At 58.9% G+C, this 459321-nt stretch carries 394 protein-coding genes, 2 tRNA genes, 3 rRNA genes and 7 pseudogenes (2 of these 406 cut by a window edge); 213 read left to right on the top strand and 193 right to left on the bottom strand.

Translation table 11 applies throughout. From position 1 onward, the window contains the following. Both pnp and ACSQ87_RS27715 read left to right on the top strand, forming a co-directional pair. Positions 1–520 carry the end of a polyribonucleotide nucleotidyltransferase gene (gene pnp, locus ACSQ87_RS27720; protein WP_150658742.1) on the top strand. 1586 nt of this gene lie to the left of the window's left edge, so the window shows 520 of its 2106 coding nt (coding positions 1587–2106); the start codon falls outside the window, past its left edge; the stop codon is at positions 518–520. 137 nt (positions 521–657) lie between these two features. Further along, positions 658–730 (top strand) — tRNA-Thr (locus ACSQ87_RS27715). 8 nt (positions 731–738) lie between these two features. On the opposite strand, the gene ACSQ87_RS27710 is transcribed toward ACSQ87_RS27715, so the two are convergent. After that, a complete protein-coding gene (locus tag ACSQ87_RS27710; protein WP_436275122.1) occupies positions 739–1290 on the bottom strand; it encodes a hypothetical protein in 552 nt (183 codons plus the stop codon). Between the two features lie 318 nt (positions 1291–1608). Here ACSQ87_RS27710 and ACSQ87_RS27705 point away from each other — a divergent pair, with 318 nt between their 5' ends. Next, positions 1609–1914, top strand: a complete 306-nt coding sequence (locus tag ACSQ87_RS27705) for a DUF6388 family protein (protein ID WP_046046051.1) — start codon at positions 1609–1611, stop codon at positions 1912–1914. Between the two features lie 49 nt (positions 1915–1963). Here ACSQ87_RS27705 and nadC read toward each other — a convergent pair whose 3' ends face one another. After that, positions 1964–2812: a carboxylating nicotinate-nucleotide diphosphorylase gene (gene nadC / locus ACSQ87_RS27700; protein WP_150658743.1), complete on the bottom strand. Its 849-nt coding sequence runs from the start codon at positions 2810–2812 to the stop codon at positions 1964–1966. Between the two features lie 283 nt (positions 2813–3095). Here nadC and ACSQ87_RS27695 point away from each other — a divergent pair, with 283 nt between their 5' ends. The 5 genes from ACSQ87_RS27695 (at position 3096) to ACSQ87_RS27675 (ending at position 9599) form a co-directional block, all read left to right on the top strand. Next, the gene (locus tag ACSQ87_RS27695; protein ID WP_223432300.1) at positions 3096–5306 is read left to right on the top strand and encodes a DUF1631 domain-containing protein; all 2211 of its coding nucleotides are present in this window, start codon (positions 3096–3098) and stop codon (positions 5304–5306) included. Positions 5307–5370: 64 nt separating this feature from the next. Next, the gene (ampD, locus tag ACSQ87_RS27690; protein WP_436274809.1) at positions 5371–5940 is read left to right on the top strand and encodes a 1,6-anhydro-N-acetylmuramyl-L-alanine amidase AmpD; all 570 of its coding nucleotides are present in this window, start codon (positions 5371–5373) and stop codon (positions 5938–5940) included. A gap of 2 nt (positions 5941–5942) precedes the next feature. Beyond that, on the top strand, positions 5943–6779 hold the full coding sequence (ampE, locus tag ACSQ87_RS27685; RefSeq protein ID WP_223432298.1) for a regulatory signaling modulator protein AmpE: 837 nt from the start codon (positions 5943–5945) through the stop codon (positions 6777–6779). A 289-nt stretch (positions 6780–7068) separates the two neighbouring features. Further along, positions 7069–9099: a methyl-accepting chemotaxis protein gene (locus ACSQ87_RS27680; RefSeq protein WP_436274808.1), complete on the top strand. Its 2031-nt coding sequence runs from the start codon at positions 7069–7071 to the stop codon at positions 9097–9099. 110 nt (positions 9100–9209) lie between these two features. After that, a complete protein-coding gene (locus ACSQ87_RS27675) occupies positions 9210–9599 on the top strand; it encodes a hypothetical protein (RefSeq protein WP_436274807.1) in 390 nt (129 codons plus the stop codon). Here ACSQ87_RS27675 and ACSQ87_RS27670 read toward each other — a convergent pair whose 3' ends face one another. Together ACSQ87_RS27670 and cra are read right to left on the bottom strand one after the other, a co-directional pair. Continuing rightward, positions 9600–10376 carry a TatD family hydrolase gene (locus tag ACSQ87_RS27670; RefSeq protein WP_436274806.1) on the bottom strand — a complete coding sequence of 259 codons (777 nt, stop codon included), beginning with the start codon at positions 10374–10376 and terminating at the stop codon, positions 9600–9602. It abuts the gene before it with no gap. A gap of 3 nt (positions 10377–10379) precedes the next feature. Then, a complete protein-coding gene (gene cra, locus ACSQ87_RS27665) occupies positions 10380–11375 on the bottom strand; it encodes a catabolite repressor/activator (protein ID WP_223432294.1) in 996 nt (331 codons plus the stop codon). A 301-nt stretch (positions 11376–11676) separates the two neighbouring features. Between cra and ptsP (ACSQ87_RS27660) the strand changes: the two genes are divergently transcribed. The 4 genes from ptsP (ACSQ87_RS27660) (at position 11677) to ACSQ87_RS27645 (ending at position 18856) form a co-directional block, all read left to right on the top strand. Further along, the gene (gene ptsP / locus ACSQ87_RS27660) at positions 11677–14538 is read left to right on the top strand and encodes a phosphoenolpyruvate--protein phosphotransferase (protein WP_436274805.1); all 2862 of its coding nucleotides are present in this window, start codon (positions 11677–11679) and stop codon (positions 14536–14538) included. Next, positions 14538–15479 carry a 1-phosphofructokinase gene (gene pfkB / locus ACSQ87_RS27655; RefSeq protein ID WP_436274804.1) on the top strand — a complete coding sequence of 314 codons (942 nt, stop codon included), beginning with the start codon at positions 14538–14540 and terminating at the stop codon, positions 15477–15479. Before ptsP (ACSQ87_RS27660) ends, pfkB begins: the two co-directional genes overlap by 1 nt. Positions 15480–15490: 11 nt before the next feature. Continuing rightward, the gene (locus tag ACSQ87_RS27650; RefSeq protein ID WP_436274803.1) at positions 15491–17230 is read left to right on the top strand and encodes a PTS fructose-like transporter subunit IIB; all 1740 of its coding nucleotides are present in this window, start codon (positions 15491–15493) and stop codon (positions 17228–17230) included. Between the two features lie 84 nt (positions 17231–17314). Then, the gene (locus tag ACSQ87_RS27645; RefSeq protein WP_436274802.1) at positions 17315–18856 is read left to right on the top strand and encodes an alkaline phosphatase D family protein; all 1542 of its coding nucleotides are present in this window, start codon (positions 17315–17317) and stop codon (positions 18854–18856) included. A gap of 96 nt (positions 18857–18952) precedes the next feature. Here the strand turns inward: ACSQ87_RS27645 and ACSQ87_RS27640 are convergent, their stop codons facing one another. The 3 genes from ACSQ87_RS27640 to ACSQ87_RS27630 all read right to left on the bottom strand — a co-directional run bounded on the left by ACSQ87_RS27640 (position 18953) and on the right by ACSQ87_RS27630 (position 24609). Further along, positions 18953–19387: an endonuclease domain-containing protein gene (locus tag ACSQ87_RS27640; protein ID WP_223432289.1), complete on the bottom strand. Its 435-nt coding sequence runs from the start codon at positions 19385–19387 to the stop codon at positions 18953–18955. Between the two features lie 236 nt (positions 19388–19623). Further along, positions 19624–22152, bottom strand: a complete 2529-nt coding sequence (locus tag ACSQ87_RS27635) for a PepSY domain-containing protein (RefSeq protein WP_436274801.1) — start codon at positions 22150–22152, stop codon at positions 19624–19626. A 132-nt stretch (positions 22153–22284) separates the two neighbouring features. Beyond that, positions 22285–24609 carry a TonB-dependent receptor gene (locus ACSQ87_RS27630; protein ID WP_436274800.1) on the bottom strand — a complete coding sequence of 775 codons (2325 nt, stop codon included), beginning with the start codon at positions 24607–24609 and terminating at the stop codon, positions 22285–22287. Between the two features lie 206 nt (positions 24610–24815). Between ACSQ87_RS27630 and ACSQ87_RS27625 the strand changes: the two genes are divergently transcribed. The 4 genes from ACSQ87_RS27625 to ACSQ87_RS27610 all read left to right on the top strand — a co-directional run bounded on the left by ACSQ87_RS27625 (position 24816) and on the right by ACSQ87_RS27610 (position 29695). Next, the gene (locus ACSQ87_RS27625; RefSeq protein ID WP_223432286.1) at positions 24816–25496 is read left to right on the top strand and encodes a Fe2+-dependent dioxygenase; all 681 of its coding nucleotides are present in this window, start codon (positions 24816–24818) and stop codon (positions 25494–25496) included. Beyond that, positions 25493–26248 carry a tetratricopeptide repeat protein gene (locus ACSQ87_RS27620; protein ID WP_436274799.1) on the top strand — a complete coding sequence of 252 codons (756 nt, stop codon included), beginning with the start codon at positions 25493–25495 and terminating at the stop codon, positions 26246–26248. Before ACSQ87_RS27625 ends, ACSQ87_RS27620 begins: the two co-directional genes overlap by 4 nt. Positions 26249–26460: 212 nt before the next feature. Beyond that, positions 26461–28725, top strand: a complete 2265-nt coding sequence (locus tag ACSQ87_RS27615; RefSeq protein WP_436274798.1) for an alpha-xenorhabdolysin family binary toxin subunit A — start codon at positions 26461–26463, stop codon at positions 28723–28725. Positions 28726–28801: 76 nt separating this feature from the next. Beyond that, positions 28802–29695 carry a hypothetical protein gene (locus ACSQ87_RS27610; protein WP_436274797.1) on the top strand — a complete coding sequence of 298 codons (894 nt, stop codon included), beginning with the start codon at positions 28802–28804 and terminating at the stop codon, positions 29693–29695. A gap of 61 nt (positions 29696–29756) precedes the next feature. Here ACSQ87_RS27610 and ACSQ87_RS27605 read toward each other — a convergent pair whose 3' ends face one another. The 5 genes from ACSQ87_RS27605 to ACSQ87_RS27585 all read right to left on the bottom strand — a co-directional run bounded on the left by ACSQ87_RS27605 (position 29757) and on the right by ACSQ87_RS27585 (position 34827). After that, complete coding sequence (locus ACSQ87_RS27605; protein WP_033058084.1) at positions 29757–30920, bottom strand: type III PLP-dependent enzyme; 1164 nt, start codon at positions 30918–30920, stop codon at positions 29757–29759. Positions 30921–31376: 456 nt separating this feature from the next. Further along, positions 31377–32534 (bottom strand): osmoprotectant ABC transporter ATP-binding protein OsmV, encoded by a 1158-nt coding sequence (locus tag ACSQ87_RS27600; RefSeq protein ID WP_436274796.1) that lies wholly within the window; start codon positions 32532–32534, stop codon positions 31377–31379. After that, on the bottom strand, positions 32531–33184 hold the full coding sequence (locus ACSQ87_RS27595; RefSeq protein ID WP_008148960.1) for an ABC transporter permease: 654 nt from the start codon (positions 33182–33184) through the stop codon (positions 32531–32533). The genes ACSQ87_RS27600 and ACSQ87_RS27595 overlap by 4 nt, the downstream gene beginning before the upstream one ends. A gap of 12 nt (positions 33185–33196) precedes the next feature. Next, a complete protein-coding gene (locus tag ACSQ87_RS27590; protein WP_436274795.1) occupies positions 33197–34090 on the bottom strand; it encodes a glycine betaine ABC transporter substrate-binding protein in 894 nt (297 codons plus the stop codon). 20 nt (positions 34091–34110) lie between these two features. Further along, positions 34111–34827, bottom strand: coding sequence for an ABC transporter permease (locus ACSQ87_RS27585; RefSeq protein WP_008148956.1), 717 nt, complete (start codon positions 34825–34827; stop codon positions 34111–34113). A gap of 363 nt (positions 34828–35190) precedes the next feature. Here ACSQ87_RS27585 and ACSQ87_RS27580 point away from each other — a divergent pair, with 363 nt between their 5' ends. Both ACSQ87_RS27580 and ACSQ87_RS27575 read left to right on the top strand, forming a co-directional pair. Further along, entirely contained in the window at positions 35191–36774 is a 1584-nt protein-coding gene (locus ACSQ87_RS27580; protein WP_056742891.1) for a peptide chain release factor 3, read from the top strand. A gap of 308 nt (positions 36775–37082) precedes the next feature. After that, positions 37083–37328: a hypothetical protein gene (locus ACSQ87_RS27575; RefSeq protein ID WP_436274794.1), complete on the top strand. Its 246-nt coding sequence runs from the start codon at positions 37083–37085 to the stop codon at positions 37326–37328. 182 nt (positions 37329–37510) lie between these two features. Here the strand turns inward: ACSQ87_RS27575 and ACSQ87_RS27570 are convergent, their stop codons facing one another. From ACSQ87_RS27570 to ACSQ87_RS27525, 10 genes are all read right to left on the bottom strand, one after another. Then, positions 37511–38491, bottom strand: a complete 981-nt coding sequence (locus tag ACSQ87_RS27570; RefSeq protein ID WP_095129475.1) for a peptide ABC transporter ATP-binding protein — start codon at positions 38489–38491, stop codon at positions 37511–37513. Next, on the bottom strand, positions 38491–39459 hold the full coding sequence (locus ACSQ87_RS27565) for an ABC transporter ATP-binding protein (protein ID WP_223429887.1): 969 nt from the start codon (positions 39457–39459) through the stop codon (positions 38491–38493). Before ACSQ87_RS27565 ends, ACSQ87_RS27570 begins: the two co-directional genes overlap by 1 nt. 10 nt (positions 39460–39469) lie before the next feature. Further along, the gene (locus ACSQ87_RS27560) at positions 39470–40381 is read right to left on the bottom strand and encodes an ABC transporter permease subunit (protein ID WP_150658847.1); all 912 of its coding nucleotides are present in this window, start codon (positions 40379–40381) and stop codon (positions 39470–39472) included. 13 nt (positions 40382–40394) lie between these two features. Beyond that, the gene (locus tag ACSQ87_RS27555) at positions 40395–41405 is read right to left on the bottom strand and encodes an ABC transporter permease subunit (RefSeq protein WP_008148942.1); all 1011 of its coding nucleotides are present in this window, start codon (positions 41403–41405) and stop codon (positions 40395–40397) included. 74 nt (positions 41406–41479) lie between these two features. After that, positions 41480–43075: an ABC transporter substrate-binding protein gene (locus tag ACSQ87_RS27550; protein WP_223429886.1), complete on the bottom strand. Its 1596-nt coding sequence runs from the start codon at positions 43073–43075 to the stop codon at positions 41480–41482. Between the two features lie 79 nt (positions 43076–43154). Beyond that, complete coding sequence (locus ACSQ87_RS27545; protein WP_150658776.1) at positions 43155–44567, bottom strand: OprD family porin; 1413 nt, start codon at positions 44565–44567, stop codon at positions 43155–43157. A gap of 173 nt (positions 44568–44740) precedes the next feature. Next, positions 44741–46342 carry an ABC transporter substrate-binding protein gene (locus ACSQ87_RS27540; protein WP_436274793.1) on the bottom strand — a complete coding sequence of 534 codons (1602 nt, stop codon included), beginning with the start codon at positions 46340–46342 and terminating at the stop codon, positions 44741–44743. 309 nt (positions 46343–46651) lie between these two features. Then, positions 46652–48277: an ABC transporter substrate-binding protein gene (locus ACSQ87_RS27535; protein ID WP_150658778.1), complete on the bottom strand. Its 1626-nt coding sequence runs from the start codon at positions 48275–48277 to the stop codon at positions 46652–46654. A gap of 259 nt (positions 48278–48536) precedes the next feature. After that, entirely contained in the window at positions 48537–50138 is a 1602-nt protein-coding gene (locus tag ACSQ87_RS27530) for an ABC transporter substrate-binding protein (RefSeq protein ID WP_436274792.1), read from the bottom strand. A gap of 285 nt (positions 50139–50423) precedes the next feature. Further along, positions 50424–51140, bottom strand: coding sequence for an SIMPL domain-containing protein (locus ACSQ87_RS27525; RefSeq protein WP_436274791.1), 717 nt, complete (start codon positions 51138–51140; stop codon positions 50424–50426). A 377-nt stretch (positions 51141–51517) separates the two neighbouring features. On the opposite strand from ACSQ87_RS27525, the gene ACSQ87_RS27520 reads away from it, so the two are divergent. The 4 genes from ACSQ87_RS27520 to ACSQ87_RS27505 all read left to right on the top strand — a co-directional run bounded on the left by ACSQ87_RS27520 (position 51518) and on the right by ACSQ87_RS27505 (position 56012). Beyond that, entirely contained in the window at positions 51518–52780 is a 1263-nt protein-coding gene (locus ACSQ87_RS27520; RefSeq protein WP_095129467.1) for an ATP-binding protein, read from the top strand. Continuing rightward, positions 52773–53345, top strand: a complete 573-nt coding sequence (locus ACSQ87_RS27515) for a response regulator transcription factor (protein ID WP_436274790.1) — start codon at positions 52773–52775, stop codon at positions 53343–53345. The genes ACSQ87_RS27520 and ACSQ87_RS27515 overlap by 8 nt, the downstream gene beginning before the upstream one ends. Positions 53346–53442: 97 nt before the next feature. Beyond that, positions 53443–55170 (top strand): ABC transporter ATP-binding protein/permease, encoded by a 1728-nt coding sequence (locus ACSQ87_RS27510; protein ID WP_436274789.1) that lies wholly within the window; start codon positions 53443–53445, stop codon positions 55168–55170. A 92-nt stretch (positions 55171–55262) separates the two neighbouring features. After that, complete coding sequence (locus ACSQ87_RS27505) at positions 55263–56012, top strand: FadR/GntR family transcriptional regulator (protein ID WP_046045828.1); 750 nt, start codon at positions 55263–55265, stop codon at positions 56010–56012. A 160-nt stretch (positions 56013–56172) separates the two neighbouring features. On the opposite strand, the gene ACSQ87_RS27500 is transcribed toward ACSQ87_RS27505, so the two are convergent. Continuing rightward, on the bottom strand, positions 56173–56364 hold the full coding sequence (locus ACSQ87_RS27500) for a hypothetical protein (protein WP_223429881.1): 192 nt from the start codon (positions 56362–56364) through the stop codon (positions 56173–56175). A 14-nt stretch (positions 56365–56378) separates the two neighbouring features. Then, positions 56379–57695 (bottom strand): phospholipase, encoded by a 1317-nt coding sequence (locus tag ACSQ87_RS27495; protein WP_436274788.1) that lies wholly within the window; start codon positions 57693–57695, stop codon positions 56379–56381. A gap of 238 nt (positions 57696–57933) precedes the next feature. Here ACSQ87_RS27495 and kdgD point away from each other — a divergent pair, with 238 nt between their 5' ends. The 5 genes from kdgD to ACSQ87_RS27470 all read left to right on the top strand — a co-directional run bounded on the left by kdgD (position 57934) and on the right by ACSQ87_RS27470 (position 64505). Beyond that, on the top strand, positions 57934–58845 hold the full coding sequence (gene kdgD, locus ACSQ87_RS27490; RefSeq protein ID WP_046045831.1) for a 5-dehydro-4-deoxyglucarate dehydratase: 912 nt from the start codon (positions 57934–57936) through the stop codon (positions 58843–58845). Positions 58846–58920: 75 nt separating this feature from the next. Next, a complete protein-coding gene (locus ACSQ87_RS27485; RefSeq protein WP_436274787.1) occupies positions 58921–60366 on the top strand; it encodes an aldehyde dehydrogenase family protein in 1446 nt (481 codons plus the stop codon). A gap of 79 nt (positions 60367–60445) precedes the next feature. Further along, positions 60446–61813, top strand: coding sequence for an MFS transporter (locus ACSQ87_RS27480; RefSeq protein WP_436274786.1), 1368 nt, complete (start codon positions 60446–60448; stop codon positions 61811–61813). An 11-nt stretch (positions 61814–61824) separates the two neighbouring features. After that, positions 61825–63378, top strand: a complete 1554-nt coding sequence (garD, locus tag ACSQ87_RS27475; protein ID WP_046045834.1) for a galactarate dehydratase — start codon at positions 61825–61827, stop codon at positions 63376–63378. Between the two features lie 185 nt (positions 63379–63563). Next, positions 63564–64505: an AEC family transporter gene (locus ACSQ87_RS27470; RefSeq protein WP_223429877.1), complete on the top strand. Its 942-nt coding sequence runs from the start codon at positions 63564–63566 to the stop codon at positions 64503–64505. Here the strand turns inward: ACSQ87_RS27470 and ACSQ87_RS27465 are convergent. The 6 genes from ACSQ87_RS27465 to gatC form a co-directional block, all read right to left on the bottom strand. Next, entirely contained in the window at positions 64502–64882 is a 381-nt protein-coding gene (locus ACSQ87_RS27465; protein ID WP_223429876.1) for a carboxymuconolactone decarboxylase family protein, read from the bottom strand. The two genes, ACSQ87_RS27470 and ACSQ87_RS27465, sit on opposite strands and share 4 nt — an antisense overlap. Further along, a complete protein-coding gene (locus tag ACSQ87_RS27460; protein ID WP_223429875.1) occupies positions 64879–65940 on the bottom strand; it encodes a calcium/sodium antiporter in 1062 nt (353 codons plus the stop codon). The genes ACSQ87_RS27465 and ACSQ87_RS27460 overlap by 4 nt, the downstream gene beginning before the upstream one ends. A gap of 50 nt (positions 65941–65990) precedes the next feature. Next, complete coding sequence (locus tag ACSQ87_RS27455; protein ID WP_223429874.1) at positions 65991–66365, bottom strand: septal ring lytic transglycosylase RlpA family protein; 375 nt, start codon at positions 66363–66365, stop codon at positions 65991–65993. A gap of 149 nt (positions 66366–66514) precedes the next feature. Continuing rightward, a complete protein-coding gene (gatB, locus tag ACSQ87_RS27450) occupies positions 66515–67960 on the bottom strand; it encodes an Asp-tRNA(Asn)/Glu-tRNA(Gln) amidotransferase subunit GatB (protein ID WP_095129458.1) in 1446 nt (481 codons plus the stop codon). 10 nt (positions 67961–67970) lie between these two features. After that, on the bottom strand, positions 67971–69422 hold the full coding sequence (gene gatA, locus ACSQ87_RS27445) for an Asp-tRNA(Asn)/Glu-tRNA(Gln) amidotransferase subunit GatA (RefSeq protein WP_223429873.1): 1452 nt from the start codon (positions 69420–69422) through the stop codon (positions 67971–67973). 16 nt (positions 69423–69438) lie between these two features. Further along, on the bottom strand, positions 69439–69726 hold the full coding sequence (gene gatC, locus ACSQ87_RS27440; RefSeq protein ID WP_008026876.1) for an Asp-tRNA(Asn)/Glu-tRNA(Gln) amidotransferase subunit GatC: 288 nt from the start codon (positions 69724–69726) through the stop codon (positions 69439–69441). 214 nt (positions 69727–69940) lie between these two features. Between gatC and mreB the strand changes: the two genes are divergently transcribed. The 8 genes from mreB to tldD all read left to right on the top strand — a co-directional run bounded on the left by mreB (position 69941) and on the right by tldD (position 81359). Then, entirely contained in the window at positions 69941–70978 is a 1038-nt protein-coding gene (mreB, locus tag ACSQ87_RS27435) for a rod shape-determining protein MreB (protein ID WP_002555108.1), read from the top strand. Between the two features lie 142 nt (positions 70979–71120). Beyond that, complete coding sequence (mreC, locus tag ACSQ87_RS27430; protein ID WP_223429893.1) at positions 71121–72275, top strand: rod shape-determining protein MreC; 1155 nt, start codon at positions 71121–71123, stop codon at positions 72273–72275. After that, a complete protein-coding gene (gene mreD, locus ACSQ87_RS27425; RefSeq protein WP_008148886.1) occupies positions 72275–72766 on the top strand; it encodes a rod shape-determining protein MreD in 492 nt (163 codons plus the stop codon). Before mreC ends, mreD begins: the two co-directional genes overlap by 1 nt. Positions 72767–72969: 203 nt before the next feature. Continuing rightward, positions 72970–73566 carry a Maf family protein gene (locus ACSQ87_RS27420; protein WP_223429872.1) on the top strand — a complete coding sequence of 199 codons (597 nt, stop codon included), beginning with the start codon at positions 72970–72972 and terminating at the stop codon, positions 73564–73566. Positions 73567–73623: 57 nt separating this feature from the next. Then, positions 73624–75081: a ribonuclease G gene (rng, locus tag ACSQ87_RS27415; RefSeq protein ID WP_033058026.1), complete on the top strand. Its 1458-nt coding sequence runs from the start codon at positions 73624–73626 to the stop codon at positions 75079–75081. Positions 75082–75156: 75 nt separating this feature from the next. Then, positions 75157–78960: a YhdP family protein gene (locus tag ACSQ87_RS27410; protein WP_223429871.1), complete on the top strand. Its 3804-nt coding sequence runs from the start codon at positions 75157–75159 to the stop codon at positions 78958–78960. An 89-nt stretch (positions 78961–79049) separates the two neighbouring features. Beyond that, a complete protein-coding gene (locus ACSQ87_RS27405; protein ID WP_223429870.1) occupies positions 79050–79898 on the top strand; it encodes a carbon-nitrogen hydrolase family protein in 849 nt (282 codons plus the stop codon). An 18-nt stretch (positions 79899–79916) separates the two neighbouring features. Continuing rightward, positions 79917–81359 carry a metalloprotease TldD gene (gene tldD, locus ACSQ87_RS27400; RefSeq protein WP_095129451.1) on the top strand — a complete coding sequence of 481 codons (1443 nt, stop codon included), beginning with the start codon at positions 79917–79919 and terminating at the stop codon, positions 81357–81359. A gap of 100 nt (positions 81360–81459) precedes the next feature. On the opposite strand, the gene yjgA is transcribed toward tldD, so the two are convergent. Further along, positions 81460–81984, bottom strand: a complete 525-nt coding sequence (yjgA, locus tag ACSQ87_RS27395; protein ID WP_007901505.1) for a ribosome biogenesis factor YjgA — start codon at positions 81982–81984, stop codon at positions 81460–81462. A gap of 108 nt (positions 81985–82092) precedes the next feature. Here yjgA and pmbA point away from each other — a divergent pair, with 108 nt between their 5' ends. The 6 genes from pmbA to ACSQ87_RS27365 all read left to right on the top strand — a co-directional run bounded on the left by pmbA (position 82093) and on the right by ACSQ87_RS27365 (position 87331). Next, positions 82093–83439, top strand: a complete 1347-nt coding sequence (gene pmbA, locus ACSQ87_RS27390; protein ID WP_046045848.1) for a metalloprotease PmbA — start codon at positions 82093–82095, stop codon at positions 83437–83439. A gap of 134 nt (positions 83440–83573) precedes the next feature. Then, entirely contained in the window at positions 83574–83981 is a 408-nt protein-coding gene (locus ACSQ87_RS27385) for a FagA protein (protein WP_150658797.1), read from the top strand. Continuing rightward, positions 83962–85338: a class II fumarate hydratase gene (locus ACSQ87_RS27380; RefSeq protein WP_223429869.1), complete on the top strand. Its 1377-nt coding sequence runs from the start codon at positions 83962–83964 to the stop codon at positions 85336–85338. The genes ACSQ87_RS27385 and ACSQ87_RS27380 overlap by 20 nt, the downstream gene beginning before the upstream one ends. Before the next feature lie 27 nt (positions 85339–85365). Beyond that, positions 85366–85794 carry a hypothetical protein gene (locus tag ACSQ87_RS27375; protein ID WP_056742946.1) on the top strand — a complete coding sequence of 143 codons (429 nt, stop codon included), beginning with the start codon at positions 85366–85368 and terminating at the stop codon, positions 85792–85794. A gap of 1 nt (position 85795) precedes the next feature. Beyond that, positions 85796–86407 carry a superoxide dismutase gene (locus ACSQ87_RS27370; protein ID WP_223429867.1) on the top strand — a complete coding sequence of 204 codons (612 nt, stop codon included), beginning with the start codon at positions 85796–85798 and terminating at the stop codon, positions 86405–86407. Positions 86408–86437: 30 nt separating this feature from the next. Next, entirely contained in the window at positions 86438–87331 is an 894-nt protein-coding gene (locus ACSQ87_RS27365) for a ZIP family metal transporter (protein ID WP_436274785.1), read from the top strand. A gap of 157 nt (positions 87332–87488) precedes the next feature. Here ACSQ87_RS27365 and ACSQ87_RS27360 read toward each other — a convergent pair whose 3' ends face one another. The 10 genes from ACSQ87_RS27360 to ACSQ87_RS27315 all read right to left on the bottom strand — a co-directional run bounded on the left by ACSQ87_RS27360 (position 87489) and on the right by ACSQ87_RS27315 (position 94516). Further along, the gene (locus tag ACSQ87_RS27360) at positions 87489–87764 is read right to left on the bottom strand and encodes an HPr family phosphocarrier protein (RefSeq protein WP_033058002.1); all 276 of its coding nucleotides are present in this window, start codon (positions 87762–87764) and stop codon (positions 87489–87491) included. A 15-nt stretch (positions 87765–87779) separates the two neighbouring features. Beyond that, positions 87780–88637, bottom strand: coding sequence for an RNase adapter RapZ (gene rapZ, locus ACSQ87_RS27355; RefSeq protein ID WP_033058000.1), 858 nt, complete (start codon positions 88635–88637; stop codon positions 87780–87782). A 2-nt stretch (positions 88638–88639) separates the two neighbouring features. Beyond that, on the bottom strand, positions 88640–89104 hold the full coding sequence (gene ptsN, locus ACSQ87_RS27350) for a PTS IIA-like nitrogen regulatory protein PtsN (RefSeq protein WP_056742951.1): 465 nt from the start codon (positions 89102–89104) through the stop codon (positions 88640–88642). 12 nt (positions 89105–89116) lie between these two features. After that, positions 89117–89425 (bottom strand): ribosome hibernation-promoting factor, HPF/YfiA family, encoded by a 309-nt coding sequence (hpf, locus tag ACSQ87_RS27345; protein ID WP_007941242.1) that lies wholly within the window; start codon positions 89423–89425, stop codon positions 89117–89119. A 74-nt stretch (positions 89426–89499) separates the two neighbouring features. Next, on the bottom strand, positions 89500–90993 hold the full coding sequence (locus ACSQ87_RS27340) for an RNA polymerase factor sigma-54 (RefSeq protein ID WP_046045855.1): 1494 nt from the start codon (positions 90991–90993) through the stop codon (positions 89500–89502). A gap of 184 nt (positions 90994–91177) precedes the next feature. Further along, the gene (lptB, locus tag ACSQ87_RS27335; RefSeq protein WP_223429865.1) at positions 91178–91903 is read right to left on the bottom strand and encodes an LPS export ABC transporter ATP-binding protein; all 726 of its coding nucleotides are present in this window, start codon (positions 91901–91903) and stop codon (positions 91178–91180) included. Beyond that, the gene (gene lptA, locus ACSQ87_RS27330) at positions 91903–92451 is read right to left on the bottom strand and encodes a lipopolysaccharide transport periplasmic protein LptA (RefSeq protein ID WP_056742953.1); all 549 of its coding nucleotides are present in this window, start codon (positions 92449–92451) and stop codon (positions 91903–91905) included. Before lptA ends, lptB begins: the two co-directional genes overlap by 1 nt. After that, positions 92438–93010, bottom strand: coding sequence for an LPS export ABC transporter periplasmic protein LptC (gene lptC / locus ACSQ87_RS27325; protein ID WP_223429864.1), 573 nt, complete (start codon positions 93008–93010; stop codon positions 92438–92440). Before lptC ends, lptA begins: the two co-directional genes overlap by 14 nt. Positions 93011–93017: 7 nt before the next feature. After that, the gene (locus tag ACSQ87_RS27320) at positions 93018–93542 is read right to left on the bottom strand and encodes a KdsC family phosphatase (protein WP_033057989.1); all 525 of its coding nucleotides are present in this window, start codon (positions 93540–93542) and stop codon (positions 93018–93020) included. After that, a complete protein-coding gene (locus ACSQ87_RS27315; protein ID WP_046045859.1) occupies positions 93542–94516 on the bottom strand; it encodes a KpsF/GutQ family sugar-phosphate isomerase in 975 nt (324 codons plus the stop codon). The genes ACSQ87_RS27320 and ACSQ87_RS27315 overlap by 1 nt, the downstream gene beginning before the upstream one ends. A 276-nt stretch (positions 94517–94792) precedes the next feature. Between ACSQ87_RS27315 and ACSQ87_RS27310 the strand changes: the two genes are divergently transcribed. The 10 genes from ACSQ87_RS27310 (at position 94793) to hisC (ending at position 102745) form a co-directional block, all read left to right on the top strand. Continuing rightward, entirely contained in the window at positions 94793–95602 is an 810-nt protein-coding gene (locus ACSQ87_RS27310) for an ATP-binding cassette domain-containing protein (protein ID WP_008150748.1), read from the top strand. Further along, on the top strand, positions 95602–96399 hold the full coding sequence (gene mlaE, locus ACSQ87_RS27305; protein WP_008150745.1) for a lipid asymmetry maintenance ABC transporter permease subunit MlaE: 798 nt from the start codon (positions 95602–95604) through the stop codon (positions 96397–96399). The genes ACSQ87_RS27310 and mlaE overlap by 1 nt, the downstream gene beginning before the upstream one ends. After that, positions 96399–96866 carry an outer membrane lipid asymmetry maintenance protein MlaD gene (gene mlaD, locus ACSQ87_RS27300; protein ID WP_046045861.1) on the top strand — a complete coding sequence of 156 codons (468 nt, stop codon included), beginning with the start codon at positions 96399–96401 and terminating at the stop codon, positions 96864–96866. The genes mlaE and mlaD overlap by 1 nt, the downstream gene beginning before the upstream one ends. An 11-nt stretch (positions 96867–96877) precedes the next feature. After that, complete coding sequence (locus ACSQ87_RS27295; protein WP_436274784.1) at positions 96878–97534, top strand: MlaC/ttg2D family ABC transporter substrate-binding protein; 657 nt, start codon at positions 96878–96880, stop codon at positions 97532–97534. Further along, a complete protein-coding gene (locus tag ACSQ87_RS27290; protein WP_150658805.1) occupies positions 97531–97836 on the top strand; it encodes an STAS domain-containing protein in 306 nt (101 codons plus the stop codon). The genes ACSQ87_RS27295 and ACSQ87_RS27290 overlap by 4 nt, the downstream gene beginning before the upstream one ends. 113 nt (positions 97837–97949) lie before the next feature. After that, a complete protein-coding gene (locus tag ACSQ87_RS27285; RefSeq protein ID WP_007912386.1) occupies positions 97950–98189 on the top strand; it encodes a BolA family protein in 240 nt (79 codons plus the stop codon). 22 nt (positions 98190–98211) lie between these two features. Further along, positions 98212–99477, top strand: coding sequence for a UDP-N-acetylglucosamine 1-carboxyvinyltransferase (murA, locus tag ACSQ87_RS27280; protein ID WP_150658806.1), 1266 nt, complete (start codon positions 98212–98214; stop codon positions 99475–99477). 126 nt (positions 99478–99603) lie between these two features. Beyond that, positions 99604–100239, top strand: a complete 636-nt coding sequence (gene hisG, locus ACSQ87_RS27275) for an ATP phosphoribosyltransferase (protein WP_007901570.1) — start codon at positions 99604–99606, stop codon at positions 100237–100239. 125 nt (positions 100240–100364) lie between these two features. Next, positions 100365–101690, top strand: coding sequence for a histidinol dehydrogenase (hisD, locus tag ACSQ87_RS27270; protein WP_436274783.1), 1326 nt, complete (start codon positions 100365–100367; stop codon positions 101688–101690). A gap of 2 nt (positions 101691–101692) precedes the next feature. Then, positions 101693–102745, top strand: coding sequence for a histidinol-phosphate transaminase (gene hisC, locus ACSQ87_RS27265; protein ID WP_223429861.1), 1053 nt, complete (start codon positions 101693–101695; stop codon positions 102743–102745). A 176-nt stretch (positions 102746–102921) separates the two neighbouring features. Here the strand turns inward: hisC and ACSQ87_RS27260 are convergent, their stop codons facing one another. The 3 genes from ACSQ87_RS27260 to algW all read right to left on the bottom strand — a co-directional run bounded on the left by ACSQ87_RS27260 (position 102922) and on the right by algW (position 107030). After that, on the bottom strand, positions 102922–103641 hold the full coding sequence (locus tag ACSQ87_RS27260; protein WP_436274782.1) for a DUF4198 domain-containing protein: 720 nt from the start codon (positions 103639–103641) through the stop codon (positions 102922–102924). A gap of 13 nt (positions 103642–103654) precedes the next feature. Further along, complete coding sequence (locus ACSQ87_RS27255; protein ID WP_436274781.1) at positions 103655–105760, bottom strand: TonB-dependent siderophore receptor; 2106 nt, start codon at positions 105758–105760, stop codon at positions 103655–103657. 109 nt (positions 105761–105869) lie between these two features. After that, positions 105870–107030 (bottom strand): Do family serine endopeptidase AlgW, encoded by a 1161-nt coding sequence (algW, locus tag ACSQ87_RS27250; protein ID WP_150658809.1) that lies wholly within the window; start codon positions 107028–107030, stop codon positions 105870–105872. A 102-nt stretch (positions 107031–107132) separates the two neighbouring features. On the opposite strand from algW, the gene ACSQ87_RS27245 reads away from it, so the two are divergent. From ACSQ87_RS27245 to cysN, 3 genes are all read left to right on the top strand, one after another. Then, entirely contained in the window at positions 107133–107891 is a 759-nt protein-coding gene (locus ACSQ87_RS27245; RefSeq protein ID WP_046045869.1) for a Nif3-like dinuclear metal center hexameric protein, read from the top strand. A gap of 146 nt (positions 107892–108037) precedes the next feature. Beyond that, entirely contained in the window at positions 108038–108955 is a 918-nt protein-coding gene (gene cysD, locus ACSQ87_RS27240; protein ID WP_008008639.1) for a sulfate adenylyltransferase subunit CysD, read from the top strand. A gap of 9 nt (positions 108956–108964) precedes the next feature. Then, positions 108965–110863, top strand: a complete 1899-nt coding sequence (cysN, locus tag ACSQ87_RS27235) for a sulfate adenylyltransferase subunit CysN (RefSeq protein WP_223429857.1) — start codon at positions 108965–108967, stop codon at positions 110861–110863. A 64-nt stretch (positions 110864–110927) separates the two neighbouring features. On the opposite strand, the gene ACSQ87_RS27230 is transcribed toward cysN, so the two are convergent. From ACSQ87_RS27230 to ACSQ87_RS27220, 3 genes are read right to left on the bottom strand one after another with little or no spacing between them, the layout of a single operon-like run. Next, a complete protein-coding gene (locus ACSQ87_RS27230; protein ID WP_223429856.1) occupies positions 110928–111833 on the bottom strand; it encodes an acyltransferase in 906 nt (301 codons plus the stop codon). Beyond that, positions 111834–113933 carry a phosphate acetyltransferase gene (pta, locus tag ACSQ87_RS27225; RefSeq protein WP_095129433.1) on the bottom strand — a complete coding sequence of 700 codons (2100 nt, stop codon included), beginning with the start codon at positions 113931–113933 and terminating at the stop codon, positions 111834–111836. Between the two features lie 60 nt (positions 113934–113993). Next, on the bottom strand, positions 113994–114332 hold the full coding sequence (locus tag ACSQ87_RS27220; protein WP_223429855.1) for a DUF3565 domain-containing protein: 339 nt from the start codon (positions 114330–114332) through the stop codon (positions 113994–113996). On the opposite strand from ACSQ87_RS27220, the gene ACSQ87_RS27215 reads away from it, so the two are divergent. From ACSQ87_RS27215 to ACSQ87_RS27205, 3 genes are all read left to right on the top strand, one after another. Further along, positions 114301–114786, top strand: coding sequence for an FKBP-type peptidyl-prolyl cis-trans isomerase (locus ACSQ87_RS27215; protein ID WP_007901600.1), 486 nt, complete (start codon positions 114301–114303; stop codon positions 114784–114786). The genes ACSQ87_RS27220 and ACSQ87_RS27215 overlap by 32 nt on opposite strands. A gap of 124 nt (positions 114787–114910) precedes the next feature. Beyond that, entirely contained in the window at positions 114911–115393 is a 483-nt protein-coding gene (locus tag ACSQ87_RS27210; protein ID WP_223429854.1) for a glutathione peroxidase, read from the top strand. 208 nt (positions 115394–115601) lie between these two features. Beyond that, positions 115602–116705 carry an NADH:flavin oxidoreductase gene (locus tag ACSQ87_RS27205; RefSeq protein WP_223429853.1) on the top strand — a complete coding sequence of 368 codons (1104 nt, stop codon included), beginning with the start codon at positions 115602–115604 and terminating at the stop codon, positions 116703–116705. Here the strand turns inward: ACSQ87_RS27205 and ACSQ87_RS27200 are convergent. Both ACSQ87_RS27200 and cysZ read right to left on the bottom strand, forming a co-directional pair. Further along, a complete protein-coding gene (locus tag ACSQ87_RS27200) occupies positions 116674–117897 on the bottom strand; it encodes a glycosyltransferase family 4 protein (protein WP_436274780.1) in 1224 nt (407 codons plus the stop codon). The two genes, ACSQ87_RS27205 and ACSQ87_RS27200, sit on opposite strands and share 32 nt — an antisense overlap. 40 nt (positions 117898–117937) lie before the next feature. Beyond that, positions 117938–118690 carry a sulfate transporter CysZ gene (gene cysZ, locus ACSQ87_RS27195; protein ID WP_150658817.1) on the bottom strand — a complete coding sequence of 251 codons (753 nt, stop codon included), beginning with the start codon at positions 118688–118690 and terminating at the stop codon, positions 117938–117940. A gap of 316 nt (positions 118691–119006) precedes the next feature. Here cysZ and trxB point away from each other — a divergent pair, with 316 nt between their 5' ends. Next, positions 119007–119963: a thioredoxin-disulfide reductase gene (trxB, locus tag ACSQ87_RS27190; RefSeq protein ID WP_033057935.1), complete on the top strand. Its 957-nt coding sequence runs from the start codon at positions 119007–119009 to the stop codon at positions 119961–119963. Positions 119964–120029: 66 nt separating this feature from the next. On the opposite strand, the gene ACSQ87_RS27185 is transcribed toward trxB, so the two are convergent. The 7 genes from ACSQ87_RS27185 to ACSQ87_RS27155 all read right to left on the bottom strand — a co-directional run bounded on the left by ACSQ87_RS27185 (position 120030) and on the right by ACSQ87_RS27155 (position 124422). Beyond that, the gene (locus ACSQ87_RS27185) at positions 120030–121280 is read right to left on the bottom strand and encodes a 2-aminoadipate transaminase (RefSeq protein ID WP_436274779.1); all 1251 of its coding nucleotides are present in this window, start codon (positions 121278–121280) and stop codon (positions 120030–120032) included. 122 nt (positions 121281–121402) lie between these two features. Continuing rightward, positions 121403–121741, bottom strand: coding sequence for a HopJ type III effector protein (locus ACSQ87_RS27180; protein WP_008037347.1), 339 nt, complete (start codon positions 121739–121741; stop codon positions 121403–121405). Continuing rightward, positions 121734–122030, bottom strand: coding sequence for a DUF1244 domain-containing protein (locus ACSQ87_RS27175; RefSeq protein ID WP_008150700.1), 297 nt, complete (start codon positions 122028–122030; stop codon positions 121734–121736). The genes ACSQ87_RS27180 and ACSQ87_RS27175 overlap by 8 nt, the downstream gene beginning before the upstream one ends. Positions 122031–122097: 67 nt before the next feature. Continuing rightward, positions 122098–122469 (bottom strand): dihydroneopterin triphosphate 2'-epimerase, encoded by a 372-nt coding sequence (gene folX / locus ACSQ87_RS27170; RefSeq protein ID WP_150658820.1) that lies wholly within the window; start codon positions 122467–122469, stop codon positions 122098–122100. A gap of 2 nt (positions 122470–122471) precedes the next feature. Then, on the bottom strand, positions 122472–123047 hold the full coding sequence (folE, locus tag ACSQ87_RS27165; protein WP_223429849.1) for a GTP cyclohydrolase I FolE: 576 nt from the start codon (positions 123045–123047) through the stop codon (positions 122472–122474). Between the two features lie 22 nt (positions 123048–123069). Further along, on the bottom strand, positions 123070–123780 hold the full coding sequence (folM, locus tag ACSQ87_RS27160) for a dihydromonapterin reductase (RefSeq protein ID WP_436274778.1): 711 nt from the start codon (positions 123778–123780) through the stop codon (positions 123070–123072). A 72-nt stretch (positions 123781–123852) separates the two neighbouring features. After that, complete coding sequence (locus tag ACSQ87_RS27155; protein ID WP_223429847.1) at positions 123853–124422, bottom strand: antibiotic biosynthesis monooxygenase; 570 nt, start codon at positions 124420–124422, stop codon at positions 123853–123855. Positions 124423–124633: 211 nt separating this feature from the next. Here ACSQ87_RS27155 and ACSQ87_RS27150 point away from each other — a divergent pair, with 211 nt between their 5' ends. Next, a complete protein-coding gene (locus ACSQ87_RS27150; protein ID WP_436274777.1) occupies positions 124634–125593 on the top strand; it encodes a MerR family transcriptional regulator in 960 nt (319 codons plus the stop codon). Between the two features lies 1 nt (position 125594). On the opposite strand, the gene ACSQ87_RS27145 is transcribed toward ACSQ87_RS27150, so the two are convergent. Then, positions 125595–126200 (bottom strand): hypothetical protein, encoded by a 606-nt coding sequence (locus ACSQ87_RS27145; RefSeq protein WP_223429845.1) that lies wholly within the window; start codon positions 126198–126200, stop codon positions 125595–125597. Positions 126201–126254: 54 nt separating this feature from the next. Further along, positions 126255–126731, bottom strand: coding sequence for a PAS domain-containing protein (locus ACSQ87_RS27140; RefSeq protein ID WP_436274776.1), 477 nt, complete (start codon positions 126729–126731; stop codon positions 126255–126257). A gap of 154 nt (positions 126732–126885) precedes the next feature. On the opposite strand from ACSQ87_RS27140, the gene ACSQ87_RS27135 reads away from it, so the two are divergent. The 5 genes and pseudogenes from ACSQ87_RS27135 to ACSQ87_RS27115 all read left to right on the top strand — a co-directional run bounded on the left by ACSQ87_RS27135 (position 126886) and on the right by ACSQ87_RS27115 (position 130496). Beyond that, positions 126886–127341 (top strand): flavodoxin, encoded by a 456-nt coding sequence (locus ACSQ87_RS27135; RefSeq protein WP_223429843.1) that lies wholly within the window; start codon positions 126886–126888, stop codon positions 127339–127341. Between the two features lie 57 nt (positions 127342–127398). Next, positions 127399–127656, top strand: a pseudogene (locus ACSQ87_RS27130) (LrgB family protein); the annotation flags it as partial. Positions 127657–127787: 131 nt separating this feature from the next. Continuing rightward, complete coding sequence (locus ACSQ87_RS27125) at positions 127788–128570, top strand: class II aldolase/adducin family protein (protein WP_223429842.1); 783 nt, start codon at positions 127788–127790, stop codon at positions 128568–128570. Further along, positions 128570–129472 carry an alpha/beta fold hydrolase gene (locus tag ACSQ87_RS27120; protein ID WP_436274775.1) on the top strand — a complete coding sequence of 301 codons (903 nt, stop codon included), beginning with the start codon at positions 128570–128572 and terminating at the stop codon, positions 129470–129472. Before ACSQ87_RS27125 ends, ACSQ87_RS27120 begins: the two co-directional genes overlap by 1 nt. Positions 129473–129584: 112 nt before the next feature. After that, a complete protein-coding gene (locus tag ACSQ87_RS27115; protein ID WP_436274774.1) occupies positions 129585–130496 on the top strand; it encodes an SDR family oxidoreductase in 912 nt (303 codons plus the stop codon). 77 nt (positions 130497–130573) lie between these two features. On the opposite strand, the gene ACSQ87_RS27110 is transcribed toward ACSQ87_RS27115, so the two are convergent. Continuing rightward, positions 130574–131341: an N-acetylmuramoyl-L-alanine amidase gene (locus ACSQ87_RS27110; RefSeq protein ID WP_223429839.1), complete on the bottom strand. Its 768-nt coding sequence runs from the start codon at positions 131339–131341 to the stop codon at positions 130574–130576. A gap of 670 nt (positions 131342–132011) precedes the next feature. Here ACSQ87_RS27110 and ACSQ87_RS27105 point away from each other — a divergent pair. The 4 genes from ACSQ87_RS27105 to ACSQ87_RS27090 all read left to right on the top strand — a co-directional run bounded on the left by ACSQ87_RS27105 (position 132012) and on the right by ACSQ87_RS27090 (position 141492). After that, a complete protein-coding gene (locus ACSQ87_RS27105) occupies positions 132012–133805 on the top strand; it encodes a DUF1302 domain-containing protein (RefSeq protein WP_436274773.1) in 1794 nt (597 codons plus the stop codon). Between the two features lie 23 nt (positions 133806–133828). Next, a complete protein-coding gene (locus ACSQ87_RS27100; RefSeq protein WP_223429837.1) occupies positions 133829–135196 on the top strand; it encodes a DUF1329 domain-containing protein in 1368 nt (455 codons plus the stop codon). A gap of 140 nt (positions 135197–135336) precedes the next feature. After that, complete coding sequence (locus ACSQ87_RS27095) at positions 135337–137889, top strand: LuxR C-terminal-related transcriptional regulator (RefSeq protein ID WP_223429836.1); 2553 nt, start codon at positions 135337–135339, stop codon at positions 137887–137889. A 165-nt stretch (positions 137890–138054) separates the two neighbouring features. Next, positions 138055–141492 (top strand): dermonecrotic toxin domain-containing protein, encoded by a 3438-nt coding sequence (locus ACSQ87_RS27090; protein ID WP_436274772.1) that lies wholly within the window; start codon positions 138055–138057, stop codon positions 141490–141492. A gap of 17 nt (positions 141493–141509) precedes the next feature. Here the strand turns inward: ACSQ87_RS27090 and ACSQ87_RS27085 are convergent, their stop codons facing one another. Then, on the bottom strand, positions 141510–142292 hold the full coding sequence (locus ACSQ87_RS27085) for an IclR family transcriptional regulator (RefSeq protein ID WP_223429834.1): 783 nt from the start codon (positions 142290–142292) through the stop codon (positions 141510–141512). A gap of 165 nt (positions 142293–142457) precedes the next feature. Between ACSQ87_RS27085 and hmgA the strand changes: the two genes are divergently transcribed. From hmgA to maiA, 3 genes are read left to right on the top strand one after another with little or no spacing between them, the layout of a single operon-like run. Next, positions 142458–143762: a homogentisate 1,2-dioxygenase gene (hmgA, locus tag ACSQ87_RS27080; RefSeq protein WP_436274771.1), complete on the top strand. Its 1305-nt coding sequence runs from the start codon at positions 142458–142460 to the stop codon at positions 143760–143762. 3 nt (positions 143763–143765) lie between these two features. Then, positions 143766–145070 (top strand): fumarylacetoacetase, encoded by a 1305-nt coding sequence (gene fahA / locus ACSQ87_RS27075; RefSeq protein ID WP_223429832.1) that lies wholly within the window; start codon positions 143766–143768, stop codon positions 145068–145070. A 12-nt stretch (positions 145071–145082) separates the two neighbouring features. After that, entirely contained in the window at positions 145083–145718 is a 636-nt protein-coding gene (gene maiA, locus ACSQ87_RS27070) for a maleylacetoacetate isomerase (RefSeq protein WP_223429831.1), read from the top strand. 112 nt (positions 145719–145830) lie between these two features. Here maiA and ACSQ87_RS27065 read toward each other — a convergent pair whose 3' ends face one another. After that, positions 145831–146634, bottom strand: a complete 804-nt coding sequence (locus tag ACSQ87_RS27065; protein ID WP_436274770.1) for a SirB1 family protein — start codon at positions 146632–146634, stop codon at positions 145831–145833. 183 nt (positions 146635–146817) lie between these two features. On the opposite strand from ACSQ87_RS27065, the gene ACSQ87_RS27060 reads away from it, so the two are divergent. The 4 genes from ACSQ87_RS27060 to ACSQ87_RS27045 all read left to right on the top strand — a co-directional run bounded on the left by ACSQ87_RS27060 (position 146818) and on the right by ACSQ87_RS27045 (position 151152). Then, a complete protein-coding gene (locus ACSQ87_RS27060) occupies positions 146818–147837 on the top strand; it encodes a Glu/Leu/Phe/Val dehydrogenase family protein (RefSeq protein ID WP_150658842.1) in 1020 nt (339 codons plus the stop codon). A gap of 115 nt (positions 147838–147952) precedes the next feature. Continuing rightward, positions 147953–149047: a pyruvate dehydrogenase (acetyl-transferring) E1 component subunit alpha gene (pdhA, locus tag ACSQ87_RS27055; protein ID WP_436274769.1), complete on the top strand. Its 1095-nt coding sequence runs from the start codon at positions 147953–147955 to the stop codon at positions 149045–149047. Further along, positions 149040–150026 carry an alpha-ketoacid dehydrogenase subunit beta gene (locus tag ACSQ87_RS27050; protein ID WP_436274768.1) on the top strand — a complete coding sequence of 329 codons (987 nt, stop codon included), beginning with the start codon at positions 149040–149042 and terminating at the stop codon, positions 150024–150026. Before pdhA ends, ACSQ87_RS27050 begins: the two co-directional genes overlap by 8 nt. A gap of 16 nt (positions 150027–150042) precedes the next feature. Next, positions 150043–151152, top strand: coding sequence for a dihydrolipoamide acetyltransferase family protein (locus ACSQ87_RS27045; RefSeq protein ID WP_436274767.1), 1110 nt, complete (start codon positions 150043–150045; stop codon positions 151150–151152). 162 nt (positions 151153–151314) lie between these two features. Here the strand turns inward: ACSQ87_RS27045 and ACSQ87_RS27040 are convergent. Further along, positions 151315–151569: pseudogene (locus ACSQ87_RS27040) on the bottom strand (YebG family protein); the annotation flags it as partial. A 308-nt stretch (positions 151570–151877) separates the two neighbouring features. On the opposite strand from ACSQ87_RS27040, the gene ACSQ87_RS27035 reads away from it, so the two are divergent. Next, on the top strand, positions 151878–152378 hold the full coding sequence (locus ACSQ87_RS27035) for a phosphate-starvation-inducible protein PsiE (protein ID WP_223429825.1): 501 nt from the start codon (positions 151878–151880) through the stop codon (positions 152376–152378). On the opposite strand, the gene ACSQ87_RS27030 is transcribed toward ACSQ87_RS27035, so the two are convergent. The 3 genes from ACSQ87_RS27030 to ACSQ87_RS27020 all read right to left on the bottom strand — a co-directional run bounded on the left by ACSQ87_RS27030 (position 152375) and on the right by ACSQ87_RS27020 (position 155650). Further along, the gene (locus ACSQ87_RS27030; RefSeq protein ID WP_008150633.1) at positions 152375–152692 is read right to left on the bottom strand and encodes a DUF3509 domain-containing protein; all 318 of its coding nucleotides are present in this window, start codon (positions 152690–152692) and stop codon (positions 152375–152377) included. The genes ACSQ87_RS27035 and ACSQ87_RS27030 overlap by 4 nt on opposite strands. A 217-nt stretch (positions 152693–152909) precedes the next feature. Beyond that, on the bottom strand, positions 152910–154211 hold the full coding sequence (locus ACSQ87_RS27025) for a serine/threonine transporter (protein WP_436274766.1): 1302 nt from the start codon (positions 154209–154211) through the stop codon (positions 152910–152912). 62 nt (positions 154212–154273) lie between these two features. Beyond that, positions 154274–155650 carry an L-serine ammonia-lyase gene (locus ACSQ87_RS27020; protein ID WP_436274765.1) on the bottom strand — a complete coding sequence of 459 codons (1377 nt, stop codon included), beginning with the start codon at positions 155648–155650 and terminating at the stop codon, positions 154274–154276. 135 nt (positions 155651–155785) lie between these two features. On the opposite strand from ACSQ87_RS27020, the gene ACSQ87_RS27015 reads away from it, so the two are divergent. After that, positions 155786–156733, top strand: coding sequence for a LysR substrate-binding domain-containing protein (locus tag ACSQ87_RS27015; protein WP_223429822.1), 948 nt, complete (start codon positions 155786–155788; stop codon positions 156731–156733). A gap of 213 nt (positions 156734–156946) precedes the next feature. Further along, on the top strand, positions 156947–157354 hold the full coding sequence (locus ACSQ87_RS27010; protein ID WP_008150614.1) for an HPF/RaiA family ribosome-associated protein: 408 nt from the start codon (positions 156947–156949) through the stop codon (positions 157352–157354). Positions 157355–157430: 76 nt separating this feature from the next. Here ACSQ87_RS27010 and fecA read toward each other — a convergent pair whose 3' ends face one another. The 3 genes from fecA to ACSQ87_RS26995 form a co-directional block, all read right to left on the bottom strand. Then, positions 157431–159764, bottom strand: coding sequence for a TonB-dependent Fe(3+) dicitrate receptor FecA (gene fecA, locus ACSQ87_RS27005; RefSeq protein ID WP_436274764.1), 2334 nt, complete (start codon positions 159762–159764; stop codon positions 157431–157433). A 94-nt stretch (positions 159765–159858) separates the two neighbouring features. After that, the gene (locus ACSQ87_RS27000; protein ID WP_436275121.1) at positions 159859–160797 is read right to left on the bottom strand and encodes a FecR domain-containing protein; all 939 of its coding nucleotides are present in this window, start codon (positions 160795–160797) and stop codon (positions 159859–159861) included. A gap of 8 nt (positions 160798–160805) precedes the next feature. Continuing rightward, the gene (locus tag ACSQ87_RS26995; protein WP_436274763.1) at positions 160806–161294 is read right to left on the bottom strand and encodes a sigma-70 family RNA polymerase sigma factor; all 489 of its coding nucleotides are present in this window, start codon (positions 161292–161294) and stop codon (positions 160806–160808) included. 198 nt (positions 161295–161492) lie between these two features. Here ACSQ87_RS26995 and ACSQ87_RS26990 point away from each other — a divergent pair, with 198 nt between their 5' ends. From ACSQ87_RS26990 to ACSQ87_RS26965, 6 genes are all read left to right on the top strand, one after another. Next, on the top strand, positions 161493–161798 hold the full coding sequence (locus ACSQ87_RS26990; RefSeq protein ID WP_223429819.1) for a DUF3649 domain-containing protein: 306 nt from the start codon (positions 161493–161495) through the stop codon (positions 161796–161798). Then, the gene (locus ACSQ87_RS26985) at positions 161795–163375 is read left to right on the top strand and encodes a PepSY-associated TM helix domain-containing protein (RefSeq protein WP_436274762.1); all 1581 of its coding nucleotides are present in this window, start codon (positions 161795–161797) and stop codon (positions 163373–163375) included. The genes ACSQ87_RS26990 and ACSQ87_RS26985 overlap by 4 nt, the downstream gene beginning before the upstream one ends. Further along, complete coding sequence (locus tag ACSQ87_RS26980) at positions 163376–163702, top strand: DUF3325 domain-containing protein (protein WP_436274761.1); 327 nt, start codon at positions 163376–163378, stop codon at positions 163700–163702. 4 nt (positions 163703–163706) lie between these two features. After that, positions 163707–164270: an RNA polymerase sigma factor gene (locus ACSQ87_RS26975; RefSeq protein WP_223429816.1), complete on the top strand. Its 564-nt coding sequence runs from the start codon at positions 163707–163709 to the stop codon at positions 164268–164270. Next, complete coding sequence (locus tag ACSQ87_RS26970) at positions 164267–165256, top strand: FecR family protein (RefSeq protein WP_436274760.1); 990 nt, start codon at positions 164267–164269, stop codon at positions 165254–165256. The genes ACSQ87_RS26975 and ACSQ87_RS26970 overlap by 4 nt, the downstream gene beginning before the upstream one ends. A 217-nt stretch (positions 165257–165473) precedes the next feature. After that, a complete protein-coding gene (locus tag ACSQ87_RS26965; RefSeq protein ID WP_436274759.1) occupies positions 165474–167903 on the top strand; it encodes a TonB-dependent siderophore receptor in 2430 nt (809 codons plus the stop codon). Positions 167904–168114: 211 nt separating this feature from the next. On the opposite strand, the gene ACSQ87_RS26960 is transcribed toward ACSQ87_RS26965, so the two are convergent. Next, on the bottom strand, positions 168115–168990 hold the full coding sequence (locus tag ACSQ87_RS26960) for an AraC family transcriptional regulator (RefSeq protein WP_223429813.1): 876 nt from the start codon (positions 168988–168990) through the stop codon (positions 168115–168117). A 138-nt stretch (positions 168991–169128) separates the two neighbouring features. Between ACSQ87_RS26960 and ACSQ87_RS26955 the strand changes: the two genes are divergently transcribed. Next, complete coding sequence (locus tag ACSQ87_RS26955) at positions 169129–170031, top strand: DMT family transporter (protein WP_223429812.1); 903 nt, start codon at positions 169129–169131, stop codon at positions 170029–170031. Between the two features lie 27 nt (positions 170032–170058). Here the strand turns inward: ACSQ87_RS26955 and ACSQ87_RS26950 are convergent, their stop codons facing one another. The 3 genes from ACSQ87_RS26950 to ACSQ87_RS26940 all read right to left on the bottom strand — a co-directional run bounded on the left by ACSQ87_RS26950 (position 170059) and on the right by ACSQ87_RS26940 (position 173200). Further along, a complete protein-coding gene (locus tag ACSQ87_RS26950; RefSeq protein WP_436274758.1) occupies positions 170059–170568 on the bottom strand; it encodes a DUF2165 family protein in 510 nt (169 codons plus the stop codon). Positions 170569–170708: 140 nt separating this feature from the next. Next, a complete protein-coding gene (locus ACSQ87_RS26945) occupies positions 170709–171683 on the bottom strand; it encodes a 2-hydroxyacid dehydrogenase (RefSeq protein WP_223429811.1) in 975 nt (324 codons plus the stop codon). Positions 171684–172231: 548 nt separating this feature from the next. Then, a complete protein-coding gene (locus tag ACSQ87_RS26940; RefSeq protein WP_223429810.1) occupies positions 172232–173200 on the bottom strand; it encodes a LysR family transcriptional regulator in 969 nt (322 codons plus the stop codon). Positions 173201–173381: 181 nt separating this feature from the next. On the opposite strand from ACSQ87_RS26940, the gene ACSQ87_RS26935 reads away from it, so the two are divergent. From ACSQ87_RS26935 to ACSQ87_RS26920, 4 genes are all read left to right on the top strand, one after another. Then, positions 173382–174893: an efflux transporter outer membrane subunit gene (locus ACSQ87_RS26935; protein ID WP_436274757.1), complete on the top strand. Its 1512-nt coding sequence runs from the start codon at positions 173382–173384 to the stop codon at positions 174891–174893. A gap of 184 nt (positions 174894–175077) precedes the next feature. Continuing rightward, positions 175078–177258, top strand: a complete 2181-nt coding sequence (locus ACSQ87_RS26930; protein ID WP_223429808.1) for an FUSC family protein — start codon at positions 175078–175080, stop codon at positions 177256–177258. After that, positions 177248–177448 (top strand): DUF1656 domain-containing protein, encoded by a 201-nt coding sequence (locus tag ACSQ87_RS26925; protein ID WP_007896379.1) that lies wholly within the window; start codon positions 177248–177250, stop codon positions 177446–177448. Before ACSQ87_RS26930 ends, ACSQ87_RS26925 begins: the two co-directional genes overlap by 11 nt. Positions 177449–177458: 10 nt before the next feature. Then, positions 177459–178307: an efflux RND transporter periplasmic adaptor subunit gene (locus tag ACSQ87_RS26920; RefSeq protein ID WP_436274756.1), complete on the top strand. Its 849-nt coding sequence runs from the start codon at positions 177459–177461 to the stop codon at positions 178305–178307. 151 nt (positions 178308–178458) lie between these two features. Here ACSQ87_RS26920 and ACSQ87_RS26915 read toward each other — a convergent pair whose 3' ends face one another. From ACSQ87_RS26915 to ACSQ87_RS26905, 3 genes are read right to left on the bottom strand one after another with little or no spacing between them, the layout of a single operon-like run. Next, the gene (locus ACSQ87_RS26915) at positions 178459–178857 is read right to left on the bottom strand and encodes a DUF4440 domain-containing protein (protein ID WP_223429806.1); all 399 of its coding nucleotides are present in this window, start codon (positions 178855–178857) and stop codon (positions 178459–178461) included. Further along, on the bottom strand, positions 178854–179681 hold the full coding sequence (locus ACSQ87_RS26910) for an SDR family oxidoreductase (protein ID WP_436274755.1): 828 nt from the start codon (positions 179679–179681) through the stop codon (positions 178854–178856). The genes ACSQ87_RS26915 and ACSQ87_RS26910 overlap by 4 nt, the downstream gene beginning before the upstream one ends. A 32-nt stretch (positions 179682–179713) precedes the next feature. Further along, entirely contained in the window at positions 179714–180178 is a 465-nt protein-coding gene (locus ACSQ87_RS26905) for a multidrug transporter (RefSeq protein WP_223429804.1), read from the bottom strand. Positions 180179–180345: 167 nt separating this feature from the next. Here ACSQ87_RS26905 and ACSQ87_RS26900 point away from each other — a divergent pair, with 167 nt between their 5' ends. Then, the gene (locus tag ACSQ87_RS26900; RefSeq protein ID WP_436274754.1) at positions 180346–183093 is read left to right on the top strand and encodes an RHS repeat-associated core domain-containing protein; all 2748 of its coding nucleotides are present in this window, start codon (positions 180346–180348) and stop codon (positions 183091–183093) included. Positions 183094–183176: 83 nt separating this feature from the next. Here ACSQ87_RS26900 and ACSQ87_RS26895 read toward each other — a convergent pair whose 3' ends face one another. The 13 genes from ACSQ87_RS26895 to yaaA all read right to left on the bottom strand — a co-directional run bounded on the left by ACSQ87_RS26895 (position 183177) and on the right by yaaA (position 201298). Beyond that, entirely contained in the window at positions 183177–184628 is a 1452-nt protein-coding gene (locus ACSQ87_RS26895; RefSeq protein ID WP_223429803.1) for a mannose-1-phosphate guanylyltransferase/mannose-6-phosphate isomerase, read from the bottom strand. A 106-nt stretch (positions 184629–184734) separates the two neighbouring features. Next, positions 184735–185391, bottom strand: coding sequence for an alginate O-acetyltransferase AlgF (locus ACSQ87_RS26890; protein WP_223429802.1), 657 nt, complete (start codon positions 185389–185391; stop codon positions 184735–184737). A 14-nt stretch (positions 185392–185405) separates the two neighbouring features. Further along, on the bottom strand, positions 185406–186581 hold the full coding sequence (locus ACSQ87_RS26885; RefSeq protein ID WP_436274753.1) for an alginate O-acetyltransferase: 1176 nt from the start codon (positions 186579–186581) through the stop codon (positions 185406–185408). An 11-nt stretch (positions 186582–186592) separates the two neighbouring features. Continuing rightward, positions 186593–188158: an MBOAT family O-acyltransferase gene (locus ACSQ87_RS26880; protein ID WP_436274752.1), complete on the bottom strand. Its 1566-nt coding sequence runs from the start codon at positions 188156–188158 to the stop codon at positions 186593–186595. Between the two features lie 214 nt (positions 188159–188372). Further along, complete coding sequence (locus ACSQ87_RS26875) at positions 188373–189497, bottom strand: mannuronate-specific alginate lyase (protein ID WP_223429800.1); 1125 nt, start codon at positions 189495–189497, stop codon at positions 188373–188375. 7 nt (positions 189498–189504) lie between these two features. After that, the gene (locus ACSQ87_RS26870) at positions 189505–190956 is read right to left on the bottom strand and encodes an alginate O-acetyltransferase (protein WP_223429799.1); all 1452 of its coding nucleotides are present in this window, start codon (positions 190954–190956) and stop codon (positions 189505–189507) included. Between the two features lie 10 nt (positions 190957–190966). Next, the gene (gene algG / locus ACSQ87_RS26865; RefSeq protein ID WP_223429798.1) at positions 190967–192556 is read right to left on the bottom strand and encodes a mannuronan 5-epimerase AlgG; all 1590 of its coding nucleotides are present in this window, start codon (positions 192554–192556) and stop codon (positions 190967–190969) included. Positions 192557–192582: 26 nt separating this feature from the next. Beyond that, a complete protein-coding gene (locus ACSQ87_RS26860) occupies positions 192583–194070 on the bottom strand; it encodes an alginate export family protein (protein ID WP_223429797.1) in 1488 nt (495 codons plus the stop codon). Continuing rightward, positions 194067–195473, bottom strand: a complete 1407-nt coding sequence (algK, locus tag ACSQ87_RS26855) for an alginate biosynthesis TPR repeat lipoprotein AlgK (protein WP_095132971.1) — start codon at positions 195471–195473, stop codon at positions 194067–194069. Before algK ends, ACSQ87_RS26860 begins: the two co-directional genes overlap by 4 nt. Positions 195474–195485: 12 nt before the next feature. Continuing rightward, positions 195486–196655, bottom strand: coding sequence for an alginate biosynthesis protein Alg44 (locus tag ACSQ87_RS26850; protein ID WP_223429796.1), 1170 nt, complete (start codon positions 196653–196655; stop codon positions 195486–195488). A gap of 35 nt (positions 196656–196690) precedes the next feature. Then, complete coding sequence (gene alg8, locus ACSQ87_RS26845) at positions 196691–198172, bottom strand: mannuronan synthase (RefSeq protein ID WP_411741481.1); 1482 nt, start codon at positions 198170–198172, stop codon at positions 196691–196693. 221 nt (positions 198173–198393) lie between these two features. Continuing rightward, entirely contained in the window at positions 198394–199710 is a 1317-nt protein-coding gene (locus tag ACSQ87_RS26840) for a nucleotide sugar dehydrogenase (RefSeq protein ID WP_223429795.1), read from the bottom strand. Between the two features lie 808 nt (positions 199711–200518). Beyond that, positions 200519–201298, bottom strand: coding sequence for a peroxide stress protein YaaA (yaaA, locus tag ACSQ87_RS26835; protein WP_223429794.1), 780 nt, complete (start codon positions 201296–201298; stop codon positions 200519–200521). Between the two features lie 203 nt (positions 201299–201501). On the opposite strand from yaaA, the gene ACSQ87_RS26830 reads away from it, so the two are divergent. From ACSQ87_RS26830 to moaE, 5 genes are all read left to right on the top strand, one after another. Beyond that, a complete protein-coding gene (locus ACSQ87_RS26830) occupies positions 201502–202626 on the top strand; it encodes a polysaccharide deacetylase family protein (protein ID WP_436274751.1) in 1125 nt (374 codons plus the stop codon). Between the two features lie 336 nt (positions 202627–202962). Beyond that, positions 202963–204357: a PhoH family protein gene (locus ACSQ87_RS26825; protein ID WP_046045946.1), complete on the top strand. Its 1395-nt coding sequence runs from the start codon at positions 202963–202965 to the stop codon at positions 204355–204357. Between the two features lie 232 nt (positions 204358–204589). Continuing rightward, entirely contained in the window at positions 204590–205063 is a 474-nt protein-coding gene (moaC, locus tag ACSQ87_RS26820; protein WP_033061025.1) for a cyclic pyranopterin monophosphate synthase MoaC, read from the top strand. Continuing rightward, the gene (gene moaD / locus ACSQ87_RS26815; RefSeq protein WP_033061027.1) at positions 205060–205302 is read left to right on the top strand and encodes a molybdopterin converting factor subunit 1; all 243 of its coding nucleotides are present in this window, start codon (positions 205060–205062) and stop codon (positions 205300–205302) included. The genes moaC and moaD overlap by 4 nt, the downstream gene beginning before the upstream one ends. 3 nt (positions 205303–205305) lie before the next feature. After that, entirely contained in the window at positions 205306–205758 is a 453-nt protein-coding gene (gene moaE, locus ACSQ87_RS26810; RefSeq protein WP_095132957.1) for a molybdopterin synthase catalytic subunit MoaE, read from the top strand. Between the two features lie 142 nt (positions 205759–205900). On the opposite strand, the gene ACSQ87_RS26805 is transcribed toward moaE, so the two are convergent. Next, complete coding sequence (locus tag ACSQ87_RS26805) at positions 205901–206080, bottom strand: hypothetical protein (RefSeq protein WP_223429791.1); 180 nt, start codon at positions 206078–206080, stop codon at positions 205901–205903. Here ACSQ87_RS26805 and ACSQ87_RS26800 point away from each other — a divergent pair. The 8 genes from ACSQ87_RS26800 to ACSQ87_RS26765 all read left to right on the top strand — a co-directional run bounded on the left by ACSQ87_RS26800 (position 206079) and on the right by ACSQ87_RS26765 (position 214764). Continuing rightward, complete coding sequence (locus ACSQ87_RS26800) at positions 206079–206855, top strand: ABC transporter substrate-binding protein (protein WP_436274750.1); 777 nt, start codon at positions 206079–206081, stop codon at positions 206853–206855. The two genes, ACSQ87_RS26805 and ACSQ87_RS26800, sit on opposite strands and share 2 nt — an antisense overlap. Before the next feature lie 234 nt (positions 206856–207089). Continuing rightward, positions 207090–207599 (top strand): disulfide bond formation protein B, encoded by a 510-nt coding sequence (locus ACSQ87_RS26795; protein ID WP_033061033.1) that lies wholly within the window; start codon positions 207090–207092, stop codon positions 207597–207599. An 816-nt stretch (positions 207600–208415) separates the two neighbouring features. After that, the gene (cyoA, locus tag ACSQ87_RS26790) at positions 208416–209360 is read left to right on the top strand and encodes a ubiquinol oxidase subunit II (RefSeq protein WP_150658921.1); all 945 of its coding nucleotides are present in this window, start codon (positions 208416–208418) and stop codon (positions 209358–209360) included. 3 nt (positions 209361–209363) lie between these two features. Further along, positions 209364–211394, top strand: coding sequence for a cytochrome o ubiquinol oxidase subunit I (cyoB, locus tag ACSQ87_RS26785; protein WP_223429788.1), 2031 nt, complete (start codon positions 209364–209366; stop codon positions 211392–211394). A gap of 3 nt (positions 211395–211397) precedes the next feature. Then, positions 211398–212024: a cytochrome o ubiquinol oxidase subunit III gene (locus tag ACSQ87_RS26780; protein ID WP_008147627.1), complete on the top strand. Its 627-nt coding sequence runs from the start codon at positions 211398–211400 to the stop codon at positions 212022–212024. Continuing rightward, positions 212025–212360, top strand: coding sequence for a cytochrome o ubiquinol oxidase subunit IV (gene cyoD, locus ACSQ87_RS26775; RefSeq protein ID WP_223429787.1), 336 nt, complete (start codon positions 212025–212027; stop codon positions 212358–212360). It begins immediately after the preceding gene. 11 nt (positions 212361–212371) lie between these two features. Beyond that, positions 212372–213259, top strand: coding sequence for a heme o synthase (gene cyoE, locus ACSQ87_RS26770; RefSeq protein ID WP_008147631.1), 888 nt, complete (start codon positions 212372–212374; stop codon positions 213257–213259). A 317-nt stretch (positions 213260–213576) separates the two neighbouring features. Then, positions 213577–214764, top strand: a complete 1188-nt coding sequence (locus ACSQ87_RS26765; protein WP_436274749.1) for an SIR2 family protein — start codon at positions 213577–213579, stop codon at positions 214762–214764. A 108-nt stretch (positions 214765–214872) separates the two neighbouring features. Here ACSQ87_RS26765 and ACSQ87_RS26760 read toward each other — a convergent pair whose 3' ends face one another. Next, on the bottom strand, positions 214873–215151 hold the full coding sequence (locus ACSQ87_RS26760; protein ID WP_436274748.1) for a DUF3077 domain-containing protein: 279 nt from the start codon (positions 215149–215151) through the stop codon (positions 214873–214875). A 417-nt stretch (positions 215152–215568) separates the two neighbouring features. Then, positions 215569–216978, bottom strand: coding sequence for a PLP-dependent aminotransferase family protein (locus ACSQ87_RS26755; protein ID WP_436274747.1), 1410 nt, complete (start codon positions 216976–216978; stop codon positions 215569–215571). A 148-nt stretch (positions 216979–217126) separates the two neighbouring features. On the opposite strand from ACSQ87_RS26755, the gene ACSQ87_RS26750 reads away from it, so the two are divergent. The 10 genes from ACSQ87_RS26750 to ACSQ87_RS26705 all read left to right on the top strand — a co-directional run bounded on the left by ACSQ87_RS26750 (position 217127) and on the right by ACSQ87_RS26705 (position 226421). Then, on the top strand, positions 217127–218227 hold the full coding sequence (locus tag ACSQ87_RS26750) for a hypothetical protein (protein ID WP_436274746.1): 1101 nt from the start codon (positions 217127–217129) through the stop codon (positions 218225–218227). Positions 218228–218270: 43 nt separating this feature from the next. After that, positions 218271–219551 carry a biotin carboxylase gene (locus ACSQ87_RS26745; protein WP_436274745.1) on the top strand — a complete coding sequence of 427 codons (1281 nt, stop codon included), beginning with the start codon at positions 218271–218273 and terminating at the stop codon, positions 219549–219551. Positions 219552–219600: 49 nt separating this feature from the next. Next, positions 219601–220095, top strand: coding sequence for a RidA family protein (locus ACSQ87_RS26740; protein ID WP_046045959.1), 495 nt, complete (start codon positions 219601–219603; stop codon positions 220093–220095). Positions 220096–220178: 83 nt separating this feature from the next. After that, complete coding sequence (locus ACSQ87_RS26735; RefSeq protein WP_436274744.1) at positions 220179–220646, top strand: cupin domain-containing protein; 468 nt, start codon at positions 220179–220181, stop codon at positions 220644–220646. 227 nt (positions 220647–220873) lie between these two features. After that, positions 220874–221518, top strand: a complete 645-nt coding sequence (gene yfcF / locus ACSQ87_RS26730; protein WP_436275120.1) for a glutathione transferase — start codon at positions 220874–220876, stop codon at positions 221516–221518. 31 nt (positions 221519–221549) lie between these two features. Beyond that, complete coding sequence (locus ACSQ87_RS26725; protein ID WP_436274743.1) at positions 221550–222902, top strand: KamA family radical SAM protein; 1353 nt, start codon at positions 221550–221552, stop codon at positions 222900–222902. 24 nt (positions 222903–222926) lie between these two features. Further along, positions 222927–223799 (top strand): branched-chain amino acid aminotransferase, encoded by an 873-nt coding sequence (locus ACSQ87_RS26720; protein WP_436274742.1) that lies wholly within the window; start codon positions 222927–222929, stop codon positions 223797–223799. 21 nt (positions 223800–223820) lie between these two features. Beyond that, positions 223821–224579 (top strand): TauD/TfdA family dioxygenase, encoded by a 759-nt coding sequence (locus tag ACSQ87_RS26715; protein ID WP_046045964.1) that lies wholly within the window; start codon positions 223821–223823, stop codon positions 224577–224579. 67 nt (positions 224580–224646) lie between these two features. Next, a complete protein-coding gene (locus ACSQ87_RS26710; RefSeq protein ID WP_436274741.1) occupies positions 224647–225606 on the top strand; it encodes a diiron oxygenase in 960 nt (319 codons plus the stop codon). A 14-nt stretch (positions 225607–225620) separates the two neighbouring features. Further along, a complete protein-coding gene (locus ACSQ87_RS26705) occupies positions 225621–226421 on the top strand; it encodes an N-acyl homoserine lactonase family protein (RefSeq protein WP_436274740.1) in 801 nt (266 codons plus the stop codon). 69 nt (positions 226422–226490) lie between these two features. Here the strand turns inward: ACSQ87_RS26705 and ACSQ87_RS26700 are convergent, their stop codons facing one another. From ACSQ87_RS26700 to ACSQ87_RS26680, 5 genes are all read right to left on the bottom strand, one after another. Beyond that, a complete protein-coding gene (locus ACSQ87_RS26700) occupies positions 226491–227921 on the bottom strand; it encodes a PLP-dependent aminotransferase family protein (RefSeq protein ID WP_436274739.1) in 1431 nt (476 codons plus the stop codon). A gap of 301 nt (positions 227922–228222) precedes the next feature. Beyond that, positions 228223–228927 (bottom strand): hypothetical protein, encoded by a 705-nt coding sequence (locus ACSQ87_RS26695; RefSeq protein WP_223429774.1) that lies wholly within the window; start codon positions 228925–228927, stop codon positions 228223–228225. A gap of 137 nt (positions 228928–229064) precedes the next feature. Then, the gene (locus ACSQ87_RS26690; RefSeq protein ID WP_223429773.1) at positions 229065–229580 is read right to left on the bottom strand and encodes a hypothetical protein; all 516 of its coding nucleotides are present in this window, start codon (positions 229578–229580) and stop codon (positions 229065–229067) included. A gap of 63 nt (positions 229581–229643) precedes the next feature. After that, positions 229644–231161 carry a sensor histidine kinase gene (locus tag ACSQ87_RS26685; RefSeq protein ID WP_223429772.1) on the bottom strand — a complete coding sequence of 506 codons (1518 nt, stop codon included), beginning with the start codon at positions 231159–231161 and terminating at the stop codon, positions 229644–229646. Beyond that, positions 231158–231874 (bottom strand): response regulator transcription factor, encoded by a 717-nt coding sequence (locus ACSQ87_RS26680; RefSeq protein ID WP_008147661.1) that lies wholly within the window; start codon positions 231872–231874, stop codon positions 231158–231160. Before ACSQ87_RS26680 ends, ACSQ87_RS26685 begins: the two co-directional genes overlap by 4 nt. A 151-nt stretch (positions 231875–232025) precedes the next feature. Between ACSQ87_RS26680 and msrB the strand changes: the two genes are divergently transcribed. Genes msrB through msrA form a run of 3 tightly spaced genes read left to right on the top strand, consistent with a single transcriptional unit; the run spans position 232026 to position 235092 of the window. Continuing rightward, the gene (msrB, locus tag ACSQ87_RS26675; RefSeq protein WP_436274738.1) at positions 232026–232544 is read left to right on the top strand and encodes a peptide-methionine (R)-S-oxide reductase MsrB; all 519 of its coding nucleotides are present in this window, start codon (positions 232026–232028) and stop codon (positions 232542–232544) included. Between the two features lie 42 nt (positions 232545–232586). Next, positions 232587–234353 carry a cytochrome c biogenesis protein DipZ gene (locus tag ACSQ87_RS26670; protein ID WP_436274737.1) on the top strand — a complete coding sequence of 589 codons (1767 nt, stop codon included), beginning with the start codon at positions 232587–232589 and terminating at the stop codon, positions 234351–234353. 31 nt (positions 234354–234384) lie between these two features. Beyond that, positions 234385–235092, top strand: coding sequence for a peptide-methionine (S)-S-oxide reductase MsrA (gene msrA, locus ACSQ87_RS26665; protein WP_223429769.1), 708 nt, complete (start codon positions 234385–234387; stop codon positions 235090–235092). 19 nt (positions 235093–235111) lie between these two features. Here msrA and ACSQ87_RS26660 read toward each other — a convergent pair whose 3' ends face one another. Both ACSQ87_RS26660 and ACSQ87_RS26655 read right to left on the bottom strand, forming a co-directional pair. Next, on the bottom strand, positions 235112–236125 hold the full coding sequence (locus ACSQ87_RS26660; protein WP_436274736.1) for a sensor domain-containing diguanylate cyclase: 1014 nt from the start codon (positions 236123–236125) through the stop codon (positions 235112–235114). Positions 236126–236200: 75 nt separating this feature from the next. Next, complete coding sequence (locus ACSQ87_RS26655; protein WP_436274735.1) at positions 236201–237106, bottom strand: LysR family transcriptional regulator; 906 nt, start codon at positions 237104–237106, stop codon at positions 236201–236203. A gap of 101 nt (positions 237107–237207) precedes the next feature. Between ACSQ87_RS26655 and ACSQ87_RS26650 the strand changes: the two genes are divergently transcribed. Further along, positions 237208–238383 carry an aspartate aminotransferase family protein gene (locus tag ACSQ87_RS26650; RefSeq protein WP_223429766.1) on the top strand — a complete coding sequence of 392 codons (1176 nt, stop codon included), beginning with the start codon at positions 237208–237210 and terminating at the stop codon, positions 238381–238383. A gap of 119 nt (positions 238384–238502) precedes the next feature. On the opposite strand, the gene ACSQ87_RS26645 is transcribed toward ACSQ87_RS26650, so the two are convergent. The 6 genes from ACSQ87_RS26645 to ACSQ87_RS26620 form a co-directional block, all read right to left on the bottom strand. Further along, positions 238503–238700: a hypothetical protein gene (locus tag ACSQ87_RS26645; RefSeq protein ID WP_436274734.1), complete on the bottom strand. Its 198-nt coding sequence runs from the start codon at positions 238698–238700 to the stop codon at positions 238503–238505. A 102-nt stretch (positions 238701–238802) separates the two neighbouring features. Further along, positions 238803–239240 (bottom strand): bleomycin resistance protein, encoded by a 438-nt coding sequence (locus ACSQ87_RS26640; RefSeq protein WP_223429764.1) that lies wholly within the window; start codon positions 239238–239240, stop codon positions 238803–238805. 25 nt (positions 239241–239265) lie between these two features. Then, a complete protein-coding gene (locus tag ACSQ87_RS26635; protein ID WP_436274733.1) occupies positions 239266–239769 on the bottom strand; it encodes an adenylate kinase in 504 nt (167 codons plus the stop codon). A gap of 32 nt (positions 239770–239801) precedes the next feature. Further along, positions 239802–241724 (bottom strand): alkaline phosphatase D family protein, encoded by a 1923-nt coding sequence (locus ACSQ87_RS26630; RefSeq protein WP_436274732.1) that lies wholly within the window; start codon positions 241722–241724, stop codon positions 239802–239804. Positions 241725–241802: 78 nt separating this feature from the next. Beyond that, a complete protein-coding gene (locus ACSQ87_RS26625) occupies positions 241803–242066 on the bottom strand; it encodes a hypothetical protein (RefSeq protein WP_223429761.1) in 264 nt (87 codons plus the stop codon). After that, complete coding sequence (locus tag ACSQ87_RS26620; protein WP_436274731.1) at positions 242056–242847, bottom strand: MlaA family lipoprotein; 792 nt, start codon at positions 242845–242847, stop codon at positions 242056–242058. Before ACSQ87_RS26620 ends, ACSQ87_RS26625 begins: the two co-directional genes overlap by 11 nt. Positions 242848–243013: 166 nt before the next feature. Between ACSQ87_RS26620 and ACSQ87_RS26615 the strand changes: the two genes are divergently transcribed. Both ACSQ87_RS26615 and ACSQ87_RS26610 read left to right on the top strand, forming a co-directional pair. Continuing rightward, positions 243014–243724: a response regulator gene (locus tag ACSQ87_RS26615; protein ID WP_223429759.1), complete on the top strand. Its 711-nt coding sequence runs from the start codon at positions 243014–243016 to the stop codon at positions 243722–243724. Further along, positions 243721–245103, top strand: a complete 1383-nt coding sequence (locus tag ACSQ87_RS26610) for a HAMP domain-containing sensor histidine kinase (protein ID WP_436274730.1) — start codon at positions 243721–243723, stop codon at positions 245101–245103. Before ACSQ87_RS26615 ends, ACSQ87_RS26610 begins: the two co-directional genes overlap by 4 nt. A gap of 160 nt (positions 245104–245263) precedes the next feature. Here the strand turns inward: ACSQ87_RS26610 and ACSQ87_RS26605 are convergent, their stop codons facing one another. The 4 genes from ACSQ87_RS26605 to ACSQ87_RS26590 are packed head-to-tail and all read right to left on the bottom strand — an operon-like array spanning position 245264 to position 250390. Then, positions 245264–245485 carry a formate dehydrogenase subunit delta gene (locus tag ACSQ87_RS26605; protein ID WP_046045986.1) on the bottom strand — a complete coding sequence of 74 codons (222 nt, stop codon included), beginning with the start codon at positions 245483–245485 and terminating at the stop codon, positions 245264–245266. After that, positions 245482–248364, bottom strand: coding sequence for a formate dehydrogenase subunit alpha (gene fdhF, locus ACSQ87_RS26600; protein WP_436274729.1), 2883 nt, complete (start codon positions 248362–248364; stop codon positions 245482–245484). Before fdhF ends, ACSQ87_RS26605 begins: the two co-directional genes overlap by 4 nt. Further along, complete coding sequence (locus ACSQ87_RS26595) at positions 248361–249917, bottom strand: formate dehydrogenase beta subunit (RefSeq protein WP_436274728.1); 1557 nt, start codon at positions 249915–249917, stop codon at positions 248361–248363. The genes fdhF and ACSQ87_RS26595 overlap by 4 nt, the downstream gene beginning before the upstream one ends. Further along, a complete protein-coding gene (locus ACSQ87_RS26590) occupies positions 249914–250390 on the bottom strand; it encodes a formate dehydrogenase subunit gamma (RefSeq protein WP_095131525.1) in 477 nt (158 codons plus the stop codon). The genes ACSQ87_RS26595 and ACSQ87_RS26590 overlap by 4 nt, the downstream gene beginning before the upstream one ends. 434 nt (positions 250391–250824) lie before the next feature. Between ACSQ87_RS26590 and ACSQ87_RS26585 the strand changes: the two genes are divergently transcribed. Next, positions 250825–251184 carry a potassium channel family protein gene (locus ACSQ87_RS26585; RefSeq protein ID WP_223429754.1) on the top strand — a complete coding sequence of 120 codons (360 nt, stop codon included), beginning with the start codon at positions 250825–250827 and terminating at the stop codon, positions 251182–251184. A 31-nt stretch (positions 251185–251215) separates the two neighbouring features. Further along, positions 251216–251308: pseudogene (locus ACSQ87_RS26580) on the top strand (PH domain-containing protein); the annotation flags it as partial. Positions 251309–251357: 49 nt separating this feature from the next. On the opposite strand, the gene ACSQ87_RS26575 reads toward ACSQ87_RS26580, so the two are convergent. Continuing rightward, the gene (locus ACSQ87_RS26575; protein ID WP_436274727.1) at positions 251358–251687 is read right to left on the bottom strand and encodes a hypothetical protein; all 330 of its coding nucleotides are present in this window, start codon (positions 251685–251687) and stop codon (positions 251358–251360) included. 343 nt (positions 251688–252030) lie between these two features. Continuing rightward, complete coding sequence (locus ACSQ87_RS26570) at positions 252031–252900, bottom strand: AraC family transcriptional regulator (protein ID WP_223433698.1); 870 nt, start codon at positions 252898–252900, stop codon at positions 252031–252033. Positions 252901–253381: 481 nt separating this feature from the next. Between ACSQ87_RS26570 and ACSQ87_RS26565 the strand changes: the two genes are divergently transcribed. The 3 genes from ACSQ87_RS26565 (at position 253382) to rrf (ending at position 258377) form a co-directional block, all read left to right on the top strand. Continuing rightward, a 16S ribosomal RNA gene (locus ACSQ87_RS26565) occupies positions 253382–254920 on the top strand. A gap of 302 nt (positions 254921–255222) precedes the next feature. Next, positions 255223–258114, top strand: a 23S ribosomal RNA gene (locus tag ACSQ87_RS26560). 147 nt (positions 258115–258261) lie between these two features. Further along, a 5S ribosomal RNA gene (gene rrf / locus ACSQ87_RS26555) occupies positions 258262–258377 on the top strand. Together the 16S, 23S and 5S rRNA genes form the textbook arrangement of a ribosomal RNA operon. Before the next feature lie 175 nt (positions 258378–258552). On the opposite strand, the gene ACSQ87_RS26550 is transcribed toward rrf, so the two are convergent. The 5 genes and pseudogenes from ACSQ87_RS26550 to ACSQ87_RS26530 all read right to left on the bottom strand — a co-directional run bounded on the left by ACSQ87_RS26550 (position 258553) and on the right by ACSQ87_RS26530 (position 260658). Then, a complete protein-coding gene (locus ACSQ87_RS26550; protein ID WP_436274726.1) occupies positions 258553–258918 on the bottom strand; it encodes an NIPSNAP family protein in 366 nt (121 codons plus the stop codon). Positions 258919–258975: 57 nt separating this feature from the next. Next, positions 258976–259458: pseudogene (locus ACSQ87_RS26545) on the bottom strand (IS66 family transposase); the annotation flags it as partial. After that, positions 259458–259670, bottom strand: a pseudogene (locus ACSQ87_RS26540) (hypothetical protein); the annotation flags it as partial. The pseudogenes ACSQ87_RS26540 and ACSQ87_RS26545, both read right to left, overlap by 1 nt. A 276-nt stretch (positions 259671–259946) precedes the next feature. Further along, the gene (locus ACSQ87_RS26535) at positions 259947–260327 is read right to left on the bottom strand and encodes a phage integrase central domain-containing protein (RefSeq protein WP_436275119.1); all 381 of its coding nucleotides are present in this window, start codon (positions 260325–260327) and stop codon (positions 259947–259949) included. Positions 260328–260573: 246 nt separating this feature from the next. Continuing rightward, positions 260574–260658, bottom strand: a tRNA-Leu gene (locus tag ACSQ87_RS26530). Between the two features lie 107 nt (positions 260659–260765). Here ACSQ87_RS26530 and queA point away from each other — a divergent pair. The 6 genes from queA (at position 260766) to ACSQ87_RS26500 (ending at position 266852) form a co-directional block, all read left to right on the top strand. Beyond that, positions 260766–261815, top strand: coding sequence for a tRNA preQ1(34) S-adenosylmethionine ribosyltransferase-isomerase QueA (queA, locus tag ACSQ87_RS26525; protein ID WP_046046021.1), 1050 nt, complete (start codon positions 260766–260768; stop codon positions 261813–261815). Between the two features lie 14 nt (positions 261816–261829). Continuing rightward, positions 261830–262945 carry a tRNA guanosine(34) transglycosylase Tgt gene (gene tgt / locus ACSQ87_RS26520; RefSeq protein WP_161990833.1) on the top strand — a complete coding sequence of 372 codons (1116 nt, stop codon included), beginning with the start codon at positions 261830–261832 and terminating at the stop codon, positions 262943–262945. Positions 262946–262988: 43 nt separating this feature from the next. After that, positions 262989–263324: a preprotein translocase subunit YajC gene (yajC, locus tag ACSQ87_RS26515; protein WP_008147715.1), complete on the top strand. Its 336-nt coding sequence runs from the start codon at positions 262989–262991 to the stop codon at positions 263322–263324. Positions 263325–263387: 63 nt separating this feature from the next. Then, the gene (secD, locus tag ACSQ87_RS26510) at positions 263388–265256 is read left to right on the top strand and encodes a protein translocase subunit SecD (RefSeq protein ID WP_223432725.1); all 1869 of its coding nucleotides are present in this window, start codon (positions 263388–263390) and stop codon (positions 265254–265256) included. Positions 265257–265265: 9 nt separating this feature from the next. Then, positions 265266–266180 (top strand): protein translocase subunit SecF, encoded by a 915-nt coding sequence (secF, locus tag ACSQ87_RS26505; RefSeq protein WP_223432726.1) that lies wholly within the window; start codon positions 265266–265268, stop codon positions 266178–266180. 120 nt (positions 266181–266300) lie between these two features. Further along, positions 266301–266852: a glycine zipper 2TM domain-containing protein gene (locus tag ACSQ87_RS26500; protein ID WP_111450285.1), complete on the top strand. Its 552-nt coding sequence runs from the start codon at positions 266301–266303 to the stop codon at positions 266850–266852. Positions 266853–267104: 252 nt separating this feature from the next. Here the strand turns inward: ACSQ87_RS26500 and suhB are convergent, their stop codons facing one another. Further along, complete coding sequence (gene suhB, locus ACSQ87_RS26495) at positions 267105–267920, bottom strand: type III secretion system regulator SuhB (protein ID WP_033061458.1); 816 nt, start codon at positions 267918–267920, stop codon at positions 267105–267107. Between the two features lie 145 nt (positions 267921–268065). On the opposite strand from suhB, the gene trmJ reads away from it, so the two are divergent. The 21 genes from trmJ to ACSQ87_RS26390 all read left to right on the top strand — a co-directional run bounded on the left by trmJ (position 268066) and on the right by ACSQ87_RS26390 (position 286773). Further along, a complete protein-coding gene (gene trmJ / locus ACSQ87_RS26490) occupies positions 268066–268836 on the top strand; it encodes a tRNA (cytosine(32)/uridine(32)-2'-O)-methyltransferase TrmJ (protein ID WP_046046028.1) in 771 nt (256 codons plus the stop codon). Between the two features lie 2 nt (positions 268837–268838). Next, complete coding sequence (cysE, locus tag ACSQ87_RS26485) at positions 268839–269615, top strand: serine O-acetyltransferase (protein ID WP_150659136.1); 777 nt, start codon at positions 268839–268841, stop codon at positions 269613–269615. A gap of 169 nt (positions 269616–269784) precedes the next feature. Next, positions 269785–270276 (top strand): Fe-S cluster assembly transcriptional regulator IscR, encoded by a 492-nt coding sequence (gene iscR / locus ACSQ87_RS26480; protein WP_007903581.1) that lies wholly within the window; start codon positions 269785–269787, stop codon positions 270274–270276. Between the two features lie 50 nt (positions 270277–270326). After that, positions 270327–271541 carry an IscS subfamily cysteine desulfurase gene (locus tag ACSQ87_RS26475; RefSeq protein WP_074873944.1) on the top strand — a complete coding sequence of 405 codons (1215 nt, stop codon included), beginning with the start codon at positions 270327–270329 and terminating at the stop codon, positions 271539–271541. 84 nt (positions 271542–271625) lie between these two features. Next, on the top strand, positions 271626–272012 hold the full coding sequence (gene iscU, locus ACSQ87_RS26470) for a Fe-S cluster assembly scaffold IscU (RefSeq protein ID WP_003443374.1): 387 nt from the start codon (positions 271626–271628) through the stop codon (positions 272010–272012). A 34-nt stretch (positions 272013–272046) separates the two neighbouring features. After that, positions 272047–272370 carry an iron-sulfur cluster assembly protein IscA gene (iscA, locus tag ACSQ87_RS26465; RefSeq protein ID WP_436274725.1) on the top strand — a complete coding sequence of 108 codons (324 nt, stop codon included), beginning with the start codon at positions 272047–272049 and terminating at the stop codon, positions 272368–272370. An 8-nt stretch (positions 272371–272378) separates the two neighbouring features. Beyond that, a complete protein-coding gene (gene hscB / locus ACSQ87_RS26460; protein WP_436274724.1) occupies positions 272379–272900 on the top strand; it encodes a co-chaperone HscB in 522 nt (173 codons plus the stop codon). A gap of 51 nt (positions 272901–272951) precedes the next feature. Next, positions 272952–274814 (top strand): Fe-S protein assembly chaperone HscA, encoded by a 1863-nt coding sequence (hscA, locus tag ACSQ87_RS26455; protein WP_223432729.1) that lies wholly within the window; start codon positions 272952–272954, stop codon positions 274812–274814. A 2-nt stretch (positions 274815–274816) separates the two neighbouring features. Then, the gene (gene fdx / locus ACSQ87_RS26450; protein WP_046046032.1) at positions 274817–275158 is read left to right on the top strand and encodes an ISC system 2Fe-2S type ferredoxin; all 342 of its coding nucleotides are present in this window, start codon (positions 274817–274819) and stop codon (positions 275156–275158) included. Positions 275159–275172: 14 nt separating this feature from the next. Beyond that, positions 275173–275373, top strand: coding sequence for a Fe-S cluster assembly protein IscX (iscX, locus tag ACSQ87_RS26445; protein WP_007941386.1), 201 nt, complete (start codon positions 275173–275175; stop codon positions 275371–275373). Positions 275374–275465: 92 nt separating this feature from the next. Continuing rightward, complete coding sequence (gene ndk / locus ACSQ87_RS26440; protein ID WP_007916882.1) at positions 275466–275891, top strand: nucleoside-diphosphate kinase; 426 nt, start codon at positions 275466–275468, stop codon at positions 275889–275891. A gap of 28 nt (positions 275892–275919) precedes the next feature. Beyond that, on the top strand, positions 275920–277068 hold the full coding sequence (rlmN, locus tag ACSQ87_RS26435) for a 23S rRNA (adenine(2503)-C(2))-methyltransferase RlmN (protein WP_059403385.1): 1149 nt from the start codon (positions 275920–275922) through the stop codon (positions 277066–277068). Positions 277069–277080: 12 nt separating this feature from the next. Then, on the top strand, positions 277081–277839 hold the full coding sequence (gene pilW, locus ACSQ87_RS26430) for a type IV pilus biogenesis/stability protein PilW (RefSeq protein WP_223432730.1): 759 nt from the start codon (positions 277081–277083) through the stop codon (positions 277837–277839). After that, on the top strand, positions 277839–278861 hold the full coding sequence (locus ACSQ87_RS26425) for a RodZ domain-containing protein (protein ID WP_436274723.1): 1023 nt from the start codon (positions 277839–277841) through the stop codon (positions 278859–278861). The genes pilW and ACSQ87_RS26425 overlap by 1 nt, the downstream gene beginning before the upstream one ends. A gap of 3 nt (positions 278862–278864) precedes the next feature. Continuing rightward, positions 278865–279974: a flavodoxin-dependent (E)-4-hydroxy-3-methylbut-2-enyl-diphosphate synthase gene (gene ispG / locus ACSQ87_RS26420; RefSeq protein ID WP_008147751.1), complete on the top strand. Its 1110-nt coding sequence runs from the start codon at positions 278865–278867 to the stop codon at positions 279972–279974. Between the two features lie 24 nt (positions 279975–279998). Next, the gene (gene hisS, locus ACSQ87_RS26415) at positions 279999–281288 is read left to right on the top strand and encodes a histidine--tRNA ligase (RefSeq protein WP_436274722.1); all 1290 of its coding nucleotides are present in this window, start codon (positions 279999–280001) and stop codon (positions 281286–281288) included. A gap of 40 nt (positions 281289–281328) precedes the next feature. Next, positions 281329–281970, top strand: a complete 642-nt coding sequence (locus ACSQ87_RS26410) for a tetratricopeptide repeat protein (protein ID WP_129438184.1) — start codon at positions 281329–281331, stop codon at positions 281968–281970. Continuing rightward, a complete protein-coding gene (gene bamB, locus ACSQ87_RS26405) occupies positions 281963–283114 on the top strand; it encodes an outer membrane protein assembly factor BamB (RefSeq protein WP_436274721.1) in 1152 nt (383 codons plus the stop codon). The genes ACSQ87_RS26410 and bamB overlap by 8 nt, the downstream gene beginning before the upstream one ends. Before the next feature lie 139 nt (positions 283115–283253). After that, on the top strand, positions 283254–284723 hold the full coding sequence (gene der / locus ACSQ87_RS26400; RefSeq protein ID WP_046046039.1) for a ribosome biogenesis GTPase Der: 1470 nt from the start codon (positions 283254–283256) through the stop codon (positions 284721–284723). Between the two features lie 122 nt (positions 284724–284845). Continuing rightward, positions 284846–285994, top strand: a complete 1149-nt coding sequence (locus tag ACSQ87_RS26395) for a pyridoxal phosphate-dependent aminotransferase (RefSeq protein WP_436274720.1) — start codon at positions 284846–284848, stop codon at positions 285992–285994. Continuing rightward, positions 285982–286773: an amidohydrolase gene (locus ACSQ87_RS26390; RefSeq protein WP_436274719.1), complete on the top strand. Its 792-nt coding sequence runs from the start codon at positions 285982–285984 to the stop codon at positions 286771–286773. The genes ACSQ87_RS26395 and ACSQ87_RS26390 overlap by 13 nt, the downstream gene beginning before the upstream one ends. Positions 286774–286978: 205 nt before the next feature. On the opposite strand, the gene leuA is transcribed toward ACSQ87_RS26390, so the two are convergent. Next, complete coding sequence (gene leuA / locus ACSQ87_RS26385) at positions 286979–288658, bottom strand: 2-isopropylmalate synthase (RefSeq protein ID WP_008147766.1); 1680 nt, start codon at positions 288656–288658, stop codon at positions 286979–286981. 398 nt (positions 288659–289056) lie between these two features. On the opposite strand from leuA, the gene ACSQ87_RS26380 reads away from it, so the two are divergent. Continuing rightward, positions 289057–289413, top strand: coding sequence for a hypothetical protein (locus tag ACSQ87_RS26380; RefSeq protein WP_223432736.1), 357 nt, complete (start codon positions 289057–289059; stop codon positions 289411–289413). Positions 289414–289549: 136 nt separating this feature from the next. Here ACSQ87_RS26380 and ACSQ87_RS26375 read toward each other — a convergent pair whose 3' ends face one another. Beyond that, positions 289550–290371: a peptidoglycan DD-metalloendopeptidase family protein gene (locus tag ACSQ87_RS26375; protein WP_436274718.1), complete on the bottom strand. Its 822-nt coding sequence runs from the start codon at positions 290369–290371 to the stop codon at positions 289550–289552. Between the two features lie 3 nt (positions 290372–290374). Then, positions 290375–291754 (bottom strand): exodeoxyribonuclease VII large subunit, encoded by a 1380-nt coding sequence (xseA, locus tag ACSQ87_RS26370; protein WP_033061484.1) that lies wholly within the window; start codon positions 291752–291754, stop codon positions 290375–290377. Between the two features lie 185 nt (positions 291755–291939). On the opposite strand from xseA, the gene ACSQ87_RS26365 reads away from it, so the two are divergent. The 4 genes from ACSQ87_RS26365 to guaA all read left to right on the top strand — a co-directional run bounded on the left by ACSQ87_RS26365 (position 291940) and on the right by guaA (position 296574). After that, positions 291940–292707: a sulfite exporter TauE/SafE family protein gene (locus ACSQ87_RS26365; RefSeq protein ID WP_436274717.1), complete on the top strand. Its 768-nt coding sequence runs from the start codon at positions 291940–291942 to the stop codon at positions 292705–292707. A gap of 60 nt (positions 292708–292767) precedes the next feature. Next, the gene (locus ACSQ87_RS26360; RefSeq protein WP_046046046.1) at positions 292768–293316 is read left to right on the top strand and encodes a hypothetical protein; all 549 of its coding nucleotides are present in this window, start codon (positions 292768–292770) and stop codon (positions 293314–293316) included. Between the two features lie 117 nt (positions 293317–293433). After that, on the top strand, positions 293434–294903 hold the full coding sequence (gene guaB, locus ACSQ87_RS26355; RefSeq protein WP_436274716.1) for an IMP dehydrogenase: 1470 nt from the start codon (positions 293434–293436) through the stop codon (positions 294901–294903). 93 nt (positions 294904–294996) lie between these two features. Next, on the top strand, positions 294997–296574 hold the full coding sequence (gene guaA, locus ACSQ87_RS26350; RefSeq protein ID WP_059406339.1) for a glutamine-hydrolyzing GMP synthase: 1578 nt from the start codon (positions 294997–294999) through the stop codon (positions 296572–296574). 173 nt (positions 296575–296747) lie between these two features. Here the strand turns inward: guaA and ACSQ87_RS26345 are convergent, their stop codons facing one another. After that, a complete protein-coding gene (locus ACSQ87_RS26345) occupies positions 296748–298820 on the bottom strand; it encodes a TerD family protein (protein WP_436274715.1) in 2073 nt (690 codons plus the stop codon). A gap of 324 nt (positions 298821–299144) precedes the next feature. Here ACSQ87_RS26345 and ACSQ87_RS26340 point away from each other — a divergent pair. Then, a pseudogene (locus ACSQ87_RS26340) lies at positions 299145–299234 on the top strand (hypothetical protein); the annotation flags it as partial. A 1784-nt stretch (positions 299235–301018) separates the two neighbouring features. Here ACSQ87_RS26340 and ACSQ87_RS26335 read toward each other — a convergent pair. Then, complete coding sequence (locus ACSQ87_RS26335) at positions 301019–302344, bottom strand: dermonecrotic toxin domain-containing protein (protein WP_436274714.1); 1326 nt, start codon at positions 302342–302344, stop codon at positions 301019–301021. Positions 302345–302478: 134 nt separating this feature from the next. Then, positions 302479–303183 (bottom strand): trehalose operon repressor, encoded by a 705-nt coding sequence (gene treR / locus ACSQ87_RS26330; protein WP_436274713.1) that lies wholly within the window; start codon positions 303181–303183, stop codon positions 302479–302481. A 237-nt stretch (positions 303184–303420) separates the two neighbouring features. On the opposite strand from treR, the gene treP reads away from it, so the two are divergent. The 5 genes from treP to ACSQ87_RS26305 all read left to right on the top strand — a co-directional run bounded on the left by treP (position 303421) and on the right by ACSQ87_RS26305 (position 310842). Next, positions 303421–304863 (top strand): PTS system trehalose-specific EIIBC component, encoded by a 1443-nt coding sequence (gene treP / locus ACSQ87_RS26325; RefSeq protein ID WP_436274712.1) that lies wholly within the window; start codon positions 303421–303423, stop codon positions 304861–304863. Between the two features lie 120 nt (positions 304864–304983). Continuing rightward, positions 304984–306633 carry an alpha,alpha-phosphotrehalase gene (treC, locus tag ACSQ87_RS26320; protein WP_223432744.1) on the top strand — a complete coding sequence of 550 codons (1650 nt, stop codon included), beginning with the start codon at positions 304984–304986 and terminating at the stop codon, positions 306631–306633. A 95-nt stretch (positions 306634–306728) separates the two neighbouring features. Further along, positions 306729–307952, top strand: a complete 1224-nt coding sequence (locus ACSQ87_RS26315) for a maltoporin (protein WP_223432745.1) — start codon at positions 306729–306731, stop codon at positions 307950–307952. Between the two features lie 62 nt (positions 307953–308014). After that, entirely contained in the window at positions 308015–310543 is a 2529-nt protein-coding gene (gene ptsP / locus ACSQ87_RS26310; RefSeq protein ID WP_436274711.1) for a phosphoenolpyruvate--protein phosphotransferase, read from the top strand. Between the two features lie 2 nt (positions 310544–310545). Beyond that, a complete protein-coding gene (locus ACSQ87_RS26305; protein ID WP_436274710.1) occupies positions 310546–310842 on the top strand; it encodes a PTS transporter subunit EIIB in 297 nt (98 codons plus the stop codon). Between the two features lie 150 nt (positions 310843–310992). Here ACSQ87_RS26305 and ACSQ87_RS26300 read toward each other — a convergent pair whose 3' ends face one another. The 4 genes from ACSQ87_RS26300 to ACSQ87_RS26285 form a co-directional block, all read right to left on the bottom strand. Continuing rightward, the gene (locus ACSQ87_RS26300) at positions 310993–311316 is read right to left on the bottom strand and encodes a hypothetical protein (protein ID WP_415773393.1); all 324 of its coding nucleotides are present in this window, start codon (positions 311314–311316) and stop codon (positions 310993–310995) included. A 280-nt stretch (positions 311317–311596) separates the two neighbouring features. After that, positions 311597–312025 carry a hypothetical protein gene (locus tag ACSQ87_RS26295; protein ID WP_436274709.1) on the bottom strand — a complete coding sequence of 143 codons (429 nt, stop codon included), beginning with the start codon at positions 312023–312025 and terminating at the stop codon, positions 311597–311599. An 87-nt stretch (positions 312026–312112) separates the two neighbouring features. Then, positions 312113–312532: a DUF6896 domain-containing protein gene (locus ACSQ87_RS26290; RefSeq protein WP_436274708.1), complete on the bottom strand. Its 420-nt coding sequence runs from the start codon at positions 312530–312532 to the stop codon at positions 312113–312115. Further along, positions 312529–317178 carry an RHS repeat-associated core domain-containing protein gene (locus tag ACSQ87_RS26285; RefSeq protein ID WP_436274707.1) on the bottom strand — a complete coding sequence of 1550 codons (4650 nt, stop codon included), beginning with the start codon at positions 317176–317178 and terminating at the stop codon, positions 312529–312531. The genes ACSQ87_RS26290 and ACSQ87_RS26285 overlap by 4 nt, the downstream gene beginning before the upstream one ends. Before the next feature lie 422 nt (positions 317179–317600). On the opposite strand from ACSQ87_RS26285, the gene ACSQ87_RS26280 reads away from it, so the two are divergent. Together ACSQ87_RS26280 and tadA are read left to right on the top strand one after the other, a co-directional pair. Continuing rightward, entirely contained in the window at positions 317601–318977 is a 1377-nt protein-coding gene (locus ACSQ87_RS26280) for a multicopper oxidase family protein (protein WP_436274706.1), read from the top strand. After that, entirely contained in the window at positions 318977–319474 is a 498-nt protein-coding gene (gene tadA, locus ACSQ87_RS26275) for a tRNA adenosine(34) deaminase TadA (RefSeq protein ID WP_218538327.1), read from the top strand. The genes ACSQ87_RS26280 and tadA overlap by 1 nt, the downstream gene beginning before the upstream one ends. Positions 319475–319607: 133 nt before the next feature. Here tadA and cmoB read toward each other — a convergent pair whose 3' ends face one another. From cmoB to ACSQ87_RS26240, 7 genes are all read right to left on the bottom strand, one after another. Next, positions 319608–320564, bottom strand: coding sequence for a tRNA 5-methoxyuridine(34)/uridine 5-oxyacetic acid(34) synthase CmoB (cmoB, locus tag ACSQ87_RS26270; protein ID WP_436274705.1), 957 nt, complete (start codon positions 320562–320564; stop codon positions 319608–319610). After that, entirely contained in the window at positions 320561–321340 is a 780-nt protein-coding gene (cmoA, locus tag ACSQ87_RS26265) for a carboxy-S-adenosyl-L-methionine synthase CmoA (protein ID WP_177338866.1), read from the bottom strand. The genes cmoB and cmoA overlap by 4 nt, the downstream gene beginning before the upstream one ends. Positions 321341–321504: 164 nt before the next feature. Beyond that, complete coding sequence (locus ACSQ87_RS26260; protein WP_436274704.1) at positions 321505–322140, bottom strand: lysoplasmalogenase; 636 nt, start codon at positions 322138–322140, stop codon at positions 321505–321507. Positions 322141–322142: 2 nt separating this feature from the next. Further along, the gene (locus ACSQ87_RS26255; RefSeq protein ID WP_046049264.1) at positions 322143–322535 is read right to left on the bottom strand and encodes a protease inhibitor I42 family protein; all 393 of its coding nucleotides are present in this window, start codon (positions 322533–322535) and stop codon (positions 322143–322145) included. 117 nt (positions 322536–322652) lie between these two features. Then, on the bottom strand, positions 322653–325070 hold the full coding sequence (lon, locus tag ACSQ87_RS26250; RefSeq protein ID WP_436274703.1) for an endopeptidase La: 2418 nt from the start codon (positions 325068–325070) through the stop codon (positions 322653–322655). A gap of 581 nt (positions 325071–325651) precedes the next feature. After that, positions 325652–328060, bottom strand: a complete 2409-nt coding sequence (locus ACSQ87_RS26245; RefSeq protein WP_436274702.1) for a glucose/quinate/shikimate family membrane-bound PQQ-dependent dehydrogenase — start codon at positions 328058–328060, stop codon at positions 325652–325654. Positions 328061–328274: 214 nt separating this feature from the next. Then, entirely contained in the window at positions 328275–329657 is a 1383-nt protein-coding gene (locus ACSQ87_RS26240; protein ID WP_436274701.1) for a carbohydrate porin, read from the bottom strand. A 329-nt stretch (positions 329658–329986) separates the two neighbouring features. On the opposite strand from ACSQ87_RS26240, the gene ACSQ87_RS26235 reads away from it, so the two are divergent. Together ACSQ87_RS26235 and ACSQ87_RS26230 are read left to right on the top strand one after the other, a co-directional pair. After that, on the top strand, positions 329987–330217 hold the full coding sequence (locus ACSQ87_RS26235; protein ID WP_007944895.1) for a VF530 family DNA-binding protein: 231 nt from the start codon (positions 329987–329989) through the stop codon (positions 330215–330217). Between the two features lie 2 nt (positions 330218–330219). Next, complete coding sequence (locus ACSQ87_RS26230; protein WP_436274700.1) at positions 330220–330876, top strand: Pr6Pr family membrane protein; 657 nt, start codon at positions 330220–330222, stop codon at positions 330874–330876. Positions 330877–330891: 15 nt separating this feature from the next. Here the strand turns inward: ACSQ87_RS26230 and ACSQ87_RS26225 are convergent, their stop codons facing one another. After that, positions 330892–331677, bottom strand: coding sequence for a siderophore-interacting protein (locus tag ACSQ87_RS26225; RefSeq protein ID WP_436274699.1), 786 nt, complete (start codon positions 331675–331677; stop codon positions 330892–330894). Further along, positions 331674–332255: a PadR family transcriptional regulator gene (locus ACSQ87_RS26220; protein WP_223433428.1), complete on the bottom strand. Its 582-nt coding sequence runs from the start codon at positions 332253–332255 to the stop codon at positions 331674–331676. The genes ACSQ87_RS26225 and ACSQ87_RS26220 overlap by 4 nt, the downstream gene beginning before the upstream one ends. 516 nt (positions 332256–332771) lie before the next feature. On the opposite strand from ACSQ87_RS26220, the gene ACSQ87_RS26215 reads away from it, so the two are divergent. From ACSQ87_RS26215 to ACSQ87_RS26195, 5 genes and pseudogenes are all read left to right on the top strand, one after another. Next, entirely contained in the window at positions 332772–333266 is a 495-nt protein-coding gene (locus ACSQ87_RS26215; RefSeq protein ID WP_223433427.1) for a CS1 type fimbrial major subunit, read from the top strand. Between the two features lie 85 nt (positions 333267–333351). Next, positions 333352–335877 (top strand): annotated as a pseudogene (locus ACSQ87_RS26210) (CS1-pili formation C-terminal domain-containing protein). Then, positions 335846–337132, top strand: coding sequence for a hypothetical protein (locus tag ACSQ87_RS26205; RefSeq protein WP_436274698.1), 1287 nt, complete (start codon positions 335846–335848; stop codon positions 337130–337132). Before ACSQ87_RS26210 ends, ACSQ87_RS26205 begins: the two are co-directional and overlap by 32 nt. 42 nt (positions 337133–337174) lie before the next feature. Then, a complete protein-coding gene (locus ACSQ87_RS26200; RefSeq protein WP_223433424.1) occupies positions 337175–337918 on the top strand; it encodes a molecular chaperone in 744 nt (247 codons plus the stop codon). 33 nt (positions 337919–337951) lie between these two features. After that, positions 337952–338452, top strand: coding sequence for a CS1 type fimbrial major subunit (locus tag ACSQ87_RS26195; RefSeq protein ID WP_436274697.1), 501 nt, complete (start codon positions 337952–337954; stop codon positions 338450–338452). Positions 338453–338573: 121 nt separating this feature from the next. Here ACSQ87_RS26195 and ACSQ87_RS26190 read toward each other — a convergent pair whose 3' ends face one another. The 3 genes from ACSQ87_RS26190 to ACSQ87_RS26180 form a co-directional block, all read right to left on the bottom strand. After that, positions 338574–343697, bottom strand: coding sequence for an NEL-type E3 ubiquitin ligase domain-containing protein (locus tag ACSQ87_RS26190; protein ID WP_436274696.1), 5124 nt, complete (start codon positions 343695–343697; stop codon positions 338574–338576). A 155-nt stretch (positions 343698–343852) separates the two neighbouring features. After that, positions 343853–346969 (bottom strand): transglycosylase domain-containing protein, encoded by a 3117-nt coding sequence (locus tag ACSQ87_RS26185; RefSeq protein WP_436274695.1) that lies wholly within the window; start codon positions 346967–346969, stop codon positions 343853–343855. A gap of 281 nt (positions 346970–347250) precedes the next feature. Beyond that, positions 347251–347709, bottom strand: coding sequence for an REP-associated tyrosine transposase (locus tag ACSQ87_RS26180; RefSeq protein WP_436274694.1), 459 nt, complete (start codon positions 347707–347709; stop codon positions 347251–347253). A 497-nt stretch (positions 347710–348206) separates the two neighbouring features. On the opposite strand from ACSQ87_RS26180, the gene ACSQ87_RS26175 reads away from it, so the two are divergent. Continuing rightward, positions 348207–349628 carry an amino acid permease gene (locus ACSQ87_RS26175; RefSeq protein ID WP_436274693.1) on the top strand — a complete coding sequence of 474 codons (1422 nt, stop codon included), beginning with the start codon at positions 348207–348209 and terminating at the stop codon, positions 349626–349628. A 61-nt stretch (positions 349629–349689) separates the two neighbouring features. Here the strand turns inward: ACSQ87_RS26175 and ACSQ87_RS26170 are convergent, their stop codons facing one another. Continuing rightward, positions 349690–350814: an OpgC family protein gene (locus ACSQ87_RS26170; protein ID WP_436274692.1), complete on the bottom strand. Its 1125-nt coding sequence runs from the start codon at positions 350812–350814 to the stop codon at positions 349690–349692. A 241-nt stretch (positions 350815–351055) separates the two neighbouring features. Between ACSQ87_RS26170 and ACSQ87_RS26165 the strand changes: the two genes are divergently transcribed. From ACSQ87_RS26165 to ACSQ87_RS26155, 3 genes are read left to right on the top strand one after another with little or no spacing between them, the layout of a single operon-like run. Beyond that, positions 351056–351430: a GtrA family protein gene (locus ACSQ87_RS26165; RefSeq protein ID WP_056742044.1), complete on the top strand. Its 375-nt coding sequence runs from the start codon at positions 351056–351058 to the stop codon at positions 351428–351430. Beyond that, complete coding sequence (locus tag ACSQ87_RS26160; RefSeq protein ID WP_223433418.1) at positions 351427–352368, top strand: glycosyltransferase family 2 protein; 942 nt, start codon at positions 351427–351429, stop codon at positions 352366–352368. Before ACSQ87_RS26165 ends, ACSQ87_RS26160 begins: the two co-directional genes overlap by 4 nt. A 1-nt stretch (position 352369) precedes the next feature. Beyond that, positions 352370–353884 (top strand): glucosyltransferase domain-containing protein, encoded by a 1515-nt coding sequence (locus tag ACSQ87_RS26155; RefSeq protein WP_436274691.1) that lies wholly within the window; start codon positions 352370–352372, stop codon positions 353882–353884. Positions 353885–353907: 23 nt separating this feature from the next. On the opposite strand, the gene ACSQ87_RS26150 is transcribed toward ACSQ87_RS26155, so the two are convergent. Continuing rightward, entirely contained in the window at positions 353908–355527 is a 1620-nt protein-coding gene (locus tag ACSQ87_RS26150; RefSeq protein WP_223433416.1) for an FMN-binding glutamate synthase family protein, read from the bottom strand. A gap of 33 nt (positions 355528–355560) precedes the next feature. Continuing rightward, positions 355561–356361, bottom strand: coding sequence for a response regulator transcription factor (locus ACSQ87_RS26145; RefSeq protein WP_436274690.1), 801 nt, complete (start codon positions 356359–356361; stop codon positions 355561–355563). 124 nt (positions 356362–356485) lie between these two features. Here ACSQ87_RS26145 and ACSQ87_RS26140 point away from each other — a divergent pair, with 124 nt between their 5' ends. After that, positions 356486–357307, top strand: a complete 822-nt coding sequence (locus ACSQ87_RS26140) for a carbon-nitrogen hydrolase family protein (protein WP_223433414.1) — start codon at positions 356486–356488, stop codon at positions 357305–357307. Between the two features lie 240 nt (positions 357308–357547). After that, positions 357548–358873: an APC family permease gene (locus ACSQ87_RS26135; protein WP_436274689.1), complete on the top strand. Its 1326-nt coding sequence runs from the start codon at positions 357548–357550 to the stop codon at positions 358871–358873. A gap of 124 nt (positions 358874–358997) precedes the next feature. On the opposite strand, the gene ACSQ87_RS26130 is transcribed toward ACSQ87_RS26135, so the two are convergent. Genes ACSQ87_RS26130 through ACSQ87_RS26110 form a run of 5 tightly spaced genes read right to left on the bottom strand, consistent with a single transcriptional unit; the run spans position 358998 to position 367397 of the window. After that, on the bottom strand, positions 358998–360410 hold the full coding sequence (locus tag ACSQ87_RS26130) for an ATP-binding protein (RefSeq protein WP_223433502.1): 1413 nt from the start codon (positions 360408–360410) through the stop codon (positions 358998–359000). Continuing rightward, the gene (locus tag ACSQ87_RS26125) at positions 360407–362218 is read right to left on the bottom strand and encodes a DAHL domain-containing protein (protein WP_223433503.1); all 1812 of its coding nucleotides are present in this window, start codon (positions 362216–362218) and stop codon (positions 360407–360409) included. Before ACSQ87_RS26125 ends, ACSQ87_RS26130 begins: the two co-directional genes overlap by 4 nt. After that, positions 362215–363174 carry a cytochrome-c peroxidase gene (locus ACSQ87_RS26120; protein ID WP_436274688.1) on the bottom strand — a complete coding sequence of 320 codons (960 nt, stop codon included), beginning with the start codon at positions 363172–363174 and terminating at the stop codon, positions 362215–362217. The genes ACSQ87_RS26125 and ACSQ87_RS26120 overlap by 4 nt, the downstream gene beginning before the upstream one ends. A gap of 45 nt (positions 363175–363219) precedes the next feature. Beyond that, positions 363220–365094: a putative bifunctional diguanylate cyclase/phosphodiesterase gene (locus tag ACSQ87_RS26115; RefSeq protein WP_436274687.1), complete on the bottom strand. Its 1875-nt coding sequence runs from the start codon at positions 365092–365094 to the stop codon at positions 363220–363222. Then, positions 365091–367397, bottom strand: coding sequence for a putative bifunctional diguanylate cyclase/phosphodiesterase (locus ACSQ87_RS26110; protein ID WP_223433506.1), 2307 nt, complete (start codon positions 367395–367397; stop codon positions 365091–365093). Before ACSQ87_RS26110 ends, ACSQ87_RS26115 begins: the two co-directional genes overlap by 4 nt. Positions 367398–367657: 260 nt before the next feature. On the opposite strand from ACSQ87_RS26110, the gene ACSQ87_RS26105 reads away from it, so the two are divergent. The 4 genes from ACSQ87_RS26105 to ACSQ87_RS26090 all read left to right on the top strand — a co-directional run bounded on the left by ACSQ87_RS26105 (position 367658) and on the right by ACSQ87_RS26090 (position 370831). Next, positions 367658–369010, top strand: coding sequence for an HD domain-containing phosphohydrolase (locus ACSQ87_RS26105; protein ID WP_436274686.1), 1353 nt, complete (start codon positions 367658–367660; stop codon positions 369008–369010). A 209-nt stretch (positions 369011–369219) separates the two neighbouring features. After that, entirely contained in the window at positions 369220–369651 is a 432-nt protein-coding gene (locus ACSQ87_RS26100; RefSeq protein WP_223433508.1) for an NUDIX hydrolase, read from the top strand. A 41-nt stretch (positions 369652–369692) separates the two neighbouring features. Beyond that, positions 369693–370331: a LysE family translocator gene (locus ACSQ87_RS26095; protein WP_436274685.1), complete on the top strand. Its 639-nt coding sequence runs from the start codon at positions 369693–369695 to the stop codon at positions 370329–370331. Between the two features lie 2 nt (positions 370332–370333). Continuing rightward, the gene (locus tag ACSQ87_RS26090) at positions 370334–370831 is read left to right on the top strand and encodes a GNAT family N-acetyltransferase (RefSeq protein ID WP_223433509.1); all 498 of its coding nucleotides are present in this window, start codon (positions 370334–370336) and stop codon (positions 370829–370831) included. Between the two features lie 24 nt (positions 370832–370855). Here the strand turns inward: ACSQ87_RS26090 and metR are convergent, their stop codons facing one another. After that, positions 370856–371773, bottom strand: coding sequence for a transcriptional regulator MetR (gene metR, locus ACSQ87_RS26085; protein WP_131060908.1), 918 nt, complete (start codon positions 371771–371773; stop codon positions 370856–370858). A 120-nt stretch (positions 371774–371893) separates the two neighbouring features. Between metR and metE the strand changes: the two genes are divergently transcribed. Continuing rightward, a complete protein-coding gene (metE, locus tag ACSQ87_RS26080) occupies positions 371894–374206 on the top strand; it encodes a 5-methyltetrahydropteroyltriglutamate--homocysteine S-methyltransferase (protein ID WP_436274684.1) in 2313 nt (770 codons plus the stop codon). A gap of 43 nt (positions 374207–374249) precedes the next feature. On the opposite strand, the gene ACSQ87_RS26075 is transcribed toward metE, so the two are convergent. Further along, a complete protein-coding gene (locus ACSQ87_RS26075; RefSeq protein WP_436274683.1) occupies positions 374250–379478 on the bottom strand; it encodes a hypothetical protein in 5229 nt (1742 codons plus the stop codon). Positions 379479–379684: 206 nt separating this feature from the next. Between ACSQ87_RS26075 and ACSQ87_RS26070 the strand changes: the two genes are divergently transcribed. Both ACSQ87_RS26070 and ACSQ87_RS26065 read left to right on the top strand, forming a co-directional pair. Then, complete coding sequence (locus ACSQ87_RS26070; protein WP_436274682.1) at positions 379685–380719, top strand: alpha/beta fold hydrolase; 1035 nt, start codon at positions 379685–379687, stop codon at positions 380717–380719. Positions 380720–380829: 110 nt separating this feature from the next. Next, positions 380830–381498: a DsbA family oxidoreductase gene (locus ACSQ87_RS26065; RefSeq protein ID WP_436274681.1), complete on the top strand. Its 669-nt coding sequence runs from the start codon at positions 380830–380832 to the stop codon at positions 381496–381498. 211 nt (positions 381499–381709) lie between these two features. On the opposite strand, the gene ACSQ87_RS26060 is transcribed toward ACSQ87_RS26065, so the two are convergent. From ACSQ87_RS26060 to ACSQ87_RS26020, 9 genes are all read right to left on the bottom strand, one after another. Then, a complete protein-coding gene (locus ACSQ87_RS26060; protein WP_436275118.1) occupies positions 381710–382039 on the bottom strand; it encodes a GlpM family protein in 330 nt (109 codons plus the stop codon). Positions 382040–382047: 8 nt separating this feature from the next. Then, positions 382048–383376: a sigma-54-dependent transcriptional regulator gene (locus tag ACSQ87_RS26055; protein ID WP_436274680.1), complete on the bottom strand. Its 1329-nt coding sequence runs from the start codon at positions 383374–383376 to the stop codon at positions 382048–382050. After that, positions 383373–385274 carry a sensor histidine kinase gene (locus ACSQ87_RS26050; RefSeq protein ID WP_223430233.1) on the bottom strand — a complete coding sequence of 634 codons (1902 nt, stop codon included), beginning with the start codon at positions 385272–385274 and terminating at the stop codon, positions 383373–383375. The genes ACSQ87_RS26055 and ACSQ87_RS26050 overlap by 4 nt, the downstream gene beginning before the upstream one ends. A gap of 162 nt (positions 385275–385436) precedes the next feature. Next, the gene (locus tag ACSQ87_RS26045) at positions 385437–386171 is read right to left on the bottom strand and encodes an amino acid ABC transporter ATP-binding protein (RefSeq protein WP_150658619.1); all 735 of its coding nucleotides are present in this window, start codon (positions 386169–386171) and stop codon (positions 385437–385439) included. Next, positions 386168–386839, bottom strand: a complete 672-nt coding sequence (locus ACSQ87_RS26040) for an amino acid ABC transporter permease (protein WP_129445065.1) — start codon at positions 386837–386839, stop codon at positions 386168–386170. Before ACSQ87_RS26040 ends, ACSQ87_RS26045 begins: the two co-directional genes overlap by 4 nt. Then, complete coding sequence (locus ACSQ87_RS26035; RefSeq protein ID WP_008156468.1) at positions 386839–387585, bottom strand: amino acid ABC transporter permease; 747 nt, start codon at positions 387583–387585, stop codon at positions 386839–386841. Before ACSQ87_RS26035 ends, ACSQ87_RS26040 begins: the two co-directional genes overlap by 1 nt. A gap of 192 nt (positions 387586–387777) precedes the next feature. Continuing rightward, positions 387778–388692, bottom strand: a complete 915-nt coding sequence (locus ACSQ87_RS26030) for a glutamate/aspartate ABC transporter substrate-binding protein (protein ID WP_436274679.1) — start codon at positions 388690–388692, stop codon at positions 387778–387780. 261 nt (positions 388693–388953) lie between these two features. Further along, entirely contained in the window at positions 388954–389784 is an 831-nt protein-coding gene (locus tag ACSQ87_RS26025; protein WP_436274678.1) for an SDR family NAD(P)-dependent oxidoreductase, read from the bottom strand. 32 nt (positions 389785–389816) lie between these two features. Continuing rightward, positions 389817–390821, bottom strand: coding sequence for a zinc-dependent alcohol dehydrogenase family protein (locus ACSQ87_RS26020; RefSeq protein WP_436274677.1), 1005 nt, complete (start codon positions 390819–390821; stop codon positions 389817–389819). A 94-nt stretch (positions 390822–390915) separates the two neighbouring features. Between ACSQ87_RS26020 and ACSQ87_RS26015 the strand changes: the two genes are divergently transcribed. Further along, complete coding sequence (locus tag ACSQ87_RS26015; RefSeq protein WP_436274676.1) at positions 390916–391794, top strand: LysR family transcriptional regulator; 879 nt, start codon at positions 390916–390918, stop codon at positions 391792–391794. A gap of 91 nt (positions 391795–391885) precedes the next feature. Here ACSQ87_RS26015 and glpD read toward each other — a convergent pair whose 3' ends face one another. The 4 genes from glpD to ACSQ87_RS25995 form a co-directional block, all read right to left on the bottom strand. Beyond that, the gene (gene glpD, locus ACSQ87_RS26010) at positions 391886–393424 is read right to left on the bottom strand and encodes a glycerol-3-phosphate dehydrogenase (protein WP_436274675.1); all 1539 of its coding nucleotides are present in this window, start codon (positions 393422–393424) and stop codon (positions 391886–391888) included. A 245-nt stretch (positions 393425–393669) separates the two neighbouring features. Beyond that, entirely contained in the window at positions 393670–394425 is a 756-nt protein-coding gene (locus ACSQ87_RS26005) for a DeoR/GlpR family transcriptional regulator (RefSeq protein WP_007916700.1), read from the bottom strand. 95 nt (positions 394426–394520) lie between these two features. Then, positions 394521–396026 (bottom strand): glycerol kinase GlpK, encoded by a 1506-nt coding sequence (glpK, locus tag ACSQ87_RS26000; RefSeq protein WP_033057460.1) that lies wholly within the window; start codon positions 396024–396026, stop codon positions 394521–394523. A 75-nt stretch (positions 396027–396101) separates the two neighbouring features. After that, the gene (locus tag ACSQ87_RS25995) at positions 396102–396953 is read right to left on the bottom strand and encodes an MIP/aquaporin family protein (protein ID WP_436275117.1); all 852 of its coding nucleotides are present in this window, start codon (positions 396951–396953) and stop codon (positions 396102–396104) included. Positions 396954–397324: 371 nt separating this feature from the next. Here ACSQ87_RS25995 and ybaK point away from each other — a divergent pair, with 371 nt between their 5' ends. Further along, positions 397325–397795 carry a Cys-tRNA(Pro) deacylase gene (gene ybaK, locus ACSQ87_RS25990; RefSeq protein WP_436274674.1) on the top strand — a complete coding sequence of 157 codons (471 nt, stop codon included), beginning with the start codon at positions 397325–397327 and terminating at the stop codon, positions 397793–397795. 108 nt (positions 397796–397903) lie between these two features. Continuing rightward, the gene (locus ACSQ87_RS25985) at positions 397904–398686 is read left to right on the top strand and encodes a PhzF family phenazine biosynthesis protein (protein ID WP_223430236.1); all 783 of its coding nucleotides are present in this window, start codon (positions 397904–397906) and stop codon (positions 398684–398686) included. A gap of 132 nt (positions 398687–398818) precedes the next feature. Here the strand turns inward: ACSQ87_RS25985 and ACSQ87_RS25980 are convergent, their stop codons facing one another. Both ACSQ87_RS25980 and argF read right to left on the bottom strand, forming a co-directional pair. After that, positions 398819–399928: an ABC transporter ATP-binding protein gene (locus ACSQ87_RS25980; RefSeq protein WP_223430237.1), complete on the bottom strand. Its 1110-nt coding sequence runs from the start codon at positions 399926–399928 to the stop codon at positions 398819–398821. Next, complete coding sequence (gene argF, locus ACSQ87_RS25975; protein ID WP_033053690.1) at positions 399925–400845, bottom strand: ornithine carbamoyltransferase; 921 nt, start codon at positions 400843–400845, stop codon at positions 399925–399927. The genes ACSQ87_RS25980 and argF overlap by 4 nt, the downstream gene beginning before the upstream one ends. A gap of 417 nt (positions 400846–401262) precedes the next feature. Between argF and ACSQ87_RS25970 the strand changes: the two genes are divergently transcribed. From ACSQ87_RS25970 to grxD, 3 genes are all read left to right on the top strand, one after another. Next, positions 401263–401553: a hypothetical protein gene (locus tag ACSQ87_RS25970; RefSeq protein WP_008155590.1), complete on the top strand. Its 291-nt coding sequence runs from the start codon at positions 401263–401265 to the stop codon at positions 401551–401553. Between the two features lie 134 nt (positions 401554–401687). Further along, on the top strand, positions 401688–403793 hold the full coding sequence (locus tag ACSQ87_RS25965) for a molybdopterin oxidoreductase family protein (protein ID WP_436274673.1): 2106 nt from the start codon (positions 401688–401690) through the stop codon (positions 403791–403793). A 97-nt stretch (positions 403794–403890) separates the two neighbouring features. Then, a complete protein-coding gene (grxD, locus tag ACSQ87_RS25960; protein WP_223430239.1) occupies positions 403891–404229 on the top strand; it encodes a Grx4 family monothiol glutaredoxin in 339 nt (112 codons plus the stop codon). Positions 404230–404307: 78 nt separating this feature from the next. Here grxD and bfr read toward each other — a convergent pair whose 3' ends face one another. Beyond that, entirely contained in the window at positions 404308–404781 is a 474-nt protein-coding gene (gene bfr / locus ACSQ87_RS25955; protein ID WP_008155586.1) for a bacterioferritin, read from the bottom strand. Positions 404782–404980: 199 nt separating this feature from the next. Beyond that, positions 404981–405199, bottom strand: coding sequence for a bacterioferritin-associated ferredoxin (locus tag ACSQ87_RS25950; RefSeq protein WP_008155585.1), 219 nt, complete (start codon positions 405197–405199; stop codon positions 404981–404983). 302 nt (positions 405200–405501) lie between these two features. On the opposite strand from ACSQ87_RS25950, the gene ACSQ87_RS25945 reads away from it, so the two are divergent. After that, complete coding sequence (locus ACSQ87_RS25945) at positions 405502–406104, top strand: peroxiredoxin (RefSeq protein WP_008155583.1); 603 nt, start codon at positions 405502–405504, stop codon at positions 406102–406104. A 68-nt stretch (positions 406105–406172) separates the two neighbouring features. On the opposite strand, the gene rnt is transcribed toward ACSQ87_RS25945, so the two are convergent. Together rnt and pyrC are read right to left on the bottom strand one after the other, a co-directional pair. Next, positions 406173–406850: a ribonuclease T gene (rnt, locus tag ACSQ87_RS25940; RefSeq protein WP_046047091.1), complete on the bottom strand. Its 678-nt coding sequence runs from the start codon at positions 406848–406850 to the stop codon at positions 406173–406175. Then, positions 406847–407893: a dihydroorotase gene (gene pyrC / locus ACSQ87_RS25935; RefSeq protein WP_223430240.1), complete on the bottom strand. Its 1047-nt coding sequence runs from the start codon at positions 407891–407893 to the stop codon at positions 406847–406849. Before pyrC ends, rnt begins: the two co-directional genes overlap by 4 nt. 159 nt (positions 407894–408052) lie before the next feature. On the opposite strand from pyrC, the gene ACSQ87_RS25930 reads away from it, so the two are divergent. Both ACSQ87_RS25930 and ACSQ87_RS25925 read left to right on the top strand, forming a co-directional pair. After that, positions 408053–408961, top strand: coding sequence for a flagellar protein MotY (locus ACSQ87_RS25930; RefSeq protein WP_436274672.1), 909 nt, complete (start codon positions 408053–408055; stop codon positions 408959–408961). A gap of 129 nt (positions 408962–409090) precedes the next feature. Beyond that, positions 409091–410308: an argininosuccinate synthase gene (locus tag ACSQ87_RS25925; RefSeq protein WP_150658606.1), complete on the top strand. Its 1218-nt coding sequence runs from the start codon at positions 409091–409093 to the stop codon at positions 410306–410308. A gap of 170 nt (positions 410309–410478) precedes the next feature. Here the strand turns inward: ACSQ87_RS25925 and ACSQ87_RS25920 are convergent, their stop codons facing one another. Next, positions 410479–411111: a hypothetical protein gene (locus ACSQ87_RS25920; RefSeq protein WP_223430242.1), complete on the bottom strand. Its 633-nt coding sequence runs from the start codon at positions 411109–411111 to the stop codon at positions 410479–410481. Between the two features lie 580 nt (positions 411112–411691). Here ACSQ87_RS25920 and ACSQ87_RS25915 point away from each other — a divergent pair. Further along, on the top strand, positions 411692–412318 hold the full coding sequence (locus ACSQ87_RS25915) for a response regulator transcription factor (protein ID WP_008155570.1): 627 nt from the start codon (positions 411692–411694) through the stop codon (positions 412316–412318). Between the two features lie 89 nt (positions 412319–412407). Here the strand turns inward: ACSQ87_RS25915 and ACSQ87_RS25910 are convergent, their stop codons facing one another. From ACSQ87_RS25910 to metG, 8 genes are all read right to left on the bottom strand, one after another. Next, positions 412408–412587 carry a PA3496 family putative envelope integrity protein gene (locus tag ACSQ87_RS25910; protein ID WP_007898493.1) on the bottom strand — a complete coding sequence of 60 codons (180 nt, stop codon included), beginning with the start codon at positions 412585–412587 and terminating at the stop codon, positions 412408–412410. Between the two features lie 106 nt (positions 412588–412693). Next, entirely contained in the window at positions 412694–413332 is a 639-nt protein-coding gene (gene nth, locus ACSQ87_RS25905) for an endonuclease III (RefSeq protein ID WP_436274671.1), read from the bottom strand. 25 nt (positions 413333–413357) lie between these two features. After that, positions 413358–413945, bottom strand: a complete 588-nt coding sequence (locus tag ACSQ87_RS25900; protein WP_436274670.1) for an Rnf-Nqr domain containing protein — start codon at positions 413943–413945, stop codon at positions 413358–413360. Further along, complete coding sequence (locus ACSQ87_RS25895) at positions 413938–414549, bottom strand: RnfABCDGE type electron transport complex subunit G (RefSeq protein ID WP_436274669.1); 612 nt, start codon at positions 414547–414549, stop codon at positions 413938–413940. The genes ACSQ87_RS25900 and ACSQ87_RS25895 overlap by 8 nt, the downstream gene beginning before the upstream one ends. After that, a complete protein-coding gene (locus tag ACSQ87_RS25890; RefSeq protein WP_223430245.1) occupies positions 414546–415538 on the bottom strand; it encodes an RnfABCDGE type electron transport complex subunit D in 993 nt (330 codons plus the stop codon). Before ACSQ87_RS25890 ends, ACSQ87_RS25895 begins: the two co-directional genes overlap by 4 nt. Next, positions 415525–416535, bottom strand: coding sequence for an electron transport complex subunit RsxB (gene rsxB / locus ACSQ87_RS25885; protein WP_436274668.1), 1011 nt, complete (start codon positions 416533–416535; stop codon positions 415525–415527). Before rsxB ends, ACSQ87_RS25890 begins: the two co-directional genes overlap by 14 nt. Further along, positions 416532–417101, bottom strand: coding sequence for an electron transport complex protein RnfA (locus ACSQ87_RS25880; protein ID WP_223430247.1), 570 nt, complete (start codon positions 417099–417101; stop codon positions 416532–416534). Before ACSQ87_RS25880 ends, rsxB begins: the two co-directional genes overlap by 4 nt. Before the next feature lie 142 nt (positions 417102–417243). After that, positions 417244–419295 (bottom strand): methionine--tRNA ligase, encoded by a 2052-nt coding sequence (metG, locus tag ACSQ87_RS25875; protein WP_436274667.1) that lies wholly within the window; start codon positions 419293–419295, stop codon positions 417244–417246. 195 nt (positions 419296–419490) lie between these two features. Here metG and apbC point away from each other — a divergent pair, with 195 nt between their 5' ends. Further along, on the top strand, positions 419491–420585 hold the full coding sequence (apbC, locus tag ACSQ87_RS25870) for an iron-sulfur cluster carrier protein ApbC (protein WP_223430248.1): 1095 nt from the start codon (positions 419491–419493) through the stop codon (positions 420583–420585). 111 nt (positions 420586–420696) lie between these two features. Here the strand turns inward: apbC and ACSQ87_RS25865 are convergent, their stop codons facing one another. Beyond that, on the bottom strand, positions 420697–421455 hold the full coding sequence (locus ACSQ87_RS25865; protein ID WP_223430249.1) for an SDR family oxidoreductase: 759 nt from the start codon (positions 421453–421455) through the stop codon (positions 420697–420699). Positions 421456–421625: 170 nt separating this feature from the next. Here ACSQ87_RS25865 and ACSQ87_RS25860 point away from each other — a divergent pair, with 170 nt between their 5' ends. From ACSQ87_RS25860 to groL, 4 genes are all read left to right on the top strand, one after another. Further along, positions 421626–422357 carry a HugZ family protein gene (locus ACSQ87_RS25860; RefSeq protein WP_223430250.1) on the top strand — a complete coding sequence of 244 codons (732 nt, stop codon included), beginning with the start codon at positions 421626–421628 and terminating at the stop codon, positions 422355–422357. 66 nt (positions 422358–422423) lie between these two features. Continuing rightward, positions 422424–422900: an FxsA family protein gene (locus ACSQ87_RS25855; RefSeq protein ID WP_017340554.1), complete on the top strand. Its 477-nt coding sequence runs from the start codon at positions 422424–422426 to the stop codon at positions 422898–422900. Positions 422901–423147: 247 nt separating this feature from the next. Further along, entirely contained in the window at positions 423148–423441 is a 294-nt protein-coding gene (locus ACSQ87_RS25850) for a co-chaperone GroES (RefSeq protein WP_047532658.1), read from the top strand. 49 nt (positions 423442–423490) lie between these two features. Beyond that, positions 423491–425134 (top strand): chaperonin GroEL, encoded by a 1644-nt coding sequence (gene groL / locus ACSQ87_RS25845; protein ID WP_008155543.1) that lies wholly within the window; start codon positions 423491–423493, stop codon positions 425132–425134. A 193-nt stretch (positions 425135–425327) separates the two neighbouring features. Here the strand turns inward: groL and ACSQ87_RS25840 are convergent, their stop codons facing one another. Next, positions 425328–426071, bottom strand: a complete 744-nt coding sequence (locus ACSQ87_RS25840; protein WP_436274666.1) for a phosphatase PAP2 family protein — start codon at positions 426069–426071, stop codon at positions 425328–425330. Positions 426072–426125: 54 nt separating this feature from the next. Beyond that, entirely contained in the window at positions 426126–428075 is a 1950-nt protein-coding gene (locus ACSQ87_RS25835) for an LTA synthase family protein (RefSeq protein WP_436274665.1), read from the bottom strand. Positions 428076–428279: 204 nt separating this feature from the next. Here ACSQ87_RS25835 and colR point away from each other — a divergent pair, with 204 nt between their 5' ends. From colR to ACSQ87_RS25810, 5 genes are all read left to right on the top strand, one after another. Next, the gene (gene colR / locus ACSQ87_RS25830) at positions 428280–428963 is read left to right on the top strand and encodes a two-component system response regulator ColR (RefSeq protein WP_008155536.1); all 684 of its coding nucleotides are present in this window, start codon (positions 428280–428282) and stop codon (positions 428961–428963) included. Beyond that, the gene (locus ACSQ87_RS25825; protein ID WP_436274664.1) at positions 428953–430230 is read left to right on the top strand and encodes a sensor histidine kinase; all 1278 of its coding nucleotides are present in this window, start codon (positions 428953–428955) and stop codon (positions 430228–430230) included. The genes colR and ACSQ87_RS25825 overlap by 11 nt, the downstream gene beginning before the upstream one ends. A 162-nt stretch (positions 430231–430392) precedes the next feature. Further along, positions 430393–431061, top strand: coding sequence for a class I SAM-dependent methyltransferase (locus ACSQ87_RS25820; RefSeq protein WP_223430254.1), 669 nt, complete (start codon positions 430393–430395; stop codon positions 431059–431061). Between the two features lie 4 nt (positions 431062–431065). After that, complete coding sequence (locus ACSQ87_RS25815; RefSeq protein WP_436274663.1) at positions 431066–431779, top strand: lipopolysaccharide kinase InaA family protein; 714 nt, start codon at positions 431066–431068, stop codon at positions 431777–431779. A 2-nt stretch (positions 431780–431781) separates the two neighbouring features. After that, positions 431782–432009 carry a hypothetical protein gene (locus tag ACSQ87_RS25810; protein ID WP_223430256.1) on the top strand — a complete coding sequence of 76 codons (228 nt, stop codon included), beginning with the start codon at positions 431782–431784 and terminating at the stop codon, positions 432007–432009. A 54-nt stretch (positions 432010–432063) separates the two neighbouring features. Here ACSQ87_RS25810 and ACSQ87_RS25805 read toward each other — a convergent pair whose 3' ends face one another. The 7 genes from ACSQ87_RS25805 to ACSQ87_RS25775 form a co-directional block, all read right to left on the bottom strand. Beyond that, positions 432064–435090: a multidrug efflux RND transporter permease subunit gene (locus ACSQ87_RS25805; protein ID WP_223430257.1), complete on the bottom strand. Its 3027-nt coding sequence runs from the start codon at positions 435088–435090 to the stop codon at positions 432064–432066. Between the two features lie 13 nt (positions 435091–435103). Further along, positions 435104–436252 carry an efflux RND transporter periplasmic adaptor subunit gene (locus tag ACSQ87_RS25800; protein ID WP_436274662.1) on the bottom strand — a complete coding sequence of 383 codons (1149 nt, stop codon included), beginning with the start codon at positions 436250–436252 and terminating at the stop codon, positions 435104–435106. Positions 436253–436514: 262 nt separating this feature from the next. Next, complete coding sequence (locus ACSQ87_RS25795) at positions 436515–437612, bottom strand: DUF1513 domain-containing protein (RefSeq protein WP_436274661.1); 1098 nt, start codon at positions 437610–437612, stop codon at positions 436515–436517. A gap of 14 nt (positions 437613–437626) precedes the next feature. Then, positions 437627–438691 carry an imelysin family protein gene (locus ACSQ87_RS25790; protein ID WP_436274660.1) on the bottom strand — a complete coding sequence of 355 codons (1065 nt, stop codon included), beginning with the start codon at positions 438689–438691 and terminating at the stop codon, positions 437627–437629. 26 nt (positions 438692–438717) lie between these two features. Continuing rightward, complete coding sequence (locus ACSQ87_RS25785) at positions 438718–440145, bottom strand: di-heme oxidoredictase family protein (RefSeq protein WP_436274659.1); 1428 nt, start codon at positions 440143–440145, stop codon at positions 438718–438720. 290 nt (positions 440146–440435) lie between these two features. Next, a complete protein-coding gene (locus ACSQ87_RS25780; RefSeq protein WP_436274658.1) occupies positions 440436–441782 on the bottom strand; it encodes an imelysin family protein in 1347 nt (448 codons plus the stop codon). Positions 441783–441988: 206 nt separating this feature from the next. Beyond that, positions 441989–444040: a putative bifunctional diguanylate cyclase/phosphodiesterase gene (locus ACSQ87_RS25775; RefSeq protein WP_283189013.1), complete on the bottom strand. Its 2052-nt coding sequence runs from the start codon at positions 444038–444040 to the stop codon at positions 441989–441991. A gap of 426 nt (positions 444041–444466) precedes the next feature. On the opposite strand from ACSQ87_RS25775, the gene ACSQ87_RS25770 reads away from it, so the two are divergent. After that, the gene (locus ACSQ87_RS25770) at positions 444467–445771 is read left to right on the top strand and encodes an IS4 family transposase (RefSeq protein ID WP_436273568.1); all 1305 of its coding nucleotides are present in this window, start codon (positions 444467–444469) and stop codon (positions 445769–445771) included. A 762-nt stretch (positions 445772–446533) separates the two neighbouring features. Next, entirely contained in the window at positions 446534–446800 is a 267-nt protein-coding gene (locus tag ACSQ87_RS25765; protein ID WP_436274657.1) for a DUF6124 family protein, read from the top strand. Between the two features lie 219 nt (positions 446801–447019). Here the strand turns inward: ACSQ87_RS25765 and ACSQ87_RS25760 are convergent, their stop codons facing one another. From ACSQ87_RS25760 to ACSQ87_RS25750, 3 genes are all read right to left on the bottom strand, one after another. Beyond that, positions 447020–447616, bottom strand: coding sequence for a superoxide dismutase (locus ACSQ87_RS25760; protein WP_095133215.1), 597 nt, complete (start codon positions 447614–447616; stop codon positions 447020–447022). A gap of 176 nt (positions 447617–447792) precedes the next feature. Beyond that, positions 447793–448395, bottom strand: coding sequence for a LysE/ArgO family amino acid transporter (locus ACSQ87_RS25755; RefSeq protein WP_223430266.1), 603 nt, complete (start codon positions 448393–448395; stop codon positions 447793–447795). A 7-nt stretch (positions 448396–448402) separates the two neighbouring features. After that, complete coding sequence (locus ACSQ87_RS25750) at positions 448403–448804, bottom strand: ACT domain-containing protein (protein WP_436274656.1); 402 nt, start codon at positions 448802–448804, stop codon at positions 448403–448405. A 96-nt stretch (positions 448805–448900) separates the two neighbouring features. Here ACSQ87_RS25750 and ACSQ87_RS25745 point away from each other — a divergent pair, with 96 nt between their 5' ends. The 4 genes from ACSQ87_RS25745 to ACSQ87_RS25730 all read left to right on the top strand — a co-directional run bounded on the left by ACSQ87_RS25745 (position 448901) and on the right by ACSQ87_RS25730 (position 452804). Beyond that, positions 448901–449794 (top strand): LysR family transcriptional regulator ArgP, encoded by an 894-nt coding sequence (locus tag ACSQ87_RS25745; RefSeq protein WP_008156078.1) that lies wholly within the window; start codon positions 448901–448903, stop codon positions 449792–449794. A gap of 54 nt (positions 449795–449848) precedes the next feature. Then, the gene (locus tag ACSQ87_RS25740; RefSeq protein ID WP_436274655.1) at positions 449849–450841 is read left to right on the top strand and encodes an NAD-dependent epimerase/dehydratase family protein; all 993 of its coding nucleotides are present in this window, start codon (positions 449849–449851) and stop codon (positions 450839–450841) included. Between the two features lie 118 nt (positions 450842–450959). After that, a complete protein-coding gene (locus ACSQ87_RS25735; RefSeq protein ID WP_150658579.1) occupies positions 450960–451832 on the top strand; it encodes an ATPase in 873 nt (290 codons plus the stop codon). 123 nt (positions 451833–451955) lie between these two features. Then, a complete protein-coding gene (locus ACSQ87_RS25730; RefSeq protein ID WP_436274654.1) occupies positions 451956–452804 on the top strand; it encodes a cache domain-containing protein in 849 nt (282 codons plus the stop codon). 124 nt (positions 452805–452928) lie between these two features. Here the strand turns inward: ACSQ87_RS25730 and ACSQ87_RS25725 are convergent, their stop codons facing one another. Together ACSQ87_RS25725 and pobA are read right to left on the bottom strand one after the other, a co-directional pair. After that, positions 452929–454446 (bottom strand): MDR family MFS transporter, encoded by a 1518-nt coding sequence (locus ACSQ87_RS25725; RefSeq protein WP_436274653.1) that lies wholly within the window; start codon positions 454444–454446, stop codon positions 452929–452931. Between the two features lie 80 nt (positions 454447–454526). Beyond that, complete coding sequence (gene pobA, locus ACSQ87_RS25720; protein WP_436275116.1) at positions 454527–455711, bottom strand: 4-hydroxybenzoate 3-monooxygenase; 1185 nt, start codon at positions 455709–455711, stop codon at positions 454527–454529. 188 nt (positions 455712–455899) lie between these two features. Between pobA and ACSQ87_RS25715 the strand changes: the two genes are divergently transcribed. Beyond that, entirely contained in the window at positions 455900–456796 is an 897-nt protein-coding gene (locus ACSQ87_RS25715; RefSeq protein ID WP_008156068.1) for a helix-turn-helix domain-containing protein, read from the top strand. Positions 456797–456805: 9 nt separating this feature from the next. Here the strand turns inward: ACSQ87_RS25715 and ACSQ87_RS25710 are convergent, their stop codons facing one another. Together ACSQ87_RS25710 and ACSQ87_RS25705 are read right to left on the bottom strand one after the other, a co-directional pair. Further along, positions 456806–457027 carry a hypothetical protein gene (locus ACSQ87_RS25710; RefSeq protein ID WP_046049710.1) on the bottom strand — a complete coding sequence of 74 codons (222 nt, stop codon included), beginning with the start codon at positions 457025–457027 and terminating at the stop codon, positions 456806–456808. 32 nt (positions 457028–457059) lie between these two features. After that, on the bottom strand, positions 457060–457965 hold the full coding sequence (locus tag ACSQ87_RS25705; RefSeq protein ID WP_436274652.1) for a LysR family transcriptional regulator: 906 nt from the start codon (positions 457963–457965) through the stop codon (positions 457060–457062). A gap of 114 nt (positions 457966–458079) precedes the next feature. On the opposite strand from ACSQ87_RS25705, the gene ACSQ87_RS25700 reads away from it, so the two are divergent. Continuing rightward, positions 458080–458961, top strand: coding sequence for an MBL fold metallo-hydrolase (locus ACSQ87_RS25700; RefSeq protein WP_223430272.1), 882 nt, complete (start codon positions 458080–458082; stop codon positions 458959–458961). 173 nt (positions 458962–459134) lie between these two features. Next, positions 459135–459321, top strand: the beginning of a protein-coding gene (locus tag ACSQ87_RS25695) for an NAD(P)-dependent oxidoreductase (protein WP_436274651.1). Its footprint extends 428 nt past the window's final position; the window shows 187 of its 615 coding nt (coding positions 1–187); the start codon lies at positions 459135–459137; its stop codon lies beyond the right edge, outside the window.

The following is a 459321-nucleotide window of genomic DNA, read 5'->3' as shown; positions in this document are numbered from 1 at the left end:
AGCGCGCCAGAACATCCTCGGTCAGATGAACCAGATCATTGGCCAGTCGCGTACCGAACTGTCGGAAAACGCTCCGACCATGATCGCGATGAAAATCGACACCGACAAAATCCGTGATGTCATCGGTAAAGGCGGCGCGACCATTCGTGCGATCTGTGAAGAGACCAAGGCTTCGATCGACATCGAAGACGACGGCTCGATCAAGATCTTCGGCGAAACCAAGGAAGCGGCTGAAGCTGCCCGTCAGCGCGTTCTGGGCATCACCGCAGAAGCTGAAATCGGCAAGATCTACGTCGGTAAGGTTGAGCGCATCGTCGACTTCGGCGCATTCGTCAACATCCTGCCTGGCAAGGACGGTCTGGTTCACATCTCGATGCTGAGCGATGCTCGCGTTGAAAAAGTGACCGATATCCTGAAAGAAGGCCAGGAAGTGGAAGTACTGGTATTGGACGTGGACAACCGCGGCCGTATCAAGCTGTCCATCAAAGACGTAGCAGCAGCCAAGGCTTCGGGCGTTTAATCACTCCCCACGCCTGACCGCTTCAACGTTATAAAAAAGGCCCCGCAGTGAAAACTGCGGGGCCTTTTTTTGTCTGCCATAAACCGAGACGGGCTTGCGGTTGCGACTCGCCAAAGCTGTGCTAGGTTTAGCTCACCGCCCGTGTAGCTCAGTTGGTAGAGCAGCGCACTCGTAACGCGAAGGTCGCAGGTTCGACTCCTGTCTCGGGCAAAGACTTGTTATTTCACCTTCCGGCTCAGGTCTTCGACCGCGCGTTTGAGCTGATCCAGTTGATTGTCCTGATCGCTGACTTCTCGTTTCAGGTTGGACAGGTCGCTGGAGCTTGGGCTGGAACTCGATCCAGCGCTGCGCTTGAGGTCTTCTACCTGACTGGCGAGCTTTTTCAGATCTTTATCCTGATCGCTGACGGTGCGCTTGAGGTTGGACATTTCACTGGAGCTCGAGCTGGAGCTTGTACCGTTGTTGCGTTTGAGTTCTTCGATGAGGCGCGCTTGTTCGCTGATGGTTTTCTTCAGGGTGTCGATTTCAGTCGTGTTGGTTTTAACAGTGTTCGTTAATTTCACTACGTCTTCGACACTGATGCTGCTCCTGGCCATCACCTCTTTACCGTACGAGTTGTGGAGGGTGAGGAATTTATCGCCGGAATTGGAGCTGTCGGAGCTGTATTCCAAACTGGCTTGAGCGGTATTTGGCAGTACCAGGTTGCCGAGCAGCAGGGCGGCCATGCCGGTTGCAAGCAGGGTAGACGAAAGCTTTGGGAAATTGCGCATCACCTGAGTTCCTTGTGAAGTGCCTATATGGCACATCGCTATGACTCCGGTTTTCGAAACATGTTCCTGAGGGGCCGCAAAAAATGGCATGGCCGGTGATGGCATCCGGTTTTTTGTAGATTTGATGTAAAGATCCGTATAAATCGTCAGCCAAAGGTCCTATATTCGGACCTTGCATGAGCTCCACATTGCAGTTTTCAAATGATCCCCGAATGGTTCTGAAGGCCAGACAAACCGGGCTTCAAACGGTTTTTTTGCGTCAGAGAGATCCTTGATGATCCAGATCCATCTTCCATTCCCCAGATCAAAGAGAACGCCATGACCGTTAAAGAGTTGACCCAAGAAGCCAGACACGCAGAAGCGCTGAAGAAGTACTTGCTGGAATCGCCTCAGCTAGCCGAAGAGATCAAGGACTTGCCCGCCGACGATCAGAAAGACCAGATCCAGTGGGCATTCGAGGATGAGGCGGAATCCCAGGGCTTGCAGCCGTGGGAACTGACGCTCAAGTACACCTCAACCCCTGAAGAGTTCGAGGCTGCGCGCCTTGTTCTGCACAAGGAGGCTGCCGAGGTGTTGGGCGTCGAGTGGGAAGAGTACTGCGAGATGAACAATCTGGTGGTCTGATAAAAACGCCAGCCTCACGAGGCTGGCGTTTTTCATTCACCAGGCGTTATCAAAGGCTCAAGCGCATCGACAGATCGACAGCCTTCACATCCTTGGTCATAGCACCAATCGAGATGTAATCCACCCCGGTTTCGGCGATCGGCAGCAGCGTGCTTTCGTTGATACCGCCGCTGGCCTCCAGTTTCGCCTTGCCGCCGTTCAGGCGCACGGCTTCGCGCATGTCATCCAGACTCAACTCATCGAGCATGATGATGTCAGCACCAGCCGCCAGGGCTTCTTTCAGCTCCTCCAGGCTTTCCACTTCGATCTCCACCGGTTTGCCCGGCGCAATCTTGTGCGCGGCTTTGATGGCCTCCGGGATGCCACCGCAGGCGGCAATATGGTTTTCCTTGATCAGGAAGGCGTCGTACAGGCCGATGCGATGGTTGTGGCAACCGCCGCAGGTGACGGCGTACTTCTGCGCCAGACGCAGCCCCGGCAAGGTTTTACGGGTGTCGAGCAGCTTCACCTGAGTCTCGGCAACGTAATCCGCCAGGTACTGGGCGCGCGTGGCCACGCCAGACAGCAACTGCAGGAAGTTCAGTGCACTGCGTTCGCCCGTCAGTAGCGAGCGCGCCGGGCCTTCGAGGTGGAATAGCACCTGATTGGGTTTCACCCGCTCGCCATCGCGCACCTCCCAGTGCACCGCAACACGTGGATCCAGCTGCCGAAACACTGCATCAACCCAGGCTGTGCCGCAGATGACGGCAGCGTCGCGGGTGATGATCGTGGCTTTGGCCAGGCGTTCGGCCGGGATCAGCTGTGCGGTGATGTCGCCGCTGCCGATGTCTTCGAGCAACGCACGGCGCACGTTGGCTTCGATTTCGGCGGTCAAATCGGCGAGACGTAGATTCGGCATAACGGACTCCACAAACAAAGTGGCCCGATTATAGGGCCATGGCGCTGGGCAACCCAAGGCATCAGAGGCGTTCCCATCGCTCTGAAACCTGCATTTGGTCGATTCGCCTGAGCAATCGGCTCTAAGTTGGCGTCTGCCATAAGCGTCTATTTCAATGGGAAACGCAGAGTCTGCTGGTACAGGGGACATCTTTTGCAAGATAATCCGCCTTGCTTTTGACGTCATGGCTTTGACGTGGATTTGGATTGACGACTTCGAAGACTCACCTTTTCAGGAGGCCTGAATGCACAACGACGGGAATGTAGTGCCTTTGCACAAGGTTGCTACCGACCAGGCGACTCACTCGCCGCTCGCCCGCCTGCCTGTGATTCTGCTTCAGGTTCGCGACAAGGCCGCTCAACAGCTCAGGCATGGGTTGCAGGAACTGTTCGATAACGCCGACGACACACTGTTCGAAATGGCCGACCGGGCCCGCAATGACGTCGAACAGAACCTCTTCTTCGAAGCCATGCGCGACTTGCGCCTCAAGCGTAAAAACATCGAACGCGGTTTTCTCGAACAATTCTTCGAGGCCTTCGTCAGCCTTGCGCAGTACGACATTTCCCAAGCTGCCTTGCCCCGGGCATTGGCTTTCGATGCCTCGGCGTCGATGCCCGATGACGACATGGAGCGCAGCGTGGCAGTGGAGGCGATGGTCGGCAAAGTGCTGAACCGCGACGGTTTCGCCCTGGACCAGCTCACCGCTCGGCTCAGCACACTGCAGGGCAAGACGCTGGTCGAACAGCACAACCCCCTGGGGCCAACGCTGCTCTGCGAGTATTTCTTGCAGGCCGGGCGCAACCTGGGCATGGAAATCAAGGTCAAGCTGATCATCCTCAAGTTGTTCGAACGCTATGTGCTCAGCAATGCTGATCAGCTTTACGCCGAAGCCAATCAACTGCTGATCGCCACCGGCGTGCTACCAGACCTCAAGCCCGCCCCGGCGCGGCGTGCCACCGATCGGGCGGCTGCGAGTGTTCGTGCTGACCCCGCCGAGACAGGCGTGCGGACTGGCAATTCTCAGATTGACGACGGCGTGCAGGAAGTTTTCGCGGCGTTGCAGGAGTTGCTGTTTCACGTGCGTGGCAGTGTCGCGCCAACCCTTGAAGCCAGTGCCCGGACACAGCCGATTTCCACCCGTGATCTATTGCGGCTGCTCTCGCACTTGCAGCAATACGTGCCGGCACCGGCAGCCCAGGACGACTTCGATCTGCGAAACCAGCTCGAACAGCTGCTGACCCGGGTCAGCGTCAAAAGTGGCAAGTCTCGCGTGGTCGGGGTGGCTGACGAAGACGTGATCAACCTGATCGCCATGCTCTTCGAATGCATCCTCGATGACCGCAATCTGCCGGATTCGCTCAAGGCGTTGATCGGCCGTTTGCAGATCCCGATGCTGAAAGTGGCGGTGCTCGACAAGAGCTTCTTCAGCCGCAGCAGTCACCCGGCCCGGCGCCTGCTCAATGAAATCGCCACCGCAGCCATGGGCTGGGGCGAGTGCGATGACCATGAGCGCGACAGCCTGTATCTGCGCATCGAGCAAGTGGTGCAACGGTTGCTGAACGATTTTGTCGATGATCCGGCGGTTTTTTCCGAATTGCTGGCGGATTTTCTCGCCTTCACCAGCGACGAGCGCCGTCGCAGTGAGCTGCTGGAGCAACGTACCCGTGACGCCGAAGAAGGCCGCGCCAGGACGGAACTGGCCCGCCAGCGCGTCGAACAGGTGCTGAATCAGGCCTTGTTGGGCAAAGTATTGCCGCAGCGGGTGGTGGTGTTTGTCCAGGAAGCGTGGAGCCAGGTGCTGCTGCTGACCTGTCTCAAGCACGGCGATCAGTCGGCCGAGTGGCACGCCGATGTGCAGTCCATGGAGCAATTGATCTGGAGCGTACAGCGTCATGACGAGCCCGATGCGAGTCTGCGCTTGTTGGTGTTGGTGCCTGGGTTGCTCAAGTCGTTGCGCGACGGTCTGAGCAGTTCGGCCTTCGATCCGTTCGCCACCAGCGAATTTTTCAGTGAGCTGGAAGCCTTGCACGTTCAACTGTTCGAACGTCCAGGGCAAAAGCTTGAGCCGTCTGTCGATACACCGGTTATGGTCGAAGTGCTGCAGGGAATCGTCCTGCGAACCGCTGACGAAGGGCCGGTCGATACGGCGTCAGTGCGCTTGCCGGAGGACGATGCCGGTCTGCTTCAGGTCGATCAACTGCGGTTGGGGTGCTGGGTCGAGTTTCAGGAAGACGAGGAAAACACCCTGCGCTGCAAGCTGGCGGCGATCATTGAAGCCACCGGCAAGTACATTTTCGTCAATCGCACCGGGATGAAAGTGCTGGAGCGCAGCCGCACCGGTCTGGCGCTGGAGTTCCGGCGTGGCGCGGTGCGCGCGCTGGACGACACCTTGCTGTTCGACCGGGCGCTGGAGTCGGTGATCGGCAATCTGCGTCGCCTCAATCGCGGCAAGTGATCGCGCCCCGAGGGTCTATCGCGGCATACTGGGCGCCAACACAGTCGTCGTTGAAGGAACCTGTATGCAGTTGGACCTCGCGAGCGGTTGGTGTCAGGGCGTAGATATATGCCCCTCGCCCAACTTCAATGCGCGCCCCTCGGGCGAAATTTCCCTGCTGGTGATCCACAACATCAGCCTGCCGCCAGCGCAGTTCGCTACCGGCAAGGTGCAGGAATTTTTCCAGAATCGTCTGGATGTCACGGAGCATCCCTACTTTGAAGGGATCGCCGACCTGCGTGTGTCTGCGCACTTTCTGATCGAACGTGACGGCACCGTCACTCAGTTTGTCTCTTGTCTTGAGCGTGCCTGGCATGCCGGCGTCTCGAGTTTTGAAGGCCGGGAAACCTGTAACGATTTTTCCGTGGGCATCGAACTTGAAGGCACGGATGATCTGCCGTACACCGACGCTCAGTATCAAGCGTTGACGGCCCTGACCCGGCAGCTGCAAAGCGCCTTCACAGCCATTACCGCACAGCGCATTTGCGGGCATAGCGACATCGCACCCGGGCGTAAAACCGATCCGGGGCCAGCGTTCGACTGGGCACGCTATCGCGCCGCTCTGGCAAAAGCTGCTCTGGAAAATAAGGAGTAACAATGAGTTTTCTGGTGTTGCTGTTGGCGGTCTGGATCGAGAAGTTCTCGGCCTTGCGTCATCGGGTTCAGCGCGATGGTGGATGGGTTCACGAGCTGAACAAGCTTGAGGTCAGTCCGCGTCTGGCGAAAAATCCGTGGCTGATTTTGCTGATCCTGGTGTTGTTGCCAGTGGCACTACTGGGTTTGCTGCTGGTGGTATTGAGCCCGGTGGCTTACGGTCTACTGGCATTGCCGGTGCACCTGCTGGTGGTGATTTACAGTCTGGGCCGCGGTGATCTGCTGGCCGGTCTCGGGCCGTTTCGCGATGCCTGGCGCCGGGAAGACCTGCAAGCGGCCGCTCATGTGGCGAACCGCGACCTGGGTATCTGCGCCGATAGCGGCGAACAACTGCTGGAGCGGGTCGAAGGGCATCTGCTGTGGGAAGCTTATCAGAGCTTTTTCGCGGTGATTTTCTGGTATTTCCTGTTGGGTCCGGTCGCGGCCCTGAGCTATCGACTGCTCGCCCTGGCCGAAGAACACGGGCAGAACCCGGCCGTAGTCGAGCGCGCGGCCAAACTGCGTCACGCGTTCGACTGGGTGCCGGTGCGTCTGCTGGCGGCGAGTTTTGCGTTGGTCGGCAACTTTGTCGCGGTCAGCCGGGTGATGCTGCACGAGCTGCTGAACTGGAACATCAGCGCCGCCCAATTGATCGAGAAGGTCGGGCTGGTGGCCGGTGAAATCCCGGCACCGGTAGTCGGTCCTGACGGAATCAACAGCCTCGACCGGATCTGGGAACTGCTGCTGCGCGCGGCGGTGCTCTGGTACGCCGGTTTCGCGTTGTGGACCGTCCTTCCGTAAGCACACTGAAATCCTGTAGCAGCTGGCGCAGCCTGCGTTCGGCTGCGCAGCAGTCGCCAACTCAGACACCGCGGTTTGGCTGACTCACCGCGTGATCAGGATTTACGACTGCTGCGCAGCCGGACGCAGGCTGCGCCAGCTGCTACAGAGACCGCGTCAATCCAGCCGTTAACCTTAAGTTACAAAACCTCCCGCCGATTTGAGCTATACAGAGACAGCGCTGAATAGTGGCTATCTGCTGTCGACCCGCGCCTGCCAATAAAAATAAGAAATCAAAGGGAGACTTCCAGTGAAGAGCTTGCTCTATCCCGCCGTCGCGCTAATGAACCGCCTGAGCTTTGGCATGAAGTTCAGCCTGATCAGCGTGCTGTTCCTTGTGCCGATGCTGGTGACCAACTTTTATCTGGTGCGCGATTCCTATCGAGAATTCCAGGGCACCCGGGTCGAACTGCAAAGCCTCGACCTGCTGGGCAGCAGCCTGACGTTAAGGCGCGATCTGGAAACCCTGAACAACCTGGTGCAGATCAACGTCACCCTCGGTCAGTCCGGCAAGGCCGGCAATGTCGAGTCGCAGATCAGTACCCTGGGGCAAAATGTGCTGACCCGTTTGCAAGGGCTGACGGCGATGACCGCGGACCCCGAGCAAATCCTGGTTTTCGATGGCAAGCGCGATGAAATGATCGCCGCGTTCAAGGCCCAGCAAGCGGAAAACTCCCTGCAAAGCAAAAGCGCGATGATCGGCAAGTTGCTCGGCAATGCGCAAATTTTCAGCCAGATCATCGCCAGTCAGGCCGGCCTGAGCCGCGACACCCAGAGCGACATGCGCCAGCTGAGCGAACTCATCACCAATGTCACCCCGCCCGTTACCCAGCTTCTGGGCGAAGGCCGGGCGATGGGCTCTTTTTCGCTGGGGCAGGGCTTTCTCAACTCGGCATCGAGTACCCGTTTTGATGAGTTGCTGGCGCAGATCGAAAAACTGCAGGCCGAATATGCCCTGAAGTTGCAGGACGCGCTGGGTTCCAGCAAAGCGGCACGGGAAACCCTGGCGGCTCAGGCCGATAGCAGCAAGGCGTCGTTGAAAAAGGCCAGTGAACTGTTCGAGGAGCAGGTGGTGATGGCCGACACGCTCGATGCGCCGTGGCAGGGCTTTTACGATCAGGTCACGGGCCTGATGGATCAGACGTACCAACTCAATGAAGCCACCCTGAAGTTTCTTGGCACCCAACTGCAACAGCGACTGGAGCAGAACCGCACCCATATGGTCTTGCAGGCCGTGGCGCTGTCGGTGGTGTTTGTGTTGATTTTTTACCTCTATGGCGGCTTCTACGCTTCGACCCGCACCACCCTCAAGCGTCTTGGCGCGGTGATGGACAAGGTCGCGGCCGGCGACATGACGGTGACCTTCAGCGCCAACAGCCGCGATGAATTGGGCGAGTTGGGTGAGGTGTTCAACGGCACCGTGAAGAAAATCCATGACTTGATCGAGCGGGTCGGCCAGACCGTCACTGAAGTTGAGCGCCAGGCCGGGCAGGTGGAGAACGTTTCCGCCCAGAGCAACCAGGCGGTGGCGGGGCAGCGCACGCAGATCGAGCAGGTCGCTACGGCCATGAACCAGATGTCGGCCACCTCACTTGAGGTTGCACGCAGTGCCGCGGCAGCGGTCAGCAGCGCCCATAGCGTCAACGATGAGACCATCAGCGGTCGCGGGCTGGTGGAGTCCCAGCAGGGCAGCATCGCTGCACTGGCCAGTGAGATCGATCAGTCGGTGCTGGTAATCAATCAACTGGCCAGCGACAGCCAGTCCATCAGCCGCGTGCTGGAGGTGATCAAGAGCATCGCCGAACAGACCAACCTCCTGGCCCTCAACGCGGCCATCGAAGCAGCTCGGGCCGGTGAGCAGGGCCGTGGTTTTGCGGTGGTGGCGGATGAGGTTCGGACCCTGGCCAAGCGCACCCAGCAATCGACCGAGGAAATCGAGCAGATGATCGCCAAACTGCACAGCGGTGTCGGCGCTGCGGTGAAGGCGATGGGGACCAGTCATCAGATGGCCAACGGCACGGTGGGGCAGTCGGAAAAGGTTCAGCAAGCGCTGGAAAACATCCTCGGCGCCGTCGGCATGATCGTCGATCAGAACCAGCAAATCGCCGCCGCGGTAGAGCAGCAGACCGCCGTGGCCCATGACATCGACCAGAATATTGTCGAAATCAACCGCGCCGGTGAGCGTACTGCCGAAGGTGCACACCAGACCGAGGACGCCAGTCGCGCGTTGTCGGCTCAGGTGGTGGAACTCAAACAACTGATCAGCGCGTTCCGGGTCTGAAAAAAAACGAATCAACTGGCGGGCAATGTCCGGTTTTCCTCCGTCGTCTGGTTTTTGGTCTTTAATGAAGGAAGATCAATCACTTGGACCCGCCCTGAGGAGGCTCGGTTATGTCTGCGGTAACGATTGGAATCCAGGGTCATTGCGCTCATTGCGGGAGCACGCTCTTGCTCAAACCCTGGCAACTCAATGCCATTGCCATCAATGAAGCGTTCACGTGTTCCCACTGCCAGAAAGCTTTACAACTGAACGATCCGAAACAGATCAAGCGCTTCAAGTCGCTCGACTCCCTGGCATTGCTGCGGGCGAGCACGTTGGTCATGGTTTGCACCGCGTTGCTGGTGGCGTTGGTGTTGGAGTGGATCGGGATGTTCAGCGTCGTGGAGCAGCTGAATTTTTCGCTGTTGGCGATTTTCGTCTATTTCGCCGTCATGCGTTTTGCCCGGCACCGGCAACACATGACGCTGACGCTGGAAGCCGCGAAGGCCTACGCCGACTGATTACCAGTTGAACAGCTCACAAGCGTTGGCAGTGCTGGCGGCGGCCAATTGCTCAGGGCTGATCGCCATGATCCCGGCCAGTGCCGAGCAGATCGCCGGCAGATGCGCCGGGCTGTTGCGTTGGCCGGGGAACATGGCGGGTGCCATGTCCGGAGAATCGGTTTCCAGTACCACCGATTCAAGCGGCAATTCGGCCAGCACACGGTGCATGCGCAGGGCCTGAGGCCAGGTCGCGGCACCGCCCAGGCCCAGTTTGAAACCGAGCTTGATGTATTCGCGGGCTTCTTCTTTGCTGCCGGCGAAGGCATGAATGATTCCCGCACGTTTCAAGCGAAACCGTTTAAGCGTGGCAATCACCGCCGCGTGGCTGCGTCGCACATGAATCAGCGCCGGAAGATTGAAGTCCGCCGCCAGTTGCAGTTGCGCATCGAACAGTGCCTGTTGACGTTCGCGGTCCAGGATCTCGATAAAGTAATCCAGACCGATCTCGCCCACGGCGCAGAGCTGTCGATGGCCGGTTAACCGAGTCAGCCAGTCACCGAGTTCCGTCAGGTCTTCGGGACGATGATCATCGAGATACACCGGGTGCAGACCAAACGCCGCATACAGATCGGGATCGCTTTGCACCAGATCCCAGACGCGCTGCCAATTGCCCTGATAAACCCCCAGCACCACCATCCGCCGTACCCCGAGGGCGCGGCTCTCGGCCAACAACGCCGTGCGATCCTCGTCGAAGTCCGGAAAATCCAGATGAGTGTGGCTGTCGATCAGCTCCACGGTTCAGTCCTGGCGAATACGCTGCTTGAAGGTCCGAGCGATGGCCTGCACGCCGGGTCGGTAATCCGATTGCTCGATGGCGGCCAGGGCCAGTTCCAGCGCTTTGTCGGCGATAAGCTGATGCTGCTGGGCCATGGCGTTGACCGGCAGCGGCAGGAAATCCAGCAGCTGCGTGTCGCCGAATGTGCCGAGGCGCAGCGGGCGGGTTTTGAGCGGGAAGTCGTGCAAGGCATCGAATACGCCCTGAAGCAGCACGTAGGACGTGGTCACCAGCGCATCCGGCAAATGGCCCAGACGCTGCAGCAGTTCTTCCATCAACTGTTTGCCGCACTCACGGCTGAACGACTCGCCGTGTTCGATCAGTACCTCGCCTTTGAACCCGTCCAACGCTTCTTTGAAACCGCCCGCCCGCTCCTGGCTGATGCTCAGTTCGGGGCGTGCGCCGATCAGTGCGATCTGCTTGGGCAGCGGTTCCAGTAGACTGCGGGTCAGTTGCAGGCTGGCCTCGCGGTCATCACTGATCACCGAACAGAAATGCTCAGGCTCCATGACCCGGTCGATTGCGATGATCGGAATGCCCTTGGCCTGCAATTGGTGATAGCTGTCATCGCCGGTCGGCAGGCAACTGGCAACGATCAATGCATCGCAGCGCCGGGCCCGGAACAGTTTCAGCAATTGCCGTTCGCTGTCCGGTGCATCGTCGGAACTGGCGATCAGCAGCTGATAGCCGCGAGCGCGGGCGCCTTGTTCCAGCAGTTTGGCGATTCGCGCGTAACTGGGGTTTTCCAGGTCCGGCAGAATGAAACCCAGGGTGCGGGTATGCCGACTGCGCAGCCCGGCAGCCTGGGGATTGGGCGTAAAGCCATGTTGTTCGACGACCGCGCGCACGCGCTCGACGGTGGCACTGCTGATACGTTGTTGTTCTGCCTTGCCATTGATGACGTAGCTGGCGGTGGTAACGGACACACCGGCCAACTGGGCGATATCACTGAGTTTCAACCCGGGTTTTCCTTGTTTTTTCGAGCTTGCCTCGACATTTTCGCCAATCCTACCCGATTAAGGCAGACGACCATCGTCGCGACGCATCCGACAATTGGACTTCAAGGATGAGACATTATCGAGTAACGTGCCAATCATTCTAGATTAAACGTTTCAGCAAGCGTATTTTCTACGTTACAGGCTCCTTTGTCGGTTCTGCCGCGAAACCGCCAAAACTGCCCCTGAAAAGGTGTGTCTAAGAGCCTAAGCTGAATCATTCAAAACAATACCTGGCGTCACAAGACGCCAAAAAGGAGAAAGCATGCTCGAGCTCACCATAGAGCAGATATCCATGGGCCAGTCGGCTGTGGATAAGTCCGCAGCGTTGCACCTGTTGGCCCAGCATCTGGTCACCGATGGCTTGGTCGCCGAGGGTTATCTCGCCGGGTTGCAGGCGCGCGAAGCCCAGGGCTCGACCTTTCTCGGTCAAGGTATTGCCATCCCCCACGGTACGCCGGAAACCCGCGATCTGGTGTTTTCCACCGGCGTGCGGCTGATGCAGTTCCCTGAAGGCGTGGACTGGGGCGACGGTCAGATTGTCTACCTGGCGATTGGTATTGCGGCCAAATCCGACGAACACCTGCGCCTGTTGCAACTGCTGACCCGCGCCCTCGGCGAAACCGACCTGGGCCAGGCGCTGCGCCGCGCCAGTTCCGCCGAAGCCTTGTTGAAGCTGTTGCAAGGCGCGCCGCAAGAACTGGCGCTGGATGCACAGATGATCGGCCTCGGTGTGTCCGCCGATGACTTCGAAGAGCTGGTCTGGCGCGGTGCGCGTTTGCTGCGTCAGGCCGACTGCGTGAGCAACGGTTTCTCGGCTGTGTTGCAACAAGTTGATGCGCTGCCCCTGGGCGATGGTCTGTGGTGGTTGCACAGCGAGCAAACGGTCAAGCGTCCGGGCCTGGCCTTCGTCACGCCGGACAAACCCATGCGTTACCTCGGCCAGCCGCTCAGCGGTCTGTTCTGCCTGGCCAGCCTTGGTGAAGCCCATCAAGCCTTGCTCGAACGCCTTTGTGCGTTGTTGATCGAAGGTCGCGGCCACGAATTGGGCCGCGCCACCAGCAGCCGTAAAGTCCTCGAAGTCCTGGGCGGTGAGCTGCCGGCCGATTGGCCCAGTGCTCGCATCGCCCTGGCTAACGCCCACGGCTTGCACGCGCGTCCGGCGAAGATCCTCGCGCAACTGGCGAAAAGTTTTGAAGGTGAAATCCGCGTACGCATCGTCGATGGCCAGGACAGCGCCGTGTCTGTGAAGAGCTTGAGCAAACTGCTCAGCCTCGGTGCCCGTCGCGGTCAGGTGCTGGAATTTGTCGCCGAACCGAGCATCGCCGCCGATGCCTTGCCAGCCTTGCTGGCCGCCATCGAAGAAGGCCTCGGTGAAGAAGTCGAACCGCTGCCAGCCGTGAGCCAACAGCGCGAAGTGATCGCCGATGTGGCCGAGGTAATCCTCGCGCCAGCGTCCGGCAGTCTGGTTCAGGCCATCGCCGCCGCACCGGGCATCGCCATCGGCCCGGCGCACATTCAAGTGCTGCAAACCATTGAATACCCGCTGCGCGGTGAGTCTGCTGCGATCGAGCGCGAGCGTCTCCAGCAGGCGTTGGCGGACGTGCGTCGCGACATCGAAGGCCTGATTGAACGCAGCAAGTCCAAGGCCATTCGCGAGATTTTCATCACCCACCAGGAAATGCTCGACGACCCGGAATTGACCGATGAAGTCGACACCCGTCTCAAGCAGGGCGAAAGCGCCGAAGCGGCGTGGATGGCGGTGATTGAGACTGCGGCTAAGCAGCAGGAATCGCTGCAGGACGCCTTGCTCGCCGAGCGCGCTGCCGACTTGCGTGATATCGGCCGTCGAGTGCTGGCGCAATTGAGTGGCGTCGAAACCCCGAGCGAGCCTGAGCAACCGTACATTCTGGTGATGGATGAAGTCGGTCCGTCCGATGTCGCCCGTCTTGATCCGGCCCGTGTCGCCGGCATTCTCACCGCCCGTGGCGGCGCCACCGCTCACAGTGCGATTGTCGCCCGAGCCCTCGGTATTCCGGCGCTGGTCGGCGCCGGCCCGGCGGTGTTGCTGCTGGCGCCGGGCACGCCGTTGCTGATTGATGGTCAGCGCGGCCGCCTGCACGTGGACGCCGACGCGGCGACCTTGCAGCGCGCCACCGAAGAACGCGACACCCGCGAGCAACGCCTGAAAGCGGCCGCCGAACAACGCCATCAACCGGCGCTGACCACCGACGGCCATGCGGTCGAAGTGTTCGCCAATATTGGTGAAAGTGCAGGCGTGACCAGCGCGGTGGAGCAGGGCGCCGAAGGCATTGGCCTGCTGCGCACCGAACTGATTTTCATGGCCCACTCGCAAGCGCCCGACGAGGCGACTCAGGAAGTCGAATACCGTCGCGTCCTCGATGGTCTGGCCGGTCGGCCGCTGGTGGTGCGCACCCTCGATGTCGGTGGTGACAAACCGCTGCCGTATTGGCCGATCGCCAAAGAAGAAAACCCGTTCCTCGGCGTGCGTGGTATTCGCCTGACCCTGCAACGTCCGCACATCATGGAAGCGCAGTTGCGCGCGTTGCTGCGTGCGGCGGACAACCGTCCGCTGCGGATCATGTTTCCCATGGTCGGCAGCGTCGATGAATGGCGCCAGGCGCGGGACATGACCGAACGTCTGCGTCTGGAAATTCCGGTTGCCGATCTGCAACTGGGGATCATGATTGAAGTGCCGTCGGCTGCATTGCTGGCGCCGGTGCTGGCCAAAGAGGTCGACTTTTTCAGCGTCGGCACCAATGACCTGACCCAATACACCCTGGCCATCGACCGTGGTCATCCGACCTTGTCGGCCCAGGCTGACGGCTTGCACCCGGCGGTGCTGCAACTGATCGACATTACCGTGCGTGCGGCGCATGCCCACGGCAAGTGGGTCGGCGTGTGCGGCGAGTTGGCGGCCGATCCGCTGGCGGTGCCGGTGCTGGTCGGTCTGGGTGTGGATGAGCTCAGTGTTTCAGGTCGCAGCATTGCCGAGGTCAAGGCGCGGGTTCGCGAACTCAGCCTGGCCCAGACCAAAATCCTTGCCCAACAGGCCCTGGCCGTGGGCAGCGCAAATGAAGTGCGCGCATTAGTGGAGGCCCTGTAATGGCCAAGATCCTGACACTGACTCTCAACCCTGCACTGGACCTCACTGTCCAGCTGCCGGTACTTGCACCCGGCCAGGTCAATCGTAGCGACGAGATGCACGCGCATGCCGCCGGTAAAGGCGTGAACGTGGCACAAGTGCTGGCGGACCTCGGGCATCAGCTCACGGTCAGCGGTTTCCTCGGGGAGGACAACCTTCAAGCGTTCGAAACCCTGTTCGCCAAACGCGGTTTTGTCGACGCATTCATCCGTGTTCCGGGTGAGACGCGCAGCAACATCAAACTGGCGGAAAGCGATGGGCGCATCACCGACATCAACGGGCCCGGCCCCTTGGTGAGTGAAGCCGCGCAGCAGGCGTTGCTTGATCGACTTGATCAGATTGCACCCGGTCATGACGCGGTCGTCGTCGCCGGCAGCCTGCCCCAAGGCATCAGTCCTCAATGGTTGCAGGCGTTGATTGTGCGTTTGAAAAATCTCGGTTTGAACGTGGCGCTGGACACCAGTGGTGAAGCCTTGCGGGCGGCGCTCAAGGCTGGCCCGTGGCTGATCAAACCCAATACCGAAGAGCTGGCCGACGCGCTGGGTTGTGAGGTGGTTTCGGTGGCTGCGCAAGCGCAAGCCGCGAGCCGCTTGCACGCTCAAGGCATCGAGCACGTGGTGATCTCCGACGGTGCCGACGGTGTGAACTGGTTCAGTGTCGGCGCGGCGATGCATGCCACGCCACCCAAGGTCAGTGTCGTCAGCACCGTAGGCGCAGGCGATTCGTTATTGGCCGGCATGCTCCACGGTCTGCTCAGCGCCGACACGCCTGAACAGACCTTGCGCACCGCCACGGCGATTGCCGCGATGGCGGTCACCCAGATCGGTTTCGGTATTGGTGATGCCACGCAGTTGGCGCGGCTCGAACAGGGTGTGCGCGTGCGCCCCCTGACAGAACAATAAGAGGGTTTGTCATGAAGTTAGCCATTGTTACGGCCTGCCCGAACGGCATGGTCACCAGTGTGCTGTGCGCCCGTTTGCTTGATGCGGCGGCCCAGCGTCAGGGCTGGAGCACCAGTGTTGAAGTCAACGATGCCGCGCACCCGGAACGTCAACTATCGGCGGCCACGATCGAGGCGGCCGAATGGGTATTGCTGGTGACCAGCGCGCCAGTGGATATGTCGAGATTCGTCGGCAAGCGGGTGTTCCAGAGTACCCCGGCGCAAGCCCTGCAAGATGTTGAAGCGGTGCTGCGTCGCGGTGCTGAAGAGGCTCAGGTTTACGTCGCCCCCGAAGCCGTGGCCGAGCCTGCCGCCGTCGTGAAACATGCCCCGCGCCTGGTCGCGATTACCGCGTGCCCGACCGGCGTCGCTCACACCTTCATGGCCGCTGAAGCCTTGCAGCAAGCGGCCAAGCGTCTGGGTTACGACCTGCAAATCGAAACCCAGGGCTCGGTTGGTGCGCGCAATCCGCTGAGTGCAGCAGCCATTGCCGATGCGGACGTCGTGCTGCTGGCCTGCGATATCGAAGTCGCCACCGAGCGTTTTGCCGGCAAGAAGATTTACCGTTGCGGCACCGGCATCGCCCTCAAACAAGCCGAAGCGACACTGAATAAAGCGTTGGCCGAAGGCACGCAGGAAACCGCATCGACCGGTGCCAAAGGCCCGGCCAAGCAAGAGAAAAGTGGCGTCTACAAACACCTGCTGACCGGCGTGTCGTTCATGTTGCCGATGGTGGTGGCGGGTGGTCTGATGATCGCCTTGTCGTTCGTGTTCGGCATCACTGCGTTCAAGGAGCCGGGCACATTGGCGGCGGCGCTGATGCAGATCGGCGGCGAGACCGCGTTCAAGCTGATGGTGCCGCTGCTGGCGGGTTACATCGCCTACTCGATCGCCGACCGTCCGGGCCTGGCGCCGGGGATGATTGGTGGTCTGCTGGCAAGCACCTTGGGCGCCGGTTTTATCGGCGGGATCATTGCCGGTTTCATCGCCGGTTACGCGGCGCAGGCGATCAACCGTTATGCGCGCTTGCCGCAAAGTCTTGAGGCGCTGAAACCGATCCTGATCATCCCGTTGCTGGCGAGTCTGTTCACCGGTCTGGTGATGATCTATGTGGTCGGCAAACCGGTGGCCGGGATGCTCGCAGGGCTCACGCATTTCCTCGACAGCATGGGCACCACCAACGCGATTCTGCTCGGTGTGTTGCTGGGCGGGATGATGTGCGTTGACCTTGGCGGGCCGATCAATAAAGCCGCCTATGCGTTCTCGGTAGGGCTGCTGGCGTCGCAAAGTTATGCACCGATGGCTGCGACCATGGCGGCCGGCATGGTGCCGCCGATTGGCTTGGGCATCGCTACGTTTATCGCGCGGCGCAAGTTTGCCCAGACCGAACGCGAGGCCGGTAAAGCGGCGTTGGTATTGGGGCTGTGCTTTATCTCCGAAGGCGCGATTCCGTTTGCCGCGAAAGACCCGCTGCGGGTAATCCCGGCGAGCATTGCCGGTGGTGCGCTGACCGGTGCGTTGTCGATGTATTTCGGCTGCAAACTGATGGCGCCGCACGGCGGATTGTTCGTGCTGGCGATCCCGAATGCGATCAACCATGCACTGCTTTATTTGCTGGCGATTGTGGCTGGGAGTTTGTTGACGGCGGTGGCGTATGCGGTGCTCAAGCGGCCGGAAGCGGTCGAACTGGCACTGGAACCCGCCAACGCCTGACACCCCACCGCACTCCTACAGTAGTGCGGTGTCACACCGGTTTCATGGGCATGTGCTTAAGTTTTCCTTTTCAGGGAGAACACCATGAGCGAATTCGACATCGGCCGTCGTCGTGTCATACAAGCCGTCGGCGCCGGGCTGTTGTTGCCAGGCTTGGCGCCGGCGGTGATTGCCTCGGTCAAGGATCGTCCGCAGCTCACCGATGGCGTGCAGTCCGGCGACGTGCTGGGCGACCGGGCGATGATCTGGAGTCGATGTGATCGTCCGGCGCGAATGGTGGTGGAGTGGGACACTCGCAGCCTGTTCAGCAACCCTCGTCGTTTTGTCTCGCCATTGGCCGTCTCCGGTACCGATTTCACTGCCCGCGTCGAACTCACTGGCCTGCCCGCCGATCAGGCAATTTTCTACCGCGTGCACTTCGAAGACGCCCAGAGCGGCGTCGCCAGCGAACCGTGGTTTGGCCATCTGCGCAGCGTGCCGCAAACCCGTCGCGACATCCGTTTCGTCTGGAGCGGCGACACCGCCGGCCAGGGCTTCGGCATCAACCCGGACATCGGCGGCATGCGCATCTACGAAGCCATGCGATTGCGCCTGCCAGACTTCTTTATCCACAGCGGCGACTCCATCTACGCCGACGGTCCCGTACCTGCGCAGCTCACCACAGAGGGCGGCCGCGTGTGGCGCAACATCACCACTGAAGCCAAGAGCAAAGTCGCCGAAACCCTCGACGACTATCGCGGCAATTACCGCTACAACCTGATGGACGAAAACATCCGCCGCTTCAACGCCGAGGTCCCGCAGATCTGGCAGTGGGACGATCATGAAGTGGTAAACAACTGGTCGCCGGGCAAGCAGTTGGATGATCGCTACAAGAGCAAAGATATCCACAGCCTGGTCGGTCGCGCGCGTCAGGCCTGGCTCGAATACGCACCGATGCGGTTGCAGAGCGCCGATGGCGGCGGGCGGATTTATCGCAAGCTCGGTTACGGTCCGTTGCTCGATGTGTTCGTGCTCGACATGCGCAGCTATCGCGGGGCCAATGACGACAACCTGGGTGCCGCTAAACCGTTCCTTGGCCGAGAGCAGCTGGACTGGCTCAAGCGTGAATTGAAGGCCTCCAAGGCCCAGTGGAAAGTCATCGCCGCTGATATGCCGATTGGCCTCGGCGTATCGGACGGTGAAGTCAGCCCCGGTGTGATGCGTTGGGAAGCCGTGGCCAATGGCGATCCGGGACCGGCCCAGGGACGTGAACTGGAAATCGCCGAATTGTTGGGTTTTCTGCGGACGCAGCAGGTGCGCAATTTTGTCTGGCTGACGGCGGATGTGCATTACTGCGCCGCGCACCATTACCACCCGGACCGTGCGGCGTTTCAGGATTTCGAGCCGTTCTGGGAATTTGTCGCCGGGCCTTTGAATGCGGGGAGCTTCGGGCCTGATTCGCTGGATAAGACCTTTGGGCCGGAGGTGGTGTTTGAGAAAGCACCACCGGCACAGAACACCTCACCGTTTGCCGGGTTTCAGTTTTTTGGTGAGGTGAATATTGATGGGCAGACGGGGGAGATGAGTGTGGTGTTGCGGGATCTGGATGGGGTTGGGGTGTTTGAGCAGAAGCTGCAGCCAGTCTGATGGATCCACCCCTCACCCCAGCCCTCTCCCCACGGGGGAGAGGGGGAAAGGGGGCCCATCTCCATTGGATTCGAAACCTGAGTTCGACTCGATTTTTCAGGTCGATGTATAACGTGAGACACCTCGGTCAGTCCCCTCTCCCTCTGGGAGAGGGCTAGGGTGAGGGGGCGATGTTCGATTCGCCGCAAGTCTCAGGATCTGCTCAAGTACATCACTCATCCGCTCAATAACCTCTAGATTGCTAAACCGCACAACCTCAATACCTTGCAGCTGAAGGTAAAGCGTTCGACGCCGGTCATGTATTTTTGCCGCTGTCTCGTAATGCTGACCACCATCCAGTTCGATGGCCAACTTCAGTTCCACGCAATAAAAGTCCAGGATGTACGGCGGGCATGGAAACTGCCGACGGAATTTCAGATTGGCGATTTGCCGAGAACGAAGTTTTTGCCAGAGCAGGAGTTCGCAGTCAGTTTGATTGGTGCGCAGATAGCGGGCGAATTGGCGTTGGTTGGAGGTGGGGCGGGTGGGCATGCTTCACGTCCGTGTGAAGGGGGATAGAGGTTTTACTGTAGCCGAGGTTTTGTCATTTGCCTGTAGAGCCACCCCTCACCCCAGCCCTCTCCCCATGGGGGAGAGGGCGAAAGGGAGCCGATCTTCATCGTATCCAAACCTGAGTTCGACTCGGTATTTCAGGTCGCAAAATTTCTAAAGAAATCCACGGTCAGTCCCCTCGCCCCTTGGGGAGAGGGCTAGGGTGAGGGGCTCTTTCAGTAGACGTCACGCCGATACCGACCTTGCTCGATCAACCGGTCAACCTCTGCAATCCCGAGTACTTCGTTCAGTACGTGATCCACGCCTGAAGCCATCCCTTGCAAACTGCCGCAGATGTAAATGACCGCACCCTCGGCCAGCCATTTTTTCAGCTCGTCCGCCGACTCACGCAGTAGATCCTGTACATAAATCTTCTCGGCCTGGTCTCGGGAAAACGCCAGGTCCAGCCGCTCCAGATCCCCCGAAATCAACCATTCTTCCAGCTCATCGCGACACAGATAGTCATGCTCGCGATTGCGTTCGCCGAACAACAACCAATGACGTTGCTGCCCATCGGCGATCCGCGCCTTGAGCAAGCTGCGCAGCCCGGCCAGGCCGGTGCCGTTGCCCAGCAAGATCATCGGCACCGGCTCGGTCGGCAGGTGGAAACCGCTGTTGCGTCGTACGCGCAAGCTGATGGTGCCGCCCACCGGGGCGTGTTCGGTCAGCCAGCCGGAGCCGACGCCCAGGCTGCCGTCGGGATGCAGTTCCTGGCGCACGATCAGTTCGAGGATGCCATCGGAGGCGATCGAGGCGATGGAGTATTCGCGCATGGCCAAGGGCACCAGCGCATTCACCAGCGCCTGGGCATGCAGGCCGACCAGGTGAGTTCTGTTTTCTGGCAGTTGTCGACTGGCGAGGGCTTGTTCCAGCGGTTGTGACAGGCCACCGAGCGCAACCGTGGCCCGACCGTCAATGCCCAGTCCATCGAGGAAATGTTCGATCGCCCACGGACAATTGCGCGGCAACACTTCCACTAGGTCACCGGCCAGCCAACTGCTAGTGGTGGGGGCGGTGAGGCCCAGCAAGTACACACCAGAACCCGTGCTGTCAGGGTTGAGCAACTCCCGGCGGGTCAGGTTCCAGTTGTCGTAGCTTGGCGCTTGCCAGGTGTCCACGGGCGCCTGTCCGGTCAGCAGACCCAGTTGCTGCTGCCAGTGACGCAAGGCGTAAGGATCGCCGCTGTCGACCTCCACCGGGGCGAACAGGGTCTTGCCGCCGTGCTCGCCCAGCCACGTGTGCAAGCGTCGAGCGAAACCGCAGAAATGTTGATACTGCCGATCGCCAAGGCCGAGCACGGCGTAGTTCAGGCGTTCCAGGCTCAACGTCCGGCCCAGCACTTTGCGCTCAAACCCCCGGGCGCTGTCCGGCGCTTCACCGTCGCCGAAGGTGCTGACCACGAACAACGCATTGCTGGAATCACGCAAGTCTTGCTCGCTGACGTCTGCCAGCGGCTGAACCTTCACCGGCAGGCCCGCAGCCTGCAATTGCCCGGCGGTCTGCCACGCCAGTTGCTCGGCAAAGCCGCTCTGGCTGGCGAAGCCGATCAACCACGCAGGCGCGTCGCTACCCGGTTGTGCGAGGCCTTTGCGGGCATCCTTGATCTGCTTTTTCTTGCGTCGACGATCGAGGTACAACAACCAACCGGTGACGAAAAACAGCGGCATCGTCAGCGCACTGATCGTCAGGATGATCCGCCCGACAATGCCGAAATAGCTGCCGACATGCAGCGCATAGATACTGGTCAGCAACTGCGCCTTGAGGCTCTTGTCGCTGTAGCGATCATGGCGCTTGACGATGCCGGTGGCCGGATCCAGCGAGATCTGGTTCAGCGCGCGGTCGTGGGGTGAGGTGTTCAAGAGGTAGAACACGGTGGCCGGTTGTCCGGCCACGGGCGGCATGCGGATGTTGTAGGCACTCAGTGCCGGGCCGGCAGCGCTGTAGATGCTGCTCCACATCGCTGCATAGTCGGCGGTGGGTGCCGGGCCGCTTGGCGCAGGTCCGCGACCGCTGCGGACGCGCTCGTTCTGTGGTGAGTCGGAAAGCAATCGGGTCAGGCCCTTGTTGTACCACTCATAGGACCAGGACAACCCGGTGAGCGCTGCCAGGAGGTAAAACACCAGGCACCAGGTACCGGCGACGGAGTGCAAATCCCAGTTGAAGCTGCGGCCTTTTTTCTTCCAGTCGAGGGTCAGCCAGGCGCGCCAGCTTTTCCACTGGCGCGGCCAGCGCAGGTAAAGACCGGACAGGCAGAAGAACACCAGAATCAGCGTACAGGCACCGGTGATCTGCCGACCGCTATCGCCCATGGCGAGGAAGCGGTGCAGTTGCAGCATCAGGCCGAAGAAATCCTGGCCGGTGGCGTCGCCCATGAACTCGGCGGTGTACGGGTCGAAGTAGCGCATCTGCCCACGGCGCTCGCCCGGTGGCGGAGTAAAGATCACGCGCGCGGCGTTACCGCTGTCGGTCTCGACCCAGAGCATCGCGACTTTCTTGCCCGAGGCGCCCTCGATTTTCTCAACCAGTTCGGCGGGCGGCAGGACGCCGGCGACCTGCTTCTCGACCTGCAGTACAGAAGGGTTCAGCGCGCGCAGGATTTCATCCTGAAACGATACCGTCGCCCCGGTGATGCCCATCAGGGCCAGGACCAGTCCGGCGCTGATGCCGAAAAACCAGTGCAACTGGAACAGGGTTTTCTTCAACACGTCGCTCGCCTTGTTCGTTCGAAAATAGTTATCACGGCGCGCATTATGCCGTGGGTTGTCGAGAAACATTCTTTCTTACGCACAAAAGCCCCGTTCACCTGGATGAACGGGGCCTTGGTCTTCACGCTTCTATCAGAAGTGGAAGTTGGTGCTCAGCAATGCTGTACGCCCCGCCGCCTGGTTGGCGAAGTGGGTCGAGAAAGCTTTGTCGTAGTAGGTTTCATCCGTCAGGTTCTGCACGTTCAGTTGCAGGTCGACGTTTTTGCTCAGCTTGTACGCGGCCATGGCGTCGTAACGAACGTAGGAATCAACCATGGTGGTGTTGGCCACGCTGCCGAACACATCATCGACATAAAACGCACCGCCACCGATGGTCAGCTTCGGCGTGACCTGATAAGTCGTCCACAAGCTGGCACTGTTTTTCGGTGTGTTAGGCAGCTCGTTGCCTTCGGTGGCGCGGTTCAGCGGGCCGCCATCGATCTGCTCGCTGTCCATGTATGCGTAACCGGCGAACACTTGCCATTTGTCGGTGATCTTGCCACTGGCCGACAGTTCGATACCTTGAACGCGGGTTTTGCCGGCGTTTTCATAGGCGGTTGTGTCGACTTGAACGCGAGCGTTTTCTTTCTCGGTGCGGAAGATGTCGGCGGTCAACGACAGGCGATCGTTCAGCAGGTCCCACTTGGTACCGATTTCGTAGTTCTTGGTGGTTTCCGGCTCCATGTCGCTTTTGAGCAGGTTGCCGTTTCGATCCGGCGTACCTCCCAGCGGGTTGCCTTCCTGACCTTCGCCCAAGGTGTTGCCCGGTGGCGTGGCGGACGTCGCGTAGGACGCATAGATGCTGCCATTTTCTGCGGGCTTGTAGACCACGCCGAACTGCCCGGTAACGAACTCGCTCGTGTCGTCGCCTTTGGAGGTCGTCGTGCCGGCAGCGTTGAAGGTTTTGTATTCGGTGTCGAAATGGTCATAACGCAGGCCCATGTTCACCAGCCATTGCTCGGACAACTCCAGCGTGTCGAACACATACAGCGAATAGGTGTTGGCTTTGGTGTCGGTGCCAGCGTAGTTACGTGAGATTGCACCGTTCCATGGGTCGTTCGGGTTCGGGTTGGACAGCGAGGTACAGTTGTAACCGCTCGGTGCGCCAATCATCGCCGGTGTGCAGTTGGTGCTCGCAGGAGGAGCGGTCGTTCTCGGGGTGGTGTCGGTGTTGACGTTATACGAGGACTTTTCGCTTTCCTCGCGGCTCAACTCGATACCGGTAGAGAAGCTGTTTTTGAATCCGGCGATGTAGACGTCGCCAAACAGATCAGTCTGGTTAGTGGTGGTTTCGGTGTTGCTGACCCGAGTATTGGCCCGACGCCAGACGCTGCCGTTGTTGACGTTGCCCTTGCTGTCGTCCGGCTGGGTCAGGATGTAGTCCTGCATGCTGGTGCCGTGGCGCAGGGTGTTCTTGACGGTCAGCGCGTCGCTCAGATCGTGCTCGATGGCGATGGTTGCGGTGTCGGTGCGGCCCTTGCGGAAGTCGCGGCCGTCGAGACCGTAGAAGTTGTTGCTGTCGCCGCCATCGTCAGGCTTGTCCGGGTTGGACTTGGTGCGAGCCGTCGAACCCGCGACCGGAATGCTGTATGGAATGCCGGAATCTGGCGTGTCGTTGCTTTCCAGGTGGTAGTAGTCAAAGTTGACGCGAGTGTCGGTGCCCAGGCCGAAGGCCAGCGACGGTGCGATGCCCCAGCGATCGTAATCGACAGTGTCACGGCCAGCGACGTTGCTTTCGTGGCTCATCAGGTTCAGACGGCCAGCGGCGGTGTCGGTGAACTGATAGTTGCCATCCATGGTGTAACGCTGGGTCTGGTCGGAACCCCAGGTGAAACCGCCATCGAGCGAATTGCCAAGGTGCGCCTTTTTGCTCACCAGGTTGATGCTGCCACCGGCAGCGCCACGGCCGCCCATGGCCGAATTCGGGCCTTTGCTGACTTCGATCGACTCAACGGCGAAGATCTCGCGGCTCTGCGAACCGGTATCGCGCACGCCGTCCAGATACGTATCGCCCTGGGCATCGAAGCCGCGAATGAATGGCCGGTCACCTTGCGGGTTGCCGCCTTCACCGGCACCGAAGGTGATGCCTGGAACAGTGCGCAGCGCGTCCTGCATGTTGAGGGCGCCAGTGTCCTTGAGCACTTGTTGCGGGATGACGGTGATCGAACGCGGCGTGTCCACAAGCGGCGCGGTGTACTTGGGCGAGGAGGCTTTTTCGACGTGGTAGGAAGTCTCGTCCTGAGCCTCGCCAGTGATGGCGGTAGCGCCCAGAGAAATCACATTACTCGGTGCTTTTTCGTCAGCTTTTTCCGCCGCGAAAACCATGTGGCCCGCAGAACCGGCAGTAATCGCCATGCCGATGGCCGATGCGAGCAAACGTGGTGAACTGACCGGTACTTGTGGTTGTTGACGTGACATTTGAATTCCCCTCCCCAAGGATTTGAGGCCGCGGAATATAGGGTAAACAGGTATTTGTATCAATTGCGAAACGTTACTATTCGCGACAAATTTACATTCTTTACAATTTACCCTTACGGTTTTTGGCGTCTCGTTCGTCCCGGGGGTTTTACACGGGCAATAAGAATCAATACCATTGACGTCTCTTTGTCTTCAGGTGTCATCCCATGCTGCTGCACATTCCCGGCGTGTTCGCGAAAGAAGAAGTGCAGCGCATCCGCGAGGCTCTGCAGCAGGCAGATTGGGCGGACGGCAAAATCACCGCCGGCTACCAGTCGGCCAAAGCCAAGCACAATCTGCAGCTGCCGGAAGGTCATCCGCTGGCCAAGGAAGTCGGTGCGGCGATGCTGGAACGGCTGTGGAAAAATCCGCAGTTCATGTCAGCCGCGTTGCCGCACAAGGTCTTTCCTCCGTTACTGAACTGTTACACGGCCGGCGGCAGTTTCGACTTTCACATCGACAACGCCGTGCGCCAGCCCAAGGGCAGCATTGAGCGGGTGCGCACCGATTTGTCGGCCACTCTGTTCTTCAGCGAACCGGATGACTACGACGGCGGCGAACTGGAAATCCAGGACACCTTCGGCACCCAACGGGTGAAGTTGCCGGCCGGTGACATGGTTCTATACCCCGGCACCAGCCTGCACAAGGTCAACGCCGTGACGCGCGGCACTCGCTACGCCTCGTTCTTCTGGACTCAAAGCCTGGTCCGCGAAGACAGTCAGCGCGCCTTGCTGTTCGAGATGGACGGGGCGATCCAGCAGTTGACCCAGGACATGCCCGACCACCCTTCGCTGATTCGCCTCACCGGCACTTATCACAACCTGTTGCGTCGCTGGGTCGAGGTATGAGTTATCAACTGCGCCGTGAGGAAGTGCTCGACGGTGATCGTCTCAAAGCCATGCTCGACGAAAGCCCGGCGCGCGCGGCACAGGCGATTCTGATCGCCGCCCGCGAAGGTGTACTCGATGCTCAGGCCTTGCTCGGGCAGATTCTGCTGGATGGGCAGGGCATCCAGCAGGACCAGCGGCTGGCCGTGCGCTGGTTCGAGATCGCCGCCCAGGGCGGGCACTCGATGGCGCGCAACATGCTCGGTCGTTGCCATGAGCATGGTTGGGGTTGCGTTGCCGATGCTTCAGTTGCTGCGGGGCATTATCGCTTGGCCGCCGACGCCGGCCTGGATTGGGCGATGTACAACTACGCCAACCTGTTGGCCACCGGGCGCGGCGTTATTGAAGATCAGGCGCACGCGTTGATTCTTTATCGCCGGGCAGCGGAACTGGGCCATGCGAAATCGATGAACTTGCTGGGACGATATCTGGAGCAAGGCCATTTTTGTCCTGCTGATCCTGTGACGGCGTTTGATTGGTATCGACGTTCGGCGCTGGGCGGTGATTTTCGTGGGCAGTTCAGTTATGCCAGTGTTCTGGTGGAACTCTCGCACATCGAAGAAGCGCTGGTCTGGTATCGCCGGGCAATGCACGCGGGGCATTCGGCTTTTTTAAGTATCGCGGCGCAGACACTGTCGAACGTGCCCCACGCGCAAGTGCAAGCAATGGCCGTGGAATATCGCGCACGGGCAGCCAACCAAGTAAACATTTGAAGTTCGCCGTCGGCTTGTCACGCGAGTGGATTAGTTGCTTGCTCGCCAGGCGTTGGTATTTTTTATAAACATATCCTCGTAAGTTTGCACTTTGCAGCGGCGCTGCATTGTGTTTTATTTCCAGTGCGCAGTTTGAATGGTTGTAATGTTCCGGCTCTGCAAATCACGTTATTAAATATCTAGTTGTGTGTTGACTAATTAAAGGAATAATTATGTCTGGTAATAAGTTGTGGGATGACGCTCTGAAAAACGCTTCTCCCGAGCAAATATTGCAGTACGCCGCTGAAGCTCCGGCGCGGTTAATCAGTGCATCCGCTTCGGACTTCAATAGCGATGTACGTGCCACGGGATTGTTGCTGACTAAAAAACAAATCATCGATCTGCACAAGTATCAGGCTGCCGCTTTCAGGCTTCCTCGCACTTTGAAAGACGTTACTGACTATCTGCGTTTCGGTGTCGGTCAGAATGGTGGCCCGGGCCTTTACCCCGAAGACTTCCTGACCACTTTTCTCAATACTCACAACCATGCCTCGCGTTGGACGGACTTGCGCGAACGCATCATGATGACGGGCCGCGGCCTCAGTAACTTCGCAACGAGCATGCTGACGTATGGTGCATCGATGGAAGAAGTCTACTCCGACGTAAGGGCTGGCAATCTGCTGGACCTGCACGACATTAAAACGGTTGAACAACTAAGAGCGCTGGAGGCCGCGTTGGGTGACAAGTTTCCAGGTCTGCAACTGGAAAGCGATACGCTGAGTGATTTGGGTTATTTTCTCGACAGGATATTTGAAGAAGTTGATAAGAACTTAAATATTACTCGCGGCATCAAGAAAGACCTCGATGCGTTTGGTGTGGATCTTCAGGAATACATTCTGCCTGGCATCCAATACAAGGTTGATTTGATAAAAAATAATACCTTGTCGGCAGAAATAAAAAATCTCCAAGTGAAAATTGATGATCGTTCCGCCGAGATTGAACTAAAGAATACTGAGTACAAAGCGGCCGTTCAGGAGGCATTGAAAGCCGCGGCTGGTATGAACATTGTCGGGTTGGCGATGGCTATCTATATGGGCGTCGAAGCTGAAAACATTCGTGCAGCGCGTAACGAACTGTATGCCCAACAGGATCGCGACATTCTGAAGCTGGACAGCATGAATCAGACCTTGGGTTCTCTGGCGCGTGTAAAGCACGACTTGCAGAGTCTTGAAATCGTGGCAATCGATGCCGAAATCGCGACAAAAAACCTTATCTATACCTGGAACGTCTTGCACGATGCTGTCGCAAACTCTTCCAAAGCTATCGCTACCATCAACGATGCGTTGTCGCTGCGACAGTTCATCGCGCAATTCAGGCTGGTCGTTAATCCATGGAGAAAAATCGAGACCGATGCCGACGCTCTTATTCTGGTGTTCAAGGAGGCTCAGGAAGAGTTTTCGCGCAATAACTTGTTGGGAGTACGTTCGATGAATATTGTAAGCCTATTTAATTCGGCCTATCCGCCGCTGGATTTGGCGGCATTAAGTACCCATCACGAACACATGCGTAATGCGCGCATTCAGGCCAATACCTGGCAGGTCAAGCTTGGTTATTTGCCGGACTTGTTCAGCCGCTTCGACAGCGTTGTCAGAGAGGTCGGTCGGGGAAGCAACGAGTTACAAGGCGCCGCTCAGACCAGCAAGTACGAACTCGAAATCATTCAGCGCGGTCTTGAAGACCTCGAAAAAGAACGACTGAGCGAGGCTGACCCGCTAGTTATCGAAGAAATCGATGGCGATCGTAAGCGACTCTTGAAGCAGGCAGCCGATGTAATCAAGGAGAAGTCGTCCAAAATTGACCAATGCCTGGCGAATATCAGCGATTCGTTCGATCGACGCCTGGTCCAGACTTACCTGGTTGATTTTGCGCACGAAGAGCAAATGGCCAAAGATGAAATCAGTGATCTGCAATTGAAGTTGCAGGCGTTCAGGGATGAGCGCAAAACGATCTCTGAAGCCGTCGCTACCCTGGAAAAGGCAGGCATTGAAGCACTTGGCAAAGACATTGAACTGACCCTTGCCAAGGTCACTCAGTTGGGCCTGGCTCCTACAGAAATTCAACTGGTGATGATGGCGATCGACCAACTTAAAAAAACATTAATCGACGCCGGCAAGACAATTGCTTTTATCGACATGCTTCGCGAGAGTGACAAGCTGAAGCTGAAGATTGATGCCCTGATCGAGAAGATCGATGTCGAGAATTCAATTATTCAGGCATCACTCGGCAGGACTAAATACTTGCAGGCGATTCTTTCGATAGAGGACTCGCGACATGAATACGCCACTGTCTATAGCGGTGCTGCGGCAGCTTATCGGCATTTTCTGACGGCCACCGCCGCAGCGCAATTTGCCGATGTCGAAGCGCTGGACAATGCATTCAAGGTGCAGGCACCGCTGTTTATCAAGTTCCTCGCGCCCGTGTCGGTGCCAAGGCGCTGACAAACGGATGACCACGGACTGCCAGCGGCAATTTTGACGCTGGCAGTCGAGGTTTTGTCAGGCCAAGGAGAGACTGATGCTGGATTATTTATTGGCAGAAAAGAATTTTGCCTCGTTGAAGCAATACATTGTTTTTTTGAACGACTTGCCTGGCGCACTTGGGGAAATCAACCGGTTCTCAGATTCTATCGCCCGATCCGGATATACCTTATTGCCTCGGCCCGATTCTCAGGCATTGATTCAAGTTGCGCGTGGCAACGCGGTCTGCTGGCAAGCGATCGGTATTACCGTACCTTGTCTTGGTAAAGTGTCGACTCGGGTACTGCAGGATGTGAGCGGTTTTATCCGCGAGTTTCAGGCGATTGTCAGCGTTACCGAGAATCGGCGTTTGGCGATTTCGGTGATTGATCCGCAACAGTTCACCGTTGTCAGATCTGCCGGTTGGGGCAATGCACCCTGTGCCAATGTGATTGATGTGATGCGCGAACTCTATGCGCGGCTCGAACGTTGCCAATATGCAGTGACGGACTTCAAGTTGCAGGTAACTAAACTTGCGGTGTCGATCCACAGCATTTTTATTCGCTTCATCGAATCGCTGACATTGCCGTTAAGTACCGAAGGTCCGATGTCCAAGATTGAAGCCTATTACACCTTGGGTCGAATTGGGTTGCCGGGCATGGATTACGATCCTGGCCAGCCGTACTCGCAAACGCAACGGCAAGAGATGTCCCGAGCGCATATGGGACGTCTTGGCGATCTTTACCGGCAAGCCAGTGTCGCCGCCTGTAACCTCGGTGATTTCTGTTACCGCTGGACCTACATGCTCGATGAAACCAAACGGTCGCTGGCAACTCATTATCCTCAACAAACGATGATGCGTGCCAAGGCCTCTTTGCCGATGATTACCGGCTCACTGGGGGATGTTAAATCCATGTCTGACCAACTGTTGAAAATGGCCAGTGTCTTCTAATAAAAAAACCCATGACACTGTCATGGGTTTTTCATTGGGCGCTTGAAACTCGAAGTGTCAGTTACACGTAAAACGACTTCAACGGTGGAAAGCCATTGAACTCTACCGCGCTGTAACTGGTGGTGTACGCACCGGTCGACAACCAGTACAAACGATCACCAATCGCCAGGTTCAGCGGCAAACCGTACTTGTAGTTCTCGTACATGATGTCGGCGCTGTCGCAGGTCGGGCCGGCGATGACCACTTCTTCCATCTCGCCTTTCTTCTCGGTCCAGATCGGGAACTTGATGGCTTCGTCCATGGTTTCGATCAGGCCGGAGAACTTGCCCACATCCGTGTACACCCATCGCTCTACCGCGGTACGGGATTTACGCGCTACCAGCACCACTTCGCTGACCAGGATGCCGGCGTTGGCGATCAACGAACGGCCTGGTTCCAGGATGATTTCCGGCAGTTCGTCACCGAAGTCTTCCTTGAGGAAACGGATGATTTCTTCAGCGTAGGTTTCCAGGCTGTTGGTGCGGGTGATGTAGTTGGCCGGGAAGCCGCCGCCCATGTTGATCAGCTTCAGGTGAATGCCGTCTTCTTCTTTCAGGCGTTCGAAGATCACTTTGACCTTGGCGATCGCCGCGTCCCAGACGCTGATGTCGCGCTGTTGCGAGCCGACGTGGAACGAGATGCCGTATGGCACCAGGCCCAGGTCGCGAGCGAGGATCAGCAGGTCCATGGCCATGTCGGTCTGGCAGCCGAATTTGCGCGACAAAGGCCAGTCGGCAGTGGTCGAGCCTTCGGTGAGGATGCGCACGTAGACTTTCGAACCCGGTGCAGCCTTGGCGATGTTGCGCAGGTCGGCTTCGGAGTCGGTGGCATACAGGCGCACGCCCTTCTCGTAGAAGTAGCGAATGTCTTTGGATTTCTTGATGGTGTTGCCGTAGCTGATGCGATCGGGGCCGACGCCCTGGTTCATCACTTTGTCGAGCTCGTAGATCGAAGCGATGTCGAAGTTCGAACCTTTCTCTTTGAGCAGGTCGATGATTTCGACGGCCGGGTTGGCCTTGACCGCGTAGTAGACCTTGGCGAATTCGAAACCGGCGCGCAGGTCGTCATAGGCCTGGCTGATCATCGCGGTGTCGATCACCACGAACGGGGTTTCTTGTTTGTCGGCGAAGGCCTTCATTTTGTTGAAGGTATCGCGCGCGAAATAGTCTTCGACGTTGATCGACATGCTGGGAACTCCTACTGGCAAACTGAAATTAACAATGGGTGCAAATGAACGTCCTCCGTATCCCCACTTTGGTTCGCCTACTTCCCAAGGCATGTCGCCGAAAGCAAAAAGGCCATGGGAAGCGGTGCTTTCCCTTGGCCTTGCTGTCTCGTCGTCAGTACTTGAGCCGGATGGATCGTTTCCAGCATGGACGTTCGGCGCGAACTTTAGGGCGTGAGGAGCTTGAGATCAACAAAAAATGTCGCGTTTTTACACGCATCCGTCGTGCGGTCCTGGACAGCTACTGATGTAACCGACCTGCATGACAGTGTGATGTTCCCCGAATGAGGATTTATGGAGGGATTTGTATTGCCTTTGTGGCGAGGGAGCTTGCTCCCGCTGGGCTGCGTAGCGGCCCCAGATTTTGCGGCTGCTTCGCAACCGAGCGGGAGCAAGCTCCCTCGCCACAGGGGCAGGTCAGGCCAACGCAGTTTCGGCTGGAGAAACAATGCTGGTCTTGCCGCCGCGGGACTTGCCGGAACTCAAATACTCGGCAATCGATTCCTGCGTCACTTCCCCAAGGAACACCCGCTCCGCATCCATCACCGGCAGCCACGAACGGTTGAATTCGTACATGCGCGACAGCAGGATGCGCAAATGTTCGTCGTACGCCGCGGTGGCGTTGAACTCGCGCAGGTATTGCGCACAGGTGCCGGTCTGACGGTGCAGGTCGCGACGGCGCACGTAGCCCAAGGCCTTGTTCTCGGCGCAGGTAACCACCACGTAGCGACGGTCGTGTTCGTCCATCAATTCCAGCGCATCGGCCACTGGCGTTTCCGGGCTCACCGACGGCGCGTTGTCCGCCGCGTCCTCGGCTTTCACCAGCAACAGACGCTTGAGGGTGCTGTCCTGGCCAACGAAGTTGCTGACAAAGTCATCCGCCGGGTGCGCCAGCAGTGTGTCCGGGTGATCAATCTGCAGCAGTTTGCCGGCGCGGAAGATTGCGATCTTGTCGCCCAGCTTGATCGCTTCGTCGATGTCGTGGCTGACCATGATCACGGTCTTGTTCAGCGCGCGTTGCATCTCGAAGAACTCGTTCTGGATCATCTCGCGGTTGATCGGGTCGACCGCGCCAAACGGTTCGTCCATCAGCAACAGCGGGGCATCCGCCGCCAGCGCACGAATCACGCCGATCCGTTGCTGTTGTCCACCGGACAATTCACGCGGGTAGCGAGTCAGATACTGCTTGGGTTCGAGCTTGATCATGCTCATCAACTCGCGGGCGCGGTCGTGGCATTTCTGTTTGTCCCAACCCAGCAGGCGCGGAACGATGGTGATGTTTTCCTCGATGGTCATGTTCGGGAACAGACCAATCTGCTGGATCACATAACCGATGTTGCGGCGCAGGGTCACGGCGTCGAGGTCGGTGGTGTCTTCGCCGTTGATCAGGATCTTGCCGGAGGTCGGCTTGATCAGGCGATTGATCATTTTCAGCGTGGTGCTTTTGCCGCAGCCCGATGGCCCGAGGAACACACAGATCTCGCCTTCATTGACGGTCAGGCTTACCGAGTCCACGGCTTTCACATCTTTGCCGTTGCTTTGGAAGGTCTTGCTGAGGTTTTGAAGTTCGATCATTTCAGGAGTCCTTTTGGAGTCAGCGTGCGTTGCAGCCATTGCAGAAGCAGGTCGGCGAAGATGGCCAGGAGACTGACCAGCACGGCGCCGACGATCAGCATCGACATGTCGCTGCGGCTGATGGAAGCGAGAATGAGTACACCGAGGCCACCGGCGCCGATGGTCGCGGCGATGGTCATGACACCAATGTTCATCACCACGGCGGTGCGCACACCGGCGAGGATCACCGGCACCGCGATCGGCAGTTCGACCATGCGCAGGCGCTGGCCGAAGGTCATGCCGATGCCGCGGGCGGCTTCGCGAATGCCGGGGTCGACGCCAGTCAGGGCGAGGTAGGTGTTACGCATGATCGGCAGCAGCGAGTACAAAAACACCGCAGTGATCGCCGGCATCGGGCCCAGGCCCTGGCCGAATTTGGAGTAGAACGGCAGCAGCAGGCCGAACAGGGCAATCGACGGAACCGTCAGCAGCACCGTGGCGCTGGCTTGCAACGGGCCGGCGAGGGTCGGGAAGCGCGTCATCAGGATGCCCAGCGGCACGCCGACGAGGATTGCCAGGGTCACGGCAATACCGACGAGGGTGATGTGCTGCCCGGTCAGTTGCAGGACCAGCGGCCAGTCGAGATGGGAAAAGGCGTTCAGAAATTCCATGTCTTTTCCTCCTTATTTGATGGGGTGTTGGCGCAGGAAATCGGCGGCAACGGATGAAGGGCTTTCGTGATCGACATCGACCCGCGCGTTGAGCTGGCGCATGGTCGCGTCGTCGAACAGTTCAGCCAGCGGCTTGAGTTCTTCGGCGAGTTTCGGATGGGCGTCGAGGTACACCTGACGCACCACCGGCGCAGCGGTGTAGTCCGGGAAGTAATGCTTGTCGTCTTCCAGCAGTTTCAGCTTGAAGGCGTTCAATCGGCCGTCAGTGGTGTAGACCAGACCGGTAAACACCTGACCATTACGCAGGGCGGTGTAGACCAAACCAGCATCCATCTGCCGGATGTTTTTGCGGGTCAGGTTCATGCCGTAGAGGTCGACCATGCCGTCCAGCCCGTCGGAACGGTTGGCGAACTCAGTGTCCAGGGCGACGAGGTGATTGGTCTTCGCCTCAGCCTGCATCACCGTGTTCAGCTCGCTGATGGTGTTGATCTGCGGATACGCCTTCGCGGTGTTTTCTGGCAGGGCCAGCGCGTAGGTGTTGCTGAATTTCGACGGGGTGAGCCAGATCAGGCCTTTTTTCGCGTCGAGTTCTTTCACTCGGGCGTAGGACTGAGCGCTGTCGAGCTTGTCGGTGACATGGTTGTAAGCCACCAGCGACACGCCGGTATATTCCCACATCAGGTCGAGCTGACCACTTTCGTGGGCGCTGCGGGCCAGGTTGCTGCCCAGACCACCGGTCACCTGAGTGTCGTAACCCTTGGTGCGCAGGTATTGGGAGGTGATTTCCGCCAGCAGGGTTTGTTCGGTGAACACCCGGGCGCCAATGCGGATCAGCGGTTTTTCGGCGGCTTGGGCAAATCCTGCGAACAGCAGAACGCAGCCCAGTAATAGGCTTGGCTTTTTCATAAATATTCCTTTGCCGAGGCTTAAGACGGGCGGAGGCCGCGTTCGAGCCAGAGGCGGCTGGCGAGTGTCACCAGACCGTCGAGCAGCAAGGCCAGCAGGGCGGTGCAGGCCGCGCCGAGCAGCAGTTGCGGCTGATTGTTCAGGGCGATGCCAGGGAAAATCAGGCTACCCAGACTGTTGGCGCCGATCAGGAACGCCAGCGGTGCGGTGCCGACGTTGATTGCCAGCGCCACGCGCACGCCGCCGATGATGATCGGCACGGCATTTGGCAGTTCGACCCGCCACAGCACCTGAGTCGGTGTCATGCCGATGCCGACGGCCGCTTCCTTGAGCGAACCCTGAACGTTTTTCAGGCCTTCATAGGTGTTGCGCACGATCGGCAACAGCGAGGCGAGGAACAGGGCGAAAATCGCGGGGCCGCTGCCGATGCCGAGGATACCCAGGGCGATGGCCAGTACGGCAAGAGGCGGCACGGTGTTGCCGATGTTGAAGATCTGCATGAAGCGTTCAGCGCGGCCCACCATGGTCGGGCGGCTGAGAAAGATACCGGCGGGTATGCCCACAACGAGGGCGGCCAGCATGGAAGCGAGGACGAGAATCAAATGGGCTTGCAGGTAAAACAACAAATCGTCGCGGTAATGTTCGATCGTGTTGATGCCAATCCAGTGGACCAGCAGGGCCAGGAGAGCGACGACAACCGCACCTCCTATCAGCCCCTTGCCATAGCGAATAGCCACAGGCGGACTCCTTTTCTTTGTCGGCGAACGCAGTCCCGAGTGGCAATGCCATTCCTGGCTGCCGGGATTATCAACGTTCGCGAGAAGCAGCTCTTCATGCTGATAAAACCGCATGAGATCGAGCCATAAGCGCAACCTCGTCAGGCCAACTTGCTGATTTTTCAGCCCCTGGTACGAGTGCCGTAACAGGGGAGTGGACGTCTGCACCTTTTAAAAGGTTCCATAATTAACAGCATTTAGCCACCCTTGATGTCCCTTCCGGCCCGTCGATCGCCGTTGGCGACAGGGCGAACGGTGGTCCGTAGATGTCGGTTTGCGCTATACTCGCCGCCCTTTTTTGAATCACCTGCCAGGCGATTTCCCATGACCAAACAGGCCGCCGAAGTCGCGAAACGCCGCACTTTCGCCATTATTTCCCACCCCGATGCCGGTAAAACCACCATCACCGAGAAGCTCTTGCTGATGGGCAAGGCGATTGCGATTGCTGGCACGGTGAAATCTCGCAAGTCCGACCGCCATGCCACCTCCGACTGGATGGAAATGGAAAAACAACGGGGTATTTCCATTACCACGTCGGTCATGCAGTTCCCGTATCGCGACCACATGATCAACCTGCTCGACACCCCGGGCCACGAAGACTTCTCCGAAGATACCTATCGCACCCTGACGGCGGTTGACTCGGCATTGATGGTCCTCGATGGCGGTAAGGGTGTAGAACCACGCACCATCGCGCTGATGGACGTCTGCCGTCTGCGTGACACGCCGATCGTCAGCTTCATCAACAAACTCGACCGTGACATCCGCGACCCGATCGAACTGCTCGACGAAATCGAAGCAGTCCTGAAGATCAAGGCAGCGCCGATCACCTGGCCGATCGGTTGCTACCGCGATTTCAAGGGCGTTTATCACCTCGCCGACGACTACATCATCGTGTACACCGCTGGCCACGGCCACGAACGCACCGATGTGAAAATCATCGAGAAACTCGACTCTGATGAAGCCCGCGCGCACTTGGGCGACGAGTACGATCGCTTCGTCGATCAGCTGGAACTGGTGCAGGGCGCCTGTCACGAATTCAATCAACAGGAATTCCTCGACGGCCAACTGACCCCGGTGTTCTTCGGTACTGCATTGGGCAACTTCGGTGTCGATCACGTGCTCGACGCCGTGGTCAACTGGGCGCCGAAACCGTTGGCCCGTGTCGCCAACGAGCGAACCGTGGAACCGGTTGAAGAGAAATTCGCCGGCTTCGTGTTCAAGATCCAGGCGAACATGGACCCGAAACACCGCGACCGTATCGCCTTCATGCGTATCTGCTCCGGCAAGTACGAAAAAGGCATGAAAATGCGCCACGTGCGCACCGGCAAAGACGTGCGGATCGGCGACGCGCTGACCTTCTTCTCCTCCGAGCGTGAGCAACTGGAAGAAGCGTTTGCCGGCGACATCATCGGCCTGCACAACCACGGCACCATCCAGATCGGCGACACCTTCACCGAAGGCGAAGTCCTGGGCTTCACCGGCATCCCGCACTTCGCCCCGGAACTGTTCCGTCGCGTGCGTCTGCGTGATCCGCTGAAATCCAAGCAACTGCGTCAGGGTCTGCAGCAACTGGCGGAAGAGGGCGCGACCCAAGTGTTCTTCCCGACGCGCAGCAACGACATCATTCTCGGCGCCGTCGGTGTGCTGCAGTTCGATGTGGTCGCCAGCCGTTTGAAAGAGGAATACAAGGTCGAGTGCTCCTATGAGCCGATTACCGTTTATTCCGCGCGCTGGATCGATTGCAGCGATAAGAAGAAGCTCGAAGAGTTCAGCGTCAAGGCTGTGGAAAACCTCGCCATCGACGGCGGTGGTCACCTGACCTACCTGGCCCCGACGCGGGTCAACCTGGCACTGATGGAAGAGCGCTGGCCGGATGTCAAATTCCGTGCGACGCGTGAGCATCACTAAACGTTAGCTGTTCGGTCACAGCAAAGGCGAAGCTTTCGGGCTTCGCCTTTTTTATGGAAGATCAAAAGATCGCAGCCTCGTTTCACTCGACAGCTCCTACAGGGGGATCGCATTTCAATGTAGGAGCTGCCGTAGGCTGCGATCTTTTGATCTTTTCGGCATAACCCCTATTCAAAACCAATCTCCCCACAAACGGCATTCCGTCTATTCGTTAGCGTCCTATCTGGAGAATCTGGCTGATCGGAACTAAATTTCACTTGGCGCCAGTCAGGCACTGAAGCTTCACCTGCGAAAGGATGGAATCGGCTATGAACAGGTTGCTACGCGTTGTATTGCTATTGAAGGTGTTGGTGATGCTGTCTCTCGGCAGTGCGGCGGCGTTGGCCGAGTGTGAGGATCACGAGACGCAGGCGTCGAGCGGGCAGGGTGGGCATGGCGAACTGATGATCGCCAAATCCGAATCGGAGCCCGGTGATCAGGGGCAGGGCGGCAGCGCGGACGATGACGACTCGACCACCGAGGAACCGGACAGCGACGACGAAGCCGGGGCTTAAATGACAGGCAAAAGAAAACCCCTCCTGCCGGACTGATGCGCAGCCCAGGTAGAAGGGGTGTGGTCAACTAGTACGAACGCCGCAAACCCTGTGGGAGCGGGCTTGCTCGCGAAGAGGCCGTGTCAGGCGACATCACTGTTGAATGACACACCGCTTTCGCGAGCAAGCCCGCTCCCACATTTTTATGCCGCGCCGTCGAGGAACTGCTCGGCATAGTGGCAAGCCACCTGGCGGGTGTCGACCAGGCGCAGGAGCGGTTCTTCCGTGCTGCAGCGCTCGGTCGCGTACGGGCAGCGCTTGTGGAAAGCGCAGCCGGACGGCGGGTTCAGCGGGTTGGGCAATTCGCCGACGATCTTGATTTTCGGCTTGTTCGGGTCCGGGTGAATGGTCGGGGTGGCCGACAGCAGCGCCTGGGTGTACGGGTGCAGAGGACGCTCATAGATGTCGTTTTTCGGACCCATTTCCACCGGGCGACCGAGGTACATCACCATCACGTCATCGGCGACGTGTTGCACTACCGCCAGGTTGTGGGAGATGAACACGTAAGCGGTGTTGAACTCTTGCTGCAAGTCCATGAACAGGTTCAGCACCTGCGCTTGAATCGACACGTCCAGCGCCGAGGTCGGCTCATCCGCGACCAGCACTTTTGGTTGCAGCATCATTGCGCGGGCCAAAGCGATCCGCTGACGCTGACCACCAGAGAACATGTGCGGATAACGCTGGTAGTGCTCAGGACGCAAGCCCACCTGCTTCATCATCGCCTGGACTTTCTCGCGACGTTCGGCGGCGGAAAGGTTGGTGTTGATCAGCAGCGGCTCGCCAAGCTGGTCACCGACTTTCTGCCGTGGGTTCAACGACGCGTAAGGGCTCTGGAACACCATCTGCACGTCTTTACGCAGTTGCTTGCGCTGAGCCTTGTCGGCACCGGTGACTTCCTGCCCGGCGATTTTCAAGGAGCCGGAGGATGGCTCTTCGATCAGCGTCAGGGCACGGGCCAGGGTGGATTTGCCGCAGCCCGATTCGCCGACGACAGCGAGGGTCTTGCCGGCTTCCAGTTCGAACGACACACCGTTCAGGGCGCGAACGGTCGCATGGCCCTTGAACAGGCCACGGGACACTTCGTAGTGACGGGTCAGGTCGCGGGCAGTAAGTACGACGGCCATTACGCCACCTCCTGATTCAGCGGGTAGAAGCAGCGGGCGAGGCTGTTGCTTTTCGGGTCAAGGGTTGGACGTTGCTGACGGCAGGTATCCTGCACATACGGGCAACGCGGCGACAGCAGGCAACCCTGCGGACGGTCATAACGACCGGGAACGATGCCCGGCAGCGTCGCCAGGCGGGTGGCGCCCAGGCTGTGTTCCGGAATCGCCTTGAGCAGCGCTTCGCTGTACGGGTGCGCCGGAATGTCGAACAGCTGAGGCACCTGACCCACTTCGACCGCTTGGCCGGCGTACATCACGCACACGCGCTGAGCGGTTTCGGCCACGACCGCGAGGTCGTGAGTGATCAGCACCAGGCCCATGTTCTGCTCTTTCTGCAGGGCCAACAGCAGGTCCATGATCTGCGCCTGAATCGTTACGTCCAGTGCCGTGGTCGGTTCGTCGGCGATCAGCAGTTTCGGTTCGCCGGCAATCGCCATGGCGATCGCAACACGTTGGCTCATGCCGCCGGACAGTTGATGCGGGTAAGCATTCATACGGCTGGCGGCGCCCGGGATTTCAACTTTTTCCAGCAGTTCGATGGCGCGTGCGCGCGCTTGCTTGCCGGACATTTTCAGGTGCAGGCGCAACACTTCTTCGATCTGGAAACCGACGGTGTAGCTCGGGTTCAGCGCGGTCATCGGGTCCTGGAAGACCATGGCCAGGTCTTTGCCGACAATCTGCCGACGCTGACGGTTGCTCAACTTGAGCATGTTCTTGCCGTCGAAATTCAGGGCGTCGGCGGTGACGATCCCCGGATGTTCGATCAGGCCCATCAGCGCCATCATGGTCACGGACTTGCCGGAACCCGATTCGCCAACGATGGCCAGCACTTCGCCCTTGTCCACGGTAATGTCGAGACCGTCGACCACCGGAACGGCGTTCTTGTCGCCGAAGCGAACGTTGAGATTCTTGATTTCTAACAGTGACATTTGAATCTCCTCAGGCGGCGTTCTTGAGTTTCGGGTCCAGCGCATCGCGCAGGCCGTCGCCCATCAAGTTGATTGCCAGCACGCTGAGCAAAATGGTCAAACCAGGCAGACTTACCACCCACCAGGCGCGTTCGATGTAGTCGCGAGCCGAAGCCAGCATGGTGCCCCACTCAGGGGTTGGCGGTTGTACGCCAAGGCCGAGGAAGCCCAGTGCGGCGGCATCGAGGATCGCCGAGGAGAAACTCAAGGTGGCCTGAACGATCAGCGGCGCCATGCAGTTAGGCAGCACGGTGACGAACATCAGGCGTGGCAGACCGGCACCGGCCAGGCGCGCGGCAGTCACGTAGTCGCGGTTCAGTTCGCCCATCACCGCGGCGCGGGTCAGACGAACATAGGACGGCAACGAAACCACAGCGATGGCAATAATGGTGTTGATCAGGCCAGGGCCGAGGATGGCGACAATCGCCACTGCCAGCAGCAGAGACGGCAGGGCCAACATGATGTCCATCAGACGCATGATGGTCGGGCCGAGCAAGCGCGGGAAGAACCCGGCGAACAGACCCAAAAGGATGCCCGGAATCAGCGACATCACCACCGACGACAAGCCGATCAGCAGGGACAGGCGCGAACCGTGGATCAGCCGCGACAGCAGGTCGCGACCCAGTTCATCGGTGCCGAGCAGGAACTGGATTTGCCCACCTTCCAGCCAGGACGGCGGGGTCAGCAGGAAGTCGCGGTACTGCTCGCTCGGGTTATGCGGCGCAACCCAAGGGGCGAACAGGGCGCAGAAAATTACCAGCAGCATGAACATCAGGCCGGCGACGGCGCCTTTGTTCTTGGAGAACGCTTGCCAGAATTCTTTGTATGGAGACGGATACAGCAGGCTTTGATCGACTGCTACCGCTGGAATTGAAGTGGTCATGGTCATAATAATCTCAGCGCTGGTGACGAATGCGTGGGTTGGCAAAGCCGTAGAGGATGTCCACCACGAAGTTGACCAGAATCACCAGGCAGGCGATTAACAGGATGCCGTTTTGCACCACGGGATAGTCCCGTGCGCCAATGGCTTCGATCAGCCATTTGCCGATGCCGGGCCAGGAGAAGATGGTTTCGGTCAGGACCGCACCGGCCAGCAATGTGCCGACTTGCAGGCCGACCACGGTCAGTACCGGAATCAGCGCGTTACGCAGGCCGTGAACGAACACCACGCGCGACGGCGACAGGCCTTTGGCGCGGGCGGTACGGATGTAGTCTTCACGCAGCACTTCGAGCATCGAAGAACGGGTCATCCGCGCGATCACTGCCAGCGGAATGGTACCGAGCACAATGGCCGGCAGGATCAGGTGATGCAGGGCATCGAAGAACGCACCGACGTCATCGGCCAGCAGCGTGTCGATGAGCATGAAACCGGTCCGCGGCTCGATGTCATAGAGCAGGTCGATCCGCCCGGACACCGGGGTCCAGCCCAGTGACACCGAGAAGAACATGATCAGGATCAGGCCCCACCAGAAGATCGGCATCGAGTATCCCGCCAGGGAGACGCCCATCACCCCGTGGTCGAACAGGGATCCTCGCTTGAGTGCCGCGATCACCCCGGCCAGAAGGCCCAGGATGCCGGCGAACAACAGGGCGGCCATGGACAGTTCCAGGGTCGCGGGGAATAGAGAAGTGAATTCGCTCCAGACACTTTCACGGGTACGCAGGGATTCGCCAAGGTCGCCATGGGCCAGTTTGCCAACGTAATCCAGGTATTGGGCATACAGGGGTTTGTTCAGCCCCAGGCGTTCCATTGCCTGAGCATGCATTTCGGGGTCGACTCGACGTTCGCCCATCATTACTTCCACGGGGTCGCCTGGAATCATGCGAATCAACGCGAAAGTCAGCAAGGTGATGCCGAAGAACGTGGGGATCAATAACCCCAATCGGCGGGCAATAAAACTAAACATCTTGTGGTGTACCTCATCAGCCGGTTAGGCGTGCCTGGCGTCCCTGGGGTCAGGGACGCCGGGAGTTTTCTTATCTACTTCACCTGGGTGGTGGCGAAGTTATTAGTGGTGAGCGGGCTAATGTGATAGCCCTCTACGTTGTTGCGCATTGCGGTGAACATACGGGTGTGCGCCATGCTGATCCAAGGCTGGTCCTGGTTAAAGACTTCTTGGGCTTGCTCATAGAGCGCTGCGCGTTCCGCCGGGTTTACTTTGGCCCGGGCTTCATCGATCAGCGCCTGGAACTTTTCATTGCACCAACGTGCGTAGTTTTCGCCGTTTTTGGCGGCCTCGCAACTGAGCATAGGCGTCAGGAAGTTATCCGGGTCGCCGTTATCGCCCGCCCATCCGGCAGAAACCATGTCGTGCTCGCCGTTTTTCGCGCGCTTGAGCATTTCGCCCCACTCCATGACGCGAATATCGACCTTGATCCCGACCTGGGCCAGGTCAGCCTGCATCATCTGTGCGCCGAGCATCGGGTTCGGGTTGGTTGGACCGCCTCCGTTACGGGTGAACAGGGTGAATGTGGTGCCTTCCGGTACACCGGCTTCCTTGAGCAGGGCGCGAGCCTTGTCCAGATCACGCGGCGGATTCTTCAGGTCGTGGTTGTAGCCCAGCAGGGTGTCCGGGTACGGATTGACCGCCACGGTCGCATTGCCTTTGCCAAACAGCGCGTTGACGTATGCGGCCTTGTCGAAGGCGATGTCGATGGCTTTACGTACGCGCACATCGCTCATGTACTTGTGCGAGGTGTTCATGGCGATGTACGAGACGGTCATCGCATTCAGTTCATCGACACTCAGTTTGGCGTCTTTCTTGATGCTCGGGATGTCATCTGGCTTGGGATACAGCGCAATCTGGCACTCGTTGGCTTTCAGTTTTTGCAGGCGCACGTTGTTGTCGGTGGCGATGGCCAGGATCAGCGAATCAGCCGGTGGCTTGCCACGGAAGTAATCCGGGTTGGCCTTGAAGCGGACTTGAGCGTCCTTGTTGTAACGCTGGAAAACGAACGGGCCGGTGCCGACAGGCTTGTTGTTCAGGTCGCCGGTCTTGTTGGCCTTGAGCAGCTGGTCAGCATATTCGGCGGAGTAGATCGAGGAGAAGGCCATGGCGATGTCGGCCAGGAACGGCGCTTCGCGGCGGGTCAGGGTGAAGGTGACCGTGTTGTCGTCGATCTTCTCGACACTTTTGAGCAGTTCCTTGAAGCCCATGCTTTCAAAGTACGGGAAGCCCACGCTCGACAGTTTGTGCCACGGGTGATTCGGGTCCAGCTGACGCTGGAAGCTCCAGACCACGTCGTCGGCGTTCATGTCGCGGGTCGGCTTGAAGTATTCGGTGGTGTGGAACTTGACGCCTTTGCGCAGGTGGAACGTGTAGGTCAGACCGTCTTCGCTGATGTCCCAGGAGTCGGCCAGTGCCGGAATCACTTCAGTGGTGCCAGGCTTGAAGTCCGCCAGACGATTGAAGATGGTTTCGGCCACCGCATCGGCTGTGACTGCAGTCGTGTACTGGACCATATCGAAGCCTTCCGGACTGGCTTCGGTGCAGACCACCAGGGGTTTGGCCGAGACGCCAACAGCGACACTCAGCAACGCGGCCGCGATGGCCGCACGTAGGGGAAGCATTTTCATCAAAGAACCCTCTGCAATCGGTTAAAGGACAAAAGCCGAACGGCCGATTCGTCACTGAATCAGCCGTTCGGCAGGTGCATTACAGGATGTTGAACGGGATGGTGGTCACGAGACGGAACTCGTTGATGCTGCCGTCACCCTGGTTTTCACTGGCGCGGTGAGCGGTGTAGGTCGCGCGAACAGTGGTGGCCTTGAGTGGGCCGCTCTGAATGGCGTACGTAGAACCGATGCCGTATTCGTAGTGGGTCTCGCCGTCCATGTTTTTCACGTCATAGGCGGTACCGGTGTAGTGAGTACCGTCGATGCCCCAGCCACGCGCCTGGTAGATGTTGAACTTCAGGCCTGGCACGCCGTATTCAGCCATGTTCAGGCCGTAGGCGATCTGGAAGGATTTCTCGTTCGGGCCGTTGAAGTCCGACAGCAGGGAGTTGGCCAGGTAGATGCCGTTGGTTTCGTGCAGGTAGTCGAAGTACTCGTTACCGTTAATTTCCTGGTACGAGAAGCTCAGGGTGTGAGCCTGGTGAGTCAGGCCGAACGACAGGGAGCCAGCTTGGTTGTCGATTTCGCCCAGCAGTTTTTTGCCTTCGTCGACGGTTTTGTAGTAGTTCAGGCCGGTGGTCAGGCTCAAAACCGAACTGTCACCCAACACGTGGCTGGCGCCGAAGTAGTACTGGTTCCACAGGTCTTCAGCCTGGGTGCCCCAGAGGCTGGTGGTCAGGCTGGCGAACGGCTGGTAGGTGATACCGCCGGTGTTGACGTGATCGGTTTCAGCGTTGGAGTCGCCGTATTCGGAGCGGAATTTGCTCAGGCTTTCTTCGGTACGCGGCGAAACGCGGTCAAAGGTCCCCAGGTCGAAAGCCAGGTTATTCAGCTCTTCGCTGTGGATCGCCACACCTTCGAAGCTCGAAGGCAATGGACGGTTGCCGATCACATCGACTTGCGGGCTGCTGAAGTTCATGCGGCCGGCGGTCAGGGTGGTGTTGGAGACACGGGCCTTGACGTTGGCCAGGCCGATTTTGCTCCACTGACCTTGAGCGTCGCCGCCTTCTTTGGTCAGGGTACGGTTGTTGCCCGCGCCTGGACGCGTGCCCGGTGCGCCGCCGTTGTTGGACGCCAGGTTCTCGCGGTCACGTTCCAGAGCAATGGCGTTGTAGGCCGCTACTTCTGTGCTGAAACCCACGGTGCCTTCGGTGAAGCCCGAGTTGTACTTGACGATGGTGCCCTGGAGCCAGTTGATACGACGATCAGTCGGGGTCGCTACACCGTCTTTACGGTAAGTGAACTTGCCACCACGTTTCAGTTGTTCGTTGGCGTACCAGTTACGCGTGGTGCCGGTGACCGTACTGCCTTCGATAAAGCCTGTTGCATCGGCTTGAGCGCTTTTGGTGTTGACCGTAACCGGGGTGAATTCCTGGCTTTGGGTTTCTGCGTACGCCGAGGCGGTTACGCTGCTGATGGCCAGGGCCAATAACGCGGTGCTACTCAGTTTCATGGGGTGAAGCTCCTTTCTTTCTTTTATTAATGCCGGTCTTTTTTGGTGATCCGGCTATTTGGTTTGGAACTCATACAAGGCATCGCAAACGTTTGCTGTAGGCCGAATTGACGAATTACGGCAATACGCTTGCGTGAGGGCGAAATGCGCCCCCAGCGTTTCTGGCTAATCGGTTATTTTTCTATGCTGACGCCCGAGAACACGTTACGACCGAAAGGACTCACCTTGAATCCTTCGATTTTGGCGCTCAACGGCTGGTTGACCGTCGAGTGGGCGACCGGCGTAATCGGCACCTGCTGCTTGAGGTACTGTTGCGCCTGTTTGTAAAGCACGGTGCGCTGGTCGCGGTCAGTGACGACCTTGGCCTGCTTGATCAGCTTGTCGTAAGCCGGATCACACCACATGGAGTAGTTGTTGCCGCCAATGGCGTCGCAGCTGTAAAGCGTGCCGAGCCAGTTGTCCGGGTCCCCGTTGTCACCGGTCCAGCCAATCAGGCTGACGTCGTGCTCGCCATTCTTGGTGCGCTTGATGTACTCGCCCCATTCGTAGCTGACGATCTTCACTTTGAGGCCGATTTTTGCCCAGTCAGCCTGGAGCATTTCGGCCATCAACTTGGCGTTGGGGTTATACGGGCGCTGGACCGGCATGGCCCAGAGGGTAATTTCAGTGCCTTCCTTCACACCGGCAGCCTTGAGCAATTCCTTGGCTTTTTCCGGGTTGTAGGCGGCGTCTTTAATGGTCTCATCGTAGGACCATTGGGTCGGTGGCATGGCGTTGACCGCCAGTTGACCGGCACCTTGATAGACGGCGTTGAGAATCCCTTGCTTGTTCACCGCCATGTCCAGCGCCTGGCGCACTTCGAGCTGGTCGAAAGGCTTGTGACGCACGTTGTAGGCGATGTAGCCGAGGTTGAAACCGGGCTTCTCGATGAGCTTGAGTGTCGGGTCGTTCTTCAGCGCGGTCACGTCGGCAGGGCGCGGGTGCAGGGTGATCTGGCACTCGTTGGCCTTGAGCTTCTGCACCCGCACCGAAGCATCGGTGTTGATGGCGAAAATCAGGTTTTCAAGCTTGACCCGGTTCGGGTCCCAGTACTGCTTGTTGCCGGTGTAACGGATGTTGGAATCTTTCTGGTAGCTCTTGAACACGAACGGCCCGGTGCCGATCGGCTTCTGGTTGATGTCGCTCGGCTTGCCTTCGGCCAGCAGTTTGTCGGCGTATTCGGCGGACAGGATGGCGGCGAAGCTCATGGCGATGTTCTGGATGAACGCGGCGTCCACGCTGTTGAGCGTCATGACCACGGTCAGCGGCCCGGTCTTCTCGACCTTGGCGATGTTCTTGTTCAGGCTCATCCCGTTGAAATACGGGAACTCGGTCGGATAAGCCTTTCGGAAAGGTTGCTGCGGATCGAGCATGCGATTGAACGTGAACAGCACGTCATCGGCATTGAAATCACGGGTCGGCGTGAAGTATTTGGTTGTGTGAAATTTCACCCCTTCGCGCAGGTGAAAAGTGTATTTGAGGCCGTCCTCGGAAATATCCCAGCGAGTGGCCAGGCCTGGTACGACGTTGGTGGCGCCTTTTTCGAACTCTGCCAGTCGGTTGTACAACGGCTCGGCGGCGTCATTGTCGGTCGCGGTCGTGTACTGCGCGGTGTCGAAGCCAGCGGGGCTGCCTTCGGAGCAGAACACCAGGCTGTTATTGGCGGCCTGGCTGATGGAAGTGGCGGCCAGCAGACCGGTGCCCAGCAATGCGGATAAAACCAAGGTATGGCGCATGACGCTCCCTTTTCTCTTTCTCTAAGTGTTTTTCAATGACCCGCCACCTCGTCCGGGGACGTGGAGGCATCACTGATCTCAAGCCATGACAGGCAGCAAAAACCGAGAGCCCACGCACGAACTGGTCAGATCCCGACGGTAGGAGCCGTGGGTCTGGCAGTAAATGCGTAGAGTCCTAAAGACTCGTAGGAAAAGGCAACGCGTCCGACGCCGCTGCTGTAATACTCAGCGGAATTGGATGTAAGTGGTTTCCTACTTTCTCGGCAGATAAAACAACGGCGACGTCAAAAACGTCGCCGCTGCAAAACCTTATTTGCTGACGCTGACGCCGTAGAAGGAGTTCAAGCCAAACGGGCTGATCTTGAAGTCCTGCACGTTGTCGCGCATGGGTTGGAACACCGTCGAGTGAGCGATAGGTGTCATTGGAACGGCATCTTTGAGGACGTGTTGCGCCTGCTTGTACAGTTCGGTGCGCTTGGACTGATCGGTCGTGCGCTTGGCTTCTTTCACGATGCCGTCAAACTTCTTGTCGCACCACTTGGAGAAGTTGTTGCCTTGCAGGGAGTCGCAGCCGAACAGCACGTTCAGCCAGTTGTCCGGGTCACCGTTGTCGCCGCTCCAGCCAATCAGCATCGCGCCGTTTTCGCCGCCTTTGGAGCGCTTGATGTACTCGCCCCACTCGTAGGTCACGATCTTGGCCTTGATACCGACCTTGGCCCAGTCGGACTGCAGCATTTCAGCCATCAGCTTGGCGTTCGGGTTGTACGGACGCTGCACCGGCATCGCCCACAGGTTGATCTCGGTGCCTTCCTTGATGCCAGCTTCCTTGAGCAGCTCTTTGGCTTTCTCAGGGTTGTACGGCGCATCCTTGATGGTGGTGTCGTAAGACCACTGGGTTGGCGGCATGGCGTTGACGGCCAGTTGACCAGCACCCTGGTAAACGGAATCGATGATCTGCTGTTTGTTGACGGCCATGTCCAGTGCCTGACGCACTTTCAGTTGGGCCATCGGGTTCGGCTGATCGCTGCCCTTGATCTTGTCCATCACGTTGTAGGCGATGTAACCCAGGTTGAAACCAGCCTGGTTAGGCACTTTCAGAGTCTTGTCTTCCTGAAGAGCCTTCAGGTCGGCCGGACGTGGGAACAGAGTGATCTGGCACTCGTTCTTCTTCAGCTTCTGGATACGCACCGACGGGTCGGTGGTGATGGCGAAGATCAGGTTGTCGATCTTGACGTCGTCAGGCTTCCAGTAGTCCTTGTTCCCGGTGTAGCGGATGTTGGAGTCTTTCTGGTAGCTCTTGAACACGAACGGGCCAGTGCCGACCGGCTTCTGGTTGATGTCGGCGGCTTTGCCTTCTTTCAGCAGCTGGGCGGCGTACTCGGCGGACTGGACGGAAGCGAAACTCATGGCCATGTTCTGGATGAACGCGGCATCAACTTCTTTCAGGGTGAACTTGACAGTTTTGTCGTCGACTTTATCGATCTTGGTGATGTTGGTGTCCATCCCCATGTCGGTGAAGTACGGAAATTCGGTTGGGTACGCCTTACGGAACGGATCATCCTTGTTAATCATGCGATTAAAGGTGAACAGCACGTCGTCGGCGTTGAACTCACGAGTCGGCTTGAAGTACGGGGTGGTATGGAACTTGACGCCTTCACGCAGGTGGAAGGTGTAAGTCAGGCCGTCATCGGAGATGTCCCACTTGGTCGCCAGACCAGGAATGACAGCAGTGCCGCCACGTTCGAACTGAGTCAAACGGTTGAACATGGTTTCTGCAGAGGCGTCGAAGTCGGTTCCGGTGGTGTACTGACCAGGATCAAAACCGGCCGGGCTCCCTTCGGAGCAAAACACCAGGTTAGTCGCCGCTTGGGCGAAAGGTGCGCTAGCTAACAAGCCTGCGCCGACTAAAAACGGAATGACCGCGTGTTTAAGCATGGTGGCCTCATGATTTGTTGTCATTTTTGGAATTAGAGGACGACCTCGTGAGTCGTGCCTGCGGATACTTATGCAGGGGCCATACCCAATGCAAGATCCAGAGCGACCACAGGTGTTAAACAGTGGCACGAACGTACCTTAATGTCGCATTTGTATAAAATCAGGCGCATTTGACCGTTTGCGCAGGTTTTTTTCAGTGCAAATCGCGCACCGACAGAGGGCAGCCGGGGCGCCTGGCGCACCCGGTTGGAGCGTGGTGTTACTTATTTATACCCACACCATAGAAGGGTGTGAGGCCGAACGGGCTGATTTTGAAGTCGGTGACTTCCTTGCGCAGCGGCTGGAACACCGTCGAGTTGGCAATCGGTGTGATAGGTACTTGTTGCTTGAGGATTTGTTGTGCCTGTTGGTACAAATTGATCCGTTGCTGTTTGTCCGTGGACACTTTGGCCTGCTGAATCAATTTGTCGTACGCCGGGTCGCACCACTTGGCGTAGTTGCTACCTTTCACCGCGGCGCAGCTGTAGAGCACGCCGAGCCAGTTATCCGGATCGCCGTTGTCGCCGGTCCAGCCGTAAATCATCGCGTCATGTTCGCCGCTCTTGGCGCGCTTGATGTACTCGCCCCATTCATAGCTGACGATGTTGGCCTTGATCCCGACTTTCTCCCAGTCCTGCTGGATCATCTGCGCCGACATCCGGGCGTTGGGGTTAGATGCGCGTTGCACGGTCATGGCCCACAAATTAATAGTGGTACCGGGTGCAACCCCTGCTTCTTTCAGTAGCGCCTTCGCTTTCGTCGGGTCGTGAGGCGCGTCCTTGATGCTCGGGTCATACGACCATTGGGCAGGAGGCAGGGCGTTCTGCGCCAGTTGGCCGGCACTTTGGTAGACGGCTTTGATGATCGCGGGTTTGTCGATGGCCATGTCCAGCGCCTGGCGGACCTTGAGCTGGTCCAGCGGTGGATGAGTCACGTTGTAAGCCAGGAAACCGAGGTTGAAGCCGGCTTGCTTGAGTACGGTGAGATTCGGGTCATTCTCCATGACTTCGATGTCTGCCGGACGTGGGTAACCGCTGACCTGGCATTCGCCGGCCTTGAGTTTTTGCAAGCGTACGGCGGCGTCGGGGGTGATCGAGAACACCAGGTTGTCGAGTTTCACGTCCTCGGGTTTCCAGTAGGCCTTGTTGGCGGCGTAGCGGATCTGCGAATCCTTTTGATAACGCTTGAACACGAACGGGCCGGTGCCGATCGGCTTTTGGTTAATGTCCGCCGCTTTGCCTTCTTTTAACAACTGCGCGCCGTACTCGGCGGATTGCACCGAAGCGAAGCTCATGGCCAGGTTTTGGATGAAGGCGGCGTCGATGTTGTTCAGGCTGAAACGCACGGTGTGGTCGTCGATTTTGTCGACGCTCTTGATCGTTTTGTTCAGGTCCATGTCGGTGAAGTACGGCGACTCGGCGGGGTAGGCCTTGCGGAAAGCGTTTTCCGGATCGAGCAGGCGCTGGAAGGTGAACAGCACGTCATCGGCGTTGAAGTCCCGGGTCGGGGTGAAGTAGTCGGTGGTGTGGAATTTCACGCCGTCGCGAAGGTGGAAGGTGTAGGTGAGGCCGTCCGTGGACACCTCCCATTTTGTTGCCAGACCGGGTTCGACTTCGGTGCCGCCGCGTTTGAATTGGGTGAGACGATTGAAGATGGTTTCGGCCGAGGCATCGAAGTCGGTGCCGCTGGTGTATTGGCTGGGGTCGAAGCCGGCGGGGCTGGCTTCGGAGCAGTAGACCAGGGTGGTGGCGGCTTGGGCCAATGGGGCGGTTGTTGCGAGGGCAAGAGCGAGCAGGAGTGGTTTGACGGTGGTTCTTTCCATGGAGTCCCCGAGGGTTTGTGCGGTGGTGTTTTCCTGAGAGTAGCGGTGTTGGCGGGAGTCGCGGAAATACCCGTTTGTGAGGGGGACCCCTCTATCTCGGCATATTCAAGCGGGTTGTTGGCTTGGCGGCCTTATTGCCGAGTAATATTTTTCTGCTGTGTTCGATTGATCGTTCCCACGTTCTGGTCTGCACCCCAAAAGTTGGACACAACTGATGGGGTTTGGTCTGGCATAAAAAACGGCGATCACTTCGGTGATCGCCGTTTTTGTGTTCGGGTTATCGAATCAAGGCATCAACACTTCAATCGAACCATCCGCCGTCATGCTGACCTGACTCGTACCAGCTTCAACTTCCGGCGTCACCGGCGCTCCATCCATGCTCGCCGCTTTCATCATCATCGGCGCGCGCATGTACGGTTGTGGATAACCGTTGCTGTTCAAGTTCAGGTTAACGATTTTGTAACCCTTGCCACCCAATGCATCGGTCGCCAATTGCGCACGGGCCTTGAAAGCCGTCACGGCTTCTTTAAGCAGCGCATCTTCGCTAGCCTTGCGGGTTGGTGTGGCGATGGCGAAGTCCATGCCACCCATTTTCAGGTCGGTGAGCAGTTCGCCGGTCAGTTTCGACAGCGCGGCGAAGTCGGAGCTTTCCAGGCGCAGTTCGGCGCGTTCGCGCCAGCCGGTGATTTTCTGGCCCTTGGTGTCGTAGATCGGGTAGCTGTTGCGGCTGCCCTGGCGCAGGGTGACTTCCTTGACCTGTTTGGCCTGGGCCAGCGCTTTGTTCATGGTAGTGGTGACGTCGGCGGCGAGTTTGGCCGGGTCGGTGTTTTGTTCTTCGGTGTAGAGGGTCACGATCATCAGGTCGCGGGCCACTTCCTGACTGACTTCGGCACGCAGGGCGATCTGGTTGTAATGAAGTTCGTCGGCGGCCAGGGCCGGGAGGCTGGCGACGGCGCCAACGCTGAGGGCAAGAAGGGCGGCGCTGCGGCGGAAACTGTGCATGAAAACTCCTTGGACGATGCGCAGGGGTTAAGGTCCGAGCCTGCGTGAAACCATCAGACTCTAGCTTTTATGATCCGGTTCGCACAGTTACAACTTCTATACAGATCGACGCGATCTCTTGTAGCAGCTGCCGAAGGTTCGGGCCGCGTTCGGACGTTCGAGCGCGAAGCGGTCGCCATTGGGCTGACGCGTTTTGCATGAAGGAATGAGGTCTCAGGTTTTATGACCGCTTCGCAGCCGAACGCGGGCTTCGCCAGCTGCTACAAGGGCTTTGTGTTGCCTGAAGGCCTGTGGCCGTTTGCCGCACTTTTGCCTGCCAGCCCCCGTGCTTGGTTATACTCCGTGCGATCCGCCTGGAGCGCTCATCAGGAGAGCTCATGCTCGCCCCCGTTCAAATCACTTCCGCAACTCGCCAGAATCTCTGGCGGCTGACGTTCATCCGCACATTGGTGTTGGCCGCTCAGGCCGGTTCCGTGGGCCTGGCCTACTGGCTCGACTTGCTGCCGCTGCCTTGGTTCCAACTGGCCGCGACCCTCGGTTGCTCGATGCTGCTGTGTGCGTTCACGGCGATTCGCCTGCGCACCTCATGGCCGGTTACCGAACTCGAATACGCTGTGCAACTGGCTTGCGACCTGTTTATCCACAGTGCCTTGCTGTATTTCTCCGGCGGCTCGACCAACCCTTTCGTCTCTTATTACCTGGTGCCGCTGACCATCGCCGCCGTGACCTTGCCGTGGCGTTATTCGGTGATTCTGTCCGGTATCGCGTTGACGATGTACACCCTCCTGCTGGCGCGCTTCTATCCGCTGCAAACCTTCCCGATCGCTCGGGAAAACCTGCAGGTTTACGGGATGTGGCTGAGTTTTGCCCTGGCCGCGGCGGTCATCACCTTCTTCGCGGCACGCATGGCCGAAGAGCTGCGCCGTCAGGAAGAACTGCGTGCCATTCGTCGCGAAGAGGGCCTGCGCGATCAGCAACTGCTGGCCGTCGCCACCCAGGCCGCCGGTGCTGCCCATGAACTGGGCACACCGCTGGCGACCATGAGCGTGTTGCTCAAGGAAATGCGTCAGGACCATCACGACCCGATGTTGCAGGACGACCTGAGCGTGCTGCAGGATCAGGTCAAACTCTGCAAAGAAACCTTGCAGCAACTGGTGCGCGCCGCCGAGGCCAATCGTCGATTGGCGGTGGAAATGCAGGACGTCACCGATTGGCTCGACGAAGCCCTGAACCGCTGGCACCTGATGCGCCCGGAAGCCAGTTATCGCTTCCAGCGCTTGGGCCAAGGGACCGTGCCGCGCATGGCGCCGCCGCCAGACCTGACCCAGGCGCTGCTGAATTTGCTCAACAACGCCGCCGACGCTTGCCCCGAAGGGCTGCAAGTGACGCTGGACTGGAATGCCGAGGACCTGACCATCAGCATTCGCGACCACGGCGCCGGTGTGCCGCTGGCCATCGCCGAGCAGATCGGCAAACCATTTTTTACCACCAAGGGCAAAGGTTTCGGCCTGGGCCTGTTTTTGAGCAAGGCCAGCGTGACACGCGCCGGCGGCTCAGTGAAACTCTACAGTCATGAGGAAGGCGGCACGCTCACCGAGCTGCGCCTGCCCCGTGTCGCCCGAGGAGACGAACATGAGTGACGAGATCCAAGTCGAAGGCGAAGGCGAAGGCGAAGAACTGCCGCATTTGCTGCTGGTAGACGACGACGCAACGTTTACCCGGGTGATGGCCCGTGCCATGGCCCGCCGTGGCTTTCGCGTCAGCACCGCCGGTTCCGCCGAAGAAGGCCTGACCATTGCTCAGGCCGACCTGCCGGACTACGCCGCGCTGGACCTGAAAATGGACGGCGATTCCGGTCTGGTGCTGTTGCCCAAGCTGCTTGAGCTGGACCCGGAAATGCGCGTAGTGATCCTCACCGGTTACTCGAGCATTGCCACCGCCGTCGAGGCGATCAAGCGCGGCGCCTGCAATTACCTGTGCAAACCGGCGGACGCCGATGACGTGCTGGCCGCGCTGCTCTCCGAGCACGCCGACCTCGACACCCTGGTGCCGGAAAACCCGATGTCGGTGGATCGCCTGCAGTGGGAACACATCCAGCGCGTGCTGACCGAGCACGAAGGCAACATCTCCGCCACTGCCCGCGCCTTGGGCATGCACCGCCGCACGCTGCAGCGCAAACTGCAGAAGCGTCCCGTTCGTCGCTGAACCTGCGCTGAACGAATGCGGGCCGCTCCTCGCGACAAACCGAACCGATCATCTATGATCGGTTCGTGTGTGTTGTTTTCTTTATCGAGCCTTATCCATGAATCAGAACGCTGAATATTCCGCGGTCAACGATGCTGTGCGCGGGCAGTTTTTTCGCAAAGTCTGGGCGATGACCACGCCTTACTGGCGCAGCGAAGAGAAGGGCAAGGCCTGGACGTTGCTGATCGCCGTGATCGCGCTGTCGTTGTTCAGCGTGGCGATTTCGGTGTGGGTCAACAGTTGGTACAAGGACTTCTACAACGCCTTGCAAAAAAAGGACGAAGCGGCCTTCTGGCAGTTGATCCTGTATTTCTGCGGCATTGCGGCGGTGGCCATTCTTGGCGCGGTGTATCGGCTCTACCTGACCCAGATGCTGACCATCCGCTGGCGGGCCTGGCTCACCGAGAAGCATTTTGCCCGTTGGCTCGACAACAAAAATTACTACCAGCTGGAGCAGGGCGGTTACACCGATAACCCGGACCAGCGGATTTCCGAAGACCTCAATAAATTCACCACCAACACCTTGGGCCTGGGGCTCGGGTTGATTCGCAACATTGTCAGCCTCGTATCGTTCTCGATCATTCTGTGGGGCGTGTCCGGCAGTATCGAAGTATTTGGTTTCACGATTCCCGGTTACATGTTCTGGTGCGCGCTGGTTTACGCCGCCGTGGCCAGTTGGCTGACGCATTTGATCGGCCGTCGCTTGATCGGTCTCAACAACAACCAGCAACGCTTCGAAGCCGACCTGCGTTTCTCCATGGTGCGGGTTCGCGAGAATGCCGAAAGCATTGCGCTGTACAACGGCGAGCCTAATGAGAACCGCCGCTTGAGCAGCCGTTTCGGGATGGTCTGGCACAACTTCTGGGACATCATGAAAGTGTCCAAGCGCCTGACCTTCTTTACGTCCGGTTATGAGCAGATCGCCGTTATCTTCCCGTTCATGGTCGCCGCACCGCGTTACTTCACTGGCAAGATCGAGCTGGGTGAGCTGATGCAAATCAACTCGGCGTTCGCTAACGTCCAGGACAACTTCAGTTGGTTCATCACGGCGTACCAGGACCTTGCCGAATGGCGCGCCACCTGTGATCGTTTGCTGAGTTTCCGCCAGGCCATGACCGACAACGAAGAGCGTGCGCCGGCGATTGATGTGCAAAACCATGGCTCGGCGTTGAAGGTGCATAACCTTGGCCTCGATCTGGCCGACGGTCGTCACCTGCTGAGCAACGCCGACATGACCGTGGAGGAGGGTGAGCGCGTCATGCTCAGCGGTCGCTCCGGCAGCGGTAAATCCACGTTGTTTCGAGCGATGGGACATCTCTGGCCCGCTGGCCATGGCAGCATTCGTCTGCCAGCGGCGCGTTATTTGTTCCTGCCGCAAAAACCTTATCTGCCGATTGGCACGTTGTGTGAGGCGCTGAGTTATCCACAGTCTGGCGATACGTATCCGCACGAACGCTACGTTCATGTGCTGGAAGCCTGCCGTTTACCGCACCTCGTTGCCCGTCTGGACGAAGCCAATCACTGGCAGCGCATGTTGTCGCCGGGTGAGCAGCAACGTCTGGCCTTCGCTCGTGCGCTGCTGTACGCACCGCAGTGGCTGTACATGGACGAAGCGACCTCGGCGATGGACGAGGAGGACGAAGCGTCGCTGTATCAGACCTTGATCGATGAGATTCCGGGATTGAGCATTGTCAGCGTCGGGCATCGCAGCAGCCTGAAGCGCTTCCATCCACGGCATGTGCGTATCGAGAATGGGCACCTTGTGGATCAAACCGTGACCGCATAACACCACAGGGATAGTATTTACCGACGGTGATCGTACAACCGCGTTGAGCTATGATGCGGTTTCAGCCGCAACTTTCGAGAAAGACGTTCACCATGGAAAACCCGATCGACGCACCACGCCTCCCTCGCAAGCGCCGCAGCCTCGCTCAGGAACTGGTGACGGTGCTGTCCGAGCAGATCCGCGACGGTCACCTCAAACGTGGCGACAAGTTGCCCACCGAGTCGGCGATCATGGATGCCCATGGCGTCAGCCGCACCGTGGTGCGCGAAGCGATTTCCCGTTTGCAGGCGGCGGGGCAGGTTGAAACCCGCCACGGCATCGGCACCTTCGTGCTCGACACCCCGAGCCCGAGCGGTTTCCGAATCGACCCGGCGACCGTGGTCACGCTGCGTGACGTGCTGGCGATTCTGGAATTGCGCATCAGCCTCGAAGTGGAATCCGCCGGCCTCGCCGCGCAACGCCGCAGCCCAGAGCAGCTGGCATTGATGCGAGCTGCGCTGGATGCATTGAATGAAAGTGTTTCCCATGCCAGCGATGCCGTGGCGTCCGACTTCCAGTTCCACCTGCAAATCGCCCTGGCGACGGGCAACCGCTATTTCACCGACATCATGACCCACCTGGGCACCAGCATCATTCCGCGTACGCGCCTCAACTCCGCGCGCCTGGCCCATGACGATCAGCAGCACTACATGAATCGTCTGAGCCGAGAGCACGAAGAGATTTACGATGCGATTGCTCGCCAGGATTCGGATGCGGCCAGGGCCGCGATGCGGTTGCATTTGACGAATAGCCGCGAGCGGTTGCGCCATGCGCATGAAGAGGCAGAAGCTCAGCGGGGGTAAGTTTTCTGTCTGTGGATGATTTATTGCCTGGCAGACCGCTTTCGCGAGCAAGCCCGCTCCCACACTAAATCGTCTGTGAACACAAAATGAGTGAACACCAGACATCAAATGTGGGAGCGGGCTTGCTCGCGAAGGGGCCAGCAGCCATTACGCTATGGCTTCAGTCGGTCCTGAGAATCGAACGATCCACCCTCACGGCGCACTCCGAAGCCCCAGCCTTGGCATCGAACGCCACATGCCCATGCTCATCCACCACCGCCCGAGCAATCGGCACTCCCTTGGCCAACAACTCCAACGGCGCACCCTTCAGCGATTGCCCCGACGCCAGTTCCAGTTTCAATTTGATAGTCATCATCGATCTCCTTATCAGGCAACGTTGCCAGTGGGTTTGTAATCCTTGAGCAGCAAATAAGTGCTCCAGCCCCACCAGTCATCGACGGTGGCGGTATCGTTCAGGTTGTTGACGTCCTTGCGCCGCAGCACCTTGTTGCCCTCGACCTTGAACAGCGGCGAGAAATTACCCGTCGGGTTCAGCACTGCTTGAAGATCAGGCAGTTTTTTCAATGCAGCAAAGCTGCCGGCCGACGGGGCGATTCCACTGAGATAAGCCGCGAACACCTCATCCGCAGACACCTGAACCGCCTGATTCACCTGGGCGCGATTGGCGCTGGAGAGTGTGTCGAAGTAGCGTTTGTCCCCATACGCGCGCCATTGATCGCCATTGCCATTGCGCACGTTGAGGCCGAACTTGCTGTCTTCGTCGTGCATGAATCGCGTGATCAACGAACCCAGATCGCTTGGCGTGACCACCGCTGCCAATTGTTTGCGCGGCACTCGCAGGTGGCCGGCGGAAAACAGGTCGGTCAGGTAGTGATCGGCAAAAGCGTTCATCGCATAGGCCAGCTCCAGCTGCTTTTCATCGCCGCTGGCGTGGGCCAGCACCGCGTGTTGCACCGCCGCGGTGTGCCCGGCGATGTAGGCCAGCAGCGCCCATTCGGCGAAGTGATCGGCATTGTTGGCGGCCAGTTTCAGGTAGCGGCCAAAGGGAAACAGCGCCGAGACGACACTGCCGCCGCCGGTAATCTTATTCCACTCTTCCGACAACGTATCACCGAGGGCGTCGTAAGCCTCGTGAGGTTGTTTACCGTCCTTGATCGCCTGCTTGATCGCGGCGATTTCCTTTTGCATCACGCCGAGGATCAGCTTGGCCTCGGCGTTAGAAGCAGGCAGCACGGCCAGCGAGTTGAAGGCATTGGTAAACCGCTGGATTCGGTCGGCGCCTGTCGCGCCTTCGCTGATCGGTTGATCGGGAATTCCATAGAAATCACCTCCCAGCGCAATGACCTGGCCATAGGTCAGCGCCAGCCCATTGGGCAAATGCAGCTCCACCTGTGAAGCGGGGATAGCCGGTGCGTCCTTGACGAAACGCAGCAGGGTGCTGTCGCCGATGGTGGTGTGTTCGCCACCCTCGAACCTCAGCTGTGGCTTGCCTTTCAGGGCTTTACCGGAGGCGGTGGGTAGCGACGCGGGAAGGGCAGACGCAGAGTTGTGATGATCAGCAATCTGCAAGACCACGTGTTGGTTTTTCCCGATGAGAGGGATGCCATGCTCGGTAAAAAGATCATCCAGTTCGGCGATGACCTGGTTCGGTTTTTCCTTCGGTTGTGTGTGTAGACCTGACATTTCTATCTCCTTGATATGTCGTCGGTACGATCAAAAAATAACTGTATGTATATACAGTTATCTGGATCATAGATGAGAAATTTCCTACGTCAAGAAAATACCTTTCCGACTCAAATTCTGCGGTTGGCGATGAAATGCAGTTGACGGTTATTATTTAAGTTGTACGATGACCTACAACTTCGGCGAAGGCTGAACGGTTTCCTCACACACATACGTCGCTATCCAGGGTGTTCGAATAATGAATCCACAAGAACTGAAGTCCATCCTCTCTTCCGGTCTGCTGTCTTTCCCGGTTACCGATTTCAATGCTCAGGGCGACTTCCATCGTGCGGGCTACATCAAACGTCTCGAATGGCTGGCCCCATACGGCGCCTCGGCATTGTTCGCCGCGGGCGGCACCGGTGAGTTCTTCTCTCTGGCGGCCAGCGAATATTCGGAAATCATCAAGACTGCCGTCGACACCTGCGAAACCAGCGTGCCGATTCTGGCCGGCGTTGGCGGTTCGACTCGTCAAGCCATCGAATACGCACAGGAAGCCGAGCGTCTGGGCGCCAAAGGCCTGTTGCTGCTGCCGCACTACTTGACCGAAGCCAGCCAGGACGGCGTTGCCGCCCACGTTGAAGCCGTGTGCAAATCGGTGAAAATCGGCGTGGTGGTTTACAACCGCAACGTCTGCCGCCTGACCGCGCCGCTGCTGGAACGTCTGGCCGAGCGCTGCCCGAACCTGATCGGCTACAAGGATGGCCTGGGCGATATCGAGTTGATGGTGTCGATCCGTCGCCGCCTCGGTGATCGCTTCAGCTACCTGGGCGGTTTGCCGACCGCCGAAGTCTACGCCGCAGCCTACAAGGCCCTGGGCGTACCGGTTTACTCCTCGGCGGTGTTCAACTTCATCCCGAAAACCGCGATGGATTTCTACCACGCCATTGCCCGCGAAGATCACGCCACCGTCGGCAAGATCATCGACGACTTCTTCCTGCCGTACCTGGATATCCGTAACCGCAAAGCGGGCTACGCGGTGAGCATCGTCAAGGCCGGGGCAAAAATTGTCGGCTATGACGCAGGTCCTGTGCGTGCGCCGCTGACCGATCTGACGGGCGAAGAGTACGAAATGCTCGCCGCGCTGATCGACAAGCAAGGTGCGCAGTAACACTTTCGATTAAGCAAGGCCGCTGAGTATTCAGCGGCTTTTTGCGTAAGGTCTATTTGTTTTGAGGGACTGCCCGTGACAAATGCAAAGCGTTTTGATAACTACATCAACGGTGAATGGGTTGCGGGTAGCGATTACTCCAACAACATCAACCCGTCCGAATTGACCGACACCATTGGCGAGTACGCCAAAGCTGATCTCGCTCAGGTTCACGCCGCCATCGACGCCGCTCGCGCCGCGTTCCCGACCTGGTCCACGTCGGGCATTCAGGCACGTCACGATTCGCTGGATAAAGTCGGCACTGAAATCCTCGCTCGCCGCGAAGAGCTCGGCACCTTGCTGGCTCGGGAAGAGGGCAAGACCCTGCCCGAAGCCATCGGTGAAGTGACCCGCGCCGGCAACATTTTCAAGTTCTTCGCCGGTGAATGCCTGCGTCTGTCCGGCGACTACTTGCCGTCGGTGCGTCCGGGTGTGAACGTTGAAGTGACTCGCGAAGCGCTGGGCGTGGTCGGTCTGATCACACCATGGAACTTCCCGATCGCGATCCCTGCGTGGAAAATCGCCCCGGCCCTGGCCTACGGCAACTGCGTCGTCCTGAAACCGGCCGATCTGGTGCCGGGTTGCGCCTGGGCGCTGGCCGAAATCATCTCCCGCGCAGGCTTCCCCGCCGGCGTGTTCAACCTGGTGATGGGCAGCGGTCGTGTGGTGGGCGATGCGCTGGTGCAGAGCCCGAAAGTCGACGGCATCAGTTTCACCGGTTCCGTGGGTGTCGGTCGTCAGATCGCAGTCAACTGCGTGTCGCGCCAGGCCAAGGTTCAGTTGGAAATGGGTGGCAAGAACCCGCAGATCATTCTCGACGATGCCGACCTCAAGCAAGCGGTCGAGCTGTCGGTACAGAGCGCGTTCTACTCCACTGGCCAGCGGTGCACCGCCTCGAGCCGCTTCATCGTCACCGCCGGGATTCACGACAAGTTCGTTGAAGCCGTGGCTGAGCGCATGAAGTCGATCAAGGTCGGTCACGCGTTGAAAACCGGCACCGACATTGGTCCGGTCGTCTCGCAAGCGCAACTTGAACAGGACATGAAGTACATCGACATCGGCCAGTCCGAAGGTGCGCGTCTGGTCAGCGGCGGCGGTCTGGTGACCTGCGATACCGAAGGCTATTACCTCGCGCCAACCCTGTTTGCCGACAGCGAAGCATCGATGCGCATCAGCCGCGAAGAGATCTTCGGCCCGGTGGCCAACGTGGTTCGCGTCGCGGATTACGAGGCTGCGCTGGCCATGGCCAACGACACCGAATTCGGTCTGTCGGCGGGCATCGCCACCACGTCGTTGAAGTACGCCAACCACTTCAAACGCCACTCCCAGGCCGGGATGGTGATGGTCAACCTGCCGACGGCGGGCGTGGATTACCACGTTCCATTCGGTGGGCGTAAAGGTTCATCCTATGGGTCCCGCGAGCAAGGTCGCTACGCGCAAGAGTTCTACACCGTGGTGAAGACCAGCTACATCGGCTCCTGACAGAAAAAACCGCGGTATCGGCATCGATACCGCAACAGTTTCACCCGCGCATAAAAATAATCAGTGGGAGTACATCTACATGCAAGCGACCAAGCCGACCCACGTCCGCTATTTGATTTTGCTCATGCTTTTTCTGGTGACCACGATCAACTATGCCGACCGGGCTACCATCGCCATCGCAGGCTCCAGCCTGCAAAAAGACCTCGGCATCGACGCGATCACCCTCGGTTATATCTTCTCTGCATTCGGTTGGGCCTACGTGGCCGGGCAAATTCCCGGTGGCTGGTTGCTGGACCGTTTCGGCTCGAAAAAAATCTACGCGCTCAGCATCTTCACCTGGTCGCTGTTCACCGTGTTGCAGGGCTATGTCGGTGAGTTCGGCATGTCCACGGCGGTGGTTGCGTTGTTCATGCTGCGCTTCCTGGTGGGCCTGGCCGAAGCGCCATCCTTCCCCGGCAACGCACGCATTGTGGCGGCCTGGTTCCCGACCGCTGAGCGCGGTACGGCGTCGGCGATTTTCAACTCGGCGCAATATTTCGCCACGGTGCTGTTTGCGCCGCTGATGGGCTGGATCGTTTACAGCTTCGGCTGGCAGCACGTGTTTATCGTCATGGGCGTGATCGGCATCATCTTCTCGGGGATCTGGCTGAAGGTTATCCACAGCCCGCGTCAGCACCCGATGATCAATGACGCCGAGTTCAAACACATCGCCGATAACGGCGGCATGGTCGACATGGACCAGGACAAAGGCAAAGGTAAAAAGGGCGACGGTCCGAAGTGGGACTACATCCGCCAGTTGCTGACCAACCGCATGATGCTCGGCGTGTATCTGGGCCAGTACTGCATCAACGGCATCACGTACTTCTTCCTGACCTGGTTCCCGGTGTACCTGGTGCAAGAACGCGGCATGACCATCCTCAAGGCCGGTTTCATCGCCTCATTGCCGGCGATCTGCGGCTTCATTGGTGGCGTGCTCGGCGGCGTGATTTCCGACTACCTGCTGCGCAAAGGCCATTCCCTGACCTTCGCCCGCAAGGCGCCGATCATTGCTGGCCTGCTGGTCTCCAGCAGCATCGTGGCCTGTAACTACGTGGACGTTGAATGGATGGTCGTCGGCTTCATGGCCCTGGCATTCTTCGGTAAAGGCGTGGGTGCGCTGGGTTGGGCCGTGGTGTCTGACACCTCGCCAAAACAGATCGCCGGTCTCAGCGGTGGCTTGTTCAACACCTTCGGCAACATCGCTTCGATCACCACCCCGATTGTCATCGGCTACATCATCAGCTCCACTGGTTCGTTCAAATGGGCGCTGGTGTTTGTCGGTTGCAACGCACTGGTCGCAGTGTTCAGTTACCTGGTGATCGTCGGTCCGATCAAACGTGTGGTACTCAAGGAGCCGCCCGTCAGCGGTCCTGAAACCAATAACAAATTGTCTCAAGCGCATTCCTGAGGAGCGGCGTCATGCAGTTGATTGAACATTCCGACTCGCCGCGCTACATCCGCCTGCACGAGCGGGACAACGTAGTGATCGTGGTCAATGACCAAGGCGTGCCGGCCGGCACTGAGTTTCCGGACGGCCTGGTCACCGTGGACTTCGTGCCACAGAGCCACAAGGTCACCCTGGAAGACATTCCCGTGGGTGGCCAGGTGATTCGTTACGGGCAGACCATTGGCTACGCGTTGCAGCCGATTCCGCGTGGCAGCTGGGTCAAGGAAGATCAACTGCGCATGCCCACCGCACCACCGCTGGACAGCTTGCCGCTGTCCACCGAAGTGCCGGCGGCGCAGGCACCGCTGGAAGGCTTCACGTTCGAGGGTTATCGCAACGCCGACGGCACCGTCGGCACGCGTAACATTCTCGGGATTACCACGACAGTTCAGTGCGTCACCGGCGTGCTGGACCATGCGGTCAAGCGCATCAAGGACGAGTTGCTGCCCAAGTATCCGCACGTCGATGACGTGGTCGCGCTGACTCACAGCTACGGCTGTGGCGTGGCGATTACGGCGACTGACGCGTACATCCCGATCCGTACCGTGCGCAACCTGGCGCGTAACCCGAACCTGGGTGGCGAAGCGTTGGTGATCAGCCTGGGCTGCGAGAAATTGCAGGCCGGGCAGGTGATGCACGAGAACGACAGCTCGGTGGATTTGAGCGATCCGTGGTTGTACCGCTTGCAGGATTCGAGTCACGGTTTCACCGAGATGATCGAGCAGATCATGGCGCTGGCCGAGACCCGTTTGAAGAAGCTCGATCAGCGTCGCCGGGAAACCGTGCCGGCGTCCGAGCTGATTCTGGGCATGCAGTGCGGCGGCAGCGATGCGTTTTCCGGCATCACCGCCAACCCGGCGCTGGGTTATGCCTCGGACCTGTTATTACGCGCGGGTGCGACGGTGATGTTTTCCGAAGTCACCGAGGTGCGCGATGCGATTTACCTGCTGACTTCCCGCGCAGAAACTGAGGAAGTCGCTCAGGAACTGGTGCGCGAGATGGACTGGTACGACCGTTACCTGGCCAAGGGCGAAGCGGATCGCAGCGCCAACACCACGCCGGGCAACAAGAAGGGCGGGTTGTCGAACATTGTCGAGAAGTCGCTGGGCTCGATCGTCAAATCCGGCAGCAGCGCTATCAACGGGGTGCTTGGCCCGGGTGAGCGCTTCAAGCGCAAAGGGCTGATCTTCTGTGCGACCCCGGCCAGTGATTTTGTCTGCGGGACGTTGCAATTGGCGGCGGGGATGAACCTGCATGTGTTCACTACCGGGCGTGGTACGCCGTATGGTTTGGCGATGGCTCCGGTGGTGAAGGTGTCGACCCGGACCGAGCTGGCGCAGCGCTGGCCGGATTTGATCGACATCGATGCCGGACGGATTGCGACCGGGCGGGCCTCGATTGAAGACCTCGGCTGGGAGTTGTTTCACTATTACCTGGATGTGGCTAGCGGCAAGAAGCAAACCTGGGCGGAGAAGCACAAGCTGCATAACGACATCACCTTGTTCAACCCAGCGCCGATCACGTAAGACTGTGGCGAGGGAGCTTGCTCCCGCTGGACTGCGTAGCAGTCCCAACTTTGGGGCCGCTTCGCGGCCCAGCGGGAGCAAGCTCCCTCGCCACAGGTTCCCCATCACTTGCTCGACCAGACGCCGATGTCCTCCGTGGCTTATCATTAGCCCCCTAACGACGCCCACCCAAGGTTACCCCCGGCATGCTGGCTATCTTCCTCGAAACCCTGAACATCACCGCGCCGGTGTTTGCCATGCTGTTTCTGGGGGCGCTGCTCAAGCGCATCGACTGGATTAACGACAACTTCATCCACACAGCGTCGGCCCTGGTGTTCAACGTCACCATGCCGGCGTTGCTGTTTCTGGGCATCCTGCATGCCGACCTGCACGCCGCGTTGCAACCGGCGCTGCTGATCTATTTCTCGCTGGCGACGCTGGTGTGTTTTGCCATCGCCTGGGGCTGGGCGATCTGGAAGTGTCCGCGGGAAGACCGGGGGATCTACACCCAGGGCGCCTTTCGCGGCAATAACGGGGTGATCGGCCTCGCACTGGCGGCAAGCATGTACGGCGACTACGGGATATCCCTCGGGGCGATTCTCGCGGCGTTGGTCATCCTGTTTTACAACACGCTCTCGACCATCGTGCTGGCGGTGTATAGCCCGGTGATCAAGTCTGACCCCTGGAGTATCTGCAAAAGCGTGATGGTCAATCCGCTGATCATCAGCGTGTTTGCGGCGGCGCCGTTTGCCTACTTCCAGATCAGCTTGCCGGGATGGCTTGAGAAGTCCGGTCAATACCTGGCGCAAACCACCTTGCCGCTGGCGCTGATCTGCATTGGCGGCACGCTGTCGCTGGCGGCCCTGCGCAAAAGCGGCAACATGGCGCTGAGCTCAAGTCTGGTGAAGATGATCGGCCTGCCGATTCTGGCGACGCTGGGGGCGTGGCTCTGGGGCTTTCGTGGTGCGGAGTTGGGAATTCTGTTCCTGTACTTCGGCAGCCCGACCGCCGCGGCCAGTTTTGTCATGGCTCGTCAGGCCAATGGCAATCATGAACTGGCGGCAGCGATCATCGTGATCACCACGTTGATGGCGGCGATCACCACCAACATCGGGATCTTCCTGTTGCAGTGGGGCGGGTGGATCTAGTCGGCCTTCTGGTAACTGTCGATCACTTCCTGCGCCGCCCGAAACGCATCGATGGCCGCCGGTACACCGGCATACACCGCGCAATGCAGCAGCGCTTCACGAATCTCTTCCACGGTGCAGCCATTGTTCAGCGCACCGCGCACGTGACCTTTCAATTCCTGCGGGCACTTCAACGCGGTCAGCGCGGCGAGGGTGATCAGGCTGCGGGTTTTCAATGGCAGGCCTTCGCGGTTCCAGACGCCGCCCCAGGCGTGCTCGTTGACGAAATCCTGCAGCGGTTGAGTGAACTCGGTGGCATTGCCCAGCGCGCGGTCGACGAAGGCGTCACCCATCACTTGGCGGCGGACTTCAACCCCAGGCTTTTTATCATCGGTCATGGCAATTCCTTATTGTGGTGTTGGCGACGCCAGGCGCGCAGCGACGTGAACAGCAAAAACGCCATCAGCGCCGGCAGGACAAAAAACAGCATCAGGTGTTCAAGCTTGCCGGCCAGCGGCATGCCGGTGGTGAACGACACCACGTGCAGACCGTAAGCCAGATACAAACCCAAAAACAGCAGACCTTCGGCACGGGTCACCCGGTAACCGGAATAAAACACCGGCAGGCACAACACCGCGACGCCGAGCATCACCGGCAAGTCGAAATCCAGGGCGTTTGGCGATACCGACAGCGGCGTCGGAGCGATCAGTGCGGTGAAACCCAGCACGCCCAAGAGGTTGAACAGGTTGCTGCCGATCACGTTGCCCACGGCGATGTCGCGTTGACCGCGTAACGCGGCGATCAACGAGGTCGCCAGTTCCGGCAGGGAGGTGCTGACAGCAACAATGGTCAGGCCGATGATCCGCTCCGACAACCCCAGATCGGTCGCGACCGAAACCGCCGCGCCCAACAGCAAGTGCCCGGCGTAGACCAGCATCGCCAAACCCACGGCGATCATCAGCAGACTGCTGAGCCATGGCGCTTGCGGGACTTCGTGGGTCGTCGATTGCGGGCGGGTCGAGTGCCGCGACTGGCGCAGCAGCAGGCCCAGATATAGCACCAGTGCCGCGAGCAGCAGCACGCCATCGGCGCGGGTCAGTTCTTCGTTCCACGCCAATACGAACACCAGCAGGCTGGCGCTGATCATCAGCGGAATATCCAGGCGCACCAGTTGCCGTGAAACCCGCAGCGGGATGATCAGCGCCGAGAGCCCGAGGGTGACGAGGATGTTGAAGATGCTACTGCCGATCACGCTGCCGACGGCGATGTCGGCGTTCTGTGCCAGGGTCGCTTGCAGGCTGACCGCCATCTGCGGTGCGCTGCTGCCGAGGGCGACGATGGTCAGGCCGATAATCAGCGGTCGTACATGCAGGCGCGCGGCGAGGCGAACGGCGGCGCGCACCATCAGCTCAGCGCCGGCGATCAGCAACAGCAAACCGCTGAGCAATTCAATCACGCTGATCAGGGGTATATCGGCAAGTCCGAAAATGGTTGGCGCTCCGTCTATCAGTCGTCGAGGGCTTGCACGCGAACCTTCGCGGTGCCGCTTCTGAGCATACCCAGTTGTTCGGCCGCTTCATGTGAAACATCGATCAGACGCCCACGAGAGTACGGCCCGCGGTCGTTGATGCGCACCACGCAGGATCTGTCGTTATTCAGGTTGGTAATCTTCACCCGGGTGCCGAACGGCAACTGGCGATGGGCGGCGGTCAGGGAATTCTTGTTGAAACGCTCGCCACTGGCGGTGCGTTTGCCATGGTGTTTGGCGCCGTAATAGGACGCCGTGCCGGTCTTGTCGTAGCCGTGTGGATCGATGACATCGGTGCTGGCGCAACCGGCCAGCAAAGAGAGCAGGGCGCAGGCACTGAGCAGACGCTTCATAGGCGGTGTTCCCAAAACAAATGTGGGAGCGGGCTTGCTCGCGAAGGGGGTATCACATCCAACATCAATGTTGACTGATACACCGCTTTCGCGAGCAAGCCCGCTCCCACAAGGATCAGAGCCAGTTTTGAGTGCTGGCTCCATTCTCATCAGCCTTCGAGCTTGCTTTTCAGCAGTTCGTTGACCTGTTGCGGGTTGGCCTTGCCTTTGGAGGCTTTCATGGCCTGGCCGACGAAGAAGCCGAACATCTTGCCGCGTTTGGCTTCGTCTGCCGCGCGGTACTGTTCAACCTGTTCGGCGTTGGCTGCGAGCATTTCGTCCAACACTGCCGAAATCGCGCCCGTGTCGGTCACTTGCTTCAGGCCGCGCTTGTCGATGATCTCGTCCGCGCTGCCTTCGCCGTTGGCCATGGCTTCAAATACCACCTTGGCGATTTTGCCGGAGATGGTGTTGTCGGTGATGCGCAGCAGCATGCCGCCCAGTTGCTCGGCCGAGACCGGCGACTGGTCGATGTCCAGGCCCTGTTTGTTCAACAGGCTGCCCAATTCAACCATCACCCAGTTGGCCGCCAGCTTGGCGTCGCCGCCGATGCTCACGACTTTCTCGAAGTAATCGGCTTGCTCGCGGCTGGTGGCCAGGACGCTGGCGTCGTAGACCGACAGACCGAACTGCGCCTGGAAGCGCTCGCGTTTCTGTGGTGGCAGTTCCGGCAGGGTGGCGCGCACGTCGTCGAGGAACGAGTCTTCGATGACCACCGGCAGCAGGTCCGGATCGGGGAAGTAACGATAGTCGTTGGCTTCCTCTTTGCTGCGCATCGGACGGGTTTCGTCCTTGTTCGGATCGTACAGTCGGGTCTGCTGGATCACCCTGCCGCCGTCTTCGATCAGTTCGATCTGACGCTGCACTTCGGTGTTGATCGCCTTCTCGATGAAACGGAACGAGTTCACGTTCTTGATCTCGCAGCGCGTGCCGAATTCAACCTGGCCTTTCGGGCGGATCGACACGTTGCAGTCACAACGCAGCGAACCTTCGGCCATGTTGCCGTCGCAGATGCCGAGGTAACGCACCATCGCGTGGACAGCCTTGACGTAAGCCACGGCTTCCTTGGCGCTGCGCATGTCCGGCTCGGAAACGATTTCCAGCAGCGGCGTGCCGGCACGGTTCAGGTCGATGCCGGTGGCGCCGCTGAATTCTTCGTGCAGGCTTTTACCGGCGTCTTCTTCCAGGTGCGCGCGGGTGATGCCGACGCGTTTGACCGTGCCGTCTTCCAGCGCGATGTCCAGGTGGCCCTTGCCAACGATCGGCAATTCCATCTGGCTGATCTGGTAGCCCTTGGGCAGGTCCGGGTAGAAATAGTTTTTACGCGCGAACACGTTGTGCTGGCCGATCTCGGCATCAATCGCCAGACCGAACATCACCGCCATGCGCACTGCTTCCTGGTTCAGCACCGGCAATACGCCAGGCATACCGAGGTCAACCAGGCTGGCCTGGGTGTTCGGCTCGGAACCGAAAGTGGTGGAGCTACCGGAAAAGATTTTCGACCGGGTGGTGAGCTGGGTATGAATCTCCAGCCCGATCACGACTTCCCATTGCATGTGTTTCTCCTCAGAAGCCGGTTGGGGTGCGGGTGTGCCAGTCAGTGTTCAACTGATACTGGTGCGCAACGTTGAGCAAGCGGCCTTCCTGGAAATACGGGGCGAGCAACTGCACGCCGACCGGCAGGCCATCGACAAAACCTGCTGGCATGGACAAGCCCGGCAGACCGGCGAGGTTGGCGGTGATGGTGTAGACGTCTTCCAGGTACGCAGCGACCGGGTCGCTGTTCTTGGCGCCGAGCTTCCAGGCCGGGTTCGGCGTGGTTGGGCCGAGGATGATGTCGACCTCATTGAAGGCAGCCATGAAGTCGTTCTTGATCAGACGACGGATCTTCTGCGCCTTCAGGTAGTAGGCATCGTAGTAACCGGCCGACAGCGCGTAGGCGCCGACCATGATCCGGCGCTGTACTTCCGGGCCGAAGCCTTCGCCACGGGAACGCTTGTACAGGTCTTCCAGGTTTTTCGGGTCTTCGCAGCGATAGCCGAAACGCACGCCGTCGAAACGCGACAGGTTGGAAGACGCTTCCGCCGGGGCGATCACGTAGTACGCAGGGATCGCGTGCTGCATGTTCGGCAGGCTGATTTCCTTGACCACGGCACCGAGCTTTTTCAGCTCTTCAACGCTGGCCATGACCAGGTCGGCGATGCGCGGGTCGAGACCGGCGCTGAAGTATTCCTTCGGCACGCCGATGCGCAGGCCTTGCAGCGAACCGTTGAGGCTGGCGCTGTAATCAGGCACAGGTTCGTCGATGCTGGTGGAGTCCTGCGGGTCGAAACCGGCCATGCCTTGCAGCAGGATCGCGCAGTCTTCGGCAGTGCGCGCCAATGGACCGCCCTGATCGAGACTGGAAGCGTAGGCGATCATGCCCCAGCGCGAAACGCGACCGTACGTCGGTTTCAGACCAGTGAGGTTGGTCAGGGCGGCGGGCTGACGGATCGAACCGCCCGTGTCGGTGCCCGTGGCCGCAGGCAGCAGGCGTGCGGCAACCGCGGCCGCCGAACCGCCGGACGAACCGCCGGGCACGTGTTCCAGGTTCCACGGGTTTTTCACTGCGCCGTAGTAGCTCGACTCGTTGGCCGAACCCATGGCGAATTCGTCCATGTTGGTCTTGCCCAGCGTCACGGCGCCGGCAGCGGCCAGTTTGGCGACCACGGTGGCGTCGTACGGTGCTTTAAAGTTGTCGAGCATCTTCGAGCCGCAACTGGTGCGAATGCCCTGGGTGCAGAACAGGTCTTTGTGGGCGATCGGCGCACCGAGCAGGGCGCCGCTCTCACCATTGGCCCGGCGTGCGTCAGCGGCTTTCGCCTGCGCAAGCGCCAGGTCTTCGGTGAGGCTAATGAAACTGTTGAGCTGAGGGTCGAGCTGGGCGATACGCGCCAGCAGGGTTTTGGTCAGCTCTTCGGAAGAAAACTTTTTATCGGCGAGACCGCGGGCGATCTCGGCCAGAGTCAATTGATGCATTGCAGGCTCTTTCCCTTTAGTCGATGACTTTCGGAACCAGGTACAGGCCGTTTTCGACCGCTGGTGCGATGGACTGATAGGCCTCGCGATGATTGGTCTCGGTCACGACGTCTGCACGCAGGCGCTGGCTGGCTTCCAGTGGGTGGGCGAGCGGCTCGATACCGTCGGTATTGACCGCCTGCATTTCGTCGACCAGCCCCAGAATGCTGTTCAGGGCCGAAGTGATGTGTGGAAGATCGGCATCATTAAGGCCCAGACAGGCCAGATGAGCGATTTTTTCCACGTCGGAGCGTTCAAGCGTCATGGGATTCTCCAGTGGAAGGAAAACAGAACGGATGCTATCCGTGTGTTAGATTGTCGGAACACTACCGCATTTCTACGGTCATAAGGCCGCGATTGTGGGGGTTGGTGCACAGAAAAGCGGCCAATTTAACATATTGGCGCCTTGCCCAAAATCCCTGTCGTTGTTAGAGTTTGCCGCACTTTTTTACCCACGCGTTGCCTAGGGTCCCTTTCCCATGTTCAAGAAACTGCGTGGCATGTTTTCCAGCGATCTTTCCATTGACCTGGGCACTGCCAACACCCTTATTTACGTGCGCGAGCGCGGTATCGTCCTGAATGAGCCATCGGTTGTGGCTATTCGGACACACGGTAACCAGAAAAGTGTCGTTGCTGTCGGCACCGAGGCCAAGCGCATGCTCGGCCGTACGCCGGGCAACATTGCTGCCATTCGTCCGATGAAAGATGGCGTGATCGCCGACTTCAGCGTTTGCGAAAAGATGCTGCAGTACTTTATCAACAAGGTTCACGAAAACAGCTTCCTGCAGCCTAGCCCTCGCGTGCTGATCTGCGTTCCGTGCAAATCCACCCAGGTTGAGCGTCGTGCCATCCGTGAGTCGGCCCTCGGTGCCGGTGCCCGTGAAGTGTTCCTGATCGAAGAGCCAATGGCTGCTGCGATCGGTGCCGGCCTGCCGGTTGAAGAAGCTCGCGGCTCGATGGTTGTCGATATCGGTGGCGGTACCACTGAAATCGCGCTGATCTCCCTGAACGGTGTGGTTTACGCCGAGTCCGTACGGGTTGGCGGCGACCGCTTCGACGAAGCGATCATCACTTACGTGCGTCGCAACTACGGCAGCCTGATCGGTGAATCCACTGCCGAGCGCATCAAGCAGGAAATCGGTACTGCCTACCCGGGCGGCGAAGTTCGCGAAGTCGACGTTCGTGGCCGTAACCTGGCCGAAGGCGTTCCACGCGCATTCACCCTGAACTCCAATGAAGTGCTGGAAGCTCTGCAAGAGTCCCTGGCCACCATCGTTCAGGCTGTGAAAAGTGCGCTGGAGCAATCGCCTCCGGAACTGGCTTCCGATATCGCCGAGCGTGGTCTGGTACTGACCGGTGGTGGCGCCTTGCTGCGTGACCTCGACAAGTTGCTGGCCCAGGAAACCGGTCTGCCGGTAATCGTTGCCGAAGACCCGCTGACCTGCGTTGCTCGCGGCGGTGGCCGTGCGTTGGAAATGATGGATAAACACACCATGGACCTGCTGTCGAGCGAGTGATCTCGCCCGACGCATCTATGCTGTTGGCGCGCAGGCAGCACTTTGCAGTGCTGCCTGTTGGCGTTTATCTTCTGTCAGTCTGCATCCAGGCCGGTTTGATGCCGTATGAATAAAGAGAACATTTGCCTGGGAGGAGCGGCTTATTAAACCGCTTTTCACCAAAGGGCCTTCACTGGGCGTGCGCTTGTTGGTGCTGGTCGTGCTATCGGTCGCGCTGATGGTGGTCGATGCCCGCTTCACACTGCTCAAGCCAGTGCGTAGCCAAATGTCGCTGGTACTGATGCAGTCTTACTGGATCACCGACCTGCCACAGCGGCTATGGCAGGGTGTGGCCAGCCAATTTGGCAGCCGTACCGAGCTCGTCGCCGAAAACGAAAAACTCAAAACCGAAAACCTGCTGTTGCAGGGCCGCATGCAAAAGCTTGCCGCCCTCACCGAGCAGAACGTTCGGCTGCGCGAGTTGCTCAACTCCTCCGCGCTGGTCAACGAGAAGGTCGAAGTGGCCGAGCTGATCGGCATGGACCCCAATCCCTTCACCCACCGCATCATCATCAATAAAGGTGAGCGCGACGGTGTGGTCCTCGGTCAGCCGGTGCTCGATGCCCGCGGCCTGATGGGACAGGTGGTCGAGTTGATGCCGTACACCTCTCGTGTGCTGCTGCTGACCGACACCACTCACAGCATTCCGGTACAGGTGAACCGTAACGGTCTGCGGGCGATTGCCAGCGGCACCGGTAACCCGGAACGCCTGGAGCTGCGTCACGTGGCCGATACCGCCGACATTAAAGAAGGCGATCTGCTGGTCAGCTCCGGTCTGGGGCAGCGGTTCCCGGCGGGTTACCCGGTGGCGACGGTCAAGGAAGTGATTCACGATTCCGGTCAACCGTTCGCTATTGTGCGTGCCGTGCCGACCGCCGCCTTGAACCGTAGCCGTTACCTGTTGCTGGTGTTCACCGACGGCCGCACAGCCGAAGAGCGCGCCAACGAAGCTGCCCAGGCTCAAGAGGCTTTGGACCAGCATGGTGGTGGACCGATCATTCCAGCGACCGTGCCGAAACCTGCCATCGTCCCGGCTGCTGTTGCTGCGCCCGTGACGCCGGTTGCACCGACGGCTGTCCCTGCTGCCCCTGCTGCCACAACCCCGCCCAAACCTGCGGCGACTCATCCTGCTCCTGCGAAACCTGCCGCCAGCAAGCCGCCCGCGACGCAACCTGCGGCCGCTAAACCGCCCGCTGCCGTGAAGCCTGCTGCCAAACCGCCTGTCTCTGCGCCGGCTACCACTGGGGGACGAGAATAATGGTTGGTGCTACTGCATCCCGAAACGGCTGGATGGTCTGGCTGACATTCGCCATAGGCATGCTGCTCAGCGTTTCGCCGCTGCCGCAATTCATGGAAATCCTCCGTCCACTGTGGCTGGCCTTGCTGTTGGCATTCTGGGCGTTAGCCATGCCGCAGAAAGTCGGGATGGTCACCGCGTGGTGCCTGGGCCTGGCCGAAGACGTGCTTTATGGCACGCTGCTGGGCCAGAACGCGTTGATCCTGACATTGATCACGTACCTGGTGCTGGCGCTGCAACAACGCCTGCGCATGTTCCCTATGTGGCAACAGAGCCTGGTGATCCTGGTGATCTTCGGCCTCGCGCAGCTTGTTCAACTATGGCTCAGCGCCCTGACCGGCAATCGTCAGCCGACGCTGGCGCTGGTCTTGCCGGCATTGGTCAGTGCATTGCTCTGGCCATGGATCAGCTACGGTTTGCGCGGTTTGCGTCGACGTTACAAAATCAATTAATTCGGTCAGGCATTTGCCCGCACCGGTGCCCTGTCTCGCAAATATGTTTCTTTTTTGGCGAGTGGCTGTTGTTGCCAGGCAAGGCGCCGCGACAAGTCATAGCTGGCTATGGCGAGGAGCGGCAACGCAGTATGGCAACAACAGACGCCGCCAAAAAGGAACAGTATTTGTGAGGCGGGGCACTAAACAAGGGAGATGTCTTGATGAAACAGCTGTACCTCGCCTCAGGCTCGCCGCGTCGGCGTGAACTGCTCACGCAGATCGGCGTGCCGTTCTCCGCCATCAGTGCGGAGATCGATGAAACCCCTTTAGAAGATGAATCCCCGTCGGCCTATGTCGAGCGCCTGGCGCGCGGCAAAGCCGAGGCCGGGCGCGGGACTGTCGTGTCCGACGCAGATTTTTGCGTGCTGGGCGCCGACACCGCCGTGGTGCTGGATGGAAAAATTCTCGGCAAGCCGGTTGATGAAGCCGAGGCGTGCGCCATGCTTATGATGTTGTCCGGGTGTGAACATGAAGTCCTGACGGCGATTGCGGTGCGAGAAGGTGAGCGTTGCGAGTCTCGGGTGGTGCGCAGTCTGGTGCGTTTTCGCAACATCAATCGCGATGAAGCGGTGGCCTACTGGGCCAGCGGCGAGCCGCAGGACAAGGCCGGCGGCTACGGCATTCAAGGACTCGGCGCGGTGTTTGTAGCCGGGCTCAATGGCAGTTACTCGGCGGTAGTCGGGTTACCGCTGTGCGAAACCGCTGAGCTGCTCGGCCATTTCGGCATACCCTGTTGGCAAACCCTTAACGCGCGTTGAGCGTCGTACTGACAAGATGCGGCCATTATCGTGAACATGCCTGAACGAGACCCTGCCATGAGTGAAGAGATCCTGATCAACATCACGCCGATGGAATCGCGCGTGGCGGTGGTTGAAAACGGTGTTCTGCAAGAGGTCCACGTCGAGCGCACGCAAAAGCGCGGGATCGTCGGCAACATCTATAAAGGCAAGGTCGTGCGGGTATTGCCCGGCATGCAAGCGGCATTCGTCGACATCGGACTGGACCGCGCCGCGTTCATTCACGCCTCGGAAATCTCTCTGCGCGAAGGCCCTGCGGTCGAGAGCATCAGCGCTCTGGTTCACGAGGGTCAGAGCCTGGTGGTGCAAGTCACCAAGGACCCGATCGGCTCCAAAGGCGCACGCCTGACGACTCAGTTGTCGATCCCGTCGCGTTATCTGGTGTACATGCCGCGCACTGCACACGTTGGCATTTCGTTGAAGATCGAAGACGAAGCCGAGCGCGAACGACTCAAGCAAGTGGTCACCGATTGCGTGGCCAAAGAAGGCATCCAAGAGGCCGGTGGCTTCATCCTGCGTACCGCTGCCGAAGGTGCCGGTGCCGATGAAATCCTGATGGACATTCGCTACCTGCGTCGTCTCTGGGATCAGATCAACGAGCAAATCAAAACCATCAGCGCGCCGAGTGTGATCTACGAAGACCTCGGCCTGGCGCTGCGCACCTTGCGTGACCTGGTGAGCCCGAAGATCGAGAAGATCCGGATCGACTCCCGGGAAACCTTCCAGAAAACCACGCAGTTCGTCGCCGAGCTGATGCCGGAAATCGCCGATCGTCTTGAGCATTACCCTGGCGAACGGCCGATCTTCGACCTGTACGGCGTCGAAGACGAAATCCAGAAAGCCCTGGAGCGTAAAGTCCCGCTGAAATCCGGCGGTTATCTGGTGGTCGATCCGGCGGAAGCCATGAGCACCATCGATGTCAACACCGGGGCGTTCGTCGGTCATCGCAACCTCGAAGAAACCATCTTCAAGACCAACCTCGAAGCCGCGACCGCCATCGCTCGTCAGCTGCGCCTGCGCAACCTGGGCGGGATCATCATCATCGACTTCATCGACATGGAAGATGAAGAGCACCAACGTCAGGTGCTGCGCACGCTCGAGAAGCAACTGGAGCGCGATCACGCCAAGACCAACATCATCGGTATCACCGAATTGGGCCTGGTGCAGATGACTCGCAAGCGCACCCGCGAAAGTCTTGAGCAAGTGCTGTGCGAACCGTGCAGCAGCTGTCAGGGACGCGGCAAGCTCAAGACGCCGGAAACCGTTTGCTACGAGATTTTCCGCGAAATCCTCCGAGAAGCTCGCGCCTATCAGGCGGAAGGCTATCGTGTATTGGCAAACCAGAAAGTGGTCGACCGTTTGCTCGATGAAGAGTCGGGCAATGTCGCCGAGCTCGAAGGTTTTATCGGACGCACCATCCGGTTCCAGGTGGAAACCATGTATTCCCAGGAACAATACGACGTGGTGCTGCTCTGAATCGCTGTATTTCAACCCTGCTAGAACGGCTGGCCTCAGCTTTTTGCAGCATTTTTGCCATGGGAGCCAACTGACATGGAACGTCTGACACGCATTTTGGCCGCACTGACCCGCTGGGGTCTGGGGCTGTGTGCGTTGGTATTGGTGTTGATGGCGTTGTACGTCAGCCTCGGCCGAGAGCTGACCCCGCTGGTGGCCGAGTACCGTGCCGAAGTCGAAGCCAAAGCCAGCGCTGCCTTGGGCATGCCGCTGAATATCGGCGAACTGGAAGGCAACTGGAGCGGCTTTGCTCCGATCATGCTGGCTCACGACGTGATGGTCGGCGAGGGCGCCAATGCCCTGCGTCTGGATCAGGTGCGCGCGGTGCCGGATCTTTGGGCCAGTCTGATGGCTCGCGAAGTGCGCATCGCTCACCTGGAACTCAGGGGCCTGAAGATCAGCCTCAAAGAAGGCGAGGACGGCCATTGGGCGCTGGAAGGTTTGCCGGTGCAGCAGGATCAGCCGCTGGATCCTGAGCAATTGCTCAATCGCATGCAGATGGTTCAGCAACTGTCGGTACTCGATAGCCAGGTCACTTTGCAGCCACTGCAAGAGCAACCGCTGACCCTGACTTACGTCGGCTTGAATCTGAAAACCGGCGTCTCCCGCCAGCGCCTCGACGCCCGTTTGACTCTGCCCGACGGACAACCGGTGGCCATCAGTCTGCGTACTCGTCTGCGCGCCAGCGAATGGAAAGACGGCGAGGCCGAAGCGTATTTGAGCCTGCCGCAAAGCGACTGGTCGAAATGGTTGCCTGAGCGCGTGACCCAACAATGGAATTTTTCCGAGTTCAAGGCCGGCGGCGAGCTTTGGGTGAACTGGAGCAAGGGTGCCCTGCAAAGTGCTGCGATTCGCTTGAACGCGCCGCAACTCAAGGGCGCGTACGCCGAGCGCAAGCCGATCCAGATCAACAATCTGGCGCTCAATGGCTATTTCCAGCGCAGCTCTGAAGGCGTGCTGGTAACCCTGGATTCGCTGGCCATGAGCCTTGGCGAGACTCGTTGGGAATCGCATCTGCAATTCAAACAAAACGCGGCGACCGACAAGACTGAAGAGCTTTGGCATCTGCAAGCCGACCGCCTCGATCTCACCCCGATCACCCCGATACTGAATGCATTGGGGCCGCTGCCCGAGGGCGTCGCCACCGCCGTCGAGCGACTCAAAGTGACGGGTGGCCTGCGCAACGTACTGATCGACTTCCGACCCACTGCCACCGACGACAGCAAGTTCAGCTTTGCCGCCAACCTGGATCGGGTCGGCTTCGATGCCTATCACGGTGCTCCGGCGGCGCGAAATGTCAGTGGCAGCATCAGCGGTGATCTGGGCGGTGGTGAGCTGCGCATGGACAGCAAGGATTTTTCCCTGCACCTGGACCCGATTTTCGCCAAGCCATGGCAGTACATTCAGGCCAATGCCCGACTGACCTGGAAACTCGATAAAGACGCCTTCACTTTGATCGCGCCGTACCTGAAGGTGCTGGGCGAGGAGGGCAAGATTGCCGGCGACTTCCTGATCCGTCTGCATTTCGACCACACCCAGGAAGACTACATGGACCTGCGGGTCGGTCTGGTGGACGGCGACGGGCGCTACACCGCCAAGTACTTGCCTACACTGCTCAGCCCGGGGCTGGACGAATGGCTGCGTACGGCGATTCTCAAAGGTGCGGTGGACGAAGGCTTCTTCCAGTACCAGGGTTCGCTGAACCACGGGGCCGCCGAGACGGCCCGCAGCATCAGCCTGTTCTTCAAGGTTCACGACGCCGAACTGGCCTTCCAGCCAGGCTGGCCACATGTCAGCAAAGTCACGGGGGACGTGTTTGTTGAAGACAGCGGTGTGCGGATCCTGGCCAGCAAGGGGCAGTTGCTCAATACCCAGGTCAGCGACATTTACGTCAATATTCCCCGTGCGCCAGCGGGGCAAAACGTCCATCTGTTCCTCGACGGCGGATTCGCCGGCGGGTTGGGCGATGGCCTGAAGATTCTCCAGGAAGCACCGATCGGCACCGCCGCCACCTTTGCCGGTTGGGAAGGCGAGGGCGATCTGCGGGGCAAACTGAAACTGGACATTCCATTGGTCAAAGGCGAGCAGCCGAAGATCCTCGTCGACTTCAAGACCGCCAACGCCCGTCTGAAACTGGCCGAGCCAACTCTGGAGCTGACTCAGCTCAAGGGCGATTTCCGTTTCGACAGCACCAAGGGTTTGAGCGGGCAAAACATCACCGCGCGCGCCTTTGATAAACCGGTTACTGCACAGATTTTCGCCGATGGCGGTCCCGGCACCCTCAAGACTCGCGTCGCCGCCTCGGGCCAGGTCGAGGTCAAGAAACTGACTGATTGGCTGAGTGTGACTCAGCCGTTGCCAGTGTCCGGTGTGATCCCTTATCAGCTGCAATTGAACCTTGATGGGGCCGACAGTCAATTGATGGTCAGCTCCAACCTCAAGGGTGTAGCAATCGATTTGCCGGCACCGTTCGGCATGGCGGCCGACGTCGGCCGCGACACCACGTTCCGCATGACCCTGCAGGGGCCCGAGCGGCGCTACTGGGTCAACTACGGTGAGCTGGCGAACTTCACGTTTGCGGCGCCGCCCGGCAATTTTGCCGACGGTCGTGGCGAGTTGTTCCTGGGTGGCGGTAATGCCGTGCTACCCGGCGCCAAAGGCCTGCGGGTGCGCGGCGTGCTGTCGGAACTGGACGTCGGCCCCTGGAAGGACCTGGTAGACAAGTACGCCGGCCAGGATGCGGGCGGCAACGCCAAACAGTTGCTCAGCGGTGCGGATTTCAAGATTGGCAAGCTCAGCGGTGTCGGCACTACGCTCGATCAGGCTTCCGTACAGTTGAACCGCAAACCCGCCGCGTGGGCCTTGCAACTCGACAGTCAGCAGGTCAAGGGCAGCGCCAGCATCCCCGATGCGAAAGCCGCGCCGATTGCGATCAATCTGCAATACGTGCGTTTGCCGGCGCCTGACCCGACGGTCCTGGCCGACGAAAATTCGCCGGATCCGCTGGCCTCGGTGGATCCGACGAAGATCCCGGCAATGGATATCACCATCAATCAGCTGTTCCAGGGCAAAGACCTCGTCGGGGCCTGGTATCTGAAAGTCCGTCCGACCGCCAAGGGCATTGCGCTTAATACGCTGGATCTGGGCCTCAAGGGCATTCTCCTGCAGGGCAGCGGCGGTTGGGAAGGCACGCCCGGATCCAGCAGCAGTTGGTACAAGGGCCGGATCAGCGGCAAGAACCTCGCCGATGTACTGAAGGGCTGGGGCTTTGCGCCGAGTGTCACCAGCGAAGATTTTCATATGGATGTCGATGGTCGCTGGCCCGGTTCGCCGGCCTGGCTGGCCAGCAAGCGCTTCTCTGGAACCCTCGATGCTTCGCTGAAAAAAGGCCAGTTTGTTGAAGTTGAGGGCAGCGCCCAGGCGTTGCGAGTGTTTGGCTTGCTGAACTTCAACTCCATCGGCCGCCGGCTGCGTCTGGACTTTTCTGACTTGTTTGGCAAAGGCCTGAGTTATGACCGGGTCAAGGGTTTGTTGGTCGCGACCAACGGCGTTTACGTGACCAAGGAGCCGATCCAGATGACCGGCCCGTCGAGCAATGTTGAGCTCAACGGCACTCTGAACCTGGTGGGTGACCAGATCGACGCCAAGTTGCTGGTGACTTTGCCAGTAACCAACAACCTGCCGATTGCCGCGCTGATCGTCGGTGCACCGGCTATCGGCGGCGCGCTGTTCCTGATCGACAAGCTGATCGGTGACCGTGTGGCGCGTTTCGCCAGCGTCCAATACACCGTCAAGGGCCCGTGGAAAGAGCCGAAAATCACCTACGACAAGCCTTTTTGACTCGCGTTTTGAAAACACACTCCCCAAGCGTATGGAGTAGCATGGCCGTAAGTCCCCTGTATGTGTTGATTCCAGATTAGGGTAAGGCCATGTCTGTAGCGGTGATTCAAATGGTCAGCCAGAGCGATGTGCTGGCCAATCTGGCCCAGGCCCGTCGGCTGCTTGAGCAAGCGGCAGCCGGTGGTGCGCAGCTTGCCGTACTGCCGGAAAACTTCGCCGCCATGGGCCGTCGCGACATTGCCGACATCGGCCGCGCCGAGGCATTGGGTGAAGGCCCGATCCTGCCATGGTTGAAACAGACCGCCCGCGACCTCAAGTTATGGATAGTGGCCGGCACCTTGCCGTTGCCGCCGGTGGATCAACCGACGGCCAAAGTGCATGCCTGCTCGCTGCTGGTGGATGACCGCGGCGAAACCGTTGCACGGTATGACAAGTTGCACCTTTTCGACGTCGATGTGGCGGACAATCGCGGGCGTTATCGCGAATCCGATGACTATGCTTATGGCAGTGGGGTAGTCGTGGCGGACACGCCCGTCGGTCGAGTCGGGCTGACGGTGTGTTACGACCTGCGCTTCCCGGAGCTGTACAGCGAATTACGCGCTGCCGGTGCAGAGTTGATTACCGCGCCGTCGGCCTTTACCGCGGTGACCGGCGCGGCGCATTGGGATGTATTGATTCGCGCGCGAGCCATCGAAACTCAATGTTATATGCTCGCGGCTGCCCAGGGTGGGACGCATCCGGGGCCACGAGAAACCTTTGGCCATGCCGCGATTATCGACCCGTGGGGACGTGTGCTGGCGCAACAGGATCAAGGCGAGGCCGTGCTGCTGGCCGAACGCGATAGCAGCGAACAGGCGTCCATCAGGGCGCGGATGCCGGTGTCCAGTCACCGGCGCTTTTTCTCGCAGGGCGCCCGGCGACCTGCCTCAGAACGATGAATTTAAGGCGTAAAGCATATGAGCGAGTTGTTGTCCTCAGTCAGTGAACACCTCCTGGCGCCCGGCGGCGTAACGATCGAGAGCCTGCAAGGTGTACTCGGCGATCTGGCCGGCCCAGGCATCGATGCTGCCGACCTGTATTTCCAGGGGCAGATTTCCGAGTCTTGGGCGCTGGAAGACGGGATCGTCAAGGAAGGCAGCTTCAATCTTGACCAAGGTGTCGGTGTGCGAGCGCAATCGGGTGAGAAAACCGGTTTTGCCTACAGCAATGCCATTACCCTGGAAGCCCTCGGCGCCGCGGCCCGTGCCGCACGTTCGATCTCCCGCGCCGGTCAGAACGGCACGGTGCAAGCCTTCACGACTCAGGATGTCGCCCAGTTGTACGGGCCGGACAATCCGTTGGAAGTGATGACCCGTGCCGAGAAGGTCGAACTGCTCAAACGCATCGACGTCGCGACTCGCGCCCTCGACACGCGTATCCAGCAAGTCACCGTGAGCATGGCTGGCGTCTGGGAGCGAATCCTCGTGGCTTCTACCGACGGTGGCCTGGCCGCCGATGTTCGGCCGTTGGTGCGCTTTAACGTCAGCGTGATCGTCGAGCAGAACGGTCGCCGTGAGCGCGGCGGTCATGGCGGTGGCGGTCGTACCGATTACCGTTATTTCCTCAGCGACGACCGCGCCATGAGCTATGCCCGTGAAGCGTTGCGTCAGGCGTTGGTGAATCTGGAAGCCATCCCTGCGCCGGCCGGTACGTTGCCGGTGGTACTGGGTTCGGGCTGGTCCGGTGTGTTGCTGCACGAAGCGGTCGGCCACGGTCTGGAAGGTGACTTCAACCGCAAGGGCAGTTCGGCGTACAGCGGTCGTATGGGCGAGATGGTTGCGTCCAAGCTTTGCACCATCGTCGATGACGGCACGCTGGCCGGTCGTCGCGGTTCCCTGAGCGTCGATGATGAAGGCACCCCGACCGAGTGCACGACACTGATCGAAAACGGCGTACTCAAGGGCTACATGCAGGACAAGCTCAATGCCCGTCTGATGGGCGTGGCCCGAACCGGTAACGGTCGTCGCGAGTCCTATGCGCACCTGCCGATGCCGCGCATGACCAACACCTACATGCTGGCGGGCGAAAGCGACCCGGCAGAAATCATCGCTTCGGTGAAGCGGGGCATCTACTGCGCCAACCTCGGCGGCGGTCAGGTGGATATCACCAGCGGCAAATTCGTGTTTTCCACCAGCGAGGCGTACCTGATCGAAGACGGCAAAATCACTGCCCCGGTCAAAGGCGCGACGTTGATCGGCAACGGGCCGGAAGCCATGAGCAAAGTGTCGATGGTCGGTAACGATCTGGCGCTGGACAGCGGCGTGGGGACGTGTGGCAAGGATGGGCAGTCGGTGCCGGTGGGTGTCGGCCAGCCAACGCTGAAAATCGATGCGATCACTGTGGGTGGCACGGGGTCGTAAGGAAATACAACTCCTGTAGGAGCTGCCGCAAGCTGCGATCTTTGCTTTTTAAGATCAAAAGATCGCAGCCTGTGGCAGCTCCTACAAGGGCTGCGGTGACTTAACGCAGACCGCGTTGAGTCTCGTCCAGCTCACGGATGTACTTGAAGATTTTACGGCTCGATGCCGGTGGCTTGTTGGTCGCCAGTTCGTGCTGGGCCTGACGGATCAGGGAGCGCAATTGCTGACGATCAGCCTCCGGGTAGTCGAGCACGAACTTCTCCAGGACTGCATCGTCGCCCGCGATCAAGCGATCGCGCCAGCGTTCCAGACCATGGAAACGTTCGTTGTACTGCCGAGTGGAGGCATCCAGTTGATCGAGCAGAGTCAGAATGGCGTCAGTGTCCTGATCGCGCATCAGTTTGCCGATGAACATAAGGTGCCGTTTACGCGCGATATTCGCGGTGTGCTTTGGCGCATCGGCCAGGGCCCGGCGCATAGCGTCGGTCAACGGCAGTTTTGCCAGCAAGTCAGGCTTGAGTGTTGTAAGGCGCTCGCCAAGGTCAACCAGAGCATGAAGCTCGCGTTTAACCTGGGATTTGCTTTTTTCTCCCGTATCGAGGGAGTCGTCGTAAGAATCAACCATGGTGGCCGTCCGCAAAGAAACGCCGCCATGATAACCAGTCGGGGGCCGCTTGTCCGGCCCGGTCGCTCGAAGGCCCTAGCCGAAAGCAGAATTTGAGTGGAGAACAGCATGAGTGCAGTTGAAAGCGTCGGCCCACAAGCGTTGCCGGCACTGCAAGAACAAGTCGAGCAGATCATCGCTGAAGCCAAGCGCCAGGGTGCCAGTGCCTGTGAAGTGGCGGTGTCCCTGGAGCAGGGCCTGTCGACCTCGGTGCGTCAGCGTGAAGTCGAAACCGTCGAATTCAACCGCGATCAGGGCTTCGGCATCACCTTGTACGTTGGCCAGCGCAAGGGCTCGGCCAGCACGTCCGCCAGTGGTCCGGAGGCGATTCGCGAAACCGTCGCCGCCGCACTGGCCATCGCCAAGCACACGTCTGAAGACGAAGCTTCGGGCCTGGCGGATGCTGCGCTGATGGCCAAGGATCTGCAGGATTTCGACCTGTTCCACCAATGGGACATCACCCCGGAGCAAGCCATCGAGCAGGCCCTGGCCTGTGAAGCGGCGGCGTTTGCCACCGACAGCCGGATCAAGAACGCCGATGGCACCACCCTCAGCACCCATCAGGGCTGCCGCGTTTACGGCAACAGCCACGGTTTTATCGGCGGATACGCGTCGACCCGGCACAGCCTGAGTTGCGTGATGATCGCCGAGGCCGACGGCCAGATGCAGCGCGATTACTGGTACGACGTGAACCGTCAGGGCAATTTGCTGGCCTCTCCGGAGAGCATCGGCCAACGTGCTGCGCAACGGGCGGCGAGCCGTCTGGGCGCGCGTCCAGTGCCGACCTGCGAAGTGCCGGTGTTGTTTTCCGCAGAGCTGGCCGGTGGTTTGTTCGGGAGTTTTCTGTCGGCGATTTCCGGCGGCAGTCTGTATCGCAAATCCTCGTTCCTTGAAGGCACGCTGGGGCAGAAACTGTTCCCGGAATGGCTGACCATCGATGAGCGTCCGCACTTGATGCGCGCCATGGGCAGTTCGGCGTTCGATGGCGATGGTCTGGCCACTTACGCCAAACCATTCGTCGAAAAAGGCGAGTTGGTCTCGTACATTCTCGGCACGTACTCGGGCCGTAAGCTCGGGATGCCGAGCACTGCCAACGCTGGTGGCGTGCACAACCTGTTCGTCACCCATGGCGACGAAGATCAGGCAGCCTTGCTGCGCCGCATGGGCCGCGGCCTGCTGGTGACTGAATTGATGGGCCAGGGCCTGAACATGGTCACGGGCGATTACTCCCGTGGCGCGGCGGGTTACTGGGTCGAGAATGGCGAAATCCAGTTTGCGGTTCAGGAGGTGACCATCGCCGGCAACATGCGTGACATGTTCAAACAGATCGTTGCCGTCGGTAATGACCTGGAACTGCGCAGCAACATTCGTACAGGTTCGGTGCTGATCGAGCGGATGACGGTAGCCGGCAGCTAACGCTTAACCGTTACGCAAAAAGGCGCGTCACCCATCGTTGGGTGACGCGCCTTTTTTTGTGCCGATTTTCTCGGGGTTGTTTTGGTTCTCATTATCATCTAATAATAAATCTCATTACCGAATGAGCCCGGATCATGAGTTCTGCCTTGCACGAGCAGCCTTACCTCGAAAGCTGGCGCTGGATGAGTCGCCAGATCCGTTGCGCGATGGACCCTGACGAGCCTCGCCTGATCGAACATTACCTGGCCGAAGGTCGGTATCTCGCCTGCTGCACGGCAACCTCTCCCTGGACCATCGCCGAAACTACTTTCCGCCTGTTACTCGACACCGCCGCCGATGTCGCGCTGCCCTGGCACTGGCGCACCTTTTGTCTGGACCAGGCCTGGCGGCCGTTGCGCGATCTGGAACGCCTCTCTCTGTGCAAATGCCGCCTCAAGCGCTGGCAGAGCTACACCTGGCAACTGGCGACCTGCGAGTTGCAGCCCTCGATTCCTCTCATAGAACTGGTGCAAGGATTTTCTGATGACCAAGACACGCATTGAACGCGACAGCATGGGCGAACTTCAAGTGCCGGTGGACGCGCTTTATGGCGCACAGACCCAGCGCGCGGTGGATAACTTTCCCATCAGCGGCAAACCAATGCCCGTGCAGTTCATTCGCGCGCTGATCCTGGCCAAGGCCGCCGCTGCCCGAGCCAACGTCGAGCTCGAGCAAATCAGCGAATCCCAGGGCACTGCCATCGTCGATGCGGCGCTGGGCCTGCTCCAAAGCGACTTCATGCAGCATTTTCCGGTGGATATCTTCCAGACCGGTTCCGGCACCAGTTCGAACATGAACGCCAACGAAGTGATCGCCACCCTGGCCAGCCGACTGCTCGGCGAGCCGGTGAACCCCAACGATCACGTCAATTGCGGCCAAAGCAGCAACGACATCATCCCGACCACCATCCACGTCAGTGCTGCGTTGGCGTTGCACGAGCAATTGTTGCCGGCACTGGTGCGTCTGGTTCAGGTGATCGAGGGCAAGGCCGAAGAGGTTCATCATCACGTCAAAACCGGTCGCACTCACTTGATGGACGCGATGCCGGTGCGCATGAGCCAGGTGCTCAACGGTTGGGCGCAGCAGCTCAAGGCCAACATCGGTCATCTGCAGGATCTGCTGCCGAGTCTGCAATCCCTGGCCCAGGGCGGCACTGCGGTGGGCACCGGCATCAACGCTCATCCGCAATTCGCGGCGCGTTTCAGTGAGCAACTGAGCAAGCTGACTCAGGTGCAATTCCAGCCGGGTGAGGATCTGTTTGCGCTGATCGGCTCTCAGGACACGGCGGTCAGCGTTTCCGGTCAGCTCAAGGCCACGGCCGTTTCGCTGATGAAAATCGCCAACGACCTGCGCTGGATGAACTCCGGCCCGCTGGCCGGTCTTGGTGAAATCGAGCTCGAAGCCTTGCAGCCGGGTTCTTCGATCATGCCTGGCAAGGTCAACCCGGTGATCCCGGAAGCGACTGCCATGGTCGCCGCTCAGGTCATCGGCAATGACACGGTTATCACCATCGCCGGTCAGTCGGGCAATTTCGAGCTGAACGTGATGCTGCCGATCATCGCCCAGAACCTGCTGAGCAGCATCGAATTGCTGGCCAACTCAAGCCATCTGCTGGGTGAAAAGGCCATCGCCAGCTTCAAGGTCAACGAAGCCAGGCTCAAGGAAGCGCTGTCGCGTAACCCGATCCTGGTCACCGCACTCAACCCGATCATTGGTTACCAAAAAGCTGCAGAGATCGCCAAGAAGGCCTATCAACAGGGCCGTCCGGTGATCGATGTCGCTCTCGAACACACCGACCTGACCCGCAGCCAGCTTGAGGTTTTGCTGGACCCGGAAAAACTCACCGCAGGCGGCGTGTAACCACCGAAACCGCTTTGGAGGCTCACCATGGAACACTGGAAACGCACGATCGAACGGGCAAATCGTTGTTTCATGCTGGGCGAATACGTCGATGCCCGCGAGGCTTACTTGCAGGCATTGGCTCTGGCCCAGGTGTTGTTCGAGCGCTGGGCGGATGCCGACGAAGCGGTGGCGGCCTGCGTGATTTCCCATCACAACCTGGCGGATCTGCATTTGCGTCTGAACCAGCCCGAGGAGAGCGCCGAGTACCTGTGCGCCATCCATCAGCGATTGTTGCAGACCATGCAGGACCCACGACTGGCGCCGGCCCTGCGTGAAGCAGCGTTGCGCCAGAGCAGCAAAACCTACGTCGAGCTGCTGAATTTCATCAGCGAACACGGTGAATACCCGCGTACGCATCGATTGCTGCACATCGATGCCGCCTCGCCTGCGCCTCTACATCATGGAGTTCATTGAAATGGCTTTTACCCTGCCTGCCTTGCCCTACGCCTACGACGCCCTGGAGCCGCACATCGATGCGCAGACCATGGAAATCCACTACACCAAGCACCACCAGACTTACATCAACAACCTCAACGCTGCGGTGGAAGGCACCGAGTTTTCCGAGTGGCCGGTGGAGAAACTGGTGTCAGCTGTCCAGCAACTGCCGGAGAAGCTGCGCGCGGCGGTGATTAATCAGGGCGGCGGGCATGCCAACCATTCGCTGTTCTGGGAAGTGATGGCGCCCAACGGCGGCGGTAATCCTGAAGGCTCCCTGGCTGAGGCGATCGATGAGCAGCTGGGCGGCCTGAGCAGTTTCAAGGAAGCCTTCACCAAAGCCGCGCTGACTCGTTTCGGCAGCGGCTGGGCGTGGCTCAGTGTGACGCCGCAAAAGACGCTAGTCGTTGAAAGCAGCGGCAATCAGGACAGTCCATTGATGAACGGTAATACGCCAATCCTTGGCCTGGATGTCTGGGAGCACGCGTATTACCTGCAATACCAGAACCGTCGCCCGGAATACATCAACGCGTTTTACAACGTGATCAATTGGCCTGAAGTCGCTACGCGCTATCAGGCTGCACTGATTTAAGACTTCTGCAAAAACAATCCAAGGCTGGCTATGGGCACTGAAACACTGGCGATCGGTAGTGGACGAATGTTTCGTTACGCATTCGGATCGCTGTTACTGCTGGCAGGCATGACGTTATTGGTTGCCCAAGGCTTGGCGTGGCTGGACCTCGAGCCGAAACTGCTGCGCGCGCTGCAAGGCGGGGCGATCTGCGCTCTGGGCACAGCCTTGGGCGCGGTGCCCGTGCTGGTGATTCGACGGATGCCTCAGGCGGTCAGCGATACGCTGCTCGGCTTCGGGGCCGGGGTGATGCTCGCGGCGACAGCGTTTTCGTTGATCGCTCCGGGGATATCTGCTGCTGAAAACCTGGGGCTGACGCCTTGGGCGGCCAGCGGACTGATCAGTTTCGGCATCATGCTGGGTGCGTTCGGATTGTTCCTGGTTGATCGCAAGGTGTCAGGTGCGTCGCCGGAAATGCTCGTAGGCACGCTGGAGCGACCGGTCATCCCGCCGCGAGTCTGGTTGTTTGTGTTTGCGATCATTGCCCACAACATCCCCGAAGGCATGGCGGTCGGTGTGTCGGCGGGGGGTGGCATGCCCGACGCCGATAGCCTGGCCATGGGCATCGCCTTGCAGGATGTGCCGGAAGGTCTGGTGATCGCGCTGGTATTGGCCGGGGCAGGGATGTCGCGGGTCAAGGCGTTCCTGATGGGTGCCGCGTCAGGTCTGGTCGAGCCGGTCTTCGCGTTGTTGTGCGCCTGGCTAGTGAGCCTGGCCGAATTGTTGTTGCCCTTGGGGTTGGCGCTGGCGGCCGGGGCAATGTTGCTGGTGGTCACCCATGAAGTCATTCCCGAGTCGCGCCGTAATGGTCACGACAAGCTTGCAAGTCTTGGGTTGCTGATCGGGTTTTGCTTGATGATGGTGATGGATACAGCGCTCGCTTAGCGGCTGAACGCGAACTTTGTAGCAGCTGGCGAAGCCTGCGTTCGGCTGCGAAGCAGTCGCCAGTTCGAAATCGGTGGTGCGTCAGTTCAATCGTGCGTGCATTTACGACTGCTGCGCAGCCGAACGCAGCCTTCGGCAGCTGCTACAGGGCGAGGCGTTATTCGCCTTCGCCGAAGTAGTCATTGATCAAGTTCACCAATGCCTGCAGCGCCTCATCAGCCTGTTCACCTTCGGTGCTCAGGTGGATTTTGGTGCCCTTGCCCGCAGCGAGCATCATCATTGCCATGATGCTTTTTCCGTCGACCGTGGATTCCGGCGTGCGTCCTACTCTGATCGTGCAATCCTTGAATTCACCGGCGACGCCAACGAATTTTGCAGAAGCGCGGGCATGCAGGCCCAGCTTGTTGATGATTTCAATTTCCAGAGCAGGCATCGCGGTGTGAATCCTTTAGCTGAGGTCGCGGTGGCGAACCTGGACGTTCTTCAGGGATTTTTGCAGGGCCTGGCCCAGACGTTCGGTCAGGTAGACGGAGCGGTGATGGCCGCCGGTGCAGCCAATGGCAATGGTGACATAAGCGCGGTTGCTGGCGGCAAAGCGTGGTAGCCACTTGAGCAAGTAGGTGGAGATGTCCTGGAACATCTCTTCGACGTCCGGCTGTGCCGCCAGGTACTCGGCAACCGGTTGGTCAAGCCCGGATTGATCGCGCAACTCTGGTTTCCAGTAAGGGTTCGGCAGGCAGCGCACGTCGAACACCAGATCAGCGTCAACCGGCATGCCACGCTTGAAGCCGAAAGACTCCACCAGAAACGCCGTACCGGGTTCCGGCTGGTTAAGCAGGCGCAGCTTGATGGTATCTCGCAGCTGATACAGGTTCAGGTTGGTGGTGTTTACTTTGAGATCGGCGAGGTCGGCAATCGGCCCGAGCAGGGCGGTCTCATCGTTGATGGCCTCGGCCAGCGAGCGATTGGCATTGCTTAGCGGGTGACGACGGCGGGTTTCCGAGAAACGTTTGAGCAAGGTTTCTTCATCGGCGTCCAGATAAAGCACATCACACTGGATGTGCCGGCTGCGCACTTCTTCCAGCAGTTCGGGAAACCGCGACAAATGACTCGGCAAGTTACGCGCATCGATGGATACGGCAACCAGCGGTTGTGCCAGCTCGGTGTGAATCAACGCGCGTTCGGCCAGTTCCGGCAACAGACCGGCGGGCAGGTTGTCGATGCAGTAGTAGCCGTTGTCCTCGAGAACATCGAGTGCGGTACTTTTACCTGAGCCGGAGCGGCCACTGACGATGATCAAGCGCATGATTAATGACCGTTTTGCTCGTCCAGGACAACCTGATACAAGGCTTCATTGCTCGGGGCGCTGCGCAGTTTTTCGCGCACTTCCTTGCGGTCGAGCATGCTGGCGATCTGGCGCAGTAACTCCAGGTGCGCATCGGTAGCGGCTTCCGGGACCAGCAGAACGAACAGCAGGTCAACCGGGGCGCCGTCGATGGCGTCGAAATCTATGGGTGCATCAAGGTGCATCAGGGCGCTGATGGGTGAGGTACAGCCCTTCAGGCGGCAGTGGGGAATGGCGATGCCGTTGCCAAAACCGGTTGAACCGAGTTTTTCACGGGCAATCAGAGCCTCGAAGACATCTTGCATCTCCAGATCCGGCACTTCTTTGTGGATAAGGTTGGCAATTTGCTCGAGGGCTTTCTTTTTACTGCCGCCCGGCACGTTCACGAGGGAACGGCCGGGGGTCAGGATACTTTCAAGTCGGATCATGGGTTGGGAGTGTTAACGACCGGTCGCGCCCTGAAGGAGGCTTTGGGTCTTTTCCTTATGCTTTTTGAGTTGTTTATCCAGCTTGTCGGTCAGTGCGTCGATCGCCGCGTACATATCGGTATGCTCCGCGTTTGCGACCACTTCATTGCCGGGAATATGCAGCGTGGCTTCGATTTTCTGCTTGAGCTTTTCGACCGTCATCGTGACCTGCACGTTGGTGATCTTGTCGAAATGCCTCTCTAATCGTTCGAGTTTTTCGCCGATGTAGGTGCGAAGAGGTTCGGTCACTTCCAGTTGGTGTCCACTGATGTTGACTTGCATACAGCTTCTCCTTCGTTGCCAGTGCATAAAGCGGCAGGCAGAAATGCCTGCCACTGGAACGCTGTGGCGTGGCTCTACATCAACCGCTTACGTTCGCTCGAAGGCGCGATCCCGAGGGATTCGCGGTACTTGGCGACGGTGCGGCGAGCCACCTGAATGCCTTGTGCCTCCAGTAAACCAGCGATCTTGCTGTCACTCAACGGCTTTTTCTGATTTTCCGCGGCAACCAGTTTTTTGATGATCGCGCGGATCGCCGTGGACGAGCATTCACCGCCCTCGGAGGTGCTGACGTGGCTGGAGAAAAAGTATTTCAGTTCATATATGCCCCGTGGGGTATGCATGAATTTCTGCGTGGTCACCCGTGAAATCGTCGACTCGTGCATGCCCACCGCTTCGGCGATGTCATGCAGGACCAGCGGTTTCATGGCTTCGTCGCCGTATTCAAGAAAGCCGCGCTGATGCTCGACGATCTGAGTGGCGACTTTCATCAGGGTTTCGTTGCGGCTTTGCAGGCTCTTGATGAACCAGCGGGCCTCTTGCAACTGATTGCGCATGAAGGTGTTGTCGGCGCTGGTGTCGGCGCGGCGTACGAAACCGGCGTATTGAGCGTTGACCCGCAGTCGTGGCACGGATTCCTGGTTCAGCTCCACCAGCCAGCGCTCGTTGTCCTTGCGTACGATCACGTCGGGAACGACGTATTCGGCTTCGCTGGACTCGATTTGCGAGCCTGGGCGCGGGTTGAGGCTCTGCACCAGTTCAATCACCTGGCGCAGTTCGTCTTCCTTGAGCTTCATGCGACGCATCAGCTGGCTGTAATCGCGGCTGCCGAGCAGGTCGATGTAATCGGTGACCAGGCGTTTGGCCTCGACCAGCCAAGGCGTCTTGGCGGGCAACTGGCGCAATTGCAGCAGCAGGCATTCGCCCAGGTTGCGGGCGCCGATGCCGGCCGGTTCGAATTGCTGGATGCGGTGCAGGACGGCTTCGATTTCGTCCAGTTCGATGTCCAGTTCCGGGTCGAAGGCTTCGAGAATCTCCTCGAGGGTTTCGTCCAGGTAGCCCTGATTGTTGATGCAGTCGATCAGGGTCACGGCGATCAGGCGATCGGTGTCGGACATCGGGGCCAGGTTCAGTTGCCACAACAGATGGCTTTGCAGGCTTTCGCCGGCCGATGTCCGGGTGGTGAAGTCCCACTCGTCGTCATCGTTGCTCGGCAGGCTGCTGGCGCTGGTCTGGTAGACGTCTTCCCACGCGGTATCGACGGGCAGTTCGTTGGGGATGCGCTCGTTCCAGTCGCCTTCCTCGAGGTTATCAACCGTCGGGGCGGTTTCCTGGTAGGAGGGTTCCTGAATGTCGACGTTGGGTTGCTGTTCGGCTTTGTCGGCCAAGGGGTCGGCGTTATCGAAGTCGTCGCCTTCTTCCTGGCGTTCGAGCATCGGATTGGACTCCAGGGCCTCCTGGATTTCCTGTTGCAGGTCCAGGGTCGACAATTGGAGCAGGCGGATGGCCTGTTGCAGCTGCGGTGTCATCGTCAGCTGCTGGCCCATTCTCAAGACTAGCGATGGTTTCATGGCAGGGGCTTAACACCTTATTCGCCGGCGCACATGCGCCATCCACTACAGGGCGCCGGAGCGCCAAACATAAGCAAATTATATGCCCGAAACTGCAGCGTTTGCCTAGAGCGCTGTAACAATAAAAAAATGTTGATTTTTTATCGAGACAAGCGCCCGAGCAACCAGCCAGACACCTCAGTGCTTACAGGCGGAACTCATGGCCCAGATACACTTCCTTGACCAGGTCGTTGGCCAGGATGGTGGCAGAGTCACCTTCGGCGATCAGCTGGCCATCATTGACGATGTAGGCGGTTTCGCAGATATCCAGGGTTTCACGGACGTTGTGGTCAGTGATCAGCACGCCAATGCCCTTGGCCTTGAGGTGATAGATGATCTGTTTGATATCGCCCACCGAAATCGGGTCCACGCCGGCGAACGGTTCGTCGAGCAGGATGAATTTCGGGTTGGTGGCCAGTGCCCGGGCGATTTCCACGCGGCGGCGTTCACCACCGGACAGGCTCATGCCGAGATTGTCGCGGATGTGGCTGATGTGGAATTCCTGCAACAGGCTTTCCAGCTCTTTGCGACGACCGCCCTTGTCGAGTTCCTTGCGGGTCTCGAGGATCGCCATTATGTTGTCGGCTACCGAGAGTTTGCGGAAGATCGATGCTTCTTGCGGAAGATAGCCGATGCCGGCCTTCGCACGACCGTGCATAGGCTGGTGGCTGACATCCAGGTCGTCAATCAGTACGCGGCCCTGATCGGCCTGTACCAGGCCGACAATCATGTAAAAGCAGGTGGTCTTGCCGGCGCCGTTGGGACCCAGCAGGCCGACGATCTGACCGCTGTCGATCGACAGGCTGACGTCGCGCACGACCTGGCGGCTCTTGTAGCTCTTGGCCAGATGCTGAGCTTTCAGAGTTGCCATTACTGGGCCTTTTGCTCGTCGGTTTTCTTCTTCGGCTGGATCACCATGTCGATGCGCGGACGCGACTCGGTGACCTTGTTGCCCGTCGCGCGACCGGCGCTCGCAAGCTTTTTGACCGTGTCGTAGACGATTTTCTCGCCTTGGGTGACGTTGTTGTCCTTGTCGATGACTTTCGCCTTGTCGATCAGCACAACGCGGTTTTGCGAGGCGTGGTACTGAATAGTCACTCCCCAGCCCTGAACAGGCTTGGTGTCGCCCTGGGTTTGCAGTTGCTCGAAATAGGCGAGGTTGCCCACCGAAGTCACCACGTCGATGTCGCCGGTCGGGGTGCGGGTGATGGTCACAGTATTACCTTTAACGATCATCGAGCCCTGAGTGATGATCACGTCACCTTTATAGGTGGCAATGCCATTCTTGTCGTCCAGCTGGGCGTCGTCGGCCTGGATGCGGATAGGCTGCGCTTGATCGGTCGGCAGAGCCCAGGCGCTCACGCTTCCCAGTGCTGCGCTCAGACCGAGCAAAATAGGGAGGGTTTTAACGAGCCTCATACTGTCCTCTTACGTTAGATAGCAGGTGTATCCTGCTTTCTTTCAAATACGCTTTCATTCCCTTGCCAGTCGACACACCACCAGCGCCGTCGATTCTAACGGGTTGCTCGGTCTGCGCATATTGCTGCTGCGGGAACACTGTCATGCGGGTGGTGGTAATCAGGGTCTTGCGGTTTTTCTCGTCGAAGCGCGTGATGCGCACCGAGTCAATCAGTTCGACCTGAGTGCCGTCGGGATTCACTTCGCCGTGCTCGCTCTGGACATGCCACGGAAACTCGGTGCCGCGGAACATGTTCAGGTCGGGATTGGTCAACAGCGTCACTTCGGTGGCTTTCAGGTGTTCAACCTTGTCGGACGTCATTTCGTATTGCAGTTTGCCGTCCGGCAGGTATTGCACGCTGTGGGCGTTGATCGCGTAATAGTCGATCGCGGTTTCATCGATCTTTGCCACCGGCTGATCGAGGAAGCGTTCCGGGCTGATGTTCCAGTAGCCGACCGCCGCGAACATCGCTGCGATGCAACCGAACACCAGGAATTTGCGAATCTTTTTGCTCAGCATAGTTGGCTCACAGGTACGCGGCGTTTGCCGCATCAAGGCGGCCCTGCGCGCGCAGGATCAATTCGCAGAATTCGCGAGCGGCACCCTCGCCACCGCGGGCCTGGGTGATGCCGTGGGCGTGTTCACGGACGAAACTGGCGGCGTTTGCCACCGCCATGCCCAGGCCGACGCGGCGAATCACCGGCAGGTCCGGCAGGTCGTCGCCGAGATAGGCGACTTGCTCATAGCTTAGGTTGAGTTGGGCAAGAAGCTCGTCGAGCACTACCAGTTTGTCTTCGCGCCCCTGGTACACGTGTGGAATACCGAGGTTCTTCGCTCGTCGCTCGACCACCGGGGTCTTGCGGCCGCTGATGATAGCGGTCTGCACGCCGGCTGCCATCAACATCTTGATGCCTTGGCCGTCGAGGGTGTTGAACGTCTTGAATTCGCTGCCGTCTTCGAGGAAGTACAGGCGTCCGTCGGTCAGTACGCCATCGACGTCGAAAACCGCCAGTTTGATGTTCTTGCCGCGTTGCAGCAGGTCGGTGCTCATTACATTACTCCTGCACGCAGCAGGTCGGACAGGTTGAAGGCGCCGATCGGACGGTCCTCCTTGTCCACCACTACCAGTGCGTTGATTCGATGGTCTTCCATGATTTTCAGAGCCTCAGCCGCCAGCATTTCGGCCCGGGCGGTCTTGCCGTGGACGGTCATGACCTCGTCGATGGTCGTATGGTGGATGTCGATGGTCCGGTCAAGGGTGCGGCGCAAGTCTCCGTCCGTGAAGATCCCGGCCAGTTTGCCGTCAGCCTCCACAATCGCGGTCATGCCCAGGCCCTTGCGGGTCATTTCCATCAATGCGTCCTTGAGTAGCGTGCCACGTTGCACCTGGGGCAGTTCTGCGCCAGCGTGCATGACGGTTTCCACTTTCAGCAGCAGGCGTCGGCCAAGCGCGCCGCCGGGGTGGGAAAAGGCGAAATCTTCAGCGGTAAAACCGCGGGCTTCCAGCAGCGCAACGGCCAGGGCGTCGCCCATGACCAGCGCGGCAGTGGTCGACGAGGTCGGTGCCAGGTTGAGCGGGCAGGCTTCGTGCTCGACGTGCACGTTGAGGTTGACCTCGGCAGCCTTCGCCAGCGGTGAGTCAGGGTTGCCGGTCATGCTGATCAATTGAATGCCCAGGCGCTTGATCAGCGGCAGCAGGGTGACGATTTCATTGGTGGAGCCGGAGTTCGACAGTGCCAGGATGATGTCGTCGCGGGTGATCATGCCCATATCGCCGTGGCTGGCTTCGGCCGGGTGCACGAAAAAGGCCGTGGTGCCGGTGCTGGCCAGGGTGGCGGCGATCTTGTTGCCGATGTGCCCGGATTTGCCCATGCCGACCACGACTACGCGGCCTTTGCTGGCCAGAATCATCTCGCAAGCGCGTACGAAATCTGCGTCGATACGGGGCAACAAGCCTTGTACGGCTTCCAGTTCGAGGCGGATGGTGCGTTGTGCTGATTGAATCAGGTCGCTGGATTGGCTCATGTCAGAAATCGTATAGCCTGATGAAAAGGCGGCGATTATAGCGGTAATGATCAAAACCCTCACGCAAGTTCGTCGCGCTTTGTCATTCCCGGTTACCGAATACCCTTAAATATAAGCTTTTACCCCGTCATGTTGCTGAACATGGCCTGGCTTGGGCCTTGGGCGCTTGGCCTTTGCAGTGATATAGTTCGCCGCCAGTTCGGCCTGCCCGGGAGGTATGTGCTTTCGCCAGAAAGTCAGGCGTCCGAGTGAGAGGCTGCATCGCAAGGAGTTTAGATGAGTGCCGATAAAGCCTACGCGGTCGAGCTGAAGGGACTGACCTTCAAGCGCGGAACGCGCAGCATTTTCAATAACGTCGATATACGTATCCCGCGCGGCAAGGTCACCGGCATCATGGGGCCTTCCGGGTGTGGCAAGACTACGCTGTTGCGGCTGATGGGCGCACAGTTGCGGCCTACCAAAGGCGAAGTCTGGGTCAATGGACAGAACCTGCCGAAACTGTCGCGCAGTGATCTGTTCGATGCGCGAAAGCACATGGGCGTGCTGTTTCAGAGTGGTGCACTGTTCACCGATCTCGATGTGTTCGAGAACGTCGCCTTTCCGCTACGCGTTCATACCGAACTGCCGGAAGAAATGATCCGGGACATTGTCCTGCTCAAATTGCAGGCTGTGGGCTTGCGTGGCGCCATTGACCTGATGCCTGACGAGTTGTCCGGCGGCATGAAACGTCGTGTCGCTCTGGCTCGGGCGATTGCCCTCGATCCGCAGATCCTCATGTATGACGAGCCCTTTGTCGGCCAGGACCCCATCGCCATGGGCGTGCTGGTGCGCCTGATCCGCCTGCTCAACGATGCGCTGGGCATCACCAGTATCGTGGTCTCCCACGACCTGGCCGAGACCGCGAGCATCGCCGATTACATCTATGTCGTCGGCGAAGGCCAGGTGTTGGGGCAGGGCACTCCCGAGGAGCTGATGAACTCGCAGGAGCCACGCATCCGTCAATTCATGACAGGCGAGCCTGACGGTCCGGTCGCCTATCACTTTCCAGCGACGGATTACCGCGCAGATCTTCTGGGGCAGCGTTGATGCGCAAGATTTCATTAATAGAACGGGTTCGCCGGTTCGGCCACTCTGGCATTGACGTGCTGGGGGTGTTCGGCCGTTCGGCGATATTCCTGTTTCATGCCTTGCTTGGCCGTGGCGGCATTGGCGGCGGTTTTGGCTTGCTGATCAAGCAGCTGCATTCGGTGGGCGTAATGTCCCTGGTGATCATCGTGGTCTCCGGGGTATTCATCGGCATGGTGCTGGCGCTACAAGGCTTCAATATTCTATCCAGCTATGGTTCGGAGCAGGCGGTCGGCCAGATGGTTGCGCTGACGCTGTTGCGCGAACTGGGGCCCGTGGTCACGGCATTGTTGTTCGCCGGGCGCGCCGGTTCGGCATTGACTGCCGAAATCGGCAACATGAAGTCCACCGAGCAGTTGTCCAGTCTGGAAATGATTGGTGTCGATCCGCTCAAGTACATCATTGCCCCGCGCCTGTGGGCCGGCTTCATTTCCCTGCCGGTGCTGGCGATGATTTTCAGCGTGGTGGGCATCTGGGGTGGTTCGTGGGTGGCTGTCGACTGGCTGGGTGTCTATGAAGGTTCCTACTGGTCCAACATGCAGAACAGCGTGACCTTTGCAGACGATGTGCTCAACGGCATCATCAAAAGCATCGTTTTCGCCTTTGTCGTGACCTGGATCGCCGTATTCCAAGGCTATGACTGCGAGCCCACTTCCGAGGGGATCAGTCGTGCCACTACCAAGACCGTGGTGTATGCCTCTTTGGCTGTACTCGGCCTGGACTTTATTCTGACCGCCTTGATGTTTGGAGATTTCTGATGCAAAACCGCACCCTGGAAATCGGTGTCGGCCTTTTCTTGCTGGCTGGCATCCTGGCTTTGCTGTTGCTGGCGTTGCGGGTGAGTGGCCTGTCCCCGAGCGCAACCACCGACACTTATAAACTTTATGCGTATTTCGACAATATCGCCGGTTTGACTGTCAGAGCTAAAGTGACCATGGCCGGTGTGACCATCGGCAAGGTCACGGCAATCGATCTGGATCGCGACAGTTTCACCGGTCGAGTGACCATGCAGCTGGAAAAACGCGTAGATAACCTGCCGACTGACTCCACTGCATCTATCCTGACCGCTGGCCTGTTGGGCGAGAAGTACATCGGTCTCAGCGTGGGCGGCGAAGAAGGCTTGCTCAAGGATGGTGGAACCATCCACGACACGCAGTCGTCGCTGGTACTCGAAGACCTGATCGGTAAATTTCTGCTCAATACCGTTAGTAAAGACGCCAAATGAGGAGCTTTTGAATGATCTCTAACTTGCGACGTGGCCTGTTGGTATTACTCGCGGCCCTGCCGTTGATGGCTAACGCCGTGGCAGCGCCCTCAGCGCACGATATCGTGCAGGACACCACCAATCGGTTACTTGCCGATCTGTCGGCCAATAAAGAGAAGTACAAGCAGGATCCGAAAGACTTTTATGCCGCGCTGGACAGCATCGTCGGACCTGTTGTGGATGCCGAGGGCATTTCCAAGAGCATCATGACGGTCAAATACTCGCGCAAAGCCACGCCTGCGCAAATGAAGACCTTTGAAGAAAACTTCAAAAAGGGTCTGTTCCAGTTCTATGGCAACGCTTTGCTCGAATACAACAATCAGGGGATCGTCGTAGACCCTGCCAAGGATGAGTCGGGAGACCGTACAAGCGTTGGCATGACGGTCAAGGGCACCAATGGCGCGATCTATCCGGTGTCTTACACACTCGAAAAGATCAATGGCGAGTGGAAGCTGCGCAACGTGATCATCAACGGTATTAACATCGGCAAGCTGTTCCGTGATCAGTTCGCTGATGCGATGCAGCGCAATGGCAACGACCTGGACAAGACCATCAATGGTTGGGCCGGGGAAGTCGCCAAAGCCAAGGAAGCCAGTCAGAAGCAAACCACCGAGACGCAAGCTCAATGAGTGTGTCGGCCATTCGCATGAGCGAATCCGGCGAGCTGACGCTTAGCGGCATGCTGGATTACCGCACTGGCCCCGGTTTGCGCAAGCAGGGGCAGGCGCTGATTAAGTCCGCCAAGGCCGCGGCTCTGGTGGTCGATTGCTCGGCAGTGTTGAAGTCCAGCAGTGTCGGCTTGTCGCTGCTGCTGTGCTTCATGCGTGATGCAGAGGCGGCCGGCAAGGCGTTGAGCATCCGTGGGATGCCAGAAGACATGCGCGAAATCGCTCAGGTCAGCGAATTGACCGAGCTGTTGGCGCATCCCTAACCGCATCTATTAAGAAGCCCCCCGTCAGAGTCCTGCTTCGCGGGGTTCGCAGGCGCGGGGCTTTTTTGTATGATGTCCGACCCGCGCGCACAGGGCGCCGATTGAGGTTGAGCATGCAGGCCGTAGAAGTGAAGAGCTTCCTTGAAGGAAAGCTGCCAGGAACCCTAGTAGAAGTCGAGGGCGAAGGCTGCAACTTTCAGCTGAACGTGATTAGCGATGAACTGGCGGCGTTGAGCCCGGTGAAGCGTCAGCAGCAGATCTATGCCCATTTGAACCCATGGATCACCGATGGCAGCATCCATGCGGTCACTATGAAATTTTTCAGCAGCGCGGCCTGGGCCGAGCGCACCTGAGCCCAAGGGCGTCGAGATTCTTATGGATAAATTGATTATTACCGGTGGCGCTCGTCTTGATGGCGAGATCCGCATCTCCGGGGCAAAGAACTCTGCCCTGCCGATCCTGGCTGCAACCTTGCTGTGCGATGGCCCGGTGACTGTTGCCAACCTGCCGCACCTGCACGACATCACCACCATGATCGAGCTGTTCGGTCGTATGGGCATCGAGCCGGTGATCGACGAGAAACTCAGCGTCGAAATCGACCCACGCACCATCAAGACCCTGATCGCTCCGTACGAACTGGTGAAAACCATGCGTGCGTCGATCCTGGTGCTGGGCCCGATGGTTGCCCGTTTCGGTGAAGCCGAAGTCGCACTGCCTGGCGGTTGCGCCATTGGTTCGCGTCCGGTTGACCTGCACATTCGTGGCCTCGAAGCCATGGGCGCGGTCATCGACGTCGAAGGCGGCTACATCAAGGCCAAGGCGCCTGAAGGTGGCCTGCGCGGTGCGCACTTCTTCTTCGACACCGTCAGTGTGACCGGTACCGAAAACATCATGATGGCGGCCGCTCTGGCCAAGGGCCGCAGCGTTCTGGCAAACGCCGCTCGCGAGCCTGAAGTCATCGACCTGGCGAACTTCCTGATCGCTATGGGCGCCAAGATCACTGGCGCCGGCACTGACACCATCACCATCGATGGCGTCGAGCGTCTGCACCCGACCACTTACAAAGTGATGCCTGACCGTATCGAGACCGGCACTTACCTGGTCGCAGCTGCTGTGACCGGTGGTCGTGTGAAGGTCAAGGACACCGATCCGACCATCCTCGAAGCCGTTCTTGAGAAACTCAAGGAATCAGGTGCCGAAATCACCTGCGGTGAAGACTGGATCGAGCTGAACATGCACGGCAAGCGGCCAAAAGCCGTTAACGTGCGCACCGCTCCGTACCCGGCGTTCCCGACCGACATGCAGGCGCAGTTCATCTCGCTCAACGCCATTGCCGAAGGCACTGGTGCCGTGATCGAGACGATCTTCGAAAACCGCTTCATGCACGTTTACGAGCTGCACCGCATGGGTGCGAAGATCCAGGTCGAAGGCAACACCGCCATCGTCACCGGTACCGAAAAGCTCAAGGGCGCGCCAGTCATGGCCACCGACCTGCGTGCTTCGGCCAGTCTGGTGATCTCGGCGTTGATCGCTGAAGGTGACACCTTGATCGACCGCATCTACCACATCGACCGTGGTTACGAGTGCATCGAAGAGAAACTGCAGATGCTCGGTGCCAAGATCCGCCGCGTACCGGGCTAGTTTCTGTTGCATGGGCACAGGGACGTGCCCGTTGATTTGTTGAAGTCGAGCCGGTTTCCGGCTCGATGTGTGTCCGGCGCCATTTGCGACCGGGCATGAGTACCTTGATAAGGACTGACGTTTCCCATGTTGACCATCGCACTGTCCAAGGGCCGCATCCTTGACGACACCCTGCCGCTTCTGGCTGAAGCGGGCATCGTGCCGACCGAGAATCCGGACAAGAGCCGCAAGCTGATTATCCCCACGACTCAGGCCGATGTGCGCCTGTTGATCGTGCGCGCCACCGATGTGCCGACTTACGTCGAACATGGTGCCGCTGACCTGGGCGTCGCCGGTAAAGATGTGCTGATGGAATACGGCGGCCAGGGCCTGTACGAGCCATTGGACCTGCGAATTGCCCTCTGCAAGCTGATGACCGCCGGCCGTGTCGGTGATGTCGAGCCCAAGGGCCGGCTGCGTGTGGCGACCAAATTCGTCAACGTTGCCAAGCGCTACTACGCCGAACAGGGCCGTCAAGTCGACATCATCAAGCTCTATGGCTCGATGGAACTGGCGCCGCTGATCGGTCTGGCAGACAAGATCATCGACGTGGTCGACACCGGTAACACCCTGCGCGCCAATGGTCTGGAACCCCAGGATTTCATTGCCGACATCAGCTCCCGGCTGATCGTGAACAAAGCTTCGATGAAAATGCAGCACGCCCGTATCCAGGCGTTGATCGACACCCTGCGCAAGGCAGTGGAGTCTCGACACCGCGGCTGATTTACCTGCGCGACCTTGAGTCGCGCCCGTCTATCCGCCTCATAGCCAGAATCTCAGGTGCCCAAGCGGAAACGACTGCTAAGTTAGGGCGCCTGAGTTTTTGCCATTCCTATGAGGCTCTCGCTATGACCGCACCGACTGCAATTCGCCGACTCAACGCTGCTGACCCGGATTTCGCACATCATCTGGATCATCTGCTGAGCTGGGAAAGTGTGTCTGACGACTCGGTCAATCAGCGGGTGCTGGACATCATCAAGGCCGTGCGCGAGCGTGGTGATGCGGCGCTGGTGGAATTCACCCAGAAGTTCGACGGCCTGCAGGTCGCGTCCATGGCGGACCTGATCCTGCCTCGTGAGCGCCTGGAACTGGCCCTGACTCGAATCACCGTGCCTCAGCGTGAAGCGCTGGAAAAAGCCGCGTCCCGAGTACGCAGCTACCACGAGAAACAGAAGCAGGATTCCTGGAGCTACACCGAAGCCGATGGCACCGTGCTGGGCCAGAAGGTCACGCCGCTGGATCGCGCCGGCCTGTATGTACCGGGCGGCAAGGCGTCTTATCCGTCCTCGGTGCTGATGAATGCGATTCCAGCCAAGGTGGCCGGCGTGACCGAAGTGGTCATGGTGGTGCCGACGCCTCGTGGCGAAATCAACGAGCTGGTGCTGGCCGCAGCTTGCATCGCCGGCGTCGACCGCGTGTTCACCATCGGCGGCGCTCAAGCGGTCGCCGCGCTGGCTTACGGCACCGAAAGCGTACCGAAGGTCGATAAGGTGGTCGGTCCGGGCAACATCTACGTCGCCACCGCCAAGCGCCATGTGTTCGGCCAGGTCGGCATCGACATGATCGCCGGCCCATCCGAAATCCTCGTGGTCTGCGACGGCCTGACTGATCCGGACTGGATCGCCATGGACCTGTTCTCCCAAGCCGAGCACGACGAAGACGCCCAGGCGATTCTGGTCAGCCCGGACGCCGAGTTCCTCGACAAGGTCGCCACCAGCATCGCCAAGCTGCTGCCGACCATGGAGCGCGCCGAAATTATCGAAACCTCGATCAATGGTCGCGGTGCGCTGATCAAGGTTCGCGACATGGAACAAGCCATCGAAGTCGCCAACCGTATCGCACCGGAACACCTTGAGTTGTCCGTTGCTGATCCGCAGGCCTGGTTGCCGCAGATCCGTCACGCGGGCGCGATCTTCATGGGCCGTCACACGTCCGAAGCCCTGGGCGACTATTGCGCTGGTCCAAACCACGTGTTGCCGACGTCCGGCACCGCGCGCTTCTCTTCGCCATTGGGTGTTTACGACTTCCAGAAACGTTCGTCGATCATCTTCTGCTCCGAGCAGGGTGCTTCCGAACTGGGCAAAACCGCTTCCGTGCTGGCCCGTGGCGAGTCGCTGACCGCTCACGCCCGCAGCGCCGAATACCGCATCATTGACGACAAGAAGGGCAACTGAGCATGAGTAAATTCTGGAGTCCCTTCGTCAAGAATCTGGTGCCTTACGTACCGGGCGAGCAGCCGAAACTGGCGAAACTGGTGAAGCTCAACACCAACGAAAACCCGTACGGTCCATCGCCAAAAGCCTTGGCGGCGATGCAGACCGAACTGAATGACAATTTGCGTCTGTACCCGGACCCCAACAGCGACCTGCTGAAGAACGCCGTGGCCACGTATTACGGCGTGCAAAGCAACCAAGTGTTCCTCGGCAACGGTTCCGATGAAGTCCTGGCGCACATCTTTCACGGTTTGCTGCAACATGATATTCCGGTCCTGTTCCCGGACATCAGCTACAGCTTCTACCCGGTTTACTGCGGGTTGTACGGCATTGCCTTCGACGCGGTGCCGCTGGACGAGCAGTTCCAGATCAACCCGGCGGACTACGCCAAGCCGAACGGCGGGATCATTTTCCCCAACCCGAACGCGCCGACCGGTTGCCTGCTGGCGCTGGACGCGGTTGAGCAAATCCTCAAGGCCAGCCCGGATTCGGTGGTCGTGGTGGATGAGGCCTACATCGATTTTGGCGGTGAGACGGCGATCAGCCTGGTGGATCGTTATCCGAACCTGCTAGTGACTCAGACCTTGTCCAAGTCCCGTTCGCTGGCCGGCCTGCGGGTTGGTTTGGCGGTGGGGCATCCGGATTTGATCGAGGCGCTGGAGCGGATCAAGAACAGCTTCAACTCCTATCCGCTGGATCGTCTGGCGAATGTCGGTGCAGCCGCAGCGTTCGAAGATCGTGAGTACTTCGACAAGACCTGCCGGTTGGTCATCGAGAATCGTGAATGGGTCGTTACGCAATTGGAAGCGAAGGGCTTTGAAGTGTTGCCGTCGGCGGCGAACTTCATCTTCGCCCGTCATCCGAAACACAATGCGGCAGGGCTGGCGGCGAAGTTGCGTGAACAAGGCGTGATCGTTCGGCACTTCAAGCAGGAACGGATTGCCCAGTTCCTGCGGATCTCGATTGGCACGCCGGAGCAGAATCAGGCGTTGATCGACGGCCTCGGCGACCTTTAAACCGCTTTCGCGAGCAAGCCCGCTCCCACACTGGATCTCCATTGCTCACCAATAGTGTGTTCACAGAAGATCAAGTGTGGGAGCGGGCTTGCTCGCGAAGAACGATAACGCGGTCTGCCTGTTGTAGCGCGGCGTTTCCATCGCGGGCAAGCCTCGCTCCTACAGGATTTGGTGTGTTACTCGTGATGCGGTTCGCCCAGGAACGTTAGCGAACTGAACAGTCCGCGACTGTCCGCATCCTTGCTGTCCTTTACCGGCACTTCGACCTGCGCCGCAATCACATTCAACCCTTCATTACGCACCAATACTTGCGCCCGACCCTCTGAGTCGGTCTCGGTGCTTAACGTATTCGGCGCGCTGCGATAATCGCCCACCAACTTCACACCCGCCGCCGGCTTACCGTCCAATAGCACTCGAACCGGCAACGATTTACCCGGCCCAACGGTCAGCGGATCAACCTCCGGCAGAATCAGCAATTTCATCTGATCCAGCTTCGGCAACTTCGCCCCCGGTTGGTATATCGCCAGGCTGTATTTGAAGGTCTGGGTCGACTCAATGGCCCCCGGTACTTTGCTGCGACCTTCGTTGACCCATTTTTTATCCGCGGTCTGCGACCACATGCCGTTGTTCAGCGCCACGGCCATCACTGCCGGTGGTTTCAACGGCTGCAGGCGGGCGTGGTCGGCCAGGCGTTGCACGCTCACCGGGATCATTTTGCCGCCAACGTCATAAGCCCACGCGCCACTGATTTTCTGCGCCTTGAAGGCGTTATCTTCGGCGCCGTGGCCGTAGATGACTTCGATGTTGCCGCGACGCTCTTCGGTCCAGAGACCGTGGGCCGAGACTTGGCTGGCACACAACAGACTGAGTAGCGCCAGGGATTTTAGGTGGTGCATGGTGGACGTCCTTTTACAGGTTGAGTGTCAGGCTGACGGTGAAATTGCGCGGCTCGCCGGGGTTGACCCAGTAGTTGCTGTAGGAGCGCTCGAAGTATTTCTCGTCGAAAAGGTTGTTCAGGTTCAGGCCCACGGTGACGTTTTCGCTGGCCTTGTAGTGGGCCAGCAGGTCGATGGTGTGGTAGGCCGGCAGCTCGAAATCGCTGCCGGCTTCACCTGAGCGATCGCCGACATAGGTGAACGCTGCACCAAGGTCCGAACCGCGCAAATAGCCGTCCTGAAATTCATAAACACCCAACACACTGCTGCTGCGTTTGGCCACACCGAGAATTCGGCTGCCGGTGGGAATCACCTTGTCGCCTTGGGTGACTTCGGCGTCGATGTAAGCGAAAGCACCGATCACTCGCACGGCGTCGGTCACTTGCCCAGTGACCTGCATGTCGACACCCTGGCTGCGGGCCTTGCCCATGGCGCGGCTGGAATCGGTGCTCGGATCGAGCGCCAGGACGTTTTCCTTTTCGATATGGAAGGCGGCGAGGGTGGTGCTCAAGCGGTCGTCGAACAGCTCGCTCTTGATCCCGACTTCATAACCGACACCTTCTTCTGGATCGAAGGATTTGCCGGCGGCGTCCAGCCCGTTGTTCGGTTTGAACGAGGTGGAGGCGTTGGCGAATAATCCCACTTCGGGCGTCATTTGGTAGAGCAGGCCGGCTCGCTGGGTCAGGGCATCGTGACGCTGGCGGCTGGTCGCGTTGCGGCTGTGATCGTCGATGCTTTGTTCGAAATGTTCGAAGCGCGCACCGAGCACGCCGCGCAGTTTGTCAGTGAAAACGATCTGGTCTTGAAGGTTCAGCGCCTGGCTTTCGACGTGCTCGAAGAAGTCGGTCCCGGAGCGTGCGCCATTGGGTTTCGGCTGGCCGTATATCGGTCGATAGATATCGATGGCGTACGGGCCGCCGGCAATGGTCGTGACCCGTTCGTTCTTGCGAAAATTCTCGTATTCGCTGCCGATCAGCAGTTCGTGTTGCCAACTGCCGATGTCGAACAAACCGCGCAATTCGAGTTGGGTGATGCTGTCATGCCAGTTGGTATCGCGCTCGCGGTAGCGACGGTTGACGGTGTGGCCGTCGGCGTTCAAGGGACGGTTTTCGGAGGCGAAGCCCCAGAGCTTGCCTTCCTTGTAATGACTGGCGAGGCGCAGTTTCCAGCGGTCGTTGAGCTGATGTTCGAGGGCGGCTTGCAGCAGATTGTTGTGGTTGTCGATGTTGCCGTCGTTGGGTTCGCCAAGGAAGGTCGAACGGGAGACGCCGCTCCATTTATTGTTCGGCGCGACGATACCTCGATCGAATGTCGAGCTGTGGCGAACGAATTCGCTCTCCACCAACAGGCTGGTGTCCGGGTTCAGTTGCCAGCTGAAGGAAGGCGCAACGAACACACGCTGGCTGTCGACATGATCGCGGAAGCTGTGGTTGTCCTCGACGGCCAGGTTCACCCGGGACAGTACGTTGCCGTTATCATCCAGCGGTGTGTTGACGTCCACGGCGGTGCGATAGCGATCCCAGCTGCTGGCGCTGGTTAGCTGGGTGGTGAAGGCTTCGGGCTGGGGTTTCTTGGTAACGATGTTCACCGTACCGCCCGGATCGCCACGACCATAGAGGCTGGCGGCCGGGCCTTTGAGCACTTCGATGCGTTCGATGTTGGCCACGTCCGGCGTGCTCGGATAGCCACGGTTGGCGCTGAAACCGTCCTTGTAAAACTCCGAAGTGGTGAAGCCGCGCACGCTGTATTCGTAAAGCGTCAGGCCGCCGAAGTTGTTCTGCTTCGACACGCCACCGGCAAAATCCAGCGCGCGTTCGACGCTGGTGCTGCCCAGATCCTTGAGCACGCTGACGGGAATCACACTGATCGATTGCGGGATATCGCGAATGGCCGTGTCGGTCTTGGTTGCGCTGGAAGAGCGCGTGGCGCGGTAACCCTTGACCGGGTCGGTGGGGGATTCGTACTCGGAGGTGACGCTGATGGCGTCCAGTTCAACGGTTTGCGATTCTTCGGCGAAGACCGGATCCCCCAGCAAACCGAGGGCCAGGCCTGCGAGGGAAGCCATTGTTCGAGACGACATGTTATGTTGTTCCAATAGTAATATTGAAACAATATAACATGACTAATGAGAATGTCTGCTGTTAACGGCTTCGGAGTTATGGAGCGGCTGAGGGCGCCGCTCCTACCGCTTACTCTTCTTCTTTCTCTTTGACCGGCGCAGGCGGCGGACGCAAACCGATCTCGGCGGTGAGCTTGAGCTCTTTGCCGTTGCGCATCACCTGGATCGTGACCTTGTCGGTCGGTTTGATCCGCGCGACCTGGTTCATCGAGCGACGACCATCGCCGGCCGGTTCGCCGTCGATGCTGAGGATCACGTCCCCCAGTTGCAGGCCGGCCTTCTGCGCCGGACCGTCACGGAAAATCCCCGCGACCACAATGCCCGGGCGCCCCGACAGACCAAACGATTCCGCCAGTTCCTGGCTCAATGGCTGCACTTCGATACCGAGCCAGCCGCGAATCACCTGGCCGTGTTCGATAATCGACTTCATCACTTCCATGGCCAGTTTCACCGGGATTGCGAAACCGATGCCCTGCGAACCACCGGACTTGGAGAAGATCGCCGTGTTGATGCCGGTCAGGTTGCCGTTTGCATCCACCAGCGCACCGCCGGAGTTGCCGGGGTTGATCGCCGCGTCGGTCTGGATGAAGTCTTCGTAGTTGTTCAAGCCCAGCTGATTGCGCCCGGTGGCGCTGATGATGCCCATGGTCACGGTCTGGCCGACACCGAACGGGTTGCCGATGGCCAGGGCCACGTCGCCGATGCGGATGTTGTCGGAGCGCCCGACGGTGATCGATGGAAGATTCTTCAAGTCGATCTTCAGGACTGCGAGGTCGGTTTCCGGGTCGCTGCCGATCACTCGGGCCAGGGTTTCACGACCGTCCTTGAGCGCCACCACGATTTGGTCGGCGCCGGTGGTCACGTGGTTGTTGGTCAGCAGGTAACCTTCCGGGCTCATGATCACGCCTGAGCCGAGGCTCGACTCCATGCGCTTCTGTTTGGGCGAGTTGTCGCCGAAGAAACGACGAAACTGCGGATCCTCGAACAATGGATGGTTCGGTTTGTTGATGACTTTGGTGGTGTACAGGTTGACCACCGACGGCGCGGCCGTGGTCACTGCGTCGGCATAGGACACCGGACCCTGTTGCATCGTGGTGGTTTGCGGGGCTTGCTGCATATTGACGTCGAGACTCGGGAGTCCGACCCACTGCGGGTAACGCTGGATGATTAACAGAGCAATAAGCACGCCGGCCAACAGCGGCCAGGCGGAAAAACGCAGCGCCTTGAGCATTAAGCACGTCCTGAGAGGTTGCAGGCGGTATGAGACCGCCCATAATGTCGCGCATTATACGAGGCGAAGCGTGCCTCCGAACGGGATATTTAGGAGTCTTTTATGGCCGTCGCCCTGAGCACCCTGGTCGAAGAAGCCGACCGTTACCTTAACAGTGCAAAGATTGCCGATTACTGCCCCAACGGGTTGCAGGTCGAAGGCCGGCCGCAGGTCATGCGCATCGTCAGTGGCGTCACCGCCAGCCAGGCGTTGCTCGACGCCGCTGTGGAAGCCAGCGCCGACCTGGTGCTGGTGCATCACGGTTATTTCTGGAAAGGCGAGAATCCGTGCATCACCGGCATGAAGCAGCGTCGGTTGAAAACCCTGCTCAAGCACGATATCAGCCTGTTGTCCTACCATCTGCCGCTGGATCTGCACCCGGAAGTCGGCAATAACGTGCAGCTGGCTCGTCAGCTCGATATCACCGTGGAAGGCCCATTGGACCCGGACAACCTTAAAGTTGTCGGCCTGGTCGGTTCATTGAACGAGCCGGTGACGGCCCGCGATTTTGCCCGTCGCGTACAAGAAGTCATGGGCCGCGAGCCGTTGCTGATTGAAGGCAGCGAGATGATCCGGCGCGTTGGCTGGTGCACCGGTGGCGGTCAGGGTTACATCGATCAGGCCGTGCTGGCTGGCGTCGACTTGTACCTCAGCGGTGAGGCGTCCGAGCAGACCTTCCACAGCGCCCGGGAAAACGACATCAGCTTCATCGCCGCCGGCCACCATGCCACCGAGCGCTATGGCGTTCAGGCTCTCGGGGATTATCTGGCGCGGCGTTTTGCCCTTGAGCACATCTTCATCGATTGCCCGAACCCCATCTGACAGTAGGAGCGAGGCCCAAACGCGGGGGTATATTCATATACCCTTTCGATCTAGTCGGCGTCCTGATTAGAAGAGGTCGCTGTGCTAGGATTCCTCGCTCGAACACGGCCCGCTGGCCGTCCATAAGATCGTTTTCGTGAGTAGCCATGGTCGACAAACTGACGCATCTGAAACAGCTGGAGGCCGAAAGCATCCACATCATCCGCGAGGTCGCCGCCGAGTTCGATAACCCGGTGATGCTGTACTCCGTCGGTAAAGACTCCGCCGTGATGCTGCACCTTGCGCGCAAGGCATTCTTCCCGGGCAAACTGCCGTTCCCGGTGATGCACGTCGACACCCAGTGGAAGTTCAAGGAAATGTACGCGTTCCGCGACCGCATGGTCGAAGAACTCGGCCTGGACCTGCTGGTGCACGTGAATCCCGAGGGTGTTGCGCAGGGTATCAACCCGCTCACCCACGGCAGCGCCAAACACACCGATATCATGAAAACCGAAGGCCTCAAGCAGGCCCTCGACAAGTACGGTTTCGATGCTGCTTTCGGTGGTGCCCGTCGTGACGAAGAGAAGTCCCGTGCCAAGGAGCGCGTGTATTCCTTCCGCGATACCAAGCACCGCTGGGACCCGAAAAACCAGCGTCCCGAGTTGTGGAACGTCTACAACGGCAAGGTCAACAAGGGCGAATCGATCCGTGTTTTCCCGTTGTCGAACTGGACCGAACTGGACATCTGGCAGTACATCTACCTCGAAGGCATCCCGATTGTGCCGCTGTATTTCGCCGCCGAGCGCGACGTTATCGAGATGAATGGCACCTGGATCATGATCGACGACGAACGCCTGCTCAATCACCTGAGCGACGAAGACAAGGCGCGCATCGTCAAGAAAAAGGTCCGCTTCCGTACACTTGGCGACTACCCGTTGACCGGTGCGGTCGAGTCCGAGGCCACCAGCCTGACCGACATCATTCAGGAAATGCTCCTGACGCGAACTTCCGAACGCCAGGGCCGGGTCATCGATCACGATGGCGCAGGCTCGATGGAAGAAAAGAAACGTCAGGGTTATTTCTAAGGGGTTGTCATGTCGCACGCATCTGATTTGATCAGCGAGGACATCCTCGCCTATCTGGGCCAGCACGAACGCAAGGAAATGCTGCGCTTTCTTACCTGTGGCAACGTCGACGACGGCAAGAGCACCCTGATCGGGCGCCTGCTGCACGACTCCAAAATGATCTACGAAGATCACCTGGAAGCCATTACCCGCGACTCGAAAAAAGTCGGCACCACCGGCGATGACATCGACCTGGCATTGCTGGTCGACGGCCTGCAGGCCGAGCGTGAACAGGGCATCACCATCGATGTCGCTTACCGCTACTTCTCCACCGCCAAACGCAAATTCATCATTGCCGACACCCCTGGCCATGAGCAGTACACCCGCAACATGGCCACCGGTGCGTCCACCTGTGACCTGGCGATCATCCTGGTCGACGCCCGTTACGGCGTGCAGACCCAGACCCGTCGCCACAGCTTCATCGCCTCGTTGCTGGGCATCAAGCACATCGTTGTCGCCATCAACAAGATGGACCTCAACGGTTTCGACGAAACAGTCTTCGAGTCGATCAAGGCCGATTACCTGAAGTTCGCCGAAGGCATCGCGTTCAAGCCGACCACCATGGCCTTCGTGCCGATGTCGGCGCTGAAAGGCGACAACGTGGTGAACAAGTCCGAGCGCTCGCCGTGGTACACCGGCCAGTCGCTGATGGAAATTCTTGAAACCGTCGAAATCGCCAGCGACCGCAACTACACCGACCTGCGTTTCCCGGTGCAGTACGTCAACCGTCCGAACCTGAACTTCCGTGGTTTCGCCGGCACCCTGGCCAGCGGCGTCGTGCACAAGGGCGACGAAGTCGTTGTGCTGCCGTCGGGCAAGAGCAGCCGTGTGAAATCCATCGTCACCTTCGAAGGTGAGCTGGAGCACGCCGGTCCTGGTCAAGCGGTGACGCTGACCATGGAAGACGAGATCGACATCTCTCGCGGCGACTTGCTGGTGCATGCCGACAATCTGCCGCAAGTGACTGACGCGTTCGACGCCATGCTGGTGTGGATGGCCGAAGAACCGATGCTGCCGGGCAAGAAATACGACATCAAGCGCGCCACGACGTACGTGCCGGGTTCGATCACCAGCATCGTCAACCGCGTTGACGTGAACACCCTGGAAGAAGGTCCGGCCAGTTCGTTGCACTTGAACGAAATCGGTCGGGTCAAGATCAGCCTCGACGCGGCCATTGCGCTGGACGGTTACGCGAGCAACCGCACCACCGGTTCGTTCATCGTCATCGATCGTTTGACCAATGGCACTGTCGCGGCCGGCATGATCATCGCTCAGCCGTTGAGCCATGGCACCAGCACGCATCACGGCAAACTGGCGCACGTCGCCACCGAAGAACGCGCGCAGCGCTTCGGCCAGCAACCGGCCACCGTGTTGTTCAGCGGCTTGTCGGGCGCCGGCAAAAGCACCCTGGCTTACGCAGTTGAGCGCAAGCTGTTCGACATGGGGCGCGCGGTGTTTGTACTCGATGGCCAGAACCTGCGTCACGACCTGAACAAAGGTCTGCCACAGGATCGCGCCGGGCGTACCGAGAACTGGCGTCGTGCGGCGCACGTTGCGCGTCAGTTCAACGAAGCGGGTCTGCTGACACTGGCAGCCTTCGTTGCGCCGAGTGCCGAAGGTCGTGAGCAAGCCAGGGAGCTGATCGGCAAGGAGCGTCTGCTGACGGTCTACGTCCAGGCCTCTCCGACGGTCTGTGCCGAGCGTGACCCACAAGGCCTGTACGCGGCGGCCGGGGATAACATCCCAGGCGATTCCTTCCCGTACGACGTGCCGCTGGACGCCGACCTCGTGGTCGATACCCAGTCGCTGTCGCTGGAAGAAAGCGTCAAGCAAGTGCTGGATCTGCTGCGCAAGCGTGGCGCGATCTAAGCGCTAGCCGTTAATAAAAAACCCGCCGATGAGTGATCATCGGCGGGTTTTTTGTGCCTGGTGATCAGTTAGACGGGTATTCGCGATTCATCTGCGCAAGCAGCGCATCCTTGTCCTGCCACAACTGGTTGATCCAGCCCTGAAACTGCAATCGATACTCGCCGTCCTGGTCGTAGTTCTTGCCAATGAACTGCGGTGGAATCTTCAGCTCCTGAAAGTGCACCACCACATCCTTCACATTCCCACAGAGCAAATCCCAGTAACCGGGACGCCCGGCCGGGTAGTGAATGGTCACGTTGACGATGGCTTCCAGCTGCTCACCCATGGCATCCAGCACAAACGCAATGCCGCCTGCCTTGGGCTTGAGCAAATGCTTGAACGGCGATTTCTGCTGGGCATGCTTTCCCTCGGTGAAGCGCGTGCCTTCGACGAAGTTGAAAATCCCCACCGGGTTATGGCGAAACTTGTCGCAGGTCTTGCGGGTGGTTTCCAGGTCTTTGCCTTTCTTCTCCGGGTGCTTTTCCAGGTAGGCCTTGGAGTAGCGCTTCATGAACGGAAAGCCGAGCGCCCACCACGCCAGACCAATCACCGGGACCCAGATCAGTTCCTGTTTGAGGAAGAACTTCAGCGGGCGAATCTTCCGGTTCAGCACGTACTGCAACACCATGATGTCGACCCAGCTCTGGTGGTTGCTGGTGATCAGATACGAGTGCTGATAGTCCAGACCTTCCAGGCCGCTGAGTTTCCAGCGCGTGTGTCCGAGCAAATCCATCCACGCTTTGTTGTTGCTGATCCAGGCTTCGTGGATATGGCTCATCAGCCAATCGGTAAAACGCTGGGCGGCGGGGAAGGGCAATACCAGTTTGAAAATCGCCACGATGAACAGCGGTGTGCAGCAGGCAATCGTGTTCAGCGCCAACAGCAGCGAGGCAATCACGCCTCGCAGCGGTGCAGGTAGGGAATCCAGCATTTAAAGATCCAAAGGTCGGTTGGCAGCTTGAATCGCGGTCAACGCGATGGTGTAGACGATGTCGTCGACTTGCGCGCCGCGCGGCAGGTCGTTCACCGGTTTGCGCAGGCCTTGCAGCATCGGCCCGAGGCTGACGCAGTCGGCGCTGCGCTGCACGGCTTTGTGGGTGGTGTTGCCGGTGTTCAGGTCGGGGAACACGAACACTGTGGCGCGACCGGCGACCTGGCTGTTCGGTGCCAGTTGCCGGGCAACGGTTTCGTTGGCGGCGGCGTCGTATTGCAACGGGCCGTCGATCAGCAGCGAGTTTTGTTGTTCGTGGGCGAGCAATGTCGCTTCGCGAACCTTCTCGACTTCTTCACCGCTGGCCGATTCACCGCTGGAGTAGCTGATCATCGCCACGCGTGGGGTGATGCCGAACGCAGCGGCCGAATCCGCGCTTTGCAACGCGATCTCGGCCAGTTCGCTGGCGCTCGGGTGCGGGTTCATCACGCAGTCGCCGTAAACCAGCACTTCCTCGGGGAAGAGCATGAAGAACACTGACGACACCAGCGTGCAGCCCGGCGCCGTTTTAATAAGCTGCAGGGCCGGGCGGATGGTGTTGGCGGTGGAGTGAATGACGCCGGACACGAGGCCGTCGACTTCATCCAGCGCCAGCATCATGGTGCCGATCACCACGGTGTCTTCCAGTTGCTGCTCGGCCATCGGCGCGTTGAGGCTTTTGGTTTTGCGCAGGGCGACCATTGGCTCGACGTAGCGTTCGCGAATCAGATCCGGGTCGAGAATCTCTAGCCCCGGTGGCAACTCGATGCCTTGGGCGCGAGCGACGGCTTCGACGTCCGCCGGTTTCGCCAGTAACACGCAACGGGCAATACCGCGCGCCTGACAGATCGCCGCGGCTTGCACCGTCAGCGGCTCGCTGCCTTCAGGCAGAACGATGCGCTTGTTGGCGGCCTGGGCGCGCTGGATCAATTGATAACGGAACACGGCGGGCGACAGGCGCATCTCCCGAGGCGTGCCGCAGCGTTGGTGCAGCCACTTGGCGTCGAGGTGGCTGGCGACGAAGTCGGTGATGATCTCCGCACGCTCGCGGTCGTCGATCGGGATTTCCTTGTTCAAACCGTTCAACTGGTTAGCGGTGTCGTAGGAACCGGTGCTCACCGACAACACCGGCAGGCCCGCCTGCAACGCGCCACGACAGAGGTCCATGATGCGCGGGTCGGGCAGGGTGTCGCTGGTCAGCAACAGGCCGGCCAGCGGCACGCCGTTCATGGCCGCGAGGCTGACGGCAAGGATGATGTCGTCGCGATCGCCGGGCGTCACCACCAACACACCGGGCTTGAGCAGCTCCACGGTGTTGCGCATGGTGCGGGCGCAGATGATGATTTTGGTCATGCGCCGGGTTTCGTAGTCACCGGCATTGAGAATCTGTGCGCCCATCAGGTCGGCGACGTCTCGAGTGCGCGGGGCGTTCAATTCCGGCTGGAACGGGATGCAACCCAGCAGACGGAAATCGCCACTGCGCAGCAAGGGCGAATGCTCTTTCAAGCGCGAGGCGAAGGCCTCCATGCTCTCCTCGGTTTTGACCTTGTTGAGGATCACGCCGAGGACTTTCGGGTCTTTCGGGCCGCCGAACAATTGCGCCTGCAATTCCACTCGGCCGGACAGCTCGGTCAGCACTTCGTTTTCCGGCGCCGAGACCAGGATCACTTCGGCGTCGAGGCTTTTCGCCAAGTGCAAATTGACCCGCGCGGCGTAACTGGCGCTGCGGGTCGGGACCATGCCTTCGACGATCAGCACGTCTTTGCCGACAGCAGCCTGTTGATAAAGGGTGATGATTTCTTCGAGCAACTCGTCCAGTTGACCATCGCCGAGCATGCGCTCGACGTGCGCCAGACCGAGCGGCTGAGGCGGTTTCAAACCGTGAGTGCGCGCCACCAGTTCGGTGGACCGTTCAGGCCCGGTGTCACCCGGGTGCGGCTGGGCAATCGGTTTGAAAAAACCGACCTTGAGGCCGGCCCGCTCAAGGGTACGCACCAGCCCGAGGCTGATGGAGGTCAGACCCACACCAAAATCGGTGGGCGCGATAAAAAAAGTTTGCATGCGGATTCTCTGGAGGTGCATGGCAATGGTGACGGCCTATGTCTGGCCGTTTACCGAAATTCAGTCGCCAAGGTTATCGCTAACCGAGCCTTGTGCGCACCAACCGCAATCAAAGGGCTGGCCTATTTTTTCAATACGTTGCGCGGGGTCCAGGACCCAGGCGCGCGATTGCCACGGTGGCTGGTGGCGCAGGTGCTGGGTGTGACCGCAGGAAAGCTCGGCCACCCAGTGCCCGTTCTCATCCTGATGGAAACCTGTGACCGTCGAGCCTTTCGCCGCCCCCCGTCTGTCCGGGTTGTGTTCGCTTTCGGGCGATTGCTTCGCTAAACTTGGCCTTTCTATATTCTTTTGCAAAAGGTCTCGCCCCATGCTGATCGCCGCCAATAAGGCTGTCTCCATCGACTATACCCTGACCAACGACGCTGGTGAGGTCATCGACAGCTCCGCCGGCGGCGCGCCGCTGGTTTACCTGCAAGGCGCAGGTAACATCATTCCGGGCCTGGAAAAGGCTCTGGAAGGCAAAGCAGTCGGTGACGAACTGACTGTCGCCGTAGAACCTGAAGATGCCTACGGCGAATACGCTGCCGAACTGGTCAGCACGTTGAGCCGCAGCATGTTCGAAGGCGTCGACGAGCTGGAAGTGGGCATGCAGTTCCACGCATCCGCTCCGGACGGCCAGATGCAGATCGTCACCATTCGCGATCTGGACGGCGACGATGTCACCGTCGACGGCAACCACCCGTTGGCCGGTCAGCGCCTGAATTTCCAGGTCAAGATCATCGACATCCGTGACGCCAGCCAGGAAGAAATCGCTCATGGTCACGTCCATGGCGAAGGTGGCCATCACCACTGATTTTCTGCGCTAAGCTTTCGAGAACTGGAGAGGCGCCCGAGGGGCGCCTTTTTAGTCCGCGGCTGTCCCTGGTGACACCGCCAAGTGGCTGTTTCGAGAAGAACACGGGAATCTGGAGTTCGTCATGAGTGCTTTTCACGACCTTAAATTGACAGGCCTGGATGGTCAGGAGCTACCTCTGGCGCCCTTCAAGGGGCACGTCGTGCTGGTGGTCAACGTCGCCTCCAAATGTGGATTGACCCCACAATATGCGGCGCTGGAAAACCTCTACCAGCAATACAAGGACAAAGGCTTCAGCGTGCTGGGCCTGCCGTGCAACCAGTTTGCCGGTCAGGAACCGGGCTCCGAGAAAGAGATCCAGGAATTTTGCAGCCTCAACTATGGCGTGACCTTTCCGTTGTCCAGCAAGCTGGAAGTCAACGGTCACGATCGTCATCAGCTGTACCGTCTGCTGGCGGGCGAGGGTGCTGAATTTCCCGGTGACATTACCTGGAACTTCGAAAAATTCCTGCTGGGCAAGGATGGTCGCGTGCTGGCGCGGTTCTCGCCGCGTACGGCGCCGGATGATCATGCTGTCATCCAGGCGATCGAAAAAGCGCTGAGCTAAGAAGAAAGATCAAAAGATCGCAGCCTCGTTTCACTCGACAGCTCCTACACAGCCACGCGGTTCATGTAGGAGCTGTCGAGTGAAACGAGGCTGCGATCTTTTTGTTTCTGCCTTTTGATCCTTAATCACCAAAATCAATAGTGCTGTTCAGCGCGGCTGACTCTCCATATTATCGCCGTCATAAAGTCTATATCCCGTGGAGCGTCCCATGCCCGTCAAAGCCCTGTTCAAACCGTTCCACCTCGGCACCCTCGAACTGCCGACCCGCGTCGTCATGGCGCCGATGACCCGCTCGTTTTCGCCGGGCGGCGTTCCCAATTCCAAAGTGATCGAGTACTACCGTCGTCGCGCTGCTGCGGGTGTGGGTCTGATCATCACCGAAGGCACCACCGTCGGCCACAAGGCTTCCAACGGCTACCCGAACGTGCCGCATTTCTACGGTGAAGCCGCATTGGCCGGCTGGAAGAAAGTGGTCGACGCGGTTCATGCTGAAGGCGGCAAGATCGTTCCGCAGCTATGGCATGTCGGCAGCGTGCGCCGTATCGGCACCGAGCCGGACGCCAGCGTGCCGGGTTACGGTCCGTCGGAGAAATTGAAGGACGGTCAGGTCGTGGTTCACGGCATGAGCAAGCAAGATATCCAGGACGTGATCGCCGCGTTTGCCCAAGCCGCCAAAGATGCCCAGAGCATCGGCATGGACGGCGTGGAAATTCACGGTGCCCACGGCTATCTCGTGGACCAGTTCTTCTGGGAAGGCAGCAACCAGCGCACTGACGAATACGGCGGCAGCCTGGCTAACCGTTCGCGTTTTGCCATTGAACTGATCCAGGCGGTGCGTGCAGCGGTCGGGGAAGGTTTCCCGATTATTTTCCGTTTCTCGCAGTGGAAGCAGCAGGATTACACCGCGCGTCTGGTGCAAACACCGGATGCATTGGGCGAATTCCTCAAGCCGTTGTCCGACGCCGGCGTGGATATTTTCCACTGCTCGACGCGCCGTTTCTGGGAGCCGGAGTTCGACGGTTCCGAGCTGAACCTGGCCGGCTGGACTCGCAAGCTCACCGGCAAGCCAACCATCACCGTCGGCAGTGTCGGCCTGGACGGCGAGTTCCTGCAGTTCATGGTCAACACCGACAAGATCGCGCAGCCGGCCAGCCTGGAAAAACTGCTGGAGCGTCTGAACAATGACGAGTTCGATCTGGTGGCGGTTGGTCGTGCGTTGCTGGTGGACCCGGACTGGGCGCAGAAAGTGCGTGACGGCCGTGAAGAAGACATCCTGCCGTTCAGCCGTGAGGCGTTGATGACCCTGGTTTAAGCCGAGGATCAATGCCTGAGGCAAGCGGGGCCTGACAAGCCCCGCGCAACTGTCCTTCAAACTGCTCGATAATCGCCGCCCACCCCTGACGACTCGCATGCTGGCGCGCATTAAGCCGCACGCAGCGCAAGGTTTCGCGCTCCTCCAGCAGCCAACGTGCCGCATCGCAGAACGCCTCTTCATCCCCAGGCATAGCCAGTACGCCGTTGTAGCCATGGCGAATATGCTGGGCTGCCGCAGCCTGATCGTACGCCACCACCCCCAGCCCCGAGGCTAATGCCTCAAGCACCACATTGCCGAAGGTTTCGGTCAGGCTCGGAAACAGAAACACATCCCCCGACGCATAGTGACTGGCCAAGGCTTCGCCGCGTTGTGAACCGCAGAAAATCGCCTCGGGCAATTCCTTTTCCAGCATTGATCGTTGCGGCCCGTCACCGACCACAATCAATTTCATTTTTCGCTGTGGATAAGTCATTTTCAGCGTGTCGAAGCACCGCTTGAGCAAGCCAAGATTCTTCTCCTGGGCCAAACGTCCTACGTGGATGAAGGCAATATCGTCCTCGGCCAGTCCCCATTGCTCGCGCAGCGATTTCAGCCGTTTGGCCGGATGAAACAACTGGCTGTCGACGCCTCGAGAGAGCAACGCCAGGCGCTCGAAACTACGGCGTTCCAGTTCCAGTCGCTGGCTGGCGCTGGGCACCAGGGTCAGGGTCGAGCGATTGTGAAACCAGCGCAGGTAGTGAGTCAGTAAGCGTGTCAGCAGCCCGAGGCCGTATTGGCTGGAGTACTGCTGAAAATTGGTGTGAAAGCCGCTGACCACCGAAATCCCCAAGCGCCGTGCCGCGCGCAATGCCGACAACCCCAGCGGTCCCTCGGTGGCGATGTACAACACGTCCGGGCGATGCCGTTTCCAGCGCCGCAGCAACTTGTGCATCGACGACTGACCCCATTGCAAACCGGGATAACCCGGCAGTGGCCAGCCTCGACACAACAGCAACTCATCGTTGCTGCCCATGAGCGGGTCGCCACCCTGACGCGGTCGCACCAATTCCACCTGGTGCCCGCGCGCGCGCAAACCGTCACACAAGCGGCCGAGGGTATTGGCCACTCCGTTGATTTCGGGAGGGAAGGTTTCGGTGATCAGGGTGATATGCAGAGCTGTCGTCATGACCTCAGTGTCGGCTGAGGCCATGTCGTCAGTGTGACGGTGGGATGATGAATTTGTGACCGAATCAGCGCTGGACGACCAGGTTTTCCGCGCCGCGTTCACGCACCCAGAACAAGGTCGCACCCGCCACGGCGGCCGGCATCATCAGGATGTTGACCACCGGAATCAGCAGCACCAGATAAACACTGCCGCCGAAGCTCATGCTCTGCCAGCGCTTCTCGCGCAGCCAGGCGAGCATTTCGTTCCAGCCGAGTTTGTGGTTGTCCGCCGGGTAGTCGATGTACTGGATCGCCATCATCCACACCCCGAACAGCAGCCACAGTGGTGCAGCGATGATGTTCACCACCGGAATGAACGAGAGGATAAACAGCCCGATGGCGCGCGGCAGGAAGTAGCCGAGTTTGCGCATTTCCCGGGCCAGGGTGCGGGGGATCATGGCGATCAGTTCGCCCCAACTGAAGGACGGGAAGTCGTCAGTGCCACGCACCACGACTTCGACTTTTTCCGCGAGGAAACCGTTGAATGGCGCGGCGATGACGTTGGCCAGCATGGTGAAGGTGAAGAACACCATCAACACCACCAGCACCACGAACAACGGCCAGAGGACATAACTGAGAAAACTCAGCCAGTCGGGCAGGGACGGCATCAACGTATCGACCCACAGGCTGAATTGATGGCTGGCCAGGTAGATCAATCCGACGAACAGCACCAGGTTGATGACCAGCGGCAACAGCACAAACAAACGCAGGCTTGGGCTCAGGACCAGCTTGAGGCCTTCGCGCAGGTATTGCGGGCCGGACAGAACGGGGGCGGGCATAACGTGCTCCGAGCAAAGGGGAAACGCGCCGACCTTACCGGCTTTGCCTGACGGGCGAAAGCGCGGTAGCAGCATCGACATTAACTGTAACAAAGGCGCCTATGCATCCTTCGTGATGGGATAGAGACCGCCTATGAGCTGGATTGTTAAACCGTATTTCCTTAATCTTCGCCCCCTCGATACGCTGCACCCCATACTTTTTACAGGACTGTCGAGCTCAAGCCTTCCCCAAGTGCTTTCAACGGTCCTTTTTTATTCCCGCCGGCAACCCGGCGTTCCGTGCCAGATATTTCGGGCCGGTCAACAGGAGCAGGTCATGTCTGAAGTCCGTCATTCGCGAGTGATTATTCTCGGTTCCGGCCCTGCCGGTTACAGCGCCGCGGTCTATGCCGCTCGTGCCAACCTCAAGCCACTGCTGATCACCGGCATGCAAGCCGGCGGTCAACTGACCACCACCACCGAAGTCGACAACTGGCCTGGCGACGTCCACGGCCTGACCGGCCCGGCGCTGATGGACCGCATGAAAGAGCACGCCGAGCGCTTTGAAACCGAAATCGTCTTTGATCACATCAATGCCGTGGACTTCGCTGCCAAGCCGTACACCCTGACCGGCGACAGCGCGACCTACACCTGCGACGCCCTGATCATCGCGACCGGCGCCAGCGCTCGTTACCTGGGTCTGCCGTCGGAAGAAGCGTTCATGGGCAAAGGCGTTTCGGCCTGCGCAACCTGCGACGGTTTCTTCTACCGCAACAAGCCAGTGGCCGTGGTCGGTGGCGGCAACACCGCTGTTGAAGAGGCGCTGTACCTGGCCAACATCGCCAGCAAGGTCACCCTGATCCACCGTCGCGAAACCTTCCGCGCCGAGAAGATCCTGATCGACAAGCTCAACGCCCGGGTTGCCGAAGGCAAAATCGAGCTGAAGTTGAACTCGACTCTGGACGAAGTTCTGGGCGACAACATGGGCGTGACCGGTGCCCGTCTGAAGAACAATGACGGCAGCTTCGACGAGCTGACAGTCGACGGCGTGTTCATCGCCATCGGCCACACCCCGAACACTTCGCTGTTCGAAGGTCAGTTGACGTTGAAAGACGGCTACCTGGTTGTGCAGGGCGGCCGTGACGGCAACGCCACTGCCACCAGCCTCGAAGGTATCTTTGCTGCCGGTGACGTGGCAGACCACGTTTACCGTCAGGCCATCACCTCGGCCGGCGCCGGCTGCATGGCGGCACTGGACGCCGAGCGCTACCTCGACGATCTGCAGAACGCTTGATTCTGATTCTGTAGAAAGCAAAAAACCGGCTTCGGCCGGTTTTTTTGTGCGCGCAGATTCAGATTGTCAGGACAGTTTTGCGAAGCACGCCTCGAGGATATCCAGCCCTTCCTCCAGCACCGCTGCCTCAGTAGTCAGCGGTGCCAGCAGCCGAATGATGTGGCGCGACTTGCCGCTGGGCATCAGCAGCAAACCGGCGTCTCGCGCCAGCGCCAGCAGCTGCGTCAATTGCGCCGAGGCCGGTGTGCCGTCGGCATTGGTCAGCTCGATGCCGCGCATCGCGCCAACGCCGGTCAAGCGGCCCAGATACGGGGAAAGCTTGTTGGCGCGCCAGGCCTCGTAGCGGCTGACGATGGCTTCTTCCTGTTGCGAGCCCCAGGCGTGCAGGTTCGCATCGGTCATTTCGTCCAGGGTTGCCAGTGCTGCGGCGCAGGCAATCGGGTTGCCTGAATAGGTGCCGCCCAGTCCGCCCTTGGGCAAGGTGTCGAGCAGCGACTTGCGCCCGACGACCGCGCCCAGCGGTACACCGCCGGCGATGCTTTTAGCGAGCAGGATCAGATCGGGTTCAATGCCCAGTCGCGAGAAGGCAAAACGCTCACCAGTGCGACCGAAGCCGGACTGGATTTCATCAGCAATCAGCAGGATATTTTTTTTATCACAGAAGCGACGTAGCGCCTGGGCGAACTCTACGTCCAGCGACAGGAAGCCCGATTCGCCCTGCACCGGTTCGACGATAAAACAGGCGACGTCATCGACGTCGATCTCGACGCTGAACAGCCGGTCCATGGCTTTCAGGGCCTCGGCGCAGGTCACGCCGTTGTCCTTGCTCGGGAAGGGCAAGTGAAAAACCGGACCGGGCAGCACGCCGACTTTCTGTTTGTAGGGCGCAACTTTGCCGTTGAGGTTGAGCGTGGCGAGGGTGCGGCCATGGAAGGCGCCGTCGAAGGCGATGACGGCCGTGCGACCGGTGGCGCCACGGACGATCTTCAGGGCGTTTTCCGCCGCTTCAGCGCCGCTGTTGGTGAGCATGCCGCTGACCGGGTAGTCCACCGGAATAAACGCGGTGAGACGATCCATCAGTTCAATGTAGGGCACATGCGGGGCGGCGTTGAACGCGTAGTGGGTCAGCCGGGTGGCTTGTTCGCGAATGGCCTCGACGATGCGCGGATGGCAATGGCCGAGGTTCAATACACCGATGCCGCCGACGAAGTCGATGTAGCGTTTGCCATCGGTGTCCCAGACCTCGGCATTTTTGCCGTGGCTGAGCGTGACGGGATGAACGATGTTGATCGACTGGCTGATGGTTTCGCTGCTCATGGATACCTGACTCAGAAGAAGGGATGCTTCTTTTTATCTAAGCCGTGAGCAGCGGTGCCCGGCAAACGAAATAAAGTTGCCGGGTTAATCTTAAAAGTCGGGATGTGTTTGGAAGTGTTGAATCAGCGGCGAGTCAGCGGCTGTTGAGTGAACTTCACACCGGCCAACCCATGAGCGATCAACGCGCGGATATTGCCGTGATCGCTGCCTTCAGGCGTGGCCACCACCGAACGGTAATGCTCGCCGAACGCCAACAACGCTTCTTCATCGCTCAAGCCTTCCAGCAACGCCAGGCCCAGGGTCTTGCACGAGCCTTCATTCTGCCCGGCTGCGTTTTCCACGCCGCCATTGTTGAAAGCCTGAGGCTGATAGTCGTAGCCGGCGGCGATGAAGGCCAGGGTGTCGGCAAAAACGTGTTCGCCGCTCTTGAGGCTGGCGCGCAGGGTATTCAAATCACTCATTGGGTTTTCCTTTGGCGAACGCCGCTTGTTGTTCGGCGTTGGCTTCTTGCTGGTATTGGGCTTTCCACTCGGCGTACGGCATGCCGTAAACCACTTCGCGGGCGTCATCGAGGCTGACCTCGATCTGGCGTTCGTCGGCAGCGGCCTTGTACCACTTGGACAAGCAGTTGCGGCAGAAACCGGAGAGGTTCATCAGGTCGATGTTCTGCACATCCTTGCGGCTGTCCAGGTGGGCGACCAGCCGGCGAAAGGCGGCGGCTTCGAGTTCCAGGCGTTGTTGATCGGTCATGGCGGGCTCTGTGCAATCAAATCGTGCGCGGATGATAAAAGTCTGACGAACAATGCGCCAGACGCGGTCAGCGGCTCGCGGCCAGGGTAATCGATACTGACTCGGCAAAACGCAGGGCGTGGGGCTTGTCGACTTCGACCTCGGCATACAACACCGACTCGTTGGCCATGACCAGATCGAGAATTTCCTGAGTCAGGCGCTCGAGCAGGGCGAAGCGATTACCCTCCACGTGGGCGATGATCGCCTTGGTGATGGTGCGGTAGTTCAGCGCGTGATCGATGTCGTTGTCACGCACCGCTTCCTGAGCGGCATACAGGATGGTCAGGTTGATCAGCACGTCCTGCTTGTTGAGGATTTCATCTTCGTTGATCCCGATGAAGGTCCGCAGGCACAGGTTCTTGACCCGGATGCGTGCCGTTCCTGGTTGAAGTTGTGGCATTGCTACTTGCTCCGTCCAATCAATTGCAGGAACTCCTGGCGGGTGTTGCTCGACTCGCGGAAGGCGCCGAGCATCACCGAGGTGTTCATGGTCGAATTCTGTTTCTCGACGCCGCGCATCATCATGCACATGTGCTTGGCTTCGATAACCACCGCGACGCCTGCCGCACCGGTCACTTGCTGCACCGCGTCGGCGATTTGCCGAGTGAGGTTTTCCTGGATTTGCAGGCGCCGGGCGAACATGTCCACCAGTCGTGCAATCTTCGACAGGCCCAGCACCTTGCCCGTTGGAATATAAGCCACATGCGCCTTGCCGATGAAGGGCAGCATGTGATGTTCGCAGAGCGAGTACAGCTCGATGTTGTCGACGATGATCATTTCATCGTTGTCGGAAGCGAACAGTGCGCCGTTGACGATCTCTTCGACACTTTGCTCATAACCATGGCAGAGGTACTGCATGGCTTTTGCCGCGCGAGCCGGGGTTTCTTGCAGACCCTCGCGGTCGGGGTCTTCACCGAGGCCGATGAGGATTTCGCGGTAGCTTTTGGACAGGGCGGTCTGGGACAGGGATAACGTCATGGAACATCCTCGCGGGAGCCGCTTATTTGATGTGCCGTCCGCCGTTGACGGTCAGGGTCGTGCCGGTGACATAAGGGTTATCGAGCAAATAACGCAGGCTCTGGTAGATCACTTCGCAGCCGGGTTCGATACCCAGCGCGGACTTGGCCAGTGCCTTGGCGCGGTACGCCGCGTCGTCGTCGGGGTTGAACATTAGCAGGGCTGGCGCGATGCCGTTGACCTTGATTGTCGGCGCGTATTTCGCGGCGAAGGACAGGGTGAGGCTGTCGAGCCCGGCTTTGCTGGCGCAGTAGCCAATGTGCTTGCTGCTGCCCCTGCGGGTCACGTCATCGCTGATGTGCACGATGTCCGCCGGGCTTGAGCGTTGCAGCAAGTCGGCACAATGCAGATTGATCAGGTAGGGCGCCAGCATGTGGACGTTGAACATGCGGGTGAAGGCTGCGGCGTCGGTGTCAGGGGTTTCGGCCAGCCATTCGGAGGCGTTATGGACAATCGCCCGCAGGCTGTCGGTGTGGTTTTTCAGTTCGCTGATGAACGCGAAGATTCCGGCTTCAGTGGAGAAGTCGGCAAACACCGCGGTCGCCCCCAGGTCGCGCAGGGTTTGTACGCCGGGGCGTTCACTGCGGTAGCTGAAGATCACCGGCTGGCCATCCTCGAGCAAACGCTGCGCACAGTGCAGGCCGACACGTTGGCCGGCACCGGTGATGAGGATCGGGGCTACGAAAGAGGTCATGAACGGCTCGCGTCGCGGTAAGAGCAAAACTATACCAGCGACGGGAGGCGTACACCTATTGTGGTGGCAGGCTTAGCGATTCTGCGTCGAAGGCTCGGTGGGCAGCGGCCGCTGCGGTGTGGTGTTCAGCCAGTTGGCCAGCAGTCGGGTCGACAGCGGAATGAAGAAGTAAACCATCAGCGGGGTCAGGCACAAGGTGCTGATGAACACCCGGCTCAGCAGACCCATGTCGCTCAGCAACGGCCCGAGGACAACGTTGAACAGCAGGGAAACCGGAAAGAATGCCAACCAGATCGCCACGGCCTGTTTCCAGCGTGGTGGTCGCTGGTCGGCGGCGCCGAACCAGCCTTCGATGCCGCTGACACGATGTTCCGTTGGATGGGCAAACAAGTCGCTGCCGCGTGCCAGCCAGGCGGTGCGCGATACAGAATGCTCCCAGGCGTGCAGCGTCTGCTCGTCGGCAAAGCGGAAAATAATCTGGAATTCGTCATCGTCGGGCGGCGGAGCGAGCACGCCAGAACCGAGATAGCCGGGAAAATCGGTAGCCAGTTGTTCACCTTCGTGCAACCAGGCGATCAGGTCTTGATAACGCCCATCGGCGACGCGGCGCGCAACCATCAGCGTGACGGGTGAGGTAGACATTGTGTATCTCCATATGACAATCGCGTCGCTCCGGATAGGAGTTTCGCCAGGCGCAGCGCCGGGGTGGTGGGCTGCGTCTTGGAACAAGCAAGGATTATTCCTGATTCTGCCTGGAACGTCAGTGATATTCGTCGCCATCAACGTCTTGTAGGGTGTGGGGGCAGGGGAGGTAGAATGGGATCCAATTTATACATGGACGTAGAATTATAAAATGCCTGTCCTGACTGACGTTGTTCCTGGATTGCAGCCCGGTCTTCCACTCGAGCAGGAAGAACTGTTTCCGATACGTGAAGTGGCGCGCCTGACGGGGGTCAACCCGGTCACGCTACGAGCATGGGAGCGCCGCTATGGGCTGATACAGCCCGCGCGCACCGAAAGTGGGCACAGATTGTATTCGATGACCGAAATCGATCGGGTCCGCAGTATCCTTGGCTGGATCGAACGCGGCGTTGCTGTCAGTAAAGTCAGCAAGATCCTGGCCAGGGTTGAACCGCTTCAGGCTCTGTCGCACATCATCCCGAATGAACTCGTGCAAGCTGACTACTCGCAATGGCAGCAGCAAGTTCAGTCGGCGGTGAGTGCCTTTGATGAGGTTCAATTGGAGCAGATCTATGGACAGATCTTTTCCAGTTATCCGCTGACTGTCGTGTTTCAGGACATTCTGCTTCCACTCTGGAAGCGATTGCTGCAGCGCCATGAAGCGTTCGGTCAGGCCAGCGAGTGGTTTTTCCTGGATGGTTTTTTGCGTTCTCGAGTGTTGCAACGCCTGTTGCTGGTGCGTGTCCTGCAGCCTCGACGGGTAATTGTCTGCGCCCTCAACGATCAGTGCCGTGAACTCGAAGTGCTGGTAACCGCGCTGTTTCTGAGCAGTGTCGATTCGGCTATTCAAGTGTTGGCTATCGGTCAGCCATTCGATGAATTGACCCTGGTCTGCGAAAGAGTCAAACCCAAGGCGCTGGTGCTGGTTTCCAATCACGCGCCTGCGCCCGAGTTGCCACGGCGATTGAAGCGCCTGGCCTTGAGCCTGGATTGTCAGTTGATGCTGGCGGGGGATGCGTCCGATCTTGTGCAGGAAAGCCTGGCTGGATCGTCGATTGGATGTCTGGGAAACGAAGGAATGGTCATGCGTCAGCGTTTGAAACAGTTCCTGACAGGCAACCTGGACACTTGAATCAGAGATGCATGGCCGGATGCGTCAGCCGATGCTGTTGAAGGATGTACTGGCGCAGACGCTCGGTTTCGTCCTTGTCACCCTGATTCAACTGATAGGCAAAGAAGCCGCTCTCGGTTTCTTTCTCGAAGGTGCCGCGCAACGCGATGCGCTCGTAGCCAGACGGGCTGAACCATAAGGCGAAATGTTTGGGCGGTTTGGTCTTGTTGCGAACTTCCAGCAAGACCCCTTTGAACGACACTTCATGCACCCACAGGGTGCCGGGCTGGCCATTGGCATTCTCCAGCGCTACCGGTTCTTCGAGGACCAGACGCCAGGGCCGGATCATCGGTCCGTCTTCATAGATGCTGGGGACGCCGAGGCGTAAATGCAGCGCATGAAACTCGTCTTCAACCAGGTGCAGCGGGAAGGTCATTTGCTGATTTTCGAAGTGGGCCTGGATGGTGACTTGCTCATGAGCGGCAAGGCGCGTGAGCAGGTCACGAATCTGTGAACCACCGTTGACGAGCAGGCTCGACGTCGCATCCCGCACATTGAGTTGCGGGTTGTGTTGCATAGTCTGGATAAAATCCAGCTCATCCTGGGTCAGGAGTGCGTCGCGTTGCATGATCAGCTCGACAGAAAAAGTTACAAAGTCACCGGTGATTGTAGTTAATGACAATCAATTCTTCGTTTTGTTTTCGCCGTTCGTCGCTTTTAGTGCGGCAAGCTCGGCCTGGACCTCAGCCAATTGCGCCTCCAACTGCGCGACTCGCTGCTGCGCCTTGACCTGAACGGTGACGTTTTTTTGCACACCAATGAAATAAGTCTGTCCGTCATTCGGGTTCTTCACCGTCGAAAGGGACAGCTCGTTCCAGAACGGCGTGCCGTCCTTACGATAATTCCTGAGGATTTCCCGGCAGGAACCGCCACTGCTCAAGGCCTCGCGAATCAACGGGAGAGCTTCCTGGTCGCGGTCCCCGGACTGAAGAAAACGGCAATCCTGGTAGAGGACTTCTTCGCTGGTGTAACCCGTCAGGCGTTCGAATGCCGGGTTGACGTAAATCAGGATGTTGTCCTGCTCGCCTTCCTTTTCGGCAATCACGATGCCGTCGTTGGAAGCGTTGATCACCATTTGCAGCAGTTGGGCGTTAATCATCGGAGAGTCCTTTCCAATTTGATTGTGGGATGCATTCTAAAAGAACGCTGAGAACTTTCTACTGGCCACCAGCGTTAATTGAGAGTCAATCGCAGCTTTTTTGCCACGGCTGTTAATATCCCCCGTCTTTTTACTCAGCTTCAGGATCAGATTGATGAAAGTCGCCATCCTTTCCGGCTCGGTGTACGGCACGGCTGAAGAAGTCGCCCGCCATGCCGCAAATATTCTAAAAGCAGCGGGTTTCGAAACCTGGCACAACCCGCGTGCGACCCTCGCCGATGTTCAGGCCTTTGCTCCTGAAGCCTTCCTGGCGGTGACCTCGACCACCGGCATGGGCGAACTGCCGGACAATCTCCAACCGTTGTATTTCGCCATTCGCGACCAGTTGCCGGCTGCCTGGCATGGCTTGCCGGGTGCCGTGATTGGCCTGGGTGATGCGAGTTACGGCGACACGTTTTGCGGCGGCGGCGAGTTGATGCGCGAATTGTTCGGCGAGCTGGGAATACGTGAAGTCCTGCCCATGCTGCGCCTGGACGCCAGCGAAAGCGTGACGCCGGAAACCGATGCCGAGCCTTGGCTGGCGGAGTTGGTCAGCGCTCTGCGGGGCTGACCGGCCACTCGCGCAGCAAGGCGAGCCAAGCTTGCGCGGCTTTTGACAAGTACGCGCGGCGTACCGGAACTGACCGTGGTGTTTGTGATGTTCACCGGGGTGTTCGGGGCGATGCTCAGTGGCATTCTGCTCAAGTGATTGCCCCTGCGCAGCGCCTTGGCTCGAGGGGCCTTGTTTGGTGTCGGTGCCCACGGTGCCGGGGTCAGTCGGGCACATGAAGTGGGGGGTGAAGAGGGCTCGGTGGCGGGGTTGGTCATGGTTCTGACGGGGCTGCTGAATCTGTTCGCCGCACCGTTGTTGGCGGCAGTACTTTGACATGGATCCAGGTTCGTTGGCGTACTGACTCGTTAGGCCATCAAGCTGGCTGCCAATGCAACTACACGATCCCCGGGGCGTGACTAGACTGGATCTCGTGAGCAAAATAATAAGAACAGGAGTTCCTTGTCGTGAGCGTAACCCCCGTCCAATCGCCACACAGTGTCAAAGACCAGGTCAGTGCCGCCGAGTGGCAGACCCGCGTCGATCTTGCCGCCTGCTATCGTCTGGTCGCTCTGCATGGCTGGGATGACCTGATTTTCACCCACATTTCGGCCAAGGTCCCCGGTACCGAAGACTTTCTGATCAACCCGTTCGGGCTGATGTTCCACGAGATTACTGCGTCGAGCCTGGTCAAGGTCGATCAGGCCGGCAACAAACTGATGGACAGCCCTTACGAGATCAACCCGGCGGGTTACACCATTCACAGCGCGGTGCACGAGGTTCGTCACGATGTCGTCTGCGTGCTGCACACCCACACCGCTGCCGGTGTCGCGGTGTCGGCGCAGAAACAAGGCATTTTGCCGATCAGCCAACAATCATTGTTTGTCTTGTCCAGCCTGGCTTATCACGCCTACGAAGGGGTTGCGCTTAACCATGAAGAGAAGGCGCGACTGCAAGCCGACCTCGGCGAAAACAATTTCCTGATGCTGCACAACCACGGTCTGCTGACCTGCGGCGCGACCATCGCCGACACGTTCCTGATGATGTTTACCTTCCAGCGCGCCTGCGATATCCAGGTGTTGGCGCAGAACGGTGGCGCCGAGTTGATCGCCATCGAACCGCAGATTCTGGCAGGCGCGAAGGCAATGATCGCCGGCGTCACCAAAAGTGCTCAAGGGATGGGCGGCGCACTGGCCTGGCCAGCGCTGCTGCGCAAACTCGATAAACAAGACGCGGGTTATAAACTCTAATGGCACTCGCCGAGATCCCCCTGTGTGTCTGGCGCAAGCGCGGCCAGACGTTCGTATTCCGTGGCCAGACCATCCGTTACTGGACTGCGGGGCAGGGTGAGCCACTGTTGCTCATTCATGGCTTCCCGACCGCCAGTTGGGACTGGCATTACCTTTGGCAGCCGCTGACCCAGCGCTATCGGGTGATTGCCTGCGACATGCTCGGCTTTGGCGACTCCGCCAAACCGGTGAATCACGAATACAGCCTGCTGGAGCAGGCCGATTTGCAACAGGCCTTGCTGGCACACCTGGAGGTCGAGCAGTCGGTGCACCTGTTGGCCCACGATTATGGCGACAGCGTGGCCCAGGAACTGTTGGCCCGGCATTACGAAGCACGCATCCATATCGCCAGCTGTGTGTTCCTCAACGGCGGCCTCTTTCCCGAAACCCATCGCCCGATCCTGATGCAAAAACTCCTGCTCAGCCCCTTGGGCTGGATGATCGGGCGAGCCTTTTCCCGTGACGGTCTGGTGAAGAGTTTCCGGCAGATATTCGGCCCCCAGAGCCGCCCCACAGAGAGCGAGATGGACGATTTCTGGAGCTTGATCGAGAGCAATCAAGGGCCACGGATCATGCACAAATTGATTGCCTACATCCCTGAGCGGCGTGCCCAGCGCGAGCGTTGGGTCAGCGCGATGCAGCGTGGTGAAGTGCCGTTGCGGGTGATCGATGGTGAGGTCGATCCGGTCTCCGGCGCGCACATGGTCCGGCGTTATCGGGAACTGATCCCGAATCCGGACACGGTCTTGTTGCCAGGCATTGGCCACTACCCTCAGACCGAGGCGCCGGGGCAGGTGCTCAAGCACTATCTGGAGTTTCGCGATCTGCTGGTTTCACCGCCGCGCAAGGCCGCCTGCTCCTGATTATCCCCCTGCCTTATTGCGCACCATTCAGCCACACCCCAGTTCATTGTGACCCGCATCGCCGTGCCTGACACTCGGACTTATTGTCCCCTGGCCTGCTGGAGTCCCCCCAATGAATGAGTCTGTGCGCTTCGAAGATAAAGTCGTGATTATCACGGGTGCAGGCGGTGGCCTGGGCCGGGCCCACGCGCTGCTGTTCGCCAAACAGGGCGCCAAAGTGCTGGTCAACGATCTCGGCGGCTCAGCTCAGGGCGAAGGCGCAAACGCTTCGGCAGCCGACCGGGTAGTGGCCGAAATCCGCGAGGCCGGTGGCATCGCCGAGGCCAACCATGACTCCGTCACCGACGGCGACAAAATCGTTCAGAACGCTTTGGACACCTTCGGTCGTGTCGATGTAGTGGTCAACAACGCCGGGATCCTGCGGGACAAAACCTTCCACAAAATGGAAGACGGCGACTGGGACCTGGTTTACCGCGTCCACGTCGAAGGCGCCTACAAAGTTACCCGTGCCGCCTGGCCGCACCTGCGCGAGCAAAACTACGGCCGCATCATCTTCACCGCTTCGACCTCGGGCATTTACGGCAACTTCGGTCAGTCCAACTACGGCATGGCCAAACTCGGCCTCTACGGCCTGACCCGCACCCTGGCCATCGAAGGCCGCAAGAACAACATCCTGGTCAACGCCATCGCCCCCACCGGCGGCACCCGCATGACCGAAGGCCTGATCCCGCCGCAAGTCTTCGAACAACTCAAGCCGGAACTGGTCAGCCCGCTGGTGGTGTACCTCGCCAGCGAGAACTGCCAGGAAACCTCCGGGCTGTTTGAAGTCGGTGGCGGCTGGATGGGCAAAGTGCGCTGGGAACGAAGCCTCGGCGCGGGGTTTGATCCGCGGGTTGGTTTCTCGCCGGAAGATGTGGCGGCGCATTGGCAGCAGATCTGCGATTTTGAAGGCGCGGTGCATCCGCAGGACAACCTTGAAGCGCTGAAGGAAATGATGGCGAATTTGCAGAAGTATTCGATTTAATGGAAACCAGCAAGGTCACCGCTCTTGACCTTGCTGGTTCTTAATATTCGGCCCCGACATCTGGTTTGCAGCGGTCTTCAAGGAAAATACTTGTGAACCAATGCCGCCAGATTCGCGGCCGTTTGCGCATCCATAATCCCGTCGTACGTTTCCGGGCGAAAGTGCAGCTGAAAGGCCCGAACCAGTTGTGTGAAGCCTTGTTCGGTTGACGCACCGGAAACGTCGTACCCGTAAGTCTTGAACAGTTTGAGCAATTCGCTTCGGGCTGGAATGCCGGTCTCGCAATATTGCTGCAGATAGGTGTCTCGGGTGGCATCGTCGAACCAGGCACCGACGCCTTTCAAGTAAAGGGCATGCCAGGGGAATTTCGGCCCTGGGTCACTCTTGCGGCCGACAGCAATATCCGAGTGCCCCAGAACAAGGGTCGGGCTGATATCCGGGTAGCGTTCAAGGATGTTCAACGCCAGCTCTTCAATGGCGGCAATTTGTTCTGGCTGATACGGCGGAAAGTTGAAAACCCCTTGGCTAAACGTTGCAAGGTTGACGATTTCAACGCCGATAGACGTGTCGTTCAGATTGCTTCTATTGCCCCAATGACTCACGCCCGCATGCCATGCGCGCTTGGTTTCGTCGACGAGGTTGAAGACTTCCTGCCGGGTATAACCTGCTTTCAAGTAGCTCGGATCGGTGATGTCGGGAACCAGATAGTGGGCGCTGACATTCGGGCCGGTCAGTGCGTTGACCGAACTGGAGAAGTTGCCGGCTGTGTAGTGGAAAATCAGAAAGCGTACGCGGGTGTTCAAACTTTTAGTGGTACGGTACTTGTTGTAGTCAATGGGTTTCATGGAAATATTGCTCGCAATTAATTAGGTTAGAGTCAGCGTGCAAACAATATGGCTGACCTGTTTTTAACCTTAATCGCGAGGGCGCTTCACGTGATTACATAACTATGTAGTCGTTTTCCGAGAGGTGTGTAGGTAATAAAAAGTTAGATTGGGTGAAATAATTGAGTACCACTTTTACTTCATGCAACTCTTCGCCATCGTCACAAAACCACCGCCCATAAAAAAGGCCGCTGCAAACGCAGCGGCCAAAGTAAGACGATTGATCAAGGAGCAATAAATCAACGTCAGTGAACACAGGGCGATGAGTCGAATAGCTTCAATTCATCTGAAATCTGTCGCTAATGGCGTGAACTGGCCACCGCCATTGCTTCCTGCTTTCCGGCCGTTTGCCGTGAAAGCCCGGAAAGAATAAGGCCTTGAGCCAAAAGGAAAAATAGCGATTCATGACATGAACTGTTGCAGCATGAGTAACAGTCGCCACAAGCCCCGCCCACATGCCATGCGCTGCGTTGATAACCCCCCATCCAGCCCATCCATAACCCGCGCAAAACGCCGTCCCATGCGGGGATTCATCCTTTGGAGGTACACCACGAATACCTCCTTGGTGCGCTTATCGCTCCCAACGTGCGGCAGTAGGGTGGGGCCTTCTGTCACTCACCGGGGAAGACGCATGACAAAAACAACAATGCGCGCCATCTTCACGCCGCAAGCGCTCGCCGCTGCGGTTGCCTTGGGTTGCTGCGCCCAGGCGCAGGCTGTTTCATTCAACATCGGGGAAATCGAGGGGACTTTTGATTCTTCGCTGTCCGTCGGCGCGAGCTGGGGCATGCGCGATGCCGACAAATCTCTGGTGGGCATCGTCAATGGCGGGACCGGCCAGTCTTCGACCGGGGATGACGGGCGGCTGAACTTCAAGAAGGGCGAAACCTTCTCCAAGATCTTCAAGGGTATTCATGACCTCGAACTGAAGTACGGCGACACCGGGGTGTTCGTGCGTGGCAAGTACTGGTACGACTTCGAACTCAAGGACGAGGATCGTGAGTTCAAACCGATCAGTGACAGCGGTCGTAAAGAAGGCGCCAAGTCCTCCGGGGCGCAACTGCTCGACGCCTTCGTCTATCACAACTATTCCATCGCCGAGCTGCCGGGCACTGTGCGCGCCGGTAAGCAGGTGGTGAGTTGGGGTGAAAGTACCTTCATCGGCAACTCGATCAACAGCATCAACCCGATCGACGTTTCAGCGTTCCGCCGTCCTGGCGCCGAAATCAAGGAAGGCCTGATACCGGTGAACATGCTGTTCGCCTCCCAAAGCCTGACCGACCAACTCTCGGTGGAAGGTTTCTATCAACTGGAGTGGGACCAGACCGTCGTCGACAACTGCGGCACCTTCTTCGGCAACGACGTGGTGGCTGATGGCTGCAACAAGAATTACACGGTTGCCAGCCCGGCGATTGCACCGTTGCAACCGATCGCTGCAGCGTTTGGCCAAGGCTTCGAAGTCAGTAAGGAAGGTGTGATCGTCCAGCGCAGTGGTGACCGCGACGCCCGCGACTCCGGGCAGTGGGGGACGGCGCTGCGCTGGCTCGGCGACGACACCGAGTACGGTCTGTACTTCATGAACTATCACAGCCGTAGCCCGACGGTCGGCACCACCACTGCCGGCCTGACAACGCTGGCACGGATCCCGGCCATCGTCGGTGCCGCCAACAGAATCGCGCCCGGCACTGGCTCGGCACTGGCTCAGAGTGTGATGCTCGGACGCGGTCAGTACTACCTTGAATACCCGGAAGACATCCGTCTCTACGGCGCGAGCTTTTCCACCACCTTGCCTACCGGCACGGCGTGGACCGGTGAGATCAGCTATCGCCCCAACGCTCCGGTGCAAGTCAACACCAACGACCTGACCCTGGCCTTGCTCAACCCGATCGCCGGTGGCGCGGCATCGCCTATCGCGACCACGCCAGGTGCCGACAACAAAGGCTACCGCCGCAAGGAAGTGACGCAGGTCCAGAGCACCCTGACCCACTTCTTCGACCAAGTGCTGGGCGCCCAACGGCTGACCCTGGTCGGCGAGGCTGCGGTGGTGCATGTCGGTGGCCTGGAGCCGCGAACCAAACTGCGTTACGGCCGTGACCCGGTCTATGGCCAGTACGGTTTTGGCGGCGATACCGACGGCTTCGTCACCTCGACCTCCTGGGGCTACCGCGCCCGGGCGATCCTCGATTACGCCAACGTGATCGGCGGGATCAACCTCAAACCCAACCTGTCCTGGTCCCACGATGTCGCCGGCTATGGCCCCAACGGGTTGTTCAACGAAGGCGCCAAAGCGGTCAGCGTCGGCGTCGATGCCGACTACCGCAACACCTATACCGCGAGCCTCAGTTACACCGATTTCTTCGGCGGTGACTACAACACCCTGGAAGACCGCGACTTCCTGGCACTGAGCTTCGGCGTGAACTTCTGATCTGGCTGAGAAGGATGAATTTGATGCACAAGATGATTCTGCAATGCGGCGCCCTGGCCTTGAGTCTGCTGGCTGCCAACGTGATGGCGGCGGTCTCGCCTGAAGAAGCCAACAAGCTTGGCACCAGCCTCACGCCGCTGGGTGCCGAGAAGGCCGGCAACGCCGATGGCTCGATCCCGGCCTGGACTGGCGGTATCCCGAAAAACGCTGGCGCAGTGGACAGTAAAGGTTTCCTGGCTGACCCGTTCGCCAGCGAAAAGCCGTTGTTCACCATCACCGCCGCGACGGTCGACAAGTACAAAGACAAGTTGTCGGAAGGTCAGGTGGCGATGTTCAAGCGCTACCCGGAAACCTACAAGATCCCGGTCTACCCGACCCACCGCACCGTGGCCGTACCCCCGGAGATTTACGAGTCGGCCAAACGCAGCGCGCTGAACGTGAACAGCATCAACGACGGTAACGGCCTGGCCAACTTCACCGGCAACCGCTACTACGCCTTCCCGATTCCGAAGGCCGGCGTCGAGGTGCTGTGGAACCACATCACCCGCTATCACGGCGGCAACCTGCGACGCATCATCACTCAGGTGACCCCGCAAACGAACGGCAGCTACACACCGATCCGCTTCGAGGAAGAGATCGCCGTACCGCAATTGATGAAGGAACTGGACCCGGAAAAAGCCGCCAACGTGCTGACCTTCTTCAAGCAATCGGTGACGGCACCTGCGCGTCTGGCGGGTAACGTGCTGCTGGTTCACGAAACCCTCGATCAGGTGAAAGAGCCGCGTCTGGCGTGGATCTACAACGCCGGCCAGCGTCGTGTGCGTCGCGCACCGCAAGTGGCTTATGACGGTCCGGGTACTGCCGCTGACGGCCTGCGCACGTCCGACAACTTCGACATGTTCTCCGGCGCACCGGATCGCTACGACTGGAAACTGGTCGGCAAGAAGGAAATGTACATCCCTTACAACAGCTACAAACTCGACTCGCCGAGCCTCAAGTACGATGACATCGTTAAGGCCGGGCACATCAATCAGGACCTGACCCGTTATGAGTTGCACCGGGTCTGGGAAGTGATCGGTACGGTCAAGCCGAGCGAACGGCACATCTACGCCAAACGCCACATGTACCTCGACGAAGACAGCTGGCAAGTAGCGCTGGCGGACCACTACGACGGTCGCGGTCAGCTGTGGCGAGTGGCCGAGGGGCACGCTCAGTACTACTACGATCACCAGACTCCGGCCTACACCCTCGAAGCGCTCTACGACATCATTGCCGGCCGATACATTGCCCTGGGAATGAAGAACGAAGAGAAGCACAGTTTCGAATTTGGCTTCGAAGCCAAGGCCGCCGACTACACCCCATCGGCCCTGCGCGCCGAGGGCGTTCGGTAAGGGTTTTGATACATTGACAGTACAAAAGGCGACCGGGTGGTCGCCTTTTTTATGGCTGCCAATCAGCGTGCTGAATACTTCTCAACAAGCGGGTTAGAGAGGGCTAGGGTTGCCGGACAATTATAAAAAGGCACGCCGCAATGACCGCCATGATCCCGTGTCTGGACCGTTCTGGATTCCTGCCCCGACTGTCCACTCATCACCAGTCGCGGGCTCGCTTGACCGAGCCGTTACTGGCCTCCACGGCCCGGGTGAAATTACTTTGCGCACCGGCCGGTAGTGGCAAGACAGCGCTGCTCGCCGAATGCCTGTTGCAGGCGCCAACCCAGTGCCGGGTGCATTGGTTGCCATTATCTGGCGTGGCGTCGAGTGCGGCGGAGTTTCGTCATCGTCTGGCAGAGACGCTGGGGCAGGCCTCGTCGAGTGAAACAGAGTTGCTGGGCTATCTGGCGCGATTGCAGACGCCGACCTGGCTGTTTCTCGATGACTTTTGCCGCGTCCCGAACCCCGAGTTGGACCTGCTGCTGGATCGCATGCTGGCGGTCAGCAGCCCGATGTTGACCTGGTGGCTGGGTGCCCGCCGTCGGCCGCCCTGCAACTGGCCAAGGTTGCTGCTCGACGATGAGTTGTACGAGTGCGAAAGCACTTCGCTGGCTTTCACGCCCGGTGAAGTCGAGCAGATATTGCAGCCCTGGGTACCGGAGCAGGCCAGCAAGGTGGCCAGTCGGATCATCCAGCGCACCGGCGGCTGGTGTGCCGGTGTGCGGATTGCAATGCTGCACAAGTGCGACTGGTCGCGTCAGGACAAACCCCTGGGACGGGCGGACACCTTGCTCGATTACCTGGAGCATGAGTTGTTCAGCTCGCTGACGCCTGAGTTGAGCGAGGCCTGGCGCGTGCTGGCCCACTTGCCCCGCTTCAATGCCCGGCTTTGCGATCACTTGTTCGGGGCCGGAGAGGGGGCTCAGTATTTGCGGACCTTGCAAGCGCTGGGCTGTTTTATCGAACCTTGGGGGGATTCCACCGATTGGCTGCAGATATTCACCCCGTTCACGCAGTTGTTGCGCGATGAACAATGGCCGGCGGGACGTTCCTGGCATCGTCGTGCCTGCCAATGGTTCTGTACCGAACAGGACTGGAAATCGGCCTTCGAACAGGCATTGCTCGCCGAGGAATACGAAGTGGCGGTCAGCCTGTTGCAGCACTTCAGTTTCGAGCATTTGTTCGAGGAGCAAACGGTGGTGCTGTTGTTGCGTTTGCATGAGCAGCAAGGCGAGGAACTGACGCTGGGCAGCCCGCAATTGGTCGGATTGATTACAGCTGCGCTGTTGTTCGCCGGACGTTTCGAACAGGCGACTGCCTGTATCGCTCATCTGGCGCATTTCATGCCTCAACCCTCGGCGGTGCTTCAGCGTCAACTGATTGCACGTTGGCAGGCCCTGCAGGGTTGGTTGCTGCATTTACAGGGACGAATGGAGGCCTCGCACGCGCACTTTCTTGACGCGTTGAGCGCGCTCGATCCCGACTGTTGGACGGCGCGCCTGATGTGTTTGTCCGGTTTGACGCAACAGGCATTGCTAAGGGGCGAACTCGACGTGGCGCAAGCCCACAACCGTGAGGCGCTGTGCCTGGCGCGGGCGCAAGGTTCGCTGGTGTTCGAGGGCCTGATGGAGCTCGATCATGCGCAATGGCTGGAGCAGCGGGGTGCCCCGGCTCGTGCCGAAAGTCTACTTTGCGACATCGATAAATTGCTCCGTCAGCGTTCGGACCGACCGGCACCCTTGCTCGGACGAATTGCATTGCGTCGCGGGCGGTTGGCCCTGTGCCTGGGCGCAGACGAGCGAGCTGCCGAGTTCTTTCATGCGGGCCTGGACGATTGCTTGCGCAACCACGACAAGCGCGTGCTGTATGGCTTTCTCGGTCAGGCCCAATTGGCTGCGAACAAGGGCGATTACGCCCAGGCGTTCGTCCGGTTGCGCGATGCCGAGCGGCTGATGCAACAACGGCACATTCCAGACACGGTCTACCGCGGCGTTCTGCTGCAAGTCAGCAGCCAGCTCTGGTTGCAACAAGGCCGTCCCGAACTGGCCCGTGAGGCGTTGAGCCGGGTGCTCAAACATTATCGGGGGCCACAGGCCCGGCAGGCCCCCCCGGCGACACTGGAATTGATTCCGCGGATTGAGTATTTGTTGATTCTGGCTGAGGTCAAACTGCAACGGGTGGAGGATCCCTTGGCTCGGCTCGCAATCCTGTTTGAACACACGCAAGCGAACGGGATGGTCAGCCTGGAAGCCGAGCTTCTGCTGGCGATGGCCGAGGCGGCCTTCATGATGGGCGAACAGGAGAGTGCCCGGCAGTTTTTCGACAAGGGCGAAGAGAAGGCGAGCCGTTGTAACTTGCAGCAGTTGTTGGTGCAGTTGAATCGGCGTTGTCCCGGTCTCTTCTCGGAACTGCACATAGTTAATAACGAGCCACTTTCTGATAAAGGTATTAATGAGAGTCCACTGAGCCTGAGGGAGATGGAAGTGCTCGAGTTGATTGCGTCAGGAAATTCGAACCGGCAAATAGCCGATAAATTGTTCATCTCATTACATACAGTTAAAACACATGTCCGGCGAATTCATGGGAAATTAGGGGTTGAGCGCAGGACTCATGCAGTAGCGCGGGCGAGAATGCTGGGTTTATGTGGTTAATTGTTTTTTAATGATGTTGTGAATTTGTTTTGTTGTGCTGGGTTTTTAATGTTTTGCAATGGGTGGTGGGTGTTTTTATTGGTTTTGCTTGCGTTAAGTTAATTGCACTGATTCAGGCAGCATTTCGTTGCCTGGTTTTTTAAAGTGCATTAATGGAATGTTTATATGAGTGTCCAGGAAACAGAGTTGGTACAGAAAAATCTAGGAGAGGTGGTTGAATGTTTTACCGCGCTGGAAGAAGCGCTGAAGAAAACCGCGTCGTTTAAAGCAATCCTGCAAGACGTTTTGTTAAAGGAACTTCAACAGCTGTTGCCGGAGGTCTACATCAGCAGGACTTACATCAATGCCCGACGTTCAGGCATTGCGAATCAGGAGCCGACCGGTCTGTTCATGGACGTATTCATGGAGTGTCTGAGTCGTGGGCGTGCCCCTGCTTATGATGCGAGTCAGTACGGCGTCTATGACTGGCCCGGCTCCATGGATGAGTTGGACCGGGTCGACGGTCTGGACGTGATTGCTCTGGGGGCGCTGATTGGCGATGTGCTGGGTACGCTGGCGCAAAAATACACGCAAGAACTGGATCGACGCTGGGCAGCGTCTGTGGGTAAGGATGCCAAGGGTCGTGAACTGGGCTCTCGCAGCAGTGACCTGCGCAACTTGTATGCGGCGCTTTTCTGGCAAGAGTTGAAAGCAGTGATACAAGTGCAAGGGGTGATGCCGGAGGCAGATCTCAGTTTTGAAACTTTACTTTGGGGCATCCCCCAGACCCCGGCTTACAGTCTTTCATTGCAACTCGAAAGTGGACGATTCGCAACGTTGGCCTGTTGTTTTGCCATGCATCTGAGTGGTCAGATCAGCGACGAACTTGTACCTGCCAGCGATGATTGGGTCATCCTTTACACCCCCGCAAAAGGGCTGGAAACGTACCGGACGTCGGCATTGATGCACCGCTCGCTGGAGCAGCGCCTGAGCGACGCGAACAGCCGGGCGCAGTTACTCAAAGGTGTTTCACTGGAGGACGCCGAACACGTCAGAAGTGCGCCTGATATCCGGTATTTGAAAACCCATGGCGAAATTTTCCAGAACGTCATCGACAATTTGCTGGATAAACAACGGCGTGACGTTGCTTTCAGTCTTCGTCGATTACTGGCGCCGGGCGCGGACCTGCAGAGCGTTGTACGTTCAATTGAGTCGGCTCATGGCCTGAATGAAGTGATCGACGATGCCAAGGGCCGAACTGCCAACCTGCTCGTATTGATTTCAAAAAACGCCCGGCCGCAATGGCTGAAGGACACTTCCACAACCAATCAGGAAGTATTTGCCTCTCTGGAACAGGCGTTGCTCAAAAGCCAGGTGGCATTGCATGAGGCGATGGGGGGGCTCTCCTCATTTCAGGAGTATGTGCGGGGTGTCGTCGGAGAACATATCTCCCAGGGCGATGCCAATCGCGTTGATCCCGATACTGTTTGGGTGGTCGTGAAACACTGGGTGCGTATGGGCTCAAGGAACATCGAGCATGTCCAGCGTAAAACCCTGACGCAACTGTTCATGTACGGTGTGCATGATGCGGCAGGGAAATACTCGATTCAGTTCGAAGCCTTCCACAACAATCCACGACTGTCAGTTTCCAATATCGAATACGCCATCCGGCAATTTGATCTTCGTTTGAAATACGCCAATGAACGAAATCAACGCCTCAACGATCCGCAAGTTAGAGAAGCCATGCAGGAAGTATTGGGGCAGCAAACGGCGCTCAGTAACTTCGCAGCGTTACTTCAAAATCATATCAGCCCGAAAGCACAGGACATCTCGCAGCGTTATCTGTTTGGCGATCCGGGAATGGAGGCATGCGGCGTTGCTTTTCGCAGCTACTACCGACCGTTCAAAGACATGATCGTTTACCGTGCCAGAGGTGCAATGCCTGATCATTCGATGCATGTACTCTACGCTCCCGGTGCACCGACGGGGCAGCAATGGTATGAGTTTCCCGATCTGACGGCGTTGAAGCGACAGTTTATCAAATGGGGTTTCGAGCAGCGTGATCGTGACTTCCTGATCGGGCAGACTTTCAACAGCGATCGTGCGAAGTTTGTGGAGTACCATCTCTCCTTTGTCCTGCCGGCGCCGGTGTTCGAACGGCAGTGGTGGGACGGCATTGTTCTGGTGCAATGGGCGAGCGGGTTGGAAGGCGGGCCGTTCATGGGCGCCATCCATAAACTCATCGACTGGGAAATTGCTGAAGAACAGGTGGTCACACCCGGCTGGTACAGAAAGGCCGCTGCGCAAGATCGCGAGTTTTTCACCAGGTTAAACACGGATTTCAAAGCCATCCACCAAGTATCTATACCTATCGAAACGTTTGGCGTCTTCTCACGAAAACTGGTCATGAAGGCGTTGAACGATTATCTGCGGCGATCCGGCCCGCATCCGGAAATCGACCCGGATCAGGTGCACGTCGAGTTGCGTGGACACGACAGGATGACACTCACCGAGGTGTTCATTCAGTGGCAGATCTGGAGTACTGATAAATTTGTGTCGTTCCGCTCCCTGAACAACTCGCCGCTGGGGCGCTTGGATACAGCCGCTGTCACTGCGCTGATCAATTTATTGCCGGGCGAGAAATATGAGCAATATCTGCGGCAGGATTTCCTGACAACACCTTCTTACGATCTCAAGGCGAAGCTTTACTGCAAAACCGTGCAGAACGAAATGCTCAGGGCGGCATTGACGCAAAAAATGCAGGGCGCTCTTTCCGGTGAACACTTCAATTGGCTCAAGGGGCTGATCGAGGGGCTGGATCATGATCGTCCCCATAATCTGGTGCCGTTCCTGACGGGCGGCGCGCCAGGCGAAGGCGTTTATACGCTGGCGCTCGAGGGGCGACGGTTGGAGGGTGCCTATACGTTCGGGCGCAACGTGGCTGGCAAGTGGGAATACCTGATCTACATTCCGAAAGCACCGGATGGCCTGGCATTTCGTCCCATTGAGTCGTTGACTCAGGGCTTTAAGGGGGGCGTACTGGGCAACCATGTTGTCGGACTTGTCAGGTTGGAAAGCAGAGGCGTGGTGAAACGTTATGTCGACAACTGCCGCGACGCTCCATTTGCCTTGCCGACGCCAAGGTTGCAAGACAGTTACGCTGTGACCCACTTCAAGTTCGAATACGACAGTATGGTGTCGCGGCTTATCTACGACGTCGACTATCAGACGAGCACGCATGGGGAAATCTTCTGGCGTAATGTGATGGTCGGTGCAGAGCTGGTGGTGGATGTCATCTCGCTGTTTGTCCCTCCAGTTGCTCTGGTGGCCAGCGTCCTGCGTATCACGCGTTCGATCGTTCAAGGTGTGATTGCTTACAGCCAGGGCGATGAAGATGCCGGCAAAGCCCATCTCACCTCGGCCTGGAGAAGCGCCATCCTCTTGTATGTGGGCATCGTCGCGGGGGCCGGCACGTCGACTTCGGCGGTGGGCCTGTTGTCGCGGATCACGGGTATCTCGGACATCGTGTCGACCGCGACCGGTGTTCAGGTGGGCGTCGACTATGTCACCGCGATGACGTCCACGTACTTGATCTCGGACAGTGAAACCCGAATCATAGGCTGATTTAGGGGGGGCAGCCGTTACTCGGGCTCATACCCCATCCGCCAACTAACGGCCCGCGTCGCAGCCAACAACCGCTGCGCCGCCGGGCCGTTTTCGTCGGCGTGAAACAATGACGCCGGGCCGACAATGGTCATCACCGCCGCAACATGCCCGACAGCATTGAACACCGGCGCCGACAACGCATCGACCCCCGGCATCAGCAAACCATGCACATGATGCAGACCGCGTTCGCGGATCTGTTCGCACAACGCCTTATAGGCCTGATCGTCCGCCAGCGCTTGTGAAGCGCTGCTTTGCAGTTCCTGCTCGCGCAAATCGACGGTTTCACGCTTCGGCAGATAGGCGCCGAACACCAGCCCTGTTGAAGAACTGAGCAACGGCAACACCGAACCCAACTGCGTGACCACCGTCACCGCGCGCACCGCCGGTTCGATGTGAACCACGGTCGCGCCCTGGTTGCCCCACACCGCGATAAAGCAGGTTTCATTCAGATCGTCACGCAACTCGGCCAAGGGCAGGGCGCCGACTTTCAGCACGTCCATACTGTTGAGTGCGGCGAGTCCGACGCGCAAGGCTTCGCGGCCCAGACCGTAATGGTTGGTGGCAGCATTCTGTTCAGCAAAACCGCTGGCGATCAGCGCCTGTAGATAGCGGTGAACCTTGCTCGCCGGCATCTGTACATGTTCGGCCAGGCGCGACAGTGAAGTCGATGGCGACAACTCGGCCAAGGCCTTGAGGATGTCGGTGCCGACCTCGGCCGAGCGGACTTTCTGTTTATCGTTGCTGCGCGGCGTTTCCATGGAGGCGGTCTGATCCCGGGACGAATGGGCGTCTTTATAGCTTGACGGTCAATACCAATCAAATTACGTTAAGCGTAATCGAATTACGATAAAAATAACCCGGGCGTGCCGAGACCTCTTCAACGGAGCGACAGGCCATTGCCTACTCCCTGTTCAGGAGGCTCCATGAACCTCGATTCAACGGCGCCAGCGCTGGCTTATCAGTCCGGCTTCGGCAACGAATTCAGCACCGAAGCGTTGCCCGGCGCACTGCCCGTCGGCCAGAATTCCCCGCAAAAAGCCCCTTACGGTCTCTACACCGAACTGTTCTCAGGCACGGCGTTCACCATGGCTCGCAGTGAAGCGCGGCGCACCTGGATGTACCGCATTCAGCCGTCGGCCAATCACCCAGCGTTCATCAAACTGGATCGGCAACTGGCCGGCGGCCCATTGGGTGAAGTAACCCCCAATCGCCTGCGCTGGAATCCGCTGGACATCCCGGCCGAGCCAACCGATTTTATCGACGGGCTGGTGAGCATGGCCGCCAACTCGGGCGCGGAAAAACCGGCCGGGATCAGTATCTACAGCTACCGCGCCAACCGCTCCATGGAGCGCGTTTTTTTCAACGCTGACGGCGAACTGCTGCTGGTGCCTGAACTGGGACGCCTGCGCATTGCGACCGAATTGGGCGTGCTGGAACTGGAGCCACTGGAAATCGCCGTGCTGCCGCGCGGTCTGAAATTCCGCGTCGAACTGCTCGACCCGCAAGCTCGCGGCTACATCGCCGAAAACCACGGCGCGCCGCTGCGTCTGCCGGATCTGGGGCCGATCGGAAGCAACGGCCTGGCCAACGCGCGGGACTTCCTGACCCCGGTTGCGCATTACGAAAACCTCAAACAACCGACCACCCTGGTGCAGAAATTTCTCGGCCAGTTGTGGGGCTGCGAGCTCGATCATTCGCCGCTGAACGTGGTCGCCTGGCACGGCAATAACGTGCCGTACAAATATGACCTGCGCCGCTTCAACACCATCGGCACGGTCAGTTTCGATCACCCGGACCCGTCGATCTTTACCGTCCTGACGTCGCCGACCAGCGTCCATGGTCTGGCCAATCTGGACTTCGTGATCTTCCCGCCACGCTGGATGGTCGCCGAGAAAACCTTCCGGCCACCGTGGTTCCACCGCAACCTGATGAACGAATTCATGGGCCTGATCAAGGGCGAATACGACGCCAAGGCCGAAGGCTTCGTGCCCGGCGGCGCGTCCTTGCACAGTTGCATGAGCGCCCACGGCCCGGATGGCGAAACCTGCACCAAGGCGATCAACGCCGAACTTGCGCCAGCGAAAATCGACAACACCATGGCCTTCATGTTCGAGACCAGCCAGGTGCTGCGCCCGAGTCGATTCGCCCTGGATTGTCCGCAACTGCAAAACAATTACGACGCTTGCTGGGCGACGCTGCCCGCCACTTTCGACCCGACCCGGAGATAACCCATGACTCAGACTTCCATCACTCGTAGCTGGGTTGCCTCCGCCAACGGCCATGCTGATTTCCCATTGCAAAACCTGCCGCTGGGCGTGTTCAGCGTGAAGGGTTCGGCACCGCGCAGTGGCGTGGCCATTGGCGAACATATCTTTGATCTGGAAGCTGCACTGGACGCCGGGCTGTTCGATGGCGTTGCAAAAACTGCAGTCGAAGCCACCCGTGGCGGTCAGCTGAACGCGTTCTTCGAACTGGGGCGTGGCGCTCGCGTTGCCCTGCGCGAACGCCTGCTGGAACTGTTCAAAGAAGGCAGCACGCTGCACGGCAAGATCGAAGCCCAAGGCGCAAAACTGCTGCCACTGGCGGCGAATTGCGAGATGCACCTGCCAGCGAAAATCAACGACTACACCGACTTCTACGTCGGCATCGAGCACGCGCAGAACGTCGGCAAACTGTTCCGTCCGGACAACCCGTTGCTGCCGAACTACAAGTACGTGCCGATCGGTTATCACGGCCGCGCCTCGACCATTCGCCCGTCGGGCACCGACGTTCGCCGTCCGAAAGGCCAGACCCTGCCGGCCGGTCAGACCGAGCCGACGTTTGGCCCATGTGCACGTCTGGATTACGAACTGGAGCTGGGCATCTGGATCGGTCAGGGCAACGAGATGGGCGACTCGATCGCCATCGGTGACGCTGCCGATCACATCGCCGGTTTCTGCCTGCTCAATGACTGGTCGGCGCGCGACATTCAGGCTTGGGAATACCAGCCGCTGGGGCCGTTCCTGTCGAAGAGTTTCATCACCAGCATCTCGCCGTGGGTGGTGACTGCCGAGGCGCTGGAGCCGTTCCGTAAAGCCCAGCCGGCGCGTCCGGAAGGCGATCCGCAGCCGCTACCGTACCTGTTCGACAAGCGCGATCAAGCCGCTGGCGGTTTCGACATCGAACTGGAAGTGCTGCTGCTCACCGAAGGCCTGCGCGAGCAAAACCTGCCGGCCCATCGCCTGACCCTGAGCAATACCAAACACATGTACTGGACCGTGGCGCAAATGGTCGCGCACCACAGCGTCAACGGCTGCCAGTTGCAGGCCGGCGACCTGTTCGGTTCGGGCACGTTGTCGGGGCCTGAGAACGGTCAGTTCGGCAGCCTGCTGGAAATCACCGAGGGCGGTAAAAAGCCGATCGAACTCGCGTCCGGCGAGGTGCGTAAATTCCTTGAGGACGGCGACGAAATCATCCTGCGTGCCCGTTGCAACCGCGAGGGTTTTGTCTCCATCGGTTTCGGCGAATGCCGCGGCAAAGTGCTGCCGGCGCGCTAAGAGGATCGGGTCATGGAACTCTATACCTACTACCGTTCGACATCGTCCTATCGGGTGCGCATTGCGTTGGCGCTCAAGGGGCTGGATTACCAGGCGCTGCCGATCAATCTGATCGCACCGCCAGGTGGTGAACATCGACAGCCGCCGTATCTGAGCATTAATCCGCAAGGCCGAGTGCCGGCCTTGCGCACTGACGAAGGTGAGCTGTTGATCCAGTCGCCGGCGATCATCGAATACCTGGAGGAACGTTATCCACAGGTGCCGCTGCTCTCCAAGGACCTCACCGCTCGCGCCCATGAGCGTGGTGTGGCGGCGGTGATTGGTTGCGACGTGCATCCGCTGCACAACGTCAGCGTGCTCAACAAGCTGCGGCAGTTGGGGCACGATGAACCGCAAGTGGTGGAGTGGATCGGGCACTGGATCAGCCAAGGGTTGGCGACGGTGGAGCAGTTGATCGGTGACACCGGTTACTGCTTTGGCGATCAACCGGGGCTGGCGGACGTCTATTTGATCCCGCAGTTGTATGCAGCCGAGCGCTTCAATATTTCTCTGGAAGCCTACCCGCGAATTCGTCGAGTGGCGGCATTGGCGGCGACACATCCAGCCTTCTTCCTGGCCCATCCGGCGAACCAGCCCGATACTCCTTAATGGCTTCACATAGACCTAATGTGGGAGCGGTCTTGCTCGCGAAGAACGATAACGCGGTGCGTCAGAAATACCGCGGTGCCTTCTTCGCGAGCAAGCCCGCTCCCACATGAGATCAGTGAACCACTGAGTTGGGCGGCAAATGCCCCAGCCGTTCAGTCAGGCGAATCCGCTGGATCGGGTCGTCACTGAGCAGCAGGGCATGCTCCAGGTCGAAGCGCTCGGCGTTCGGGCAATCCAGTCGTTGATACAGGCTGGCCCGGGCCAGGTAGTCGGAGGCGCTGGCGTTGCCCAGTTCCAGCACACGTTCGGCGTCGATCAGGGCGCCGATGTAGTCATCGTTGGAAAGGTGTAACTGACGCAGGTTGCGCGACAACCGCTGCAGCATTTGCACAGGCTCGGCGGTGAGCAAATGCTCGGCGCCAAGCTTCAGGTTTGGGCCGTACTGGCGTTGCAGCAATTCCCGACAGTCGTTGGGGTACAAACGACGCCCGCCGCATGGGTCGAGCAGGTGATCGGCGCCCGGTACCCGCAGCAGGAAATGCCCGGGGAAGTTGACGCCAACCATGGGAATTTCCAGACCTTTGGCCAGTTCCAGTGCAATCAATCCCAGACTCAGTGGCTGCCCACGCCTGCGTTCCAGCACTTTATTGACCAGCGCGACTTGCGGACGCAATGGCGAGGAGTCGTCCTGAGCGAATCCCAGGTCATTCATACGCCGTAACAACGGTTGGGCCAACTCGCTGACCGGCAACATCGGCAAGCCAGAACTGACCCGTTGTTGCAGGTCCTTGAAATCGTTCAGCACCGCTTCGGGATTTACCTCACTGTCGTGCTCGGCGGCAATCCACAGCGCCGCCTCGAACAGCGCGGGCGGTGAACGTTGCAGACAGTCGAAAAAACGTTGGCGGGGGGTCATCAAAATCTCCGGGTCATGCCTCGTTTTAGCCCCGTCTCCGCCATTCGTCCAGTGCCGGACATAGGCGGTTGCAGGTTATGTCCGAAAGTCTGCATGGCGACGTCGCTTATTCCGGTGCGCTTCTGCAATTTTCGGGCGCAAGCCTATACTGGCGACTACAAGAAGTGATTCGGGAGCCCTACGATGTTCGCTCTCATGCAAAGCACTCGCCTTGAATCCCTGCATCTGAGCGTCGACTCGGTCACCGGGTTGAAGGCGGTCATTGCCATTCATAACAGCCGTCTGGGGCCTGCCCTGGGCGGGTGTCGTTACCTTGCCTATCCCAGCGACGAATCTGCCGTCGAGGATGCGGTGCGCCTTGCCCAAGGCATGAGTTACAAGGCGGCGCTGGCCGGCCTGGCTCAGGGCGGCGGCGTGGCGGTGATTGTTCGCCCGGTCCATGTGGAAAACCGCGCCGCGCTGTTCGAAGCGTTCGGGCGTTGCATCAATCAGCTCGACGGCCGCTACATCACCGCCATCGACAGTGGCACCTCGGTGGCGGACATGGATTGCATCGCCCAACAGACCCAGCACGTCACCAGCACCACCGCCGCGGGCGACCCTGCACCGCACGCGGCGATGGGCGTGTTCACCGGCATTCGTGCCACCGCCATGGCCCGACTGGGCAGCGATAACCTCGAAGGCCTGCGAGTGGCGATTCAAGGGCTCGGCAACGTTGGCTATGCCCTCGCCGAACAGCTGCACGCTGCCGGTGCCGAACTGCTGGTCAGCGACATCGATCACGGCAAAGTGCAATTGGCCATGGAGCAACTCGGCGCTCACCCGATCGCCAACGACGCGCTGCTCAGCACCCCTTGCGACATTCTCGCGCCCTGCGGCCTCGGTGGCGTGCTCAACAGCCACAGCGTGACGCAATTGCGCTGCGCGGCGGTGGCCGGTTCGGCGAACAACCAACTGACCCATCTGGAAGTCGCTGATCAACTGGAACGGCGGGGCATTCTGTATGCGCCGGATTACGTGATCAATTCAGGCGGGCTGATCTACGTTTCGCTCAAACACCGCGGCGAAGAGCTAGCGACCATCACCGCACACCTGTCGAAAATCAGCTCCCGGCTGACCGAAGTCTTCGCCCATGCCCAAGCGGAAAAACGCTCGCCGGCCCGAGTGGCTGACGAATTGGCGGAGAAAGTGCTGTATCGATGAGCTTGAACCGATGAAGGAGTGAGGGCCTATCCGGCAGACTTGCTCCCAAGGCCTGGCGCCACAAGCGTCAGGCTTGACTGACGCACGCTGACGCGGCGTGCCAGGAGCCCCTGTGATGCCTCACAAGGTTGAGCTGCCTTACACCCGTTTTTTATCCCCCGAAGGTCAATTGCTCGGCGAACTTCCTACCTGGGCCGACGATTTCAATCTGCTGACGCGCCTTTATCGGCAGATGGTCCTGACCCGCCTTTTCGATCAGAAAGCCGTCGCCCTGCAACGCACCGGGCGCATCGGCACTTATGCGCCGACGTTGGGCCAGGAAGCCATTGGCGTCGCCGTCGGCAGCGTGATGCACGCCGAAGACGTTCTGATTCCGTATTACCGTGACACCGCCGTGCAGTTGATGCGTGGGGTGCGCATGGAAGAAATCCTCCTGTACTGGGGCGGCGACGAGCGCGGCAGCGACTTTGCCGAACCGGCGGCGGCCCAGGACTTTCCGATCTGTGTGCCGATTGCTACCCAGGCCCTGCATGCCTGCGGCGTTGCCAGTGCATTCAAAATCCGCGGCGAGCATCGGGTCGCCGTCACCACCTGCGGTGATGGGGCCACCAGCAAAGGCGATTTCCTCGAAGCCCTCAACGTCGCCGGTGCCTGGCAGTTGCCAGTGGTGTTCGTGGTCAATAACAACCAATGGGCGATCTCGGTGCCACGACGGATTCAGTGCGGCGCCCCGACGCTGGCGCAGAAAGCGATCGGTGCCGGGTTCCATGGTGAGCAGGTCGACGGCAATGACATGCTCGCGGTTTACGACCGAGTACAAGTGGCCCTCGAACGGGCGCGTCACGGTAAAGGCCCGGTGTTGCTGGAATGCCTGAGCTACCGCCTCGGCGACCACACGACGGCCGACGACGCCACACGCTATCGGCCGGCAGATGAGGTCAAGCAGGCCTGGCTCGAAGAACCGATCAAACGCCTGCAACGTTTCATGGTCGGCCAGGGCGTGTGGGACGAAGGCCGCGAACAGACGCTGATCAGCGAATGTCAGGGGCTGGTGCAGCGTGCTGTGGATAACTTCGAAGCGGCGGGTATTCAGGCACCCGAATCGATCATGGATCACGTCTACGCCCAATGGCCGGAGTCCCTCGCCGGGCAGCGTGAAGAGTTGCTCGAACGGGCGGCGCGCCGCGCGGGAGATTCGAGCCATGAGTAACGGCAAAGTCACGTTGCTGGACGCGGTGAATCTCGCGCTGCATCGGGCGATGAGCGAAGACGAGAACGTCATCGTCCTCGGTGAAGACGTCGGGGTGAATGGTGGCGTGTTTCGCGCGACTCAAGGGTTGCGTGACAGCTTCGGCTTCAAGCGAGTGATTGACTCGCCGCTGGCCGAAACCATGCTCGGCGGACTGGTGGTCGGCATGGCCGCTCAGGGCCTGAAACCGGTAGTGGAAATCCAGTTCATGGGTTTCATCTACGCGGCCATGGAACACCTGGTGTCCCACGCCAGCCGCATGCGTAATCGCACGCGCGGGCGGATCACATGCCCGATGGTGATGCGCACGCCGATGGGCGCAGGGATTCGCGCGCCGGAACATCACAGCGAAAGCACTGAAGCATTGTTCGCGCACATTCCAGGTCTGCGGGTGGTGATCCCGTCATCGCCCGCCCGGGCCTATGGCTTGTTGTTGGCGGCCATCGATGACCCTGATCCGGTGGTGTTTCTCGAGCCGACCCGGCTCTATCGCATGAATCCGCAAACGCTGGTGGATGACGGTAAACGCCTGCCGCTGGACAGCTGTTTCACCCTGCGCGAAGGCAGCGACATCACGTTGATCAGCTGGGGCGCCAGCGTGATGGAAACCCTGCGAGCCGCCACCGCATTGGCCGAGCGGGGCGTCTCGGCGGAGGTGATCGATGTCGCGAGTATCAAGCCGCTGGACCTCGACACGATGGAAGCCTCGGTGCGCAAGACCGGTCGTTGCGTGATCGTTCATGAAGCGCCACGCTCCTGTGGCGTCGGTGCGGAAATCGCCGCGAGCCTCTACGAGCGGGTGTTGCTGGAATTGCAGGCGCCGATCCAGCGGGTTACCGCGCCGGACATTCCACCGCCGCTGTATCGACTGGAGTCGCTGTACATGCCCAACGTCGAGGACATTCTTCAGGCCTGCGACAACGTTCTGCACTTCGCCTGAACCCAAGGAGGCTGCGATGAAATATTTCAAACTGCCGGATCTGGGCGAGGGTTTGCAGGAGGCGGAAATCGTCCGCTGGCACGTCGCGGTCGGCGATACCGTCAAGGCCGATCAACTGCTGGTGTCGGTAGAAACCGCCAAGGCGCTGGTGGATATCCCCGCCCCCTACGACGGCGTGGTGGCGAAACTCCACGGCGGCGAGGGCGACATTATTCACGTCGGTGAACCCTTGCTCGGTTACGAAGGCGAAGCCGATGCGGGCACCGTAGTGGGGCGACTCGAAGGTGGCGGCAGCAGTCAGGATGACTCGTTTTTCATCGGCGCTGCCCCCTCGACCCGAGAGCACCTGGCGACTCGTGCCACGCCAGCCGTGCGGCAACTGGCCCGGCAACTCGGCGTGGAGTTGAGCGGGTTGACGGGCTCAGGCCACGAGGGGCTGATCACCCGCACGGATGTGGAAAACGCGGCTCAAACTGAACTGGATCGCTTCGGCGGCGAACGGTTGCGCGGTGTTCGGCGCAGCATGGCGCTGAACATGGCCCGGTCCCACGCCGAAGTCGTGCCCGTGACGATTTTCGGTGACGCCGACCTGCATCGCTGGGGGCAGGCGCGCGAACCGCTGATTCGTCTCGCCAAAGCGATGGCGGCCGCGTGCGCCGTGGAGCCGGTGCTCAACAGCGCCTTCGACGGCAAAAGCCTGTCGCTCAAACAACATGAACGGCTCGATCTGGGCATCGCCGTGGACACCCCGGACGGCTTGTTCGTGCCAGTGCTGCGCGATGTCGGTCATCGCACTTCGGCGGATTTGAAGGAAGGCGTCATGCGATTAAGGGCCGACGTGCAGGCGCGATCGATTCCGCCCAAGGAAATGATGGGGGCGACCCTGACGCTGTCGAATTTCGGCACTTTGTTCGGTCGCTACGCCAATCCGGTGGTGGTGCCGCCGCAAGTGGCGATCCTCGCTGCTGGCGCGATCCGCGACGAACCGGTGGCGGTCGATGGCGCGGTGGTGGTGCACCCGGTCCTGCCGCTGTCCCTGACCTTCGATCATCGCGTGGTGACGGGCGGCGAGGCGGCGCGTTTCTTCAAGGCGCTGGTCGAGGCGCTGGAGCAACCCGAAGCTTAGGTTTTTCGCAGGCATTAAAAAGGCCCTGAGTCATTTGACTCAGGGCCTATTCAATTCGGGCGTTGCTTACTTGGCAGCTTTGGGCGCTTTAGCTGGCTTGGTCGGCTCAGCGACTTCAGCAGGTGCAGGGGCCTCAACGGGTGCGGCCTTTTCAACGACTTCAGCAGGCGCATTGAGCAATTCGGACAACGCGTCCGGCTGGCTCTTGAACGCCTTGGCGAACACATCGCGGTTCTTCGCCATGTAGATCCCGGCTTCTTCCACTTGCTGCTCGGTCAGGGACGGAACGGCTTTTTGCAACACTTCAGCCAGCAATTCGGCCAGTTCGAGCATTTTGTCATGACGGTCAGCTTCGGCTTTATCCATGAACAAGCGCTCCAGATCTCGGCTGCTGCGGTATACCACTTCGACGGCCATTCACCACCTCACATGCCTTCACATTAAGTTGTCTTATTCGACCACTGTATTTATATACAGCTAAAAGGATAAGCGAATCCCTGCGCTTTGGGTAGTGGCTTTTTAATGTAGACCGAATTCAGGTGGTCTGCGCAAGACCTATGGGAGCCGAGCTTGCTCGCGATGAGGCCCTCGAACTCTCCACAAAAGTGTCCAATGGCAGCCCATCGCCATCTCACCCAACAGTCTCTGGCCTTTTTTCTGCATGCAGATCAACCGTCACGTCAAACCCGCATCATCCGCTCGAACCGAGCTAAGGAAGAATCATCGTGAAAATCAACTGGGCCGAGAACCTGCGGCAGAACGTGCACCAACTGGCCGAGTCCCTGGGCAACCTGTTCGTCGAGACCTTCCACTACCTGGCGCTGTTCGCCATCGGTGCCGTCACCGCGTGGGCAGCGGTGATGGAATTTCTGGGGATGATCGAAGCAGGGCACATCAAGATCGATGACATCTTGCTGCTGTTCATCTACCTGGAACTGGGGGCGATGGTCGGGATTTACTTCAAGACCAACCACATGCCGGTGCGTTTCCTGATCTACGTGGCGATCACTGCGCTGACGCGGTTGCTGATCTCTAACGTCTCGCACCACAACCCGCCGGATATCGGCATCATCTACCTGTGCGGCGGGATTCTGCTGCTGGCGTTCTCGATTCTGGTGGTGCGTTACGCCTCGTCGCAATTCCCTTCGGTGAAGATCGAACACCCGCAACGCAAGATCGGTGCGGGCTCCGGTGAGCATCCCGAAGTGGAGAAGGGCGAGCTTTAAAGCCGCATGGCTGGCCGGCTGTGGCCCTTGACGCGGGGCGGCGGCAGGTTGTGATTGTCGCCGTCAGTCATGGCTTCGAGGATGGCCACTGCGCTGTGGCCCTGTTCGATAGCAATGCCGAACTGAATGCTTTGCACCAGGCGTTTGAGGCGCTGGGGGTCATTGCGTTGTTCGGCGCTGATCATCCGTTTGGCGACCACGTGACCGCTGTTGGACAGGGTCAGCATGATGCTGCCATCCAGGCCCTGAATGCTCAGGTTGATCTGATAATCCGCTGCAAAAGCATCGGTAATGAGCTGAAAGGGGTTGTCCATGATGCGTCACCGCCTGATTGAACGTGCAGTTGTTGACCCGCCGTGATCGGGATAAGTTCGCAACACCAGACCACCGGCACGTCGCTCGCTGAGGTTTTCAAACGTCCTTTTGCCTCTGGAGTGTCATAGCAAGGGCCATGCCGGGAAAACTGTCGAACAATGATCTCGGCAAAAAAGAGGCGGGCTCTGTGGCCCGCCTTCTTTTTGCCTACCCGTTTCAGGGCATGAATGAGTAGATGATCGCAGACAGTGCAATCAAACCGATCAACCCCACGAACACGTTCGAGGCCTGACCCGAATACTGGCGCAAGGCCGGCACGCGGCGGATGGCGTACATCGGCATCAGGAACAACAAACACGCGATGATTGGCCCGCCGAGGGTTTCGATCATGCCGAGGATGCTCGGGTTGAACGTCGCCACGGCCCAGCAGCTGAGAATCATGAACAGCGCGGTCACGCGGTTCAGCCAACTGGCAGACATCACCCGGCCACGGCCGCGCAGGCTTTTCACGATCAGGCCCTGAAAGCCTTCGCTGGCGCCGATGTAATGGCCGAGGAAGGACTTGGTGATCGCCACCAGCGCAATCAGCGGCGCAGCGTATGCGATGACCGGCGTCTGGAAGTGGTTGGCCAGGTACGACAGGATCGAGATGTTCTGCGCCTTCGCCGCCGCCAAGTCAGCCGGGGACAGGGCCAGCACGCAGCTGAAGCAGAAGAACATCACCGTCACCACCATCATCGCGTGCGCGATGGCGAGGATGCCGCTGCTTTTGCGTTCGGCCTGTTCGCCGTAACGCTGTTTCTGGTCGACGGCGAAAGCGGAAATGATCGGCGAGTGGTTGAACGAAAACACCATCACCGGGATCGCCAGCCACAACGTCTTGAAGAACAGCGGCATCGGCATGCCTTCACTGGCGGTGGCGAAGAACGCGCCGTTCCAGTTCGGGATCAGGCTCAAACCGAGCAGCAGCAACGCCGCGACAAACGGGTAAACCAGCACGCTCATGCATTTGACGATGACGCCTTGTCCGCAACGGACGATCGCCATCAGACCGAGGATCAGCACCAGCGACAGAATCGCCCGTGGTGGCGGGGCGATGTGCAACTGATGCTCCATGAAGCTGCTCAAGGTGTTGGTCAGCGCCACGCTGTACACCAGCAGAATCGGGAAGATCGCAAAGAAATACAGCAGAGTGATCAGCTTGCCGGCGCCGATGCCGAAGTGTTCTTCCACCACTTCGGTGATGTCTCCGGAACGCCCGGACAGCACGAAGCGGGTCAGGCCTCGGTGGGCGAAGAAGGTCATCGGGAAGGCTAGTATTGCCAGGATCAGCAGCGGCCAGAAACCGCCCACGCCGGCGTTGATCGGCAGGAATAGCGTGCCGGCACCGATGGCCGTGCCATAAAGGCCGAGCATCCAGGTGGTGTCGTGTTTGCTCCAGCCCTTGGTGGCTGTTGCTGTGTCGCGTTTGAGTTCTACAGCTGGGTTATCGGCAGCAGGTGTACGTACATCGGTCATCGTTTGGCCTCGTTATTGTTCTTGCTCGGGCTCACGTATTGCGGACGGTCAGGGAATGCTCCTCAGCATTCCACCCAGCTAACAGCCAGGCCGCCCCGTGAAGTCTCTTTGTATTTGTCGTGCATGTCGGCGCCGGTATCGCGCATGGTGCGGATCACCCGGTCCAGGGAAATGAAGTGTTTGCCGTCGCCGCGCAGGGCCATTTGCGTGGCGTTGATCGCCTTCACGGCGGCGATCGCGTTGCGTTCGATACAGGGCACTTGCACCAGGCCGCCGACCGGGTCGCAGGTCAGGCCGAGGTTGTGTTCCAGGCCGATTTCGGCGGCGTTTTCCAGTTGCTCGGGCGTGGCGCCGAGTATGTCCGCCAGACCGGCAGCGGCCATGGCGCACGCCGAACCGACTTCACCCTGACAGCCAACTTCGGCGCCGGAGATAGAGGCGTTTTTCTTGCAGAGAATGCCTACAGCCGCAGCGCCCAAAAAGAACGCCACCACGTCATCGTCCGACGCGTCCGGGTTGAATTTCATGTAGTAGTGCAGCACCGCCGGAATGATCCCCGCCGCACCGTTGGTCGGCGCCGTGACCATGCGCCCGCCGGCTGCGTTTTCTTCGTTCACGGCGAGGGCAAACAGGTTGACCCACTCCATGGCCGACAGCGTGGAGGTGATGACATTCGGCTTGCCGATTTCCAGCAGGCTGCGGTGCAATTTCGCCGCGCGACGGGGAACATTCAGACCGCCGGGCAGGATGCCTTCGTGACGCAGGCCTTGCTCGACGCATTCGCGCATCACCGACCAAATGTGCAGCAGGCCATTGCGGATTTCGGCTTCGCTGCGCCAGGCCAATTCATTGGCCATCATCAATTCGGAAACCCGCAGACCGTGCTGGTTGCAGAGCTTGAGCAATTCGGCGGCGCTGGAGAAATCGTACGGCAGCACCACATCGCTGGTGGGCGCAATGCCGGACTCGGCTTCGGCCGCTTCGATGATGAAACCGCCGCCGATCGAGTAGTACGTTTGCTCCGACAGCTCACCGGTTTCGCCAAAGGCTGTCAGGGACATCGCATTGGGGTGGTAGGGCAGGCTCTCGTCGAGCAGCAGGAGGTCGTGTTGCCAGTTGAAGGCGATGGTGGTTTTGCCTGCCAGAGACAGTTCGCCGGTTTCGCGCAGCGTCTGGATTCGACTGTCGATGGACGTGGGATCGATGCTGTCCGGCCATTCGCCCATCAGCCCCATGACGCAGGCGCGGTCGGTGGCGTGACCGACGCCGGTCGCCGACAGGGAGCCGTAAAGTCGGATTTCTACGCGCCGTACGTCGGCCAGCAAGTGTTGGTCAATCAGGGCTTGGGCGAAGGTCGCAGCGGCTCGCATCGGGCCGACGGTATGGGAACTGGACGGACCGATGCCGACTTTGAAGAGATCGAAAACACTGATAGCCATGCTAAAGCCTATACAAGCAATGGAAGAGAAATCGCTGCCATTTTTGTAGGACAAGCGCAATGTCGGCGATACTGCCTACCTTGGTCCTACGTGACCAACGAAACTTCCTAAGACAGCCTTTAGCGGGACTAAACAATGAGTCGCCAATTGCACGCCCAGACTTACGTCTGGCTGCACGTGTTTTCCTGTGCCGCGCGGCACTTGTCGTTCACCCGATGCGCCGAAGAACTGCACATCACGCCGGGTGCGGTCAGTCAGCAAATCCGACAGTTGGAAGAGCGACTGGGGTTTCGACTTTTTCACCGTCGCGCTCGCGGTGTGGAACTGAGCGCCGAGGGCCAGCGACTGGCCATCACGGTCAACGAGGCTTACGGCAGCATCGATGCGGAATTGCGACGACTGGACGCCGGAATGATCAGTGGGATTCTTCGGGTGCGCTCGATTCCATCGTTCCTGAGCAAGTGGTTGACCCCAAGGTTGCCGCGTTTGCAGCAGCGCTTTCCGGACATTCAATTACGGCTGGTGGCCGAGGACAGCAGCGTGCCATTGCACGAAGGCGACTTCGATTTGGCCATCGACCTGAATGACGGCAGCTATCCCGGCTTGTTATCCACAACCTTGCTCGACGAACAGATATTCCCGGTCTGTTCCCCAAGCCTGCTGCGCGGCCGGCCGCCGCTACATGGTCCGGCGGATCTGATGCATTTCCCGTTGCTGCACGACATTACCGCCTGGCGCGGCAGCTACGAGTACGCGGAATGGGAGTTTTACCTCAACGCCATCGGTTTCGAGGGCGCGGACGTGCGGCGTGGGCACACCTTCAATCGCAATCACCTGACCATCGAAGCGGCGATTGCCGGAATGGGCGTGGCGATTGCGCGGCGAACGTTGCTCAATGACGAGTTGGAGCGGGGGACGTTGATCGTACCGTTTGGCCTGGCGGTGCCCAATCACAAGCGTTACGTGCTGCTCTATGCGCCAGGGGCGTTGAGCCATCCGGGCGTGCGTGCGGTGCATGACTGGCTGGTGGAAGAGGCGGGGATATTTCGAAGCCTGCATCCACTCGCGGAGCGGCAGATGTGAGCAATTGTGACAAAAGAGTCCGGCGACCCAACTCCCGACCTTAACAGCGCTTTTGCTCCTTGTCCGGCTTTTTTTGCGTATGAAAATTTATCTTTTTTTAGGGGTTGAATTGTTCTGCGAGCAGACCGATTGTGTAAGTCAGAGGTCACGGTGATGACGCCCAAGGGCCAGCCGAAGGGCCTCTCGCGAGCTAGCTGAAATAAGGGATGAACTATGCAAATCCAAGTCAACAGCGATAACCATATTCAAAGCAGCATCCGACTGGAGGAGTGGGTACGTACTACCATTGAGAGCACGCTCGAACGTTATGAAGAGGACCTGACACGCGTCGAGGTTCATCTGCGGGACGAGAACGGCGACAAGCCCGGTCCCCATGACATGCGCTGTCAGCTGGAAGCGCGGCCAAAAGGCCACCAACCGATTTCTGTCACTCATAAAGCCGCAAACCTGGAACTGGCGATCGACGGTGCGGCCGAAAAACTTGAACATGCGCTTGAGCACCTGTTCGGCAAATTGCGGGGCAAACCTCGTGCCGCTGTGGTGCCATTCGAGAGAGTCGCAGCCGATGCGCTGCTGGAAGACGAGTTTCTCGAGAATGAACAGGCTGCGCAAAACGGTTGATATTTAATTCGGTTTTTACCTTCCACCACTGACAAACGGGTCTGCTCATGCAGGCCCGTTTTTGTTTGGGCTGAAGTCAGAACGCTACAGACGTCTGCACATAAACCGTCCTTGGCTCCCCCACATACTTGCCCTTGTTGTTGTCATCAAACGAGCGGGTAAAGTACTGATGGTTGAAGATGTTCTTCACCCCCACCGCCACATTCAAGTCCGATAACTTCGGCCCGAAGTCATACCCCGCGCGGCTGCTGAACAGCATGTACCCCGGAATCTTGCCGGTGCTGCCATCAGCACTTTCAGCCGAGGTGTTGGCGTTGTCGGCAAACTGGTCGCTCTGATAGCTGCTGTCCAGGTTCAGCTTCCACGCGCCTTCGGTGTAACCCACGCCAATCGTGCCTTTGTGTTTCGAGGAGAAGGGCACACGATTGCCCTTGTTCGGCCCGTCTTCGCGGATGGTCGCGTCCACATAGGCGTAAGTGGCATAAACATCGAAACCGGCCAATGAAGGGCTCAAGTCATCGAGGGCATAGTTGACGCTGGTTTCGATACCTTGATGGCGAGTTTCGCCACGGGCGATCACCGAGTCGTTGGTCTGGTTGCTCTCGTACTGGTTGTCGAAATTGATCAGGAACGCGCCGATCTCTGCCCGCAGCGCACCGTTGTCATAACGGGTGCCCAGTTCCCAGGTACGCGCCTTCTCCGGTTTCACTTCACCACTAGTCACCCGATTAGGCATCTGGCTGTATTGCACGCTGCCGAACGAGCCTTCGGTATTGGCGTAGAGGTTCCAGGTGTCGGTCACGTGATAGAGCACATTCAACGCCGGCAACGCCGTGTTGTAGTCGCCCTTGTACTTCACGTTCGTCAGGTTGTTGGTTTGTTGCGATTTGATCATCTCGTAGCGGATGCCCGGGGTGAACGTCCACTTGCCGATGTCGATCCGGTCGTCGACGAAGAACGCATTGGCCTCGGTGCCGCCACGGGTGTCGCGGTCGTTGCGGCTGTTGGTGGTCGGGTATTCGTTGCTGGTGATCGGCGTGCGATAGCGCAATTCGTGGCCGGCTTCGTTGATGTAGCGATAGCCGACGCCGACTTCATGGCTGGTCGGGCCGACATCGAAGCCCTGGGCGAAACGGGTTTCCAGGCCGCGCACCCAATACTCGCGAGGCGATAGCGAGAGGAAGGTGCCCTGATCCAGATAGCCGCTGCGCAATGTCTTGGTGAAGAAGGTGTTGGCGGTGAATTCCCGGCGATCTTCCTGATAGCGATAGCCGACGTTGAACATCGTCCGTCGGCCCCAGAACTGGTCTTTCGGACGCGTCGACTGGTAAGGATTCGCGTCGTAATCGGCGACGTTCAGGCCGCCGGGCATGTCGGCCTTGCCTTCGTAATACTGGGCCATCGCGTTGAAGCTGTTGGCGTCGTCGAGCTGGTATTTACCCTTGAGGATCAGATCGTCGATCTCGGTGTCGCTGTGTTCACGCCAGTCGCCACCACGCGTGCCGGAATACAACAACGCGCCGCCCAGACCGTTGTCGGCAGTGCCGCCGGCCAGGAGGTTGCCAGTGGTCTTGAAACCGTCGTGGCTGGAGGAAGGGCTGGTTTCGGTCTGAAAACCACCCTTGACCGTCGGCTCATCGGGGATCGCCCGGGTCACGAAGTTGACCACGCCGCCGACGTTCTGCGGCCCGTAACGTACGGCACCGCCGCCACGCACCACGTCCACCGCGTCCATGTTGCCCATGCTGATCGGTGCAAACGACAACTGCGGCTGACCATAAGGTGCGAAAGGCACCGGGATACCATCCATCAATACCGTCGAGCGCGAAGCCAGCCGCGGATTGAGCCCGCGTATGCCAAAGTTCAGCGCCATATCATGGCTGCCGGTGCCGTTGTTGTCCGGCGCATTCACGCCGGGGATGCGGTTAAGCACGTCCTTGGCCTGAGTCGCGCCCTGGCGTTCGAACTCTTCGCGGCGGATCACGTCACGCGCGCCGGGATGCTCGAAGACGTTGATTGGCGCTGCATCGCCGAGCCAGTCGCCGACGACTTTGGACGTGTCCAGTTCCAACGCGGTATCGCCCACCGGTTGCAGGCTGAAGGCGTTGTTGCCCTCGGCGCGGGCTTGCAGGCCGGTGCCTTCGAGCAAGGCGTTCAAACCTAGCTCAGGGGTGTAGTTGCCTTCCAGACCGCGACTCTGTACGCCGCTGGTAACTTGCGAGCCAAAGGAAATCAGCACACCGGCTTCACGGCCGAACTGGTTGAGGGCGTTTTCCAGCGAGGACGGTGCGATGTGATACGGCTTGGCGTCAGCGGCGTGTGCCAGCGCTACAGCGCCGAAACTCAGGCTGGCGCCCAGCAAGAGCTGGCGCAAGGTGCGGGCCAGTGGAGTGAGGCGGGTGGGTTGCATGGACGACGATCCTGAGAAGGTGGAATCAAGGTGGCTTTCCTTCTCTGTCACGCCAGATCTGAAAAACGGCTCATTTATTTTTTAAGATCGGCTTTTAAACCTTCGCCTCAACCGTCACCCAATACCGGGTAAAGCGCTTCACTTTCACCGGCAAGCTGATTTCCAGCAGATCAAGAATCCGTTCGCTGTCATCCAGTGGATACGTCCCGGAGATCAGCAAATCCGCAACCTTCGCATCGCAATTGAGTTGCCCGCGGCGATAGCGACCGAGTTCGTCGAGAAAATCGCCGAGGCGCATGTGCGCGGCCACCAGCATGCCGTCGACCCAGGCGCCGCTGTTGGCGTCCAGCGGCACAGCGTTTGCGATGCCTTTTGCGCCGAAGCTCAACTGTCGGGCGCTTTGCAGTATCAGCGGTGAACCATCGTCGGGCATCAATTCAACGCTGCCTTCGAACACCGCAACCTGGGTGTGATCGGAAAACTGCCGCACGTTCATACGCGCGCCTTGAGTCTTCAACAGGCCTTGGGCGGTACGAACCTCAAACGCTTGGGCGGCAGTGAGCAGCATCTCGCCTTCGAGCAACCGGATCAGCCGTTGTTGACCTTCAACGCGCACATCCACGGCGCTGGCGGTATTGAGCTGTAACTGATTGCCATCACCGAGCGGCACCTTGCGTCGCTGGCCGACCGGGCTGCGGTAATCGGCCAGCAACGGAGTCAGTGGGTTGTGCTCGCGCATTCCCCACGTGACTGCGCAACCGGCACCGAGAATCAGCAGCAGCTTCAGCGCCTGACGACGGCTCGCGGATTTCGGCGCGTTGAGGGCGGCGTGAGCCAGCGGCGAGGTCAAACCACGCAAGCGTTGATTGACCCGCTGGATATGTTCCCAGGCCCGTTGATGTTCACTGTGCGCATCGTGCCATCGCTGCCAGGCGAGTTGCTGGCGTGGGGTCAACGGCCCTTGCTGCATTTCCATCAACCAATGCACAGCCTGTTCGGCGACTTGGGATGAAAAGTCCGGTGGAGAGTTTATTGAGTTGTTCATAGGGCGAAGTAGCAGCGCATGGCCGCTTTGTTCAGGTGACGTTTGACCGTGGCGATGGAAATGCCCAACTCGGCGGCGATCTGTGGATAAGTCAGGCCATCGACCTGCGCCAGCAGAAACGCGCGCTTGACCAGGCGCGGCAGGCCATCGAGCAACTGATCCAACTCCATCAGGGTTTGCAGGATGATTGCCCGTTCTTCCTCTGACGGCGCCACGACTTCCGGCATTTGCGCCAGAGCATCGAGGTAGGCACGTTCCAGATCCTGACGGCGGTAATGGTTGAACAGCACGTGCTTGGCGATGGTGGTGAGGAACGCTCGCGGTTCGATGATCTGCGGTGTTTCCCGTGCAGTCAGCACCCGCATGAAGGTGTCCTGGGCCAAGTCCGCGGCGTTGTCCGGGCAGCCGAGCTTGCGCCGCAACCAACCGGTGAGCCAGTTGTGATGGGCGTGATAGAGGACTTCGACGGTATTGGCTGGCTGCAACGGGACCACTCCGAGCGTATTCGGATGCGTTAGAGAACAAGAATTGTTCGCATTGTAGTGGTGGGTACCCGTATCCGGCAATCGACTGCATCGACGATCTCATCGGACTCTTTTGCATATGAGAATATTTATCATTAATATTGCGGCCTTGTTGGTCCCGTGACGTTCACGAGGCCTCACCCGTTTCAAGGTCGAAACATGAAAGGCAAAATCACCGCGCTCCCCGTTTCCTACCGACTGGCCGTCACTTCCCGAGTGCTGGCCGCTGTGCTGGGGGGTTACCTCGTCGCGGCATTGGCCAGTGTCAGCCTGACGATGTGGCTGCCCATGGCTCGCGGCGAAGCGGTGGTCACCGGGATGATGACCTCGTTTCTGGTCTATCTGGTCGCCGTACTCTGGTGCTTTGCCTGTCGCAGTGCGTGGCAAGCCTGGTTCGGATTGATTGCGCCGAGCGTGGTGTTGGCGGCGGTGTCGGGGCTGGCGTACTGGATGGGCTACTCATGAAAGAGGGCTTTCGACAGGCCATGGCCTGGCTGCACACTTGGGCCGGGTTGATCTTCGGCTGGCTGCTGTTCGCGATTTTCCTGACCGGCACGCTCGCCTATTTCAAGGATGAGATCAGCCACTGGATGCAGCCGGAAATTCCCGCCCGTGCAGTGTCCTCCGAAGCCAGTCTGACCCTGGCCCAGCACTACCTTGAGCAGCACGCCGCGGGTGCCTCGCGATGGCTCATCGATTTACCGGATGCTCGCGAACCGGGTCTGTCGGTGAGGTGGCAGCAAGCACCGGCCAAGCCCGGCACGCGCGGTCAATTCAGCGAAAAACTCCTCGATCCGCAAACCGGCGCAGAAGTGCACGGCCGGGACACACGCGGTGGCGAGTTCTTTTACCGCTTCCACTTTCAGTTGCAGATGCCCTATCCGTGGGGGCGCTGGCTGTCGACGATCGCAGCGATGGTGATGTTCGTCGCGCTGATCAGCGGGATCATCACCCACAAGAAAATCTTCAAGGACTTCTTCACCTTCCGCCCGCGCAAGGGCCAGCGTTCCTGGCTCGACGGGCATAACGCGGTGGGCGTTCTGGTGTTGCCGTTTCATCTGATGATCACTTACAGCAGCCTGGTGATTTTCATGTCGATGGTGATGCCGGCGAGCATCGTCGCCTCTTATGGCAGTGACTTCGATACGTTTTACGATGAGGTGTTTCCGGCATCCAATACGCCTGATATCGCAGGCAAACCGGGCCAGTTGGCACCGTTGGCACCGCTGCTGGAACGGGCCAGCGAGCAATGGTCGGGCGGACGGGTCGGGCGGTTGACGGTCAACAATCCGGGCGATTTGAATGCCTCGGTCATTCTTGCGCGTGACGGCGTCGACCGAGTGGTCCACGACTTTGGCAGTGCGGTGACATTCAACGGAGTGACCGGGCAGCTACTCAGCGCAACGCCGAAGCAAGCATTGCCAATGGCGATTGCCGGCAGTTTCTACGGCTTGCACATGGGCCATTTCGCCGGTCCGGTGTTGCGCTGGCTGTACTTCATTTGTGGTTTGGCGGGCACCGCAATGATCGGTACCGGGCTGGTGATCTGGCTCGGCAAGCGTCAGCTCAAACATGCGAAGAGCGGTGTGATGCCGTTTGAGTTGCGACTGGTGGAAGTCCTGAACATCGCCAGCATGTCGGGGTTGATGGTCGCGGTGGCGGGGTTCTTCTGGGCCAATCGATTGTTGCCGGTCGGCATGGCCGGGCGGGCGGATTGGGAAGTGAACGGCTTCTTCATCGTCTGGGGCTTGAGTGTGTTGCACGCCATGGTGCGCCGTGGTCGCGCCGCGTGGGTCGAACAGTTGGCGCTGGCGGCATTGCTGTTCTGTGCGGTGCCGCTGCTGAACGCGCTGACCACGTCTTATCACTTGGGCGTCAGCCTGATGCAGGGCGATTGGGCCATGGCCGGTTTCGATTTGATGTGCCTGGTCAGTGGTCTGTTTTTCGCGTGGGCTGCGTGGAAAATGCAGCGCGCGGGGCAGGCTGGAACCGTCACCCGACCGCGGGCGAAATCGATAATGCTTGAGCAAGAGGCGCACTGAATGTTCCTGGCCTTGTTGCTGTGCTACGGCGGTTTCACCGCGCTGTGTTTATCCATGGATCGGCATCACGCCGAACTGTTGGGGCGCAAGCCCTCGGCCCGTCGCCGCCAGGGGATGAAACTGGGTGGCTGGCTGTTGCTGGCGTTATCGCTGTGGGCTGCGGTGTCGTCGACGGGTTGGGGCCTTGGATTGGTGGAGTGGTTTGCGGTGTTGATGCTCAGCGCTCTGGTGCTGGTGTTGTTGATGCCGTATCGCCCGCGCCTGGCCTTGGTGTTGGCCGGGTTGAGCGTGCTCGCCAGCCCCGTTGCCGCGTTTGCGCAGGGCTGACCTGATGATCACCAGCCCCCCGGAATCCCATGACGACGAACATCGCGGTGCGCGTGCGCATTTCCTGCAGGTGTTCCTTTCCCAGCGTTCGCAAATGGAAGCGCTGGTGAGCCGTCGTGTCGGTTGTCGGGCGACGGCCGCGGACCTGGTGCAGGACTTGTTCCTGCGCTTCTGGCGTCGGCCGCTGGTGCAGGTCGAAGAGCTCAGCACTTACCTGTTGCGCTGCGCCGGCAACATCGCCATCGACCATTTGCGCAGCGAAGGCACGAGGGTGCGGGTCAACGAGGGCTGGATGCCGGATCAACCCGACAGCCACGGCAGCGAACCGCAAGCGGCGTTGGAGGCGGGCAACGACTTGCGTTACGTCGACGCGGCGTTGCGCGCGCTGCCTGAGCGCACGCGGCAGATCTTTTTGCTCAACCGTATTCACGGGCGCAAATACGCCGAGATTGCGAAGGCCATGGGTTTGTCCCAAAGCGCCGTGGAAAAACATATGATGCGCGCCCTCGAGGCTTGCAAGGCCAGCCTGCGGGAACCCGAACCGCGCACGCCAGGGAAAGCACTGTGAACAACACCGAACGCGTCACCCCGACGCCCGCTCAGGAGCAGGCGGCCTTCGCCTGGCTGAGTCTGTTGCATGACCAGCCCAGCAGCGGCGATCAGGCCACCTTTAGCCATTGGTTACAGGCCGACCCGGCCCATGCCGAGGCTTACGCCCAGGCGCAAGTGGTGTGGGAGTTGACCGAAACACCGGCCCGAACGTTGGCCGATGAAGACGCGTTTGCCTTGCAGGGTTACCTCAACGCCATGAATCGCTCGCGCCGTACCAGCGTTCGACGTTGGTCCGGGGCGTTGGCAATGGCGGCGTGCCTGCTGCTGATGATCGGCTTCGGCGCTGGCTGGCAACCGTCGCGCTGGGTCGATGATCTGGGCGCGGATTATGTGTCGGCACCGGGTGAGATTCGCACTGTCACGCTGGCGGATCAGTCGCAAGTCACGCTGGATGCTGACAGCGCGATTGCGGTGGATTTCAGTCGTGGCGAGCGGCACGTTCAGCTGCGGCGCGGCGCCGGATTTTTCAGCGTGACCCACACCGGCGATCCGTTTGTGGTGGACGCTGAAAAGGGTCAGGCGCGGGTGCTGGGGACTCAGTTCGAAGTGCGTCTGCAACCGCACGGTGCGCAGGTCACGGTGTTGTCCGGGCGGGTTGGTGTGACGGCGGACAAGCACGCCCCACAACAAATCCTCACCGCTGGCCAGCAGGTGGCCTATGGCGAGGGTTCGGCGGAAAAACTCCACGCGGTCGACAGCGAAGCGCAGTTGGCATGGCGTCAGGGTTGGCTCAATTACTACAAGGCGACACTCGCCGACGTGGTGCAAGACTTGGGACGTTATTACCCGGGACGGATTGTGCTGCTCAACGATGAACTGGCGGCGCGGCGGGTCAGTGGCAGCTTTCCGAGCAAGGATCCGCAAGCGGTGTTGAGTTCGTTGCAAGGGGGGTTGGGGTTTGAGCAACACAAAGTTCTGGGGCATCTGATTATTTTGCGCTGAGGCTGTTGGCCTCTTCGCGAGCAAGCCCGCTCCCACATTTGAAATGCATTCCCCCTGTGGGAGCGGGCTTGCTCGCGAAGGCGTCAGATCAAACACTACTGAACTCCCGAGAAAAATATTTTCAACTTTCTGGTGAGGTAAACCCCGATGCCATCCGTGTAGTGACTGAAACTGCGAGTCATTCGCATCCGTAGCGGTTCTACACAGGTCATGAGCAATGAAGTCCAGGGCGAAATCGGGTTCGGTCAAACAATGGTTGGGTACATGTGCCTTGAGCTTTTCGGCGTTGGCATTGTTGCCGTTGAGTGTGGCGGTGGCGGCTGAGGCCGGCAGTGCCCGACAGAATGCGCAGTTCAGCTTCGCAATGGCCGCCAAACCGCTGCCCCAGGCCTTGAGCGACTTCAGCCGGATCACCGGCATCAGCGTGGTCTACACCGATGAGGCGCCTTACGGCATCAACGCTCCAGCGCTCAGCGGCCAGATGAGTGCCGAGCAGGCGATGCAGCGTTTGCTCAGCGGTTCGGGTTTTACCTTCCGCCGCACCGACGGCCACACGTTGGTGCTGGAGCCGTTGCCTACCGATGGCGCCTTGAACCTGGGCGCGACCACCATCACCTCGGTGGCCGATCAATCCATGAGCTATCAGCCACCGCCCACCAGTTCGGTGATGCGCTCATCGGCCTTGCTCCAGGAAATTCCCCAGACCGTCAACGTGGTTCCGGCACAGGTCATTCGCGATCAGGCGCCGCGCAATCTGGATGACGCGCTGGCCAACGTCAGCGGCATCACCCAGGGCAACACACTGGCGAGCACTCAGGACTCGGTGATGACTCGCGGTTTCGGCGACAACCGCAACGGCTCGATCATGCGCGACGGCATGCCGATCGTGCAGGGCCGTGGCATGAATGCGACCGTGGACCGGGTCGAAGTGCTCAAGGGCCCAGCCTCCTTGCTTTACGGCATCCAGGACCCGGGCGGCGTGGTGAACATGGTCAGCAAAAAGCCTGAGCTTGAGCAGTACAACGCGTTGACCCTGCGCGGCTCGACCTATGGCAACGGCAAAAACGGCAGCGGTGGCGGTCTCGACAGCACCGGCGCGTTGGGTGATTCCGGGTTGGCCTACCGCATGGTCCTGGATCACGAAGACGAAGATTACTGGCGCAACTTCGGTACTCACCGCGAGACATTGGTAGCACCGTCACTGGCCTGGTTCGGCGAAAGCACCAAGCTGTTGTTCGCCTACGAACACCGCGAGTTTCTGACCCCGTTCGATCGCGGCACGGTGATCGACCCGCGTGACAACCATCCGCTGGACATCTCCCGCGAGCGTCGCCTCGACGAGCCCTTCAACAATATGGAAGGCCGCTCGGACCTCTATCACTTCGAGGCCGATCACGAGCTCAACGACAATTGGAAAGCCCACTTCGGCTACAGCTGGAACCGCGAAACCTACGACGCCAGCCAGGTGCGCATCACCGCCATCGACACCAAGAAAGGCACGTTGACTCGCAGCATGGACGGCACCCAGAACGCGATCAGCACCGACCGCTTCACCACCGCCAGCCTTGAAGGCAATGTCCAGCTCGCGGGGATGAAACATGACCTGGTGTTCGGCGTCGATGATGAATACCGCAAGATCTACCGCGAAGACCTGATCCGTCAGAAAAGCCTGAGCACCTTCAGTTATGTCAACCCGGTTTACGGCCGCGAAGTCTCCGGCACCACGGTCAGCCCGGCCGACAGTGCGCAGACTGATGAACTGCGCAGCGATTCGATCTTCCTCCAGGACTCGATTCACCTGACCGATAAATGGATTTTCGTCGCTGGCGCGCGCTTTCAGGAATACGACCAGTACGCCGGCAAAGGCGTGCCGTTCCAGGCCAACACCGACGGAAACGGCCAGAAATGGGTGCCTCGCGCCGGTCTGGTGTATCGCTACACCGATGAACTGTCGTTCTACGGCAGCTACACCGAATCCTTCAAACCCAACTCGACCATCGCGCCGTTGAGCGGCAGCAGCACTGTGCTGGACGGCAGCATCGCGCCGGAAGAAGCCAAGTCCTGGGAAATCGGCGCCAGGCTCGACATGCCGGGCCGCGTCACCGGTAATGTCGCGCTGTTCGACATCAAGAAACGCAACGTGCTGGTGGCCAACTCCGAAGGTCCGGTGACGATCTACAGCGCCGCCGGTGAAGTGCGTTCCCGTGGTCTGGAAGTGGACCTGAGCGGTCAGTTGAGTGATCGCTGGAGCCTGATCGGCAGCTATGCCTACACCGATGCCGAAGTCACGGAAGACCCGACCTACAAAGGCAAAAAGCTGCAAAACGTCGCGAAGAATAGTGGTTCGCTGTCGGCGGTTTATGACTTTGGCACTATCGTTGGTGGCGATCAGCTACGGGTTGGCGCGGGGGCGCGATATGTCGGTGAGCGAGCGGGTAACGCCGTGAACGATTTCGACCTGCCGAGCTACACCGTGGCCGATGCGTTCGCCACGTACGACACCAAAGTCGAAGGGCAGAAGGTCAAGTTCCAGCTCAACGTGAAGAACCTGTTTGACCGCACCTACTACACCTCGGCGGCGAGTCGGTTCTTTGTGTCGATGGGCGATTCGCGGCAGGTGTCGTTGTCGAGCACTTTGGAGTTCTAGGAAGAGTTGAAGATCGACCCCTCACCCCAGCCCTCTCCCCACGGGGGAGAGGGGGAAAGGGAGCCGATCTCCAAGCTTTTCGAAGCCTGAGTTCGACTTGATCTTTCAGGTCGATGTAGCTCTAAGAACACCTCGGTCAGTCCCCTCTACCCCTTGGGGAGAGGGTTAGGGTGAGGGGTGGATCTAAATGACACCCCACCACCATAGAAACCTACCGCAAAAACGCCTGGCGATACTCGCCGGGCGTTCCACCCAATGCCTGACGAAACCGATTGGTGAAATGACTGGCACTGGCAAATCCGCACGCCAACGCAATCTCCCCCAACGGCTGCGACGTCGAACGCAACAACTCACGCGCCCGGCTCAGTCGCCGCGACAGCACATACTGATGCGGTGGCAACCCAAAGCTCTCGCGAAACATTCGCGCAAAGTGGTATTCGGATAGCGCACATAACGCAGCCAACTGCCCGAGACTGATGGCCTCGGCCAACTGAGTGTCGATGAACTCCACCAACTGCCGCCGCTGATGCGCAGCCAATCCACCCTTGAGCCGCAACCCCTCACGCATCCCGACCTGACCGAGTAAAACGTGGCTGAGCATTTCATGGGCCAGGCTGCTGGTGAGCACGCGTTCGCCGGGTTCGTCCCAGTTGAGTGTGAGCATTTGCCGAAAGCGCCGGGCTTGTGCCGGGTCGTCCAGAAAGGTGGCTTCGCGCAGCTGCAGTTCGCGAGGTTCGCGGTCCAGCAGCGTGACGCAGCCGAGGGCGAATTGTTCGGGACTGAAATACACGTGGGCCAGACGAATGTCGCCGTTGATCACCCAACCCGATTGATGCTCGGCCGGCAGGATGCACAGCTTGTCCGGGCCGCCCTTGGTGCCGGGCTGGTCGCGGCGAAAGGTCCCGGTGCCGCCGGCGATGTAGCAGGACAGGGTGTGATGGCTCGGCGCTTCGTAATCCTGGGCGTCGTGATGGTTGCTCCACAAGGCTGCAGCCATGCCGTCACCGAGCTCGGCGCTGTGCTCGAGGCGAGCATTGGGCGAGCGGTTGAGGGCTTGAAAGACTTGCAGGGTTTCCAGTGCGGGCATGATGGCTTCTCTCCAACGCCTTGCATCCTACTCCGTAGCCGTTCGGCTGCCAGCCTGTGGCCCGACAAAAGCGCAAGTTTATGCAAGTGCGACGAGGCTTGGCGCAGGACACTAAGCCCCTATTGAGGAGTCTTTGCCATGAACCTTTCGTTGTATCTGCTGACTGTGCTGATCTGGGGCACCACCTGGATTGCCTTGAAATGGCAACTGGGTGTGGTGGCGATTCCGGTGTCGATCGTCTATCGCTTCGGCCTCGCGGCATTGGTGCTGTTCGTCATGCTGCTGCTGAGTCGCCGCCTGCAAGTGATGAACCGCCGCGGGCATCTGATATGCCTGGCGCAGGGGCTGTGCCTGTTCTGCATCAACTTCATGTGCTTCCTGACTGCCAGCCAGTGGATCCCCAGCGGTCTGGTCGCGGTGGTGTTTTCCACCGCCACGTTGTGGAACGCGCTCAATGCACGCGTGTTCTTCGGCCAGAAAGTTGCTCGCAATGTGCTGATGGGCGGTGCACTGGGGCTGCTTGGGCTTGGCCTGTTGTTCTGGCCTGAGGTGGCGGGCCACACCGCGAGCCCGCAAACCTTGCTCGGGTTGGGCCTGGCGTTGCTCGGCACCCTGTGCTTCTCGGCCGGTAATATGCTGTCGAGTTTGCAGCAGAAGGCGGGACTGAAACCGCTGACCACCAACGCCTGGGGCATGGCCTATGGCGCGGCCATGCTATCGGCGTGGTGCCTGGTTAAAGGCATTCCATTCGACATGGAATGGAACGCGCGCTACATCGGCTCGCTGTTGTACCTGGTGATTCCGGGTTCGGTGATCGGTTTCACAGCCTACTTGACGTTGGTCGGGCGGATGGGGCCAGAGCGCGCAGCCTATTGCACCGTACTGTTCCCCGTCGTGGCGCTGAACGTGTCGGCGTTTGCCGAAGGCTACCAATGGACCACGCCTGCATTGATGGGGTTGGTACTGGTGATGCTGGGCAATGTGTTGGTGTTTCGTAAGCCCAAGGCACCGATTGTGCAGGGGAACGGCAAGCTGGCGTGAAGGTCTGGGTGATCGAGCGCTGAAACTTTAGCGTTCGATTTTGAGGGTGATGTAAATCAGCAGTGGAAACATGAAGTCCACGATGTGCCGAGCCCAATCCTTGGCGTTCCAGATTGCAGATTCATCCATGTTGAACCATTCGGTGCCGATCACTTGCAAGCAGATGTAATAGACAAAAATGCCAATCAATAGTCCGACGATCGAAAACTTCTTCGCTTCATGAAAAACGGCTGCAGGTGTATTGATGTTTCGATAAAGATGGTAGGTGCCCAGCAAGCAGAAAGCCGTGTAAACAACTTCCAAAGTTATAATTAACCAATAAATACGGTGATGGAGCATGGGCGAAGTGATTGCTCTGTAGCTCAGGTTCAGGTTTTCTCGGGTGGTGTCCATGCTGAGAATGTGGCCGACGTATTCGTAATTGGATGCGTAGTCGGTGAAGTTGCTGAACATCACCATCAAGCCAAAGAAGCTTATATAGGCCATTAGTGCTACTTTGCTGTATCTAATCAGTTTGTCGGTCGTAAGGTGGTTCAATGTAGGTACTCTCCATAACTAAGGTCCGTAAGTTAGACTAAGTAGTGGGGAGTCTATAGTGAGTATCTTTTTTTTAGCGGTTAACTGAATTGCAAGGTGTGTAGGTCATGGGCAGGCGGTTAAACACCTGCCCGTTTTAGTTAGCCTTTCCAGACCTGTGGATTCACCAGATCTTGCGGTCGCTCTCCCAGCAAAGCGCTGCGCAAGTTCGCCAGGGCACGGTTGGCCATGGCTTCGCGGGTTTCATGAGTCGCCGAGCCGATGTGCGGCAATGTCACCGCGTTTTTCAGTTGGAACAGGGGGGACTCGGCCAGCGGTTCTTTCTCATAAACGTCCAGCCCGGCGCCGCGAATCCGGTTGTTTTGCAGGGCCTCGATCAAGGCGGGTTCGTCCACCACCGGGCCGCGGGAAATGTTCACCAGAATTGCGCTCGGTTTCATCAACGCCAGTTCGCGATGGCTGATCAGGTGTCTGGTTTTTTCGCTGAGCGGCACCACCAGGCAGACGAAATCGGCTTCGGCCAGCAGTTGATCAAGGCTACGGAACTGCGCGCCGAGCTCTTGCTCCAGCTCGGTCTTGCGGCTGTTGCCGCTGTAGAGGATCGGCATGTTGAAGCCCAGTCGGCCACGTCGGGCGATGGCCGCGCCGATGTTGCCCATGCCGACGATGCCCAGGGTCTTGCCGTGTACATCGCAGCCGAACAATGGCGCGCCGACGGTGGCTTGCCATTGGCCGGCTTTGGTCCAGGCGTCCAGTTCGGCGACGCGGCGGGCGCTGCTCATCAGCAGGGCGAAGGCCAGGTCGGCGGTGCTTTCGGTGAGGACGTCGGGGGTGTTGGTGAGCATGATCCCGCGTTCGTTGAAGTAGGCGACGTCGTAGTTGTCGTAGCCGACCGAGACGCTGGAGACGACTTCCAGTTTGGCGGCGTTTTCCAACTGTGTGCGACCGAGTTTGCGACCGACACCGATGAGGCCGTGGGCGTGGGGGAGGGCTTCGTTGAATTGGGCGTTGATGTCGCCGTTTTTCGGGTTCGGGACGATGACGTCGAAGTCTTGTTGCAGGCGTTCGATCATTTCAGGAGTGACGCGGCTGAAGGCGAGGACGGTCTTTTTCATGGGTTGAGGGCTCTCGGCGCAGGTGAATGCCAAGCACGCTAACATTCTTCTTTGGATTTGGGCGAGGCCGTTGGGCTCTTTTGTCCTTGGCGGCCTTTGGGCCGACCATGTTGGTGGTTGACCGGGTACATATCCGTTTCTGCGGTAACGGCGGCTGGCGGTTTCGCCCTTACGGCGAGGCACTTTTTTCAAACGCCAAAAAAGTACCCAAAAAGGCTCGCCCCAAGCGTCCGGCCCCTCGCTTAGGCTCGGCGTTCCTTCGCTCCGGTATCCATCCGGGGACACTGCCCTCCGGTCTGCTTCGCGACGACCTACATGCAGCGTGTTCGACTGCGTCGAACGGCGCTGCGCGCCACTCCCCGGATGCACACCTCCACTCAGCCTCCCGACGGGGCGGGTGGATCAAGATCACAAGCTGCAGGCGAGCTAACGCTCGGCCTGTTGAGTGGTGAGGAGCGAAAGGTGTACGCCGATCCATTGTGGGAGGAGCTTGCTCCGGGCGGCGTTCCGACGATGGCGGAGTGTTTTTCGCCATCAATGTTGAATGTTTAGTTCGCCACCCGAACCCCACCCAAACTCCCACTCAATTCATAAGCCACCAATTCCGCCTGATGCGCCGCCAATATCTCCGGCAACGACCCGCGCAAATACTCGACCCACGTCTTGATCTTCGCATCCAGATACTGCCGCGATGGATAGATCGCATACAGATTCAATTCCTGCGACCGGTAGTTCGGCATCACCCGCACCAGTGTCCCGTTGCGCAACCCTTCAATCGCTGCATACACCGGCAACACGCCTACCCCCATGCCGCTGGTGATCGCTGTTTTCATCGCATCGGCGGAGTTCACCAGAAACGGTGAGCTATTAATGGTCACCATTTCCTGGCCTTCAGGCCCGTCGAAGGTCCACTTTTCCAGCGGAATCACCGGGCTTACCAAACGCAGGCACGCGTGGTTCAGCAAATCGCTGGGCTTCTGCGCGCAGCCGTTGGCTTTCACATAGGCCGGCGAGGCGCAAACGATGCTGTAGGTGATGCCTAAACGCTGGGAGACGAAGCCCGAGTCCGGCAGTTCGCTGGCCAGCACGATGGACACGTCGTAACCCTCATCGAGCAGGTCCGGCACGCGGTTGGCCATGGTCAGGTCGAAGGTGACGTCGGGGTGGGTTTTGCGGTAGCGGGCGATGGCGTCGATGACAAAGTGCTGACCGATGCCGGTCATGGTGTGCACCTTGAGCTGCCCGGCCGGGCGGGCGTGGGCGTCGCTGGCTTCGGCTTCGGCTTCTTCGACGTAGGCCAGGATCTGCTCGCAGCGCAATAGATAGCGCTTGCCGGCTTCGGTCAGGGCGATGCGTCGGGTGGTGCGGTTGAGCAGGCGGGTTTGCAGGTGGGCTTCCAGGTTGGAGACCGCGCGCGAAACGTTGGCCGTGGTGGTGTCGAGTTGCACGGCGGCGGCGGTGAAGCTGCCGGCCTCGGCCACGTAACTGAAGGCGCGCATGTTTTGCAAAGTGTCCATGGGGTGCTCTCGGAGGCGATGGCAAATTGTGACACGAAGTTACGGGGGCTGAGACCCCGACCAAGGGATTATCGCGTTAACGGTAACAAAGATTCACAGGATTCCCAGCTTATCGCCAACAAAGCCGACCCCTAGAATTGCGCACCTCAGGAACAACTCCCCACCTCAGGAAATCGCAGCAGTGCCGCGTCGCATCAACAGAGCGCTTCAGACGTTCAGTGTTTTGGCTTTAACCCTGGCAATCAGCGGCTGCATCGGTACCGGAGGTATTGCCCCGCAGGGCAAGGCACTCGAAGCCAATTCACTGGCCACCGACGAAGCCATTCAGAACGCTGCACAGGACGCTCACTGGCCCACCGCCCAATGGTGGCAGGCCTATGGCGACCCGCAATTGAACCGCTGGATCGACCTCGCCCTGCAAGGCAGCCCGACCATGGCCATGGCGGCGGCGCGAGTGCGTCAGGCCAAATCCATGGCCGGGATCGCCGAGTCCGCCGAGTCGCTGCAGATCAATGGTGAATCCACCCTCAAACGCCACAACTGGCCCACCGATCAGTTCTACGGGCCGGGCGAGTTGGCGAACACCACCACCTGGGACAACAACGCCGCGCTGGGCTTCAGCTACGCCCTCGACCTTTGGGGCCGCGAAAGCAACGCCACTGAGCGCGCCGTGGACATGGCTCACATGACGGCCGCCGAAGCACGGCTGGCCCAGCTCGAATTGCAGAACAACATCGTGCGCGCCTACATCGAACTGTCGTTGCATTACGCGCAACGGGACATCGTCGCGGCGACCCTGAAACAGCAGCAGCAAATTCTCGACCTCGCGCAGAAGCGCCTGAACGGTGGCATCGGCACCCATTTCGAAGTCAGCCAGGCTGAAACGCCGCTGCCGGAAACTCACCGCCAGATCGATGCACTGGACGAAGAAATCGCCCTGAGCCGCAATCAACTCGCCGCGTTGGCCGGCAAAGGTCCGGGGGAGGGCGCGCAGTTGCAGCGGCCAACGCTGTCGTTGGGCGCGGCACTGAAGTTGCCATCGACCTTGCCCGCGCAACTGCTCGGCCAACGCCCGGACGTAGTCGCCAGTCGCTGGCAAGTGGCGGCTCAGGCACGGGGCATTGATGTCGCCCATGCCGGGTTCTACCCTAACGTCGATCTGGTCGGCAGCCTCGGCTACATGGCCACCGGCGGCGGGGCGCTGGAGTTTTTGACCGGCAAGAAGCTCAACTACAGCGTCGGCCCGGCCATCTCGTTGCCGATCTTCGACGGCGGTCGTTTGCGCTCGGAGCTGGGCGAAGCCTCGGCCGGTTACGACATCGCCGTAGCCAAGTACAACCAGACGCTGGTCAACGCGCTGAAAAACATCTCCGACCAGTTGATCCGCCGCGAATCCATGGACAAGCAGCAAACCTTCGCCGCCGAGTCGGTGACCACCGCCCAGAAGACTTACGACATCGCGATGATCGCCTACCAGCGCGGCCTCACCGATTACCTCAACGTGCTCAACGCCCAGACGTTGTTGTTCAAACAGCAGCAGGTTCAGCAGCAGGTTCAGGCCGCACGCCTCAGTGCTCACGCTGAACTGGTGACGGCGCTCGGCGGTGGGTTGGGCGCGGGTGACGATGCGCCGAAAGACAGCCAGACCGCGGCACCGAAAACCCCGGCCCTGCTTGAGAGTCTCTCGAATTGAACACGACGTATCAGGCACACCCGTATTTGTGGCGAGGGAGCTTGCTCCCGCTTGAGTGCGCAGCACTCACAAAATCAGCAATGGTTGCCAGAGTTTTGGGGGCCGCTACGCAGCCCAGCGCGAGCAAGCTCGCTCGCCACAGGGTTTCGGTTGTTCCAAGTCTTTCCTCATTGAGCAGGATTCCATGACTCCCTTGCCCGCACCTTTGCGCTGGCTGTATTCCCTTGAATGGCGCCGGGGGTTCTTCGACTGGGCGCGTAGCGATGGCGTGACCTGGGTTTACATTTTCAAGGTTTTGTTCGCGGCGTTTCTGACCCTGTGGCTGGCCATGCGCCTGGAGTTGCCGCAGCCGCGCACGGCGATGATCACCGTGTTCATCGTCATGCAACCGCAAAGCGGCCACGTGCTGGCCAAGAGTTTCTATCGCTTTCTTGGGACATTGGCCGGCTCGGCGGTAATGGTCGCGTTGATTGCCTTGTTTGCGCAGAACACCGAACTATTCCTCGGTTCGCTGGCGATCTGGGTGGGTATTTGCTCGGCTGGCGCGGCGCGCTATCGCAACTTCCGCGCCTATGGATTCGTGCTCGCCGGGTACACCGCCGCGATGGTTGGTTTGCCCGCACTGGCGCACCCGGACGGCGCGTTTATGGCGGCGGTCTGGCGGGTGCTGGAAATCTCCCTGGGGATCATTTGCTCCACGCTGGTCAGCGCCGCGATCCTGCCGCAATCCGCCAGCGCCGCCATGCGCAACGCCTTGTATCAGCGCTTCGGCGTGTTCGCGCTATTCGTCACGGATGGCTTGCGCGGTCGCAGCAAACGGGAGGCTTTCGAGGCGAGCAATGTGCGCTTCATTGCTGAGGCCGTGGGGCTGGAAGGGTTGCGCAGCGTCACAGTGTTTGAAGACCCGCACATGCGTCGGCGTAATGGTCGGCTCAGCCGCTTGAACAGCGAATTCATGGGCATCACCACCCGTTTCAACGCCTTGCACCAGTTGCTCGAACGCTTGCGCAGCAGCGGCGCCGATCACGTGGTCGCGGCAATCAAACCGGGTTTGCAGGATCTCGCCGAACTGCTCGATGGCTTCAGCGGCCGCGCCCTGACCAACGCCGATGCGGGCCGTCTGGTCATCGCGCTGAGCGCCTATAAAGAAGGTTTGCCGGTACGCGTTCGCAGCTTGCGAGCGGTTTTTCAGGAGAGCGACCCGAGCGACGCCGAGCAGCTGGATTTTCATACCGCATACGAGTTGCTCTATCGCTTCGTTGACGACTTGCACAGTTATGCGCAGACCCACGCGTCGCTGGCCGATCACAGCCATGCGCGCGAGCAATGGGATGAGCCGTTCACCCCGCAAACCAACTGGATGGCGTCGGCCGCCTCGGGGCTTCGCGCGGCATTCATTCTGGTGGTGTTGGGCAGTTACTGGGTCGCCACGGCGTGGCCGAGCGGGGCGACGATGACGCTGATTGCCGCCGCGACCGTGGGCCTTTCAGCGGCAACACCGAACCCCAAACGCATGGCGTTTCAGATGGCTTGCGGGACGTTCCTCGGGGCGCTGATCGGCTTCGTCGAGATGTTTTTCATCTTCCCGTGGATCGACGGTTTTCCGTTGCTCTGCGTGATGCTCGCACCGGTGATCGTACTCGGTTCGTTCCTCACTTCGCGGCCGCAATACGCCGGTGTCGGTCTCGGTTTGCTGATCTTCTTCAGCACCGGTTCGGTGCCGGACAACCTCACCGTTTACAACCCATACGCCTTCATCAACGACTACATCGCCATGGTGCTCGGCATGCTGGTGTGCGCAGCGGCCGGGGCGATCATCCTGCCGCCGAACAGCCGCTGGTTGTGGCGTCGGCTGGAACAGGATTTGCGCGGGCAAGTGGTGTACGCCATCAGCGGAAAACTCAAGGGTCTGGCGTCGAGTTTCGAAAGCAGCACCCGCGACCTGCTGCATCAGGCCTACGGTCTCGCGGCAGGGCAGCCGCAGGTGCAACGGGACTTGCTGCGCTGGATGTTCGTGGTGCTGGAAGTCGGCCACGCGATCATCGAGTTACGCAAGGAACAGGCGATCCTGCCGGTGCATCCGGCGTACGCCGAATCCCAACCGTGGCGTCAGGCGATCCGGGTGATGGGCCGCTCGCTGGTGCGGCTGTTTCTGCAACCGAGCCAGAGCAATCTGGAGCGCGGCCTGATCGCTGTCGATCACGCGATCAGCCGCGTGCAAGCCACCGACGAACCTTTCGCGCCGCACTTCGACACCTCGGCCTTGCGTCGGGTGGAGAGCTACCTGCACTTCATCCGCACTTCGTTGCTGGACCCGCAATCACCGCTCTCTGCTTATACAAAAGGACTTCAACATGCCGCGTGAAATCGCCTTCCACGGCGTGTACATGCCGACCATGACCCTGATGTTTTTCATCGCTGCCGCGCTGGCCTGGGCACTCGACCGGTTCCTGTCCGGGTTCGATCTGTACCGCTTCTTCTGGCACCCGGCGCTGCTGCGCCTGAGTCTGTTTACCTGTCTGTTCGGCGCCCTGGCACTGACTGTTTATCGTTGAGAACACCCTGATGAAAAAGCTTTTCAGCCTGCTCGCCACCCTGTTGGTGCTGGCCCTTGCGATGTGGATCGGCCGGACCCTGTGGGTGCATTACATGGACACGCCGTGGACCCGCGACGGCCGGGTGCGCGCCGACATTATCAACGTCGCCGCCGACGTCACCGGGGAAGTGGTGGACGTGCCGGTGCGCGACAATCAACAGGTGAAGAAGGGCGATTTGCTGATGCGGATCGACCCCGAGCACTACCGCATCGCGGTCAAACAGGCACAGTCGCTGGTGGCCTCGCGCAAGTCGACGTGGGAGATGCGCAAGGTCAACGCCCACCGCCGCGCCGACATGGACAACCTGGTGATCTCCAGGGAAAACCGCGACGACGCCAGCAACATCGCCGACTCGGCCCTGGCCGATTATCAGCACGCTCAGGCGCAGCTCGAAGCCGCCGAACTGAACCTCAAACGCACTGAAGTCCGCGCAGCGGTGGACGGTTACGTGACCAACCTCAATGTGCATCGCGGCGATTACGCGCGCATCGGCGAAGCAAAAATGGCCGTGGTCGACATGAACTCGTTCTGGGTTTACGGCTTCTTCGAAGAAACCAAATTGCCCCACGTGCGGGTCGGCGATAAAGCCGACATGCAGCTGATGAGTGGGGAAGTGTTGAAGGGGCATGTGGAAAGCATTTCTCGCGGCATCTACGACCGTGATAACCCGGAGAGTCGCGAGTTGATTGCCGATGTGAACCCGACCTTTAACTGGGTGCGTTTGGCGCAGCGGGTGCCGGTGCGGATTCACATTGATGAAGTGCCGGAGGGGGTGCTGTTGGCGGCGGGGATTACGTGTACGGTGGTTGTTAAGTAAACCGTTAGACCGAGTCGCGGCCTTCGCGAGCAAGCCCGCTCCCACATTAGATTTTCAGTGAACACGGAATATGTGTACGACGCAGATCAAGTGTGGGAGCGGGCTTGCTCGCGAATGAAGCGACTAGGTCTATCAGACATAAGACAAAGGTTCACTCCTTGCAAAACGTCTCATGCAAATGCCGCCAGATCAGCCTGCCGTCGGCGTCTTTCTCAAACACCACCGTCGACCGCCGATCAGAGTGCAACCCCGTCGCATCGGTCTGCTGCTCGCGATAACTCACAACCGCGCCACCCTCATACAGGGCAACACCGCGCAATTCACTGAGTTCGATCCTGAACCCGAGCTTCTTCCCGCCCGCCAACAAAAACAACTCATTCAGTGCCTCAAAATCCAGCACCCGCCCCAATGGCGAGATCATGGAAAACTGTGGCGAAAAGCGTGTCAGCAGTTGTTCAAGCTCTGATTCGTTTCGTTCCTCGGCCAACCACTGCTCGATGGCGACGTGGGCCTGGATCACTTCGTCGAAGTATTCGGTGTAGTCGGTCATGGAAGTTGCCCCTTCAGCCCGAACCGCTTCATCAACCCCGCCTCCAGCAGCCCTTTAGGCAATAACCCCGCCAGCAACGGCAACGCCCGACTGCCATTACCCAGACGAATCAGGCGCGGTGGTTTGCTCTGTTGCACGGCCTTGAGCAAACCGGCGGCAAATTCACTGGCCGGGGTCGGGTTGTCCTGCGAGGCCTTGGCCCGTGCGCGAATGCCGTCACGCAGTGGAAACCACGGCGATTGTTCGGTAATCAACTGCTCTGCCTCATGACCGGCATTCTTGGCAAAACTGGAAGCGATTGCGCCCGGCTGGACTTCCATGACCCGCACGCCAAACGGCGCCAGTTCCATGCGCAACGCATCGGTCAAGGCATGCACCGCCGCTTTCGAGGCGCAGTAGGCGCCGGCGAATGGCGTGACCAAAACCCCGGACACGCTGCCGATGTTCACCACCAGACCCTTGGCGCGACGCAGCACCGGGAACAGGGCGCGGGTGACGCCGACGATGGCGAACACATTGGTTTCGAATTGCCGCTGCATGGCCGGCACGCCGCCGTCGAGCAACGGCCCCATGGCGCCATAACCGGCATTGTTGATTAGCACGTCGAGGCCGCCATGTTGCTGGTTGATGCGCTCGCTCAAGTGTTCGAGTGCGACACCGTCGTTGACGTCCAGTTGCACGGCGGTGAAACCGGCAGCGGCCAGCGCCGCCACGTCTTCAGTCTTGCGGGCACTGGCCCAGACTTCGTAACCGGCACTTTTGAATACCTCGGCGAGGGCGCGGCCAATGCCGCTGGAACAACCGGTAATCAACGCAACGGGCATGGCGCGGTCCTTGTGCAAAAAGAGGAAGGGGTTTAATCGGAGAAGCTACCTTGCAAACGCTCGGCACGAAACTCCAGCGTTTGGGGACGATAGCCCGGGCGCAGCGGCGGCAGGGGCAAACAGTCTTCCCAGTTCGCGCCGGCCTGTAGTTCACCGGGGCCGCGATAGCGCGGTGCGGCGTATTGATTGTCGGCCAGGTTGACCGTGTCGCCCGGCGCATACGCGGCGACGCGCCAGCGCAACTCGGTCAGCGGCACGTCGTTGCCGTTGTTCATTGTCAGATGCAACGGCCGGTCCGCCGGGCACTGTTCGGGCGCATAAGTGATGCGCAACTCCAGGCGCGCCAGTTGCTTGACCTCGCGGTTGTCCATCCAGATCACCCACGTTGCCACCACACCCAATCCGATGGCGGCTGCCACAGAGACGGGCAATGCCTTGGTCGGGTAGCGCAGCAACAAAATCAGCCAGGTGATGACCAGCAGGACGCCGATGAACATGTTTGAACGCTCCTTGAACTCATGACCACCATCCTACCGAAGGGCCGAAGGAATGGACATTCGTCGATCAAGGTCTGTTGCCGTTGGTCGGCACTGTTATTTCTGACAGTAGCCTGGCCTGCACCGAAACGGTTAGATGACTGCTGGCAAACAGGGACGCGACCGGCATGCAGGCCTCGACGATGGGAATGCACCACAAAACACCCGGATTGTCCGTTGTCGACCCGCGTGGTCTGCCGATCCGTTCGGTTGATTATTGGCGTGCTGTCGAAGGTGACCTCACTCAGGCACGCATCAATCGCACCTTTTACGATGCCGCAGGACGTGCGGTTGAACAGTGGGATCCACGGCTTTGGGCGCTGAAACAAGAAGAACCGCTGACTAGTGCCAACCTCACGACGGTGTTTTCGCTGTCGGGTAACGCGTTGTTCACTGGCAGCGTTGATGCCGGTTGGCAGCTCACCCTGCCAGGTCTGGGCAATGAGGTTTTGCTGGGATGGGACAGCCGAGGTACGCACCGTGAGAGTGAGTACGACGACTTGCTTCGTCCGTTGGTGGTGTACGAGCAAGGCGCGACTGAGCCGCGAAGGTCTGCTGAACGCATGGCCTATGGCGGTCCCGATCATGGCGAGCAGAATCAATGCGGGCAGTTAATCCGTCATGACGACCCCGCCGGGACGGTGCTGTTTGAGGCATTTTCAATCACCGGCCAATGCGTGAAGCAAATCCGTCACTTCACCCTGGAACCTGTTGCACCTGACTGGCCGGCGTTGGAGGCCGATCGCCAGCGGCTGCTTGAGCCGGGCGAGGGCGCCATCTCGACGTGGAATTTCGGTCCGCTCAATGATGTGCTGGAACAGATCGACGCCAAGGAAAACCGCCAGACCTTCAGGCTGACCCTTGACGGTCGTTTGCGTGAGACGCGTCTGCAACTTCAGGGACTGACCACCTGGCAAACGCTGGTCAGCGATATCCAGTACAACGCCGAGGGAAAAGTTGAACGGGAAGTGGCGGGTAACGATGTACAAACGACCCTCAAGTATTGCCCTGAAAACGGGCGCCTGACGGAGCGACAGGCGTACAGCGACCGTACCGGGACGTTGCAGCATCTGATTTATCTTTATGACCGAATGGGCAACGTCCTCAGCATCGAGGACAAGGCACTGCCGGTGCGTTACTTCGCCAACCAGCGTATCGAGCCCATCAGTCGCTTTATCTACGACAGCCTTTCCCAATTGATCGAGGCGTTCGGCTGGGAGGCGGGCAGCGCCAATCAGGGACCGGCATCTGTGGGGCGGGTTGATCCGGCGGCAGTCAGCAACTACCGCCAGACCTACAGTTATGACGAGAGTGGCAATCTGCGGAAACTGACGCACGTCGGCGCACAGGGACCTGGACGTGAGGTGAAGGCCGCGCGTGACAGCAATCGCTGTCTGCCCTGGCGCGACGGCGTGCCGCCCACCGAGGAAGCAATCGCCGCTGCGTTCGACACTCGGGGCAATTTGCTGGAGCTGGATCAGGGACGGCTCCTGAGGTGGGATTTGCGTAACCAGTTGCAGTCGGTCAGTCCGGTTGAGCGCGTCTCCGGGCTCAATGATCGGGAGGCCTATGTCTACGATGGCGGTGGTCAGCGCGTGCGCAAAATCCGCTCACTGAATACCAATGCCCGCACGGTGGTGGCCGAAGTACGTTATTTACCGGGAGTAGAAATTCGCACCGACAGCGGCACCGGAAAGGTGCTACAGGTCATCACCGCGCAGGCGGGGCTCAATAGTGTTCGGGTGTTGCATTGGGAAACCGATCCGCCGCCCGGCGTGAGCAACGGTCAGTACCGTTACAGCCTGGTTGATCACTTGAACTCCTGCTCGCTGGAGCTCGCCGACGATGCGCGAATCATCAGCCGGGAAACCTATTACCCGTTTGGTGCAACCGCCTGGTCTGCCGGTCCGAACGACACCGATGGGGATTACAAAACCGTTCGCTATTCGGGTAAAGAGCGGGATGCGACGGGGCTTTATTACTATGGATTTCGGTTCTATATATCGTGGTTACAGCGTTGGTTGAATCCCGATCCTGCCGGGGCAATCGATGGTCTTAATTTTTATCGAATGGTCCGCAACAACCCGTTGACGTTTTTTGACGAGTTGGGAGAGGAGCCGCAGTCCGAGTCCTCATTGACCACCGCGCCCGGTATTTTTAATACGTACAAGAAGGGCTACAGCGAAACGGATAGAAATCTTCCCTTCAAAATGATGGACGACATCACCAATAACAAACTGAAGTTCAAAACAGTAAAAGCACCATCCAGCATGCTTGAAAAAACTCAAACCAAGCGCTTCACATTGAGGCATTACTCCGTTTCCGGAAGTAAAGGCGATACACCACCCTTTACGGAGATAGCGTCAAATTTTTCGCTGGTCCATAAAAACGTAAAGACGTTGGGCGGGAAAGGTGGGAATACAAACGAGAAGGACTGGACGAAGGCAGGAAATAGCGCTTTTACCTTCTTTCTGCTGGTAGTAGACGGCGAGGTAAACGAACGCAGGTTCCTTAACTCAATGACTCATTTCGCCGAATACGATATTGAGGATGACAAGGCAATGGAAGCTGCATTGGGGCCAGGTTTCGAAACTGTGGAGTTTTTTGCTTCCCCTGATGTACTGGACCCCAAGCATTCCTCGAACCTGGCTACTGTTCCGATGGTGAAAGGGCGGTTGAAAGATTTGAAGGCTCTGCTGTTGGGTAATTCCGGAATTTCTCCCGTACAGGTAGGAAGAATGGATTCACGCTCGTTGCTCAATAGTATCGATGGTGCGTTTGGGGGAAGTCTCGAGATCAAGATACCGGGTACGGTAAAAGTTAAAACATGGAATAAAAAAACAACAACGTCGTCCGTTGCGAAAAACGCAGCATGATCATGCAAAAAAGCCCCCGCCCAACCCGCTGCGGATAGGGAAACGCAGCGGGTCGGACGGGGGCTTCTTGTGTTACAGATCAATCACTGCGCGATGGTTTTCACCGACACGCCGCGTTCGATCGGGTTGGAGCGACCGTAGATATCTTCAAACCGCTCGATATCGTCTTCGCCCAGGTAGCTGCCCGATTGCACTTCGATGATTTCCAGGGAGATCTTGCCCGGATTGCGCAAGCGGTGGACCGAGGCGATCGGGATGTAGGTCGACTGGTTTTCAGTGAGCAGGAACACGTTTTCGTCGCAGGTCACTTCAGCAGTGCCGCTGACCACGATCCAGTGTTCGGCGCGGTGGTGGTGCATCTGCAGCGACAGGCACGCGCCCGGTTTGACCGAGATGCGCTTGACCTGGAAGCGGCCGCCCATGTCCACCGAGTCGTAGGAGCCCCACGGACGATAGACTTCGCAGTGAGTCTGGGTTTCGCTACGACCCTGCTCGTTGAGGGTGTTGACCATCTGTTTCACGCCTTGGACCTTGTCCTTGTGGGCGATCATCATGGCGTCCTTGGTTTCGACGACCACGATGTTTTCCAGGCCGATCACCGACACCAGTTTGCCGTTGCCATGGATCATGCAGTTTTTGCTGTCCTGAATGACCACATCGCCTTTGGTGACGTTGCCGTTAGCGTCTTTTTCATTCACTTCCCACAGCGACGACCAGCAGCCGACATCGCTCCAGCCCGCGGTCAGCGGTACAACGCAGGCGCGCTGGGTTTTTTCCATCACCGAGTAGTCGATGGAATTGTCCGGGCAGCAAGCGAAGGTGGCGGGGTCGATGTCGACCGTGTCGGCATCCTGCTCGCTGCGTTCCAGGGTCAGCACGCAGGTGTCGTAGATGTCCGGATCGTGTTTTTTCAGCTCTTCGAGGAAACGGCTGGCGCGGAACAGGAACATGCCGCTGTTCCAGAAGTAACCGCCGGACTCGACGAACTCGGTGGCGCGCTTAACGTCCGGTTTTTCGACGAAGTGCGAGACGCGGCTGACGCCTTCGGGCAGCAGCGAATCATTGGCCGACTTGATGTAGCCGTAGCCGGTTTCCGGTTTGGTCGCCGGTACGCCGAACAGCACCATTTCGCCGTTTTCTGCAGCGACGGTGGCCAGGGCCAGCGCGCGTTGCAGGGCTTTCTGATCTTCCAGCACGTGGTCGGCTGGCAGCACCAGCATCAACTCGTCGCGACCTTCGTTGACTAGCATCAGTGCGGTCAAGGCCACGGCCGGCGCGGTGTTGCGGCCGAACGGTTCCATCAGGATGCGCTGCACGTCCAGTTTACGGGCGCCCAACTGCTCGTTGACGATGAAACGGTGTTCCTTGTTGCAGACCACGATGGGGGTGTCCATGCCTTCGAACACCAGGCGTTCCAGGGTTTGCTGGAACAGTGTTTGTTCGCCGGTCAGGGCGAGGAATTGCTTAGGAAACTGTTTGCGCGAAAGCGGCCAAAGACGTGAGCCACTACCACCTGACAAGATCACCGGAATCATGTTGTTACTCCTTGAAAATCGTATGGGTCAGAGCTACTGCGTTCTGTCGTTTCACTCTTGTTCTTATTCCGTGTCCGGGTAGCCCATGGGCTACCCGACAAAATGATTAGCGCGTCGACACCGGGCGTTTTACCCAGACTGGCGACAGGCTGCTGCCGCTGCCGGTGACGTACAGCACCGCGGCTTCGCCTCGTTCCAGGGCAACCGGCTTCACGTCGCCGACCTTGGTGGCGCCGTCGTACAGTGCCAGGCTGACTTTCACCGGGTTGATTTCACGCTCGCCACGGCCTTTGGCCGCCACGGTCGGAACCACTTCAGTCTTGCCGTCAGCGGTTTTCAAGGTCAGGGCCTTGTCGCTGAGGTTCTGCACGCGAACCAGGGATTTCTGCTTGTTCTTGAACGGCGGCTCTTCGATCAGTTGCGGTGCGCCGCTGGCGTTGTTGACCAGGGTGTAATAGTGGTCACCGGCCAGTTTCACCGGCAGGGACTGGCTACCGACCTTGGCGCTGTAGTCGCCGCCCGGCATGAAGCTGAAGTCAGTGCTGGACAGCGGCGCGACTTCGGCCAGGTTGGTGGTGCCGACGGTGGCGCTGACTTCAGCGTTACCGGCGTTGTAGACACGCACGAAGCTCGAACCTTTCGGTGCGGTCGGGCCGTAGAGCGCGGAGTCACCAGCGGCGAAAGCGTTCATGGAAAGGACGCTGAAGGTCGCGGCCAAAGCAAAGGTCTTGGCGAGACGGCGAGGAGTAGTAGTGAAAGTCATGGTGTACCTCTCTTTCAGTTTTGCGCCCGGTCGGGCGTCTCGGATTTAGTGTTTGCGGCTACGTTTTGTTGGCGAACGCCGGCTTCTTTGAGCTCTGCGACCCACTGCGGGTCGGCGTCACCGATTTCGTTGTTCACAGGCAGATAACGTTCAGGAAACTCCCAGATCAGCACCTGTGGCGGGCTGTTCTTGAAAGCATCACTTTTCAAATAGCTGAGCATCGGCAGAATCGGGCCGTGGCCGTCTTCGGCGTAATTGACCACGTCGCTGTTCAGCGCTTGTTTCAGCGCACCGACGAAGTTCCAGTTGGGGTTGGCGCTGTAGCTGGTGCCGATCAGGGCCACCGGCACTTCAGTGTTGGCGAACAGGGCGTCATCAGCGGCAGGCTGGTCCTGCGCCGCAACGGTGTTGCGCTTCTGCAACGGCTCAGTCTTGGGCATCAGGTTTTCGAACAGCGGGTCCAGCGGCAGGAACAACCGCAGGTCGCCCTTGTGCGTCACCTTCTCCGCAGGTTCAGTGACGAAGTGTTGCGGCTCGCCGCTCAGCGGGGCTTTTTCGGCGATGGTTTTGGCCAGGGCCTCGGCAGCGATTTGCGCGCCTTCCGGGGTCCAGTGAGTGTCGGTGCGCAGGAACACTTGCTGACCGTTCAGCTTGGCTTTCAGCATCGGGCCGAACAGGTCGGGAGCGAGGATCTTGTTGGCCGCCACACGAGCGTGGAAGTCCTCATAGAGGTTGGCGTGGATGCTCGAAGGCTTCACTTCACCCAGGTGTTCCGGGTACAGGCGAGTCTTGGCCGGCACGATCGCCATGACCAGTTTCACGCCTTTGGCTTTCAGTTCCTGGCGCACGCCTTCAACCAGCGCGTAGTTGCCTTGCAGGTTCAGCTCTTCGTTGACGATCGGGTTGAATTCCTCATCGCTGTACAACCACTGATCGCGGCCGAGCACGACGCCCGGACGACCTTCGTTGAACAGTTTGAAATCCAGCGCAGCCCAAAGGTTGGTGCCCAGGCGCTTGATCGGGAACTCGTCGTCGTAATGCGTTTCCACGGCTTTGGTCCAGCGGCCGTTGAGCACCGTCGTTTCGGCAGAGGTACTGAAGCCGAGGAAACTGCGCGTGGACCACACGCCAAGGACCAACAGCGTCACCATGAACAGGGCGATGTAGAGGATGCGTAATGAGCGGGTCATAGTCAGATCCCTCAGAACTGGAAGTAAAGGAACGGCGAGAAGCTTTGCGCCGAGAGTTTGAAAATCGAGGCGATGAACAGCACCAGTACCAGCGTGCGCATCACGTAACGAGACCAGTCCGCAGTCCAGTAGGCCGGTTGCACAGTCGCTTCAACGCCGACGGTGTAGCCAGGCTGGTGGATGCTGCCCGGGTTGTCGCCCGGTACGGCTTTGATCATTCCAGGTGTAGCGGCAGCCGGGCCATCGGCCTCGATGTTCACAACAGGCTTGGTCTTCTCAGGCGGCAGGTTGCTGTAGAAGTCGCGAATGCCGAAGAACGCCAAGGTCATGTAAGCCACCACCAGAGTCGCTACTTGCAGGCCGGTGAGGCTGGCCGCGTTGAGTTCCGACAGTGACCATTCGCCGAAGCTGAACATTGCGCCGTACATGCGACCGGCGACGTGCAGGTTTTCCGAGCGGAAGATCACCCAGCCCATGACCACGAGCAGGAAGGTCAGCGCCCAGCGGATCGGGTTGATGCTGCGCGGCGAGGTGTTCAGGCCGAGGGCTTTTTCGATTGCCAGCCACATGCCGTGCCAGGCGCCCCAGACGATGTACGTGATGTTCGCGCCGTGCCACAGACCACCGAGCAGCATGGTCAGGAACAAGTTGCGATAGGTCATCAGCGTACCTTTACGGTTACCGCCCAGCGTGATGTACAGGTAGTCACGCAACCAGGTGGACAGGCTGATGTGCCAGCGACGCCAGAACTCGGTAATCGACTGGCTGATGTACGGCTGTTTGAAGTTTTCCATGAAGCGGAAACCCATCATCAAGCCCAGGCCGATCGCCATGTCGCTGTAACCGGAGAAGTCGAAATACAGCTGCGCGGTGTAGGCCAGCGCGCCGAGCCAGGCATCGCCCGTGGTCGGGTTCTGCAAGGCGAAGCAATGGTCGGCCACGACCGCCAGGGTGTCGGCGATGAAGACCTTCTTGATGAAGCCCTGCATGAATCGCGTCGCACCTTCGGAGAACTTGTCGAGGGTGTGGGTACGATTGTTGAACTGGTCGGCGAGATCGCGAAAGCGCAACACCGGACCGGCAATCAGGTGCGGGAAGATCGCCACGAAAGCGGCAAAGTCGATCAAATTGCGGGTCGCCGGCGTGTCACCACGGTAGACGTCGATGATGTAGCTGATGGACTCGAAGATGTAGAACGAGATCCCGATCGGCAACAGCACGTGGGTCAGGATGAACGGCGACAGACCGACGGAGGTCATCATCGCGTTGATGCTGTCGACGCCGAAGTTGGCGTACTTGAAGTAGCCGAGAATGCACAGGTCGACGGCCACGCCCAGGAGCAACCAGCGTTGTGCCGGTTTGGTCCGAACGCCTGCGGCACCGACTTTGAGGCCGATCCAGTAGTTCCACAGGGTGACGGCTGCGAACAGCGCAAGGAAGTCCACACGCCACCAGGCATAGAACACGTAGCTGGCGATCAGCAGCAGCAGGTTGCGATAGCGCGTTCCGCTTAAGTAGTACATGCCGAGAAAGATCGGCAAGAACAAAAACAGGAACACGTTGGATGAAAATACCATCCCGGTCTCTCCATGTTTAACCAACAGTCAAGGGCCGCAGCCCCCCCAAACCCCCCACCGAAAACCGGAGGGCGTAACACACAAAACTCAAACTCGACACTGACCCTGTGGGAGCGGGCTTGCTCGCGAAAGCGGTGTATCAGTCGACATCATTGGTGAATGTCAGACCGATTTCGCGAGCAAGCCCGCTCCCACAGGGGTTTTGCGTTCGGCTCTAGGAACCTTTTTTGCCCTTCTCATTCGCCGGGTCGTAGACCTTGGTCAGGTCCCCCCCGAGGCGGAAGGTCTTGAACGGCTGCATCTCGTGCTTTTTCTCAAGCACATCCGGCGAGCAGGTGTAGAGCGAGCAGAACGGTTCGAGCCAGGCAAATTTCGAGTCGACTTTCAGGTCGGTCATGTCCTGTTCCTTACCGTTCTTGTCCTCGAATTCTTCCGGGTCTTTGACACCCGCGAGTACTCGATCACCCAGGCGTTTCAATGCGCCGTTGTTTTCCTGACGCAAGTCCACACCGTTGACCTGAGCGAAACTGGCGATCATCGCGAGCGGCGGCAGGGCGTAGTTGTGGTAGGCGAGGGCGCGTTGCTCGCGCTTGAGTTCGTTGGGCAGGTAACCCTGGGCGTCGATTTGATTGGCGCCGACCTTGAATTCCTTCACCGACCAGTCGAACAGGTCGCGGCGGTTGGTGGCGATGGACGTTGCCATCACCGACCAGGCGGCCCAGTACGAATGGTTGTTGGTTTGTTCCAGCGGCAAGTTGTCCCAGTCGCTGACTACCTGATCGGCCATTTTGTTGAACCAGGCTTCAATCAACTGCGATTCTTGCGGATGATTCGCCAACGGATGCGAGTCGGAAAACTTCAGGCGAATGTACGAAGAAGCCATGCTGCCCAAGGCCCATTTGCGCATCGACTTGCCGGTGTGGTTGAAGTCCTTGGACATTAACGCATCGGCCTTGGCCCAGGCGGTCAACCAGTTCAGCGTGCACTCGAGTTGTTCCGGACGACCGTCACGCATGAACTGCATCACGCGCTTGCTGGTGCCGCGTTCCAGTTTGGTGATATCGGCGGTGCTGTCGCGAAAGGCTTTTTCCGATGCCTCGTTCAGGGTCGAACGGGCCTTGTCGGAACCTTCGTATTTGCTGCGAAATTGCAGCGAGCCGGTGTACGGCGTCGGCATCGCATCACAGCCTTCGCTCTTGTCGCCGGTTTTGACTTTTTCAATCGGCGCGAAGTACCCCTGTGGCGGGCGCAGTGGCGCGGCGGCCTGGGTGGCTCCGGCAAACATCGCCAGAGTCAGCAGGGAGGGCGCGATCAATCTTTTCAAAGTTCGGGTTTGCATAGTTGCCTCATTGCCCGGTCTGAGCGGTACGCTGCCCAGCGCCAGGGAACACGTTGCGTTTGCAGATTTTCGCTTCGACTTTCTGAGGCGTGGTACCTGCTTTTTCAGGTCCCTGGACTTCGACGGCCAGCAGATTCTGCGAGGCCCAGTCTTCGTCCGTGCGCAACTCAAAGGCGAAACGCCCGTCGGTGTCGGAAGTTTCCGGCTTATCGATCTTGATGTCCTCGTGGCGACCGTTCATGTACCAGAGGGTGGCTTGCAGAGTTTTCACCGACGGATCGGCGAAGCGGATATCAACCTGGTGACTGCTGTTTTGCAGGTTCAGGTTCTTGCTGTTGACCATCAATTCGTTCTTGCCCGGTTTCAGCGTGGCGCTGGCGCTCATCTGTGCATCCTTGCCTTCGCAACCGTTGTCCAGCAGCGCCATCATCTGGCGGTAGATGGTTTCCTGGTCGAGGCGATAGAGCGGCGAGAATTCCCAGATCAGAATCTTCGGCGGCTTGGTCTGGAACTCTTCGCTGCCCAGGTACTGCAGCATCGAACCTTCCAGGCCACCGCCGGGGAACGCCACGTTGAGGATGTCGGCGCCGATGGCCTCTTCGAGGAAACCGGCGAAGTTGTAGTTCTTGCCGCTGTGGCTGGTGCCGACCAGGGTGATCTCCGGATTGCCGGAGTCACTGAACAGATCGCCATCAGCTGCTTCGCCTTTCGGCTCGGTGGTGAACTGATCCATGTACTGGATCGCGTAGCTGGTGCCACAGAGTTGACCCGCCATGTTGTGTAACGTTCCGGTCTTACCCATGCGACCCGACTTATGGCTCTCGAATTCGCGCTTCGGAATGTCAGCGAACTCAGGCAAATGCTTGATTTTCTCGCCGACGATTTTCGCCGTGCGTTGGGCGCCATACGGCGTCCAGTGTTGGTCGCCGCGGAAGTAGAAGTCGTGGGCCGGCAGGGTTTCTGGCAGTGATTCGTTGGTCAGTGGCGACAGGTCAGGCACCACGTAACCCATCTGCTCGAAACGCCCGAGCATGGTCTTGTAGTTCCGCAAGGCCTTGTCGAAATCGTACTTGGCCTTGTCTTCCGGGTTGAGCTTGTTGCGGTTTACCAGCCCACGGGTCGGCTGGTAAACGATGACCAGTTCAATGCCTTTGCTCTTGAACGCATCGTGCAGTTCTTTCATGCGCTTGTAGCCGGCGGGTGTGGTGTCGAACTCGGTGCGCAAGTCTTCTTGCGTACGGAACAACCAATCGCCCTGAGCCTGCACCAGCGTGGTGAAGTTCTGCTGATAGCGCGTGGTGTAGTTCTTCGGGTCGTGGGCTTCCGGGCACAGGCTGCAGCACGGTTCGGCGCTGAAGGCAGGTGCTTTGGCTTCATCGGCACGAGCGCCGGCGCTGGCCGCGAAAATGCCGACGGTCAGGGCCGACAGGCTGAGTAATTTGATCAAGTGTGAGTGCATAAAATTATCCTCAGTCCCGTATTTTGGTCTGGCGTTCGACAGGGTCGATCAACACGGCTTTCTGCTGGCGCACCAGCAGGTCGAGAATTTCGTCCTGGCGCTCGCCGAGAATCCCCGAGAAGCTGATGCCGCTGGATTTGGTCGGTGCAAGCATGGACACGCGATACAACTCGACGCTCAACGGCGAGTCGATGGACAGCGGGCCGCTGCCGTTGCCGGCCAGTTCGCCGCCGACCACGATCAGGGACACCTGGGCATCGAACGGGTCGAGCTTGATGTCCCGGTCGGTGTCGCTCAGGTCCTTGATGTGCCCGTAGACACCGGTCAGGCCGTTGGCCATGGACAGGTTTTCGTAGAGGCGGATGTTCACGCTGTTACGAATCCGGATGCCGTGGCGTTTGTTGCTGATCACCTTGTTGCCGTAGATCAGGTTGTCGGCACTCTCGTAGAGGGTGATGCCGTCGGTGTGGTTCTTGTAGATCTCGTTGTAGGCGATCAGGTTGTTGACGCTGTTACGGTCGATCACCAGGCCCGACAACTTGTTGTCGTAGCTGCGGTTGTTGAAGATGAAGCTGTCGTTCACTTCACGGGAAATAATGATCCCGTGCTTCTTCTTGGTACCAAACACCGTGTTGTCGGCAATGATCAGACCGTGGGAACGGTCATGCGGGTCAATGCCGTAGACGATGTTGTCTTTGTAGGTGTTGCCCTTGACCACGAAGTCGCGGGTTTCGTAGCAGTAGAAGCCGTACCACATGTCCGAGAACTCGGAGCCGACGATCCAGCCGCTCGGTTCAGGGCGCTTGAGCACCTTGGCCATGTTCGGCGTGTATTGGGAAATACTCACGCCATAGGACTTACTGTTGGCGTAGCCGAAACTGGCGATCTTGCTGTTGGCGATGTAGGTCTGGGTGCCGCCCCAGGACAGCAGGAACGGACGGAATTCCTTCGGCGACTTGAAGGCCGCCGGACCGTTTGCCTTCTCGCTCCAGCCAGTGATTTTGGTATCACGCACGAACAGCTGACCATCGTTGACCAGGAACGAACCGGCCTCTTGGGACAGGCGCAGTTCCTGGGTCTGCTTGTCGATTTCCAGGATGCCTTTCTCACCCACCACGATCGGCAACTTCGCCAGGAACACACCCGGCGAGGTTTCGCTGAAGTACTGCTGGGGTACTTTCTTGGCCAGATCCTTGAGGTTCATGTAGCCGTCGTCGATGAAAATCGCCTGTGGGATACCGTGCTGACGCACGACCCATTCAGCCATCTTGTTATCGCCGCCGATGAAGTCCTTCAGGGCGTTTTCCTGCATCATCCGGCGCACGCTGATCTTGCCAGCCTTGGTGCGCACGATTTTCGCGGCGATGGCTTCTGCGGTGTAGCCGGAGGTGTCCGGCAGTTTCGGCTTGGCCAACTCCAGCGGCGCAGTCGGTGCGCTGCTGACGGTGTAGGTCTTGGCTTGTTGCAATCCCTTGGCAATGGTCGCCGGCTGGCCTTTTTGAACGGGCGAGGCCGGCTCCACAGTGGCGAAGACTGCCGTGCTGGCCAGCAACATCGCGCCGGCCAGCAAGGTTATCGAGCCTCTCTTCGGACTGTTCATGTCAGGAACTCCCTTAGCGGTTCGCATCAGAAGCGCCAGATCACGTCGATAAACGCGCGGTGCATGTACGAGTCGACGCCTTTGCCATACGCATCGCCGGGCTTGAACACACCGCCACGCAACCGCACCAGGGCCGAAGGCTCATCGATCGACTGGCTCAAGGACGCGGGCAGCAGGCCTTGCTTGAAGTACTTGGTGACGACCACGTCCATTTCCTGACCGAGGTCTTTGCTGCCATCTTCCAGCGGCAGGGACGTGCTGGAAAGAATCGCGCCGGTCGCGTCGTCGGTGTTGTTCTCGACGGCGTTGATGCCATTGCTGCCGACCGGCTTGTTGCCGTCGACGCGCCAGAACTTGTGGTAAATCACGCTGGCGTCGTATTCGTCGTTGAGCATCCACGAACCGAACAGAGTGGCGGACTGCATGTTTTGCATTTCGCCACGGAAGGCTTCGCCGAAACGGTGAACCCGCGAGCGAGTACCGGTGTAGTTCGAGCGGTTGCTTTCCAGGCCGTTCTGTTCGTAATCGGCGCTGGCACGGGCATAGGCTGCACCGACTTGCCATTGCGGATCGAGGCGCAGACGTACGCCCAGGTCAGTAGCCCAGCCATCAACATCGCCACTGGTTTTGGCTTGTGCTGGAGCGGTGCCATCGGCGTTGAGCGGGTTGACCTTGTCGCGGTCGCCGCTCATACCTGTGACGCTTCCCCAGTAGTTGACGGTGTTGGTGTTGCGCCAGTTGTAGGCATCGCTGTCGGCGGTAAGGCCCATCCAGCTGATGTCGCCATTCTGTTTCTTGTCCAGGGAATCGGCGGGAACACCCGGCTGCGCGTAGTCGAGCTTGCCGTCATCGTGGGTGTGATGACCACGAATGCCGACCCAGTTGCCCGGCGTCCACTGGTACGCCGCGTCGGCGTAAGCGTGCAGGCGATCCTTGTCCTTGGGCGCGAGTTCTGTGAGGTCGGTGCGGTACTCGCTGAAGCGTTCGGCAACACCGGCGTTGGCGCGCAACAGGGTGGTGTCGAAGGTCCAGTTCAGGGCTTCGATGTTGGTGTCGCGCCATTGACCGTCATCGTTGTGCAGGCGCTGGCGACCGAGCTTGAGCATCTCGCCGGGGTAGGGCGTAAGGCCGCTGTAACCGACCCAGAACTCACGCATCGCCAGGTAGTTTTTCTTGCTCTTGCGATCACCGTTGTCGGTGGTCTGGGTGCCGTCGCTGTCGGACTGTTGCAGGGTGTCCGTCTCGATGATGTCGGTGGACGTCACTGCCTGACCCATGGCATAGCCGCTCCACGCGCCGCTCTCGCCATAAATCCATGGACGCAAGTCGAGGCCGACGCCGTTGACGTCGCCGCCGCTCTGCGTACCCAGGTCGGTGTCGTCTTCGGACTGGGCGGTGACTTTCACGTCAAGGCCGTAGTTCTTGCTTTCAGTCAGGGCCGCCAGGGTCGGGCACGACCACAGCAGGGCGAATGACAGGCCAATACCGGCCTTAACGAATGGATTCAACTTCATAGGGATTCCTCGCCGTCTTCTTCTTCCAGGGCATGCAGTTCCAGCGTGTTCTGACTCAAGGCACCACGAACAGCCTGTTCTTGTTTCAACAGACGTTGGGCCTCGGCGAGCTGGGCAGGCGGCAGTTGGGCTTCGAGTGTTTGCGCAAGCTCGGTGGCTTGCGGGGTGTTCTGGGCCTTGGCCAATTGGCTGAAGACATAAGCGTTAAGCGGGTCGGGCCGGGTGCCCTTGCCTTGGGAGAACAGTTGGGCAATGGCGAAGTCGGCGCTGTTCTGGCCGTTACGCGCAGCCTTGAGCAGGTGGTCCAGCGCTTTCTGCGAATAGACCTTGCCCAGGTAACCGCGACGGTAGATCTGGCCGAGGTAGTAATCGGCGGCCACTTCTCTGTCGACGGCTTTCTTGAAATGTTCTTCGGCGACCTTCGCGTCAGCCGGGACCATTTTGCCTTCGTAGTAGAGCTTGCCCAGCAACAGTTCGGCGCGCGGCTGGTCGGCAGCGCGGCCGTTGTCCAGGTACTTCATCATCGTGTCGACGTCACCCAGTTCCGGGAAGTCGTAGAGCAGTTGCGCCAGGCTGACCCAGGAAGCGGGGTAGCCGGGTGCGATGCCTTCGAGCAGTGACTGAGCGGTTTTCTCGTCGGTCGTGCCCAGGGATGCATCGCCCAGTACGCGAGCCACGCTGTCCACCCGCTGCGCGGAAACCGCGCCGCGAGCCTGAGCGGCTTGCATTTGCTTGATCAGCTCGGCCTGTTTCTCTGGCTGGGCTTTTTTCTGATAGACCGTGGCCAGTTCGACGTAGCAGATGTCGGTGGTGTTCAACGCGGCCTTGCAGATCGTTTCCACTTCGTCCAGGTGCTGGTCGTAAGTGCCCTGGGTGCGATAAAGCAGCACTTGGGCCAGGCCCGCTTCCGGCTTGCCTTCGGCGCGCCATTGGCTGATCTGCTGTTGCGCGTTGACGTTCGGGAAACTGTGCGGGTATTGCAGGTACAGCATCGCCAGCGGGATCAGGGTGTTGCCTTCGCCTGCGGCGGTGGCTTTCTTCAACAGGCCTTCGGCTTCGTGCTGTTCGGCTTCGGTGGAGCCGGGTTTGGCCACCAGCAGACGACCCAGGCGAGCCTGGGCTCGCGGCGAGACGCTGGCCGCAGCGCGATAAGTCGCCTCGGCTTTCTTGATCTGCGCCGGGTCACGGCTGTCGACCTGGATATCGGCGAGGCCAACCTGTGCTTCGCTGTAGCCCAGGTCTGCCAGTTGCTGGTAATTCTGCGCCGCCAGCGTGGTATCACCGCGCTTGAGGGCTTCGTTGGCCAGACGCTGGTCGGGCAGGCCGGCGCATCCGGCCAGGGCAATTGCCATGGCCAGAGTCAGCGGGACTGGCAGGATTCTGAGTGGGCTAGTCACGGGCATGTCCTCTTGTTTTTAACGACCGGCGGCCATGGCTTTGTCGATCAGCCAGTTCAGGTTCGGACCACGGGTGGCGTTGACTTCAACCGGGCGACCGGCGAATTTGCTGTCCAGCGGCTCGTCAGGTTTGATCTGCACGCGGATGTCGGACGACAGGTCGGCGCTTTTCAGGCTGGTGCTGCTGATGATCGTGCCGGAGCGGGTTTTGTCTTCGCCGGCGATCTGGAAGCTGACCGAGCTGCCTGGCAGCACGTCGCCGAACTGGCGATAGGAGAAGCGCGCTTCAACGTTGGCTTCGCTGTTACGCGGCACCAGTTGGAAGATCACGTCGCCCTTGTTGGCGTACTGACCGTCGGCGACCATTTGCTGCGCTACGGTGCAATCGCATGGCGACGTCAGGGTGCCGGTCATTTGCTTGCCGAACAGTTCTTCAACCTTGGCCGGTTGTAATTGATTGTCGTCAAGATGGCCCTTGAGCACATCGAGCATGCTGGTGCTGAACGTCGCCAGCGGCGCGCCTTTGGCGGCAACGCCGTCGGCCTTGATCAGGCTCTGCACCGTGCCGTCGCGCGGCATGGTGATGCTCATGCCCGCCACGCTGACCAGACCGGCCTGGGCGTGGCTGACGAAGTACATGCCGTACACCGACTTGAAGATGAAGCCGAATGCCGTCAGGCCGACGAGGAAAATCGCGAGGCTGAAGGTCACTGCACGCAGGCGACCGAACGGGGTCATGCCGTGGCCGCCATCCTTGTTCTTGCGCGCCTTGGTGAAGTTGTCGCGTTGCAGGGTGGCCAACACTTCACCCATGGTGACGATGTCGCCGGCCAAGTGAGAAGTGATCAGGTGGCGCAGGGTGGAAATATCCTGGGATTCGAGGTTCTGGAACTGGCAACCGGTACGACCGGTTTCGCGGTCGTGGGAGCGCACCAGTAACTCGACGTCCATGGCCAGGCCGAGGTTATCGATGACGAACTGCAGGCGAGCCTTGTACACGTCGCCGACCTTCAGTGGCAGCTGACCGGCGTTGAAAGCCAGGCCGCCAGCGGAGAGGTCGATGACCCGAGCTTCTACCGGGGTCCGGTCAGGACCGTAGAAACGCAGCTTGGCCGGGATTTTTACCCGGGCGTGCTGGCGCTGGGCTTCTGATTCATGCACTACGTTGGCGTTGACGGCGGTATTCATATGGACGTTTTCCTAGTTAATTCAGGCGAGTTCGGTCAGACCATCATCAGCAGCACAGCAACAAAAATGCTGCCGGCGGAGAAGGTCATGGTCCGAGACGACCAAGTGTTGAACCAACCTTGAAAGCTGGCGAGATCACGGGTCAGGGAAGTGGGCTGGCGACTCCAGGACTGTCGGTCGAGGCGGAAGAACACGTAGATCTTCACCAGCGCGCCGACGATCTGGTTGTAATAGAGAATCGCCGGGTAGGCCGGGCCGATCGTGTGACCGGACAAAGACAGCAGCACGGTCAGGATCAGGCGGGTAATGCCGATCCACAGCAGGTAAACCAGGATGAACGCGGCGCCGTATTTGACGGTGGCGATGAGCGCGACGGTCAGGCCCAGCAGCGACGTCCACATCGACACACGCTGGTCGAACAGCACCACCGAAGTGAACAGGCCGAGACGTTTCATCCCCAGGCCCAAGGCGCGGGAGTTCTGCCGCAGGTTGTTGCCGTACCAGCGGAACATCAGTTTGCGACTGGCCTTGATGAAGCTTTTTTCCGGCGGGTGTTCCACGGTGTGAATGGCGGCGTCCGGCACATAAAACGTGTCGTAGCCCAGGCGCATCAAGCTGAACCAACTCGACTTGTCATCACCGGTGAGGAACTTGAAGCGACCCAGGCGCCAGTGTTGCAGCGAGTCGCTTTCCACGTCGGCGATGAAGTCCGGGTTGGTCACCACAGTGGCGCGGAATACCGACATCCGGCCGGTCATGGTCAGCACGCGCTTGGACAGGGCCATCGAGCACATGTTGATGTGGCGCTGGGCGAAGCGCAGTTTGTGCCACTCGCTCATGATGTAGCCGCCGCGCACTTCGCAGAACTCGTTGGTGGTCAGGCCGCCGACATTGCCGAACAGCTGGAACCACGGCACGGTCTTGAGCACGACGCCTTCGGCGAGCACGGTGTCGCCATCGATCACTGCAACCACGGCGCGGTCGTCCGGCAGGTGGCGGGAGATGGCGCGGAAACCGTAAGCCAGGCCATCACGCTTGCCGGTGCCGGGAATGCGCACGAAGTCGAGCTTGACGCGAGCCGGTGGATTCATTTTGGCCCAAAGGCTTTTCACCAGCTTCTCATCGGACATTTCCACGATGGAGCAGACCATGGTGGTCGGCAGGCCGCAGTCGATCGCTTCGCGAATCACCGAGGCGTAGACCTGGGCGGTGGTCAGCGCGTCGATACGAAAACTGGTGACCATCAGAAATACATGGGACGGGTCTGCCGCTTTACCCAGCTTGCGCACTTTGCGCCGCAGGTGCGGGTAGACCACGTACAGAAACAGCATGCCGCGCAGAAAGTGCGTAGCACCCATCGAGTAGCGCCAGATACCGACGATCCCGATCAGGAAGATGAAGTCCTTCGACTCGGAGTCGAACGTGGACGCAGGCAACGCCATGGCGATGCCCATCAATAAACTTAGGTAAAACAGCCAACCGGCGACCTGAAGTAGGCCGTGCTTTAGCCTGTGCATAATCTGCATCCGTCTCTATCTCGGGCGAGCCTGTGGGGTGGCCCGATGGGGTTAAGGCAGGCTTACGAAAACTGGCGACATCCGTTCTGGATGACGCCAGAAATCCTGTAGGAGCTGGCGAAGCCTGCGATCTTTTGATCTTTCGCTTGAAACTCAAGTGGATCTGGAAAGATCGCAGCCTCGTTTCACTCGATAGCTCCTACGCAGCTCCTACGACCGCATTACCAGCAGATGCCTTCGGTGCGACCGCTAACGCTGGTGGCCTGGGACATGAAGCCGACCAGGTCGATCACTTGCTTGCCGTGTGGAGCGTTCTGCGCCAGGGCGCGGAATTTCTCGTCACGGTTGCCGAGGATGATCACGTCGGAGTTGTTGATCACTTCGTCGAAATTGGCGTTGAGCAAGGACGAGACGTGAGGGATCTTCGACTCGATGTAATCCTTGTTCGCACCGTGGACACGGGCGTATTCGACGTTGGTGTCGTAGATGCTCAGGTCGTAGCCCTTGCCGATCAGCATTTCTGCCAGATCCACCAGCGGGCTTTCGCGCAGGTCGTCAGTACCGGCCTTGAAGCTCAGACCCAGCAGGGCGACTTTGCGTTTGCCGTGGCTGGTGACGATGTCGAAGGCGTTCTGCACCTGGGACTCGTTACTGCGCATCAGCGAGTTGAGCAGCGGTGCTTGCACGTCCAGGGAACCGGCGCGGTAGGTCAGGGCGCGAACGTCCTTCGGCAGGCAGGAACCGCCGAACGCGAAGCCAGGGCGCATGTAGTACTGGGACAGGTTCAGCGTCTTGTCCTGGCAGACCACTTCCATCACTTCGCGGCCATCGACGCCGACAGCCTTGGCGATGTTGCCGATCTCGTTGGCGAAGGTCACCTTGGTGGCGTGCCACACGTTGCAGGTGTACTTGATCATCTCGGCCACTGCGATGTCCTTGCGGATGATCGGAGCGTCGAGTTCTTCGTACAGCGATTGCAGAACGTCGCCCGACGCCTTGTCGAACTCGCCGATAACGGTCATTGGCGGCAGGTCGTAGTCGGCGATCGCGGTGCTTTCACGCAGGAACTCAGGGTTCACTGCAACACCGAAGTCGACACCGGCTTTCTTGCCGGAGCAGTCTTCGAGGATCGGGATCACTACGTTTGCCACAGTGCCTGGCAGTACGGTGCTGCGAACCACGATGGTGTGACGGGTGGTCTTGTCACGCAGGACAAAACCGATCTCGCGGCACACGGCTTCGATGTAGTTCAGTTCCAGGTCGCCGTTCTTCTTGCTCGGCGTGCCGACGCAGATCATCGACAGGTCGGTGTCGCGAATCGCCTCGGCGAAGTTGGTCGTGCCGCGCAATTTGCCCGTCTCGATACCCTTCTGCAGAAGCTCGCCCAGACCCGGTTCAACGATCGGCGATTTGCCGGCGTTGATCATATCGATTTTGTCTTTGGCAACATCGACGCCAACGACGTCATGGCCCCGTGCAGACAGGCAACCGGCACATACTGCGCCGACGTAACCCAAACCAAATATGCTGATGCGCATCGCAATTACCTCTGTGTTTATCAAGCCATTACATGGCCGGAGTTAATGGTGTTCAGCGGTCGTAGTGCACTCGGAAGTGCGCCTTAAAGGCGTCACAATGCCGCGTGCAGGCATATAAGTTCCGAGTGTCTAAATAAGTGCACTCAAGATGTGCGCAACTAGGCTTTTATTGTTATGGCGTGCCCTGTTATGCAGCAGATCTTCTAATCAGAAGACATTCGTGCAAAGGTCTTGCGCGCTCAATGCCAGGCCAGAAGCCCGTAAATCAAGCGGTTGGGTGCTCAGGTGAGCACGTTTATAGGGGCGCAGCCTTGGCCTTGTAGGGGATATTTATGATGCTTAATCTCCTGTCCTTCATGTGTTGCCCAAATCAGGGATCAGTCAGCAGAAGTTAATGTGACAACTTTGCTACGTGAATCTCTTCTCTGCGTAAGTTATCTCGTACAAGCTCAGAGAGAATGGTTACCGGTGGTATGAGCGACGCATTTGGACATAGTTCCGGTCCGCCCATCGCGAATTCTGAAATTTCTTGAAATATTGAAAAAGATGGCACTGCTTTCATATTGATAGCAACGCCTGTTTCACCCTTGATACATAGGGGGATTGTCGGGTTAGATAGTTATTTGCCACTACCGATAAAAAAATTCAGTGCCACTACTGAAAAAAATCAGCAAAGTCGAGTGAAACTAAAGTTAGAAAATCGAGTGATTGATTTTTGACGTCAGTAAAGTGACGAGTGGGGCGGGGAATTGTTGGACGATTGGACGTGGCGCACGACCCCTTAATGAGGCGTGCGCCAACCGGGTGTTTACTCAGGTGCGTGATCGCGCAGGAACACCAGATTGTCCGGTTTAGACTGCTCGGCGCTGTAGCGATAACCTTGTACGTCGAACTGCTTGAGGGCTTGCGGGTCGTTGATGCGCTCTTCAATGACGAAGCGACTCATCATGCCGCGGGCCTTTTTCGCGTAGAAGCTGATGATCTTGTACTGGCCGTTCTTCAGATCCTTGAAGTCGGTATTGATGATGCGCGCGTTCAGGGCGCTGCGTTTGACCGCCGAGAAGTACTCGTTGGAGGCCAGGTTCAGCAGCACGTCATCGCCTTGATCGGCCAGGGCTTCGTTCAACCATTCGCTGATCCGTGTGCCCCAGAAGGCATACAAATCCTTGCCACGGGCATTCGCCAGTTTGGTGCCCATCTCCAGTCGATACGGCTGCATCAGGTCCAGCGGGCGCAGCAGGCCGTACAGGCCGGACAACATGCGCAAGTGCTGCTGGGCGTAATCGAAATCGGCTTCGCTGAAGGTTTGAGCATTCAACCCGGTGTAGACGTCGCCCTTGAAGGCAAGCAGTGCCTGCTTGGCGTTTTCCGGAGTGAACGCGGGCGTCCAACTGCCGAAACGCGCGGCGTTGAGCCCGCCGATCTTGTCGGAGACGTGCATCAGCTCGCTGATTTGTGCAGGGGCCAGCTCGCGCAATTGCAGGATCAGCTCCTGGGAATGGTCGAGGTATTGTGGCTGAGTGAAGCGTTGGGTCGCCGGCGGTGTTTCGTAATCGAGGGTCTTGGCGGGGGAAATCACCATCAGCATGAAGTCGTCTCCTTTAATCGTGGGGGCGATTCTAGGGGGTTGTCCTGGTTGACTCCAGCTATGGGTGTCATAGGTGATCGGTGGTGTCATGGAACAAGATCGCAGCGCGTACATCTGTAGGAGCTGTCGAGCGAAGCGAGGCTGCGATCTTTTGATCTTCCCGCGATATAGTGCCGCGCGGGTTTTGTTATGGAGACATCCCATTGCGTATCGTTTTTCTATTCTCGGCCTTGCTGTTGAGCTTTGGCGCCATGGCGGCGCCGGGCGATGTGGCGACGCTTGATCGCAGCACCTGGCCTGAACAGCTCAACAGCCCGACCCTGTTCGATGTGGCGTCACGGGCCGAAATCCTCATGTTCGCTCGCGTCCTGTTGGCCAGCGAATCCCTGGATGAAGAGAGCCTGGCCCAGCGCCTGGGGTTGCGCACGGTCAATCTGGAATCGATCAACAACCTGCGCCAGCGCATGTGGCAGCGACTGCTGACCAACTACAACTACGCCCAACAGAGCTGCGATCAGGATGCCTCCTTCTGTTTCCTGGTCGAGGACATGGACACCCTGCGCCAGCAAGCCGCCAAGTTTCAGGTCAGCAATGAGAGCTACTACATAAAGTGGGCCGAGCCGAGCCGACTGTTCCACGCCCAGTACCTGGACGAGCAATTGCGCAAGGCAGCGCTGTTTCCGCAAACCAGCAGCGAAGTCGATCGTTTTGGCGACTATGAGCGCAATGGCGATCAGATGCATGACCGGCTGTTTTTGCTGACCTTCGACAGTGCCGCCAATACCGCGCCGGATAACACCGCCTGGGCCACGGAATACCTGCGCAAGTCGAACATGAGTGGCACGTTCTTCGTCCTCGGCAAGGACATCCAGGCCCGTCTGGCCGATCGTTCGGTAGCCAGCCTGCAAGCGACGTACTCGAAGCAGTGCATTGGCGCGCAAGGCTGGGAATTTCGCTCCCACAGTCACTGGCAGGACTGGCAGGACTCGGTGCGACGCAGCGTCGAACTGGTCAAAAGCAAACTGCCCGAGAACTACGTGCCATTGTTTCGGCCGCCCGATGGCCAACGTCGGTCTGACGCTGAAGGATTTTTCAGATCCCAGGGCTTGCAGGTGGCGCTGTGGGATATCGATGCCCAGGACGGTGCGGGCAAGCTAAAAGCCAATCAGAGCGCGCAACGGGTGTTGAGCCTGATGTTGTTGTGGCGACACGGGGTGATCAACTTCAACGTGAAGCAGGATGCGCTGAAAACGGCGATGCCCTGGCTCATCACGCAAACGGCGCAAAGCGGAATCGGCTGGGAAGACTGTCAGGACGCGTTTCGCTGAAAACGACGAAAGGCCGTAAACATTGGGGGAGGGGTGGTTTTGGGCGAAAATTCGATGCAGGCGGACTTCCGACTTTAACGGGGTGATGGCAATCCGCCTAGTGCTATTGGTCACTCTGAAAAATAAACTTCAAAAAAACGTCAAAGTACTTTTTTCTGTCACAGGTTTTGGAGTATTACGAAGACAGACCGCCGAAACCTGCAGACAGGTGGCGTCTTCCAAGACCCCCATTTGTGTGCAGTTCACTTGAATCCTCGCAGGTGAATTCGGTGGCCACTTCGAGGCGCAGCACTGTAACGGTATTGCGTCGACTGGCTCCCACAAAGGTGACCGAGTATGGATGATCACGGACGTAGTTCTTCCTCCAACCAGCCAATCCTTTATGTACTCGATACCAACGTATTGATTCACGATCCAAACGCCCTGCTTAACTTCGAAGAACACCACGTCGCCATCCCGATGACCGTGCTTGAGGAACTCGACAAGCTCAAGAGCGGGCATCACAGCGTGGCTGCAGAATGCCGTCAGGCGATTCGCCTGATCGACAAGACTCTGGGCGATGCCAGTCCTGAAGACGTCGAGCTCGGCGTACCGATCCAGCGTGGCAAAAGTGGTCCCAAGGGTTTGCTGTCAATTCTGATGAGCAAACGTGCCGAACCGAACATCATTCTGCCCGAGCACCTGAACGACAACATCATCATCAACCAGTTGATCGACCTGCACGCACGCGAACCAAAGCTGCCCGTGGTGCTGGTCACCAAAGACATCAACATGCGCCTCAAGGCCCGGGCTTGCGGGATTGCGGCCGAGGACTACAGCACCGACCAACTGGTTGACGACGTGTCGCTGCTGCCCAACGGTTATCACAACATGACCGGCTCCTTCTGGGACCGTGTGAGGAATGTCGACACCCGTCAGGACCATGGCCGCACCTGGCACCAGGTTCAGCTGATCGACAACCTGCCGGCGGTGCACGTCAACGAGTTCATCATCGATGAACAGGGCTTTGTCGGCTGGATCAAGGAGATCGAGGAAGACAAACTGCTGATTCTCGACCTGCATCAGGAACCCCTGTTGCACCAGGAAGCCTGGGGCCTGAAACCGCGTGACATCTATCAAAGCCTGGCGCTGTACGCCTTGCTCGATCCGGATATCCACCTGGTCAACCTGACCGGGGCAGCAGGTTCCGGTAAAACCATCCTCGCACTGGCGGCGGCGATCGAGCAGACCATGGTCAGCAAACGCTATCGCCGGATCATCGCGACCCGTAGCGTGCAGGGCCTGGATCAGGAGATCGGTTTCCTGCCCGGCACCGAAGCGGAAAAGATGGAGCCTTGGCTGGGCGCCATCACCGACAACCTCGAAGCCTTGCACATGGATGACGAAAACACCCATGGCAGCGTCGATTACATCCTCAGCAAAGTGCCGTTGCAGTTCAAATCCCTCAACTACATTCGAGGCCGCAGCTTCCAGCAGAGTCTGATCCTGATCGATGAATGCCAGAACCTCACGCCGCACCAGATGAAAACCATCATCACCCGTGCCGGCGCCGGTTCCAAAGTGGTGTGCCTGGGTAACCTGGCACAGATCGACACCCCTTACCTGTCCGCGACCAGTTCCGGGCTGACGTACCTGACAGAGCGCTTCAAGGATTTCCCCAACGGTGTGCACATCACCCTGCAAGGGGTGCCACGTTCGATTCTGGCCGAATACGCCGAATCGCATTTGTAACCCTCACCAAAACCGGGCGGCCTCAGAACTGCCCGGTTTCTTATCCCAACAAATAACCCTGTGGGAGCGGGCTTGCTCGCGAAGACGGCGGCACATCCGACATCGATGCGACTGACACACCGCATTCGCGAGCAAGCCCGCTCCCACAGGGGATTGTGGTGATCGGATAATCAAACGTGCGGAATTTTGACCCACAGGTTTACAATCGGGGCTCCTGATCAGGAGTATCCCTGTGCTGACTCATCTCGATTCCCAAGGTCGCGCCAATATGGTCGACGTCACTGAAAAAGCCGTGACGTTCCGTGAAGCAACGGCCCAAGCCCTCGTGCGCATGCTGCCCGAAACCCTGCAGATGATCGTCAGCGGCGGTCACCCCAAGGGTGATGTGTTCGCCGTGGCGCGTATCGCCGGTATTCAGGCCGCGAAGAAAACCAGCGATCTGATCCCTCTGTGCCATCCGCTGCTGCTCACCGGCGTCAAGGTCGAGCTCAGTGCCGAAGGCGACGACACCGTGCGCATCGTCGCGCGTTGCAAGTTGTCCGGACAAACCGGCGTGGAGATGGAAGCCCTGACCGCCGCCAGCGTCGCCGCGCTGACTATCTACGACATGTGCAAAGCCGTGGATCGCGGCATGACCATTGAAAGCGTGCGGCTGCTGGAGAAGCTCGGCGGCAAGAGCGGCCATTTCCAGGCGGACCAGCCATGAACGTCACCGTAAAGTTTTTTGCCCGTTACCGTGAAGCGCTCGGCGTTGATTCGGTGAAGGTTGAAGGCAGCTTCGCCACCGTCGACGATGTGCGTGCACTGTTGGCCCAGCGAGACGGTGCCGAAGTGTTGAGCGAGCAAAACTTGATGTGCGCTCGCAACGAAGACCTGTGCCAGCTCGATGAGCCGGTGAGCGATGGCGATGAAGTGGCCTTTTTTCCGACCGTGACCGGAGGCTGAGCCATGGCGATTCGCGTGCAATCCACGGCGTTCGATCCGGGTGCTGAAGTCAATGCCATGCATGCCGCCAATGTGGGCGTCGGTGCGGTGGTGAGTTTTGTCGGCTATGTTCGCGACTTCAATGACGGACTCGACGTCGCCGGGATGTTCCTTGAGCACTACCCGGGCATGACCGAAAAAGCCCTCGCCAAGATCGCCGCAGAGGCCGAGCAGCGCTGGCCGCTTCTCAAACTTGAAGTGCTGCATCGCATCGGCGCCCTGGAGCCGGGGGAGCCGATCGTCTTCGTCGGCGCCGCCAGCGCCCACCGCCAGGCTGCGTTCGATGCCTGCGCCTTTGTCATGGACTACCTGAAAACCCGCGCACCGTTCTGGAAGAAAGAAAACACCCCTGACGGGTCGCGTTGGGTTGAAGGGCGCGACAGCGATCATGCGGCGGCGGATCGCTGGAAGCAGTAAACAGTCTGCTGTTACTCGGTTGACTGTTCTGGCGCCTTCGCGAGCAAGCCCGCTCCCACATTGGTTCTGAGTCGAACACAAAATTGGTGTTTGAAGGAGATCTAATGTGGGAGCGGGCTTGCTCGCGAAGAGGCCATCCGCATCACCCCATTTCCCACTGATTGACCCCCCGACCATCGGCGGCCACATCTTCAAGAACCCCGATTGACGACCAATACATAAAAGTCCAGTATGGAATTACAAGTACAAAAAAGGCCTTCCCCCGTTTCTGCTCTTTCTTCTGTCTTGCCAAACCAACAACAACCCGCGAGAGAACGAACATGAAGAAATTCCCCCTCATCACCGGTCTGGCCCTGAGCCTGTTGGCGTGCAGCAGCCTGTTCGCCGCCGATAAAACCCTGCGCATCGGCATCGAAGCGGCTTATCCGCCGTTCGCGTCCAAAACCGATAAAGGTGAGATTGTCGGGTTCGACTACGACATCGGTAATGCCCTGTGCGCGCAGATGAAGGTCAAGTGCGTTTGGGTCGAAGGTGAGTTCGACGGTCTGATTCCTTCGCTTAAAGTGAAGAAAATCGACATGGCGCTGTCGTCCATGACCATCAACGAAGACCGCAAGAAGTCGGTGGATTTCACCCACAAGTACTACTTCACCTCATCGCGTCTGGTGATGAAGGACGGCGCGGTCGTGGATGACCAGTACGCTAGCCTCAAGGGCAAGACGGTCGGCGTGCAGCGCGCAACCACCACCGACCGTTATGCCACTGAGGTTTTTGAACCGAAGGGTATCAACGTCAAGCGTTACGGCAACAACGAAGAGATCTACATGGATCTGGCTGCCGGTCGCCTCGATGCCATTTTTGCCGACACCATCCCGCTGAACGACTTCCTGACGATGCCGCGTGGCAAGGGTTATGCCTTGGTCGGACCGGAGCTCAAGGATCCGAAATACGTGGGCGAGGGCGCCGGGATTGCGGTGCGCAAGGGCAACACCGAGTTGGTCTCCGAGCTGAACACCGCCATCGACGGTATTCGCGCCAACGGCGAATACCAGAAGATTTCAGAGAAGTACTTCAAGTCTGATATCTACGGCGATTGATCAACGGCATCGCCAGCAGGCTGGCTCCCACTTTGGAATGCATTCAACTGTGGGAGCCAGCCTGCTGGCGATGCGGTCGTGGGATCATGCAAATCTCTGGTAATAGCCCGAATTTAATCCCTTCTTAACCGGCTCGTCGTCTATTCCCCGATACCCAGCTGCGCGCGCCGGACTCTCAAAGGTCAGGGCCAGCGTGTAGACTTCTGGGCAATCGATATTCAGAAGGGAAACGCAATGAGCGAGGAAACGATGCGGTTAGGCCGTGAACGGCGCTATTTGGTGTTGCTGGGCATCATCTGCCTGGCGCTGATCGGTGGCGCGCTGTACATGCAAATTGTTCTGGGCGAGGCGCCGTGCCCGCTGTGCATCCTGCAGCGTTATGCGTTGCTGCTGATCGCGCTCTTCGCGTTCATCGGCGCGGCCATGCGCACCCGTCGCAGCATCACGGTATTTGAAACCCTGGTGGTGATCTGCGCCTTGGCGGGCGTCGGCGTGGCCGGGCATCACGTCTATACCCAGTTCTATCCGGCGGTCAGTTGCGGCATCGACGTTCTGCAACCGATTGTCGACGGTTTGCCACTGGCGAAGATCTTCCCGCTGGGCTTCCAGGTCGACGGCTTCTGCTCCACGCCATACCCGCCGATCCTCGGTCTGTCGCTTGCACAGTGGGCGCTGCTGGCCTTTGTGCTGATCGTGGTGCTGGTGCCGCTGCTCACTTCGCGTAACCGCAAAGCCCTGCGCTGAAGTCATCCGCCGCAATCGCTGGCACACAAAAAAACGCCCCGGCCCTCGTTGAGGGAACCGGGGCGTTTTGCATTTCAGGGCGCAGGTTAAATGACCTTGATGCGCGACAAGTATGGGTGCGGCACGTGTGCGACATGTTGTCACAGCGTGAGTGTCGCAAGGCATTTCAGGGCGCCGAATTGGTACATGACTACGCAACAAAATTGGCCTGCTTTAGCGTCCGGCAACTTCAACCCCAAAAATCCGGAACAGGCAGTTTTAACAGGCCTTGGCGAATTGCCGAAACCCTTGGCACATGGGGGCTTTGGCAGGGTCGAAGGAGGGCGCAGAGCCTTCGATACTGTCTGAACTGCCTGAGGTAGACCTACAATTTTTGGTGTTTTTGTTGAGAATTAATTTCGATACCATGGCGCACTTTTGCAAATACCGTGAATGATTGTTGCTGGAATGGATAAAAATTATTTCGGGATGAGACATGGTTTATAAAACGTTACATATCTACAATCGCCCGCACTGAATTCCCGGCACTGCTCATCCCTGAGCAGGAATAGGGCGTCGAGAGGCCGGTTGGCTTCATGCGACTCCCAGGTGTCGGTGCCTTCCAACTATCCGCACCAAATGGAATTGGTCTGTAACAAGGCCTTTGACCACGAATTCGAATAAGAACTCAACGCTGGCCCAGGATTTGTCGAACAGCGTCTGACGCGCGACGGGCAGCCACTTATTCAATCCAAGAAAAATGCCAACCCTTGGCAGGGTGAAGTGTTGGCGATCAAAACCCAACTGCATTGCGCAAGCTGCTTTAGAGGTCGTGAGATGAGTAAAAACAGGTACCCCAGACTACTAGGCTTATTGCCGCTGATCGGCACGTTGTTGCTGTCAGGCTGCAACATGACCTTGCTCGATCCCAAGGGCCAGGTTGGCCTGGACGAGCGAAACCTGATCATCACCGCAACGCTGCTGATGCTGTTGGTCGTGGTTCCGGTCATCGTCATGACCTTCCTGTTCGCCTGGAAATACCGCGCGTCCAACACCGACGCCGTCTACACGCCGAAATGGTCGCACTCCACCAAAATTGAAATCGCGGTGTGGGCTGTTCCAGTGCTGATCATCATTGCCCTGGGTTATGTCACCTACAAGTCGACCCACGCCTTGGATCCTTACAAGCCGCTGGAATCCGACGTCAAGCCGATCACCATTGAAGTGGTCGCGCTGGACTGGAAATGGATGTTCATCTATCCAGAGCAAGGCATCGCCACCGTCAACAAGATCGTGTTCCCGGCGCACACGCCGATCAACTTCAAGGTGACTTCGGACTCCGTGATGAACTCGTTCTTCATCCCGGCGCTGGGCGGCCAGATCTACGCGATGGCCGGCATGCAGACCAAACTGCACCTGATCGCCAACCAGAACGCTGAAATGGACGGTATCTCCGCCAACTACAGCGGCGCTGGTTTCACCGGCATGAAATTCAAAGCTATCGCCACCTCTCAGGAAGATTTCGACGCCTGGGTAAGCGAAGTCAAAAAGGCACCTAAACAGCTTGAAAAAGCTGAATACGAAGCCCTTTCCAAGCAAAGCCAGAACAACCCAGTCGAGCTCTACTCCTCGGTCACGCCGAACCTGTTCCAGATCATCGTCGACAAGTACGAAGGTATGAATCCGGGCAAGCCGATGCACCACGAGAAGAAAGAACACGAAATGGCCGCCATGGAAGGGATGGACATGAGTTCGCATTCAGCTGCCGGGGCAGAGGAGTAAACGATGTTTGGTAAATTAAGTTGGGAAGCGGTCCCGTTCCACGAACCGATCGTGATGATAACCATCGCCATGATCGCGCTCGGTGGTCTGGCGCTGTTCGCTGCAATCACCTATTTCAAGAAGTGGACCTACCTGTGGTCCGAGTGGCTGACCTCGGTCGACCACAAGAAAATCGGCGTGATGTACATCATCGTTGCCATGGTCATGCTGCTGCGCGGTTTTGCCGACGCCATCATGATGCGTACCCAGTTGGCCATGGCCACCGAGGGTTCGCCTGGCTACCTGCCGCCTGAACACTATGACCAGATCTTCACCGCTCACGGTGTGATCATGATCATCTTCATGGCGATGCCATTCTTCACCGGCCTGATGAACCTTGCAGTGCCGCTGCAGATCGGCGCGCGTGACGTTGCCTTCCCGTTCCTGAACTCCTTGAGCTTCTGGCTGCTGGTTTCCGGTGTGGTGCTGATCAACCTGTCCCTGGGCGTCGGCGAATTCGCCAAGACCGGTTGGGTTGCCTATCCGCCGCTGTCGGGCCTGCAATACAGCCCGGGCGTGGGGATGGATTACTACATCTGGGCGCTACAGCTATCCGGGTTGGGTACGACGCTGACGGGGGTCAACTTCCTGGCCACCGTGCTGAAAATGCGTACCCCGGGCATGAAGCTGATGGACATGCCGATCTTCACCTGGACCTGCACCTGGGCCAACGTTCTGATCGTGGCCTCGTTCCCGATCCTGACCGCTACCCTGGCACTGCTGACGCTTGACCGTTACATGGATTTCCACATTTTCACCAATGAACTTGGTGGCAATCCGATGATGTACGTCAACCTGTTCTGGGCTTGGGGTCACCCCGAGGTTTACATCCTGATTCTGCCGGCGTTCGGGATCTTCTCCGAAGTCATCTCGACCTTCACCGGCAAGCGTCTGTTCGGCCACCACTCGATGGTCTACGCATCGGGCGCGATCTCGATCCTGGGCTTCATGGTCTGGCTGCACCACTTCTTCACCATGGGTTCGGGTGCCAGCGTCAACGCCTTCTTCGGTCTGGCGACGATGCTGATTTCGATCCCGACGGGTGTGAAGCTATTCAACTGGCTGTTCACCATTTACCAAGGTCGTCTGCGTTTCACCAGCCAGGTTCTGTGGACCCTGGGCTTCATGGTGACCTTTGCTATCGGCGGCATGACCGGCGTACTGCTGGCCATCCCGGGTGCGGACTTCGTCCTGCACAACAGCCTGTTCGTGATCGCTCACTTCCACAACGTGATCATCGGCGGCGCGGTATTCGGCTACATCGCTGGCTTCGGCTTCTACTTCCCTAAAGCGTTCGGCTTCAAGCTGCACGAAGGTTGGGGCAAGGCAGCGTTCTGGTTCTGGATCTCGGGCTTCTTCGTCGCGTTCATGCCGCTCTATGCACTGGGCTTCATGGGCATGACCCGTCGTCTGAATGCCACCACCAACCCTGAGTGGGTGCCGTACCTGTACGTCGCCATGTTCGGTGCGGTGATGATCGCGGTCGGTATCGCCTGCCAGCTGATCCAGCTGTATGTCAGCGTGCGTGATCGCAACAAGCCGGAAAACATGTGCGAACACGGTGACCCGTGGAATGCCCACACGCTGGAATGGTCGACCTCGTCGCCACCACCGTTCTACAACTTTGCCGTGCTGCCAAAAGCGGACACCATCGATCCGTTCACTGAAGCCAAGGAAAACGGTACCGCGTACAAGGCTCCGGCCAAGTACGAACCGATCCACATGCCAAACAACACCGCGACCGGTGTGGTCATGGGTGCTCTGTTGACCGTGTTCGGTTTCGCGATGATCTGGCACATCTGGTGGTTGGCCATCGTTGGCCTGGTTGGCACCGTGGGCTACTTCGTGATCCATGCTGCCCGCGATGATCAGGGCTATATGGTGCCGGTCGACGTGATCGAGCGCATCGAAGCCGAGCAGCACAAGCGTCTGGTAGCGGCCGGGAAAGTTCCAGCCACCGCCACCCGTGTTGAAACCTCGTTGGAACAGGCTTAAACCATGTCGAACTTAGTGACCACTGCTGGACACGCCCATGGCACGGACCATGGGCACGACGACCATCACCACGACTCGGGCGAGATGACCGTATTCGGTTTCTGGCTCTACCTGATGACCGACTGCATTCTGTTTGCGTCGATCTTCGCAGCGTACGCGGTACTGGTTAACAACGTAGCGGGTGGTCCGTCGGGCCACGATATCTTCGAACTGCCGTACGTACTGGGCGAAACCGCTCTGCTGCTGTTCAGTTCGATCACCTACGGCTTCGCCATGCTGGCGTTGTTCAAGGGCAAGAAGAACCAGGTCCTGGGCTGGCTGGGCATGACCTTCCTGTTCGGTGCCGGCTTCATCGGCATGGAGATCAACGAGTTCCACATGCTGATCTCCGAAGGCTTCGGTCCTAGCCGCAGTGGCTTCCTGTCCGGGTTCTTCACCCTGGTTGGCACCCACGGTCTGCACGTGACCAGCGGTCTGATCTGGATGGCGATCATGATGTATCAGGTGCAGAAAAACGGCCTGACGGCGACCAACAAGACCCGTCTGAGCTGCCTGAGCCTGTTCTGGCACTTCCTGGACGTGGTGTGGATCTGCGTATTCACCGTTGTTTATCTGATGGGGACTATGTAAATGGCTAACGCACACGCCCATGACAACCACGACGCCGGCCACGGCAGCGTCAAGTCCTACGCGATCGGCTTCATTCTGTCGGTAATCCTGACGGTCATTCCTTTCGGCCTGGTGATGTACCCATCGCTGCCGAAAGCCCTGACCCTGTGGATCGTACTGGCCTTCGCAGTGATCCAGGTGCTCGTGCACCTGGTGTACTTCCTCCACCTGGACCGCTCCGCTGCCCAGCGTAACAACGTGATCGCGTTTGTCTTCGCTGCACTGGTCATCGTCCTGTTGGTAGGCCTGTCGCTGTGGATCATGTTCAGCATCCACTCCAACATGATGGCGCACTGAGGAAAGTCCGGATGTCCTTTAAGCACTTTATCCAAATCACCAAACCGGGGATCATTTTCGGTAACGTGCTTTCTGTGGCGGGCGGATTTTTCCTGGCCTCGAAAGGGCATGTCGATCTGGCCATTTTCCTGGCCGCCATGATCGGCACGTCGCTGGTGGTGGCTTCCGGTTGCGTGTTCAACAACTGCATCGACCGCGACATCGACCTGAAGATGGAACGCACCAAAAACCGGGCGCTGGTCCAGGGCTTGATCTCCCTGAAACTGGCCCTGGCGTTTGCGACCGTCCTGGGTGTTTTCGGCGTTGCACTGTTGTACAAAGTGGCCAACCCGTTGGCCGCGTTGTTCGCGGTGATCGGCTTCGTTATCTACGTCGGCTTCTACAGCCTGTACCTCAAGCGCAAGTCGGTTCACGGCACGCTGGTGGGCAGTCTGTCGGGCGCCATGCCGCCGGTGATTGGCTACGTGGCTGTGACAAACAGCTTCGACATGGCCGCACTGACGTTGCTGGTGATGTTCAGCCTGTGGCAGATGCCGCATTCCTACGCCATCGCGATCTTCCGCTTCAACGATTACCTGGCTGCATCGATTCCGGTGTTGCCGGTGAAGCGCGGGATTGAAGTGGCGAAGAAGCACATCCTGCTCTACATCCTGGCGTTCCTCGTGGCGACCTTGATGCTGACCTTCAGCGGCTACGCCGGCATGAGCTACCTCGCCGTCGCCGCGGCCATGGGCATGTACTGGTTGTACATGGCCTGGACCGGTTACAAGGCAGTGGATGACACGGTCTGGGCACGCAAGCTGTTCGTGTTCTCGATCTTCACCATTACCGCGTTGAGCGTGATGATGTCGCTGGACTTTAAAGTGCCGAGTGAGCTGTTGCTGACGTACGCGCCTTAAGATTCAGAGGCTGCACAAAAAGCCCCGCCTTCGAGAGAGGAGCGGGGCTTTTTGTTGGTAGACCGAAGCGCCCCTCCTTTTGCGAGTTGCCCCAAGTCAGTGAGTTGAAAACAATATGGAAAGCCCTTTGATTCACTTTCTAACAATGGATGTGTCATCGTAGTTTTAGTCAAATAACTCGCCAAAAATGCTGCTCGAATCGACCGGTATCGCAGCATTGGGCGAGCTGCGGAAGTAAGGTGGCGGCATTTACTCTTAACCCTCGGCATTGAGACTGCTCGTGGTTATGCTCAATCGTCGATGACAAGGAGTGATTTATGCGCAAAAGAGCGGTTGTGTTGTTTGGAGCTGGTGCATCGGTGGAGTATGGGGTGGCATCCACCTTCACGCTTACAGATATCATCGAAAAAGCTGTTATGGCCGATGAATACATGAAATATACCGGCGGCGACAGGGCTTTCGCTTGGGTGAAGGAAACGTTGAAAGGGTACTTGCAATCCCCAGGTGATGTGCAGTTCGAGCAGATTTACCATTGCGTTCATGAGCTGATCTATCACTTCGAGCCAGTCAAGGGCGCCGTCAACGAATTTCGTCCGTTGCTCACTCCGTTTGTTAGCATTAATGGCGCGGTAACCGAGAGGGCACTACGCAGCCTGGCAGGGAAGATGGTGGAGATTATTTACTCAAACATATCGGCATCCTGCGAGAACTGCCCACGGAGTTTAGATCCACTGATCACATTCATTGCGCGCCTACGCGACCGTTATGTGACGCGGATCTACACCACTAACTATGACGACTACCCACTGCAGGCTGCGCCCGATCTTTATACGGGGTTCGAGGTTAAGTCGAACGATGAGCCTAGGCGATTCGAGCTCAATGCGTTTTGGAACAAGCAGAATGTCGACTCCATTTTTCACCTCCATGGATCTGTTCACCTAGGCTTTGCCCGTCCACAAACTGGTTCGGAAATTGGTGAGCTGTTCTGGCTAGATGATCGGGCGGAGGCGTTGAAGTTCGCGAGCTTTAGCGGGAGTGATACGCGCCGCATGGATGGAAGTTCATTCTTGCGCACTTCTATCGTAACTGGCCTGGATAAGTTGTCCCGATTGCAGCAGCGTCCCATGTCCCACTATTACTCTGCGCTAGCGCTGGACGTGATGCACGCTGATGTGATCTTTGTGATCGGTTCGGGGCTAGGGGATTTACACCTCAATACCTGGTTGCAGGAGGCGCGCAGTCGGAGTCCGAACGTCCCTATAATTTTCGTGGACTATTGGACGAATGATTTTAGAAGACATATTGAGTTCGACTATGGACGTAAAGAAATCGAGATGATGCATGCTCTGCGTATTCTGATTGGTCAGCGCTACGGAGGGACGTCATTTGGTTCAGGATGGACATTGTCTAAGCGTGAAGACGCAGCAGTGTGGGGAAAGGGATTCCAAAACTTTCTCCAAGCCCCGGATGAGCTTGAGGAAGTTTTGGTACGGTTGGGCGGTTAGCGCCGTTGTTCGATCCACCCGAGCCTAAAAACACTGACATGCGCGTCTTAAGATTTATGCAGTATTCGTAAAGCCCCGCGCTTCAAGAGAAGTGAGGGGCTTATTAGTTCACGCGCGGTTGCTACCCGGTGCGTCGAGCACTTTCGCCACGTCATCGATGATCGCTTTGCTCATGTCCTGCAAAAAATGCGACGCCCAGGCATGGCGGTCGGTGTCACGAACCATGGCGGCGTCTGATGCGAGAAGTTTGGCGATATGGAGCAGGTCGGAGGCGTGGGAGAGGGCCTGGATGATCGGGACACCGGCATTGATGCGGAATAGTGGTTGATTGGCGTGGTAGGAGAAAGGGGTGAGACCGATGGTTTTCAGGTCTTGGGGATTGGTCATTGGGCACCTCCGGTGGTTGGGCGGTGGTGGGGGATGACCGGTGGAGCAGAGGCATTTGTTTTGAATAGGTTGAAGGTGTGCATCAGGAAACTCCGATAGACGCCTACATTAGATTCGAGTTATCAGGCCCGGTCGCTGAATTGGCAGCGACGGTTTGAAGTTAGCGTGCGTGGGTGAGAGCCACAATCGTAGCGATCTGGTGGCTTTAGGCGATGTCATGAAGCCAGCCAATGCCTTGTCGGACGCGATCCGTGTAGCAGCTGCCGAAGGCTGCGTTCGGCTGCGAAGCAGTCGCTAATCCGGGCGATACGGTTTAACTGAAAGACTGCAGTGTCTGATTTACGACTGCTTCGCAGCCGAACGCAGCCTTCGGCAGCTGCTACAGGGGATAGGGTGCAGTCCTGTTTGAGGAGGTACTTAGCTGTCCAGCAACCGGAAAAACCGTTCCCGCACCTGGCTGCTATCGCTATGCGCCACGTTGAAACGCAGGAAGTGGCTAGCGTCCGGCGCTTTGCTGAGCAGGGTGCCGGGCGCCAGTACAAGGTCGATTTCCAGGCCTTTCCTTGCCAGCGTTTCGGCATCCAGCCCTTCGGGCAATCGCGTCCAGATAAACAACCCTTCCCCCGGCAGCGAAGACACCGAGCAACCTGCCTCCTCCAGCCAACTCGTCACCCGACTGCTCGACTCGTAAAGCCGATCCACCGTGCGCCGGGTATGTTTGGCATAGCTGCCATCACTGAGCATTGTGCAGATAATCTGCTCCGCCAGTTCCGAGGTCATGCCCCCGGCGGCCATTTTGAGCGTCACCAGCCGCGCAGCCAGTTGCGGTGAAAGCACCGCGTAGCTGACGCGGCTGTTAGCCGTCAGGGTCTTGGAGAAACCGGACACGTAACTGACGTTGTCCAGTCCGCCCGCTGCCAGACGCGGAGTGCTTCGTTGCTGCAAGTCGCAATACAAGTCGTCTTCGACGATGTGGAAACCATAGCGGTGGCTCAACTCCAGCAAGCGATAAACCTGCGCCGGGGAGAACGAATGCCCGGTCGGGTTGTGCAGGGTGCTGTTGGTCATGTAGAGCACGGGACGATGGGCAATCAGCAGTTGCTCGAAGACCTCAAGGTCCATGCCGTCACTCCCGCGGGGGATGGTGATGACCTTGGCACCATGCAAGGCCAGATTGGTGTGCATGGTGAAGTAACACGGATCGTCGAGCAGCACCGTGTCGCCAGGTTTGACCAGCAGGCGCATCAGCATGTCGATGGCCTGCACGGTGTTGGCCGTGGTGATGATCTGGTCCACCGGCACTTCGATGCCCAAGGCCGACAGCTTGACCCGCAACGCCTCGCGCAGCGGCAGGTAACCGCTGGCGACGCCGTATTCACCCATGCGCAGGGAAGTTGCGCGCAGGGTGCCGCGCACGGCTTTCAGTAACTCGTCAGCCGGCAGCCACGAAGACGGCAGGAAACCGGCCCCAGGGCGCAGCGCGCCATTGTCCAGCAGCACCGCGCGGCGGACCACGCTGAGCGTGTCTTGAGGTTGCAGGTCCGGGCCGGCATCGGTCTTGATCGTGGTGCTGGAACGGTGCACGTAATGCCCCGAGCCCTGGCGTGAAACCACCAAACCCTTGGCCCGCAAGCGGTCCAGAGCATCCACCACCGTGGATTTGCCCACGTTCATCAACTCGGAGAGTTCGCGAATCGGCGGCAGCCGTGAGCCGTGAGGCAAGCCTCCGTGGCTGATTGCCTCCGATAACTGATCGACGATCTGCTGAACCAGCGGTACACCCTGCTGGAACTCGATAGCGGCGATCACTGCACGCTGAACCTGCATTTTACTGGTCTCTCCGGCAGTAAAGTTCGTTGAATTCTATACGAACTTGCTCTGATGAAAACAAGCGTCTCTCTCTACCATACCTTACAGACTTTCCTGATTGTCGGCGCTTGTGGCCTTGGCAGTCGCTTGGTTCCAGAGGTGTTGCATGAGTGTAGAAACAACGGTCGCCATCGCCAAACCGGTGATTAACATTCGCCTGTTCACAATCCGAATCATCACGGCCGTGTCGCTGTTTGCCGTGTTGGGCAAGGCCAACGTCTGGCTCGACACCGCCACCAACAGCATCCTCGCCCTCGGCTATCGGGCCTTGCTGTTGCTGTTGCCGTTGACCTTGTTGGTGTTGGGCCGGCGCTCGCTGAGCGTCACGTTGCTGTGCGCCGCCCTCGGATTGGTCTTGCTCGCGGTCACCAGCAATCAGGGCATGGTGATGTTCGCCGCCGCGTTGTTTGCCTACGGCATCGCCATCGCGGGTTACCTGATCAAGAGCGAAGCGGCCCAAACCAAAGAGGGCGCGGCCTACAACCGGGTGGCGATGAACATGGGCAGCCTGTTGGCGGGTCTGATCCTGCTCTCGCCACTCTTGACCCCAACCATGTTTTTCCTTGGCGCCGCCGCTTTCGTGCTGCTCTGCTTGCCCATCGCCATGGGCGCAACGTTCACCGCTCAACCGGTCGTTGCCCACCCGGTGACCCAGGACGGCAGCGGCTGGCGCAACAAGCTGCCGTGGGTGATCGCCGGCATCATCATGGGGATCAAGCTGTTTGGCGTGTTCTCGATCCTGCCGCAAGCCATCCTGCTTGAAACCGGTGAACTACCCGCCTGGTATGGCTTGATGCTGATCCTCAACAGCGCGGTGGTGGTGTTCGCTCAGGTGCCGATGATGAAACTGATCGAGCGCACCGGGCGTTTCAAGGTGGTCGCGGTGATCGGGATCATCGTCGGCGGTTTTGCGGTGCTTTCGTCTCCCGCCGCTTTTCACGTCGAAACCCTCGTCGGCGCGCTGATCTGGGTGGCGCTGCTGTCCCTCGCCGAATGTGCGTTCAGCTACCTCGATTACTTCTCCGTCAAACAAAACAACATGTTCGTCAAGGAAGTGTCCCTCGGTGTCGGCGCCGGGCTGACGGTGCTGATCATGCGGGTCGTGCCGCCGCCGTACAACGCGCTGGTGCTGGCTGCCATTGGCGCGTGCGGGATCCTGGCCTGGTACTACCTCAACCGTAAATCCAATGCGTCGTTGCACGACTGACTCATCGCGGTTGCGCTATTCACTTTCACAGGTCGGAGGTTTCATGAATACGACATCATGCGTAGTCGTGGTTGGGTACAACGGCAATCGGGTTCACGACATTCAGAAACTGCGCGAGCTCTGCAAGACGCTCTATGACGCCCGGCTCATCCTGCTGGTCGATCAGATTCAGCCCGATGACGAGCAAGTGGCGGATCACGTCTGCAGCACTTCACTGGCGCCCGAAGCGGTAGCGGCCTCCCTTGAACTGGTGGTGGGCTGCCTGAACGCCGATCGATGGAAGCTGATCGGCGTTCTGCCTTTCTCCGACCGTGGCGTGTTGCTCGGCGCCGCGCTGGCTTCGCATTTCGGCCTGCCCGGCATCATCCCGGGCGAGGCGCGGGCGGGGCTGGACAAGCAGATCTTTCGCAAACTGGAAGCGGCTGCCAGCACTTCACCGCAGGATTACCGTCCGGTGTTTTCCGCACGCATCGAGAGCTTGCCCGAACTGCGCCAGAGGGTCATCGAACTGGGCGGCAAAGCCTTTATCAAACCGGCTTGTGAAGGGGCGAGCAGAGGTTGTCGGGTCATCCATCATCCGTCCGAATGCGACGAGGCCTGGCAGGCACTCAAGCCGTATCGCGAAGGCGGCATCGTCCTCGAAGAGCTAATCCAGAACGCCCGGGAATACAGCTGGGATTACGTGGCCGGCAGCACCTGGGTGACCGAAAAAACCACCACTGAAGGCGCCTATCGCGCGGAAATCCAGCAGGTGGTGCCCGCGCCGTTGGCGGCCGACGTGCAGGCTCGATTGTCGGCAGCGGGTCGGCACATGTCGGCGTTGGTCTCGCTGGATAACGGCGCTTACCACAACGAAGTGTTCCTGCGCGCCGACGGCCTGACCTCGGCCGTGGAAACCAACATGCGCCCCGGCGGCATGCATATCTGGGACCTGGCCCGTCTGGCGTTCGTGGATTTCGATCCGTGGGAAAGCTGGGTCAGATGGGCGGTGGAAGGCAAGACCGAACACCGCGATCCCGTCGCCCGGGGTTATTGCGGCATCCGTCTGCTCAGAGCGTCGGCTGACGGTCTTTTGCGCGCCACCCCAGACATCGAATCGCTGGCCCGGAAACTGAACATCGAACTGGTGGAAGCGGTGTATGCCAAGCGCGTCGGTGATTCGGTCACGGCATTGGTGAAAGACAACACCTCATTCATCGGCCACGTCGTGTTGTTCGGCAAGGACTACGGACAACTCAGCGACAACCTGTTGCGGCTGGCAGAAGCGATCGAGTCACGCGTCGAGGTCACCTGCCTGGCCCCGGCGACGAGGGCCTGTGGCTGAGCCGTGGGACCTGCGTTTTTTTGCATTATTGATTCAGAGGGTTTGGTAAATGATTGAGCAAAAGAGCTGTGATGAGCGTTTCATCGACCTGGCAAAAGAGCTCGGCTATGACATCTACGGCGAGAACACCGCGGGCGGGCATTATGCCCCGCTGGTTCGGCATCATGACGAGTTGTACATCAGTGGTCTGGTGCCGCGCATGAACGGCAAAATCCAGTACCCCGGCAGAGTCGGCCTGGAATTGAACATGGCGGATGCTCAAACGGCAGCCAGCATCAGCGCGATGCGCGGGCTGGCGCTGATCGTTGATGCCATTGGTTCGCTGGATAAAATAAAGTCGCTGATACGGATAACGGTCTATGTGAAATCCACGGCAGACTTTGTTGATCTCAGCGAAGTGGCCAATGGCGCATCGGATGTATTCAGCCATGTGTTGGGGGACGCCGGGAAACATACTCGAACGACCGTGGGTGTTTATCAATTACCGAAAAATGCCGCGATAGAAGTCGACATGATTGCAGCGCTGAAACCGTCAGCGTTATAAGTGTTAGTTGTTCGGCTTTACACCACTGAATGGCTGGCCTAAGGTTCGGTCATTAAAGTCGACAACATAAGTTGGAACTCGCGATGAATAACGTTCAAGGTGCGTTTTTTTCATATAAGGACTTTCGCCAGAGTTTGCATCAGCCGTCGGTCAGTGCACAGGTGTGGAAGAAGGGTGAACTGACAGACATGCGTCAGAGCCTCGAGGCCAGCGAAGTCGATATTGTCGCGCTGGCCCACGACAACAGCATCGAAGGTTGCAAGTTGACGCCTGGGATGGCGGTGTCCATGCAATGGTTGAAACCGGGCGCGGTGTTGGACGGGCATGCTCATTCGTGGTGGCACCTGTTCATCATTCAGTCCGGCCGCGGGGCGTTGACCTTGGGCGATGCCGATGAAGTGAGCGTCAGCATGGGCGATGTGCTGCTGGTGCCGGCATGGACCCGGCACGGCTTCGTCAACACCAGCGACGACGAGCCGCTGGCGATGCTGAACATGAGCAACATGCCGCAAATGGCGTCGCTCTCCAATCTGGGCGATCGCCAGGCCTGATCACTGTCCAACCGTCATTTTCCCTTCGTTGCACACCAGGGAGTCAGCGTTCGCTGACTCCCTTTTTCTTTTCTGTGACTCCTGCAAAATCCTCCCGGCGATCTGCGTTTTTGAACTTTCTGTATCGATAGAAACAGATAATTTCTGTATCTGTTCAGCGCTTGAGCAACTAACTACGATCACTTCCAAGGCAACGGATTAATGTGATTAATGCAAGGGAGCGTTCTATGGAAAGTACAAAGCTTAAACTATATGTCGGCGCAGATTTTGTCAGTGCTTTTGCGATGTCGGCTTTTGTGGCGCTCAAGGAAAAGCAACTTTCGTTTGAATTGGTCACGCTGGATTTGAAGGCGCGGGATAACTATCAAGCGAGTTATCGTGATCTGTCTCTCACCTGCAAGATCCCTACGCTAATTCACCAGGATTTCGCATTGTCGGAATCTTCGGCCATTGCCGAATACCTGGAAGAAGTAGCGCCGGGGCATAACAGACTATTGCCGCTGGACATCAAGCAGCGAGCTCGCGCCCGTCAACTCCAGGCCTGGTTGCGCAGCGATTTGTTGGTCATTCGCAAAGAACGCCCGGCGGATCTTATTTATTTCGGCAAAAAAGATACTCCGCTGTCCGACGACGCCCTGGCCGCCGTCGACCGGTTGTTCTTTGTCGCCGATCGATTGCTGGAGGGGGGCGCCGAGCATCTGTTCGGTGACTGGAGCATTGCCGACACCGACCTGGCAATCATGCTCAACCGACTGGTCGCCAATGGTGATCAGGTTCCCTCCCGACTCGTCGCGTATGTCCACCGCCAGTGGGATCGCGACAGTGTTCGGGCATGGATGGACATAGAGCGCGCAGCGCCGGCCATCCAGTAAGAACTGCCAGCCAATCACCAGGAGCGCTGCCATGCAGGGAATGTCGGAGCAGGAACGCTACAAGCCCTATAACTCACGCACCATTCGAGACACGCCGTACTGGCAGAAACTGACGCCAGCGTTGCAGGAAGCCATGACCGTCGTGGCCCGGGTCATGCCGTTTCGCACCAATGAATATGTACTGGGCACGTTGATCGACTGGAACAACATCCCGGACGATCCGATTTTCCGCATGACCTTTCCCCACAAGGACATGCTGCTGCCGGACGAGTACGCGTCGCTCAAGCAACTGATCGAACGGGATGACGCCGTCGCCATCAAGCGTCGGATCGAGGCGATCTGGTTGCGGATGAACCCGCATCCGGCCGGGCAGCTGACGCATAACGGCGCGACCCTCGACGGAAAAGTCTTACCGGGCATTCAGCACAAGTACCGCGAAACCGTGCTGTTTTTCCCCGGCGCCGGTCAGACCTGTCACGCCTACTGCACGTTCTGTTTCCGCTGGGCGCAGTTCATCGGTGAAGAAGAACTCAAGTTCAATGCGCGCGAATCCCAGGAGTTGGTGAGTTACCTGCGGGTGCACACCGAAGTCACCGACGTGCTGATCACCGGGGGCGACCCGATGATCATGAACACCCGTTCGCTGGCGGGGTACATCGAGCCGTTGCTGGAATTGCCCCACCTGAAAAGTATCCGCATCGGCACCAAATCCGTGGCGTATTGGCCGCAACGGTTTGTCAGCGACAAGGATGCGCCCGAACTGCTGGAGCTGTTTAAGCGGATCGTTGCGGCGGGGAAAAACCTCTCGATCATGGGTCACTACAACCACCCGGTGGAGATCCGTCAGGACATCGCCCGCCAAGCCATCGAACGCATTCGCTCCAGCGGCGCGACGTTGCGCATGCAGGCACCGGTGATTCGGCACATCAACGAGAACCCCGCTGATTGGGCCGCGCTCTGGACCGAAGGCGTGCGGCTCGGCGCGGTGCCTTATTACATGTTTGTCGAGCGCGATACCGGCCCCAGCCATTATTTTGCGATGCCGCTGGCTCGGGCATTCGAGATCTTTCAGGCGGCGTATCGCACGGTTTCCGGATTGGCGCGCACGGTTCGTGGTCCGTCCATGAGCACCTTCTACGGCAAGGTGTTGATCAACGGCATCGAAACCGTGGCCGGGGAAAAAGTCTTCGTGCTGCAGTTCCTCCAAGCGCGCGATCCGCAATGGGTGTTGCGCACGTTCTATGCGCGATTCGATCCGCAAGCGACCTGGTTCGATGAGTTGCGGCCGGCGTTCGGTGAGCGCTTGTTCTTCTTTCAGCCCGAGCCTGATCTTGTGGTTGCGCCGGCGCCCGAATTGATACCGGTTCTGCTCGAAACGGCGTAGGACGATTCATCAGGAGATATGGATATGAGCGGTATTCCGTTTGATCAGCGAGAAGGTTTCATCTGGCTCGACGGCGAGTTCGTCGAGTGGTCCCAGGCACGGCTGCATGTGCTGACCCATGGTCTGCACTACGCGAGCACGGTGTATGAAGGGGAACGTGTCTACAACGGCAAGATCTTCAAACTGCGCGAACACAGCGAGCGTTTGTATCGCTCGGCTCAGTTGATGGATTTCGTCATTCCCTATGAGCTGGCCGAACTGGAAGCGGCCAGCCATGAACTGCTGCAACGCAACAATGTGGTCGACGGTTATCTGCGGCCAGTGGCCTGGCGCGGCAGTGAAATGATTTCCACCTCGGCTCGCTTCAACAGCGTCCACATGGCGATCGCATGCTGGCAATGGCCGAGCTATTTCGACCCGGCCGGGCACATGGCCGGCATTCGTTTGAAAACCGCCGAGTGGCGTCGTCCGCCACCAAGCTGCAGTCCGTTTGAAGCCAAGGCATCCGGGCATTACCAGATCGCCACGCTGAGCAAGCACGATGCTGAAAACAACGGTTACCACGACGCCTTGATGCTCGACTGGCGCGGCAACGTTGCCGAAGCCACCAGCGCCAACGTGTTCTTCGTCAAAGGTCGGACGTTGCACACCCCGGTGCCGGATTGTTTCCTCAACGGCATTACCCGTCAGACCGTCATCGAACTGGCCAAGGCGCTGGATTACCAGGTGGTCGAGCGAACCATTGTTCCTACGGAGCTTGGCGACTTCGACGAGTGTTTTCTCACCGGTACCGCTGCCGAAATCACACCCGTGCAGCGCATCGATGAACATCGCTATCGACCGGGCAACGCCTGCCGCGAATTCATTGCCGCCTACACCTCAACCGTCAACGCCTGATAAACAGCCAGGAATCTCACCATGTCAGATCAAGGGATTGTCGCGTCTAAACCTTACGTTTCACTGGGCCACCGCCATGAAGAATTGTCGGCGCGAGGCTGGACGGTGCTGACGCCGGACGAGTTCGCCGACGACGTGCTCGGCACGCTGCAGGAGTTCGGCCCGGTCATTCCGCAATTCAACGGGCAGACCGCGTTCGCCATCACCCGCAAGCCGGGGTACGAAGACTTGCCGTATTCCCAGAGCATGAACGGCATCGGCCCGCACACCGAAGCGCCGGTTTACGGGCCGCCGCCGCGCTACCTGGCGTTGCATTGTCATCAACAGGCCACGTGCGGTGGCGGGCATACAGGGCTGGTGGACGGTTATGAATTGCTGGCGTTCCTCGAGCGCACCGACCCTGAGTTGCGTGAATGGATCGACGATACGCCTGTGGAGTTCGTCGCCACCGCCAAACCCGGTGAAGCAGCGCAACGCCGGGTCAAGGAATACATCCTGACGCCTACAGAAGATGGGGATATTTTCCGCTTCAGCTACAACCAGTTTCACTACGGCGATGTGAATCCTTCCAAGGAAGCGCTGCTGCACTCGCAAGTCGCCAACAGCTCGTCGCCACTGGCCAGGTTTGCAGTCCTGGGCGAAGCGTACTTCGTTGAGCACAACACACCGGTGCTGATTCCCGACGGATGCCTGCTGATTTGGGACAACTGGCGAATGATCCATGCCCGCAGCCGATACACTGACCCGGCGCGAAACCTGACCCGCTACTGGCTGGCCTGATTCATCCGTCGCCCTTAATTCTATTGGCGTACCCGTCATCGGGTACGCGTCCTACAGGTATCGCGTCATGCAAACAGCAATCGAGATCGCCAAGGTCGATCATCAACTGGTCGTGCGGCTCAATCAGGCCTGGACCAAACGGGCCACGGTCTGCTCCCCGGACAAGGCCGAGGCCAGCGAAGCGTTCGATCCGGCGCGCCCGGATTACCCGGAGTGCATGGTGCCGTTTTTCCATCATCCGAAATTCCAGGCCTTGAGTGATGAACTCAAAAGCACCGTGGTGACCTGGGGCTGGATCGGCTACAACCTGCGCACTGTGACCGCCGAAGAGCATGTGGTGAACCCGGCGCTGAGCGTCATCGCCAATCAATACCTGGGCAAAGATGACTGGCATTTTCGCGAGGCCATGCAACAGACGTTGATCGACGAGCACTACCACACGCTCATGCACCTGCGGGCGATCGAACGGACCAAGCTGGAGCGAGCGCTGGATCAGGATCTGGATTTGCCGCCGTCGGTCACCTATCTGCGGCTGATCGCCCTGCGCGAAGAACTGCCGGAGCAGTGGCAGCGCGACCTGGCAGCAATCACCTTTGCGGTGGTGGCCGAGATCAGCGTCAACGCCTATCTGGATTTGCTGGCCGACGACCAGAGCATTCAACCGCAAAACCGCCGCGTGGCCGAATTGCATAACCGCGACGAATATGCCCACAGCAAGATTCTCGCTGAAGTGGCGAAGGTCATGTACGCGAACATGCAGCCGCCCCAACGGGAGTTTTTCGCTCGTACGTTGTCGGTGGCTCTGAGTGCCTTTGTCGCCCAGGACTACTCGATGTGGGAGGCGATTCTGACGCAGCTGGGGGTCGAGGACGCCGCGCTGATCATCGCCGACACCCGGGAGAGCAACAAGAACGCCACGATCATGCGCGACTACAGCGGCCTGCATCGTCTGGCCCAGGATCTGGGCATCAGCGACGAGATCGATTTCGACTTCCGTCCGACTCTCAAAGCCACCGCAGCGGCCTGAACCAGGAGGTGCATATGTCCGTTCCTGTGTATGAAGTGTTCGCCATCCGTGTCGGCGCCAATGCCCAGCGCACCGCCCGGGAAAACTTTCTCTACGACGCCTGCTGTGGTGATCCGAATGCGTCGATGCCGTTGGATTACTACTTCTGGGTCATTCGTAACGAGCAGCAGGTGATCGTGGTCGACACCTGTTTCCAACCGGCCACGGCGGATCGGCGCAACCGTCAGATGTATCGCCTGCCGGAAGAATCCCTACGCCAACTGGATATTGATCCGGCGCAGGTCGACAACCTGATCCTCACTCATTTGCACTGGGATCACGCCGGCAACCTGGGGCTTTTCCCCAAGGCCACGGTGCATCTGCAAGAAGCGGAACTGCGCTTCTGCACCGGGCCGAAAATGGCCCATCGCACGGTGAACAAAACCTACGAGGTCGACGACGTGATGTCGGCGCTTCCACCGCTGTTCGAGGGCCGGATGCGTTTGCACACCGGCACGGTGGAGGTGGTTCCCGGTGTGACGTTGCACCCGGTGGGTGGGCATACACCGGGTAGCCAAGTCGTACGGGTGAACACCGCGCGCGGGTGGATTGTTCTGGCCTCGGATGCTGCGCACTTGTGGGCCAACATCCGTCAGCGCAGTCCGTTTCCGATTCTGGATGATCTGGCGCAGACGCTTGAGGCGTTCAGTTTGATCGACAGCCTGGCCGACGGTGAGGACCATGTCATTCCTGGGCATGATCCGCTGATTGCCGAGCGTTTTCCCCATTGGAATGACGATCCGCACATCATTTGCCTGCACCAAAACCCTTTCTGAACCCAACACTGAACCCTTGTAGCAGCTGCCGAGCCTGCGAGGCTGCGTTCGGCTGCTACAAGGGGGTGTTTAACCCTGGTTCTTGAGGAGTTGGCCGAGGGTCGCCAGCGCTTCATCGATTTGCGATGAATACGGCGCGCCGCAACCAATGCGCACAAAGTGATTGAAACGCTTAGCGTTGGAAAAGATATCCCCAGGTGAAATCTGGATGCCGGCCTTCAATGCCTCGTGGAAAAACGCCATGGACGAATGCTGGCGCGGCAGTTCCACCCATAACAACGTACCGCCCCGAGGGGAGGTCACGCAGGTGCCGGCAGGGAAGTAGCGAATGATCGCCGCGCTCATTTGCTGGCGTTGTTGAGTCAGGATTTTCCTCAAACGGCGCAGGTAACGTTCGTAGGACGGCGTCTTCATGAACGCACTGACCGCCAATTGCGACAACGCCTCACATCCCCGGGACTGAGTGTGTTTGAGCATTTCCACGCGGTCGTGCCATTTTCCCGCGCTGATCCAGCCCAGGCGTATGCCCGGTGCCAGGGTTTTGTTCAGGGATGCGCAATAGATCACGTTGTCGGTGCGGTCCCAGTGTTTGAGCGTGGACAGCGGCTGCTCGGTATCCATCAGATCGCCATAGGTGTCGTCTTCGATCAGCACCGTGGCGTGTTCGGCACACAGTTGCACCAGCCGCGCCTTGTTGGCGTCGGGCATGATGCTGCCCAGCGGATTTTGCAGGTTGGGAATGACGATCAGCGCCTGAATCCGTTCGGGGCCTTTTAGCAATTGTTCTAGGGCGAACAGATTGATTCCGGCGTGCGAAGTCGCCGGGACCTCCAGCACCCGCAGGTTCAGGCTCTCGAGAATTTGCAGCAAGCCGTAAAAGGTCGGTGATTCCACAGCCACGGTGTCACCCGGTTGGGTGACCGCGCGCAAGGCCAGGTTGATCGCTTCGGTCGCGCCGTTGGTGATCACAATCTTCTCCGCTGGCAGGTTGGCCTTCGCGGTCAGCGCCCGTCGGGCAAGAATACTGCGCAATGTGCTGTTGCCGCAGGTGGAACCCGCCGTGCCGAGCAAGTGCGGATCGTGACGCAGCGCCTTGATCATATGGTCTTGCAGGATCTTCAGCGGATAGAGTTCCGGCGCGCAGAAGGCACTGGCGAAATTGACCTTGATCGTCGCGCGCTGACTGGCCTTGAGGACCGATGACACCTGCTCGTGAATGCCGACGTAGACGCCGGTGTCCAGCGGCGGGGGAGGCGCGATCGGGACGGTTTTGCGCAACGTATCGGGCTGGCGAATGTAGTTGCCGGAGCGCGGCCGGGCTTCCAGCACGCCACAGTCCTCGAGTTCACGGCAAACCTGCACTGCGGTCGACAGGCTGACGGCGTGTTTTTCCATCATCAGCCGAATGGAGGGGAATCGTTCACCGGTTTTCAAGGTGCCGCTGCGGATTGCGTCGAGGTAGTGGTTGGCCAACTGACGGTAAAGGGGGGTTGTGTTCATGATGACCTCAGCAATCGCACCACTGAAGTCTTGGGCTGGAAAGTGAGTTGACGCTCCCTGCAGGCGGACCCGTGGTGCTGAAGGGTTAAGGAAAAGTGTTTTTCTGGCGCCGAATCACCGTGGCATGAGTGCCTTTGGGCATTGATTGCCGAACGGGGTGGCACTTTGCAACTGTCTCGGTATGGGCGACGACGACAGGAAGGGAAATTGTGGGTTTTATAAAATCGCGGGCAATAAAAAGCCCCGCTCTAGGGCGGGGCTCTTGGGTCAGTGGCGCCCGAAGCGCTGCTGATGGATCGTATTACTGCGCGGCGATGCTGTAGCCATCGAACGCGGTTTGCTGCTGAAGCGCGGTGATGATGTTCTTGCGGTTAACCGCTTGTTCGGCCCCGGCATTGTCCAGGAACGTCTCGCTTTCCAGTTCGGCTTCTTCGCCTTCGCCGGCAAAGGTAAAGCCCAGGAACTCCAGTGCTTCACGGTCAACGTTCAGTCGCGAACGCGGAGTACGCAGCGGCAACGTCACGCTGATACCGTCTTTGCTGATGGTGAACACTTCGACATCTTTCTTGGCGCGAGCCGTTTTGCTTTTGCTACTGCTTGGGTTGCTGATGGCCTGGTGGGTCTGGTTCAGCACCTTCAGTGCGAGGCCATAGACCAATTCCTGAAATGCCGGATCGTCCTTGAAGCTGGAGAGAATCCGGCTGATCGGGAATTTGCTGCTCAAGTCTTCCAGGGCTGCAATGTCGGCAGCCTCGGCGTCCTTGAGTTGCTTGAGTTCGCCCATCAATTCGTAGGCTTTATCGTCGTCGAAGCTGTCGTGAGCCTGGCGAATCGCGGCGCGCAGCTCGCGGATCTGGTCGCTTTCCCGGGTGGACTGGAAAGCGTCCAGGACCATCTCGCTGATGGTCTTGGCCTGGGGCACGTGCTGTGAAAGATTGATGGAGTTTTCGTATTCCGCTTTGGACGACAAGGTGACTACGGATTCAGCGGTATTGGAATCGGACATTGAAATTTCACTACTTCTTTTAACTTGGGTTGAGGCGAGAAAGCTCTGGGCCTTTTCAGGCCGCCTAATCTATTGGACCGAGGCGGCGTTGTCACGGATGAACAGGCGGCTGGTCATCATTTTTGGCACGGCGGCTTTTAACCGGCGGCTATCTGGGGGCGTTTTGCCTGAAGTGTCAGCAGCAGCCGATAAAACGTCAACGCCCGACCGCTGATCAGTCCACAGACAAAACCGGACGCCGATGCCTTGAGCAGCAACATCTCAAGGGTCGCGGCCAGCTCCGGGTGAACGTCATCCTGGTAGCCGAAGTAATAGTTCACCGCAAAAAACAGCAGGTAGAGCACCAGGGTTTTTAACGTGCCCGGCACGATCAGGCCGGTTTGTGGATCATCCAGCTCAATGCCCTTGCGTGGGAAAATCAGCAGCGCTGCGAGGCTGCCCAGGATGACGGCGGCCAACCAGCAACTGACCGATAGCTGCGGATTCAGCGTCAGATTCAGCGAATACAGTGACCAGCCCAGCAGTATCGGCGCTGTGACGAGCAATGAAGTTTTGCTTTCACGGGTCGGGGACAGGGCTTTGACGCCGTAGTAGCACAGCAGCAGAAATATCGCGTAAACCCACAATGGGGTGTTTTGCAGGGTGTTGAGCATCGCGTAGCGTCCTTGCCGAAATGGGTGACAGATATTAGCCGTTGCTGTGGCCCAGGCAGTCGACTATTTCCCCAGCGAATTCAGATTCATCGACCGCACCGCCAACTGCTCGGCCGTTTGCTGATCCACCGCCAACGAAAAGCGGAAGGTCGCGCCACGTCCGGGAACGTCAATCAGCTGGATCTCGCGGCCATGCAATTGCAGGATCCTGTGCACGATCCGCAACCCCAGTCCGCCATCACGTCGTGCCCCGCCAATGTTGAACGGGCGCAGGAACAGACCCTCGCGCAATTCGGCAGCAATGCCGGGGCCGGTGTCGCTGACGGTAACTTCGGTAAAAGGCCCTTGAGGGCGCAGGCTGAGCTCGATTTCTCCCCCTTGCGGGGTGTGGCGCAGGGCGTTGTCGAACAGGTTGGTGAGCACCCGCTCGATCAATCCAAGGTCGGCGCAGGCCGCCGAAACATTGGGTGCGAAGGTGGCCTTGAGTTCGACCTGGCGCGCCTCGGCCGTCAGTTCGAACTTCTGGAAAATGTCCTGCACCAGATCGGTCAGCGAGAACCGCTCCAGCACCGGTTGCACGAAACCATGTTCCAGGCGCACCAGTTCCAGCAGCGATTGCGCCAGACCACCGACCTTGCGGCTTTGATCCAGCGCGATGCCCAGGTAACGGCGGCGGTCGGCGGGTGACAGCGTGGCGTCCTTCAACGACAAGGTTTCCAGGTAACCGTGCAGCGAGGCGAGAGGCGTGCGCAGGTCGTGGGAGATGTTGGCCACCAGTTCGCGGCGTTCCTGATCCTGGCGGGTCAACGAACGCCATTGCTCGCCGAGGCGCGCCTGCATCTGCCGGAAGGTGGCGTCGAGAATGGCAATTTCATCGTGGCTGGCGGCTTTTTCCACCGGGATGGATGCAGGCGGCGTTACCGGAGCACCATCAATGTCGAACTGGCTGACAGTTTCGGTCAAACGGCGCAAAGGTCGGGTGATGAGGGCGAATGCGGTGAGACCGGCAATCAGGCACAGCAACGCCACCAGCCCAATGGACAACAGTGCGGTATTCAGGGCGGCGCTGGTGGCGCCGCGTTCAGCGAAGCGGTCGTGCTCTTCGCTCAGCAGCACCACATAGAGATAACCCACCGGTTTGCCATTGACCTGCAATGGCGCGGCGCTGAACACTTTGCGGCCATCGACGCTGCGCGGATCGTCGCCGAGAACCGGCAGGGCATCGCCCTTGAGCAGGCGCTGGATCGGCGCCAGATCGACCCGCTCCCGGCGTATCCGACCCTCGGGCGCAGCACTGCCGACAATCCGGCCCTCGGGGTCGAGCAGATAGACCTCGACACTGGGATTGACCAGCATCAGTTGGCTGAACAGGTCGCGCACGGCGTCGGGCATCAGGCCTTTGGTGTCCATCAGCACGGTGTCATGGGCGATGTGCTGGGCCAGATCCCGCGATAACCCTTGCACCACTTCCAGCTCATGCATTTTGTTGGACTGCACCTGCATCCAGGCCGACGTGCCGCAGCACACCAGCAGCAACACGGCGAACACCAGAGACAGGCGCTGAGTCAGGGTCAGTCTCACGGCTGCTCCTCCCTGGCCGCGAATTTGTAGCCTCGTCCCCACACCGTGAGGATGCGCGCCGGTTGTGCTGGATCCGCTTCGATCTTTGCCCGCAGGCGGTTGATGTGAGTGTTGACCGTGTGCTCGTAGCCTTCGTGGCTGTAGCCCCACACGGCGTTGAGCAGGTCCATGCGCGAGAACACTTTGCCGGGCTGACGGGCGAAGAAATACAACAGGTCGAACTCCCGTGGCGTTAGGTCGAGGCGGCGACCGTCAAGGGACACATCGCGCGTGATCGGGTCGATGGCGAGGCCGTCCGTGATCAGGCTGCCGGCGTCCATCTTCAGGTTGCGGGCCATGGCGTCGACCCGTCGCAACAGCGCTTTGACCCGGGCCACCAGTTCGAGCATCGAAAAGGGTTTGGCCAGGTAATCGTCGGCGCCAAGTTCGAGCCCGAGAATCCGGTGCACTTCGCTGGAGCGCGCACTGGTAATGATGATCGGTGTGTAGCGGGCCATGGCGCGGGCGCGGCGGCAGATTTCCAGGCCGTCGACGCCGGGCAGCATCAGGTCGAGGATCAGTGCGTCCCAGCTTCCTTGCTGCAGCAGGCGCATGCCTTCATCGCCGTCGGCGCAGTGCACCACCTCGAACTGCTCATCGCGTAGATGCAGGCAGATAAGGTCGGCGATATGCAGGTCGTCCTCGACCACGAGGACGCGTTTGGTCTGTTCCATCAAGCTCAATCCTTCGGCGCAATGAGCGCATTGTGCGGGTTTTCCGGGGCCTGAGTTATCACGAATTGTTTAACTTCTCGTGAGGATTTGGCGATCAACCCAAGCCTAGGCTGTGTTCCATGACAGGCACCTGGAATTTTCGGAGACGACCATGTTTTCACGGCGACAGTTTCTCTTAGCAAGCGGCGGGCTAGGCGCTGCAGCCCTGGTCATCGGTGTATTGCCAAAATTTGCCGCGCGTTCTGCACTGGTCAGTGATGCCAGCGCGGCGGAGGTGTTCGAGGTGACTCACAGCGACAGCGAATGGCGCGCCATGCTCAGCGCCGAGCAGTATGAAATCCTGCGCGAAGAGGGCACCGAACGGGCCTATAGCAGCCCGCTGAACAACGAGCACCGTGACGGTACGTTTGCCTGTGCCGGTTGCGATCTGCCGCTGTTTTCTTCCGCGACCAAGTTCGACAGCCGCACCGGTTGGCCAAGCTTCTGGGCACCGCTGGACAAGGCTGTGGCCACTCGTCAGGACCGTTCCTTCGGGGTGCTGCGCGAAGAAGTCCACTGTCGGCGTTGTGGCGGTCATTTGGGCCACGTCTTCGACGATGGGCCCAAACCCACCGGTCTGCGTTACTGCATGAACGGCCTGGCGATGACTTTTGTGCCGAAGACGTCTTGATCCGCGGGTATTCCCTTTCACTCATTTTTGCAGGTCGACGTTATGTGGCTTCTGGTCCTCGCTTATCTCGGTGGTGTGCTGACGATTGTCAGCCCGTGCATCCTGCCGGTGCTGCCCTTTGTCTTTGCTCGCACCGGGCAGCCATTCATGAAGAGCGGGTTGCCGCTATTGGCGGGCATGGCGCTGACCTTCGCGCTCGTCGCCTCGCTGGGCGGCGGCTGGGTGGTGCAAGTCAATCAGTACGGTCGCTGGCTCGCATTGCTGTTCGTTGCACTGTTCGGGCTGACGCTGTTGCTGCCTCAATTGGCCGAGCGTCTGACCCGGCCACTGGTGGCGGCCGGCAGCCGGTTGTCGGAAGCCGCGGGCGTCGATGCCCGGCCGCGTCCTGGCGCTTCGTTCCTGATCGGTGTCGCCACGGGCCTGCTCTGGGCTCCGTGTGCCGGGCCGATTCTGGGGCTGTTGCTGACCGGAGCAGCGCTGCAAGGAGCAAGCATCGCAACCACCTTGTTGTTGCTGGCGTACGCCGCGGGTGCCGCAACTTCCCTCGCCGTGGCGCTGCTGCTGGGCGGTAAAGTCTTCGCGGCGATGAAGCGTTCCATCGGCGCTGGCGAGTGGCTGCGTCGAGGTCTGGGGGCTGCGATGCTGGCCGGTGTCGCGGCGATCGCCCTGGGGCTCGACACCGGGATTCTGGCGCGGGTTTCGACGGCGTCCACCGGCGGTATCGAGCAGGCGTTGGTGGGACGGCTGGCCGGCCAATCACCGAACGTTAGCGGGGCGATGATGGCGCAGGTTCCGGCCTCGGGAAGTGCAATGAAAGCGGCTGACAAAACGCCGGGCGCACTGCCAATTGAAGGCAACCTTCCAGCGCTGGATGGCGCAGTGCAATGGCTCAACTCGCCACCCCTCACTGCGCAGGCTTTGAAAGGCAAAGTCGTGCTGGTGGATTTCTGGACTTACTCCTGCATCAACTGCCTGCGCTCACTGCCGTATGTGAAGGCTTGGGCCGAGAAATACCGCGATCAGGGATTGGTGGTGATTGGCGTCCATGCGCCCGAGTTCGCTTTCGAACGAGACGTAGGCAATGTCACCAAAGCCATGAAGGACCTGGGCATCAACTACCCGGTGGCCATCGATAATGACTTCAAGGTCTGGCGAGCTTTCAACAACCAATACTGGCCAGCCCACTATTTTGCCGACGCTCAGGGTCGCATCCGTTATCACCACTTTGGCGAGGGCGAGTACGCCGAATCGGAGCGGGTGATCCAGCAACTGCTGCGCGAAGCAGGCGCCGCGAAGGTCGCGGACGGTCTGATCAATGCCAGTGCCGAAGGTGTTCAACTGGCCCCGGACATGAATGAAGTGCAATCGTCGGAAACCTATGTCGGCTACCAACGTGCCGAGCATTTCGTGCCTGAAACCAGTCTGGTGCCGGACAAGGTGTCGGTCTATAGCGCTCCATCGCAATTAGCACTCAACGACTGGAGCCTGGACGGTCAATGGAATGTCGGCTCGGAGCGAGCGACTTCAAGCGCGCCGGCCAGTCGCATTGTCTACCGCTTCCATGCCCGCGATCTGCATCTGGTGTTGGGGCCTGGTGCTGACGGTAAACCGGCGCGTTTCAAAGTGTTAATTGACGGAAAAGCCCCCGGCGATGCCCACGGTACCGACGTGGCGCCCGACGGCAGCGGCAGCGTGACTGAACAACGTTTGTACCAATTGGTGCGCCAAACCGGCGGTGTGACGGATCGGACCTTCAGCATCGAGTTTCTCGATCCCGGAGTGTCGGCGTATGCGTTTACGTTCGGTTGATCGTCATTCCATTCATTCAGGAAACAGCCTCATGAAAACCCTATTCACCTGGCGCCGCACCCTGTTGGGCCTGGCCGCTGCCGGCGTCATCGGCCAATGCCTGGCGTTCTCTTTCGGTGCGGCAGAAGACGCGGTCATCATTCCTCCACCCACCCTCGACGAAACCACCCAGGCCAACAGCGAAAGGGCTGTCTTTGCCGGCGGTTGCTTCTGGGGCGTACAAGGCGTGTTCCAGCATGTCAAAGGGGTGAAGAAAGCGGTCTCCGGTTACGCCGGCGGTGCAGCCAATACTGCTCAGTACGAGCGGGTCAGCAGTGGCGATACCGGTCATGCGGAATCCGTCGAAGTCACCTTCGACCCCCGTCAGGTCAGCTACGGCACCTTGCTGCAAATCTACTTCTCGGTGGCTCATAACCCTACCGAGCTCAACCGTCAGGGACCTGACAGCGGCACTCAATATCGCTCGGCGCTTTTCCCGGAAAACAGCGATCAGCAACGTATCGCCCAGGCCTACATCGCCCAGCTGGACGCTGCCCGTTCGTTCAACAAACCCATTGTCACCAAGCTGGAGACCTACAACGGTTTCTACCCGGCCGAGGAGGAACATCAGGACTTTCTGACCGAGCACCCGACCTATCCGTACATTGTGATCAACGATCTACCGAAGGTTGCGCAGCTGAAACAGCTGTATCCGGATCGGTATCAGGAGAAACCGGTATTGGTGAAGGCGGGGATGTGAGAAGTGAAGGGCATAGCCCTTACCCCGAAATCACATTCTTGCCCGCGATCTTCGACCGATACAGCGCCTGATCGGCCCTGGCCAGCAGTCCGGTCTGTTGTTCTTCGTCAAAGCGCTGAACCACGCCAAAACTCATGGTCACTTGAAAGTCCCCCACTGGCAGCAGGCTTGCGAGGTCATGACGGATACGTTCGGCGAGGGCCCGGGCATCGACGAGTGCTGTATTGGGCAGGATCAGGATGAACTCGTCGCCGCCCCAACGCGCGAGCAGATCACCCTCGCGTACGCAGTGCTTCACGCTATCGATCACCTGCACCAATGCCGCATCGCCCAGCGCGTGGCCATAGTGATCGTTGATGTTCTTGAAGTCGTCGATGTCCATAGCGATCAGCGACAGCGGTTGTCGAAAGCGCTGGGCGCGTTCGCATTCCTGGGGCAGGGCTTTTTCCAGAAGATAACGATTGGCGATTGAGGTCAGTGTGTCGGTTTCCGCCAGTTTTCGGTTTTCTTCGAGTTGGATTTGCAGTTGCTGATTGACGCGAGACAACTCTCGGGTGCGTTCTTCAACGATCGCTTCAAGGGATTGGTTGCGCCGTTCAAGCGCTTCGTACAGGCGTTTCTTGTCTTCGATGCTGCGGTGCGCGCCGACCATCCGCGCCACCGAGCCGTCGGCATTGCGTGCCAGTACGTAGCCACGGTCTTCGATCCAGGTATAGCTGCCATCCTGCATGCGGCAGCGATACTCGGCCTGATAGCCGGGGGCGCGCTGATTCAGGTAGTCATCGAACAGTGCCATGACCTGCTGGTAATCGTCGGGATGGATCACGTTTTCCCAGGTAAATACGTTGTTATTCAGGGAATGAGGCGGGTAGCCGAGCATCTCGTACCACCCGGGGTTGCGATAGACGAACCCGGTGTTGGCGTTCCAGTCCCAGATGCCGTCGCTGACCAGTTCCAGAATGGTGTGCAGCATGTCTTCGTTCAAATCCGACAGATTGAACTTCAATGGTTCGATATTCGACGCCTCACCCATCTCCGCACTCCCTGCCGCCCTGATATCTAAGTGACACGCCTGTCGAGGAGATTAGTCGATGGCGTATTGAGCCGGCTAGTGCTTGCCCCACATCTGCATGGCGAAGTCGACGAAGCGGCGCAATTTCGGTAAACGGTAACGGTCCTGCGGGTAAACCAGGTTCATCGGCCGGCTAGGCAATTGGTAATCCTGCAGCAACGCCACCAGTTTTCCGTCCGCAAGATCCTGTTCGACCAAGGCATCGGGCACCATCACGATGCCCATGCCCGCACGCGCGGCCTGGTGCAGGCCCGCCGAACTGTTGATCTGCATCGGGCCACTGACCGGCACGACGATTTCACCTTCGGGGCCGGTCAGGCGCCATTGCTTTCCTACCGAATGCCAGTCATCGCCGGCTGGGTAAGCGAAGGACAAACAGTCGTGATGTTGCAGGTCTTCGGGTTTTTCCGGCGTACCCCGGCGATTCAGGTACGCCTTCGATGCGCATACGGTCATCGTGTAGTCGATGAGCGGCCGGGCGATCAGGTTGGACGGGTCGGTCGTGCCAAGGCGAATCGCCACATCGAAGCCGTTGTCGAGCAAATCCATTCGCTGGTTGGTCAGGACCACGTCCAGCTTGACCTGTGGGCACAGCAGGGCGAATTCGCCGAGCGCCGGCGCGAGCCGCTCGGTACCGAACGTCAGCGGTGCAGTGATGCGTAAGGTCCCACTCGGTTCGTCGAGGGTCTGTTCGGCCAACCGTTCGGAATCGGCCACCAGCCCCAGCACTTCGAGGCAACGCTGGTAATAAGCGGTTCCGAATTCCGTCAACCGCTGGCGTCGCGTTGTTCGGTTAAGCAGTCGTACGCCCAGGCGTTGCTCCAGCGCCCGCAGGTGATTGCCGACCATAGTGGTGGACATTTCGCACTGCAAAGCGGCAGCGGTCATGCTGCCAGTTTCCACCACCCTGACGTAAACGGTCATTGCCTGGAACAAATCCATTATCAAGCCCAGCTTTAAAATGATTGAAGTGTTGCAGCGTTTATCCAGCTCAGGTGGCTAACCATACTGCAAAACACCGACCATTGATGGAGCTTGATGTCATGACCGCCGCCTGCCTGATGACCACTTACCAACCTTTGGCCTTGAGTTTCAGCAAGGGCTTGGGCACACGCCTGTGGGATCAGGCCGGTCGTGAATACTTGGACGCGGTGGCGGGCGTGGCAGTGACCAATGTCGGTCACTCCCATCCGAAAATAGTCTCGGCCATCAGTGAACAGGCCGGGCTGCTGTTGCACACGTCCAATCTTTACAGCATCGACTGGCAACAGCGGCTGGCGCAGAAACTGACGCAACTGGCGGGCATGGAGCGAGCGTTCTTCAACAACTCCGGTGCCGAAGCCAACGAGACGGCACTGAAACTCGCTCGGTTGTATGGCTGGCAAAAAGGTATCGAACAACCGCTGGTGGTGGTCATGGAGAACGCCTTTCACGGCCGTACCCTGGGCACCTTGTCCGCCAGTGATGGCCCGGCCGTGCGCCTGGGCTTCAACGAGTTGCCGGGGGACTTTGTCAAAGTGCCATTCGGTGACCTCAAGGCGCTGGACAAGGTGCAGCAAGCCCACGGCCCGCGCATCGTGGCGATCCTGATGGAACCGATTCAGGGTGAAAGCGGTGTCCAAATGGCCCCGCCCGGTTACCTGAAAGCCATTCGCGAACTCTGCACTCGGCGCGCGTGGCTGCTGATGCTCGACGAAATCCAGACCGGCATCGGCCGTACCGGCCAGTGGTTTGCCTTTCAGCACGAAGGCATCGTTCCGGACGTCATGACCCTGGCCAAGGGCCTGGGCAACGGCATTCCCATCGGCGCTTGCCTGGCCCGGGGCAAAGCCGCCGACCTCTTCACCCCCGGCAGTCACGGCAGCACCTTCGGCGGCAATCCACTGGCCTGCCGGGTCGGTTGCACTGTGCTGGAGATCATCGAAGAACAAGGGCTACTGGAAAACGCCAAACTTCAGGGCGAGCGTTTGCTGGCAAGGTTGCGCATTGAATTGGCGGACGACCCGAACGTATTGGCGATCCGTGGACAGGGATTAATGATTGGCATCGAACTGAAACAGCCGATTCGCGACCTGACCCTGATCGCAGCGCGGGATCACGGCTTGCTGATCAACGTGACACGGGGCAAGACCATTCGCTTGCTGCCACCGCTGACGATTGATGAGCGGGAAGTGGAGATGATTGTCAGAGGGGTGTGTCGGGCACTGAAAGTGGCCTGACATCCCTAGGACTCACGCAAGCCTCTCGTAGGAGCTGCCGAAGGCTGCGATCTTTTGATCTTCAGCGATTTTAGTTCCGGCCAAAATCAAGATCAAAAGATCGCAGCCTTCGGCAGCTCCTACATGATCGGCGTTTCCGTCGGTGTAATTGGCTTGCCGATACTGGTTGTTCCTGTCCTCAAAGTAGCGATCGACTTGAGCAAACGTTTCGCATTGGCTTTCGAACTCAAAAGGTAAGCGGTTTCATCACTTGCTTTGAAGTTGGCAGCACAGCCTTTTTCAAAGTGATTGCTATCTGATTGTTGGGTGGTTTGCATCGTGTTTTCCGCATTTGACAGGCGCTCAGTATCCATCGACTTACCAAAAGACGTTTCCGTGATCGATGTAATCCCGATCCGAATAACAAGCCATCTCTTGGCTCAGTGGCTTACGGACGCAAACGGCCGCTCCCCCAAACTCTCCACCAAACGAACCAGATAACCGTCCGGATCCTGCACCAGAAATTCGCGTTGGCCGACTTCCACCGCCTCCGCTCGATACCAGACATCGGCGCAGGGACGAAACAGCGGCCATTCAACGTCGGCCAGGCGCTGGAGTATCGGCTCGACGACATCGACCGTGATTTGAAAGTTTATGCCGCGACCAAACGGTACTTGCAGTGCGCCGGTCATCCACTGGCCTTCGGCCGGGTCGTATTGCTCCAACATGATCTGAACGCCGTTTTGATCGAGGTAGGCAAAGCCGACTTCGGGGCGTTCATAGGCGATATGAAAACCGATCAGGGAGGTCCAGAAGTGAAGGCTTTTCTTGATGTCCGTGACCATCAGTTCGGGGACTAATTTGCTCCGTGCAAACATACGTATCCTTGGTAAACAGTGTGAGTTAGTTGGCTTGTAACACGGTGTTCGCGAATGTTGTGATTTCGGTTCGATCCCTGAGTTTGAGTTTCGAACCGCTAAACCCTTCGAACAGATGCTGATGCGCGGAAAATCCACTGGACTCTTCGCGCGTACGATAGCCGCCGGCCCAGTCGAGCAATGCAATCAACAACTCGTCATTCTTGTCCCGTTGCGACTCTCGCTGACGAATATTGGCAACACATTCCTCATCTTCAACACACAGCCAGATCAGTGTTGTCGCCCGGGGCAAGAGTTCGCTGATGATCCAGCCGTAAACGCCTTCGATCACCCAGCGCTCTTCACTGGCCATCACCCGTGCCATGCCCAGCGCCTCGGCACGGGGGCGGGCGATGCTGTGTTCGTCGGACAACCAGTGAATCGAATCGAGATCGACCCACGGCACTTGCAGGTGCTTGGCCAGTCGTTCGGCCAGCCAGCTTTTCCCGGAACCGGAGTTGCCGATGATCAGGGTTCGGGTGAGGTTCATGAGCGACACCGATCATGTTTAAGCAAATACCTTCAGTCGTCATTTTCAGGCGCAACCATCCGCGTCTTCGGCGAACCGTTTGAGTTGTGCTGATAGATCTCCTGCGGCTGTCCTTTTTCATTAAAGAACACTTGCCCGATCCCCGCCGAATTCCACAGCCGTTCACCCGCTTCAGCATGTTCCGGGACATGCGGAACAATGCGCATGCGTCGACGTTTGGTCAGCCAGTTGAGCGGCGAGCGGGGCGAGTAGAGCCAGCGGTTGAGGCGGTCGAACCACTCGAGCAGCGCGGGCGGGAACTCGTTTTTGATGCCGCTGCTGGTGATCTGCCAGATTCGCGGGCCGGCCTTGCGGTGTCGGATCAGTACTTCGTAGACGAAGGAATAATGCACATCGCCCGACAGCACCACGTAATTACCGGGTGTGCGCGAGTGTCGGAAAATGTTCAGGATCACCTGGGCTGCGCCGCGATGGGCCATCCAGTTTTCGGCGTCCACCAGCAGGGGATAACCGCACCAGCTGAAGACCCGCTGCACGGTTTCGATCAGTTTGACGCCGAAGATCGGTGCCGGCGAAACGATGATGGCCGAAGGGTGATCGAGCAGTTCCTGCTGCAGTTCGCTGAGGGCTTCCCAGTCCAGCAGACCTGACGGTTGCTTGAGGTTCATCTCGCTGCGCCAGCGTCGGGTGCGGGTGTCGAGCACGACGATGGCCGGGCGGGTGGGCAGTACGTAATGCCAGTTCTGAAATCTCAGAAGTTCGTCAATCAACTCGTCCTGAATGTCACTGTCGAGGTAGCGGTCATGCCCGGTCGCGCTCAATCCACCGGTCTTCTTCAGCACTGCGCCGAACGCATCCGGGTTGTTGCCCCAGCCCTGGCACAGCATATAAGCAATCAGTGCGTTGCCGATGATGCGCCTGGAGAACGGATGGCCGTAGGCCGTTTCCTCCCATTGCGCGGAAAGATTCCAGTCATCGGTAATATCGTGATCGTCGAAAATCATCAGGCACGGCAGGTGAGCGAGTGCTCGGGCGACGCCTCCAAGCCCGGCCTTGAAGCCATCGATGCGCGTCTGCTCAAGCGCATAACGCTCGCGTCTTGCAGGCGTCAGTGCCGGCGGTTGCGGGGCGATCAATGACCAGGGTGTCGGCGACCAGACCAGCAGGTACATGGCCATGACTTCGGCGAACGTCACCAGATGGTTGTCGGCACTGCTGCTGGTGAAAATCGGCTTACGCGCCCCACCGAAAAATCGCTCGCGCAGGGTTTCGTTGCTCTCCAGCGCCGGTAATAAATCCGCACGATGGTAGTAGCTGGCGGGGTGCTCGTAGAGCTTGGCGCTGTCGCTGACCACCGCGCCTTCGAGGTGCTCTTCGAACAGCCCAAGTCGCTTGATCAAGGCATGGATGGCTCGCAGCATCGGCCCCGCGACATCGTCGGCGTAGACCTGATCGCCGCTCATCATCAACAGCGCCGGACGTTTGTGCGCATCCGGCTCGGTCTCCAGCAAACGATCGACGCACAGCAAACCGTCCGGGGCCGGATGGTGAGGTTTGCGGCAGGAGCCGTGCAACAGATGATCGGCCCGTTTTTGCAGGACGAAGTTTGGGCAACGGGCGTCGCCGTACAGCAAGTGCGGGGCCCAATCGGCGATGCCGGCGCCAGCGTCGTCAATCAGCAGGTCGTATTCGATTAGCGTGTCGCAGGGCAGGGCGGCGTCCAGCGATACGTCGATCAAATGAACAAAGGCCTGGGTGCCCACCGCAATGATCGTGCACTGACTTGCGTTGAGGTGGATAGCGTCGCGATCTTGCAAACGCAACCTCAGCGACAACGCCCGCGACCCCACCAGCCACATCACCAGCCGCGAGGGCTCCAGACGCCGCAACAGCGGCCCGACCAGGACGGGTGGCAGGGATTGATGATCGTCAGGCAGCGGCAAAGACATGGACATCCGGGTTTTTGGAACAGAGAAGCGCGCGATGATAACGCAGCTGAGGTCAATGAAATGCAAGTGACTCGAATCCGGCAGTCAAGGCAACAGCTCGCTGTCCGCCTTCATTACATCCGTCTCGCCATTGGCCACGAGCCAGCGAAACAGCTCTGTCACGGATACCGTGTGGCTACGCTCGATCCATCGCACCAGCGCCGGGCCATAGTGTTCGGTGTAGCGGCTGAGCACCAGATGACGACAGTCCGCTGACAGGCGCAGGGTAATTTCCCGACAGTGCAGAGTGGCCGGGTCGTGCTGGATGACCCGTTGCTGCAGAATCAGGCTATTGCCTTCAGAAACCATCGGCCGGTGCTCCTGTGCATTGATGTTTGGTTGTCTGCGCCGAGCCTTGTTTGCCATCGGCCACGTAGGCGGCACGATGCTCGGCGACCACGTTGCGTAACGCGCTGTAGTAGTCCGGCAGTTTTTGCAGGCTGTCGGTCAGCGGTAAGGCTTCTGCGCGGTCATCGACGATGCCGCCGACTGTGCTGATGGTGGACAGCGTGTCCACGGTTTCGCTGTTGCTGCCAAACGGATCGACCACAAAACCGAGCACGCGGCCGACGGCGTCGCGGCTGTTGGAAGTGCCGAGCAACGGCAACTCGACGATCGGACCGTTGCCGATGCCCCACACGCCGAACGTCTGGCCGAAATCTGCGTCGTGACGCGGGATGCCGGCCATGCCGGAGACGTCGATCAAGCCCACCACGCCGACGGTGGTGTTCAGCACGAAACGCCCCAGTGTATTGGCCGAGCGCATCGGGTTGCCTTGCAGCAGGTCATTGATAAAGACCTTGGGCTCGCCGAAGTTCGCGACAAAGTTATGCACACCGGTCTGGAAAAAGTCCGGCGAGTAGCGATAGCCGCGAGCGACCGGCGCCATGGCGTAGTCATCGACCACCCGATTGAACGCGAAGACCCCACGATTGAACGGTTCCGCCGGGTCGTACACCGAATAGGCGATGTCGGCGCAACTCACATCGTTGGTGGACGGCGGCTGACTGCTGCAACCCGCCAGCCCGGCGGTCAGCACGGCAATCGAGGTGTTGCGGGCCAGCCAGGGAGCACATTTGAAAGGCAACATGGACGCGATTCTCGGGAGGAATTCGCCGAGATGCTGAGCCCCGCGCCTTGCGCAAAGATGTCTGGTTTATTGCGGCGCTGACGCTTTATTGCAGGATTGAAATATATGACGTGCTGCCGTGAATGGTTTTAGATGGCGGTTCCATTCGCCCCTTAAGTGACCTTCGGTGAACAGCCTTTTAATTGTGGACGACGACCTTGAGGTCCTTGATCTACTGAAAAAATTCTTCGTGCAGCACGGCTACAGCGTCGAGGTCGCCACCGACGGCCCGTCGCTGTGGGCGGCCATCGAGCACCAGCCGCCAGACCTGATCATTCTTGACGTGATGTTGCCCGGGGACAGCGGGCTGATCCTGTGCCAGCAACTGCGGATCCGACACTCCATTCCGGTGATCATGCTCACGGCCATGGGCGAACTCAGCGACCGGGTGGTCGGCCTCGAACTGGGCGCCGATGATTACCTGACCAAACCCTTCGACGCCCGTGAACTGCTGGCCAGAGTGCGCGCCGTGCTGCGTCGCGTGGACGAGCGCCGTCCGGTATCGCAGGAACGGCCTCGTCCGCTGATCGACTTCGCCGACTGGCACCTGGACGTCACCCGTCGTGAGCTTCGCTCGCCGGACAACGTGATGATCCCGCTGTCGGCCGGCGAATTCGACCTGCTGCTGGTCTTCGTCGAACACCCGCAGCGTATTCTCACCCGCGAGCAATTGCTGGACCTGGCACGCGGGCATTGTCATGAGGCGTTCGATCGCAGCATCGACGTTCAGGTCAGCCGCCTGCGGCGCAAACTCGAGTCCGACACCAAGCGCCCGGCGATGATCCGCACCGTGCGCAATGGCGGTTACCTGTTCACGCCCAGCGTGACGCGGCGATGAGCTGGCTGAAGCGGATTCGCCGGGATACGGTGGCGCGCTGGATCGCGTTGACGATCATTTTGGCCATGCTCATTTCATTGGCACTCAACGGGCTGTTTATCCAACTGGCCGGCGTGTGGGCGCGTCCGCCGCTGACCGAAACCGGCCTGCTGGAAAAAGCCGCGGCCATCACCCGCGTCATCGAGGCTGCACCGGCGCCACTGCGCAATTCATTGGCGCAAGCTGCCGGCGAGAACGGCTTCACTGTCAGTTGGCACCCGGACCGGCACGATCTCAATCTGCCGGCCGTGGAAGATCCGAAGTCCGACATCGGCTCGACCATCCTGCAGCCAATGCTTAGATCCCCAGACCGGCGCATCGAAGCCTATGAACCGGCCGACTGGACGGAGCACACGGCGGATGCGCATTACGCGCTGCTGATCGAGCTATCGGATTCGTCCTGGCTGATGTTCTCCGCGCCCTCGCGCAGTTGGGGACTCGACGAAACGCCACGCTACCTGATCGTGATCCTGCTGGTGCTGATCTCCACCGCCCTGGTCGCGCTGATCGCCACCCGGCGCCTGGCCACACCTTTGCAGCACTTTGCCGAAGGTGCCCGACGCTTCGGCGTGGACTTCCGCGCACCGCCCATCGAGCCGCTGGGGCCACAGGAAATTCGCCAGGCAATCCTCGCCTTCAACGCCATGCAAGCTCAGTTGCAGCACTTCATACGCGACCGCACACAAATGCTCGCCGCCATCTCCCACGACCTGCGCACGCCCCTGACGCGGATGCGTTTGCGTGGGGAGTTCATCGAAGACAGCGAGCAACAGCAGCGGTTGTTTCGTGATGTGGATGAAATGCAGGCGATGATCAACTCGGCGTTGGAGTTCTTCCGCGATGATGCGCGGCTTGAGCCGGCGACCCAGTTTGATCTGGCGGAACTGCTGCAAACGCTGCTGGACGATTACCGGGATCAGCGGATTGAAATTGCGTTCAGTGGGCCGCTGCGGTGGGTGTATTTCGGGCGCCCGTTGGGGCTTAAGCGGGTGATGACCAATCTGCTGGAAAACGCGATCAAGTACGGTAGTGAACCGGCGATTGAACTGATCCCCGGAGCCGGGGAGGTGCGGATCAAAGTACTGGATCGTGGGCCGGGTATTCCGGATGCCAGCCTTGAACAGGTTTTTGCACCGTTCTTCAGACTGGAAGTCTCTCGGAACAGAAGCACTGGGGGTGTTGGTTTGGGGTTATCGGCGGCGCGGGCGATTGTGCTGGAACACGGAGGCAAGCTGACACTGCGTAATCGGTCGACGGGCGGATTGGAGGCGTTGGTGGTGCTGCCGGTGCATCCAACGCCCAGACAGTTAAGCAATTTCTGCAATGACGCAATCTTGTAGCAGCTGGCGGAGCCTGCGTTCGGCTGCGTAGCAGTCGTAAAACCTGAGTTTGCGGTCTTCCTGAAACACTGCATCCCCTGATTTCACGACTGCTACGCAGCCGAACGCAGGCTCCGCCAGCTGCTACGGACTGCGTGACGGCTTAATGGATCATCTGAGCTTAAGCCTCCCAACCCGCCCCACTGACCGCGGCCTGCGCCAGTGGGTGCAAGTCTGCGCCCTGATGTTCTGTCTGCCAGGCCAGCAATTCCTTGCGCATGCCGGGCGTCCAGTACATCTGCAGATGATTACGCACGCCGAGCACGGCCTGTTGCTGGTCCGGTTCGCTGGCGAAGTACTGGGCGATCTGGTTGACCATTTTGATCAGATTTTCAGTGCTCATCGGCGTACCTCGGCTTTAGTGCCACGCGCCTGGCGGCGTTCGTCGAGCAGGCGGTGCTGGTTGTCGCTGAACTCCTGATAGCGTTTTTGCCACTCGGAAGGGTGGTAGACGCGGCTGACTTCCACGGCCGTGACCTTGTACTCCGGACAGTTGGTAGCCCAGTCGGAGTTGTCGGTGGTGATCACGTTGGCCCCCGATTCAGGGAAGTGGAAAGTGGTGTACACCACGCCCGGGGCGACCCGTTCGGTGACCCGCGCACGCAGAACGGTCTGGCCGGCGCGGCTGCCGATGCCGACCCAGTCACCTTCGTTGATGCCACGGCTCTCGGCGTCGCTCGGGTGGATTTCCAGGCGGTCTTCGTCGTGCCAGGCAACGTTCTCGGTACGCCGGGTCTGGGCGCCGACGTTGTACTGGCTGAGGATGCGCCCGGTGGTCAGCAGCAGCGGATAGCGATTGTTGACCTTTTCCTCGGTGGGCACGTAGCCGGTGAGCATGAAGCGCCCCTTGCCGCGCACGAACTCCTCGATGTGCATGGTCGGCGTGCCGTCCGGTGCCGCGGCGTTGCACGGCCATTGCAGGCTGCCGTGGCGATCAAGTTCGGTGTAGCTGACGTTGGTGAAGGTCGGCGTCAGGCTGGCGATTTCATCCATGATTTCTGACGGATGTTTGTAGTTCATTGGATAGCCCAGCGCGTTGGCCAGGGCCACGGTGCCTTCCCAGTCAGCCTTGCCGCCCAGAGGGTCCATGACCTTGCGCACCCGGGAGATGCGCCGCTCGGCGTTGGTGAAGGTGCCGTCTTTTTCCAGGAACGAGCAGCCCGGCAGGAACACATGGGCGAACTTGGCGGTTTCGTTGAGGAAAATGTCCTGCACCACGATGCATTCCATGGCGGACAGGGCTGCGGTGACGTGTTGGGTATTCGGGTCGCTCTGGGCGATGTCCTCGCCCTGGCAATACAGGCCCTTGAAGCTGCCGCTGAGGGCGGCTTCGAACATGTTGGGAATGCGCAGGCCCGGATCGGGTTGCAGGGTGACATTCCAGGCCTGTTCGAACTGCGTCCGTACCACCTCGTTGGAGATGTGTCGGTAACCGGGCAGCTCGTGGGGGAAGGAACCCATGTCGCAGGAGCCCTGAACGTTGTTCTGTCCCCGCAGCGGGTTCACGCCCACGCCTTCGCGGCCGATGTTGCCAGTGGCCATGGCCAGGTTGGCGATGCCCATGACGGCGGTGCTGCCCTGGCTGTGCTCGGTGACGCCCAGGCCGTAATAGATCGCGGCGTTGCCACCGGTTGCATACAGGCGGGCGGCGGCGCGGATGTCGGCAGGGTCTACGCCGCAGATAGCGCCAAGGACTTCCGGTGAGTTTTCCGCGCGGCTGACGAACTCGCTCCAGTGGGCGAAATCCGTTCCCTCGCAACGAGCGTCGATAAAGGCCTGGTTGAGCAGGCCTTCGGTGACGATGACGTGGGCCAGGGCGTTGAGCATGGCGACGTTGGTGCCCGGACGCAGGGCCAGGTGCAGTTCGGCGCGGGCATGCACCGAGTCCACCAGATCAATGCGTCGTGGGTCGATGACGATCAGCCGTGCGCCTTCGCGCAGGCGGCGTTTGAGCTGGGAGGCGAACACCGGGTGGGCGTCGCTGGGGTTGGCGCCCATTACCAGGATCACATCGGCCTGCATCACCGAGTCGAAACTCTGGGTGCCGGCGGATTCGCCCAGGGTTTGTTTCAGGCCATAGCCAGTCGGCGAGTGGCAGACCCGCGCACAGGTGTCGACGTTGTTGTTGCCGAACGCGGCGCGCACCAGTTTTTGCACCAGGTAGGTTTCTTCGTTGGTGCAGCGGCTGGAGGTGATGCCACCAATGGAATCGCGGCCGTATTTTTGCTGCAGCCGGCGGAATTCGCTGGCGGCGTAGGTCACCGCTTCATCCCAGCTGACTTCCTGCCAAGGGTCGTTGATGTGTTTGCGGATCATCGGTTTGGTGATGCGATCCGGGTGGGTGGCGTAGCCCCAGGCAAAGCGTCCTTTTACGCAAGAGTGGCCGTGGTTGGCCTGGCCATTCTTGTCCGGAACCATGCGCACCAGCTGGTCGCCTTTCATCTCGGCGCGGAACGAGCAGCCCACGCCGCAATAGGCACAGGTGGTGATCACGCTGCGTTCGGGCTGACCCAGTTCGACCACGCTTTTTTCCATCAGGGTCGCGGTAGGGCAGGCTTGCACACAGGCGCCGCAGGACACGCATTCCGAGTCGAGGAAGTTGTCGCCACCGGCGGCCTCGACCCGGGATTCGAAACCGCGTCCGGTAATAGTCAGGGCGAAGGTGCCCTGGGTTTCTTCGCAGGCGCGCACGCAGCGGTTGCAGACGATGCACTTGCTTGGGTCGTAGTCGAAGTAGGGGTTGGAAGTGTCCTTCACATCGGCCAGATGGTTGTCGCCTTCATAGCCGTAACGCACTTCCCGCAGACCGACCTGGCCGGCGACGGTTTGCAACTCGCAGTTGCCGTTGGCCGAGCAGGTCAGGCAGTCCAGCGGGTGATCGGAGATGTACAGCTCCATGACGTTGCGGCGCAGGGTCGCGAGTTTCGGCGTCTGGGTGTGCACGCTCATGCCTTCGGTGACCGGCGTGGTGCAAGACGCCGGGTAGCCGCGCATGCCGTCGATCTCCACCAGGCACATGCGGCAGGAGCCGAAGGCTTCCAGGCTGTCGGTGGCGCACAGTTTCGGAATAGTGGTGCCCAACAGCGCGGCGGCGCGCATCACCGAGGTGCCTTCGGGCACGCTGATGCTGCGGCCGTCGATGTTCAAGGTGACCTGCACCTGGCTGTCGCGGGCCGGAGTGCCTAGATCAATATCGGTGTTCGGGTCGAAGAGAGTGATCATTGGTCGGCCTCCGAAGATTGCAGACCGAAGTCGGCGGGGAAGTACTTGAGGGCGCTGGCTACAGGAAAGGAGACCATGCCGCCCAACGCGCACAGCGAACCGTATTGCAGGGTGTCGCACAGGTCCTTGAGGATGATCACCTGTTCATCACGACCGCTCTGGTCAGGCGCAGCCAGCAGGCGGTCGATCACCTCCACGCCCCGGGTCGAGCCGATGCGGCATGGGGTGCATTTGCCACAGGATTCCTCGGCACAGAACTGCATGGCGAAGCGCGCCATGTGGGCCATGTCCAGGCTGTCGTCAGCCACCACCACACCACCGTGACCGAGCATCGCGCCGATGGCGGCGAAGGCTTCGTAATCCAGCGGCGTGTCGAATTGACTTGGCGGCACCCAGGCGCCGAGGGGGCCACCGACTTGGGCGGCTTTCAGCGGTCGGCCACTGGCGGTCCCTCCGCCGTAGTCTTCCACCAGTTCCCGCAGGGTCAGGCCAAAGGCCCGTTCCACCAGGCCGCCGCGACGAATATTGCCCGCCAACTGGAACGGCATCGTGCCCAGCGAGCGGCCCATGCCGTAATCGCGATAAAACTGCGCGCCCTTGGCCAGAATCAACGGAACCGAGGCCAGGGTCAGCACGTTGTGCACCAGGGTCGGCAGGCCGAACAGGCCCTGCAACGCGGGGATCGGCGGCTTGGCGCGGACGATCCCGCGCTTGCCTTCGAGAGAGTCCAGCAGCGCGGTTTCTTCACCGCAGATGTAAGCGCCGGCACCGACTCGCACTTCCATATCGAAGGCCTGGCCGCTGCCGCCGACATTGGCGCCGAGGTAACCGGCGGACCGAGCGATATCCAGCGCCTCGCGCAATGTCGCCACGGCTTGTGGATATTCCGAGCGCACATAGATGTAGCCGTAGCTGGCACCGACGGTGATGCCGGCAATGGCCATGCCTTCGATCAGCAGGAAGGGGTCGCCTTCCATCAACATGCGATCGGCAAAGGTGCCGGAGTCACCTTCGTCGGCGTTGCACACAATGTACTTCTGCGCCGCCTGGGTAGCGCGCACCGTGCGCCATTTGATCCCGGCCGGGAAAGCTGCGCCGCCACGGCCACGCAGGCCCGAATCGAACACCGCGGTCGCGGTCTGTTCGCCGCCCAAGGCGATGGCTTGGGTCAAGCCCTCGAAGCCGCCGTGAGCCCGGTAATCCTCCAGGGACAGCGGCCGGGTAATGCCGGCACGGGCAAACAGTAGGCGTTGTTGCGTCTTCAGATAGGGCAACTCTTCCACCAGGCCCAAGGCCAGTGGATGAGAAGACGGCTCGCCTTGGAGCGCATCGAGCACGGACGGCACATCGGCAGCAGTCAGCGGGCCGAAGCCGATACGGCCTTGCGGGCTGTCCACTTCCAGCAGCGGCTCCAGCCAGTACAGGCCGCGCGAGCTGGTGCGTTGCAGGTCCAGATTGCTTTCCTGCGACTGATTGGCAAGGGCCAAGGCCACCTCATCGGCGCCCACGGCACGGGCCAGGGAATCAGCGGACAGATAAAGAGTCGGCATCATGCGTCCTCCCGGCAAGCGTCGAGCAAGGCATCCAGACGCTCGGCGCTGAGCCGCGCATGCACCTGGCCATCCAGTTCCAGAGCGGGCGAGCAGGCGCAAGCGCCGAGGCAATACACCGGGCGCAGACTGATGTTGCCGTCGGCACTGCTGCCGTGGTCGTCCAGTTGCAGGCGTTCGCGCAACTGCGCGGCGAGCTGCTCGGCGCCGCGGCTCTTGCAGGACTCGGCCCGGCACAGACGCAGGATATGCCGGGCCGGAGGCGCGGTGCGGAAGTCATGGTAAAAGCTGATCACCCCGCGAACCTCGGCCTGACTCAGGTTTAGCGCGTGGGCAATCTCGGGGATGGCGGCATCGGGGATATAACCGATGCCCTCCTGAATCTCATGAAGAATGGGCAACAGTGCACCGGGGGAGCGTTTGTGGCGCTCCAGCAGGCTGTTGACCATAGGTAGGTGCAACATCTCATCAGGCATTCAGCATTCCTCACGGTCACGGACAAACCAGATGGTTGTCGGTCGTCCGAAAGTGTCGGCTGCGGCACTCACACCACGTCACGGTATCGTGGCAATTTCAGGCCGTTGGCCAGGGCACCCTGTGCGGGCATCTTGTTGTGCCCGGCGCGGTCTTCGCCGCACCTCTATAAGGGCATTAAGGCAGCTTGCCACGCTGCTTTTGATTCATCTGCACCAAAGCGACGTGTTCGGTTCTTTCTACGACCTTCTATTGAGTCTAGAAGAGTGCGGCCAGAGGCGTCGTCCCTGAATGGTCGATGGCGTCGAAGTCACCTATCGAGGTGTCCGGAATTAGTTGACCACTTCACAGTTGATCACCAGTTTCCAGCGCTTGTGCCAAGCTGATGGAGTGTTAATACGCCTGCCGCTCAGGCAAACCTCAGGAAACCCATGACATGAACCCCACTCATGCATCGCACGTCCGTCGAGAATTCTACAAAGCAGTCTGCTTCTACTTTCGCGTTGTCTGGCCGATCTTTTCCATACTGCTTTTTTCTATCGTGCTATTCGGCCTCATCATCAGCTACCTGGAGGGTTGGGATCCTTTTGACGGCATCTATTTCGGCTTCGTGACCGGTTTGACCATTGGTTATGGAGAACTCGTGCCGAAACTTGGCGTCTCGCGGGTTCTGGCGATTTTGCTGGGGTTCAACGGGGTGCTGATGACAGCGATATTTGCGGCGATCAGTGTTCGGGCGATTGAGGTTGCAGTGCGGGCGGCGGGGCAGGACGAACCGGGTAAGCCGACGGCGTGAAGTCATGCTTGGTTGCTACTGGAAGGGGGCGCAAATCATCGACTCCTGCAAATCCATGCGCGACGGCGTGGTGTTTACCAGCAACCGCATCATCGCGGTCAACGTGCAGGGCATCACCGAGAGTCTCGGTCCAGCTATCAGGCGTTCCCGCTTTTTAGGTCGCCCACCTTTATTCATTGAATGTCTTTCAGATAGTCCTTAAGCGCAATGAGCGGCGCATCAAGCTGCTCCATCGTCCGCGCATTGCCAAACTCAACAGACAAACGATGCAGCTCCCGCCCCAACGGCGTCCCAACCCCACCCAAAGCCTCCATCGCCAACCCCACACATCGCGCCACCCTAAACTGAATCGCCTCAACATCCCCCCGCCGCACCAACAACCCAAACACCTCCCGCTCGTAATCGCTCATGATCGGATCATCCCGCAAAATCGGACTTTCACCTTCCCTCTCATAAGCCAGCTTGAGGGCGAAAAGGGCAACGGTTTCCAGTGGCAATTCCATTGTGTGAATCCTTGATTCGTTAGCCGAACGGTTTCGGGGTATGGCGTTGAAGAGCAAGATCAAAAGATCGCAGCCTTCGGCAGCTCCTACACGACAGCGGTGGGCGAGGTCACTTTTCTACAGACGAAAAAAAGGCCTTGCAAAGCAAGACCTTTCTTAATTCTGGCCCCCGAGGGCGACTCGAAGCTAACATTAATTAATTGATTCGTATAGATTATTTTGACGCGAGTAAGTTGGCGGGGGGGGCACAGTCCGGGCCAATAGCTGCCCCTTGGCGAGAGGCTGCTTGCAGCGATGAAATCAATGATGATCGTTCTAAACCAGAAGCAACATGTCTGCTCCGCTATTGCAACGGCACATAAATATCGGTCTGCCATTGATCCTGCGGTGTCTCGGGATAAACGCTTAGATAATCGAAGAACAGCGGCTGGTCTCGAAGTTCCTCGCCGCTGGTGGGAAGCCAGTCGCGATAGATCGGATAGATCGTTTCGCCGATGTGATCCGTCGAACCCACGTGACGCACTACAACGCAACGCCCTCCAGGGATAACGCGCTCGGTTACGCCGAACTCATTCGCTGCTACCGCCTCGTGAATCTCGCCGCAGATTGCAAACCGGAACGCTTCGGGTGGTGTCGTATCGGGGTTGCCGAAAGGAATGCCAAAGCTGCGACTTGATTTCACTGGCGACTGTCCGCTCTGCATGCGCCATTCGGAAAACTTGCGAACACTCTCATTAATGAGTCCGGGAGCGCCACAATGCTCGAGTGCTGCAACTCTGACTTCGTGAAACTCTACGATTCGCACCTGCATGATGATGCTCCTGGAAAAATGAGGGATGGTGAACACCGAGCCCCAGACCTGCCAATTCGGTTGCTTCCTGAATGCACTCGGCGTCATACCGAACGCCCGCCTGAATGCCCTGGAAAATGCCTCGGGGCTTTCGAAACCCGCACTGAACGCTGCTTCCAGCACCGAGTAATCCGCGAGGGAGGACAGGCAATGCGCTGCGCGTCGTAGCCGCATCAACTGTACATAACGTGAAACAGGCACGCCCACGAAGGCGGTGAATTGTCGATGGAAGTGAAACGCCGAAAAGTTCGCCACCTGGCTCAACGTCTTCACAGACAAGTCACCTTCGAGATTGGCGTCGATGTAGGCGAGTACTGCATTGAAGCGCTTTGTGTAGGCGGCGTTGCTCGGCAAGTCAGGCACTGGATGGAGGCTCCGGGGAATACGGTAGGCATATAGAGTCAACTATACCGGCGTGCCCGCGCCTAGCCGTGCTTGCTACAGACCTTGGAAGTTTTCATGGTGGTAACCCAGCGCTTTGGTAAGGAAAAAGAATTTCTAGACAGGGGTTGACCACGTATTTTAATGCTGTACTATTCGCCTCCCGCTAACGAGCAGCTTGATGTTGCTTTTGGCTTAAGTTGTTGATTTTGTTAATGAAATCAGAAACTTTTAAGGTTGCTACTTGAGGGGATGTGCTGTAGAGTGCGCTCCTCGGTTGAGACGAAAGATCTTAACCAACCGCTCTTTAACAATTGAATCAAGCAATTCGTGTGGGTGCTTGTGGAGTCAGACTGATAGTCAACAAGATTATCAGCATCACAAGTTACTCCGCGAGAAATCAAAGATGTAACCAACGATTGCTGAGCCAAGTTTAGGGTTTCTTAAAAACCCAAAGATGTTTGAACTGAAGAGTTTGATCATGGCTCAGATTGAACGCTGGCGGCAGGCCTAACACATGCAAGTCGAGCGGCAGCACGGGTACTTGTACCTGGTGGCGAGCGGCGGACGGGTGAGTAATGCCTAGGAATCTGCCTGGTAGTGGGGGATAACGCTCGGAAACGGACGCTAATACCGCATACGTCCTACGGGAGAAAGCAGGGGACCTTCGGGCCTTGCGCTATCAGATGAGCCTAGGTCGGATTAGCTAGTTGGTGAGGTAATGGCTCACCAAGGCGACGATCCGTAACTGGTCTGAGAGGATGATCAGTCACACTGGAACTGAGACACGGTCCAGACTCCTACGGGAGGCAGCAGTGGGGAATATTGGACAATGGGCGAAAGCCTGATCCAGCCATGCCGCGTGTGTGAAGAAGGTCTTCGGATTGTAAAGCACTTTAAGTTGGGAGGAAGGGCATTAACCTAATACGTTAGTGTTTTGACGTTACCGACAGAATAAGCACCGGCTAACTCTGTGCCAGCAGCCGCGGTAATACAGAGGGTGCAAGCGTTAATCGGAATTACTGGGCGTAAAGCGCGCGTAGGTGGTTTGTTAAGTTGGATGTGAAATCCCCGGGCTCAACCTGGGAACTGCATTCAAAACTGACAAGCTAGAGTATGGTAGAGGGTGGTGGAATTTCCTGTGTAGCGGTGAAATGCGTAGATATAGGAAGGAACACCAGTGGCGAAGGCGACCACCTGGACTGATACTGACACTGAGGTGCGAAAGCGTGGGGAGCAAACAGGATTAGATACCCTGGTAGTCCACGCCGTAAACGATGTCAACTAGCCGTTGGGAGCCTTGAGCTCTTAGTGGCGCAGCTAACGCATTAAGTTGACCGCCTGGGGAGTACGGCCGCAAGGTTAAAACTCAAATGAATTGACGGGGGCCCGCACAAGCGGTGGAGCATGTGGTTTAATTCGAAGCAACGCGAAGAACCTTACCAGGCCTTGACATCCAATGAATCTGCTAGAGATAGCGGAGTGCCTTCGGGAACATTGAGACAGGTGCTGCATGGCTGTCGTCAGCTCGTGTCGTGAGATGTTGGGTTAAGTCCCGTAACGAGCGCAACCCTTGTCCTTAGTTACCAGCACGTAATGGTGGGCACTCTAAGGAGACTGCCGGTGACAAACCGGAGGAAGGTGGGGATGACGTCAAGTCATCATGGCCCTTACGGCCTGGGCTACACACGTGCTACAATGGTCGGTACAGAGGGTTGCCAAGCCGCGAGGTGGAGCTAATCCCAGAAAACCGATCGTAGTCCGGATCGCAGTCTGCAACTCGACTGCGTGAAGTCGGAATCGCTAGTAATCGCGAATCAGAATGTCGCGGTGAATACGTTCCCGGGCCTTGTACACACCGCCCGTCACACCATGGGAGTGGGTTGCACCAGAAGTAGCTAGTCTAACCTTCGGGAGGACGGTTACCACGGTGTGATTCATGACTGGGGTGAAGTCGTAACAAGGTAGCCGTAGGGGAACCTGCGGCTGGATCACCTCCTTAATCGACGACATCAGCTGCTCCATAAGTTCCCACACGAATTGCTTGATTCATTGAAGAAGACGAGAGGCCAGCCTTTAAGGTGGTCTGTTTCGTTAGAGTTTAGAAATGAATATTCCAGTATGAATATTGATTTCTAGTCTTTGATTAGATCGTTCTTTAAAAATTTGGGTATGTGATAGAAAGATAGACTGAACGTTACTTTCACTGGTAACGGATCAGGCTAAGGTAAAATTTGTGAGTTAAATTGCGAATTTTCGGCGAATGTCGTCTTCACAGTATAACCAGATTGCTTGGGGTTATATGGTCAAGTGAAGAAGCGCATACGGTGGATGCCTTGGCAGTCAGAGGCGATGAAAGACGTGGTAGCCTGCGAAAAGCTTCGGGGAGTCGGCAAACAGACTTTGATCCGGAGATGTCTGAATGGGGGAACCCAGCCATCATAAGATGGTTATCTTAAGCTGAATACATAGGCTTAAGAGGCGAACCAGGGGAACTGAAACATCTAAGTACCCTGAGGAAAAGAAATCAACCGAGATTCCCTTAGTAGTGGCGAGCGAACGGGGACTAGCCCTTAAGTGGCTTTGAGATTAGCGGAACGCTCTGGAAAGTGCGGCCATAGTGGGTGATAGCCCTGTACGCGAAAATCTCTTGGTCATGAAATCGAGTAGGACGGAGCACGAGAAACTTTGTCTGAATATGGGGGGACCATCCTCCAAGGCTAAATACTACTGACTGACCGATAGTGAACTAGTACCGTGAGGGAAAGGCGAAAAGAACCCCGGAGAGGGGAGTGAAATAGATCCTGAAACCGTATGCGTACAAGCAGTGGGAGCCCACTTTGTTGGGTGACTGCGTACCTTTTGTATAATGGGTCAGCGACTTATTTTCAGTGGCGAGCTTAACCGAATAGGGGAGGCGTAGCGAAAGCGAGTCTTAATAGGGCGTCTAGTCGCTGGGAATAGACCCGAAACCGGGCGATCTATCCATGGGCAGGTTGAAGGTTGGGTAACACTAACTGGAGGACCGAACCGACTACCGTTGAAAAGTTAGCGGATGACCTGTGGATCGGAGTGAAAGGCTAATCAAGCTCGGAGATAGCTGGTTCTCCTCGAAAGCTATTTAGGTAGCGCCTCATGTATCACTGTAGGGGGTAGAGCACTGTTTCGGCTAGGGGGTCATCCCGACTTACCAAACCGATGCAAACTCCGAATACCTACAAGTGCCGAGCATGGGAGACACACGGCGGGTGCTAACGTCCGTCGTGAAAAGGGAAACAACCCAGACCGTCAGCTAAGGTCCCAAAGTTATGGTTAAGTGGGAAACGATGTGGGAAGGCTTAGACAGCTAGGAGGTTGGCTTAGAAGCAGCCACCCTTTAAAGAAAGCGTAATAGCTCACTAGTCGAGTCGGCCTGCGCGGAAGATGTAACGGGGCTCAAACCATACACCGAAGCTACGGGTATCACTTAGGTGATGCGGTAGAGGAGCGTTCTGTAAGCCTGTGAAGGTGAGTTGAGAAGCTTGCTGGAGGTATCAGAAGTGCGAATGCTGACATGAGTAACGACAATGGGTGTGAAAAACACCCACGCCGAAAGACCAAGGTTTCCTGCGCAACGTTAATCGACGCAGGGTTAGTCGGTCCCTAAGGCGAGGCTGAAAAGCGTAGTCGATGGAAAACAGGTTAATATTCCTGTACTTCTGGTTATTGCGATGGAGGGACGGAGAAGGCTAGGCCAGCTTGGCGTTGGTTGTCCAAGTTTAAGGTGGTAGGCTGGAATCTTAGGTAAATCCGGGATTCTAAGGCCGAGAGCTGATGACGAGTTACCCTTTGGGTGACGAAGTGGTTGATGCCATGCTTCCAAGAAAAGCTTCTAAGCTTCAGGTAACCAGGAACCGTACCCCAAACCGACACAGGTGGTTGGGTAGAGAATACCAAGGCGCTTGAGAGAACTCGGGTGAAGGAACTAGGCAAAATGGCACCGTAACTTCGGGAGAAGGTGCGCCGGTGAGGGTGAAGCATTTACTGCGTAAGCCCATGCCGGTCGAAGATACCAGGCCGCTGCGACTGTTTATTAAAAACACAGCACTCTGCAAACACGAAAGTGGACGTATAGGGTGTGACGCCTGCCCGGTGCCGGAAGGTTAATTGATGGGGTTAGCTAACGCGAAGCTCTTGATCGAAGCCCCGGTAAACGGCGGCCGTAACTATAACGGTCCTAAGGTAGCGAAATTCCTTGTCGGGTAAGTTCCGACCTGCACGAATGGCGTAACGATGGCGGCGCTGTCTCCACCCGAGACTCAGTGAAATTGAAATCGCTGTGAAGATGCAGTGTATCCGCGGCTAGACGGAAAGACCCCGTGAACCTTTACTATAGCTTTGCACTGGACTTTGAATTTGCTTGTGTAGGATAGGTGGGAGGCTTTGAAGCGTGGACGCCAGTTCGCGTGGAGCCAACCTTGAAATACCACCCTGGCAACTTTGAGGTTCTAACTCAGGTCCGTTATCCGGATCGAGGACAGTGTATGGTGGGTAGTTTGACTGGGGCGGTCTCCTCCTAAAGAGTAACGGAGGAGTACGAAGGTGCGCTCAGACCGGTCGGAAATCGGTCGTAGAGTATAAAGGCAAAAGCGCGCTTGACTGCGAGACAGACACGTCGAGCAGGTACGAAAGTAGGTCTTAGTGATCCGGTGGTTCTGTATGGAAGGGCCATCGCTCAACGGATAAAAGGTACTCCGGGGATAACAGGCTGATACCGCCCAAGAGTTCATATCGACGGCGGTGTTTGGCACCTCGATGTCGGCTCATCACATCCTGGGGCTGAAGCCGGTCCCAAGGGTATGGCTGTTCGCCATTTAAAGTGGTACGCGAGCTGGGTTTAGAACGTCGTGAGACAGTTCGGTCCCTATCTGCCGTGGACGTTTGAGATTTGAGAGGGGCTGCTCCTAGTACGAGAGGACCGGAGTGGACGAACCTCTGGTGTTCCGGTTGTCACGCCAGTGGCATTGCCGGGTAGCTATGTTCGGAATAGATAACCGCTGAAAGCATCTAAGCGGGAAACTAGCCTCAAGATGAGATCTCACTGGGACCTTGAGTCCCCTGAAGGGCCGTCGAAGACTACGACGTTGATAGGTTGGGTGTGTAAGCGCTGTGAGGCGTTGAGCTAACCAATACTAATTGCCCGTGAGGCTTGACCATATAACACCCAAGCAATTTGCTGACCTGAAGAGGCACCAGATTGCGGTGTGTGAAGACGACACAAGTCGAAAATTCGCAACGCAACACACAAATCTATTGCATACCCAATTTGCTGAAACGTCGAAAGACGGTTCAGTACCCGAATTTCTTGACGACCATAGAGCATTGGAACCACCTGATCCCATCCCGAACTCAGCAGTGAAACGATGCATCGCCGATGGTAGTGTGGGGTTTCCCCATGTGAGAGTAGGTCATCGTCAAGATTAAATTCCGAAACCCCTATCTGCGTCTGCAGGTAGGGGTTTTGTTTTGTCCTCGAAAAAAGCATCCTTAGACTGGTACGGAGGTTGAGTTTGTATCTGGTTTGTAACCGTCCGGCCAACACATCTTCCTGATCCCCGCGTTTAAGGCTACGGGGTCTGCCTTTGTCGATGTCAGCTACGCGGATCGAGCTTCGGCTCTAGATAGATATACGGAAGTTCTGATGGCATCAATTACGTCTTGAGCGAGCGCCATAACTGTCGTTGTACTGACTTCAATCCGACTGACAATGTCTTCTCTCGGGCCCTGTTTCCAGGCAGCGCTTGCGTAAAAAACATCTTGAGATACTTGGCGATGGATCTCGCTTTCATAGGAGCGAATCAGGTGATAGCTGTCACAATCATGTAATGAGCTGCCATAAGAAACGACATCTATGCCAGATTCTAGGTGAAGCGGTACACTTACATTCTGCATTATTTGATGAAAATCCAATCCCGATCCTGGCTTTAAGGTATACATCAGAATTTCAATAATTCGAGTCATTCCAAGTCTTCCATGTGGAGTTTCAACGTGAGCATCCGTACATCCCAGCTTACGTTATTAGGCGGGAGTCCAGCTATGCGGCAGCAGTTGCGTAATCTCATTCGCTCGCTGCGTCGGTAGGCGTGTAAGGACGTCCTTTAAATAAGCGTACGGATCATGCTCGTTGAGCCGCGCAGACTGGATTAAGCTCATGATCGCCGCCGCCCGATGCCCGCTGCGTAACGACCCTGCGAAGAGCCAGTTCTTGCGTCCAAGAGCCCACGGCTGGATCTGGTTCTCTGCCCAATTATTGTCAATGGGTACGGCCCCGTCATCAAGGTAGCGCGACAGCGCTGCCCAGCGTTTCAAGCTGTAATCCAATGCTCTGCTGATGGCTGAGCCTTCAGGCACGAGATCACGCTGGGCAATCATCCAGGCATGCAGCATATCCATCACCGGTACCGCTTTTTCTTGCCGTTTTCGGCGCCGTAAATCCGGCTCCAGATCGTGAACTTCACGTTCGATTTCGTACAGCAACTGGATATAACGCAGGGCCTGTCTAGATGCCGAAAAACGTCCTGAATCCCAAAACTGTCGGGGACCACTATTGGTTTGGACAGCAATCGAGGCGCGACAGAGAGGTCATGGGGCGCACTCTTGATCGAGCAGCAGAATGTCGGATCGGTCCGCACTGCATGAAAATAATGGGCTGCTGCCCATCTCTGCGCACTGGGGGTTGCCGTGAGTCCCCGAACGTACCGCGCGGTCGCGCTCCCGACTCCCAGGAACACCTGCAAGCGCTCTTGCAAGAATGTTGAGTGTTATCAGGGATCAAGGCCCCTGCGACCTGTGAGGGTTGTCCACTACGCGGGACTGGCGGCTCCTTACGGTCGGGAGCTTGGGCATCTCATGATCTGGCCTCCTGAACACTTCCGAAGAAGTGGGCGGGTGGAGGCGGCGCTGCAATCCTCGACGGCAACCGGCTGGTGGTCTTACTCAGCGCCTGAAGAAGTTCCGGCAGCTTGCTTTCACGCAAATGCGGAGAGTACTCAGGGGAAGGCGGCGCCAGCGCGATGGCATGAAGTTCTGAAGCCGGATTGTGTTCGCACACCCCCCCCCCGCGCAATCGCCTGACTGAAAAACTTCTTGAGCCAGGTCCGGGCTTTGTCTGCCACATTGAACGCCCCGCGCTTTTCGATGCTGGCCTGCAACTTCGCGCAGTCGGCGCGATTGATGTGTTCCAGCTGCATCTCGCCGAGTGCCGGTAGCAGATCCTTGTCGAGGTAGTCGCGAATCTTCTTTAACTTCGCATGGCTGCGGCCGGAGTCGGCCTTGAACTGATACCAGTACTCCGTAGCTCGCCTGAAGGTGTTGAGCCCAGCCTCCCGTTGCTGCTGCTTGTCATCCCGCCGCTTGGCGCCAGGGTTGATGTCGTTCTTGAGCAGCTTCCGGCATTCAGCAGTCGTTCACGAGCCTCCTGCGGCTTGGACACTTTGAGTTGCAAGGCGGTGAGGGGCATGGCTGTACACCTCCGGTTCTCGAACTGGAATCTGTACAGAAAATGTACCAAGAAGAGGCTGGCTTGCGAGGGATGGAACCCCAAAGACCAAAAAGCCCGCAGTTAGCGGGCTCTAGGGGTGTTGCGTAGACGCTGGTAGTCGTCTATGTACTGCAAATGGTGCCCCGAGGGAGACTCGAACTCCCACTCCTTTCGAAAACGGATTTTGAATCCGCCGCGTCTACCAATTCCGCCATCAGGGCTCAATGGCGGCGAAGTATAGAGATGAGATAACCGTCGGTCAATCAGGTACATGGAGAATTTTTGATATTTCCGCTAGACTTCCCGGCCCTGCTAGACGAACCCCATCATGCGCGTTGCTGACTTTACCTTCGAGCTCCCTGATTCGCTGATCGCTCGCCATCCTTTGGCTGAGCGTCGCAACAGTCGCCTGTTGACCCTTGATGGGGTCAGCGGCGCCCTGGCACACCGTCAATTCACTGATTTGCTCGAGCATTTGCGCCCGGGTGATTTGATGGTGTTCAACAATACCCGGGTGATTCCGGCGCGGCTGTTTGGCCAGAAGGCTTCCGGCGGCAAGCTGGAAATCCTGGTGGAGCGGGTGCTCGACAGTCATCGCGTGCTGGCCCATGTGCGGTCCAGCAAGTCGCCGAAGCCGGGGTCGAAGATCCTGATCGACGGCGGTGGTGAAGCCGAGATGCTGGCGCGTCACGATGCGCTGTTTGAGCTGGGCTTTGCCGAAGAGGTGTTGCCGCTGCTCGACCGCGTCGGTCACATGCCGTTGCCTCCTTATATAGACCGCCCGGATGAAGGCTCGGACCGCGAGCGTTATCAGACGGTCTACGCCGAGCGTTTGGGCGCGGTAGCGGCGCCGACGGCGGGGCTGCATTTCGATCAGCCGCTGATGGAGGCGATTGCCGCCAAGGGCGTCGAGACTGCGTTCGTGACCTTGCACGTCGGCGCTGGCACCTTCCAGCCGGTGCGCGTCGAGAAGATCGAAGACCACCACATGCATAGCGAGTGGCTGGAAGTCGGTCAGGACGTGGTCGATGCCGTCGAGGCCTGCCGCGCTCGCGGTGGTCGCGTGGTGGCGGTGGGGACCACCAGCGTGCGTTCCCTGGAAAGTGCCGCGCGCGATGGCGTGCTCAAGCCGTTCAGTGGCGACACCGACATCTTTATCTACCCGGGCCGGCCGTTTCATGTGGTCGATGCCCTGGTCACCAACTTCCATTTGCCCGAATCCACGCTGTTGATGCTGGTTTCGGCGTTCGCCGGTTATCCCGAAGCCATGGCCGCTTATAAAGCCGCCGTTGAGCATGGTTACCGCTTTTTCAGCTACGGTGATGCGATGTTTATCACCCGTAATCCCGCACCACGTGGCCCTGAGGAAACAGAATGAGTCGCACCAGTCGCATGTCTTTTGAGCTTCTTGCCACCGATGGCAAGGCTCGTCGCGGTCGTTTGACCTTCCCGCGCGGTACCGTCGAGACCCCGGCGTTCATGCCGGTGGGCACGTATGGCACGGTCAAGGGCATGTTGCCGCGGGATATCACCGCCACGGGCGCGGAAATCATTCTGGGCAACACCTTCCACTTGTGGCTGCGTCCTGGCACCGAAGTGATCAAGAAGCACGGCGATCTGCACGATTTCATGCAGTGGAAAGGCCCGATTCTGACCGACTCCGGCGGTTTCCAGGTGTTCAGCCTGGGCGCGATGCGCAAGATCAAGGAGGAGGGCGTGACCTTCGCTTCTCCGGTCGACGGCGCCAAAGTGTTCATGGGCCCGGAAGAGTCCATGCAGGTCCAGCGCGATCTGGGCTCGGACATCGTGATGATATTTGACGAATGCACCCCGTACCCAGCCGATGAAGACGTCGCGCGGGTATCGATGGAGCTGTCGTTGCGTTGGGCCAAGCGTTCGAAAGAGGCCCATGGCGATAACACGGCGGCGCTGTTCGGCATTGTTCAGGGTGGTATGCACCAGGATCTGCGTATGCGCTCCCTGGAAGGTCTCGACAATATCGGCTTCGATGGCCTGGCCATCGGCGGTCTGTCGGTGGGCGAGCCGAAACACGAGATGATCAAGGTGCTCGACTACCTGCCGGGTCAGATGCCGGCTGACAAACCTCGTTACCTTATGGGCGTTGGCAAACCGGAAGATCTGGTTGAGGGTGTGCGCCGCGGTGTGGACATGTTCGATTGCGTGATGCCAACCCGTAATGCCCGCAATGGGCATCTGTTCATTGATACAGGCGTGCTGAAGATCCGTAACGCGTTCCATCGCCATGATGATTCGCCGCTGGATCCGACCTGCGATTGCTACACCTGCCAGAACTTCTCCCGCGCTTATCTGCACCATCTGGACAAGTGCGGCGAAATGCTGGGTAGCATGTTGAATACCATCCACAATTTGCGCCATTACCAGGTGCTTATGGCTGGTTTGCGCGAGGCTATTCAACAGGGTACATTGGCCGCCTTTGTCGATGCCTTCTACGCCAAACGCGGGCTTCCTGTTCCGCCTTTGGACTGAGTTTTCTGACCCCAAGATTCAACATTTGCAACTGGAGTGCTAAATGAGCTTTTTTATCTCTAATGCCATGGCTGACGCTGCTGCACCTGCTGCAGGCCCAATGGGCGGCGGCTTTGAGTGGATTTTCCTGGTCGGTTTCCTGGTCATCTTCTACCTGATGATCTGGCGTCCACAGGCCAAGCGCGCCAAAGAGCAGAAAAACCTGCTGAGCAGCCTGCAGAAAGGCGACGAAGTTGTGACCACCGGTGGTATCGCCGGCAAGATCACTAAAGTGGCAGACGACTTCGTTGTTCTGGAAGTTTCCGACACCATCGAAATGAAGTTCCAGAAAGGCGCCATCGCCGCCACGCTGCCAAAAGGCACGCTGAAAGCGATCTAAGTTCCAACTTCTACTCAATCGACGGGGCGCGCAAGGCGCCCCGCGTCATAAGCGGGCGGCGTGATGCTGAACAAATACCCTCTGTGGAAATACATTCTGATCCTGGCGGTGCTGGCGGTCGGTCTGATTTATTCCGCTCCCAATCTATATCCTGATGACCCGGCCATTCAGGTCAGCGGTGCAAGCACTGCGCTGCAAGTCAATCAGGCTGATCTGGATCGTGTGAGCGCAGCGCTCAAGGAATCCGGGATCAACGTCAAGGCTGCCACCCTGGCAGCAAACGGCAAGGGCGGTCTGATTCGTCTGACCAAGGCTGAAGATCAGCTACCTGCCAAGGACGTCGTGCGCAAGGCATTGGGTGATGACTACGTCGTTGCACTGAACCTGGCACAAACCACCCCGCAATGGCTGCGCAGCCTGGCCGCGCACCCGATGAAGCTGGGTCTGGACTTGTCCGGTGGTGTGCACTTCCTGCTGGAAGTGGACATGGACAAAGCGCTCGATGCGCGCCTGAAAGTCTACGAAGGCGACGTCAAGAGCCTGTTGCGTAAAGAGAAACTGCGCTATCGCAGCCTGCCGCAACTCAACGGTGCCATTCAGCTGGGCTTCACTGATGAAGCAACCCGCGAACAAGCCCGTACGCTGATCCGCAAGAGCTTCAACGATTTCGACATTGTTCCGGCCGACCTCAATGGCCAACCGGTACTGCGTCTGGCGATGACCCCGGCCAAGCTGGCGGAAATCCGTGAATACTCCATCAAGCAGAACTTGACCACGGTACGTAACCGCGTCAACGAGCTGGGTGTTGCCGAGCCAATCGTTCAGCGTCAGGGCGCCAACCGCATCGTGGTTGAGCTGCCGGGCGTGCAGGACACTGCCGAAGCCAAGCGTATCCTCGGCAAGACGGCCAACCTTGAGTTCCGTCTGGCCGCTGAGCCAGGTGCTTCGAAAGCCACTTCCGAAACCTTCGAGTTCCGTGAAGGCAATCGTCCGCCAGCACAGATCGAGCGTGGCTTGATCATCACTGGCGACCAGGTGACGGACGCCAAGGCTGGCTTCGGCGAGCACGGCACGCCAGAAGTGAACATCCGTCTGGATGGCCACGGTGGCGAGCTGATGAGTCGTGCGACTCGCAGCAACGTCGGTCGCAGCATGGCAGTGATCTTTATCGAGCAACGTCCGGTTACCACTTACGTCAAGCAAGTGGTTAACGGCGTCGAGAAAGACGTGCCGGTCCAGACGTTCAAGGAAGAGAAAAAGATCATCAGCCTGGCGACCATCCAGTCGCCGCTGGGTGCTCAGTTCCGCATCACTGGCCTGAACGGCCAGGGCGAGTCGTCCGAACTGGCGCTGCTGCTGCGTGCCGGTGGTCTGGCTGCACCGATGTACTTCGCTGAAGAGCGCACCATTGGCCCGAGCCTGGGTGCCGACAACATCGTCAAGGGTATCGATGCATCGCTGTGGGGCATGCTGTTTGTCTCGCTGTTCATCATGGCCATCTACCGCTTCTTCGGCATCATCGCCACCGTCGCGCTGGCGGTGAACATGGTGCTGCTGCTGGCCTTGATGTCGCTGCTGGGGGCAACGCTGACCCTGCCGGGTATCGCCGGTATCGTATTGACCATGGGTATGGCCGTCGACGCCAACGTTCTGATCTTCTCGCGGATACGTGAAGAGATCGCGGCAGGCATGACCGTACAACGGGCAATCAACGAAGGCTTCGGCCGGGCATTCACCGCGATTCTCGACGCCAACCTGACAACCTTGTTGGTCGGCGGGATTCTCTTTGCGATGGGCACCGGCCCGGTCAAAGGTTTCGCAGTGACCATGTCCCTCGGGATCTTTACCTCGATGTTCACGGCCATCATGGTGACCCGCGCGATGGTCAACCTGATCTTCGGCGGTCGTGACTTCAAGAAGTTGTGGATTTAAGGGGCTGCCATGTTACGTACAATCAACTTCATGGGCGTTCGCAACTTTGCGTTCGGCGTCACATTGTTCCTTACCGCACTGGCATTGTTCAGTGTTGCCACCAAGGGCATGAACTGGGGGCTGGACTTCACCGGCGGTACGCTCATTGAGCTGACCTACGAGCGTCCGGCCGATGTCACCAAGGTGCGTGAGCAACTGGCCACTTCGGGTTATCACGAGGCAATCGTGCAGAGCTTCGGTGCGACTACCGATTTGCTGGTGCGCATGCCGGGTGAAGACCCGCAGCTGGGTCATCAAGTGGCAGAAGCGCTGCTGAAAGTCGGCGGCGACAACCCGGCGACGGTCAAGCGCGTCGAGTTCGTCGGCCCGCAGGTGGGTGAAGAGCTGCGCGACCAGGGCGGCCTCGGCATGCTGATGGCGCTGGGCGGCATTCTGATCTACCTGGCTTTCCGCTTTCAGTGGAAGTTTGCGGTTGGTGCCATTGTTTCGCTGATCCACGACGTGATCGTGACCATCGGTATCCTGTCGTTCTTCCAGATCACCTTCGACCTGACGGTGTTGGCGGCGGTACTGGCGATCATTGGTTACTCGCTCAACGACACCATCGTGGTATTCGACCGGGTTCGTGAGAACTTCCGTGTGCTGCGCAAGGCGTCCTTGATCGAGAACATCAACATCTCGACTACCCAGACCCTGCTGCGGACCATGGCAACGTCGATCTCCACTTTGCTGGCGATCGCGGCCCTGTTGTTCTTTGGTGGCGACAACCTGTTCGGCTTCTCCATCGCGCTGTTTATCGGTGTGTTGGCGGGTACTTACTCGTCGATCTACATCGCCAACGTCGTGCTGATCTGGCTGAACCTGAGCACTGAGGATCTGATTCCTAGTGTGGCTACCGATAAGGAAGTCGACGACCGCCCATAACGGCTATCGTTTTCCAGCTGTCGGCCGAAAAGGCGCGAGTGTTGAACTCGCGCCTTTTTTTATGCTCCAAGGCTAGGAGAAGCGCGGGCATGTCCCGCATGTGATGGTCAGGAGGTTCATGTGAACAAGTCGATGCTGGTTGGTGCAGTATTGGGTGCTGTTGGTGTGACGGCCGGAGGTGCTGTTGCCACCTACAGCCTTGTCAAAAAAAGCAGCCCTGAGTATGCGCAAGTTCTGGCCGTTGAACCGGTCAAGACACAAATCAAGACGCCACGTGAAGTATGCAAGGATGTTGCAGTAACCCGGCAAGCGCCGGTGAAAGATCAGCATCAGATCGCCGGTACCGTGGTCGGTGCGTTGGCGGGTGGTCTGCTGGGTAATCAGATCGGCGGCGGCACCGGCAAGAAAATTGCTACGGTCGCAGGCGCTGTCGGTGGTGGTTACGCCGGTAATAAGGTTCAGGAAGGCATGCAGGAGCGCGACACCTACACCACGACTCAGACGCGGTGTAATACCGTGAATGACATCAGTGACAAGGTCGTAGGTTATGACGTCCGTTATTCGCTGGACGGCAAGGAAGGCAAAGTGCGGATGGATCGCGATCCGGGCAACCAGATTCCGGTCGATAAGGAAGGCAAGCTGATCCTGGGGCAGAACGAAGAGAATCGCTAAATACTCAGGTTTGAGATTTAAAAAAAGCACCCTTCGGGGTGCTTTTTTTGTGCCTGAAATCCGGTCTCGGAAACACCCAAAACCCAATGTGGGAGCGGGCTTGCTCGCGAAAGCGGTGTGTCATTCACTGTAAATGCTGAATGTTAGACCGCGTTCGCGAGCAAGCCCGCTCCCACATTGGGTTGGTGGTGAGGCACAAATTTCGGGCATAAAAAAAGCACCCCGAAGGGTGCTTTTTTTGTGGCTGCTCGCTTAGCGTTTCAGCGAGGCCGGCAGGTGCGGCTGGATGGCCGTCAGTACTGCTTTGAAGCATTTGGTATTGCCGGCAACGACGTGGCCTTTCTCAAGGAAGTCGTGACCGCCGGTGAAGTCGCTCACCAGGCCGCCTGCTTCCTGGATCAGCAGGGCGCCAGCAGCCATGTCCCACTCGGACAGGCCCGACTCCCAGAACGCGTCGAAACGGCCGGCCGCTACGTAAGCCAGGTCCAGGCTCGCCGAGCCAGCACGGCGGATGCCGGCAGTTTGGCCAACCAGGGCGCGGAACATGCCCAGGTAGTTGTCGAGGTTGTCCATCTGGTCATCGCGGAACGGGAAGCCGGTACCCAGCAGGGCGCCGTCCAGGCTGGTGCGGCCGCTGACGCGCAGACGACGACCGTTCAGTTGAGCGCCGCGACCACGGCTGGCGGTGAATTCTTCCTGGCGAACCGGGTCCAGAACAACAGCGTGTTCCAGGCGACCGCGGTATTTGCAGGCGATGCTGACAGCGAAGTGAGGAATGCCGCGCAGGAAGTTGGTGGTGCCGTCCAGTGGGTCGATGATCCACAGGTAGTCTTCGCCTTCGCCGCTACCCGGGTGCATGCCGGTTTCTTCGCCGAGAATGCCGTGGGTAGGGTAGGCCTTGCGCAGCGCGTCGATGATTTTCTGTTCGGCGGCGCGATCCACCTCGGATACGTAATCCTTGGCGTCTTTTTCGTCGACCTTGATGGTATCCAGGCGCTCGATGGAGCGGAAGATCAATTCACTGGCGCTGCGGGCGGCGCGCAGCGCGATATTCAGCATGGGCTGCATGGATGTGTCACCTAAGGTTGTTAAAGAAAGCCGGGCATTCTATCAGAACTTTTCTACAGGTGAAGGTTGGTGTTCGCTTTCATAGCTTAACGGTAGGTTGAGCTGTAAGATTCTGCTCCCATTAAAGTGTTCGAGAGCGCCTCCCTTGCTGCAAAACATTCGTGTCGTCCTGGTCAATACCAGCCATCCCGGGAATATCGGCGGGGCTGCGCGTGCCATGAAGAACATGGGCCTGTCGCGGCTGGTGCTGGTCGAACCGCGGTTGTTCCCGCATCACGAAGCCGATGCTCGTGCTTCCGGTGCCGGTGACATCCTTGAAAACGCGCAAGTCGTCGCCACCTTGGAAGATGCCTTGGTTGGCTGCAATCTGGTGCTCGGCACCAGCGCCCGTGACCGTCGCATTCCCTGGCCGTTGCTCGATCCCCGCGAATGCGGTGTAAAAGTGGTCGAGGAGGCAACGCAGGGTGCTGAAATCGCCTTGGTCTTTGGTCGTGAAGATTCCGGCCTGACCAATGAAGAGCTGCAGCGATGTCATTATCACGTGCACATCCCATCAGACCCTGAGTTCAGCTCGCTGAACCTTGGGGCGGCGGTGCAGGTTTTGAGCTATGAAGTGCGTATGTCCTGGCTCGCGGCCCAGGGTCAGCCGAGCAAGGTCGAGAAGGATGAAGTGGCGTCCACCAAAAGTGGTGAGCTGGCGACCATGGATGAGCTGGAGCGATTCTATGAACACCTGGAGCAAACTCTGGTGGCCATTGAATTCCTCGATCCGGAAAAACCACGGCACTTGATGGCGCGCCTGCGCCGGTTGTACGGACGCAGCTCGGTCAGCCGGGCGGAAATGAATATATTGCGTGGCATCCTCACGGAAACCCAGAAAGCGGCCCGTGGCGAGCTTCTTAAGCGGAAGGATTAAAAATGTTCGAGCGTTTGCGTGAAGATATCCAGAGTGTTTTCCATCGTGATCCGGCAGCGCGCAACGCCTTTGAAGTTCTGACGTGCTACCCGGGCATGCACGCCATCTGGATCCACCGTCTGTCGTCGGTCCTGTGGGGTATGGGCTGGAAGTGGCTGGCGCGGCTGGTGTCAAACTTCGGTCGCTGGTTGACCGGGATCGAAATTCATCCGGGTGCCAAGGTCGGTCGTCGCTTCTTTATTGACCATGGCATGGGCATCGTCATCGGTGAAACCGCTGAGATCGGCAATGACGTCACCCTTTATCAGGGTGTGACCCTGGGTGGCACTAGTTGGAACAAGGGCAAGCGTCACCCGACGCTTGAAGATGGCGTGGTGGTCGGGGCGGGGGCCAAAGTACTGGGTCCGTTTACGGTCGGCGCCGGAGCCAAGGTCGGTTCCAATGCCGTGGTCACCAAGGCGGTTCCGGCGGGTGCGACGGTGGTCGGCATTCCGGGTCGGATCATCGTCAAGCCCGATGAAGAGCAGGACGCCAAGCGCAAGGCCATGGCCGAGAAGATCGGTTTCGATGCCTACGGTGTTGGCGAAGACATGCCGGACCCGGTGGCGCGTGCCATCAATCAGTTGCTCGATCACCTGCAGGCCGTCGACGGCCGTCTGGAAGGTATGTGCGGTGCGTTGAAAGATCTGGGCAGTAACTACTGCGCCAAGGATCTACCTGAGTTGCGCGAAGAAGACTTCGCCTGTGTCAAGGACAAGGATGAAAGCAAGGCGAGCTAACTCCGGGCTGACCCCTTCGCAAGCAATTGCTGGCTGTTCGCGGCCAGCCTTTGCTATGATGCGCCCGCTCTTTTGCGGGTAATCCTGACTAAAGTACTAGGTCTTATAGTTGACTTAAATACTCGGGAATTGCATACTCGCCCCATTCCGAACTCCGTGGTAATTGTCCATGCGACTGACTACAAAAGGCCGATACGCCGTGACTGCCATGCTTGACCTGGCGTTGCACGCGCAGCACGGGCCGGTGTCCCTGGCCGATATCTCCGAGCGCCAAGGCATCTCCCTGTCCTACCTCGAACAGCTCTTCGCCAAATTGCGCCGCAGCAATCTGGTGTCCAGCGTCCGTGGTCCAGGCGGCGGCTATCAGCTGTCGCGCGACATGCAGGGTATCCAGGTCGCCCAGGTGATCGATGCGGTGAACGAATCGGTCGATGCCACCAAATGCCAGGGCCAAGGTGATTGCCATCAAGGCGACACCTGTCTGACCCACCACTTGTGGTGCGATCTGAGCCTGCAGATTCACGAGTTTCTCAGCGGTATCAGCTTGGCTGACCTTGTCACTCGCCGTGAGGTACAAGAAGTAGCCCAGCGTCAGGATCAGCGCCGTTGCAACAGCAAAGCGCCACGCCTGGACAAGATCGAAGCGTCCGCCGTCGAATGACAGCCAAAGAGCTAGCGGCACGCCAGCCAGCCTGATTTAGGAGATAGTCCATGAAATTGCCGATTTACCTTGATTACTCTGCGACCACCCCGGTTGATCCGCGTGTAGCGCAAAAGATGAGTGAGTGCCTGCTGGTTGACGGAAACTTCGGTAACCCGGCGTCCCGTTCCCACGTGTTCGGCTGGAAAGCTGAAGAGTCCGTCGAAAACGCTCGTCGTCAGGTCGCTGACCTGGTCAACGCCGACCCGCGTGAAATCGTCTGGACCTCCGGTGCCACCGAGTCCGACAACCTGGCAATCAAGGGTGCGGCGCATTTCTATGCCACCAAAGGCAAACACCTGATCACCACCAAGATTGAGCACAAGGCTGTCCTCGACACCATGCGCCAACTGGAGCGTGAAGGCTTCGAAGTCACTTACATCGAGCCTCGCACTGATGGTCTGGTCACTCCAGAGATGATCGAAGCTGCCCTGCGCGACGACACCATCCTGGTTTCGGTCATGCACGTGAACAACGAAATCGGCACCATCAACGACATCGCAGCCATCGGCGAACTGACCCGCTCCAAGGGCATCCTGTTCCACGTCGACGCTGCTCAGTCCACCGGCAAGGTCGATATCGACCTGTCGAAGCTGAAAGTCGACATGATGTCGTTCTCTGCCCATAAAACCTACGGCCCTAAAGGCATCGGCGCACTGTACGTGAGCCGCAAGCCGCGTGTTCGCATCGAAGCGACCATGCACGGCGGCGGTCACGAACGTGGTATGCGTTCCGGCACTCTGGCGACCCACCAGATCGTCGGCATGGGCGAAGCCTTCCGCGTAGCCAAGGAAGACATGGTTGCCGAGAACATCCGCATCAAGGCCTTGAGCGACCGTTTCTTCAAGCAGGTCGAAGGCCTGGAAGAGCTGTACATCAACGGCAGCATGACCGCCCGCGTTCCGCACAACCTGAACCTGAGCTTCAACTACGTTGAAGGCGAGTCTCTGATCATGGCGCTCAAGGATCTGGCGGTTTCGTCCGGTTCGGCCTGCACCTCGGCTTCCCTTGAGCCTTCGTACGTACTGCGCGCCCTGGGCCGCAACGACGAACTGGCACACAGCTCGATTCGCTTCACCTTCGGCCGTTTCACCACCGAAGAAGAAATCGACTACGCCGCGCAGAAAGTCTGCGAGGCCGTTACCAAGCTGCGCACTCTGTCGCCGCTGTGGGACATGTACAAAGACGGTGTCGACATTTCGAAAATCGAGTGGGCGGCACACTGATTTCAAGTCGCCGCAACCCGGCCCTGTAAGACGCAGGTTTTCAGGGCTTAAGAGCGACTCTCTGATGAGTGAGGATTAAGAATCATGGCTTACAGCGAAAAGGTCATCGACCACTACGAGAACCCGCGCAACGTCGGCAAGATGGACGCGGAAGACCCTGATGTCGGCACCGGCATGGTCGGCGCCCCGGCGTGCGGCGACGTGATGCGTCTGCAGATCAAGGTCAACGAGCAAGGCATCATCGAAGACGCCAAGTTCAAGACCTACGGTTGCGGTTCGGCTATCGCCTCCAGCTCCCTGGCGACCGAGTGGATGAAAGGCAAGACTCTGGATGAAGCAGAGACCATCAAAAACACTCAGCTGGCTGAAGAACTGGCTCTGCCGCCAGTAAAAATTCACTGCTCCGTACTTGCTGAAGACGCTATCAAAGCGGCCGTTCGCGACTACAAGCAGAAGAAAGGCTTGATCTGACTTTCAAGTTTTGGCGACGAGTAAGGAGTCACCGATGGCTATCAGCATGACAGAAGCGGCTGCTCAACACGTGCGACGCTCCCTCAACGGGCGCGGCAAAGGTGAAGGGATTCGTCTGGGTGTTCGCACCACAGGCTGTTCCGGCCTTGCCTACGTGCTGGAGTTTGTCGACGAGGTGGTTGCAGAGGATCAGGTGTTCGAAAGTCACGGCGAGAAAGTGATCATCGACCTGAAAAGCCTGGCCTACCTGGACGGCACCGAACTCGACTTCGTCAAGGAAGGGTTGAACGAAGGCTTCAAGTTCAACAACCCCAACGTGCGCGGTGAATGTGGCTGCGGCGAAAGCTTCAACATCTGAGGCTGCGCGTGGGTACTCCTTGTCATTTCGCTTTATTTGAGCTGAAACCGAGCTTCCGTCTGGATCTCGATCAGTTGGCCACGCGCTACCGTGAGTTGGCGCGCGGTGTTCATCCGGACCGCTTTGCAGACGCTTCCGAGCGCGAGCAGCGGCTGGCGCTAGAGCAATCCGCGAGCCTCAACGAGGCCTACCAGACGCTCAAAAGTCCCCCAAAGCGCGCGCGTTATTTGCTCGCCATGGGCGGTTGCGAGCTGCCGCTGGAGGTCACGGTGCATGATCCGGAGTTTCTTCTGCAGCAGATGGAGCTGCGTGAAGAGCTCGAAGACCTGCAAGACAGCGCCGACCTGGCGGGTGTTGCAGTGTTCAAGCGTCGCCTGAAGACTGCGCAAGATGAACTGAACGAAAGCTTCGCAGCCTGTTGGGATGATGCAGCGCAACGTGAACAGGCCGAACGCCTGATGCGGCGCATGCAGTTTCTCGACAAGCTCACCTACGAAGTGCGCCAGTTAGAAGAGCGCCTCGACGATTAACCCAGTGCCGCTCCGGTCGCACGCCTGATATACAGATAAGTCCTGATAACGATGGCCCTACTGCAGATCGCCGAACCCGGCCAAAGTCCTCAACCGCACCAGCGCCGTCTGGCTGTGGGGATCGACTTGGGCACTACCAATTCGCTGGTCGCTGCATTGCGCAGTGGTCTTTCCGAACCTCTGGCTGACGCTGACGGGCAGGTCATCCTGCCGTCTGCCGTGCGCTACCACGCCGATCGCGTCGAAGTCGGCGAGTCGGCCAAGCTGGCTGCCGCCACCGATCCTTTGAACACTGTGCTATCGGTCAAGCGCTTGATGGGTCGTGGTCTGTCCGACGTCAAGCAATTGGGCGATCAACTGCCGTACCGCTTTGTCGGCGGCGAATCGCACATGCCGTTCATCGACACCATTCAGGGGCCGAAAAGCCCGGTCGAAGTTTCCGCCGATATCCTGAAAGTGCTGCGTCAGCGCGCCGAAGCGACGTTGGGTGGCGAACTTGTGGGTGCGGTGATCACCGTTCCGGCCTATTTCGACGATGCTCAGCGTCAAGCTACCAAGGATGCGGCCAAGCTGGCCGGTCTGAACGTGCTGCGTCTGCTCAATGAGCCGACCGCCGCCGCTGTAGCTTACGGTCTGGATCAGCACGCTGAAGGCCTGGTCGCTATTTATGACCTGGGTGGCGGCACCTTTGATATTTCGATTCTGCGCCTGACCGGCGGTGTGTTTGAAGTTTTGGCTACCGGCGGCGACAGCGCGCTGGGCGGCGATGACTTCGACCACGCAATCGCTGGCTGGATCATCGAGAGCGCCGGTCTGTCCGCCGACCTCGATCCGGGTGCGCAACGCCATCTGCTGCAAACCGCTTGTGCGGCCAAAGAAGCCCTGACCAATACCTCGACCGTTGAAGTCGCTTATGGCGACTGGAAAGCCGGGCTGACCCGTGAAGCCTTCAATGCGCTGATCGAGCCAATGGTTGCCCGCAGCTTGAAAGCCTGTCGCCGCGCTGTGCGTGATTCCGGCATCGAGCTGGAAGAAGTGCATGCCGTGGTCATGGTCGGCGGTTCGACCCGTGTGCCTCGCGTCCGCGAAGCCGTCGCTGAAGCCTTCGGCCGCGAGCCGTTGACCGAAATCGATCCGGATCAAGTGGTGGCCATTGGTGCCGCGATCCAGGCCGATACCCTGGCCGGCAACAAGCGCGATGGCGATGAACTGCTGTTGCTTGACGTGATTCCGTTGTCCCTTGGGCTGGAAACCATGGGCGGGCTGATGGAGAAGGTGATTCCTCGCAACACCACCATCCCTGTCGCCCGCGCTCAGGACTTCACGACTTATAAAGATGGCCAGTCGGCCATGGCGATCCACGTATTGCAGGGTGAGCGCGAGCTGATCAGCGACTGCCGCTCCCTGGCACGCTTCGAATTGCGCGGCATTCCGGCGATGGTGGCCGGTGCGGCGAAGATTCGCGTGACCTTCCAGGTCGATGCCGACGGTCTGCTCAGTGTTTCTGCTCGCGAGCTGGGCTCGGGCATTGAGGCCAGCATCCAGGTCAAGCCGTCCTACGGTCTGACGGATGGCGAAATTGCCAAGATGCTCAAGGACTCGTTCCAGCACGCCAACGACGACAAGGTCGCTCGGGTGTTGCGTGAACAGCAGGTCGATGCCCAGCGCCTGATCGAAGCGGTGCAGGGCGCCCTCGATGTCGATGGCGAGCGCTTGCTCGACGCCGAAGAGCGCATGGTCATCGAATTGCAGATGCAGGAACTGACCGAACTGATGAAAGGTACTGATGGTTATGCCATCGAGCAGCAGACCAAGCGTCTGTCGCAAGTGACCGACGCCTTTGCTGCCCGCCGCCTGGACTCGACGGTGAAAGCCGCGCTGGCGGGGCGCAACCTGAATGAGATTGAGGAATAACGATGCCGCAGGTCATTTTTCTGCCACACGAGAAGTTCTGCCCGGAAGGTATGGTTGTAGAAGCTGAGCCTGGCACATCCATTCTCGAGCTGGCCCACGAACACCATATCGAGATGGAAAGCGCCTGTGGCGGCGTTTGCGCCTGCACCACCTGCCACTGCATCATCCGCGAAGGTTTCGACTCGCTGGAAGAAGCGGATGAGCTGGAAGAAGACTTTCTTGATCGTGCCTGGGGTCTGGAGGCGCAATCGCGTCTAGGCTGTCAGGCGATTGTCGGGAATGAAGACCTGACTGTTGAAATTCCGAAATACTCGCTCAACCATGCAGCCGAAGCGGCGCACTGATTCAAGGAACTGAAATGAGTCTGAAATGGGTTGATGTGCTGGAAATCGCGATCCAGCTGGCTGAATCCAAGCCGGATGTGGACCCGCGTTACGTGAACTTCGTCGATCTGCACCAATGGGTGCTGGCATTGCCGGAGTTCAGTGATGATCCGACCCGCGGTGGCGAGAAGGTGCTTGAAGCCATTCAGGCCGCCTGGATCGAAGAAGCAGACTGAGTCTGCGCCGTACGCAGTTAGGCAATACTAAAGAACCCGCGTATAATTCGCGGGTTTAATTTTTCGCAAATTACCGTTTCTGGAGTTACACCATGGCTGTTCAACGTACTTTCTCCATCATCAAGCCTGACGCTGTTGCAAAAAACGTTATCGGCGAGATCACCACTCGTTTCGAAAAAGCTGGCCTGCGCGTTGTAGCTTCGAAACTGAAGCAACTGTCCAAAGCTGAAGCTGAAGGCTTCTACGCTGAGCACAGCGCTCGTGGTTTCTTCGGCGACCTGGTTGCTTTCATGATCTCCGGTCCGGTTGTCGTTCAGGTTCTGGAAGGCGAAAACGCTATCGCTCTGAACCGTGAACTGATGGGCGCTACCAACCCTAAAGAAGCTGCTGCCGGTACCATCCGCGCTGATTTCGCTGATTCGATCGACGCCAACGCTGTACACGGTTCGGACTCCGAAGCCGCTGCTGCTCGCGAAATCTCGTACTTCTTCGCAGCTACTGAAGTAACCACTCGCTAAGCATTGGCTTAAGAGTGAAGGTGAATCCATGACTACATCGACTGTAAAAACCAACCTGCTGGGTCTGACTCAGCTGGAAATGGAAAAATTCTTCGACTCAATCGGGGAGAAGCGTTTCCGTGCCGGTCAGGTAATGAAATGGATTCACCACCTTGGCGTCGATGATTTCGACGCCATGACGAACGTCAGCAAGGCCTTGCGCGACAAGCTCAAGGCTATTGCCGAGGTTCGCGGTCCTGAAGTTGTCAGCGAGGACATCTCCACCGACGGCACCCGTAAGTGGGTGGTGCGCGTGGCGTCCGGCAGCTGTGTCGAGACCGTGTACATTCCCCAGGGCAAACGCGGCACTTTGTGCGTTTCGTCCCAGGCAGGCTGTGCCCTGGATTGCAGTTTCTGCTCCACCGGCAAGCAAGGATTCAACAGCAACCTCACTGCCGCCGAAGTCATCGGCCAGGTGTGGATTGCCAATAAATCGTTCGGCAGCATCCCGGCGACTGCCGACCGTGCCATCACCAACGTGGTGATGATGGGCATGGGTGAGCCGCTGCTGAACTTCGACAACGTCGTGGCTGCCATGCATCTGATGATGGATGACCTGGGCTACGGGATCTCCAAGCGCCGCGTAACCCTGTCTACATCGGGTGTGGTGCCGATGATCGATGAGCTGTCCAAGCACATCGACGTCTCCCTGGCGTTGTCCCTGCACGCACCGAACGACGCATTGCGTAACCAATTGGTGCCGATCAACAAGAAGTATCCGCTTAAGATGCTGCTCGAGTCGTGCCAGCGCTACATGTCGTCCCTGGGCGAGAAGCGCGTGCTGACCATTGAGTACACCTTGCTCAAGGACATCAACGACAAGGTCGAACACGCGGTCGAAATGATCGAGTTGCTCAAGAACATCCCGTGCAAGATCAACCTGATTCCGTTCAACCCGTTCCCGCATTCCGGTTACGAGCGCCCGAGCAACAACGCGATTCGTCGTTTCCAGGATCAGCTTCACCATGCCGGCTTCAATGTCACCGTACGCACCACCCGCGGTGAAGACATCGATGCCGCGTGTGGCCAATTGGTAGGACAGGTGCTGGATCGCACCCGTCGCAGCGAACGTTATATCGCCGTGCGCGAGTTAAGCGCCGAAAACGATATCGCACAGAACGCTGCGAACAATAATTAAGAGAGGATCTCTATGTCCCTGCGCTTCGCGCTGCTTTTGCTGTTGGCCAGCCTGTGTGCTGGTTGTGTCCTGTCGGGCGATTTCAACCCGATGAAGACCAGCAAGGGCCGCGATGAGGCGCGCGTTGCGTATGTGCAGCTGGGCTTGGGGTACTTGCAGCAGGGTATGACCGAACGGGCGAAAGTACCGTTGAAGAAAGCGCTGGATCTGGATGAGTCGGATCCGGATGCCAACGCTGCGCTGGGTCTGGTATTCCAGGCCGAGATGGAGCCGGAGCTGGCGGATCAGCATTTTCGCAAGGCGCTGTCTTCCCGTCCCAACGATGCGCGAATCCTGAACAACTACGGCAGTTTTCTTTTCGAAGAGAAACGCTACAAAGAAGCTTACGAGCGCTTTGAACAGGCCGCCGCCGATACCTTGTATCCTGAGCGTTCGCGAGTGTTCGAGAACCTCGGCATGACCGCTTCGAAGCTGGGGCAGCGCGATCTGGCGCAGCAGCAGCTGGAAAAATCCCTGCGTTTGAATCGCCAACAGCCACGAGCATTGCTGGAAATGGCTGAGTTGTCCTTCGAAGACAGGCATTATGTGCCCGCGCGTGACTATTACGATCGTTTTAGCCGGCTCACCGAGCAAAATGCACGTAGTCTATTGCTCGGCGTTCGGCTGGCAAAAGTGTTTGATGATCGCGACAAGGCCGCCAGTTTTGGCCTGCAACTAAAACGACTCTATCCCGGTACGCCGGAATATCAGCAATACCTGTCGGAGCAATGATGAAAGCGGCGCATCCCGAAGTTGTAGCAGCGAATCGCGTTAATCCCGGTGAGACTTTGCGCCAGGCTCGCGAAAGCAATGGCTGGTCGCTGGCCGAAGTGGCCCTCAAGCTCAACCTCACCGTCAATTCCCTGAGCAATCTGGAAGCCGGCGCTTTCGACAAGCTGCCTGGGCATACCTTTGCTCGCGGTTATATTCGCACCTATGCGAAACTGCTCGGCATGGATCAAACCGTACTGGTCCAACAGTTCGACCAATCCACCGGCACCGACTCCCAGGGCAGCAACGTTCATAGCCTGGGACGTATCGAAGAGCCGGTTCGGGTTTCCCACACCATTTTGCGAATTGTCAGCCTGCTGTTGCTGTTCGCAGTGATTGGTGGTGGTTTTGTCTGGTGGCAGGATCAAACCTCATTGCGCACCAAAGACCTGACCAGCCTGAGCCCGGAACACGTTGAAGTCGAAGGCGCTGACGGCACCACCCAGATTCATCCGCTGGACGAGCCGGAAGACCAGGCCGTTGCGGAAGGTCAGGCTGAAGGCACAACCGCTCTTGCGTTGCCGCAGGCCGAGACGTCGGCTGAAGCGCCGGCCGAAGCTGAAGCGACTGCGCCTGCTGCACCGGTTGCACCAACGCCTGTTGCACCTGCCCACAGCATCGCTCCGGTTGTCGCGACTCCGGCCGCGCCTGCCCCGACTGCTCCCGTTGTATCGACCCCGCCTGCGAGCGCTTCGGTTACTCCGACCATTCCCGCTCCAGTCGCGGCGGCTCCGGTTGCCGGTCAAGGCCAGGTTCAACTGCAATTCACTGCCGATTGCTGGACGCAAGTGACCGATGGCACCGGCAAGGTGCTGTTGAGCGGTCTCAAGCGTAAAGGCGAAAACGTTTCCGTGAGCGGCAAGCCACCGTTTTCCGTGCGTCTGGGCGTCGCCCGTGGCGCGCAGGTCAGCTACAACGGGCAGGTGGTTGATGTCGCTCCGTTCACCAGTGGCGAGACTGCTCGCCTGAAGTTGGGTCAATAAGTCATGCACGGCGAATCTCCAATCAAACGTCGCGAATCCCGCAAGATCTGGGTCGGTAACGTGCCTGTTGGCGGCGATGCGCCTATCGCTGTGCAGAGCATGACCAACAGCGACACCAACGACGTGGCCGCCACCGTGGCCCAGATCAATCGCCTGGAAGCGGCTGGCGTCGATATCGTACGAATTTCCGTTCCCGATATGGATGCCGCTGAAGCCTTCGGCAAGATCAAGAAGCTGGTCAAAGTACCGTTGGTTGCCGACATTCACTTCGACTACAAGATCGCTCTGCGCGTAGCCGAACTGGGCGTTGACTGCCTGCGCATCAATCCGGGCAACATCGGTCGCGAAGACCGCGTACGTGCGGTAGTCGATGCCGCCCGTGATCGCGGGATTCCGATCCGTATCGGCGTGAACGCCGGTTCCCTGGAAAAAGACCTGCAAAAGAAATACGGCGAGCCGACTCCGGCTGCGCTGGTTGAATCTGCCCTGCGTCACGTCGAGCACCTTGAACGTCTGAATTTCCAGGACTTCAAGGTCAGCGTGAAAGCCTCCGACGTGTTCATGGCCGTCGCCGCTTACCGCTTGCTGGCCAAGGAAATCGTCCAGCCGCTGCACCTGGGCATCACCGAAGCCGGTGGTTTGCGTTCAGGTACGGTGAAATCCGCCGTGGGCCTCGGTATGCTGCTCGCCGAAGGGATTGGCGATACTATTCGCATCTCGTTGGCGGCGGACCCGGTCGAGGAAGTGAAAGTCGGCTACGACATTCTCAAATCCCTGCACCTGCGTTCCCGTGGCATCAACTTCATCGCCTGCCCGAGTTGCTCGCGGCAGAACTTCGATGTGGTCAAAACCATGAACGAGCTGGAAGGGCGCCTCGAAGACCTGCTGGTGCCATTGGATGTCGCGGTCATCGGTTGCGTGGTCAACGGACCGGGCGAAGCCAAGGAAGCCCATATCGGCTTGACCGGCGGCACGCCAAACCTGATTTACATCGACGGTAAGCCGTCGCAGAAACTGACGAATGACAATCTGGTGGATGAGCTTGAACGCTTGATCCGCCAGAAAGCGGCCGAAAAGGTCGAAGCTGACGCAGCAGTCATTGCGCGCGGCTAAGTCGAACGAATTTAAGGATTTATAGTGAGCAAGTCTCTGCAAGCCATACGTGGCATGAACGACATCCTGCCCGAGCAGACCCCCCTGTGGCGTCATTTCGAGGGCACCGTCTCGCGTTTGCTGGATAACTACGGTTACAAGCAGATCCGCATGCCAATCGTCGAGTTCACCGAGCTGTTCAAGCGCTCCATCGGTGAAGTGACCGACATCGTCGAAAAAGAGATGTACACCTTCGACGACCGCAACGGCGACTCCCTGACCCTGCGCCCTGAAGGCACGGCGGCCTGTGTGCGTGCGGTGCTTGAGCACGGCATCACCGGCGGTGGCCAAGTGCAGAAACTCTGGTACATCGGCCCGATGTTCCGCCACGAACGTCCGCAGAAAGGCCGTTATCGCCAGTTCCACCAGATCGGTTGTGAAGTCTTCAACCTCGACGGTCCGGACATCGACGCCGAGCTGATCGTGCTGACCTGGCGCCTGTGGGGCGAGTTGGGTATCCGTGATGCGGTCAAGCTCGAACTCAACAGCCTCGGCACTGCCGAGTCCCGCGGTCGTTATCGCGAAGCGCTGGTCGAGTTCCTTTCGGCCCGCCTGGACAAGCTGGACGAAGACAGCCAGCGCCGTCTGAAGACCAACCCTTTGCGGGTCCTGGATACCAAGAACGCTGACACTCAAGCCGTGCTGGTCGACGCGCCGAAAATGGCTGACTACCTCGACGAAGAATCCCGCGTGCACTTCGAGGGCCTCAAGGCTCGTCTGGACACCGCTGGCATTCCTTATGTGATCAACCCGAAGCTGGTTCGCGGGCTGGATTACTACAGCAAGACCGTTTTCGAATGGGTCACCGACAAGCTGGGCGCCCAAGGCACCGTGTGTGCCGGTGGTCGTTACGACGGTCTGGTGGAGCAGATGGGCGGCAAGCCGACCCCTGGCGTTGGTTTCGCCATGGGCATCGAGCGCCTGGTGCTGTTGCTTGAAACCCTGGAGCAGATCCCGGAAGAGATTTCCCGTCAGGTCGATGTTTACCTCTGCGCCTTCGGTGAGGCCGCCGAGCTGGCCGGTCTGGCCCTGAGTGAACGTGTTCGTGATCAATTGCCCAACCTGCGTCTGCAAGTGAATGCCGGCGCCGGCAGCTTCAAAAGCCAGTTCAAGAAAGCCGACAAGAGCGGTGCGTTGTACGCGCTGATCCTCGGTGACGACGAAATGGCCCAGCAAGTGGTAGGTTTCAAACCCCTGCGTGGCCAGGGCGAACAACAAAGCATTGCCTGGGATGCGCTTGCTGCACACCTGGCCACCTGCGTCGTGCAGGGTTGAAGCTGTCAAACAGCCGATTTAGCGATTAAGGAGTATTGGGGTGTCGAGTACCGAAGACGAACATCTGGCGGATTTGAAGGACTGGTGGACACGCAACGGCAAGCCCCTGGTCACTGGCGGCCTGTTGGCGCTGGTCATCGTGTTCGGCTGGCAGGCCTTTCACAAGTATCAGAGCAATCAGTCGCAAGGCGCCTCGATGCTCTATCAGCAACTGCTGGAAACCACGCTGACGCCAGACGGCAAGCCTGATGCCGCCCGTGTTGCGGACTTGGCCGGCAAGCTCAACAGCGAGTTCGGCGGTAGCGCTTACGCGCAGTACGGCAGCCTGTTCGTGGCAAAAGTTGCGGTCGACAGCGGCAAGCTGGATGACGCAGCCAGCGAACTGAAAGCCATTGTTGCCAAACCGGCCAACCCGGCGCTGGGCGAAATTGCTCGTCAGCGTCTGGCGCAGGTGCTGGCCGCGCAGAACAAGGCCGATGAAGCCCTGAAACTGCTCGAAGGCGATGCCGATAAAGCATTCCTGGCCACTCGCGAAGAACTCAAAGGCGACTTGCTGGTGCAGTTGGGTCGTACCGACGAAGCGAACACGGCGTATCAAAAAGCCAAGGCGGCACTGTCGGATGAAGCGGCAGTGGGTGGCCTACAAATCAAGCTGGACGACCTGGCCAAAGGGGATGCGTGACGTGATTCGTTGGAAACATGCAGCATTGCTGACTCTGGCCATATTGGCCGCGGGTTGCAGCAGCAACAGCAAAAAAGAACTGCCACCGGCCGAGTTGACCGACTTCAAAGAAGAAGTGGTTCTGCAAAAGCAGTGGAGTCGTTCGATCGGTAACGGTCAGGGCGAATCGTACAACATGCTGGTTCCGGCGATCGATGGCGATACCATCTATGCCGCCGACGTCACCGGTGTGGTGATGGCGATGGATCGCAGCAATGGCGACGTCAAATGGAAGAAAGATCTCGAACTGCCTGTTTCCGGCGCTGTCGGCGTCAGTTACGGTCTGCTCCTGATCGGTACGATCAAGGGTGAAATCGTTGCCCTGGACGCCATCAACGGTGAAGAGAAATGGCGCGCTCGCGTGTCCAGTGAAGTCCTCGCACCGCCGGCCAACAACGGTGATGTCGTTGTAGTTCAGACTCAGGATGACCGTCTGATCGGTCTGGATGCCGCTACCGGCACCCAGCGCTGGTTGTATGACAGTACTCCGGCGGTATTGACCCTGCGCGGCACCAGTGCGCCGATCGTCACCAACCGCCTCGCGGTGGCTGGCCTGTCGACCGGTAAAGTGGTCGCTCTCGATATTTCCAACGGCGTGCCGGTATGGGAACAACGTGTAGCGATTCCACAAGGTCGTTCGGAACTGGAGCGCGTTGTCGATATCGACGGCGGCCTGCTGCTGTCCGGCGGTACGCTGTATGTCGCCAGCTATCAGGGTCGCGTTGCGGCACTGGATCTGGAAAGCGGTCGTCAGCTCTGGCAGCGTGATGCTTCCAGCTATGCAGGTGTCGCCCAGGGTTTTGGCAGCGTCTACGTGAGCCTGTCTTCGGGCACCGTTGAAGGCGTCGACGAACGTTCCACCACAGCTTTGTGGAGCAACGATTCGCTGGCCCGTCGTCAACTGTCGGCTCCGGAAGTGTTCTCCAGCTACGTTGCAGTCGGTGATATGGAAGGTTACCTGCATCTGCTGAGCCAGGTGGACGGTCGTTTCGTCGGCCGCGAGCGCATCGACAGCGACGGCCTGCGTGCCCGTCCGCTGGTGGTGGGTGACACGATTTATCTGTATGGCAACAGCGGCAAACTGGAAGCCCTGACCATTAAGTAAAGGTTTGACTATGCTTGGGGTTTAACCCCAAGCGGCCTTGTTCTGCAAGGCTTGCGGCGCCTCCTGGCGCTGCCCCGAGCACCAGCCGCTGCCTCGCAGCGGCTTTTGTATTTTCTGAAATAACGAAGTGGAGAGCCGCATGGTTCCCGTAATCGCCCTGGTGGGCCGACCGAACGTCGGCAAGTCCACCTTGTTCAACCGCCTGACCAGGACTCGCGACGCCATCGTCGGCGACTTGTCCGGTCTGACCCGTGATCGCCAATACGGTGAGGCCAAGTGGCAAGGGCGTTCCTACATTCTGGTCGACACCGGCGGTATCTCCGGTGACGAGCACGGTATGGACGAAAAAATGGCCGAGCAGTCGCTGCTGGCCATTGAAGAAGCAGATGTCGTTCTGTTCCTGGTAGATGCCAAGGCCGGTTTCACCGCCGCCGACCAGATGATCGCCGAGCATTTGCGCAAACGTAACAAGCGTTCTTACGTGGTTGCCAACAAGGTCGACAACATCGACCCTGAAATGGCCCGCGCTGAATTCGCCCCGTTGGGCATGGGCCACGCGATCCCGATCGCCGGTGCTCATGGTCGTGGCATCACCCAGATGCTGGAAATCGCCCTCAGCGACTTCCCGAAAGACGATGACGAGCTGGAAGAAGGCGAGGAAGAGATCGTTGCCGAAGGCGAGGAAGCCAAGCGCATTCCTGGTCCTAGCGAAAAAGACGGGATCAAGATCGCGATCATCGGCCGCCCGAACGTCGGCAAGTCGACCCTGGTCAATCGCATGCTCGGTGAAGACCGGGTAATCGTCTATGACGAGCCCGGCACCACCCGCGACAGTATCTACATCCCGTTCGAGCGTAACGACGAGAAGTACACGCTGATCGACACCGCCGGTGTGCGCAAGCGCGGCAAGATCCACGAAGAAGTCGAAAAATTCTCCGTGGTCAAGACCCTGCAAGCGATCAAAGACGCCAACGTGGTGATCTTTGTGATGGACGCCCGCGAAGGCGTGGTCGATCACGATCTCAACCTGCTGGGCTTCGCCATTGAGTCGGGTCGTGCGCTGGTGATCGCGATCAACAAGTGGGACGGCATGACGCCGAGCGAGCGCGACTTCGTGAAGGTCGAGCTGCAACGTCGACTGTTCTTCGTTGACTACGCCGACATTCACTTCATCTCGGCGCTGCACGGCACGGGCGTGGGCAACCTCTACGCCTCCGTACAGAACTCGTTCAAGTCTGCGGTCACCCGCTGGCCAACCAACCGCCTGACCACGATTCTGGAAGATGCGGTTGGTGAGCACGCGCCACCGATGGTCAACAACCGCCGGATCAAGCTGCGTTATGCCCACTTGGGTGGTGCGAACCCGCCGATCATCGTGATTCACGGTAACCAGATCGAGAAGGTGCCGAAGTCTTACGTACGTTACCTGGAAAACACTTATCGTCGTGTTCTGAAGCTGGTCGGTACGCCGATCCGCATCGAGTTCAAGGGCGGCGAGAACCCGTACGAAGGCAACAAGAATTCGCTCACCGACCGTCAGGTCAACAAGAAGCGTCGCATGATGTCGCACCACAAAAAGGCCGACAAGAAGCGCCGCGACAAGCGCTGATTCAGGTTTTTCCCGTGGAGTGAAGAGGGCGCCAATGGCGCCCTTTTTCATGCCTGTCGTTTGGGCTATTCTCGGGCTCTCCCGTGCCGCCGTAGAGCCGGGTGTAGAGCAGGGAATCACCGATGATCACCAGTAAGCTGCCGAATGTCGGCATCACTATCTTTACTCAGATGTCTCAGCTCGCGGCGCAAACCGGGGCGCTCAATCTGTCTCAGGGTTTTCCCGATTTCGATGCGCCGCAGGCCCTGTGCGATGCGGTCGGTCGGCATATCGCCAATGGCCACAACCAGTATTCGCCGATGACCGGCCTTCCGGCATTGCGTCAGCAGATTGCGGCGAAGATCGCCCGCAGCTACGGCGTCAACGTGGATGCCGACCATGAGGTGACAGTCACGCCCGGTGCAACCCAGGCGATCTTTTGCGCCATTCAGGCGGTTATCCACAGCGGCGACGAAGTGATCGTCTTCGATCCGGCCTACGACAGTTATGAACCTTCGGTTGAGCTGGCCGGTGGTCGCTGCGTTCATGTGCAGTTGGGCCTGAATGACTTTGCCATCGACTTCCAGAAGCTGGGTGAAGCCATTACGCCGCGCACGCGGATGATCATCCTCAACACCCCGCACAACCCAAGTGGTGCGCTGATCAGTCGTGCCGAGCTGGATCAGCTGGCAGCGTTGATTCGCGACCGCGACATTTATGTCATCAGCGATGAGGTCTACGAACACTTGGTGTTCGATGGCGTGCCTCACGTCAGCGTGCTGAATCACCAAGAGCTGTATCAGCGTGCATTCGTGGTCAGCTCCTTCGGCAAGACCTATCATGTCACTGGCTGGAAAACCGGCTACGTGGTCGCACCGCCGGCCCTCACCGCCGAGCTGCGCAAGGTTCACCAATACGTCAGTTTCTGCGGTGTAACGCCGCTGCAATACGCCTTGGCCGACTTCATGGCCGAGTACCCGGAACACGTCGAAGAACTGCCGGCTTTCTATCAGGCCAAGCGCGATCTGTTCTGCGATCTGCTGGTGCCGTCTCGCTTCAGTTTCACCCGAGTGGCCGGCACGTATTTCCAGTTGGTCGATTACTCGCAGATCCGCCCGGACCTCAATGATGTCGAGATGGCGCAGTGGATGACCCGCGAACGTGGCGTGGCGAGCATCCCGATCTCGGTGTTCTATCAGACCCCGCCCGAAGGCCAGCGCCTGGTGCGCCTGTGCTTCGCCAAACGCGAGGAGACCCTGCGTGAAGCAGCGGCAAAACTATGCGTGATCTGAGTGCACTGCCCAATCTGAACATCGCGCTGATCCAGACCACCCTGGCCTGGCACGATCGTCAGGCCAATCTGGAGCATTTCGAGCTGTTGCTGGAACAGGCTCGTGGGGCGGACCTGATTATCCTGCCGGAGATGTTCACCACCGGTTTTTCCATGGAATCGGAGACCCTCGCCGAGTCGGAAAATGGACCGACCAGCAAATGGCTGCGGGTTCAGGCAGCGAAACTGGATGCGGTGATCACCGGCAGCGTGATCGTCCAGGCGGCTGACGGCAGCCATCGCAATCGCCTGTTGTGGGCGCGGCCGGACGGGGAGGTGTGGCACTACGACAAGCGACATCTGTTCCGCATGGCCGGCGAACACAATCACTTCACCCCCGGCGAGCGTCAGGTGCAGTTCGAACTCAAGGGCTGGCGCGTGCGTCCGCTGATTTGCTACGACCTGCGCTTCCCGGTCTGGAGCCGTGATGCTCAGGATACCGATTTGCTGCTGTACACCGCCAACTGGCCGGGGGCACGGCGTCAGCACTGGAACCGTTTGCTGCCAGCTCGGGCGATTGAAAACCTTTGCTACGTGGCGGCGGTGAATCGGGTTGGTACTGACGGCAAAGGTTTTGCGTATACCGGCGACAGTCAGGTGCTGGACTTCCAGGGTGAGACGTTACTCAGTGCGGGCGAAGCTGATGGGGTGTTTCAGGTCGTTCTGAACGCTGCAGATCTTCAGGCTTATCGAACACGCTTTCCAGCGAACCTGGATGCCGATACGTTCGAGTTCACCTGAGATTTTTGCTGCCTGACCGTCCGTCTTCGCGAGCAAGCCCGCTCCCACACTTGATCGGTGTGAACACAGATTTTGTGTACACCAAAAATCCACTGTGGGAGCGGGCTTGCTCGCGAAGAGGCCATAACAGGCAATACAAAAATCCCAGGCAAACAAAAAGGCCCCGAGGTTCGCACCCCGGGGCCTTTTGCATTTCAGCGAAGGCTTACGCCGCTTTCGCTTCCGGCTGGCTCAGCGAGCGGTTAAGCGCGCTGAACAGGGCCTTGAAGCTGGCGGTGGTGATGTTTTCATCGATACCGACGCCGTGCACCGCACGTTCACCGTTCACGCGCAGTTCAATGTAGGCCGCCGCCTTGGCATTGGTGCCCGAGCCGATGGCGTGTTCGTTGTAGTCCATGATTTCAACCGGAATCGGCAGACCGGCCACGAGCGCTTCCAGGGCGCCGTTGCCCTTGCCACGCCAGTGCAGGTTGGTTTCACCCTGACCTTTACCAGAGACTTCCACTTCGACGGCGCTGTGACCGTTTTCTTCCTGCAGGCGATGGCTGACCAGCGCGTACGGAGTGTTCGCCTGCAAGTACTCGCTGTGCAGCAGCGCGTGGATCTGCTGAGCCGTCATCTCGAGGCCCAGACGGTCGGTTTCACGCTGCACAACCTGGCTGAACTCGATCTGCATGCGACGCGGCAAGCTGATGCCGTATTCCTGTTCCAGCAGGTAAGCGATACCGCCCTTGCCCGACTGGCTGTTGACGCGGATCACCGCCTCGTAGCTGCGGCCGATATCGGCCGGGTCGATTGGCAAGTACGGCACTTCCCACAGGGCGTCCGGTTTCTGCTGGGCGAAGCCCTTGCGGATGGCATCCTGGTGGGAGCCGGAGAACGCGGTGTGAACCAGGTCGCCGACGTACGGGTGACGTGGGTGCACCTGGATCTGGTTGCATTCTTCGACGACTTTGCGCACGCCGTCGATGTCGGAGAAGTCCAGCTCAGGGTGAATGCCCTGGGTGTAGAGGTTCAGCGCCACGGTCACCAGGTCGACGTTACCGGTACGTTCGCCGTTGCCGAACAGGCAGCCTTCGACACGGTCGGCGCCGGCCATCAGGCCCAACTCGGTGGCCGCAACGCCAGTGCCACGGTCGTTGTGGGTGTGCAGGCTGATGATCACGCTGTCGCGACGGTTGATGTGACGGCCGAACCATTCGATCTGGTCGGCATAGATGTTCGGGGTCGCGCATTCGACGGTGGCTGGCAGGTTGAGAATCACCTTGTGCTCAGGCGTCGGGTTCCAGACTTCGATGACTGCGTCGCAGACTTCTTTGGCAAACTCGAGCTCAGTGGCGCTGAAGGTTTCTGGCGAGTACTCGAAGGTCCACTCGGTGTTTGGCTGCTGGGCGGCATATTTGACGAACAGCTTGGCCGCGTTCACGGCGATGGCCTTGACCCCTTCCTTGTCCTGGTTGAAGACAATGCGACGGAAGGAAGGGGAGGTCGCGTTGTACAGGTGAACGATGGCTTTCTTCGCCCCGCGCAGGGATTCGAAGGTGCGCTCGATCAAGTCTTCACGGCCCTGGGTCAGCACCTGAATGGTGGTGTCGTCCGGGATGTGGTTGCCTTCGATCAGGGTGCGCACGAAGTCGAAGTCGGTTTGCGAAGCCGCCGGAAAGGATGCTTCGATTTCTTTAACGCCGACCGACACCAGGGTTTTCCAGAAACGCAGCTTCTTGACCGCGTCCATTGGCTCGATCAGCGACTGGTTACCATCACGAAGGTCGGAGCTGCACCAGATCGGCGCGGCGGTAATGGTCTTCGACGGCCAGGTGCGGTCCGGGATGTCGATGGTCGGGAACGCGCGGTATTTCGAAGACGGGTCTTTGAGCATGCTCATCGGGAAATCCTTATTGTGTGGGCCGAAAAAAGGCGGCCTGCCGGTGGATCAAATGTTCTGGGGATAAAGCGTAGGACGAGGCACCGCGATTCAGCCTGGCAGTCGTGCACTGACAAGGCACAGGCTGCGGTGCTGGCGAAGCTGAATGAGGGTGTGAGAGGTTTTCATGCCTTCAACCCTAACCGCGAGGGTGAAGGATGGCAAGCGGTCGAAAAAAATTGAGAGGAATCCTCGAAAAGTCGTTGTTATCGAGATTTTATTGCGGTGAACGACGGTCATTGTTTTTATGTTTGCGCGAGGTTTGAGCGATGCGCAATTGAAGGCTTTCGGTGATGGGGCGTGTCAGCGCGGCTATTCTTAAAGCCTCACCAAGGACTACTGGCAGGCAGGAGTCGGCAATGAACGAGTCGGATTGGAAGCTTTATAGCGCACTGCGTCCGTTGGCCCATGAGCGGCTATGTATCCGGATCATGGCGGAGGTCGAACGCACGGTGCTGGATAAAAGCATTGCACCTTATGAGCGGATAGAAGTCAGCGAAGAAAGGCTGAAGGCCGGTCAACAGGAGCTGTATTGGGCGTTTGGCGTGTTCAGTCACTCACGCAATGAGGCGCCTGCTCACTTGCTGGGGCTGTGTACTCATGAGTTGATCAGCGCTGAAGAGTTGGCGGGCTTCTCGGAGGAAACTCAGGCGTGGATCAAAGAGTGCCTAGCGCATAGGGAAATTCATGGGATTGAGGATCTGGAGGCTGAATAAGCAACGTCTTTGAGGCCGCCTTCGCGAGCAAGCCCGCTCCCACATTTGTCCGGTGTGAATACAGGTATTATGTACGCCAGAATTCCAATGTGGGAGCGGGCTTGCTCGCGAAGAGGCCGGTAGCCTCAACGGCAATTTAAGGCTGAAACGCCCCAATGAAAATCGCCGGATCCACCCGCGCATCATTCAGGCTGACGTTCCAGTGCATATGCGGCCCGGTCGCCCGCCCGGTGGCACCCACTTTCCCAACCACCCCACCACGGGCCAATTGCTGGCCAACCTTCACGTCGATTTTCGACATGTGGCAGAACATGCTGATAAACCCCTGCCCGTGATCGACAAACACCGTGTTGCCGTTGAAAAAGTAGTTACCGATCAGGATCACCTTGCCGGCAGCCGGGGTCCTGATCGGCGTACCGGCCGGCACGGCGAAGTCCAGGCCAGCGTGAGGATTACGCTCTTCACCATTGAAGAAGCGGCGCACGCCGAACTTGCTCGACAGCGGGCCGTTGACCGGTTTGTCCAGCAACAGGTTGCTCGGGGTGTTCGGGCTGAAGCTGCGGTAAGCCTGGATCTGTTCGGCCAACTCACCCTCGATGCGCTTGAGATTCTCCGGGTTTGGATTGACCTGCTGCGTGTTCTTCAACGTGATGTGCTGTTCCGGGTATTTCTTGTTACCAATGTTGAAATTCAGAGTGCGACCGCCACTGCTGACCTGCTGAGTGCCCGGTTTTACCGTCAACGGCACGCCGACAATCGCCAGCCAGTTGTTCTGTTCCTTGATCACCAGCACCGGTTTGCCCTGATAACTGGCCTTCGGCGCCTGCACCGAGGCGCCCAGATCCACCACTGCCACGCCGCCCGGCACTGGTTTGTTCAACAGGCGGGTGATGTAACTATCGGCGTGGGCGTTGAAGGTCAGGCACAGCAACAGCAGCGGAGCTAAAAAACGCGGCATGGATCAATCCAGTAAAGAAAGGGTGACAGGCGTTAGGTGATTGTCTTCGACCCGAACTTGCAGCTCGCCTTCGCCAAGTCTGGCTTTCAGGCGCTGACCATTGTGGGTTTGCGCGGCGTTGCGGATCGCGTTGCCGCGTTCGTCCAGCAAAATGCTGTAGCCGCGGCCGAGGGTCGCCAAAGGGCTGACCACATGCAGCGTCTGCATCTGGCTTTGCAGTTGCAGGCGACGGGATTTGAGCCCTTCGCGCATGGCACGGGGCAGGCGTTCGGCAAGACTGTCGAGGCGCTGACGGAGCATCGCCAGTTGCCGTCCCGGATGTTGCCCGGCGAGGCGGGTTTCGAGACGGATCAACCGTTCGCGACGGGTATTGAGGCTGCGTTCGAACGCGCGGCGCATGCGCATGTCCAGATCATCCAGGCGTTGCGCTTGTTGACGCAGACGCTCGCCGGGATGGCGCAAGCGGCGAGACATGCCTTCCAGTCGCAGTCGATCACGCATCAAGCGGTCGCGGATACGCATCACCAGACGTCGATGCAGGCTTTCGACCCGACGGACCAGGTCACTGGAATCCGGCGCAAGCAGTTCGGCAGCGGCGGACGGCGTCGGGGCACGGACGTCGGCCACGAAGTCGCTGATCGACACGTCGGTTTCATGGCCGACGGCGCTGACAATCGGCGTCACGCAGGCATCCACGGCGCGGGCCACGGCTTCTTCGTTGAAGCACCAGAGGTCTTCCAGTGAACCGCCGCCACGGGCCAGGATCAACGCGTCGAAACCGCGGGCGTCCGCCAGTTTCAATGCGCGGACAATCTGCGCCGTGGCTTCGCGGCCCTGCACGGCAGTGGGGATCAACGTCAGTTGGATCTGCGGCGCACGGCGGCGGAATACACTGATGATGTCGCGGATCACCGCGCCGGTGGGCGAGCTGATGATGCCGATGCGTTGTGGATGCGCTGGCAGCGGCACTTTGCGCTCGGCGCTGAACAGGCCTTCGGCGCTGAGTTTTTCCTTCAACGCATCGAAGGCCAGACGCAGCGCACCGTCACCGGCCGGCTCCACGGTATCGAGGATCAGCTGATAGTCGCCACGGCCCTCGAACAGCGAAACCTTGCCGCGGACCTTGACCGCCAAGCCATCCTTCAAGGCCTGGCGCACTCGCGCCGCGTTCTGCCGGAACAGTGCGCAACGCACTTGGGCACCGCTGTCCTTGAGGGTGAAATACACGTGGCCGGACGCCGGACGGGCGAGGTTGGAGATTTCGCCTTCAACCCAGATGTTGCTGAACACGTCTTCGAGCAACACCCGCGCGCGGCCGTTGAGCTGGCTGACAGTCAGGACTTCACGGTCCAGGCCGAGTCTTGCAAAGGGATCTTTAATCATGGGGCGCAGTTTAAAGGCATTCGACGCTGAATCTCCATGCACCAACGAAAATCCCCTGTGGGAGCGGGCTTGCTCGCGAAGGCGGTGTACCAGTCGACATTAATATTGAATGTTGAACCGTATTCGCGAGCAAGCCCGCTCCCACAAGGGGTAAAGTCAGCTCCGGGAATCAAGGAAGACATGGAATGAATGTGCTTGAGCTGTTGAACCAATGGCCATTCGGTCCAACGGATTGGCTGATCATCGGGCTGGCAATCGCTCTGGCCTACATCGTGTTCGGTATTGCCGGTTTCGGCACTGCGTTGGTGGCAGGGCCGATTCTGATTCTGTTCATGCCACTGTCGAAAATCGTGCCGCTGTTGGTGCTGCTGGATTTCATCGCGGCGTTCGGCAATCTGCTGCCTTCGCGACGGGATGTGGCGAAGCCCGAGTTGCTGCGGCTGCTGCCATGCATGGCGGTGGGCTGCACATTGGGGGTGATTTTTTTACTGAATCTGAAATCCGATGTGTTGCTGCTGTTGATGGGGCTGTTTATCAGCGCCTATGCGATTTACAGCTTGTGGGTCAAAACCCGTCCGAGGCAATTGTCTGCCGCTTGGGCCGTGCCGATGGGCACGGTGGGCGGGATGTTCGGGGCATTGTTTGGCAGTGGCGGCTTTTTATATGCGATCTATTTGAACAGTCGCCTGCCCAAAGAGGCAGCCCGGGCGACCCAGAGTGCGCTGATCAGTTGCAGCACGGTGGTGCGTTTGAGCCTGTTTGCCGTCGCAGGTGTGTATGCCGAGCTACCCTTGTTGGTATTGGCGCTGTGTTTATTGCCGGCCATGGCATTGGGGCTGTGGATCGGCCGGCGGTTGACCATGAGATTGTCCCGCGAGGCGTTTGTGCGGCTGGTGACCTGGTTGGTGCTGGCCAGCGGAATCGCCTTGATCGGACGATATTTGAGTGCTTGACCTCTGAAGCCGGGTGCTTATGCTGCCGGGCTTCGTTAAAGCGTTGCAGCAGGCCGCACCATGAATTCGCAAAGCATTATTGTCCCGAAAATCTCCACACTGCCGGTGCACGAACCCCGGGCCCGGGCGGTCGTGCGTTGGCTGGTGCGCAAGAACATCATTAAAGAAGAACTGACCACTTGTGGCCGCACTGGCAATCGCATGGCTCATGCCATCGCCGACGGTGCCCGCGCTGTCGTGCTGCATCCTGAAGCACTGCCGTTCGGCGAACCGATCAATGGCCTGGAGATCATCACCAAGCGCTGCATCTATACGCCGGCCAAGGGTTTCCTTGAAGAGGCGGGTTGCGCCGAGTGCCGCAAGGAAGTCGGCGAAGCGCTGTTCGAAAGCCTGGAAGACTGGATGCCGGGGCGCACCGATAACTTCACCTGTCCGGAATGCGGGCATGAAGATGACATCAACGGCTTTCTTTTCCTGCAGGAATGCGGCTTTTCCAACCTGGGCTTTATCTTCAACAACTGGGCCGAGGCCGGGTTCAAGCAGAGCTTTATCGACGAATTTGCCGATTGGCTCGATCAGCCTGTCAGTTGGGTGAAAGTCGAACTGTAGGAGACGACAATCCCCGTATATCAGTAATGCTAATAATAGACAGAGTTTTACATTGAACCCGAGGGGGTGTCTGACTATAATGGCGCGCTTCCATTTTCCCGCTCGGGAGCCCCCGCGATGCTGCGTATCAGCCAAGAAGCTCTGACATTCGACGACATTCTCCTAGTGCCTGGTTATTCCGAGGTGCTTCCTAACGAAGTCAGTCTCAAGACCCGCCTAACCCGTGGCATCGAGCTGAATATTCCTTTGGTTTCTGCCGCCATGGACACCGTTACTGAAGCCCGACTGGCAATTGCCATGGCTCAGGAAGGTGGCATCGGCATTATCCACAAGAACATGACCATCGAGCAGCAAGCTGCCGAAGTGCGCAAGGTCAAGCGTTATGAGGCCGGCGTGGTCAAGGACCCGATCACCATCGAGGCTGACGCCACGGTTCGTGAACTGTTCGAACTGACCCGCATGCACAACATCTCCGGCGTTCCGGTACTGCACGATGGCGACCTGGTCGGCATCGTCACTTCCCGTGACGTACGTTTCGAAAACCGTCTGGACGCCGCCGTCCGTGAAGTGATGACGCCTAAAGAGCGTCTGGTCACGGTCAAGGAAGGCGCCGACAAAAACGACGTCCGCGAGTTGTTGCACAAAAACCGTATCGAACGCGTGCTGATCGTCGACGACAAATTCGCCCTCAAAGGCATGATGACCGTCAACGACATCGAAAAAGCCAAGGCATACCCGCTGGCCAGCAAGGACGATCAAGGTCGTCTGCGCGTTGGTGCTGCAGTCGGTACCGGTAAAGACACCGGTGATCGCGTCGCTGCCCTGGTCAATGCCGGCGTTGACGTGGTGGTGGTCGACACTGCTCACGGTCACTCCAAAGGTGTGATCGACCGCGTTCGCTGGGTCAAACAGAATTTCCCTGAAGTGCAGGTTATCGGCGGCAACATCGCCACCGGCGCTGCCGCCAAGGCTTTGGCCGAAGCGGGCGCCGATGCAGTCAAGGTCGGTATCGGCCCAGGCTCGATCTGCACCACCCGCATCGTCGCCGGTGTCGGCGTCCCGCAAATCAGTGCCATCGCCAACGTCGCTGCTGCCCTTGAAGGCACTGGCGTTCCGTTGATCGCCGACGGCGGCATCCGTTTCTCCGGTGACCTGTCCAAGGCCATCGTTGCCGGTGCTTCCTGCGTGATGATGGGCTCGATGTTCGCCGGTACTGAAGAAGCGCCGGGCGAGATCGAACTGTTCCAGGGTCGTTCGTACAAGGCTTACCGCGGCATGGGTTCGCTGGGCGCCATGTCCCAGGCTCAAGGCTCCTCCGACCGTTACTTCCAGGACTCCTCGGCAGGCGCCGAGAAACTGGTTCCGGAAGGTATCGAAGGGCGTGTTCCTTACAAGGGCACCCTGAGCGCCATCATCCATCAACTGATGGGCGGCCTGCGTTCCTCGATGGGTTACACCGGCAGCGCCGATATCGAAGAAATGCGCACCAAGCCTGAGTTCGTGCGGATCACTGGTGCTGGCATGGCCGAGTCCCACGTTCACGACGTACAGATCACCAAAGAAGCGCCAAACTACCGCGTAGGTTGAGCCTTCCAGCAATAAGTTAAGTAACCGGGGCTGTTTTCAGCCCCGAGTTGTTTCTGATTTTCTTCACCGAACTGCATAGACGAGACTGACCACATGGCCCTCGACATTCACGCTCACCGCATCCTGATCCTCGACTTCGGTTCCCAGTACACCCAGCTGATTGCCCGCCGCGTGCGTGAAATCGGCGTGTACTGCGAACTGCATCCGTTCGACATGGACGACGAAGCGATTCGCGAATTCGCTCCAAAAGGCGTCATTCTCGCCGGCGGCCCCGAGTCCGTGCACGTAGCCGACAGCCCACGCTGCCCGCAAGCGGTGTTTGACCTGGGCGTACCGGTCTTCGGTATCTGCTACGGCATGCAGACCATGGCTGAACAGCTGGGTGGCAAGGTCGAAGGTTCCGAGCTGCGTGAGTTCGGTTATGCCCGCGTTGACGTGGTCGGCAAAAGCCGTCTGCTCGACGGCATCGAAGACCACATCGACGCCGACGGCCTGTTCGGCCTCGACGTGTGGATGAGTCACGGTGACAAGGTCACCAAGATGCCTCAGGAATTCCACATCCTGGCCAGCACCCCAAGCTGCCCGATCGCCGGCATGTTCGACGATGCCCGCGGCTACTACGGCGTGCAGTTCCACCCGGAAGTGACCCACACCAAGCAGGGCGGTCGCATCCTCTCGCGCTTCATCCTCGACATCTGCGGCTGCGAAGCTCTGTGGACGCCTTCGAAGATTGCTGAAGACGCCATCGCCAACATTCGCGCCCAGGTCGGCACCGACAACGTACTGCTTGGCCTGTCCGGCGGTGTGGACTCCTCGGTGGTTGCCGCGCTGCTGCACAAAGCGATCGGCGATCAACTGACCTGTGTCTTCGTCGACAACGGCCTGCTGCGTCTGCACGAAGGCGAGCAAGTGATGGCCATGTTCGCCGAGAACATGGGCGTCAAGGTGATCCGCGCCAATGCCGAAGATCAGTTCCTCGACAACCTGGCCGGCGAGTCCGACCCGGAGAAGAAGCGCAAGATCATCGGCCGTACCTTCATCGACGTCTTCGATGCCCAGTCCAACAAACTGGACAACATCAAGTACCTCGCCCAAGGCACTATCTACCCGGACGTGATCGAGTCGGCTGGCGCCAAAAGCGGCAAGGCTCACGTGATCAAGTCGCACCACAACGTGGGTGGCCTGCCGGAAGAAATGAACCTCAAGCTGGTTGAACCCCTGCGCGAGCTGTTCAAGGACGAAGTCCGTCGTCTGGGCCTGGAACTCGGCCTGCCGTACGACATGGTCTACCGTCACCCGTTCCCGGGCCCGGGTCTGGGCGTGCGGATCCTCGGTGAAGTGAAGAAGGAATACGCCGACCTGCTGCGTCGTGCCGACCACATCTTCATCGAAGAGCTGCGCAAGGCCGACTGGTACCACAAAGTCAGCCAGGCATTCGTGGTGTTCCAGCCAGTGAAGTCGGTTGGCGTTGTCGGCGATGGCCGTCGTTACGCCTGGGTAGTGGCCCTGCGCGCCGTGGAAACCATCGACTTCATGACCGCGCGTTGGGCGCACCTGCCTTACGAACTGCTGGAAACTGTTTCCGGCCGGATCATCAACGAAATCGAAGGCATCTCCCGCGTTACTTATGACGTGTCGAGCAAGCCGCCAGCGACGATTGAGTGGGAATGATGAGGCGACCCACAAAGCCGGCACCCTCTAGAGTTCAACGTTAGATTCGGAGGGGCACAGGAGGGTTTTTAGCCAATGCCAGTCAGTTATGCTGACTGGCATTTTTGTTTTTGGGTGGAAAGCTACGAAGCAGGATCTGTCGTTTCAATGAGCGGCAAAGGCTGGCGTAGGTATTAGAGAAACTGTGATCGAATCAAATCCGTATCGAACGGCGTTATCCCTTGATCAGGCGCAAACACCGCCTGTGCCTGCTGCGGCGAAGCCACTCGTTCCCCCCGTGCCCGAACATGTAAGTCGAACAGAGTTTCCAAATCTGGTCGTGGTGTATGCACCAGAGCCCGCAGCATCAACGATATCCCACTGAGGTTGTTCCCGACATTGTTCCACCGCGCAGATGAAGTGAGTCCCAGATCGGCCCAAATCACGCGTCGTTCCTGCAAGTCCATCACGAATGGCAGACAGATCCTTGCGTCGGATGCGATATCGATACGGTCGAATACGGATCGCGGCTCAAATACTTCACCCGACGCCGCGTCGGCGCGGGCCATCCAGCCAGCGAAGCATTCTGGAAGATCGCAGAACGGCTGCTCTGTGTATGAGTTGATAGATGTGACGACATAGCGGATGCCCTTCTCGACGAGGACATCAAGGTCGAGGTCGATGAACTCCGAAGCCCCGTCGGGCGCGTCGACGATGTCGCCGCTGTGGTAGCCGCCGAAATCCTTCAGGTTGTAGTACGCGACCGTTTGTGTGAACACGAAGTTGGCGTCGAAAAAAGCGGCTGACAAGTCAATGTCAGTGCGTTCACGACCGTTTTTCCACCACAGGAACAGGCGAATAAAACGTGTGTCAGGTATAGGCAACCGACTGCCCCGCACCAGCGTACGTAGCGATTTCGATGAGGCACGCTGCGCCAGCGGCACCCTGTATTCGCGTAATGCTGGATCGATGAAACAGCGGCCTAGTGGCGGCAGCGACGCAAAACGCTTTACGAGAGCGTCTTCGCAGATTCGGGCTGCACGAGCCAACACGTCGGGTGTGAGTGGTTCGCGTCGATCCTTGATGCCATAGATTTTGGCGAATGAACCTTTCGGTGTGAAGGCCCGCAGGGGCAGGGGGCGCGGAGCGCGTACTTGGGCCAGCAATTGCAGCAGGACAGGTGACGACACTTGTGTCGCAACAGCCTCGAACGCGTCGAGAACCGACTCTGGTTCCGTCGCGCGCCGCAGGGTCGCGTCCAGCCGTCGTGCGAACTCACCAGGACGGCTCTGTAGTATGGGCATAAGCGTGGCGATGTGACGCTGGGCAAGCAATGTTTCGACACGTGATCCAAATGAGGCTGGCGCTTCGTTGCGACGCGCTGCCGTGATGGCGGCTAGCGCTCGTGGGTACTTATCGGCGTAGTCGCCCGGATGCAGTACTTCAGCCAGACGTTTCCAGCGCTCAGCATGGCGCATCACGTCTTCTACAGCGTTGGGTATGTGGTCGAGCAGGCGCAACAGCAGACGGCGCATCGAGCGCTTCATCGCTGTGAAACGTGTCGAAGCTGCCGTCAGCGACACGTCTCCTCCATTCAGCGCTACAGCGAGTCGCAGCACGTCAGTCGCCGTTTCGACGTTTCGCTCCAGGAATGCGTCCACCCGTGCATCGTTGGCTACATACAGCATAAGCGCGCCGCCAAGCTGTGCACGGATCTCCCGGAACGAGACGGCCTCAGGCAGCAGACGGAACACATCGCTTTTGTACTCTCGGACAAACCAGACGACATCGGCAGTTTCCTCTTCGGAGAGCGAGGTGCGCGATGAAACCAGCGGTTCGAGCAGTGACTCGTACTCAGAGACGCTTCCCGGTTCGATAACGCGGGATATGAAGTTGCCTTCAAGCATCACAGGTCGAGAGTGTTCAGTCGGTGGTAAACGCCAAAGCGTGAGGTAGTGCATGACGGCGTTAAGGTACAACTCCGCCTCTGAGGCCGTCAGAACCTGCTCTGGAAAGTCAGGATAAAACGGCCGGTGGTGCACATGAGCCCCAGTCTCCCGCCGAAGGACTTCGACAATATCGCGCAGCCAGTGCTTGAGTTCTGTCGCTGACAACATGCCGATTTGCTCAATCAGAGGCTCTGATAGTACACATCGGAACGCCGCGACTTCCCGGACAGCCGACGCGACCTGAGCGCGCGTGGCACCGCCAGTGCCCATCGGGACGTGAACTTTGGTACGGCGACGCAGGAACAGCTCCTGATTCATCCTTGATTTTCTCCCTTGGCCGCCGTCGTGAACGAGCTGCAGCATCGTGTCTACAGCCGATATAAAAACGCCTGCAAGAAGCAGGCGCGGTGTGGAGAGCGGAACCCCTAGGTCATAGGAGGTTTAGAAGGAAGGTGTTCCATAGCCACGAAGGCATACTACGGGAGGTTGTCTCTGTTTGTCAGATTGCTGCATACCTCAACGGTAACAAGCTGCTTCGCCAGAAGAATAGGGGCTGATGAGCGACAAGTCGCTTGTCCATCGTCCAGACAAGTGGCGGTGTTATTGGCCAAGTGCGCCTTCAAGGTCGGCGAAGTTTCCACAAAGTCAGCCCAGGCATTCGTGGTGTTCCAGTCGGTGAAATCGATTGGCGTTGTCGGCGATGGCCGTCGTTACGCCTGGGGCGTGGCGCTAGCCTTGATGACTTGATCGCAGGTAACTGAAAAGGCCGTGTGAACACTGTTCACACGGCCTTTTTGCGTTTTAGACGCCGGGTAGTCGGACGGGGGTCATGCCCATTCTGTGCAGCGCTGAACTCAAGGCGTCGGGGTTTTGAAAGCGTCGGCCGTTGATCTGCCAGGCATCCCGTTCGACGTAGTACCCACCTGCATCATGCTTGATGGGCGTTCGAACGAGTTTGCCACGGGTGATGATGCCGTTACTGGTGATGACTCTGTTGGTGAGGGTTCTGCTGCGGTGAACCAGCAATGGTTCGCCGGTACTGGTGCTGAGGGTGTACGTGCCAGGACTGGGTAGCCCATCCTCCAGCCTTTGCGCCAGGATCACGCTTTTCGGCGTCGGGATTTGCAGCAACAAGTCATTTTTGGCAAAACCGGCTGCTCGCCCGGGGCGCGGCTCGTCGGCCACCCCCGGGTCGACCTTGATACCGCCGAGCTCGTCCGGGCCTACGCTTTCAATACGCAGCCCGATGCTGCCTTCAAGCTCGCTGATTCCCGCCACGCCGCCATAGGTATTGGCGTGGCTGTTCCCGACCAACGCCACCCAGCGATGCGCGCCTCTGGCCGTCTGGTCGGCGCCGATGACTTGGCGGGCGAAGAAATTCATCATTTTTTGCCGAAAATTGATGTTTGCCCCCTGGATGCCAGTGCTGCGGTAACTGGCGAGGCAGTCGATGGCCTGAACGCGAATATGGTTTTTTTGCGCCGCCCTGACCACCTGCTCAAAGGTGAATTGTTCGCTGGGGTCAGTCGAAAAACCTGCATCAAGGTCCTTGAGGTAGCTTTCCAGATCCTCGGACATCACTCCAGTGCGATTGAACACATCCAGGTCAGCCTGATGGAAATCGGTCAGCAGATGCTCCATGTATAAGGTTTTGACTTTTTGTTTGTGCAGCACGCTCATATTCTCGATCAGAAACTGTTTGCTGCCCACGCTGTCGTGGCTTTCACCGATGACCAGGCTCTGTGACCGCTTGAAAAGGGTCTTGATGATGTCCTGGAGCTTTGCATTCGCGATGAACGATGGAATGGTCGGTCTGGGTCGCAGCGGCGGTTGCGAGTAGAAGGTCGCGGCGTCGTCGTGCAGCGTTCGGCGCAGTCTTTTGAAGGCTTCCAGCTCATTGTCCGGATTGTTGGGATTGACAAAGCCGTCCTTCAAATCCCCCTTCGAGGCCATACCCTTGGCCGCCTGTTTGAGGGCTGGCTTGAGGTCCTGCGGAACATCGTATGCAGTCGCCGGGGCATCGAAGTCCGGGAGTGGCGGCTCAGACCTGGCAAACAGATCGGCAAACTTGCCCCCGCCCACCAGGCCGGGACGCGTGAGGGGCACCCATTCACCCAGTTCATTCAGGCGTACCGGAATGTTGCGGTAAAAGGAGTAAGGATTGACCGGGTCAATGATTGCCCAGGTTTTTAGTTCGTTGCTGTAGCGCACCAGGTAGAAACTGTCACCGACTGCGATGTAGTTACCTCCAGTCCGGGGTTGGTAAATGCCCTGGAGTTTGCCTTCGTCACTGACCGGGAAGTCGCCGTCGAGGACCTCATTGGTTTCAAAAGGGGCGAGAATGTCGGCGTCGGCAGGCGTGGCCATGACGGTCTCGAAAGACGGGGTGGGTGGTGGGGGCAGTTCAGCTTCTGTCTCCGTGATTTCTGCGAAATCGGAGGCCTCTGCAAGTTCTGCCGCCCCCCTCAGGAAAGGCAAGTTGAACAGCACATCCACGCTGCCAAGGATGGCGCCAGTCACTGCGGCCTTGCGTTCCGCCGGGGTGTGGCCGTTGATGGCCTGGTCGATGTGAAGCCCGACATTGGCGATGCCCGCGCCAATGACAACCAGCGCTGCCGGCCATGCAAGGGCGGCCATCGGCCGAAGGTGTGGTTGAAGGCATTGAGATAGCCTATCCACAGTTTTTTCCTGATCTCGCCGTTGGAGTGCAGCAGGTAATTGGCGTCGCTGAGCATGCGCTCATGAGTGGACCGGTTCAGATGAGTGAACGCATCACCGGCAATTTTCTCGCCTCGGTAGTGGAGCAAATGATGGTCCGCGACTGCATATTCACCGGGCAATACGTCATAGGCATGGGTGAGGCCGATATTTTCGGTTTCCGTCTCCTCAAACGCATGAATGATCAGGCCAATGCCGGTGAAGTTGGCCAGTTTGTGCCCCAGCGAAGTGGGTTTGTCCTGAATAATGTCGCGCTCTTGCTGCTTGAAGTGCATGAGCATGCGCTCACGGCCTTCGGCATCCTTGACTTCATTGGCCAGCCATTCGTGCAATTGCCCGACGCTGGTGAAGCAGTGAAAACCTCTGGGTTCGCCCGGAATGTAGAGAATGTTCAGGTCACTGTCGTCAGTGATGCTGAGGATGTCCGTCGACACGAAGTGGTCAATGCAAAACTTTCGGATTGAAAAACCGCTGCCTGCTGGCGCCTCGTCCAGCAGCATTTGCCGGGTGAGTGGCCTGCTCACATTTGCGGTGGCGGCCCTGAGCACCAGGGTGAAGTGTTCGCGGGTCAGGTATCCCTTCTCGTAGTCTTCAATGGCTTTGGCAATGAACGTGCACTTGATCAGCGCACGGAAGTTGTCGCTGTGCTTTTCCCAGAACGTCGCGATGGCCGTTTTGCAACGGTCAGCGAAATTGATATCCCAGAAGGTTTTCAACACATCCCTGGCATGCAGGCGAATCTCGTTGGTTTCATCGTAGTTTCCGGCATTGCCGTCGGCACGGTAGAAACCACTGTCAACGTCCAGCAGGTCCCCGTTGTCCTGGTCGTGGACACTGAAACGCTGCATGACCAGTTGCGGGAAGGTCATCGACTCCCTGGGTGTTTCAAACACATGCTGCCAGCCGGTAAAGGTCTTCGAGTTGCTTTGAGCGGCATTAAACCGATGCCAGTAGACCTTGTCGGGTTCGATATCCGTGATGTTGTGCTGGATGAGAATGTCTTTGGCGACCTGGTACGCCATGGAGTACAGGTCGGGGCAATCGGTTACCAGATCAGGGATCAGGGCCTGGAGGGCCTGCGCATCGGTAGCGTCGGGCAGGGTGATTTCTTGGGCATCGTCCATGATGTTTTCCTTGAGAGGTGGTCGGGGCGCTCACTATCTCAAGGGGCATCGGTTCCATCTGTAAGCTTCTGGGTATCTGGTGGTGGTCTGTTGCAGATAGAAGAAGTAGGGCATGACGAAGGTCTGAGTCAGGCTCAGCGCCGCGCCACGTCCGAAAAGTAAAACTTGTCCAGGGTGTGCCGCGACTCGGTGTACTCGAACTGGCGGCCGTCCTGCAAAAACGTCTGGTTGCTGACCACGATCACATGGCTTTGGCCGTCGAGGTCCAGGTGTTGCTGGTCGTCCTTGCTCCGGGGCACCGCTTCGATGGTGCGCTGGGCGTAGGCGATTTGCAGTTGCAGGGTCTGTTCGATGAAGGCGTAGATCGAGTGCTCGGCGATGTCTTGGGACAGGCCGGGAATCACGTCGCTGACGAAATGGTTGATGTCGAGGATCACGCGTTTGCCGTCGATCCGCCGCACTCGCTTGATCCGTGTGATCAGGCTGCCTTCTTCAGCCTTGATGTGCTCCAGCAGCAGGCCTTCGAGGGGGATTTGAGTGAACTCGACCACCTCGGTACTGACGTCGTTACCCAGGCGCGGATACGTTTCCTGAAAGCTGACGATGCCGCCCAGCTGAAATTCGATCGGGTTGGTCGACAGCACGAACGTGCCTTTGCCGTGGACTTTCTGGGCGAAACCGCGCTCCTGCAGTTGCTCGATAGCCTTGCGCACGGTGCCGCGACTGGCCTGGTAGCTGTCCATCAGTTCGGTTTCGGAAGGCAACCGGGCGCCGCGTTCCAGACGTTCGGTCGTGATGCTGGCAAGCAGATCGCTGTAGATCTGGTTGTATTTACTCATGGGGATGGCTCTGTGCCGCGATGTGCTCAAGGTTTCGAACCTTAAGGGCAGGGTAGGGGTTTGTCCATGCGGCGTTAGGTTTCTTTGACTTTTGAGGTGGGAAATGTCGCCGCCGGTCGGGTTCAGGATAAACAAATTCAAACTCGTCTGTACGAGTTGTTGCTTTAACTCGTACAGACGAGTACTTTTCGCTTCGGCGTGCTGCCAAAAACAAAAAACTACAGCGGAAGAAAAAGCATGAGCCACGACTATTCGAATATCGCCAGCGAGCTGCTGCAAAGCCTCGGGGGCAGCGACAACCTCGAGCAGGCCGCGCACTGCGTCACCCGCCTGCGCCTGGCCCTTAAGGACCCAAGCCTGGTCAACAGCGCCACGCTGAACCAGATCGATCTGGTCAAAGGCTCGTTCTTCACCGGCGGCCTGTTCCAGGTGGTGATTGGTCCCGGTGAAGTGGAAAAGGTCTACGCCGAACTGCGTCGTCAAACCGGTCTCGCGGCCTCGACCATCGCCGACGTTAAGCAGAAAAGCGCCGACAAGATCAACGCGATGCAGCGTCTGGTGCGGGTGTTTTCCGACGTCTTCATGCCCATCCTCCCGGCGTTGATCATTGCCGGCCTGCTGATGGGCATCAACAACCTGATCGGCGCCAAGGGCATGTTCATCGAGGGCAAGACCCTGCTGGACGCCTATCCGAAACTTGACGGGCTCTGGAGCCTGATCAACCTCATGGCCAATACCTCGTTTGTGTTCCTCCCGGCGCTGGTGGGCTGGTCGGCGGCCAAGCGGTTTGGCGGCAGCGAAATCCTCGGCATCGTGCTTGGCCTGATGCTGGTGCACCCCGATCTGCTCAATGCCTGGAACTATGGCAAAGCGGTGGCCGGGCTGGACGGGCAGAGCCTGCCGTACTTCGACATCCTGGGGTTGTTCCAGATCGAGAAAGTCGGCTATCAGGGGCAGATCTTGCCAATCCTGCTGGCTGCTTATGTGATGAGCGTCATCGAAAAATGGCTGCGGGCGCGGGTGCCGAACGCGATTCAATTGCTGGTCGTGCCGATCACTACCATCGTTGTGACCGGCGTGCTGGCGCTGGCGGTGATCGGCCCGGTGACCCGTCATCTGGGGATTCTTATCACCGAAGGCGTGGTCATGCTGTTTGACCTGGCGCCAATGGTCGGCGGAGCGATTTTCGGTTTGCTCTACGCGCCTCTGGTGATTACCGGCATGCACCACATGTTCCTCGCGGTCGACTTGCAGCTGATCTCCACCCAGGGCGGCACCTTTATCTGGCCGATGATCGTCATGTCCAACCTGGCCCAGGGCAGCGCGGCACTGGCGGTGTTCTACATGACCCGTAACGTGCGGGACAAAAGCATGGCCTCGACCTCGGCGATTTCCGCTTACTTCGGCATCACCGAACCGGCCATGTTCGGGGTCAACCTGCGCTACAAATTTCCGTTTTATGCAGCCCTGATCGGTTCGGCCATGGGCTGCATTTTCTTGTCGCTGAACAAGGTCCAGGCCTCGGCAATCGGCGTCGGTGGCTTGCCCGGTTTTATCTCGATCATTCCGCAGTTCATTCCGATGTTCGTGATCGGGATGGTCATTGCCATGGTCGTGCCGTTTGTTCTGACCTGCGGGTTGAGCATGAAGATTGTTCGGCCCGGGTATCGGGTTGCCTGACAGATCGCATTCGCGAGCAAGCCCGCTCCCACAGGTTGACCGCATTCCAAATGTGGGAGCGGGCTTGCTCGCGAAGGGGCCATTACGGTCACTGCATCAACTAATTGAAGGAATCCCGCCATGCAAGACTGGCAACGTTCGGTGATCTACCAGATCTACCCGAAGAGTTTTCACAGCCACGCCGGCAACCCCACGGGTGATTTGCTTGGCGTTGTGGCCAAGCTCGATTACCTGCACTGGCTGGGTGTCGATTGCCTGTGGATCACGCCGTTCCTGCGCTCGCCCCAGCGCGACAACGGCTACGACATCAGTGATTACTACGCCATCGACCCGAGCTACGGGACCATGGCCGATTGCGAGTTGCTGATCGCCGAGGCCGGCAAGCGCGGGATCAAGCTGATGCTCGATATCGTGGTCAACCACACCTCCATCGAGCACACCTGGTTCCAGCAGGCCCGCAGCAGCCTTGATAACCCTTACCGGGATTTCTACATCTGGCGCGACCAGCCGAACAACTGGGAATCCAAGTTTGGCGGCTCGGCCTGGGAGTACGAAGCTCAGACCGGTCAGTACTACCTGCACTTGTTCGACCACACTCAGGCCGACCTGAACTGGGACAACCCCAAGGTGCGCGCCGAAGTCTTCAAGATGATGCGTTTCTGGCGCGACAAGGGTGTAGGCGGGTTCCGTCTGGACGTGATCAACCTGATCTCCAAACCGGCGGACTTCCCTGAGGACAACACTGACGGTCGCCGTTTCTACACCGATGGCCCGAACGTCCACGAATACTTGCAGCAAATGCACCGCGAAGTCTTCGAAGGCCACGATCTGATCAACGTCGGCGAGATGTCGTCCACCAGCCTGGAACACTGCATCCGCTACTCGCGGCCAGACTCGAAAGAACTGTCGATGACCTTCAACTTCCATCACCTGAAGGTCGATTACCCCAACCTGCAGAAATGGATTCGCGCCGATTTCGATTTCCTCGAACTCAAGCGCATCCTCTCCGATTGGCAAACCGGCATGCAGGCCGGCGGTGGCTGGAACGCGCTGTTCTGGTGTAACCATGACCAGCCACGGGTGGTCTCGCGTTTTGGTCATGACGGCGAATATCGAGAGATCTCGGCGAAGATGCTCGGCACGGCGCTGCATTTCCTCCAGGGCACGCCGTTCGTGTACCAGGGCGAGGAACTGGGCATGACCAATCCGGGCTTCGATCACATCGATCAGTACCGCGATGTCGAGACGCTGAACATCTTCCGGCTCAAGCGCGAGGCGGGTGCTAGCGACGCCGATAACATGGCGGCGATCATGCAGAAGTCCCGGGACAACGGCCGTACGCCGATGCACTGGAATGCCGAGCCTAATGCCGGTTTCAGCGCTGTCGAGCCGTGGATCGGGGTGCCGGCCAACGCTGCGCAGATCAACGTCGCCGCCCAACTCGATGACCCGGATTCGGTGCTTCATCACTACCGCCAACTGATCGCTCTGCGCCGCAGTGAAGCGCTGATGTCTGACGGTGTGTACCGGCAGTTGCTACCTGAGCACCCGCAAATCTGGGCGTATGTGCGTGAAGGCAGGGGCGAGCGTTTGCTGGTGCTGAACAACTTCTACGGCACGCCATGCGAAGTCGAACTGCCAGATGAAGTGATCAGCGAAGCGATGATGCAGCGGTTGGTGATCAGCAACTACCCGGACTGTCCGCCGCGCAATCGGCAGGTGTTTTTACGGCCCTTTGAGTCGTTCGTTCTGCACCTGACCAACCACTAAAAAACACTGTTTTAAAACAACACGCAGAACGCTGCGCGGGAGAGTTTTGCGCGCCGATTTTGCCGCTGCACACAATAAAAATAATGGGGTGGTTCTTGAAAACAACAATAAATCGCAGCCTTGTAGTGGCGGGCGTGTGCCTGGCTTTGCCTCTTTCGGCCCAGGCGCTGGAGTTCGCCGGTTACTTGCGCAGCGGCGTCGGGACCTCGGTCAACAGCGGTAAACAGCAGTGTTTCCAACTGCAGGGTGCGCAGACCAAATACCGCTTGGGCAACGAATGTGAGCAGTACGCGGAGCTGGAATTGCGCCAGGATCTTTACACCCTGGATGACGGCTCGGTGCTGAGCGTCGACGGCATGGCTTCGTTGTACAACCAGTACAACAAGGACCTGACCTTCAACGGTGACAACGGCTCAGTGCGCATGCCGCAGATGTATGCGCAATGGTCGAACATGCCTAGCCTCAACGGCGGTTCGTTGTGGGCCGGTCGGCGTTACTACAAACGGAACGATATTCACATTTCCGACTACTACTACTGGAACCAGAGCGCCACCGGCGGCGGTATTGAGGACGTGCTGATCGGCGATCTGAAATACAGCTACGCCTTCTCGCGCAAGGACAACCTGTACCAGAAGGACTACATCAACCGACACGATTTCAACGTCGCCGGCTTCAACACCAACCCTGGCGGTGAACTGGAGTTCGGCCTGAGTTACATCGACAAGCCCGACAGCCGCGACGCTCACCGTGGCTGGGCGATCACCACCCAGCATGTGCAGAAGGGCTTTCTGGGTGGCAAGAACAAACTGGCCTTCCAGTACGGCGAAGGTCCCGGCACCGGGTTGGGCTATACCGGTAACGTGAAGCTGGACGACAGCAACAAAAGTTATCGTGTGGTGGAGTTCTTCGACTGGCAAGTGACGCCGCGATTTGGTGGGCAAATCGAGGCGGTTTACCAGAAGGATATTCGCCCGGACGGCGCTGACCAGAACTGGATTTCCCTGGGTGTTCGCCCGACTTATGCGCTCACCGAGCAGTTCAAACTGGTGACCGAATTGGGTCACGATCAGGTCGAAACCACGGGCGGCACGCGCAAGCTGAGCAAGTTCACCTTCGCTCCGACCTGGTCGCCCAAAGGACCGGAATTCTGGGCTCGCCCCGAGGTGCGTTTGTATTACACCTATGCGAGCTGGAACGAGGCGGCCAAACGGGCGGCCAATGAACTGGCGCAGGGGTCGGCATTGTCCGACACCGGCGCCTTCGGCACGGCGCGGCACGGTTCGAACGTCGGATTGCAGGTCGAGTATTGGTGGAAATAAGCGATGCTGTCGGAGCCTCGCGCTCCATCAGCACTTCAAAGAACAAAACAGCAGGTGACGTCATGGCCACACCCCAACAATTGCAACTGCTGGCACCTTTGTCCGGCGTGCTGATGCCGCTGGACCAGGTGCCCGATCAGGTGTTTTCCAGTCGCGTGATTGGCGACGGTCTGTGCATCGACCCGACTTCGCAAACCTTGTGCGCACCGCTGGCCGGGGTGATCAGCAATGTGCAGGTCAGTGGGCATGCCGTCAGCATCACCGACGACAATGGCGTGCAGGTGTTGATGCACATCGGCCTCGATACAGTGAACCTGGCAGGAAAGGGCTTCACCCGATTGGTTGAGGAAGGTCAGCGGGTGGCGGTGGGGCAGTCGCTGATCGAGTTCGATGCCGATTACATTGCCTTGAACGCCCGCAGTTTGTTGACCTTGATGCTGGTGGTCAGTGGTGAGCCCTTCACTTGGCTGACACCGGAAACGGGTTTGGTAGACAGTGGCCAACCGCTACTGAGTTTGAAGCCCATCGAGCAGGCAACGGATGAGCCAGTGCCGGAAGAGGGCGAAGCACTGTTTTCCAAACCGGTGACACTCGCCAACCCGAACGGTTTGCACGCCCGTCCGGCAGCGGTGTTCGCTCAGGCGGCGAAAGGTTTTTCGGCGAGCATTTACCTGCATAAACAGCAGGCGAGTGCGAACGCCAAATCGTTGGTGGCGATCATGGCGTTGCAGACGGGGCACGGTGACGTTGTGCAAGTCAGTGCGGCCGGCCCGGATGCTGAAGCGGCGATCAAGACGCTGGCCGAATTGCTGACCGCCGGGTGTGGCGAGACGGTAGCCGTGATGGCAGAAGTCGAGACGGTTGAAGCTTCATCGCTGAACGTTTTGCGCGGAGTCTGTGCCTCGGCGGGTTCGGCGTTTGGCCAGGTTGTGCAGATTGCCGAGCAAACACTTGAAGTGAACGAGTTCGGCGTCGGTCCGCAGCTTGAGCGAGAGCATCTCTCCCGTGCTTTGGTCGCAGCGGCGCTGGCCTTGCAGCAGTTGCGCGACAACGCCACCGGTGACGCCCAGGCAGAGATTTTCAAGGCGCACCAGGAACTGCTTGAAGACCCGAGTCTGCTGGATCAGACCGAGGCGCTGATCATCGAAGGCAAAAGTGCCGGGTTCGCCTGGCGCGCGGCCACCGAGTCGACGGCAACCTTGTTCAAAAGCCTGGGCAATGCCTTGCTGGCGGAGCGGGCGGCGGACCTGGCTGATGTGGGCCAGCGAGTGCTCAAGCTGATCCTCGGCGTACAGGATCAGGCGATGGAGCTGCCTGAAGGGGCGATCCTGATCGCCGAACAACTGACGCCGTCACAGACCGCCGGGCTCGATACTCGCAAGGTACTGGGTTTCGCCACGGTCGGTGGCGGCGCTACCAGCCACGTCGCGATCCTCGCTCGGGCGTCCGGTTTGCCGGCGATCTGCGGGTTGCCCGTTCAGGTGCTGGCGCTGGCCAACGGCACTCAAGTGTTGCTGGACGCCGACAAGGGCGAGCTGCATCTGGACCCGGACCTGGCGGCCATCGAGCAGCTGCAGGCCAATCGTCAGCGCCAGCAGAAGCGCCATCAACATGAGCTGGCGCACGCTGCGTTGGCGGCTTGTACTCGCGATGGTCACCACTTTGAAGTGACGGCCAACATCGCCTCGCTGGCTGAAGCGGAGCAGGCCATGGCACTGGGAGGCGAGGGCGTCGGACTGTTGCGTTCGGAGTTTCTTTATCTGGACCGCAATCATGCGCCGAGCCATGACGAACAGGCATCCACCTACAGCGCCATCGCCCGCGCCCTGGGGCCGGCGCGCAATCTGGTGGTGCGTACTCTGGATGTCGGCGGCGACAAACCGTTGGCCTACGTGCCAATGGACAGCGAAACCAACCCGTTCCTCGGCATGCGTGGGATTCGTTTGTGTCTGGAGCGCCCGCAGCTGTTGCGCGATCAGTTCAAAGCGATCCTGAGCAGCGCCGGGTTGGCGCGTCTGCACATCATGTTGCCCATGGTCACGCAGCTGTCGGAGTTGCGACGGGCCCGGCAGCTGCTTGAGGAAGAGGCGCTGGCATTGGGTCTCACTGAGCTGCCGAAACTGGGGATCATGATCGAAGTGCCGGCAGCGGCACTGATGGCCGATCTGTTTGCGCCTGAAGTGGATTTCTTCTCGATCGGCACCAACGACCTGACCCAGTACACCCTGGCCATGGACCGCGATCATCCGCGCCTGGCCAGTCAGGCCGACAGCTTTCATCCGTCGGTGCTGCGTTTGATTGCCAGCACGGTGAAAGCCGCTCATGCCCATGGCAAATGGGTCGGAGTGTGCGGCGCCATGGCTTCGGAAAAACTGGCGGTGCCGCTGTTGTTGGGGCTTGGGGTGGATGAACTGTCGGTGAGCGTGCCGTTGATTCCAGCGATCAAAGCGGCGGTTCGCGAAGTGGATCTGCTGGACTGCCAGGCCATCGCCCAGCAGGTGCTGGGCCTGGAAAGCGCCGAGCAAGTGCGCGAGGCGTTGCGGCTGTATCACGAGGCGACGGTCGATACTTCACTGGTACTGGAGAACTGAGCATGTTCGAGAAAATGCAGCGGGCGTTCTGGAAAGCGTTAACGCCGGATCTGGTGGTGGATGAACCGAAAGTGGTTGCTCAGCCTGTTTCTGGCCTGGCCCCGGAAATCGTCGCCGCACTGGGCGGAATGGATAACCTCAAGTCGCAGCAGCGGGTGGCGCTGACCCGGGTTCGGGTGGCGTTGCGGGATGTGGCTCGGGTCGATCGGCAGGCTCTAAATGTGGTCGGGGTGCCGGGAGTCATGATGCTGGATGACGGGGTGGTGCATCTGATCACTGGCCTCCAAGCGTCAACATAACCCTGTGGCGAGGGAGCTTGCTCCCGTAGGGCTGCGCAGCAGCCCCAAAAACCTGCAATCCGGTCATGCCTGACACACCGCACTGCCCGGTTTACGACTGCTACGCAGCCGAGCGGGAGCAAGCTCCCTCGCCACAAAAGCCGCCCGGCGCTACTCCGAAGGCCGAGCCTTCAATCGTCGCCCTAACACATCCAGCACATCACACCCATCCCGCAACGGAATGGCACAGAGCAAAGCAAAATCACTAAGAATGAAGGACTGACACTCGATCGAGCCGCGCATGGACAAGTTCTCCATCACTTGGGTGACGGCGCGAATTCGGTAGTTGGCAGCGTCATACAAAACATCCAGCGGCGCTTGGGTGTCGACGAACAGGGTTGGCATGTCGTCGCAATTGCTGGTGAGCGCCATGAAGCGGTTTTTGGGGTGGGGGATTGGTTTTTCGTAGGGTGGATCGGGGGTAAGGGTTTTCATCAGTTTGAGTCCTAACGTATGGATTGAAGCCGCCAGAAATCACTTCCACGCAAATAGGTGGCGGCTGTACGCAGGTGTGGAAGACCGGGACGTTAGGCACCCGGCGCACTCGAAAGCGCCCCGCGCACAGCCACCATAAAACACAGACGATAAAACACGCCGAACTGGTGACGCTTGATGCGCCTAACGATAGAAGGGCTTCCACACCCTGTCACTGAATTTGCAGTGACAGCTAAGAGACTATCGATGAGGTCCGTTGCGCACCAGTTCATGAAAACCGCTACGAGTTGAAGGAAACTTCCGACGACCTTGCCCAGAAATTTCGCCTTTCCTGCCCGAACGCCACATCAATCCTTTCCACGCTGACTTTCACATATTTCTCATTGAACTGAGGGAATTCGTAGTGAAGTTCAAGATTCATGAAATCTACGAATGACCGAAGAATGGGGCCGTCCAAGTACCCAGAAACAAAGCAGGAAAATCCAAGATCCGTCATTTCAGCTTTTCGATCAGACCCTTGGGCGAGCATTACGCCGTCGGAGTCAGGTAAAACCAAGTCGAATTCCACGGCATATTGCTTTCCCGCTTCAATCGCAAAGGGACAGTAGCTCGCGAAGCACTTAACCGTCACGCCTTCAACAAACAATACAACTGCCTCCTCAACGACTTCGTCGATTTCAAGAATTAATGCGTTGTATTTTTTTGTCATTTACAGGCATCACTGCTTATCCCGCGGGCCGCCATTTATCACGTGACAACCCATAAAAGCCGATAGTTCTTAATAACCAATGCAACATTACCAATTAACTTTGTTCTTGAAGTATAGATTCGACATAGAGCCAGATATTCTCTCTACCTTCCCAAGATTCATGTACTCATTGAAATCTCGCTTTAGCGCTTCCTGATCTGTGTATTTAGGATGCAAACGAGGAACTTCGCATGCGTATATGTATAGCCTCCACACATCAAATCCGTCGACCCGCTCACCTGGACCATAATCGAAATCCACGCATACTTCTGGAAAATACACCCTACAACCGACACCATGTAGTTCGTAATTTATGCCTGCTAAAACTTCACCCCGCTGCGGAATTTCCTTTGCTCTCCATAGCCTAAGAATACATTTTTTACCAAATCGCCCCTCAAGCAAGTCTGTAGCTTTTTTCACCTGATTCAGAAAATCATCAATCAAATATTCAAGATCTTTATTCTTCATCTTCTTGACCTCACCAGCCTGTCATGCCCTACGTTATCAGCAGACTCTTTTATTTCATCAATGTTATTGAAAACACTGTGATGACTCATAATATCTTTTATCAATACGATACTGACTTTGGTGTGAGTTTGCCTGGCCGCAGAAGCCCTATGATGTCCATCGACTATATAGCGGTTACCGTTATGCTCCACAACGTCGATTGGCCAATTGTCGTCATACCCGCTTTTTTGCATTTTGCCAGCTATAGTTTCTACTTGCTTGGTGGAGGTTTTTCCCTCTATCGCATGAGTTCTTTTCAAACTGCCTGGATCTACGCCACTGATCACAGTAGGCAGCGGCGGCTCACCCTCATCAACCTTAGCGCCAGTCGTATCATCCGGTGCCTTACAACCTGGCTTATTCGGCGGCGGGCAATTCCCGCTCAACCCCAACGGATCAACCCACCCCGTCGGATTCGGCGTGTACTGATACTGGTTCAGCCCACCCGCCAACTTGACCGGGTCCGGCATCAGGTAGCGGCCAACCTCCGGATCATAGTACCGATGCCGGTTGTAATGCAGGCCGCTCTCGGCGTCGAAGTACTGCCCTTGAAACCGCAACGGCTGATCGAGTTGCTCTCCCCCACCAAACGCCAGACGAGTGACCTTGCCGTAGGCGTTGTACTTCGCTGACCAGACGATTTCGCCGCTGTAATCCGTGAGCTCCTGCGGCGTACCCAGGTGATCGAGCTGGTAGTAAAACGGGCAAGCCTTTCGCGGGCCTTTGCCGTCGAGCATGGCCAGGGGGCGGAAGCTGCCCGGTTCGTAGACGTAGCTGCGGTAATGCTCGCGGCTGCTTTCGGCGATGAGGTGGTCGCCTTGCCAGAAGAACTCGGTGGTGTTGCCGTCGACAGTTTTGCTGATGCGACGGCCGAAGGCGTCGTAGCGGTAACTGGCGCTGCGGCCGTCCGGGGTTGTGACGCCGACCAAACGGTGTTGGCAGTCGTAGCGGTATTCGGTGACGAGTTTTTGCGCGGTGCCGCGGCGTTCGCGGATGAGGTTGCCGAAGGCGTCGTAATCGTAGTGGCGGTCGCCTTGCAGGAGCAGGCGGTTGCCTTTGACGGTCGCGGCGCCGGGGCGGTCCTGCATCAGCAGGTTGCCGGCGGGGTCGTGGGCGAAGCTTTCCGGTGGGTCGTCGCGGGTGTGGCGGACGCGGGTCAGGCGGTCGAGCGGGTCGTATTGGTAATTGCGTTGGCCGTGGCGGGTGTCGGCGATGCTGTCGAGATTGCCGTTGCCGCTGTAGGCATAGTCGCGGCGATACAGCGTTTGGTGCTGTTGACTGACAGCGTGGGCCTTCAATCGGCCCTGATCGTCGTAGGCATATTCGCTGAGCAACTGCCCCTGCTGGCGTTGCTGTTCGCGGCCGAAGGCGAATTGGTGAGTGGTGAGTCGCGCGCCGTTGAGGTCGATGGCCGTCAGCGCGCCGCCCTTGGCGTGGTGGTAATCGAGTTTGCTGCCGTCCGGCAGGCGCAGGCGATTGAGCTGACCGCAGGTGTCGTAGCCATAGCGCAAGGTGCCCCAGCCTTGGTGTTCGGTGATCAGCCGGTCCTGCTGGTCGTACTCAAATTCCAGCGGGTGGTCGTGACCGTCGTCGACGCTGACCAGTCGGCCGAGGCTGTCGTAGCGGTATTCAACCTTGATGCCGTCGGGCAGGGTTTTGACCAGCAACCTTCCCGTAGAGTCCCGCTCATACGACGTTACCAACCGCGAGCCGTCCTCGCCGAACTCGGTTTTCTCCAGCAGTTGGCCGTTGAGGTCGTAGGCGTATGCTGTGCGCTGGCCGTCGAATCCGGTTTCCTGTCGGATCAAGCCGTTCGGCGTGTAGTCCAGCTGATATTTTTCACCGGATTCGTTTTCGATTTCCGTGAGCAACAGCTGGGCGTTGTCGTAGCGGTACTTCAGCTGGGTGCCGTCGGCATTGATGCGGCGGCTGACCAGGTGCAGGTCGTCGATGTATTCGTAGCGTGTGACGCGGCCCAGTTCATCGCGTTCGGCGGTGATCTTGCCGTAGGCGTTGTAGCTGAAGGCGCGGCTGGCGCCTGTGGGAAGCGTCGTCTGGATCAGTCGGCCAACGGCATCCCATTGGTACTGGGTAACGGCACCGTGTTCGTCCTGACGGGTAATCTGCCGCCCCAGTGCGTCGTAGGAAAACCGCCGCACACCACCGTCCGGCAAGGTCTCTTCAAGCAGCTGCCCCAAGGCGCTCCAGACAAACACATGCCGACTGGTGTCCGCGTAGCGGATCGACAGCAGCTGCCCTCGTTCGTCGTAGTGATAGTGAGTGACATGACCGTCAGGATCGATCGCTTCGGTGACGTCACCCTGGGCGTTGCGCTGATATTTCCAGACGGCTTTGCCGCGAAACCGTGCATGCAGAAAACCGTTGCGATACTCGTAGGCCGTCGGCTCATCTTCCGGCGGAATCAGCGCAACCAATCGTCCGATTTCGTCGTAGCGGTACTCAGTGACGGCGCCGAGCGGATCCTGCTCGGCAATCAACCGCCCCTGGTCGTCATAGGCCTTGAGCTGTTCGCCGCCGTCCAGCTCGACCTTGCGCACCAGTCGCGCCCGGTCGTCGTGGACGTAAACCTCTTCACTGCCATCGATGTTCTGGACGGTGACACTGCCCTCGTCATCCCAGACATAACGCGCGTCCATCTGCGAAAACGACGCCCAGTGGCGGACACATCGGGCCGCCTTGCCGGACCTTTCCCACTCCCAGAAGAAACTCGCCCCACCGGTCAATTGCCGCTGCAGGATGACGTGCTGATCGTCGTAGTCGTAACGCTCGCTTTCGCCGGCAGCGTTGGTGGCTTCGATCAGTTGATCGCGTTCGTCGTAGCTGTAACTGACCAGTGTCTGCTCGGTGTGCCAAGCCTCGTCGAGGGTCTGGGCCGGGACAAAAACCTGATAGTCGACGGCGACCAAATGGATGCGGTCATAGCGCAATCGCAAGGCACGGCCGGCGCCATTGTCGAGGCGTTTGATGCGGTTTTGTCGGTCGCGGGTGATGCGCAGGCGGTTGTTGTAAGCGTCGCTGATGGTTGCCAACCGACCGTTATGAAAGTGATAGAACCGTGCATCCTCGCCAGCCTGGGCGAGGATCAATTCTTCGGGTTCATCGCCCAGATAAATCGCCGCCCGCGAGAGGCTGTTGTGGATCGCCGGGCGTTCACTGTTTGGCAGCGGAAAAGTCGTACGACGGTTTTCGTGGTCGATCCAGATGACGGAGTCGCCATCGATTTCCAGTCGATGGGCGAGACTGTGACTCCAGCCGAAACCGAGGCCGATATCGATCTCGGCGGCGCTGGTGCGATAGAGCCGGGTGAAGTCGAACGGCAAAATCCCGTCCAGTACACCGTCGGTGAGTGTTAGCAGTTCTTCGCCGGTGACCATCGACACCGGACAATTGTTGGTGCAGGTCAGCGGCACGCAATCGGCGCTGTCGCCATTAGGGTTTTTCGCCTGCGCTGAGGCGTCATCGTGGTGTTCGTCTTTCTTCAGTGACGCATTGCGACGAGCGCTCCAGTTCAACTGCATCCGGCCTTTTTTCATGCCGGCAGCGATGCCTCGGGCAGCGACTTTTTTGTAGCGGTCGACGTAGCTGATAAAGTTATTGATGATCGTGAAAATCGCCTTCACGAGACGCAGAACAGCGCTGAGTAATTGTGTAGCTCGATTAGCCAGCCGCATCGTCAAATAGGCGATACCGGCCCCCGCTGCAGCGAACGTCAGAACGATGCCAATCAGGATGTCGATCAACAATTGCACCACCACCGTCGACACTGCTTCGGCAGTATTTCCGGCGAGCTCGCCGGGCGGCAGCATGTCCAACCAGAGGCTGGCGGTGCGTAACAGCAAGCACAGCGCCGCTTCGTCACTCGCCAGCAGTTGGACTTTTTCCATGACATCCGGGGCGGTTTCCGCGAGTTTCTTCAGCTCTGTGGCGCTCTCGCCCAACCGCTCACCAAACTTCCCTGGATCCTTGAGGATGTCCGAAAGCAGGCCGATGCCGTCCCACACGCCCTCTATTGCCGCCCAACTTCCCGCGAGCATTCCATTGCCTACAGCAACCGAAGAAGATTCCGGCCACTTCGGCTTAAACGTCTTCCATTCATCTTGCAGCCAGTTTTCGAGCTCATTCGTCAGGCCATCGTAGGAAGAGAAAAGATCTTCAACGTGCTGCGGTGTGACTTCGTTGTGGACGTGAACGCGGTAGAACTTGCCGGGTGTACCGGTGAACGTCCCCTTGCCGTTTTTATCGAGTGTGACCGGCGTCTTTTCGCCGCCATCGCTGGCAATCACATCGACCTGAATGTTGCCCACCGGAATGTCATAAACCGACTCGAACTTGCTCTCGATTTCTAGCAATCCACCTTTCGGGCATTGCACGACGGTGGATAAAAACTCGTCATCGCCGCTGCTGACAGCGGTGCTGGAGTTGCCGAACCGGATGATCCGCTCCATGCCCATCAGCGACGGAAGATCAGCGGCGCGGCTGGCCTTGTCGGCGGCCCTGTTGAACCAGTGTTTGAGCTGTTCGCGATAGAGCGAAAGGGTGTGCGGGAAGCTGTCGAGTTCCTGCTCGATGCGGGTGATGTGCTCCATCAACGCCCCGAAAAATACGAAGTTGCTGGAGAAAAGGAGTCGAACATGGGCAATCCCTGGCGCAGAAAATTAGGCGCTGGGACTTTGCGGGGGATCGATCAGGAAAGAAGTCGGGAAAGGTGGAAATGGATGTAGGGTGATTCCCTGATTAACGGCGACTAAATAACGATCAGCGAAGCGGCCACAAATCCAGTAATCACATTGCATCTGACATATCGCGCTGGATGGTTTCACGACTGCTGCGCAGCCGAACGGGGCGATGCGACATTCCGACAAGCCCCCTCGCCACAGATGCATTGCCAGCCATGCTTTGACTGTGACCATCCGCCACCCCACCCTTACTGTTTCTCAACCGCAGGTGTATCGTATTCGCCTTTTACAGGCCCACGGGCCTGTCGCTGATACGTGAGGTAGTTGAGTTCATGTCCTTTACCCGTCGCCAAATCCTCGGTGGCCTGGCCGGTCTTGTTGTCGTTGGTGTCGGAGCGGGGGGGGCGTCGCGGTACTGGTTGGGCAAAATGGCCGACGCCGACGCGGGCCACGACTATGAGTTAATCGCCGCACCGCTGGACGTCGAACTGGTGGCCGGGCACAAGACCGAAGCCTGGGCGTTCGGTCCGTCGGCGCCGGGCACCGAGTTACGCGTGCGTCAGGGCGAATGGCTGCGGGTACGTTTCATCAACCACCTGCCGGTTGCCACTACCATTCACTGGCACGGCATTCGTCTGCCGCTGGAAATGGACGGCGTGCCCTACGTCTCGCAGCTTCCAGTGCTGCCGGGCGAATACTTCGACTACAAATTCCGCGTGCCCGACGCCGGCAGCTACTGGTATCACCCGCACGTGAACAGCAGCGAAGAACTCGGTCGCGGGCTGGTCGGCCCGCTGATCATCGAAGAGCGCGAGCCTACCGGCTTCAAATACGAAAAGACCTTGAGCCTCAAGAGCTGGCACGTCGATGAAGAGGGCGCTTTTGTCGCGTTCAGCATTCCTCGCGAAGCGGCCCGTGGTGGCACGGCGGGACGTCTGTCGACGATCAACGGTGTCTCGCAAGCGGTGATCGAATTGCCCGCCGGGCAGATCACCCGGGTGCGCCTGCTCAACCTGGATAACACCCTGACTTACCGCCTCAATATTCCAGGTGTCGAAGCGCAGATCTACGCGCTGGACGGCAACCCCATCGAACCGCGCCCATTGGGCAAGGAATACTGGCTCGGCCCGGGCATGCGCATTTGCCTGGCGATCAAGGCCCCGCCGGTCGGTGAAGAGCTGTCCCTGCGCAACGGCCCGGTACGACTGGGCACGTTCCGTTCGGTGGCGAACACCGATGCCCCGACCGAATGGCCTCCCGCGCTGCCCGCCAACCCGGTGGCCGAGCCGGACCTGGCCAACGCGGAGAAACTCAACTTCAATTTCGAATGGGTAGGCTCAGTGTCGGTGAACGTCGACAATGGCAAGCCGCCGAGCCTGTGGCAGATCAACGGCAAGGCCTGGGACATCACCGACAAAACCTGCGCCGACCGCCCGATTGCCAAGCTCGAGAAGGGCAAGAGCTACATTTTCGAATTGAAAAACATGACTCAGTATCAACACCCGATTCACCTGCACGGCATGAGCTTCAAGGTGATTGCGTCGAACCGGCACAAGGTCATCCCGTACTTCACCGACACCTACTTGCTGGGCAAAAACGAGCGCGCGCAAGTGGCGCTGGTGGCGGATAACCCGGGGATCTGGATGTTCCACTGCCATGTGATCGACCACATGGAAACCGGCCTGATGGCCGCCATCGAGGTGGCGTAATGCGTCAGATACGTCCCACCGCAATCATCGACCGCAGCCGTGATCGTGACTTCATGCGCGAAGCCCTGGCCCTGGCCGCCCAAGGCGCGGCCCTGGGTGAAGTGCCGGTGGGCGCGGTGCTGGTTCAGGACGGTGAAATCATCGGTCGGGGTTTTAATTGCCCGATCAGCGGTAATGACCCGAGCGCTCACGCCGAGATGGTCGCGATCCGCGCGGCCGCGTTGGCAGCCAGCAACTATCGTCTGCCCGGCAGCACGCTGTACGTGACGCTTGAGCCGTGCAGCATGTGCGCCGGGCTGATCGTGCATTCGCGGATTGCGCGGGTGGTGTATGGCGCGCTGGAGCCAAAGGCCGGGATTGTGCAGAGTCAGGGGCAGTTTTTTACCCAGGGATTTTTGAATCACCGGGTGCTGTATGAAGGCGGGGTGTTGGCGGAAGAGTGTGGGGCCGTATTGAGCGAGTTCTTCAAGGCCCGAAGAGCCAAACCAGCAGACTAAATACAGAACTAATGTGGGAGCGGGCTTGCTCGCGAAAGCGGTAGATCAGTCAACATTTCTGCTGAATGTTAAACCGCTTTCGCGAGCAAGCCCGCTCCCACATTTGATCTCCATTGGCAGGGAGATCGGTGTTTTACTTGCGGGCGACGATCACGGCACGCATCGGCGCGGGCAGCCCTTCAACCGTCTTGCTGTGATCTTCCGGATCAAGGAAATCGCTCAGCGACTGATACTTCATCCACTCTGTCCCGCGCTGTTCCTCGACCGTCGTCACGCTCACGTCCACACAGCGAACATCCGTGAATCCGGCCCGACGCAGCCACAGCTCCAGCGCCGGCACCGACGGCAGGAACCACACGTTACGCATCTGCGCGTAACGGTCTTCCGGGACCAATACCTGTTGCTGATCGCCCTCGATCACCAGCGTCTCCAGCACCAATTCGCCACCCTTGACCAGGCAATCCTTCAGCGCCAGCAAATGCTCGATCGGCGAGCGACGGTGATAGAACACTCCCATGGAAAACACGGTGTCGAAACCTTCCAGATTCGGCGGCAGGTCTTCGAACGGGAACGGCAGGTGCCAGGCATTGGGTTCGGACAGGTAACGCTGCACCGCCTGGAACTGACAGAAGAACAGCCAGTTCGGATCGACACCAATCACGCTGTCGGCACCCGCGCCGAGCATGCGCCACATGTAATAGCCATTACCGCAACCGACATCGAGGATGCGTTTGCCCTTCAGATCCAGATGCGGTGCAACTCGCGACCACTTCCAGTCCGAACGCCATTCGGTGTCGACATGCACACCAAACAGATCGAACGGTCCTTTGCGCCATGGTGACAAGCCCATCAGCGCAGTGCGCATCTGCGCACGAGTTTTGTCATCGCAATCGGTGTCCAGCGTCAGACCATTAAGCAGATCGACTTCGCTCGGCTGAATCTTCGGCAAGGCGTCCAGCGCACTCTGCCAGCGCTCCAGATCGCCATGACCTTTTTCCATTTTTTTGTCGAGTTGCGCTTGCAGCGTGTTGGCCCAGTCGGCCAGTGGTGTGCCGGCCAACCGGCGGGCGAGGGGGGACAGATCAATCATGGCAAGGCAATCAACGAGGCAAAGTTAAGACACTGGAACCACGGCACGACTTTCGAGAACCCGGCGGCCAGCAGGCGCTCGCGGTGTTCTTCGAGGCTGTCGGGCTTCATGACGTTTTCGATGGCGCTGCGCTTCTGGGCGATCTCGAGTTCGCTGTAGCCGTTGGCGCGTTTGAACGCGACATGCAGATCGGTGAGTAGCGCGTGTTCGTCCGGATCATTGAAGCGCAGCTTCTCCGACAGAATCAGCGCGCCACCGGGCAACAGCGATTGGCGGATGCGCGAGAGCAACGCCGTGCGCTGTTCCGGGGCGATGAATTGCAGGGTGAAGTTCAGCGCCACCACCGAGGCTGGCTGGAATTCGAGGGCCAGGATGTCGCCTTCGATCACTTCGACCGGCAGCAGCTCCTGGAACATCGAGTCCTGACCATTGAGGTACTCGCGGCAGCGTTCAACCATCGCCGCCGAGTTATCCACAGCGATGACGCGGCAGCCGTCGGTGCGCACATGGCGGCGCAGCGCCTGGGTCACGGCGCCCAAGGACGAGCCGAGGTCGTAGAGCACGCTGTTGGGCTGGGCAAATTGCGCAGCGAGCACGCCAAGGTTTTCAACGATGGTCGGATAACCCGGCACCGAGCGCTTGATCATGTCCGGGAACACCCGCACCACGTCCTCGTTAAAGGCGAAGTCAGGCACCTGGGCCAAAGGCTGGGCGAAAAGGCGATCGGGTTCTTTGCTCACGGCGGTTCCAGCGGCGTAGGTGGAAAAGGCCGGCATTTTAGCCAAATTGACGGGGGGATGCTTGGGTTGTCTGATAAACCGCTGCGGACAGTGACAATCCATTGTGGCGAGGGAGCTTGCTCCCGCTGGGCTGCGCAGCAGCCCCAAATCTGGCGAGCGCTGCGCACTCCAGCGGGAGCAAGCTCCCTCGCCACAGGGGTTCAGCGTTGATCTTGAGCAAACGCCGACGCCGCAATTCCCCATTGTCCCAGCCAGTAGCTGAGGATGATGACGTAAGGCGCCGCATGAAACGGCGCGACAAACCGGTTGATGCCAATCACGCTGTCCGAAAACACAAACGCCACCGCACCTGCCGCCGCCAGCAGCGCCGAGCGTTTGGGCACGTCGGTGCCGAGTCTGGCCAGCGCGCGCCAAAGCATGGCGCTGATGGCCAGACCGTAGACGATCACCGGGATGAGCAGCGGACCCAGCCCATTGGAGATCAAGATCCCCAACAACACCGCGCCGCCCCCTAAAGCGATGATCAGCGGCAACAACGCCACCCGCCGGCAATCGCTCAAATAGGCTTTCAGATACGCCAAGTGGGCGACCAAAAACGCCCCGAGACCGAACACAAACAAATCCCCGGGCCATGCCAGCAGCACGTCGCCGACCAGAGAGAAAATCAATCCAAGGCTGATCCAGCGCCGATATTCGCTGGGCGGTGCGTCATGCAACCAACCGAGCAAGGCCAAAACCGGCAGCGGTTTGACCAACAGGCAAAGCAACGCCGCATGCACGCTGACGCCGTAGAGGAACGTCACCGCGCCCATCAGCGCCAGAATCAGCCAGCCCATGATCAGTTAACCGAGATCGCGCAGTCGAAGGTTTCCACTGCCGGTACTTCCGGTGCCCATGGCTGTGAGTAGGTCAGGCGCAAACGGCCCGTGCCCGCGGCGAAGGACTGGAAGCGCCAGGTCGAAATGCCGGCGCTGCCGACGATCCCTGCATCTTGTGGGTTGCTGTAGACCTCGGGGCTCAGCGCGCGCAATACGCCACCGGCCGAATCCTGGATCGCCCAGCGGTAACCCGTGGTCGGGTTGCTTGGCAGGGTCAGGATCAGGTTTTGCCCGCTGTGCAGCTTCACCGGGCATTCGCTTTGTTTTTCCACTGTCACGTTCTGTTTTGGTTGCGTGGCACACGCGGCCAGCAAGGAGAGGGCGAGGGGAACAAACAGGCGGGTGGGGGACATAAGGTCAGTGGCTCCGGCATTCACGACGAACGGCGAGCATAACTGAAGATGAGACAAATTGTGACGAGGAGGAGAGATCGTTCCCACGCTCTGCGTGGGAACGATCAGTTACGGGAGTTAGAACAGAATTTTTGCCACATCCGCAAACCGCTTGGCAAAGTGCACGGTAAGCCCTTCTTTCAGATAATCCGGCAATTCTTCAAAGCTACCGCGATTAGGCTCCGGCAGGATCAATTCGAAAATCTTCTGCCGCCGCGCTGCAATCACCTTCTCGCGCACGCCGCCAATCGGCAATACATGCCCGGTCAGCGTCAGTTCGCCGGTCATGGCGATGCCTTTTTTCGGCGCCTGGTTGCGGGCGAGCGAGAGCAGGGCGCTGGCCATGGTTACGCCGGCGCTTGGGCCGTCTTTGGGGGTCGCGCCTTCCGGGACGTGCAGGTGGACGAAGGCTTCGTCAAAGAACTTCGGATCACCGCCGAACGACTTCAGGTTGGAGCTGACGTAGCTGTAGGCGATCTCCGCCGACTCCTTCATCACATCGCCCAATTGCCCGGTGAGTTTGAAGCCACGGTTCAAGGTGTGAATGCGCGTGGCTTCGATCGGCAAGGTCGCGCCGCCCATGCTGGTCCAGGCCAGCCCGGTGATGACGCCGGTACCGGACAGCACTTGCTCGTTACGGAAGACCGGATGGCCGAGTGAGGCTTCGAGGTCTTTCGGGCCGAGCTTGATCACCGCTTTCGGCTCGTCGATCAGTTTCACAACGGCTTTGCGCACCAGTTTGCCCAGTTGTTTTTCCAACTGCCGAACCCCCGCTTCACGGGCGTATCCGTCGATCAAGGCTTTGAGGGCGCTGTCGCTGATACTCAGGCTGCCCTTGGACACGCCGGCCTTTTCCAGTTGCTTGGGCCATAGGTGACGCTTGGCGATGGCGATTTTTTCTTCGGTTATGTAGCCCGACAGGCGAATCACTTCCATGCGGTCCAGCAACGGGCCGGGGATCGAGTCCAGGGTGTTGGCGGTGCACACGAACAGCACTTTCGACAGGTCCAGACGCAGGTCCAGGTAGTGGTCGAGGAATTCGACGTTTTGTTCCGGGTCCAGAGTTTCCAGCAACGCCGAGGCCGGGTCGCCCTGGTAGCTCTGGCCCATCTTGTCGATCTCGTCGAGCATGATCACCGGGTTCATCACTTCGACATCTTTCAACGCATGGACGAGTTTGCCCGGCTGCGCGCCGATGTAGGTGCGGCGGTGGCCCTTGATCTCGGCTTCGTCGCGCATGCCGCCGAGGCTGAAGCGGTAGAACGGCCGACCGAGGGATTCGGCGATGGATTTGCCGACGCTGGTCTTGCCCACGCCCGGCGGACCCACCAGCAGCACGATGGAGCCGCTGATCTCGCCTTTGTAGGCACCGACCGCGAGGAACTCGAGGATGCGGTCCTTGATGTCGTCGAGGCCGGCATGGTGTTTGTCCAACACCTTGCGTGCGTGCTTGAGGTCAAGTTTGTCCTCGCCGTACACGCCCCACGGCACCGAGGTCGCCCAGTCGAGGTAGTTGCGGGTGACCGCATACTCCGGCGAACCGGTCTCGAGGATCGACAGTTTGTTCATTTCCTCTTCGACGCGTTTTTGCGCCTGGGGCGGCAGAACCTTGCCTTCCAGGCGCTGTTCGAACTGTTCGATGTCGGCGCTGCGGTCGTCCTTGGTCAGCCCCAGCTCTTGCTGGATAACCTTGAGTTGTTCCTTGAGGAAGAACTCGCGCTGATGCTCGCCGATCTTGCGGTTAACTTCGGCGGAAATCTCTTTTTGCAGGCGTGCGACTTCGACTTCCTTGCGCAGCATCGGCAGGACTTTTTCCATGCGTTTGAGCATGGGCACGCAGTCGAGCACCTCTTGCAGCTCGCTGCCGGTGGCCGACGTGAGGGCGGCGGCGAAGTCGGTCAGCGGCGACGGGTCGTTGGGGCTGAAGCGGTTGAGGTAGTTCTTCAGCTCTTCGCTGTACAGCGGGTTGAGCGGCAGCAGTTCCTTGATCGCGTTGATCAGCGCCATGCCGTAGGCCTTGACCTCGTCGGTCGGCTCGGTGGGCTGGTGCGGGTATTCGACTTCGACAAGATATGGCGGGCGATGGTGTTTGAGCCAGGTGCGAATGCGCACGCGAGTCAGGCCTTGGGCGACGAATTGCAGTTTGCCGTTTTCGCGACTGGCGTGATGCACCTTGACCAGCGTGCCGTAGAGCGGCAGGGCCGAGGTGTCGAAATGGCGCGGGTCGTCCTGGGGCGTGTCCATGTAGAACAGGGCCAGGGAGTGGTGATCGGATTTGCTCACAAGGTCCAGCGTTTCAGCCCACGGTTCTTCATTGACGATGACCGGCAGCACTTGGGCCGGGAAGAACGGGCGGTTGTGGATCGGGATGATGTAGACCTTGTCCGGCAGGTTTTGGCCAGGCAGGGCGAGGCCTTTGCCGGTGGAGTGGTGTTCGGCGTTCTCTGGGTCGGCGTATTCGCTCGGGTCTTCGGGGAATTCTTGCTGGTCGCTCATGGGGCACCTGCGCAATTGGGTATGGGTGTTAGATGGGGCAGGTGGGGGGTGGTTTCAATGGCTCTGGATATTTCTGGGTGTGTGTTCAGGGTTTTGACAGGTGTGTTTGACTTGGCGGCCTTTGGGCCGACCATGCTCTAGTTGATGTGGGGGCATATCCATTCCTGCGGTAACGGCGGCTGGCGGTTTCGCCCTTACGGCGAGGCACTTTTTTCAAACGCCAAAAAAGTACCCAAAAAGGCTCGCCCCAAGCGTCCGGCCCCTCGCTTGGGCTCGGCGTTCCTTCGCTCCGGTATCCATCCGGGGACACTGCCCTCCGGTCTGCTTCGCGACGACCTACATGCAGCGTGTTCGACTGCGTCGAACGGCGCTGCGCGCCACTCCCCGGATGCACACCTCCACTCAGCCTCCCGACGGGGCGGGTGGATCAAGATCAAGTGCTGCAGGCGAGCTAACGCTCGGCCTGTTGAGTGGTGAGGGGCGAAAGGCTTACCCGATTCAATGTGGTGTGGCAGAAATGGCGGCCACAAAAAAGGCGACCCCTTCACAGGAGTCGCCTTTCCTTTAACCGCCGCTAAAACTTACTCGGACAGTTTGTACGCAATCACGTAGTCACCTTGCTTGGTGCCCAGCGACCCATGACCACCCGCAACGACCAGCACGTATTGCTTGCCGTCCTTGCCGGTGTAGGTCATCGGTGTGGTTTGCGCGCCTGCTGGCAGGCGGCCTTCCCACAACTGCTTACCGTTTTTTACGTCGTAGGCGCGCAGGTACTGGTCGAGGGTGCCGCTCAGGAAAGCGACGCCACCAGCGGTGGTGAAGGTCCCGCCCAGGCTAGGCACGCCCATGCTCAGCGGGATCGGAACCGGCGAGCTGTCGCGCACGGTGCCGTTTTTGTGTTTCCAGATGATTTTGCTGGTGGTCAGGTCGACCGCTGTCACGTAACCCCAGGCCGGTGCCTGGCACGGCAGGCCCAGTGGCGAGAGCAGGGGTTCGAGGATGACGCCGTAGGGCGCGCCTTTGTTCGGCTGCACGCCTTCGGTTTCGCTTTTGCGCGGGCCTTGGGCAGCGATTTCGGCGGCCGGGATCATTTTCGATTTGAACGCCATGTAGTCCGGGTTCATGAAAGCAATCTGACGCACCGGATCAACCGAGATGCCGCCCCAGTCGAACACACCGAAGTTACCTGGATAAACGATCGAACCTTGCAGCGATGGCGGCGTGAACGGGCCGTCGTAGCGCAGGGATTTGAAGTCGATCCGGCAGATCAGTTGGTCGAACGGGGTGACGCCCCACATGTCGCGTTCTTTCAACGGCGGCGGCATGAGGTTGAGGTCGGATTTCGGTTGGGTTGGCGAAGTGTGATCACCTTCGACAGCGCCTTGTGGCACCGGCACTTCGTTGATCGGCACGATCGCCTGGCCAGTGCTGCGGTCCAGCACGTAGATGCTGCCTTGCTTGGTGGACGCGAGTACCGCTGGCTTCACGCCGTCAGCGGTTTTCAGGTCCATCAGGGTTGGCTGGCCGCCGACGTCCATGTCCCACAGGTCGTGGTGGGTGAACTGGAAGTGCCAGCGCACTTTACCGGTGGCGATGTCGAGGGCGGTCAGGCCGGCGGCGTGCAGTTCCGATTCGGGGGTGCGAGCGCCACCGAACTGGTCCGGGGTCTGGTTGCCCATCGGCAGGTAAAGCATGCCGAGTTTTTCGTCAACGGCGAACATGGACCACATGTTCGGAGAGTTGCGGGTGTAGACCTTGCCTTCGGCAATCGGCGTGGTGTCGTCCGGGTTGCCGCTGTCCCAGTTCCACACCAGTTTGCCGGTGTGTATGTCGAACGCGCGGATCACGCCGCTTGGCTCGTCGGTGGAAACGTTGTCGGTGACGTGGCCGCCAATCACCACCAGGTCTTTAGTGACCGCTGGAGGTGATGTGGAGTAGTAACCGCCGGCGTTGAACCCGCCGATGTTGGCGGTCAGGTCGATCTGGCCACCGTTGCCGAAGTCTTCGCACATTTTGCCGGTGTCGGCATTCAGGGCGATCAGACGAGTGTCGGCCGTCGGCAGGAGGATCCGGCGTGGGCAAGCACTGGTGACAGGTGCGCTGGCGGTGCCGGTCGGGCTTTGCTCGGAAGCGTAAGCGGCGTCATCGTGATACGACACGCCACGGCAGGTCATGTGCGCCCAACCCTTGAAGTTCGCCGCGTTTTGCGTGGAGAGCTTCGGATCGAAACGCCAGATTTCCTTGCCAGTGTCCGGGTCCAGCGCGATCACCTGGCTGTGCGGCGTGCAGACGTAGAGCATGCCGTTGACTTTCAGCGGGGTGTTTTCGGCAGTGGTTTCGCCCGGGTCGTTCGGCCCTGGCAGGTCGCCGGTGCGGTAGGTCCAGGCCGGAACGAGCTTGTTCGCGTTCTGCGGGGTGATCTGCGCCAGTGGCGAGTAACGATCGCCATGGGCGCTGCGGCCGTAGGAGTTCCAGTCACCGTCGGGCATGGCCGGGGCGGTGTTGGTCATGCCTGGCACGCTGTCGCGGTCCAGTTGGCCTTTGATTTCGCCTGGGTTGGTGAACTGGCTGGCCAGTGCGGCAACACCGGCAATCACCACGGCAGCGCTCAGCGCACCCGTGCCGACCGGATTGAACTCACCGCGATGCAGCGGGCGGCGGACCCACGGCAGCAACATGACGATGCCGATGGCAAACAACATCGCCAGACGCGGCACCAGTTGCCACCAATCGAGGCCGACTTCCCACAGGGCCCAGACGGTGCTGGCGAACAGCACCGCTGCGTACAGGCCCAGCGCAGAGCGGCGAGCGGCAATCAGCAGCACGCCGGTCAGTGCCAGGCCGATACCGGCCAGCAGGTAATAAAGCGAGCCGCCGAGCATGCTCAGCTTGATCCCCCCGGCCAGCATGGCCAGGCCCATTAGCAGAAGCAGGATACCGAGCAGGCTCGGCAGCAGACGGCTTCGACTCAAAGCACCATCAGTGCTCATAGTGTGGTTCTCCGTGACGTTTTAAGTAGTCCCGCGCAAGTTCACTGTAGATGACGATCAGGTGCGGGCAGGGTTCATAGAAAAACTGTTTAGTTGATGCGGTCCTTGTGGGAGCGGGCTTGCTCGCGAAAGCGGTGGTTCAGTCAACATTGATGTTGGGGCTGCCGGCCCCTTCGCGAGCAAGCCCGCTCCCACATGGTTTTTGTGGTGTTGGTTAGAACGATGACTGGATCTTGATCCCGCCAATCAGCGCGTCATCGACCTTGTCCACGCCACCGGGGTGGCGGATGTATTGCAGGTTCGGGCGCACGGTCAGCCAGTTCGTGACGTGCACGCCGTAATAGAGTTCGGCGCTGTATTCGGTGTCCTGCGGTGGCAGGAAGGACGGGTCGTTGTAGTCGAACACGGAGCGGGCCTGATTGGTCGCCTCGGCGTTCTTGCGGTAGGCCGGGTTGACGTGGACGCGGGCCAGGGCGAAACCGATGTCGTCCTTGGCGCGGGCATCGAACAAGCCTTTGTAGACGACGCCCGCCTGGACATAGTTGTCGATGGCGTTGGTCTTCTTGTCGTGCATCGTGCCGTTGGCGAACACGCTCAGGCCGCGGGAGTTGTCGCTGGCGCGGCTGGTCAATTGCTGCTGCACACCGAGCCACACGCCGTGTTTGCTCGACGCGCTGCGGTAAGCCTCGCCACTCAGGGCGGCCGGCTGGCCGTTGCTGTCCTTGTAGACATCAGTGGCGTTGGCGTTGCTGTAGTAATAACCGGCGCGGTATTCGCCCGGTAGGCCGTTGAGCTTCGGCGACCAGACCAGTTCCACCGGCAGGATCGCGCCCTGGGTGCCGCTGCCGCTGAGTTTGAAGCCGTTATCGCGATCGAGGTTCGACGGGTTTTGTTCATAGACGCCGACTTGCGCGTACAGCTCCGGCGTCAGGTGATATTTGACCCGCATCGCCCATTGGCTGACCGGCCAGTTGTACCAGATGCCACCGACCCAGTTGCCGACCTGCGAGCCGCAGAACGCGAGGTTCTGGAAGTCGCAGGGGAAGCTGTTGAAGTCTTCGCCTTCGCCAAAACGACCGACTTTGATGTCGAGCTTTTGATCGAAGAATTTCTGCTGATACCACATCTGCGTCAGGCGCCAGGTTTGCCCGCGACCCCAGACTTCCTGAGCCGAGGTGAACCCGCCCACGCGTGGGTCGTTGATGCGGTCGTTGCTGATGTTGTTGCCGTTGCGCTCGGTGATGGTCAGCTGAAACTCGGCGTCGTCCCAGCCCAGAATCTTCTGCAGGTCCAAGTGGGTGCCGAAGCCAAACTGGTCGCTGTAGCGAGCGGTGCGGTCATGGTCGTAGCCGCCGTGCAGATTGCTGCCCATTTCGCCGGTGTAATCGACTTTGAAGTCGTAGCCTTTTTCCGAAAGTTCGGTGCGCGTGCCGTTCCAGTCGCCGAGCATCCACGGTGACTCGCTATCGAACGCCGGAGCGGCCTGGGTGCAAGTGGCGAGACCCAACGCGGTGAATCCGCCGATCAGGTTCAGGGCTTTTCGACGAGCAATAGCGATGCAGACAGCGCTGTCTCGCGGAGTTGAAAAATCAGGCATAGAGAGGGAATTCTTGATCTTTTTCTGGGGGAGTGAACTGGAAGCGGCAGTATGTCGCGGGCAGATGAAGCGTTTCAGCTTGACGGGCGCAAGGATAATGTCCTGTTACAAATAGAGAAAGGGCTTTTACTGACATGGAGCGTTTCGGATTTGGTAACAGTCCATGGGAAAAGATCGCAGCCTCGTTTCACTCGACAGCGAGTGAAACGAGGCTGCGATCTTTTGCGGTTCACCTACATTTAACAGATAGCGCACAGAGCGCTTCCACCCGACCACACCCTCGGCTAAGGTGCGCGGCTTCCCATTCTTTCACCGCTCGAAGGCCCGGCATGACCGAACAGAACAACAACCCGCTGCACGGCGTGACGCTGGAGCAAATCCTCAACGCGCTGGTTGAACACTACGAATGGTCGGGGCTGGCCGAGCGCATCGATATCCGCTGCTTCAAGAGTGACCCGAGCATCAAGTCGAGCCTGACTTTTCTGCGTAAAACCCCATGGGCGCGGGAGAAGGTCGAACGCTTGTACGTGAAGTTGATGCGCACCAAGCGCCCGGTCTGAACATGGTCAACCCACCGACGCCAGGTTCTGCCGCGAGGCGTCGTTTTGTCGCCGTGGCTGCGGTGCTTGGCTGGGCGGGACTGAGCATTCAGCTGTACCTGATTTTCTACTCACGCTGGACGCTGGCGGCCAGTCTGCTCGGCGGGCTGGTCAGCTTCTTCAGCTATTTCACCGTGCTGAGCAATACGCTGGTGGCGACCGTGCTGACGTGCGAGCTGACGTCCCGCGAGTCGGCGGCGCGACGCTGGTTTTTGCAACCGTGGGTCAGTAGTTGCATTGCCGTGAGCATCGCCGTGGTCGGCCTGGGGTACAACGTGTTGTTGCGCCATTTATGGCATCCGCAAGGCTGGCAATGGCTGGCCGATGAGCTGATGCATGACGTCATGCCACTGCTGTTTCTGGCTTATTGGTGGTGCTGTGTGCCGAAAGGCACGTTGCGACTGCGGCATATCGCGGCGTGGGTGATCTATCCAGTGGTGTACTTCGCGTATTCGTTGTGGCGAGGGCATCTGCTGGCGGTTTATCCCTATCCGTTTATTGATGTCGAGAGGCTTGGTTATCCACAGGTGTTCGTGAATGCTGGCGGGTTGCTGGTGGGGTTTGTGGTGATTGCCTTGCTATTGATGGGTATCGACCGCCAGATTGGGCGGCGCCGATAGCGCCGCCATCACTAATCACTCCTCGTCGCTGTCACCCAGCCGCCAGTAGCCGACGGCTTTGACGGATTGCTCGCTAAGCCCGTGCTCATCCAGCAACACCCGGCGTATCTGCCGCGATACTTTGCTCTCGGTCGCCACCCAGGCGTACAGATTGCCGCTGGGCACTTGCAGCTGCTTCACCGTCGTCAGCAGGTTGTCCTTGCCGCCCTCGCGCAATACCCAGATCACATTGACCTGCGCGGCGCTTTCCAGACGTTGCTGTTCGGCGCCGTTCTCTACTTCCACGATCACCAATGCCCGGCGATTGGCCGCCAGGCCTTCCAGGCGCCGAGCGATCGCGGGCAGGGCGGTTTCGTCACCGATCAGCAAGTAACTGTCGAAGATGTCCGGCACGACCATCGAGCCCCGTGGCCCGCCGATGTGCAGGAATTGGCCGGGTTTGGCCTGCTCGGCCCAGGTCGCCGCAGGACCGTCGCCGTGCAGCACGAAGTCGATGTCCAGTTCCAGCGTGTCGAGGTCGTAGCGGCGCGGCGTGTAGTCGCGCATCGCCGGCATCGGCCCGTTGTCTTTGCCGGCACCGAGCACCAGGGTTTCCAGGGCGGCTTGTTCCGCCGCGTTTTGAGGGAACAACAGTTTGACGTGGTCGTCCGTGCCGAGGCTGACGAAGCCCGCCAGTTCCGGCCCGCCCAGCGTGATGCGGCGCATGCGCGGCGTCAGGTCGACCACCCGCAACACTTCCAGACGACGGCGTTTGATCTCGTGGCTGACACGGTGAATGGTTTGCACGATCACTTCAGTCATTCGGCTTGCTCCTGAGCGGGTTGAACGACAGGGCCATCGACGATGGCTTTGGCGGTGTTGTTAAGCAGGTCGCGTACCCGCAGGATTTCTTCCGGGCTCCAGCGGCCGTGATGCATCTGCAAGGCATGACGCAAGTTGTGCACTGCTTCGTGAATCTCGGCGGGGCGGTCATGGCCGCGCAATGAGCGCTTGCTGACTTCGATGCGCATCCGCACGCCGTCCAGTGCGATCGCCTGTTCGCTTAATGACAGACGTCCGGCATCGGTGATGGTGTAGCGTTTTTTCCCGCCCTCGGCGTCGCCCAGGATCATCTCGCTTTCTTCAAGGAAGGTCAGGGTCGGGTAAATCACACCGGGGCTGGGGCAGTAGGCGCCGTCGAACATGCTTTCGATCTGGCGGATCAGGTCATAACCGTGGCAAGGCTGCTCGGCGATCAGGGCCAGCAGCAGCAGTTTCAGATCGCCTGGGGCGAAAACTCGCGGGCCTCGGCCACCTCGTTCGCGGCCGGGGCCTGGGCGTTTTTCGAAGCCGTCGCGGCCGTCGCTGTGTTCGCGGTGGGGGGAATGATGGTCTCTCATTTTGCGTCTTCTCTCGTCGTATTTAGATACAACTTAAGATATATCTTAAGCGCGAGGCAAGACGTTTTTTGCAAGGGGCTGATCGGTGCCGACGGGCGGTTGGCGCGGTCAATGATGCAATTCACCAGGAAATATCACCGTACATAAGCTGATTTTGTCGCCGATACAGGAATTGTTTAACAGTTAAAGCTATTGCTCTAATAATAGTTGAGTTTATGTTCTAAAAATCCGGAAAGTCCACTGTTGTCTAGGCAAAGTCGCTGTATGGTTTTTTTAGTAAAACTGTATGTAGGCTGTAACTTACAGCCACTGTTTGGTGTTTGAGTTTTTTGTTTCTTTTTCCTTCTGATGATGAGGTTGTTTAACTACGCGCTCATGGGAAGTTGCCTGCTTACTTTCCGGAACAAGAAGTCGAAGATGTTTCGGCGTTGGAGGTTCAAATAAAGCGACCCATTACGGGCAAGCATTTTTTAACTTTCAATGAACCGACTCCATAAAGAAAACAGGTACTTAACAATGTTCAAGAAAATCGCAATCGCTGTCCCATTGGCTTTTTTGGCGCTGGGTTCCGCCGGGGCATTTGCCGCAGGAGAAGCTGCTCACTCCATCAGCATTATCGCCCACGTGCCGACTAACGGTTTCTACGTGGTACCTACCCATCCTGACCTCGTCAACAAGGATCAGGATATGAGCTACCAGCCTACCACCGGCAAAATGGGAGAAGTGAACGGGTTCTTCGATGTGCGTAACAACAGCGGTTCGGTTCATGCCAGCCTGGACAGCGCGCCAAAACTGATCTCTGGTTCCGATTCCATTGCGTTGAAAGTGGAACTCAACAACAGGGTACTCAACTTGACCCCGCAACTGGTTGTGGGTGAAGCCGAGTCTGACGTGAACTTCCGCGCACCGTTGAAAATCAGTGCGGTAGGTACGACCTTTCAGCCGGGCGACTACACCGGTGTCGTGGCAATGACCTTCGACGCTGTCCCTCCCGTGGGCGGCTCGCGCTAACGTTCAAAGTCGCGCAAACCGGCAGGGCAAACAGCATTGTTTGTCCCGTCGGACTTCAACTTGATCGTAATCAGAGTAAGAGTTCATGTTCCCGATGACCCCCATCGCGGCTGCGCTTGCGCTGTTGTTTTGCACCAGTGCAGCGGCGGCTCCCGTTTCTTCCGCCGGTACGACACCGCGAAGTCTCCTGGCGCAGGCCAAAGGTCTTCCGGCGGATTTCGAGGAGCATTTCTTTGATGTGCCTCTGGCTGTCCGGGTAGAACTCGATCAACAGCCTCTGGGAGAGGCCATGGTGGTGTTGTCTCGCGATGATCGCGTCACCCTGCTCGAATTTACCGACACCAGCGAAAACCGTTTCGGCCCCGCTGAACGGGAAAAATGGGCAAGTTATCTCAAGCCGGGTGTGCCGCTGGGCAATTGCACTGGGTCATGCCCGGATCAGGTGCTGGCCGTGCACTACAACCTGGAAAGCTCGTTGGTTTCGATCCTTACCGAAAACGCTGAACGCGATGTTGAAGCCAAGCGTTACTACGAGCAGCCCGATGGCGGCAGTAGCGGCCTGATGGTGCGCAACTAGCTCAACCTCAATGGCGGCCAGGATCAGGATTTGGGCGGGCGCTATGGCCTTGAAGCCAGCGCGAGCCTGGGCAACTGGAGCCAGACGTTCAACATGCAATTGGCCCGCCTCGGCGGTCCCGACGATAAGCTTTATCACGCAGTTCACGAGCTCTACACCCAGCGCGAACTGCAGGGCAGTTTCCTGCGCCTGGGCTATTTCACCCCCAATTCCGAAGGGCTGACCCGCCAACCTCGTACGTTTGGCACCAGCCCCGATACCGCTGTCGGTGTCATGGTCGGCAGCTCCGACAGCCTGGCGATCAACAGCCCGATGCCCAGCGTCTACCCGATTTATGTCACTGCAAATCGCCAGGGTTCGGTGGAGATTTATCGCGACGGTCTGTTGATCAACACCCAGTCGGTGCCCGCGGGGTTGCAGACCCTCGACACCCGTCCGCTACCAGGCGGTATCTACGAAGTGGAAGTGCGCCTGATCGAAGACGGTCAGATCACCTCCACCACCCAAGAGTTGGTGTACAAGCCCAACAACTGGCGCAACCTCGACGAGCGCTGGCGCTACAACCTGTTTGCCGGTGAAGAAAGCAAACTGCTCAGCAACTGGGATCAACAGTCCAGCGGCAATCCCACGGCAGGGGCCTCGATCAATTACCTGATGCACCCGCGGGTGATCCTCGGGCTATCGGCGCGGCAGATTCGCGAAAAACTGCAGTACGGCAGTTCCATCGACTGGACCCTGGCCAATCACATCAGCCTGTACGCCAACGTGTATCAGACCCAGGATCATGGCACTGGTCTCGATCTGCAAAGTCTTTACAACTATGGTTCCGGTAGCCTGGTCATCAGCCACAACCGCAGTTGGCTGGACACCACCGACCTGTATGAAACCCTGCCGGACGGCACACGGATACGCCAGCGTAATGTGTTCGTCGGCGAGACCAGCAACTCATCCCTGTCGCTGAACCATCGGCTCAGCAGCAAAAGTTCGATCAACGCCCGGGTGTCCCACAGCGAGGGTAACGTTGAAGGCGTCGGCCTGGACCTGGGCTGGAATCAGCGCACCACGCTGTTCGGCAGCGATGGCAACTGGCGGCTGTCGCTGTTCGACCGGCCGGGCAGCTACAGCAGCGGCAGTGCGCGCAATCGCGGTGTCGACCTGAGCGTCAACCTGGCATTGGGCGCGCCCGGCCAGCAGATTACCGGCAGCATCGGTTCGCGCACGGCCCGTGACGGCAGCCGCGACAACAATGCTTCCCTCGGCTGGCGCCAGGATTTCAACGATCACGTGCTGCAAAACGTCTCGATGACTGCACTCACTGACACCTACGGTGTGGGTGTGTCGAGCCTTGCCAGCTTTCGTACCGACGCAGTCAATGGCGACGGTTTCGTCCAGCGTTCGTCGTACAACGGCAACTTCACCGGCGGTCTTAACCTGGACAGCACCCTGGTCGTCGGCGGCGAGCAAATGCTCATGACCAGCCATTACGAAATGCGTGGTGCGGGAATGATTGTCGATGTGGAATCGGACATCGATGACATCACCCTGCGCGCCGACGATTACAGCGGTGGCGGCGCGGCGTTGAAGCCGGGGCGCAATTTCATCCCGATTACCGCATACCAGAACAGCTCGGTGAGTTTCGACTTCGAGGGCAACCATGTCCCGGCGGCGACCATCGAGCCGGCGCGCACGCGCTATCACCTGAACAAGGGCGGGGTGGAATACCGCAAGGTCCGCGTGATGAAGACCCTGACCGTGCTCGGCCGGCTGGTCGATGCGCAGGGGCGACCGCTCAAGGGCCATCACGTGATCAACCACGCCAGCCGCGGGGTGACGGAAGTCGACGGGTTCTTCTCGATGGAAATGAATGCTGGCTCGCCGACGCTGGAAGTGCGTCAGGGTAATCAATTGCTGTGCCAGTTCCGCCTCGATGCGAGTCGTCACCGCAGTGAAAACAACGTGTTGATGATCGGTGATCTACGGTGCACGCCGGATACCCTGGCTGATGCGTCGTTTATTAAACAGAAGGCGGGTTGAAAAGATGATAAGGGGTAAAACAGGAAGCCGCAGTTTTTGGTTTTTGATATTAAGCCTGATGGCCGAATCAGCGGTGAGTGCAACGATGGATATTCGTGCGGTGTTTCGACCCGATCCTTCAAAACCACTGCAAAACAAGTTTGTTAATGAAACCCCTCTAAGTGGACATTGCGAAATGCAACCTGCGTTTTGCAAAGACAGAGAGCTGTTTTCTTTGCTTATACCCATCGGATTCCGATCTGTTGCGCCCTTTGAGGCAGGGCATGCCGATCAACGCAGGGGGCCGATGTTTCGGGTACCCGGTGAATGGCAAAGACTGAGTGTCAAGCATTCAGACACACTCGAAGAAGCTGATTTGGAAGTCCGGATAGTCTCGATCGGTGGGCGCTATATCCTGCCTGATACGGCGGAAAATTTGGTCGGTACAGGCGAGCCCACAACTGTTCAGGGTTGGCACACACGCCTTTGGAGCGACTGGACGTGGCAACCTCCTGAACCTTGTCAGTACACAGGAGGTATGTACACGTTACCGGCCAGTAGAACCTTCTTTTGGTTGACCACCGCATCCAGCGTGTGTGCCGCGAGGGCCAATTACCCAGTTCCGTCCGTGACCTATGACCGGATGCAGATTGGCTATGAGTTGCGTACGCCAAACCCGCTGCAGATGTCTTCCGGTAATTACTTTGGCAGTTGGACTTACACTGTCGGACCCGGGATGGATTTCGACATGGGCGACATCATGCAGCCTGATGACTCGACCCTGACCCTAAGTTTCGATCTGGATGTGCAACACACTTTGAAGGTTGACTTGCCGCCGGGCGGAAACAAAGTTTCGCTGGAGCCCGAGGGCGGGTGGCAACGCTGGATTGAAAGTGGTCGCAGGCCGAGCAAGCTCTACCGCGACCAGCTGTTTTATCTGTCGGCGTCGTCGCGCTTCAAAGTCATGATGCTATGCAACTCGACCGGCGGCCCCCGCTGCAAGCTGTTCAGCCCCAAAGGCAATACCACCGAAGTGGAAACCTACCTCACCTTGCCCGACGGAATCACCGGGCCAGGCGGGCCGGGGCAGGTCAAGCTTCTCCCGCTTAGACACAACACGTGGTCATCAGTCTTTCAACCAGGGATCTATGTGAATCGCAAGGCCGGCTCGCTACGTTTCGAGATGCCCAAGGACTCCATCGACTTTCTGCTGCGGCCCGATATGAGAGACACGTTCAGCGGCAACATCACCATTATCTGGGACTCGGATGCTTGACCGTTCGAGCCTCGCCACTTTTTTCTGATGAGATCAAAGACAATGAACCGTGTGTTTTTGCTGTGGGTGCTCAGTGTGTTTTGCGGGACGGTCAACGCCGGGCCACAGATCAATGTCGGCACCGTATATGACTATCTGGATGCGGATAAAAGTACCTACCTCAAACGAGTATTCAACAGCGGCGATGCCACCGCGTTCGTCAAGGTCAACGTGCTGGAAATCGTTTACGACGCCGATGGTGCGCCCAAGGAAATTCCGGTCGAGGCTGCCGTGGACGGTGCCTCGCGCAACGGTGTGATGGCCAGCCCGGCGCGGCTGATCGTGCCGGCCCAGGGCATGCAGGGCACACGCCTGTTGTACATGGGCGAACGTGACCGTGAGCGCTACTTTCGCGTGCGATTCGTGCCCGTGGTGCCGGAAAAGGAAGATGAATTCGCTGTGTCCGGCGAAGAACGCGAGGACTACAAAAAAAACCTGTCGGCGGGGGTCAACGTGATGACCGGGTTTGGCACGGTCTTCTTCGTTCGTCCCAAAAACACCCGTTTCGAGAGCGCCATCAGTGAAACCGACCAACGTTATGAGTTGCGCAATAACGGCAACACCGTGGTCATCGTCGACGAGTTCAAAAGCTGCGCAATCAGCAATGAAACCGAATGCGGAGCGACCACCAAACACCACGTCATGGCCGGCAAGGCATTTGGCTTCGACAAGGAAAAGGGGCGCGAATACCGTTTCACCCTGATCGAAGGCGACAGTAAAAAAGTCCTGAAGATTGCCAGCCGATAGGTCGGCTTTCCATTGACGCAACGGGTATCGAACATGATCAAGCAATGCGCCGCCGTCGCGCTGACGGCAATGACCGCACTGATGGGCTCTTTGACATGGGCTGCCCGGGAGGAGCACACCTTCGAGGTGATTGTGAGCGTCCCGGCACGCTCGTTTTACGTGATCCCGGCCGAACCGGACTGGATACACCGGCCGCAACGGTTGATCTGGAGTCCCTCAGCATCGTCCCTGAGCAGCGTGCGCAGAAACTTCGATGTACGGCATGACACCAGCGCCATTGAAGCGCGCCTGGAGGCCGCTCCCTATTTGTCGAACGGCAGGGCGGTTGACGACATTGCGTTGCGGGTCAGTTTCAACGGGGTGGAGTTGAGTCCGGACCTTTCTCCACGGCTGGTGGTGTCGGCGGCTGACGCGGCGGCAGGCAAGCGGGTGTTGCTGGAAATCGATCCGGTGATGCCGTCCGGGGGATACCGTCCGGGGGATTACAGCGGCAACGTACTGTTGTTGTTCAACGCCAGGGCGCCTGGGGAGTGAGGTGAAACAGGCGCCTCGATGTTCAAGGCGTGAGCAATGTGTCGATCGAGAACCAGCGCCGAGTGATAAGACTCGGCGCTGGCGTAGGGTCAATCAAAAGATCCCCAGGCGCGTTACATTTTCAAAGCCCGGCTCGTGCCATCGCTGCCCGAGTCAGGTTTCTGGCCAGCTCGTTACGTGCATAGCCCATGTCTCGCACCAGCCTGTTATAAAACGACGTACTCATTGCTTCGCCACTGAACACTTCTTTCTCTTCAACGTTCAGCGCTTTGGCCAACGCTTCCAGTCTTTTCTGAAGCCGTGTTGTCTGAGCCCTGTCCTGATTATTGGCCCACTCGTTTTGAACCTCGCGCAGCTCTTCGAGCTGCCCTTGTTTTGCCTCGAAAAATTGATCGTTCGACTCGAACTGTTCAGGGTAGGTTTTGCGCAAATGTTGCTCCCAGAACGGGTTGTCGAATGAATCGACCATCCCGTTGACCAGCCCGTCGCCTTTCTCCCGTTCGATGATCGTGTCATAGGCTGTTTCGATTTTTGCCCGATCTACACCGGATCTCGGTTCAAACAGCATGCCCTCGGACTGCCACGGCAACTCCAGGCGTTTCGCCAGTCCCGTTTCAAACGCCAGGTGCACTTCCACATCATCCGGAGCGGTGTTGTTTGCCGGATTGATCAGGAACTTTTGCTGCTGGCTGCTGATTTCGGCTCTGGCGACATCACCGACCTTTTCCAGGCGAGCGGCGCTACGGGCCAGCCTCACCAGCCTTTCGTCAAGCACCGTGGCGGACGCCGACTCGGTGTACGCTTGCGACACCAGCACCTTGAGCCCCATGTTGTTGAACAGCTGCGACCCTGCATCCGCGCAGGTCTCGGGCTGACTGGCCTGTTTAAACAGTTCTTCGCGCAATTCGGAGTCCAGCGCCGTGGCATCGATCATTTGCCAGACGCGCTGGGTCAACTGCTTGCGAGCTCCGACGTCCCGGTAGTCCTGGCTGTCTCTCTGCTTACTGATGACCCTGAAAAAATCGGTGGAGCCGGGTTCGGCCATCACATCGTGCCAGGACTCTTCCCTGTGTACTTTGTAACCCTCGGACAAATCGAAAACCGATGGTGCGGTCGAGGACGGCATCCAATGGCTCAGTTCATCCTCTACAGCTCCTGAATAGGCCTGCTGACGGGCAAAGCCCGCGGATTCGCGGTAGTCGCCAAAACGGATCCGGTCGGCATCGGAAAGCCGCAGGGTGCCGAATCGCGCACGTGCCAGGATGAACGCTTGATCCGACCCTGGTGCGACCTCCGGCACGGTCTTGATCGGGCATTGGCGCATGTCGAGAGCAAAACCACGCGGGCGGTTTTTCTCGCCGGCCGCATCGCTGAAAAGACCTTGCGGCCAGTCTTCGATACCGGTATTTGCCAGACCTAATACTTTCAAGTCGCGCATGCCACCGACATTCGGGGGCTGGCGCAGCGGATTGCCGTCCAGCCTCAGCGTTTCCAGGTGGGTGAGGTTGCTCAGCTGCTCGAGCGAATTGGCACTCAGACTGATTCGGTTGTCAGCCAAATCCAGGGTTGTCAGCTGACCCAGCTTGCCGATATCGGATGGCACCGTGGTCAATCCTGTGTTGCGGGCGCTCAGCTGATGAAGGTTCGGGAAGTCGTTCAATAGACCGTTCCTGTCGACCGAAAAACGCGCCTTGTCCAGGTTCAGCACGGTGATCTGATCAAGGTATTTTCTGATGTCGGCCAGCGTGCGTACTTGCTTCCACCAGCGGTCGAGATCCGGCCCCCTGATTTCGGAGGAAAGGTCCAGCGTGTAGCCACCGTCCGGATGGATATTGCGCTCGCCGAATGCTTCGCTCTTGCGTTCGAAGCACTCAAGCAGCCGTTCCTCGATATGCCTTCCGCCGTTTTGCAGGAAGTCCCTGTTAATCCCGATGACGGGATCCCCGGAACTGTCCAATTGAGCAGGTTGGTTGTCCCGCCACGCCTGTAAGGTGTTGCGCAACTGCTTGAGGTCATCCCTGATGCGGTCGATGGCCTGGTCGGGATCGCCCTTGGCACGCAATGCCTGAAGAAACCAGGTGACTTGCTGATCGGTCAACTGCGGATACAGTTCCTTGATCCTTTGCTCCGGGGTCTTTTCGCCAAAGAACCAGAACGGACCTCGCACCAGATTGACGGTTTCAGTTTTGGCAACTGCGCGAATGGGCGGTTCCGCCAGCAATGTTCGGCGCTCGCCCGACGGTGCGGAGATTTCCATGATCCATAGTTTGAGCCGGCGACCGTGACCGCGCGGATAACCCAATGCTGCGCGCTTGTCGTCGGGCAGGGCATTGAGAATCGCTTCGTAGAAGTCGTCGGCTTTGTGCAGCTGCCGGTTGTCCCCATCGACCGCTTCGTAGCGGCCCTGCTCATCGCGGATCAGTAGCCGTACCGTCGAGGCATCATCGGGGCCGACACTACAGCGCAGCGCACCGTCATAGGTGCCATTGCGCACCTCAATACGCAAATCGTTCAGGCTCTTGGTATGAATTACCAGGGTTCTTAGCGCTAGCATCTCGGTGTTCGGCACCATCATTTCGTCGTGATAAAAACCGTCGTAGGCGCGGGCGGTGGACGCTTCGAAATTCACTTCGCGCGCCAGGGTTTTGATCCTCAGGGGCAGGCGACTTTCATCGGCTATTCGCTGCAGTTCGGCTGGCTTTGCTTCAGCCAGGACTTTTCCCGCAAGCGTGAGCGGCATGTCGGGGAACGTCTGTTTCAGCACGCGGGTTTGCGCCCTGTTCAACCGTTCACCCGCCTGGTACACACGTTTTGAAATTTCGCCCTGACGCTGATCGACGGCATCCGCCAATCGGTCACGCACTGCTTGGGTGCGTTTGGCGCGTGGTACTTCGCGACCCAGCAGGGCGTTGATTTCGGTGTCCTTCAAAAAGACAGAAACGCGTTCGGACAGCCGGCCGGACAGGAGCTCTGGCAGGCCGATGCTCAAGGTATTGGCGTCAGTTGCAGAGGCGTTCCCGTAGGTGCGTGAAAGACCTCTCAAGTCAGACCGTTCATAGACCTTCAACGCCCGTTCGGCAGGCCAGCCCGGGAGCCTTGTCAACAGTGGTTCGAACCACACGTACGATGGGTCGAGCGGTCGCCCGGCACGGATGTTCGCACTGGCGATCTGCACATCGTCAAACGCGCCGAAGCGCTTGATCGCGTCGACCAGCAGTGGTGGCGGTGGCGCATGCTCGGCATGCATGCGCCGCAGTTCCCCTTCGTCGGTGCCGCTGCTGATGCGGACTTGTTCGCGCTCGGTTGGCGTAAAGCGCTCGACGCTATGGCCGAGGCGACGCATCAGCGTTTCACCTTCCCAATCGCCCGGATTCTCGCCCTCGAACATCCAGGCGCCGCTGCCGTTGTGTTCGAGCTTCGGCGAGTAGGCATTCGGCCGGGAGGGGTGTTTGAGGCGGTGCGTGGCGCTCGGATCGTGCGAAGTGGTTTCAACGGTGTAGAGCTTGCCTTCAAGCGGCAGGATGTCCTGATTGAGGTGTCGGTGCAGACCGAGGACGTCGGGTTTCGAATCAGTGGGCAGGTTCCGACTGGTTTGTTCATAAGGCTTGAGATCTGAATGCCACAGCGACTGTTTGCCGTTGGGCAACGTGACCGGGTTCATGCCCTCGACCAGCGCCGACAATTTGAATCGAAGCGTGCTGCCAATCGCTGCACCCGCCCCAAACGCCGCCAGTTGAATGACGTCCGTCACCACACTGATCATATGTTCGGCTGCTTCAACTGCCAGACCTTCGGCCAGATCGACAATGCCTTCAATGACGTCATTCGTCAGTTGATAAGCGGTGTAGGCCATCATCAGTTCGCCCAGACCGGGCACGAAGGGGGTGAGAACCAGTAGCGCGGCATTGAAAATGTCCGACACTATTTTCTTGAAGTTGTCCCACCAGGCCCAGCGGGCCTTGCTGTCCGTATCGGCGGTGGACACGGCGATTTCCCGTGCGTCGTTGAGGATCTTGTTGAGTTTTTGCTGGTAGGCGTATTTCCAGTAATCCCGGGGGAGTGGTACATGCTGAAATTGCAAGTGGGGGCTTGGGACGGGTTCCTTGCGCCACGCCGGACGCTGATCCGTCGGACCCTCTATCTGATGCCATTTGACCGTAAACAGACGTTGCTCGAGTTCGGCGAAAAAGTGTCCACGCTGCTGCTGATCGACAAACTGACTGAAGAATTGTCGATAACTCACCTGCGATGATGCGCCGATGTTGTTTTCGCGCAACTGGCGCGCCAGCTCACTTATGAACGCGTCTGTCGATTCGTACTCCTTGAGCGGGTGATCAGGGTCATGCGGGACATATGCAATGAGTCGTCGAATGCCTCTGCTGTCCAGCGCGGCAGGAATCAACAGGACAATGCCGGTCAGACGCGTCTGCATCATGGACAGGTCGCAGCACAGCATCTGCTTCCCATTGAGGAGTAGTTTAGGTTTGTCCTTCGCCATATCCAGCATCAGCGTATAGGCGTCGTACTGGATATCCCCGGTCGTCAACGCCAATTGCGCGGCGACGGTCAGTGCATCTTTCTGACTCTCGGTCACCTTGTGCTTCATTACGGCTTCGGCTACCGGTTCGTCGGGAAGCAGATAGCGTTCGAGATGTTTTTTATAGCGCGCGCCAATGTCCAATTCCCGGCAAAGTGCCTGGAACTGCCTGATGGTCATTTTATGTTTGATCGGTATTACATCGAAGTGCCCGTGTTTGTCGGGTTGAGTGATGTATTCCGAGTCGGCATTGACCGTTTCGCTTTTTGCAAAGTTGTGCAGCGCCGCCTCCAGCAGGGAGACGGTTTGGGCAGTCACACCGCCCGTGAAATCAATCGCGTACCAGGGTAAATCCTTGGGGATGTACAGGCGCAGGCAGGTCGTCTTGACGTCATTTTCGATTCCGTATCGTTCCTTGAGTTTCGCCTGGAGCAGGGGCGCGGCAAACGAATGGACGTCCTGCAGTTTTTCGAACAGTTTGTCGACCGTATTCTGCGAATGCCATGCCTTGAGGTTGGCAGCTTTCAGCTTGTCATGATGGCTGGAGGGCGAGGTGGTGTACCACGGCTCAATCTTCAATCCAGTATCCGCCAGTGCCCGGCCTCTGCCGACAGTGGCGTCTTTAAAGTGGTCGTTGATGGTGTTTTTGATGAACTCGTAGTGCCGGCCCTTGTTCATGTTTTGGCCGAGCGTGGGAGCGTCAGACATGGCAATCATCCTTGATCGTTTTAAGAATGATCAGCCTATCTGTCGGGGCTAAAAACAACAGTCTAAAGATCTGTGCTTAACCGGCGTTTTCAGCCGGTAAACAGGTCAGTATTCAAATCTGAAAAATAATTAAATACCACCTGCTGCGCAAAAGCTCACAGTCGCGATGTCGAAACCGGCTGACACGCGACGCTGCTACCCGGTTGCAGGTACGGCGTCAGAATCGGCGCCATCCCCTTGAGCACTTGCACTGGCAAGGCCGAGGTGAACTTGAACGTTTCGGCCGATTGCCCGGGCACGAACGCAGTCATCGTGCCGAAGTGACGATCGCCGATGTAGAACACGAAGGTCGCGGTGCGGTTGATGGATTTCGAACTCAGAATTCGCCCACCCGAACCGAAGGCTTCGATGCGGTTATCGCCCGTACCGGTTTTTCCGCCCATGGCCAACGGTTTGCCATCAGGCGTTACGAAACTGCCGGAGATGCGTTTGGCTGTGCCGGCATCCACCACCTGCGACAACGCTTCGCGCATGGCTGCGGCGACCTCGGAAGGCATCACCCGTTTACCGACATCCGGGTCATTGATCAGTTTGGTTTCGTATGGCGTGTTCGCTGCAAAATGCAGGCTGTCGATGCGCAGTGTCGGCATGCGCACGCCGTCGTTGAGGATGGTACCGATCAGCTCCGCCAATGCTGCCGGACGGTCGCCGGAACTGCCGATGGCGGTGGCCAGTGACGGCACCAGGTGATCGAACGGATAGCCGACTTTCTGCCAGCGCTGGTGAATGTCAAGGAACGCCTCGATCTCCAGCATGGTGCGAATGCGGCTGTCGCGGGCACCCTTGTGACGGCTTTTGAACAGCCAGCTGTAGACTTCCTGGCGTTCGAACTGGCTGGCTTTGACGATCTGGCTGAACTTGGCATCCGGGTTGTTCAGCAGGTACCCCATCAACCACAAATCGAGCGGGTGGACCTTGGCGATGAAGCCTTGGTCCGGCAAGTCGTAGGCGCCAGGGCCGTAGCTTTCGTAGAGCCGTTGGAGGCGTTCGTCGGTCAGTTTTTCGGTGAGCTTGGCGCCTGTCAGGTGCGAGCGTACGAACATGTTGAAGCTTTGCTGACTGGCCTGTGGCAACAGATAACGATGCACCGCGGCCATGCGAATCGGTGTCGGGCGCATGCCGTCGAGGAAGGTCTCGAGCCGCGCCTGGGTGTCCTTGTTCTTGTACTTCTTCCAGAACTTGAGCAGGAACGACGTGCCTTCGCGGTCGGCAAACGAGGCCAGGTATTCCTGGCGGCGAGGGTCGCGGTCGTCCTTGAGCAATTCGGCGCTGCTATTGGCGCCGGAATACGTGGTGTAGCGCACCAGGTCACGCATCAGCCGAATGAACGGCAGGTTGATCGACTCGCGCAGGGCATCGCGCAGGGTAGGGAGGCGGCCGTTGTCTTCTTTGCGAAAGTTAACGAATGTGTGCAGCCCGCCACCGGTGAAAAAAGCTTCACCGGGGCTGGCCGAGTATTTGCGATCCAGCGCAGCGCCGAGCATGGCTGGCAAATTACGGTCTTTGTTCTGGATCAGGTAATCGACGGCCCAGCGACTCAGGCGGTCCTGATCAGGGACGTCGACCTTCTTCAGTTCCGGGACGGTCATCGTTGCGTATTTATCGTGCAACTCGGCGATGATCTGCAAATAGGTGGTCAGCACACGCATCTTGGCGGTGGAGCCCAGTTCCAGTTTGCTGCCTTCATTGATATCGAATGGCTGGTCGGTGCTGTCGGTCTGCACCCGCACCCGCGAGCCGTCCGGGGTCAGTTCGAACAGGGTGAAGCTGTAGCGCACTTGGGTGGTACTGGTGGGGGTCAGCAGGCGTTCACCCATCAAGCCGATCTGCGCTGCAAACACAGGGTCGGCCAGATGCTTCAGGTACTCGGTAGCCTGGGTTTGCAACTCGCCTTGCAGGGTGCTGGTGGCGGAAAGATCAAGTCGATCGAGGTCGTACAGCGGACGGTTGAGCAACCCGCCCAGACGACTGCGTGCCACGCTGATGCCCTTGTTGGTTTCGATCGGCTGAATGGTTGGCTGTGTCTGCCAGTCGCGATAGGTCACTTTGCTGGTCAATGCCGCTGCCTCGAGTGGCGCATCGATCACGCCATTCAGTGCCAGCAGGCGAATGTGGCTGTCGGTGAGTTCGGCCAGTTCATCGTGCCCCTTGGTCAGGTAGTGGGAAGGGCGGCGCTGGGCAATCATCAAAGACAGCATCTCTCGCAGGGCCAGACCTTTTTCCGACATGCTTTTCGGATCTGTAGCGTTGCTGGCCAGCCGCTCGTTGGCCTGGTTGAAATCGGCGCCGTACCAGACGCGCAAACCTTCGGCCATGCCATGCACTTCACCGTGGCCCGGTACTGCCGACAGGGGCACGCTGTTGAGGTAATCGCGAATTACGTTTTGCCGGGCTTCGAGGGTCTCCGGTCCGGCCTGATAGGCGCGCACGCTGGCAGAAATCATCTGACGGATTTTTTCCGCGCCCGACACGGTCAGGCCATCGGGCGAATGCCGGTACTTCTCAAGTTGCGTTGCCAGGGTACTGCCACCCGCCGACTGGCCTGGCAGGTGCATCAACTTGGCGACCTGGGACCACGCCGCCATGCCGAACCGCGGCCAATCCACGGCAGGGTTGGCCCGGGGCTGACGGGGATCGAGCAGAAAGCGGTTTTCGATGAACAGCAAGCTGTTGACCACCACGGGGGGGATCGCCGCAAAGCTTGAATACAGTTGTTGTGGGTATTTGTACTGGTAAAGCGGTGCCGCACGGCAATCGGTGATCGATAATCCGGCCTGGATTTTCTCCGCGTAGGGCACAAAAAAGCCCTTGTCGGTGTAGTCCATCAACTTTTTGGAAAACCGGGTCTGGGACGCCACAACGTAGTCACGCTTGATCAGACGCGGCAAGAATTCATCCAGCGAGCTGTAGCCCAGACGCAGGTCGAAAGGACCGGCGCCGGGATAATGAATGGCATCGCTGGGACCGGGTTTCAGCTCGTAGCTCAGGGTGGCGGCGTATTGGCTGAGTTCCCGGGATTGAAATTTCGACGTGCGCATTTCCTTGGCTGCGGCCAGCCCCAGGACAACCAGAATTATCAGCAACAACAACCAGAACGCCCCCCAACCGTGCTTCATAAGACTGCGAGGGGGTTTTTCAGGTAAAGGCGCTTCATCCACACGTTCAGTCGGAACCACATTTTTTCTCGAATCGGTTTGCCATAAAGCGCCCATAGTCGACTGATCCATTCACGCAGATTGAGAGGACTTGTCTGAAGCTTAGACGGTGGTTGGCGTTGGTGAAAAAATTGTGAATATACAAATATCGATTTCCTATCATTCCCTGTGGCGAGGAAGCTTTTGTGGCGAGGGGGCTTGCCCCCGTTCGGCTGCGTAGCAGACGCAAGTCAGGTATATGCGGTTTGCCTCATACAACATTGGGCGTTCAAGTTTCGGGGGGACTGCTTCGCAGTCCAACGGGGGCAAGCCCCCTCGCCACAGAGTTTGTGTTCGTTTTAGAGCCAGTTGGCATCCCAGAGCGGGTAATCACCGATTTTTTCCACCAGGCCGGCACGTAATGGATTTGCGACGATGTATCGAGCGAACGGCAGGAGTTCTTCTCCATCGCGGATTGCCCGGTCGTGATAGCCGGTTTGCCATAGTGGGCCCTCCCGTTTCGTCATTCTGTTCACTGTCTGGGTGCAACGTGACTTGATGGAACCGACGACACAACCCAGATCGTTTCCTTTCAGTTGCATAAGCCAATGGAAGTGATCGGGCATAACCACCCAAGCGATTGAATTCACCAGTCCGGAGTCGTGAGCCCGGCGCAGTTCTGCGACAAGCAAACGCCCCACTCGCCAATCAGAAAATATGGGTTGTCGATCGTGAATAACTGCGGTGATGAGGTAGGCACGACCGTTTTCGGAATTTCTGCCTAAACGCAGGCGATGGGAGTTTGGTTGAGTAGGCAATCCATTGCTTCCTTACGTGAAAGTCAGGTGACGCTCTCAGGCTAGTACGCAGTGGTCTGCATTGGCGCTGCGATTGTTGAGTGAAATTTCTGTTTCCTGCGAAGGATCTGGCGATGAGGAGCTTTTGTGGTGAGGGGGTCTGAAATGGCTGATTTAGACACGTCGAGCGATAAATAAGGCCTGGATAGGGGCATGACGATGCACCATTACCGTGCAATACTCCACGCCGTTTCATTGGCGAAAAGTCCTGCAAATACCAGGTAATGCCCCTCCGTAAACCCGGCTTTTCCCGAGAGTTCTCGCTGAATGTTGTGGTTTATAGAGTGAAAAACCCTGTAGGAAGCTTTTTATACTGCACGCCCCGCTGATCTTGCAGGTTTTGTCCTACAAGACGGGTTTGCCCACGAAGCAGGCCCGGTTTCAGAAAAGCATTGGCTTACCGGTCAGCGCTTCGACACTCGGTGGTCATATCCAATAACAAGATGAGGTGTACCCCTATGCCAGTTGGCAATCACCTGCCCAATGGCGAGACCGCTCAAGGCGGCCCGCTCAAACGCGAACTCGGCGAACGGCATATTCGCTTGATGGCACTCGGTGCCTGTATCGGCGTCGGTCTGTTCCTCGGTTCGGCCAAGGCCATCGAGATGGCCGGTCCGGCAATCATGCTGTCCTACATCATCGGCGGTCTGGCGATCCTGGTGATCATGCGCGCCCTCGGCGAGATGGCGGTGCACAACCCGGTCGCCGGCTCCTTCAGCCGTTATGCTCAAGACTACCTCGGCCCATTGGCGGGCTTCCTGACTGGCTGGAACTATTGGTTCCTGTGGCTGGTGACCTGCGTTGCGGAAATCACCGCGGTGGCGGTGTACATGGGCGTCTGGTTCCCCGATGTGCCGCGCTGGATCTGGGCACTCGCCGCGTTGATCAGCATGGGCTCGATCAACCTGATCGCGGTGAAAGCCTTCGGTGAGTTCGAATTCTGGTTTGCCCTGATCAAGATCGTCACCATCATTGCAATGGTGGTTGGCGGTATCGGCGTGATCGCGTTCGGCTTCGGCAACGACGGCGTTGCCTTGGGGATTTCCAATCTCTGGGCGCACGGAGGCTTCATGCCCAACGGCGTGCAAGGCGTGTTGATGTCCCTGCAAATGGTGATGTTCGCCTACCTCGGCGTCGAGATGATCGGCCTGACCGCCGGTGAAGCGAAGAACCCGCAGAAGACCATTCCCAATGCGATCGGCTCGGTGTTCTGGCGGATTCTGCTGTTCTATGTCGGCGCGCTGTTCGTGATCCTGTCGATCTACCCGTGGAACGAAATCGGCACCCAGGGCAGCCCGTTCGTGATGACCTTCGAGCGTCTGGGCATCAAGACCGCCGCCGGCATCATCAACTTTGTGGTGATCACCGCGGCGCTGTCGTCCTGCAACGGTGGCATCTTCAGCACCGGGCGCATGCTCTACAGTCTGGCGCAGAACGGTCAGGCCCCGGCCGGTTTCGCCAAGACCTCGAACAACGGCGTGCCGCGTCGCGCCTTGCTGCTGTCGATCGGTGCCTTGTTGCTGGGCGTGCTGCTCAACTACCTGGTGCCTGAAAAAGTCTTTGTCTGGGTGACGGCGATTGCCACCTTCGGCGCGATCTGGACCTGGGTGATGATCCTGCTGGCCCAGCTCAAGTTCCGCCAAGGCCTGAGTGCCAGCGAACGTGCCGGCCTGAAATACAAGATGTGGTTGTACCCGGTCAGCTCGTATCTGGCGCTGGCGTTTTTGGTGCTGGTGGTCGGCCTGATGGCGTACTTCCCGGACACTCGCGTGGCGTTGTATGTGGGCCCGGCGTTCCTGGTCCTGCTGACGGTGTTGTTCTACGTGTTCAAGCTGCAACCGACCAATGTGTCGCAGGGTGCGGTGCGTTCGGCTTCGTAAGGCGTAACGCCTGAAATGAAAAAGCCCCGGTCGTGATGATCGGGGCTTTTGCGTTTGGATCTTAAGCGGCCGCCACCGACATTTGCCGATTCAACCGTTTATTGAAATCCAGCCACGCCCCCAGCAACGCCATCACCCCGGCACCCACCAACGCTGTGAAAACCTGCATGGCAAACGCATCGTCGGTCAGGGCATTGAGCATGTCCGCCAAGGGCGCCAACAGCACGCCGAGGCAGAAAACTTCCAGTGAGTAGCGCCCCATTCGGCAGCATTGCTGCGCCAGCCAGTTTTGCGTCCAGCCGTTGCCGGGCAAGAGCCTGGCGGTGACATAGGCCAGCGCCAGGAAGTGCAGCAGACGGACCGGCGACAGATCGGTCTTGCTGATCGGGTACAGCAGGTTGCTCAGGCTGGCCGGCATCAGGGCATCGTGTATTTCCGGCCAGCGCCAGGAGACAGTAATCACGCCGGCCACCACCACGTACACCGCCGCGCTGACAAACAAGGGCTGGCGCAACAGCGGGCGAGCGTCGGGCAACCGTGGCCGCAGCCCGTGAATCGCCGCAAAGCCGCCGAGGATAAACAGCAGTTGCCAGGTGACGGGGTTGAAGTACCACACACCGTCCTTGATTGCCGCAAGGTTCCAGCCAAACTTCGGTGCCAGCAGGTAGACCGCCAATGACACCGCTACGACCGCCCACGGCTTGCGCACCAGCAACGGCAGGACCAGTGGCAATCCCGCCAGCAGCACGATGTACAACGGCAGCGGGTCCATAAGGTTCGGCTTGAAGCGCAGCAGCAACTCATCCGTCAACGCTTGCTGGGGGTTGGTGATGAAGTGATGCAGGCCCATTTCCTCCACCAGATCGCGGGTTTCCACATGACTGTTGGCGAAGAACACGATGCCCATCAGCATCGCCAACAGGAAAATATGGACCACGTAGAGCACCCAGGCGCGCCGCAGAATCTTCACGCAGGCGATCAGGTAACCATCGCGCGCAAGGATTTTGCCGTAGGCCAGAACGGCCGCGTAGCCGGCGAGAAACACGAATATTTCTGCGGCATCGCTGAAGCCGACATTGCGCAGGGTGATTTGGCCAAGGGGGTTGTGAGGCACGTGATCCCAAAAAATGAAGATCAGTGCCAGGCCGCGAAAAAAGTCGATTCGGTGATCGCGCTCAAACGTCATGACGGCGGGCTCGTGAACGGGTGTTGAGAATAAGGAGTAGCCGAAGGCGCCAAAGGTTGCGCGCCGCACAACGGCGGCGCGCAGGGTGGCGTGATTCGCAGGTAATTGCAAAACCGGGGTATTTCGGGATGTCTCCCGGCGTTGAGGCAAGCCCTGACCGCTGGTCTGAAAGGCGGTCGGACCTGTGATTTCTGACAGTAGACAAGTTCAAAGTTTTATGACGTGAAACAGGAGGGTCACCATGAAACTTTTGTGGAAAGGATTTTCCAGCTACACGGTGGTCGGGGTCGCCAACACCCTGATCCACTGGCAAATCTTCTTTCTGCTGAGCGTGGGGGCCGGCCTCAGTCAGGCTGTCAGCAACCTGGCAGCCTTCTGCGTTGCCGCCTCGTTTTCCTTCTACATGAACGCGCTGTACACCTTCGATGCCAAGGCGTCAGTCGGCGGTTATCTTCTATTCTTGGGAGCCATGGGGGCGCTGAGTTTGGGCGTCGGCCATGCAGGCGACGTGTGGAGACTTCACGGCCTGCTTACGGTGGCTATCTTTTCGGCATTGAGCCTGGTGCTTGGCTTTCTGTTTTCAAAGTACGTGGTCTTTCGCGAGCGAAACGCATGAAAGTCTCGTTGATCGTTCCGGTATTCAATGAAGAACAGGCGATCAGCCTGTTTTATCAGGCCGTGCGTCGCGAGTTGAAGCTCGACCAGGCAGAGGTCGAGATCGTGTTCATCAACGATGGCAGTTCCGACCGGACGGCTGAAGAGGTCAAGGCCTTGGCGCAGGCCGATGAACAGGTCTTGCTGATCAACTTCTCACGCAACTTCGGCAAGGAGCCGGCGTTGTTCGCCGGCCTGGAATATGCCACCGGCGATGCGGTGATTCCCATGGATGTCGATTTGCAGGACCCGATCAGCGTCATCCCGCGGTTGATCGAGCAATGGCAAAAAGGCGCGGATGTGGTGCTCGCCAAGCGCCGGGATCGCACCGCCGACAGTTACCTGAAACGCCACAGCGCGTCGCTGTTCTATCGTGTGCTGAACCGTATCGCTTACACCCGGATCGAAGAAAACGTCGGGGATTTCCGGCTGATGGATCGCAAGGTGGTCGACGTGATTCGCGCGCTTCCCGAGCACCAGTTGTTCATGAAAGGTGTGCTGTCATGGGCCGGGTTCAACACCGTGGTGGTGGAATACGAACGAGCCGAGCGAGCGGCGGGCACCAGCAAGTTCAATGGCTGGAAACTCTGGAACCTGGCGCTGGAAGGTGTGACCTCCTTCAGCACGGTGCCGTTGCGCTTATGGACTTATGTCGGCGGCGGCATTTCGATTTTCGCAGTGCTCTACGCGGTGTACATGGTGCTGGACAAGATTTTCTTCGGCAACAGCGTCCCCGGTTACCCGTCGTTGATGACCGCGATTCTGTTTCTCGGCGGCGTGCAGCTGATCGGCATCGGCATCCTCGGTGAGTACGTCGGCCGCATCTACATCGAGGCCAAGCATCGGCCACGCTATGTGGTGAAAGACATCGTCGGCGGCAAAGACCGGCTCGGGATTTAGCATGGGCAGGTTCAGCGACTTTTTCAGCAAGGAACTCGGGCGTCGGCAGGTCTGGCTGTTTTTTCTGTTGGCGACCTTTGTGTATGTGGTGCCGTTGATCCTCGCGGACTATCCATATATCGACGACAACTGGCGATCCCTGTCAGCCGCGGCCGGTTCGGCCTGGGCGGAGCAGGGACGGTTATTCACCGAGCTGTTCTACAACCTGCTGACCTTCAGCAATGCCGCGCCGAACATCTTTCCGCTGCCGCTGTTGATCGCCACGCTGGCCATGGCCGCAGCGTTGACGAGTTTGACGTTTCATTACTACCCGCAACCGACGATTGCCTGCTGTCTGGTGATGCTACCGCTCTGGTACAACCCGTTCTTTTTGCAAAACCTGTCCTATCAATACGACGGCCCCGCCATGGCTTTGAGCGTGGTGGCGGTCATCTACGCGATCACCTTTCGTTCCCCCTCGCGCATTCAGCAGTGGCTGGTGCCGTCCTTCCTGGTTGCCTTGGCGATAGGACTGTATCAGGTGAGCTTCAATGTATTTCTCGGGTTGTGTTGCCTGGAGGTACTCAGGGGCGCCAATGACAAACTGGCCTGGCCGAAGTGGTGCGAGTTGATCGGCTGGAAAATATCGCAGGCCATCCTGGGCTGGTTGATTTACAGCGTCAGTGCTTACCCGTTCATGAATGGAAATCGCACTTTGTTGTTGAACTGGACGGCGCAGCCCCTGCTGCAACTTCAAATCAATATCGCCCGAGTGCTGGAAAAAGTCGTGCTGTTGTTTCACGGCGGATTTGCCTGGGTGTTCACCGCACTGCTGCTGTGTGCCATTGCCGGCAGTGTCCGGCTGGGGCTGAACGTGCTGGAACGTCAGGACACAGGGCTGAAGAAAATCCTGATCGGCCTGGTGTGTTTACTGACATTGCCGGTTGTGACGCTGCTGGTGTCGGGTGTTGCGCTGTTTTTCCGGGACTTCAATGAAGGCGCCAGGACCCTGATGGGCTTTGCGGTTCTGTTGGTGCTGTTGTTCTATTTGAGCCATCTGGCGCTGGCACGAATCCACGAGCGGCTGCCGCTGTTGTTGATGGTTCCACTGCTGGCGATGCTTTCGCTGTCGTACGCCTATGGGCGCGTGTTGACGGTGCAGAAAGCCTTCGCGGCCAGCGCGTTGTTAAGTCTTGAGCAGGACATTGCGTCGAATCGACAGCTGCTCGAGGCCAAGCGCATTTACATGTCCGTGACCTATTCCGATCACTGGCTGCGGGGGGCGGCGGGCTCGTTCAAGCAGATGCCGGTGTTGCACTATCTGCTGAACATCGACTTCTACATGCTGGCCGAGAACCTGCCGAAAGTGGGCATCACTAACGTTGTTGCGGAGAAGGAACGACGTAACGCGACGAGAGTGGGTTATCAGGGTTATCCACCGGTGCTGGAGAGCCAGTACTACCGGATTTATCTGCTCGGCGATTACGGTTTTATTGTCATGAAAGAGCCAGCGCCGATTAAGACGCTGCACTGGTGAAGCGCGATGAGGGGGCGTCGGGTTCAGGCCGCTACGACCTCATTCGGCTCAAAACTATCCGCCCGCGCCATCTGCCACATCCGTGAGTAAAACTCGCCGCTGACTTCACCGGTCAGCAACTCCCCCGGTTTCAAGAACACATGCAGTTGCGAGAACAGTTTGATCTCGGTCGCCGACATGCGCCGTACCAGGTGTTTGGCCGATAGCTGCGAAGGATGTTCCAACCCGGCAGCGGCGAGCATTTCGGCCAGGGCCTTGAGCGTGTTGCGGTGGAAGTTGAAGACGCGTTGGGCCTTGTCCGGGACGACGAGTGCGCGTTGTCGCAGGGTGTCCTGGGTGGCGACGCCGGTCGGGCATTTGTTGGTGTGGCAGCTTTGCGACTGGATGCAGCCGATGGCGAACATGAAGCCGCGTGCCGAGTTGGCCCAGTCGGCGCCGATGGCCAGGACGCTGGCAATGTCGAAGGCGCTGACGATCTTGCCGCTGGCGCCGAGTTTGATTTTGTCTCGCAGGTTCAGGCCGACCAGCGTGTTGTGCACGAACAACAGGCCTTCGCGCATCGGCACGCCAATGTGGTCGGTGAACTCTACGGGCGCGGCGCCGGTGCCACCTTCCTTGCCATCCACCACGATGAAGTCGGGGAGGATGCCGGTTTCCAGCATGGCCTTGGCGATGCCCATGAATTCCCACGGGTGGCCCAGGCAGAACTTGAAACCCACCGGTTTACCGCCGGACAGTTCGCGCAACTGCTGGATGAAGTGCATCAGTTCAATCGGTGTGGAAAACGCGCTGTGTCGCGACGGCGAGATGCAATCTTCGCCCATCAGGATGCCGCGGGTTTCGGCGATTTCCTTGGTGACCTTGTGCTTGGGCAGAATCCCTCCATGACCAGGCTTGGCGCCTTGGCTCATCTTGATTTCGATCATCCGCACTTGGGGTGTCTGCGCTTGTGCGGCGAAGCGTTCCGGGTCGAAGCGACCGTCGGCGGTGCGACAGCCGAAGTAGCCGCTGCCGAGTTCCCAGGTCAGGTCGCCGCCGTTTTCCCGGTGATAGGCGCTGATGCTGCCTTCGCCGGTGTCGTGGGCGAAGTTGCCGAGTTTCGCCCCCTGGTTCAACGCGCGAATGGCGTTGGCGCTGAGGGAGCCAAAGCTCATGGCCGAGATGTTGAACACCGACGCCGAGTACGGCTGCGTGCACTGTGGGCCGCCGACCGTTACCCGGAAACTGCTCGGGTCGCTCAACGGCGCCGGGCGCATGGAGTGGCCGATGAACTCGAAACCCGACTGATACACATCGATCAACGTGCCAAAGGGTTTGTCGGCGCTTTCGTTCTTGGCCCGTGAATAGACCAGCGAACGCTGGGCCCGGGAGAAGGGCAGGGCGTCGCTGTCGGACTCGAGCAGGTATTGGCGGATTTCCGGGCGAATACCCTCTACCAGATAGCGGATGTTGCCGAGGATCGGGTAATTACGGCGCACGGCGTGAGGGCTTTGCAGCAGATCGAACAGGCCCACGAGGCTGAGAATGCCGGTGACGGCGGTGATGGGCCAGAGCCAGTCGTGCTCCAGGAAGGGCAGACTGGCAAGGGTGAACATCACACAGACGGCAAAGAAGGCGTAGCGGCTCAGGAGTGACAGGCTCATACGGTTTCCTTGGGTTCGGACTCGGTGGGGCAATCAGGCATTTTGTGCCTGGAGAAAAATCGAAAACAGCTCGGACTGGGATTTGATCCCCAGTTTGCTGTACATGTGTTTCTTATGGACTTTCACGGTTTCGACAGAGATTTCCAGCTTACGGGCGATTTCTTTACTGGAGCAACCGCTGAGCATCAAGCGCCCGACGTCCAGTTCCCGGGCGGTCAATTGCGCGCCTTTGAGTTGTTGCACCGACGCTTCCAGCTGCACGCGCCAGTCGGCTTTCGGCGGTGCTGGCGCGAGGGCCACGACTTCGTTGATTTCGTAGGGCAGGCGCTGGCGCAACAGGCCGAGTACCCAAGGCTGGATCAGCGACAGCAAGGCAATCTGCTGGCCGCTGAAACGCTGCTTGCTGCCCAGTGACAGGCACAGTGTTCGGTCGCCTTCGAGTTGGCAATTGAACTGGATTTCATCGGCCACCACATTCAGACGAAAGTAGCGCTGGTAATACTCGGTCAGCTCGAAATGCTCCGGCGCCACTTCCGACAGGCGATAAAGCCCGGTGCGCGACTGCTCGCGACAGGCGATGTAGAACGGATCGAGCAAATACAAACCGCGCAGATAGTCCTGGAATAACTGATCAGGACTGCCGTCCGCGCCCGGGCATTCGGCGAACACTAGCGGGTGCTGATCGGCGCTGAAAAGCAGCGCCACCCAGCTGTCGAAGGTCACGTACTGATCCAGCAACCGTACCAGCTGCGTCCAGAAATTGGGCTTGTCCAAGGCGTCGATCAGTTGCCCGACCGAGCGGTGCCACGCGATGTCGTCTAACGAGAGTGTCATGCCTCTACCCCTATCGGGTTACCCCAGCGGCGTGATTTCGGGCCGGTGGCTTGCTGCGCATACTGGCGCACAGACACCGACCGGGCAATCTTTCTGCCAGCCTGGTCAAGAACAAGGAATACCCATGAAAGTCGAACTCGCCCAGTTGGCGGGCCGTGACAACGACACGGCTTATAACCTCGAACGCGCTCTGACGGCGATGGCTGCCTGTGCTGCCGATACGCAGCTGATCGTATTTCCCGAAACCCACCTGATGGGCTTTCCGTCCCTCGAGGCGCTGGCCGAAACCGCCGAACCGCTGGACGGTCCGACCGTCAGCGCGGTGCTGGCCGCGGCCCGTGAACACAACATCGCCGTGGTGATTGGCATGGCCGAGAACGACAACGGCCGCTTCTACAACACCACGCTGCTGATCACCCCCGAAGGCATCGCCCTGAAATATCGCAAGACGCACCTGTGGGCGTCGGATCGCGGTGTGTTCGAGGCCGGAGACCGTTACGCCACGTGTGAATGGAACGGTGTGCGGGTCGGCCTGCTGGTTTGTTACGACATCGAGTTCCCGGAAACCGCCCGGGCCCTGGCGCAATTGGGGGCCGAACTGCTGATCGTCACCAACGGCAACATGGACCCTTACGGCCCGACTCACCGCACCGCGATCATGGCCCGTGCCCAGGAAAACCAGGCGTTTGCGCTGATGGTCAACCGGGTGGAAGAGGGCGATGGCGGGTTGGTGTTTGCGGGTGGCAGTGCGCTGGTGGATCCGCTGGGGACTTTGTTGTTCGAGGCCGGGCGCGAGGAAGGACAGTTTGCGGTTGAGCTGGACCTGAATCAGCTGACGGCGGCGCGGCAGGATTATCGGTATCTGGATGATCAGCGGCTGCGGTTGCCGGGGGAAGTGGTGGAGCAGGTCGGCGGTGTTCGGGAGTTATTGATTCCTGAGCGTTGAACCAAGCCCTCACCCTAACCCTCTCCCGAAGGTAGAGGGGACTGACCGAGGTGATGCAAAGCTCTACATCGACCTGAATAACCGAGTCGAACTCAGGATTTGAAAAGCATGGAGATCTGCCCCCTTTCCCCGTCTCCCCTTTGGGGAGAGGGTTGGGGTGAGGGGTGGCTTTTGAAGTAGACGTAAATTTTTGCCGAACTCGGCTCTGCCATAAATCTAATAAATTCGGAGTAGTCGCTCATGGCTCGTTTGCAACGCACCCTGTCATTGGGTTCGGTGGTGCTGTTCGGCATCGCCTACATGACGCCGATCATCGTGCTCGGCACCTTTGGCATCCTCGCTCAATCCACCGCCGGCATGGTCCCGGCCGCGTACCTGGCGGCGCTGGTGGCGATGTTTTTCACCGCGATGAGTTACGGTCGAATGGCCTCGGCGTTTCCCGTCGCTGGCTCGGCCTATAGCTATGTACGCAAGGCGATCAGCCCGAAACTCGGCTTCATCGCCGGTTGGGCCGTGCTGCTCGACTACCTGTTCCTGCCGATGGCGATCTGGCTGATCGGCGCGGCTTATCTCCACTCCGCCTTCCCGGCCGTGCCGCAGTGGATCTGGGTGCTGGCGTTCATCGGCATCACCAGTGCGATTAACATCGTCGGTCTGAAACTGGCCAACGGCATTAACGCGTTACTGATGCTGGTGCAGTTCCTGGTGCTGATCGCCTTCGTTGCGCTGTGCGTTCATTACGTCAGTGGTGATGCGAGCACGCCGTTGTGGTCGGTCAAACCGTTCTTCAACGGTGACATGCAGATGCCGCTGATCATGAGCGGCGCAGCCATCGCCTGTTACTCATTCCTGGGGTTTGACGCGGTCAGTACCCTGACCGAAGAAACCCGCGACCCGCGCCGCACCATCCCGCGAGCGATCATGCTGATCACCCTGATCGGCGGGCTGATCTTTGTCGGTGTGTCGTACTTCGTGCAGATCGCGCATCCGTCGTTCCAGTTCGACAGTGTCGACTCGGCGGCCTATGAAATTGCCCGCAACATTGGTGGTGACCTGTTCGTGTCGATCTTTCTGATCGGTCTGATCGTCGGCCAGTTCGCGTCGGGCTTGTCGGCGCAGGCCAGCGGCTCGCGGCTGTTGTTCGCCATGGGCCGTGATGGCGTGCTGCCAAAATCGTTTTTCGGCACCTTGCATGAACGCTTTGGCACGCCGATCAACAGCATCCTGCTGTGCGCCGTGGTCGCCTTGCTGGCGCTGAAGCTGGACGTCACCACCTCGACCTCGTTCATCAACTTCGGCGCGTTCCTGGCGTTCAGTCTGGTGAACCTGTCGGTGATCTTTCACTACTGGATCGGCGGTGAGAGCAAAGGGCTGCGTGAATTCGTGTTGTTCCTGCTGTTCCCGTTTATCGGCCTGGCGGCGGATTTGTGGCTGATGGTCAGCCTCGATCACCTGGCGATCTATCTGGGCCTGAGCTGGCTGGCGATTGGCGTGGTGTACCTGGCGGTGTTGACCGGCGGCTTCCGTCGTCAGCCACCGGAGATGGATTTCCAGGAAGCCACATAATTGCCTGACTGCTAAAGAACCTGTGGGAGCGGGCTTGCTCGCGAAGGCGGTGTGTCAGTCACTATCAATGTTGACTGACATGGCCCCTTCGCGAGCAAGCCCGCTCCCACAGTTAGAATTGTGTTCAAGCGGTTGGTTTTGTTTGGTGCACCGGTAGCTCAACCCTGAAGGTGGTCCCCGCGCCAACTTCACTGCGCACCGTAATATCTCCCCGATGCTTTTTCACGATGCCATAGGACAGGGACAACCCCAGCCCCGTCCCCTGGCCCACCGGTTTGGTGGTGAAGAACGGGTCGAAGATTTTCTGCAGGCTGTCCGGCGCAATGCCGGAGCCGGTGTCTGCGACTTCGATCCACACCGTTTCCGCTTCAAGCCCGGTGCGCAAGGTGATGGTGCCGCGCTCCGGGCCGATGGCCTGAGAGGCGTTGACGATCAGGTTCATGATCACCTGATTGATTTGCGAAGGCAGGCATTCGATGTCGGGCAGGACCTGATATTCCTTGAGTACATCGGCCTTGTACTTGAGTTCATTGGCGACAATGTTCAAGGTCGATTCGATGCCCTGTTGCAGATTGGCCCACTGCCATTCCTGATTGGAGTCCACCCGGGAGAAGTCCTTCAGGTCCTTGACGATCTGCCCGACCCGGTTGATGCCGTCCTTGGATTCCTTGATCAGCAGTGGAATGTCCTCGCGCAGGAACTCCAGCTCGACCCGTTCTCGCAGTTGGTTCAAACGCTCGATGAGCTCGCTGGAGCCGATCGCCTCTTCCGCATCCCGATAGGCGTCGAGCATTTCCTGCAGCTGCTTGAAGTAGCCATCCAGGGTGCCGAGGTTGGAGGAAATAAAGCCGATGGGGTTGTTGATTTCATGAGCGACGCCCGCCGCCAATTGGCCCAATGAGGCGAGTTTTTCCGATTGCACCAATTGGGTTTCCAGCTGTTTGCGTTCGTCGATTTCCCGCTGCAACTCAACGCTGGTTTCTGTGAGCTGCCGGGTTCGGCGCTCGACCATTTGCCCTAAATGGTCCATTTGCACGCTGGCCCGTTTGGTCATGTCCCATTTGGTCAGCAGGGTGTTGGCCATCTGCTGGACTTCGATATTGTCGAACGGCTTTTTCAGGATCAGCAGCCGGTCATGGGCCTGCAATCGATCGAGCAGTTCATCCCAGGAATAGTCGGAATAGGCGGTGCACACCACCACTTGCAGGCTCGGGTCGGCCTGCCACAAATGTTCGATGGTCTGCGCACCGTCCCAGCCCTCGGGCATGCGCATGTCGACGAAGGCCAGGGCGTAGGGGCGGTTTTCCTGCAAGGCTTCGTTCAGTTTGCCCAGGCCTTCCTGGCCGCCATAGGCCGAGTCCAGCTCGAACAGTGCACGGGTTGATTTCACTTCGCTGCCAAACAGCGCGGCCTCCATCTCGTCCAGTTCGACGGTCTGCGCCGGCGTGGGCGTGGGTGTGAGGATCTTGCGGAAATCCACATGAATGGACGGGGTGTCATCGATCAGCAGAATGCGTCGGTTCGAAAGCTCGCTCATGCTTCCTCCGGTACGGTTTTCAGCGGGATCTGCAACGTGAACAGCGCGCCCTTGCCCGGTCCGTCGCTATGGGCGGTGAGGTGGCCGTTCATTTCGATGGCGGCCAGGGCGCAGCTGTGCAGGCCGAAGCCATGACCTTCCTTGCGGGTGGTAAACCCGTGGGCAAAGATGCGCGTCATGTTTTCCTCGGCGATGCCTTCGCCGTCGTCCTTGACGCTGACTTGCAGGGTCTTGTCTTCGACGATTTTGACCCCCAGGGTCATTTGCCGCGGGCGATTGCTGAGGTCGGACATGGCGTATTTGGCGTTGCTGATCAGGTTGATCAGGATCAGCAGCAACCGGTGCTTGTCGCCCATGACTCGCGGCACATCGCTGTACTCCTTGACCACCGTGACGTGGTGTCGGGTCAGGGCGCCAGAATTCATGCGCAGGGCGTCCTCCAGCAATTCGCTGATGTGCAGCGGTTCCATCAGGTTGTTGGCGCCCGCGTAGGACTGCTGGGTGGCGACGATGTCCTTGATGTGGTCCACGCTTTTGGTCAGTTGGGCCAGTTCTTCGGTCATGCCTTGTTGTTCCAGGGCTATCGCGTCCACCAGTTGATTCAGGTAACCCGGTAGCAACTTGCCTTTCGCGTCCTCGGTCAGAAAGGTGCCGAGGTCACCTGGATGTTCGTTGATCAGCTGCATGGCCTTACCCAGGCCCTGCGCTTTGCTGGCGCGCAGTTTGCGGGTCACCAGGTCGGCCGAAATGTTCACGCTGTTGAGCACGTTGCCGACGTTGTGCAGCACATTGGTGGCGATCTCGGCCATGCCAGCCTGACGCGCGGTGTCGAGCAGTTCGCTCTGGGTATCCTTGAGTTCGCGGGTGCGCTCTTCGACCCGCAGCTCGAGATCCTCATTGGCGGTTTTCAGGGCTTTATTGACGCGATTGATCACCGTGAAACTGCGCATCAGGTGAATCGCCAGGTACACCAGCAACAGCACCAACAGTACGGAAAACACCAGCATGTAGAAGTGATAACGCTGATCGACCGTGTCGGTCCGCTGCTGGTCAGTGTTCAGCAGGTTGGTAATGTCGTCCAGGCGTTCGGCCACGGGAACGGCTTCGATGTTTTCCAACAAGCGATTGACCACCGGCTGCTCGCGCAGGATCAGTGAAATATGGTTGCTCAGAATATCGATCGGACTGTGGAACTGTTCAGGTAGACGCTGTTTGTTCACCCCCAGTTTGTTCAGCCCCAACAGGATGTCGGCCGCCTTGTCGTCGGAGGTGACCTGGGCGAACTCCAGGCTGCTGAGCAGCAAGTCATACGTGTCGGTGGCGGCGTTCTGAAGTTGCAGTTTGTCGGCATCCCCCAACCGGGCCAGTTGTTCCTGTATGTCGTCCTCGGCGGTGGGCAGGAACGCCAGCGAGTTGCGCAGCACGGCGTTGTGAGACTTGAACTGCTCCACCAAGCGGGTCTTTTCCTGCATGGCGGTCAGGTACGCATCATGGCTGGCGCGCCATATGGGCGAGTCGTTGCGGCCATGCTTCGACTCCATGGTGTCGAACCGCTCCCAAAGGTTCGTTATCTCGGTCAGTGGTGAGACCAACGGATCGTAGTTATGACTGATGGCGACCCTGGCCTTGAGGATCTCGGTTTCCCATTGTGCGTTCAGCTGCTTGATCCGGCCGATCAAGTCCCGGGATTCGGTGTAGGTCGTCGTCTGGTTCGAGCTGGACTTGAGATACAGGAACAGCAGCACCGAAGCCAGCATCAGGGCCACGACGCCGAGCAACGCCAGGTTGCGGCGGTTGGACGTTCTCATAAGGGCTTGCCTCCCCATTCACCGGTCAGGGTATTGAGGAATTTGATGATCAGCGTCTTGTCGTCGGCAGAGGGAATACGACCGAGCTGGAACTTGAACATCACATCCACCGCCTCTTCGAGGGTTTTGGCCGAGCCGTCGTGAAAGTACGGCGCGGTCACGGCGACGTTGCGCAGGCTCGGGACCTTGAACACGTTGCGGTCCTCTTCGTCCTTGGTGACCAGATAACGGCCCAGGTCGGCTTCGGTGGGGTTGCCCCGAGTCTTGAAGTAGTCGCCCATGACCCCGAACTTCTGGAACATGTTGCCGCCGATGTTCACCCCTTGGTGGCAGGCGATGCAGCCGTAGTCTTTAAAACGTTGGTAACCGTACTTTTCGTCTCTGCTGAGAATGTCGGTATCGCCCATCAGGTATTGGTCGAAGCGCGAGTTGGCACTGATCAGCGTGCGTTCGTAGGTGGCCAGAGCATTTTGCGCATTGTTCATGGTCACGCCGTCGGGGTAGGCGTTACTGAACGAGGTCTTATAAGCCGGGTCAGCGGACAGCACTTCCATCACGTGTACCCAGTTGCTGCCCATTTCGCTGGGGCTTTGCACCACTTCGTGGATTTGGGTTTCCAGTGTGTCGGCGCGGCCGTTCCAGAATTGCCGGAAATTCAGGCTGGAGTTGAACACGCTGGGGGTGTTGATCGTCAACGGCAAGCCGGCGAAACCGATGGAGAACGCCTTGTTGTCGGCACCGCCGCTTTCCAGTCGATGGCAACTGGCGCAGGACAGACTGCCGTTAACCGACAAGCGTGTCTCGTTGAACAGCTGGCGACCGAGCTCGACCTTCAGCGGATTATGCTGGGGCACCGCCGGCAGCGGTTTGAGCGGTTCATCCAGCGGCGCGGCGCCAGCGGTCAGGCAGAGCCCGAACAACGGCGCCAATAGCAGACGGTGAAAGGAAGGCGACATCTGATGATTCCTTGGCTTGGGGGCCTGTGTGTCGTTGCGCATCGTTCACGTGGCTGCGGATGAAGAGGGCTTCACCGACCCCAGATACCGGACGAAGGCGTCCGGCTCCACGGCTTTGCTGAAGTAGAAACCCTGGCCTTCCTCGCATTGATGGGCCTTGAGGAAATCCAGTTGTTCGAGGGTTTCCACTCCTTCGGCAATGATGGTCAGCTTGAGGCTCCGGCCCAGGCTGATGATGGCGCTGACCAGCGCGGCGTCGTTGCTGTCGCTGCTTAAACCGCGAATGAACGACTGGTCGATTTTCAGCACGTCGATGGGAAAACGCCTCAAGTAGCTCAGGCTGGAATAACCGGTACCGAAGTCATCGATGGCCAGTCGCACGCCCATCACCTTGAGCCGGGTCAGAGCGTTCACCGTGGTTTCGACGTTCTGCATCAACACGCCTTCGGTGATCTCGAGCTCCAGCAAGGCCGGTTCCAGACCCGTTTGTTTGAGTGTCTGTTCGATGCCGTCGACAAAGTCCCGCTGACGGAAATCGATGGCCGACATGTTCACCGACATACAGATCTTCGGCAGCCCCGCGGCCTGCCAGGCGCAGGCTTGTCGGCACGCCTCGGCCAGCACCCACTTGCTCAACGGCACGATCAAACCGCTGTCTTCGGCCACACTGATGAAATCCGAGGGGTAGACCAGGCCGTGCCCCGGTTTTTGCCAGCGAATCAACGCCTCGGCCCCGACCACCTGGCCACTGCCCAGGTCCAGTTTGGGCTGGTAATGCAGGACAAATTCGTTGCGTTCCAGTGCCAGGCGAATGCCGCTCTCGATGCTTTGCTGATCCCGGGCGCGCTGGTTCATCTCGTCGATGAAAAAACTGAAATCGTTCGGGCCGTTTTCCTTGACGTTGCGCATCGCGGTTTCGGCTTTCTTGATCAGCGCGATGGCATCGAAGCCGTCGTCCGGGTAAATGCTGATGCCCAGGCTGGCGGTGACGCTCAGGTCATGGCCGGCGATGTGCTGGGGCGCGCGGATGGCGTTCAAGAGTTTTTCGGCGATGCCCTTGGTCTGCTGGGGATGGCGGACGTCGGCGAGGATCACCACGAATTCATCGGAGCCATAGCGGAACACCGAGTCGGACTCGCGCACCGTCGCCACCAGATTGCGCCCGACCTGTTTAAGCATTTCGTCCCCGGCCGGATGGCCCAGGGCATTGTTGATGCGCTTGAAGCGATCGAGGCCCAGAAACATCACGGCCAGTTGCTTGTCATGACGCCGGGACAGGGCCAGGGACTGGTTCAACCGGTCACCGAGCAAGGTGCTGTTGGGCAGTTCGGTCAGTACGTCGTACTGCAACAGGTGCGACACCTTGAGCAATTCGTGGACCCGTGCCTCGATGGTTTGCTCCAGGTTCAGGACCTTCATTGCCGCGTCCTGCGCCATCTGCCATTTCCACGTCAGGGCACTGGCCATCTGGCGGATTTCCAGGCTGTCGAAAGGTTTTTTCAGCACCAGCAACTGGTCACCGAACTCCAGCCGTTCGGCCATGTCTTCCCAGGTGTAATCGGAAAAAGCCGTGCACAACGCGATTTGCAGGTGAGGATCGGCCTTCCACAGTTGTTCGATGGTTTCCAGGCCGTCCCAGCCCGGTGGCATGCGCATGTCGGTGAACGCCATGGCATAGGGGCGACCTTCGGCCCGTGCGCGCGTGACCAGTTCGAGGGCTTCCCGGCCCTGGTAGGCCGAGTCAAGCTGGAATGTCAGCCGATCAAGCTGCACGGTGCCGAACAGGGCTTCTTCAGCGCCGGTCAGGGTCTGTTCACATTCAATCTCAGGGCCGAGGATCTTGCGAAAATCCTCATGAATCGAGGGTGTGTCGTCGATGATCAGGATGCGCCGGTTGGTCCGCACGAAAGGTGTTTTCATCCTTTGTCCTCCCTGGCGCGTGGCGGGTTGTCCTGGATCGGCCCGATGTCATGATTCGGGGGCACGATGCTGCCGGCCTTCAGCAGTTCGGCGGCCTGCTGGCTGCTGACCGCTTTGCTGAAGAAGTAACCCTGGGCGTTCATCGGTGAACCGGTGGCCATCAGCGAGCTGCGCTGCTCCTGGGTTTCGACGCCCTCGGCAATGATGCCGATCCCGACGTCACGGGCGAAGTTGATGATGGCGCGCAGGGTATTCGCGCTGGCCGGATCGCGGGCGGCGGTGTCGATGAAGGCCTGCGCGAGTTTCAGGTGATTGACCTGGTAGGTCTTGAGGTAGTCGAACGAGGAATACTCGGTGCCGAAGTCGTCGATGGCGATCTTCACCCCCAGCTCACGCAGGCGCGGCAGCACATCGTTGTGGGTCCATTTGGTCTGGGCCAGCGTCGCTTCGGTGACGTCGAAGCGCAGGTCCCAGGGGCAGAGTTCCCAGCGCGCAGTGGTGCGCAGCACGTCATAGATCAGTTCGGGACCACTCTTGAGTTGGGCCAGGGACAGCTTGATCGCAATCACCGGCGGCGCCATGCCTTCGTCACGCCATTGGCGCATTTGCTGGCAGGCTCGATCCAGCACCCAGTGACCGAGTGCGACGATGGTGCCGGTTTTTTCCGCGGCGGGCAGGAACGCCGGGGCTTCCAGTAAACCGCGCTCAGGGTGGTTCCAGCTGACTTGAGCTTCCATGCCGAGGATTTTGCCGCTGCTCAGGTCCACTTCCGGCCAGTAATGCAGTTCGAGTTCCTGGTGTTCGATGGCCGCTCTCAAGTCGCTGGCGATGGTCATGCGTTCGACCACCTCCTGATTGATCTCCTCGGAATGGAAGTGGTACTGGTTACGGCCCTTTTCCTTGGAGCGATACAGCGCCATATCGGCCTGGGTCAGCAGACCGTCGGCGCTGGTGCTTTCCGGGGTACAGCTGCTGATGCCGATACTCACCGAGACCCGCACATCATTGCCGGCCAGGGAGTAGGGCAGTACCAACGTATCGCGGATCTTGGCGGCCAGGGCTGCGGATTGGGTCGGGTCACCGACCTCCAGCTGCAAGATCGCGAACTCGTCACCGCCGAGGCGGGCAACCACATCGTTTTCGCGCACGCAGTCCTTGATCCGGCGGGAAACCTCTTGCAGCAACAGGTCGCCCACCGGATGGCCGAGGGTATCGTTGATGCGTTTGAAGTGATCCAGGTCCAGGTAAAACATGGCGAACGGTGCCGCCCCCCGACGCGCAGAGGCGAATGCCTGGTGCAACCGCTCGATCAGCGTCGCACGGTTGGCCAGCCCGGTCAGCCCGTCGGTGCGGGCCAGCAGGGCGATTTTCTCTTCGGCCAGTTTGCGTTCAGTGATGTCGATGATGATGCCTTCGACTTCCAGCAAACGGCCTTCATCGTCGCGCACCGGGATGTAGCGGTTTTCGACCCAGCGCCAGGCTCCTTCGCCAGTGCGCATACGGAATTCGATGGAAGCGCCCGCCGCATGACGGTCCAGCACCCGGGCCATGGCGGTGTCGACCTTCGATTGGTCGTCGGGATGGATCAGTTCCTGGGCCCAGTTGGCCGAGGCGACCAGTTTCGCCGCGACATGACCGTATTTGGTGATGTTGTGCGAGATATACATCAACGGAAACGACGGCTCGCCGCGCAACCGATACAGAATGGTGGGGCTGTTCTGCACGATGATGTTGGCGTCGGACAGCTCTCGGGTGCGTTCTTCGACCGCCTGTTCGAGCAGCGACATCTTCAGCTCTGCGTCTTCGGTCATTTGCCACTTGGCCGTCAATGCGCTGGCCATCTGGCGGATTTCGATGGCATCGAAGGGTTTTTTCAGAATCAGCAGGCGATCGCCCAGTTCCAGGCGTTCGTCGATGTCTTCCCAGGAATAGTCGGAATAGGCGGTGCAAAGCGCCACTTGCAGCTTGGGATCGACCTGCCACAGCCGTTCGATGGTTTCCAGCCCGTCCCAGCCCGGCGGCATGCGCATGTCGATGAAGGCCATCGCATAGGGCATGTCATTGGCCAGCGCCGTCTCGACCTTGTCCAGGGCTTCGAGGCCCTGAAACGCCGAGTCGAGCACGAAGCTTTGCAGCGACAGCGCCGCAGGGGTGCCGAACAGGGCATTTTCGGCGCTGATCAGGCTGTCGTCATCGATCGATGGCGGACTGAGGATCTTGGCGAAGTCCGCATGAATCGAGGCTGTGTCATCGACGATAAGAATCCGCCGGTTGGTCCGTGCCAGCAGCGTATTTATCGACATACGCCAGTACCGGCAGCAGTTTGATGCGGTGTACTCATAGAAGGGGCTTCCTTTCCCTGATCACCTGGCCGAACGTACAGATTTGGATCCGAGTCAGCTGAGCATAGTCGCCTGTCCAGCACTTCGCGCAACTCAATGAGCTGAATCATTTCCGTTGGCGGGCTGAAAATCATCTAGCCTGTAGGTCAGGCTCCGGCAATAGGGGATGTTTGCCTCGGGGCCTGCCACAACGATGTGCCCGTTTCACTTGAGGTGACGCCATGGAAGAGCAACTCCCCACGACTTTGAACGATAAACCCAAGGTGCTGCTGGTCGATGATGAGGAGTCAATCCTCAACAGCCTGCGTCGCCTGTTACGCGGCCAGCCCTACGAGGTGCTGCTGGCCACCAGCGGTGCCCAGGCGCTGGAGATCATGAGGCAACAGTCCATCGACCTGGTGATGAGCGATGCGCGCATGCCCAATATGGACGGCGCGACGCTACTGGCTCACATCCAGCAGCGCTACCCCGACACCATCCGGATCATGCTGACCGGTTATGCCGACCCGTCGGCCATTATCAAAGCCATCAATGAAGGGCAGATTCATCGTTATATCAGCAAGCCCTGGCACGATGAGGAAATGCTGCTGACGTTGCGACAATCGCTCACCTATCAGCATTCCGAGCGTGAACGGTTGCGCCTGGTGCAGGAGACGTGGGATCAGAACGAGAAATTGAAACTGCTCAATGCCACCCTGGAAAAACATGTCGCCTCCCGCACTGCGGAACTCCAGCAGACCGCCGACATGCTCGACCTGGCCTACGAAGAGCTCAAGCACAGCTATGTCACCGGCACCGAGGTGTTCTCGCTACTGGCCAACCTGCGCCTGCCCCCTGCCAAACAGACCAACCGCCAGATCATCGAACTGGTGCGGGTCTACTGCAAACTTCATGGCGTGGACGAGGGCACCAGTCGCGACCTGACCATGGCCGCGGCGCTCTACAACATCGGCAAGCTGAGCTGGACCGACAGCATGATAACCGCGCCCGCGGACCTGCTGCATCACAGCGATCGGGAGCGCTATCGCGGTTATCCCAAGCAGAGCGAGTCGCTGTTGATGACGCTCGAGCCGATGAAGGATGCCGCCCGTCTGATTCTTCATCATCAGGAGCGCTGGGATGGCAGCGGCTTCCCCGACCGGCTCAGGGGCGAGGCGATTCCGTTCGGCTCACGGTTGCTGAAACTCGCGGTGGATTTCATCGAGTTGCAGCGCGGGCTGATCCTCGAGCGGCAGATGAACAGCGATGAAGCGCTGGTCTACATCCGCAGCTATGCCGGGCGACTCTACGATCCCGAGTTGGTGGAGGATTTCATCCAGGTGTGTGCCGCGTACTTGAGCGACATCTCGCTGGTCGATCCGTCGATCAAGGTGCTGACCACACGCGAGTTGGTGGCGGGCATGATCCTGGCGCGCAACCTCAATGCCGACAACGGCATGCTGCTGCTCAATGCCGGCAAGGTGTTGAATGGGCCGCTGGTGGAGAAGTTGATCGCCTTCGAAGCCATGGAAGGCGCGAAATACAGCATTTTCGTGAAGGTGCCGGAAGACGTTGCGGTTCTCGAGACGAGTTGAGTGCTTCAGGTTCAGCATTGACCCCTGTGGGAGCGGGCTTGCTCGCGAAAGCGGTTTTTCATTCAATATTGATGTTGACTGGCCCGCCGCCTTCGCGAGCAAGCCCGCTCCCACAGGGGATTTTCGGATGTCTGCAGAGATTTTTCGGCGTGACGAGGCGCCGACTCTCATGTGATCCTTGCGCCTTTTCCCAAGGACGATCCTGATCCATGACCCTTTCATCCGCTGCTTCGCCCCGCCTCATCCGCATCGCCGCTGCCCTGTTGATCGGCCCGGATGGTCGCACGCTGTTGGTTCGCAAGCGCGGCACCAAAGCGTTCATGCAGCCGGGGGGCAAGATCGAAGCCCATGAGCAACCGGTCCACGCGCTGGCCCGTGAACTGGAAGAAGAGTTGGGCCTGGTCATCGATCCGGTACACGCCACTTATCTCGGGCAATTCTCGGCACCGGCCGCCAATGAGCCGGGTTTTACCGTCCAGGCCGAACTCTTTCAGCTGACCATCGATTCAGACGTATCGCCTGCGGCGGAGATTGAAGAGGTGCGCTGGATCGACCCGGCCACCGACGGCAATGTCACGCTGGCGCCATTGACACGGGACCTGATCCTGCCGTTTTATCGAACCTCATTAACGATCGCCTGATCATTTCCCTAACGCTGATTTCATAAGAGCAAGGACTGCCCATGATTCCGCTTCAAGACTTGCTGATTTTCGCCGCTGCCGCATTGCTGATGGTGCTGACGCCGGGGCCGAACATGATTTACCTGATCTCCCGTTCGATCTGCCAGGGGCGTAAGGCAGGTGTGACCTCGTTGCTCGGTGTGGTCGCGGGTTTTTTCGTGCACCTGTTCGCGGCCGCTGCCGGTTTGACTGCGGTGTTTCTGGCGGTGCCGATGGCCTACGAAGTGCTGAAGTGGGCTGGCGCGCTGTACCTGATATGGTTGGCCTGGCAAGCCGTCAAACCGGGTGCGCGTTCACCGTTCGAAGCGCAACAGTTGCCGCCGGACTCGTTGCGCAAACTGATCACCATGGGTTTTCTCACCAGTGCGCTGAACCCGAAGATCGCCGTGTTTTATTTGTCGGTGTTTCCGCAGTTCATCACGCCTGAGCATGGCTCGGTGTTCACTCAAAGCATCACGCTGGGTCTGACTCAGATCAGCGTCAGTTTCAGCGTCAATCTGCTGATCGCGCTGTTCGCCGCGGGCATCGCCTCCTGGTTCGTCAACAACCCGAGCTGGCTGGCGGTGCAGCGTTATTTCATGGGGTTTGTGCTGTCGGCGCTGGCGGTGCGACTGATGCTGGAACAACGACGGATGGCTTGAACATGTGGATTGAACGGCTTGATGCCAGTCATGCTCTGGATTATCGGGCGCTGATGCTCGAAGCCTATGACCTGCATCCCCAGGCGTTTACCTCCAGCGTGCGCGAACGCGCCGTGATGCCGTTGAGTTGGTGGGAATCACGCCTGAGCAGCAAGCTGGACGTGGTGTTCGGCGCGTTCGAAAACGGTGAGTTGGTGGGCATCGTCGGCTTGGCCTTCGAGCCTCGGGAAAAGGCCCGGCACAAGGCGACATTGTTTGGCATGTACGTGTCGGGCAAGGTCCGGCAACGCGGGTTCGGTTATCACCTGGTGCAGGCCGCCCTGGCTGAAGCGCAGGACCATAAAGGTCTGAGGTTGATCCAGCTGACCGTCACCGCCGGCAATGACGCCGCGTTCAACCTGTACCAGCGTTGCGGCTTCATCCAGTTTGGCCTCGAACCGCTGGCGGTGCGGGTGGGCGAAGACTACTTCGACAAAATCCACATGTGGCGAGAACTCTAAATCCACCACAATCCCTGTGGGGTGTCAGCGAACGGCGCTGACGCCGTCGAGTGTCGAAAACGATGTGTCCTTGGCCGTCAGCAAGAAATCGCGCATGTACGGCGCATCTAGCATGTCGGCGCGAATCCCGGCGTACAGCGTCGCAAACAAACCTTTCTCGCCCAGCCGCTTGGCCTTCACATAACCCCGTGAGCTGTACTCATGCAGCGCCCAGTGGGGCATGCCACACACGCCGCGACCGCTGGCCACTAATTGCATCATCATCACTGTCAGTTCCGACGTGCGGACCTGCGCCGGTTCGATATCGGCCGGTTCGAGGAAGCGGGTGAAGATGTCCAGTCGATCACGCTCCACCGGGTAGGTGATCAGCGTTTCCGTGAGCAGATCTTCCGGGACGATGTAGGCCTTGCTCGCCAAACGGTGCTGGTTGGCCACCGCGAGCATCGCTTCATAGGTGAACAACGGCACGTAAGTGATCCCGGCCAGTTCCAGCGGGTCGGAGGTTACCACCAGATCCAGATCGCCACGGGCCAGCGCCGGCAGCGGGGCGAAGGAGAACCCTGAGGCCAGGTCCAGTTCGACTTCCGGCCAGGCATCGCGGAACTGGTCGATGGTCGGCATCAGCCACTGAAAGCAACTGTGGCACTCGATCGCCATGTGCAAACGCCCGGCAGTGCCACCGGCCAGCCGCGCGATATCGCGCTCGGCGCCGCGCAGCAATGGCAGAGTGGCGTCGGCCAGTTGCAACAGGCGCAAACCGGCGCTGGTGAAACGCACCGGTTTGGTCTTGCGCACGAACAACGGCATGCCCAGCCGTTCCTCAAGCTCCTTGAACTGATGGGATAGGGCTGACTGCGTCAGGTGCAAGCGGTCGGCGGCATCGACCAGGCTGTCGGCTTCGCGCAAGGCGTGCAGGGTCTTCAGGTGACGGATTTCAAGCACCGGGGGCTCCATGAGGAAAACTTGTGATCAACACGAAAAGGTTGAGTTTGTCTCATGTTGGGTTAGCTGTCGACAATAGGGCCATGTTTTACGGCATCTAATTACAGGGAGAAGCTCATCATGGCTCTGGCACACACACTTGGTTTTCCACGCATCGGCGCGGACCGCGAACTGAAAAAAGCCCTTGAATCCTACTGGAAGGGCGATCTGGATCAGGACGCGCTGAAAAGCGTCGGCCGCCAATTGCGCGCCACCCATTGGCAATTGCAGAAAGACGCTGGCATCGACCTGCTGCCCGTGGGCGACTTCGCCTGGTACGACCAGGTCCTGACCCATTCCTTGACCTTCGGTGTGATCCCCGAGCGTTTCGACAGCGCCAAGGACTCGCGCGGCCTGCCGACCCTCGACACCCTGTTCGCCATGGCCCGTGGCGCCACGACTGCCTGCTGCGGCGGCGAACACAGCAAAGCGCAATACGCCCAGGAACTGACCAAGTGGTTCGACACCAACTACCACTACCTGGTCCCGGAATTCACCGCTGACCAGCAGTTCAAGCTGAGCTGGGAACAGCTGTTCGACGAAGTCGACGAAGCCAAGGCCCTCGGCCACAACGTCAAACCGGTGATCATCGGTCCACTGACTTACCTGTGGCTGGGCAAAGCCAAGGGCAACGACTTCGACAAACTCGACCTACTGGAACGCCTGCTGCCGATCTACGGCGAAATCCTCGGTCGCCTCGCCGCCCAAGGCGTGGAGTGGGTGCAGATCGACGAACCGATCCTGACCCTCGACCTGCCACAGGCCTGGAAAAACGCTTTCGAGCGCGCTTACCACATTCTTCAATACTCGCCGCTGAAAAAACTGGTGGCGACCTACTTCAGCGGCCTGGAGGACAACCTCGGCCTGGCGGTCAGCCTGCCGGTACAAGGCCTGCACATCGACGCCGTGCGTGCGCCGGATCAACTCGGCCAGGTGCTGGACCGTCTGCCGACCTACAAGATTCTCTCGGTGGGCCTGGTCAATGGTCGCAACGTCTGGCGCTGCGAACTGGAGCAAGTGCTCGCTCAACTGCAGCCGGCCCAGGAACGCTTTGGCGACAACCTGTGGGTCAGCAGTTCCTGCTCGTTGCTGCACAGCCCGGTGGACCTGGATCGCGAAGACAAACTCGACCCGGAACTGAAAAGCTGGCTGGCGTTTGCCGTGCAGAAGTGCGGCGAAATCGCCGTGCTGCGCGATGCCCTGAACGACCCGCAATCACCTAAGGTGCAAGCCGCGCTCGCCGAGAGCCGTGCGATTCAGGCCAGTCGCGCCGAGTCACCGCGTATCCACAAAGCCGAAGTACAGGCACGGATAAACGCCATCAGCGACAAGGACAGTCAACGTCATTCGCCGTTCGCCAAACGCATCGAACAGCAACGTGCGCGATTGAAACTGCCGGCCTTCCCGACCACCACCATAGGTTCGTTCCCGCAGACCGGTTCGATCCGTCTGGCACGCCAGGCCTTCAAGCAAGGCAAGCTGTCCGCCAACGATTACACCGACGCCATGCACAGCGAAATCCGCCACGCCGTGCAAGTCCAGGAACGCCTGGGGCTGGACGTGCTGGTACACGGTGAAGCCGAACGCAACGACATGGTCGAATACTTCGCCGAGCAACTGGACGGCTACCTGTTCACCCGCTTCGGTTGGGTGCAGAGCTACGGTTCGCGCTGTGTGAAGCCGGCGATCATCTACGGCGACCTGAGCCGTCCGAACGCCATGACCGTCGACTGGATCACCTATGCCCAGAGCCTGACCGACAAGGTCATGAAAGGCATGCTCACCGGACCCGTGACCATGCTGATGTGGTCGTTCCCGCGTGAAGACGTCTCGCGCAAAATCCAGGCGCAGCAGTTGGCCCTGGCCCTGCGTGACGAAGTGGTGGACCTGGAAGCCGCCGGCATCAAGATCGTGCAGATCGACGAAGCCGCGTTCCGCGAAGGCTTGCCGCTGCGCCGGGCGCAATGGCAGGAATACCTCGACTGGGCGGTGGAAGCTTTCCGTTTGAGCGCCTGCGGTGTGCGTGATGAAACCCAGATCCACACCCACATGTGCTACAGCGAATTCAACGATGTGATCCAGTCCATCGCGGCGATGGACGCCGATGTGATCACCATCGAAACCTCGCGTTCGGACATGGAATTACTCGAGGCTTTCGAAGCGTTCGACTACCCGAACGACATCGGCCCGGGCGTCTACGACATTCACTCGCCACGGGTGCCGGACACGGCCGAAATGGTCAAGTTGATGAGCAAAGCCGTGAAGCGTATTCCAGCCGAGCGGTTGTGGGTCAATCCGGATTGCGGGTTGAAGACTCGGGCGTGGCCTGAGACTGAGGCGGCGTTGGTCAACATGGTGGCGGCGGCGCGGCAATTGAGAAGCCAATTGGCATAAGGTAGCCAAAACGGGAGCGGACAAACCGCTCCCGTTTTTCGTTCTAAACCTGCTCGAAATGTTTGAGTGCCGCTGACTTCTTGCCGATATCGGCATAGGGAAGCGCGGCGTTATCGGCGTGGGTCAGAAATCGGTGTTCCGGCAGTTTCAGATGGGCCTTCTCGAACACATCGAAGGCGGATGCTGCCGTGACATAGTGGAAATGGGCATACCACAGCACCTTGGGAGGCGTTGCAGTCAGATCCCATACTTCGTATTCCTGCAGGTAATCGATTCGACCGTCAGGACGTTTGCCCAGGTTTTTCATTGGGCTCGTTTTGCGTATCTCCACTGCGTTGTGGCGGACCAGGTCATCAAGCATTCCATCGGTAGGTTTTTTAGTACTCAACGACTGCCGTGTGCGCATTTCACGTCCGGTGGTGGTGAGTTCGGTGGCCTTGTCGCGCAGTTGCTGGATGATGGCGTTCTGCGGAGCAACCTCTTCGATGTTGAGCGCTCGGCGGGTCAGCTCGCTGGCCTCGCTGACCATCATGTGTTCCAGATCGACCGGGAGCATGTCTTGAGCCGCGTAGGATTGAACCTTGGCCTTGTAAGACGGCTGTGATTGCAGTCGGCTCTGAGCATCCCCGACCAAAGATCCAAGGTCCCTTTGCACAGGGCGAATTGTCTGTTCCGGCGGGTTCAGCAGGTGAAACTTGCCATTTGAACCTTGTTCCCAAACCTCCTCGAATCCGCCCTGGCCTGTCAGGGAGTATTGGTGCTTTTGGGTCGTCGGTTCCCAGCGCTCCACCCCAATCAGCAATTGATCGTCTTCGGTGGTGAACACTTTTTTGCTGCGTTGTCCGGCAGGGGGCGCGGGAGCCGGCTGACCGATGGCCTTGCGTGCCCGTTCGGCCATTTTCTCGATACCCTCCAACAGTGGCGCCACGGCGTCCAGATGGAAGTGCTGTGGGTAGCTGGTGGTCCAGGCGCTCATGTTGCGGCGAAACTCGCTGTAAAGATCGAGGCTCTCCTGCAATATCTGGTTGCGCTGGGCTCTGGTGGCGGTGACTTCCGGCAGGCTGTATTGAGTGAACAAGGCGCGATCGACTTTGGCCCGCAGATTCTCTGCCCGTCCTTGCAGATAGAACCAGGAGATATCTCGGGTTGTGTCAAAGCGTTTGACGATTTCCAGCAGGTGGCCGGTTCTCAAGTAGAGCAGATTGGCCTCGCTGAGCCGCCCGTTCAACATCATGACTTCGGAGGTCAGTTGCGCCTTGTGGGTGCTAATGGTTATGCGCTCGTACCACACGTTGAGGTCGCGCATCGCAGCATCGATTTGCTCCAGTTCGCGCAGAAAGTCCACACGCACCAATCGGGTTTCTCGCTGCAGACGAAAGCGCTCGCCAATCGCTGTGTCGGGAAGTTCGTCCAGGCGGTCGGTAAAGGCGTCGATCCTGTCGATCAACGGATCGGCTCGGTGATTGGAAAAGTACAGCCGACGCTTGTACCGATCGGCAATCAACACCGCGTCATGGCTTTGCGCGTCTCGCAGTACACGCCGTTTGTTGCCGTGGGTCAGGGGCAACAGGTCAACCAGTGTCTGGTAGTGTCTGCTGGCCAGTTCAATGTCGCCGATACACGCAGCTTCGGTAGCCGGCATCAGTGCCGGGCGGTGTTCTACGGCGCTGGCATTGTACTGTTCAATGGCGGCGTTGGTACGCGCAACCCGGGCATCGAGTTGCGGGGCAAAGTCGTCGGCTGCTTCGGTCAGTGCGTGCTGTCGGCGGAAAGCCTGATCGACCCACCATCGCGGCAGTCGCTCGCGAATGGCGGCCGGCCAGAGCGGATCAAGCGTGTTTGCCAGATGGCCGAGCGCGCCGCCGCCGCCGAGCCCGCCGCCCTCGAAGGTCACCCCGTAGACACCGAAGTAAGTATCCCAACGCCCTGCTTCATCAAGGCCGATGGGTTGTTTGTAGGTTTTGAGATGCGTGCCGGTCAGTCGCCAGTTTCGCGAGTCCGTGCTGCGTTCAACCTGGAAGATGCGTCCCTGGCGAACGATAAAGTCGCCGTCTGCGTGACGGTAGATATTGCGGTAGACCCCGTGAGTCGCCGGTTGCAGGCCGGCCAGGGAGATCGGCTTTCCGTAATCGTAGCCTGCAAAGCGATTGAAACTATGCCGCGCTTGACGCCTTGAGCTCCCTTGCAATGCACCCGCGCTTTTGCCCAATGCTCCGAGCTGACGAATACGCGTTAGCGAGCGAACGCCTTTGACAGACCCGGAGCCGACGGAGGCGCCCGGAAGTATGTCCATGGCCGCATCGATCAATGACAGCAACACCGACTCAATTTCCGCCAGGCCATCACCGACCTCACCGCGCAACAGGGCCGCAACGGCTCGGTTGGCACTGGTCCAGGCATCGTAGAGGGCGATGGCCGAGCCGACAAAGGGCACCACGCCCAACGCCATCTTCATGTAATTGAACGCCCTCGGACCACTGAGCGCGTAGCGCTCCAGATACAAGGCATCGTTGGAACGGGAGGTTCCGCGATGCGCTTCGATCAGGCGCCCCATATGGGCATTGAGCAGATGGGCCGCCAGTGATGTTGTTTTCGGCCAAGACACCCCGACGCCGATCATGGCGTCGAAATGTTTAAGCACGGCCTGATTGATCCGGCTGATATGCGCCGGCACGCTACCCTGCAAGGCGCGTCCCGCCAGGTAACTGACCATTGCGCTGCGCAGGCATAGATTGAACAGGGCCTGGCGAGCTTTCTCCAGGCTGTCGTATCGCCGCAGAAACTGGCCGTCAGGGCTGTCGGGCAGATACAGCAGGGTCATCCCGCTGACCTGTTCTTCAATGAAGCTCACTCCAGACAGGGTGACAGGCCCTTGATTCGGTGTGTCCCTGCCGCCAGCGCTCAAGTACGCCGGCAAGAGCGCAATGCGTTTGCCATCAACGTTCCAGGCCGTCTGAGTGTTGGCATCAATGGCGATGTTCAATACCTGCAACTCATCCTGGCCGATATGTTTCTGCAGATACGCGCACTTGCCCTGTAACTTGAGCATCAAGCGCCAAGGCTCGATCAGGCTTTCTCGTTGATGATCATTGACGAAGGCGGTGTTGTCGATCGAGCCCATGAATGCACGGCGGATCAGATTTTCGTAGGCCTGGGGCAGATCGAGTTCGGGTAGTACCTTGCGCAGGTAAGGCAGGGTGATACCGGTCGTTAGGGTCTGGCGTTCTGTTTCATCATCGGCGGTAACCTTGACCCGCATGAAACCCAGTCGCAGCAACAGGGGCTCCAGACTCATCGACGGCGTGTTGTCGATGTTGAGCTGGGCCAGTTCTTCGAGTGGCATGGTGCTGCGTGTCTTGCTGGGTACCGTCACGAGTTTCTGCGGGGTTCCCGGGGCTGCGCCATCCACCAGATGTTTTTGCAGAGTGACCGAGTCGGGCAGATCAAGGTGTACGTGAAAATGCCCAAGGAGCGAGAAGTCTTTTCGCAGGCGGGCATGCAAATGTTGACGGGTGAATTCGTCACGGCGCGCCAGGGCGATCTCCAGCTGTTCGTGGCTACGGCGCATCGCCAGGATGTAAGCCTCAACCAAAGTCTTGAGTTCAACGCGGTCGAACGCCGATAAGGTGGCCAGCCACTCGGGCAGCAGGGAGAAGAGGGCAGCGCTGCGGCTTTGTTCCAACAGGTGCGAAAAGGCAAGACTTCTAGCGGCCGGCACCGGGACTTGTAAGGTGGCCAACGTTTGTTTGCGTAGCTTTTCCAGTTCCCCTGCACGCTGTAGAACCTGGGCGGCATCGGGATATTGCTGGCGTACTTGCGCTGCCTTTTCTTCGAAATGGGTGGTTTGTTTATTGAGGCTGTATTGCAGCGGGTCGGTACGGATGTTTTTCAGCTGCAAGGCCAGAACCTTATCCTGGTCCTGAATCTTGAACATGTGCCGCTCCAGCTCTGTGCGGTTGGCGAACCGTTGCAAGCCGCCGCCGGTACCGGGCCAGTACAGCAAAAGGCTGTGTGGCGATGCGGCGTCGAGCGGCGCTCGGGTGATGACGAAGGGTCCGTTGAGCTCCTGGGTCAAGACGCCGACATTCGGTTCGGTCAGCGTCAGTGTCAGGCTGGCCGCGGTGATGGTGGCATCGCGATCGGCAGCGAGCGGCGTGTCCAACACCGCTTTGAGCAGGCTTGATTCATCGCTGTTGACCTGTTTAAGGGCCAGTTGAAGCTGGGCCTCGGCACTAAGGCCATCCTTGTGCGCCTGATAAAGCGCGCTGAACTCGCGGTTGAGGGTCACAAAGTCGAAAGTGCGCGACCTGTAAAGCAGTGCGGAGGCAGCTGTGTCGGCGGCTTGCTCTGCCGTCTCGAGCGCCTTCAGTGCCTCTTTGAATTTCTGTTGGCGGTCGCTTTCGAGCACCTCTCCCAATAGCGTTTCGAGCGCATCGCGTTGCTTGTTCAGCGAGGCTTGCCGCTGGGGCCAGGGAATATCGGCAAACAGATTGTCGAATAACGGTTGCTCTTCATCATCAATGCCGTTGTCTGACGGCGGTTCCCCAAGGTCTGGTGGTGAGGCGAAAACGACGGCGTTTGCGTGCTGCGGGTGTAAAAGCAGTTCAGTAATGCCTGCCGTTAGCGGCTGGGAGTTCGCTGTGTATTCGAAGCGCAAGTGATCGTCGGGCAGGCCCGGCGGGATGAGAGCTTGTCGAGACAGCCAGTCCTCCATGTCGCTGCGCTGATTGAAGATCTGGATGGGAACAGGCCGGCAGGGTAGATACAGAAACTGCGCGACGGGCGCCCGATTCCCCACGCTGATGACCCAGGCGGCGGGGAGTTTCAGTGTGCCGCTGTCACTCAGGATCAGGGTCAACTGCTCGGTATGGATGGGTTGATTGTCCAGGCTCAACCCTTCGACGGGAGGGTCGATGATCAACAGCAGCGGCTTCAACTGTTCGGCGCTCAGGGTTCTGCGAGCAAACGCCACTTGAGCGGTTGCCTCGAAATGGTTGCGGTACAACTGACCCGCCTGCTCGCGCCGTGACACCGGCGTACCGGGTGCTCGGGCGTCCCAATAGGCATTCCAGCGTTGGTTGAGCGTTGGTTCGGTTCGCTGGATTCGCAACGGGGCGGCGGCGAACAACGCTTGCAAACCCTGGCTGCTGTCGCGCCAGCGCGCCGAGGCGCTCAGCAACAGGCTTTCATCGGGGTTGTTCATCAGGGGCGGATGGGCCGGTATCACGGTCGGCGGGGAGACGGGCAGGGCGCTGAACGTTCTTTCTTTCATGGCAACGTGGCTCTTGTGCAGGGGAGCGGCGTATCCGCTCTTGAAGAGCGCCATTAAAAGAAACTCGCCACCGTCCATGGCACTACATAGTTATCGCATCGACCATTGGGCGATATTCACGAAACTGTCACGTAACTGTGGCAGCGCGCTTGAACAAACTTCATCAGACTCGCGCTCTACTGGAGTTCTGCGTTTCGGTGTTTTTCATGCGTGCACGATTTTTTTCCACAGCGGTTTTCCTGGCCGCGCTGTTGTTCGGCCTGCCGTCCTTGGCGGCGTCTCGTTGCGATATCAATGTTCCGACCGAACGGGTCGATCTGGCACAGGTGAGCCTGGCGTACCAGAGCATCGGCCGTGCGTCGGACCCTGCGTTGCTGCTGGTGATGGGCCTTGGCGGGCAGTTGATTCACTGGCCGGACGAGGTGGTGGTCGCGCTGTGTCAGCAAGGCTTTCGGGTGATTCGCTATGACAATCGCGATGTCGGGCTCTCGACCTGGCGGCAAGCGCCCGTCGATGCCAACCTGACCTTTGAAGTGCTGCGCTACAAACTCGGTTTGCCGGTGTCGGCGCCGTACACCCTGACCGATATGGCAGACGATGCGTTTGGCTTGATGGATGCGTTGCACGTCGAGCAATTCCACGTGCTGGGCGCGAGCATGGGCGGGATGATTGCCCAGCACATGGCAGCGATGGCGCCGCAACGGGTCGAGAGCCTGACCCTGATCATGACCAGTTCCGGGGCCGAAGGCTTGCCGGCGCCGAGTGCGGCGTTGGTGCAATTGTTGTCGCGCCGTGGGGCGCCCAATCGCGAAGTGGCGCTGGAACAACAGGCCGACCTGCTGGCGGCGCTGGGCAGCCCGACGGTGAGCGATGATCGGCAGGCATTGCTGCATCAGGCGGCGCAATCCTATGACCGTGCGTTCAACCCGGAGGGCGTGAAGCGCCAGATCATGGCAATCCTCGCCGAGCGCAGTCGTGTGGCGCTGCTCAATCAACTACGCGTTCCGACGCTGGTGGTCCATGGCACCGCTGATCCGCTGTTGCCGGTGATGCACGGTGTACACCTGGCGGCGCATATCCGCGGCAGCCAGTTGAAGCTGATTCCGGGATTGGCCCATCGTTTCCAGGAGGCGTTCAAGGCGCCGTTGCTGGCGGCGGTGTTGCCGTATTTACAGGCCCATCGCGAAGACACCTCGCATTGGGCGCAGATTGATCCGGTGGCAACCCCTAATCTCCTGTAACCCCCAAATCAGAAAGGATCAAAATCAAGGTCAAAAGATCGCAGCCTGCGGCAGCTCCTACGGGTGTATCGTTCGAGCTTTCCGGCGCGTTCCAGTCTGCGAGGTGTGTGATGAGTGCCCCCCTGAAAATCGATTTCGTCAGCGACGTGTCCTGCCCCTGGTGCGTCGTCGGCCTCTACGGCCTGACCCGGGCCCTGGATTTGCTGGGCGACGAGGTGCAGGCCGAGATCCGTTTCCAGCCGTTCGAACTGAACCCGAAGATGGGCCCGGAAGGACAGAACATCACCGAACACATCACCGAAAAATACGGCTCGACGCCTGAGCAATCCCAGAAAAATCGCGAGATGATCCGCGCGCGCGGCGCCGAGGTCGGGTTTGCGTTTCGCACGGACGGCAACAGTCGCATCTACAACACCTTCGACGCCCACCGCTTGCTGTTCTGGGCAGGACTGGAAGGGTTGCAGTTCAATCTGAAAGAGGCGCTGTTCAAGGCGTATTTCACCGAGTGCGGCAATCCGTCCGACCATGGGCAGTTGGCGCAGATCGCCGAAAGCGTGGGGCTGGATCGGTCGCGAGCCGAGGCGATTCTGGCGTCGGACGAGTTCGCCAAAGAAGTTCGTGAGGAAGAGCAGTTGTGGCTGTCGCGAGGCGTCAGTTCGGTGCCGACCGTGGTATTCAACGGGCAGTACGCCGTCACTGGCGGGCAGCCGGTGGAAACGCTTGTCGGGGCGATTCGGCAGATCATGAGTGAAGCGAAGGGCGGTACGGTTAATGGCTGAGGTTTTGTAGGGCAGTCAAAATCCACCCCTCACCCCAGCCCTCTCCCCAGAGGGGAGAGGGAGCCGACCTAGTTGTTCGGTCGAGTGACATCGACCTGCAATATCGAGTCGAACTCAGGCTTAGAAGCACATGAAAATCTGCTCCCTTTCCCCCTCTCCCCCGTGGGGAGAGGGCTGGGGTGAGGGGTGGTTCTAAAACTGATCACATCAGTCAGCTGTGAAGACGAACCCAAACCGAAACCAACACCGTAGCCGCCATCAACCAAGCCACCGCCGCCACAGCGAGAGAAGCCTCCAGCCGCATCCGGTCCACCATCACATACAACGTCGCCAGGTAGATGAAGTAAGGAATGATCGACCACATCCCGAACACGATGGTGGTCTTCAAATCCTCCAGCGAACGACCCTTGCCGACGATGTAATGAGCAATCAGCGCAAAGGTCGGAAACAGCGGCACCAATCCGGCGATGTAATAGTTTTTGGTCTTGGCCAGTGCGGCGAGAATCACCACCACGGCCGCGCCCAGGGTTGCTTTGAGGATCAGGTCCATCAGTGGCTCAGCCCGTACTTCTTCACTTTGTCGAACAGCGTGGTCTTGGCCATCCCGAGTTCCAGACTGGCTTGGGTCAGGTTGCCGCCACTGCGTTGCAACGCGTCGCTCAGCAGGTTGCGTTCAAACGCTTCTACCGCTTCGGCGAAGGCCAGGCCCTGATTGCTGCCGCTGGCGCCGGATTTTTTGAAGGCCGGCAGGCCGAGGGCAAAACGCTCGGCGACGTTGCGCAGTTCGCGCACGTTGCCCGGCCAGTCGTGGCTCATCAGGTTCGACAGGGTCTGGTTGTCCAGGTCCGGCACGGCACGGTCGAAGCGCAGGGACGACTGCTGCAGAAAGTGTTCGAACAGTTGCAGGATGTCTTCGCGACGTTCGCGCAGCGGTGGCAATTCGAGGGTCACCACGTTCAAGCGGTAATACAGGTCGCTGCGAAACTCGCCAGTCTTGCTCGACTCATCCAGATCGGACTTGGTCGCCGCGATCACCCGGCAATCCACGGCCACGCTCTGGTTCGAGCCAAGGCGTTCGAGGGTGCGTTCCTGCAAGACCCGCAGCAGTTTGATTTGCAGCGGCAGCGGCATGCTTTCCACTTCGTCGAGGAACAGCGTGCCGCCGTCAGCGTGTTCGATCTTGCCGATCCGCCGCTTGCCGGCGCCAGTGAAGGCGTTGGCTTCATGGCCGAAGATTTCGCTTTCGAACAGGTTCTCCGGCAGGCCACCGCAGTTCAGCGCGACGAACTGCTTGGTGTGCCGCCGACTGAAGTCGTGCAGGCAACGCGCAACCAACTCTTTACCGGTGCCGGTTTCGCCTTCGATCAGCACGTTGGCCGACGTATCGGCAACGTTGGCGATCAATTCCCGCAGGTTCTGCATGGCTGGCGAGCGGCCGATGATCCGGCCTTCAAGGGAATCCCGTTCCGCCAGTTGCCGACGCAACGAAGAGACTTCCCGCGCGAGGCTGCGTTGCTCCAGCGCACGGCGCGCCACATCGACCAGACGTTCGGGGGAGAAAGGTTTCTCCATGAAGTCATAGGCGCCTTTCTGCATCGCGCCGACGGCCATGGAGATGTCGCCGTGACCGGTGATCAGCACCACCGGGAGGCTACGGTCGCGGGCCTTGAGTCGGGTCAGCAATTCCAGACCGTCGATGCCCGGCAAGCGGATGTCGCTGATGACGATGCCGGCGAAGTTGTCGCCGACTCGCTCCAGCGCTTCTTCGGCGCTGCCGACGCCCACGCAGGGAATGTCTTCCAGGGTTAGCGCCTGTTGGCAGCCGAGCAGCACATGGGGGTCGTCTTCGACGATCAGCACACTAAGGTCGTTGTTCATATTGGCTCGGCGTGAGTGGGGCTTACCAACGGTAAACTGAGGACGAAGGTGGTACCACCGCTGGCCGGGTGCTCGACACCCAGGTGCCCGCCGGTGGCGGCGGCCAGACTGGCGGAAAGGGTCAGGCCGAGGCCCAGGCCCTGTTCGCCGGGTTTGGTGGTGAAGAACGGTTCGAATAGATGTTTGCGTGCTTCGGCGTCGATGCCATGGCCGTTGTCGCGTACACGAAGGCGATATTTGCCATCGAACTCTTCGCCTTCGAGCCACAGTTCTGGCAGCGGCTGTGCCTGCATGGCGTCGAGGGCGTTGCCGATCAGGTTGACCAGAATTTGCTCCAGACGGGTCTGGTCGATCTGCACCTGCACATCGGCGAAGCCTCGGTGCTGCTGCAGATGAGCGCTTTCCACGCGACCACCGAGCAGCTGCAAGGCTGCATCCACCGCTTTGCCGAGGCTGGCCTGACCTTTGTCGTCGCCACGGCGAGCGAACGAACGCAGGCTGGCGGTGATCCGGCCCATGCGGTCGATCAGTTCGTTGATGGTCTTGAGGTTGGTACTGGCAACGTCCAGTTGACCGCGTTCCAGAAACCGCACGGTGTTGCCGGACAAGGTTCGCAGCGCCGCCAGTGGCTGGTTCAATTCGTGGGCGATGCTGGTGGACATCTGGCCGATGGCCGCGAGTTTACCGGCCTGGACCAGTTCATCCTGGGCGCGGCGTAGCGTCTCTTCGGCCAGACGCCGTTCGCGGATCTGGCCCTTGAGCCGTTCGTTGCTGGCGCGCAGATCAGTGGTGCGTTCGGTAATCCGACGCTCCAGTTGATTGTTGGCTTCCTGCAAGGCTTCCCGGGCGGCGAGACGGGTGGCGATTACCTTGCGCCGCTCGTTCCAGGCGATCAGCAGGAACGCCACGAGGGCAAACGCCACCGCCACCAGAATCCCCTGGCTGATCGCTTCGCGGCGCAAATCCTGCAGGGGGGTGAGCAGGGTGAAATTCCACGGGGTATCGCTCAATGGCCGGGTTTGCGACAGGTAGCTGATGTCCTCTTCATCTGATTCCACTTCGCTGTTGGCGGGGAAGGTCAGTTTTTCCTCGCCTTCCGCCAGTTGTTCACGGGCCAGCGGTTGCAGTTCGTTCAGCGGGAACCAGTAGTACTGAAGGCTGCGGGCCAGCTTTTCTTTCGTTTCGTCGCTCAACGGAACAACCGATTTCAGGCGCCGTGCCGGATCGCTGGAAAGAATGATGATGCCGTTTTCATCGCTGACGAAAGCTTCCAGCCGCGCGCGCTGCCAGCGTTCTTCCATGGCTTCGAGGCGGACCTTGACCACCGCGACGCCGATGATCTTGCCGTGTTCTTCCAGGCCATGAGCCAGGTAGTAACCGGGTTCGCCGCTGGTGCTGCCGATGCCATAGAAGCGCCCCGGCTGACCGCGCACGGCATTCTGGAAATAGGCGCGGAAGGACAGGTCTTCGCCCAGGTAACTGTCGACATCGCGCCAGTTACTGGTGGCCATGACACGGCCGGTGGTGTCCATTACATAGATAGCCCGACTGCGGCTGCGCCGGTTCAGGCCTTCGAGGTATTCATTGACCGTCTGCCGGTGTTCCGGCGACGGGTCGGCCAACAGCTTCGAAACACTGGATTCGAGTTCCAGCAGGCTGGGCAGGTAGGTGTACTTGCTGATCTCGCTCTCGACGGCACGGGCGTGCAGTTCCAGCTGACGCTGACCGTTCTCGCTGAGGCTGCGAATCCCGTAATGTTCACTGACCCAGAAGCCGAGGTAACCCAATCCGATCATCAGGGCGATGACCAGCGGCGGCAGGAACAGATGGCGAATCAGACGGGGTTTCACGGCGAGTGATGGCGGCGCGGCGCGATAGAGATTGGGGTCGCATTTCATCACAGATGCCTTGGGTCAACCACAACACAAATCTCCAGACCACCACCGGCCCAGTGGGAGCGGGCTTGCTCGCGAAAGCAGTGTGTCAGTCAACATCAATGCTGAATGTTATGGCTGCTTCGCGAGCAAGCCCGCTCCCACATTTGGGGAGCGGTGCTTTTCTTAGTGCTGCAGAATCTTGGCGAGGAAATGCTGCGTACGCTCGGCGCGGGCATTGATGTCGCCGAAGAACTCCTCTTTCTTGCAGTCTTCGATGATCTTGCCCTGGTCCATGAAGATCACCCGGTCCGCCACTTTACGGGCGAAGCCCATTTCGTGGGTCACGCACATCATGGTCATGCCCTCGTGGGCCAGTTGCACCATCACGTCGAGTACTTCGTTGACCATTTCAGGGTCCAGCGCCGAAGTCGGTTCGTCGAACAGCATGACGATCGGGTCCATCGCCAGCGCACGGGCAATCGCCACACGCTGTTGCTGACCACCGGAGAGCTGGCCCGGGTGCTTGTGCGCATGGGCAGACAGCCCGACGCGCTCCAGCAGTTGCAGGCCTTTCTTGGCGGCTTCTTCCTTGCTGCGGCCCAACACCTTGATCTGCGCGATGGTCAGGTTTTCGGTGATGGTCAGGTGCGGGAACAGCTCGAAATGCTGGAACACCATGCCCACGCGTGAACGCAGCTTCGGCAGGTTGGTCTTCGGGTCCGCAATGGACGTGCCGTCGACCACGATGTCGCCTTTCTGGAACGGTTCCAGGGCGTTGACGCATTTGATCAGGGTGGATTTGCCGGAACCGGACGGCCCGCACACCACAATCACTTCGCCTTTTTTGACCTCGGTGCTGCAGTCAGTCAGTACCTGGAAGTCGCCATACCACTTGTTGACATTCTTGATAGAGATCATACGGCAAACCTTTTTTGCAGACGCTTGACCAGCAGCGAGGCGGCAAAGCTGATTGTGAAGTACGTGAGACCTGCAAAGATCAGGAACTCGTTGGAGCGACCGATGATGTCGCCACTGGCACGCGAGGCATTGAGGAAGTCCACCAGACCGACCGCGTAGACCAGCGAGGTGTCCTGAAACAGGATAATGCTCTGTTGCAGCAGCAGCGGGGTCATCTTGCGGAACGCTTGCGGCAGGATGATCAACCGCATCATCTGGCCATACGTCATGCCCAGGGCCTGGGCTGCACCCATCTGGCCCTTGGAAATCGACTGCACACCGGCCCGGACGATTTCGCAGAAGTACGCCGCTTCGAACATCATGAACGCCACGATGCACGAGGCGAACGCGCCGATCGGGGTGTCTTCGCCGGTGATCCAGCGCAGTACGAACGGCACCGCCAGGTAGAACCAGGTGATGACCAGCAGCAGCGGAATCGAGCGGAAGTAGTTAACGTAGGCGCCGGCAATGTTCGACAGCAGTTTGCTGTGGGACAGGCGCATCAGCGCCAGGATCGTGCCGAGGATGATCCCGCCGGACACGCCAAGAGCCATCAGTTGCAGGGTCATGACCATGCCGTTCCACAAACCCGGCAGGGACGGGATGATGCCCGAGAAGTCGAATTCCATCATTTACCCCCTACGGAGATCAGGCCCGGTACGGCCACTTTCTTCTCGACCATGCGCATCAGCAGCATCAGGCCCATGTTCAATGTGAAGTAGATCAGTGTTGCCAGGGTGAAGGCTTCGAACAGGTTGGCGGAGAACTCGGCGGTCTGTTTGGTCTGCGCGAGCAACTCCATCAGGCCGATCAGCGACGCGACCGAAGAGTTCTTGAACACGTTCAGGAATTCCGAGGTGAGCGGCGGAATGATGATCCGATAAGCCTGGGGCAGCAGCACGTTCCAGTAGATCTGCGGCAGCTTGAAGCCCATGGCGCGAGCGGCGGATTCCTGGCCGCGAGGCAGCGCCTGGATCCCGGTGCGCACTTGTTCGCAAACGCGAGCAGCGGTGAACAGGCCAAGGCAGACGACAACGCTCAGGTACGCCGAAGTGGTCGGGTTCAGGTCCTGCTTGTACCACTCTTGCAGGTCCGGAGGCAGCAGATCGGGCACCAGGAAGTACCAGATGAACAGCTGAACCAGCAGCGGCACGTTACGGAAGAGTTCGACGTAACAGGTCGCGATGCCCGATACGATGCGGTTCGGTACGGTGCGCATGACACCCAGAATCGAGCCCAGCAGCAGGGCAATGATCCAGGCCACGACGGCGATGGCGATGGTCCAGCCCAAACCGGCGACGTACCAGTCGAGATACGTCTCGCTGCCCACGCCGGTGGACTTGAAGAACACGCCCCAGTCCCAGTTGTAATTCATTAGGGTCTCCCCTCAGATCGTTCGATGTGCAAATGCCCGCCTGGGGAAGCTCCGTTCCCGCCCGACCTTGAAGATCAGGCACACACGAGCGGCTCGACAGCCACCGGTTCGAGTGTTTCCAGAAATGCCAGCAGGGAGTGACTATCCCCCGAAAGGGCAGTGGCCCTCTCAGGAGATAAGGTTAGTCAGAAATCAGGATTTCTTTTCGTCAGCCGCTTTATCGGTCGGATTGGCGATCAGGGCCTTGAGCTCGTTGCTCATCGGGAAGTTCAGGTTCAGGCCTTTTGGCGGGATAGGCGCCATGAACCATTTTTCGTAGATCTTGTTGATCTCGCCGGACTTGTAGGTTGCAACGATGGCGTCATCCACGACTTTCTTGAACGACTCGTCGCCCTTGCGGACCATGCAGCCGTAGATTTCGAAGGACTGTGGAGTGCCGGTCACGGCCCAGTCATCCGCCTTCTTGGCTTTGGCCGCTTCACCGGCCAGCAGCGCGTCGTCCATCATGAACGCGACGGCACGGCCCGATTCCAGCATCTGGAAGGATTCGCCGTGGTCTTTGGCGGAGATGACGTTCATGCCCATTTGTTTGTCGGCGTTCATCGACTTGAGGATGCGCTCGGACGTGGTGCCGGCGGTGGTCACGACGTTCTTGCCTTTAAGGTCGTCGAAGTCCTTGTACGCGGAACCTTTCTTGGACAGCAGGCGGGTACCGATTTCGAAGATGCCGACGGAGAAGTCAACTTGCTGCTGACGCTCGACGTTGTTGGTGGTGGAGCCGCACTCGACGTCCACGGTGCCGTTCTGCACCAGCGGGATACGGGTTTGCGAGGTGACCAGGTTGTATTTGACCTGAAGGTTCGGCAGGTCGAGGTCTTTCTTGATGGCTTCGACGATTTTCAGCTGGATATCGTGGGAGTAGCCCATCGGTTTGCCGGAAGCATCAGCGATGTAGGAAAACGGAATGGAAGCGTCACGATGTCCGAGGGTGATAACGCCGGACTCTTTGATCTTCTTCAGGGTGCCGGTGAGCTCGGCGGCGAAAACTGGAGTGCTGATCAGAGCGGCAGCAATGGCTGCGCCCAGGAGATGGGGAACGATGCGCATCAAATTTTCCTCGACATTGTTTTTATATGGAGCCAGTTCATCGGCCTTTTTGTGCTTTGAATGCCTGACGGCTCCTGAAGTGTTGGTGCAACAGGCATTCGTCCAAGAGTGTAGAGCATGACTCGTGCCAGGCCAGGCCAAACAGGTCAACATGTTGATTTATAAGGAGATTAAATATTTGTGGTGAGGTTTTTGATGTTGAAGAATCCGGTTAACCGAATCGACCGACAGGTCACGTTCGGAAAACCGAATGCCGCCTTGTCAGCCGTGCTCGATGACAAACTGATTGAACCAGGGACGCAGCCCTCCGAGGGTGAATCCACCGTCGACTAACAGACTTTGCCCAGTCACAAATCGCGCATCCTCGCTCAATAGCCAGGTGACGACATCGGCCACGTCTTCGGGTTGGCCGACTCGTTGCAGGGGCGTGTGCTTGACGAAGGGTAGTGCCAACCGATCATTGGCCAGGACATCACTCGCCATCGGCGTCGCAATCAATCCCGGGCACACATTATTGACCCGGATCTGTTGCGGCCCCACTTCCTGCGCGACCGTGCGCATCATGGCGTCCAGCGCGGCTTTGCTGGCGGCGTAGGCAGCCAGCCCTGGCATCGAGCCATGTGCGGTCCAGGACGACGTATTGACGATCGATCCGGCAATCTTGTGTTTGAGCATTGCTGCGATTTCATATTTCAGGCAGGCGAACACGCCGCGAAAGTTGGTGGCGATCAACGCGTCGAAGTCTTCGAAATCCAGGTCCTGGAGCGGCTTGAACGGCCCCAGTACACCGGCGTTGTTCCAGGCCATGTGCAGGCCACCGAATGTCTGCAGTGTCGTGTCGATCAGTGCTTCGACTTGTTCCGGGTCGGACACATCGGTGACCACTGCCAATGCCCTGCCTCCGCTTTCGCTGATCTGTCGGGCAACGGCCTCCAGTTCGGCGCTGCGGCGCCCGGCGATCACCACATTGGCCCCCTCAAGCCCAAGGCGCAGGGCTGCGGCCTTGCCCATGCCGGTTCCGCCGCCGGTGATCAGGACGGTGCGGTCGATAAAACGCTGTTTAGTGATATTGGATGCGTGGGTGGTGGTCATATTGGCTCTCTCGGCGAACATCTAAAATGGTTTCAGTGCGTAATGGCAATCTTGCCGAAATGCCGGCCACCGCTGGCGAGGTGCGCATAGGCCTGGCTGACCTCGTCAATGGAGTGGATGCTGTCGATCACTGGCAGGAGGCGATTAGCCTCGATCGCTCGAACGGCTTCGCCAAGATCAGCGACAGAGCCGGTGTTGTTACCGACCACTTTCAGCGCTTTGATAATGATCGGCAGCAAGTCCAGTGCGGGCTTCGTGCCGCTTAAAAAGCCGACAGTGAAAACCGTTCCCCCATAAGCAGCGGCATTCAGCGCACGGCCGATGGTTGCCTCTCCGACCGTATCGACAACCAGGTCTGCGCCGCGGCCATCGGTGAGCTCCAACACCTGTTGGTCCCACTCGGGGAAAGCCCGGTAGTTGATCAGGTAGTCCGCGCCCAGCTGGCGTGTCCGTTCCAGCTTCCCGTCATCGGAAGACGTCAGGATCACCGTGGCTCCCGCGGCCTTGGCAAACTGCAAGGCAAAAATACTCACACCGCCGGTTCCCAATATCACCACGGTAGAACCGGGGCGAATCTGCGCGGCGCGCTGTGCGTTCCATGCCGTGGTGGCGGCAATCGGCAGGGCCGCGCCCTGGGCAAAACTCAAGTGTTCCGGTAAGCGCACCAGGCTGCTGGCGGGGACCACGACATACTCGGCCAGCGAGCCTGGGAGGTTCACCCCGCGCATGCCGGCTACGTTGGCGGCGCTGATCGGACCCGCTTGCCAGCGCGGCATAAAGTGCGGAATTACCCGCTCGCCCGGCGCAAAGCCCGGAGTGTCGGGTCCTGACTGGACAACTTCGCCGGCACCATCAGCGACCGGGATCATTGGAAACGCAGGGCCTTGAAACTGCCCCGTGGCGATCGCTACATCGACGTAGTTCAAGGTGGCTGCGCGTAACCTCACCAACACCTCACCCGGGCCTGGGTCCGGATCGGGCAGAACGGTGGCGCGAAAAGACTCAAGCGTGGGTGCAAACAGTTCGATGGCTTTCATGGTTGACCTCCTGTGTCGAAGGTTTTGAGTCTATTCAGAAATAAATAGAGATAAACTGGCCAAAAATTTATGCGGTAACAACCAGGACTGTGCAATGGATACGCTGGAAAGCATGCAGGCCTTCGTCGCCATCGTCGAAAAGGGCAGCCTGGTTGCGGCGGCGAAAGTCTGCAACATCTCCGCAACCATGGTGGGCAATCACTTGAGGGCCCTGGAAAAACGCTTGGGCGCGCGGTTGATCAACCGGACCACCCGTAGCGTGCACCTGACCGGATTCGGCGAGGAGTACTTCCCCAAATGTCAGCAGATCCTGAGGTTGATCGCCGAAAGCGATGTCCTTGCTCAGGATCAGTTGCTGGTACCGGCCGGGAAATTGCGCATCAGTGCTCCCGTCTCGTTCGGGACCCAGGCGCTGGTGCCGGCATTGTCTGAATACATGGCGCTTTATCCCGAGGTGCGGGTTCAGCTCACCTTGGCTGATCGCGTTGTCGATCTAGTGGAGGAGGGCTTTGAGGCGGCGATACGCATCGGCACATTGCCCGATTCGGGCCTGATCGCGCGCCCTCTGGCGCCTTACCGGATGATCATTTGTGCATCGCCCGACTACTTGCTGCGTCGCGGGACGCCACGGGAGCCGGAAGAGCTTGGGCAGCATGAATGCCTGTCCTTTAGCCAGTCGGCGTTGACCGATTGGCGTCTGAAAAGTCGCGAGCGGACGGTCCGGGTGGCAGTCGACGGGCATTTGCAGATCAATAACGGTCAGGCCCTGCGGATTGCCGCGCTGCATGGGCTCGGGATTGTCATGCAGCCTGCCGTACTGCTCGAAGCCGATATTCGGGAAGGACGACTGGTGCAACTGTTCGCCGACTATGAGTTGACCAGCCGCCCCATGCATCTGGTTTATCTACCGGACCGATACCGCTCCTCCACGCTGAGCAGCTTCGTCAATTTCATGCTGGAGCGGTTTGCCTGACCTTCGCGGCGTCAGTTTCTTTGATCTTCCCTTAAACAGAAAAGCCCCTGAATCTTACGATTCAGGGGCTTTCGTTTAACCGAATTGCCGATCAGGCCGCTTCGATCTTGCTGCGGTTCTGTTCGACCTTGTTCAGGTAATCCTTGAGCTTTTCCTGTTCCGTCGGGGTGGTGAACAACCCCAGCTTGCTACGGCGCCACAGAATGTCATGCGCGGTGGTCGCCCACTCTTCGCTGCACAGGTAATCGACTTCGCGGGTGTAGAGACCGCCGCCGATGTGTTCGCCCATATCACTGAGATTCTGCACGCCTTCCAGCATGCGCCAGGTGCGGCTGCCGTAGGTGGTGGCCCAGCGGCGGGCGATTTCGGTCGGCACCCAGTCGAATTTGTCACGGATCAAGGCGCACAAGGCTTGCGGGGTGGTCATGTCTTCGCCGCCCGGCAGGGTAGCGCTGACGGTCCAGCTTGGCTTGATGTTCTTGAAGTACGGAGCCAGTTGCGCCAGCGCCGATTCGGCCAGTTTGCGGTAGGTGGTCAGCTTGCCGCCGAACACCGACAACAGAGGCGCTTCTTCGCCGGTGCCCGACAACGCCAGGGTGTAGTCGCGGGTAACGGCCGACGGGTTGTCGGATTCGTCGTTGCACAGGGGGCGAACACCGGAATAGCTGTGCAGGATGTCGTCGCGGCTGATGCGTTTCTTGAAATGGGAGTTGACCACTTTCAACAGGTAGTCGGTTTCGCCTTCTGTGATCGCAACTGCAGCCGGATCGCCGGTGTACTCGCGGTCGGTGGTGCCGATCAGGGTGAAGTGGTTCAGGTACGGAATGGTGAAAACGATGCGCTGATCTTCGTTTTGCAGAATGTGCGCGTGTTCGCCTTCGTACAGCTTCGGCACGATCAGGTGGCTGCCCTGAATCAGGCGGATGCCGTACGGCGACTCCATCTTCAGGTCGTCACGAATGAACTTGGCGACCCAAGGGCCGGCCGCGTTTACCAGTGCCTTGGCGCGGATCGAAAACAGACTGCCATCGGCGCGTTCCAGATGCAGGTGCCACATTCCCTTGTTGCGACGGGCGCTGACGCAGCGAGTCTGGGTGTGAACATGGGCGCCTTTTTCGCGGGCGGCCATGGCGTTCAGCACCACCAGACGAGCATCGTCGACCCAGCAATCGGAGTACTCGAAGCCTTTGGTAATTTCGCTTTTCAGCGGGCTGTCCGGGCCGAACTTCAGGCTTTTAGAGCCTTCGAGTTTTTCCCGCTTGCCGAGGTTGTCATAAAGGAACAGGCCGGCGCGGATCATCCAGGCCGGACGCAGGTGTGGGCGGTGTGGCAGCACGAAGCGCATCTGCTTGACGATGTGCGGGGCCTTGGCCAGCAGCACTTCGCGTTCGGCCAGGGCTTCGCGCACCAGACGGAATTCGTAATGTTCAAGGTAGCGCAGGCCACCGTGGATCAGCTTGCTGCTGGCTGACGAGGTGTGGCTGGCCAGGTCGTCCTTTTCGCAAAGAAACACCGAAAGACCGCGACCGGCGGCATCCGCTGCGATCCCCACGCCATTGATCCCGCCACCGATGACGGCGATATCGTAGATCTCAGCGAGAGGGGGCATAGGCAAGGTAGAAGTGGGCATCGGCTAGCCTCGGGCTTTTATGATTTTCGGTATTGGAATTCGAACATTAATGTTCATTTGCGAAAATGGTAGCCCATAAAGTCGCCCGCAGCCAGTTAACTTCGATTGAAAATACTGATCGAAGGGCCGTTAAAGGAAAATTTTCGAACATTAAAAGCAAAAAATCGCAGCCTTCGGCATCTCCTGCAGGGGTGAGTGAACCCGTAGGAGCTGCCGAAGGCTGCGATCTTTATAGGCTGAAAGCCTTAAACGACTTCCAACCGAATCTTGTGCTGACTCAACAACTGCGCCAACGCCGGCACAGGCTGCTGATCGGTCACCAAGCAATCAATCAAGCTGATCGGCCCCAGACGAATCATGGCGTTGCGCCCGAATTTGCTGGAGTCAGCCGCGAGGATGACCTGTCGGGCATTGGCGATGATCGCCTGGGACACCCGAACTTCCTGATAGTCGAAGTCCAGCAGACTGCCGTCTTCATCGATGCCGCTGATGCCGACCAGGGCGAAATCAACCTTGAACTGGTTAATGAAGTCGACACTGGCCTGACCGACCACGCCACCGTCACGCCGTACATTGCCACCGGTCAGCAGAACGTCGAAGTCGTCCTTTGCGCTGAGCATCGAAGCCACATGCAGGTTGTTGGTGATGATCTTCAGGTGATTGTGGTTCAGCAACGCCCGGGCGATGGATTCGGTGGTGGTACCGATATTGATGAACAGCGAGGCGTGATCGGGGATTTGAGCCGCAATGGCTTCACCGATACGTTGCTTTTCATCGCGCATTTGATCGGCACGCATGGCGTAGGCGGTGTTTTCGACACTGGAATCGTAGGCTGCGCCGCCGTGGTAGCGACGCAACAAATTAGCTTCCGCGAGCTGATTGATATCGCGGCGGATGGTTTGCGGTGTAACGACGAACAGCGTAGCCATTTCCTCGATGCTGACATAGCCGCGTTCGCGGACCAGTTCGAGGATTTGTTGCTGACGGGGAGGCAGATTCATGGGGCTTCCTTTGGGCTGCCGTGCAAAATTTGCCCATGATGCCGCAGGAATCTGCTCCCTACCAGTTACATACCGATACGAGTACTCAGCTCGGCTTATTCAGCGCCCTCATGCGGTTCCCAGTCGCGGGTGCGGCTGACGGCTTTTTTCCAGCCGGCGTAGAGTTTTTCCTTCGCGGTTTCGTCCAGGGTCGGTTCGAATTCGCGCTCGATCACAGCCTTGCCGCGCAACTCGTCCAGGCTGCCCCAGAAGCCACACGCCAGACCGGCCAGGTAAGCCGCGCCCAGTGCGGTGGTTTCGCGCATTTGCGGACGCTCGACCTGAGTGCCGAGGATGTCGGCCTGGAACTGCATCAGGAAGTTGTTCGCCACCGCACCGCCGTCGACACGCAGGGATTTCAAGCGTTCGCCGGAATCCTGTTGCATGGCGTCCAGAACGTCGCGGGTCTGGTAGGCAATCGACTCCAGGGCTGCACGAATGATGTGATCCACGCGTACGCCGCGAGTCAGACCGAACAATGCGCCGCGGGCATACGGGTCCCAGTAAGGAGCGCCCAGGCCGGTAAAGGCCGGCACCAGGTACACGCCGTTGCTGTCCTTGACCTTGTTGGCGAAGTATTCGGTGTCGTGGGCGTCGTTGATGATCTTCAGTTCGTCACGCAGCCACTGAACAGTCGAACCACCGTTGAACACCGCACCTTCCAGCGCGTAAGCCACTTCGCCGCGCGGGCCGCACGCGATGGTGGTCAACATGCCGTGCTTGGACTTCACGGCTTTGTCGCCGGTGTTCATCAGCAGGAAGCAGCCGGTGCCGTAGGTGTTTTTCGCCTGGCCTGGCTCGACGCACATCTGGCCGAACAGGGCCGCTTGCTGGTCACCGGCGATACCGCCGATGGCGATGCCGCTTTTGGTGTGGCCATAGATTTCGGACGAAGATTTAACTTCCGGCAGCATCTCGCGCGGAATATCCAGCACCTCCAGCATCTTCGCGTCCCACTCCAGCGTGTGGATGTTGAAGAGCATGGTGCGCGAGGCGTTGGTGTAGTCGGTGACGTGCACCTTGCCGCCGGTAAATTTCCAGATCAGCCAGCTGTCGATGGTGCCGAACAACAGTTCGCCTTTGCGCGCGCGCTCACGGCTGCCTTCGACGTTGTCGAGGATCCACTTGAGCTTGGTGCCGGAGAAGTACGGGTCGGTGACCAGGCCGGTGGTGTCGCTGATGTATTGCTCGTGACCGTCGCGCTTGAGTTGCTGGCAGATCTCGGTGCTGCGGCGGCACTGCCAGACGATCGCGTTGTAGATCGGGCGGCCGGTGGTCTTGTCCCAGACCACGGTGGTTTCGCGCTGGTTGGTGATGCCGATGGCGGCGACCTGGTCGTGATGCAGGCCGGCTTGAGCCAGGGCCTCGACCATCACGGCGCTTTGAGTGGCGAAGATTTCCATCGGGTCATGTTCAACCCAACCGGCTTGCGGGTAATGCTGTGCGAATTCGCGCTGGGCGGTGCAGACCACGTTCGCGTCGCGGTCGAAAATGATCGCGCGGGAGCTGGTCGTACCCTGATCGAGGGCAATGATGTAGTTCTTATTCTGAGTGTCGGTCATGTCGATTGCCTTGGACGAAAAAAGGGAGTGAGGTCCGGCGCGTGATCTGATGGGCAGGATCACACGCCAACGGTATCAAGAAGTTCTTGGTTTGCCGTCAATGGCCGGTGCTGCGTCCTTTGTAGCAGGTAGGGCGCTGGGCAGATGACGGGCAATCAGCCCGCGATACGCTGCAGCACCGAGGCAGGCACCGACAATCGGTGCAAAAACCGGAATCAGGAAATACGGGATATCGCGCCCGCCAGTGAAGGAAATTTCACCCCAGCCAGCGAAGAAAGTCATCAGTTTAGGACCGAAGTCGCGCGCGGGGTTCATCGCAAAACCGGTCAGCGGCCCCATCGAACTACCAATCACGGCAATCAGCAGGCCGATCAGCAGCGGAGCGAGCGGACCCTTTGGCAAGCCATTGTTGTCGTCGGTCAGGGACATGATCACGCCCATCAGGATGGCAGTGATGATCACCTCAACCAGGAAGGCTTGTGCCGTGGTCAAGACCGGGTTGGGGAAGGTGGAAAACACCGACGCCAATTCGAGGCTGGCCTGAGTGCCACGAACCATATGGTGAGTTTGTTCGTAATCGAAGAATAAATTGCTGTACAGCGTGTAAACCAACAACGCTCCACAGAAGGCACCAGCGACCTGGGCGAGAATATAAAAAGGCAGTTTGCGCTTTTCGAAGTCAGCGAAAATGCTCAGGGCAATGCTGACGGCGGGATTGAGATGAGCCCCGGAAACGCCGGCGGTCAGGTAGATCGCCATGCTCACGCCGACCCCCCAGATGATGCTGATTTCCCAAAGGCCGAAGCTGGCACCCGCGACCTTGAGCGCGGCAACACAACCTGTACCAAAAAAGATCAGCAGTGCAGTGCCCAAAAATTCGGCCATGCATTGGCTTGAGAGCGACGGTTGTTGTAAAGCAGTTGTCATTGAAAACCTCGTTTTTGTTGTTGTCTGGCGCTTTTGCATCATGGTCAAAAGCGCGATTTTCACCGAGGCAGGATCCCCATCCTGTTCTCGGCCTACTGCTGGGTGCTGCGATAGGAACATTCGTACAGTATTCAGATTCGAAAAAATATAGACAAGAAACGCTGCTGTCAAAGGTCGAAAGTGAACCATCAGTCACAATCGAACTATTAGTCACGTGAATGACCGCATCGTTCACGCGGCAGACTGAAGGTGGACGAACGGCATAAGTCGCCGCAAAGCCTTTGAAATAGCGCCGCGATAGAGCCATTTGTTGATCAATGCCCTAGAATCCAGCGCAGTATTTTTCTACTGCCGACCAGTCTGGAGCTGCCATGACCCCCGCATTGGATTTGTTGAAAAAAGTTCGTGCCGAACATCGCGTGCACAGTTACGAACATGATCCGAAGGCAGCGTCCTACGGGCTGGAGGCTGCGGAGAAGCTGGGGCTGGACCCGGCGCAGGTGTTCAAGACCTTGCTGGCGGCCAGCGAGAAAGGTGAATTGCTGGTGGCCGTGGTACCGGTCGTCGGAAGTCTGGACTTGAAGGGCCTGGCGCATGCTGCGGGCGTGAAAAAAGTCGAAATGGCCGATCCTGCCGCTACGCAACGATCCACCGGTTACCTGTTGGGTGGGATCAGCCCACTGGGACAGAAAAAGCGCTTGCGCACCTTTATCGATAATTCGGCTCAGCCCTTCGCCAGCATTTTTGTCAGTGCAGGTCGTCGCGGTTTGGAAGTCGAGTTGGCACCCGCGGTGCTGGCCGAACATACCCAGGCGAAGTTCGCTGACATCGGCCGAGCCTGACGCGCGGACTATCAGCCCGGCGCTGTATGGTGGAAATTTACGGGCTCTGTCACTGGTGCCGGGTTGTGGGCGGCTTCATGCTCCGTGGCCTGACAAAGGGAGAAGTTTATGCAGCTTGAGTTTCATCAGGTCGATGCGTTCAGTGATCGGCCGTTCGGTGGCAACCCGGCGATGGTCTATCGCCTTGATGCCTGGCTTGCCGATGAGTTGATGCAGAAGATCGCCGCCGAACACAACCTCGCCGAAACCGCCTTCGTGGTGCGCGAAGGGCTGGGCTGGCACATCCGCTGGTTTACCCCGACTACCGAAGTGCCATTGTGCGGTCATGCAACCCTGGCCAGCGCTTACGTTCTGTTTGAAATCTATAAAGAGCCGGTAGAGCGCCTGGACTTCGTCTGCAAGTCTGGCTCGCTGAGTGTGAGCCGTGAGGGTGAGCGCTTGTGGCTGGACTTCCCGGCCGTCGTACCGTCGGAAGTGGGCGTGACCCTGGATGTCGAGCGCGCGCTGGGTGTGGAAGCGGTTGATGTGTTGGGGTCGAACGAGTTGTTCGTGGTGCTGGAATCCGAGCAGGCGGTGCTCGAATGTCAGCCGGACATGGCAGCGCTGGCGAAACTGCCGTGGCCGGGGGCAATTGTCACGGCGAGGGGCAGCAAGCATGATTTTGTTTCCCGCTACTTCGCACCGGCGATCGGCATCAACGAAGACCCGGTGACGGGTTCGACCCATTGCAGCCTGATCCCGTATTGGTCGAAACGTTTGGGCAAGTCGAGCCTGACGGCTTATCAGCGTTCGGCTCGAGGCGGGGAGTTGTTCTGTCGGCTGGAAGGGGATCGGGTAAAAATCGGCGGGAATGCGACGCTCGTTGCAAGCGGAACGCTAATGCTCGGTTGACCCCAATTCAATGTGGGAGCGGGCTTGCTCGCGAAAGCGGTAGATCAGTCAACATCTCTGTTGAATGTTATGCCGCCTTCGCGAGCAAGTCGGATCGCCGCACCGCCGCTCCCACATTTTTGTCCGTGTTTCTCAGTGGGCGCTGCTGTAGCGGCGCACACCGGATTCGACCGCTGGAATTTGCGCCGCGATGCTGCCGGAGGCCTGAAACAGCACCAGGTGTTCAGCCGCGACACGAATGCCGACCTCTGAACCCACCTGATGATCGGCATGGCTCGGGAAAATCGATTCCAGCTGCGCGCCGGTCGGCAACTGCAAGCGATACAAGGTGGACGCGCCCTGGAAAGACTTGCCGACAATCCGCGCCTTCAACGTGCTGTCCGGTGCATAAACGATATCGTCCGGACGCAGCAACACATCCACCGCACCGCCAACCGGCCAGGTGTAGGCACGATTACCGCGTAACTCACCCAGTTCGGTCTGCACCGACTCGGGGCTGCTCAGCTGACCGCGAATGAAATAACCCTGGCCGATGAAACTGGCCACAAACGGCGTCAGCGGTTCGTGATACAGGTTGTAGGGCGTGTCCCACTGTTCCAGACGACCTTCCTTGAAAACCCCCACATGATCGCTCACCGCGAAGGCTTCTTCCTGATCGTGGGTCACCAGAATCGCGCTGGTGCCACGGGCCTTGAGGATATCGCGCACCTCATGGCTGAGCTTGCGTCGCAGCTCGCCATCAAGGTTGGAAAAGGGTTCGTCAAGCAGCAGCAGTTGCGGTTCTGGCGCCAGGGCGCGGGCCAGTGCGACGCGCTGCTGTTGACCACCGGACAGCTCATGCGGGAAGCGCTTGCCGAGGTTTTTCAGGTTGACCAGTTCCAGCAACTCTTCGGTGACGCGATCCTTTTGCGGGTGCTTGCGGATCCCGAAGGCGATGTTCTCGGCCACGCTCAAGTGCGGAAACAGTGCGTAATCCTGGAACACCATGCCGATCCGGCGTTTCTCCGGGGCGAGGGTGAAACCGGCGCGGGAGATTGTCTCGCCCGCCAACTGGATTTCACCTTCGTGTACCGGTTCGAAACCGGCAATCGCCCGCAGCGTAGTGGTTTTGCCGCAACCCGAAGAGCCCAGCAGGCAACCGATGTCACCGGCATTCAAATGCAGGTTGAGGTTCTGCACGACGCGCTGGTCTTGATAGCCGCAGGCGAGGTTGCGCAGGTTCAGCAGTAATGGATGGCTCATGCGTGGTGGTACGCCGGCTCGACGAGAAACTCGAGTAGGGCCTTTTGTGCGTGAAGACGGTTTTCGGCTTGATCCCACGCGACGGAGCGCTGGTCATCGAGCAGGTCGACGCTGATTTCTTCGCCACGGTGGGCCGGCAGGCAGTGCATGAACAGCACGTCCGGTGCGGCCAGGTCGAGCAGGGCGCGGTTGACCTGGAACGGCGCGAACAGCTTCAGGCGCTTGGCGGTTTCCTCTTCCTGGCCCATGGAGGTCCAGACGTCGGTGCTGACCAGATGGGCGCCGCGTACGGCATCCTTCGGATCGCGGACGATGGTCACCCGATCACCGGCCTTGGCCACGAACTCAGGGTTGGGTTCAAAGCCTTCCGGGCAAGCGACGCGCAACTGGAAGTCGAACTGGATCGCCGCTTCTATATAGCTGTTGCACATGTTGTTGCCGTCGCCGATCCAGGCCACGGTTTTGCCCTGGATCGAACCGCGGTGTTCGAGGAACGTCTGCATGTCGGCCAGCAACTGGCACGGGTGTAGATCATCGGACAGGCCGTTGATCACGGGCACGCGGGAGTTGGCGGCGAATTCGGTCAGGGTGCTGTGGGCAAAGGTACGGATCATCACGGCGTCGAGCATGCTCGACATGACGATCGCGCAGTCGCCGATCGGCTCGCCACGGCCCAGTTGGGTGTCGCGCGGCGACAGGAAAATCGCCTGGCCACCGAGCTGGATCATGCCGGCTTCGAACGAAATTCGGGTGCGGGTCGACGATTTCTCGAAAATCATCCCGAGCACGCGGTTTTTCAGAGGCTCGAACAGTACGCCGCGGTTACGCAGGTCTTTGAGCTCAACGCCTCGACGGATCACGCTGACCAGCTCTTCGGGCGTGCAATCCATCAGGGAGAGAAAGTGCCTTGCGCTCATCATTGACTACCTTTTTGCAACAGACCGCAGATACTCAAAGCCTTGTTTAACTGAAAAACGGGCGAGACCTGCGGCGTAAGCCGCACGGGGCGACGAAATAGGGGAAGGCGCGATCTTATAATTAAATGTCGCGTCTTACCAATAGGGCTACGGTTTTTAGGGGATTTCAGAGGGGCTACGGGATGACCGCAGTAGCGCTTTTGAAGCCTGTTTCCTGACAGCAGCCCGTCATTTGTACACCGGGGTCACGGGGCTTTGCAATCAAACGGGGCGGGGAAGGCATAGCAGCGGTCGGTTTCTGACCTGTCATTCGAAGCATTTGGGCTAAGGATTGAAGGATGTGTCTGGTCTGAAACATTTGCTAATGCAAAGTGGCGGGTTATAACTAACGCACGAACGACGCAGGAAGCCTTCGGAATGGAATCGAAAGAACGACAGTTAATGGAGTTACTCGGCCTCACGGCTCGCTCGCTGACCCACCTCACCGCGTCCATGACTTCGATGTCCTTCGAGTTGATGCGCAGTGAAGACGAAGTGACCAAGGCTGCCGGCCGGCGGATGATCGACCGCATGGCAACCATCAGCACCGGGCTCGACGAGCACTGGCGGCTGATCGGCGAACTCACCGGTGTTCATGTTGCTCAAGAGCAGATTGAAACCATCCAGGAGATCCAGTTGCAGGCGCCGCCGAGGCTGCCGCCGAACTGATCCCCAGCAGTCATCGGCTGGCCTGATGGCCGCCGATTCACAAGACGAACGTCGCTGGCGCAGCAGTGGATCAGGCGCCATAGTTTTGTTCCCGCGGCCGATATTGCCCGCCCAGAACAAGACAGAGACTGGCCATGACCAAGACTCTCCATCACCGTGCGTGCCACTTGTGCGAAGCCATCTGCGGCCTGACCATCGAAACCACCGAGGTCGAAGGCGCGGTGCAGATCACGTCGATCAAGGGTGACGCTCAGGATACATTCAGCCGCGGGCACATCTGCCCCAAGGCCGTCGCCCTGCAAGATATTCAGAATGATCCGGATCGTCTGCGTCAGCCGATGCTGCGTGTCGGCAGTGAATGGCAACCCATCGAGTGGGAAGACGCCTTCAGCCTTGTAGCCGAACGTCTGGCGGCGATTCAGGAGCGTCATGGACAGAACGCGGTGGCGGTCTATCAAGGCAACCCCAGCGTGCACAACTATGGGCTGATGACCCACAGCAATTACTTTCTCGGCCTGTTGAAAACCCGCAACCGGTTTTCCGCGACCTCAGTCGACCAGTTGCCCCATCACCTGACCAGCCATTTGATGTACGGCCACGGTTTGCTGTTGCCGATCCCGGACATCGATCACACCGATTTCATGCTGATCCTCGGCGGCAATCCGCTGGCCTCCAACGGCAGCATCATGACCGTGCCGGATGTGGAGAAGCGCTTGAAGGCGATTCAGGCTCGGGGCGGCAAAGTGGTGGTGGTCGATCCGCGCCGCAGCGAAACGGCGGCGATTGCCGATCAGCATCTGTTTGTGCGCCCCGGTGGCGATGCGGCGTTGTTGTTCGGGCTGCTCAACACCTTGTTCGCTGAAGGCCTGACCCGCGACAGTCATTTGCCGGTGGACGGTCTGGATGAGGTGCGGGAAGCCGTCGCGAATTTCACCGCCGAGGCCATGAGCCCACTGTGCGCGGTGCCTGCCGAACAGATCCGCCAACTGGCGCGGGACTTTGCGGTGGCGACGACAGCGGTCTGTTACGGCCGCATGGGCGTCTCGACCCAGGCGTTCGGCACCTTGTGTCATTGGGTTGTGCAACTGATCAATCTGGTCACCGGTAATCTTGATCGCGCAGGAGGGGCGTTGTGCACCGAACCTGCGGTGGACCTGGTGGCATCCACCTCGGGTGGGCATTTCAATCTTTGGCAGAGCCGGGTCTCCGGGCGTCCTGAATATGGTGGAGAACTGCCGGTCTCGGCGCTGGCCGAAGAGATGCTTACCGAAGGGGAAGGGCAGGTCCGCGCGCTGATTACCGTGGCGGGCAATCCGGTGCTGTCGACGCCTAATGGCCGGCAACTGGAACAGGCGCTGGACGGTTTGGAGTTCATGGTCAGCATCGACTTGTACATCAATGAAACTACGCGTTATGCCGACCTGATTCTGCCGTCCACCTCGGCCCTGGAAAACGATCATTACGACACGACTTTCAATATGTTTGCGGTGCGTAACGTCAGTCGGTTCAATCGCGCGATTCTGGCCAAACCTGAAGGTGCGTTGCATGACTGGGAGATTTTCGTGGGGCTGGCCAAGGCGTTTGCTGCGAAGACTGGCAAAGCATTAAAACCAACCGTCGCTCCGGCGCAGATGATTGATCATGGCTTGCGGATGGGGCTGTATGGCGACGCTTCGGAGCACAAGCTGTCGCTGGCGACCTTGTTCGATCACCCTCACGGTGTCGATCTTGGGGCATTGAAATCCAATCTGGCTCCACGTCTGAAAACGGCTAATCAGCGAGTCCAGGCAGCGCCTGCCGCGATCCTTGCGGACCTCGTGCGCTTTGCGGCATTGAAAGCGCCGGCCTTTGATGAGTTGCTGATGATTGGTCGCCGTCATGTGCGCAGCAACAACTCGTGGATGCACAACTATCACCGCCTTGTGAAGGGCAAACCGCGCCATCAATTGCTGATGCACCCGGATGATCTGGCCAGTCGTGGGCTCAACGACGGGCAACGCGTGCGGGTCAGTTCGCGGGTCGGTGAGATCGAAGTTGAAGTGCTCGGCAGTCTGGATATGATGAAAGGCGTGGTCAGCCTTCCGCACGGTTGGGGCCATGCGCGGCCGGGTGTGCAGATGACCATTGCCAGTGGTCAGCCGGGTTCCAGCGCCAATGACTTGACCGACGAATGTCAGCTCGATGAGTTGTCGGGCAATGCGGCGTTGAACGGTGTGCCAGTGACCGTGGCGGCGGCTTGATCAAGTCTGTCGGGGAGACCGAGCAGGGTGCCCGGGTTTCCGTTACAATGCGCCACCGTGCCGACCCCTGAGTCGGAAAGTTCAGCCGAGGTGCTCCATGGATATCATCGAAACGATTAAAGAGCAGATTGCTAACAACACCATTCTGCTTTACATGAAAGGCTCGCCGAATGCCCCGCAGTGTGGCTTCTCCGCGAAAGCCGCGCAGGCCGTGATGGCGTGTGGTGAAAAATTTGCTTACGTGGACATCCTGCAGAACCCGGAAATCCGCGCCAACCTGCCAAAATACGCCAACTGGCCAACCTTCCCGCAACTGTGGGTTGGCGGTGAGCTGGTCGGCGGTAGCGACATCATGACCGAGATGGCTGCAGACGGTTCGCTGCAAACCACCATCAAGGCTGCTGTCGAAGCTGCTGCTGGCAAGACCGAAGCCTGAAACCAAGGCATTAAAAAAGCCCCGCCTCTTTAAAAGAGCGCGGGGCTTTTTATTGTCTCGAGTTTAGCGGGCGCTAACTTACTCTTCGCCCATCTGCGATTGCAGATAGTTCTCAAGACCGACTTTATCGATCAGACCCAGTTGGGTTTCGAGCCAGTCGATATGTTCTTCTTCGGATTCAAGAATATCTTCAAGCAGTTCACGGCTACCAAAGTCGCCAACGGTTTCGCAATGAGCGATAGCCACTTTGAGATCCGCATGACCGGTGCGCTCGATACGCAGGTCGCACTCAAGCATTTCCTGGGTGTGTTCGCCGATCTGCAGCTTGCCAAGGTCCTGGACGTTCGGCAGGCCTTCAAGGAACAGAATGCGCTTGATCAGCTTGTCCGCGTGCTTCATCTCGTCGATGGATTCGTGGTACTCGTGCTTGCCGAGCTTGTTCAGGCCCCAATCTTCGTACATGCGTGCATGCAGGAAGTATTGATTGATCGCGACCAGCTCATTGGCAAGGATCTTGTTGAGATGCTGGATGACTGTAACGTCGCCTTTCATGATGGGGTCCTGCCCTAAGTAGCTGTCAATAAGGCTGAGTTTGGGCCGCGTAATTAAGAGTGTCAAACCTAAGTTATTGAAACTTAAGTGAAAATTAATCGGAATAAGAATGTTTGTGTTCCGCGTCTAGAGCGTAAGCGATTGATTTTCAGACATAAAAAAACCGGACATCAAGTCCGGTTCTTTGAAAATACGTTACTTACGCCGCAGTAAATTCTACAGGGTACGGAATCGCGGCCTGGGCCGATTGCAATTTGGTCAGCGTTTCGCGGACCACTTCCTTGGCAAGGCAGGCACATTTGCCGCATTGGCTGGCTACGCCGGTGGCCTGACGGACTTCCTTATAGCTGCAGCAACCTTCATAGATCGCTTCGCGGATTTGACCGTCGGTGACGCCAGTGCAGAGGCAAACATACATAAGTGAAAACCGTCGCTGGTTGTGACTCAATTGCGATGGATCTTAATGTTAACGAGAATGATTGTCAAAGTGGTTTCTGAAAGCTTTGCTCAGGGCTGACGAACGGTTTCCTCTCGGCGTCGATCACGAGGAAAACCTGTCGATAGCATTTCCCCTGACAAAAAAACCGTTAAGGACAGGGCAAAAACGCAGTGTATGATGGCCGGTCCTTATGAAGGGGGTTCGTGTCACAGGGCTGTCGCCTGAAGGTGGCAGGCTGGCGCAAACCCGGAACTTCACGTTTTTACACCAGGAGATATCCAATGAGCGTACTCGTAGGCAAACAAGCCCCAGACTTCACCGTACCGGCCGTACTCGGCAATGGCGAAATCGTAGACAGCTTCACCCTGTCGTCGGCCATCAAAGGCAAATACGGCCTGGTGTTCTTCTACCCACTGGACTTCACCTTCGTTTGCCCGTCCGAGCTGATCGCTCTGGACAACCGCATGTCTGACTTCAAGGCACGCAACGTTGAAGTGATCGCCGTTTCGATCGACTCGCACTTCACCCACAACGCCTGGCGCAACACCCCGGTCAACAATGGTGGTATCGGCCAGGTCCGTTACACCATGGCTGCCGATATCAAGCAGGAAATCATGAAGGCTTACGACGTTCAGTCCGCTGACGGCGTAGCTTTCCGTGGTGCGTTCCTGATCGACGACAAAGGCGTTGTCCGCTCGCAGATCATCAACGACCTGCCGCTGGGCCGTAACATCGAAGAGCTGGTTCGTCTGGTCGACGCTCTGCAATTCCACGAAGAGCACGGTGAAGTTTGCCCTGCCAACTGGAAAAAAGGCGACAAAGGCATGACCGCTTCCACCGAAGGTGTTGCGGCTTACCTGACCGAGCACGCTGCTGCGCTGTAAGGCACGTTTGAGGCATAAAAAAACCGGCCGTTGAGGCCGGTTTTTTATGGGCGGGATAAACCCAACGATCAGTCGTTGTAGTCTTCCCAGCCGCCCATTTGTTTCCAGCGATTGACGATGCCGCAGAACAACTCGGCCGTCTTCTCGGTGTCGTAGCGAGCCGAGTGGGCCTCACGACCGTCGAAGTCGATGTCGGCTGCCGAACAGGCCTTGGCCAGTACGGTTTGGCCGTAAGCCAGACCGGCCAGGGTCGCGGTATCGAAGCTCGAGAACGGATGAAACGGGTTACGCTTCATGTCCAGGCGCGCGACAGCAGCGTTGAGGAAACCCAGATCGAAGCTGCTGTTGTGCCCGACCAGAATCGCCCGTTTGCAACCGTTGGCTTTCAGGGCCTTGCGGATGCCGCGGAAGATGTCGGTCAGCGCGGCTTCTTCACTCACTGCCATGCGCAGCGGGTGATCGAGTTTGATCCCGGTAAATTCCAGGGCGGCCGCTTCGATGTTCGCGCCTTCAAAAGGCTCTACGCGAAAGAAGTAGGTGTGGTCGGGGTACACAAACCCTTTTTCGTCCATGCCGATGGTGGTTGCGGCGATTTCCAGCAAGGCGTCAGTGGCAGAGTTGAAACCACCGGTTTCAACGTCGACAACGACTGGCAGGTATCCACGGAAGCGCTCAGCCATCGGGTGGCGTGAACCACCTCCGCCGCCTTGACCGTCCTGTTCGTCGTCGAAATGGTCTTCACTCACGCGTGTTCCTCCAGCAGGCGCCAGCGCAGTTTTTCACCGGCGCGCAGCGGGATTACGTTCAGCTCGCCAAATGGCAGGCTGGTTGGGGCGGTCCACTCTTCGCGGACCAGGGTGATGCGATCGGTGTTCACCGGCAGGCCGTAGAAACGAGGGCCGTTCAGGCTGGCGAAGGCTTCGAGCTTGTCCAGCGCGTTGCGCTGTTCGAAGGCTTCGGCATACATCTCGATCGCTGCATAAGCGGTGTAGCAACCGGCACAACCGCAAGCGGCTTCTTTGGCGTGCTGGGCATGGGGCGCCGAGTCGGTGCCGAGGAAGAACCTGTCGCTGCCGCTGGTGGCGGCGTCGAGCAGGGCTTCCTGATGGGTGTTGCGCTTGAGGATCGGCAGGCAATAGAAGTGCGGCCGAATCCCGCCCACCAGCATGTGGTTGCGGTTGTACAGCAGGTGATGCGCGGTGATGGTCGCGCCAACATAGGCCGAAGCCTCGTTGACGAACTGCACGGCGTCAGCGGTGGTGATGTGTTCGAACACCACTTTGAGCGTCGGGAAGCGCTCGACCACACGACGCATGTGCTCATCGATGAAGAATTTTTCGCGATCGAAAACGTCGACATCGCCACGGGTGACTTCACCGTGAACCAGCAAGGGCATCCCGACTTCGGCCATGGCCTCGAGTGCAGGGAAAATCTTGTCGATGCTGGTGACACCAGAGTCCGAGTTGGTGGTCGCGCCGGCCGGGTACAGCTTGGCGGCGTGAATGAAACCGCTGGCCTTGGCCTCGCGAATTTCTTCGGGCTGGGTGCGGTCGGTCAGGTACAGCACCATCAACGGTTCGAAGCGGCTGCCAGCCGGGCGTGCAGCGAGAATCCGCTGGCGATAGCCGTCGGCTTCAGCGGTGTTACGCACCGGAGGTACCAGGTTGGGCATGATGATGGCGCGACCAAAGGTGCGCGCGACATCCGCGACTGTATTGGGCAACACAGCACCATCGCGAAGATGAATATGCCAGTCGTCGGGACGCAGCAGGGTCAGGCGGTCGGACATGAGGGGATTCCAGGCGGGTCAAACTGAGGGGAATGCTACCGGAAAAGACTCTTGCAGGCACTCGCTATCAAGTTTTGCTGGAAGCTTCCGATATCCAACAGGTATGCCGTAAACATCTGTGTGTCGGTCTTTTTGTTGTAGAAGCCAGTGGAGCCTCCCGTGCGCCAGCGTTATTTAGCCTTGCTCAGCGTGTTTGCCAGCCTTCCTGCGATGGCGCTCACTTTCCAGACCCGTCTGGAGAGCATCGAGTGGACGGTCGAAGGGGACAAGTTCGAGTGCCGCCTGACTCAGCCGATCACCGATTTCGGTTCGGGTGAGTTCGTGCGTCGCGCTGGCGAGCAAGCGACGTTTCGTCTGAAGGCCTATAACTCGATGATCGGCGGCGGTTCGGCGACCTTGTTGGCGGCCGCAGCGCCCTGGCAGCCGGGGCGTGGCGACATCAACCTCGGCTCTGTGCGTATAGGCAGCGGCAATGTGTTGTTCAACAGTTCGCAAGTTCAGGCCGGCCGCTTGATCAGTGGCCTGATGGATGGTCGCAGTCCGGTCGTTCGGCATTACTCGGGCGATGGCCGGGTGTCGGAAGTGCGTCTGTTGCCAGTCAAGTTCAGCAAGGCGTTCAACGATTATCAGGGCTGTGTGGCGAAGTTGCTGCCGAAGAATTTCGAGCAGGTTAAACAATCGCAGATCGGCTTCCCCGGCGAAGGCCTCGATCTCGACGCGCAGGCCAAGGCTCAATTGCAAGTGATGCTGGAGTTCATGAAGGCCGACCCGACGGTCAACCACATCAAACTCGATGGCCACTCCGACAACAGTGGCAACCGCCTGACCAATCGTGACCTGTCGCGGCGTCGGGCCCTGGCCGTCATGGAGTTCTTCAAGGCCAACGGCGTTCAGGAATCACAGATCACCGTGCGCTTTCACGGCGAGCGTTATCCATTGGCGCCCAATACCAATTCCGCCAACCGGGCGAAGAACCGTCGGGTCAATGTGCACCTCGCGCGCGTTGCGCCCACCGAAAAGGCGGCCCCTCAGGCCACTGCATCGGCGAGCGCCGCGTCGACCTCCTGAAGCCGCTGTTATCGTCGCTCACTCGACATAATCTGTCGCTTCGTCGTCATAAGCTGTCGCGCCTCTGTAAATTATCCTGCATGAGCGGTAGACTTGGCGGCTTTCCGTAGAACCCCGTGGAGTGATGGCATGGCGGACGTAAACAAGGTCGTTCTGGCGTATTCCGGCGGCCTGGACACTTCGGTGATCCTCAAGTGGCTGCAGGATACTTATAACTGTGAAGTCGTGACCTTCACCGCTGACCTGGGTCAGGGCGAAGAGGTCGAACCTGCACGCGCCAAGGCACAGGCCATGGGCGTGAAAGAGATCTACATCGACGACTTGCGCGAAGAGTTCGTGCGCGATTTCGTTTTCCCGATGTTCCGCGCCAACACCGTTTACGAAGGCGAGTACCTGCTGGGTACCTCCATCGCTCGTCCGTTGATCGCCAAGCGCTTGATCGAAATCGCCAACGAAACCGGCGCTGACGCCATTTCCCACGGTGCCACCGGCAAGGGCAACGACCAGGTTCGTTTCGAACTGGGCGCCTACGCCTTGAAGCCAGGCGTGAAAGTGATTGCTCCGTGGCGCGAATGGGACCTGCTCTCCCGTGAAAAGCTGATGGATTATGCTGATAAGCACAACATCCCGATCGAGCGTCACGGCAAGAAAAAATCCCCGTACTCGATGGATGCCAACCTGCTGCACATCTCCTATGAAGGCGGCGTGCTGGAAGACACCTGGACCGAGCACGAAGAAGACATGTGGAAATGGACCGTCTCCCCGGAGAAGGCTCCTGACAAAGCGCAATACCTGGAACTGACCTACCGCAACGGCGATATCGTCGCACTGGACGGCGTCGAAATGACCCCGGCCACCGTGCTGGCGACCCTGAACCGTATCGGCGGCGAACACGGTATCGGCCGTCTCGACATCGTCGAGAACCGTTACGTGGGCATGAAGTCCCGCGGCTGCTACGAAACCCCTGGCGGCACCATTATGCTGCGCGCTCACCGTGCGATCGAATCGATCACCCTGGACCGCGAAGTGGCTCACCTCAAAGACGAGCTGATGCCTAAATACGCCAGCCTGATCTACACCGGTTACTGGTGGAGCCCTGAGCGTCTGATGCTGCAACAGATGATTGATGCGTCTCAGGCCCACGTGAACGGCGTTGTGCGCCTGAAGCTGTACAAGGGCAACGTGATCGTCACCGGTCGCAAGTCCGACGAATCGTTGTTCGATGCCAACATCGCGACCTTCGAAGAAGATGGCGGCGCCTACAACCAGGCCGACGCGGCGGGCTTCATCAAGCTCAACGCGTTGCGCATGCGTATTGCGGCGAACAAAGGCCGGAAACTTTTCTGAGATCTTTGAAACCGTAGTGGAACGACGTTAATAGAGTTGTGGCCTTGTCAGTGACAAGGCCACAATTTCTGAATAGGGGGAGTTTTCCTGCCGGACATCGTGTTATCAGCGCTCTTTTTGTATCTGTAATACCTTCCTTCTGTTTCCTCTCTCTGAATGCTCTTCAAGCGTTACCTGCTGCGTGTCAGGTAAAAAGAGTGATCAAGAATCGTCAGACCGCGTGAATTCAAATTGTAAGCAATGCAAAGCGTTGGGCCGCTGCGATTCTTTGCCTGTTTTGATTGCTTGCTTGCGCTTTCCTTCAGTAATGCCTCCGAATCGGTACAGGTAAGAAATACGATCACTTGTGCTGGGCTTCCCTGTGGGTGCCGGTTTTTTTCAATCCATGCACCGAATTCCATTCTCTTGTTTAGCCACCGCGCATCGACGATGTGCAGGTTTTTTAGCTGCTCGGCCAGGCAAACGTGCTGTAGCGCCGAGAGGCCCGTTTGAATACCGATCCGAACGGGAGGGTCCTTCAGGTTATCTGGCCGCTGACCGCGTTCAGCGTTGTCCATCACTTTTATAAAATGCTTTCCCTTGCCGAAATCGGATGGCGCGTACAGCGACCGGTAGTTGAAGTTGAGTGTGGCGAAGAAAAGAAAAAGCAAATAAAAAGGGAAGCTGATCAGGAACCAGACATAGAGCTCCCGCTCCTTATTGTCGAGAAAGGGCAGCGAGACGGCGGCCGATGTTTCAGAAATAGCGGCAAATATTGCAATAACTGTCATGGGGTTGATGATTTTTTTCTTTGATTTGGTCATGTTTTTTGCTCATTGGAATATTGTCTTTTCTCGGTTGATTTATATTTTTGGTTTTGATTTTAATAGCAAAGTGGTCGGTGTTTATATTTGTGCAGTACTCCTTTTAAGTTTTGGATTTCGAAGGTTTGATAGTAACGGTATTGAACGTGCGGCGGGTGCCTCTGTTGTTGGGTTTTAGGCGGTGTTGGGTTGAGTTTGTTGTTGAAGTGTTGCCTGGTGTGATTTTTTATTAAATCCTTGATATGCGGTATTTGTGGTGTGGCGTTTCAAGTGGTAAATATCAGTTACTTTTAAGGGTAGCTCAATAGTCAGTATTCGTTTGATCGTCTTGCGACGAACTCCGTTTTTTGGTTTTCTGGTTGTAAATAGAAACAAAAAAACTTCGGAAAAACGAAATGTTTTCAGGTTGATAAAATTTTTACCCTCTCGGTATTTTTGGGAATTTTGTAAGACTATTCTTTAATGTCTGTAGGGAATGTCTCTCGGTGTGGGTGGCCGAGGGGGGCGGCATGCCACGGGTGAAACGACTAGGCTATCGTGCGGGCTCTAAAAATTCGAACAGCGAAAATTGGACTTGCCCATGAATAAAGTGCTGATCGTGGATGATCACCCTGTCATTCGTCTTGCGGTACGTATGCTAATGGAACGTCATGGCTACGAAGTCATTGCAGAGACAGATAATGGCGTGGATGCGTTGCAACTTGCCCGTGAGCATATGCCGGATATTGTCATCCTGGATATTGGAATACCGAAACTTGATGGCCTGGAAGTCATTGCGCGTCTGACATCGACAGCAATGCCCATGAAAGTACTGATACTAACTTCCCAGGCGCCTGGGCATTTTTCCATGCGTTGTATGCAATCGGGTGCCGCAGGGTATGTCTGCAAGCAACAGGATCTCACTGAATTACTCAGTGCAATAAAGGCAGTATTGTCGGGCTACAGTTACTTTCCGAATCAGGCCTTGCATACCGTACGTTCCAGTTTGGGGAACGCCAGTGAAGCCGATATGGTGGATCGACTGTCGGGACGGGAGATGATGGTCTTGCAACAATTGGCCCGAGGCAAGACCAACAAGGAGATCGCCGATGGAATGTTCCTCAGCAATAAGACCGTCAGTACTTACAAGACTCGTCTGTTGTTGAAGCTCAATGCTCGCTCCCTGGTCGACCTGATCGAATTGGCTCAACGCAATGGTCTGGTGTGACTGCCTCAGCGTTTGACGAGGCGCGATGACCGGGGGTATCAGGGGTCGGCACTTAGTAAAAAGCCTCCGTTTCGGGAGGCTTTTAGGTGTCATAGATCAAAATCGTAATCGGCCAATTGCTTTTGCAGTCGGCGCTCCTCCAGCAGATTGTCGATGGTACGGCGTTTGCTCAGGTTGGTCTTCGCCACTTCAACCACCGGTTCAGCATCATCAGCCTCAACAGGGGTGAAGTCGTCTTCTACGTCCAATTGCTCTTTGCCAGTGCTCATAGTGTTACTCCAGGCTAAGGCTGCCTTTGGCGCTCCTTATATCGATAAACTCCCGGCGGGTAAAAAAGATTTTTTCAATCGATAAATCAAAAAACCTAATAGCGCCTCAATCGTCCGATGTCTTTTGCTTGTATTCGCACAAGTCTTCGATCCGGCAACTGCCGCAGCGAGGCTTGCGAGCCAGGCAAACGTAGCGTCCGTGGAGGATCAGCCAGTGATGGGAATCCATCAGATATTCCTTCGGTACGAACTTCATCAGTTTTTGCTCAACCTCGACCACATTTTTGCCAGGAGCAATGCCGGTACGATTGCTGACCCGGAAAATATGAGTATCCACGGCCATGGTCAGCTGACGGAATGCAGTATTAAGCACCACGTTGGCAGTCTTGCGGCCGACGCCGGGTAACGCTTCCAGCTCTTCACGGGTTTGCGGCACTTCGCCTCTATGACGCTCCATCAGCAAGCGACAGGTCTCGATCACGTTTTTCGCTTTGCTGTTGAACAGGCCGATGGTCTTGATGTATTCCGACAACCCCTCGACACCCAGGGCATAAATCGCCGCCGGTGTATTGGCCACCGGGTAGAGCTTGGCGGTGGCCTTGTTGACACCGACATCGGTCGACTGCGCCGAGAGAATCACGGAGATCAGTAATTCGAACGGCGAGGAGTAGGCCAGTTCTGTCTTCGGTTCTGGGTTGTCTTCGTGAAATCGGCGAAAAATTTCCAGACGTTTTGCGGCATTCATGGGCAGTGCGTTTCCTCGAAGGCGGTCAGTGAGAGGGCGTCGATCGGGTCCAGGCCTGACGTGCGGCGATCAGCAGTCCCAGCAGAATGAATCCGCCAGGAGCCAGGGTGGCCAGGCGCAACCCACCGTCGGCGGTCAGTACCCAGCCTTGCCAGTCCGCTTGCGCAGTGCCAGCCAGCCATGGCAGATGGCTACCGAGTGTCCCGCTGCCGATGAGTTCGCGTAGCAAGCCAAGGCCCGCCATCAACGCGCCGAAAAGGCCACACAGGCGCAGGCGATCACGCCTGGCGCTCTGGAAAAAACCGGTGTGTTCCAGCACAACGCATTGCAAGGCAATCAATCCTGCATAGAACCCTGCATGTTGGTGCCATTGCAGCGACCAGACTTGCGCGGCGAGTTCCGTGCAGCTGGTCAGCGTGGCCGCCAGCAGGACGCAGGCAAGCAGATGTGTCGCAGGGATCAGCCGGGATCGCAAGGCGCCCATGCTCACCCCAAAAGCACTGATCACCAAGATGAACATCAGCCACAAACCCACAGCGGTCACCAATGAATCCGTGGCACCAATCAGCGGTGCAAGCATCAGCGAATTCTGCAGTGTCGATGACTTATTCATGTGCGCTGCTCCCGATCAACTGTTGCTGATGTTCGTCGAAATAGCGCAACGCGTCATGGATGGCGTTGATGACTGCTCTCGACGTAATGGTCGCCCCCGCTATTTGATCGAATTGCCCCTGATCCTTTTTCAAGGCCCAGCCATTGTCGGCCGGTTCGGTTCGGGATTTTCCGGAAAAAGCCTGGAGCCAGGCATTGGGCCAGTCAGCGAGTCGACCGCCCAGCCCCGGAGTTTCCGATTGCTTGAGCGTTTTGACGCCCAGCACCTTGCCGTTTGCGCCGATGGCGATCAGCAATTCGATGGAACCCTCGTAACCCAGGGTCTGGCTGCGCAGCAACACAGCGCTGGGCTGGCCTGTCTTGGTCACCCGGTAGCCACCTAGCAGCGTGCTGTTGGCCAACCCAATGTTTCCGAGGGCGAGTGGCTGTTCCAGCGGCTGATTGTCGTAGCTTTCAGCGGGGAGCAGGTCCAGCAGGTTACGACTGTCGATCAGGCGCTGTTCGGCCGCAATGCGCGGCGCGCTGGTGTGCTGCACGAGGTAAGTCGCGCCAATCCCCAGGCCTGCCAGCAACACCAGGATCACAACGCTCGACGCTCGGCTCATGGCGTACCCCGTTCCAGTCTGGAGGCGGCAAACCGCTCCAGCGTCGGCACACAGAGGTTCATCAACAGCACGGCAAAGGCTACGCCGTCCGGATAGCCACCCCAGGTACGAATCAGGTACGTCAGCAGCCCCACGCCCGCGCCGAACAGCAGTCGCGCGCCGGGGCTTTTTGCGCCGGACACCGGTTCCGTGACGATGAAGAATGCACCCAGCATGCTCGCGCCAGTGAGCAGATGAAACAGCGGCGAACCATGGGAGTCGGAGCCCGAGCCGTTCCAGCACAGCAGGCTGATGATGAACAGGCTGGCGAGCATGCCGACCGGCGCATGCCAGCTGAACACCCGTCGTTGCAGCAGAAACGCGCCGCCCGCCAGAAAGGCCAGGTTGACCCATTCCATGCCTCGGCCGCCGAAATGACCGAACGCCGGGTTAGCGGCAAACAGTTCATCCATGGTCAGGCTTTTGTTGATCCGCAGGCTGTCCAGCGCCGTGGCCTGGACCCACGCATCTGGCGTCTGCCCGAGGCTGAACCCGAACACCTGCTGCAAGCCGCCGATCAGGTCCAGCCCATGGGATGACGGCCAGTGGGTCATCTGTTGGGGAAAGGTCACCAGCACCAGGGCGAAGCCCAGCATTGCCGGGTTGAACGGGTTCTTGGCAACGCCGCCATACAGGTGTTTGCCGAACACCATCGCGAACGCCGCGGCACAGACCGTCAGCCACCACGGGCAGTAAGGCGGCAGGGCCAGAGTCAACAGCGTCGCGCTGACCAGTGCACTGCCGTCGCTCAGGGTCGGCTTGAGCGCAAGCTTGCGCAAGCGCAACACGGTCGCTTCAACGGCCAGTGCGGTAACACCCGTCAGAATCAGGTTGATCAACACGCCCCAGCCATACAGCCAGAAAAACACCAGCATTCCCGGCACGGTGGCCAGCAAGACCAGCTTCATGGCTTGCTGAAGGCGCTCGTCGACCGACTCAAGGGGCGGCATAGGCATCCACCTGACGCTCGGCTTCATTCACTGCGAGTTCCAGGGCTTGGATCTGCTCAGCCGACGCTTCGCTGGCTTGGGCTTTCTTGAGTTCGGCGCGGCGCATGGCCAACTGGATCTTTGCCCGATTCAGCTGCGCATTTTTCGCCGGAGCGACAGGCGCCGGGGCTGGCGGTGCGGTACTTTCCAGTTTCGCCAACGCCTGTTCGGCAACCTCGAATTGCTGTTGCAGGACGATCAGTTGCGACTGCTGTTCGAAGGTCGGTGGATGCCCGAACGCCTTGAGTGACTTGTTGAGTTGCGCCCGACTCATCGCCAGATCGATCTTGGCCTTTTTCAATGCAGCATCCGCATTCGCTGCATTCTGTGCGCGGACTCGCTCAAGAGCGGCCTGAACCGGATCGAGCGTCGCTACCTCGCTGTGCTGGATGGCGCGTTGGGCTCGGGCCTGACGTTCGGCGATTTTCTGTTCTTCTTCACGACGCAGGCGAGCGTTGCGCTGTTCGAATCGGCGCCGCGCGTGATCGCGCTTGGCCGCCCGAGCGCGTTGTTCCTCAAGGCTGAACGCCAGGCCGCCGACAATCGGCAGCACCGTGGCCAGCGGCAATGGCCGCATTTCGATACAGTCCACCGGGCACGGCGCTACGCACAGGTCGCACCCGGTGCATTCATCGACGATCACCGTGTGCATCAATTTCGCCGCGCCGACAATGGCATCCACCGGGCAGGCCTGAATGCACTTGGTGCAACCAATACACTCCGCTTCACGAATATAGGCGATCTGCGCCGGGGCTGAACCGCGACTGACGTCCAGTTCCAGCACCGGCACTTTCAACAGTTCGGCCAAGGCGGCGATGGTCTCGCTGCCGCCCGGCGGGCACTTGTTGATCGGTTCGCCACTGGCAATGCCTTCGGCGTACGGCTTGCATCCGGGATGGCCGCACTTACCGCATTGGGTCTGCGGCAAGAGGGCGTCGATGCGTTGAATCAGACTCATGTTTTGATCAGTCCACTGAATCCGAGAAAGGCCACTGCAATCAGTCCGGCGCCGATCAGGTCGATCGGCAGGCCGCGAAAGGGCAGGGGGATATCATTTTCGAGTGTGCGTTGGCGCAAGTCGCTGAACAGACTCAGTACCAACCAGAAACCCAGGCCGGCACCCAGGCTCAGGGCCATGGCGTGGAAGAAGCCTTTGTCGTCCTGAGCGTTGAGCAGCGTCAGGCCGAGTACGCCAGCATTGCCCAGCAGCAGGGGCCAGAGGCCATCGAACGCAAGCTTTGGAAGTAACCGGGATAGCACTTTCAGCAGCGGGCCAATCAGCAGAACGCTTAATGGCAGGAAGACGAAAAGGCGTAGCGACGTCAGCTCCATTGGGACCAGCAACCAACGGTACGCCGAGTAGCCCACCGTGCCGACGATCAGCATCAAACACATTGTCGCAAGGCCCAGTGCGTGGACTTGCCGATGCTCGTTGCCCAGCAGCGGATCGACGCCCAGCGGCCAGTGCAACACGAGGTTGTTGATCAGGGCAGTGCTGATAAGCGTAAGAATAATTTCGGTCATGATCGTGCCGGCAAGAACGGGGCTTTTTAACGGAGCGGTCTAAAAAGCTTAGGCATTATCCGGCAAGGACGGAGGGTGGGCCAGACATGAAAATCCCACAGTCGCAGCAGGTACGACTGTGGGATCGGTTTACAGCAGAGCCTTACTTGATGCGCTGACCTGGTTTGGCGCCGCTGTCAGGGCTGAGCAGGTAGATTTCTTCACCGCCAGGGCCGGCCGCCATCACCATGCCTTCGGAGATGCCGAACTTCATTTTCCGTGGCTTGAGGTTGGCGATCATCATGGTCAGACGACCATTGAGCTTGGACGGATCCGGATAAGCGCTCTTGATCCCGGAGAACACGTTGCGTTGCTCGTCACCGATGTCCAGGGTCAGGCGCAGCAGTTTGTCGGCACCTTCCACGTGTTCGGCCTTGAGAATCAGGGCGACGCGCAGGTCGACAGCGGCAAAGGCATCGAACTCGATTTCTGGCGACAGCGGATCTTTGGCCAGTTCGCCATTGCCGGCAGGCGCAACGTTGCCAGTGTCGGTAGCGCTGGCGGTCAGGTCTTCTTTCGAGGCGTCGCTCATGGCTTGCACTTTTACCGGGTCGATACGGGTCATCAACGGTTTGAACTCGTTCAACTGATGGTTGCTGAGCAAGGTGGCGTGGTCGTTCCAGGTCAGCGGCGCGACGTTCAGGAACGCCTCGGCGTCGGCGGCCAGCAGCGGCAGCACCGGCTTGAGGAAGATCACCAGCTGGCGGAACAGGTTCACACCCAGGGCGCAGATGGCCTGGACTTCGTCCTGCTTGCCTTCCTGTTTGTTCAGCGACCACGGCGCCTTGTCGGCGATCCAGGCGTTGGCACGGTCGGCCAGCCCCATGATCTCGCGCATGGCTCGGGCGAAGTCGCGAGCCTCGTAGGCTTCGGCGATGCTCGGCGCTGCGGTCAGGAACGCTTCGGTCAGTTCCGGCGCGGCATTACCTGCCACCAGCACACCGGCGTTGCCTTTGTGGATGAAACCGGCGCAACGGCTGGCGATGTTGACGACTTTGCCGACCAGGTCCGAGTTGACCTTCTGCACGAAGTCTTCGAGGTTCAGGTCGAGGTCGTCGACGCCGCGGCTCAGCTTCGCCGCGTAGTAGTAGCGCAGGTATTCCGGCGACAGGTGGTCGAGATAGGTCCGGGCCTTGATGAAGGTGCCGCGGGATTTGGACATTTTCTGACCGTTGACGGTCAGGTAGCCGTGCACGTTGATACCGGTCGGTTTACGGAAACCGGCGCCTTCGAGCATGGCTGGCCAGAACAGGGCGTGGAAGTTGACGATGTCCTTGCCGATGAAATGGTACAGCTCGGCGGTGGAATCCTTGCCCCAGAACGCGTCGAAATCAAGTGTAGGCGTGCGGTCGCAGAGGTTCTTGAAGCTGGCCATGTAGCCGATCGGTGCGTCCAGCCAGACATAGAAGTATTTGCCCGGCTCGTCAGGGATTTCGAAACCGAAGTACGGCGCATCGCGGGAGATGTCCCACTGTTGCAGGCCGGCGTCCAGCCATTCGGCGATCTTGTTCGCCACGGCCTCTTGCAGGGTGCCGCTTCGGGTCCAGGCTTGCAGCATTTCCTGGAAGTCCGGCAGCTTGAAGAAGAAGTGCTGGGAATCCTTGAGCACCGGAGTGGCGCCAGAGATCGCCGACTTCGGATCCTTCAGGTCGGTTGGCGCGTAAGTCGCACCGCATTTTTCGCAGTTGTCGCCGTACTGGTCTTCGGTGCCGCATTTCGGGCAGGTGCCCTTGATGAAGCGGTCGGCCAGGAACATTTTCTTTTCCGGGTCGAAGTACTGAGTGATCGAACGCTGGGCGATATGCCCGGCGTCGCGCAGCTTCAGGTAGATCTGGCTCGACAGCTCACGGTTTTCTTCGGCGTGAGTGGAGTGGAAGTTGTCGAAGTCCACCAGGAACTCGGCAAAGTCGGCGCTGTGTTCAGCCTGGACGTTGGCGATCAGTTGTTCCGGGGTGATGCCTTCCTTTTCCGCGCGCAGCATGATGGCCGAACCGTGGGCGTCGTCGGCGCAGACATAAATGCATTGATTGCCGCGGTGCTTCTGGAAGCGCACCCACATATCGGTCTGGATGTATTCCAGCATGTGGCCAAGATGGATCGAACCATTGGCATAGGGCAGGGCGCTGGTGACGAGGATCTTGCGTGGCTCGGACATGGGGCTCGGCTACTTGATGAAACGGAGGTCGGCCACTATAAAGCGCCAGCGCATATTTTTCACCCCGTGAGGTTGTTTCCTCCGATGATCGAGTGGGTGGTGTCGCCAAAAGATCGCAGCCTTCGGCATCCCGCCAAACGATCAGAACAGGTACGATACCCGCCTGATTTTCCAGTCTTGCTATCGGAGTTGCCCATGAGCGCCGTCAATCGCGCAGCGGTGGAAGCCGTCCTTCGCCAATACACCGACCCTTACCTGAACCAGGACCCGGTCAGCGCCGGGTGCGTACGCGGCATCGACATTCAGGGTGATCGCGTCAGCGTCCAGCTGGAGCTGGGTTACGCCGCCGGTCTGTTCAAGAGTGGCTGGGCGCAGTTGCTGCAAATGGCCATTGAAGGGCTGGACGGCGTGACCGTCGCCCGCGTCGAGATCACCAGTGTCATTGCCGCGCACAAGGCTCAAGCGCAGATCCCGGGGCTGGCCAACGTCAAGAACGTGGTGGCCGTGGCGTCCGGCAAGGGCGGTGTGGGCAAATCAACCACCGCCGCCAACCTGGCCCTGGCCCTGGCCCGCGAAGGTGCCAAGGTCGGGATTCTCGACGCGGACATTTACGGACCGAGCCAGGGCATCATGTTCGGCATCCCCGAAGGCACCCGACCGAAGGTCAAGGATCAGAAGTGGTTTATTCCGATCGAGTCCCATGGTGTCGAAGTCATGTCCATGGCGTTCCTGACCGACGACAACACGCCGATGGTCTGGCGCGGACCGATGGTTTCCGGCGCCTTGTTGCAACTCGTCACTCAGACCGCCTGGGGCGACCTGGATTACCTGGTCATCGACATGCCGCCAGGCACCGGCGACATCCAGCTGACTCTGGCGCAGAAAGTCCCGGTGGCCGGCGCGGTGATCGTTACCACGCCACAAGATCTGGCATTGCTGGACGCACGCAAGGGCGTGGAGATGTTCCGCAAGGTCAACATCCCGGTGCTGGGCGTGGTGGAAAACATGGCCGTGCACATCTGCTCCAACTGCGGGCATGCAGAGCATCTGTTCGGTGAGGGCGGTGGTGTGAAACTGGCCAACCAGTACGGCGTCGAGCTGCTGGCTTCGTTGCCGCTGGCGATGGCCATCCGCGAACAGGCCGACGGCGGCAAGCCAACGGTGATCGCCGAGCCTGACAGCCCGATTGCGATGGTTTACCAGGAACTGGCCCGCCATGTCGGCGCGCGAATCGTGTTGCAGGAAGCGGCGACACCGGCCATGCCGAACATCACGATCAGCGACGATTGATTCGCTGAAAAAAGATCGCAGCCTCGCTTCGCTCGACAGCTCCTACAGGTATTAAGCCAATCCATGTAGGAGCTGTCGAGCGAAGCGAGGCTGCGATCTTTTGATCTTGCTTTAAATCCGTAACCCGCCATCCAACTCGATAATCCGCCCGTTGTAGTAGTCGTTTTCGAAAATGTAGACCGCTGAATGGGCGATCTCTTCAGGCGTGCCCATGCGCTTGAGTGGAATCGCGGACGTTATCTTCTCCAGCGCCTCAGGCTTCATGCTCAGCGTCATTTCGGTTTCGATAAAGCCCGGTGCAATGGCTGCCACACGAATACCGTAGCGTGCCAATTCCTTGGCCCAGGTCACGGTCGCCGCGGCGACACCGGCCTTGGCGGCGGAGTAGTTGGTCTGGCCGGCGTTGCCGGCACGGGAGATCGACGAGATATTAATGATCGCGCCGCTGTTGTTCAGCTCGATCATTTTGGCCGCGACTTCACGGGTGCACAGGAATACGCCGGTCAGGTTGACGTCGATGACCGACTGCCACTGGGCCAGGCTCATCTTGGTCATCTCGCCGTCCTTGACCTTGATCAGCAAGCCATCGCGCAGGATCCCCGCGTTGTTGATCAGGCCATGGATCGCGCCGAAGTCTTCGGCCACCTGGGCGACCATGTGCGTCACTTGCTCTTCATTGGCGACATTGCACAGATAAGCGCGAGCCTCGACGCCTTTAGCCGTGCAAGCGGCGACGGTGTCGTCGAGCTTTTCCTGGTTCAGGTCCACCAGCGCCAGCTTCGCGCCTTTACCGGCGAAATACTCAGCCATGGAACGGCCTAAACCCTGGCAACCGCCGGTGATAATGATTACTTTGTCAGTGAGTTTCATTCGCATGCCCCAATAGCAGATCAGAGGAGTGATTTCCTTTCAGAGAGTAGCCTCTCGATCTGCACCTGATGCGGCCTGGCTGCACATGAGAACTGCCCCGATGGCGTACTGGAACTTATCCCCAGGCGCCTGTCCGTTTTTTCGACGGATTCTATATAAGGAGTCATAAATTGAGCGTTGAAGCGGCCAAGAATGCCCGAGAATTGCTTCTCAAGGAATACCGTGGAGTACTCTCGACACACTCCAAGGCGATGCCCGGTTTCCCGTTTGGCTCCGTGGTTCCGTACTGTCTGGATGAGCAGGGCCGGCCGCTGATCCTTATCAGCCGCATCGCCCAGCACACGCATAACCTGCAGAAGGATCCAAAATGCTCACTGTTTGTGGGTGAGCGCGGGGCCGAAGACGTACAAGCCGTTGGTCGCCTGACCTACCTCGCCGAAGCGGAAAAGCTCGAGGACGACACCGCCATCGAAGCGGCGGCTGAGCGTTACTACCGCTATTTCCCGGATTCGCAGAGCTACCACAAGGCCCACGATTTCGATTTCTGGGTGCTCAAACCGGTACGTCACCGTTACATCGGCGGCTTCGGTGCGATTCACTGGGTCGATCAGTTAACGCTGGCCAACCCGTTTGCCGGCAAGGCCGAAGCGAGCATGGTCGAGCACATGAATGCCGATCACGCCAAAGCCATCGCCCACTACGTCGAGCTGGCGGGCCTGCCGAAAACCGAACCGGCACAACTGGCGGGTATCGACACCGAAGGCATGCACCTGCGCATTGGTCAGGGGCTCTATTGGTTGCCGTTTCAAGCGCCGTGTAATACGCCGACACAAGTGCGCGAAGCCTTGGTTTTCCTGGCTCACGCCGAACATTGGCCGAAAAATGAAGTGGCCGACGCTTGAATTCACGAATCGGCGACGTCATCTAGGGAAGACTGGCAAGGCATTCTTGCGTTGAGGAACCATTTGATGCGCCCTTTTTTATTGCTCTTTGTACTGTTCCCGGTGTTGGAGCTGTTCGTATTCGTCAAGGTCAGCGGGGCGATCGGGTTTTTCCCGGCCCTGCTGCTGGTCATTCTCGGCTCGATGCTCGGCGTGTTCGTGCTGCGTATCGCTGGTCTGGCAACCGCATTGCGTGCTCGTGAAAGCCTGAACCGGGGCGAGTTGCCGGCCCAGACCATGCTCGAAGGCTTGATGCTGGCGCTGGCGGGTGGTCTGTTGATCCTGCCGGGCTTCGTCACTGACGTGCTGGGTCTGATCATGTTGCTGCCGATCTCTCGTCGACTGTTGGCCAATAAAATGCGCCAGCGTGCCGAAGAAGCGGCGATCCGTCAGCGTGCGTTCGCCGACGACCTGCAACCACGTGGCGGTCCTGCTCCGCAGCAGCCGCTGGGGCGTGAGCCCAATGTGATCGAAGGCGAGTTCGAACACCGCGACTCCAAGTAAATCGTTTCACCTGCACGGCACCTTCGGGTGCCGTGTTCGTTTTCGGGGCGTCAATGTAAAAAATTTCGATCCCCGCCCTTGTAATAAGCTTATGCGCCCTTATGTAACGGTCACCGCAAGGTTTCTGGCGATTACGCCAGACAGACTTCCGCGGTTCGCTCGACGAACCGCACCCGGCACCGCCGGATTTGTTAAACCCGCCGGGAATACACCGGCCGATGAAAACCACAATTAGGAGAGATCGACAATGAAGCTTCGTCCTCTGCATGACCGCGTCGTCATCCGTCGCAGCGAAGAAGAAAAGAAAACCGCTGGCGGTATCGTCCTGCCAGGTTCGGCTGCTGAAAAAGCCAACAGCGGCGAGATCCTCGCTGTCGGTACCGGCCGCGTGCTGGACAACGGTGAAGTGCGTGCACTGGCCGTTAAAGTGGGTGACAAGGTTGTGTTCGGCCCGTACTCCGGCAGCAACACCGTGAAAGTCGACGGCGAAGACCTGTTGGTAATGAGCGAGAACGAAATCCTCGCTGTTATCGAAGGCTGATTCCCCGCTCATTTTCCCGCTACTACAAAGTATTTAAGGAATATCGATCATGGCTGCTAAAGAAGTTAAATTCGGCGATTCCGCCCGTAAGAAAATGCTCGCCGGTGTCAACGTCCTGGCTGACGCAGTAAAAGCGACCCTGGGCCCTAAAGGCCGTAACGTGATCATCGAGAAGAGCTTCGGCGCTCCGACCATCACCAAGGACGGCGTGTCCGTTGCCAAAGAAATCGAGCTGAAAGATCGCTTCGAAAACATGGGCGCGCAGCTGGTCAAAGACGTTGCCTCCCGTGCCAACGATGACGCAGGCGACGGCACCACCACCGCTACCGTTCTGGCTCAATCGATCGTCAACGAAGGCCTGAAAGCCGTCGCTGCCGGCATGAACCCGATGGACCTGAAGCGCGGCATCGACAAAGCGACCATCGCTATCGTCAAAGAGCTGAAAGCCCTGTCCAAGCCTTGCGCTGACACCAAGGCCATCGCTCAGGTCGGCACCATCTCGGCCAACTCCGACAGCTCCATCGGCGACATCATTGCCGAAGCCATGGAAAAAGTCGGTAAAGAAGGCGTGATCACCGTTGAAGAAGGCTCGGGCCTGGAAAACGAACTGTCGGTTGTTGAAGGCATGCAGTTCGACCGTGGCTACCTGTCCCCGTACTTCGTCAACAAGCCAGAGACCATGACTGCCGAGCTGGACGGTCCGCTGATCCTGCTGGTCGACAAAAAGATCTCGAACATCCGCGAAATGCTGCCAGTACTGGAAGCCGTTGCCAAAGCCGGCCGTCCACTGCTGATCGTGGCCGAAGACGTTGAAGGCGAAGCCCTGGCGACTCTGGTTGTGAACAACATGCGTGGCATCGTTAAAGTCGCAGCCGTCAAGGCTCCAGGCTTCGGCGACCGTCGCAAGGCCATGCTGCAGGACATCGCTGTTCTGACTGGCGGTACCGTTATCTCCGAAGAGATCGGTCTGAGCCTGGAAAGCACTACCCTGGAACACCTGGGTAATGCCAAGCGCGTGATCCTGTCCAAAGAAAACACCACCGTGATCGACGGTGCCGGCGTTGAGGCTGACATCCAGGCTCGCGTTCTGCAGATCCGTCAGCAAGTGGCCGACACTTCGTCCGACTACGACCGTGAAAAACTGCAAGAGCGTCTGGCCAAGCTGTCCGGCGGCGTTGCAGTGATCAAGGTTGGCGCTGGTTCCGAAGTTGAAATGAAAGAGAAGAAAGCCCGCGTTGAAGACGCCCTGCACGCTACCCGTGCAGCCGTTGAAGAAGGCGTGGTACCTGGCGGCGGCGTAGCACTGGTTCGCGCTCTGCAGGCAATCTCCGAGCTGAAAGGCGACAACGATGACCAGAATGTTGGCATCCAGTTGCTGCGTCGCGCTGTTGAAGCGCCACTGCGTCAGATCGTTGCCAACTCCGGCGACGAGCCAAGCGTAGTCGTCGACAAGGTCAAGCAGGGTTCGGGTAACTACGGTTACAACGCTGCTACCGGCGAATACGGTGACATGATCGAAATGGGTATCCTGGACCCGGCTAAAGTGACTCGTTCGGCTCTGCAAGCGGCTTCGTCGATTGCCAGCCTGATGATCACCACCGAAGCCATGATCGCTGAGATCAAGGAAGACGGTCCAGCTGGCGGCGGCATGCCAGACATGGGCGGTATGGGCGGCATGGGCGGCATGATGTAAGCCAGCCTTACCCCGTACGAAAAAACCCCGCCTGCGATAAGCAGGCGGGGTTTTTTATTGCCCGGAGTTTTGATAGTCACATCAGTCAAATGTGGGAGCGGGCTTGCTCGCGAAGGCGGTAGATCAGTCAACTTATGTGTTGAATGAAACACCGCTTTCGCGAGCAAGCCCGCTCCCACATTTGAACTGTGTTTCAGGCGCTGACCGGGTTCGCCTTGGTCGCTCGCTCAGCCTTGGAAGCCGGGCGATAAAGGATGTAGTAATACGCCCCCAGACAAATCAGCCAGCAGAAAATCGCCGTCCACACGTTGTGCGAAAAGAAGTGTGCGCCCTGCATCATCCGGCTGATGGAAAACACCGTGCCCAGCGCGAAAGCGAACACAAACGCCTTGCGCGCCAGACGCGGACGACGGTCACGCAGGACAAAGAACAGCGCAAACAGCGTGAAACCGGTTGCCGCATGACCGCCGGGCCAGCAACGGCCCGGTTTATCGGTGTGCGGGCGAGGGCTGAGCAGTTCGCTATAGGTTTCGTGACCACCGAACTGCTCAAGGCTCCACGGGCATTGAACGGCCGTCACCGCTTTGACTGGCGTGACAAAGGAGGTCGCCAGCGCCAGAGACAGCACCAGACAGCCCAGTTCCCGTTTGATCGGTTTGAGACTGTCCATGAAAAAGGAGGCGATGAAACCAAAGATGGCCAACACCGAGAAGGCGATGACCACTTGCTTGGCGCGGTCATGCAGGATGTCTTCCAGGAAGTAACTGTGCCGCCCGATGAAATCCCCCGTGACCGGGTCATAGAACAGCTTGGCAAGGTCCATGTCCAGGGACGTCAGTTCGAGCAGCACCAGAATGATCGCCGCGATGGCGGGAACGCCCAGGCATACCCAGAAATTCAGCGGGAGGGAGGCGGGACGGACAGCAGTTGATGACATGGTGGATCCTGAACTAAGGAAAAAGCCCCGGGGCATCAGCCCGGGGCGATTCGATTAACGTTCGCTGACCTGGTCGGTGCCCTCCATGGGCGCCCTCCAGCCAAGCAGCTGTTGCTTGAAGCCATAACTGGCGGTTTGGTAATAGGTGATAGCGCGGGCAATCAATGGGTCGCTGGCGGTGGCCCGGGACTCGCGGCTCTCGGTCAGTGCTTCATCATGACGGCGCAGCCCTTGGCGAGGGCTCAGGATCGCCAAATCCTTGCCGTCGAACAAGCCCAGATGCTGGTAATTGCCAACGACCACGCGGGGCGGCAGTGGATTGTCCTGCAGCAGGTTACGGCCGAAGAAAGTCGATTGATAATCCAGATTCAGCAACCCCAGCAAGGTCGGCGCCAGGTCGATCTGGCTGGCAAGCTGCGCGGTTTCCCGTGCGTGGATCAGCTTCGGTGCATAGATGAACAGCGGAATCTGATAGTTTTTGATCGGCAAGTCTTCCATGCCGGCGCTGCCAGCCGTGTGGTCGGCGACGAAGACGAAGATTGTATTGTCAAACCACGGCTTCTGGCGCGCCTGATCGAGGAACTGACCAATGGCATAGTCGGTGTACTTCACCGCGCCGTCGCGACCGTTGCCGGATTTGATGTCGATCCGGTTGTCCGGGTAGGTATAAGGACGATGATTGGAGGTGGTCATCAGTTGCAGCAGAAACGGCTGCTGTTTCGCATAGTCAGCGTCGGCCAGTTTGAGGGTCTGCCTGTACAGGTCTTCGTCAGCCATGCCCCAGGCATTTTTGAAATGGATCTCTGATTCATCGACGCTGCTCTGGTCCACCACACGGTAACCGTTGCCACTGAAGAACGCGTTCATATTGTCGAAGTAACCGCGTCCGCCATAGACGAATACGCTGTCGTAACCCACGGCGCTGAGTTGCTGGCCGAGGCTGGCGAAACCGCTTTCACGGCCCACACGCTTGACGATCGAACGCCCCGGGGTTGGCGGGATCGCCAGGGTAATGGCCTCAAGGCCGCGATCGGTGCGGGTGCCGGTGGCATAGAAGTTGTTGAAATACAGACTCTGCTTGCGCAAGGCATCGAGGTTGGGTGTCAGGTTGCGGTTGTCACCGTTACTGCCCATGTACTTGGCGCTGAAGCTTTCAATCGTCACCAGCACAATGTTGGGTTTGCGCGCAGTGCCCGGGTTGTCGATCATCCGGCGAATGTCCTGCGGATCCTCGCCGATGAAACGTGCGTTGGGTTCGCTCAATTCGGCACGAATCTGCTGAGCAACGATTGCCGGCGGCAGGCTGCTGTAGAACTGCGGGTAATCCAGTTCGTTGTTACGGAATGCAGCGAAGAACTGATAGGGCCCATTGCTCGACAGTTCGTTCTGATAGGCATTACCGCCCTGGGTGCGCGGCGAATCCTGGCTGAGCAGTTGCAAGCTCAGGCCTGCGACAATCAACAGGCCCAGCGCATTCAGCAGGCGCCCGCGCAATGGCGGCAACGGTGCGTCCAGCGCGGCATTGAAAGGTTTGCGCAACGCAAAGCTCAGGGTGACGGCCAACACGGCAAGGATGCTCAGCAGCGTACCGATCGGATAAGACTCCAACAGGTTGTTCAACACTTCGTCGGAGTACACCAGGTAATCGACGGCGATGAAATTGAATCGCACACCAAACTCATCCCAGAACAGCCATTCGGCCACGGAAGTGAACAGCATGGCGAACAGGCTGACGGTCAGCAGCCCCTGAAGGAACCAGCGATGGCCGCGGCGGCGCCACAAGGCCGGTGGGCAGAGCAGCAAGTAGAGGCCCATCGGCAGCGCTGCGTAGGCAATGAAGCCCAGGTCGTAAAGCAGGCCGATGCCAAACACCGACAGAAATCCGCTACCGGCCTCGTCCAGATGGGTGAGCAGCAACACCGTGCGGGTCAGCAAGAAAATGACCAGCCATGTGCCGGTCACGAGCAGGAGAAAGCGCATTGGCGCGGTCTTGAAGAGGTCCATTGTTTGTACATTCCTTAACAACAATTGCGTGGGATTCTCGCCCCACCCCTGTAGTCGGCTTGTGAATCGATAGTGAAAAACGTGTTAACTCTATCATTTGGTTGAGCGGATTGATTCCAGGCACCGTAACCCTAGCCCTGAGTCACACTTGGCCTTAAGCTGCGCGGGCCAAGACGGCCGTTACTGTGTACGCAGGAGATACCCATGCGAATTCTATTGGTTGAAGACAACCGCGATATCCTGGCCAATCTGGCCGATTACCTGGGGCTCAAGGGTTATACCGTGGATTGCGCGCAGGACGGTTTGTCAGGCTTGCACCTGGCGGCTACTGAGCATTACGACTTGATCGTGCTCGACATCATGTTGCCTGGCATCGACGGTTACACCCTGTGCAAACGCCTACGCGAAGACGCGCGCCGCGACACGCCGGTGATCATGCTCACCGCTCGCGATCAATTGGACGACCGGCTGCAAGGTTTCAAATCCGGCGCCGATGATTACCTGATCAAACCCTTTGCCCTGTCTGAATTGGCGGCGCGCATCGAGGCGGTCATGCGTCGCACCCAGGGTGGCGGTCGCCGCACATTGCAAGTCGGCGATCTGAACTACGACCTCGATACCCTGGAAGTCACCCGCGAAGGTCGTCTGCTCAAACTCAACCCGGTGGGCCTGAAGTTGCTGGCCGTGCTGATGCAGAAAAGTCCGCATGTGCTGCGCCGGGAAATTCTCGAAGAGGCTCTGTGGGGTGACGACTGCCCGGACAGCGACAGCCTGCGCAGCCACGTCCATCAATTGCGCCAGGTGATCGACAAGCCGTTCGCCAAACCGTTGCTGCAAACCGTGCACGGTGTGGGTTATCGCTTGGCCGAGGGCCGAGATGGAGTTTAAACAGAGCCTTGCTCAACGGATCATCATCGCCTTTGCGCTGATGAGCGCACTGGTCGCGGGAACCTTTGCCATGGGTATTGTGGCGACCGTGCACCTGGTGGAAGAAAAACTGATTTCGGCAGGTCTGGGGGGCGATTTACAACGGCTGTTGCTGATGGACAGTGTCACGGACTGGAGCCATCGTCCCGAGCCGGATCAGCTGTTCTATTTCAGTGGCGGGCCGGGCGATTTTCAGTTGCCCAAGGATTTACGCCATCTGGAGTCGGGTTTTCACGAAGTGTTTCGCGAACATCTGTCGTATCACGCGATGGTCGAAGTCGTCGACGGCCGGCGTTATGTGCTGTTGCAGGATCAGAGCGATTTCGAAGAGCGTGAACGGGTGCTGTTTGCCGTAGTGCTGGTGGGCTTCGTTCTGAGTCTGGCATTGGCGGTGTTTCTCGGCTGGGTACTGGCGCGCAAAGTGATGGCGCCCGTGGTGCGACTGGCCCGACAGGTCCGTCACCGTGATCAATTGTTAGGTATGGCGCCACCGCTGGCGCCGGATTACGCGGCCGATGAGGTGGGCGAATTGGCCGTGGCCTTCGACGCCACCCTCGGGCGCTTGCGCCAGGCGTTGACCCGCGAACGGTTGTTCACCAGCGACGTCAGCCATGAGCTGCGCACGCCATTGATGGTGCTGGCCAGTTCCTGCGAGCTGCTGCTGGAAAACCCCGGTATCGATCAGCGTGGACGTGCTCAGGTCGAGCGAATCGCCCGCGCCTGTGAAGAAATGCGCGAGCTGGTGCAAACCTTTCTGATGTTGGCCCGCGCACAACGTGAAGACGCCAGCATGTCGCCCCAGCAGACCCTGAACCAGGTCGCCGATGGACTGCTCAATCTGTGGCGCGAGCCGATCGAGTCCAAGGGGCTGGCGCTGATCTTTGAACCGGGCAATCCGGCCGACACTTGCTACAACGCAACCCTTATGCACGCGGTCATGGGCAACCTGCTGCGTAATGCGCTGCATTACACCGAGCGCGGCTTTATTCGCCTGACGCTGACGGCCACCGGTTTCATCGTCGAAGACAGCGGCGTGGGCATTCCCGAGGAAAAACGCGAGGCGATGTTCGAGCCCTTCGTGCGTGGCAGCGAGAAACGCGGCGAAGGCCTGGGACTGGGGCTGTCGCTGGTGCAACGAATCTGTGAAAACCAGGGTTGGAGCGTCAGCCTGACGAATATGGAGCCCAACGGTTGTCGTTTTCAGGTGGAGTTGTCATCGAGTAACTGATCGCCTGATTGAAGCGCAGTAACCCGGTGCAATCGTTTTCGTCTGTAAATCCTCGAAATGATTCGGGCTTTTACATTACATTTTTTTCACAAGGGCATGACCTGACGCTGACACGGCGCTACCTATCTTGGGGGCCATCAGCAGCTCAGGAGACCATTGATAATGGACGGCCCGATCAAACTTGATTTTTCCGAAAAATACGACGATCAACACGCTCAACGATACCTGCGCAAACACCAGGATGGCCTTGGCCGCCGCCTGTCTCACTGGCGTGACGAGCAACTGGCGCGCAAGGCGTTGTCACTGGCCGGTGAGCCGGGGCTGATCCTCGATTTGCCCTGTGGTGCTGGACGTTTCTGGCCATTGCTGGCGGAAAAAACCAATCGTGCGATCATCGGGGCCGACAACTCTGAATCCATGCTGAAGATTGCCATGCAGGCGCAACCTGCCGAGGTGGTGAAACGGGTACAACCCTTGCACACTTCTGCATTCGACATCGCCTTGCCTGATAACGCCGTCGACAGCATTTTTTGCATGCGTTTGCTCCATCACATCGGTGAAGCCGAGCATCGACTGGCTATTTTGCGTGAATTCGAGCGAGTAACGCGTGATAGCGTGATCCTTTCTCTGTGGGTGGACGGCAATTTCAAGGCGTGGAAACGCAAACGCGCCGAGAAAACCCGTGAGCAGGAAGGTTACCAAAATCGATTTGTGTTACCGGCTGCTACGGTTGAAAAGGAATTTGAGCAGGCGGGTTTTCGTATCCAGGAACAACTGGACTTTTTACCGCTCTATGCCATGTGGCGGGTCTACGTATTACGCAAGAGGTAACAGAATGGCAGTGCAATGTGCAGCAGAAACGGAAGTCGCTCCTCAGGACCGCTTCGATTATTTTTGGAATCAGCGCGGTGAATGGGTAGAAGAACCCAACGCCCGTCGCGGTGGAGAAAGCGGTGTGCAGCGCGTCGTGAGCGGCAATGGACAGCTGCTGTACGTTAAACGTCAATCCGGGCATATCCATCGCAGCTTGCTGCACCCGTTCGGTCGGCCGACGGTATTGCGCGAGCGCGATGCGCTCATCGGCCTGAACCTGCTCAACGTTTGCGTTCCAGAAATCGTTTTCTGCGGTGCACAGCGCGATCCGGTGCATAAATGGCGCGCATTGCTGATCACCAAGGCGCTGGACGGCTTCGAGGAAATCGAACACTGGTACGCTGGCGGCGGTCGTGAGCGTCACGGTGAGGCCGTGCATGATCGAGTGTTGAAGGAACTGGCCGACAACCTGGCCCGGATGCACAAGGGCCGCTGGCAGCACAGCTGCCTTTATGCCAAGCACGTATTCGTACGCGTCACCGATGAAGGCGAGGCTGCCAAAGTTGAAGTGGCCTTGATCGATCTGGAGAAATGTCGGCAGCGTTTGACCGCACGGCAAGCGGCGATTCATGACATGAAGCAACTGCGTCGCCACTCGTCGTTCAGCACGACGGACTGGCAAAAACTCGTCTATTTTTATGAGACGGCGTTTGGCAGCGCTATCAAGGGTTTATAGCAATGAAACTCGAAATTGCACGAGGTGTATTTTTAATAGGAGCCTTGGCAGTTGCTTCACTGGCGGTGGCGGCATGGGAGCAGCCCCGCCCGCAGGTCCTCAGTTCCGTGAGCGGTGACGCGCATTGTCCATTGCCACGAGTTGCCAAGGCATCCGTGGCACCCCGCCCCGATCATGATTTATTGCTGTTCATGTTCGGACTTTCTCAAGGACTGAGGCCGCAAAGTTGAACAGATTGAAGCCCAAATAAAAGGCCTCGCTAATGCGAGGCCTTTTTTTTGATTTTAGGGTTTGTCGGGTTTAGCCAGCAACGTGTAAACACACGGCAGCACAAACAACGTAAACAACGTCCCGATCGACATCCCCGTGGCGATCACCATGCCGATGTCGAACCGGCTGACGGCGCCCGCCCCCGTGGCGATGATCAACGGCACCATGCCGAACACCATTGCAGCAGTGGTCATCAACACCGGACGCAGACGAATGGCCGCCGCTTCCTCCACGGCCTCGCGCGGCGTCAGGCCTTTGTCCTTGCGTAACTGGTTGGCAAATTCGACGATCAGGATTCCGTGCTTGCTGATCAGCCCGATCAACGTCACCAGGCCGACCTGAGTGTAGATATTCATGCTCGACCAGCCCAGGAACAGCGGGATCAACGCGCCACAGATCGATAGCGGCACGGTCACCAGAATCACCAGCGGATCGCGGAAGCTTTCGAACTGAGCGGCCAGTACCAGGAAAATGATCGCCAGTGCCAGGGCGAAGGTGACCCACAGCGCACTGCCTTCCTGGACGTATTGCCGTGATGCGCCGGCATAGTCGAAGGCATAACCCACCGGGGCCTCTTCCCGGGCGATCTGGCGCACGGTGTCGATGGCTTCACCCATGCTGACCAGCGGCACCCCGGACAGGATGGCCGAGTTGAGCTGCTGGAACTGGTTCAACTGCCGTGGACGCGCCCGATCGGTCACGGTGATCAGGGTCGACAGGGCCAGCAGTTGGCCTTGGGTGTTCCTCACGTAATAGTTGTTCAGCCAATCAGGGTTATCCCGGAAGGGCCGTTCGACCTGCGCGATGACTTTGTAGCTGCGACCTTCAATGGTGAAACGGTTGATCTCGGCCTCACCCAGCAATGTTGCGAGCGTCCCGCCCAGGTCCTGCATGGAAACACCCATCTGCGCGGCCTTGGCGCGATCGATATCCACCACCACTTCAGGTTTGTCGAACGCCAGGTCAACGTCGACGAAGGCGAACTTGCCGGACTCCATTGCCCGCTTTTTCACCCGGTCGGTCACTTGCAGCAGCGACTCGTAATCGTTGGCTGAGTTGATGACGAACTGAAACGGCAGCCCCTCGCCGGTACCGGGCAGGGAAGGCAGGTTGAAGCCGAAAATCTGCAGCCCGGAAATGCTCTCCAGTTTGGCCTGCACCTCGGGCAGGATCTGCATTTGCGTGCGGCTGCGTTCGTTCCACGGCTTGAGCAGGAAGCCGCCGATCCCCGATTGCACGCCGTTGAAGCCGTTGATCTGAAACGACGAGTAATACTCGGGAAACGTCTTGAAGATCGTGACGAACTCGTCGGTGTAGGTGCTCAGGTAGTCGAGGTTGGCCGGTTGCGGGGCGTTGGCCATCATGAAAATGATGCCCTGGTCCTCGTCCGGCGCCAGTTCCGACTTGGTGAACTTGAGCAGCACGGGAATCAGGCACAGCACGATTACCGCGAACACCAGCACCACCGGCCGGGTGTTGAGGGTGCCGTGGAGCATGCTTTGGTAACGGCGCTTGAGGCCTTCGAAAATCAGGTCCAGACGATGGGCCAGACCGCTGGGATTTTCGTCGTGACGCAGCAGGAAGGCGCACATCATCGGCGACAGGGTCAGGGCGACGATGCCGGAGATCACCACCGCGCCGGCCAGGGTCAGGGCGAACTCCTTGAACAGCGCCCCCGTGAGCCCCGTCAGGAAGCCGATCGGCGCATAGACCGCCGCCAGCGTGATAGTCATCGAGACCACCGGCATGGCGATTTCCCGGGCGCCTTCGATGGCTGCATCCAGCGGTGTCTTGCCTTCTTCGATGTGCCGGTGGATGTTTTCCACCACCACAATGGCGTCGTCCACCACCAGGCCGATGGCCAATACCATCGCCAGCAACGTCAGCAGGTTGATCGAGTAGCCCATCATCTGCATGAAGAACATCACGCCGATCATCGACAGCGGGATGGTGACCACCGGGATCACCACCGAGCGCAGCGCGCCGAGAAACAGGAACACCACCACGATGACGATCAGCACCGCTTCGAACAATGTTTTGATCACCTCGTTGATCGAGGCCTGGATAAACAGCGTGGCGTCGTAGGCGATTTCACCTTTGAGGTTCGGCGGCAGCTGGGCTTCCAGGTCCGGCATGATCTTGCGCACTTCCTTGATCACGTCCAGCGGGTTGGCGCCGGGCGTGGCCTTGATGCCGATGTACACCGAAGGGGTGCCGCCGAAGGAGCTGATCGAGTTGTAGTTTTCCGCACCCATTTCAACCCGCGCTACATCGCTGAGCAGCACGCGACTGTCGCCCTCGACCTTGAGCGGAATCGCGGCAAAGGCTTCGGCGGACTTGAGCTCGGTATTGGCGTTGATGCTGGTAACGACGTACTCGCCTTTCACTTCGCCGGCGGCGGAGAGGAAGTTGTACTTGCGCACTGCATCGGTCACGTCGCTGGCACTCAGGCCGAAACCGGCGAGCTTGACCGGGTCCAGCCACAGGCGCATGGCGAACACCTGGTTGCCGAGAATCTCGGCTTCAGCCATGCCCGGCAGGGTCGCCAGTTTCGGCTGGATGACCCGCGACAGGTAGTCGGTAATTTGCGGGTTGCTCAGCTCCTTGCTGAAGAAGCTGATGTACATCAGCGCCGAGGCGTCGGCGGCTTCCTTGCTCAGCACCGGGTCTTCGGCGTCCTGAGGCAGTTGGTTCTTCACCTCGTTGGCTTTGGCCAGCAGTTCGGTGAACAAGCGGTCGCTGTTGGAGCCGATGCGCGCGTAGATCGAGATCACCGAGAAGTTCTGGCGACTGACCGAGGTCATGTAATCGATGCCTTCGGCACTGGCCAGACTTTGCTGCATCGGTTGGGTGATGTAGCCCTGAATGGTTTCGGCGTTGGCCCCGGGGTAAGCGGTGGTCACCGTGATCAGGGCGTTTTCCATTTGTGGATATTGGCGCAGCGGCAACTTGCTCCAGGCCTGGAAGCCCAGCAGCACAATCAACAGGCTGACCACGGTGGCGAGCACCGGGCGGCGGATGAACGGGTCGGTAAAAGCCATGGGGATTCCTTGATCAGTCCGCACGCGGCGGGCTGTTCTTCTCGGCTAAGGTCTTGTCGTCGCTGATCGCAATGTGTGCGCCGTTGTCCAGTTTGATCTGGCCGGCCGTGACCACTTTTTCGCCGTTCTGCACGCCTTTGGTGATCATCACTTGCCCATCGCGGCGCTCGCCGGTTTCGATGAAACGCCGTTCGGCGATCAGGATCGGTTGGCCCTTATCGTCTTTTTCCAGGCTGCCGTCTTCGGCTTTTTTCTGCGCGACGACATAGAGCGAGTTGCCGTACAGCGTGTAAGCTATCGCACTTTCCGGCACGACGATGCGCGGCTGCGGGTCGGGTAACAACACCTGCAGGCTGGCGAACATTCCGGGTAGCAGCTTGCCGTCAGGGTTAGCCAGGGTTGCGCGGACCTGAACGTTACGGGTGCTGTTTTCGACTTTCGGGTTGATCGCGCTGATGGTGCCGGGGAAGGTTTGTGTCGGGTAGGCCGCGACAATGATCTGCACCGGTTGGCCGAGAGCAATCTTCGGTATCGACTGCTCGGGTACGAAGAAGTCTACATAGAGGCTGCTGAGGTCTTGCAGGGTGGCAATCATGGTGCCACTGGCGAGATAGTCACCGATGTCCACCTGACGAATGCCGATGGTCCCGCTGAACGGTGCGAGCAAGCGTTTTTTAGCCAGTGCCGCGTTGAGCTGATTGACCGTGGCCCGGCTCTTTTTCAGCACTGCCGAGAGCCGGTCGAACTCGCCTTTGGAAATGGCCTGGCTGCCCACCAATTGGCTGCCGCGACCGTAATCGAGCTGCGCCAGACCCAGGTCGGCCTGAGCGGTTTCGAGCAGGGCGGTTTCTACCACGCTATCAAGCAGAAGCAGCGGTTGACCGACCTTGACCTTCTGGCCTGACTCGAACTGCAAATCGATGACGGTGCCGTCGGTCTCCAGGCTCAGATCTACGCCTTGCAGCGCCTTCAGGGTGCCGACGGTGGGCAGGCGGGCTTGCCACGGCCGTTCGGTGGCAGTGGCCACGGCGACACTGATCGCCGGTTTTGGCACAGCAAAGCCCTGAATCATCGTATAGATGGAGAAGGCTTTGTAACCGGCCAGCACCAGCACGATCAGCAAAACAACACCCAACATGATCAGCATGCGGCGACGCAGCATATTTCCACTTCCTTGGAGAAAATCAGGTGAGACAGTCGGGAACATTACTCCGAGTGTGCCGGGGATTCCAACTGGCAGAACTTACAGGTAGGCCTGCATGTCTGCGCGGACGGGATGGAACACAAACCTGTGGCGAGGGAGCTTGCTCCCGTTGGGTCGCGAAGCGGCCCCAAAACCTGCAACATCGGTGTATCAGATACACCGCGTGCAATGGTTTTACGACTGCTTCGCAGCCGAACGGGGGCAAGCCCCCTCGCCACAGTCAGATCAAATGCAGGTGGTTGTCCCAGAGCCCTGCGGGTAGATCGAGGGGTTTTGCTACAAGGCTTGTCTGGCGGCAATCGTAGAACCGGCAGCGTCCTTGACCCGAAGTCACGACAAAGCCATCGGCTACCGCGCCGACCCCGGCGCAATCGGGAAGCGGCGCGTCCAGGCGCACTTCACCGCTGTCCAGGTCCCAGATGAAAAAGCGGTTGCCCCGTGGCGCAGTCAACGCGACCAGGCGCAGTTCGCTGTGTACCGCGACGCTGGCGGTGTAATGCCCCATGGCCTGCAACTGATGCTCAGGCACCGGGAAGGCCACGAACGGCTGACCGGGACGCTTGATCGCCAGCAGCTCCGACGACTCATGGGACGGGCCCATGAATTGCTGGCCGGCGACGATGGTGCCGTCGCTGGCAATCCCCAAATGACGCACGCTGTTCATCTGCTGGGCGAGGGTTTCCTTGCTCAGCAGGGTGCCATCGCGTTGCATCAGGACCAGGCTCGGTTCCATGGCGTTGAGGTTCATCTCGACGCGGCTTTCGGCCTCGGTGCGAATGCCGCCGTTGGCCACCACCAGGGTTTCACCGTCGGGCATCCAGGACACCTGATGCGGACCGACGCCATGAGTCGAAATCTCACCGCTGTGCACCAGCCGCTCACCTTCGAACTTATACACACCGAGCAAGCCGCGCCCCGGATCAGAGGTGTCGTTCTCGGTGGCGTACAGCCAGTCGCCGTTCTTGTGAATCACCGCGTGACCGTAGAAGTGCCGGTTCGGCCGTGAGACCACGGTTTGCAGCAACGTGCCGTCGCGCAGGTCGATCAGGTAACTCTCGGTGCCAGGACGACGGGCGACGAACAGCGCTATCGGCAGCGTCGGGTGGTTGATGATGTCGTGGCAACGCTGGCCGACCTGGGTGGCAAACACCCGGGTGCCGTCAAGCCGGTAACCGACGGCGTAGTGTTTACCGTCGGAATCGTCCCGCGCCGACAGCAGCAGCGGGCTTTTGTCCTTCTGCTTGAACAGCGTCCAGCCGCCCAGTGTCACCGCACCCAGCAGCAAACTACCTAACGTCAAAGCCTGGCGTCGCAGCATGGAACTTGCCCTCATCAGTCACCGTCGTTGGCGTTGAAGCCCAGTTGGATGCCCAGCGCCTTGGCCAGTTCGCCTTCGTGCAGGCGGTGGACGACGTTGAGGCCGTCGTAGATATCGTTGAGTTGCTGGCGACCGGCGTCGTCATTGAGCATCTCGGTTAGCGAGCGCTGGTTGCTGGCGAACAGTTTCAGGGCCGCGGCATAAGCGGCATCGATCTTGTCGGCCAAGGGTTTCTGCTCGTTCGGCAACAGACCGCGCAGGCCTTTGTTGTCGACGCCTTCCCATACCGTTTTGGCGGCGGCGAGGCTGGCTTCGAGGCCGGTCAGGGACGACTGGCTGCGCCATGCATCGGCCTGGAACGGTTGCGGCACACCCTTCGTCTGGCGGCCCATCGGCGTGCCGAGTTTTTTCTTCAGGCTGTCGAGGGCGGTGACTTGCACGCGCAACAGATCGGCGATGGCTTCGTGGGAATCGGCGTAGCGCTGGTTCGGGAATTTGCTCAATTGCGCGAGCATGCCGTCGGTGTTGTTCCAGGTTTTCAGGATCTCTTCTGCCAGCTGTTTCTGACGCTCGCCAATCGCGATCAGCAGCGGGCAGTACTTGGCTTTCTGTTCAGCGTTGGCCACATCAGGCTTGCTGTCGAACAGGATGTATTCGTAGGCGGAAAGGCCTTGAACCACAACGCTGGACTTGGCCAGGGCAGCGGCATCGATCTGCGGCTGTGCGGTGACCAATTGCTCGACCTGACGGCCGACGAGGTTTTTCTTGTCCGGCCAGAACTGCACCTGCCAGGCGCGATTGCCTTCGGCCAGCGGCCCGATCAGCAGCGGTTGCAGCTCGGCCCAGGCTTTCTGCGCGTGCAGGAAGTCGGCGCGGGCGGTGTCGAGGTTTTCCTTGCCTTCGCAGTAGGCCAACGCACTGACGGCCAGTTGGCGATCGGCTTCAACCCAGCGCGTGTAGGTCGGCAGGATCACCGATTTGGCGATGGCTGCTGACGTGACGGCCTGCGGATCCTGAGGCGAACAGGCGCCCAAGGCTAGCGCGGCAAGGCTGGTGAACAACAATTTGGGACGGAACATGTCGGGCTCCCGCTATGGAATACGTATTAAAGGGAATTCAAGAACGCCAGCAACGCAGCGCGCTGCTCGGCATTGAAAGACAAAACCTGTTGCTGCGCCGCCGTTGCTTCGCCGCCATGCCAGAGCACGGCTTCGAGCAGATTGCGGGCGCGGCCATCGTGCAAAAACTGGGTGTGGCCACTGACCGCCTGCGTCAGGCCGATGCCCCACAACGGCGGGGTGCGCCAGTCGCGGCCGCTGGCTTGGAATTCGGTACGGTTGTCGGCCAGACCGTCGCCCATGTCATGCAGCAGCAGATCGCTGTAAGGGCGAATCACTTGATTGGCCAGTTCAGGTTCTGCGGCGTTGGCGGCGGTGGTGTATTTCGGGGTGTGACAGGACTGGCATCCAGCCCGGAAAAACAGATTCTTGCCGGCCAGCACCTCGGGGGCGCTGACATCGCGGCGGGCCGGTACGGCGAGGTTACGGCTGTAGAACAGCACCAGACGCAGGATGTTATCGCTGACTTCCGGCTCGCCATCCGGGCCATTGCCATTCGGTGCCTGTTTGCAGGCGGTTTGCGCGTCGGTGCAGTCGTCGACGGGCCTCAGGCTTGTGGTCAGGCCCATGTCGCCGGAAAACGCATGAACATTTTGTTGATTGAGGTTCGGTTGGCCGGCCTTCCAGCCAAATCGCCCGAGAACGGTTTTTTGCTGCACGTCATCCCAGACCCGGTTCGGGCGTCCAGCGATACCGTTTTTGTCTTTTGCCTGAGCCTCGGCATTGGCCAGGATCGCCTCGTCGGGGATCGCTTCGAGCAGGCCCAGGCCAATCATTGGCGGTGCGACCCTGGCCGAGAAGCGCGTGTCAGGGTGCATCGGGCCATAGCCGAGCTGGGTGATCTGCAACGTCGGCTTGCGCAACTCGACTTCGGTGCCGTCCTTGAAGCGAATCGGAACGGGCGTGTAATCGACGCGCACTTTGCCTTCCGGCACGACACCCGGCACGGACATGTCCTGGAATTGTCCGCCGTAGACCGGCTCCGGGACGACACCGAGCTGCTCGATGACCTTGGCATAGGCCGGCGCATCGGGAATCGACAGGCGTACCAGCATCGACACGGCGTTCTGCGCATCAGGCGTGGGCGGATGACCGCGACCGTCCTTGATGTGGCAGCCCTGACAGGCGTTGGTATTGAACAACGGGCCGAGACCATCCCTGGCGGTGGTGGTCGACGGGGCGATCACCCAGGGGTTGCGGAAGAAGCTGTTGCCAACGCTGAAATCCACCCGCCGTGACGGCGACAGGTTGGCGGATGGCAAGGAAAATGAGTTCTGATCGGTCTTGCGCACGGTTGCGCTGCCAGCGGACCGGGCTTCGCCGGGTTCGGCCTGGGTAAAACGCGGGGCGTCATCGCAGGCACTCAGGCCCAGGGCCAGAAACAGTGCGGACAAGCGAAGAGGCAGCGAGGGCATCAGACATCCTGCAAGACGAGCAAAACAAGGGGCGCAAAGTCTAACAGGGCAGGGGAGATTGAATAAGAGGAATTATCGTTTGGTTGATGTAGCGCAGGGTTTTGCGATGATCATCAGGTTAATCACAATCCCCTGTGGGAGCGGGCTTGCTCGCGAAAGCGGTTTGTCAGTCACCAATAATGTTGAATGTGACGGCGCCTTCGCGAGCAAGCCCGCTCCCACATTTTGATCTGCGTTACGGCCAATAAAAAGGCGACCCGAAGGTCGCCTTTTTATTCAGCCAGCGTTGATCAGAATTCGTGATCAGCGTTGTCCGGGTTCAGGTCACTGATGCCCAGTTTGCCAGCGGCGGCTTCGATCGAACCGGTCTGCTTGACCAGGGAGGCGATAGCGTCGCGGACGATCTGGTTACCAGCGGTGTTGCCGGCGGCGATCAGTTGGTCGTAGTGCTCGCCTTTGTTGGCGTGATCAACCATGACCTGAAGCTTGGCTTCGGTGGCGGCCAGGTCGGCTTTGAGCGCGGTGTCGGCAGCCGGGTCAGCCTTGGCCACCAGGGACGACAGGCTGGCGCCGGTCATTTTGGTGCCGTCGACGCGGGTGTATTCGCCCAGGTACACGTTCCGAATACCTTTGGCATCGTAGAAGTGCGAGTTGTGGGTGTTGTCGCTGAAGCAATCCTGTTCGTCTTCCGGCGAGTTGGCTTCCAGGGAAACCTTCATGCGCTCGCCCGCCAGTTCGCCCAGGGACAGGCTGCCCATGCCGAACAGCATTTTGCGCAGGCCGGATTCAGCTGGCTCGGCTTCCAGGGTGGCGCGGTAGTTGTCGGCCACATTCGGCTTCCAGTTACCGACCATTTCTTCCAGGTCGTTGACCAGCAGTTGGGTCACGGACTTCAGATAAGCGCGACGACGATCGTTATGACCGCCGGTTGCGCCTTTGCCTTCCAGGTAGTCGGAAGCTGGACGGTTGCCGGCACCAGGGCCGGTGCCGTTCAAGTCCTGGCCCCAGAGCAGGAATTCGATAGCGTGGTAGCCGGTGGCGACGTTGGCCTCGGAACCGCCCAGCTCGTTCAGGCTGGCGAGTTTTGCCGGGGTGATGTCTTTCACGTCGACCTTGTCTTCGCCGACCTGAACCTGGGTGTTGGCGATGATGTTGGCCGTGGCGCCCGGGTTACCCAGTGCGTGCTCGTAGGATTTGTCGACGTAGTCGATCAGGCCTTCGTCCAGTGGCCAGGCGTTCACCTGACCTTCCCAGTCGTCGATGATGGTGTTGCCGAAGCGGAACACTTCGCTCTGCAGGTAAGGAACGCGGGCAGCGATCCAGGCAGCCTTGGCAGCTTTCAGGGTGTCGGCGTTCGGCTTGGCGAGGAAGGCGTCGACGGCGGATTGCAGGGTCTTCGCGGTGGATTCGGCATCGCTGTAAACGGCGAAGACCATGTCGGCGTAATGCGCGACAACGGCTTTGGCGGCGGCTTCGTCGACTTTACTAACAGCGGCAGGCGCAGCAGCCGGGGCCGTGGTGCTGGCGGCCGGCGTCGGTGCTTGCGCAGCGACAGCTTTGTCTTTGCCTTCGCCACAACCGGCGAGGGAAATAGCGATGGCCAACAGACTGGCGGTAGCCAGAGGCATACGAATCATGGCGAACATCCTGCTTCGAGAGGGGTGGAATGGCGCAGCAAGCGCGCAAAACTGCGACATAATGCAAATCTTTCGCATTATGTGTAAAGGGTGCAGGTGGAAATATTTCTTATTCGCGCGGGGGTTATGTCGTGGATCAAGAGAACGCAGCCTCGTTTCACTCGACAGCTGCTACAGAGTGAAACGAGGCTGCGATTTTCGGATCTCTACAAAATAGCGGCGTTACTGCGCTGGGCCTGTTTCAGATACGCGCTCAATTCCCGCGCCGGCAGCGGCTTGCTGTAGAGATAGCCCTGACCTTCGTGACAGCCCTCGGAGATGATGTAGGCCTCTTGTTCGGCGGTTTCCACGCCTTCGGCAATCACCTGCATGCCCAGGCTCTTGCCCAGCTGGATGATGGCCCGAACGATGGTCGCATCGTCGTCGTCATCGAGCAGGTCCTGAACGAAACTCTTGTCGATCTTGATCTTGTCCAGCGGCAGGCTTTTCAGATAACTCAATGACGAGTAACCGGTGCCGAAGTCGTCGATCGCGATCAGCGCACCGGAGCGGCGCAGGCTCAGCAGGTGCTGGGCGGCCGTGCTGATGTCTTCCATCAGGCCGGTTTCGGTGACTTCCAGCTCCAGGCTGCGCGGTGGCAGGCGGTACATCTGCAGGAGGTTGTTGACCACCCGTGGCAACTCGGCGTGGTGCAGCTGCACCGTGGACAGATTCACCGCCATGCGCAGGTCGACGAAACCCTGGTCATGCCAGTCGCGCAATTGCTTGCACGCCTGATCCAGCACCCATTCGCCGATGGCGATGATGGTGCCGTTCTGCTCGGCCAAGGGGATGAACAAGTCCGGCGGAACCAGCCCGTGCTCGGGATGCTGCCAGCGAATCAGCGCCTCGACACCCACCACGCGGTGATCGCGATAGCTGATCTGCGGCTGGTAGACGAGGTAGAACTGGCCTCGGGCCAAGGCGTCGCGCAGGTCTTTTTCCAGCTCGCGACGGCGGCGCATCTCGGTGTCGACGCTGGCGATGTAGAACTGATAACGGTTGCGTGAGCGAGTCTTGGCCAGGGTCATGGTCTGCTCGGCTTTTTGCAGCAGCTTCTCGGTGCTGTCACCGTCCTCGGGGAACAGGGTGATGCCGATGGTGGCACGCAGGCGAATCTCTTGATGATCGAGGGCAAATGCCGCTTCCAGGTCATCGAGAATGCTTTGGGCCAGTTCGGCCGCTTCGTAGGGTTGTTCGATGTCGGCCTGAACCAGGGCGAACTGGTCGCCGCCGAGACGGGCGAGGGCGCCAAGGCGTCCGCTGTGAGCGCGCAGGCGATCGGCCAGGGCCAGCAGCAGTTGGTCGCCGGTCTGGTAGCTGAATTGTTCGTTGATGCCCTTGAAGTCGTCCAGGCCGACCACCAATACCGCGACCCGACGTTGCAACCTGCCGGCGTCTACCAGGATTTTGTCCAGTTGCTGCTGCAATTGCTGACGGTTCGGCAGGCCGGTGAGGAAGTCGTACTGGGCCATGCGTAGCAGGCTGTTTTCCGCTTCGTGGCGCAAATGGGTGTTGCGCTCGATGGACTCGAGCAACTGGTTGGCGGTGTTGATCCAGATCCCCAGCTCGTTCTTTTCATGCCCCTTGAGCAGCGGGATTTTGTGTTCGCTGGGGCGATCCGGATTGATTTCCGTGAGGTGTTCGATGATCCGCGACAGCGGCTTGGTCAGCAGCCAGTGATAGACCAGGTACAGCACCAGCCCCATGGCCATCGCACGCAAAACGCCGGAGATGAAGATGATCACCGAACTGACAATGAAACCCTGGCCGTAGGTGGCAGTGTCGAGGGTGATGCTCAAGTCGCCGTAATACTCGCTGTAAGGACCGCGACCCACCAGTTGGGTGGTGAAGGTGCGTTCCTTGCCGAGGATCAGGTCGGTCAGCCAGCGACTGTCGGAATGCTGCAACTCGCGAGACTTTTGCGCGAGCATGGCTTCGTTGGGATGGCCAATGGAGGCCTTGCGCACAGCATCGTCCTGAAACAGGCCTTCGATCACCTGCATGCCCATTTCCCGGTCCAGGCTGTAGACGGCCTGGGTCGAGGGGTCGCGGAACATGTCGAGGATGCGTTGGGCATCGCTGGCCACGGCCTGGCGTGTTTTATAGGCATCGAAAACGATCTGCGCGCAGCTCAAGACCACGCCAACGATCAATGCCGACAGGAGCACGACCCGGAGCAACTTCACCGACAAGCTGTTCTTGAGTTCCAGCTTCAAAGAGTCATTCCTTGTTCCGTGCGGGTAGCGTCAAGTTGCCATGAGTATTGGCAATCCGGTGATGGCAGTCAAAGGGACAATCAATCACATGGGGTTTTGCCTGTAGCTTGGCCGAAATGCTGTGGTTTGGACTATTTGCGCTATTTGTACTGTGTCGGTTGTTGGGGCCTTCAACTTGAGGAGGATTGGGACATATTTTCTGTTTGATTGATGTTAGACGGCTGTGGCGTTGGGGCAAGGGTTCGCTGGGGGGATTTGGTCTGGTGTGTATATCCATTTCTGCGGTAACGGCTGCTAATGGTTTCGCCCTTACGGCCAGCCCTTTCAAGGTCTTTGATAAAATCCCCCAAAACTCCAGTCAGGGTGACGAAAGCGATGTGGGCAGAAGTTCTAGCGCGGTTTGAGAAAAAAACACCGGCCAGTGTCATGACAAGAGTGATACTGGAGCAGGCTGTTCCTGCCGAATGGGTCGATCAGGTGTTCGAAGAACATCGTCAGCGGCAATACCCGCGTGAGCTTCTGTTCTCAACCATCGTTGAACTGATGTCCCTTGTTTCATTGGGCTTGCGACCATCGCTACATGCTGCTGCACGGCAGATGGAGGATCTTCCCGTCAGCTTGGCGGCGCTGTATGACAAGGTCAGCCGCACAGAACCTGCGCTGCTGCGCGCCCTGGTCACCGGCAGCGCAGAGCGCTTGGCCCCGACGATAAAAGAGCTGGGGCACTCAGCCATTTTGCCGGGCTGGCAACTGCGGGTCGTCGACGGCAACCACCTGCCTTCCAGCGAAAAACGCCTGGGCGCTTTGCGCCGTGAACGGGGGGCCGCCCGGCCTGGTTTTTCAGTAGTGGTTTACGACCCCGATCTGGATCAGGTCGTCGATCTTCAGCCCTGTGAAGATGCCTATGCCAGTGAGCGCGTCAGCGTTCTGCCGTTGCTGGAAAAAGCCTGTGCGGGGCAGCTGTGGATGGCTGATCGACTCTATTGCACGCTCCCCGTCATGGACGCCTGCGAAGAGTCCGGAGCCTCGTTCATCATTCGCGAACCGAGCAAACATCCACGCCTACTTAAGGAAAGCGACTGGCAGGAGTCTGTCGCGGTCGGGGCAGGCAGCGTGCGCGAGCAAATCATCGAAGTTAAAGGTGGTCGCCAGTGGCGGCGTGTCGAACTGAATCTGCAAACCCCCACCGAATCTGGCGACACCACGCTGTTGTTCTGGAGCAACTTGCCCGACTCCATCAGTGCCGAGCAAATCGCCGATTTGTACCGCCGTCGCTGGAGCATCGAAGGGATGTTCCAGCGCCTGGAATCGGTGCTGGACAGCGAAATCGAAACCTTGGGCAACCCTAAGGCCGCCCTGCTGGGATTTGCGTCGGCCGTGTTGGCTTACAACGTCTTGGCCGTGCTCAAGCGCAGCGTTGAACAGGCTCATCGCCAGACCCTGCCCGACGATTGGGAAGCATCGATTTTCCACCTGACGGTACAGGTACGCAGCGGTTACGAGGGTATGCAAATAGCTCTGCCAGCAGAGCACTCATCCATTCCGATCCCCGCAGGAGGGCTGGCTCAGTACCTGCTTGCACTCGCTCGAAACATCCAGCCCAAAGCGGTCGTCAAGAGCAAACGAGGTCCGAAGGTGCCCAAAACAAAGGAGTGGCTTGAAGGCAAAGCCGCGAATGCCCACGTGTCGACGGATCGGGTGCTCAAGGCCGCTAAAGTCAAAAGACCTTGAAAGGGCTGGCCCTTACGGCGACTCCCTTTGGCAAACGCCCCAAAGGAAGCAAAGGTCTCGCCCCGAGCGTCCGGCCCCTCGCTTAGGCTCGGCGTTCCTTCGCTCCGGCATTCATCTGGGGGCATCGCCTCCGGTCGGCTTCGCTTCGACCTCCTCTCGATGTGTTCGACTTCGTCGAACGGCGCTGCGCGCCTTCCCCCCAGATGAACACCTCCACTCAGCCTCCCGAAGGGGCGGGTGGATCAAGATCAAGGGCTGCAGGCGAGCTAACGCTCGGCCTGTTGAGTGGTGAGAAGCAGAAGGCGAACACCGATCCCCCTGTGGGAGCGGGCTTGCTCGCGAAGGCGGCCTGACAGCCGACCAATCTCTTCCTGCCAAACATCCAATCCCTGTGGGAGCGAGCTTGCTCGCGATGGCGGCCGTACAGGCAACGGATGCGTCCGTTTAAACAGCGGTAAAAAAACCAGACCTTTCCCACGAGGTTTTCAGGTTGCCCGTAGGAAGCGGGTTCAATTACCTTTTGGTTGTCGCTGAAAACTCAGCGATCGGGTGTGAGAACCCGGCAAGTCATAGTCATCCATCGCCAGTATCCGCATAATTGCCGCCAGCTTATCTGCTGCATATGCGTTATGGCGGCTGTGTGCGGGCAGACTTCGGTCTGGCCGGGTGTCTATGACCGGTTTCTCACCTCGCACATAGCTGCCACCTCTTCGTCGCGTGAGAAACGGCGAGGGAATGGCACCCAACATCATAGGCATTCCCTTGGATAAATTAATCCCCGATCCCCCCTTCAACAGCTCCAAACCCTACAACCCCAGCCCCATGTTCCTGATCTCCCCGGACATGAACACCGAAACCCTCCTGGCACACGCCTGTGAGTCATTGGCCTCGGCAAGTGTTCTGGCCAGCGACTTTGCCACCTACCTGACCGGCTCCCAGCGCAGTACGGCGTTGGCCATCGTGCAGATCGTCATGTTGGCGGACTTAGCCGTTAATCGGGCGTTGGATATCGTCGACCCGCAGGAATAGGCGTTCAGTCAGTTCTACCGCGTCATCGTTCTTCGTCGGAACGCCGCCCGGAGCAAGCCCGCTCCCACATTTGAAATGTATTCCCCCTGTGGGAGCGGGCTTGCTCGCGAAGACGGCCGGACAATCGACACATTTTTCATGGATGTACCCGCTTCCTGGACTTTCCCGAGCCCATAAAAAAACCCGGCAAAAGCCGGGTTTTTTTGACTGGCGTCGATCTTAAGCGGTGAAGGTTTTGCCTTCGAACTGCTCAGCCACGAATTTCCAGTTGACCAGGTTCCAGAACGCTTCGACGTATTTTGGACGAAGGTTGCGGTAGTCGATGTAGTAAGCGTGTTCCCAGACGTCGCAGGTCAGCAGCGGGGTGTCGCCGTTGGTCAGCGGGTTGCCGGCGCCGATGGTGCTGGCCAGGGCCAGGGAACCGTCAGCCTTTTTCACCAGCCAGCCCCAACCGGAACCGAAGGTGCCGATGGAAGTCTTGCTGAACTCTTCCTTGAACTTGTCGAACGAACCGAAGGCTGCGTTGATCGCGTCAGCCAGTGCGCCGGTTGGTTGACCGCCGGCGTTTGGCGCCAGGCAGTTCCAGTAGAAAGTGTGGTTCCAGACCTGAGCGGCGTTGTTGAAGATGCCGCCCGAGGAAGATTTGACGATTTCTTCCAGAGTCTTGCCTTCGAACTCGGTGCCTGGCACCAGGTTGTTCAGGTTCACGACGTAGGTGTTGTGGTGCTTGTCGTGGTGGTATTCCAGAGTTTCCTTGGAAATGTGCGGCTGCAGGGCATCGTGTGCGTAAGGCAGCGGCGGCAATTCGAAAGCCATGATGATTCTCCTAATCAGGTCAGTTGCGGTGAGCGCAAGGCCGATCACGGGCGGCCAGACAAGCGCCGGGGAGTTTGTACTCTTTGCGGCGCATCGGATCGGATCATAGCACCGGGGGTGCGGCATAACCACGCAACAACTGTGTGGAATAGAGGTTCCAGAGCCTTTTGGAATAATCAGCTGGCGACGATTAATTGAAACGCCACGGTGAACATCATCACTGCCACCAACAGATCAAGGATTCGCCAGGTACTTGGCCGAGCCAACCATGGCGCCAACCACGCCGCGCCGAGCGCCAGGGTGAAAAACCACAGCAACGACGCACTGGCCGCGCCCACGACATAAGCGCCGGGCTCGGTTTGTTGGGCGCCGAGGGAGCCGATCAGCAGCACGGTATCCAGATAAACGTGCGGGTTAAGCAGCGTTACGGCCAACGCGCTGAGCATCACCGCGCGCAGCGAGCGCACCGTTTGGTTTTCGCCTTGTTGCAGGCTCTGTTTCGAGCAGGCCCGACGCAACGCCAGGCTGCCATACCAAATCAGAAACGCCGCGCCACCCCAGCGGGCGACTGCCAACAACGTCGGGTTCTGCGCCAGCACCGTCGCCAGGCCGAATACCCCGGCGGCGACCAGCAAGGCATCGCAGGTCACGCAGAGTGCCGCCACGGGCAGGTGATGTTCGCGTCGAAGGCTCTGAGCCAACACAAACGCATTCTGAGTGCCGATCGCCATGATCAGCCCCGCGGCCACCAACAGGCCGTTCACATAGCTTTGCCACATAAGATGTTTACTCCGCGTTGGCCGCCAGATCCCGCAGCACGTGCAGGGCGCGTTCGGCATCGGCCTGGCCGACGAATAAATGGTCGTGGTAATAGCCAGCGATCACGTTGCAGCTGATGCCGGCCTGGCCTAATGCTGTGGCGAACGCGGCGGTCAGGCCGACGGCTTCGAGGGCCGAATGCACGTTCAAGGTGATCCAGGCCGCGACGTAGTCGAAACTGAAACCGGCCTTCTCGGCGTGGGAGCGTTCCAGAATCACCGTCAGACCTTCCTGCTCGCGGAAGCTGCCGACAATCTCAAGGTCTGCCGGCAGCTTGCCGTCGCGCAGGGTGCAGAACACGTATTCGCCGACGTTGAGTTGCGGGCTCATGCTGCGCAGCAAGGTTGCCAATGAAGTTTCGCCAGCCATGTCGATGATCCTTGTTGAAGAGTTCTTGCTGGCCATTCTCTGGTGCCAGGCTGTATAAGAAAAATCAATCATGCTGATCGCTCATTAGGAAAACTGATGTTCGACTATAAATTGCTTTCTGCCTTGGCCGCGGTGGTCGAGCAGGCCGGGTTCGAACGTGCGGCTCAGGTGCTCGGCTTGTCACAATCGGCGATCTCCCAGCGCATCAAATTGCTCGAGGCGCGAGTTGGCCAACCGGTATTGGTGCGGGTGACACCGCCGGCCCCGACCGAAATCGGCCGACGGCTGCTCAACCATGTGCAGCAGGTGCGTTTGCTTGAACGGGACTTGCAAACACTGGTGCCGGCACTCGACGAAGAAGGTCTGCCGGAACGTCTGCGCATCGCTTTGAATGCCGACAGCCTCGCCACGTGGTGGGCCGTGGCGGTCGGGGATTTTTGTGCAGAACAGCATTTGCTGCTCGATCTGGTGGTCGAAGACCAGACCGTCGGCCTCAAACGCATGCGCGCCGGTGAAGTCGCGGCGTGCGTCTGCGCCAGCGAGCGCCCGGTGGCCGGCGCGCGCAGCGTATTGCTGGGGGCCATGCGCTACCGTGCGTTGGCCAGCCCGGCCTTTATCGCCCGGCATTTTCCTGAAGGTGTACGCGCCGATCTGTTGTCGAAAACGCCCGCACTGGTGTTTGGCCCGGACGATTTCCTACAGCATCGCTACCTCGCGTCCCTCGGCGTCGATGGCGGATTCGAACACCATCTATGCCCCTCGTCCGAAGGCTTCATCCGCCTCACGGAAGCGGGACTCGGTTGGGGCCTGGTGCCTGAACTGCAGGTGCGCGAGCAACTGGAACGCGGTGTATTGGTAGAGCTTTTGCCCGATAAGCCGATCGATGTGCCGCTGTACTGGCATCATTGGCGCAATGGCGGTCAGTTGCTGGGGTTACTCACCGATCAGTTGGTGCGTTCGTCGAAGCAATGGCTGGTGCCGTTGGACTGACGGGCAGCGTCAAGACCTCACGCAATACGCAAAACGAAATATTCGGAGCAATTCATGAAGATTCTGGTTACCGGCGCAAGCGGCTTCATCGGCGGGCGCTTTGCGCGTTTTGCCCTGGAGCAGGGCCTGGACGTGCGGGTCAACGGTCGCCGGGCCGAAAGTGTGGAGCATCTGGTGCGCCGTGGCGCCGAGTTCATCCAGGGGGACTTGAGCGACCCGGAACTGGCGCGCGACCTGTGCTCCGACGTCGAAGCCGTGGTGCATTGCGCCGGTGCGGTCGGTTTGTGGGGGCGTTATCAGGACTTCCATCAAGGCAATGTCCAGGTCACTGAAAACGTGGTCGAGGCCTGTCTGAAACAGCGGGTTCGGCGACTGGTTCACTTGTCGTCGCCGTCGATCTACTTTGATGGCCGCGATCATCTGGGGCTGACCGAAGAACAGGTGCCCAAGCGCTTCAAGCATCCCTACGCCGCGACCAAATACCTGGCCGAACAAAAAGTTTTCGGCGCTCAGGAGTTCGGCCTCGAAACCCTGGCCCTGCGCCCGCGTTTCGTGACAGGGGCTGGTGACATGAGCATCTTCCCGAGATTGCTGAAAATGCAGCGCAAGGGACGACTCGCGATCATCGGCAACGGCCTGAACAAGGTTGATTTCACCAGCGTGCAAAACCTCAATGAAGCGTTGCTCAGCAGTTTGCTGGCCAGTGGTTCGGCGTTGGGCAAGGCCTACAACATCAGCAACGGCACACCGGTGCCGTTGTGGGACGTGGTCAATTACGTGATGCGCAAGATGGATGTCCCACAGGTCACGCGCTGCCGTTCCTACGGCTTGGCCTACACCGTAGCGGCGCTCAACGAGGGGGTGTGCAAGTTGTGGCCGGGTCGTCCCGAGCCGACCCTGTCACGCCTGGGCATGCAGGTCATGAACAAAAATTTCACCCTCGACATCAGTCGCGCCCGGCATTATCTGGACTACGATCCCAAAGTCAGTCTCTGGACCGCCCTCGATGAATTCTGCGGCTGGTGGAAGGCACAGGACATCCGCTGACGCGCGGGTTAGCGCCGCCACACTGAACCGAGTTCGGGGTTGAGGGTCAATCGATGCGGCAGTGGGGGTTATACTGCGCCGCATCAAGCCATCACCGCGTTCCACAAAGGTTGACTCAATGTCCATGCGTAATGATGCCAACGACGACTTCGATGTACCGAGCCTGCGTGCCGACAGCCTCGACGATGATGATTTTCCGACCACGGCTCGTAACTCCGTGCATTCGCGGACCGCGCCAGTCGTCAAAGTCAAAAGCTCGAGCACCGGCCCGCTGTGGGCGCTGGTTGGCGCCTTGTTCTTTGCTTTCGCCGGCCTTGCCTGGTGGAGCTTTCAGCAGCTCTCGCTGATGGAACAGCAATTGGTGGCGACCCAGGAAAGTTTCGCGCGTATCAGTGAAGATGCGGCGGGGCGCTTGCAGGACATTTCCGGCAAGGTTGTCGCCAGTCAGACCAACGTCAGCAGCGACAGCGAAGCCTTGAAGCTGCAAATCAAACAGCTGGAAAGCAAACTCCAGGATCAAAGCAAACAACAGCAAGGCGTTGTCGGCCAGACCACCGATCTGGACAAGCGCCTGGCACTGATGAGCGCACAAACCACCGATCTGGATAAGCGCTTGGCGCAGATAACCGAGCAAGGCACCGAACAACAGACCGCCACCATTCAGTTGCAGGCTCAGGTCAAAGTCTTGAACAGCGATGTAGCCATGCTGAAAAGCAACCTGGCGGACACAGACAAATTCGACGCGCAACTCAAGAGCCTTGGCTCCGATATCGTTGCACTGAGGAAACAAGGCAACCCGAGCGCCGCCATCGAACGTCTGGAGCAGGAAGTCATCATCCTGAAAAGCCAACAGGACAATCGCCCGGCCGCGTCTCAAGGCGGGACCAATACCGCCGAATTCGACGCCTTCCGTAGCCAGGTCACCCGCAACATCAACACCCTTCAGGCGCAGATTCAGAATCTGCAACAGCAGCTGCGCGCCCGGCCTTGAGCCATGAATCATTCCCGGATTCTCCGGGAATGATTTCCTTACACACTGCCATTCGCTGAATATCCATACATACCCCATTGCCGTCTACGCTCTTGAAACACCGACAAGAACGAGGGATGCGCAATGGGGTTTTTGCATAGGTTGGCCTTGCTGGGCGTGATGCTTTTGCTGTGCCTGGGTCAGGTTCAAGCCGCCGGCACGGAAAAGGACGACAGCCAGGCTGCCAAAGCCCTGCTGGAAAAAGCCCTGGCGTACTACCACGATAATGGCGACAAGGCCTTCGCTGCTTTCAGTCGTCAGGGGGAGTTTGTCGACAAGGATCGTTACGTGTTCGTGGTCGACACCAAAGGCGTGATGCTTGCCAGCGGCGGACCGTCTTCGGCGTTGATTGGCCGTGATGTGTCCGATGTGCTCGGGCCGGATTTGCAGAAAGCCTTCAAAGACGCCTTGAAAGTGCCGGAGGGCAATGGCATTCAGCAGGCCGAATATCGCTGGCAGAACTGGTCCGACGGCAAGGTCGAACGCAAGCATGTGTTCTACCAGCGCATCGGTCAGCGGATCCTGGCGGTGGGGTACTACTTGCCACGGGCCTCAGCGGAACAGGCGATGGCCTTGCTGAACAAAGCAGCGGCCGATCTGGCCAAGGACGAGAAGGGCACGCTCACGGCCATCAACTCCCTCAAGGGTGGTTACTTGCAGGATGACCTGTACGTCTTCGTCGTCGACCTGGATAACCAGCGATATGTCGCCCACGGCACCAACCTGCGGTTGATCAATACCGATTTCAGCAAGATCAATGATCCTGATGGCAAACCGGTTGGCGAGCCGATCCTGGCGCTGATGGCCTCGCAGGACTCCGGCGAATACGAGTACCGCTGGAAAAACCCGGTGACGGGCAAGGTCGAGGACAAGCATGCCTACCTGAAAAAGGTCGGGCATTTTCTGGTGGCTGTCGGGTATTACAGCCCTTGAATGGCGGTGCCTGACAGACCGCTTTCGCGAGCAAGCCCGCTCCCACATTGGATCGCATTCCCCTGTGCGAACTCGGTCGAATGTGGGAGCGGGCTTGCTCGCGAATGCAGGCGACTCGGTCTTCCTATCGAACCTTGTCTTCCCGCCCCCGCAACACCATATTCGGCATGGCAACCGCCGCCGCCAACCCCAGCAGCGACACCGCCGCACTGACCATCAGCAAATGTTGAAAGGTCAGCAGCAGTTCGGCACGCAAGGCGTTCTGCGCATCCCCCGGCGCGGCGTTCAAACCATCGAGCAAGACATTTCCGGAACTGCCCTCGGCAATCATCGAAGAGCCGGCCAGGTGGGCAAAACTTGAGTCTTGCAACAACGCCAGCAGCAGGGCCGACATCAACGCCACACCCACCGCCCCGCCCAATGAGCGGAACAGGTTGGTGGTGCTGGTGGCGACACCGATATCCCTCTGTTGCACCGAGTTCTGCGTTCCGACCAGGGACGTCGGGAATTGCATGCCGCTAGCGATCCCGCTAAGCAACATGAACAAACTACTGAGCACCAAGGCCTGGGGAGGACTGAACGCCATACCGAGAATCGAGATCGGCATGAGCGCGGCGCCGGTCAGGATCATGGGTTTGTAGCGCCCGGTCACAGAGGTCCGGCGGCCGGCGAAATACGCCCCGATCGGCAAGCCCATCGCCAGCGGCAACAGGTGCAATGCGGCGCTGTCGGCCCCGGCGCCGGTAACGCTCTGGAAGCGCAGCGGCATCAACACAATCAGCGAGATCGCCTGGAAGCTGGTGAAGAAGATCGTGCACCAGCACAGGATCGCATTGCGATTGGCGAACAAATGCATCGGCAGCAGCGGTTCCCGCGCCCGGCGTTCATGCCAGACGAACAGCGCCAGTACCCACACCGCACAACCGAGCAGGCCCAGCACTTGCGCACTGCGCCACGAATGGCCCTGGCCGACCTGGGTGATGCCCAGCAACAAGGCGGTCAAGCCGATGATCATCAGCAACGTGCCGAGGTAATCGATGATCGGTTTGCGTTGCGGCACTGGCAAGCCCACCAACGTTCGATTGGCCACCAGCCAGGCACCGAGGCCCAACGGCAGGTTGATCAGAAATACCCAGCGCCACGACAGGTACTCGGTCATGTAACCGCCGAGTACGGGACCGGCCACGCTGGCCACGGCATACATACTGCTGAAATAGCCTTGATAGCGGCCGCGTTCCCGGGGCGGCACGATGTCGCCGATAATCGCCTGGCTGACCGAAATCATCCCGCCGGCGCCGATGCCCTGAAGAATTCGCGCCAGCACCAGCTGTTCCATGCTTTGGGCCATGCCGCAGAAAAACGAAGCGACCGTGAACAACCCCATGCCAAACAGCATCAACTTGCGGCGACCGTACAGATCGCCCAGTTTGCCGTAGATCGGCACCGCTACCGTCATCGCTACCATGTAGCCGGAAATCACCCAAGCCAGCAGGCTGACGTCCTTGAATTGTGCGGAAATGGCCGGCATCGACACGGCGACGATGGTCTGGTCCAACGCGCCAAGAAAGATTGCCAGCATCAGGGCGATCAACACGCTGCGAATGGCCGGTTTGGGCGTTTCAGGCTGGTTGAGATTGGTCACGGGTTAGAACCTGCGGACAGTGATTGACCCGCAAGGAGCAAGGCGAGCGGGGATGCTCGCCAGTGTAAGTCGGTAGCAGGCTATTCGATAGCCTCGTATGGAAGGCCGACGTAATTTTCTGCAATGGTTTTTCGACCGGCCTCGGAGTCGACGAAGTACCCCAGTTCCGACTCGGCAATCCGCTGGCTGAAGGCGTCGTGATCGTCGAAGCGGTGCAGCATCGAGGTCATCCACCAGGAAAACCGTTCGGCTTTCCACACCCGGCGCAAACAGACCTCGGAGTACTTCTCCAGCAAATCCACACGGCCTTCTCGGTAAACCTTCAGCAGAATGTTGAACAGCGTACTGACGTCGCTGGCCGCCAGGTTCAGGCCCTTGGCGCCGGTAGGCGGGACGATGTGCGCGGCATCGCCGACCAAAAACATCCGTCCGTACTGCATCGGTTCGACGACAAAACTGCGTAACGGCGCGATGCTTTTTTCGATGGAAGGCCCAGTGACCAACGATGCTGCCAACGCGCCAGGCAGACGGGATTTGAGTTCATCCCAGAAGCGCTGATCCGACCAGTTCTCGACGTGCTCGTCGGCCGGTACCTGAAGGTAATAGCGAGTGCGGGTGGCCGAACGCATGCTGCACAGGGCAAAACCGCGCTCATGCCGGGCGTAGACCAGCTCTTCGTGAACAGGCGGCGTGTCAGCGAGGATGCCGAGCCAGCCAAACGGATAGACCCGCTCGAACACTTTCAGGCACTCGGCAGGAATCGACTGCCGGGCCACGCCATGGAAACCGTCGCACCCGGCGATGTAGTCGCAATCGAGTCGATACAGCTCGCCGTCCTTCTCAAAAGTCACGAACGTCTCTTCGGTTTTCATCCCGTGAGGAACGACGTTGTTGGCCTCGTAAATCGTCTGCGCACCGGCCTCCCGACGAGCGGCCATCAGGTCGCGGGTGACCTCGGTCTGGCCGTAGATCATCACCGTTTTGCCACCGGTCAGGGCTTGCAGATCAATGTGTACGCAGCGTGCGTCGAGGGCCAGTTCGAAGCCTGTGTGGACCAGCCCTTCGGCGTCCATGCGCTGACCCACCCCGGCCTGGCGCAACAGCTCTACCATGCCTTGTTCGAGGACGCCGGCACGGATTCGTCCGAGCACATAGTCCGGGGTCTGGCGTTCGAGAATGAGGGTGTCGATGCCGGCGTTGTGCAGCAATTGGCCAAGCAATAAACCGGACGGACCGGCGCCGATGATGGCGATTTGGGTTTTCAGCGTTTTCATTGTTTTTATGACTCGCAAGCTTCACGCGACAAGGGCCGGTGAACAATTTTTATGGATCGAGTGCTTGCATTTTTCTCTCGCGAGTCTGTCAATTGAAGGGGAAAACTGAGCCGATACCTGTACATTCTGCCAATCGGTGCGATTATCGCCCGCCTACCCCCGAGGCCTGGATTGAAGTGATGAACAAGCCTGACCTACCTTCGATTCCAGTGTTCAAGCTCTACGGTGAAAGCCTGGATTGGCCGACCCCGGACTTGCTGCACTGTGAAACCATTTCCAAACGCAGCCGCGAACACCAATGGGAAATCAAACCCCACCGCCACGCCGACTTGTGCCAGTTGCTCTTCGTATTCAAAGGTCAGGCAGAGCTTGAAATCGAAGGCAAACGTACGCAGCTGACCGAGCCGGCGATTCAGATCCTGCCACCGCTGTCCGTTCACGGCTTCCGGTTTTCCGAGGACGTCGAAGGGTTTGTCGTGACCCTGGCTGCGCCGCTGGTCGCCCATCTTCAGGCGCAACTGGGTAACTCGGTGAACGCCCTGGCCCAGGCCGAAAGTTATCCGGCGGGCAAGGAAGGTGAATACCTCAACAGCCTGTTTTCAGCGCTGCAAGACGAATACACCGGCCACCAACCGGCTCGCGAAATGCTCATGCATTCGCTGGTCAGCGTGATCATGGTGTGGGTCAGCCGCCAGGTGATTTCCCGTCGCAACGCCAGCCAGCGTCCGCAGCGTGCCCGGGAATACCTCAACGGGTTTATCCAGCTTGTGGAAGAGACCTATCGCCAACACGTCAAGGTCGAAGACCTGGCCCATCGGCTGGGGATTTCCGTGTCCCACCTCAATGGCACCTGCCGTGAGCTGGCGGGACAACCGGCGTTGCAGATCATGCACGAGCGTCAATTGCTGGAGGCCAAGCGTTTGCTGACCTATACCAGCATGACCATTTATGAAATGTCCGACGTGTTGGGGTTCTCTGATCCGACCAACTTCACGCGCCTGTTCCGACGTCGAGTGGGGATCTCGCCCAAGGCATTTCGCGACCGCTTGAAGGCCGATCAGGACAACGAGGCCTGATCCCCTTCGTTACTTGAGGGCGTTGAGGGTCGCGTTGTGGGGAATGCAGCGTTCGAAGTTGCAGCTCGCGTATTCACGGGGCAGTTGTCGCAACTGCTCGACGCGCCAGGCCGCGGTGCCATACAGCGCGAGCGTGGCTGCGCAGGTGATGAAAATCGCGAGGTATCTTCTTGTTTTGATGTTCATGGCGTTGACCTCTGAACGAATACCCTTCGGTACTACTTTCAGCATAGGTCAGCGCCAGTGAGTTGTGGGGAATGTGTTCACAGGCCGATATCCCACGCAGGCTCTTCCGGAAATCTGAGCACCAGAAAATCCAGCATGCTGCGCAACGCCGCCGGCATGTGTTTGCGTGAGGCATACACCGCGTAAACGTTCATTTGCCGGGGTTCGGCGTGGGGCAGCAGGTGGATCAGTTCGCCACTGTGGATATGCACGCCGGCCTGATAACTGGGGAGCATCGCCACCCCGGCGCCGGCCATCGCCGCGCGCAACAACGTGCTGGCTTCGTTGGCGCTGATGTTGCCCTGCACCGGCACTGACACCTGCTCACCGTCCTCCTCGAAATGCCAGAGGCTTTTGCCGAAGTAGGAGTGGGTCAGGCAATTGTGCTGGCTCAGATCCTCGACCCGCAGCGGCGTCGGGTGTTCGAGCAGATAAGCGGGGGAGGCACAGATCACTGAGCGGCAGACCGTCAGCCGTCGCGCGATCAGGTTCGGGTCCAGGTCGTTGCTGGTGCGGATCGCCAGATCGATGCGTTCATCCACCAGGTTCACCGTGCGGTCGAGCATCTGCAGGTCGATGCTGACGCCGGGGTAACGTTTGACGTAAGCGGCCATGGCATCCGCCAGTTGTGCCTGACCAAACGAAGTGCTGACGCTGATCCGCAGCAGGCCGCGCGGTGCCTCGTCCGGTTCGCTGACGGCGGCTTGCATGTCCGTGGACAGGTCGAGCATCTGCCGACATCGAGGCAGGATTTCACTGCCGGCGGCGGTCAGGCTCAGCTTGCGCGTGGTGCGGTGCATCAGGCGTGCGCCGACCCAATCCTCCAGCTCCGCCAGATAGCGCGAAACTACTGGCCGTGACAGGTCCAGGTGATCGGCGGCGGCCGATTGGCTGCCGAGGTCAACCACCGTGACGAACACCCGCATTGCTTGTAGACGATCCATGATTTGCCCGCTTTCAGAAACAAACTATGTTCAAGCATCGCATTTTTTGTACTGAGTCATGCAACTAAGCTCTGTCCCATCGCCAAACACGGCAATTGAACAACGGAGCAACAGATGATCGGCTTCACCTCGCTTAAACGTATTTTGCTGGCCACCGCCACCCTCGGTTTCGCCGCCCACGCAGCGGCAGCCTCGACCCTGACCCTGGACGTCTACAACCCGGGCGACAAGGCGATCTTCCCGGTGACCTCGGTGTTGGTCAGCGGCGAGAAAGACGCGATTTTGGTGGATGCGCAATTCGGCAAATCCCAGGCCGAGCAAGTGGTCGAGAAGATCCGCGCCAGCGGCAAGCAACTGACCACCATCTACATCAGCCACGGTGACCCGGATTACTACTTCGGCCTCGACACCCTGACCGCCGCATTCCCCAACGCCAAAGTGCTCGCCTCGCAGCCGACCGTGGATCACATCCAGAAAACCGTCGACGGCAAACTGGCGTTCTGGGGGCCGAAAATGGGCACCGACGTGCCTGCCAAAACCATCGTGCCGCAGGTACTCAAAGGCGACAGCCTGATGCTCGAAGGGCAGAAGTTGCAGGTGGTGGGGCTTGAGGGCAAGCAGCCGGACCGCACCTTTGTCTGGATTCCGTCGATCAAGGCCGTGGTTGGTGGCGTCGTCGTCGCGGAAAACATCCACGTGTGGATGGCCGACACCCAGACGCCGCAGTCCCACGCCGATTGGTTGACTACGCTGCATGCAATCGAAACCTTGAAACCGAAAACCATCGTGCCGGGCCATTACCTCGGTGAGAGCGCTCGTTCGCTGGCCGCCGTGCAGTTCACCGCCGATTACATCAAGGCCTTCGACGAAGAAACCGCCAAGGCAAAGGACGCTGCCGCGCTGATCGCCGCGATGAAAAAACGCTACCCGAAGCTGGGTGAAGAAAGCTCCCTGGAACTGAGCGCCAAAGTCGCCAAGGGCGAGATGAAGTGGTAACTCGCCGTACCTGAAGCTGAACCGCTTTTGTGGCGAGGGAGCTTGCTCCCGTTCGAGTGCGTAGCACTCGCAGGATTTTGGGGCCGCTGCGCAGCCCAGCGTCGGAACGCCGCCCGGAGCAAGCTCGCTCGCCACAGGTAACACATAAGCCACTCAAACAGCTGGAGAACGTCATGAGCAAAATCGCAATCATTGGTGCCACCGGTCGTGCCGGTAGCCAACTGCTGGAAGAAGCCCTGCGTCGTGGTCACAGCGTCACCGCCATTGCCCGCGACACCTTGAAGATCGGTCAGCGTGCCGGTGTGGTCACCAAGAATGTCGATGCCCTTGATGCCGAAGCGTTGCAAGCGGCAGTCGCGG

Origin of the sequence: Pseudomonas sp. LjRoot277 (assembly GCF_964253845.1) — a bacterium.
GTDB lineage: Bacteria > Pseudomonadota > Gammaproteobacteria > Pseudomonadales > Pseudomonadaceae > Aquipseudomonas.
This window is presented reverse-complemented; position numbering and strand designations above follow the sequence as displayed.

Coding starts and splice junctions, on each gene's coding strand:
- alg8 (WP_411741481.1), bottom strand. CDS start 198,172: ATGCACAGGCTAAAGCACGGCCTACTTCAGGTCGCCGGTTGGCTGTTT.
- ACSQ87_RS27295 (WP_436274784.1), top strand. CDS start 96,878: ATGATCTCTAACTTGCGACGTGGCCTGTTGGTATTACTCGCGGCCCTG.
- yfcF (WP_436275120.1), top strand. CDS start 220,874: ATGGAAAGTACAAAGCTTAAACTATATGTCGGCGCAGATTTTGTCAGT.
- ACSQ87_RS27320 (WP_033057989.1), bottom strand. CDS start 93,542: ATGAGCACCGACCTGCTGCAACGCGGCAAGAACATCAAACTGGCGGTT.
- tldD (WP_095129451.1), top strand. CDS start 79,917: ATGAGCGAGTTGTTGTCCTCAGTCAGTGAACACCTCCTGGCGCCCGGC.
- ACSQ87_RS26300 (WP_415773393.1), bottom strand. CDS start 311,316: ATGAAAACCCTTACCCCCGATCCACCCTACGAAAAACCAATCCCCCAC.
- ACSQ87_RS25825 (WP_436274664.1), top strand. CDS start 428,953: ATGGAGTTTAAACAGAGCCTTGCTCAACGGATCATCATCGCCTTTGCG.
- ACSQ87_RS26595 (WP_436274728.1), bottom strand. CDS start 249,917: ATGATGCCGACTCTTTATCTGTCCGCTGATTCCCTGGCCCGTGCCGTG.
- ACSQ87_RS25750 (WP_436274656.1), bottom strand. CDS start 448,804: ATGGCTGGCGAAACTTCATTGGCAACCTTGCTGCGCAGCATGAGCCCG.
- ACSQ87_RS26630 (WP_436274732.1), bottom strand. CDS start 241,724: ATGTCCATGTCTTTGCCGCTGCCTGACGATCATCAATCCCTGCCACCC.
- ACSQ87_RS26860 (WP_223429797.1), bottom strand. CDS start 194,070: ATGAAGTTGAATCCATTCGTTAAGGCCGGTATTGGCCTGTCATTCGCC.
- ACSQ87_RS26550 (WP_436274726.1), bottom strand. CDS start 258,918: ATGACTCGAATTATTGAAATTCTGATGTATACCTTAAAGCCAGGATCG.
- ACSQ87_RS26680 (WP_008147661.1), bottom strand. CDS start 231,874: ATGGAACAGACCAAACGCGTCCTCGTGGTCGAGGACGACCTGCATATC.
- ACSQ87_RS26035 (WP_008156468.1), bottom strand. CDS start 387,585: ATGAATTACAACTGGGACTGGGGCGTGTTCTTCAAGTCCACCGGCGTG.
- ACSQ87_RS26640 (WP_223429764.1), bottom strand. CDS start 239,240: ATGTTTGCACGGAGCAAATTAGTCCCCGAACTGATGGTCACGGACATC.
- guaB (WP_436274716.1), top strand. CDS start 293,434: ATGCTGCGTATCAGCCAAGAAGCTCTGACATTCGACGACATTCTCCTA.
- ACSQ87_RS26645 (WP_436274734.1), bottom strand. CDS start 238,700: ATGCAAACCACCCAACAATCAGATAGCAATCACTTTGAAAAAGGCTGT.
- cmoA (WP_177338866.1), bottom strand. CDS start 321,340: ATGCCGGCCTTTTCCACCTACGCCGCTGGAACCGCCGTGAGCAAAGAA.
- ACSQ87_RS27575 (WP_436274794.1), top strand. CDS start 37,083: ATGAACAGGTTGCTACGCGTTGTATTGCTATTGAAGGTGTTGGTGATG.
- ACSQ87_RS26715 (WP_046045964.1), top strand. CDS start 223,821: ATGTCAGATCAAGGGATTGTCGCGTCTAAACCTTACGTTTCACTGGGC.
- ACSQ87_RS27110 (WP_223429839.1), bottom strand. CDS start 131,341: ATGAAACCCATTGACTACAACAAGTACCGTACCACTAAAAGTTTGAAC.
- ACSQ87_RS26975 (WP_223429816.1), top strand. CDS start 163,707: ATGATCACCAGCCCCCCGGAATCCCATGACGACGAACATCGCGGTGCG.
- ACSQ87_RS25800 (WP_436274662.1), bottom strand. CDS start 436,252: ATGCTGCGTCGCCGCATGCTGATCATGTTGGGTGTTGTTTTGCTGATC.
- ACSQ87_RS27120 (WP_436274775.1), top strand. CDS start 128,570: ATGGCACTCGCCGAGATCCCCCTGTGTGTCTGGCGCAAGCGCGGCCAG.
- mlaE (WP_008150745.1), top strand. CDS start 95,602: ATGCGCAAGATTTCATTAATAGAACGGGTTCGCCGGTTCGGCCACTCT.
- ndk (WP_007916882.1), top strand. CDS start 275,466: ATGGCTGTTCAACGTACTTTCTCCATCATCAAGCCTGACGCTGTTGCA.
- ACSQ87_RS25840 (WP_436274666.1), bottom strand. CDS start 426,071: ATGTCATCAACTGCTGTCCGTCCCGCCTCCCTCCCGCTGAATTTCTGG.
- ACSQ87_RS26760 (WP_436274748.1), bottom strand. CDS start 215,151: ATGACCAATCCCCAAGACCTGAAAACCATCGGTCTCACCCCTTTCTCC.
- ACSQ87_RS25785 (WP_436274659.1), bottom strand. CDS start 440,145: ATGCCCTCGCTGCCTCTTCGCTTGTCCGCACTGTTTCTGGCCCTGGGC.
- ACSQ87_RS26800 (WP_436274750.1), top strand. CDS start 206,079: ATGAAGAAATTCCCCCTCATCACCGGTCTGGCCCTGAGCCTGTTGGCG.
- fecA (WP_436274764.1), bottom strand. CDS start 159,764: ATGCAACCCACCCGCCTCACTCCACTGGCCCGCACCTTGCGCCAGCTC.
- ACSQ87_RS26295 (WP_436274709.1), bottom strand. CDS start 312,025: ATGACAAAAAAATACAACGCATTAATTCTTGAAATCGACGAAGTCGTT.
- secD (WP_223432725.1), top strand. CDS start 263,388: ATGCTGAACAAATACCCTCTGTGGAAATACATTCTGATCCTGGCGGTG.
- metE (WP_436274684.1), top strand. CDS start 371,894: ATGGCTCTGGCACACACACTTGGTTTTCCACGCATCGGCGCGGACCGC.
- ACSQ87_RS27405 (WP_223429870.1), top strand. CDS start 79,050: ATGTCTGTAGCGGTGATTCAAATGGTCAGCCAGAGCGATGTGCTGGCC.
- iscR (WP_007903581.1), top strand. CDS start 269,785: ATGCGACTGACTACAAAAGGCCGATACGCCGTGACTGCCATGCTTGAC.
- ACSQ87_RS25995 (WP_436275117.1), bottom strand. CDS start 396,953: ATGACAACTGCTTTACAACAACCGTCGCTCTCAAGCCAATGCATGGCC.
- pdhA (WP_436274769.1), top strand. CDS start 147,953: ATGCCTCACAAGGTTGAGCTGCCTTACACCCGTTTTTTATCCCCCGAA.
- grxD (WP_223430239.1), top strand. CDS start 403,891: ATGGATATCATCGAAACGATTAAAGAGCAGATTGCTAACAACACCATT.
- ACSQ87_RS26190 (WP_436274696.1), bottom strand. CDS start 343,697: ATGTCTGACGCTCCCACGCTCGGCCAAAACATGAACAAGGGCCGGCAC.
- cysN (WP_223429857.1), top strand. CDS start 108,965: ATGTCGCACGCATCTGATTTGATCAGCGAGGACATCCTCGCCTATCTG.
- gatC (WP_008026876.1), bottom strand. CDS start 69,726: ATGACGCTTGAACGCTCCGACGTGGAAAAAATCGCTCATCTGGCCTGT.
- ACSQ87_RS26940 (WP_223429810.1), bottom strand. CDS start 173,200: ATGGACACTTTGCAAAACATGCGCGCCTTCAGTTACGTGGCCGAGGCC.
- ACSQ87_RS27010 (WP_008150614.1), top strand. CDS start 156,947: ATGCAAATCCAAGTCAACAGCGATAACCATATTCAAAGCAGCATCCGA.
- ACSQ87_RS26795 (WP_033061033.1), top strand. CDS start 207,090: ATGAGCGAGGAAACGATGCGGTTAGGCCGTGAACGGCGCTATTTGGTG.
- garD (WP_046045834.1), top strand. CDS start 61,825: ATGCAGTTGATTGAACATTCCGACTCGCCGCGCTACATCCGCCTGCAC.
- ACSQ87_RS26425 (WP_436274723.1), top strand. CDS start 277,839: ATGAAAGCGGCGCATCCCGAAGTTGTAGCAGCGAATCGCGTTAATCCC.
- ACSQ87_RS27470 (WP_223429877.1), top strand. CDS start 63,564: ATGCTGGCTATCTTCCTCGAAACCCTGAACATCACCGCGCCGGTGTTT.
- hpf (WP_007941242.1), bottom strand. CDS start 89,425: ATGCAAGTCAACATCAGTGGACACCAACTGGAAGTGACCGAACCTCTT.
- ACSQ87_RS25910 (WP_007898493.1), bottom strand. CDS start 412,587: ATGAGCACTGGCAAAGAGCAATTGGACGTAGAAGACGACTTCACCCCT.
- ACSQ87_RS27520 (WP_095129467.1), top strand. CDS start 51,518: ATGCTCGCCCCCGTTCAAATCACTTCCGCAACTCGCCAGAATCTCTGG.
- ACSQ87_RS27095 (WP_223429836.1), top strand. CDS start 135,337: ATGACCGCCATGATCCCGTGTCTGGACCGTTCTGGATTCCTGCCCCGA.
- folX (WP_150658820.1), bottom strand. CDS start 122,469: ATGCCACAACTTCAACCAGGAACGGCACGCATCCGGGTCAAGAACCTG.
- ACSQ87_RS25795 (WP_436274661.1), bottom strand. CDS start 437,612: ATGCTGCGACGCCAGGCTTTGACGTTAGGTAGTTTGCTGCTGGGTGCG.
- ACSQ87_RS27550 (WP_223429886.1), bottom strand. CDS start 43,075: ATGAAAATGCTTCCCCTACGTGCGGCCATCGCGGCCGCGTTGCTGAGT.
- ACSQ87_RS26335 (WP_436274714.1), bottom strand. CDS start 302,344: ATGGACGATGCCCAAGAAATCACCCTGCCCGACGCTACCGATGCGCAG.
- ACSQ87_RS26780 (WP_008147627.1), top strand. CDS start 211,398: ATGTCGAACTTAGTGACCACTGCTGGACACGCCCATGGCACGGACCAT.
- ACSQ87_RS27140 (WP_436274776.1), bottom strand. CDS start 126,731: ATGATTAACGCCCAACTGCTGCAAATGGTGATCAACGCTTCCAACGAC.
- bamB (WP_436274721.1), top strand. CDS start 281,963: ATGCGTGACGTGATTCGTTGGAAACATGCAGCATTGCTGACTCTGGCC.
- ACSQ87_RS25950 (WP_008155585.1), bottom strand. CDS start 405,199: ATGTATGTTTGCCTCTGCACTGGCGTCACCGACGGTCAAATCCGCGAA.
- hmgA (WP_436274771.1), top strand. CDS start 142,458: ATGAACCTCGATTCAACGGCGCCAGCGCTGGCTTATCAGTCCGGCTTC.
- ACSQ87_RS26805 (WP_223429791.1), bottom strand. CDS start 206,080: ATGTTCGTTCTCTCGCGGGTTGTTGTTGGTTTGGCAAGACAGAAGAAA.
- ACSQ87_RS26900 (WP_436274754.1), top strand. CDS start 180,346: ATGCAGGCCTCGACGATGGGAATGCACCACAAAACACCCGGATTGTCC.
- ispG (WP_008147751.1), top strand. CDS start 278,865: ATGCACGGCGAATCTCCAATCAAACGTCGCGAATCCCGCAAGATCTGG.
- cyoE (WP_008147631.1), top strand. CDS start 212,372: ATGTCCTTTAAGCACTTTATCCAAATCACCAAACCGGGGATCATTTTC.
- ACSQ87_RS26945 (WP_223429811.1), bottom strand. CDS start 171,683: ATGAAAAAGACCGTCCTCGCCTTCAGCCGCGTCACTCCTGAAATGATC.
- ACSQ87_RS27220 (WP_223429855.1), bottom strand. CDS start 114,332: ATGGAGACAGCCTTATTGGCGGCGATCAGCATGGGGCGAGACCTTTTG.
- ybaK (WP_436274674.1), top strand. CDS start 397,325: ATGACCCCCGCATTGGATTTGTTGAAAAAAGTTCGTGCCGAACATCGC.
- ACSQ87_RS27705 (WP_046046051.1), top strand. CDS start 1,609: ATGACCGTTAAAGAGTTGACCCAAGAAGCCAGACACGCAGAAGCGCTG.
- ACSQ87_RS26700 (WP_436274739.1), bottom strand. CDS start 227,921: ATGAACACAACCCCCCTTTACCGTCAGTTGGCCAACCACTACCTCGAC.
- ACSQ87_RS25985 (WP_223430236.1), top strand. CDS start 397,904: ATGCAGCTTGAGTTTCATCAGGTCGATGCGTTCAGTGATCGGCCGTTC.
- ACSQ87_RS26290 (WP_436274708.1), bottom strand. CDS start 312,532: ATGAAGAATAAAGATCTTGAATATTTGATTGATGATTTTCTGAATCAG.
- ACSQ87_RS27115 (WP_436274774.1), top strand. CDS start 129,585: ATGAATGAGTCTGTGCGCTTCGAAGATAAAGTCGTGATTATCACGGGT.
- folM (WP_436274778.1), bottom strand. CDS start 123,780: ATGACCTCTTTCGTAGCCCCGATCCTCATCACCGGTGCCGGCCAACGT.
- ACSQ87_RS26200 (WP_223433424.1), top strand. CDS start 337,175: ATGAACCGTGTGTTTTTGCTGTGGGTGCTCAGTGTGTTTTGCGGGACG.
- ACSQ87_RS26720 (WP_436274742.1), top strand. CDS start 222,927: ATGAGCGGTATTCCGTTTGATCAGCGAGAAGGTTTCATCTGGCTCGAC.
- ACSQ87_RS26155 (WP_436274691.1), top strand. CDS start 352,370: ATGGGCAGGTTCAGCGACTTTTTCAGCAAGGAACTCGGGCGTCGGCAG.
- ACSQ87_RS26205 (WP_436274698.1), top strand. CDS start 335,846: ATGCGTCGTTTATTAAACAGAAGGCGGGTTGAAAAGATGATAAGGGGT.
- ACSQ87_RS27025 (WP_436274766.1), bottom strand. CDS start 154,211: ATGACCGATGTACGTACACCTGCTGCCGATAACCCAGCTGTAGAACTC.
- ACSQ87_RS27540 (WP_436274793.1), bottom strand. CDS start 46,342: ATGCGCCATACCTTGGTTTTATCCGCATTGCTGGGCACCGGTCTGCTG.
- ACSQ87_RS27570 (WP_095129475.1), bottom strand. CDS start 38,491: ATGGCCGTCGTACTTACTGCCCGCGACCTGACCCGTCACTACGAAGTG.
- algK (WP_095132971.1), bottom strand. CDS start 195,473: ATGCCCGTGACTAGCCCACTCAGAATCCTGCCAGTCCCGCTGACTCTG.
- ACSQ87_RS27215 (WP_007901600.1), top strand. CDS start 114,301: ATGCTGATCGCCGCCAATAAGGCTGTCTCCATCGACTATACCCTGACC.
- rapZ (WP_033058000.1), bottom strand. CDS start 88,637: ATGCGCTTGATCATCGTCAGTGGCCGCTCCGGCTCAGGTAAAAGTACC.
- gatB (WP_095129458.1), bottom strand. CDS start 67,960: ATGCAATGGGAAGTCGTGATCGGGCTGGAGATTCATACCCAGCTCACC.
- ACSQ87_RS27145 (WP_223429845.1), bottom strand. CDS start 126,200: ATGCAACGCGACGCACTCCTGACCCAGGATGAGCTGGATTTTATCCAG.
- ACSQ87_RS27015 (WP_223429822.1), top strand. CDS start 155,786: ATGAGTCGCCAATTGCACGCCCAGACTTACGTCTGGCTGCACGTGTTT.
- ACSQ87_RS26040 (WP_129445065.1), bottom strand. CDS start 386,839: ATGGAATTCGACTTCTCGGGCATCATCCCGTCCCTGCCGGGTTTGTGG.
- ACSQ87_RS27615 (WP_436274798.1), top strand. CDS start 26,461: ATGTCTGGTAATAAGTTGTGGGATGACGCTCTGAAAAACGCTTCTCCC.
- ACSQ87_RS27290 (WP_150658805.1), top strand. CDS start 97,531: ATGAGTGTGTCGGCCATTCGCATGAGCGAATCCGGCGAGCTGACGCTT.
- tadA (WP_218538327.1), top strand. CDS start 318,977: ATGCGTCAGATACGTCCCACCGCAATCATCGACCGCAGCCGTGATCGT.
- ACSQ87_RS25895 (WP_436274669.1), bottom strand. CDS start 414,549: ATGAGCCGAGCGTCGAGCGTTGTGATCCTGGTGTTGCTGGCAGGCCTG.
- ACSQ87_RS27185 (WP_436274779.1), bottom strand. CDS start 121,280: ATGAGCAGCGAAACCATCAGCCAGTCGATCAACATCGTTCATCCCGTC.
- ACSQ87_RS27590 (WP_436274795.1), bottom strand. CDS start 34,090: ATGAAAAAGCCAAGCCTATTACTGGGCTGCGTTCTGCTGTTCGCAGGA.
- ACSQ87_RS25730 (WP_436274654.1), top strand. CDS start 451,956: ATGGGGTTTTTGCATAGGTTGGCCTTGCTGGGCGTGATGCTTTTGCTG.
- ACSQ87_RS25710 (WP_046049710.1), bottom strand. CDS start 457,027: ATGCTGAAAGTAGTACCGAAGGGTATTCGTTCAGAGGTCAACGCCATG.
- ACSQ87_RS26625 (WP_223429761.1), bottom strand. CDS start 242,066: ATGGTTTCTGAAGGCAATAGCCTGATTCTGCAGCAACGGGTCATCCAG.
- ACSQ87_RS25855 (WP_017340554.1), top strand. CDS start 422,424: ATGCGCCCTTTTTTATTGCTCTTTGTACTGTTCCCGGTGTTGGAGCTG.
- ACSQ87_RS26065 (WP_436274681.1), top strand. CDS start 380,830: ATGAGTGCCCCCCTGAAAATCGATTTCGTCAGCGACGTGTCCTGCCCC.
- ACSQ87_RS26110 (WP_223433506.1), bottom strand. CDS start 367,397: ATGTCGATAAATACGCTGCTGGCACGGACCAACCGGCGGATTCTTATC.
- ACSQ87_RS27560 (WP_150658847.1), bottom strand. CDS start 40,381: ATGACCACTTCAATTCCAGCGGTAGCAGTCGATCAAAGCCTGCTGTAT.
- ACSQ87_RS27260 (WP_436274782.1), bottom strand. CDS start 103,641: ATGCACCACCTAAAATCCCTGGCGCTACTCAGTCTGTTGTGTGCCAGC.
- ACSQ87_RS26095 (WP_436274685.1), top strand. CDS start 369,693: ATGATTCCGCTTCAAGACTTGCTGATTTTCGCCGCTGCCGCATTGCTG.
- ACSQ87_RS26075 (WP_436274683.1), bottom strand. CDS start 379,478: ATGAAAGAAAGAACGTTCAGCGCCCTGCCCGTCTCCCCGCCGACCGTG.
- ACSQ87_RS25920 (WP_223430242.1), bottom strand. CDS start 411,111: ATGACCAAATCAAAGAAAAAAATCATCAACCCCATGACAGTTATTGCA.
- pilW (WP_223432730.1), top strand. CDS start 277,081: ATGTCCCTGCGCTTCGCGCTGCTTTTGCTGTTGGCCAGCCTGTGTGCT.
- ACSQ87_RS27640 (WP_223432289.1), bottom strand. CDS start 19,387: ATGCCCACCCGCCCCACCTCCAACCAACGCCAATTCGCCCGCTATCTG.
- ACSQ87_RS25700 (WP_223430272.1), top strand. CDS start 458,080: ATGATCGGCTTCACCTCGCTTAAACGTATTTTGCTGGCCACCGCCACC.
- ACSQ87_RS26025 (WP_436274678.1), bottom strand. CDS start 389,784: ATGACCACCACCCACGCATCCAATATCACTAAACAGCGTTTTATCGAC.
- ACSQ87_RS26090 (WP_223433509.1), top strand. CDS start 370,334: ATGTGGATTGAACGGCTTGATGCCAGTCATGCTCTGGATTATCGGGCG.
- ACSQ87_RS26120 (WP_436274688.1), bottom strand. CDS start 363,174: ATGTCGCCTTCCTTTCACCGTCTGCTATTGGCGCCGTTGTTCGGGCTC.
- ACSQ87_RS27610 (WP_436274797.1), top strand. CDS start 28,802: ATGCTGGATTATTTATTGGCAGAAAAGAATTTTGCCTCGTTGAAGCAA.
- ACSQ87_RS25980 (WP_223430237.1), bottom strand. CDS start 399,928: ATGAGCCATCCATTACTGCTGAACCTGCGCAACCTCGCCTGCGGCTAT.
- ACSQ87_RS26305 (WP_436274710.1), top strand. CDS start 310,546: ATGTTCGAGAAAATGCAGCGGGCGTTCTGGAAAGCGTTAACGCCGGAT.
- ACSQ87_RS26840 (WP_223429795.1), bottom strand. CDS start 199,710: ATGCGCATCAGCATATTTGGTTTGGGTTACGTCGGCGCAGTATGTGCC.
- ACSQ87_RS25820 (WP_223430254.1), top strand. CDS start 430,393: ATGGACGGCCCGATCAAACTTGATTTTTCCGAAAAATACGACGATCAA.
- treC (WP_223432744.1), top strand. CDS start 304,984: ATGCAAGACTGGCAACGTTCGGTGATCTACCAGATCTACCCGAAGAGT.
- ACSQ87_RS26020 (WP_436274677.1), bottom strand. CDS start 390,821: ATGAAAGCCATCGAACTGTTTGCACCCACGCTTGAGTCTTTTCGCGCC.
- ACSQ87_RS26225 (WP_436274699.1), bottom strand. CDS start 331,677: ATGACTGAAGTGATCGTGCAAACCATTCACCGTGTCAGCCACGAGATC.
- guaA (WP_059406339.1), top strand. CDS start 294,997: ATGGCCCTCGACATTCACGCTCACCGCATCCTGATCCTCGACTTCGGT.
- ACSQ87_RS27645 (WP_436274802.1), top strand. CDS start 17,315: ATGAGCGAATTCGACATCGGCCGTCGTCGTGTCATACAAGCCGTCGGC.
- ACSQ87_RS27175 (WP_008150700.1), bottom strand. CDS start 122,030: ATGACCGATCAACAACGCCTGGAACTCGAAGCCGCCGCCTTTCGCCGG.
- folE (WP_223429849.1), bottom strand. CDS start 123,047: ATGACGTTATCCCTGTCCCAGACCGCCCTGTCCAAAAGCTACCGCGAA.
- ACSQ87_RS27285 (WP_007912386.1), top strand. CDS start 97,950: ATGCAGGCCGTAGAAGTGAAGAGCTTCCTTGAAGGAAAGCTGCCAGGA.
- yajC (WP_008147715.1), top strand. CDS start 262,989: ATGAGCTTTTTTATCTCTAATGCCATGGCTGACGCTGCTGCACCTGCT.
- murA (WP_150658806.1), top strand. CDS start 98,212: ATGGATAAATTGATTATTACCGGTGGCGCTCGTCTTGATGGCGAGATC.
- ACSQ87_RS25835 (WP_436274665.1), bottom strand. CDS start 428,075: ATGGACCTCTTCAAGACCGCGCCAATGCGCTTTCTCCTGCTCGTGACC.
- ACSQ87_RS26655 (WP_436274735.1), bottom strand. CDS start 237,106: ATGGATTTGTTCCAGGCAATGACCGTTTACGTCAGGGTGGTGGAAACT.
- hscA (WP_223432729.1), top strand. CDS start 272,952: ATGGCCCTACTGCAGATCGCCGAACCCGGCCAAAGTCCTCAACCGCAC.
- ptsP (WP_436274805.1), top strand. CDS start 11,677: ATGCTCGAGCTCACCATAGAGCAGATATCCATGGGCCAGTCGGCTGTG.
- ACSQ87_RS27565 (WP_223429887.1), bottom strand. CDS start 39,459: ATGTCACTGTTAGAAATCAAGAATCTCAACGTTCGCTTCGGCGACAAG.
- queA (WP_046046021.1), top strand. CDS start 260,766: ATGCGCGTTGCTGACTTTACCTTCGAGCTCCCTGATTCGCTGATCGCT.
- ACSQ87_RS26765 (WP_436274749.1), top strand. CDS start 213,577: ATGCGCAAAAGAGCGGTTGTGTTGTTTGGAGCTGGTGCATCGGTGGAG.
- cmoB (WP_436274705.1), bottom strand. CDS start 320,564: ATGATTGATCTGTCCCCCCTCGCCCGCCGGTTGGCCGGCACACCACTG.
- ACSQ87_RS25770 (WP_436273568.1), top strand. CDS start 444,467: ATGACAAGAGTGATACTGGAGCAGGCTGTTCCTGCCGAATGGGTCGAT.
- cyoB (WP_223429788.1), top strand. CDS start 209,364: ATGTTTGGTAAATTAAGTTGGGAAGCGGTCCCGTTCCACGAACCGATC.
- ACSQ87_RS27310 (WP_008150748.1), top strand. CDS start 94,793: ATGAGTGCCGATAAAGCCTACGCGGTCGAGCTGAAGGGACTGACCTTC.
- lptC (WP_223429864.1), bottom strand. CDS start 93,010: ATGCTGAGCAAAAAGATTCGCAAATTCCTGGTGTTCGGTTGCATCGCA.
- ACSQ87_RS27500 (WP_223429881.1), bottom strand. CDS start 56,364: ATGACTATCAAATTGAAACTGGAACTGGCGTCGGGGCAATCGCTGAAG.
- ACSQ87_RS26670 (WP_436274737.1), top strand. CDS start 232,587: ATGTGGCTTCTGGTCCTCGCTTATCTCGGTGGTGTGCTGACGATTGTC.
- ACSQ87_RS26650 (WP_223429766.1), top strand. CDS start 237,208: ATGACCGCCGCCTGCCTGATGACCACTTACCAACCTTTGGCCTTGAGT.
- rng (WP_033058026.1), top strand. CDS start 73,624: ATGAGTGAAGAGATCCTGATCAACATCACGCCGATGGAATCGCGCGTG.
- lon (WP_436274703.1), bottom strand. CDS start 325,070: ATGAGCGACCAGCAAGAATTCCCCGAAGACCCGAGCGAATACGCCGAC.
- ACSQ87_RS27600 (WP_436274796.1), bottom strand. CDS start 32,534: ATGATCGAACTTCAAAACCTCAGCAAGACCTTCCAAAGCAACGGCAAA.
- ACSQ87_RS26165 (WP_056742044.1), top strand. CDS start 351,056: ATGAAACTTTTGTGGAAAGGATTTTCCAGCTACACGGTGGTCGGGGTC.
- ACSQ87_RS25755 (WP_223430266.1), bottom strand. CDS start 448,395: ATGTGGCAAAGCTATGTGAACGGCCTGTTGGTGGCCGCGGGGCTGATC.
- algG (WP_223429798.1), bottom strand. CDS start 192,556: ATGAACAGTCCGAAGAGAGGCTCGATAACCTTGCTGGCCGGCGCGATG.
- ACSQ87_RS26050 (WP_223430233.1), bottom strand. CDS start 385,274: ATGAAATGCGACCCCAATCTCTATCGCGCCGCGCCGCCATCACTCGCC.
- leuA (WP_008147766.1), bottom strand. CDS start 288,658: ATGAGCATGCTCAAAGACCCGTCTTCGAAATACCGCGCGTTCCCGACC.
- ACSQ87_RS25880 (WP_223430247.1), bottom strand. CDS start 417,101: ATGACCGAAATTATTCTTACGCTTATCAGCACTGCCCTGATCAACAAC.
- ampE (WP_223432298.1), top strand. CDS start 5,943: ATGAGTTTTCTGGTGTTGCTGTTGGCGGTCTGGATCGAGAAGTTCTCG.
- yjgA (WP_007901505.1), bottom strand. CDS start 81,984: ATGGTTGATTCTTACGACGACTCCCTCGATACGGGAGAAAAAAGCAAA.
- ACSQ87_RS27530 (WP_436274792.1), bottom strand. CDS start 50,138: ATGGAAAGAACCACCGTCAAACCACTCCTGCTCGCTCTTGCCCTCGCA.
- ACSQ87_RS27620 (WP_436274799.1), top strand. CDS start 25,493: ATGAGTTATCAACTGCGCCGTGAGGAAGTGCTCGACGGTGATCGTCTC.
- yaaA (WP_223429794.1), bottom strand. CDS start 201,298: ATGCTGATGGTGATTTCCCCCGCCAAGACCCTCGATTACGAAACACCG.
- ACSQ87_RS26260 (WP_436274704.1), bottom strand. CDS start 322,140: ATGGGCTGGCTGATTCTGGCGCTGATGGGCGCGGTGACGTTCCTCTAC.
- suhB (WP_033061458.1), bottom strand. CDS start 267,920: ATGCAGCCCATGCTGAATATCGCGCTGCGCGCCGCCCGCAGCGCCAGT.
- moaD (WP_033061027.1), top strand. CDS start 205,060: ATGAACGTCACCGTAAAGTTTTTTGCCCGTTACCGTGAAGCGCTCGGC.
- ACSQ87_RS27675 (WP_436274807.1), top strand. CDS start 9,210: ATGTCTGCGGTAACGATTGGAATCCAGGGTCATTGCGCTCATTGCGGG.
- pmbA (WP_046045848.1), top strand. CDS start 82,093: ATGAGTGCAGTTGAAAGCGTCGGCCCACAAGCGTTGCCGGCACTGCAA.
- ACSQ87_RS27480 (WP_436274786.1), top strand. CDS start 60,446: ATGCAAGCGACCAAGCCGACCCACGTCCGCTATTTGATTTTGCTCATG.
- mreD (WP_008148886.1), top strand. CDS start 72,275: ATGGTTGGTGCTACTGCATCCCGAAACGGCTGGATGGTCTGGCTGACA.
- ACSQ87_RS26725 (WP_436274743.1), top strand. CDS start 221,550: ATGCAGGGAATGTCGGAGCAGGAACGCTACAAGCCCTATAACTCACGC.
- ACSQ87_RS27105 (WP_436274773.1), top strand. CDS start 132,012: ATGACAAAAACAACAATGCGCGCCATCTTCACGCCGCAAGCGCTCGCC.
- ACSQ87_RS26375 (WP_436274718.1), bottom strand. CDS start 290,371: ATGCCGCGTTTTTTAGCTCCGCTGCTGTTGCTGTGCCTGACCTTCAAC.
- ACSQ87_RS26170 (WP_436274692.1), bottom strand. CDS start 350,814: ATGACGTTTGAGCGCGATCACCGAATCGACTTTTTTCGCGGCCTGGCA.
- ACSQ87_RS27510 (WP_436274789.1), top strand. CDS start 53,443: ATGAATCAGAACGCTGAATATTCCGCGGTCAACGATGCTGTGCGCGGG.
- ACSQ87_RS26745 (WP_436274745.1), top strand. CDS start 218,271: ATGAATACGACATCATGCGTAGTCGTGGTTGGGTACAACGGCAATCGG.
- ACSQ87_RS27515 (WP_436274790.1), top strand. CDS start 52,773: ATGAGTGACGAGATCCAAGTCGAAGGCGAAGGCGAAGGCGAAGAACTG.
- ACSQ87_RS26590 (WP_095131525.1), bottom strand. CDS start 250,390: ATGCCTGATGAGATGTTGCACCTACCTATGGTCAACAGCCTGCTGGAG.
- fahA (WP_223429832.1), top strand. CDS start 143,766: ATGACTCAGACTTCCATCACTCGTAGCTGGGTTGCCTCCGCCAACGGC.
- ACSQ87_RS27090 (WP_436274772.1), top strand. CDS start 138,055: ATGAGTGTCCAGGAAACAGAGTTGGTACAGAAAAATCTAGGAGAGGTG.
- ACSQ87_RS26145 (WP_436274690.1), bottom strand. CDS start 356,361: ATGACACTCTCGTTAGACGACATCGCGTGGCACCGCTCGGTCGGGCAA.
- trxB (WP_033057935.1), top strand. CDS start 119,007: ATGTCTGAAGTCCGTCATTCGCGAGTGATTATTCTCGGTTCCGGCCCT.
- ACSQ87_RS25850 (WP_047532658.1), top strand. CDS start 423,148: ATGAAGCTTCGTCCTCTGCATGACCGCGTCGTCATCCGTCGCAGCGAA.
- ACSQ87_RS25735 (WP_150658579.1), top strand. CDS start 450,960: ATGTCCATGCGTAATGATGCCAACGACGACTTCGATGTACCGAGCCTG.
- nth (WP_436274671.1), bottom strand. CDS start 413,332: ATGAATGCCGCAAAACGTCTGGAAATTTTTCGCCGATTTCACGAAGAC.
- ACSQ87_RS27525 (WP_436274791.1), bottom strand. CDS start 51,140: ATGCACAGTTTCCGCCGCAGCGCCGCCCTTCTTGCCCTCAGCGTTGGC.
- ACSQ87_RS25745 (WP_008156078.1), top strand. CDS start 448,901: ATGTTCGACTATAAATTGCTTTCTGCCTTGGCCGCGGTGGTCGAGCAG.
- ACSQ87_RS26870 (WP_223429799.1), bottom strand. CDS start 190,956: ATGCACTCACACTTGATCAAATTACTCAGCCTGTCGGCCCTGACCGTC.
- ampD (WP_436274809.1), top strand. CDS start 5,371: ATGCAGTTGGACCTCGCGAGCGGTTGGTGTCAGGGCGTAGATATATGC.
- pfkB (WP_436274804.1), top strand. CDS start 14,538: ATGGCCAAGATCCTGACACTGACTCTCAACCCTGCACTGGACCTCACT.
- ACSQ87_RS27595 (WP_008148960.1), bottom strand. CDS start 33,184: ATGGAATTTCTGAACGCCTTTTCCCATCTCGACTGGCCGCTGGTCCTG.
- ACSQ87_RS27535 (WP_150658778.1), bottom strand. CDS start 48,277: ATGCTTAAACACGCGGTCATTCCGTTTTTAGTCGGCGCAGGCTTGTTA.
- ACSQ87_RS26280 (WP_436274706.1), top strand. CDS start 317,601: ATGTCCTTTACCCGTCGCCAAATCCTCGGTGGCCTGGCCGGTCTTGTT.
- ACSQ87_RS27505 (WP_046045828.1), top strand. CDS start 55,263: ATGGAAAACCCGATCGACGCACCACGCCTCCCTCGCAAGCGCCGCAGC.
- ACSQ87_RS27180 (WP_008037347.1), bottom strand. CDS start 121,741: ATGAGTGATTTGAATACCCTGCGCGCCAGCCTCAAGAGCGGCGAACAC.
- ACSQ87_RS26890 (WP_223429802.1), bottom strand. CDS start 185,391: ATGACTTTCACTACTACTCCTCGCCGTCTCGCCAAGACCTTTGCTTTG.
- ACSQ87_RS25970 (WP_008155590.1), top strand. CDS start 401,263: ATGGAATCGAAAGAACGACAGTTAATGGAGTTACTCGGCCTCACGGCT.
- ACSQ87_RS26215 (WP_223433427.1), top strand. CDS start 332,772: ATGTTCAAGAAAATCGCAATCGCTGTCCCATTGGCTTTTTTGGCGCTG.
- ACSQ87_RS26930 (WP_223429808.1), top strand. CDS start 175,078: ATGACTCCCTTGCCCGCACCTTTGCGCTGGCTGTATTCCCTTGAATGG.
- cysZ (WP_150658817.1), bottom strand. CDS start 118,690: ATGCCCGCCCCCGTTCTGTCCGGCCCGCAATACCTGCGCGAAGGCCTC.
- ACSQ87_RS26925 (WP_007896379.1), top strand. CDS start 177,248: ATGCCGCGTGAAATCGCCTTCCACGGCGTGTACATGCCGACCATGACC.
- ACSQ87_RS26990 (WP_223429819.1), top strand. CDS start 161,493: ATGAAAGGCAAAATCACCGCGCTCCCCGTTTCCTACCGACTGGCCGTC.
- msrB (WP_436274738.1), top strand. CDS start 232,026: ATGTTTTCACGGCGACAGTTTCTCTTAGCAAGCGGCGGGCTAGGCGCT.
- ACSQ87_RS27625 (WP_223432286.1), top strand. CDS start 24,816: ATGCTGCTGCACATTCCCGGCGTGTTCGCGAAAGAAGAAGTGCAGCGC.
- ACSQ87_RS26285 (WP_436274707.1), bottom strand. CDS start 317,178: ATGGAGCACATCACCCGCATCGAGCAGGAACTCGACAGCTTCCCGCAC.
- ACSQ87_RS26875 (WP_223429800.1), bottom strand. CDS start 189,497: ATGCAAACCCGAACTTTGAAAAGATTGATCGCGCCCTCCCTGCTGACT.
- maiA (WP_223429831.1), top strand. CDS start 145,083: ATGGAACTCTATACCTACTACCGTTCGACATCGTCCTATCGGGTGCGC.
- ACSQ87_RS27465 (WP_223429876.1), bottom strand. CDS start 64,882: ATGACCGATGATAAAAAGCCTGGGGTTGAAGTCCGCCGCCAAGTGATG.
- ACSQ87_RS25780 (WP_436274658.1), bottom strand. CDS start 441,782: ATGATTCGTATGCCTCTGGCTACCGCCAGTCTGTTGGCCATCGCTATT.
- ACSQ87_RS26915 (WP_223429806.1), bottom strand. CDS start 178,857: ATGACCGACTACACCGAATACTTCGACGAAGTGATCCAGGCCCACGTC.
- ACSQ87_RS27060 (WP_150658842.1), top strand. CDS start 146,818: ATGTTCGCTCTCATGCAAAGCACTCGCCTTGAATCCCTGCATCTGAGC.
- glpD (WP_436274675.1), bottom strand. CDS start 393,424: ATGCCCACTTCTACCTTGCCTATGCCCCCTCTCGCTGAGATCTACGAT.
- msrA (WP_223429769.1), top strand. CDS start 234,385: ATGAAAACCCTATTCACCTGGCGCCGCACCCTGTTGGGCCTGGCCGCT.
- ACSQ87_RS26240 (WP_436274701.1), bottom strand. CDS start 329,657: ATGCCTGATTTTTCAACTCCGCGAGACAGCGCTGTCTGCATCGCTATT.
- lptA (WP_056742953.1), bottom strand. CDS start 92,451: ATGAGGCTCGTTAAAACCCTCCCTATTTTGCTCGGTCTGAGCGCAGCA.
- ACSQ87_RS26220 (WP_223433428.1), bottom strand. CDS start 332,255: ATGAGAGACCATCATTCCCCCCACCGCGAACACAGCGACGGCCGCGAC.
- nadC (WP_150658743.1), bottom strand. CDS start 2,812: ATGCCGAATCTACGTCTCGCCGATTTGACCGCCGAAATCGAAGCCAAC.
- ACSQ87_RS26660 (WP_436274736.1), bottom strand. CDS start 236,125: ATGGGTGAGGCGTCGAATATCGAACCATTGAAGTTCAATCTGTCGGAT.
- lptB (WP_223429865.1), bottom strand. CDS start 91,903: ATGGCAACTCTGAAAGCTCAGCATCTGGCCAAGAGCTACAAGAGCCGC.
- ACSQ87_RS26015 (WP_436274676.1), top strand. CDS start 390,916: ATGGATACGCTGGAAAGCATGCAGGCCTTCGTCGCCATCGTCGAAAAG.
- ACSQ87_RS26195 (WP_436274697.1), top strand. CDS start 337,952: ATGATCAAGCAATGCGCCGCCGTCGCGCTGACGGCAATGACCGCACTG.
- ACSQ87_RS26585 (WP_223429754.1), top strand. CDS start 250,825: ATGAACCCCACTCATGCATCGCACGTCCGTCGAGAATTCTACAAAGCA.
- gatA (WP_223429873.1), bottom strand. CDS start 69,422: ATGCATCAATTGACTCTGGCCGAGATCGCCCGCGGTCTCGCCGATAAA.
- ACSQ87_RS25740 (WP_436274655.1), top strand. CDS start 449,849: ATGAAGATTCTGGTTACCGGCGCAAGCGGCTTCATCGGCGGGCGCTTT.
- ACSQ87_RS26980 (WP_436274761.1), top strand. CDS start 163,376: ATGTTCCTGGCCTTGTTGCTGTGCTACGGCGGTTTCACCGCGCTGTGT.
- ACSQ87_RS27385 (WP_150658797.1), top strand. CDS start 83,574: ATGAGTTCTGCCTTGCACGAGCAGCCTTACCTCGAAAGCTGGCGCTGG.
- hisD (WP_436274783.1), top strand. CDS start 100,365: ATGACCGCACCGACTGCAATTCGCCGACTCAACGCTGCTGACCCGGAT.
- ACSQ87_RS26755 (WP_436274747.1), bottom strand. CDS start 216,978: ATGCAGGTTCAGCGTGCAGTGATCGCCGCTATCGAGTTCCAGCAGGGT.
- glpK (WP_033057460.1), bottom strand. CDS start 396,026: ATGACCGACACTCAGAATAAGAACTACATCATTGCCCTCGATCAGGGT.
- ACSQ87_RS27045 (WP_436274767.1), top strand. CDS start 150,043: ATGAAATATTTCAAACTGCCGGATCTGGGCGAGGGTTTGCAGGAGGCG.
- ACSQ87_RS27365 (WP_436274785.1), top strand. CDS start 86,438: ATGGGCACTGAAACACTGGCGATCGGTAGTGGACGAATGTTTCGTTAC.
- ACSQ87_RS27695 (WP_223432300.1), top strand. CDS start 3,096: ATGCACAACGACGGGAATGTAGTGCCTTTGCACAAGGTTGCTACCGAC.
- ACSQ87_RS26955 (WP_223429812.1), top strand. CDS start 169,129: ATGAACCTTTCGTTGTATCTGCTGACTGTGCTGATCTGGGGCACCACC.
- ACSQ87_RS25945 (WP_008155583.1), top strand. CDS start 405,502: ATGAGCGTACTCGTAGGCAAACAAGCCCCAGACTTCACCGTACCGGCC.
- ptsP (WP_436274711.1), top strand. CDS start 308,015: ATGGCCACACCCCAACAATTGCAACTGCTGGCACCTTTGTCCGGCGTG.
- cysE (WP_150659136.1), top strand. CDS start 268,839: ATGTTCGAGCGTTTGCGTGAAGATATCCAGAGTGTTTTCCATCGTGAT.
- ACSQ87_RS26920 (WP_436274756.1), top strand. CDS start 177,459: ATGAAAAAGCTTTTCAGCCTGCTCGCCACCCTGTTGGTGCTGGCCCTT.
- ACSQ87_RS27200 (WP_436274780.1), bottom strand. CDS start 117,897: ATGGCCTCAGCCGACACTGAGGTCATGACGACAGCTCTGCATATCACC.
- ACSQ87_RS27030 (WP_008150633.1), bottom strand. CDS start 152,692: ATGGACAACCCCTTTCAGCTCATTACCGATGCTTTTGCAGCGGATTAT.
- ACSQ87_RS27150 (WP_436274777.1), top strand. CDS start 124,634: ATGCCTGTCCTGACTGACGTTGTTCCTGGATTGCAGCCCGGTCTTCCA.
- ACSQ87_RS26880 (WP_436274752.1), bottom strand. CDS start 188,158: ATGGTATTTTCATCCAACGTGTTCCTGTTTTTGTTCTTGCCGATCTTT.
- ACSQ87_RS27605 (WP_033058084.1), bottom strand. CDS start 30,920: ATGTCGATCAACGTCGAAGACTATTTCGCGCGCGATACCTTCAACAAA.
- ACSQ87_RS25705 (WP_436274652.1), bottom strand. CDS start 457,965: ATGGATCGTCTACAAGCAATGCGGGTGTTCGTCACGGTGGTTGACCTC.
- argF (WP_033053690.1), bottom strand. CDS start 400,845: ATGAGCGCAAGGCACTTTCTCTCCCTGATGGATTGCACGCCCGAAGAG.
- ACSQ87_RS25810 (WP_223430256.1), top strand. CDS start 431,782: ATGAAACTCGAAATTGCACGAGGTGTATTTTTAATAGGAGCCTTGGCA.
- ACSQ87_RS27210 (WP_223429854.1), top strand. CDS start 114,911: ATGAGTGCTTTTCACGACCTTAAATTGACAGGCCTGGATGGTCAGGAG.
- ACSQ87_RS26635 (WP_436274733.1), bottom strand. CDS start 239,769: ATGAACCTCACCCGAACCCTGATCATCGGCAACTCCGGTTCCGGGAAA.
- ACSQ87_RS26735 (WP_436274744.1), top strand. CDS start 220,179: ATGAATAACGTTCAAGGTGCGTTTTTTTCATATAAGGACTTTCGCCAG.
- ACSQ87_RS27315 (WP_046045859.1), bottom strand. CDS start 94,516: ATGAGCCAATCCAGCGACCTGATTCAATCAGCACAACGCACCATCCGC.
- ACSQ87_RS26390 (WP_436274719.1), top strand. CDS start 285,982: ATGCGTGATCTGAGTGCACTGCCCAATCTGAACATCGCGCTGATCCAG.
- ACSQ87_RS26740 (WP_046045959.1), top strand. CDS start 219,601: ATGATTGAGCAAAAGAGCTGTGATGAGCGTTTCATCGACCTGGCAAAA.
- pyrC (WP_223430240.1), bottom strand. CDS start 407,893: ATGTCCGACCGCCTGACCCTGCTGCGTCCCGACGACTGGCATATTCAT.
- ACSQ87_RS25715 (WP_008156068.1), top strand. CDS start 455,900: ATGAACAAGCCTGACCTACCTTCGATTCCAGTGTTCAAGCTCTACGGT.
- cyoA (WP_150658921.1), top strand. CDS start 208,416: ATGAGTAAAAACAGGTACCCCAGACTACTAGGCTTATTGCCGCTGATC.
- mreB (WP_002555108.1), top strand. CDS start 69,941: ATGTTCAAGAAACTGCGTGGCATGTTTTCCAGCGATCTTTCCATTGAC.
- ACSQ87_RS26030 (WP_436274679.1), bottom strand. CDS start 388,692: ATGCGCATCGTTCCCCATCTCCTGGGCGCAGCCATTGCTGCCGCTCTG.
- ACSQ87_RS25900 (WP_436274670.1), bottom strand. CDS start 413,945: ATGAATAAGTCATCGACACTGCAGAATTCGCTGATGCTTGCACCGCTG.
- ACSQ87_RS26235 (WP_007944895.1), top strand. CDS start 329,987: ATGACCGAACAGAACAACAACCCGCTGCACGGCGTGACGCTGGAGCAA.
- mlaD (WP_046045861.1), top strand. CDS start 96,399: ATGCAAAACCGCACCCTGGAAATCGGTGTCGGCCTTTTCTTGCTGGCT.
- ACSQ87_RS26750 (WP_436274746.1), top strand. CDS start 217,127: ATGAGTGTAGAAACAACGGTCGCCATCGCCAAACCGGTGATTAACATT.
- ACSQ87_RS26245 (WP_436274702.1), bottom strand. CDS start 328,060: ATGAGCACTGATGGTGCTTTGAGTCGAAGCCGTCTGCTGCCGAGCCTG.
- kdgD (WP_046045831.1), top strand. CDS start 57,934: ATGAATCCACAAGAACTGAAGTCCATCCTCTCTTCCGGTCTGCTGTCT.
- ACSQ87_RS26850 (WP_223429796.1), bottom strand. CDS start 196,655: ATGAATACCGCCGTCAACGCCAACGTAGTGCATGAATCAGAAGCCCAG.
- bfr (WP_008155586.1), bottom strand. CDS start 404,781: ATGAAAGGCGACGTTACAGTCATCCAGCATCTCAACAAGATCCTTGCC.
- ACSQ87_RS27340 (WP_046045855.1), bottom strand. CDS start 90,993: ATGAAACCATCGCTAGTCTTGAGAATGGGCCAGCAGCTGACGATGACA.
- ACSQ87_RS26230 (WP_436274700.1), top strand. CDS start 330,220: ATGGTCAACCCACCGACGCCAGGTTCTGCCGCGAGGCGTCGTTTTGTC.
- xseA (WP_033061484.1), bottom strand. CDS start 291,754: ATGATTAAAGATCCCTTTGCAAGACTCGGCCTGGACCGTGAAGTCCTG.
- ACSQ87_RS26115 (WP_436274687.1), bottom strand. CDS start 365,094: ATGAAAACACCTTTCGTGCGGACCAACCGGCGCATCCTGATCATCGAC.
- ACSQ87_RS26345 (WP_436274715.1), bottom strand. CDS start 298,820: ATGAATCAGGAGCTGTTCCTGCGTCGCCGTACCAAAGTTCACGTCCCG.
- ACSQ87_RS26695 (WP_223429774.1), bottom strand. CDS start 228,927: ATGTCCGATTCCAATACCGCTGAATCCGTAGTCACCTTGTCGTCCAAA.
- ACSQ87_RS27495 (WP_436274788.1), bottom strand. CDS start 57,695: ATGTCAGGTCTACACACACAACCGAAGGAAAAACCGAACCAGGTCATC.
- ACSQ87_RS27710 (WP_436275122.1), bottom strand. CDS start 1,290: ATGCGCAATTTCCCAAAGCTTTCGTCTACCCTGCTTGCAACCGGCATG.
- ACSQ87_RS26910 (WP_436274755.1), bottom strand. CDS start 179,681: ATGCCCGTTGCGTTGATTACCGGTTGTTCCAGCGGCATTGGCCGCGCC.
- ACSQ87_RS26690 (WP_223429773.1), bottom strand. CDS start 229,580: ATGCTCAACACCCTGCAAAACACCCCATTGTGGGTTTACGCGATATTT.
- iscA (WP_436274725.1), top strand. CDS start 272,047: ATGGCTATCAGCATGACAGAAGCGGCTGCTCAACACGTGCGACGCTCC.
- ACSQ87_RS25925 (WP_150658606.1), top strand. CDS start 409,091: ATGGCGGACGTAAACAAGGTCGTTCTGGCGTATTCCGGCGGCCTGGAC.
- ACSQ87_RS26150 (WP_223433416.1), bottom strand. CDS start 355,527: ATGAGCCTGTCACTCCTGAGCCGCTACGCCTTCTTTGCCGTCTGTGTG.
- ACSQ87_RS26070 (WP_436274682.1), top strand. CDS start 379,685: ATGCGTGCACGATTTTTTTCCACAGCGGTTTTCCTGGCCGCGCTGTTG.
- ACSQ87_RS26135 (WP_436274689.1), top strand. CDS start 357,548: ATGGCTCGTTTGCAACGCACCCTGTCATTGGGTTCGGTGGTGCTGTTC.
- ACSQ87_RS26825 (WP_046045946.1), top strand. CDS start 202,963: ATGGATGATCACGGACGTAGTTCTTCCTCCAACCAGCCAATCCTTTAT.
- ACSQ87_RS25965 (WP_436274673.1), top strand. CDS start 401,688: ATGACCAAGACTCTCCATCACCGTGCGTGCCACTTGTGCGAAGCCATC.
- iscU (WP_003443374.1), top strand. CDS start 271,626: ATGGCTTACAGCGAAAAGGTCATCGACCACTACGAGAACCCGCGCAAC.
- ACSQ87_RS26895 (WP_223429803.1), bottom strand. CDS start 184,628: ATGATTCCGGTGATCTTGTCAGGTGGTAGTGGCTCACGTCTTTGGCCG.
- ACSQ87_RS26100 (WP_223433508.1), top strand. CDS start 369,220: ATGACCCTTTCATCCGCTGCTTCGCCCCGCCTCATCCGCATCGCCGCT.
- ACSQ87_RS26380 (WP_223432736.1), top strand. CDS start 289,057: ATGAACGAGTCGGATTGGAAGCTTTATAGCGCACTGCGTCCGTTGGCC.
- hisC (WP_223429861.1), top strand. CDS start 101,693: ATGAGTAAATTCTGGAGTCCCTTCGTCAAGAATCTGGTGCCTTACGTA.
- ACSQ87_RS26905 (WP_223429804.1), bottom strand. CDS start 180,178: ATGTTCATCGGCGTCCTGCTGGTCATCACCTGGCTGATTTTGTTGCTG.
- treR (WP_436274713.1), bottom strand. CDS start 303,183: ATGAGTAAATACAACCAGATCTACAGCGATCTGCTTGCCAGCATCACG.
- iscX (WP_007941386.1), top strand. CDS start 275,173: ATGAGTCTGAAATGGGTTGATGTGCTGGAAATCGCGATCCAGCTGGCT.
- ACSQ87_RS25790 (WP_436274660.1), bottom strand. CDS start 438,691: ATGTTCCGTCCCAAATTGTTGTTCACCAGCCTTGCCGCGCTAGCCTTG.
- ACSQ87_RS27085 (WP_223429834.1), bottom strand. CDS start 142,292: ATGGAAACGCCGCGCAGCAACGATAAACAGAAAGTCCGCTCGGCCGAG.
- hisG (WP_007901570.1), top strand. CDS start 99,604: ATGTTGACCATCGCACTGTCCAAGGGCCGCATCCTTGACGACACCCTG.
- ACSQ87_RS26475 (WP_074873944.1), top strand. CDS start 270,327: ATGAAATTGCCGATTTACCTTGATTACTCTGCGACCACCCCGGTTGAT.
- pta (WP_095129433.1), bottom strand. CDS start 113,933: ATGCAAACTTTTTTTATCGCGCCCACCGATTTTGGTGTGGGTCTGACC.
- apbC (WP_223430248.1), top strand. CDS start 419,491: ATGAGCGCCGTCAATCGCGCAGCGGTGGAAGCCGTCCTTCGCCAATAC.
- rlmN (WP_059403385.1), top strand. CDS start 275,920: ATGACTACATCGACTGTAAAAACCAACCTGCTGGGTCTGACTCAGCTG.
- ACSQ87_RS26710 (WP_436274741.1), top strand. CDS start 224,647: ATGCAAACAGCAATCGAGATCGCCAAGGTCGATCATCAACTGGTCGTG.
- ACSQ87_RS26960 (WP_223429813.1), bottom strand. CDS start 168,990: ATGCCCGCACTGGAAACCCTGCAAGTCTTTCAAGCCCTCAACCGCTCG.
- treP (WP_436274712.1), top strand. CDS start 303,421: ATGAGCCACGACTATTCGAATATCGCCAGCGAGCTGCTGCAAAGCCTC.
- ACSQ87_RS26365 (WP_436274717.1), top strand. CDS start 291,940: ATGAATGTGCTTGAGCTGTTGAACCAATGGCCATTCGGTCCAACGGAT.
- cysD (WP_008008639.1), top strand. CDS start 108,038: ATGGTCGACAAACTGACGCATCTGAAACAGCTGGAGGCCGAAAGCATC.
- ACSQ87_RS27420 (WP_223429872.1), top strand. CDS start 72,970: ATGAAACAGCTGTACCTCGCCTCAGGCTCGCCGCGTCGGCGTGAACTG.
- ACSQ87_RS27360 (WP_033058002.1), bottom strand. CDS start 87,764: ATGCCTGCTCTGGAAATTGAAATCATCAACAAGCTGGGCCTGCATGCC.
- colR (WP_008155536.1), top strand. CDS start 428,280: ATGCGAATTCTATTGGTTGAAGACAACCGCGATATCCTGGCCAATCTG.
- secF (WP_223432726.1), top strand. CDS start 265,266: ATGTTACGTACAATCAACTTCATGGGCGTTCGCAACTTTGCGTTCGGC.
- ACSQ87_RS26360 (WP_046046046.1), top strand. CDS start 292,768: ATGAATTCGCAAAGCATTATTGTCCCGAAAATCTCCACACTGCCGGTG.
- ACSQ87_RS26605 (WP_046045986.1), bottom strand. CDS start 245,485: ATGAGCACTGAAAATCTGATCAAAATGGTCAACCAGATCGCCCAGTAC.
- ACSQ87_RS26055 (WP_436274680.1), bottom strand. CDS start 383,376: ATGAACAACGACCTTAGTGTGCTGATCGTCGAAGACGACCCCCATGTG.
- ACSQ87_RS27050 (WP_436274768.1), top strand. CDS start 149,040: ATGAGTAACGGCAAAGTCACGTTGCTGGACGCGGTGAATCTCGCGCTG.
- ACSQ87_RS27155 (WP_223429847.1), bottom strand. CDS start 124,422: ATGTCTACCTCACCCGTCACGCTGATGGTTGCGCGCCGCGTCGCCGAT.
- ACSQ87_RS25760 (WP_095133215.1), bottom strand. CDS start 447,616: ATGGCTTTCGAATTGCCGCCGCTGCCTTACGCACACGATGCCCTGCAG.
- cyoD (WP_223429787.1), top strand. CDS start 212,025: ATGGCTAACGCACACGCCCATGACAACCACGACGCCGGCCACGGCAGC.
- ACSQ87_RS27650 (WP_436274803.1), top strand. CDS start 15,491: ATGAAGTTAGCCATTGTTACGGCCTGCCCGAACGGCATGGTCACCAGT.
- ACSQ87_RS26575 (WP_436274727.1), bottom strand. CDS start 251,687: ATGGAATTGCCACTGGAAACCGTTGCCCTTTTCGCCCTCAAGCTGGCT.
- rsxB (WP_436274668.1), bottom strand. CDS start 416,535: ATGAGTCTGATTCAACGCATCGACGCCCTCTTGCCGCAGACCCAATGC.
- der (WP_046046039.1), top strand. CDS start 283,254: ATGGTTCCCGTAATCGCCCTGGTGGGCCGACCGAACGTCGGCAAGTCC.
- ptsN (WP_056742951.1), bottom strand. CDS start 89,104: ATGATCCGACTTGAAAGTATCCTGACCCCCGGCCGTTCCCTCGTGAAC.
- ACSQ87_RS27455 (WP_223429874.1), bottom strand. CDS start 66,365: ATGAAGCGTCTGCTCAGTGCCTGCGCCCTGCTCTCTTTGCTGGCCGGT.
- ACSQ87_RS26140 (WP_223433414.1), top strand. CDS start 356,486: ATGAAAGTCGAACTCGCCCAGTTGGCGGGCCGTGACAACGACACGGCT.
- ACSQ87_RS26185 (WP_436274695.1), bottom strand. CDS start 346,969: ATGGGCGCTTTATGGCAAACCGATTCGAGAAAAAATGTGGTTCCGACT.
- ACSQ87_RS26965 (WP_436274759.1), top strand. CDS start 165,474: ATGAAGTCCAGGGCGAAATCGGGTTCGGTCAAACAATGGTTGGGTACA.
- ACSQ87_RS25815 (WP_436274663.1), top strand. CDS start 431,066: ATGGCAGTGCAATGTGCAGCAGAAACGGAAGTCGCTCCTCAGGACCGC.
- groL (WP_008155543.1), top strand. CDS start 423,491: ATGGCTGCTAAAGAAGTTAAATTCGGCGATTCCGCCCGTAAGAAAATG.
- ACSQ87_RS27545 (WP_150658776.1), bottom strand. CDS start 44,567: ATGAAACTGAGTAGCACCGCGTTATTGGCCCTGGCCATCAGCAGCGTA.
- ACSQ87_RS27230 (WP_223429856.1), bottom strand. CDS start 111,833: ATGCTGGATTCCCTACCTGCACCGCTGCGAGGCGTGATTGCCTCGCTG.
- fdhF (WP_436274729.1), bottom strand. CDS start 248,364: ATGATCACTCTCTTCGACCCGAACACCGATATTGATCTAGGCACTCCG.
- ACSQ87_RS27375 (WP_056742946.1), top strand. CDS start 85,366: ATGGAACACTGGAAACGCACGATCGAACGGGCAAATCGTTGTTTCATG.
- fdx (WP_046046032.1), top strand. CDS start 274,817: ATGCCGCAGGTCATTTTTCTGCCACACGAGAAGTTCTGCCCGGAAGGT.
- tgt (WP_161990833.1), top strand. CDS start 261,830: ATGTCTTTTGAGCTTCTTGCCACCGATGGCAAGGCTCGTCGCGGTCGT.
- ACSQ87_RS26045 (WP_150658619.1), bottom strand. CDS start 386,171: ATGATCTCTATCAAGAATGTCAACAAGTGGTATGGCGACTTCCAGGTA.
- ACSQ87_RS25890 (WP_223430245.1), bottom strand. CDS start 415,538: ATGCCGCCCCTTGAGTCGGTCGACGAGCGCCTTCAGCAAGCCATGAAG.
- ACSQ87_RS27555 (WP_008148942.1), bottom strand. CDS start 41,405: ATGTTTAGTTTTATTGCCCGCCGATTGGGGTTATTGATCCCCACGTTC.
- ACSQ87_RS27580 (WP_056742891.1), top strand. CDS start 35,191: ATGACCAAACAGGCCGCCGAAGTCGCGAAACGCCGCACTTTCGCCATT.
- moaE (WP_095132957.1), top strand. CDS start 205,306: ATGGCGATTCGCGTGCAATCCACGGCGTTCGATCCGGGTGCTGAAGTC.
- algW (WP_150658809.1), bottom strand. CDS start 107,030: ATGCTCAAGGCGCTGCGTTTTTCCGCCTGGCCGCTGTTGGCCGGCGTG.
- ACSQ87_RS26985 (WP_436274762.1), top strand. CDS start 161,795: ATGAAAGAGGGCTTTCGACAGGCCATGGCCTGGCTGCACACTTGGGCC.
- ACSQ87_RS25805 (WP_223430257.1), bottom strand. CDS start 435,090: ATGGCTTTTACCGACCCGTTCATCCGCCGCCCGGTGCTCGCCACCGTG.
- ACSQ87_RS26395 (WP_436274720.1), top strand. CDS start 284,846: ATGATCACCAGTAAGCTGCCGAATGTCGGCATCACTATCTTTACTCAG.
- ACSQ87_RS26620 (WP_436274731.1), bottom strand. CDS start 242,847: ATGTTGCCTTTCAAATGTGCTCCCTGGCTGGCCCGCAACACCTCGATT.
- ACSQ87_RS26160 (WP_223433418.1), top strand. CDS start 351,427: ATGAAAGTCTCGTTGATCGTTCCGGTATTCAATGAAGAACAGGCGATC.
- ACSQ87_RS26105 (WP_436274686.1), top strand. CDS start 367,658: ATGGAAGAGCAACTCCCCACGACTTTGAACGATAAACCCAAGGTGCTG.
- ACSQ87_RS26255 (WP_046049264.1), bottom strand. CDS start 322,535: ATGTCCCCCACCCGCCTGTTTGTTCCCCTCGCCCTCTCCTTGCTGGCC.
- ACSQ87_RS27065 (WP_436274770.1), bottom strand. CDS start 146,634: ATGACCCCCCGCCAACGTTTTTTCGACTGTCTGCAACGTTCACCGCCC.
- ACSQ87_RS26005 (WP_007916700.1), bottom strand. CDS start 394,425: ATGAATCTGCCTCCCCGTCAGCAACAAATCCTCGAACTGGTCCGCGAA.
- ACSQ87_RS27245 (WP_046045869.1), top strand. CDS start 107,133: ATGGCCGTCGCCCTGAGCACCCTGGTCGAAGAAGCCGACCGTTACCTT.
- metG (WP_436274667.1), bottom strand. CDS start 419,295: ATGTCCGAGCCACGCAAGATCCTCGTCACCAGCGCCCTGCCCTATGCC.
- ACSQ87_RS26130 (WP_223433502.1), bottom strand. CDS start 360,410: ATGAGCGAGCTTTCGAACCGACGCATTCTGCTGATCGATGACACCCCG.
- ACSQ87_RS26705 (WP_436274740.1), top strand. CDS start 225,621: ATGTCCGTTCCTGTGTATGAAGTGTTCGCCATCCGTGTCGGCGCCAAT.
- ACSQ87_RS26175 (WP_436274693.1), top strand. CDS start 348,207: ATGCCAGTTGGCAATCACCTGCCCAATGGCGAGACCGCTCAAGGCGGC.
- ACSQ87_RS26885 (WP_436274753.1), bottom strand. CDS start 186,581: ATGACCCGCTCATTACGCATCCTCTACATCGCCCTGTTCATGGTGACG.
- ACSQ87_RS27205 (WP_223429853.1), top strand. CDS start 115,602: ATGCCCGTCAAAGCCCTGTTCAAACCGTTCCACCTCGGCACCCTCGAA.
- ACSQ87_RS27380 (WP_223429869.1), top strand. CDS start 83,962: ATGACCAAGACACGCATTGAACGCGACAGCATGGGCGAACTTCAAGTG.
- ACSQ87_RS27410 (WP_223429871.1), top strand. CDS start 75,157: ATGGAACGTCTGACACGCATTTTGGCCGCACTGACCCGCTGGGGTCTG.
- ACSQ87_RS26125 (WP_223433503.1), bottom strand. CDS start 362,218: ATGAGAACGTCCAACCGCCGCAACCTGGCGTTGCTCGGCGTCGTGGCC.
- ACSQ87_RS27255 (WP_436274781.1), bottom strand. CDS start 105,760: ATGTCGTCTCGAACAATGGCTTCCCTCGCAGGCCTGGCCCTCGGTTTG.
- ACSQ87_RS27100 (WP_223429837.1), top strand. CDS start 133,829: ATGCACAAGATGATTCTGCAATGCGGCGCCCTGGCCTTGAGTCTGCTG.
- ACSQ87_RS27370 (WP_223429867.1), top strand. CDS start 85,796: ATGGCTTTTACCCTGCCTGCCTTGCCCTACGCCTACGACGCCCTGGAG.
- ACSQ87_RS27630 (WP_436274800.1), bottom strand. CDS start 24,609: ATGTCACGTCAACAACCACAAGTACCGGTCAGTTCACCACGTTTGCTC.
- ACSQ87_RS25865 (WP_223430249.1), bottom strand. CDS start 421,455: ATGAAACTCACTGACAAAGTAATCATTATCACCGGCGGTTGCCAGGGT.
- ACSQ87_RS26610 (WP_436274730.1), top strand. CDS start 243,721: ATGAGCTGGCTGAAGCGGATTCGCCGGGATACGGTGGCGCGCTGGATC.
- ACSQ87_RS27135 (WP_223429843.1), top strand. CDS start 126,886: ATGAAAGTCGCCATCCTTTCCGGCTCGGTGTACGGCACGGCTGAAGAA.
- ACSQ87_RS25915 (WP_008155570.1), top strand. CDS start 411,692: ATGAATAAAGTGCTGATCGTGGATGATCACCCTGTCATTCGTCTTGCG.
- ACSQ87_RS27020 (WP_436274765.1), bottom strand. CDS start 155,650: ATGGCTATCAGTGTTTTCGATCTCTTCAAAGTCGGCATCGGTCCGTCC.